Consider the following 461,373-nt stretch of genomic DNA (forward strand, 5'->3'; position numbering starts at 1 on the left):
CTACTTCTGTTTTACTGGCGGAAGGGAGAATTTTATTTTGCAATTGAACGTTTCTATAAGACCAACTTTTTAAATAATCTTTGCTCTTATTCGACGTCATTTTGTATAAATAAGCTTTTAGTTCGCCACGTTCCTCATAGTTAGTTTGAGAATTATACATTTTTATGAATACTTCCTGCACAATATCCTCGGCTATTTGAGTATCCTTTACATAGTAATAGGCTAAACGTAGTAATGGTTCTGTATATAGATTCATTATTTCTTTTAAGTTCTGAATAGGAAACAAGAATACAACTCCCTTCTTTACTTATAAAACGATTTTCACCCTACAAAAGTTTGGATATTTCTAAATTTTCAGGTCAAGAAAACGTCAATCTTACTTTAGCAAAATCTAAAAGTAAAAGGAGTAATGTTCAATAAAAAAACTCATCTATATAAATGGTGATTTCCCGAAGCCATGCCTGATGCCGAATATGAATTTTTCCGCTTTGAAAAGTAATGGGAAAATAATCGAAAAAGTGTGTTCGTCTGTACTTACGTACGGATAGACACACTTTTTAATTTGTCTTGCATCTTAACTTGTAAAAGTAAAAGTAACATTTCCACAAGTTCGATTTTGTCGTAATTAACAATGACATGATAGCGTTTACATTTTATTAATATTTAATGTAAACGCTTTAATATACTGGACAATAAGGAATGTTCAAAAATGGGGGGATGAAAATGGGGACAGATCAACAGGGGCGGTCAGGGTTCAAGGTGAAAGTACAGCGTATTGGTAGTTTTTTAAGTGGCATGATTATGCCGAATATTGGGGCGTTTATTGCTTGGGGTCTTATTACTGCTTTATTTATTGAAACAGGATGGATTCCGAATGCGGATTTTGCAGAACTAGTAGGTCCAATGATTAACTATTTACTTCCAATTTTAATAGGTTTTACGGGTGGTAGATTGGTTTATGGGATCCGAGGCGGGGTAGTCGGGGCTACTGTTACGATGGGGGTAATTGTCGGAGCAGATATTCCGATGTTCCTTGGTGCAATGATTGTTGGTCCTTTAGGTGGATGGGCTATTAAGCAATTTGACAAGTTAGTAGAAGGAAAAGTTAAAGCAGGGTTTGAAATGCTTGTGAACAACTTTTCAGCCGGTATTATTGGTGGTCTTTTAACGCTAATTGCGTACAAACTAATCGGCCCAGCTGTAAACGCGTTAACGAATTTCCTGGCAGACGGCGTACAATTTATTTTCGATTTAGGATTCTTACCACTGGCAAGTATTTTTATAGAACCAGCGAAGATCTTATTCTTAAACAATGCGATAAATCATGGAATATTAGGTCCTCTTGGCATTCAACAAGCTGCTGATGCAGGCAAGTCCATTTTATTCTTACTAGAGTCAAATCCTGGACCTGGTCTTGGCATATTACTAGCCTTTATGTTCTTTGGGAAAGGGACAGCAAAACAAACTGCACCTGGAGCAGCGATTATTCATTTCCTAGGTGGGATTCATGAAATTTATTTCCCTTACATTTTAATGAAACCTTACTTGCTTTTAGCTGCAATCGCAGGTGGAGCATCAGGTGTTTTCACTCTACAAATCTTCAATGCAGGTCTTGTGGCGGCACCTTCACCAGGAAGTATTTTCTCGATTTTAGCTATGACACCAAAAGGCGGTCATATCGGCGTGTTATTAGGTGTAATTGTCGCTACTGCGGTGTCATTTATTATTGCGGCATTAATTTTGAAAGCGTCTAAAGACGTAGAGGAAGAAGGTTTACAATTAGCAACAGAAAAAGCGTCTGCTCTAAAAGGCAAAGAGAGCATGGCTTCAGGACTAATCCAGTCAACTACAGCTACTGCGGTGGCTAATGAAGATTCTCTAGCAAATACGAAGCATATCATATTTGCTTGTGACGCAGGTATGGGGTCGAGTGCTATGGGCGCATCCATCTTGAAAAATAAAATTAGTAAAGAGGGGTTAAACGTATCCGTAACCAATATGGCTATTAGTAGTCTCCCAGCAGATGCAGAAGTAATCATTACCCATAAAGATTTGACGCATCGTGCGAAGGAACAGGCACCAAACGCATATCATATTTCCGTAGAGAATTTTTTGAATAGCCCAAAATATGACGAGCTAATTGAGCAGTTAAAAAAATAAAGGCATATCTGACGAGGCTGTCTAAAAGGTATTTCTTTTCGGGCAGCTTTCTTTAATTTAGAAAAAATGCGCTATGTTTCATGGGTAAAGTAAATTATTTTTATTCTCATTCTCTTAAAGGTGAACAGTTACAAAATGATTTTCAAACAGCTCCTTTATCGATGATTTTGGGGTGTTAGAAATGAGGTGTTGATTACGTTTATTTCGAGCAGAGAAAAAATGCTGATTGAAGCATTAATCGAGGAACAAGAAGAAGTAACGATTAAACAATTATCCGAAAAAATTGATGTGAGCTCCCGAACAATCCAGCGCGATTTAAGCAATATTCAAAGCATTATAGACACGTATCAGCTTAAGTTAATAAGAAAATCAGGCGTGGGTGTTCAAATAATTGGCAAAGAACAGATTAAGCAAGAATTGGTCCAGCAACTTAAAAAAATTATGCTTCGGGAATATACATTGGAGGAAAGGTTAACATTCATTCTTTGTATTTTGTATGAAGCGACAGAACCAGTTAAGTTATTTTCTCTTTCCAAAGATTTAAATGTTTCAATTTCAACGGTTAGTGCAGACCTTTTGAAGTTAGAAGAACAGCTTCGACCAATCCAGCTGTCTATCTTGAAAAAAAGAGGATATGGCGTAGAGCTATCAGGAACTGAAAACGCAAAGCGAAGTGCGATTAGTTACGCGTTATACAAAACGTTAAAAGAAGAAGGGTTATTTTCCTTAATCAAAGAAAAAATCCATCAACAATCTAGCACCGATGACGACCCTGTGACTGAAAGGCTCGTGCAACTAATCGACCGAGAAAAATTAGCGGTCATTGAAAGCGCGATGAAGGACTTATATCCAGATGTCGCTTCGTCTATGACAGATAGTGCCTACGTCGGCTTAATTGTTCACATTGCTTTAGCTATTGAACGTATAATGCAAGGCGCTAATCTGACAATGGATCCATCGTATTTAAAGCAAATAACATTTGAACCAGAATATCCTATTGCCAAAAACATTATTACGATGTTGGAAAATCGTTTTCATATTAATATTCCAGAGGCAGAAGTCGGGTACATTATGCTTCACCTCCAAGGGGCTAAGTTACGCCAACATGAAGTAGGATTCACTACTAATACAAATATCGAATTGTACAGACAAGCAAAGAAATTAATTGAGGAAGTGGAAGTGCAAACAGGTTTCCATTTATCGACGAACCGATCTCTTTTAGAAGGATTAGTCGCGCATTTAAAGCCTGCAATCCACCGTATTGAGCAAAATATGGCCATAGTAAACCCTTTACTGGAAGAAGTTCAAACGAATTATCATGATTTGTTTGCTCAAGTAGAGGTAGCGGTGAAAAAAGTCTTCCCGAACCTGCAAATTCCAAAAGAAGAGATTGGCTATTTGGTCATGCATTTTGGGGCTGTATTAATCGAGGTACTAACCAAGGGAGATTTAAAGGCTTACGTCATTTGTTTAAGTGGAATTGGTACTTCGAAATTATTAGCATCCCAACTCAAGCGTGAAGTTCAAGAGATTACAGAGGTGTCCAATATTTCTATGTTTGAGTTAACGAAGCTACAAACGACAATGACAGATCGAGATCTTATTATTTCAACGATTGATTTGCAGGATTTCCAGCGGGAATATATTCGGGTAAATCCATTTTTAACTCCCGAAGTAATTGAGCAAGTTCAACTTTATGCAAAAAGGAAAATCCTTGTTCAACAAACCCCTTCACTTGTAAAAGAAATGCCTGCCACTGTAGGTACCATAACGGAAAAAATGGAAAAGCTTCGCGAGTATTTAGAAAGCATCTTAACTGTTCTAACCAATTTTCAGCTTACGATGTTAAAAGAGCAAACTACCGTGAAAAACTATTTACAAGAGATTTGTGCATTACTGGAGGATCGTCAAATCATAGAAGAAAAAAATAAAGTGGTTGAGGCCCTGTTAGAGAGAGAAAAAAGTGGCGGCGTTGGTATACCTGGTACAAGGCTTGTCCTTTATCATGCGCGTAGCAAATATATACAAAAACCATCGTTTACCGTTCATAAGCTTGAATCCGCAATTTGGATAAAAGGAATGGATGGTTATGACGTGAAAGTCGATACATTTTTAATCTTGCTTTCACCTGAAATAATCGGAAAAGCAGGGTTGGAGATTCTTAGTTTCATCAGTACTTTAATTATTCAAAATGAGCAAACGACACAGCTATTTGAAAACGCCGGAAAGGCTCAAGTTCATTCATTTTTGGCGATCGAATTTGAACGATTCATCAAAGAAAATGTAAATTAGGGGAGGCATTTTATTATGGCATTATCGGTATTAGCAGAAGAAAATATTTTACTTAACCAACAGTTAGCAACGAAAGAGGAGGCCATTCGTTTAGCAGGTCAAATTTTAGTAGACAACAGATATGTGGAAGCGGACTATATTGAGAAAATGCTAGAAAGAGAAGCCATGACATCGACCTTTATGGGCAATTTTGTAGCAATCCCACATGGTACAGATGATGCAAAAAAAGATGTAAAAGAATCGGGCATTTCAATTATTCAAGTACCAGATGGTGTCGACTTTGGTGATGGGAATATCGTGAAATTAATTATCGGTATCGCGGGTAAAGGTGGAGGCCATTTAGATATTTTATCTAATATTGCCATTACGGTTTCAGATATAGAGAATGTGGAGAACATTGTGGCGGCTACTTCAGCAAAGAGTATTCTTTCCTTTTTTGAAAGAGTGAACTAAATATGAAGGCTGTTCATTTTGGTGCTGGGAATATCGGAAGAGGCTTTATCGGTTTGCTGCTCTATCAATCGGGCTATCAAACTTGTTTTGTCGACGTGAATGAAGAAGTGGTGGATTTATTAAATGCCAAGCAACACTATCGCGTAAAGCTTGCGGAAGCCTCTGGTAAAGAGCTACTTGTCGAAAATGTACGTGCGATTAACAGTGTGAAAAATCCTGAGCTTGTCGTTGATGAAGTAGGGAGTGCAGACATTGTCACGGCTGCGGTAGGGGCGAATATTTTACCTTTAATTGCAGGCTTAATCGCAGAAGGGTTAAAAAAACGCCTAACACAAGCTAAAAAACCTTTAATCATCATTGCTTGCGAAAATATGATCGGTGGGAGTTCCTTTTTAAAGGAAAAGGTCTATGAACAGCTGACAAGTACTGAAAAGCTCCAATTTGATACTTACTTTAGTTTTCCAAATGCAGCCGTTGACCGGATTGTGCCAAATCAATCAAATTTCGATAAGTTAGCTGTCACAGTAGAGCCGTTTTATGAGTGGGTTGTCGATCAGTCAGAGATAAAGGGTGCCATTCCCGAAATAGAAGGCGTAACATTTGTTGAAGACTTGGAACCGTTTATTGAGCGTAAATTGTTCACTGTAAATACAGGTCATTCAATCGCTGCTTACTTTGGCTATTTAGCGGGTATTCGCAATTTGCATGAAGCACTTGAAAACACTGAGATAAGAGCGCGGATTGATGCGGTTTTACAGGAGACTGGTCGATACTTGATTGCCACTTATTCTTTCGGTGAAATAAAACATGCCACATATATCCAGCAAATTATCAGCCGTTTTGCAAATCCTTTTATTTCAGACGATACAACAAGAGTAGGACGCTCACCACTGCGTAAGCTGAAAAGCAATGACCGACTTGTACGTCCTGCCATGAAATATGTGGAAATGTTCGATGAAATGCCGGTCTATTTAACGGAAGGTATAGCAGCTGCACTCCATTATGATTTTAAAGAAGATGCAGAAGCAATGGAACTGCAAGAAATGATTGAACAAAAAGGAATTCAATTTACAATTGAAAAAACGACCGATTTACAGCCAGATACAGCGCTATTTAATAGTATTCAAAAGCAGTATGAAGACATGTTTGCTAAGAAAAATTCAACGGTTTAAGGGAGCGGATTATTATGGAAAATCAAACATACACGGTATTGGCGGAATCAGGTATCCACGCTAGACCAGCAACAGGACTTGTTCAAATCGCTTCGGAATATGCATCGGAACTAACAGTAGAGTATAAAGAGAAAAAAGCGAATTTAAAATCGATTCTTGGTGTTATGTCACTTGGGATTGGCCAAGGTGCAAGCTTCTCCATACATGCTGAAGGAACGGATGAACAAGAAGCGATAGAGGCCATTGAAAACTACCTGACGTTAGAAGGAATTGTTGAGCTATGACAGAACATCTAAAGGGAATTGCTGCATCCAATGGCATTGCGATTGGAAAAGCATTTTTAATGGTAGAGCCGGATTTAACGATTTCAAAAACAGCGGTAGAAAATAAAGAAGCAGAGATTACAAGATTTCACGAAGCAGTAAATGCATCTAAACAAGAGCTAGAGAGCATTCGGGCGCGAGCAGAAATTGACTTAGGTCCCGAAAACGCAGCTATTTTTGATGCTCATATACTTGTCCTAAGTGACCCTGATTTATTAGGTGCTGTTGAAGGGAAAATCAATGACGAAGCAGTAAATGCGGAAGTGGCTTTGCAGGAAACGGCTGATCTGTTCATCACGATGTTTGAACAGCTGGATAATGAGTATATGCGTGAGCGCGTAGCAGATATTCGCGATGTTACAAAACGCGTTATTGCACGATTATTAAATGTAGAAATTCCAAACCTCGGTTTCATTAATGAAGAAGTGATTATTATAGCTGAAGATTTAGCACCGTCTGATACTGCGCAACTAAATAGAGCCTTCGCAAAAGGGTTCACAACAAACATGGGTGGTCGTACGTCACACTCTGCCATTATGGCGCGCTCCTTAGAAATTCCTGCAGTTGTAGGGACAAAAGATGCTACAACTGTGATTAAACAAGGCGATGTAGTCATTGTCGATGGGGATGAAGGTGAAATTATTATTAATCCTTCCTCTGATTTAATCGAAACATACAAAGCAAAAAGAAGTGAACAACAGACCGAGAAGAAGGGACTCTTATTACTTAAAAATAAGGAAACGATAACGCTCGATGGTATCCATGTAGAAGTAGCTGCAAATATCGGAACCCCAAAAGATGTAGTGAGCGCACTAGAAAACGGCGCAGAAGGAATCGGACTATATCGTACGGAATTTTTATATATGGAACGCGACGTCTTGCCAACGGAGGAAGAGCAATTTCAAGCCTATAAACAAGTGCTTGAACAAATGTTCGAAAAACCTGTTGTTGTTCGAACATTGGATATTGGAGGAGACAAACAGCTTCCGTATTTAAACTTGCCTGAGGAAATGAATCCGTTTCTAGGTTTACGAGCAATTCGACTTTGTTTAGAAGAGCAAACGATTTTCAAAACGCAGCTCCGGGCATTATTGCGTGCAAGTACATTTGGTAACCTGAAAATTATGTTCCCTATGATTGCAACGTTAGAGGAATTTAGAGAAGCTAAACAGCTATTAGAGGAAGAAAAGAAAATTCTTCAACAAGAGGGAATAGCGATATCCGACCATATCGAAGTTGGGATTATGGTAGAAATTCCCTCAACAGCTATTTTAGCAGATCAATTCGCACAAGAAGTCGACTTTTTCAGTGTCGGTACCAATGATTTAATCCAATATACGATGGCTGTAGATCGCATGAACGAATCGGTTGCGCATCTCTATCAGCCCTATCATCCAGCAATTTTAAGACTAGTTAAAATGGTCATCGATGCCGCCCATGCGAATAACAAGTGGGCAGGGATGTGTGGTGAGATGGCAGGGGATTCTGTTGCGATTCCATTATTGATTGGACTTGGGTTAGACGAGTTTTCGATGAGTGCGCCGTCGATGTTAAAAGCTAGAAAGCAAATTAACCAGTTATCACAAATTGAAATGAAACGACTTGCTGACACAGCACTATCCATGCAAACTTCTGAACAAGTTAAGCAGTTTGTGAAGGAAACACTCGGAATTTAATCACGTTGGAGAAGCTTTTAATAGAAACACCAATAACGCCCTCGAGTGAACAAGAGGGCGTTATTTGATGTTTCTTTAGATTTACTGAAACTTCCAGTCAACAAAAACGACCAATTCTAAAAACGGGGGGACAGCGCAATGAAAAAACTCATCTTCATCTTAACCACCATTCTCTTAACCGCCTGCTCAGCGCCAAAAGTACAAACATTTGAGAAATACTTCACTAATGCAGGCATGACAAATGTCGAAGAACTCATCATTCAAGATGGCTCCACCGGCTATACGAAAACAACCGTTGACCCGCAGCACATCGATGCGTTACTCAGTGAGCTAAAATCAATTGAAGTCATTCCCGATGACAATCAGGAAGCTCGTGATGGCTGGCGTTACGGCATTACGCTTGTACAAGGGGAGAAGCGTTATTCCTTTGCGCTCAATTCGATTGAAGACATCTATTATCACACAGAGCCCGATCTTCATCCGTTCGTTGATTCGTTTTATCAAAATTTAGACGTTGAGGAAAAGTAGGTTTGATTGTATCGATACAAAGAGAAACAAGTTATCTACAAAAATAGTAATTTACTGTAAACTAGAACTAGTTATCTTTGTATAGTATTGGAGGAGTTTATGTTGACGAAAATTGCGCTCATATCAGATATTCATGGTAATTTAACAGCGCTTGATGCGGTACTAAGTGATATAAGAAAGCGCGGGGTTGATGCCATTTATTGCTTAGGTGATTTAGTAGGCAAGGGACCGCGTGGTGCGGAATGTATTGCGCTTGTTAAAGAGTATTGTGACAAAGTGATATACGGGAACTGGGATGTATTTATTCGCGATGATATCGATAACGACATGATTCAGTGGACGCAAAGTCGGTTAAGTGAAGAAGATTATGCGTATTTAGCGTCGCTGCCGTTTTATATCGAATTTGAGCTAAATGGCAAGCTCATTCGCTGTTTTCATGCTTCACCGCGCAGTGTGTTTGAGCGCATTGCACCAGAGTATCATTCAAAAGAAGCGTGCCTATCATTATTTGACAATAGTGAAGAAACGAATTCACAGCACAGTGAGCGTACACCGGACATTGTATTTTACGGCGATATTCATATGACGCTATTAAGAAGCTATGATACGAAAATTTTATGCAATGTCGGCAGTGTTGGGCTAGATGTTGTCGATGCAACGTATGTGATTTTAGACGGCTCTTTTGGTGCGAACGCGATTCAATTTGTACGTGTGCCATATGACCGTGAGGCAGAGCTTACCGCAGCAAAGAAGTTTGGTATGGTTGGTTATGATGCCTATCAGGAAGAGATTATGTTTGATGAAGTATTGAAGGGGAAAAGCTAGGCATAGTAAGGCTTTTTAAACATACATACAATGAAAAAGCTAGGAACGCTGTTATTACGGCATTCCTAGCTTTTTTCCATCTACACAAAATTTAGCACTCAAGAGTAGAAGCCCATTAATTTTTCTGGTAACGTTTTCTTCATAATAACTCCTGCAAAGGCGAGTCCAATGAAAATAAATAGGATGGCAACAATTTTATTGATCCACACCGATTCAATATTATCTGTTAGATTGGAGCCACCAATTATGATGATCGCCGCTACAGCCCAGGCACATAAAAAACCTGCGATATACTGCAGCCATTCTTTTTTTGTGAGTTGCTTAAATAGATTTCTATTTTTATAAAATTTCATAATGCAAAAGAACAGAAATAAAACAAGCAGTATTTTACCTATCATGAAAATCCCTCACATTAATTTAAATTTTTTTACTTACTAGGTAGAGGCTGCTCCGGTCGATTCGGGCAGTACTTACAATCGGGATCCTTACAAGTTGTTTCAGTCCACTGATTACAGCTCGGGCAGAAATAGGCATCATAATCATCATAGTAGCCTAAATTCGCCTTGCAAGTGGGACAAAATTTATTTTCTTCCATCTGACCATAAAATTCAAAGCCATCGATCGTTAGTTTTCCATAAGCTTCAGTTATTTTCATAAGCAGCTCCTTTTCTTGTGATTTTTATTCTATATATTCCCAGTTTAGCATAAAGCGTTATATTGGAAAATAAAAAGCGAATTGACTGGATGAGGGTCAATTCGCTTCTTCGTTATTTCGCTGTAAATTTCTTTACTGCAGGGATGATGTCATTCCCGATAATCTCGATATTTTGCATCAGCTTTTCATGCGGCACCCCACCAAAATCAATTTGGGCCATAAAGCGCTGCATGCCGTAGAGCTCGTATTGGTAGTGTAGCTTTTCAATAATTTGATTCGTCGAGCCGACCATTAATGCGTCGGTTACAGAAGTCGAAGCTTCAAACTGAGCACGCGGGTAGCCTTGACCACGAATCGCCTGCATGCCTCCGTTTAAGTGCGGGTACATGCCTTCTAGTGCCTCTTGCTCAGTTTTTGCGACATAAAACAAGCTCGTTGTCGCAATCGGTAGCTTCGAAGCATCATGTCCGCTCGCGTTTGCCGCTTCACGGTACGCATCAACAGAAGGGGTGAACGCAACTGCTGGACCTCCGAGTGTTGTCAGCATCATCGGAATACCCATGTACCCAGCTTTAATCGCACTTTCCGGAGGGCCGCCAACCGCACGCCAAATTGGAAGTGAGCCGTTTTGTGGTTGCGGTAAGATATGTGCATCCTTAAGTGGGGCGCGGAACTTACCGTCATAATTGACGATTTCTTTATCATTTAACTGCTTCAACAGGCGTAACTTTTCCTCAAAAATTTCCTCGTAATCACGTAAACTCACACCAAATAACTCATGTGCGCCAACGCGTGAACCTCGACCTGCCACGATTTCAGCACGTCCATTTGAAATTAAATCAAGCGTCGCAAAATCCTCGTACAGACGCACTGGGTCCGCCACACTCAGCACGGATGCCGAGCTTGCGAGTTTAATTTTTGATGTCGCTTGAGCAATCGCGCCAAGTACGACGGTATGGGCTTGCGTTGTGAAATATTGCTGATGGCTTTCACCAACCGCAAACACATTAATGCCGGCTTGTTCAGCCAACTGACTCATTTCAATAATTTCATGAATGCGTGCTTGTGCAGAAATGCGCGAGCCTGTTAAGGGATTCGGAATATGATCACCTAATGTATAAAGTCCAAATTCCATGCCGTTATCTTCATTAATTCGATAGTTTTCCATAGTGAATCCTCCTTAGTCAATCGGTTTTAATTTCGCCACGATGTCTGCGCGTTTTGCTTCTAAAAAGTCCGGTAAATCAAGCTTTTCGCCTAATGTGTCGATGTCACCATCCACTAAAAAGCCCGGTCCGTCTGTTGCGATTTCAAATAAAATGCCGTTTGATTCGCGGAAGTATAAGCTCTTAAAGTAAAAGCGGTCAACAATGCCTGAGCTCATAAAGCCGCGCTGTTTCACTTGCTCATCCCAGTACAGTAGCTCTGCATCATCTTTCACACGAATTGCTAAATGATGAATACTACCGCGTCCTGGTTTTTCAGAAGGGCCATCTTGCTCGATGATATAAATTTCACCGAATAGTTCATTGTTCACCGACTGCATGAGTGCTGTATTCTCTGTTTCAGTAGCGAGCGTATAGCCAAAAATCTCCGTTAATGTTGCTTTTAGTTTGTACATATTTTTTACGGTTATTTCGACTGTTCCCATGCCTTGAATTTGGTGTTCGGCTGGGACAGGGGAGCCGTCATACGTTTCCCAGTGCGCTACCTTGTCTGGTGCGGCAATCAGGGCCATGCGTAAGCCTTCTTTATCTTCAAATAAGACGGCAGGACGACCCGCATATGTTGTCAAATTGCTATGCTCAACGCCAAATGACATTAAGCGCTGTTGCCAGTAGTGTAAGCTGTCCTCGCTCGGCACGATTAAGCCGATTTTTGTAATGGCATTTGTCCCGCGGTGCGTACGGCCAACTAACGGGATTTCAAAAAATGATAATTCCGTACCGGGGCTGCCCGTTTTATCGCCGTAAAATAGGTGATACATCGACGTGTCATCTTGGTTCACCGTTACTTTCACGCGGCGCATACCTAATACTTCGCGGTAGAAGTGATTATTTGTTTTTGCATTTTTCGTAATCATCGAAATGTGGTGATGTCCTGGAATTGTGTACATATTGTTTTCCTCCTAGTTGCGGCTATTTTTTTCAACGCGGCTGATGAGTGCATAAAGCTGTTTTTGCTCATCGCGCGATAGTACATCGTCGAAAAAGGCCGATTGAAATTGTATTTGTGCGTCAAAGGCGTTGTCGAGTAGTTGCTGTCCTTTTTCGGTCAACGCGATATAGTTTGTTTTCCACTGTTTGGTGCGCGTAATCATGTTTTCCTGTTCAAGACGTGTCAGCATGCGCGAAATACCACCTTCAGTCACCGTCGCTTTTTTCGCGAGCTCACTTTGCATGATTGGCTGTGCGATTTGAATTTGTAGCAGCACATCAAACTGCGCGGTTGTTAACCCGTACTCTTTTAGAAACTCATTCGATAACAAAATACTTTGGTGGGTAAAGCGCATCATGCGTAGCCAAATCAGGGAGCCAAGTGTATTGTTTTTCAATGCGTCACGCCCTTTCTTAGTTATCACTTTACTACTCAAGTGATGACTCGTCAATCATTTTATCTCGAATTCGAAATAAAATTCAGTTGTAACTTTCTGGATGATGAACCGTCAAATTGAAAAAGGGGATGAAACCGATGAAAAAATGGGGCTTAGTGCTAGCAATTTTTCTCCTCGCCGCTTGCTCAAAAGAACAACAGGTTAATGAGCCGACACGCGTCCAGCTGGAGAAGTTGAATATGCCAGATGCCATTGAAATTTTTGAGGAAGCTGAAGTGGAACTTGTTGCAAGTGCGCTTGGACAAGTGAAATGGCAGCCAAATGTAGAGGCAGAGACGGCACGTATTGAAGATCTAGAGCTACGCTTATTTATAGAAAAAGATCCGAACATGCCGGAGTATATTATTACATACCGGATATGGATTGAAAACGACAAATCATTTACACTGTTAAGTACAGACGAAAAGCAAGGCTACGGCAAACTAAGTGCGAAGCAAGCACAAAAACTCCTCGCGTTTTTATATGAAAATATCCCATCTTTACAATCCGTCATCAATACACATGGCAATATTGAAAACCGCGACGTCTTTGAGCAATTTTTACAGCAAGTTAACACAAAAAAACAAGCCAGCGTGAACATCACGACTTATACGATTGAAGGGGCTCCGATCTATTATCAGGTCGACTATGACAGCACGACTTTTTCGCTGACCATCGATGAGCGGGAAGATCATTACAGCAAGCAGGGAGTATCTACGCATACGTGCGATAACTTGACCTATGTACATAATGGAAAAGTGACTTCCTATCAATTAATGGATTGTGATGAAGAAGGGGCATTTATTGAGCTCGTGCCACTCGTGTTTGACCCGGAAAAGCAACAGTTTACACAAGAATTCTTACCTGATAGCACGTTAACAATTGGTGACAAGCGGATTTCGATGAGGAAGGGTACGTTTTCATGGTCGATGCCAACGACGACACCAAATGAAACCTTGAATATCCAAACCGATCATGCTTCACCCAACCAAATGCTTAGAGTAAGTGACGCGGTACAAGTGGAAAAGTCAGCATCCGTTGATCTGCAATTTGAAGTAGCGCCAAGCCTTGTTGAATACCGTGTGTGGAATCAGGAAAAACTGCTCGACACGTATGATGCAATTGAAGCGATTGATATAGCGGAACCCTTCATTTTAGAAGTGTTCGCCTACTTTGGTGAAAGTTATGCTACGTATGTTACGGCTCTTCAATTTCAATGAAAATAAGGCCACTTTTATAGTAGAGTGGCCTTGTTTTATCCGACTAACTTTAGCTCTCCAATCACACCACCAAACGCTTCATCTCAAAAAACAATCCACGCTGCTTCATTAATTCCGTATACGTCCCAGTTTCAACGAGCCTACCATCCTGCATAACAAAAATCCGGTCAACATGCTGTAACCCGTCTAACTTATGCGTAATGAGTACAAGCGATTTATATTTCGTCTCACGCAGCATTTCAGTAAATAATTCCTGTTCGGTTTCCGCGTCTAGGCTTGTAAACGGCTCATCCAGTAACCAAATGGCACTCGGTTTTAACAGCACGCGCGCAAATGCGAGTCGTTGCTTTTCACCGCCAGATAAATTCGTCCCTTGCTCGAGTACTTCATCATCAAGCGACACGGGTAACTGAGCCCGCGCTAACGCATCCTCAAGCGCTGCGTCGTCTAGCGAATCGTCGGCAATGCGTAAATTATCGCGAATCGTGCCGGAGAAAAAGTGATTATGCTGCAGCTGAACGGCCATCAATTGCCATAAACAATCCGGCACGAGCTTTTGATACGGTACTTGATGAATCGACAGGGAGCCTGCTGTTGGCGCAAAACTATTTAGGATTAGCTGTAACAATGTTGTTTTACCAGAACCACTCGGGCCAACAATCGCAATTTTTTCGCCAGGGGCAATCGTAAACGATACATCACGAAGCGCAGGCTTTAATGCACCGTCATAATGTAACGACACCTGCTTTGCTTCGATTTCATACGGTTTTATATGCCCAAGCTCAATCGTCCGGTCATTCGTTTCCCAGTCAATCGCCTGTAAACGTTCCATAGAATAAGCTGCCTCTTTATAAAAATGTGGTACCTGCGCAAGGGGAATCACGGTTTCGAAAACGGTCAGCGCGATTAGAATCAGCATTGCCAAATACAAGCTATCAAGGGCGCCAACACTTACGAAATAAGCACTTAGCACAATGATAACAAAAATCGTCAAGTAGCTCGCGGCCTGACTGACCAATTGGATCATGTTCAATGCATGCTGTTTTTTCTCCACATCGTACGCATAGTCCTCACTTAAATGAAACACCTGATCGGCACGAGAATCGACTAAATGATAATGCTTCAGCTCACGAAACCCGAATAAAAACTGCGTTAATTCCTGCTTGACGGGTGTACTATCTTCTGACGTCACTTGTTTTTTCAAAATAAAAATCGATGGAATCACAACTGCCACCAGTAAAAAGCCCCCAAACAACACGAGTGCAACCCACACAGAGAAAAATGCTGTAAAAATAATCGTACATAAAAATACGAGTAGTGCGACAAGCGGGGGATAGACGACGCGTAAAAAGAAATTTTGCAGCCGTGTCACATCATTTGTGATCGTCGTTAACAACGCGCCACTTTGATAGCGCTGGAATAATGAACCTGAAATGTGCGCCAGCGAGTCAAAATAACGCAGCCGAATATCCGATAAAATGCGGAAAGTCGCGCGGTGTGAAAGATAGCGTTCCGTATATTTACTTGCGGATTTCATCACGCCAAACACTTTTAAAAAGGCCGTCAATATTAAAATAATGTAAAACGGAGGCATGAGCGCCGCTTTGGAAATCAAATAGCCGCTTTGTGCAAATAGTGCCACCGCTGTTAAACCAGCAATGACGCCACACACTAAGGCGAGTACAATATCCTTTTTTTCACGCCACACAATGTGCATCAATTCATTCATACAACTTCTCCTCTCGATTTCATCGCCTCGTAAAATGGAACATCGAACATTGCTAAATGATTGCCACTCGCCTGTACCTGTCCGTTTTCAATATAGTAAATGACTTGCGCCTGACGTAATGTCGCAAAGCGGTGTGTCACGAGTATAATGGTTGTGTCGTGCAAGCTTGAAATTGCATCCGAGATCATTTGCTCGGTCAACACATCCAGTCCCGCAGTCGGTTCGTCTAGAAACAACACGCTCGGTTGCTGGACAATGGCACGTGCAATGGCCATGCGCTGCTTTTCACCACCGGAAAGCGCACTTGCACCTTCTCCAATTTTTGTGTCAAGCCCTTCAGGAAGCTGTTCAAACCAAGTTGTTAAATTTGCCCTCACTAAGGAAGAGGTGATGGACTCATCCGAAATGTCTCGGCCCATCCGTAAATTTTCCCGCACCGAACTGGCAAACACATAGCTATGCTGCGATACATAGGCCATTTCGTCGTACCAGCTTTTTTCATCAATTTCATGCTGATTAATCCCGTTAATCGTTAAATTGCCACGACGTAAATCCAGCTGTACGGCGAGCATTTGCAGTGCGGTTGATTTCCCGTGACCAGTTGGGCCAATGAGCGCGGTAATTTTCTTTGCTGGTACCTCAATCGTTATTGGACCGATTGCAGGGCCTTGTTCATAATGAAACACAGCTTCTTTTAAAGACAGGGTAGGGGCTTTCGCTACATGCAAGTGTCCCCAACCGAGTGAGGTAGGGCGTTTGTTTAATTCAGTTTGTAGTACGTTCATCGCGGCATTGCTACCTTTTTGTGCATGAAACGCAGTCGCCATTTCTTTTAAAGCATTATAAAACTCAGGTGCAAGTGTTAACACAAAAAACGCCGACACAAAAGGCAATGTCTCAAACACAAGCATTTCAAAGCCGATTTGCAGTGCGATCAGCCCAATGCCGAGTGTTGTTATAAGCTCGACAAACAGGGTAGAGGCAAAGGCGATTTTCAGTACAGCCATCGTACGCTCAGTAAAGGCATGATTGTGCTGTGCCAACACGTCACGTTGTTGTTCGGTTTTACGGAAAAGCTTCAATGTTTGCAGGCCGTATAACAAATCTAAAAACTTTCCGGAAAATCGATTCATCGCCTCGAGCTGTAATTCAGATTCCGCCTGTGTTTTTTTGCCAATTAATATATAGCTAATCGGAATAAACGGCGCAGTTACCAGTAAAATAAGCGCACTTTCAACATTAGTAAACACCATACTAATGAGCACAACAATCGGCACAATTTGCGAGCGGATTTTCAGTGGAATGAATTCTCGGTAATAGCCGTCAAGTTCTTCAACAGTATCCACATAAAGCGAGATTTTCTGACCGGCTTGCTGTTGTTCAAGCTGCTCATACGAACGCACCGACCACTCATCTAATAGCTGACCGCGTACTTGCTGTTTGACACTCGTTGCAAAGTGAATCGCGGTATGCTGCATAAAAAAATTCGAACCGAGTCGAAGCATTAGTGCAGCCGCAAGAATAGTGATGAAGGGAATCGTCGTGTCAAAGGCTTGTTTTTCGATAAATAGAAGGTGAACGATTTGCACGATGCTATAAGCTTGTAGCACAATACTCGCTGCACTTAGCAGGCTCAGCAAATAAAAGAGTAACGTAAATTTAAGTTGTTTATGTAGTTGCCGAAAAAATAGCTGCATGAACCTTCCCCCTTAAAAACTCAGTCTATTCATATCTATTTCTTTTTTTGCTAAAGAATAAACAAAAAAGGCCAATAAATCCTAAAGTGGATTCATTGACCTCGTGATTAAATACTATTTTGTTAAAATTGCACTTGCTGCTGTTAACGCCTGTGCAAAATCTTCAATTAAATCATCTTCATTTTCTAAGCCGACTGAGAAGCGTAATAAACCATCTGTAATTCCGCGTTTTGCGCGTTCTTCGGGTTCCATTGCAGCATGACTCATTTTGGCAGGGTACGAAAGAATCGATTCCACACCACCAAGACTTACCGCAAATACGGGAATTTGCATCGCTTCAACGAATGCTTTGGCAATGTCGTAGCTAGGTAGGCTAAATGATAGCACCGCACCAGCTGACGTTGATTGCCCGTGGTGAATGGCAAAGCCTGGGTGGGAAGCTAGTCCAGGATAGTAGACCTTTTCTACAAGTGGCTGAGCTGCTAAAAATTCGGCAATGCGCTGTGCAACGCGTGTTTGCTCGTTAAAGCGTACCGCCGTTGTTTTCATATTTTGAATAAGTGTAAAGCTATCTTGCACACCTAATACCGATCCAAATGAATTTTGAATAAAGTAAATTTGATTTGCTAGGTCTTCATCTTTTGTCACGACTAAGCCAGCTAAAATATCCGAGTGACCTGATAAAAATTTCGTCGCAGAATGAATGACCACATCCACACCTAAATCAAGTGGACGCTGATGCAGTGGCGTCATAAAGGTATTATCTAAAAACGTCATTGCCCCGTGCGTTTTTGCAATTTCGACAACTGCGTGGATATCCGTAATGCCTAATGTCGGGTTTGACGGTGTTTCCATGTAAATTAATTTGGTTTCAGGCTTTACTGCGGCTTTTATAGCTTCCGCGTCTGTGAAATCAACAAATGTATGCGTAATGCCGTAGCGTGGTAATACCTTTGTCACAAAGCGGTATGTGCCGCCGTATACATCTTCAGTCACTACAATATGGTCACCAGCAGAAAGAATCATAAAGCAGGCAGAAACGGCCGCCATCCCTGTTGAGAATGCAAAGCCCCGATTGCCACCTTCAAGCTCCGCGATAGCTTTTTCAAGTGCAGCACGTGTTGGGTTACCAGAACGTGCGTAATCGTATTCACCGAATTCATCAATTGATTCTTGGTGGAATGTTGAAGATAAATAGATCGGTACATTGACCGCGCCTTTTTTATCACTATAGCCTTCACGAATGGCACCGTGAACTAGTGCTGTTTCAAGTCTTGTCATGCAAATTCACCTCGTAGTGTGTCAAATACTTGCTGTAAATCTGCAATTAAATCATCGGCTTCTTCAATCCCAACCGAGAAGCGTAGTAAACGATTACACACACCACGTGCCACGCGCTCGTCATACGGCATATCGGCGTGTGTTTGTGTGGCAGGGTAGGTAATAAAGCTTTCCACACCACCTAAGCTTTCTGCAAACGTAATGAGTTTGATGCCTTTTAAGAACGGGTTAATCATGGCCTCATCCTTTACTCGGAATGACAGCATGCCACCTTTACCTGTATAGAGTACGTCTGTCACAAGCTCTTCAGCAGTTAAAAACGCCGCTACTTTTTTGGCGTTGGCATCATGCTGCTTTAGGCGTAAGTGTAGCGTTTTAAGACCGCGAATCAGTAACCATGAATCCATCGGTGCTAATACCATGCCGATTCCGTTATGGTAGAAGCTTAGTTTTTCGCATAGCTCTGGGCCTTTCGCGACAACTAAACCTGCTAACACATCGTTATGACCGCCGATGTATTTTGTTGCACTATGTAATACAATGTCCGCACCAAGTTCGATTGGGCGTTGGAAGTACGGTGTATAGAACGTATTATCAACGATTAATAATAGATTATGTTTTTTCGCTAAAGCTCCATATGCCACTAAATCGATTTCCTGCATTAATGGATTGGTCGGTGTTTCGATAAATAATGCTTTTGTGTTTTCATTAATTAAACCTTCTACTTCCGCAAGATCTGTGAAAGGGTTGTACACCGGTTTAATATTGTAATTTTCCGCAAACGTTTTAAATAAACGATACGTCCCACCATATAAATCCTCGGGCACGATTAACTCGTCATTTGGCTTAAACAATGACATAACAAGCTGCACGGCTGCCATGCCGGAGCTACAAGCAAAACCTTGATCGCCGCCCTCTAAATCAGCAATCCCTTGCTCTAAAATTGTACGTGTTGGATTTTTTGTGCGTGTGTAGTCGTAACCAGTAGATTCGCCAATGCCCGTATGTTGATAGGCTGTTGACATATAAATAGGGGGATTAATGGCACCAGTTTTAGCATCTGATAAATTTCCAAGCTGAACAAGCTTAGTTTCAATAGAACGTTGTGACATGAAAACACTTCCTTAAAATTTCTTAATATTTCGAATGAATCGAGTATTACATCAATTTAACAAAAAACATCACATGAAACAATAGCAATACGAGGGTTTTCACAAATTTATATAAAAATAAAAAACCTAGAATACAACTATGCATTCTAGGTTTCGATTATTATTTTGATTGCTCTTGTTTTAATAAATCGCGAATCTCTTTTAATAACTCTTCTTTTGTATCTAACTTTGGTGTTGGGTCTTCCACAACTTCTGCCGCTTTTTTACGATTTAGTTTAGTAAGAATTCGTAGCGCCATGAAGATGGCAAAGGCAATGATTAAAAAGTCAATGATTGATTGGACAAATGTACCAAGTGCAATTTGTGCATCACCAGGACCAAACTTCCATTCGTTCGTTAAATCAATTCCACCCGTTAACATCCCAACTAATGGCATGATGATGTTTTCTACTAATGAAGTAACGATTTTACCGAAGGCAGCACCGATTACAACCGCTACGGCTAAATCGATTACGTTACCTTTCATCGCAAATTCCTTAAAGTCTTTCCACATAAAAACAACTCCTTATGTCTTATATTTCCTGCGAATTCCTATTGTACCGATTGTTTTTAATATTTTCAACTATCAATCTAGCATTCACATCTATTATAATAGGGGAAGTAACATTCCCTATTAAATAAGATTGGTGGCGTCTATGGCTAAAAACAAAAATAAAAAACCAATAATCTCACCGAAAGTAAAGCTCTTTTTAATCGTTTTATTAATTCCAGTTGCACTGACTACGTATATCTTCGCTTTTTTTAGCTGGCAGCAAATTCGTACGTTGCCGTTTATCGAGCAGTTTACCGAAAAGTCTGTGTACCAGCAAATTCAAGAGCAGTTCGACTTAGAAATCCCGCTTGAATACATCCCGGTTTATGTAGCTGCAGAAGAAAAATACGGTGTTCCGTGGACACTGCTTGCAGCACATCATCGCGTAGAAACGCGCTTTTCAACGATGAAAAAACTGGTGTCCCCAGTTGGCGCAGAAGGGCATATGCAGTTCATGCCTTGTACATTTGTTGGCTGGAAGCATCCCTCATGTAAAGATCTAGGACAAGGTGCTATTCCTGAAAAAGATAAAACCAATCCGGCGATTATCAAAAAATACGGAGGCTACGGGGTAGATGCAAATGGTGATGGTGTAGCCGATCCTTTTGATATTGAAGATGCTGTCTATAGTGCCGCAAAATTTTTATCGATTGCTGGTGTGAAGGATGGCAAATTAAAAAAAGCCATCTTCCAATATAATCATAGCGACAAATACGTACAAGATATCCTGCATTACTACAAACAGTACAGCGATTACGGTGAGCAATTGAAAGTTATCGCGCTGGAAAAGTAATTTTATTCATTGAAAAAAGTGTGACGCAATGTCACACTTTTTATTTAGATGCATACATACATTAAGTTGCTTTACGCATAGATTTTAAAATGAAGCTTACGATGAAAATTAAAACAATGGCACCAATTAATGCTGGGAATACGTAGAAGTCTGAAACTTGCCAGCCCCAGTTGCCTAATAGCATACTACCAATCCAAGAACCGATAATACCAGCTACGATGTTTCCAATAATACCACCTGGAATATCCTTACCTAATATTACACCTGCTAACCACCCTAAAATACCTCCGATGATCAAGAACCAAATAAAACTCATCATGTTATCAACTCTCCTTTGAAAAAAATGAAAGATAATTGCATCTAGTTAATTATTTCCTATATGACAAAGGATTAAACCTAAAAATTATAAAAAATCATATTACTTTTAAATAACTATAAGATTCTAGCACCTAAACATGCTTCAAAATGACTAAGCGCCCACGTATGACCTACATCATTAAAACTCGCAACCGCGTCCTTATAAATCGTAATCTGATAGCCTAAGTTATAGCTGTCTACCGCCGTATGAAGGATGCAAATATCTGTACAAACGCCAACTAATACAACTTCCTGTATACCGCGCTCGCGTAGCAAAATAGCTAAATTTGTACCTGCAAATGCACTATAGCGTGTTTTATCAAATGAAATGACCTCTTGTTGATATTTTTCGTATAGCTTTTTCACGCTGCCATACAACTCACGTCCGGTCGTCCCTTCTATATTATGTGGGGGGAATAGCTTTGTTTCTGGGTGAAATGGATCATTTTCTTTGTGTAAGTCATTTGCAAAAATGACAGGTTGTTTTTCTTGAATGAACTGCTCTATCAATGAAGCAATTTTCCCTTCAATTGCTTGCCCAGGCGCACCGCAAGTAAGCTTTCCATCTGGCGCGACAAAATCATACGTGTAATCAATGACGATTAATGCTTTAGAACTCATAAATCAGCCTCCTAAAAGTTAATGATTCTATTATGCCATGTTCCATAACAAGACGGTTAGGAAATTAGTTCGTTAAATAGTCAGAAAATTTTGATATTTAAATCTAACTATTGTATAGTAATCTCATAAACAATCAAACGGGGTGATCAATTGGATATGACAATCACGAAAAGGTTAAATCGTCAGGGTCTATTATTTGTTGGCGTGCACACTTTAATTGTATTGAACTTTGCATTGGAAATGTTATTAATGTAATAAATTTAAAATTACGAACCTAGCAGATAGTTGCTAGGTTTTTTTTGTGTATAATAATGGAAAAGTAGAGAGGTGCATACGAAAATATAATGAAAATACGAAAATATTCTTCCGTGAGGTGAAACAATGGACAACTATAACAAAGCTTTTCAAAACCTAGAGCATCCATTCGCATGGCTTGATTTGGATGCGCTGAATCACAATATTAATTTCGTCAACAAAAGCTGTGGTGATAAGCAAGTAAGGATTGCCACAAAATCAATCCGTTCGGTGGAAGCGTTGCAGCTGATTGCAAAACGCCTGCACCATTTCGCGGGTTATATGACGTTTACGGCGAATGAATCCCTGTTTTTATTCGAAAAAGGCTTGGACCAACTACTCATTGGCTATCCGGTGTACGAGGAACTGGCCATTACCAAGCTTGTGGAATGGGTGAAAAAGGGGAAGTCGCTGACGTTTATGGTCGACCATGTGCAGCAAGCCACGCTACTTAACACGATTGCAAGGAAAGCCCGTGTGACGCTAGAAGTTTGTGTCGACATTAACGTATCAACCGATTTTAAAGTACTGTATTTCGGTTCTAAGCGTTCGCCAATTACTGATTTTGCGAAGCTGGATGACTTGTTGAAACAACTCAAAACCCTACCATACATCAAAATTACGGGTGTGATGGCATATGATGCACAAATTGCTGGGGTGGCCGATCAAACGCCGAATTACTTTGGGGCAAAGGGCGCGCTCATTCGCACATTGAAAAAGCAGTCTGTACAAAAAATTACAGCGCTACGTCAGTTTGCCGTCGCTCATGTGAAAAGTATGGCAGACGTGAAATTTGTCAATGCAGGGGGCTCCGGCAGCATGCGTTGGTGCAGTAAACAGCGCGATGTGACAGAAATTACAGTCGGCTCGGCATTTTTTGCACCTGCATTATTTGATCATTACGAAAGTCTACAGCTTCAACCAGCAGCCGGCTTTGCGCTCCGTGTGACGCGGAGGTTTGCAGATGACATAGTTGTCTGTCATGGTGGTGGTTATTCGGCTTCAGGCGCAGCAGGGTCGGACCGTTTGCCGGTGTTCTTACAGCCAGAACGTTTTGCACTTCTACCATTAGAAGGCGCGGGGGAGGTACAAACGCCGATTCAAGTAAAACAAGGACAAGTTACGATTGGTGACACGGTGTATATGCGCCACGCCAAAGCAGGCGAACTTTGTGAACGATTCCAAGTGTTACATACCATTGAAGATGGTCACTACAAAGGACCAATGAAAACGTATCGGGGGGAAAATCAATGTTTTCTATAAACAAATGGAAAAATGGACAAAAGTGGACGAACTGGTCAGGGAGCTATCTTTCTTATCCAAGTGCCTATTACGCACCAAATTCAATAGAAGAAGTTTGCGACATTGTGAAAGACCATGCGCTCCTAAAACGTACGATTCGTGTAACAGGTGCCGCGCATTCGTTTAGCCCGGTTGCGTTACCAGAACAAACGGCGTTGTCCTTGCACAATATGCGCGGGCTGATTGAAGTAGATAAGGAAAATCAAACGGCAACCTTTTGGGCAGGTACGTACTTATATGAAGTCGGACCACTTCTCGCTAAGTACGGATTTGCGCTTAGTAATATGGGCGATATTCAACAGCAAACGCTGGCTGGCGCGATTTCCACAGGAACACATGGGACAGGTCTTACATTTGGCTCATTTTCATCGATGGTGACGAAATGGGGCTTTGTAAATGGTTTAGGGGAGTATACCGAGCATGTGCGCGGTGCCGATGCCTTATCAGAAAGCTTACATGTGTCTGTCGGGATGCTTGGGATTTTAGTGAAGGTGACGATCAAAGTCGTGCCGCTCTACAGCCTCGCCTATACTTCAGAGCGTAGTAATTTTTATAGTGAGGTGGCATTGTTGCAGCAAACAATTCGTGCGCATCGTAATGTCGAATGGTTTTATTTTCCGGGTAGCGAGCATATTCAAGTAAAGAAGATGGAGGCCGTGGCACCTATTGACCAGCCGAAATTCGAAAAATACGCCGATCAAGTAAAAGTACAGGCGTTAGAAAACGGGCTATTTTATGTGGCATCAGAGCTGTGTAAATACGTCCCGAAGGCAAGCTTAGCGGTTAGTAAGCTCGCATCAAAGGTTGTAGGCGGTGAGGCACGTACGGGAAAAAGCTACGAAATTTACCCATCACCTCGTAGTGTAAAGTTTGTCGAAGCAGAATATGCCGTGCCACTTACTAAGCTTGAAGCATGCATCGAAGAGGTACACACGATGTTTACTGAGCAAAAGTTTGATGTTCATTTTCCAATTGAAATTCGTACAACAGCAGGGGAGCCCGGTTACCTGAGCCCAACGCAAGGACAGGAATGTGCGTTCATTGCATTTCATATGTATAAAGGAATGAACGAAGGGCCGTATTTTGATTGGGTGCATGAAACCATGAAGAAATATAACGGTCGTCCGCATTGGGGAAAAATCAATCGCTACAACAAAGACAACATCGATACGTATTATCCAAACGCCCAAAAATTTAATGAAACTCGTCAACAGCAAGATCCAGCCAATGTATTTTTGACGCATTATTTCCGTAACATCTTTATGTATCACTAGAAAATTGAGGGATTTGAAATAAATATTTTAAAAATTCAAATTTTCGAAAAATAGTAATAAAACAGCAAAAGTATGCAACAGTGACGATGAAAGCGATTTCAAGGTGAGTGAACTTTTTGAATTGTATAAAAAATTCAAAAAATAGTGTTGACGTACTAGGTAAATCCGTACTATGATAACAACAATTTAGTACACCACTTCACGAAACATCACAGCGATGTCAGTTTTCATGTGAAGCACGTTCGACACTTACAAAATGAAAAGTTCGAATATTTCGACCTTAGTCGAAAAGATCCATTAAAAGATACAGCGAGAGTAAATGCATTACGTTGAGGGGCGTTAAAAATGAGAAGTGATATGATTAAAGTTGGGGTTGACCGAGCTCCACACCGTAGTCTTTTATACGCTACTGGTAAAGTAAAGGCGAAAGATTTAGAGAAGCCATTCATCGGGGTTTGTAATTCTTACATTGATATTATTCCTGGCCACGTTCACTTACGCGAATTCGCGGACGTTGTAAAAGAGGCCATTATTGAAGCGGGTGGGATTCCATTCGAATTTAACACAATTGGCGTAGATGATGGCATTGCGATGGGACACATCGGGATGCGCTACTCATTACCATCACGCGAAATTATCGCAGATGCAGCTGAAACCGTAATTAACGCACACTGGTTAGACGGTGTGTTCTACATTCCAAACTGTGACAAAATCACACCAGGGATGTTAATGGCGGCGGTTCGTACAAACGTACCATCTGTATTCGTATCAGGTGGCCCAATGGAGGCTGGTATATCGTCAACAGGTAAAACACTTTCATTAACAAGCGTTTTCGAAGGGGTCGGCGCACATAAAGCCGGTACGATGACAGCAGAGGAACTACTTGATATTGAAAACAACGCATGTCCAACATGTGGCTCATGCTCAGGGATGTTCACAGCGAACTCAATGAACTGTTTAATGGAAATGCTTGGTTTAGCATTACCGGGTAACGGTACAATTGTTGCAACGAGCGACAAGCGTAAAGAATTAATCTACGAAGCTGCGAAACATTTAGTCCGTATGATTAAAGAAGACGTAAAGCCTCGTGATATCGTAACAAAAGAAGCAATTGACGATGCATTCGCGCTAGATATGGCAATGGGGGGTTCTACAAACACAGTACTCCACACTTTAGCAATCGCAAACGAAGCAGAAATCGATTACAACATTGAAGATATTAACAAAGTCGCAGAGCGTGTACCGTATTTAGCGAAAATTATGCCAGCATCGGATATTTCGATGGATGACATCGCCAAAGCAGGCGGCGTGCAAGCGATTATTAATGAATTAACAAAAATTCCAGGTGCGATTCACCCAGACCGTCCAACGATTGCTGGTGTGAGCATGCGTGAACTTGTAAGTGATTATGAAATCTCAAACGACAAGGTCATTCGCACAAAGGATAATCCATATAGCCCAGTCGGTGGTTTATCCGTATTATTCGGAAACATCGCACCAGAAGGGTCAGTTATTAAAGTAGGGGCCGTTGATCCTTCGATTAAGAAGTTTGTTGGCGAGGCAATCGTCTTCAACTCTCAAGAAGAAGCACAAGAGGCAATTGACGCAGGCGTTGTTCGTGAAGGGCATGTCGTAGTCATTCGTTATGAAGGGCCAAAAGGTGGTCCAGGGATGCCAGAAATGCTAGCACCAACGTCAGCAATTCAAGGGCGCGGGTTAGGAACGAAAGTCGCACTAATCACAGACGGACGTTTCTCAGGTGCATCACGTGGTATTTCAATCGGTCATATTTCTCCAGAAGCAGCTGAAGGCGGTCCAATCGCGTTAGTAAACAACGGAGATACAATCGAAATTGACTTACCAAGCCGTACAATCAATCTATTAGTAGACGACGCAGAGCTTGAAACGCGCCGTGCAGGGTTACCTGTATTTGAACCAAAAATTAAACGCGGCTGGTTAGCTCGTTACTCAGCATTAGTAACGAATGCTTCTAAAGGCGGCGTCATGAAAATCTAGTTTGAAAAATTAAATCGTCAAATCGTTGATGAGGTTAAAGGTTACAGAGTCTTGTATTTACCAGAGAGCCGGTAGTGGTGGAAGCCGGCGATACAACTGTATCCGACATCCCCTCGGAGTGAGCTATTAAACGCGTAAGCCATTAGATAGCTCCGGGCATAGTCGAAGTGCTCGTTATTAATGAACCAGTGCACAGTAGCCAGTTGCACAGCTTTCTCATATGAAAGCTACGGCTACTGTGGTCAACACGGTTCGCGAGGTAGCAAAGTTAAACCGGATGCTTTTATTAAAAGCACCGATTTAGAGAGCTATAAACAAGGGTGGTACCATGAAAAGTCTTTTTCATCCCTACGTAAGAGTATTTCTTTTGCGTGCGGAGAAAAGGCTTTTTCTTTTTATGCAAATTTCCAATTTAAAATAGATTTAACAAGAAGGAAGGAGAATTTTACATGAGTGCAAATGTTTCAGCGAGTCAGGAAATTGAACCACAAGAACAACCAGAAGCACAAAAAATTAAAAAACCGCGTGATGGTGCTGATATTTTAGTTCAAGCGTTACACGATCAAGATGTAGATATTATTTTTGGTTACCCAGGTGGGGCTGTTCTTCAAATTTATGATGCGATTTATCGCAACCCAATTCGCCATATCCTTACTCGTCATGAGCAAGGGGCCATTCACGCAGCAGAAGGTTATGCACGTGTTATGAACAAACCGGGTGTTGTCATCGCAACATCAGGACCAGGTGCAACAAACTTAGTAACAGGAATTGCCGATGCGATGATCGACTCGATTCCACTGGTAATTTTCACAGGTCAGGTTGCGACGTCAGTTATCGGAACAGACGCGTTCCAAGAAGCCGACATTATGGGGATTACAACGCCAATCACAAAGCACAACTATCAAGTGCAAGATGTGCGTGACATTCCGCGCATTATTAAAGAAGCGTTCCATATTGCCAACACAGGTCGTAAAGGGCCCGTATTAATCGATTTCCCAAAAAATATTTCACAAACGGTGTTTCAAGATGATATTAAAACACCAGACGATATTTACTTACCGGGCTATCAACCAACAACAAAGCCGAACTACCTACAAATTCAAAAGGCGATTCAAGCACTTGGCTTAGCGAAAAAACCATTAGTTCTTGCTGGAGCGGGCGTATTATTCGCCGATGCACGCGAGCAATTAACTGAATTTATAGAAAAATATAACTTACCAGTAGTCAATACGCTTTTAGGTCTTGGTAGTATTCACGGTGATCACGAGCAGTTCTTCGGCATGGCCGGGATGCACGGCTACGCAACAGCAAATGATGCCATTACAAAGGCTGACTTACTAATCAACATCGGCGCACGCTTTGATGACCGCTTAACAGGGAACTTAGCAACATTTGCTCCGAACGCAACGATCATTCATATCGATATTGATCCAGCAGAAATCGGTAAAAATGTGCCAACAGATATTCCAATCGTAGCGGATGCAAAAGAAGCATTATATGCATTCCTGAAAAAAGATTTCCAAGGTCCTGATACAACCGACTGGATGAACTACTTAAAAGACAGCCGTGAAAAGTATCCATTATGGTACGAGGATGCAGGTGAGGAAATTTTACCGCAGCAGGCAATGGAAATTATCCACCGTTTAACAGACGGTGAAGCGATTGTGACAACAGACGTTGGGCAGCACCAAATGTGGGCAGCTCAGTACTACCGCTTAAACAATCCACATGGTTGGGTAACTTCTGGTGGCTTAGGCACAATGGGCTTCGGTTTCCCAGCAGCAATCGGCGCACAATTTGCAAAACCTGAGAAGAAAGTTATCTCTATTGTAGGGGATGCCGGCTTCCAAATGACAAACCAAGAGCTTGCGTTATTAAAAGAATTCAACTTACCAGTAAAAGTAGTCATCCTAAACAACAGCTGTTTAGGCATGGTACGTCAGTGGCAAGAAACATTCTATGAAGAGCGCTATTCACAAAGCTTAATGCCAATCCAGCCTGACTTTGTCAAGTTAGCAGAAGCATATGGTGTCAAAGGGGTTCGCATTGAAAAGCTATCAGAAGCAGAGGAATTATTTGCAGAAGCACTAAATTCAGATGAGCCAGTCGTAATTGACTGCCGCATCAAACAGCTAGTGAGTGTATTCCCAATGGTAGCTCCAGGTAAAGGATTACATGAAATGATTGGAGTGAAAAAACCATGAAACGTGTTATCACTGTAACCGTTATTAACCAAAGTGGTGTATTAAACCGCGTGACTGGTTTATTAATGAAGCGTCAATTCAACATCGAATCGATTACGGTAGGTCAATCTGAGCAAGCAAACTTCTCGAAAATGACCTTCATCGTAAATGTTAAAGATGAAAGCAAAATTGAACAGTTGATCAAACAACTGTCAAAACAAATTGACGTATTAAAAGTCAATGATATTACTGAAAAAGCAATCGTGCTACGTGAATTAGCGTTAATCAAAGTCGTATCACCACCAAACTTACGCTTAGAAATGAACGCGATTGTTGAACCATTCCGCCCACAAGTCGTGGACACATCGAAAAATGTTGTGACATACGAAGTGGTCGGACATCCAGAAAAAATTGATGCCTTCATCGACTTAATTCGCCCATACGGCATTAAAGAATTAACACGTACAGGCGCAACAGCAGCAATTCGCGAAGCCCAAAAAGTAGAAGGCCCGCAGCTGTCGATTTTAAAATAGTTATCCATACGGGGCGGAGGATGTCATCCAATGCCCGTATTTCAAAAAAATAAAACACTTAACTTATTGGAGGAAATGAAAATGTCTAAAATGTATTATGAAAACGAAATCAACGAACAGGTATTACAAGGTAAAAAAATCGCGATCATCGGGTATGGTTCTCAAGGCCATGCACATGCGCTTAACTTAAAAGAATCAGGTTTTGATGTAGTAGTAGGTATCCGTCCAGGTAAATCATACGATGCAGCTAAAGAAGATGGTCTTGATGTTAAAACTGTAGCAGAAGCAGCAGCTGAAGCAGATGTAATCCAAATCTTACTTCCAGATGAGCGTCAAAAAGCAGTTTACGAAGCAGAAATCGCGCCACACTTAACAGCTGGTAAAGCATTAATGTTCGCACACGGCTTCAACGTTCACTTCGGTCAAATCACACCACCAGCAGACGTAGACGTATTCTTAGTTGCGCCTAAAGGTCCTGGTCACTTAGTTCGTCGTCAATTCACAGAAGGCGCTGGCGTACCTGGTTTATTCGCAATTCACCAAGATGCAACAGGTTCTGCACGTGACTTAGCACTTGCTTACGGTAAAGGAATTGGTTCAGCTCGTGGTGGTTTACTTGAAACTACATTCGCTGAAGAAACAGTTACAGACTTATTCGGTGAGCAAGCAGTACTTTGCGGTGGTACAACAGAGCTTGTGAAAGCAGGTTTTGAAACATTAGTAGAAGCAGGTTACCAACCAGAACTTGCTTACTTCGAAACAATGCACGAATTAAAATTAATCGTTGACCTAATGTTCGAAGGTGGTATGGCAACAATGCGCTACTCAATCTCAGATACAGCTGAGTGGGGAGACTATGTATCAGGTCCACGTATCATCGACGCTTCAGTTAAAGCGCGCATGAAAGACGTATTAACAGACATCCAAGACGGTACATTCGCTAAACGTTGGATCGAAGAAAATGAAACGGGTCGTCCAGAATATACAAAATTCAAAGAAGCTGGTGCTAACCACCAAATCGAAGAAGTGGGCGCAAAATTACGTGCGATGATGCCATTCATCAACCAAGGCAAGCAAAAGGTTACAGTGAAATAATATGCGAAAAATTGACATTTTTGATACAACATTGCGCGACGGAGAGCAATCAGCCGGTATTAACTTAAATACCGCTGAAAAGCTTGAAATCGCTAAGCAGCTAGAGCGTTTAGGTGTCACAATTATTGAGGCGGGATTCCCTGCCTCATCTCCTGGTGATTTAGAGGCGGTATCATTAATTGCCAAAACGGTGAAAAACTCGATCGTTACAGGTTTAGCACGTGCGGTTAAAAGTGATATCGATGCGGTTTGGGAAGCGATTAAGCATGCACAGCAACCACATGTACATACATTTATCGCAACAAGCCCAATCCATATGGAATACAAACTAAAGAAAAATCCAGATGAAGTTGTTGAGCAAGCAGTCGCAGCCGTGAAATATGCCAAAGAGAAATTCTCTTTAGTTGAATTTTCTGCTGAGGATGCCTTCCGCTCAGACAAAGAATTTTTAGTTCGCATTTGCCAAGAGGTCATCAAAGCAGGTGCGACAACAATCAACATTCCCGATACAGTTGGCTACGCGTCACCTGATGAGTACGGGGCACTGTTTAGCTATTTACGTGAAAACGTCATTGGCTCAGAAAACATTAAGTTCTCTGCACACTGCCACGACGATTTAGGAATGGCGGTTGCGAACTCTCTTGCAGCGGTTCAAAACGGGGCCGACCAAGTAGAATGTACGATTAACGGAATCGGTGAACGTGCCGGTAACGCCGCTTTAGAAGAAATTGGTGTTGCACTTCATATCCGTAAAGACTTCTACGGAGTTGAATCGGGTCTAAACTTAAAGGAAATTAAGCGTACATCACAAATGGTTAGCCGTTTAACGAATGTATTAATCCAGCCAAACAAAGCAGTTGTCGGGAAAAATGCATTCGCCCATGAATCAGGTATCCACCAAGATGGCGTCTTAAAAAATCCTGAAACGTACGAAATCATCTCACCTGCATTAGTTGGTGAAGACGAGGTGCCTTTAGTATTAGGTAAGCACTCTGGTCGTGCTGCATTCCGTGATCGTGCGGAAACAATGGGCTTCCAGTTATCGGATGATAAATTAAACAAAGCATTCGCCGAGTTCAAAAAACTAGCGGACCGCAAAAAAGAAGTGACCGAAGAAGACTTAACAACGATTTTAACCGAGCAACAAGTGTCCACAGAAAACGTGCCACTATTCGAATTAAAATCCGTACAAGTGCAATACGGTACAGAAAATATCCCAACAGCGACAGCTTCGGTTGTCACACCTGAAGGCGATATTAAAACACTTGCCGCAACAGGCTCTGGTTCAGTAGAAGCCATCTTCAATACATTAGAGCAGCTCGTAAACGGCACAGTGAACATTTTAGATTACCGCGTACAATCAGTAGGTAAAGGGCGCGACGCACTAGGGGAAGCCGTTATTAACTTAAAATATAATGGCTATACATCAACTGGTCGCGACGCAGCACAAGACGTACTAGAAGCGTCAGCAAAAGCCTACCTAAACGCGATTAATCGCCACATAATCCAGCAGTATGTTCGCAACGAGCAAGCTGTGACAAACTGATTCTTTATTGCAAAAACTAAGCTTTGTATTGAGTAAATCTTAGTTGATTGGAGTGTAGGGTCGACTCCTGCGGGAACAGCACGACGCCTGAGACTACAGGCTCAGGCCGTGCCCGCGGAAAGCGTACCCGAAACGGAAATCAACGGGTTCTAGTACAAAGCTTCTACTACAAGTAATTTCACGTCGAAAGAAAGGTGTTTTTCAAATGGAAAAGAAAATTACAGTACTACCAGGTGATGGCATTGGTCCAGAAGTTGTTGCAAGTGCAGTAAAAGTACTACAAGTAATCGGGAAGCGTTTCAACCACACGTTTCATTTAGACTATGCGTTAATTGGCGGTGCAGCAATCGATCAACACAACAACCCACTACCAGATGAAACAATCGAAAAATGTGAAGCGAGCGATGCGATTTTATTAGGCGCAGTTGGCGGACCAAAATGGGATAACAACCCACCAGAGTTGCGTCCAGAAAAGGGCTTATTACGCATTCGTAAACACTTCGACTTATTTGCCAATTTACGTCCGGTAAAAGCATTCCCAAGTTTACTTGCGTCTTCTCCATTAAAACGTGAAGTTGCGGAAAACGTAGACTTAATGATCGTCCGCGAATTAACAGGAGGGCTTTACTTCGGAGAGCCACGTAAGAAAACAGATGCAGGTGCTATTGATACATGTGTGTATTCACGAGTGGAAATCGAGCGAATCGTAGACAATGCCTTCGAATTAGCAAGACTTCGCCGCGGCAAACTTTGCTCAGTAGACAAAGCAAACGTACTCGATACGTCACGTTTATGGCGTGAAATTGTTGAAGAAAAGAAAAAGCAGTACCCAGATGTAGAAACAGAACATAACCTGGTGGACTCAGTAGCAATGAAGCTGATCACAAACCCAGGTCACTATGATGTAGTCGTAACAGAAAACTTATTCGGCGACATTTTAAGTGATGAAGCATCTGTTATTACAGGTTCTTTAGGTGTATTACCTTCTGCATCAATTCGCGGCGACAACTTCGGCCTTTATGAGCCAGTACACGGCTCAGCACCAGAAATCGCAGGTCAAGGTGTTGCAAACCCTGCCGCTACAATTCTTTCTGTAGCGATGCTATTACAATACTCATTTGGCTTAAAAGAAGAAGCAGCAGAAATCGAACGCGCCGTAACAGCCGTATTCGACGATGGCTATTTCACAAAAGACCTAGCACAAGAACATACACGTGCATTGTCAACACAAGAATGGACAGAGAAAGTACTAAACGAAATCGATGCAAGCTTCGTTTCGGATAGTATTATGATTTCATATAATTAAGGAACGGTGAAGACTATGGGGAAAAATATCATTGAAAAAGTGTGGGAACAACACGTCGTACATCGTGAAGATGGCAAGCCAGATTTACTATATATCGATTTACACTTAATTCATGAAGTAACAAGCCCGCAAGCGTTCGAGGGACTACGCTTAGCTGGCCGCAAAGTGCGTCGTACAGACCTGTGCTTTGCAACAATGGATCATAACGTACCAACAAAAAACTTACCAACAATTAACGACCCAATCGCGAAAAAGCAAATCATGACACTTGCTGAAAACGCAAAAGAGTTCGGTATTGAGCTAGCAGACATCGGCCATCCAGACCAAGGGATTGTTCACGTAATTGGGCCTGAGCTAGGATTAACACAGCCAGGGAAAACAATCGTTTGTGGTGACTCACATACAGCGACACATGGTGCATTCGGTGCAATTGCATTTGGTATCGGTACATCAGAAGTAGAACACGTATTATCAACACAAACGCTATGGCAATTAAAGCCACCAACAATGGAAATCCGTGTCAACGGTGACCTTGGTGTTGGCGTAACGGCGAAGGATATCATTTTAGCGATTATCGCAAAATGGGGCATTGGCGTAGGTACAGGGCATATCGTCGAGTACACAGGCGAAGCCATTCGTAAGCTGTCAATGGAAGAGCGTATGACGATTTGTAATATGTCAATCGAAGCTGGCGCAAAAGCTGGTTTAATCTCACCTGACGAAACAACGGTGGAATTCCTACGTGGTCGTCGTCACGCACCAAAAGGCGAGACGTTTGAAGAAGCCGCGAAGTATTGGTTAAGTCTTGCATCAGACGCAGACGCAACGTATGATGTGGTGCTTGAAATTGACGCAGCAGATATCGAACCAATCGTGACTTGGGGCACAAACCCCGCAATGGGTGTTGGCGTATCACAAACGGTACCAACAGCAACTGATTACGATAGTGAAACAGACCGTCAAGCGTTAGAAAAAGCGCTTCAATACATGGATTTACAAGAAGGTCAAAAAATTACCGATATCGAAGTGCAACATGTCTTTATCGGCTCTTGTACAAACTCACGTATTAACGACCTGCGCGCAGCAGCAGAAATCGTCAAGGGTGAAAAGCTAGCAAAAGGTGTAACAGGCATTGTTGTACCGGGTTCTTGGTCAACGAAAAAGCAAGCAGAAGAAGAAGGCTTACATGAAATCTTCCTAGCTGCAGGCTTTGAATGGCGCGAATCAGGCTGCTCGGCTTGTTTAGGGATGAACGAAGACGTGATTCCTTCAGGCGAGCGCTGTGCATCGACATCAAACCGTAACTTCGAAGGACGTCAAGGCGCGGGTGCTCGTACGCACTTAGTATCACCAGCAATGGCAGCAGCAGCGGCAATTCATGGTCGTTTCGTAGACGTTCGTCAACTACAAAAGCAAGAGGCGTAAGGAGAGATTGTATGGAACCGATTAATATCGTGAACAGCATTTACGCGCCACTAGATCGCAAAAATGTTGATACTGACCAAATTATATCAAAAGAATTTTTAAAACGAATTGAACGTACAGGCTTTGGCGAGTTCGTATTCTATCACTGGCGCTTTGATAAGGACGGTAACCCAAATGCGGACTTCATTTTAAATAAGCCAGCTTATAAAACAGCAGAAATCTTAGTTGCGCAAGATAACTTTGGCTGCGGTTCATCACGTGAGCACGCACCATGGGCAATTTTAGACTACGGCTTCCGTGTCGTGATTGCACCGTCTTTCGCAGACATTTTCCACAATAACTGCTTCAAAAACGGCATTTTACCGATCAAGCTAACAGAAGCAGAGTGCGACGAGCTCCTTGAAAAAGGCTTAGCCGAAGCACAAGCAATCGAAGTAAACCTACAACAACAAACCGTGACGACAGGCTATGGTAAAACATATACATTTACCATTGACCCGTACTACAAAGAGATGCTACTAAACGGCTGGGATGAGATTTCGTTGACATTTAAATACGACGAGCAAATCACAGCATATGAAAGCAAACGTGTCGCGTATTAATTGAATATATAATAGAAGAAACTAGATTAGAGGCATCTGCTTTTAATCTAGTTTTTTCCATAAATTACTATATTGTTGCTTGTACAGTAGAATGTTATAATTTGTTGTAATAGTGTAATTGGGATTAGGAGGGGTGTTGTGAATAATTTTTGGGGCATTTTTGGTGTAATTGTTGTCGTTTTATTAATTATTGGTTTTATCATGAGCTATTGGATGTATATCGTTGGTGCTATTGCGGCATTTTTCGGTGTGAAATGGTTGCTGAAATATAATAAGGAACAGCAATTACAAAAAATCGCGCTAGAGGAACGTAGACGTGAATTAGAACATCAATCAACGCTTGAGTTTAAAATGAAACGTTTATTAGAACTTGCAAAATATGATACAAAAAATTTAAATGTGCGTCACGCATATAAAACGAAGTCCGCATTAAATTTACAGGATTACTGGCATAAATATTTGGATTTACGCGCAAAACTTGCTTTGAATGATACGAATACATATCGTGAAGAAGGTGTCATCGATTTAATGTGCGATGAGCTGTTAAATCGTTTAGATAATGCGGAATATGAAACAACCGATGAGATCAAGAAGGAATTTATTGAGTCGAATTTAACGCCACTGTTACGAGATGTTGTCGATATTATGGATGGGATTAGTCCTGAAATGACCATAAATATTGACGCATATCAGTTGTTAAAAGCTAAGTAAAAGACAAGTACCACTTTTATATGAGACAAGCTCCCCATAGGCTAGACAGATTAAAGTTGAATCTGTTTAGCCAGTGGGGAGTTTTTTTCTGAAATTATGTTTTGACAATAATTGAATCTTTTGATCGTGTTAAATAGTCCTTGTCGGAGAAATTAGCATGTTGCCGACTTAGCTCCGCATAGCTTCATTACTGAATAACAGCGATGTAGTTTCAAATTGATCCTATGGCATAGGTTCGGTATAAATGCAATGCCAATGTTAGCTCTAAAAACTGGTCTGGGTTATTTAACGAGCGCATCGTCAGTTGCTCAATACGCTGTAATCGGTGATAGAGCGTGTTTTGATGAATATGCAGCTGTTCGGATGCTTTTGTAATCGAGCGATTGTGTACAATGTAGCATTGTAACGTTTGCAGTAAAATCGTATCCTTTTGCATAGTTAACGGGGCCAATACTTGCGAAACAAAGTGCTGGATATCACTACTTGTTTGCTTGGCAAATAGCCGATTAATGCCGATTTCCTCATAGCAATTTATCGCAATGTTCGTACCTTGCTTTTGGTGATGGCATAGTGCGTGCTCACTTTCTGTAAAGCTAGCCGCTATCTGTAATAAGTTATCCTGAATGGTACCCACGCCAATTGTGATAAGCTGCTGGTGAAATTGTAACCAGCTCTCAAGAATAGTCGGTAAACGTTGCACTAACGATTCACGAAACGTTTCATTTCCTTGTACGACCCAAACAACCTGATCGCTTTGCGTAAAGATAAACGGATGTGAAGGGTAGTAATGTGTTAAATGCTCTATAAATTGCATCACATGCCAGTTTGTGAAATGGCTAAATTTCATGACGACACAAAAAGTAGGCTCATAAACGGCCAACTGTAAATCCTCATAGCGCGGATCAAGTAGCGGTGCTTGCCCAGCTAAAAGATGCTGAAATAATTCAAAGCGTTCCTTATAGCTAATCTGGCTTTTTGCTTGAAATTGAATTGCCTTTAACGCTAAACTGATGCCCGCATTTTCTATAATTCGTTTTTCAGAAGCTTCAATAGGCTCTGTTGTTGTGAATAACAGATAGCCAAAAATTTGCTGCTCATTTTTAACAGGATATATATATGTTTGTTCATAAAGAGTGTGGATGCCAGGTACAGTAATCGTTTTTAATTGATTTAATACAGCGTTTTCAGGAAAAGTATCACGGTCAAGTAAATTGACATAGTGAACGGGGTGCCCCAAGAGACGCGTCGTTTGCTCTAAAATGAGCGCCTCGTCAGCATTTTGAAACGTCAGCTTTAAAAATAGCTGATGAATCTCGTTATTTTGAACGTAATCAAAGTTCAACTGTTCGATTTGTTCATAGGCTTCAGCATTTTTTAAGGCAACTGCTGCCTGAGATGCAAAGCTTTTTAATAGCTGTAAATCTCGATTTTGGAAAGGCATTTTATTCGAATACTGATGCACAATCATAATGCCAAATTTTCTTGTATCTGAAAAGATCGGCACGGCCATTGTTAACAAGTTTTTTGAAGGGTTTCTACTAAGTGCATGTTCAAGCGCTTCCGCATTGTCTTTTGTAACATTCCACATAATCTTGAGCGCGGCATTTAGGTCATAGATGCCAGACGTCCCTGTTTCAAATGTATAACCCGCGATTCCTTCACCGCTAGAAGGTGCATAGTTATAGATGGCATCAGTTGTCCCTTTTTTCGCAACCGTAAATAAACGCTGCTTTGTGTTGTCATACAACATCACGAAGCCACGGTCGATGGACGGGATGGCCTCAAGGGAATAATCAATGATTTTTTGGAGCAACGGCTTAATTTTTAAATCGGAATTGAGCGCAATCATAATTTCGGAAGTAGCAAGCTGCTGCTCCTGCTGCTTCATGTACAACTGCTCGAAAAAGATTTTTTCAGCTTGAAGTTGAATATTTGTTTCATCTATCCCTCTTAAATCAAGTGAAATTTGACAAAAAACGACGTATCGCTCAGGAAGAGAAGTTTCAAATGTCGAAGAAAAAAACCCTGTGCGCGTATCAAAAACATTTTTTGATGGAAGCGTCTCCACAATGGTAGGTGTCCCACTAAATAAAAACCATTCATTTGTAGCGCTGTAAATGTAAAACGTGCAATAATGCTGTTCTATTTTAATGTGCTTTTGTCCACTCAGAAAAGACACACTCCTTTACTTCTCCGTATTTTAGAACTTCCCACAATTCCATTCTACTAAAATTGTAACTTATTCCAATGAAATTGTCTTATATTTTTCGTAATATTTAGATAATTAAAAGGAGGCGATTACATGGAAAGTACATTAAAAAATAGAAGTACTTGGATAATGGTTGTATTGTATTTTGGATGGATTGTATCTTATGTAGATCGAACGGCGATTACACTTGCGTTAACAAGTATTGGTTCGGATTTAACTCTGACTGCTACACAGCTCGGCTTTGTGCTCAGTGCGTTTTTCATGGGGTATGCACTCATGCAAATTCCTGGTGGTTGGTTGGCTGACCGCTTTGGTATTATAAAAATTTTAATCATTGCCGTTGCTTTTTGGTCCGTTTTCACTGCGTTTACGGGCTTAGCTTGGTCACTAGTTGTTTTAATACTGATTCGCTTTTTATTTGGAATCGGCGAGGGTGGCTATCCTGCTGCAAGTACAAAGGCAATCGCCACTTATTATGAGAAATCACAGCGTACAAAGGCGCAATCTACGATGATGTCATCAAATATGGTGGGGGCAGCACTGGCACCGATTATTTGTGCACCGTTACTCATCGTGTTTGGCTGGCGTACTGTATTTTTCATTATTTCGGCACTTGGGATTATTTTTATCATCGGTTTGCTGTATTTCACACGTAATGCAAAGACCTACATTGAAGAACAACAAGACAAACCAAAGGGCTCGTTTAAGGCCGTTTTAACGAATCCGTATCTTGTAAAAGTACTAATGATTTTCTTCTTTGTGAATCTAGCGAGCTGGGGCTTAAGCTCTTGGATGCCAACGTATTTAATGCAGGAGCACAATATTAATATGGCGAGTATCGGCATTGTTGCGGCGATTCCTGCATTATTTGCAGCGGTTGGCATGATTATTAGTGGGCGTATCATTACAACACTAGGTGCAAAATCAAAGTATGGTGTCATTTTAGGAACGTCTGTTTTAGCGATTGCGCTTATTTTAATGGCAAATACCACTTCGATTGTGTTAATTATTGTGTATCAATGTGTGGCGTTCTCATTTATGTCATTCGTGAGCGCATTTATTTTCACAACACCACACCGTGTGGTAGAAGAAAGCAATGTGGCGACGGCATTTGGCATTGTCAATTTTGGAGGACAGGCTGCAGGGATTTTAGCACCTACAATTATGGGCTATTTAATTACCGCATCAGGTGGCTCATTTAATACATCATTTATTTTCTTAGCAATTGTATGTGGGATAGCGGCTTGTATTGCGATGCTGTTACCTGTAAAGAAAACAGAAGTAGAAGAAATTCAATTGAAAGTTGTGGAGGGGTAACATGAAACAGCAATTATTTACGTTAATGGAGCAACAGGAAGCAACATTTGCAAAAATGGCGAAGGCAATTTGGAATCACCCACAAGTGGGCTATGAGGAAACCTATGCATTTGAGCTACAAAAAAACTTTTTATCTGAGCAAGGCTTTACGATTTCAACAGGTAGCGGTGGTGTCGAAACGGCATTTGTGGCGCAGTGGGGAACAGGTACACCGATAATCGGTTTATTAGGGGAGTTTGATGCATTACCAGGCTTAAGCCAAGAGACAACTGTAACACAAACACCAATTATAGCGGGTGGTCCAGGCCATGGCTGCGGGCATAATTTACTTGGCACAGCTGGTGTCGAGGCAGTGGTGGCATTGAAGCAGCTAATGGAAAGGGGAAATATTGCAGGGACTATTCGTTATTACGGCTGTCCTGCGGAGGAATTATTATCAGGAAAATCGTATATGGCACGCGACGGTGTGTTTGATGATTTAGATATCGTTTACACATGGCATCCAGGAACATTTAATATGGCAGTGCATCCGTCAATGCAGGCGTTAACAGGGGTGGAATTTTTCTTTCATGGTCGTACAGCACATGCAGCCGCCTCACCACATTTAGGACGTAGTGCACTTGACGGTGTTGAAATTATGAATGTTGGGGCCAATTATTTACGTGAGCATGTGCCAGAAGGATCGCGTATTCATTATCAAATTACGAACGGTGGTTTGGCGCCAAACATCGTACCAGAAGATGCAAGTGTGTATTACTTCCTGCGCGGTGCAAGTCGTGATGCAGTAGACGATTTACTGCTCCGCTTAATCCGTGTGGCAGAAGGGGCAGCACATATGACGGAAACGTCGGTGCACTGGAAAATCCGTTCTGGCTGCTACGACTCGCTGCCAAACATGACGTTAAACAACCAAATGTACGCACAGTGGCAAGAGCTTCCACCGCTTGAATTTACGGACGAAGAGCAGACGTATGCGAGGGCATTACAGCAATCGATAGATCCGTCTGTTCTAGCGGGGGCAAATCATCAGCTATCTATGATGGGGGTTGATGTTAGCCAAACGTTTATTAAAGAGCAGCTTAATATTCCACAACTGTTCCGTCAATCGATGCCTGGTTCCAGTGATTTAGGTGACGTGTCGTGGATTGCACCCCTAGGACAAGTAACAACAGTATGCGCACCACACGGGGTACAGGTCCACACATGGCAGGCGACGTCGTCATTTGGCACATCAATTGGCATGAAAGGGATGCATTATGCTGCCAAAACAATGGCAGGTGCGGCACTGGATTCGTTGTTAAATCCAGAAGTGATTCAAGAAGCAAAGGCAGAATTTCATCGTTTGCGTGATGGAAAAGACTATGTTTGTGCGATTCCAGCCGATATATTACCGCCGAAGCCAACGCCTGAAAAAGTGTAAGTTTGGCGGATTCGACGGAACAATAAATCCATTAAAAAAGATTCTCGGCAATAATCACGCCGAGAATCTATTACTTATTGTGCTACCCAATGCCCTGTACTTACCTCAACAAGCTTCGTATTCTCCACATCAAAGCGGTTACTTACAAGCTCTTCATCTGTCAGGACCGCACGTTTTTTCTGCTTTTCAATCTGTGGATCAGGAATGGGGATCGAATTCAGCAGCATTTTCGTATACGGGTGCTGTGGGTTACTATACAGTTCTTCACTCTCCGCAAGCTCGACTATTTTCCCACCGTACATTACCGCGACTCGGTCACTAATATGCTTCACCATCGATAAGTCATGAGCGATGAATAAGTACGTTAAGCCTAGGCGTTGCTGCAGGTCTTTTAATAAATCAACAACCTGCTTTTGAATCGACACGTCAAGTGCAGATAAGGGCTCGTCACATACAATAAACTGTGGCTCGACCGCGAGTGCACGGGCAATCCCGATACGTTGACGCTGGCCACCACTAAATTCGTGCGGGTAACGCAGGGCATGCTCCTTATTCAAACCGACAAGCTCTAACAATTCTTCTACGCGAGCGCGGCGCTGTTCTTTTGATTTTGTAAGCTTATGTAAATCAAGTGCTTCACCGATAATATCTAGCACCTTTTTGCGCGGATTTAAGCTTGAATACGGGTCTTGGAAAATAATTTGCATATGGCGACGCATGCTTTTTAGCTCGTTTTTTGTTAAACGGCTAACCGGCACGCCTTTGTACAACACTTCACCGTCCGTTGGTTCATGCAGTTGCAGTAGGGTACGTCCCGTTGTAGACTTCCCAGAACCAGATTCCCCAACAAGTCCAAGCGTTTCCCCAGGATAAATTTGAAACGATAAATCATCAACAGCTTTTAAAACATGGCCTTTTGCACCGTCAAAGTGCTTCGAAATGTTTTTTACTTCAACAAGCGGTACATTGATATTTAAATCAGCGGCTAAATTGGGCATTACTTTCGGTTCTTTTTTTTCATGGAGCTTAGGTAGGGCATTCAATAAACGCTTCGTGTAGTCGTGCTGTGGGTTGGCAAAAATTTCTTCCGTCGTACCTTGCTCGACAACTTCGCCTTCCTTCATTACAATAACTCGGTCACACATGCCGGCAACAACACCTAAATCATGGGTAATTAAAATAATCGATGTCCCGAGCTTTTCTTGCATTTGCTTCATTAACGAAAGAATTTGGGCTTGAATCGTTACGTCAAGCGCGGTTGTTGGTTCATCGGCAATGAGCAGGGAAGGGTTACAAGCAAGTGCCATCGCAATCATGACACGCTGACGCATACCACCGCTAAATTCATGAGGGTATTGATTGTAGCGTTCCTCACTATTTTTGATACCAACAAGCTTTAATAATTCAATCGTTTTCGAACGCGCATCTGCCTTAGATAAACCTTGGTGCTTAATAAGACCTTCTGCAATCTGATCTCCGATGCGAATCGTTGGGTTTGTAGATGTCATCGGATCTTGGAAAATCATACTAATGTCTTTACCGCGAATCGCTTCCATTTGTTTTTCGCTTTGCATGACTAAGTTCTTGCCTTGGAATTCAATCGTACCAGATTTTAAGAACGAAGGTGGGGACGGTAACAAACGCATAATTGAACGGGCTGTCACACTTTTCCCGGATCCTGATTCGCCAACAATTCCGACTGTTTCACCTGCATTTACATGGAAGCTAACACCTTTCACTGCTTCAAATTCTGATTCTTCCATTAAAAATGACACACGTAAATCCTTTACTACCAGTAGTTGTTCACTCATATAGTAATCATCCTTTAAAGTTTTTGAATATTTGATATTGACGAAATGATGTATCTATTTAATAATATACTATACAGGTAGGAATTATACAATATTTACTGCGTTATATTCCTTTCATACAAACATCATCCAAGACTGAGAAATATTGAAAGGAGTGATTTTGTGCGAAGTGACAAAAATCAAGTAGATTTAACACTATTTACAGACAGCTTTCGCAAAAACGCGTCAAAGAAAAGTTACGTAGCCGCGTACTATGTGCTCGGAATTATCGTACACATTTTTTCGTACTTCTATTATGTAATGACAAAAAAGCGTAATACATATGAAGCACGTGCAATTGAACTAAAACAAACGCTGCTCACAGAAGATATGCGCTTGCAGTGGCAGCAGGAATACGAGCAGCAAGAACGTACCAAGGCCCAGTTTTTCAACCAAACGATTGATGAAGCCAAAATACAACAGGTGGCTAAAAAGCTAGCGGAACAAAAAATGCACAAGCAAATCAATCAGGAGCTTACTAAAACAGGCGTTGAAAAAAATACTTATGCGCATTTCTTCACACAACTGTTAAAAAATCCAGCCTTTATTGCGATTAGTTTCATTCCGGCCTTACCAATGTATGTGTTGCTTCTTATTACAAGTAACCCGTTCATCCGTTTTATCTTTGAACGGTTGCTACAAAGTATTTTCGTCATTATTGGGGTGGCGACACTGGTGTTTACGATTTTGTACATCTCGCCATTTGACCCAGCACGCAATTTACTAGGTGTCGAATCAACACCAGAGCAGGTCGCAAACTTTAACAAATTATATGGATTAGATCAGCCGTATCTTGTACAGCTATGGCACTCACTATCTGGGTTGTTTACGTTTGATCTTGGAACGTCGTTTGCCGGGAAGGAAGATGTGACACAAAGCATTTTAAATAAATTCCCTGTGACACTTGAAATTGCGCTGTTTTCATTATTAATGGCGGTGGCGATTGCGATTCCAGTCGGGATTATTTCAGCAGTCCGTCCGAATTCATTTGTTGATTACATCTTTATGTTTATTGCGTTAATTGGACTTTCGATTCCGAGCTTTTGGCAAGGATTAATTTTCATTTTAACGTTCTCACTCGAATTAAAATGGTTCCCAGCGACCTATAACCCGAATAACTGGATGTCACTGGTGCTTCCAATCGTTGTACTTGGAACATCAATCACAGCCTCGATTGCGCGAATGACGCGTTCAAGTATGCTTGAGGTTATTCATGAAGATTACATTATTACCGCGAAAGCGAAGGGCTTATCAGAGCGCAAGGTCATTACAAAGCATGCGATTCGTAATGCGATGATTCCGATTATTACGGTTATCGGCTTACTATTTGGCGGGATGCTTGGTGGTTCAGCGGTAACAGAGAAGGTCTTCAATATTAGCGGGATTGGTAGTTACATTGTCGATAAGCAGTTTATTCCCGATATTCCGGCGATTTTAGGTGGGGTTGTCTATATTGCGATTACCATCTCGATTGTCAATATGCTCATTGATATTTTATACGCGTTCTTTGATCCGCGTATCCGTTCAAAAATGAAAAAGTCTTAGGAGAGGGTACCACGTGAAATTTATTTCGGATGTCAAGCTACTGTTAAAAATCACACAAGAATACATCAATGCCCAATTTACCATTGCTTTTTCTGCGATTTTTTCATTGCTGTTTTTACTTTATAGCTATAACTTCGATGCACAAAATTGGCGCGGAAATGTACTGTTACTGTTCACGGTTTATCTTGTGACGACACTTCATGTTGTGCTTATTCGCATACTGATAAAAAAGGATTTACAAAACAAGGGCGAAATTTCAAAGCGCACGCGTATGATAGGCTTACCACTCATTTTAACGATTTTTGTTGGAAATGTGTTTGCAGCCGGCTTTGGCTTTATGCTGCTAACAAAAAACAAAACAGCGGAATATACATTTGCTGTTTATGCATTTAATACTCAAATTTTTGTATTGCTCATTTCGAGTTTAAATATGTTTAAGCCGTACGTTGTCGATACCTTTTTACTGGCGATGGGGGCGTTTATCTTCCTTTCGCTATTGTATTTAGTGACAGCGATTTTAGTAGCGAATTACAATACGTCAAGCTTTGCACCGAAATGGATGCTGGGTCTTGGGGTTGTGCTACTTATCCCGATTGTAACGGGGAACTTTTTCTCGCTACTGGCAGGGATTACACTCATTCGCAAGGCACGTAACGCGGATGCATCAGCAGTAGAAAAGTGGCAAAAAACGTGGAATAAAATTTTACGTAATACGATGGCACTGTTTGGTTTATTTATCATCGTCTTTATGTTTAGCTTATCGGTTGTGAGCGCATGGACATTTGACTATGACTTCGCAGTTGAAAATAACTACGGTGCACTATTACTTGGGCCAACACTGGAATACCCGCTTGGTACGGATAACTTCGGACGTGATCTGTTCTCACGAATTGTGTTCGGTGCACAAATTTCACTCATCGTTGGCTTTAGTGCAACGATTATCCCAGCGTTAATCGGTGGGGCGCTCGGTGCAATTTCGGGTTATTACGGCAAAAACACTGACAATATCATTATGCGCGCACTCGATATTTTATATGCGATTCCTGGTATTTTACTAGCGATTGCGATCATCGCGGCATTTGGTGCCAACACATTGAACTTAATCATCGCCCTAAGTGTGGGGGCAATCCCGACGTATGCGCGTACGATGCGTGCGAACGTTCTACAAATTTCTAACTACGAATATGTCGAATCCGCTCGAGCACTTGGCGCGAGTGATACGGCCATTATTTTTAAGCATATTGTGCCAAATGCAATGGCACCAATGATTGTAAAAGCAACATTAACAATCGGTGGCGCTGTAATTTCTACAAGTAGTTTAAGCTTCCTAGGCCTTGGTATTGAACCACATATTCCCGAGTGGGGCAATATTTTAAAAGTCGGAAGCACGTATTTAGAGTCGCATTCGTATTTAGCTATTTTCCCAGGGCTGTGCATTATGCTATTAGTTTTATCGTTTAACTTCTTTGGCGATGGCTTACGCGATGCATTAGACCCAAAATCAAATTAACTGGAGGCATTAACATGAACAAGAAATTATTTACGTTAGCATCAACTGCAACTGTAGCAGCCGTGGCATTAGCTGGCTGTGTCGAAACAAAATCAGATGTGAAAGAAAACGATGGCAATACAAATGAAGCAACGGGTGACAAAGTAGTTATCGAGCTTTTAGGGATGGCGTCATCTGAACAAGATTTAAACATCGTACGTGACCAATTAGTGAAAAACGGCTTTGACGTAAAATTAAATATCCAACCAGATTACGGTTCATTTAAAGCGCAGCAAGATGCAGGGAACTATGATATCGCAGCATCAAGTTGGACGACTGTAACAGGTAACCCAGATTATGCAGTGCGCGGATTATTCAAATCGGACGGTGCGTCTTCAAACGTAGCCGATGAAACAATCGACAAGCTAATCGACGAAGCAAGTACATTAGTTGGTGATGAAGCAAAAGAGAAATACAAAGAGCTTGAGCAAACGCTTGTATTCGATAATGCGTACATCGCACCACTTTACATTTCTCAAAAGTTCCAAGGGATTTATAAAAATGAAGTAAATCCAGATACAGTGCGCCTGCCAAAATCTCGTGCGCAAGCTTGGGAAGCCATTTCATTTAACGATGTGGCAAAAAATGCATCAGAAACATTAGTATTACACCAAACAATGGGCTCGTTAACATCACTAGATCCTGTAAAAGGAAATGACGGTTCGATTAACACTTTAAACACAAATATGTACGTACGTTTAGTGAATTTATCGGATACGGATGAAGTCGTATCAGACGGTTCATTATCATATGACCACGCGATTGCTGAAAACAATGAAGAATTCTACTTCGTGCTACGCGATGACATTAACTTCGCAAAAGTGGAAGGCGAAAAAGCAGTAGATACAGGCGATTTAGTATCGGCTGAGGATGTTGTCTTCTCATTAAATCGTGCGAAAGATCAAAACGCTGTACCAGATCACCGTACGTATTCTTTACATGAAAACATCGAAACAGTAGAAGTTGTTTCAGATTTAACAGCTTTAGAGTCAGTGAAAACAGCAGGCGGCAAATCAATTTTAGAAGAGTTATCAGATAAAGTACCAGCAGCAATTTCTGAAGCGGTAACAGCTGAAGGCGATGTAGATAACGCGGCGGGTAAATACCAAGTGGTGAAAATCACAACACCAAAAGCATTCCCACAAGTATTAAACTACTTAGCACACCAATCTGGCGGTATTGTGTCAGAGGCAGCGGTAACAGCAGTAAATACATTTGACGTAGCAAGCTATGATCCAAACAAGGACATCGCATATGGTGACCAAGCGGCTGTAACAGAAGGTGCGACTTACGCGAACCACCTAGCAGCATCGGGTCCCTACATTTTAGTGAAGAAAAACGATTATGAAGCAACATTCGTGAAAAACCCGGCATATCTTGCAGGCACTGAAAATGAGCCAAAAGTAAATGACATTTCAGTACGCTTCATCGCAGATAACGACAGCGCACTTTCAGCATTACGTAACGGCGAAATTCACGTACTACAATCTGTTCCTGAAACTAAAACAGATGTTGTCGAAGGTGATGCAAACTTAGTGCTGAAAACAGCAGATAGTAACGCCGTTTCTTATTTACTATTCAATACAAAAGAGGATCGCGTGACTGCTTCAGCGGATTTACGAAAAGCGGTACTTCACTCAATTAACCAAGAAGAGTTTATCAGCTTCTACCAAGGTAAGAAAAAACCTGCAGTATCAACAGTGACACCTTTAATCGATACAGGCCTGAAGCTACAAGCTGATCAAGCAAAAGTAAAAGAATTTATAAACGCTTATAACGCGTCGAAATAATTAATTTAGCCGAAACCACGAGCGCGTGTGTTTCGGTTTTTTGCATTGTATGGGACGTGGCGGGAGCGCGTTATGGAGTTGGAAAGTGTTGAAATTTACTAATTTACATACAATTTAACTGAGTAATTATTCATAAAATAAGGAAAAATAAACAAAGCCTTCTAAATTCGTGATACACTACAACTACATAGAACATGCAGGAAAGGTTGATGAACATGAACTTAAAAAAATCAGCATTATTAGTATCATTAGCGGCGATTCCAGCCATTACCATGATCGCGGAAGATACGTCGGCAAATACATATTATCCAAACTATTCTTATGACCAGACGCAAGTATCGAAGGTTATTCAATTAATTAATAACATAGATCCTGCGAGCTCATCGTATTCATATTATGTACAAGAAGCGTTTACAGCGTATTACAATTTAAATGAATATGAACAACGTGGTGTAACTAATATAAATACCTTATTTTATTACTACAATTACACAACACCGAATGGTAATTATTATTTAAATGTCGTGCAAACTTTCGTTAATAAAATGAATTCGATTTCAACAACGAAGTCGTCATTTTTACGCGATGTACAAGAGGCCAATCGTTATTATGATTCATTAACCGTATCTGAAAAGTCATCGATACCTTATTATTTAGTTACCCAATTAAGTACATACAATGACAATATTGCAAAAATGCGTGCCGTTGAAAATAGTTTTAAGATACTATCAACAGTCGATGTCAATTACACAACGAACTATTTAGCGGCGCTACGTGATTTCAACGCACTTCCATATAGCTACCGTTTACTGATTCAAACGATTGCAGACGAAAAAGCACTGCAATACAGTCAGTACCATTCGGTGGAATATAACCGTGCAACTGCACAAAAAGTCGTATCGGCCATTTCAAATTTAACATCATCTTCAAGCACGACAGCTGTTGGTGATGTGCGCACCATGTACAACAATCTAACGACGCTACAGAAAAGCTACGTAACGAATGTACGCGAATTACTTTACATTGAGGACGTGCAAAAAAACGTTGAAAACGGTTGGAACCCATACTATTACGATGAAAAAGAAAATGAAGATGATTATGAAGTAGATTATTCAAACATTACCGTAAATCAGCGTGGTTCGACGTATTACATTAACATGCCTGTCTCGGAAATGGATAAGCATACACCAACTTTAATCAGCGTCTCAGATTCTATTTCTCTTAAAATTCCTCGATTTGCCGTACCGGTATCCCAAAAAAATGCCGTTGTAGCTATGACAATTGAGGAGAATGATAATTACGGTCTAGCGTTTTCAGCAAGCCTATTCGATGAGGGTTTTGAATTCGCTTCTTATATTGATATAGAAGTGAAGGGTTTAAGTTCGACTGATGTCCTTATGCGTATTGGGGACCAAGGCGAATACCTTGCAGCGCCTTTTGCCCGCAAGTTAAATAAGCATGTTATTAAAACGAAAACTTCTTCGGAATATATCGTAAAAAATGAAACACCATTATTCTATGATATTCGAGCAGATGGCCACCGTTATGAAATCTTACAATTAGCAAAACGTAAAATTGTATCTGGTGTAGAACCAAATTATTATAAGCCAAACGCCAGTGTGACAATTTCCCAATACGCGGCAATGATTAGTCGTGCGATGGATTTAACAGCAAAAAACCCATCAACCTATATGGATGTCCGAGGTAAATGGTTTGAAGATTCGATTGAAGCCCTCATTGAGGCAGATATACTCGATGAGAAAAAATCAAATTATTTCAATACAGAACAAGTCGTAACGCGTAAGCAAGCTGCACAAATGTCCATTCGTATGCTAGAGCATGCAGGGGTAGACATTTCAGACCCAGATTATAAAGGTATTCCATTTAAAGACTTCTCAAAACTGACAGCCAGTGAACAATACTTTGTGGCCATTGCCTATGAATATGGTATTTTTGGCGGCAAAGCAAACGGCCGCTTTGATCCAAACGCCAAACTGACGCGCTCACAAATGGCAAAAGTACTACATCGTACACTACAAGTTGCAAGAATGATGTAAACAAAAAGAAAACAGACCTTAGTTTCACAATTATTTGTGAGAAAGGTACTGTTTTCTTTTTTAGTATTGCCAAACTGCGAACTGCAAAGTAAAAATGTTTAGGCGCGGTGAAAACCAAGCCTAAACATTTTTTCTCGTTCTTTAAACCTATACAAACGGATCTACTAATTATTGTGTACGTCGATATTCCTTTTTCGTGCCATCCGCAAATTGAATGTCAATTTCAACCGATATAAAATTATTCGGCTGACCGAACTTTTGCAGGACTTCATCAATGACCGTATCCGGATCAGTGTTGGCATCGAATGTGAAGCTTTCAAAAATCGGAATTAATGTGTTGGTTGCTTCGTTGCCTTGTACGACGCTATTGTTCACTTCATCCTCAATTTTTACCTCGGCTCCATTTGCTTCGTTTTCATAGCTTACTTCGTAGCTTTTATTGTCTACATATTCAATATCTAAATCAAAATGGGTAAAGTTAAATGCGGCATCTACTGTCGTTGTCGTTGTATTGGATGTACTTTGCTTTTGATTTTGCTCGACAGGTGCGTTGTCGGGGACATTGTTTGCTTCGTCCTTATCTCCACAAGCGACAAGTAGTGCACTTGAGGCTACTAAAAATGCTAGTTTTTTCATTTGAATTCCACCTTTCGTTTTTAAGGTACCCATACGACAATCATTTTAATCGTCTGATAATTATTAGAAAAAACAATCAATTTACTGTTACACTCACAAGAAATCGACCAAACGTCCGATAGAAACACGTACAAATGTTTGGTAAACTGGTAAGAGTTAAATTAGGGGGCACAATGAATGAATTTATTTATGAAAAGAGCAATTGAATTAGCATTAGCCAATTTAGAAGAAGGCGGTCAACCGTTTGGCGCGGTTCTAGTAAAGGACGATGAAATTATTGCAGAAGGTGTAAACGAACTGCATGTCGTACATGACATTAGTGGCCATGCGGAGCTATTAGCCATTCGTCGCGCACAGCAGCAATTACATACAAACGACTTATCAGGCTATACAATGTACGCAAGTGGAGAGCCATGCGCTATGTGTTTATCAGCGATGTATTTCGCCAATATTAAAGACATTTTCTACGGTGAATCTGTAGAACAAGCAGCAAACTTAGGTCTTGGCACGTCAAAGTTTATTTACAATGAACTAAAATTAGACAAACAAGATCGTACGGTAACGATGCAGCAGTTGCCGATTGATGATAAAGCATTTAGCCCAATGCACAATTGGAAAGATAACCAATAATCAGTAAACTACTATGCAGATCCGATGCGTAGTAGTTTTTTTGTAAACAAAAAATTGTATAATTAACCCAAATATTTAACTAAATATACAAAATATTCAATGTTATTTGTGCTATAATTTATTATGAAAGTTGTATTTTTATAAATTAATAAGGGGATGGGACAATGAGTAAATTCACAAAAACAGCCTTTGCCACGACACTTGGTGCGTCGCTTATGCTAACTTCAATCGTACCTGCTGTAAAAGCAGAGCAAGCGGGGCCAGATGTAAGTAACTGGGCAATTGAAACGTTAAATGAAGGTGAAAAATTTGGGATCTTCCCGCTTGAATGGTACTATGAAGATTTCCAAACAGCAATTTCACAAGAACGTTTAAATAGTTTAATTGAGTTAACAGAGAAAAAAATTGCTTCACTGGAATTAACGAAAAATACTGCATTCACACCAGCAGTCGTAAAAGGGGATAACACGCGCGGGGACGTCATTAACCGCTTATACAATATCGTGGCGCAATATGAAGTCGGTGCAGGTACGGATGCTGTCAAATACCTTCAGGAGCGCACTGTATTACGTGGCTCTGAAAAAGGATTAATGCTAGAAGAGGCTGCCACAACACAGCACGCGGTTATTTTTGCGATTCGTTTAATTCAGGATACATATGAGCAAGCGAATGCTGGTTCAAAAGGTGTTGCCTGGGTTGTAGCGGATGAGGATACAACGATTTACTTGCTTGGCTCGATTCATTTAGGTGTGCCTGATCTATATCCAATGCACAAAAAGCTAACGAATGCCTTTAACGATTCACAGGGCTTATTTGTTGAAGCCAACATTATAGATCCAAATGGTATGGAATACTATATGGAAAAAGCGATTTACGAGGAAGGCAAAACGATTAAAGAGGATATTAGTGAAGAAACGTTCACAAAGCTTGAGAAAGTAGCGGACAAATTAGGGATGCCAATGGAAGAGGTTGTCACAATGAAGCCATGGCTACTTGCTAATAATTTCTCGTTGTCAGCGATGGAGGGTGCATTTGGTTTAACAATCGAGGAAATGTCGATGCACGGGGTAGATATGCAGTTTTTACTTGGCGCTTATTTACAACAAAAACCAATCTATGAGTTAGAGGGTATAAATGCACAGGTTGATATGTTTGAAGGCATTTCCAAAGAAGCACAGGAAGAATCGCTTGCAGCTGTGCTTGATAGCATTTTAGAGCCAGCTGTACAAACAGAAGAAGACATCGCATTACTTTCTGATTGGTTCATGAACTGGAAGATTGGCGATGTGGAGAACTTTGCGAAAAGCTTAGAGGAAATGGAAGGCGAAGACACGGAATATAGCAATATGCTATTTGGTCAGCGCGACGAGGATATGGCAAAATCAATTATCGAGGTACTGGAAACAGAGCCAGGTAAATTCTTCGTTGTTGTTGGCGCCGGCCATTTCTTAGTGGATAAAAACATTCGCTACCACCTAGAGCAAAGCGGTTATAAAGTAACGCCATTTTTTGAATAATTAATCTTAATTCAGCACTTTTCCTTTTTAGGAAAGGTGCTGAATTTTTTCGCTATTTTTAATAAAAGACGTTAATTAAAACATATGTTGAGATGTAGATTATTTTACCGCAGTAAGGATACTTCTATAATTTTGTCGTCCAAAGGAAAATAGTATGAATTTATCGAACATAATAGTGAAGACAATTATGAATGGAGGTTTTTCATGTTAAATAAGGCTAAATATAGTCTATTCACTTTATTAATGATTATGGTTTTGTCAGCCTGCACATCAAATGAAAGCATGGAAGATAATTTGGTGAGTCCTACTTTTGCAATTCCGGTGATGTTTGATGGTGAAGAAGGCCAAAATATTTTACGCGGAGAACAAGGGAAATTAGGTTTTCTAATAGGATCTGGTTTAGAAAAAGAGGAAGTCGAATTATTACCGCTCGTAGCAAACGAACCAAATAAATACATGTGGCACTTTTGGGGGCAAGATTTAAATGGGAAATCATTAAAAGTGATTGGCACTAATATAGAGACAAACGAAGAAGCAGTTATTATTGATAATTATAATATAGCGGGAGCGTTAAATGGGGCAGATGCACATGTACCAAGTTCGATGGTTTTTCCTAATTCCGGAATATGGGAGTTAGATGTTTATGTTGAGAAAGAGCTGTTTGGAAATGTTGTTGTGGAGGTTCAATAGCGGTTAAATTGGGGTCGCGAATAGTGCCCTTTGGTATGCGTTCAACCAGCGTTGGTATTAAACTTAGTTTTCAGCCGTAAAGCTGATTTAGCATGTTGATAGACATTAAAAGCCGCAAAACATTGTAAAAACAGTGTTTTGCGGCTTTTTCAAGTACTATATTAATTTATTCGGATTTAGTATATTATTCGGGTCTAACGCGAGCTTAATCGCTTTCATCACTGCTAGTGCGTTACCATGTTCCTGCTGCTGATATTCCATTTTACCAACACCAACGCCATGCTCACCTGTACACGTACCACCAACTGCTAGAGCAAATTCAACGATTTTTTTATTGTAAGCTTTCGCACGTGCCATTTCCTCCGCGTCTTGTAAATCAAACATTAAAATCGCATGGAAATTTCCATCACCAACATGACCGGTAATCCCACCAATTAAGTTCATCGCCTCTAGCTCTTTACGGGCAAATTCAATTGCATTTGCGAGTTCATTGATCGGCACGCAAACGTCAGTAGACATTAGCTTTTTACCTGGATTTGCATGAATAAAAGCATAGGCTAAATTATGGCGTGCATTCCACAATTGGTTGCGTGCCGCTGTATCTTTTTCAAATTGAATTTGGTCACAGCCAAAGTCTTGTAAAATTTCCGTCGCAAAATCTATGTCTTGCTGTAGACCCGCTTCATTGCCGTGGAACTCTAAAAAGAGTGTAGGCTGTTCGGGATATTCGGTATCACTGTAATGATTGACCGCACGAATGGAGGCAGGGTCGACAAATTCCACACGGCCAATAGGAATGCCGGCTTGTTTAATGGCCGTTACTGCTTGCACCGCAACGTCTGTGGAAGCAAATACGGCGCGTCCTGCCACTTCATGTTCGGGAATCCCGTACACACGTAGCGTCAATTCCGTAATACAACCTAATATTCCTTCAGAGCCAACGAACAGTCCATTTAAGTGTAAGCCAGATGAAGACTTCGCCGCTGAATTGCCTGTATGAATTACTTCACCATTTGCCAGCACAACCTCTAAATCACGCACTTGATCGCGCATAACACCGTAACGAACAGCTGTTGTACCACTTGCATTCGTCGCAGCCATCCCGCCAAGCGTGGCATCTGCACCAGGATCGACCGAGAAAAATAATCCATGCTTTTTCAGCGCTTGATTGAGCTGCATACGCGTCACACCGGGTTGTACTTTTACAAGTAAATTTTCCGGCTCAATCGCTAAAATGGCATTCATTTCATTAAAATCAATCGAAATGCCCCCATCATAAGGAATAATATGGCCTTCAAGACTAGAGCCACGACCAAAAGGAATAACAGGCACTTTATATGTATCGGCCAACTTTAAAATTTCACTCACTTCGGTTGTCGTACGAGGGAAAACAACTAAATCAGGTAGCGCCGGTTCATGATAAGATTCGTCCTGTCCGTGCTGGGTACGGATAATGTCATTGTCTGAAACTTGCTCAGCTGCTAAAAATGTAAGGAGCTGTTGTTTAATTTGTGAATAAGGCATATGAAAATCTCCATTCTGTATTAATGTACGTCAAGAATAGCGAAATTCCCTTGAATTGTAAACAAAATTCTGAATCTTATTACTAGTGTGTTGACTTTTAGTTCAGGAAAAACTACTATTAATTAATTCGTTGAATAAATCTCATTATTCAACTAGGTTTTGGAGGTTTATATGATAGAAATCCGAGATGTTTCGAAAATATACGAGACGAAAAAACGCAAGGTAACAGGGGTGGATGCTGTTACATTAACAATACATAAAGGTGATATTTTCGGGATTGTTGGTTATTCAGGCGCGGGGAAAAGCTCGCTCCTACGCTGTATTAACTTACTGGAAAAGCCGTCATCAGGTGAGATTTTGGTGGATGGCCAAAATTTAACAAAATTATCGAGTAGTGCATTACGAAAAGCTCGTTTAAAAATTGGTATGATCTTTCAGCATTTTTACTTGATCAATCAAAAAACAATTGCCGATAATATTCGCTTTGCCTTAAAAGCTGCGAATTATCCAGTAAATCGAATGGATGCTCGCATTGATGAGCTCCTTGAAATGGTAGGTTTATCCGAAAAACGCGATGTCTTTCCAAGTCAGCTATCAGGTGGTCAAAAGCAGCGTGTTGGTATTGCCCGTGCACTTGCGAATAATCCGTCTGTCTTATTATGCGACGAAGCGACAAGCGCACTTGACCCAAAAACGACCTTATCGATTTTACAATTGTTAAGGGATATTAACGTAAAGCTTGGTATTACGATTGTCCTGATTACACATGAGATGGATGTTGTCAAAGAAATTTGTAACCGCATGGCGATTATGCAGGACGGACGTGTTATTGAATCAGGTGATGTGTATGATTTATTCGCCAGTCCTCAGCAGCCACTCACACAAGAGTTTATTAAGTCAGTCGTATCCTTTGATATTCCATCGTCGATTTTAAATGAAGTGAACGGCGAAATTGTGAAAATCATTTTTAAAGGAGACATTGCAGGGGAAGGCATTATTTCCGATATGCTACAGCGCTATGCGATTCAAGGGAATTTCCTGCATGGCACAATTGAATACATACAAGAACGACCACTTGGTATTTTCATTATGGAACTACTAGGGGAGAAACAACTTGTAGCTACGGCCAAAAATTATTTACTTGAGCGCGGTACGATTGTGGAGGTGATTCGCCATGTTTGATTTCGCCCACTTTGTATCGATGATTCCAGATATTTTGAAGGCATTTAAAGAAACAATCATTATGATCAGTATATCAACCGCAGCGGCACTATTAATTGGATTGCCTCTTGGCGTGTTAATGTTTATTACGGATAAAGGGATGTTCTGGGAAAACCGTTTTGTGAAGACGGTGTTTGGCTTTACGGTCAATTTAGTACGTTCGATTCCTTATATTATTTTACTTGTGGCACTATTCCCGTTAACAAAGCTCATTGTCGGCAGTACGATTGGTCCAATTGCAGCCAGTGTCTCGCTATCGATTGCTGCAATTCCATTTTTCGCACGACTTGTAGAAACGTCGCTACGTGAAATTGACCCAGGGATTATTGAAGCAACGATTGCGGTAGGTGCAACACCGTGGATGATTGTCAAAGACGTCTTGTTCCCAGAGGCGCGTTCAAGCATTATTCAGGGGATTACACTAACAATTATTAGTTTAGTCGCGTATTCTGCCATGGCCGGTGTTGTTGGCGGTGGGGGTATCGGGGATTTAGCCATTCGTTTTGGTTATTACCGTTACGATAACACGATTATGATTTCAACCATTGCAATATTAGTTATATTCGTCCAGCTGATTCAAATCGGTGGAGATTTAATAGCAAAAAAAGTAGATAAGAGATGATAAGGAGATTAATGAAATGAAAAAATGGTACTTGTTCGTATTATCAGCATTACTAGTCGTAGTTTTAGCCGCATGTGGCGATGATAAGGAAACATCAGGCGATTCAAAAGACATTAAACTAGGCGCAACTGCAGGCCCATATAGCGACATGCTGAAAAAAGCAATCATTCCACAATTAGAGGAAAAAGGTTATACAGTTGAGCTAACTGAATTCAGTGATTATGTTCAACCGAACGTCGCATTAGACAATGGTGACATTGACGCCAACTTATTCCAGCACACAATTTACTTAGAAAACTTTGAAGAGCAAAACGATATGGATTTAGAAGCGTTAATTATCGTACCAACTGCACCAATGGGCTTCTTCTCTAACAACTTAACATCAGTTGAGGATATTAAAGAAGGTGCAGCAATCGCAATTGCAAACGATCCATCAAACGCAGCACGTACACTGAGCACGTTAGCAAAACAAGGCTTAATCGAAATTAGCCCAGATGTTGAAGAGTTAAAAGCATCTGAAAAAGATATCGTGAAAAACGACTTAAACTTAGTGTTCCACCCAGTAGAAGCAGCGTCTCTACCACGCCAAATCGATTCAGTGAATATTTCTTCTGTACCAGGTAACTTCGCTTTAGCAGCGGGTCTTGACTTAATGGACGCGTTATTTTTAGAAGACATGCCAGACCAATATCGTAACGTAGTCGCGGTAAAAGCAGACAATAAAGACACACAATTAGCAAAAGACTTAATCGAAATTGTGGAATCGGCAAAATTTGAGGAAACTATCGATGCAGACTTCCAAGGCTTTGGGAAACCAGAGTGGATGGTAAACCGCTAATAACTTGCAGCACCTGATTAGAGCATTTTCTAATTAGGTGTTTTTTTTATTGCCTAGTATTGTGTAAGTTGTTTTTGTTATAATTTACATAAAAAGGTGGTGTTTGTGGTGGAATATCTTTGGCTTAGCCAGAACGACACACCGATTTTACAGCAAGCAGGTCCATCATTTCGCTCGGCTGCACTCCTGTTTCACCCGTTCGTTCAAATGCCAAACAATTGGGCAAAAAATAAACGGCAACACCCACACGAACATGTTTATCCGAGCACACAAGAGCAGCTAACACTCGGCACACCGATTCGCTGGCAGGACATGCTGAAGAAAACCGGGCTCGGCTCGTATCAGCAGCTTGCGGTTAGTCTGCTCACATCGATTTCCGCATTGAATGAAGCCAGTGCCAATGAACAGTGGGCTACGCAATTAAATGAAGCATTAAACGAAGACTTGTTTTACCCGACAGAAGACACGATTTCAGTCTTTTTATTCGAGCCTATCATTGCTCTATTTCAGCAAATTGGTAGCACGCATATTCATTACAGTAATCCTATTCTTGGTGTAAACGGTGCGATTGAACTTACATCGGCCATACCCGAGCGTTTAGCTGAGGTTACAAGGAATGTTTGTTTATTTACCGATGAGCTAGAGCGGCTTGTGTTTATTAGTTCCTTTGATACGTTTGTAACCGTAATGCTGTCGAAGGAGGAACAGATTGAGCGGTTGATTGGAGAGCGGTTTGAGTATTTGGTTTGTGATGAAACTACGAGTATGAGTTGGTGGTATCAGAAATGAGTTTTTGCAAGATCCATAAAAATATCCATATTTAAAAAGGAGCGCGGTATGAAAACTTTACAAACTGAAGAATTATCACCAGACGTTATCAAAAAATTATATAAACGTGTATTAATCGTCGTTAGTATTTCGCAAATATTTGGTGGTGCGGGATTAGCAGCTGGTATTTCTGTTGGCGCATTACTTGCCCAGGACATGATTGGCGATAGCTCGCTTACGGGCATGCCTTCCGCTTTATTCACAATCGGCTCAGCATTTGCAGCCTATAGTGTAGGGAAGCTATCGCAAAAGTATGGTCGGCGGGTCGGCTTATCGCTCGGATTCTTCGTTGGAGGCATCGGTGCGCTTGGTGTCATTGTAGCAGCGGTTATACATAGTGTTGCGTTGTTATTTATCGCGCTCTTTATTTACGGCGCGGGGACGGCAACAAATTTACAGGCACGTTATGCGGGAACAGATTTAGCATCAAAAGAGCAGCGTGCACGCGCGATTAGTACAACAATGGTGATGACCACGTTTGGTGCGGTCGCTGGCCCGAATTTGATTTCTACAATGGGCGACGTCGCACAGAGCATTGATTTACCTGCATTAACAGGGCCATTCATTTTGTCGATGGTGGCGTATTTACTGGCAGGGGCGACCTTATTTTTCATGCTCCGACCAGATCCACTACAAATTGCGCGCCTTCTTGCACAAAAGGAACAACAAACGCAGCCGGTGTTATCAGAAGCTTCACTGCAATACGATAAAACCGGCATCTTTGTTGGTACGAGTGTGATGATTTTAACGCAAGTGGTTATGGTGGCGATTATGACAATGACTCCAATTCATATGATGCATCACGGTCATACGTTGGCAAGTGTGGGTGTCGTGATCGGTTTCCATGTCGGCTTTATGTATTTGCCATCATTAGTGACGGGGATGTTAGTTGATAAGCTTGGTCGTAATGTGCTTATCGTAGCAGCAGCAGCTACGTTATCTGCAGCCGGTTTACTTGCGGCTTATGCACCAACGGATTCCCTCACGTTACTCATTATTGCATTAGCTTTATTAGGTTTAGGCTGGAATTTTGGCTTAATTAGTGGCACGGCCTTAATTGTCGATCATACAACCATTCATAATCGGGCGAAAGTACAAGGTTCAGCGGATGTGTTTATTGCGGTATCTGGGGCAACAGCCGGTCTGTTATCAGGGCTCATGGTAGCAAGTACAAGTTATGCGGTGCTAGGAATTACCGGTTGCATTATTTCGCTCGCATTACTGCCGCTTGTCGCATGGATGAAGAAACGAAGAGCCGTGTAACTCATTAGCATAGGCATACATGAAAATTTTCACCATTTGATTAGATATTTTTCTAGTCAGATGGTTTTTATTTTCAACCAACGAACCCGCAGCATCGTTATACAAGAGAAGGGAGTGAACAAAGTGGATGAACAGCAACTTGATGACTATATGAAAGCCAATAGCGCAAGGCTACTACGGCTTGCCTATTACTACACGAAAAATTTACATACCGCAGAAGATCTTGTGCAGGATGTATTTATTAAGTTTTATCACATAAACCGACCGCTTGAAAAAGCCGATGCTGAGCGTTATTTAACAACAATGACTGCCAATAAAGCAAAGGATTACTTAAAAAGCTGGCATTATAAACGACTAGTATTTCAAGAAAAATGGCTCTCGCTAAAAAGTCCTGAGCAAGACGCACTCGTGAAAAGAGACGAGGAGGACCTCATTAGTGATGCGGTGTTAGGCTTACCGACGAAAGAACGAGAAGTCGTGGCGTATTACTATTTAGAGGGCTTTACATTAAAGGAAATGGCGGCGCTACTTGAAGTAAACGAAAATACGTTAAAATCAAGGCTTGTGAAGGCGCGGAAGTTACTTAAAGAACAGTTACAAAACGTTGAATGGGAGGTGTTAAAGGATGACGTATAAATTAAAGCAGGTGCAAAATACGGATGAGATTGAAAAATGTATGCGCCGCAATGTCTCACAGCAACTCAATAAACCGAAGCGTAAAAAAATAATTCATATTCCAATTCTTACCGCCATCATCACCATCGCAACAATCTTTTTAGTCATGCAATTAATGTCACCAAACTCATCAATGAAAACTGCTTCACCAGCACTAATGAATGTATTCACTGAAATCGATGGAAATGGGATTGTTTACTCTCAAGATTATTATGAGCTTGATATGCAACATATTCGAACATTGAAGTATTATCGAGAGGTGCCGCTAGCAACATTTTTACAAGTAAATCATGTGGAATTGACGCAACTACCCGCACCATTTTCCATTGAAGACGGTACGGTGATTGCTGTTAATGATGGCTATTTAACAGAGTTACAGCTACATTTTAAGAAAGATGATGCGTTTATTAATATTTCGATGGCTAAATCATACGGCAGTCAAATCGAGTATGCGACGTTTGCTGAAATAAAACAAGATGCTTACGGAACACCGATTGAACTTGAACGGTTAAATCCATCAACAACAATGGCGAAAAAGTTTATTCAGGGGGATGGTGGGCTCGTTTATCATTATTATCATTACAATGAAAAAAATGATGAGGTGAATGTTACAGCTACTATTGCCAATGAAATTTACAGCATAGAGGATAGCTTTATTTATCACCTCGGCTTTAGTCAAAACAGCTCACTAACAAAAGAGCAAATGACTGATTTCGCGAAGGAATTCATTTTAAATAATGAGTTGAAAACGCTGAATTTTGAAGAAGTAACGTATGTAAGTACATGGCTAACGCGCGGAGGAAAGGCAATGCTAGTTTGTTTAGTCGTGGCAGTGATGAGCTTTGTCTTGTTTGTGCCATTATTACGTGAGCGCTCTCCAAAAGTGCAAAAAATTATCTGGTCGCTCATTTGGATTTTCCTACATGCGCCAATTTTAACGTGGCTCATTTCCTTTAGTGTTGGTACACTTTACCGCGACGGCTTTGCGGCAGTTGGCATGCTGTTCATTGCGTACCCAGCACTGTTTGTTGTTGGAATATTAATTATTTGGCTCGTGAAAAGCCGGGTGAGATGGATTGTTGTACTACATGTACTCGCTTTCATCTTTACTGTTAGCGTGTCGATTTGGAACGGGTATTATATCGAATCTGAGCAGCAAGTAAGTCACGAGGTTAAGGCCGAACAAAAGATTAGCTAATGATTTTGAGTGATTTTTTATGTGTGAAATTTCATACACGAGGTGGGTAATCAATTTTAAATTGTTTATGCACCTCTTTTTTACGCTAGAAAGCGCTTAAATACAGGATGTTTGAACATTATTAAGGGAAGGCACTGGAAAAAAATTCAGAAAAAACTTGCATAATAAATTTTTTTGACTTATATTTTTCCTTAAGGAAACTTTTATTCGTTCGTGAAATATACTTTTATATACGCAATACACTTTCGCGAATGAAAAATAATAACAAAAGGGAGTTTTAACATGAAAAAGTGGATTGGTCTTGCAGCTTTGACATTAATGCTTGCTGCATGTAACGAGGATGAGGCGAAAAATGCAAATGCAGACAAGGAAGGAAACGTGGTCGCAACAACAGGTCAAATTGCCGATGCGGTGAAAGTGATTAGCGGCGAAAAGCTTAACGTCACAACATTAATGGGCCCAGGCGTAGACCCGCACCTTTATAAAGCAACACAAGGAGATATGACGACATTAGAAAACGCTGAAGTGATTTTTTATAACGGGCTTCATTTAGAAGGACAGCTTCAGGACATTTTTGATCAAATGGGCAAAGACAAAACCGTATTTGCCGCAGCAGAGGTATTAAAAGACGAGCAGCTATTAGTGGATGAGGAGGATGCTTCATTAAATGATCCACACGTATGGTTTGATATCATGCTGTGGAAAGAAGTTGTAGACGGCATTGGCGATACCCTTGTTGAAGAATACCCTGAATATAAAAAGGACTTCGAAAAAAATGAACAAGACTATTTAGCAAAGCTTGATGAATTAGCAGCCTATGCAAAAGAGCGTGTGGCAGAAATTCCACAAGAGCAACGTATTTTAGTAACAGCACACGATGCATTTAACTATTTTGGTGAGAGCTTAGGCTTTGACGTAAGTGGCTTACAAGGGTTAAGCACAGAATCTGAGTACGGCGTGAAAGATGTAGAAGATATGGTTACTTACTTAGTTGAAAACAACATTAAAGCCATTTTTGTTGAATCAAGTGTCTCGGATAAAGCGATGAACGCTGTCATTGAGGGCGCGAAAGAAAAGGGCCATACGGTAATAATCGGTGGTGAGCTTTTCTCTGACGCAATGGGCGCTGAAGGAACAGAAGAAGGCACATACTTAGGCATGTATAAACATAACATCAACACGATCGTCGACTCCTTAAAGTAGGTGAAACACATGGAAGCTTTATCCGTCGAGCAGTTACAAGTTGCTTATGACAAAAAAAGGGTGCTGACAAACATTAATGTAAATGTACCAACAGGTCAATTAACTGCGATTATTGGTCCAAATGGTGCTGGGAAATCGACCTTACTAAAGGCGATTTTAAACCAGCTCCAAAATAAACAAGGCACGGTTCAAATATTAGGAAAGCCTTACAAGCCTAAAGAAGGTATTGTTGGCTATGTCCCGCAGCGCAATGCCGTCGATTGGGATTTTCCAACAACAGCGCTTGATGTTGTGCTAATGGGCAGATACGGGCACCGCGGCTTATTGAAGTGGATGACCAAAAAAGATCACCAAAAAGCGTTCGATGCACTAGCAAGTGTCAATATGCAGGAGTATGCGAACCGCTCCATTGGTCAATTATCAGGTGGTCAACAGCAGCGTGTTTTCCTAGCAAGAGCGCTAGCGCAAGATGCACAAGTCTATTTTTTAGATGAACCGTTTGCTGGAGTCGATGTGGCGACAGAAAAAATGATTATCGACATTTTAAAGGGATTACGTGATGAAGGCAAAAGCATCTTTGTGGTGCATCATGATTTACAAACAGTAGAAGACTATTTTGATTATACAGTGCTACTGAACGAAACAATCGTAGCAGCAGGGCCAATCAAGCCGACGTTTACGGCTGAAAATCTCCAAAAAACGTATGGTGGCCGTCTTGTTTTATTTGAAAAAGAAGGCGTCGTCGTATGATTAGTGGGAATTTACTTTGGATTTTACTAGGGACGATGCTACTTGGGCTTGCAGCGGGTGTGATTGGTACCTTTTCATTTTTACAAAAACAAAGCTTAATCGGGGATGCGGCTGCACATGCTGCATTACCTGGTGTGGCGCTAGCCTTTTTAGCAACAGGCGAAAAAGATTTACCGATTTTAATGCTCGGAGCGGTTATTACGTCTACATTAGCGGTCTATAGTATACAAGGGATTGTCAATTATTCGAAGCTAAAAGCGGATGCTGCAATTGGCTTAGTGCTTTCCGTTTTCTTTGGAATGGGCATTGTGTTTTTAACGATTGTCAATCGTCAACCAGGTGGCAATCAAAGTGGTCTTAGTGATTTTATATTTGGGAAAGCTGCAGCGATGACAAAAAGTGATTTGTATTGGTTATTTATCTGTGCGGGGTTAATTTTAATTGTCAGTGTGCTGTTGCAAAAGCAATGGAAGCTCATGATTTTTGATCCTATTTACGCTAAAAGTATTGGTCTACCAGTAACATTTTTGAAAATCATGCTAACCGCGCTCATCGTGCTGACGATTGTTACCGGCATTCAGGCAGTTGGGGTCATCTTAATGTCTGCGCTGTTAATTGTGCCAGCAGCTACAGCAAAGCTCTGGACCAAAACTGTGGCGACGATGCTCATATTCAGTGGCGCACTAGGTGGCATATCAGGACTTGTCGGAACGTATATAAGTTCGTTAAAAACAGGCTTATCAACGGGTCCAATCATTGTATTAGTATCCGCATTTGTCTTTGTCATTTCATATTTGATTAGTCCAAAAGCAGGGCTAGTAAGTAAGGTCATGTACAAAAGACGTCTTCAAAGTGAGGTGACACCGCGTGATTGAATTTTGGGTCATTTTGACTGGGATACTTGTAGGCATCACATGTAGTATTGCAGGTGTGTTTTTAGTGCTACGTAAAATGTCGATGATTGCTGATGCAATCAGTCATACCGTGCTATTTGGTATCGTCATTTCATTTTTAGTGACACAGGCACTTACAGGCGTATCGATGTTTATCGGAGCAGCCTTAGCAGGGTTACTCACTGCATTTTTAGTGCAATATTTACGTTCGAATGGCATTCAAGAGGATGCGGCAATCGGCATAATTTTCACCACGCTGTTTGCGATTAGTGTGTTACTCATTACGATTTTTGCAGGCGACGTCCATTTAGATGTCGAGCATGTGTTAATGGGGGAAATTGCCTTTGTACCGTGGGATAAATTAACATTATTTGGTTTTGAGATGCCGAAAGCGATTTGGATGCTAGGCATTGCGTTAATACTCAATGTACTTTTGTTAATTGTCTTTTTTAAGGAGTTTAAATTATCCACATTTGACCCCGTTTATGCGGCATCAATTGGGATTCCAATTGTGTTTATGCATTATTTATTTATGATGATGATCTCACTAACAACTGTGTCTGCATTTGACAGTGTAGGAGCAATTTTAGTCATTGCGATGCTTATCGGTCCAGCTGCAACGTCTTATTTAATAAGTCGTTCGTTAAAGCAAATGTTTGGCTTTGCAATCAGTTTTGGTGTAATGGCTGCAATCGGTGGCTATTACGTAGCGAAATGGCTCGACACATCGATTGCCGGCATGATGGCAGTGATGGTTGGGTTCCTATTTATTTTCGTATTCATCGGTCAATTGGTGAATAAAAAGCGTGTAAAAAACCATTTACAATCAAACGTATGAGCTTGAAAAAAAGGACCACCTCCCTGGAACTTTTCTAACAACATCTATACGTTTTGGTTGTATTAAGGTTTATATAATTGAAAAAATTTGAGTTATAAACGACAAGCGGAGAAGGTGCTACAGACACTTTTTCCGCTTTTTAAATTAAATTTATGTAAAATAATTGAAAATAAAGCATCCATACTGTATCATACACAGTATAACTATATACTGTACGTCATACAATACTGGGAGGTGAAATGAGTGGATGAGTAATTTATTGCAATCCTTAATTACGGAGCTTCGGAGGGGAACGCTAATATTAGCGGTATTAAGCCAGCTTAGGACGCCTCAGTATGGCTATTCGCTTGTGCAGCTGTTAGAACAGTCAGGCGTCACAATCGACCAAAGTACGCTTTATCCACTTTTGCGACGCTTAGAAAAGCAAGAACTTGTAACGAGTAGTTGGGATACAACGGAAACAAGACCGCGAAAATATTATGTGCTTAGTGATTATGGCTTAGAAATTTTTCTGCAATTGAAAAAGGAATGGCTTAGCAATTCGAAGGAACTTTATTCTTTAATAGGAGATGATGAGGAAGATGGCATTAACGGATAGTTATATTCATGAGGTGACCCGTCGATTACCTGAAAATATGAGGACAGATATTGCGCTTGAGCTACGTTCGACAATAGACGATATGTTACCGGATAATTTTAGTGAAGAAGATGAAAAAGGGGTACTCAATCAACTTGGAAACCCCGTCATTTTAGCCAATGGTTATGCAGATCGCCCGATGCATTTAATTGGCCCGCGCTACTATGATGTCTATGTAACGCTTCTAAAAATGATCGTTCCAATCGCAGCGGCTATTTCACTTCTTTCAATCGTTACGAAATATATTATTAGTTACAAGCCAAATGAAGCCATTTTATCGTTCATTTTAGGTATTGTAGGAAGCGGTTTTGTTACGATGCTTGAAGTGGGGATGGCAGTCTTTTTCTGGTTAACACTTATTTTTGCCGTAGCTGAAAGAATCAATAAAGATAGTGACCAACAGCCTTTAACATTTAACTTAACAAAGTGGACGGCCGATGATTTAAAACATATTGTACCGATTCCAAAGAAAAAGGAAATTTCAAAGCTCTCGGTGTTTACGAACTTAATGTGGATTGCCATTTTTACCACGCTTTATTTTTATGCGAACCAGATCGTTGGGATTTATATGACAATCGCGGATCGTTTAACATTTGTCATGCCAGCAATCAATCAGGAGGTTTTACAATTTTACGGGCCATTCGTTATTTTTGTAATTGTTCTTGCCGTTATTTTTGAAATCTATAAGCTATTAAAACACCAATGGACAAAACGGATGGCTGTTATGAATTTACTATTACAAACAGTTTCAACGGTTCTATCTATCGTGATTATAAAGAACGCGAATTTTCTAAACCCAGAATTTATTACGTTTATATCAGAGCAGTTTAATCTGACAAACTGGCAATTTAACACATGGATTATTGGTGGTGTCGTGCTTACTGTAATTATTAGTGCCATTTTAGGAGTATATGAGGGCTTTAAAAAGGCAAGTATTCGTTTGTAAAGAGGGCTATTTACTGCACAAAAAAATGAACCGCGCTACTCACTTTCGAGCAGCGCGGTCTTTTTAATGCTGTAGCATCGTCATAATCGGTTTTCCAATCACCATAAACACCGCATAAATCGCCAATGCACATAGGACGGCTTGTCCCGGTTTCCACATACTTGAGAAATAGAAAACGAGACTCGTAAACAGCACCATTCCAATTGCCCCGAAAATCGCATTTTGCTGCACAACATGAAACGTTTCATCGGTCATCGCCTTCATTTGCAAGCGCATATTGAGAAGCGTCAAAATAGGCAATAAGGTAATAATGGCCGATAAATAATGAAGATTTGAACGGCTTAGCCACGAAGCAAGTAACATGACCGTACCGCCAATAATAAATTGAATGACATAAAACACGCACATTTCCCTCTATTCCACTAAGGTAACGTTACTATACCGTAGTGGAAATGTTTCGACAATAGCATTTCAAGCAAAATAGAAACAATATCCACACAAAAGAATTATCCGCCCATAGTAAAGCAATAACGAGTCTATATATATCCAGCCAATATGGACAAAATCCACTTTTTTCTAAACAAACTTTGTTACGATAAAGTGTGCGTAAATTATCAGAATTGAACAAAACCAGGTCGTTTTATGTAAATACCTAATTAACAGAGTGATTATTGTAGAAAAATCAAAAAGTAGTGTACGATAAATAGCGTACAAATCTTGCAAGCAGGTGGAATATGAAAAAATTACAACTCAGCTTACTCTTACTAAGCACAACTATTTTATTAGCCGGCTGTGAATCCGTTGAAAACAAAGAAGGCTTCTTCTATTCAACATTCGTTAAGCCAATGAACTGGGCACTTGATACACTAGGTAATGCCTTTGACGGTAGCTACGGTTTAGCCATTATCGCGATTACATTAATTATTCGTCTCGTATTACTACCATTTATGTTGAAATCCTATAAGAGTCAATCAGAAATGAAAGTAAAGATGGACAAGGTACGTCCGCAAATGACTGATATTCAGGCGCGTATGAAGGCAGCATCTACACAAGAAGAGAAAATGGAAGTTCAGCAAGAAATGATGGCCTTATACAAAGAGAATAATTTAAATCCTCTTAATATGGGCTGCTTGCCAATGCTGATTCAAATGCCAATCGTCATGGGCTTATACTTTGCGATTTTATATTCGACAGAAATCAAAACGCACTCATTCCTATGGTTTGACCTCGGTTCAACGGATATTATCATGACTGCAATTGCGGGGATTATTTACTTCATCCAAGCAAAAGTGTCATTGCAAACCGTTCCGGAACAGCAAAAGGCACAGATGAAATTAATGATTTACATTTCACCAATTATGATCGTGTTCATTTCACTGTCATCGATGGCTGCATTGCCACTTTACTGGGCAGTCGGCGGGGCATTCTTAATCGTTCAAACCTATATTGGACGTAAATTATATCCACCCGCACCAGTCACACAAGAAAAAGAATAAAATCCATCGGCTACTGGCAATACTGTCAGTAGTCTTTTTATGTAAAAAAAAGATGGTTACTTTTTGTAAGTTTTGTATTGACGCAATGTTTTCTACATGGTATATTTATCTCGAATTCAAAACAAACGAATTCAAAGTATTTATTTGGGGTATACAATGTAAGGTGATTCAATCACCAGATAATTTTAGGAGGATGGGAAAATGACAGTAAATATTGGAATTATAATCGGATCAACACGTGAAGGGCGCGTATCACCACAGGTAGCACAGTGGGTGAAGGACGTCGCGGACAAGCGCGGTGATGCGAACTATACAATTATCGACATCGCAGAGTACAACTTACCATTTTTAGGGACAGCCGATGCACCAGGCGCGGCGGATTGGTCAAAAGCAGTAGCAGCACAAGACGGTTTCGTATTTATCGTACAAGAATATAACCACTCGATTACAGGTGCACTGAAAAATGCACTCGATTATTTACGCGCTGAGTGGAACAACAAAGCAGCGGGCATCGTATCGTACGGTTCAGTTGGCGGCGCACGTGCAGCCGAACATTTACGCGGCATTTTAGGGGAACTATTAGTCGCTGATGTGCGTGTACACCCAGCATTATCATTATTCACAGATTTCGAAAACGGCACAAAATTTACACCAAAAGACGTGCAAGCGGATTCAGTGAACCAAATGTTAGATCAAGTTATTTCTTGGTCAACGGCGTTAAAAACAATTCGTTAAACTAAAATAAGAAATGTACAAGTCATACGACGTTGTACATTTCTATACTTACATACTATGAAACTAAAGTGAGGGCTTTCCATGGACTTTGAACAACTAGTCAATTCACGTCATTCTGCAGTTAACTTTGAAAAGGACTTCAAAATGACAGAAGCAGATTTCGAAAAAATTTTTAACCTAACAAAAACAGCGCCAAGTGCCTACAACCTGCAATTTACGAATTATTTAGTCGTGATGGATGAGGACAAAAAAGAGCGTGTACGCGCATTAAACTATGATCAATACAAAATTCATACAGCAAGCGCGGCAATCATTGTGATGGGCAATCGTAACGCCATTGAAATGGAAAACGTCGAGAAAGTATACGGCCCGCTGAAAATGTTGAAAATGATGGATGACCAAGACTACGACATGACTATGGATTTAATTAAAGGCTATGGAGATGGCTTAAAAGCAAATCAAGCCGTAAAAGAGGAACTGCTTCGTAACGCAGGGATTCATGCGATGCAATTTATGCTAGCAGCGAAGCATTACGGTTTTGATACATGTCCGATGCATATTCATAACATCGATGAAGTGAAAAAGGAATTCAATATCCCAGCCCATTTAGAGCCAATGATGCTTATTACAATTGGGAAAAGTGTAGATAAAACACGCCCGCGTGGCTACCGTAAGCCTGTTGGGGAATTTGTACAATTTAATAGTTTCTAATATTAGAAACTAACTGTAGCTGAACTGCTCCGGTTAGTTTTTTTATTACAATAATTGGGAGGGTGATATAGTTAGAGAAACAAAGTGAGGTAAGGGTGGGATTAAAAAAGGCAGCAGCTTAAGTCACGTAGACAATGCGTGACTTTTTTATTGTAATTTTAAAATATTGGTGTAAAATTACACTAAAAGGGAGGTTGTACATTTGGAACAGCAACAATTTATTCGATTGATTTCTGAAAAAATGAAACTCGTGCGTAACGAGCATGGGTATTCGCAAGATAAAATGGCTGAAATCCTTGGCCTATCGAAAAAAACACTCTTGCAAATTGAAAAGGGGCGCAATGAAGCCGGCTGGACGACCGTAGTAGCGTTTTGTGCCATTTTTAATCGTAGTGAATTATTACAAACGATTTTAGGTGATGAGCCTCTGTATTTTGTCCAGCTTTTAACGGAGAAAAATGAGCTGACACCGAAGGATAAAACGCTCGGCGGTAAGGTATGGTGGAAGGAAATCGAAGTGCGCGGCGAGTTTCGACTGCAGCAAAACGTCATCAGTAGCCATTTCCGTATTTTAGACGGAGCACATTATCGGATGTATAGCTCGTTTGATTTGGAAGATGCGAAAAAACGCTTGCAGGAATTAGCGCAGTAGATAAGTCGGAGGTAAGTAATGAAAAAAGCAATTGTAGCAATGTTAGGTTATGCATGTCCATTTGTTTTTGGGGCGATGTTTATAGATTATTCGAGATGGCCGCCGATGGTTGGATTCGCATTAATGCTTGTAGTAACATCCATATTAGCAGTCATTATAAGTAAAGCTTGGGGCATAAAGGCGGTAATCCTTGGCAATATACTAACATTTGTCGTGTCGTATTATTTCGTAGGCAGCATGGAGGATGTGGATCGTTGGGGTTCCTATTTTAAACCACTAACACCCGTACAGATGCTTGTTTTTGTTAGTGTGTGTTTGGTTCTATTTCAGCTAGTTGTTGTAAAAATTAAGCTGAGAAAGGATAGTTTTATGAATAAAAAAAGAATCTATTTTACGTTAATTGTTCTGCTAGCTTTCACGATGAATTTAGTGCCGGCTCTTATGTATCCAGATATAAAAATGACAATTTTCCATTTTATCATTTCGGTAGCTGCACTGTTTTCAATCGCGCTGTTAACGGCCAAGCAAAGGAAAATAGTTTTTGTTGGTGGAGCGCTTGCGGGACTGCTCATTTTTGTTATTAATTTAACATTTCTTAGTGATGCGCGTCTAAATTTTGCCGTACTAGATATACTGCTTTCCATTGAGTATCCACTCTATTTGTTAATTGTAACACCATTATTTGGCTTAAATTATGTATTTTCACTCGACTATGACATGTTTGCGCTGTTAGTAACAGCTGTTTTCACGATGCTATTTCTAATTGGGAAAATGTTCATAAGAGATGCTACCTAACAAAAAACTGACCAAAACTGATGATGAACGGTTTCTAGGATTCGCTTTTCCCTAGTGTTCATAATCTGGTTTTGGTCAATATGTGTGGTGAAAAGCTAATCCAGCATTTTCACCATAATATAATCGAGCTGTGCCTCGTTCCCCATCATAAATGTATGTGTCGTCGTTTTGACGAAGCCCTGACTTTCATAGAAGGCAATGGCATTTACATTTTTCTCCCATACACCAAGCCAAATACTCGATTTATGTAACTGTTGTGCAATGAGAATCGCTTCACTCATTAAAATTTTACCAAGCCCCATCTTTTGAAAGGCATTTAAAATATAAATTCGTTCAATTTCTATAGCATCCTCAGCTTTTCCTTCTGTTTGAGCATTACCTTCATTAACCTTTACATAACCAGCTAATTCATGATCAACGTACAGTAATTTGATGATGGATAGCGGGTTTTTTATTTCTGCCAATAACTTTTCAGGTGCAAAGGCTCGTTGTAAATATTGTTGCATCGTCTGTTCATCATTTTGTTCATGAAAGGTTTCGTAAAATGTTTCACGCCCAATTTGCTGTAACTTCTCGACATCGAGTACTGTTGCGCGTTTTAATGCAAAATTCAAATGGAGCCCTCCCTTACCATTATTAAAGCGCTAAATCGACAAGAAATCAACTACTCTATGGTAATTTTTAGCAAATAAGGTTATCTATATGAATATTAGCTCTTACTAGTATAGGTGACATAAAAATTCGTAACACTTATAAGGATAGTTTTTTTATCGTAAGCTGCGTTAATAACAGGACGACGAATAAAAAAAATAGTGAAACAAGTAAATTCAGTGCATTCGAAGGCAATGAAATCAGGGAATTAACAACAGTAAAAAGCATAAAGAAATATAAAAGAAAAACGGCGAAAAATTGCAGTATTTTTTTCATGCAAAAACCTCCTAGACACTTCCATTTTATATGGAATAATGAGAAAATTGAAAAAGTATTCAAAATTGAATATTGAAGGAGGATTCTATGGAAAACTATGGTGCAACGATTAAACAAATCCGCATCGGTAAAGGGATGACGCAAAAAGAAGTTTGCATGGGGATTATTTCGCAGGGCAATTATTCGAAATTTGAAAGCGGCGAAAACCCCGATATCAAAGTGACGATTTTACAAGCCCTATTACTGCGCTTAAATTTACCGATGGACGAATTCTTTTATATACACAATGGCTATAAAAACCATGAAAAAATTGCCATCCAGCGGGCACTTTATGAGTCACTCTATAACGACCCGGAAATGCTTGAAGGTCATTTACAGCGAGCGAAGCACTATTTACAGCACGAGCCGAACGACCAAGATATGCAAATTTTTGCTCAAATGATCAAGGGACTCATCGTGCTAGCGAAAACAGGTGATTTCGAACAAACGTGCAAATTAGTGGAACCTATTTGGGAAAAGCTAAGTAAGCGTAATGAGCTCCTTGTTTCGGATATTTATATATTAAACAATATTTTATTTGTGTTTCCACTTGAAACAGCCATGGACATTTTACAATTTTTACTTCGTCAAATCGAGCGCTATGGTAATTACCGCCAGGTCAAGCGGATTTACTATAGCCTCGTACTGAATGCAAGTTTGCTACAAATCCGAGCGCAACAATTTTCTGAGGGCACTGCATTATTAGATACGGTATTGCCGAATTTACAACAACAGAGGTTATATGCACACTTGGCAGTAGGTTATATACGAAAAGGCATTTGCTTACACAATTTATCAAAGGATGGCACGGCGTGGATTGAAAAAGGAAAGCACATTTTGCTGGCTGTGGAGCTGAATAAAATGTGGAACACACTGGAAGAAGAAATAAAAAAATACACAAATTAAAACCTAGACGTAAAAAGCTATGCCAACCTTCAAGGAGAGCAGCAGCTCGTGGCACCACTTTAATGAATGCAATGACGGATCTTGAAACCATCCAGCAACAGGAAAAACTCGGCTATTTAGGTAAACAGTGGCAGACTATATAAATGCTGCGCAAAAATGGGCGGTTGAAACCGGGGCTGAAAAGAACCAGCATTTAGAAAATTCTAAAACAAACTACAGAATTACATTGACAAAATATTCTATTAACAGGTATAGTTAGCATAATAAATTTTGAGAGAAGGTGAGCATATGACAATTTTAGAGACTGTATTCATGCAATGGCACTTGTCATATGTCAATCACCACCCGTCTGCCTAAAAAGCTTTGGGCTTCTTAAACGTGCGTGATATGCCTTATGATGAGCGACCATTGCCTATCATAAGGCTTTTTGTTTGCCTAAAAAACAAAAATCACACGCCTAGGAGGCAAACGGAATTGAATTTACAACAATTAGGATTTACTGAATTTTTTGAACAACAATACCAATCATACGAAACGAATAATAAATTAGTAGGACGCGTCATGCTGGAACATAAGCATTCGTACCGTGTTATGACAGAAGAAGGCGAATTGTTAGCGAGCGTGTCAGGCAACTTCGCGTTCCATGCATTTTCACGCAAGGACTATCCTGCTGTAGGTGACTTTGTATTAGTAGAAAAAATGCAGGGTGAGGCGCGTGCGATTATTCATGAGCTGTTCGAGCGCAAATCTAAATTTACACGGAAAATGGCAGGCAATGAAATTGACGAGCAAATCGTCGCGGCGAATGTAGACATTGTATTTTTAGTCATGAGTGTCAATGCTGATTTTAATGTGCGCCGTTTAGAGCGTTATTTAGTCGCTGCATGGGATTCTAGTGCAACACCTGTCATTGTGTTAACAAAAGCGGATATTTGTGATGATGTGGAACACTACAAAAAAGAAGTCGAAGCCATTGCTTTTGGGGTAGAAATCGTAGTCGTTAGTGCCGTATCAGGACAAGGAATCGATGAACTACAAGCATTGTTAAGAGAAGGTAAAACCGCCGCACTTCTTGGTTCTTCTGGTGCTGGAAAGTCGACGCTTACAAATGCGTTACTTCTTAGTGAGCAAATGAAGGTTTCCCATATTCGTGAGGACGATGCAAAAGGGCGCCACACAACAACACACCGTGAACTAGTGGTGTTAGCAAGCGGGGCGTGTTTAATCGACACACCAGGGATGCGTGAATTACAACTTTGGGATCAAAGCGATAGCTTAGCAACAAGCTTTTCAGATATAGAAGCACTTGCTAAAGAGTGCCGTTTCCGCGATTGCACGCACAAAAAGGAGCCACAGTGCGTGGTTCAACAAGCAGTAGCAAGCGGGGAGTTAGAGCAAGCCCGCCTTACAAGCTATTTCAAGTTACAACGTGAACTCCTCTATATCGAAAAGAAAGCAAATACCGATGCTCTCTTAGCCGAAAAACGAAAGTGGAAACAAGTTTCAAAGCAAGTGAAGAAGATGAAATGATAAAAAGAGGCTCCTGAATATTAACGGGTTCGGTTGGGAGAAAACATAAAAAACACAGTGTATTGAGTTTTCACTCAACAGCTATGAGTTCAGAGTTTCGGAAGGAAAAGGTTATCCGAAATCTTTCGGGATGATTGGCACAGCAGATGAACACCAACGCATCGCCTATTTGTACTTCTATGATTTTGATTTGGACAAAATCGGTGAGCCAGGTGACCAAAAACGTATGTCAAAATTTGTGGAAAGCTATTTCGACTATGATTTCTAATCTCTTATTGCAAGTCTTCCTATTTCTATGTACGTCCGAAAAGGTGATTTGCCTCTTTAGTTCAATAAGGATAGAAAAATATTGCCGGTTTGAGAAGGTTGTACTTCAACTATGCAGCAGGTTAGTTGAAGTACATAAAAAAAGACCAATTAGATGGTCTTTTTTAAAAGGAAAAATCTATAGTCTTTAGTAGCGTATCCATTTCTGTTTTAATGGTAAAAAAATGAGGTTTATTTTCATTATCAATTATGAGTAAATAAGGCTTTTCATCTTCGGGAATAATAATGATAACTTCATCAATCGAAGTGTTCACCCATTTATTTTTTAATTGAAGAGATGGTGTTAAGGGGATTTTAACTAGATAGCCTTTGTCTGGAATAGGGTTGAATTTTGTGACAATATTATCAATTTCTTTAATAATTTTTTTGGTCTCCAATTGTATTTTTGGATTTTTTTGGATCTTTATTATCTTATTTTTTTCAATATCAAAAATTTCAATTTCCGTAATGCTTTGTGCACTTACTATAAGTAGATTAAATAGGAAAAATACAGGAATTGACGAAAACAAAATTTTGCGAATCACATTTATCACCTCAGATTTAGTCTTACCAAAGATTATTTTGTTATGAGTTACGCGTTCAACTAAACGGTGCTTTAGTGTAACAAGCATGAACTGCATCCCAATTGATTACATATACCTTGTGCAGAGCGTGCAACATTTTACCACATATTCCGTCTTTTTCATCAGCAGGGAAAAGGAGGGTGTATGTGAAGATATTTATAAAAATAAATTTCATTAGTATCTTATATGCTTTGTCACTATTTATTGCAATTGAACTTATAATCAACGTATATCGCATTAGCAGGGTAACTGAATGGAATCTGGATGTTGTTATGGTTATTATTCCTGTAATTATCTTAGTAGAACTTATCTTGTCGACACTATTAGTTATTCACCTTACCAAAAGATGGATGTTAAATAAAAAAATCGCTTACTGGTTAGCCCTTATCTGGTGTCCATATTTCATTCTTTTTTATTATCTATTTACCTATTTGTTTCCTCTAAGTTCTGGTGAAACATTGTTTCCAATCTTTAATATATTGATTTATGGCAGTATAGTTTTATATCCGTTCTATATAGTAATTATTAGCCAATATGTTACATCAGAAAATTAAATCTAATGTTTTTTTTCAAAATAAAGCTCTAAATGCTGATTTAATGGTATTTAGAGTTTTTTAGTGTTGTATTGATGGTCATTGACGATGAGGTTGCTACGATTGGGACGACAAATATTGTTGTACGCAGCTTTAACTTAAATTTTGAAATAAATGCGCTTGTTTATGATGAGGCGATTGCCATCGAATGTCGTAAGTTATTTGAACTTGACCAAGAAGGCAACTTTGAAATGACGCCTGAGCTTTACGAGCAGCGCGGCAAATGGACAAAGGTACGTGAAGCAGTTTCTCGTTTGATTTCACCGATTTTATAATAAGATTGCTAGCTTCTATATGGGACTAGCATTTTTTTATTTCAAAAACCGAAGTAAATTCGAGATTTTTTCTCTTAAATTTAGTAAAATAGGAATTGTATCATTATTCTGAAAGTGAGGCTAACAACATGACAACTACATATCCACAAGTATGGGATTTAGACGTATTTTTCCCAGGAGGCTCTGCTTCTCCTGAACTGAAGGCACATATCGAAAATTTAAAACCAAAATTTGAAGGCTTGAAACAGCAAGTTGATAGTTTAGCAGTACCAACTTCTACAGAGGCAGCACCAGCCATATTAGCAATTTTAGAGAGCATTAAAGAAACATTAATGCATATGTCGCAAGCAGGTGCCGTGCTTTCTTGTTTAACAGCGCAGGACACGACAGACCGTGAAGCACTTTTATTACAGGGGCAATTATCAGGTTTAGGAGCAAACTTCTCGCCAATTTTAGAAAGCTTTCACCAAAAGCTTGGTAAAATCGAGCAGCCAACATTTGATACATTAGTAAACGACACGGACTTAAATGAGTTCAAATTCATCTTAACGGAATGGCGCGAACAATCAAAAGAGTCATTATCGGAAGAAGAGGAAGCGTTAATTTCGGCACTTGGCGTAGATGGTTATAGCTCATGGGGGCAAATGTACAGCATGCTGATTTCGGATATTAAAGTGGACGTGGTAGTAGACGGCGAGACAAAAACGCTTTCTGTCGGTCAAGCAAACAACTTAGCGTCTCACAAAGACCGCGCTGTACGTAAAGCGGCATTTGATGCATTAGAAACAGTGTTCACAGAGCGCGAGGAGTTCTTCGCAAAAACGTTAAATCACTTAGCGGGCTTCCGTTTAGCGGTCTACAAAAAGCGCGGCTGGGAATCAGTAACAAAAGAGCCACTTGAAATTAACCGCATGAAGCAGGAAACAATTGACGCGATGTGGGGTGCAATCACATCTCGTAAAGTAACATTTGCGAATTATTTAACGCATAAAGCGAAAATGCTTGGTACGGAAAAATTAGATTGGTTTGATTTTGATGCACCGGTAACGGATTCAACAGCGACACTGGATTACCAACAAGGTGCGGAGTTCATCTTAAAGCATTTCGGCCGTTTCGGTAAGGAAATGGAAAGCTTCGCACGTACAGCATTTGAGGATGGATGGATTGAAGCAGAAGATCGTGACAACAAACGTCCTGGTGGCTTCTGTACAGGCATGCCTTTGTCTGAGCAATCACGTATTTTCATGACGTACTCAGGCTCGATGTCGAACGTATCAACATTAGCGCATGAGCTTGGTCACGCATTCCATAGCTATGCACTACGTCCAGTACACCCATTAAACCGTCGCTATGCAATGAACGTTGCTGAAACGGCATCAACATTTGCGGAAATGATTGTGGCAGATGCAGCGGTTGAAGAAGCAACGAACGAGCAAGAAAAAATCGCGTTACTAGAAGATAAAATCCAGCGTTCAGTGGCGTTCTTCATGAACATCCACGCACGTTACTTATTCGAAACTCGCTTCTATGAAGAGCGTAAAAACGGCGTTGTTTCAACAAAACGCATCAACGAAATTATGGAAGAAGCGCAAGTAGAAGCACATGCAGGTGGCTTAGGCGAAACACATCCACACTTCTGGGCATCAAAAATGCACTTCTATATTACAGGCGTGCCGTTCTATAATTTCCCGTACACATTCGGTTACTTGTTCTCTTTAAGCATTTATGCAAAAGCAAAAGAAGAGGGCACAGGCTTCGAGGAAAAATACATGGCGCTACTACGCGACACAGCCGTGATGACCGTAGAAGAACTAGCAATGAAGCATTTAGGCGAAGATATTACAAAAGAAGATTTCTGGTTAAAAGGGATCGCGTTATGTGAAAAAGACGTGGAAGAGTTTATCACGTTAACATCGAAATAATGAGTAGAGGGCTATCCGAGATTGTTCGGATAGCCTTTTTTCTATGGATAGAAATAATAAAACAGGCTACTTTTGCTTCGTTAGCGAAAGTAGCCTGTACTGTTGTTTATAACGTTTTCTTACGTAATTTAAAGTCCACAGCATCTGCATCATGAATCGTAATTGTAAACGTACCATTCACCTGATCATGTTGCACCTCAATTTTATCGTCTAAACGCTTATCATAGCGGAAGAAAATTTCGCCTTCTTCAGATTTATAAATGACATTTAAATCATCACGCTTCACTTCAAATGTCGGGGTGAAGTCTGGGTTACGATCAGTAAATTCATTTATAAAGAGCTTGGCACCATCTTCAACAAAGCTTTCCTGGTTATGTTCAGGCGCAATCGCTGTATAAATATTGTGCACAGAAGCGTCCAGCTCGACGTATTTGCCATTTTCAAATTCATCGTCAATGACACGTTGTAAGCGCGGCTTTTCTTCGTCCTCCATCGATTCGGCGATTTTTTCATACAATTCCTTCATTAGCATCTTTGTTTTCTTTTTATCCGATGCAATCGGTGTTGCTTGTAGGAAAGTTTCCATAAAAAACTTTGCGGGCTCGCCATCTGATTGCTTATCAAGCACATAGACATTTTCCTCTAACGGGTTGTAGTTCATACGAATAAGCGCACATTTTTGCACGCGACTTGAAGCATCCGGTAAAATGTTCTCGATCGTAGACAGTTCCAATGTCTCTAAATCGATTTGCACTGCGTCTTTTGGATCAAGCTTTAATAGCAGAATATAATCCTCGCCAATCATTTCAATATGTGCTACAAACACCGAGCCATTTGAGCTTGAGACGTTTTGCATAATTTGATAAAGCTTGTTTGAAAGGTCATTCGCAAGTGATAAAAAGTGCGTATCATCTGTATATTCGATGTAGCGGTTCATTTTCGTTAAAATGTCATTATCACGGTCTAAAAACTTACAAGCGACTGATTTGGGGCTGTTCATTGTCGCATCAATATAGCTTTCGAAAAACTCGCTGTATACGCCTGATTCTAGTTGTGTTAGGTCCATCGTTTGGCTTGCAGAGACAAAACGGCTTTGCTGCATATCGAGTAATGTCACGGCCATGCGCTTCATTTTAATAGCTAAAGTTGTTTCTTCAAGTAATTCTGTCATTTATCCGTTCTCCTTTTTGTTCGCATTTTACTAGTATAACGAACAAATGACTTTAGCTCAAACCTTTACAAATACGAACGTCTATGCTATTATAAGTAAGTGCTATTTTAGGTAGTACTATAAATAAATTGGCATTTCTGCTAGTGTTTTTGAGGATACTTATTCACACTGGCGCAAGCTTAAGGGCTGCAAGGACATAGTAGCAGGTAGGGACTATGTTGCTTAAGTTAGAAAAGATTAGTAGAATTTTACCGCGGTTAAAACTGAAAGTACGAACTTTCGAATGATATAATTCCCCGGATGATCGGGTTGAGACTTTCATTTATTTATAAAACTATCTATTAAATACTAGAGGGGACCCCGTTTTCAATGGGGTCCCCTTGTCCAATTTATAAAACAAATGGTTTAGATTTTTGGAAATATGTGAAAATAAATACCATCCAAAAAACTTTGGATGGCGGAAAAAATAAGTATTAGTCCGTGAAGCATAATGAAGTCATGTAACCAAGCATACATAATAAACCTAGACCCATAGCGATAGTCATATTTTACAAACCTCCCTTAAACAACTCACAATATCTTCCTTTTTATTGTACAATGTTTGTTAGAAAAATTCAAATTGCGCCAAAATAGTGCAATTTCAAATTTTTCTTATGTGGATATAATAATAGTTCCTATTTAATATCTACCAAAAAAAGATGAAACCTTTTCTTGTTATAGACGTATGTAGTTATAAGAGAAGTTTAAATATACATAATTTAAGGTAGGTGGAAACGATGAAAAAATGGCTTTATAAATCACTTGTTGTATCGGTTGCATTATTGACATTTGGCGTGATTACGCCAAATCATGAAATTTGGACAAACTTTGACGAGGAGCGCGGCATAAAATCCGCTTTAGATCGCCAAGATGATAACCAAATTTCATCGGCATACCAGCTAGACGATATTTTAATTGCCGAGCAGCCGCAACCAACGATCGATACGTTCGTAGAAGCAGCGAAGGAACAAGCATATTTGAAGTTCGGTACGCGCATTGGGCCAGTCATTGAAGACGAGTTCGAAACAAAGATTTTCCCGAAAATCGGAGAAGCAATTGCGATGACCGTGGACCGACTTGGGCACGACACATTAACAAACTTAAGCATTACTGAAAAACCAAGCGGCGAATACTCGGAGAAAATTTTCCACATCGTCGATAAAGACGCAAAAAAAGATGTCATCCGCTTTCATGTACGTACGGAAAACCGCCCGTTCGAAGGGTTCTACTACAATTTCCATTACCACACATTTGAAGACAACTATCAAACACACTACGACCTTGGCGACATTTACTGGTCCAAAAACACACCGCCTAAATGGTTGAGTTAAATACGAACGATACACCCGTTTAATTGACGGGTGTTTTTTTGTGCTTAAAACTTCGAACATGACCAAAAAAGAGAGCACAAAATTGTGCTCTCCAATTCCTAACGACGATGCTCTACAAGGTCAATTGCACCTAATACGATGTGCGCTAAACCGAAACCAAATACAGTGTTTGCTATCATATCATTCGAACTGCTTTTTTGCTTGAGTGCAATTCCGACCGCAGTAACAGCTGACCCTAGAATAGCTGGGATTAAACCTTCACGAATGTTGTTCATAAAAAATCCCTCCGTCGCAGTTTTTTTGGTGCTCGCACACCACTCTTACTATTTGCAAATAAGCAAGATGCTATACTTTTGTAATTTTTTATTGGAAAACTATAGCGGTCTAAATCAGTGTTTTCACTGGATATTTTATCCAAAAACGCATATGAATTGAGAGAGGGTTTCTCGTTAAATTTGCCGAATACAATACACTGTGGAAAGAAAGCTCTAAAACGTAACTTTGAAATTTGCCCGGTTTATTGAAAAATATAACAGGAGGTAATTAAATGGATGCTTTGATGTTAGAGGGATGGACTCCTATATTGCTTTGCGGCATTGTCTTTGCAATTGGGATGTATATTACGTCCCAAAAAGTTTCAAGAAATTCTTTATTTGCGACCGCTATCGTATTAAGTCTGATTTGTTTAGGGGTAATCATTTATAGCTTGATTGGAGTTCGTGGTTGGGATGGTGTGGGATTGGGTTTCTTAACCATTACTATTTTTGTAGGAGTATGGGTAGGTACTTTTATCGGAGCTATTTCAAAGAACTAAATAAAAAAATTCATACATTTTAGGCGAATTAGAGTGAAATTTTTTCGGTAAACGGGTAAAATAAAGGTATAAACATTTTTTGCGTTAATTTTTATGCGCTAAAATGTAAAATTATACCACAAGGGGGACTGCCGATGATAACCGGTCAGTTAGAGCGAGCGTTTAAATTAGCTGAAAAGCATAAGCTCGACGTAAATACAATTTTAGAGTTGAATAAAGTAATTGCAAAAGAAGTAAACAATTCACCAAAAGTGGAGGAAAAGATTTTACTGCAGATCATTCAGTTACTTGAAAACAACAAAATGATTCTTAAGGAGGCAACATAAAAAATTGGGCAAAACTATTGAACTCTTCGATGATTTAGACACATTTGAATAAAGGCGCTACTCAACCCACAGTATAACGAGTAGCGCCTTTTAATATGCCCATTTTTAGGTCTGCAAATTACTCAATCTCTAAAATGAGGTTTTGTAAATCAAGTTCTGCGTGAAGCGGATCGGGTTTAAAAATAAACGTCCACGGCATACTTGTAAATGGTGGTATTGACAGTGTTGGAATCGTAAACACCTGCTCCTCCATATAGTCCCCGCAACGAATGAAAACAGAACGGTTCGCAAAACGTACGCTATGATGCGTAAAATTGTGTACAAGCGCGGTAATGAGTAATTCCCCCTTATAATTAAACGCAGTGCGGACAATTGGACTCATAATCACATCGTCTACCTGATTGTATGTAGTCTCAAAAACATGCTCGATTAGGGCAAGATCCTTCTGACTAACTGCTTTCTCCCACGTAGGGTGTAAATATAATTGTTGTATAATAAACGCCTCTTTCTACAGATCCTTCTCCCTTAGTATACGGATATTTCGGTGAATTGAAAATTCCTATACCCTTATACAATACATATAAAATTATTATCGTTCGAAATTTCTAACCATTAATCTAGAGGGATTTCATTATTTCGTATAGAATTTATACTAATAGAGAGAGGAGAGGATTACATGAATCCACCAATTGCAAAGAAAATCCGAACAACATTTGAAAATCACGGGGATATTCGCCATGATGATTACTATTGGTTAAATGAGAAGACCAATCAAGAAGTACTGGCCCATTTGGAGGCTGAAAATACGTATTTTGCTGATGTAATGGCACCGTTGAATGCGATGACAAATGATATTTACGAATCAATGATTGCTCGTATTCCGCAAGAGGAAATCGCTGTTCCGATTCAGCGTGGCCCTTATTTTTACTACACACGTCAAGAAAAAGACTTACAATACCCGATTTACGCACGTAAATTTGCCTCAACACGTGCAGCGCTTGCGGAATCAAAAGAAGAAATCATTTTAGATGTCAATGTACTAGCAGCAGGAGATGACTACTTAAATACGTCGGATATTCGACTAACGGATGATCATCACTTGTTAGCGTATTTAGAAAACCGTGATGGGACCGACAGCTATACACTGTACATAAAGGATTTGCAAACGGGTGCACTTTTAGACGATGTTATTCCGAATGTATATATTTCTAGTAGTATCGAGTGGAGTGCATGTGGGCACTATTTATTTTACGTAACGATTAATGAGCAACAACGTCCGTATCAACTTTGGCGCCACAAACTCGGCACAGCGATCACAGAAGACGAACTGTTATATGAAGAACAAGACGTGACATTTAATTTATATGTAGCGAAGTCACAAAGCAGTGCCTATATTTTTGTCATTGCCCAAGCGACGACAACGACTGAAATTCGCTACATCGATGTGACAATGCCTTTAAATCCACTTACGCTATTTGATGCACGCGAGCCAGGAATTGAGTATGATGTGGAGCACTGGGAACATGATTTTATTATCATGACAAATAAAGATGCGATAAATTTCAAGCTCTTACGATGCCCAGTAGAAAATATTGCTGAACGTTCCATATTGGTACCATATGATGAAACGTATTTTATTGAATCAATTTATCCATTTAAGCATCAAATTTACATTTCAGGACGCGCGAATGGCTTAGAGCAAGTATTTCGTATTGAAAATAATGAATTGATTCCACTTGAATGGGACGAGCCGATCTATTCGGTGTCGATTGCTAGTAACCAAGACTACAACGTAGATGAAGTGCTAGTTCATTACGAATCGTTTGTCACACCAAAAACAACATTTGGCATTCAATTAGTGAATGGGGAAAAGACAAAGATACAGCAAGCGGAAGTAACAGGCGATTATGATGCCAAAAACTATGTCCAGCAGCAGCTTTGGGCAACTGCGCCAGATGGGGTGAAAGTGCCGGTACTACTTCAATATCAAAAGGATGCATTCGCAAGAGGACCAGCTCCAGTGATTTTGACTGCTTACGGCTCCTATGGTTATAGCAGCGATCCTTTCTTTAGTGCGTACCGTTTACCTTTACTTGATAAAGGCGTTGTTTTTGCGACAGCGCAAGTGCGAGGCGGCTCAGAACTTGGGCGTACCTGGTATTTTGAAGGGAAAATGAAACACAAACGCAACACATTTACAGACTTTATTGCAGCTGCCGATTTGTTAGTACAACAAGGGCTCACAACAAATGAGTTGCTCATTGGCCGAGGTGGTAGTGCCGGTGGATTATTAATCGGTGCGGTAGCGAATATGGCAGGGGAGAAATTTAAAGTGCTCGTGCCAGAAGTACCGTTTGTAGATGTATTAACGACGATGCTCGATGACACTATTCCACTTACAACGAGTGAGTATGATGAGTGGGGCAATCCAAACAACGCCGAAGACTATCACACGATGCGCACTTACAGCCCGTATGAAAATGTCGAAGCAAAAGCCTATCCGCATATGTATGTAACAACTGGCTTGAATGATCCGCGCGTTGGCTATTGGGAGCCTGCCAAATGGGTAGCACGCTTACGAGAACTAAAAACTGATGACAACAGCTTAGTGATGAAAACGAATATGGGTGCAGGTCATTTTGGCGCGTCCGGTCGATTCAATCAACTGAAAGAGTTAGCTGAGTTTTATGCGTTTGTGTTAAATAAAGTAGGCGTGAACTAATTTTTACACACATACTGTAATGAGACGTGTTGTTTCATTACAGTTTTTTTGCTTTTCTGACGAAGGACATGGCAATAAAAAAAATTACCTATATAATAGAGCGTGACAGAATTAAGGAGTGAACATTTTGACAAATCCAGCAGATCAAGCGTATTTACAACTACTTCAACACATTTTAAACAATGGCACAGACAAATCAGACCGCACAGGGACAGGCACACGCAGCGTATTTGGTTATCAAATGCGTTTTGATTTAGCAAAAGGTTTCCCACTTTTAACAACTAAGCGCGTCGGGTTTAAAACGATTACGAGCGAGCTGTTATGGTTCATAAAAGGCGATACAAACATTCGCTACCTCTTACAAAACAACAACCACATTTGGGATGAGTGGGCGTTTAAAAAATGGGTAGAATCCGATGAATACAACGGCCCAGATATGACTGATTTCGGCAATCGTGCATTAGTAGACGAAGCATTTAACGAGCAGTATCAAGTAGAATTAGCCTCATTTTGCGCGCGCGTATTAAACGACGATGATTTTGCCGTGAAATACGGTGATTTAGGTAATGTTTACGGTAAACAATGGCGCAACTGGACAACTTCAGAGGGCGAATCACTCGATCAGTTGCAAGATGCCATCAACCAAATTAAAAACAACCCGGATTCACGCCGTATTATCGTCAATGCGTGGAATCCAGAAGACGTCATTAACGCTGGTGCGAAGGGCAGTAAAGCGGCTTTACCACCATGTCACGCAATGTTCCAATTTTACGTAACGAACGGCAAATTAAGCTGTATGCTGACGCAGCGTAGTGGGGATACTTTCCTTGGTATTCCATTCAACATCGCGAGCTACGCGCTTTTAACGCATTTAATCGCACATGAATGTGGCCTAGAAGTCGGGGAATTCGTGCATAGTATTGGGGATGCGCATATTTATGCCAATCACTTCGAGCAAGTTAAAGAGCAGCTTGCACGTGAACCAAGAGCATTACCAACACTGAAATTAAATACAGAGAAAAAATCGATTTTTGATTTTGAGTTAGCAGACATTTCAGTAGAAGACTATAATCCACATCCAAGTATTAAAGCGCCGATTGCGGTATAGGGAGGACAAATTATGATTTCACTTATCGTCGCACATGATAAAAACTACGTTATTGGCTATGAAAACGGTATGCCGTGGCATTTACCTGGAGACTTGAAATATTTTAAAGACATGACAATGGGGAAGCCAATCATTATGGGGCGGAAAACGTTCGAATCAATCGGTCGTCCATTACCAGGTCGTCGTAACATCGTCATTACGCGTAATGATAAGTACCACGCACAAGGCATTGAAACCGTGTCAAGCCTAGATGCCGCACTAGCACTTGTCAAAGATGTCCCAGAAATTATGGTAATTGGCGGGGCACAAATTTTTGAACAGGCCATGCCTTTAGCGGATAAATTGTATATCACACTAATCAACCATGAATTCAAGGGGGACACGTACTTTCCACGCTACGATGGCTGGCGTTTAACGTCAAGCCAGCAGGCAATTGATTCAGGAGAAGGGTATACATTCCGCTATTGTATATTTGAAAAATAAAGAAGGAGTGCTGAATTTTTCATTCAGCACTCCTTTAAATTTGTTACATCTTAAATCGTTTTACAAAATCATTTAAGTTCATCGACAGCTCTTGCAGCTAATTACGAATCCATTCATTTGTTTTCTTTCATAAATAGGTATTGCGAATAGGTAGCGCCGTGGTTCATTTGCTGTAACAGTTCTTGCTGTGACACTTGTTGTTGCTTTTTCGTGACGAAATCATCCACAAGCGCTACATTATTCGTCATTTTTTCTAAGCGTAGTTTTTCAGCCTCAGTAGGTTGATCACCAATAGTTTCTTTAAAGGCATCTAGCTTATTTGATAAATTTAATTTCGCATCGGCTAAAAGATCAAGCTGCTTTGCTACAAAATTGTTTTGTAAATAGTTTGAATACGTCGTTTTCATTGCCTGCTCATCGAAATTACTCGGGTTCATGCCACCTGCGTTTAAATACGATGTGATGAGTGCTGGGTTATTCGGGTTATTGCGCAGTAAAGTTGCAAGCGCGGCCGAGCTACCAAAGCCTGATAAATCTTTATAGAGTGCATTTGTGTTGGATGGCTTTTGTTTTTTTTCATACGCCTTTAGCACGTAATCTTCAAAATTACCAAAAACTTGTGTGTTTGCTGTGTTTGGAAGTCCAACATTCTTCACTGTTTTCATCGCTAGGATTTCTGGAATAGAGTTTGATATAGGAATCACCTCTATTAGATTATCGGATAATTTCTGCAAAATTGAAAGAAAACGATCTACAAAATCCACCAGTAATGGTGTAGTAAAAAACTTTATTGTTATGAAAGGTGCATATTCACTTATGAATAAAAGGGTCTTTTGGTAAATATTCCTTTATAATAAAAGGAACTTTGTTTGATGAAAGGGAATCATATGAAAAAATTACTCATCGTTCTCGCCTTATTAGGTATTTTTCAAATCGGTAGTACGTTGTATTACGAATCAAAAAAGCTCAATGAACCAATAGTGATTGCGAGTGTGGTCGATTTAACGAACGCTCGTATGGATGTTTCCTACATTACAAATCGCCTTACTCCGGCAGAAGTGCAGATCATTGAAATTAGTGGCGTGCACTATTATCCACAACCACATGAAATGAATCCATTTGATACTGAACAAAAGTTCCTTGAAACCTTCGCGAATTATACGTATTATTCGATTGTTTCGCCTTCCATCCAACTTGATTCGGAGAGACTAGATGAACTAAACTATCTGCTGCAATCTACACGTGAGGCAACGATTCACTTTAACAATGGCTTTACCCAACAAGTAACATTAGATATTCATGAAGCAAAAGAAGTGCCACAGCTTGAATTTGTGTCAAGTGTAGGGAATACAGAAGGTTCACAACAAGTAATGAAAGCTGCGGAACCAATGAAGTTAAGAGCAGTGGAGCATGTAAAAGGGGCTATTTCGATTTCGTATTTTGCAGTGAAGGGCACAGAACTTACATTACCGCTGCAAAAACCAGTTGAAATCAATGAAAATGACGAGCTTCAGTTGAATGTAACCGATCTGTTCGCTCGTTTTCCTGGCGATGATTATCTAATCCATCTCCATGTTACCGATAAAAACGGCTCAGAAATCGTCTTGCCGTTAACGAATACAATTAACGGTATGCCAAGTGAGCAGTGGGTCGAGCAGAAGATAGAGGAGCGTGAAAAGCAATGAATTTCCACAAACTTGTGTTCATTGGATTGCTGTTTCAATTTTTTGATTTTAAGTTTGGTAGCTTTGATATAATGCCGGATTTTATTGAATACGTCATTGTTGCCTATGCGTTTTCAAAGCTAGATTATCGCTATGCGAAAGAGGGCTTCATTAGTGCACTGCTGTTAATGATTTTTTCGTTCTTCAACATTTTTAATCCTTCACTACTAGATATAAATACAGGTTCAAATTTATTAACAATTACAAGTATAGTCTTTGGAATGCTCCAGATTTTTTATTTTGCTTGCATTTTTGCTGTGTCGAATCAAATCGTTCAAGATTCCTCCCGTAAATTCCCAACGGTGTTTCTTGCAGGGATAATTATTGTTAACTTGATCGCTTCTCTTAGCATACATCTTTCAGTAAACTTGGCTAGTACGCTTGTTTTATTGAGCATGGTTGCATTTTTCATTTGTTACATGTACCTGTTTATTTTCCTCTGGAAGCGTATTGGATTACAAGACAAGAAGCAGGCAGAGAAATCGACGGATCTACTAGACGCAGATATCGAGCTAGAATAAACGAAAAAAAGTAGAGGAGCCCATACGCGCAGCCTCTACCTTTTTTTGTTTATAAATAAAACGCCACACAGCCGACCATACATCCACAACCTGCAAGTACAAACAGATGCCAAATTGCATGGTTATACGGCAACTTCGTCCACATATAAAAAATCGAACCGAATGTAAATAATACGCCACCAGCTAAAAGAAGCATAAAACCGTCAAACGTCAAATGATGATACAGTGGGCGGATTAAGAAAATAATAAGCCAGCCCATTACGATATAAAGCGATAATGAAAATTTCTCGAAACGGTGAATAAATAGGCATTTAAATACAACACCAAAAATCGCAATACTCCAGATAACACTAAGCATAACGATGCCTGTCACACCACCAATCGCAATGAGTAAAAACGGTGTATAGGTACCTGCAATTAAAATATATATCGACGAGTGATCTAAAATCGACCAAAGATGTTTATATTTTTCGGGCATACTATGTAATAACGTAGACATTAAAAATAATAAGATGAGTGACGCACCAAAAATAGAGAAGGCGGCAACTTGTGCGGCAGATCCAGTTTTTGCTGCATAAATGATGAGTAACACACAAATAGGTATACTAAGGAAGAGGCCAATACCGTGTGTAATGGCGTTCCAGCGTTCTTCTTTTAACGTTTTATAATCAAATGCTTCAATTGTTTGCATTTCTTTTCACGCTCCTTACTCTCTTACTATAATATTTATAACCGGTTCTTACGAATGTGCAATGTCATTTTGTTATATTGCAATATGTCATAGGCAATGTATGATAGTTAGTGGCACGAATCAATGACAAATGTCATCTTGGTAAAAAAATAGGATTTCTTTATAATAGTGAGGAAGATAGAAAAAGGATGTGTTTACATTGACTCAAATTCATATCGTAACGGATTCTACATGTGATTTAACAGATGCAGAAATTAAACAACATAACGTTCATATGGTTCCATTATCAGTACAAATTGATGATATTACGTATACAGACCGCGTAAATTTACAGCCAGATACTTTTATTGAATTAATGAGAAAAGCAGAAAACCTACCAAAAAGCTCACAGCCATCACCAGGGGCTTTTAAGGAAGTATTTGACGAGCTTGGCAAAGACGGCTCAAAAGTCATTTCGATTCACATGACAGGTGGTATGAGTGGTACATATCAATCAGCAGTGCAAGCAGCAGAAATGTCTGACGCAGATGTTACGGTAATCGATTCACGCTATATTGCATTCGGTTTGGCGTTCCAATTACGTGAAGCAATTCGCCTACGTGATGCAGGTGCTAGCGTGGAGGAAATCGTAGCAGGTGTTAACAAAGTACGTGAAAACACGCGTCTTTTCGTAGTACTAGACACGTTAGAAAACATGGTAAAAGGTGGACGTATTGGGAAAGGGAAGGCAGTCGTAAGCTCGTTCCTAAACATTAAACCTATCGGACATTTAGACATCGGTGAAGTAACCATTTGTGCAAAGCCTCGTAGCTACAAGCAAGTCGTGAAGTTCTTAATTGGCGAGTTTGAAAAGGATACAAAAGGCAAAGTGGTGAAATCAGTTGCTATTTCTCATGCCGGTGCAATGGATACACTCGTTAACCCATTAATCGAGCAGCTTCGTGCAAGCGTCTATAATGGCGAAGTAGAAATCGCGTTTACCTCACCAGTAATTTCAACGCATGCAGGTGAAGGTGCAATCGGCTTCATGTACTATGCAGAATAATTGGAGGTGTCCTGAATTTTTTCAGGGCACTTTTTTTGATGATGCATTGTGATAGAATGATCGAATATTTGGCAGCTAGTTGCGATCTTCATAACATCACAAATTCCTCAAAAAAGCAGCACAGCCATGTTTCAGCTGTGCTGCTAATTTGTCAACAACGTAAATTATAACGCGCATTAGTTCGGCGAATAACAAATGTTTCAACAAAGGTTATCATTGAAACTACGCGAAGTCGCACCGAGTCAAATGACTTTGTAACGCTACGACAAGTACGTTTTTTTCTTTTTCGTTTAGCTTTGTCACCGCACAAGTCCATAATTCAAAGCATCAAAAGTTGCCATCTGAACCGTTTGGTGCTGCGGTGGGCTCTTCATATCAAATTTGAACACGGTTGTATAAATCGCGTCCGAAATTGTAATGAAGTAGAAAAAGAATAGTAAAGCTTTCGTTCAATGTGACAAAAAACATTTCTCCTTTTAAATAACAAAATCTACATATACATACGATATATAGAACAAAAGGTTTCATTTTTCTAAAATATTTTAAGACAATCAATTCCAATATTTTCGAAAAGTGTCTTATAATAAAATAATATTGTAATAAAGGGGAGATTGGAGTGTATGTGGCGTTTATTCTTAACGATTTGCCTCGTCACGCTGTTAGCAGCTTGTTCGGTAACAATTGACCCGCAGACAGAGGATACGGTATCAGAAGAGCAACCAACGATAAAAGAGCAGCCAACCATAAAAGAGGAAGTGTCGATAATGACTGATCTCGCACCTATGCTTGATGAGGAAAAATCAACAACGGAGCGTTTTAAAGAAATCATCAGTGATGTCTTTCATTTAGATTGGTCAACTGGTAAGGAAGAAGATGCACAGGATGTCTTTTATTTAGCACTTGGCGATTCACTTACACGTGGAGTAGGCGATGAATCACAAAAATATGGCTATACGATTCGTCTTCAACATGAAATGGAAAAGTGGCCAATGATACAGTCAGTTGAGCTTGATAACCGCGGTAAAAATGGTCGTCGCAGTGATCAGCTATTAGCACTGCTTAAAAAAGGGCATTATGATGAGGAGCTCGAAAAAGCAAATCTCATTACAATGACACTTGGTGGTAACGATGTCATGAAAATTGTTAAGAACCATTTATTTTCAATGGAAAAATCGATGTTTGATAAAGAGTTACCACGATTTATTGAACGTTATGATAAGATTTTACAAGAAATTCGTCTGCGTAATCCAGATGCACCAATTATCATGATTGGTTTTTATAATCCATTTTCAATTGTAATCGATGAAATAACACCATTTGAGCCAATCATTAGTGAATGGAATGCGGAGATTGAGACGTTAAGTAAAACGGATGTAAATGCATGTTTTGTACCAGTAGAGGATTTATTTGTTTCAAATGAGGATATGGTATATCATGTAGACTTCTTCCATCCAAATAGCGCTGGTTATGATCGCATGGCAAGTCGTCTGATTGAAACGATGGAAAACTGTAATATTGAGGCCATGTCAAATGGTTTAATAGGTTTTGGAGAGTGAGCAGCATGAATAGATGGAAGGTTGCGTTTTTAGTGTTAGCAGGCGCGGTACTGTTGTCGCTTGTTAGTATCGTGTATTTTGCAACCTCAGACGTCAAGCAGGCAAGTCCAAACGAGCCGCTTGAGCTAGAGGGAAATATATTAACCGTTCAGACAACCGCGCAGGAGTTCGAATCCATCGCCAAGCAGTATTTAAACGATGCGATGAAAAAATCACCAGTACCGGTGGAGCTCGTTGTTGACGAAAAGATTTACTTATATAGTACGCTAACGGTATTTAATATTGATATTCCGATTCAAATGGATTTTAACCCCGTTGTAAGTGATGGCAATATTTTATTACAGCAAGAGGCTGTACATGTCGGTAAGTTAAATATTCCACCAAAAACAGTATTAAAGTTAATGCAAGACTCGGTTGATTTCCCGTCTTGGATTACGGTTCAGCCAAATGATGAGCAAATTTACGTGGATTTATCGCGTATTAATATCGCCAGTGGGTCTCGTGTTCGCGCACAGGAAATTGATTTAGCCAATGATAAAATTGTGTTACAAGTCGTCATTCCAAACGAAGAAAACTAAGGGGGTAATCTCATGACATTACAACAAGCAACATTTGCAGGCGGTTGTTTTTGGTGTATGGTAAAGCCGTTTGATACACAGCCAGGAATTATTGAAGTCGTATCAGGCTATACAGGTGGCCATACAAAAAATCCTACATACGAACAAGTATGCAGTGAAACTACGGGGCATTTGGAAGCCGTACAAATTACATTTGATCCAGACATTTACCCATATGAAAAATTGGTGGAGCTGTACTGGACGTTAATCGATCCAACTGATGCAGGTGGTCAGTTTTTTGATCGCGGTGAATCCTATACAACGGCAATTTTTTATCATGATGATGTTCAGCGTCAAATTGCGGAGCTATCTAAGGCGAAACTTGAAGCGAGTGGGAAATTCCACGCACCAATCGCGGTCAAACTTTTACCTGCCAAGCCATTTTATGCAGCAGAGGATTATCATCAGCACTATTACAAAAAGAATCCAACCCATTATGAGCGCTATTCAGTGGGCTCAGGACGCGCGGGATTCATCGAACAAAACTGGGGGAAACGCTAATGGATAAAAATGAACGCTTAAAACAATTAACGGAAATGCAGTACCATGTTACACAAAATCAAGGAACTGAGCCACCATTCCGTAACGAATACCACGATGTCTTCGAAGAGGGGATTTATGTAGATATCATTTCAGGGAAGCCTTTATTCAGCTCAACTGACAAGTTTGATGCAGGCTGTGGCTGGCCTTCGTTTTCAAAGCCAATCGATGCACCAGAAGTAACAGAGCATTTTGATACAACACACGGCATGCGCCGCGTGGAAGTACGTAGTAAAACAGCTGATTCGCATTTAGGTCACGTGTTTCCAGATGGTCCGCGTGAAATGGGGGGCTTACGCTACTGCATTAACTCAGCAGCGCTACGCTTTGTGCCAGTAACGGATTTAGAAAAAGAAGGCTACGCCGAGTATCTTTCATTATTCAAATAAAAAACTCGCTTCCAGTTGAACATTCAACTGGGAGCGAGTTTTTTAGATTTTAAGGAATCGAAAGTGGTAGTTCGCTTACTTTCTAGTCGGGCTCTCCAAAGCTTGTCGGGGCTGAACGGGCGCTTTTGTCCTTAAATTTTAAACTGTCCAACGACGCTACGTAAATCATCTGCTTGTGCGGCAAGCTCTACTGCAGAGGCATTGATTTCCTGCATCGATGCGGAGCCTTGTGTAGCAGCGGCTGCGCTACGTTCTGTATTGATTGCGGTATTTTCGGCAATCGCAGAAACATGCACGAATGAAGCTGTTACATCTTGTGAATTTGTTAAGGTTTGCTCGATTTGGCTTACCATGGTTGTTAAAATTTCAGACGTTTTTTCCGTCTGTTGTAAAATGTTTTGCAGGGAATCGGTCGTTTCGTTTGTTACTTCCACCCCGCGAATAACTTTTTGTACACCTGTTTGATTTTGCGTAATAATCGAGTTTACTTCGCTTTGAATCGAACCAACAATTGTTGATACTTCGCTCGCAGCGCGCTGTGATTGCTCAGCAAGCTTACGAACCTCATCGGCTACGACTGCAAAGCCTCGTCCATGCTCACCAGCGCGCGCAGCTTCGATTGCTGCGTTAAGTGCTAGTAAGTTCGTTTGCTCAGCAATGGCTGTAATTGTGCCAATGATCGAGGTAATGTCATCAGATTTACGTCCTAAGTTTTCGACTGTAGCAGAGGTAGAGGCCATTGTTTCCTCAATCTCTAACATCACATTCGATGATTGTGTCACCGAGTCACTGCCCAGATGTGCGGCTTGTTGCATCGCAGTAGCGGCCAGTTGGACTTCTAGTGCCTTATCATTTAATTCGTACATCGAACTTTCTAGCTTTTGCATTTCATTTGCTGCTTTTCCGATGCTCGATAAAATTTCGTGACTATCACCGGCGATGTCCTGTGTTGAGTTAGCAATCGAATCAATTGTGCGTGCATTTTCGTCGGCAAGCGCCATTAATTCCTCTGAGCTCCCCGATACATTTTCTGCTAAATTTGATACGCGTTTAATGAGTGTAGAAATTGAATCAATTAAAATGTTTGTAGAGCCCGCAATTTCGGCGAATTCATCCTTCGTTTTGACTTTCACGCGACGTGTTAAATCACCACCAGCTTGTGCGATGTCTAATATTGAATTGTTGATCGCAATAGTATTTCGACGAATGGATTTTGATAAAATGTAGCCTAATGAAATCGTTAAAGCCATTGCGACAGCTGCTAAGATGAAGAATGAAATTTTAGAGGCAAGTGCAAATTGCTCAAGTTCTTTAATTGTTTCTTCATTGCGCTGTTGTAAAATGACGATAAGCTTTTCAGTACTTTCATCTATGTATGATTTAAAGCTTTGACTACCGCTTGATTTAAACATTTTCGCGGCGTTATCATAACCATACTTTTGACGTACTTCTATTGTCGATTTAGAATAAGAAAGATAATTCATATAAAATTGCTGAATCATTGCGACAAGCTTCAGTTCTTCCTCTTGATTTTCAAAGGAACCCTGGACGGTTTTTAAATTATTATTAATGATTTCTTGCGTCTCTTCGAATTGCGTTAAATTCTTGTCATCACCAGTAAGTAAATAGGTTTGCTCATGGCTCGACAATTTGGCGATGTCAGACGCTAAACTATTGATTTGCATTTGCTGTGCTAAGTTTTCGTCTGCAAATTCCCGCAAGCTCGTTTGTAATTTTGTGATATTAACATATGATAATATCTGCATAACGAGGATAATTGCCATTAAAACGGAGAAGGCGAGTATGATTCTCCCACGAATCAGACGGATGAATTTAAAATTGGATTTCTTCGTTTTTTGCTTTTTGGTAGGTTTCTCTGTAATATGTTTCTTTTTCTTTGTTTTACGCAAAAAATTCACCAACTTTCTGAAAAATCAATATTTTATTATTTTACTACATTAATTGGAAATTTACACTAATAATTGGAATAAATTAAAAATGGGAGGAAAAATATTGAAAAAGTCATTTTATCACTATGCATTAACGTTTAGAGGAGGAGATTGGGATGATTGTAAAGTTCGATTCGCAGAAAGTATGTTTGTTGATCACGGATTTCCAAAAGTATCGGAAGACTTCCACGAACTATCGAACTATATAGAAATGCAATTCAATGAGTATTTGACAACAGAAGCATTTGATGAACTGTGGGATTTGTATGAATTAAAGTTTCACAGTTAATGAAATATTTGCTTACTTTAAAGGACGTTGGGTATAGTTAGGGGAGTATAAATAGGGTGCTCTGTTCGTTAAGAGATTTAGAGACAACTAATAAAATGACAGACTTTTTCACAAAGAAAGACGTCTAACGATTGAATATTTATACGAAACCGTTTACAATCTAAATGAATGATGATGAAAGAGGGTTTATAAATGAGCGTTCATATTAATGCCAAACAAGGCGAAATTGCAGAAATCGTATTATTACCAGGAGATCCATTACGTGCAAAATATATTGCAGAAACGTTTTTAGAAGACGTTGTTCAATACAACGAAGTACGTAACATCTTAGGTTACACAGGTACTTACAAAGGCAAGCGCATCTCTGTACAAGGGACAGGAATGGGTGTACCATCGATTTCAATCTATGCTACAGAGCTTATGCAAGAATACGGTGTACAAAAATTAATCCGTGTTGGTACTTGCGGCGCAATCCAAAAAGATGTAAAAGTTCGTGACGTTATCATTGCACAAACTTCATCTACTGACTCAAATTTAAACCGCGTAATCTTCGGTGGCAGCATCGACTACGCACCAACAGCTGACTTTGATTTATTATTAAAAGCTTACAACGCTGCAAAAGCTGCAGATTTAAACGTACGTGTAGGGAACATCTTCACAGCAGATATGTTCTACTCGGACGAAGCACAAAATGAAAAACTAGCACAATACGGCGTACTAGCTGTAGAAATGGAAACATCAGCACTTTACACATTAGCTGCTAAATTCGGCCGTCAAGCACTTACTGTCTTAACAGTATCTGACCACATCTTAACAGGTGAAGTAACTACATCTGAAGAGCGTCAAACTACTTTTAATGACATGATGATTATTGCACTAGAAGCTGCGATTCAAGAGTAGTTGTAGCAAGGGTTTGTGAGTTACCAATAGTTGGCGAGTGACCAAAAGAGACCAAAGTGATTTTTCACAGGTTATCGAAAAGGTTACTCGCCTTTTCTTTTTGTTCATTGTCAATAAGGCTCTATGTGTAAGCGACATATAAATTTGAAATAAGCCGATTTTTAGTAATGAGTTATTAGGTGTCAGTATTATAAATGTGATAAGCTTGAAGGAGAAATATTAACTTTAAAGGGAGCGGTCAGTTGGGAATTTTCGATGGTTTGATGGGAAACGCTAGTGAACTGAATGTAGACCATGTACAAAAGGAAATTAAGGATATATTGACTAGAAGCGAGAATGTTAAGAACGCTTATAAAGTGATTAGAGATACATTCGTATTTACAGACAAAAGATTAATATTAATTGATAAGCAAGGCGTTACGGGGAAGAAAACGGAGTATCTATCTATTCCGTATAAGAGTATTGTGAGTTTTTCTGTTGAAACAGCGGGTACATTCGATTTAGATGCGGAGTTAAAGATATGGGTGTCGGGTAATAGCGTTCCTATACAAAAAAAATTCAATAAGTCTACTAACATTTACGATGTGCAACGTGTACTTGCGGAATACGTATTAAGTTAAAATGAGAGTAAATTGCGATCAACGCTTAATGTTGGTCGTTTTCTTTTTGGCCATCACTGACATTTACTATGAGACGCATCGAGATTCGGTTATGCGGATAGTTGTACGACTCGAATCGTTAGGATTAAGAGTTTCTGCCATTAAAATGCGCTAGAGGGATTTAATAAAAACCTTATATGAGATTTAAATATACCCATATAATAAGGGTTCCTATGCCTGTCATTAATAAACTGTATACTACTGAAGATTGATTCAATGCTTCAAAGTATATCTCTTTAATCGTGACTATAATCATCATACCAATTGCAGAACTAATGATAAGAGACCACAAAAGTGGGTGATCCAGTCCAATATTACTCCCTAAAATTGCACCCATTCCAACAGGCAAAGAAACGATAATGGCAAAAAGAACAGACGCATGAAATTTAACTTTAGCTAAAAATAATGGCGTAAACATGGCAATACCTTCTGGAATATTATGCAAAATGATCGTTTGAAGTACTGAATTGCTTAGTCCCATATTCTGACTTGAACCAAAAGCAATACCTAATGGAAAATTATGTAGGGAAATGCTAAACATAAGAAATAGACCAGTGCGAATGTATAAATTTTCATTTTGTTTATCAGTGTCTCTAAAAATCCTATGAGATGCTTTATGGATAATAAAAAAAAGGAATATTCCCGTTAAAAAGCCTGTAATAAATAAAATCCAACCGCCTAATTTAATACTTTCAGGTACAATTTCAAAATAGACTAATCCAATAATCATTCCTGCACATAAGGCATACGTGGTTGCGATACTTTGTTGAAACCTATTAAGAAATAGCGCTATTAATCCACCGATACTAAGCCCTATTGTCGTTGTAACAAAACCAATAAATCCTAAATAATACATACAGCACTCCTTTTTGAATATATAAACATATATGGTGAATCAGGAGTATTTATTCAAATAAAAGCAAAAACGAACGTATTCCCCCTATCTCAAATATTGGGAATATGATAACATGTGTCTGAATCTCTTAATTTTAGAAAAGAAAGGAAGTGCGGATTTGAAAAAGATATTGAAACCATTAATTAGTGTTATTGCCATTGGTGCCCTCTCTCTGTCTATCAATCTAGATAACAATGTATCAGCTAATGAAATTGCAAATACATGTAAGTATGATTCGACATCGAAAGTTAACCCTGATTATTCAACAATGAACTGTTTGTTAACCGAAACTGCATTGATTTATGATGTTCCGCCTGAAATTGTGAAGGCAATAGCGGAAGGCGAAAGTGGAAATTGGCGTCATTTCGATGTGAATGGTGAAGCGATTGTAACAGCTGATAATGGAATTGGCATTATGCAAATTACAAATCAAGCCGACTACAATCAAGATAGACTAAAAAGCGATCTTGTCTATAATATTCGAGCGGGTGTAGAGACGCTTAATAAAATGTTTAAGCGGAAGGATTTGCCTAGCATCAACGGAGGGGAAAAAAATGTACTGGAACATTGGTACTTCGCTATCATGGCTTATAACGGTACGAAGCCAGTAAATAGTCCAATTATCCAAGCAACTGGTGAAAGAAATGCAACTGCCTATCAAGAAAAAATTCTTCAAATCATCGAGAAATTGGAATTACTAGACTTAACAGTGCCGCATTTTTCACGCGAACATTTTCAATATGACTCTAGCAGCAAGGAAAATATTAAATTTTCAGAAATGAACTATGATTTTGATTTACCATATACAAAATCAAAGTATTTTTTTGAAACAAATCAAAAAGTTATTGTAACTACTAAAAACATTAGGGAAAGACCTACTACGGATAGTCAGACTGTAGGGACATTACGTGAAGGTGAAACGGTTACCATTACAGGTCCTTTTGAATATGAAGAAGTACCAACAAAGACAAACCATTTTGTTTGGTATCCAGTAAAAAGAAATGACGGCACCAAAGGGTATGTAGCATCAAGTTATTTAAGCGACGCTGCTTTACCATCTACAACTCCAGTTAATACGAGTAAGGACTTTTCATCTTACGCTAAAAAGTTTGCCGACTTCAGTACTACAGCTTGGTGGAGAGATGATATGATTTGGGCCATCGACCGAGGTTTAATTAGTGGTTACGGTAACGTATGGAACGCAAAAACAAAGAAATACGAAACGCAGTTACAACCGAACACACAATTAACAGAAGCTCACTTCCTAACAATCTTCTTCCGTTTCGCTCAAAAAGTTGAATTAGCAAGTGTAAAAAACACATCGACTTGGAATAAAAGTGGGTTATACAATATGGCGAAAAAGTACAAAATGCCTGTACTAGCGAATGAAGAATCTACAGCCTCTAAAGGTCTTGCGGATAAAGGCATTAGACGTGGTAAATTGGCACAACTGATGGCATCTTACTACTATGGGAATAAAGTAAGTGAAAACGAAGCTATTCAATTTTTCTTAGATAATGGGATTACTACAGCTACATCAATCGGTAGCTATAACCGTGACGAAATTTTAACTCGTTCTCAAATATCAGCGTTTATTCAAAGATATGAATCATTCGTATCAAAGCAAAAATAATGAAATTTAGAAACGGTTGCGTTAATTGCAATCGTTTTTTGAATTTTACGGCTGATAATATTGTATAGGAGCTAACCACTATACCATCATTATTATGTAATAGGGTTATGAAGGTGAAATATTTTTTTGATTTTTGAAACATTTCCATTATTTACACGTAAATGAATATAAAGCTATCTAATAGGGGGTAAAGAAGATGAAGAAAAAAATGTTTACAACTGTTTTAGCGTCAGCAATAGCAATTCCTGCAGTCGTTGTACCAGTAAGTGCGGATACGGTATTTACGGATATTTCACCTATGAGCGAATATGCGGAGGCTGTGCAATTTTTATCGGCAGAAAAATTGATTACAGGATATAGTGATCACACATTCCGACCAGAACAATCGATTTCGCGTCAACATGTCATCTCGATCATTAACAATGCAGTGGATTTAACGCCAATACGAGAAGCAAAGGCGTTCTCTGATGTTCCGACAAATCACCCGTATTCCGAAGCAATTCAAAAAGCATACCGTGCAGGCATTATTGATGGCTATGAAGATAGCACATTTAAACCAGACCAAGCAATTACACGAGCACAAGCAGCAAAAGTAATGGCACTCGCGTTTAAACTACAACCCGGTGAAAAGGTTACATTCCAAGATGTGGCGAAAAACCATTGGAGCATGCCATATATACAAGCCTTTGCTAGTAGTGGTGTTACTACGACTGGTCTGTTCCATCCAAACGACCAACTGACGAGAGGGCATTATGCGCTATTTTTATATCGCTTAATATCTAGTGAGGAGGCAGTCATGCCAAACTACAGTGGTAATTGGAGTGGTACATTAGACATTCCACAAAGTCCGTTAAATATTCAATTGCATTTATCTGAAGACGGGACAGGGACATTCTCTGTACCGGCGCAAGCGTTAAAAAACCATCCGATCAAATCGGTAACACAAACAGGTAACAAACTACGTGTAGAAATTAATCTACCAGGTGCACCAATTGTCATTGAAGGTACTGTGGAGCAAGAAAAAATTAGTGCAACATTCTCACAAAGCGGCATGGAGCTACCAATCACATTAACACCTTTTGTACCTGAGGAAGTAGAAGTGACATATGACGAGCTAGTAATTCCCGTAACGGGCGGAGAATTGAAAGTGGCGCTTCAAATGCCAACTGAACAAAGTGCACCAGTTCCAGTTGGGATAATTATCGCCGGTTCAGGTCCAACAACGAAGGATGGAAATACTGCTATTGGTGAAAATAATAGCTACAAAATGCTGGCAGAAGAGTTAGCAGAAAAAGGGATTGCGACAATTCGCTATGATAAGCGTGGAATCGGTGAAAATACCGCGCTCGTTGCCAAAGAAGAAGACTTAGTATTTGATTTGTACGCACAGGACGTGGAGAGAATCGTCAAAGCAATAAATGCCGATCCAAGATTTTCTACAGTCCACGTTATTGGACACAGTGAAGGCTCATTAGTCGGAATGGTTGCGGCAACTTCAACGAAAGTAGATTCGGTTATTTCGCTCGCTGGTGCTGGACGTCCAGTTGACGACATATTGATTGAACAGTTAACACCACAGCTATCGGAAGAATTACTGAAAGCAAGTAAGAACATTTTAGCCGTGTTGAAAAAAGGCGATAAAGTTGAAACGGTACCAGAAAGCTTATATTCATTATTTAGACCTTCAGTTCAACCATATATGATTTCTTGGCTACAATACGACCCTTCGGAGATTTTAAAGTCTCTAGATGTGGAAACGTTAATTATTCAAGGGAAAAACGATGTCCAAGTAAAAGTGAGCGATGCTGAACGCTTAAGCGCAGCGAAGCCTTCTGCAAAACTCCAATATTTTGACACGATGAATCACGTACTAAAAGATTCCCCAACGGATCTGGCAGGAAATATTGCGACTTATACCAACCCAACACTGCCACTTGCTGAAGGACTTGTTGACAGTATTAGCTCGTTTATTTTAAAAAAGTAATTTGTAACAGATCAATAACTAACCACGTGGCAATGTACGCTGCTACGCGGTTAGTTGTTTTTGTAGGGTAAATGCTAACTTCCTACAATTCGCCATATGCATTTCCCTACCATTCATGGTAAATTATTGACAAGAGAAGGAGTGGATAAAAAATGACAATTACAACAAAAACATTAGCAAACGGCGTAGAAATGCCTCTTATCGGCTACGGAACATTCCGCATGAAGGACCATGATGTGGCGTATAAGGGGGTATCACAGGCATTAGAGCTTGGCTACCGTCATCTTGATACAGCGGCCATTTATGCGAATGAAGAAGCGGTGGGACGCGCCATTAAGGATGCGAACATTGCACGTGAGGAGTTGTTTATTACGACAAAGGTTTGGAATAGCGATCAAGGCTATGACCAAACATTAAAAGCGTTTGAAACATCACTACAAAAGCTAGGGTTAGATTATGTAGATCTTTACTTAATTCACTGGCCGAAATCGACAATGAAAGATACGTACCGTGCACTAGAGCGCCTGTATGAAGAAAAGCTAATTCGTGTACCGGGTGTTTCTAATTTCCATCGCCATCATTTAGACGAGCTGTTTACATCATGCAATGTTTCGCCAATGGTCAATCAAATCGAAGTTCATCCGTCATTATCACAGATGGATTTACGCGCGTACTGTACACAGCATGACATCGCGGTAACATCTTGCGCGCCACTTGGAACGGGGATTGTGTTTACACATCCAATCATTAAGCGTCTTGCGGCCAAATATGAAAAAACACCTGCACAAATTATTCTACGCTGGCAGCTTGAAGTGGGCAATATCGCCATTCCAAAATCAGTGACGAAGGAACGCCTAGAAGAAAACTTAAAGGTGTTTGATTTTGCATTAACAGCAAATGAAGTCGCTGAAATGGCAACATTAAATACATGCCATCGTACAGGCACAAATCCTGATGATGGCTATATCAATCCGAATTTCTAAGAGTTATTTAGAAACGACCAACACATTTTTCGTTGGTCGTTTCTTTTTAATGATTCTGCGCAAAATAAAACAACCGGCAAAAAGATGCCGGCTGTATAATCTGACTTACTGATTATTATTTTGGTTATTGTTGTTTGAAAAACGGCCAGAAGCTTGCTGTTTTTTCGCTTCGGCTTGTTGGTTTTGCTGACGTACTTGGTTCACGTCTGTTTCCTGTCCAAATTCTACATTTTTAGAATTCGAATTTTGGAAACGATTGCTTGAAAATAACCCAGAAGCGCGTTGTTTTTTTGCTTCCGCTTGTTGATTCTGTTGTTTAATTTCGTTTACATCTGTGTCGCGCCCAAACTCGGTATTCATTTTTTTCTTGAAGTTAAGGTTGTTGTTGTTATTGTTATTATTATTGTTTGACATCGTCTTCACCTCCTACAAGTAGTCTGTACAGAGGTGTTTTTTTTATTCTGTAAAAAATTTGTGCTGCAGCTTTCCTCATCTTTCTTTCCACGTCAGGAGCATCAGCCTGTAAATAACGAATACACCAACATACGCACCTGCAATTAAAAACACTTCATTTAAAAATAGGGCATGGATGGAGGTCATAAATACGGCATCATCGACAATGATTTGATAGATGGATGTAGCGGCAATCCCGCCGAAAATGATCGTGGAAAGAAGAGCAAACCCATTAAAAACTATTTTTACTTTATCGCTTTTTTGCACAAGATAAAGCATAACAAGTGGGACAACAATGCTGGAAATGACAAGTAAGGCTTTCAAAATCGCACTCCTTTTTATTGTCCTAGTATGTGCTTTTAAAATAGAACTAAACAAATGGAAATACACTTAAAATCATGATAAGAAGTTGTTATGGAAATGCCTTCTTTATCAAATAATGAGGGAAAAGGAGCTGAGTGAATGAGTAAAGAAGTAGGGAAAATATTTGTGGAAAGATTAACGAATAATAGCGATCCGTTATCGAACATTGTCACCGTGCACCTTTTTTGTGAAAATGCCATTAATAGCCTGATAAAAGCCAAAGCAGTTGGGGTCGAGGATTTTACGAAAAAAAATCGAGGCGACTCCTACATTCCAATCCTGGATTCAAATTATGCCATCAAATTATATTTTGTCTTTTCAATGGGGTTAATCGAGCAAAAACTGTATGAAAATTTAAGGTTGCTGAATAATTGGCGAAATAAAGCCGCGCACAATATTCATGAAGAAATCAAAAGGCTACCGATGGATTTTCATCAATTTAATGAAAAGAAGTCAAAAATTTCAACAGAATCAACTGAAAATGAAATTGTCATCGGTGTGGCATTTGCAACCTATGTGGAACTGCATAAGTTTATTGAAGAAACGTATGAAATAAACTTATAAGTGAGGGGATTTTTAAAAAGCTTTAGCAAATAAAAAAATCATCATCCCGTACTAACGAGAAAGATGACTTGTGATGTAATATTTGAGCGAAACCTTTTGAGAGTTAGTTCTCAAAAGGTTGTGGCTTTTTCTTCCATTCGATTCCGCTCGAAACGCAACCAAATGTCACGATTAATAATAAAACAAATAATGTGTTGTGTAACCAATACGGCATGTAGGCTCCTCTTCTCTTGTTGCTGTCGTTTATTGTGTGTTAAATTATTTTACCATACTAATGAGCCGGCATCTAATTGTACGATTCAGTTAATTCGAGAGCCACCTTTACTCACGTTTATTTGAAGTAGGCAGTAAGCATCCCGCAGTTGTGGCTCATCACCATAATGCGGGGTTGCTTTTACGAATTTAGTCTTACTTTTTTGATTGCTGGGTCACTTGTATAATATATGTAAATATTATACAATAAATAAAGGGCGTTATCTTTGAAAAAAGGGCTGATTGCGCTCATCATCATACTAATGATCGTGCTAATACCAATTAGCTACGTTCAAATTAACAAAGTACTTTTCAAAAATCACGTACTCGATTATTTAACAACCGAGCAGCACTATGAGAAAGCCGATATTCAACAAATTGAAGGGATATGGGGCAAAAAGCTCCCAGCGTTTTATGTGACTGTGATTTTCACGGACGAGCCCAATGTGAGGTATACATATTTTGCGCATGGGAAAGTGCATCAATTTGAATATGAAACATTAGATGGTCAACAGCTTGAACCAGAGCAATTGACCCATTATCAAGAGCCAAACTATAAATACGAACTAAAATAGCTTGAAGTGATAATAATTTGTGAAAAAGGGTATATTTCTATGTGTGCAATAGAAAAGGGGGCAGAACGAATGAAGAAACATTACTTTTTAGCGACATCCGCACTTGCTGTTTTAGCATTAGCAGCGTGTGGCGATACGGCAGCGCCTGTTACAGGGACTCAAGACGAATCTAACTTAACGTTACAGCAAGTATTTGACAAAGCCATTGAACGTCAACAAACATTAAAAAATGTTCATGCAGCTGTTGATATGAAACAAGAGATGGAAATGGAATTTGAAGGGCAACAAATGCTCTTTACAACCGCATCTAATTTTGAAATGGACGCTCAGCAAAGCCCGCTCGCAATGTTTATGACAGGCACGGTAGCGATGGATATGGGCGGCGAAATGATGGAAATGCCACTTGAAATGTATATGACCGAAGCAGATGGATTTTATATGTTAAATGCTGAAGCGAATGAATGGATGAAATTGCCGGATGATCAATACGAGCAAATGTTAGCGCAAACCGGAGCCCAGGCCGATGCTACCGCACAACTTGAACAGTTGAAACAATTTGTCGAAGATTTTGAGTTTAAACAGGACGACAAGAACTATTTACTAACACTTCATGTTGAAGGAGAAAAATTCAAAGAACTCGTTATGGGGCAGCTTGGAACGAGTTTGAGTGAATTGACAGAGCAAAGTGGAGATGTATTTGAAACGATGGCATTTGAAGACTCAAAATATGAGTTAACCATTAATAAAGAAACGTTTGATACCGAAGAAATGACAATGGATTTAACAATATTAATGGATGAGCAAGGCCAGCAATCAAAAATCACAACTGACGCCACTATCAACTATTCGAAATTTGATCAATTAGATGAAATCAAAATACCGGATGAAGTCAAAAACAAAGCGATTTCGGAGTAATAGCTAGCAGTGCAAGAGCAATTTTTGCTCAATTGCACTGCTTTTTTCTTTGTTATGGGAAACCAAATAAAAAAAATAGCGTCTGTTCTTTTCTAACTCCTGGTAAACTGCTATTATTGGTATATGTGTGAAATTAGTCATTGTAAATATGAGAGTGGTGAAAATTGAAATGGAAGAACAAAATCAAAATGGGCAGCAATCAGAAAACAACGAGCAGCAAGTGCAAGCGAAGCCTGCGGGGAAATTTCTTCGTATGAAACCATTTGCTTTAATTATGCTGTTATTCCTTACCATTGTATTAACTGCGGGGTTAACGATTTTTGCCTTAACATTCGGCGAGAAAAAGGTCGTAGAAGTAAAAGTCCCAGTAGAACGAACTGAATTTAAACAGCTGTACGAGGCGTATGACGCATTAAATGCGAAATACTACGAAGATATCGATCAACAACAAGTAATTCACGGTGCAATTAACGGTATGTTTGATGCACTCGGAGATCCATACTCGGATTATATGGACAAAGAAGAAGCGACATCGTTCAATGAGAATCTGTCATCAAGCTTCCAAGGCATTGGTGCAGAGATTTCGGAACGTAATGGCTACGTGATGATTGTTTCGCCAATCAAAAACACGCCAGCTGAAAAAGCAGGATTACAGCCAAAAGATATGGTATTAGCCGTAGATGGCAAAAGTGTTAAAGGTATGAGCTCTACAGAGGCTGTACTTCTAATCCGTGGTGAAAAGGGAACAGAAGTTACATTAACAATCCAACGTGGTGAGGCAGAACCATTTGATGTTACCATCGTTCGTGACGACATTCCGGTTGAAACGGTCTATGGTGAGCTTGATGAAAATGGCATTGCACACTTCCAAATCACATCATTTAGTGAAAACACTGCAAAAGAATTAGAAATATTAATTAAAGAATTTGATCAACAAGGCATGACTGGCATCATTTTAGATGTTCGTCAAAATCCAGGAGGCTATTTAAAAGCAGCCATCGATATTTCGAACTTGTTCGTTGAATCTGGTAAAAATATTGTACAGATTCAAGAAAAGGGTCAAGAGCCAGCTGTTGTCACAGCAGACAACCGTTCAAAATATAACTTACCAATTACGGTATTAATTGATGAGGGTAGTGCTTCGGCTTCTGAAATTTTAGCAGGTGCGTTAAAAGAATCAATGGGTGCAACGATTGTTGGGTTAACGTCATTCGGTAAAGGCACAATGCAAGAAGTTCTCTACATGGAAGACGGCGCAAACTTAAAATTCACAACAGGTAAATGGCTAACACCAGATGGTAACTGGGTGAACGAAAAGGGAATTAAACCTGATGTAGAAGTGAAATACCCAGATTATGCCTCACTACCATATGTAGATCCAGCGCAGACGTTTGAAGCAGGGGCAACACATCCAATGATTCAAACGGCTGAACGTATTTTAGAAGTGCTTGGCTATGACCCAGGTGAAGTCGATACTACATTCACTGATGAGTCAGTTGACGCATTAAAGCAATACCAAAAAGACCAAGCGTTAGAAGTAACAGGTGTCTTAACGGGTGAAACTACGTATGCATTAATGGATGCGATTAGCGAAAAGCTAAAAACAGATGATCCCCAAATTTTAAAAGCAAAAGAATTATTAGGTGGCAACAAAGCATCTAGTGAAGAATAACACGATGGGCTGGTTTAGGGATAACCTAAGCCGGCCCATTGTATTAAGGACGTGAAGAGATGAAAGACGTATATTTATTTAGTGGATTTTTAGGCAGTGGGAAAACTTCGATGTTGACGGACACGATTCGTCAATTTAAAGAACAGGGCTTAAAACCGGCAGTTATTATGAACGAGCTTGGAAAACTACCATTTGACTCACAAGCAGTGGAAGAGGATGTCCCATTAAAAGAAATGCTCGAAGGCTGTATTTGCTGCAGTGGCGCGGAGAAAACAGAGGCACAAATTCAATCATTATTACATGATCAAGAGTTTGATGTACTCATTATTGAAACTACAGGTGCCGCACACCCTGTAGAAGCGTTAGATGCGGTGTATTCGCCGTTATTTGCCGATAAACTTAATATTAAAGGTATTGTGACAGTAGCAGACAGCAAGCTGTGGTTAGACCGTGCAAGCCTTACACCGCAAGTACGCTCATTATTTATGGAGCAAATTCGCCACGCGCACCTTTTACTCGCAAACAAATCAGATTTACTAACAGAATCTGAGCAAGCGCAGGTTGTTTATGAACTACAAGGCTTTAACTCAAAGGCCTATCTTTTACAAACAACAAACGGCCGTGTACCACTAAAGCTCCTACAAAACATGCAGTCAACAACGCGCATCGCAAAAGACGACATCGTTTCTGCGCGCATTGGTGAAAGCTTTAACCTTGGCTCACGTTTAATCGAGTTCACGACAAGCTTCACGCAAGAGGATTTTGAGGACTGGGTGCGCAGCTTACCAGAAACCGTTTACCGTATGAAGGGGTATGTGCCGATTGAAGGCATTAAAAACCCAATGTTATTCCAATATGCATACGGTATGGTGCAATGGCTGCCAGAATACGTGAAAATGGCACCGAATTTGGTGATGATCGGTGAAAATATTAAAGACGTACAAGTGATCGGCGAATAGTCGTCAACACCTTTTCAGATGAAAGTGTTGCGTAAATTGGATAAATTTACGCATAATGATAGTGGATAAACCGCTAAAACTAGGCTTATAGATTGGTAAATGGACAACTTACCAATTTATAGGTCATTTTTTTTGAGATTTTGCATGTACGATGGAAACACGAACGAAAGGAGATGTACCAAAATGAAAAAATCAGTTCTAACATTTTGTACAGTATTACTTTTAGCAACGCAAGCGCCTGTTGCCAATGCAGAGGAGGTAAGCGAGAAAGCGAAAGTGAACTACTTCCAATCGGTTTCTGAATATCGATTAAAGGTCAATGCACTATTTAAGATGCAGTGGTCAGTTAAAAAAGTGGCCGTAACCGAACAAGCCGCTCCTAAAGAAACAATTGAGGAAGTAAAGCAACCAACACATACAACACCAAAAGAAACAACAGTGGAAACAAAGCAAGAAGCGCCAAAAGCACCGACACAAGAAGTGAAGCAAGAAGCGCCAAAAGCACCGACACAAGAAGTGAAGCAAGAAGCGCCAAAAGCACCGACACAAGAAGTGAAGCAAGAAGCGCCAAAAGCACCGACACAAGAAGTGAAGCAAGAAGCGCCAAAAGCACCAGCACAAGAAGTTAAACAAGAGGCTCCGAAAGCACCAGCACAAGTACCAACAGAAAGCGTAACGAAGGCAGAGCCTGTAAAACAAGTGACGCCAGCCGCTTCTGATATTGATGTCATTGAACAGCAAGTCGTTGAATTAACTAATAAAGAACGTGCAAAATATAGTTTACCAGCACTTGCGATGGACAAGCCCTTAATGGCTGCAGCGCGTGAAAAATCAAAAGATATGCAAGTGAATAACTACTTCTCACATACATCGCCAACTTACGGTAGCCCGTTTGACCGTTTGAAAGCGTTAGGAATTTCTTACAGATCTGCTGGTGAAAATATTGCCAAAGGTCAAACAAGCGCGGCACAAGTAGTCGAAGCTTGGATGAATTCAGAAGGTCACCGCGCGAACATCTTAAACAAAGATTTCACACATATTGGTGTTGGTTACGTGAAGCAAGGTCATGTATGGACACAACAATTTATTAAAAAATAATGATTAACCGCCTGCTCTAGTTAGAGTGGGCTTTTTGTTTAAACTGTTTAAATGTTCGAATTACTTTATACATATAATAATTTTTTGCCTGTAATGCTACTGAAAATATATGGTTTTAAAGTTCAATGTTGTTAATTTTAGATGAAAAGTTTTCTATGTTCATGAAATATGCTACAATAAAGAGGATAGTTCATAAGATTAGAACAAAATATTGTTTGATTTTGTTTGAAATGTATGAACAATATCTATACTTTTAAAATGAAATGAAAGCCATTATATAACTTTAAAAGCGTACTTGCGACTAGAATAAAATTATATAACTATAGTAAGTTGCGTGACGACAACTGTAGAAAATGCATGAATCGCATACATGTTGCATAAAATGGAATAGTCATATTGTTTGTTAGGAGAAACTTATGAAAGCAAAATCAATTATTTTAACAGGTGGGGGCACAGCTGGTCATGTTTCATTAAATGAAGCGATTATCCCATCATTAGTAGAAGCAGGCTATGATGTGCATTATATCGGCTCACACGAGGGTATTGAAAAAGAATTAATCGGCAACGCCTTCCCGGACATACCGTATCACAGTATTGCAAGTGGGAAATTACGTCGTTACTTCTCGGTACAAAATTTTACCGATCCATTCAAAGTAATGGCCGGCGTGTTACAAGCCTTTTCAATTATTAAAAAGGTGAAGCCAAGCGTTATTTTCTCAAAAGGTGGTTTCGTGTCTGTGCCTGTCGTAGTGGCAGCAAAGTTAGCGAATGTGCCTGTAGTCGTGCATGAATCGGATGTAACACCTGGTTTAGCGAATAAAATCGCCTTACCGTTTGCGTCGCATATTTTCACGGTGTTTAAAGAAACATTAAAGCATTTACAGCAGGACAAAGCGACATGCACCGGCTCAATCATTCGCCAGCAGCTCTTTGAAGGCAATCGCGAGCGCGGTTTAGCGTTTTGTGGCTTTACAGCAGAGAAAAAAGTGATGTTAATTATGGGCGGAAGTTTAGGGTCAGTTGTTGTAAATGATGCCGTGCGTGCCAATTTAAAAAAACTACTTGAACAATACCAAATTATTCACTTATGTGGTAAAGGTAACAAGGATGCCTCGCTAGAAGGGCTTGAAGGTTATCGTCAGTTTGATTATGTAACAGATGAATTACCGGATTTACTTTATGCAGCTGACTTTATCGTGTCACGCGCCGGTTCGAATTCTATTTTCGAATTTTTAGCGCTACACAAGCCGATGCTGTTAATCCCATTATCCGCAGCAAAAAGTCGCGGGGATCAAATTTTAAACGCACGCCTGTTTAAAAAGCAAGGCTTCGCGCATGTATTAGACGAGGATACGATGACAAAAGAGTCATTCTATCAAGCAGTTCAGGACTTAGCAGCGAATTCGGAAGAAATGATCGACAAAATGTTTGATGTCGAACGTCCAAAAACACCAGCAGAAATGGTGTCACTGATTACACAATACGAAAAATAGTGATTTACCGGGGTGACTTAAGCACCTCGGCTTTTTTTTATACAAATTGTTTCTTGAACCGGGCACATTTATTTAGTAGTTGAAATCCATTAACGTTAACACCGCTTTGGGGACTGAAAGTTAGGAATCGATCAGCCCTATTCAATTGAATTGGGCTGATTTTGATTACTATGAGCATGGTTTCTCTACATATTTTTGCTTTGTTGAAGAAGTTTCGATGTCCCTGTACGTTCCCATTCTTCTACTGTTTCATATGCTTGCTCAGGAGAATATCCCTTTCCAACAAGAACACCCATTAGAATAAACTCTTGAAGAATGTGTGTCATATTAATTCCTCTCTTAATATCTTCCAAACCTTCTTTTACCAAAAATTCTGTATGTTTTATCCATTCATCTGGAGTCTTTCCGAAAAGTACTGTGTTCCCATTATCTAAATCTTTTTCCATCGCCATTGCATCTGCTTTCGTCCGATGAACCGTACCATACGGGTGGTTTGGCGGAGCATATATGGAGTATAGTTTTAACGGGATATTCCCTGTATTTGTAAGGTCATGCCACGTTCCAGCGGGGACAAAAATAGCGGAGTCATCAAAGACTTGCCATTGTAAATTTAAATTATCTTTACTTTTCCCCATTTGTGTAATTCCCTGTCCTTGTTCAACTCGTAAGAATTGATCCACATTAGGGTGCATTTCCAAACCGATATTTTCCCCTGGATTTAGACTCATTAATGTGAGTTGCAAATGATTTCCTGTCCATAGTGCTGTACGATACGTATTGTTTTGTTTGGTAGCCTCATTGATATTTATAGCAAATGGGTTTGGCCCAAAATCTTTTAATACATTTCTGCGATCATCATAAAAAGACCCATAAGAACCAAATGCCAACTCATTAGGAATAGCCCAATAGCTAGTAGGATTTCTCTGAGTATGAGTTGATAAATTTGCAAAATGCGGATATTGATACGTATAAGGCACATTGTACATTTTTCTCAATCCCTTCATATTCATTAATATTTATAAATTATATTATGTACGGTAAAAAAATCGGGTACTTATTGATAGTGCTACAAGGAGTTAAACAAATTCCTAAGTTACTTAATACAATATTAAAAAATGGAGTTGATCTTCATGGCGATATGGATTGATGTATCCACATCAAAATATCAATTAAAACTTTTAGATGGAAACAGGCTTATTAAAACTTACCCCATTGCGGTAGGGAAGATATTGTCACCAACACCTCCTGGGACATACACGATTATTAATAAACAACTAAATCCACCCGCACAATTTGGAGTACTTTGGATGGGGTTATCAAAACCTCATTACGGTATACACGGAACAAATAACCCCTCATCAATCGGTAAGAATCTCTCACATGGATGTATTAGGATGTTTAATCATGATGTTCTAGAATTATCATCTAGAGCTCCACTTGGTACCATGGTTTTTATTCACATATAAAACCCCCAGTATTTCAGTTAGGTAATCTGCTATATTGGCCTCCCGTACCTTTAGTAAACAAAAAACCAACAGGAATCGCGCCCTGTTGGTTTTTTGTTTACATTGCTTGCTCTTCTTCTGCATCCTGCGTGTTGGCAGTTGTTAGGTAGAACAAGTCTTTAGGAATTTTGAATAGGCGGAATTTTGTTTCACCCTGATTGATTTCTTCAAATAATGACGGGTTTGAGTGCTCAGCATCAACGACATAAGGTAATTTTAATGCGGCAGCTTGTGAGCGACCGTTTTGTTCGCGAATGCGTAAAAATACCGTATGGAAGTCATAGTTGAAAAATAACTCGTTTAAGAAGGCTAACTTTGCTTTTTGGTTGTAGCCAAAGCCTTGGAAGGGTTGGCCAATCCAAGTACCTAAAAAGCCCGCACCGTCCTGAATATCAAAAATACTAATTGTGCCGATTGGCGTACTCCATTCATCGACAATAGTACGTGAAATCGTTAAGCCGTTTTGCTCTTCTTCGATTAATTGCTTCGTCATAAACAAATACTCTTCAGCAGATGTTGCTTTCTGACGTACGTAAGGAAACACAGATGGATGACGTAATAACTCGTAAAGTTCTGCAGTTTCATGAAGTTCTCTATGTTTTAACATGAGAAACGCCTCCTTTTAAGAAGAAAATGATGGTAGAGCCTGTTGTGAAAATTAAAAAAACCATTTCAAAGTGAAAGGGTTTAATATCCAAAGGCAGCAGTCATTTCGAACTTGATTCAACCTAAAAGAATCTGACGTTAAACTATTGTACGCTAGTCGTGTGTCTCGCTCTATCCTAGACTATGAAAAACAATATCGAAATAAAATTATTATCTACATTTTATTATAATATATCCTCTTCGAGCAACTTTCAAGCTCGAAAACAACATTTTTTTCTCTAAAATGTCTATAAATTCTGACTAATCTTAATTTTCTATTCTTTGTTGTCATAACTATTTTTTGCGCAGTATAATAAAGTAGTAAAAAGATAAAAGGGGGCTAGCAAATGAAACTACTAAAAGTTCACGGTTCAAGTAATACATTTTATCTGTACGAAGCATTATATGATGACAAAACTAATTATGTGCAATTAGCAAAGTGGTTATGCAATAAAAATAATGAAGGTGGCGCAGATGGCTTATTAGTCGTGCTCCCATCACATATGGCCGATGCGAAAATGCGTGTTATTAACGCAGACGGTTCAGAAGCATCCATGTGTGGAAACGGCCTACGCTGTGTCGCGCGTTACGTTTGTGAAAAGCTAGAAGTAAACGAGGCACTAATCGAAACGATGCATGCGAATTTACGCGTGAAAAAAGCGCCATCGATTTTTGAACAGTTACCTACATATGCCGTTGAAATTTCGCCTGTTTCATTCGAACTGGTTTCCTTACCAATGCACTATGATGACAAAACACAAGTTCGTCATGAAACATTAACACGTTTATCGGAAGTTATTCCATTTACAGCGGTATCGGTGCCCAACCCTCATTTAATTGGAATTGTAGCCAAAGAATTTATACAAGATTCAGCACATCAACAACAATTAGCGTCTCAATTAAATGGGGAAAATGATATATGTCCGGACGGGGTCAATGTTAGTTATGTGTATCCATTAACTGAAGCTGAGATTTTTGTTCGTACTTATGAACGAGGCGTTGGCTTTACTAATGCTTGTGGCACAGCGATGACCGCTTCAGCATTAGTGGCACACCTCGAAGGTTATGTGAAGAATCATGTCGTAACCGTGTACAACCCAGGTGGTTTTGTGCAATGTCATGTACAAACAAATGAAAATCACTATAAATTATCATTAATTGGCAATGCAACACTGACCGCACACTATGAAATTGAATATAACAGTAATAAATTTACATTTAAGGATTGTTTTCCTACTGACGAGCAGTTACAATATGAAAAATGTAATAATTTTGTGAAAGTTAAATTAAGTCAATATATTTAGTGGTGACGATTTATTAAGGGGGGATATGCATGAGCACAGTTTTTTCTGTTGAGCAATTCGAAATTGTATTTGGTAAAAGTCGTGACGCGGTATTTTTTATGGAGAAGGACGATACGGATTATCGCTATGTCCATGTGAATGAAGCTGCGACAAAACTAATTAATATGAATCCTACAGGAAAACTGGTTGGGCAAGTGGTACCCCCACATGTAGCAAAAAATATCTTGAATTACTATAACCAGACACTTCAAACTGGTGAGCAGGTTGATTATGAGGATTATACGTATACGGAAATGGAAGTGCGAAAGCAGCGTACATCAAACGTTCCAATAGTTGAAGGCGAACATCAATATATTTTAGCGATTACAAAAGAAGTCCATATGAGCCGTGATCGGGAAGATAAATATTTATTTATGCGCTCGATATTTTTTAATTCGTTTTTATCAACCATTTTAGTTTCGAATGATATGCGACTCATTGAGGCGAATCCGACATTTGCTGAGGAGTACAATTTACGAACAGACTTTAAGGACAAAACGATTTTTGATATCCCCTTTATCGATCCGGAAACAGCTCCTCATTTACGTAGTTATATACAGCAAGCGCAAAAGGGCGAAAGTGTAACGTCAAAAATGCTGAAATTCATTGATAAAGACGGGCAAATGCGCTACTATACGGCGACGTTTTCTTCATTGACAAGTAACGATCAAATTTTTGCGGTGTTTATCATCTTGCAGGAAATTACCACCTTCATTAAGCAACGCCGTGAATTAAAAACGGTTTCGCACGGTTTGCAAACGTTCAAAGACGCCATAACCTCGGCAGCGGATGTTATTTTTACCGATACAAATGGCACGATTTTAGATGTTAACGAGCGAGTAATTGAAAATACGGGCTATCATCGTGAAGAACTCATTGGTCAAAAGCACAGCATGTTTAATTCAGGCTATCATGAAAAAGCATTCTTCGACACCTTGTGGAGCACAATTAAACAGGGCAAGGTTTGGCGTGAAGAGGTGTGTAATCGAAAGAAGAATGGCGAACTTTACTGGATAGATTCTACGATAATTCCTCTAAAAAATGAGCAGGGGCAAATTGAACAATATTTAGCCGTACAATACAATATTTCATCAAATAAAAAATTAATGTCTGAGATGTATAAAATCGAGCAAACATTCCGTGCGATTACTGAAAACACCAATGACTTTATCGTCATCACTAACCAAGCAGGTGAGATTAAATATGCATCCCCGTCATATGCTCGTAAGCTAGGCTATCAAGATTATGAATTAATAGGCGTGCCATACGAACGATTGTTAAAATCGGCTAGCCGTGAGATTTGGCGCGGTGTCATTCAGCAACCACGTCAAAGCCCCGTACAAGAGCAAAAAATTGAGTTACAATTACTCTCAAAAAACAACACATCGATTTGGACGGAAGGGAATTATACGATTTCACTTGATTTACACAATAAGGATGTTTCAGAAATTGTCATGGTATCGCGTGAAATTACCGAGCGTAAAGAGCTTGAGGACCGTCTTACCTATTTAGCATATCACGACAGCTTAACCCAGCTCGGCAATCGTCTCAAACTGTATAAAGATTTCCCGTATTTGCTTGAACGAGCAAAAATTACTGAATCTAGCTTAGCGCTCTTTTATTTAGACGGTGACCGTTTTAAACAAGTAAATGACATTTACGGTCATGATGTTGGCGATGAGTTTTTAAAGCATTTCGCTCAAGCTCTTGTTAATAGTGTACATCATGATGATTTGGTCATTCGCCTAGGTGGGGACGAGTTTTTAATTGTTGTTGCGGGTCTATCACTCGAGGCGGAAGCAAGAACAGAGCAAATAATTGAAATAATTGAAGCAATTAAAGAGCAGTTAGCGATTGGTTGGACGATTCGAGACGTACATTTCGCGCCAACAACATCGATTGGCATTTCGATTTTTCCAGATCAAAGTTCAAACCTAGATGATCTCATTGATCTAGCAGACCAAGCGCTTTATGAAGCAAAACAGTATTCAAGGAATTCATACCGGATTTCTGAATACCAGATAAATATATAATCTAAGGGGGCGGACTCTTGCTCCCTTTTTTTCATGGCGAAAATAAGTACTCGTGGTAAACTAAAAGTAATTTTTCATGAAGGAAAGAAGGAATATTCGTGAAACAAAGAATTTTGATTGTAGAAGATGAGAAAAGTATCGCTCGTTTTTTAGAGCTTGAACTGCAACATGAACAATTTGAAACCATGCAGGCAAATGACGGACGTACGGGATTGGATTATGCGCTCTCACAACGCTTTGACTGTATTTTGCTCGATGTCATGCTGCCTGAGCTAAACGGCATTGAAGTGTGTCGTCGCATTCGTAAAGTAAGTGATGTGCCGATTTTACTGTTAACAGCGCGTGATGCGGTTTTGGACCGTGTCGCTGGCCTTGATGCAGGGGCCGATGATTATATCGTGAAGCCGTTTGCAATTGAAGAGCTACTTGCCCGTATTCGCTCTATTTTACGTCGTGTGAAGCCAAGCGAACAAAAGGACATACTGGTTGTCCGGGATCTTGAAATCGATGTGAGTGCTTATGAGGTAACGTTTGAAGGGCAAAAGCTAGAGCTTACACGTAAAGAATATGATTTACTCAAGCTACTCGTAGAAAATAGCAATCATGTTTGTACGAGAGATGTCATTTTAGAGCAGGTTTGGGGCTATGAGACGGAAGTCGAAACAAATGTAGTCGATGTATATATCCGGCACCTGCGCTCAAAACTGCAAACAGAGGAATTGCCGTACATTGAAACTGTACGCGGTGTAGGGTATGTGGTGCGCGCATGAAACGAATAAAGGAAAAAGCGATTAACGCATCGCTAAAATCGAAATGGATGCTAGCAGTCGGGGCGACAATTTTTATTAGCTATGCGCTCATCTCTGTCGTGTTGTATGTCGCCTTACAAACATGGCTTTTACACAACGAAGAAAAAAATGCGGTGCGTACTGTAGATGATATGACGAGCTTTTTTGAAGCACAAAGTAGTACTGTTACAATACAGAAGCTACAAAATAATAGCGCGCTAATGAAAGCCATTTTAACACAAGAGCAAACGGTCCGAATTTTTAATTTTGACGGCATTGAAGTGATTCGCATAAATGACGTGACACCAGTAGCGCGGTTCCCGAAAAACGAAACGAATCACACATTAATGATGGAGCGACAATCCATTGATGGGGTAGATGCCTTTGTCGTCCACCAACTTGTTCAGATTGGACCCTTTCAAGGAATTATGCAGCTGATTCATCCGTTATCGACGTTTCAATCCATGATGAAATATATTTTAACTACTATTATTATAGTAGGAGCTGGCGCGTTATTATTTTCGGTTTCGATTAGTTATTATTTGGCAAATGTATTAATGAAGCCGCTTGTACAACTGCGAGATGCGATGAATTTAGTACGTAATAACGGTTTTAAAGCACAGCCAGAGTTTCGTTATAAAGCGGATGATGAGATTGGTGATTTACTTCAGATGTACCGGGCATTAATGAACGAGCTAGAAATTTCGTTTACGCAGCAACAGCAATTTGTGGCAGATGCCTCGCATGAACTAAGAACACCGATTCAGGTGATTGAAGGGCATTTATCGCTCTTATCGCGCTGGGGAAAAAATGACCCAGCGGTGTTAGAGGAGTCACTTCACACGTCGTTAGCAGAAATTACGCGCATGAAAAAGATGATTGAAGAGCTATTGCAGCTTGCACGACGCGAAGAGGTAGATGTAACACAAGGCGCGGATATCGCAGCGGTGTATGAGCAGGTACGGAAGGAGCTTGTGCAGCTCTTTCCACAGGTGATTTTCGAGTTAAATGTACTAGGGCATCCGACGTTTGTAGCCGTATCAGAACATGCATTAATGCAAATCCTTAGAAATATTATGAGTAATGGGATACGCTATAACCAACTACAGCCAAAACTAAAGACAACAATTGATTATAGAAACCTAGCAGTTACTGTCACGATTCAGGATAATGGCATCGGTATTGCACAACAACATTTACCACATATTTTTGATCGTTTTTACCGCATTGATGAAGCGAGAACGAATGAAATTAGTGGAACCGGACTGGGATTAAGTATTACAAAAATGCTAGTGGAAAAATACCAAGCCGAAATAAATGTCGAAAGTATCGTAAATAAGGGGACAGTATTTATACTAGATTTCCCGAAAAAATAGACTAAATTTAGTGATTCTCCGTGTATTTTCGATAGTTCACGAAAAAAAATGCTTAATTTTATAAAAATAGTTGTATTTTTTGTGAGGAGTAGTAAGATTGAGATGGAAAAAATGTTCTTTAGCGCGTTCAGACAATGTTCTTTTAGTCTGCGATAAAGAATGGTAAAATATGATTTGATTTATTTTGGAAGATAAAAAAGTTTTCTTTATTATCGTCAGCGGATAAAACAACTTTTTGAATAGTATTAATATTATTCAAAATCTGTTTTTCTAAGTAAATTATTGGAACAGCCATTAGGCAAAATTTGGAGGTTATTTTCATGTCGAACAATGTATTACTTGCAGGTTCTCCATGGTCAGCATTCTCTGGTCCTAACTTAGGTTATGTACTAGAGCAATACGACTTATTCCTGCAATCTCCTGAAGAAGTAGAACCGGAATTAGTACAATTATTCCAAGCTTACGGTGGTCCTGTATTTGCAGATGGTCAAGCACCAGTTGCAACAACTACAGCTGCTCAAGCAGGTTCTGGAGACTACAAAAAAGTATTAGCTGCAGTAAAATTAGCAGCATCTATCCGTGAGAATGGTCACTTTGCGGCAGATCTTTATCCATTAAAGAACCGTGTATTAGATACAGCTCGTTTTGAAGAAAGCGTATTCAATCTAACAGACGCTGATCTTGCTGCGATTCCAGCTGAAGTGTTCTTCACAACAGTGCCAGCAGGCGTTACAAACGGTAAACAAGCAATCGACTACTTAAAATCAGTGTACTCTGACAAAGTTGGCGTTGAAGTATCACACTTACAAAATCCAGAAGAGCGCGCTTGGATTGAAGCACAAGTAGAATCAGGTGCCTTCAAACAAACATTAGCTGCTGATGAAAAGAAATCAGTTTTAGAGCGTTTAACACGCATCGAAAACTTTGAAAAATTCATTCACAAAACATTCGTAGGTCAAAAACGCTTCTCTGGTGAAGGTTTAGACACACAAATTATTTTATTAGATGAAATCATTAAATCGTCGGAAAACAATGGCGTTAAAGACGTACGTATCGGTATGGCTCACCGTGGCCGTTTAAATGTGTTAACACACGTATTAAACAAACCATACGACATGATGTTCTCTGACTTTGCACACGTTTCAAATGACCTATTCTTACCAGAAGACGGTAAATTAGAAATTACAAAAGGTTGGACAGGCGACGTTAAATACCACATGGGTGCTTCATACACGTATGATTCTGGTTTAAACGTTAAATTAGCTTACAACCCATCTCACTTAGAGGTTGGTAACCCAATCGTAATCGGTTCTGTTCGTGCTGCACAAGATGATACATCAGCTGCAGGCTTTGCGAAACATGATGCTGCTAAAGCACTAGGGATTATTTTACACGGTGATGCTGCATTCGCTGGTCAAGGTATCGTGACTGAAGGTTTTAACTTCTCACAAGTTAAAGGTTTCACAACAGGTGGTACTGTACAAATTATCGCTAACAACATGATCGGTTTCACTACGGAATTATTTGATTCACGTTCTTCTAACTACGCATCTGACCCAGCAAAAGGTTATGATATCCCAGTTATTCACGTGAACGCAGATAGCCCAGAAACTGTTGCTGCTGTAGGTCGCTTCGTTGCTGCTTACCGTGCAAAATTCAAAAAAGACATCGTAATCGATTTAATCGGTTACCGTCGTTACGGTCACAACGAAACAGATGACCCAACTGTAACAAACCCAGAAACATATAAATTAGTTGCTAAACAAGAACCAATTCGTGCGTTATACGGTGCTGAATTAGCGACTGCGGGTGTATTATCTGCAGACGAAGTAAAAGCATTAGACGCGAAAATTTACGCTGAAATGCAAGCAGCATACGATCACGTTAAATCGATGGCAGAAAAAGACGAGCACAAAACGCCGGATATGCCAGAAGAATTAAAAGTTGAATTCCCAGAAATCAACACAGCTGTTGATATGGAGCGTTTAACGAAAGTGAACGAAGATTTACTAGTATTTGAAGAAGGCTTTGAGCCACAAAACAAATTAGGTAAAATCTTAGCAAAACGTCGTGATGCATTTGCTGAAGCGAAAATTGACTGGGGTCATGCAGAAACATTAGCATACGCTACAATTACGCAAGACGGCACACCAGTTCGTTTCACTGGTCAAGATGCACAACGTGGTACGTTCTCTCAACGTCACTTAGTATTACATGATAAAAACAATGGTGCTGAATTCACACCACTACACCACGTAGAAGGCGTGAATGCTTCATTCACAGTTTACAACTCACCACTTACTGAGCCAGGTGTAGTAGGCTATGAATATGGTTACAACTTAGAAAACCAAAACGTATTATCTGTATGGGAAGCACAATTCGGTGACTTCTCGAACATGGCACAAGTAATGTTCGATAACTTCATCTCAAGTGCTCGTTCTAAATGGGGTCAAAAATCTGGTTTCGTAATCCTTTTACCACACGGGTATGAAGGCCAAGGTCCAGAGCACTCATCTAGCCGTATGGAACGTTACTTACAATTATCAGCTGAAAACAACTGGTTCGTAGCAAACTGTTCAAATGCAGGTAACTACTACCACCTATTACGTCGTCAAGCAGCACTTTTAGGTACTGAAGGCGTTCGTCCATTAGTAGTTGTTTCACCGAAGAGTCTACTACGTCACCCATTAGCTGCAGCATCTGCTGATCAACTTGCAAACGGTCGCTTCCAAGAAGTTATCGAGCAAGAAGGCTTAGGTAAAAATGTAGAAGCAGTTGAAAAAGTAATTCTTGGTACAGGTAAAGTAATGATCGACCTTGCTGAGCGCGTGAAGGACGGAGAAGGTTTTGATCACTTACACATCGTACGTGTTGAACAAATCTATCCATTCCCAACTGCTCAAGTTCAAGAAATCATTGCGCGTTTCCCGAATGCAAAAGAAATCGTTTGGGTACAAGAAGAGCCTAAAAACCAAGGTTCTTGGACATTTGTTCTTGAAACATTATATGATATCGCTGAAGGCAAAAAAGTACGCTATGTAGGACGTCCTGCAATGAGCTCAACTTCTGAAGGTGACGGCGATTCACATAAAGCAGCACAAGCGAAGTTAGTAAACGAAGCGCTTGAAAAATAATTAGTAAACTTGAATCAATATCGGCTACTCTAAAAATAAGAGTAGCCGGCTATACAAATATGTATAGCGTAATTAAAGGAGGATATTAACGTGGCTGAAATCAAAGTCCCTGAGTTAGCAGAATCAATTACTGAAGGCACAATTGCCCAGTGGGTTAAAAAAGTTGGAGATCGCGTAGAAAAAGGCGAATTCATCGTAGAATTAGAAACAGATAAAGTAAACGCTGAAATCATCTCTGAAGAAGCAGGCGTATTAACACAAATTTTAGCTGAAGAAGGCGACACTGTACTTGTAGGTCAAGTAATCGCAGTAGTTGAAGCTGGCGAAGGCGCAGCACCTGCTCCAGCAGCTAAAGAAGAAGCACCTGCAGCACCAGCTCCAGCACAAGAAGCTCCAAAAGCGGCAGCGCCAGCTCCTGTAGTAGTTGAAACTTCTGGTGAGCGCGTAATCGCATCTCCAGCAGCTCGTAAATTAGCTCGTGAAAAAGGAATCGATCTTGCAGCGATTTCTCCAGTAGATCCACAAGGCCGCGTACGTGTTCAAGACGTAGCAGCTCACGGTACAGCTCCAGTTGCACAAGCAGCAGTAGCAGCACCTGTAGCGAACGGTCCAATGATCTTCACACCAGCTGGTGACTCTGATCGTGTAACAGTTGAAAAAATGTCTCGCCGTCGTCAAACGATTGCAAAACGTTTATTAGAAGTTAAACAATCAACAGCAATGTTAACTACGTTCAACGAAATCGACATGACAAACATCATGGCATTACGTAAACGTAAACAAGAACAATTCGTGAAAGCAAACGACATCAAATTAGGTTTCATGTCATTCTTCACAAAAGCTGTTGTTGCAGCACTTAAAAAATATCCATACGTTAACGCTCAAATTAACGGTGACGAAATTCACTTAAACAACTTCTTCGATATCGGTATCGCGGTATCAACTGAAGAAGGTTTAGTAGTACCAGTAGTTCGTGATGCTAACGCTAAGAACTTTGCTGAAATCGAGAAAAACATTGCTGAATTAGCAGGTAAAGCTCGCGACAAGAAATTAGGCTTAAACGACATGGCTGGTGGATCATTCACTATCACAAACGGTGGTGTATTCGGTTCATTAATGTCAACGCCTATCATGAACGGTACACAAGCTGGTATTTTAGGTATGCACTCAATCGTTAACCGCCCAGTAGCAGTTAACGGTGAAGTTCAAATCCGTCCAATGATGTACGTGGCATTATCTTATGACCACCGTATCATCGATGGTAAAGATTCTGTAGGCTTCTTAAAAACAGTTAAAGAAATGATCGAAAACCCAGAAGACTTATTATTAAACTCTTAATCGGTAGCGATTATATTGAAACCACTCTGCATTTTGCAGAGTGGTTTTTTGCATTTAAATTAGAGTTTAGCGACGTTTTCGTATGAAGTGTGGGGGGCGTGTACACACCTTCTAGCTAATATGTGAGTGCATAAGAAGTGAGGTGGTGCGTTAAAAGAAATAGTGTTTAGAATTCGATGAAACTAAACACTAATAAAGGGTAATTCTATGATGGGTTAATAGGAGTAGGATTATTATCTTCCTGAGGTGGTCCTTCAGTTGAAAAGAGGTCATAAGCAATTAAAGTAACCTCTAATTTTTCTTCAAGACTTTTTATTTCGTTAATCTGCTCAGATCCAAGGTTTGCAAATTTTCTTTTTACCAAATGAGTCGCATCCTTTCTTGGTTATATAAGTTAGTATGAGTACTAATAATGTATTTAACCTGAATAATTTATAGGAAGATGAAAAGTGAACTGCTTGAAAAAGACAACCATCAGCCAACATTCAGATATCACAGAAATAATTTTATTTCTAAAATGAATGATTTAAATGTGGAGAGTTGGAGTAGATTAAATTAAGAGAAATCCAAGTATTGACTTCATATAACTGAATATTTAGAAAATATTGCGTGGGAAATAAGCAAGAAAAAATGAAATCTCACATACATCAGCTAAATAAGCAAGATAATGCTTAAAAGCCACTTGCTTATACGAAATTAATTATATGAAATGAAGGGAATGACTTCTAGGGGAAATAGCGTACAATTAAAATAAGAGTGCTCCTGCAATTACTCATCAAAAGCTTGGAGACATGCTCAAAATAGCTTTCTCTGTATCGCAATACAATGAAAATAAACCTCGAACCAATCCTAATCAACTCGCTCCCTTTTCAACGTAGGAGAACAAACTATATTCATATAATTTTAATTCATCTAAAACTTTCTTAGATTATGTTTCCAAGTGACAAAAATAGGAAATATATATAGTTATAAGAAAATTTATTTCGCACAGAGAAAGGATTTTCTCTGTCGAATCGTGTATTTATACTAAGTAGGTACATAATGAGGAGGGCGATGAATGTTTAAGACATATGAAACCGCAACATTTTTTGATGAAATGCTTGAGCAAGGCTTACCAAAAAAACATTATATTCCGTTTTATGAACAGCTCTTACAATTTACGAATGAGCAGTTGGTGCAAAAGCATAATGCTGCGCAGTCGAGCTTTCTACGTCAAGGAATTACCTTTACCGTTTATGGTGCAAAGGGTGGGACGGAGCGTACGATGCCGTTTGACTTTATTCCGATCATTATTCCGAATGAAAACTGGAAAGAAATCGAACGAGGGATCAAGCAGCGTGTGAAGGCATTAAATTTGTTTTTACAGGATGTCTACAATGAGCGAAATATACTTAACGACGGCCTGATTCCGGCGCATTTAGTAGATGATAATCCGTATTACTATCGCCAGGTCATTGGGGCCAATGTCGCGATTGGTAATCATATTTTCATGGCGGGTATTGATTTAATTCGTGATGAATTTGGAACGTATCGTGTGCTTGAGGATAATTTACGTAATCCATCCGGGCTGAGCTATGTATTCCAAAACCGCTATGTGATGCGTAAAACGTACCCAGAGTTTTTTAGTGCCTATGCATTAGAGTCTCTAGAGGACGTGATGCGTGATATGCAACAAGCCTTATTATCGCACCGTCCACAGTATTTAGAACCGTCAGAAGAGCCGCAAGCGGTGTTACTTACAGCTGGTGTGTATAATTCGGCGTACTATGACCATGTTTTTTTAGCAAAGGAAATGAATATTCCGCTTGTCGAAGGCCGTGATCTACTTGTAAAGGATGATCGGGTGTATTTAAAAACCATTCATGGTCTTAAGCGTGTCGACATTATTTATCGACGCATTGATGATGATTTTTTAGATCCGACGGTGTTCCGTGAAGATTCACTGCTCGGTGTTCCAGGTATTTTACACGCATATAAAGAGGGCAATGTGGCCATTTTAAATGCCGTTGGAAATGGTGTTGCCGATGATAAGGCGATGTATGCATATGTTCCTGATATGATTCGCTATTACTTGTACGAAGAGCCAATCATTGAAAACGTAAAAACGTATTTATTAAGTAACGAAGAAGAAAAACAATACGTGCTAGATAACTTAGATAAGCTAGTTGTAAAAAATGTAGGGGCTTCAGGTGGCTATGATATGCTAATTGGCCCGCATGCGACAGACGAACTACGTGAGATTTTCCGCGAAAAGATTCTCGAAGCGCCGCATCAATATATCGCCCAGCCAACAATCATGCTGTCACGTGCACCGGCTTTTCAGAAAGAGCGCTTTTATCCGTGTCATATCGATTTGCGAATTTATGTCATTCAAGGGACCGAAACACATATCGTCCCAGGTGGCTTATCCCGTGTGGCATTAAAAGAAGGCTCGCTCGTTGTGAACTCATCACAAGGTGGTGGCGGTAAGGATACATGGGTGTTAAAGGGGGACGAGGGGCATGCTTAGTCGCGTAGCAGATTCATTATATTGGTTAGGGCGTTACAGTGAACGCATTTATACAAATGCTTACATTGCAGACGCGCAAATGGACCAAATGTTGGAGCTTGGTCGCACGGATGGTCAGTACGAACAACAATGGTCGTGTGTACTGAGTATTGGTGGGTATATGGATGATTACGAGAAACGCTATAGCCATTATGAAGAGGAAGATATGTTATTTTACCTACTTTCCGATAAGCAAAACTTCAATTCGATTGAAAGTTTGCTGCAAAGTATTCGAGACAATGCGAAAAATACCCGTGACTCCATCCCTAAAGCATTATTTGAACAGTGGAATAGTCTATTCCTAACGAATCAAGAAAACCCATTACAAGCGCCGTACAACGTGTTAAATGCGACGGAGTTTTTATTGACGGTTCAAACAACGAGTTTAACCGCAACAGGGATAATCGATTCCTTAATGACGCGTAATGAATGCTTCTTATTTGTGAAAATCGGTAAATGGCTAGAGCGCTCTGAAAAGACGGCGTTAATTTTATTGACATTGATGGAAAATGCCAGTACATTAAATCGTGATTTTGCGGTTACGTATGCACTTCAGTTAACGAATACACTAGACGAATATACACGTCGATCCCGTCATCGTGAAGCCGATTTAGTTTTGAAATTCTTAATTCAAGATGCGTATTGCTCACGTTCGGTTTCTTACGGCGTACGAAAAATCAAAAAAACATTATTAGAGATTGAAAATAATGAAATTCGCTCGTATGCAACACATTTATTTGAAATAATCGAAATTCTAGAACAATTCATTGAAAAAGACCCAACGCCCATGTCACGCGAAGACCGCATTGAATGGGTACGAGAAATCCACAGGCAATGCATCCAACTTGGTCCGATTTTCTCACAAACGTATTATTTAACCGAACCAATTTTAGTGGAATAAAAACACCCTAGACAGATGTTAAAGATTAAAACTTAAGGGGAAATGAGCAATGAAATATCAAATTACACATACTAATATTTTCAGGTACGAAACCGAGGTGGAACAATCTCTCAATACAACTCGATTAAAGCCACGTAACAACGAATGTCAACGGCTCATTTCACATGATGTTAAAATTAGCCCGCATTCATTAACGCGCGATAATATCGACATTTGGCGCAATGCAGTCGGCACATTTTTTATTGCGGAAAAGCATAGTGTATTAGAAGTCATATCGGTTTCGCATGTAAGTGTTCAGCGCGCACCGTATATTTATCAAATTCATTATTCGGATGAAATGCGCAATATCTTTCATTCAGAGCTTTTTAGAGAGCACTACTTACCGTTTCTAACGACATCGCGCTTCACGACATTACTCTATGATCAACTAGAAGAAATACTAGCGGCAGTTGGGCCGATGAAAAACCCGTTGAAATTTGCATGTGATCTAATGACCTATTTATACCATTCAATTACCTATGATCCAGCCGCAACCACGATTGATACAACGGCAACGGAGGTATGGAAGCAGCGCCGAGGTGTGTGCCAAGATTATACGCATGTCATGCTTGGAGTACTACGTTTTGTCAATATTCCAGCGCGTTATATTAGCGGCTATTTATATGTAGGAGAAGGCGATAATTTAGTTGGTGATACGGCAACACATGCTTGGGTAGAGGTAATGGTGCCGGGGGTTGGTTGGATAGGCCTAGATCCTACAAATAATGTCGAGGTACTTGAAAATCATATTAACCTTTGTGTCGGTCGCGATTTCCGTGATGTTTCTCCAATTGAAGGCGTGTATCAAGGTGGTATGCATACACTTGAAGTAAAAGTACTAGTAGAAAAAATAGCACACTCTTAAAAAAACGTTAACTTTCTGAAAAATGCATATTGACGGAAATGTCGCAATAATGTAATATGAACCTATCAATTTCATATCAAAACCTCACAAACTCGTGAGGTAGAGGCGCGTTATTTATTAGTTTCTTATGGAGTCATCGAGCTGGCTAAGAAGTTTGAAAGAAGGAAATATCGCCGAAGTATTGTAAGTGCTCATACTTTTAATGCTGGGTCTGCCGTGAATAATTGCAGAACTGTCTCAATCGTCATCCCAGATGATTGAGTTGTGCTATCTCAAAATGGGAATGTAGAGGATTTGGGCTAAATATACATGTTTAACGACCTGAAGATCTTCTTTTAGGTCGTTTTTTGTATACATGAATCCCAAAAAATATATAAAAAGGAGAGATTTACAATGAAAAAGAAACTATTAATCTTGTTAACAGCTATGATGACGATGCTTGTATTAGCAGCTTGTGGTTCAGACGATGAAACGACAGGGGATTCAGGTAAAAAGGTAATAAAAGTAGGGATGGAAGCAGCCTATGCACCGTTCAACTGGTCTCAAAATGACGATTCTAATGGCGCAGTGTTAATTAAAGGTTCAAAAGAATATGCAGCAGGCTATGACGTAGAAATCGCGAAAAAAATCGCGGACGGCTTAGATATGGAATTACAAATTGTAAAAACAGACTGGGATGGCTTAATCCCATCATTACAATCAGGTGCAATTGATGTGGTAATCGCGGGTATGTCACCAACAGAAGAGCGTAAAGGGACAATCGACTTCTCTGAAAACTATTACACGAGTGATTATGTAATCGTTGTAAAAGCAGATGGACCATATGCCGATGCAAAAACATTAGCAGATTTATCAGGTGCAAAAGTGACGGGCCAACAAGCAACAACGCACTATGATGTGATTGACCAAATTCCTGGAGTAAATAAACAAGTAGCAGGTACAGATTTCGGTGCAATGCGTGTTCAGTTACAATCAGGTGCAATTGATGCTTATGTTTCTGAGCGTCCAGAAGGCGTTTCAGCTGAAATGGCTTTAAAAAATATTAAATATATTGTACCAGAACCAAACTTCGAAGCAGATCCTTCTACAACTGCAATCGCTGTGGGTCTTAAAAAAGGCTCTGATTTAACAGAACAAATCAACAAAGTATTAGCTGAGATTTCGGAAGAAGCGCGTCAGAAATTAATGGAAGACGCAATTGCAAACCAACCAGCAGCCCAATAAGCTGCTAAACAAATAGGTTGTCTTGCCGGCAAACGAGCAAGACAACCTTTTGCTTTTGAAGATAAGAAAGTATAAAATTTTTGCGTTAACAGTCTCAAAGCATTCGCGCCAGCCCCTCGGCATTTCGAACCCTCCTGCAAAAGTGATCAAGCGTTTACTTTTGCGTCGGGTCATCCAATGTTTGTCGGGGCTTAAAGGGCGAGAATGCGCTTTTCTTATAAGAAACACGAATGGTCAAGGAGGACAACAGGATGGCATTTTTAGAGTCAGTATGGGGCTTATTTACAAACAACTGGGAGCTATTCTTACGCGGTGCATGGACAGCGCTCTTACTCGCGATTATCGGGACAATTTGTGGTACGCTCATCGGATTTTTCATTGGTATTATGCATACGATTCCTCAGCGTAAACGCAGTATTAAAACAGTTTTATTAAAAATATTTAATTTCCTTTTAACAGCATACGTTGAAATTTTCAGGGGAACACCAATGATGGTCCAGGCGATGGTTGTGTTCTACGGATTAGTCTACTTAGGCATTGATATTGATCGTTTCCTAGCAGCATCTATCGTAATTAGTTTAAATACAGGTGCTTATATGGCCGAGTATGTGCGCGGTGGGATTGTTTCGGTCGACAAGGGCCAATTTGAAGCGGCACAAGCTATCGGCATGAATCACTTACAAACGATGATTCATATCGTCATTCCACAAGTGGCACGTAATATTTTACCGGCAACAGGCAATCAGTTTGTCATGAATATTAAAGATTCATCCGTACTAAGTGTTATTTCCGTTGTGGAGCTATTCTTCACAGCGAACTCAGTAGCCGGCAGTAACTACCGTTATATCGAGGCATTCTTCATCGCGACGGTATTATACTTCATTATGACGTTTGTTGTGACACGTATTTTACTATTGTTCGAGAAGAAAATGGATGGACCAGAGAGCTATAAAGTCGAGCTTATTACAGGCAACAAGCTAGAAAAGGATGGTGAATAACATGTCGGTTGTGATTGATATTCAACATTTAAATAAAAAATTCGGCACGCACGAAGTATTAAAAGACGTGAATTTCCAAGTAAATAAAGGGGAAGTGGTTACGTTAATCGGGTCATCAGGATCTGGTAAATCAACACTTCTGCGTTGCATAAATTTACTCGAAACACCTACAGCAGGTGAGATTATTTATAACGGCGACAATATTCTAAACGAAGGCCATAACATCGAGAAATACCGTACACATCTAGGGATGGTCTTCCAGCAGTTTAACTTATTTAATAACTTAGATGTAATAAACAACTGTATCGTTGGACAAATAAAAGTATTGAAACGCTCAAAAGAACAGGCCGAGCAAAATGCGATGAAGTATTTAGAGCTTGTTGGGATGAGTGCTTATAAAAATGCCAAGCCACGACATTTATCAGGTGGGCAAAAACAGCGTGTTGCGATTGCACGTGCACTCGCAATGGACCCGGATGTAATGCTATTTGATGAACCAACTTCAGCGCTTGACCCAGAAATGGTTGGGGAAGTATTAAAGGTCATGCGTCACCTAGCCGATCAGGGCAACACGATGTTAATCGTTACGCATGAAATGGAGTTCGCAAAAGAAGTATCCGACCGCATTGTCTTTATGGATAAAGGGGTTATTGTAGAAGAAGGCCATCCAAGTGAGGTTTTAGTAAATCCACAGCATGACCGAACGAAGGAATTCTTGAAGCGAACGTTGAAATAGGAGACGAAAATAAAGCTCGCGGTGCTCGCGAGCTTATTTTCTTGAATTATATTCGCTAATAATTATAAAAATAATCGCAAACGCCACGACGATTGCATAAAACCAGGTAGGAACGCCACCAAATGCCATTAGATTCACCTCTCGCTAGCGAGTGTAACATGGTTATTGGCGTCAAATCAAACTTCCTTAGACAAAAATTCGACTCTAGTCTTTCATCTAATGCTAAAATCGTATAAAATAAGAAAGAATTTATTTAATTAAAGTGAGGGTAAATGAATGTTACATTTAAAATGGAAAGATGCACCGACAATCCGCACAGTGAAATGTGTTCATACAAACGCATCAAAGTTTTTAGTGTCAAACGTATTAACGGTTGGTAAAGAGTATGAAGTGAAAAACGAAACAGAAGAATTCTTATTCGTTATCGACAACTCAGGCGAAGTTGGCGGCTTTTACAAAGAGTACTTTGCTTAATTGAACGAAAAAAACACCATTTCTCGTAGTTCGAGGAATGGTGTTTTTTGTATTTATTTTTGCTCCTGTCGCTTCGCTTTCGTCGGAGAAGATAAAGGCTTGCTATACGCGGCTAGCCTTTATTTTTGTTCAAGAATCGTATGCTCAATCTCATGGCGTTTTTCATCTGTTTGCACTTGCATACGTAGTGTATCTTCAATATCCTTCAACAGCTGCATTTGTGTCGCCTTAAAGCGATCTACGTCAGTGTGGGATAGGGCAGGGCGTTTGTTGTTTTTTTGAACGTCCATCATTTTACTACTCTTTTTCATCATCTGTTCTGAGGCATTCATTAAGCGCTCCTGTGACTGCATTGCGCGGCGCTGGTTATTCATGCTTAGGAGCATACTAATTTGCTGCTGCCATAGCGGAATAGTCGTCATAATCGATGTTTGAATCTTTTCTAGCAACATTTGGTTCGTTTGCTGAATTAAGCGAATTTGCGGGGCATACTGGATGGCCACTTCACGCGACAATTCTAAATCATACATGCGACGGTCTAGCCATTCGATTTGCATATGAACGTCCTTTAATTCGTGCTTTTTAAAGGGATCGTCACTCGTTAGGGCACTTTCTTCAAGCGTTGGCAGAACAACATCAAAAAGGTGCTGTTTTTTTATCTCAAGTGATGCAATATAAATATTGATTTCTTGAAAGTAATCCTCGTTCATTGCATATAATTCATTTAGGAATTGATAATCACTAAGTAGGGCGTGCTGATTATGCTCAAGCTGAATGCCGAGGCGGTCAATGCGCTTAGAAAGCTTGTTGTACTGCGTCATCACTTCCTGGATAGACTGCTTTGGTTTACTGAACAACCGTGCAAAAAAGCCTTTCTCCTCTTCAATGAGTGCATCTGGATCGATAAGCTCTAAATGATGCAATAAATCGTTTAATACATCACCGACCTTACGCACATCTTTTCGCTGTATGTAATTGAGCATTTGAGAGGTGAATTTTTTCAACGCTTCCTGTGCAGGGAGGCCAAATGACAGCACATCCTCATAGTGTTTCGGCTCTAAATTTAGCGCATGCTCTAGTGCACGCTGCTTCATATGGTTCGAGAGTGATGCGAAAAGCGGTGATGTTGCCTTGTTCGCAACATTCACCGCAAATTGATCTTTACTTACTTGAATATCCACGTTATCTGTGTTCGTGAACGCTTCAAAAGGGTTATTGTTCATGACTATTCACCGCCGATTTTTAATCGATCTTTCCGCTTTTCGTTTGACATTTTCGCAAAATCTAATTCGATTTTTAAGTTTTCAATGTCACTCGATAGCGCACTCTTTAAATCATCTTCCATCGTCACTTGTAGTTCTTTTAACGTTTTACGCGTATCTTCTAACGCTAAATGAACATCTGTACTAGGAATTTGCTCTTTTGTTAGTAACGTATATTTATCAGAAAGCTCGACCGCACTTGGTAAATGCGCATAGAAGAAATCTTCAACCGCATAGAACTTTTGCGGATTTGTTTGCACAAGGTTAATAATGCGTTTTGCAAGCTTAGACATTTCATTAATTTGTTTAAATGAACGAACTGATCGTACGCGTACATATTGCTGATTTAATGCTTGTACATGAGATTTTGCTTGTTTTAACTGTGCATCAATTAACGTGTACTCGGATTTAGAAATACCGATTTTTTTACTTTGGCTGGATTTTTGCACAGCAAACGTAATTTTATTACTCGCATAGTAGGCAACGACAGCAAGAGGTATCGATAATAGACCAGCTGCGCCAGAAATGTTAATAATGGAAACACCAAAAACCGTAAATGCTCCAATAAAATTTAATAAATGTCTTGTTAAAAAGTTAGTAGGACCAAGCATTTTCGTACCTCCTTTACTTGATACTAATTGTACGAATGAAATCGTAAAAGGTTTCATTTTCTATTGCTATCGTATCAATTTTTTTCATCGTTACAAAGTAAAATGATTTTTCTACATAGAAAAAGAAGCAAAACGGAAAGGGCTCTGCTTCTTTTTCGTAGGTTAATGCATTAAACGCTCTTTTTCAATCACGCTAATTAAATCGTTAATATAGCTAATCACTTGCTTGGAAGCACCTTCAATTTCATGTAAATGCTGTTCTGCTTTTTCAATGTTGCCGGCATTGAATGCTTCTACAGCCGACTTAGCAGAAATATGCACTTGTTCGTGGTGACGGTCTAGCTCGCGGTAGGAAGCATGGTTGCCGAAGCGTTGTTTTGTTTTATCAGACAAATACCATTTTCCTAAACGACAATCACGGTGCGACGATACTTCAGATGGCGATAGTTTTTCTAAACCTAGGAACATATTGTAGACGCGCCATTTCCATAAAATATGGTCGGCTTTTGATAATAATAAAAGTGAAATACTTGATAGCTGTACATTATTGCTCGTTGTAATTTCATTACGGAAGCGGGTAATCTCTTGCCCTAATTTGTGAATATCGCGTGATGTATCATTCCCGAAATCACGGATATCTTCTTGCAAGTTTGAAATTTGTACCATGCGCACAGAAATTTCATCAATCGAAGCAGCCTGCTCCTGAGATGCAGCAGCTGTAGCCGTTACGTCACTATTGATGCTTTCGATAATATCAACGATTGAGTTTAACATCGGCAAGGATTCTTTCGCTTCGTCGGTTGCATCACGAATAATTGTCGTTGTTTCTGAAATCGATGTAGCAACATTGTTTGAGTAAGATTTTAACGACTGAACGTTCGTTGAAACTTGGCCTAATGCAGAAACCGTATTTTCAGCTAATTTACGAACTTCCTGTGCAACAACAGCAAAGCCTTTACCATGTTCTCCAGCGCGGGCAGCCTCAATCGATGCATTTAACGCTAACAAATTCGTTTGGTCTGCGATTTGGTTAATTAATGTGACAACATTTTCAATTTCATCAACATGTTTTTGTAGTTCTTTAAAGCTATGTACAATTTCCGTAAAGGTTTCTTCAGTTGTAAAGATTTCTTGTAGGGCATGCTCAATCGCTTCTTTACCGCGTGCAGCATTTTCTACAGACTCATTCGTTTTTTCGGCAATATTTGTAGAAGAACGGGCAATCTCTGCAATCGAAGCTGCTAGTTCTTGCGAGGCCGCCGTTGAGCTCGCAATATCATTTGACTGCGTATCAAGACGTTGAATCAGATCCTTCATATACATAATGTTGGCATTTGCATCCGTTAATGATGCAAGCTCTTCAATGACGTTTTCAAGTAAACGCTCTGTCATGACTTCAGTTAATAATTCCTGCTCAATGTTGACTGCAGCAGAAACTGATTTCATATATTTAAAGGCAATATGTGGTTTCATCCCAAAATGATGTAACACATGTGTGGTAATATAAAATGAAAATTGGTTAAAGACAACAATTAACTTTCCTGCCTCAAAACGATTTTGGCGCAGTAAGTTGAAGAATTTCAATGTTTGATCCACATATTCATCGTTTCGTTCTGCTAAGAAAAAATTTTTTAAATAGCGATCGATTTGGCTCTCTGAAATTGGATTTTTACCATTTGGCGCAATTTCGACTAAATACCTATTAAAAATTTCATGCATTGTTGGGGACATTTCTGAAACACGGTCATACAGATGTTTTAAATCAGCCTGGTTTTGTTGCTTAAAATTATTAAATGTTAAGGTTTGATGGAAGCGACCTGTTGCAGGTAAATCTGTACCTCGTTCAAATAAATCTTGTAATTCAGCTTTTGGTTTTAACGCAGAAAACATTATATAAAATCCTCCTTAGTTCGAAACTACCATTATTTTACCATAGCAGAATGTACAAGAATAGACATAAATGATGGAGTTGTTTAAAATAAAGTTAGAGAGAAGGGGAGCGTTTTATGTATAAAATTATTTATATGAAAGCAGATTACGAGCCTTGGTGGCAGTTTGAAGGATGGGAAGAGTATATTATTTCAGAATTAAGCTTTGACAATGAGCAAGCATTTCAGTTCGCGTTGTCCCAACTAGTAACCGATTTTAGAGCGCGCTATGAAAATGAAACATGTAAACAGGGCCGCTTCTACGCTTTCTGGTCTGACGATGAAACAGAATTTTGTGAAGCATGTGATGATGATGCACAAATTTATCACGGTATTATCGTTTCTGCATCTGAAGGAATCCAGATTTAACATCATTTAATAGAAAATTTTCATAATTCACAACATTATAATTGACGTGCAGGTTTTCTAACTATATACTTAATTTAACAATTGAAGTTGCACTACCGAACAGATAGATTCACATATTACAATGAGTAATCGGTGCAGTGGGTCGGTACTTTTTGTAATATGTGAATTTTTATTTTGTTTGATTTACAGCGGGAATTGTTCACTTTTATTTTTGGAGGTTTTTTTATGAAACAAGGTACAGTAAAATGGTTTAACGCAGAAAAAGGTTTTGGCTTTATCGAAGTAGAAGGTGGAACGGATGTATTCGTACACTTTTCAGCAATTCAAGGTGATGGCTATAAATCATTAGAAGAAGGCCAACGCGTAGAATTCGAAGTGGAAGACGGTAATCGTGGACCACAAGCAACAAACGTAACAAAACTATAATTCGTATGCACATTCAAACCCACGCTTATATAGTTAAGCGTGGGTTTTTAAATTGAAAAAGAAAGTAGGGGTTGGGATTCGAATAACACAAACGCCATTTGACCGCAATCTAATCATTACAATAATCGCTTTCTTGTTCATACTGCTCAGTGTGGCGCTCTTAAGTGGCTGTGAAGAGAAGCAAAGTGAAGTAGCACAAGAAGAGGAAGCAACGAGTAGCTTAACGCATCCGATTGATGAACGATACATAAATATTGCGCAGTACGAGCTTTTTTATCTTAATGAACGGATGGAATCTAAGGAGAATGTTACATTTCAAGCCTTAAGGAAAGCAATTGAAGTACATGCCTTATTCGAATACTTAGAAGCACAGGATATTCGGATTGAACCAGAAAAACTTGAGTTACAGCGTAAATTAATGTCAGAGCAGCTCGCGTATGATTTACAAAATTCGGATTTCCAGCATTATTTCGACCAGCTAAAAAAAGCGCTACAAATTGATGAACAAGACTATATCGAACAGTATTTACTCGTGAATAAAAACTATGAAAGTTTAAAAAGTGAGATGACTTCAACGAAAGTTGGTCTCCAGGTGGATGCCGATGGTCAAGCAAGTTATCCAACGAGTGAGAGCGAGCAGGATTACCGCGACAAGATGGGACTTTCCTTTGATTACCTCGAATATATTGCGGAAAGCATGCCCTATTATTTACCGGAGCCCATAAATGCACCGAATGTTTTGTTTGACAAAGACTATCAGAGATTAACAACAAATCGTGAGGGCGAAGTAATTTTTAGAGGTAAGCAATTTTCAACCAGTGATTTAACGATGGACCAATTAACCTTTATGCACCATCTTGACCTCGATTATCAGCTACCAGGTTTAGCGCGTTATAATTTTTCGACCTATCAAGAGCTACTCCAAAAGGTTGCACATGAAGATGTAAATAAGCGAGATATGGCCGAACAAATACTTGCTGTTTTAACAGTTGTTGAGACGACCCTCGATTGGGAATTTGGCGAACTCTTTGTATATGATGGGGTGATGCCAACATTTGATACCGAGAACCTTCGCAAGCATAAAGACATAACGTTCCAACTGATTGAACACGAATTTTATTATCGTAGTGAACAAATGCCTGGGAAGTTATATGCCTACCGGGTAGCGACAGAAAAAATTGTCGAGATGTATGGGCTGTTTAACTATTTACAGAAGGATTTTGATGTAGCATTTGATGCGCAAACCCTTGCTTCGATTCGCGCGGAGCAAGAGCAAAGCTTACAACAACAGCTCGAGGATCCTTATTTTAAACACTATCTAGATAATGTACTCGAAACGTATCAAATCACGCTCGAGACCTACCTGGATGACTATTTAATGGTACTCGCAGAATACGAGGCTCTTGTAAAGCGCATGGAAAAGGAACCTATTGGACTTGATGGAGATGGTCGTTACAATAAAGGGGACGTCCATGCCCGTTACCGAAATGCAACACAGTTGTCATGGACGCAACAATTTGAAAAGATGGACCAATTAAAATATGTGACAAAAGTTCAAGCATTGGATCCACAACCTGAATTAGCTTTTGAAATACCTGAAGGGCTAGAAATCGGATTAACTGATGAGGGCCACTATGTCTTTACCGAAGTCATAGGCTTTTTCCCAATGTGGTTAAACGAAGAACAGCAGACATTTTTAGCACAACTGAAACGTGATCATGCATTACCGGAGTTTTCAAGGTCTTTCATTCCGCATTATGTGGCACGTTTAGAGAAAACTGAAAATTCAGCCATACAGCAACAACTAATCGAACTGATTAAGATTTATCGCGAAACTTTAGCACTGTAACGAAAAAAGCGTATTCTAAGCACTAATAGCTTAGGACACGCTTTTTCTCATTAATACGTAATCAATGCTAATTTAGAAGTAATCATCGAAACTTCTCCGTTTTCATCGGTCATTTCAAATTCATAGGCAACGGCACCTACACCAGCGACATAGTATTGACGTTCCAGAATTGTATCGGTTTGTTTTTCGAGCACTATGACTTTGTTAAACGCGTCATATGGCGTCGTGTAGCTTGCTTCTGTTGCTGTAATTGTCCAGCCGTCAAAGGTTGTACCAATAGTAATCGGTGCCATAAGTTCTGTTGAAAGCACCGGTAAATTTTCTAATTCGGTAACTGTTTTTACCATTGCCTCATCGGCTACCTGGTCAACTAAATAAATCCCATCGCTATCAATGCGGTAGTATTTTGCTAACACAACACCACCGTTGTCCTGCTCGTAGCGTACGTAGTGATCACTAAGCCAATCTGTTTTAATGGTATAGCTCGCATATTCATTACCTTCACCTTCAAATGAGACAGTCGATGAGTCCTCATAAAGAAATAGCTGTAACTCCGCTGCGTTTTCAAATGCTTTGCCATAGTCCTGTTCGACTTCTGTAGACGTAAAGGCTTCTTGTTGATTGATGGGGCTTTCTGCCGGTTTGTTGTTTTCAGAAAGGGACTCTGTTTGCATACAACTCGCTAATAATAAGAAAAGGGGGAAAAGTAGTAATTTTTTTATAATCGGATCACTCACTTTCATGTTTGAACCAGCTAGTTGTCTTATATGAGTGCATTACTATATATATTCCTTTTTTTCAATTTTGATAAACTGGGCCATAGTAGGAATTGAAAAATCCCCCAAAGTTCCTTGAAGTAAGGAACTTTGGGGGATGGGGTAGGAAAGCTTATTTTAGGCCTTCTTTTTCTTTCCAATCTAAATATTCATCGTATGTTAATGGCTTATCTAAAATTGAGCCATCTTCACGGATTTCAATTACACGGTTAGCAATTGTTTGGATGAATTGGTGGTCATGAGATGTGAAAATCATCGCACCTTTAAAGCGAATTAAGCCTTCATTTAGCGCTTGAATTGATTCAAGGTCTAAGTGGTTGGTAGGCTCATCTAAAAGAATAACGTTGGCGTTGTTAAGCATCATTTTTGAAAGCATACAACGTACTTTTTCACCACCTGATAAAACACCAGGAGATTTCTTCACTTCTTCACCAGAGAATAACATACGGCCTAAGAAGCCACGTAAGAACGATTCTGTTTCATCATCTGGAGAGTATGGGCGTAACCAGTCAACTAATGACTTTTCGCCACCAGCGAAGTATTGATCGTGATCCATTTCAAAGTAGCTTTGCGTTGTCGTAACGCCCCATTTGAATGTACCAGCATCTGCTTCTTTACGTTCCATTAAGATATCCATTAATGCAGACTTCGCAATTGTGTTACCTAATAAAATGATTTTGTCATCTTTGTTTAGAGAGAAACGAATATCCTTGAATAATGTTTCGCCTTCATGAGATGCAGACAGTCCATCAACTGTTAATACGTCATTACCGATTTCACGGCCGATTTGGAAGTTGATGAATGGGTATTTACGGCTTGATGGTTGGATATCATCTAGCTCGATTTTGTCTAACATTTTTTTACGAGATGTTGCTTGAGAAGATTTCGATGCATTCGCAGAGAAGCGGGCAATGAAGTCTTTTAACTCTTTAATTTTTTCTTCTTTTTTCGAGTTTTGGTCAGCCATTAACTTTTGTGCTAATTGAGAAGACTCATACCAGAAATCATAGTTACCAACATAAAGCTTGATTTTACCGAAGTCTAAGTCAGCGATATGTGTACATACTTTGTTTAAGAAGTGACGGTCATGCGATACAACGATGACAGTGTTTTCAAAGTTCATTAAGAACTCTTCTAACCATTTGATTGCTTTGATGTCTAAGTGGTTGGTAGGCTCATCTAGTAATAGAACGTCTGGCTTACCGAATAATGCTTGTGCAAGTAATACTTTTACTTTGTCTGACCCTTCTAAGTCAGCCATTTTCATGTCATGTAGGTTTTCACCAATGCCTAAACCGCTTAAAAGTTGTGCAGCATCAGATTCAGCTTCCCAACCGTTCATGTCCGCGAATTCGCCTTCTAATTCAGCAGCACGCATGCCGTCTTCATCAGAAAACTCTTCCTTCATGTAGATTGCGTCTTTTTCAGCTTTTACTTCCCAAAGACGTTTGTTACCCATTACAACTGTATCAAGTACTGAGAATTCATCGTACTCGAAGTGGTTTTGGCGAAGTACAGATAAACGCTCGTCTTTACCCATTGACACGTTACCTTCTTGTGCTTCGATGTCACCAGATAAGATTTTTAAGAATGTTGATTTACCAGCACCGTTTGCCCCAATAAGGCCGTAACAGTTACCTGGATTGAATTTAATGTTTACGTCGTCAAATAATTTGCGGTCACCATAGCGTAGACCTACGTTTGATACTTGAATCATGTAAGTACCTCCCAATAATTTCGTTTATATTTTAGATTGCTTTCAAAAAGAGTTTGCTCTTTTGCACACAATGTTTCTATTATAGCACGTATGTAGCTTAAATTAAATATCAGTGCTTGTTAAAAGTGGTGAAATGTTAATGATTAATTGGCTTTTTGATTAGGAAGGGTGAAAGATGAGGGCGCGGAGTGTAACAGTGTATTACTTGTTCAACGCGTGTTTGATTGTAACAAAACGCCCCAAAAGGTAAGATGGACTTCCGGAGCGTTGTTAACTGGATAGTTATTGTTTGAAAGGATGTAAAGCGGTCGTATGGTCGATGTAAATGAAAGCATCATACCTGCTCCCAACTCTAGAAGGAACGTAATTTCCGTACGCTTCATAGGCAGGATCATACACAACGCCAATCGCACGGTGACCAATCCAATCGTTAAACAATTTTCTATTTGTATCGTTAAATAATAATACTTTGTCGTCTGGACTTGCTGCGTGGAGTTGACCTTCCCATTTGCTGAGTGGGGCAGGTGGGACGGTGATTTCCTCAAAAGGGTCACCCCAACGATCTGAGGCAATCACAGTGCCTTCATACGTGCCAAAACCAATTGCATAAGTGTTTTCCTTTCCGATTTGCGCTCGAATTACTTGACCGACATTGATGAGGTTTTCATTTTTCATGTCTGTCTCAGAAGCATCGCCGATATGTGTGTTATGTTCCCAAACGATAATCTTTGTATCATCGCCGTAATAGGTGCGTAATTCATGAATCGCTTCCACCATATGATAATCGCGCGTATTCCACGAGTTTTCATCGGCTATCATTTCTCGGTAGTACGCTTCTGCATTTTTTGCGACGAGCGCATTCATCATGACATTTAAATCCTCTTCCTGCCCACTCGAATACTGGTGCTGATGATTTCGTAATGAGTGTAATAAGCTAGCGACTTCATCGATACATTCATCAGAAAACTGAGCTGTAGAAAGGGCGTAGTGTTCAGGCATGCGATTGTACGGCTCAAAGCAAGTAAAAGCCTTTTTTGCGTGCTCTAAATCAACCTGATGCTGTGGATTATTCGATAAAAACTTCAATACTTCATCTACGGATTCGAATAGGCTATACAAATCGATGCCATAAAAGCCTACTTTTTGTTCGCGATTGACATTGATTTCTTTAAGCCACTCTGAAAAATTTGCAACTTCTTCATTTGCCCACATCCAAGTAGGCCACCGATTAAAAGCTTTTATTAAAACATCTTTTGCCGTTTCACCTTTAGCGCTGTAGCCCTTCACATATTGGTTCACTGCTTGCGCGGATGGCCAATCTCCTTCAACGGCAATCAGTTGAAAGCCCTTTTCAGTAATTAATTTTTTTGAAAGCTCCGCGCGAATTTCATAAAACTCGGATGTGCCGTGAGACGCTTCGCCGATCATCACAATCTTTGCATCTCCAATCGCTTCTACCATTTTAGTTAAGCTTGTATCGTTTAGTGGTAAGGAATGTTCTACAATCGCCTGAATTAATTTATTTGTCATAAGTAACTCCTTTTTAAAAATGTCCCATAAAAGTAGGGAAGTATAGAAAAAATCACTTATCTTTCTTGCGCTTAACAAAAGAACGTTTATAGCTATAGGCACTAAAAGCACCTAAAGCAAGGACAATGATTGTAAGGACAATTACGAGCACCCAGAAAGAAAGGCCATTTTCAGTATCGGTATCTGTTTGTAAAGTATCGACAAGATCTGCTACATCGGATTCTATTTTTTGATCTGTATCAGCGCCCCGAATCTTACCTTCAGCCGTCTCAGCAGCAGTTGGCCTATTTACTGTGAACGAAAATGAACCAGATAATGGGTGACCATCTTGGCTAATACTGTCCCATTCCACTGTATAGGTGTCATTTGGAAGAGGGTTAGCAAATGTCCCACTTAATACACCTTCATTCACTGAAATGGAGTCCAGTGGAATTTCTGAACCACTACTTGTCCGGACGTTAAAGGTACTGCCTTCTTCAATTTCACCTGAATAGCTTAACTCAATTGTTTGTAAGTCCTGTGCGATCGTCTCGCCATCTGCAGGATTTGTTGAATCTAAGTACGTATGTGCGTAGGTAGTAGGTACAACTACTAATGTAGCAATAAGCGCAACGAATAGCTGTTTAAACATGTGAATGACGTCCTTTCGTAAACCTATTTCCCCATTCTCATTGTTGCGTATATTTAACTGAAATAAACATCAAAAGTGAATGGAATGGTCATGTTAGTATGAACCAAAATTACTTGAAATATTGGCGTACATAAAACTTTACTAGCAATTGGTTCGGTTCTTTTAGTTGTCAGACAAATGTGAATTGTGTTTTACTAACATACGGACATGAATTATAGAAAGAGGCAATACTATGAAACAAAATAGTAAAGGAAGCATGCTAGTAATCTTAGTTGCGATTTTCCTTGTATCAATTAACCTCCGTCCTACTGTGACGTCTGTTGGCCCGATTTTATCGACAATTAGTGACGCACTCAACGTGTCAAGCACACAGATGAGCTTACTGACATCGATTCCGGTGTTCTGTATGGGGTTATTTGCACCCCTAGCAGTCCCACTTCAAAAGAAATATGGTTATAAATGGTCCATTACGCTTTTACTTGCATTAATTGGTGTGGCAACCGCTGCAAGAATCATCTTCTCTAGCTATGGCGCACTCCTTGTGACAAGCTTTTTAGCGGGTTTTGCGATTGCGATTATTAGCCCAATGATCAATGCGTTTATTAAAGAAAAGTTTCCAACAAACATGGCACCTGTCATTGGGATCTACTCATTTGCAATCGGCTTTGGTGCGACATTAAGCTCTGGCTTTACGGGCATTTTTTACGAAAGCTTTGAAGGGAACTGGGCATTAGCACTTGGCGTATGGGGAGCACTCGCAGTTGTGGCAATGATAAGCTGGGGTGTTGCAGTTGACTCAGGACAAGCCAAACTCAATACCGACGAATCTACAGAACCTGCACGGAATCCTTGGAAAAATAAACTTGCTTGGACCATTTTAATTTACTTTGGGTTACAAACATCATTATTTTTCAGCTTAACAACGTGGTTAGTATCGATTGCTGAAGAAATGGGTATGAGCTTACTCACTGCAGGCTCGGTATTAACCTTAATGACGATTGTGCAATTAATAGGGAACCTTGTCATTCCATCAATGATCATTAAATATCCGAATCGCATGACCTGGCTACATGGGTTAATCTTTATTGGATTGGCGGGTTCAGTGTTGTTCTTCATCGATGCGACGTGGGCTATTTGGACAGGCGCGGTCGTTTATGGTGCCGTGTTAAGTGGTTTGTTCCCGATTGGCCTAATGCTACCGTTAGATGAGGCAATAAATAATCAAGAAGCAAATGAATGGAGCTCAATGGTTCTTTCAGGTGGCTTTATGATGAGTGCGATTTTACCGCTTGTCATTGGTTATGTATTTGACATTACGGGAGAACACTTCATGACGAAGGTCATTTTCGTGATTTTATTCGTTCTGATGTCAATTTCGATTCTCGTAATGCAAAAAATGAAGAAATCCGTATAATAAAGAAAGTAGTCGAGCAATCGGCTACTTTTTCGTTTGAACGACAAACTAGTTTACATAATCTTATTATCACAAAAAAGGAGCGCATCATGAAGAAAATCATCTTACTATTTTTCGTGCTACTCCTGACAGCCTGTTCAGATTCAAATGAAAAGGCAACATGGGTAGCGCAAAATATTCCAAATGAACAAAAACAACCAGACCCAATATACCCTGCAAAAGTTGAGGTTTATTCGCCAAATGTTACAACAACCGGCCAGGTAATTAAGCAAAAGGAGCGCGAAAAGTGGATTTTAGTCAATGCCCAAGATGTCGCGGGGCATCCGTATGCACTTGTTGGGAAAGAATTCCTAACACTTGGAGAAGTGGAAGCGATTGATGTAGCGCATAATATCGCAGTCATTCATATTCGTAATAGTTATGATTTTGACATTGTGGAGCCCTCGTCATTTGTCACAACTAAAAATGGCCAACGTGTTACAGCTTCAGTTGATCAGATCGAAACGTTATTAGCAGAAGCCATGGAAAAAAGGGTTGATTGGCAAGTGCGCCATGAAAAAAACCAGAAATTGCTTGAAGGGGTAGAGCCCACGGAGCTTGAAAATTTCACAACATACTACAGTAAAAATATATTTACCTTTAATAGTGATGAATTAATGGATAGCGCGGTAAAGCTGATTGAGGCACTTAACCAGGCAATTGAAACACAAAATTTCGAAGAACTTAACGAAATGATCAACTCAGATGATGTAAAAGAGGAAATCCAGTTTGTGAAAAAGCCTGTATCTGGCTTTACCATTAAGGAAGCAAAACGAGACGGGGTTTATTATTTTGTGAATGGTGTCGATGAAAATAAAGAGGAAGTGCGTTTAACCTTTATATTAGAACAGCAAACCTATCAACTCATTGGTGCTAATTTAATTAATGCGGACAACTTAAAAAAAGAAAAGATTGCTACAGTTGATGTCACATCACAAAAGAATTGGAGTGACGCACCAGCACTTGAAATGTTTGCAAACAAGCAAATTGAGACAATCAAAATCCAAACAGCCGATTTAACTTGGCAACTAGAATACAAAGATAGCAAAATTGCCGTAAAAAAAGATGGGAAAGATAGTTATAACTGCACGGATGTACAAATTCAGGAGAATAAGTTTACGTTAATCGGCTGCGGCCCACAAATGGCGACTGTGCCACTTGTAAAATTGCAGTAAAACTAGCGGGGATTTGCAGTGATGCAAGTCTCTTCTTTCAAAGTGATATTACATATTATCCGACACTATATAGTTAATTTTTTAGTTTAAACAAGCTACCAAGCAAATAACAAATCCAGTAAACAAATGCAAATATCCCGTGTTATTTCTATATAAATTATCGATTTCGTGAATTCACAAGGGAAATTTTCACTTGCGTCGAATGAATTGGGAAGAGGTGAAAAAAATGAAATTTAAACAACTTAAATGGTAAGGAGCTCGGTACACCGACACGCTATATTTATAAAATTAAACGATCGCATCTATTTGATTCGATTGAAATCAAAAAGAACGGTTTATCGAGTTCGTTTGATTTATCGGGCTCATTTTAATTTGAAATAGAAAGGAATAGTAATTTGAATAACAATGTAATAGACGCAGTTGAAAAAACATATCAAACGTTGAATTGCACTGGGGCAGCACTCATTTTTTATCAAAATAATGACTTGAAAATCGAAAAATATTGGGGAAATCACAGTGCGAAAGGGAACTCACGTGCGATTCAGGCGGATACGAAGTTCCATCTCGCATCATGCCGGAAAAGCTATATCGCTTATGCTGTGGCGTATGCATTACATAAGGATTTTCTCCGTTCACTTGATGATGAAATACTTCGTTGAGATCATCTCTCAAATCATTCTACATACAACAAAACGCACGATTGCAGACATACTTCAAAAAGAAGTATTTTCACCACTAGGCTTTAAAGAAACGAATTGGTACAACACATTTGATGAAACATTTGTCGAAGTAATAGGGAAAGATACGAATCCACATTGGTCAGCTTCTCAGATTATAGATGGTAGCAAAATGAATATGTATGCTTCCGCAAGAGAATTTGCAAAATGGGGCTTAGTTCATTTAAACGAGGGAAATCATGACGGAAGACAATTATTTGATCCTGAAATTATCAGAATAGCGACTAAGATACAGAGTCCGCAATATTCAAATCAAGACCTTCCTGAAAACGGAATTTTCTGGTTCGTAAAAGGGACTCAGGCAAGTAAGTCAGAAATTGGTGAAGCTGTTCCAAACGGAGCATATCAAATACTCGGCTACACAACAGTTACATTACTAGTAATCCCAAGTGAAAAAATCGTTGCAGTTCGTATGTTTAATAGCTACGGTAATCCAAAAGGTTATGATTATTTACGAGATGTAAAAGACTTTGGGAATGTCATTGTTCAGTGTTTAAAGTAGGAGAAATAAGCTGAGCGGGTACTGCATTTGTTAGAGCTGAAACCAAAAGTGCATTTTTATATGAAATTTTTCTAAAGGAACAATATCGTTCAAATGGTATTGGAAAAAAGCAATATGTATAAAGAAATCGTTAAATAAACACATAATCAGATTATGTAAACTAAATCACCTTTCATGAATGTTCAATTCCATGTATAATAAAAGAACTGTAGTTTTTCAGGAGGGTTTTATGAATACACAAGCATTACAACATTTAAAAACGTATTTTGGTTATGACACATTTCGCCCTGGCCAAACACAAATTATTGATAGCGTCCTAGACAACAAAGATACGCTCGTCATTATGCCAACTGGTGGCGGTAAGTCACTATGCTATCAAATTCCGGCACTGTGCTTAGAAGGTACGACACTTGTAATTTCTCCATTGATTTCACTTATGAAAGATCAAGTAGATATGCTCACAAGTAGCGGGATTCCAGCAGCATTTATTAATAGTTCACTAAGCTTTGATGAAGTACAAGATGTCATGTATGGCGTACGTAGTGGCAAAATTAAACTATTATACATCGCACCGGAACGTTTAGAAAACGAGCGCTTTTGTATGGAGCTCGCTCAGATTAAAGTACCGCTTCTTGCAATCGACGAAGCGCACTGCATTTCACAATGGGGCCATGATTTCCGCCCAAGCTATCGGACGATTCAAGGGTTGTCTAATTTATGGGCACAAAAACCGACTGTTATTGCGTTAACAGCAACCGCAACAGAAGAAGTAAGCGCTGATATTCAGCAGCTCCTTGCAATTGATACAGAAAACACCTTCATTACAGGCTTTGCACGTGAGAATTTAGCATTTTCCGTACTGCTTGGTGAAAACAAAGAAGCGTATGTCAAACAATATGTAAAAGCCAATGCCAATGAGGCAGGTATTATTTATGCATCCACACGAAAATCTGTTGAAGCCGTTTATGACATGCTTTCTCGTTCGGGGGTAGCCGTTGCTAAGTACCACGGAGGGATGTTTGAAGAAGACCGTACATACGAGCAAAATCGCTTCTTAAACGATGAAGTGCAAGTAATGGTCGCAACGAACGCCTTTGGGATGGGCATTAACAAAACGAATGTGCGCTATGTGCTGCATTATAATATGCCGCGCAATATGGAAAGCTATTATCAAGAAGCAGGCCGTGCTGGGCGAGACGGCTTAGAAAGCGAATGTATTTTACTGTATGCCTCATCAGATGAGCAAACACAGCGTTTTTTAATCGATCAAGCACAAGACCGCTCGCGTATCCCATTAGAGCTTGAAAAATTGCATAAAATGATTGATTACTGCCATACTGAGCGCTGCTTACAAAGCTACGTCATCGATTACTTTGGTGATGCGAATCATCCGAAGTGTGGGAAGTGTGCCAACTGTACCGATGAACGCCCGCAGCAAGACGTTACAACCGATGCACAAAAGGTATTATCATGCATCGTACGCATGGGCCAAAAATTCGGAAAACAATTGACGGCTGCAGTACTCGCAGGTTCACGTAGTAAAAAGGTAACCGACTTTAATTTTCAAAAGCTCCCGACTTACGGCATCCTACGTTCAATGAATGCCAAGGAAATTGCCAACTTCATTGAGTTTTTAATCGCAGAAAAGCTCATCATCGTCAATAACGGTCAGTTTCCGACGTTAGCAATTTCAGATTTAGGCAAGGAAGTCTTATTAGGTAAGCATACGGTGCAGCGTAAACAGGCACGTATTATTAAAGCCCAGGTAGAAGCAAACGATCCACTGTTTGAAGTACTACGCCAAATCCGTAAAGAAATTGCAGACCGAGAAAAGGTACCACCATTTGTTGTCTTCTCGGATAAGTCATTAAAAGATATGTGTCTCCGCATGCCTAAGAATAGCACGCAATTTTTAGAGGTAAGCGGTGTGGGGGAAAGCAAGCTCGAAAAATATGGTAAGACATTTATAGATGCGATTATTGCGAATTCGTAATGTGGTATTAAACATTTTTAGAATGTGTTTAAACATCCATCTCTCTCGGTTATATTTTTGTGAAAAAGGAAATACGCCATTTTTCCTAAGCAAACCTTAGATGAATATTATATTGCAAAACTAAGAAGGGATTACTTATTCGTAATTCCTTCTTTTTTTAAAATTTTGAAAGTAAAAGAATTAAACTTTAAGTTAAGCTATTGTAAAAAAGTTGCTTTCATAGTTTAATTAGAATATTCAGACTAGAAGTGTGGTGGAAACTTGGAGACTTTAGGAATACGTATTAAACGGCTTAGAAAACAAAAGAAATTAACACAAAGTGAACTTGCAGCAGACCGTTTAACTAAAGGAATGCTTAGTTTAATCGAAAATGATAAAGCCAGGCCTTCGATGGATAGTCTACGCTTTATTGCCCACCAATTACATGTAGATGTGGGATTTTTATTAGATGATGGGACTTTAACGATGCTTCGCAATTTGTATTTAGAGATAGAGGATGATATGGAGCGTCGAAAAATGATCCGTGACCCAGATGAATTACAGTCATTAACGGTGAAAATGATTGAAAAAATCGAACCGCACTTGGCGCAAATTCAAGGGACCAATTATGAGCAAATTAGATTGCGTGAAGTCTATTTTTTAATGAATCGTACGATTAATAAAGCGAAATCACTCGACGAATATTGGAAATTTATCGAGCAATACGAGGCAATCCATGCATATAGCCGTATGCTACGCTGTTACTTTTATCTCTGTTCAGCAGCAATCGAGCAGCGTAATTATACTGAAACCCTTGCAATTTTAAAGCAAGGTGAGGAGCATATCCTGCCTTATGAGCTCATGATTGATCCAATCGTCAGGCTTGAATTGTACTACAATTTAACGATTTCTTATTCAGCCGTAGATGATGTTGCGATGTCAAACTACTATTTACAAAAAGCACTAGATATGGCAAAGAAAAAGCAAATTTTTTATCGGATGGACCGATTTTATGAATTATTATTTATGCAGTCCGTTGCGAATAAGGAATTTGAGAAAAGTAAAACCTATATCGAAAAATTGAGCTTACTTTCACAATTTGCGGATGATCCAACAATTACGATTTTATATGTTTCGAATTACCTGCACTATTTAAATAATGTCGAAATGCAATTTGAAACGGTGAGCCCTACGATTGAGCGTGCAAAAGCAAAGCTGCATACAAGCCTATTTCTATTTAAAAATCCGATTTTTGTCGGCGAACAAATGTATGCACAGTATCAATTACAAAACTATGAACAGGTCATTGAAATTGGGACAAATTTTGCGATTCCGACATACTTACATCACCCAATCGATTTAGCAAAATACTATCGCTTTTTTGCTGTCCGCGCACTGTCTTACTACCACATGCAAGACAAAGTGGCGGCTAAGCGGGATATTATTTATGCGAAAAACGGGGTAGAGGATTACCCAGAAACCATTTATAAAACGTTTATTTATGAAGCATTTAATAAAATCTTTAATTAAAAAAGCTAGTAGCGCTCCTATGAGATGCTACTAGCTTTGACTTATTTCCAATGGGAGTCGACAAATTCATCGCGCCCAGATTTCGCGCGGTCTTCTTTGTAATGTGCTTCTTCTTTTTTATAATAATCCTGATGATAGTCTTCTGCTGGCCAAAATGTAGGGGCATCTTGAATTTCTGTAACAATCGGCTTTTTAAAGCGACCACTTGCTGCAAGTTGCTCCTTAGAAATTTTAGCTGCTTTGTTTTGTACTTCATTATGTGTGAAAATCACGGTCTTGTATGATTCACCGCGGTCGTGGAACTGACCACCTGCATCAGTAGGATCGATTTGCATCCAGTAGATTTCAAGTAAGCGCTCATAACTAAACACTTGAGGGTCAAATTCAATTTGAACTACCTCTACATGCCCAGAATCACCGCGCTTTACATCTTCATAGGTAGGATTATCAAGATGTCCACCCATATAGCCACTTGTCACTTTATGTATACCGTCCCATTCTGCAAACGGTTTTACCATACACCAAAAACAGCCACCCGCAAATGTTGCCTTTTCCATATAAACCACTCTCCAAACTAAATAAAGCTTATCCTATCATGTAGCGTTCACTTAAAGCAATGATGTTTTTGGAGAAATTGGGGTAATGCTATAATATCTGCTCGGTTTTAATCATATTTGAAACTAAAGTGAATAAAATTCGTCTATACTTCACGTAACTAGAAAGGAAGTTAGATTCATGGAAGAACAAACTAGGCAAACACGCCACCATAAAAAGAAGAAGTTCCGTACAGGACGCTTTATCTTTACCGTCCTCCTTATACTAATTATTAGCTTATTAGGCTACAGCTATTGGCAATTTAAAGAAGGGCAAGAGCTAGCCACAGACACGAAAATCCCAGTAGAAAACTTTGACCCAGATGAAAAACACCCAACGATTGAAAACTATTTAATTTTAGGAGTCGATACACGCGGAGAAGAAAAATCACGCTCAGATACGATGATGATGCTCTCATGGAACCGTGAAACGAATGATATGAAACTTGTATCGTTTATGCGTGATATTTATGCGGATATTCCAGGCTACCAATCCTACAAACTGAATACAGCGTTTTATTTAGGTGGGGTACCGCTTTTACAAAATACGTTGAGCTCGATGTTTGATATTCCGATCCATCATTATGCGATGATTGATTTTAAAAGCTTTGAAACACTAATCGACGTATTAGCACCAAACGGCATTGAAATCGACGTAGAAAAGGATATGGGCGGACTTATAGATGTGGAGATAAAAAAAGGCTTACAACAGTTAAATGGTAAGGAGCTTCTTGGTTATGCGCGCTTCCGCTCTGATGCAGAAGGAGATTTCGGCCGCGTAGCGCGTCAACAAAAGGTGATTGAAGCCTTAAAGGATGAATTACTCTCACCAAAAAACATGGTCAACATGCCGAAATTCGTAGGGGCTGCACAAGGGTATATGACAACAGACTTAACGAATAAAGATCAGCTTGCCACCGTTTTAAAAGCAGTTTCCGGCGGTACAATGAATGTCGAGAAAATGACGATCCCAGCTGAAGGAACTTACAAATTTGGTAGTTACCAACATGCAGGTTCAGTACTTGAAATCGACGTTGAACAAAATAAGCAACTTCTGCACGATTTTTTAAATTTAGCCGAGTAACTATTAGTTGAAATTCGCAAATCCGTGCTAAAATAAAGCTATCGTTAAATTTTGTCGAACTGTTGGGGTGGTCTTTTGGAAAAAGATAAAGAAACTGAAAGAAATAAGCTTTTACCACAAGAAAAATCGAATTTTTTCTCCACGCACTTCATACGCTTTTTGGGTGGGAAAAATTTATTATTCTTACTTGTGATCATCCTTCTTGTTGGATGCATCATCTTTATGTACGATCGAATTTCATTTATCTTTGAGCCATTACATGTCCTATTTGAAATGATTATTTTGCCAGGCGTATTAGGTGCTATTTTGTATTATTTACTTCGTCCACCACTAAAATTATTATTACGCTGGAAGATTCCGCGTGCATTGGCCATTTTGATTTTATACCTAATTGTTATTACGCTTATTGTACTGCTTGTCATTCTAGTATTCCCGTTCTTACGTGATCAATTTACAAACTTAGTTCAGGAATTTCCAGTCGTATTAATGACATTAGCCAATGACTTGCTGGCATTTTTAAACAATTCTCATTTTAATGAGTATTTTGAAAAAATCAACTTTGACTACAATCAAATTTTAACGGACTTTACATCAAGTTTTATTACGACGGTTAAAGATACGTTAACAGCGGTCGCGACTGGTGTTGCGTCAGGGATTACCGGTTTTGTATCGGCAGTTACTGGCTTCGTGCTGTCACTTGTGATAGTTCCGTTTATTACGTTTTATTTATTGTATGAAGGCGAAAAAATGCCGCGCTTCATTTTACGCCTATTCCCACCGCGCATGCGTGAGCGAATTGGTGAAGTATTACACGATATGGACAAGCAAATTAGCTCATATATTCAAGGGCAAATTTTAGTTTCATTTTGTATCGGACTAATGATGACAATTGGCTTCTTAATCATTGGGATGCCCTATGCGCTGTTACTTGGCTTCCTTGCAATGATTACGAGCGTTGTCCCATACTTAGGACCAGCGATTGCTGCGACACCTGCTGCGTTTATTGCCATCGTAAACTCGCCGTGGTTACTTGTAAAGCTTGCAATCGTTTGGACCATTGTTCAATTGATCGAAGGGAAGTTCATTTCGCCACAAATTATGGGGAAATCACTGAGCATTCACCCGATTACGATTATTTTCGTGTTACTGACGTCAGGTGCGTTATTCGGTGTTCCAGGGGTTGTGCTAGGTCTACCAGGCTATGCACTTCTTAAAGTACTCGTGACACATGTGTATCGTCTGTTTAAAGAGCGTTACAACCGCTACCAAATGGATGAAACGAATCTGTATGAGGATAAAAAATAATCGACACTTTACTGCTACTCTGCACAGCGCGGGGTAGCAGTTTTTTGAATGTTAAGGAATAGTTGATCGCATTTTGGGTAACTTTGCATAAAGTTATCTCTAAGTCCAGGCTAAAATCCCAGCCCCTCAGTCATTCAGAACCCTCCTGCAAAAGTGGTGAAGCATTTACTTTTGAATGGTGCTTTCCAATGTATGTCTAGGCGGGTGCTTTAGCTCTTTTTTTCTTAACATTAAAAATTTTCTACACACCGTCTGATTTGCGGTCGATTTCACCATAATAGGTTTAACAAACAAATTTCGGCGGTAAACGTATTATATAAAGGAAGCGAGCACTTCGCTATGTAAAACGGGGGAGTATGTATGTTAAGGTTAACGACAGTAGAAGAAAATGGTGTGAAGGTAGAAACCGTCATTGAGAAGACCGAGCTTGTTGAAGGCGAGTCATTGACTGGGACGGTTTATATTACAGCGGACGATGAGGAGACGGAGATCATTGATTTCATTTCGTTAAAGGTATTGTGTCAGCAACCAAACGGGGAACAACCCGTTATTGCCAAATATTCATTCCAATTAGTCGGGAGTATTCACTCAAAGGACGCGGAAATGGTTCCGTTTGAATTAATTCCGGACGATCGCTGGATTTGTAATGAGGATGAACGATTAATCTTTCAAACAACGGTCGTATTTTTAGAGGGCACAGAAGTCGAGGAAGTTGGCGTTATTTCATATCGGATGGATTGAGTTTTGCGCCATTTAGCTTCGAAAAATTTTGTCCAGTTTTGTTAACTAAAGGGCTGCCCAACAATAACTTGTCAGACAGCCCATATTGTTTATAGAGAACTAGCTTTTTTATAAAGATTGTTATGTTGAATAAATGTGTGAACGGCTTCGTTACATGCTGCACTTTTTTCGATGACACAAACATGTCCACATTCATCAATGATATGAAGCGTTGCATAGGGATTTGATGCTGCAGCCTTTTTTGCTTCTACTAAAAATAAATGATCCTCTTTGCCGATTAGATAGAGCATTGGAATAGTAGTCGGCTGTTGCTTCAATTGCTCGTAGGGTTTATTCGCATTTTTTAATAAATACGTCCATTTAATAAACTCCTTACGACCTAAATTTGCGGCCTCACGTACAAAATAAAAACGAGACTTTGCATGCGAGTTTTTCGGCATAATGAGGTAGGCAAAAATTTTATAAAAAACCATATAGGGTGCAAGGCTTCGTAGTTGCCAAGCACTTTGAATTAAGAATTTTGACCAAGAATTAAACTTCAGTACAGGTCCAGCTAATGTCATTGTTCGTATATAGTGGGATGCCTGAAGCATCAGTTCATTACCAATGATGGTACCTACAGAAAATGTTAAAAAATGTGCACTTGAAATCTTTAGCTTGTCTAACACTTCTGTGATTTTAGGGACGATCTGTGTGGCTTCGTAATATTTTGCGGGTAGTCCCGTTGAATCACCATGTCCAGGCAAATCAATAAATACTAAATTATAGTGCTTTGAAAAAAAATCGGCTTGCTTGTAAAAAAGTGTACTTTTACCACCTAACCCATGTAAAAATACTAACCATTCTTTTTGATGGCATGAAAAAACTTTTGTATAATGTAGCATTTGTAGCTCCTATCAATGTCAATTCCATCAGATGAGAAGTTCGCATGGCTGGAGAAAACATTATTATTAAAATAATTGTACATGTCCTGCATTTACTGCATGAGTAGCTATTCTGACTATAACTTGCAAAAATATGCTCGTCAAAAATAAAGAGCAAAAAATAGTATAAATCTAGCAATTTATTGAACACTTTACGAACATTTCAAAAGAGAGTTTAGTGATCTACTACTATGAAAGTATTCAAGATTCGGGGGCTGGCATAGCCTAGACACTTAAAAAGAGCATTCGACGAAAAATCGAATGCTCTTTCACTAATTATAATGTTGCTAAACGGTCTACCGCTTTTTGTAACGTTTCAACTGATTGTACTAATGCTAAGCGCATATAGCCTTCACCCGCAGTACCAAATACAGTACCTGGTACCATAACAACGCCTGTTTCTTCAATCGCTTTAAAGGCAAAGTCGATACAGTTCATGTCTTGTGGGTATTTGGCCCACACGAACATCCCACCGTCACTTGGTGCGACTTCCCATCCAATCGACTGTAAACCGTCCATTAACGTTCTATGACGCGCTGAGAACGTTTTACGCAGTTCTGCCGTTACCACTTCTGCATTATCGAGTGCAAGTGCTGCCACTTGTTGAATCGGCTCGAAAATACCGAAGTCTAAGTTTGATTTTAATTGCTTCATAATGGCTACAAGTTCTGCATTCCCTACGATATAGGCAACACGCGTACCCGCTAAGCTGAAGCTTTTTGATAAGGAGTTAATTTCTAACCCAACTTCTTTCGCACCTGGTGTTGCTAAGAAGCTAATCGGCGCATCACCCGTAAAGTAAAATTCTGAATACGCTGCATCATGTAATACGATGATGTTATATTTTTTCGCGAATGCGACCACTTCTTCAAAGTAGGCAAGTGATGGCATAGCTGGCACCGGATTCCCTGGCAAGTTTAAAATAAGTAGCTTCGCCTTATGTAGTACGTCTTCCGGAACGGCCTTTAAATCTGGTAAATAGTTATTTTCTTTTGTTAAAGGCATGTAGTAAGGTGTTGCACCCGATAAGTGAATGCCTGCATCATAGGCTACATATGCGGGGTTTGTTGTTAAGACAATGTCTCCAGGATCGCAGAAAGCTACAGGCAAGTGCACTAAGCCTTCTTGTGACCCGATTGTTTGGACAACTTCTGTTTCTGGTGTTAACTCGACACCGTTAACACGTTTATAGTAGCGACATACCGCTTCGTTAAATGTTTGAATACCCGTTAATGTATAGCCGTAAGAAGAAGATAACGCTGTTAACTCAGACATCTTTTGGCGTAAGTTTTCTGCAGGAGGAATATCGGGACTACCTAGACTTAAGTCGATTAATTCCATTCCTTTTTGCTGCTGTAGTTTTGCGTGGTTTTTTAAATCTCCGAAGATTGCTGGTGCAAATAGAGACATTTTTTTAGATGGTTGGATATTCAATGTAAAACACTCCTTAAAAACTTTCAAATGTATGCCCCATTTTAACACACTAGTGCAGTATAATGGGGAGGAAATCAGAAAAAAGAAATTATTCATTACACACTAGCGGTAACCGTAGATGGGGTAGCAAATTACTGCGAATAAAGGGGACAGATGAATGGAAATTTATTCACTAAGTGGGGCCAGTGGAACAGGAAAAAGCACCAGTGCCTTACAGTTTGCACATAATAAGGGGATACGTGGCATTATTGATGATGGGTTACTTATTATAGACGGGGAAAAGGTAGCGGGAACATCTGCAAAATTTGAAAAATCTCCTCTGCGAGCTGTACGCCGCGCGATTTTTGATGAGGAACAGCATCGAACAGAAGTAAAAGAAGCGATTGTTGCACACGCACTCGAATCAATTTTACTTATCGGCACTTCTATAAAGATGACAAAAAAAATTGCGGAGCGTCTGAATTTAGGCGACATTACGTATTCTTATACAGTCGAGGAGATTCGCACCGTAAAAGAAATCGAACGCGCACGCTTTGTACGGGAAATCGGGGGACAGCATTTAATGCCGGTACCATTTCGTCAAGTCGAGCAAAACTTCTTTAAACGCCTTATCCAGCGCGGTAAAGACATTTTCACACCAAATCGCGAGAAAATTGGCGAAACGACACTTGTACGACCAGATTTTCATCAGCAAACGATTACCATCGCAAAATCGGTCTACACGGACATTGTAAAGCATGTGATCGAAAACACATCTTATGTATCGCGTGTTCAGCATTTACATTGTACGTTTTTGCAGGTGCCACGTATTTCCTTTGAAGTATATTTAGCCGCGCCTATTAATACATACATACCAGATTTGATGAAGCAGCTTCAACAGGAGATTGCTCAAAGTTTCAGCACCCATTTTTCGATGGAGCCAGAGCAAATAAATATTAAGGTTTTAGGTATCGAAAGCAAAATATAAGAAACATCATATGGACGAAACCGATTTTCCCAAATACAAGGAGAGAATCGGTTTTTTTATATTATTAAGGGACAAGGCAAAAGCAGACCAATCCTTACCTAACAGCGCGATGTTAAAAAGAATATTTTAAATTTTCTTACAAATTATTGTGTTTTTGGTTAAATAATTATATTCTACTAATACATGAATATTGGTTGTACCAATTAACTTGTGGTTTAACCAATACAGCATAGGAGGAGAAATATGATTTACATTGACCAGTTACAGCTACTACTATCAAATGAACAAGTAACAACGAATGCCGTATTACTTGAACAACACGGAAAAGACGAATCCTACCATGAACCACATCTACCTGATGTTGTCGTGTTCCCAAAAACGTCTGAAGAAATCAGTAAAGTTTTGGCATTTGCAAATGAAAATCGAATTCCCGTCGTTCCATTTGGACTTGGGACAAGCTTAGAAGGACATATCATTCCATATAACGGAGGAATTTCACTTGATTTGTCACTAATGAGTGCCGTTCTTGAAGTGCGTTCTGACGATTTTTTAGTAAAGGTCCAACCAGGTGTTACACGCAGTCAATTAAATAAAGAATTAAAGAAACATGGCTTATTTTTCTCGGTCGATCCAGGAGCCGATGCCACACTTGGGGGCATGGCGGCGACCAATGCGAGTGGTACGACTTCTGTTCGTTACGGCATCATGCGAGATCAAGTGCGTGATTTAGAAGTGGTGTTAGCCAATGGCGACATCATACATACAGGTGGATTAGCGGCAAAATCATCTTCTGGCTATCATTTGAATGGGTTGTTAATTGGTTCAGAAGGTACTTTAGGTGTGATAACAGAATTAACATTACGCGTTTATGGCATACCTGAAAAAGTGGTGGCTGGTCGCGCTACCTTTACAACAGTGCAGCAAGCAGTTGACTCGGTTGTGGCATTAAAGCAAGCAGGCATTCCAATGGCACGTATTGAACTCGTTGATCAACGTAGTATTGAGCAAGTCAATGTAGCGAGTGGGTCTACGTTTGCAGAAACACCAACACTATTTTTAGAATTCCATGGCAACGAAGCGGGATTAGCGTCCGATGTGGCATTTGCAACCGAGCTACTCGATGATAACGGCTGTCTCGACATTCAATTCGAGCAAGATGAACGCAACCGCAACCAACTTTGGGAGCTTCGTCATAACTTAGCCTATACGTACATTCACAGCGCACCTAAAAAGAGATTGATGACAACAGATGTTGTTGTTCCAATCAATTCCTTACCAGAGGCAATTGAAAATTCCCGTGCAAAAATTGAAAGTTTGCAAATTGATGCAGGGATTGTTGGTCACGTGGGAGACGGCAACTACCATATTATCTTAATGGTCGATATGAATGATTCAGCCGACATTGCCCGCGCCAAACAATTAAATGAACATGTTGTGGAGTTTGCGCTCTCACTTGGCGGTACTTGTACAGGGGAGCACGGAGTGGGTGTCGGAAAAGCAAAATACCAGCAACAAGAACATGGATTAGCCTATAACTGGATGAAAGAAATTAAAAAATTACTGGATCCAAATAACATTTTAAATCCAGGCAAAATTTTTATTGATTAGGGGAAATGGCGATGAAGAGAATTGTTCGCATGATTGGAGTTATTTGTAGCATCATGCTGCTTAGCGCTTGTACAAGTTCCACGGAAAAAGAACAGTATGTGTTATATGCTGGCCACTCGCTCGCTGAAGACCATCCGTTTGAAGCCGCAATGCAAGAGCTAGCAAAGCGTGTCGAGGAACGTACAGAGGGACGTGTGGTCATTGAGACATTCCCGCTTAGTCAGCTCGGTGCAGAGCGTGAATTAATCGAAGGGTTAATGCTCGGCTCCGTCGATATGATGGTATCGACATCAGGTCCACTCATTAACTTTGTTTCAGATTTTGGGGTGTTAGATTTACCGTTTTTATTCAATAACCGTGAAGCGGCCGTTCAAATTTTGGAAGGCGAAATCGGTGATGAATTATTTGCACAATTGCGTGATGAAGGCATCGTCGGATTATCTTGGGGTGAAAACGGTTTCCGTCATGTTACGAATAGTGTAAAGCCGATTGAAACACCAGAAGATTTAAAGGGGCTGTCATTACGTGTTCAAGAAAATAAAGTATTTATTGATGCCTTCAAACAATTAGGAGCCAATGCCTCTCCAATGGCTTGGACAGAAGCGTTAACCGCGCTTCAATCAGGGGTAGTCGATGGACAGGAAAATCCGATTTTAGTTATTGATAGCTATAAATTATACGATTCTGGACAAACCCATATGACACTTACAGGCCATTCCTATTCTTCAGCAGTATTTATGATGAGTGAGCATGCCTATAATCGGTTACCAGAAGATTTACGTCAAATTGTTTATGAAGAAGGACAAAAAATTGGCGCCTACGAACGTGAGCTTGTAATCGATAAAGAACAAGAAACACTCGTGCGTTTACAAGAACAGGGCATGGAAGTAGTTGAACAGATTGATGTCGGAATATTCCGTGAAAAAATCATGTCCGTCTATGATAGTACAAAAAATCAGCAACTCTTGCAACGTATATTAGAGAAGCAATAAGATGGGGGAACATTCAATGGGGAAAGTAATCGCAGGAATGAACAAAGTGGTTCATATCCTATTAATACTATTGATGACAACACTTGTAATCGCTGTATTTTGCCAAATTGTATTTCGTTTTTTCGACAAATCGCTTCCATGGACAGAGGAATTGTCTCGATACGCTATGATTTGGATGACATTTTTAGGTGCAGCCTATGCGGTCAGTACACGCGCACATATTGGCATGGAATTATTTGTTGAACGTGCACGGGGAGTGACGAAACAAGTATTAATCGTGATAGCTGCGATAATTAGTGGCGTGTTTTTCGTTATGATGATTGTCAAAGGCTACGAATTATCGATGCGTGTTATGGATCAATCATCCGCCGTACTTCAAATTCCAATGGGACTTGTGTATTTGATTATGCCGATTAGTGGGGTTGTGTTATTGATTAATTTACTTCACGTAACCGCAAAAGAACTGAAAGGAGAGATGTCTTAATGGCGGATATCATTCTTTTCGTCTTACTACTGGCGTTAATCTTTATTAACGTACCCATTGCGATTGCATTAGCTATGGCTGCTGCAATTTTATTTGTTACGCAAAGTGACATGCCGATTATGGCCATTTTTCAGCGCATGTTTAATTCAATTGATTCCTTCCCGTTATTAGCCATTCCATTCTTTATTTTAGCCGGGAAACTAATGGAATCAGGTGGGATTTCTCGTCGGTTAATCCATTTAGCACAAGTGATGCTCGGTCGTGTGCGCGGTGGATTGGCGCTCGTCTCAATTATTTCATGTACATTTTTTGCCGCCTTGTCTGGTTCAGCAGCAGCGACGACAGCAGCTGTTGGGGCGATTATGATTCCTGCAATGGTAAAAAAGGGGTATGATAAAAACTTTTCAACTGCGATTCAAGCTGCAGGTGGAACAATCGGCGTAATTATTCCTCCAAGTGTACCGCTCGTGTTGTTTGGGGTAACAGCAGGCGTTTCAATTAGCGATTTATTTTTAGCTGGGATTATTCCAGGGGTGTTTGTTACAGGAGCCTTACTTGTTCTTGTCTACATTATTTCGATCATCAAAGGCTACGGTGGTGGTGAAAAATATAATGCAAAGGAATTTTTCATTGCCTTAAAAGATTCAATTTTAGCACTGATGATGCCAGTTATTATTTTAGGTGGAATTTATAGTGGGCTATTTACGGCAACAGAAGCCGCGCTCGTAGCCGTAGTGTACGGGATGATTGTTGGGGTGTTCATTTACCGTGAAATTACACTAAAAGATTTATATCGTATTTTCTCTTCTGCTACGATTATGAGTGCATCGATTTTATTCATTATCGCAGGCGCATCCATTTTTGCTTATTATTTAACGCGCGAACGCATTCCGATGCAAATTACAGAAGCCCTTTTAAGTATTACGGATAATTGGATTATCGCATTACTAATTATTAACTTGATTTTATTAATAGTCGGCACATTTATGGAAACAGCTGCTGCAATTCTAATTTTAACGCCGATTTTAGCACCCGTTGCCGCTGCGCTTGGGATTGATCTTGTTCATTTTGGTATTATTATGATTGTCAATTTAGCAATTGGTTACATTACGCCACCAGTTGGGTTAAACTTATTTGTAGCAAACAAAATTGCTGGCACGAAATTCGAGGGCGTTGTCCGGGCAATCATTCCCTTTATTTGCGTGATGATTTTGTGTGTCCTTATTATTTCATTTGTTCCAGCGCTTAGCTTATTTTTAGTAAAATAAAGAGGTGTGCGTACATTGACTACATCGACGAAGCAAAAAGTGTACGAAATGGTGTTTCAAGAAATTCAACAGGATATTTTAGCCGGAAGATACGAAATGGGCGAAAAATTGCCATCTGAACGAGCACTTGCGATTCGCTATCAAGTAAGTCGTAATTCCATTCGTGAGGCAATACGCTTACTTGAGTTAAGAAATCTTGTTGAAATCAAACATGGGGACGGCACGTTTATCAAAAACATTTCCATTCAAAGTACAAAAAACGAACTGGTCCATGTTCTTGAAAATACCGATAAAACAAGCATATATGAAATGCTTGAACTACGTTATATTTTAGAATCACAATGTGCTTTTCTTGCGGCATTGCGTGCAAATACGCAAGATTTCGAAAAAATAGCCAACTCACTTGAAATGATGAAAGCAGCGAAGGCAGATGAAAAGCTTGGGATACAGGCAGATCTTAGCTTTCACATTGCAATTGCTGAAGCCACTCATAATCAAGTGTTAGTAGAATTAATTGCTTCGCTAATGCCGCATATACGTAATACAATCGAAGTAACGCGTAACTATCGACTTGCTGAAAATAAAAATATTTGTTCCACATTCGATGAGCATAAGCAAATCTATCTTGCGATTAGTCGTGGTGACAGTGAGCAAGCAAAAACATTAATGGAAAACCATATCCGTACAATTCGCGAAGAATTATCAGAACGATTGCTTTAAAAAATGCCCGACAAGTGTTGAAATTACTCGTCGGGCATTTTTTATTTTATTTTACGTGTAAACTGAGGCTGGCGTTTTTCAACAAAGGCACGCACACCTTCAGCAAAGTCTGTTTGAGAAACGAATGGTGTCGAACCTTCCCATAAGGCAGGTGTTGAATCCACACATTCTTTAACTGCACGTTTTACAGCAAGCAGCGAGTCCGGGGACATCCCCGCAACAAGTTTCCCCATACGAATCGCAAAACGGTTCAAGTCTTTTTCGGCTACAAGATAGTTTAACATGCCCGCTTTGTACGCTTCTTCAGCTTTATACATACGACCGGTAAAGACAAAATCCTTCGTTGCGGCAGGGCCAACTAAGTCCACTAAGCGCTTAGCGAATTTATTGTTTAATGTAATACCTAACTTTCCAACTGGAATCCCCATTTTCGCATTATCCGAGCCAATTCGAATATCACAGGCAAGTGCTAGCTCTAAACCAGCCCCCATAGCAGGGCCATTAATGACACCGATTACAGGAATCGGTAAGTTTTCGATTGTTGAAATCGTACGCTCCATATGTATGAACGCTTCTTCGGCTTTGTCTAATGAAATCGAGTTAAATTCCTTAATATCTGAGCCAGCCGTAAAGTTTTCACCTGAGCCGCGCAGCAGCAATACTTTGTTTTTCGGATTTTCTAATGTGCTTTGTGCGATTTTTGCGAGTTGATCCCACATGTTTGCTGTTAGTGCATTTTTTAATTGTGGACGATGAATCGTAATAATCGCGAGCCCAGCTGTTTCTTGATAAATAATCTTTGCTTCTTCGGCTTCAAGTCTTGTCGTACGTACTTGCATTATATTTCCCCCTAAATCACCATTTACCGCTCATTATAGCCTATTACGCGAAGAAGTGACATGCAATTTAGAATTTTCGAGTAAAAATGAGCGTGATATAGCTAATTTAATCTTACTATAGTAAGATAGTGCTTTTCACATGTTACAATAGAAGAAAGGAGCGGATCTCGATGTTGGATGTTTTAGCACATGTAAAGGCATTTGAAGCCTATTTGAAATCGTTAAATCGATCGGTTCATACCGTCAAACAATATACAATTGACGCCAATCAATTTGCGTCAATCACTAAAAATAGCGCGGATCTCGATGAAGCATTACAGCGCTATACGTCAGAAATTCAAGAAACGTATACATCCGTAAATTCAATCAATCGTAAGTATGCCGCAATACGCCAATTTTTAGGATTTTTACAAACGCGCGGTGTAATTGGTGTATATGATTCTCTTCTTTTGCAAAAGCTAGCAAAGGAACAAACCGCGCTGAACGTATTAACGACGAAGCAATTGAAGCAGGCACTCCATTTTTGGCCGCATCAATTCGACATCGCATTACATGAAGAACATGCTTGGCTTGCGCTTCGTAATACCGCGATTACTTATACAATTGCCGAACTCGCGATTAAACCAGCAGAGCTTGTTCGTATGCAGTGGAAGCATGTCGATGAGGAAACGAATGAACTTACGGTGATTTCTTCTAAATCTTATCGCATTTTACTGCTATCCAAGGAGCTTATTGCACTATTACAGCGCTATAAGGAACATACCCATGCCTTTATGCCATTAACGGAGCATTCGCCGTTCGTTTGGCTAGGTGTAGGTAATAAACTTGGCGAACCAATCAGTGTGAAAACAATCGAGCGAATTTTTAAAGCGATGTCAGAACAACTTGGTATTAAAGTTACCGCAACGAATTTGCGTTATCAGGCGATTTTAAAGGAAATAAACGAATCTGAGGATGAACAGCTTTTCAGACAATTTGGCTATGCTCGCAAATGGGTCCTCAATGAACGTGGACAAAGATTCCCTAAAAACAATGAATAATTATGCTACAATAAGAAAAAAGATTAAAGGGGAAGAGAACAATGGGGATTTCCATGATGGAAGCGTACGGAATAGAACTTTTAAAATCAAATGGCATACCCTATGAACAAGTATCACAGCAATTCTCCGAAAACAAGATCGATTTACTAATAGAGGAAAATTTTGATTTTGCCGTATTAAAAACGTTATTTGATACAGATGGCAAAGCTTTTGAACAGGCCTACGCCGGGAACTACACAGTGAAATTCTTAACAATTAACGGCTTACGCAATCTTTTACGCATGCGCTTTGGGATTCAGGTGGATGTATACGAAACATTAGAAGCAGGCAATGGGCTTTCTGGTGTACCAGCTACGGCGGAAACCGAGCAGCAGTTACGTCTTTTAGTATCATCAAATTGGAAGGTGGATCGTCACGGTAATACGTTGACGTTATATGTCTAATGGAAGTTATTATTCTTTTAATTTTACTGTTTATTTTCATTCCGCTCATCTTTAAAATCGTGAGTAAAGTAGTGAAATTTGCATTAATCATCATCGTGCTTTATATCCTGTATAAAATGGTAACAGGGCAATAAAGAAAGCTGCTTCGAGTAATTGCGAAGCAGCTTTTTGTTTGTTTTCGGCTAAATTCATCGGCTCATTGTCACGTGCGCGTACCGATACTTCCGAAAAATGGTAACGCGAAGCAAACTTCGTAATTTGCTCAATCAGTTCCTAAACTATGTCCTTTTCCTTTGAAAGTGATAAAAGTGAGTTTTATTTAATACCTCAACTAACTTCTTGAAATGAAACTGACGGTAACTAAATGGGTAATAAAATATATAATGACTTTCTACTTGTTGCACATGTTCACTCCCTCCAAAACTTTTCCCGTAATTTGCTAAAAACAACCCAAAAAACCGCATTCGCGAAATCGACTTCAGACGAATCGAGATGGATAACTACCCACGGAAGATAATTTCACTTCGTCTGAATGCAATTTTTTATATTAGGAACATACGTTCTCAAAACAGGCGAATTTACGTGCCTTTTTACCTCAAAAACACTGATTTCACGAAAAACGTTCCCAAATACATATTTGGGAACGTTTTTTATGCTATAATTAGCCTTAGAAAAGGGGAATCCAGTCTATGCCGTTACCAAAGTTTTTACGTGATTTTTTAATCTACTTAACAACCATTACCGGGAAATCTCCTCGCACACGAAAAGAATATGAATATGATTTAGTGTTGTTTTTACGGTTTATCAAAGCGATGGAGCAAGACATAGATCCGGCAAATTTACATACAATCGATATTTCAGATGTAACGATTGATAGCATTAAAGAATTGGCACTCGAGGATTTATATTTATTTATGGAATATTGCGAAATCCAGCGCGGGAATCTAGCTGCATCTCGCGCTCGAAAAGTGGCAACTTTAAAAGCGTTTTTCAAATACTTAAAAGGCAAGCGTCGACTGATTGACGAAAATATTGCTGAACATTTAGAAACACCGAAAATTGGGAAACGTCATCCTGTGTATATGAATTTCGAAGAAGCTCAGCAATTCGTTGTGGCCATCGATCAGCAGCATTATAGCTCACGTGATTATTGCATGATGATTTTATTTCTAAATTTAGGGATTCGTGTATCGGAGCTATGTTCACTGAACTTAGATTCAATTCATGACCGAAAACTCACAGTCATTGGTAAAGGGAATAAGGAACGTCAGGTATACTTAAATGATTCTTGTATCACAGCGATTGAGCAATATATGCTAGAGCGGACACCTTATAAAGGGGATGGATCGCAGCCGTTATTCGTATCACAAAAAGGTTCACGCTTTGCTCGCCAAACAATCGCGCGTATTGTAAAGCAAATTAACGGTAAAGCGGAAAACCCAAAAGATAAATTAACACCACATAAGCTACGCCATACATCGGCAACGCTCATGTATAAAGCAGGTGCGGATATTCGAAGCTTACAAGCGATACTCGGGCATTCCAGTGTTGCAACAACGCAAATTTACACGCATATTGAAGATGAACAAATTCAAAAAGTGCTAAAAAGCAATCCATTCAATAATATTAAATAATAAGATTATGTAAACTAAAAAATACACTTGAGCAACCAAGTGTATTTTTTTATTTTCAGATTATTTGTTGACATTGCACTACATCTGTTATATATTTAATCAACAAATTAAAACTGTTATAGTACACAAGAGGGGATGAAGATCAATGACAATGTTTCAACAAGGATATGAGGTATATGTAAAAAAATGCGAGCAATTTGGACTAGAACCAGTAAACTTCCGATATTATGTCCTACAACTATCACCAGAACAGCTAGAGGCTTATAATACTTATGCATCAGAAGTGACTATGACAAACAAATGATTAAATAGTATGTTACCTAGAATTATTAATTGAAATCTTGCGTATTTTAGTATTTATAACTATTAAAGTTACATTAATATACAAAATTTAAATCAAAAAAATAAAGCTAATATTTAAATTAAATGCTTATTCAAAGTTTATAAGGCATGCTGAATTTACAAATAAAATAAATTTAACAGTCAATCTACCTATAAAATTAGGTAGATTGATTTTTTGTGCGCCCGGCATGCGCATGAACTATAGGGTGCAAGTCCCGAACCCCGAAGACAGAAGTAGAGGTTAGCCAAAAGCAAGGGTGTCCGTGGCGACGCGGAATCTGAAGGAAGCTGGCGGCAAAACACCGGTCCGAGGAACACGAATCTCATAGAAGGCTAGGTATGATTGGATGAATCTGCAAGACAAGATAAAGTCCCTTCTGTCGAAGGTCATATCAAGTAAATGAGGCGGATAGATGGTGTGAAAGTGCATGCGCTTACCCGGGGAGGTCTGACAGTAATGTGAAGTACCCTTCATAACCTACTTGGTGACAAGTAGCTGAACTGTCAGAAGTCAGCAGAGGTCATAGTACAAGTAAGTCTAGAATTACTTGGAAGGACTGAACAATTAGGAGAGAATAGCCCTTGGCTTTCCAATTAGGATGAACGAACACAGAAAACAGTAGAAACCTCACGCTTAGAAAGTAGTGGTGAATTCCACGAGGGTATTTGCGGAGGGTGTAGTCCAGTTGGGTAAAAGAAGAACAGCTATTCACGGAAAGGAACGAAATGGTGATGTTGAATCAAATTTTGGAGCGACAAAACATGATACAAGCATTAAAGCGAGTAGAAGCGAATAAAGGAAGCCACGGAGTAGACATGATGCCCGTACAAACCGTACGACAGCACATCCTCGAAAATTGGCATACGATTAAATCGCAGATTTTAGATGGTACCTATGAACCGCAGCCAGTCCGTCGTGTCGAAATCCCGAAACCAGATGGCGGTGTGCGCTTATTAGGAATACCAACCGTGACAGACCGTTTGATTCAACAAGCCATCTCGCAGATTTTATCAAAAGAATATGACCCAACATTTTCAGACCACAGTTATGGCTTTCGTCCAAATCGAAGCGCTCATGATGCGGTCAGAAAAGCGAAAGGCTATTTAAAAGAGGGCTATCGATGGGTGATTGATATGGATTTGGAGAAATTCTTTGATAAGGTCAACCATGACCGTCTAATGGCAACATTAGCAAAACGAATTTCAGATAAACCATTATTAATACTGATTCGTAAATACCTCCAAGCGGGTGTCATGATAAATGGAGTAGTTTCAAGTACAGAAGAAGGGACACCTCAAGGTGGTCCTTTAAGTCCTTTACTTTCTAATATCGTCTTAGACGAACTCGATAAAGAATTAGAGAAACGTGGACATAAATTCGTTCGATACGCAGATGACTGTAATATTTATGTGAAAACAGAGCGTGCAGGAATACGGGTAATGGCAAGTGTACAGCGATTTATCGAAGGAAAACTTCGCCTGAAAGTAAATGAAAAGAAATCAGCGGTAGACCGTCCGTGGAACCGTAAATTCCTAGGCTTCAGTTTTACACATCATAAAGAACCGAAAGTTCGCATTGCGAAATCAAGCCTCATACGAATGAAGAAGAAAATACGAGAAATTACCTCAAGAAAGATGCCTTATTCCATCGAATACAGAATCGAAAAGTTGAATCAATATCTGATAGGTTGGTGTGGCTACTTCGCTCTAGCGGATACGTACTCCATATTTAAAGCATTAGATGGCTGGATTAAACGAAGATTACGTATGTGTTTGTGGAAGAATTGGAAGAACCCCCGAACAAGAGTCAGAAATCTCATTCGTCTAAAAGTACCTTACGGGAAAGCATACGAGTGGGGAAATACCCGAAAAGGGTACTGGCGCATTTCAAATAGCCCCATATTACACAGAACCCTCGGCAATTCCTATTGGGAAAGCCAAGGGCTGAAAAGTCTGCAAGTTCGTTACGAAACTTTGCGTTATTCATCTTAATTGAACCGCCGTATACGGATCCGTACGTACGGTGGTGTGAGAGGTCGGGAGTTAATCACTCCCTCCTACTCGATTGTTACTAAAGTCTATTCTTTCAATAGTTAAAATAAATTACTTTACAGTTTAACTTTATATAAGTAATATGAAGTGACGCGACATATTACCTACTGTGCGTTACTATAAGTAAAAAGGAGTATAAAATTGAAAATAGAAACAAGCAAACCCAATATTATGCTGATGAACACTGCATTTGTTGTATTCCTGTCGATTTTTGTTCATTTACTACATCGCCAGTTTAACTTTTTAGATGGCTACCTACTACTACAAGGCATTACGAACCTTTCCGGCACACTCTTTATTTTTCTAAATATACTTTTTACTATTCCCATTATTTTATTAGCTATTACGTTGTGGTTAGCAAGATCCAACCATCCACTCCAAGAATTATTTATGACACTAACATTGACGTTTGGTAGTATATCGATTATTGCTGGTGGTGACGGTTTAACAGAATATCACTTTTCAATCTTCATGGTTGTGGCAATGATCGCAAGCTTTCAACGTATCAAATACATAATTGTAAGCACGGTAATTTTTGCGGTCCACCATTTATCCGGTTATTTCTTATTCCCACAATTACTATGTGGCACAGAAGAATATAGTTTTGCATTGTTAATGATTCATGCGATCTTTTTAGTAATGACAGCCGTTTCAACTAGCCTTGTGATTTTATCGAGACGAAGAGTAGAAGCACGCATGGCGGAAGATACGTTAAAGGCCCAGCAACAACTGCAACTTTTATTGCGAGAAATTAATGAAGAAAGTGTTCATTTAAAGGACTTATCCAATCAAATTGCTGTTGATTCTTCGGCATCTGCAGAATCAAGCTTAAGTATCACGAATACACTTTCAAGTTTCCAACAAAATGCCGAAAATGAGGCAATCTCGTTGAAACAAAGTATTTATAAAAATGAAGCGAGTATTAATGAACTTTCTGTTATTCATGAACGCACAGAAAATGTTACGCTTATTGCTAAACAAAGTCTCGAGCGTGCTTCGTTAGGAAAGCAAAAAGTAACGGCTGTTACACATCAAATGTCGATAATTACGGAAACTGTTTCCTCTATTAAACAGCTAATTGAAATGCTTGAAATGCAATCGAAAGAGATTTCAAGTTCCCTAACAGTTGTTCATAGAATTTCAGAGCAAACCAAATTACTTGCGCTTAATGCTTCTATTGAAGCAGCGCGTGCTGGTGAGGCAGGAAAAGGATTTTCGGTTGTTGCGAGTGAAATTCGTAATCTAGCATCAGGGACACAGGAATCTGTTGTCAATATGGATAACGTATTAGAAGGCATTCAACATCAGATTGAACATGTTGCTAAAAAAATGCAATCTGGTATGAAAGAAATCTACAAAGGAAACGAGTTCATCCGTGAAAGTGAGCATGCTTTCGATTCAATCTACACGACAATTTCAACATTAGAGCATGATATTAACCAAATTTCAAGTTCGACAAGAGATATGGTAAGCCAGACCGATGAAACGTTGACATTATTCAGTGAGATTAGTCAGATGAACGAGCATTCGTTGAAAACAGTTAGCATTATTACGGACTCAGCAAAACAGCAACATATCGCTACACAAAGTTTAGGTCAAGTTATTACACAGTTAAACAATGTGACACAACATCTAAATCGTTTAACCGATCAAATTCAATCAGACTAATTTATTACTAAAACTGAAATATTTTTCGGATTACATTAAAAATGTAATAAATTTCACCATATTATTAATATAATTTCAAAAAACCATTCTATTCATGTAACTTTTAGAATGGTTTTTTGTTTTGTAAAATAGGAATTTTAAACCTAGTTATTTATGATGAATTTGTGAATTTTTTTAAAAATATGGCAAAAGGTTTAGACGAACTCCCATAAATAGTTGGCTAAAATATACAATTCGATTTATAATTTTGTAGATAAGAACATTCTGACTTTTAAAATTTATTTAATAGGAGAGATGATGATGCAGGGGAGAACAGATACGACAATCCTTGAATCGATGGAGTTTACATACGACCAGCTTATGGACTTAAAAGCTGCGCTCGATAAAACGTCAATTGTCGCTGTAACAGACAATCGAGGGTTAATCCAACAAGTGAATGACCAGTTCTGCGAGATTTCAAAATATTCGCGTGAAGAGCTTATCGGCCAAGATCACCGTATTTTAAACTCGGGTTACCACCCAAAATCATTTTTTAAAGAAATGTGGCGTGCTATTGGTACTGGTGAAACATGGCAAGCTGATGTTTGTAACCGCGCGAAAGATGGTTCACTTTATTGGGTGAAGACGACAATCGTCCCTTTCATAGGTGAAAATGGCAAGCCAGAGCGCTATATTTCTATTCGTACGGATATTACCGCGCAAAAAAACATCAAAAAAATTGCCCATATTGCGTACCATGACGATTTAACCGGTTTACCGAATCGCCGTAGTTTATCAAAGCGTATCGAAAACGAAATTACAAATGGCTTACGAAATAAGAACCAATTTGCAGTATTCTTTTTTGATGTGAACCGCTTTAAAAATATCAATGATAGCTTGGGTCATAAAATTGGTGATCTGTTCTTAAAGGAATTAGCGAACCGTCTTCGTGAAATCGACATGCAGTCAGACTCTTTCTATCGTATGAACGGCGATGAATTTGTTTATATTTTAGAGGATGTAAAGCTTGTAAACGAAATGGCTGAGCATATATTAGAAGTCTTTAAAAGTAGCTTTATTTTCGACGAATATGAGTTTTATGCAAGTGTAAGCTTAGGGATTAGCGTGTACCCAGATCATGGGGAAAATGTTTCGAAACTATTAAAAACAGCTGACGTCGCTATGTATGCAGCAAAAGCGAAAAAGGGCAATAGCTACAGTGTTTATAAAAAGTTAATGCGCGGTTCAAACGACCAATTCCTTGCGCTTGAAACGAAAATGCATAAAGCACTACGTGAAAGCATTTTCGAATTACGCTTCCAGCCTGTTCATAACTTACAAACAGGAAAAATTATCGCGAGCGAATCGACCATTTACTGGAATGACGAAGATTATGGCGAAATGAATCCTGATGAGTTCATGCCTTTTGCAGGTCAATGTGGCTTAATGACAGAAATCGATCAATATGTCTTAAAAAATACAATTAACCACATGGTCCAGTTAAAACCACATGTAGATGAAGACTTTAAAATTTCAGTCAATCTTTCGACAGATTATTTAAGAGATACAAACTTTATCGTCGATTTAACGCAGTTTTTAGAAGAAGCACAGCTAGAAGCGAAGTTTATTGAAATTGAAATTTCAGAGCTAGGCTTATTAGATACAGACTTACAGCTTTACGATAAGATTAATCAAATTCATGAAATGGGCATATCAATTTCGATTGATGATTTCGGAATGGGGTATTCTTCACTTAGCTATTTACGCGAGGTGCCGATCAGCTCACTAAAAATCGATCATTCCTTTACACATGAATTAAATCTTGTTCCGGCAAATGCGAAAATGGTAGCTGCGATTATTTCTTTAGCTAATGCACTAAACCTACAAGTGATTGCAGAAAAAGTAGAAAATGGGGAAGACTTAGCTATTTTAAAAGGTCTTAACTGTGAATATGTGCAGGGCTTGTACTTAAACGAGCCACTACCATTAGAAGAGCTTGTTGCTTTTATTAAAGAAAAAAATAACTAATCAAAAGGAGTGTCCCATATGCGCGGGCACTCCTTGTTTTTTATTGTTCGGTTAAATGTACTTCAATGCGTGCAAATTCCTCTAAATCAATGCTTTCGATATAGCGATACAACACGTCGATGTTCACTTGAATCTCATCTTTATGGGACAAATAGAAATCCTCGGTTAAATGACGAATAATCAATGGCACGATCTTCGTGTGATTGAAGCGGTGGATATACTTTTCTAAAAATGCGGTATCCACAGCAATATCGGTATTTAAACCAAGTGCTTCAAAGTCTACGTATTTCAGGTGTGCACTTAAAAAGTCTTCTGTCAGATGCTCATTGTACTGACATACATACGACCAATCGATGTCATTTTTATAGCGGCTAAGCCAGTGTAACTCGCAAACGGCTGTAAAGAGCTTCTGCTGCGTTTTTGTAAAGTTTGTGAACTTCGTATCCATTTGTTGGTTCGTTAAGCGTATATCGCCGTACCGGTCGTATTTTTGACTGATTAGCGAGGGGATGCCCTTAACTAAATGCTCACTGCCTCCCCATTTGTAACTACCGCGGTCATATTCAAAATAGGTTAAGTCCATAACCGGGATTTCATCGGCCTCTGGTAAGAAGACGATTTCAAACGAACGGTAAAAGATATTACTTTCGATAAAGTCATCAATTTGGTCAACAAAATCTGGGTGAATATGCTTTTTATTTTTTAACAATTCATCGATTAAGTAGCGTTTGAAGCTTGATGTTACGCGTGCTAGTACACTTTTATTATGCTGCAGCGCTTCTAAGTTTAAGCGATCTAAATGCTCGATTAAAAATTGTTCAGAAAGGTAAGGATTTGTTGAGCAAATATAACTGAATGGAATCCTATTCAAATAGGGCAACAACTTACTATGATGCTGCTGCACGGCTAAACGAATCCAGTTAAAATAAGAAGTGATAAAGTCACGGTCATAAGGTAGAGAAACGTAAATCGATTCGTCATTTTCTTCTAATGCGCGGAGAACCGTTAGTGAATCAAATAAGCTCAAATCGAAATCTTCTGGGAAATCTAAGGCATCGAATGCTTTCTTTAAGTGAAAATGTACTTTAGGCTTTGTTGAGAGGAAGCTGTATGTACCGATTGCACCGCGCTCCTCCAATAAGATATACGCAAGCTCCTGACGTTGCTCACGTGTTAACTTGCAATCTTTCGGAAATTTCACCGAAGCAAAATATTGGGCTTTCGCTAAATCGTAAAAAAATTTATAATCGCCCTCTTTTGTAAAGTGCTCCTCAGAGTGATTTTGCTGCCAGTAAAGTAGGGCACCATTAATTGTTTCGTAATTTGAAAAGGTAATATTGGCGATTGAAAAAATATTTTGTGTTAATGCATCATCGTAAAGGACTTTCATGAATTCAATTTTTTTAATTTTAAGCATAAGGCACCTCCAGTTCTTTTATTATAAACGTTCTTTTAATTTTTACTAAATGATAGATAGTAGTAGAATAACACGTTCCAACCAAAACCGTGTGATAGGATGTCTTGTATCGTTGTAATTAATTTTAAATTTTATTCAAAATAGGTTTAACAAAATGTTTGATGGGTAAATTTAAGTATAATAAAGTTACGGTCACTTAGTAGTAAATGATTTGCAGCTAGTTTAAGTAATTTGTTTATTATGATTTCTACTAGCTTCGTTGTATGCGTTTTTTGGACCATTTAGACATGTGTTACAATTAATTTAGGCAATTGATTTAAAATGCTTTAACGAAGATTTTCGAAAGATGCCAGTAATTTTGGCGAGCGAAATGCATACACGAACTCAAGTTTATTGAAAAGTATCAGCTCAAACGTAATATTAAGTTAAACTATTGTACGAAACATTACAACTGAATACGAATACCCGACCGTAACTTTATTCCTTGCACTCCTTATCCCATAAGGAGTGTTTTATTATGGTGATTTCTTGCTATAATGAATGTATCAAATCCCATCAGAGGAGGTTGCCTATGTGGAAAATACATAACGGACGTCTCATCCAAACCGCCGATGAATCACGCATGCGCTATAAAACGCGTATCAGTGCTGTCATCGTAGAGCAGTTAAAGCAAATGGCACAAGACCATGACACGCATATTAGCTATTTACTCGAAAACGGCTATAGTAATCTACTAGAAGCGGGCGTCATTACCTTTAACAAAAAAAATCGACCAAAAGATCGCATCGAGTTTCGTACAACCTGCGATAAAGAGCTTTTGCAATGCTTAAAGGACTTCGCCAAGGCAAAAGATTTGAATTTAAATGATTGCATTGAAGCCAGCATCGCCTATATTAACGTAAGTGATGTGAAGCATGCGCATTGGCGTTACCGCATTGAAAGTTAAAAAAGCGTGCTACAGTCTTTGGATTGTAGCGCGCTTTTTTGATGCGTTACAGTACGTTACGCTCTACTTTATGATGATTGTTCCTACTTTATCCTGATCGGGTTTACATAGAACCGATGATGTCTTTGATCTGTTCAAAACGGTCTACTAAATAATCTGCATGCTGTAATTCACTTTCCTGAGCAAAATCAAAGCGAACGCCAATCGAAGTTAGCCCGTTGTCCTTTGCTGCTTTTATATCAGAGGCGCGGTCACCTACGACAAATCCGCTTGTAATCGCATGTTCTCGTAGCAAATTACCCACAAGCTCAGATTTGTTACCTGAAGGAACTAGGTCAATACTATAGACAGCCTTGATCCATCTCTGTAAATCATAATGCTTCATAATCGCTTGTAAGTAAGGGACTTGGCCGTTACTCGCAATATATAGAGGGAAGTAGGTGGCTAAGTAGTGCAAGGTTTCTTCAACATGCTCATATAACGCACCGCATCCTTGTTCAATTTGATCAATGAGGGCTTGTTGGAAATACGCATTACTTTGCTGTTGCTGGTATTTTGTATGCTGTGGGCACAATGTTTGCCATACAACGTCTAGCGGAACACCCATAATCGCCCGGTATTGTTCAAGAGGCGTTGCACCTTGCCAAAGCCTCGATTCACGCAAATGGTCAAATGTTGCTTCTAGTGCGGGTTCTAATATGAGGTTCGTTTGAAAAAGCGTCCCGTCCATATCGAAAATAATGGCTTTTGTCATGAATTTATCCATCCTTTTTTGTTGTTACGGATGAAGACGTTACAGGTTAAATAATGTTGCTTAAATAAGCATAATTTTCTGATTAAATTGTTACTTTTGGTAGTTTAAATTACAATTGATGAATATTCATAGATTCAAAGGAGACGATGAACATGTTACAACTAAAACCGATTACAAAGGACAATTGGTATGAGGCCGTTAAGCTACAGGTTGCCGACGATCAAAAAAACTTCGTGGCATCGAACGCCGTATCACTGGCACAGTTAAATTTCCTAGAAAATTTTCATGCACAGGCAATCTACGCGGATGAAACCATGGTCGGCTTCTCGTTATTTGGGCTTGATGACGAAGACAAAGAATATTGGATTTACCGTTTAATGATTGATGAAAGGTATCAGGGGAAGGGTTACGGGAAACACTCGGTGGCGCTTATTATTGAAGCGATTCGTGAAATGAAAGAACCGCAGCATCAGGTAATACATATTTCATACGAACCAGAGAATATTGTGGCAAAGCATATTTATGAAAAAGCAGGATTTACAGAGATTGAGGGCTTGTTTAGTGGTGGCGAGCAGATTGCGCGGTATGTGTTTGTGGGGGAGTAATAGAAAGATGTTCATTTCAAAATGAAGAGCATAAAAAAACACTTAATTCATTGGTAGCACAATAATTCAAGTGTTTTTTAGAGCTCGTTTATGTGCAATGAATTAATAAAACGCTTCAATCCCCATACCGATTTTTCTTATCCATCCAGTCGTTTACTTCTCGCCATTTCATCTTTTTAGCTGAAATCCAATTGCTACAGGCGTCAGGATTTTCTATAGGATGCCAATTGTAGTCATCCGCCCAATAAAAAGTATCTTCGAGCTTAATTATAATTGCATCTCGGATGATGGAATCGTAATTTTCTGGACTCGGAATAATTTGAATACCCGTTACACCTTCAAAAAATAGTTCAATTGCACATGGATTCGCATATTGACGCTGAAATAGCAGCTTAACGTTTGTATCTAATTCTCCTGGCACTACCATGGACAAGTCTTCATTTACATAAGTTCCTGTCCACATATGCATCTCCCTTAAACAGCCATCATGAAAATAACCAAAATGCTCGAGTAAATACGCTATATCTGATTGCTGATTTATTTCATTCCAATTCATATCTAGACCTCCCTTTACTTAGTAATAACTGGGTTTAAAGCTAAGAAGTCCGCGAAATTGGTCACTTTAAATGATTCATATTCTTGTAATTGCTGTTTGACCAAATAATTATGTCCAGAACCAATTAAAATAACAGCTCGTTTAGATTCTGGGGTTAAAGCTTTACAAATGTTTCGGGCAATTTTTAGATTGCGGTAATACCAATAGTTGACCGTCCAATTAAATGCTTGCTCATCGCTAAGCTGCATAAGCTGTAAATAGATATTATGATTCGCTTGGTTAAATTCATCGGTATTTATTTTCTCGTAAAGTTCGATTAATGAGCCATTGCGTAATGCGGTTGTCATTATTTCAAATTGATTATTTGCTACTTTCATTATTTCACTAAACTCAGCTGCACATGGTCCAGCCGCTACATCATCTAAACTTGCTAGCCCAGGAATATTTTCATTCCAATCTACCGCATAAACAGTGGGGTGCTTAAGCTTTTTTGCTAATTGGAAAGCAATTTGATAAATTTCGTTTTGCTTAAAGGGATCTGAAGCATCTTCAGCTATGTACAGCTTCGTTAATTGATCTTGCATAGAGAAAGGATACTCTACAAAAATTTGATCAGGCGCATACTGTGCCAGCGTTTCAATCAACTTTTCAATGTCTTGTTGTTTAATGAGACGCTTATCTTCGTCTGTAAATGACACGACATCCTGCGTTTCACCAAAGTGTATTGTTCCAACTAGTAAAAATTCCATTTGATAATCCCTCCTATATTTATATTCCTCAAACAAAATATTTTTTCTTAGAAGACAATAGCCCATAACCACTTAAGTCCATCCCATAAAGCTAATGCTAGTATTACTGCTAATATACCCTTTAGAATATCTTTCATATAATCCCTCCAATAAATGTAATTTAATATAGTTACGAACGAGTGAGAATAAAGTTTCATTATAATTTTCCTGAAAATGTTATAGTTACATATAATTATTGAAATATAAATGGGGGCATTCGATGTCTACGAAAGAATTTAGCGATAATTTATCCAAATATGCTGATCCACATGAATATGACGAAACGTATAAGGGCTATACAGCGGATTTAGAATTTATTAAAGCTCATTTAGCTGGGAATCACCAATCCATTATTGAACTTGCTTGTGGAACAGGACGACTAGCAATCCCTTTAGCTAAGCAGGGACATATCGTATATGGTGTTGATATCGATTCTGGCATGCTTAACTATGCACAAGAAAAGGCTGATTCTGAGGGGCTTAACGTGCATTTAAGCGTTCAAGATTGCACAAGGTTAAATTTGCCGATTCAATCAAACTTTATTTATATGACCGGCAACTCGTTTCAACATTTCCTTACAAATAAGAGTCAAGATGCACTTTTTGAATCAGTGAAGCAGTATTTAAACCCAAATGGAGACTTTATTTTTGATACAAGAAATCCAATTTTGTCTGAACTTATGAATAGTGAAGTGTATGATGAAGTGCTTGTGAAAAATGGGGAGGTGTTTAATGTTACCAATAGAGAAGAGTATAATCCTTTGACGCAACTATTAACTTGTACCTCTACCTATAGTTCTTCAAACACTACATATAAGGATAGCATTCAACTGCGTTATACTTATCCGTTAGAGCTTCAGCGACTATTGAATCAACATGGATTTGACCTTGTTCATCTATATGGTTCCTGGAATAAAGAGCCCTTTGCTGCAGATAGTGTGTCCATGGTCGTTCATGCGCGGTTAAAGTAAAGATATTCAACTAAATGTATGAAGAGCTAAGCATAAACAGCCCTTCATTTTGAATATACTATAAGTAATTCATTGACTTATGCCATTTAAAGGCATACAATGAAGGCAGTTAGATTCTTGTCGTGAAGAATCGCATGTAGTGCAACGTCTGGTTTGGTCACCAGGCGTTTTTTATTTGCCTTAAATAAAAAGAGACGCTGATTCTTGTTCGAATCAACGTCTCTTTTTATGTTTTACAACATCATACGAAAGAATCGATACAATGTATCAAATAAACGGAATAGATCCGTTGCATATCGAAAGATGGTCAGTCCTTCTCCACGCTTTTTCTCTCGCTCAGCCTGTACTCTTTCTTGTCGTGATAACTTAGGCATGCAGTGCACCTCCTTTCGAAAAAGGAGTCAGCTGTGATGCTGCTATAGTATTGTAGCATGGAAGTTACTAAATAGAGGGGCAATACTCAAAATAAAGGGAATTGCATATTAAAGTTAGTGAAAAAATAAATAACCCCAAGTTCCTAAACAGTTGTTTGAGAACTTGGGGTTATTTAACGTTTCTAGTAATTCTAGTATAGCATTTTACGCCAAATATTAACAGACTTGTATCGAGTCTCATAACGGCTTAATCTTAGTATATAGAGGGGGCGTTACGATGAAGCTTGGTGTATCGAAAGACGAAGTCATACTTGTACCATTTGATCCACAATGGAAAACAGAATTTCTAAGGATGCAGGATAGTCTTGTACACAATACGTCAATACAGCCACATCAAATCGAGCATATTGGCAGTACGTCCATTGAAGGCATTCAGGCAAAACCGATTATTGATATAGTAGTAGGTGTAGAAAGCCTCATATTACTAGATAAAGAATTTTTTAAAGCATTGAAAAAGGTAGGCTTTTACCGGCTGCAAGTGGAGCGACCTAACGAAATTGTCTGTGCAAAATTTACAAATGCATCGTTTGAAACAAAAACACATTTTATGCATATTGTTGAAATCCATCAAGAAAAATGGCGGCAAATGCTGTTTTTTAGAGATTATTTAAATGCACATGAAGAGACGAAGCGCGAATATGAAAGCATCAAGCATTCCTTTTTCAAAAGCGATTTACAAGGAATTCAAGCATATACGGACTATAAAGAACAATTTGTTCAGTCCATCTTTTCTAAATTGGAGGATCAATAATGGAATTTTTTAGTTTCGCAAAAGAACACGGCCGTACAGTTACTCATTATGATTCAAATTTCACATTATCTCGTTTAGCAATAACGGAAAGCCGTACTGTAATCAGCTACATGTACTTAGAGGAAAATGGACTGATCGGTTATCACATGGCACCGGTTAACCAAATTTTATATGTTGTGCAAGGAGAAGGTTTGGTATGTGGGGAAAATAAGGAACACAAACGCATTCAAGCTGGGGAAGCTGTCTTTTGGACGAAGGGAGAATGGCATGAAACAAAGACTGAAAGAGGCTTGACGGCCATTGTAATCGAAGGAGAAACGTTAAATCCTGAACTACTTGCTAATATAAATGCGCGGAAATAATAGATAGGGACTCATCTAATAGGATTCAAGCTAAAATCCTTACTATTTTTTATTTTGATTAATCCCATTTTTTATGTAAAAAGGAGCAGTAAAATGACCTTATATTCCGTTCTAGTAGCTGAACAACCTCTACCAACGATTGATTGTAGAGGCATTGAAGAGCTTACCGTAAAAGAAATGAAATTACTTTATCCAGCAGTTACCGATCAAGTTTGGTATTCGCTACCTGATGAGACGCTTCTCGTACATGCTGCGGATGAATCAGCATTTGGCCAGCTCCATATTTTTGAGTGGACGGATCCACCAACTGATTTGGCCGATTATCACCAGAAGCCTTATGTCTACGGCATTGAAGGGAATTGGCACGCGGCGTTTATGAATGATTTGCTCGTTTATATGAAAAAGTCCATAGAGCCCGCGCATCATGCGGAGCTCATTCGTTATTGGGTAGAGGACGGCGCTAAGCTTAAGAAACGAACACTTTCGATCAATACCCTTGAACTTCATCATCTAGAAAAGTTAGCAACTGAGCATGCCGTACGTGTTGTGTTTACAGATGGCGCGGAACATCACGAAAAGAAATGAGGGAAATCACTTGAAATCAATTGGTATTGGGTTTGGTACATTCTTAATAGGAATCATTCTATGTATGGTACTAGCCGTTGTTTTTAGTTCCGGGGCACCAGACATCGGAAGTTCTTATTTAGGCTTCATCGGCTTCTCAGCACTATATTTAGCCGGAGTAATAGCTTCATGTACATATATAATCCTTAAACACTTACGTAAATAGGAAAAATTGATGCGCGGCGTTTTTTAGCCTTCAAAGCAAAAGAGCCACTGATTTATTAGAATCAGTGGCTCTCATTTATTTATACATCCTCATGCGCGGAATTAACTCAGTATACCAAATAATCATCTATTTTGCGGCATTTACAAATTCAGACATGCCTCTATCTACATCCTATCAAAAACAGAATTATAAGTCTATTTCTTTTTTCGCCTGCGTGTCATAATAAAGATGCGCAAATCTTTCATAACGTTATGATGAATCGAGGAAACAATGAAACAAAATATTTATGACAACCCTGAATTTTTTCAAAAGTACAAGGCAATACGTGAGCGAGCAAATAATTATAATAATTTACTTGAACAGCCAAACTTTTTACGATTAATGCCGGATGTAAGGGACAAAATGGTATTAGATATCGGCTGTGGTATGGGCGACTTTGCGGCAAACTGTATAGAAAAGGGTGCTGCACAAGTAAAAGGGATTGATATTTCAAAAAATATGATTGATCTAGCAAAATCAAAGAATGTTCATCATCAGTTGCAATTTCAAAACATTGCTTTTGAAGATTTACAGCTTGCTGATGGTTCCGTTGATGTTATCTGCAGTTCCTTAGTATTTCATTATATCGCTGATTTTGCAGCACTTGTGAACAAGATCGGTCACGTATTAGCTCCAGATGGCATTTTGCTGTTTTCAATTGAGCACCCAATAGTAACGGCGAATAAAGGGCATGCAGACTGGATTTTAGATGAGCACGGACAAATCTTACATTACGCACTGGATCGCTACCAGCAAGAAGGGAAACGTACCCAAAGCTGGTTAGTAGATGACGTTATCACGTATCATCGCACAGTATCAACGATTATTAATACATTGATTGCGAATCATATACAAATCGAACAAATTGTAGAGCCAGTACCAACGGATGAAGCAGTGCAGCTGTATCCAACACTAAAAAAACAAATGAAATGCCCAGCATTTTTAATTGTGAAGGGTAGGAAAATGATTTAAATACAAGTGCTGGGTAAAATGCGATTCATAACTTCAATATATTGTTAAATATTCACAATTGAGTCATCAAAAAAATCGATACTGCCTTATAATATTAACTAAAGGGGGCATGAACATATGCATTCAAAATTACAGGCAGTGGTAGATACTATGGAGTTATATCAAGCAACATTTCCGGAGGACGCTTGTATTGTTGTCACTGATACCGATGAGCTAGTTGGTTATCGTCCGGGGAAGACAATTGATCTAAAGTTACAGCTTGGCATAAAGGCATCGAATTTCCATGGAACGGTGACGGAGCGCGCACTATCACAGAAACGTTTTTTTAGAGAAGAAAAAGGACCGGAGCAGTTTGGCTTCGCATACATATCAACCGCACAACCCATTTTTGATGGATCCCAGTTGATTGGTGTCCTTAGCGTCATTATTTCTAATGAAAAAATCGGCTCGATGCGACAACTTGCAACCGATTTATCGAGTGCTGTAGAAGAAATGACCGCAACGAATGAGGAACTAACTGTCGCAAGTATGGACGTAGCAAATCGCTTAGACGGGCCTGTATCATCTGCGGAAACAATGTCGGATGATATTAAGGAAATTAATCACATCGTTGAGCTGGTGAAAGGCATTGCCACAAAATCACAAATTTTAGGACTCAATGCATCGATTGAAGCAGCACGTTCAGGTGAGCATGGTAAAGGCTTTGCTGTAGTTGCCAAGGAAATTCAAAAAATGGCACAAGGCAGCAACGAAAGCGCAGATAAAATTGCGATTCAATTAAGTAAAGTCCGCAGTTCAATTGAGACGGTAAACGGAACTTCCGGACAAATTGCTGAATTCACAGAACGCTTCGCTACAAGCATGCAAGAGCTAGGCCATGCGTATAGTAACGTGAATCAAACAGCCGAGAAGCTTTTGGAGATTAGTGAGGTCAATGGGTAAGGGAAGATTATATACAACAAGTCAGCTTCTATGAATCAGAGCTATTGCTGATCGAGTAGAGAGAACAAGCCAGCATATTTCCCTACTGGCTTGTTTATTTATTTTTGAAAACTAGTTTGGGACTTGTGAAAGGCAAAAAGACAACATAATAAACATATACGGAGGAATTGGGAATGAATATAAGAAACTCAGCAAAAGCCGTTATAATAAAGGATGAGCACTTACTAGCAATAGAGCTGTATGAAAATGGTCATACGTATTATATTTTACCCGGCGGTGGCCAAGAGCATGGCGAAACACTTCATGAAGCATTGAAACGAGAATGCAATGAAGAATTAGGCGCTGAAATTGAAATTGGCGATTTGATATTTGTAAGAGAATACATCGGCAAAAACCATGAATTAGCAAAGTACCACGCACATGCACATCAAACGGAGTTTATGTTTTTATGCCAAGTCCACGCAGAAACATTCGAAAATGGAAGTAATCCAGATAAAGCACAGATCGGTACGAAATGGTTGCCGTTAAAAGAGCTGTTAGACTATAAATTATTTCCTCAAGCATTAAGACAACATTTAATTTCATTTGCTGCTGACGAGAAAACGATTACTTACGTTGGAGATATGAATTAAATACTTATTTACAATGCTAATAATTTTAAAATGATTTTCCACAATTGCGCCCGATTGTTGTATAAAAGATATCGGTAACATCTCCGTATTTTTCTCGCGCTACCGCATAAATAACTAAATAAAGTCCGAGGGCTATGGCGGACATATGTTAACTTATCAAAGAAGGAGATAAGTGAAATAAATGATACAAAGTATTTATGGGGAAAAGATGAATCAGAAAAAGAATTTGAACTGACATTACATGAATATGTCCAACAGATGCTATTACGAAGATGGGGCAGGGAAGAAGTAGATTATAATATCATTACTTTTAATGAACCGGCAGAGGATTTTGCAGGTGTAATAAATACCATTCATGAATATTATCCAGATGCTAAATACGTGGAATACTATTCACCAGGAATTAATGAGCATTTGTTCCAATCACTGCGCTTCATCTACCAAAAAAGAGATGGCGAATGGTACCTTATCGGGATAGCTCGTGATGTAGCTACTGTATGATAAATAATGTATTCTCCTGAACAATTAATGTAACTGCAACAACAACCAATGTTCATGCTTTAGTTCAATAACTTTCTTTAATTATCTGGCGCAATTCGTTGCAAAAAGGATCAGCGCTACAAAATTTTCGGAGCAATTGTTTGAATTCCATCAGCGTTAAATAGCTAAGTATTTCTTGAATTCGGATGATTGATTTACATTTTGATGAGGAGTAGCCTATGTCTATACCATTAATTATCTACACCCTAATCGGCTTTATTGTAGCGCTCGGCTACTTTATGAATAAATATCCCGTGCTTGTATTCGTTGGACAGATCATTAACCTTGCTTATACATTGGTTCACGAATTTGCGCATGCCTTTGTGGCGGTGCTAGTGGAGCAGCGGGTGGCAGAAATGCGCTTGAATTTTGATACATCGGGCCATGTAATGAGTTATGTAAAGGATAATCGCGACGGCTTACTTGTTACGTTTGCAGGTTATACGCTGCCGTGTGTGATTTCGCTTGTTTTATACATGCTGCTTGAGGCGGGACGAGCGTCATTTGTATTATTTATACTCATTGGAATTGCAGGCTTTTCGCTTGTATTTATCCGCAACTGGTACGGATTTTTGTGGATTGCCGGGTTTATTGCGTTATTAGTAACAGTCTACCTCTATACGACACCGACTGTCATCGAGCATATGGCGATGTTTTTAAGCGCGGTCATCTTAGCCGGCTCCGTCTATGGCGGCTGGCGCGTTTTTATGTACAGTATGAAACACCCCGAAGACGCAGGCGATGCAACAAACTTAGCACAGCGCACCTTCTTACCAGCGCAAGTATGGGGCTTTATCTTTTTCATGATCTCCGTCATAACATTCGTTGCGGTACCATTTTACTTTTACGGATCTGCATTAATGGACGTGCGGTATATTGAGGAAATCAAGCTGTTGCTGCGGTGATGGGGGATTATCTTAATCAACTAGTAGAAGGTAAAGGTGTATATGAAAATAACGAAATTAATGGATGAATTTTATAAAGGTTTATTGTTAACACCAGCTATTTATCATTCTTTGGATTTAGGTATTCACGTCGAATTAGGTGAGGATATTTATCAGTTTAATGAGGATGGAAAACTAAATATGAAAAGATTTCACAGCGTATATAATCACGTAGCTGAAATTTTTCCTTTGTTGTTTAAAAAGGATGATGATGTGATCCTTATTGCTAATTCCTATCCGTGCGACAGCAATAAAACCGTCTATCCAAACTTTTTTCAACGGTATGTAAAAGTACAACAAAAAAAGTATTCATTGCGTATGCACGAGTTTATTTGGCAATTTGATGAAGAGGATATTTGTATTCAGCAAATGGAATTGTTATGTAACGTTTCAGAGCTAAAATTAGAATACCTTCTAAAATCCTTAATACATAAGGATTTTGGCTCTTTGAAACCTCAGTTAAGAAGAAAGTATTGCATATACCCACCTAATATCTTCTTTATAAATGTAAGGACGAAATGCATTTTTCATATTTATGATGATAGAGGATGCGAAATTATGAACACTGATATGAAATTGCATAAACAACTGGTGGAATCCCTTAAAGAATGGGAAATTCAAGTGAAAGCATAATATGTCAAATTAATGGTGAATCTAGTTCAGTAATGATTTATAAAGTATGCAAAATAAACCCAATAGACGTTCCAAAATGCCAATTTGAAACTAAAAGCCCTTAACTACCAATAAAAAACATATATGGTATAATAGTGGTATTGAATGGGGTGAAAGTGTTGCAAAAATATCTTTACATAAGTATTTTATTTGGAGCGTTGGCTTTATCAGCATGTACTGATGATGCAGTCGATAGCAAAGAAATTACAGAAGAAGTATCACCAACGCTTTTAAATTTAACACAAGAGCAACAAGAGGATTATTATCAACAATATGTAGCTGTCATAGAAGGCATTAATGTAGAACATAACACAGAGCTCAAGTTAGAACCAATTACTACATTTTCTGATGACGATTGGGTTGAAGTTGACACATTTAAAGAACGTGCAAAAGAGCGAGCAGATGTATCCATTGCTGTTTCAAAAAATAAAGAACGCTATCATCCAGCTGCCGTACCAAAGATCGTGACATTGAACATTGGCTCGAAAAAAGAGAACATTGTTTTTGAAGGTTCCTTTGATACACAATTAAACGAAAATACATCAAAAGGAAGACAGCTATTTTCCGTCTTTAACGGGATTTCTTCGGAAGCAGAGGATTCGACTGGAAACTGGAATCAATATGGTAATGTAGCATTATTAAAAGATGACGGTGCTACTTATTTCATCGAAGTTTCAGGGAATTATTCGCAAGATGGCATCATATCTACACATACAATCCCGTTAGAATTTGATTGTAATAAGAACGGTGGAATTAGTTAGAATTTCATTCAATAACATAATAAAGACAAGAAGTTATTGTCCATGAATAAATAGGGAAGTTAATCCACTTAAAAGGGCCGTAATAAAGCCCTTATTCTTAACTTCAAATTAGGGACACGGTCATAATATATATTATAGGAAGTAACGTCTCGTTTCAAAAGTATACTTATAGTAGTGAGACAGAACGCGATTTTTAAGTGAAACGTGTTAACAATAATTAATGTTTAAAACCTCAGGAATTAACGCATTATTAATGATATGTAGCATGTTGATTTATATTTAACAAAGCTAACTAATTCCTCAGGTAGTTTTATTTTGGTAATGTAAAAAACATGCTATCTTTCACACAATAATAACCATCGTTTGATTTATATTTAAATGAATACACAATAAAATCTTTATCAGCAAAATTTTTCTGATCAAAGTTACGCAACATGTTCCAAGTCGTTTTGCGCCTTAACCAGCTCCGATACTTGCGCTATCGATTCTTTTAAACTAGCTCTGTCTAACACCTCAACCGCTTCATAAAATTCCTGCAAACACTTTTCTGGGCCTCTTAATAAATCCGTAATTTCACGTTCATTCAAATAATCTGATTTGCGTAAATGCTACACCTACTAATCAACTCCAATTCATCGTTTCACTATTTTTTTATTTTCGAACTTACCACCAGAAATCCTCTAAAATTCATTTCACTCACGCAAAACTAGCAATCTATTCCTCTTGGCATCATCACAAACGAAAACCTATCGTTTTGATAATAATTTGATAATTCACGAGTATATACCCCGTAAATTTTTAGACTCACAGCAGAAAAATGATATTTCCGGTCACTTTCATCATTCTTATTTGAACCACTCGCTCAGACGCATCGACAATTGCATTTACGGGTTCCTATCCATGTCAATTCGTTTGAGCTTGCCCATATAAATGAAAAAAAGCTACTCGAATTAGAGTTTCATCTAACTTCAAGCAGCTCATTTACATCTTTATTTTTTAATATGTAGCATCAGGTTTCGTTCGCTCTGAATGACTACTGTATTTGCAGTGACCGTTATTTGATCGCCTAATTGTTTTTGTAAGCTTGGTACAAGGGTTTCAACTAAATGGATTGGCAGCACTAATTTCACTGCTTGCTCAAACTGGACCGATTTTCGATTGATCGTCATGTGCAGTTGTATTCCCTTATCAATTTCTAGGGACACAGTCAGTTGTTTCACCGGTTCATTGATATAAAGTTCCACACCATCCGCGCTCTTAAACGCTACTAGAGCCTCCGTCGCATGATCAAACGTTGCAAGCCAGCTGTCACCAAGCGACATCATCGAAACGTCTGTATAACGCGTCGAATCGATTTCAAGCGTCTCTGTAGCCGCGCATTCAACTGTAGCACATGGTTCAATGGCAATTTGATCTGTCTTGCCATTTTCATACGTCACAACAAGCGTTGAAGTCGTTTGATGAATGGCTGTTACCTGATCCGCGCCACACTTCGTCAGTTCTTTTGTTTCCACACGATACGTATAAAGAACCGCCCCGTCCGAATAATTACTGAAATACACAAGTCCATTCGCAAACGTACAATATTGCGCACGAAGTTCCTCAAGCTTACGCGTTTGAAGCGTATTTAGGGACATCGCCGTCAAATAAGCCGTTTTCGGATGCGGATACATAAGTTCATCCCCAACCAAACAAGCATCATACAAATTATGCATCGCTTTAAAACGCTCACTCGTACAAGGTGGATACAAATCAAGATCCCATTGATGATTTTTCGCAAGCTGATCATCCGTTAGTAAAAAATAACGATAACGAATTTCATGATTCCCCGCATGACCAATATCATCCCACGTCACATCGACATGATACCAAGCCTCATCAATCTTCACCATATTCCAAGCATGACCGCCATCGCCTTCCCCGTCTGCTTGACCAATGACGTAATAACACGGAATGTTTAAACGATCCATCAGCTTTTCAAATAGCAACGCATACGCCATACACACGCCGCGCTTTTCTTTCATAAACGTAGCGACTGAAAACGGCGAACCCTTTGTATGCAGCTCATAGCTATAGGTACGCACAATATAATCATGCACTGCTACAACCTTTTCTAACGTAGACATTGCTGGCGTTGTAATCCGCACAAGTACCTCATCCATTTCAGCAAGCATATCCTTTTCATCCGTGCGATTCATGCGATAACTTAGCGTAAAATCAACCTTTATACGATTTTTAGACAAACTACGATAGCGATAATTACGATGGGCACAATGCTGCGTATAAAATGCCTTATATAAATGACTTTGTTCAAACGCATCATCCAGTATTTCATGCAATGGCTTTGGCAGATGACCATTTAGAATAAGTGAAAACTGTTTATCTAAACGTTCCATATGCATCGTCAATACAGCAAGCAACTCATCATATGTAATGGTCGTAGTTTTAATGGATCCGCCCTTTTGTTTAAATGCTTCATAACTTATAAAATAACTTTTCACAATTTATTCCTCTTCAAATTCGATTTCATTTTCTATTACATAGATTTCGACTTGCTTGCCTTCCATTTCAATGACCTTTTCAAGCTGCATGCCGTTTTTTAATGCAATTTGTTTCGAACCGGTATTTCCTACTTGGATAGCCGATACATACCGTTCTAAATACATTTCTTCATCAGCATAATGCTTTAGTGCTTCTGCTGCTTCAAAGCCGTAGCCCTGTTGCCAATAGGCTGGTGCAATCCAGTAACCAAGCTCGATTTCGAATGCATCATCAAGTAGTTGCGCCACTAACCCCGCATGACCAATAAAAGCACCTGTCTCTTTATGAATGAGCTTATGCAGGCCATAATTATCAAAATTTTTATATTGTTCAAGCATCCTCTCAATAAGATGTGTTGCATAATCGATGTCTTTTACTTGCCCATTGCCAATATAGTTCATCACCATTTGATTCGTTACTAACTCTAACACAAGTGGTACATCATCCATTGTATAGCGTTCAAAACGTAAACGCGCAGTAGAAAGGTTTAACATGTTTACCCACCTTTTTTAATCATCTATTCTCACACTTTAACATAATAGTTTTTTGGAAACAGCTTAAGTGTTACTTCTTATCACTTAAACGACAAAAACGCCCGGAAATTACACCAGGCGCTGCTCTTTGTTAAATAAAAGTTGCTTCCTCACTAAACATAGCACATTTAAAAAGTGAATTTAGCGTTAATAAATCTCAATTTGCCCCATCATCCCGACATCTTCATGCTCTAAAATATGGCAATGGAACATATAGATACCTTTTTCCGGGAAACGAACGGCGATCCGAACCTTATCCATTGGCTGCACGGTAATCGTATCTTTATAGCCTTGCATACTTGCATCTGGCGTTTTACCATTTACCGATATCACTAAAAATTGTGTGCCGTGAATATGGAATGGATGTGCCATAGCTCCTTCATCCGTAATGATATTTTCGATTTCCCAAATTTCTGTAACACCTTGCTTTTGGCGTAAGTCAATTCGGTCTGGGTCAAAGGATTGCCCGTTTAGTAAGAAGTTTTCAGTCATGCCCTCCATCGTAATCGACTTCGTAGGCTCTTGTTGTGCTATTTCATCTGGCACATCAAAGGTAGTTAATTCCTTATCATACTGAATCTCCTTCGCATCGCCCGTAATGTTTATCGGCATTAGTACGGTATCATTATTCAGTAGCGCTAATGTATTGCCCTCTACTTGCGTTAAGTCCACTAAAATTTCAACACGCTCACCTGCTCCAAGTGTTAGCTTTGTCAGTTCACTTGCCTCTTGTAAAAAGCCACCATCTGTAGCAAGTAACTGAAATGGCATGTCGTTTTCAAACTTTAAATAGTACGTTAACGCATTGGAACCATTTAAAATACGCAAACGAACTTTTTCCTTTGGCGCGGTTAATGCTGGATTCACCACACCATTAATCATCACCGTATCTCCTAGCGTACTCATCGTATTGGCCACTTCTTCATAAACGAGTTCCCCATCTAGTAGCGTACGATCCTGTAAAATAATCGGGAAATCATTGATAGCATAGTCATTTGGTAGATGTAGCGATTTACTAGTGGCATCTTCTATATACAAAAGACCAGCTAATCCCTTATACACTTGCTTCGCGGTATAGCCCATTGGATGCGGATGATACCATAAGGTCGCTGCTTGCTGATTCACTGTAAATTGAATCGTTTCCGTGACACCTGGCTCAATCACCGCATGTGGACCACCATCCCGCGCATCTCCCGCTACCTCTAACCCATGCCAATGGAACGTCGTAGGTTCTGGCAAATCATTTGTCAGTTTTATCGTTACCTCTTGGCCTTGCTCTAAACGCAGGACAGGTCCTAAAAAGTTTCCATTATATCCGTATGTAGCTGTTTCTACCCCATCTACAAAAGTCATGTTGCCTTGCTGCGCCGTCAACTCATAGACGATTTGGTTGCCATCTGTAGATGTTGGCGTTAAAAGCGGAGGAAACGTTAACGCTTGTTCCCCTAAATTTTCCTGCAACATATGCTGCGGATTGTCATAACGCTCACCTTCATGTGAATGAGCGTGAGTCGACGCCGGCGCACTTGTATCTTCCGATGTATTACATCCTGCAAGAATTGTTGCTGCAAGTAATACATATCCTAATTTCTTCATCATAAAACCTTCTCTCTTTAAATATACCTTTAAATTATATTCTAATAATATAAACTGGATATAAACTTTATCGATAAATAATGATTAATAGCGCATATTCCCTTGTTTCTACTGCTTCCCAAAAAGAATAACAAGATAAATCCAAAATAATGTATAGCGGATAAAAATTATATTAAAGAAAGCAAACGCGAAACGAAATTCAGAGAACGCACCATGAAAGCCCTTTTTCACTGATGTGATAGTTGGATCAGAGGATTTCTTACGCAAGCTATATTTTCAACGCAAACGAAATAACGCCTCCAATTAAATGAGTAAAAAATAATATTCATCACATATCAAAAAAATATCATTTTATCGTTGTTATAGTACAAAGTGAAGTCACACCTTCAATAATCTGAAAATCAATTATATTAGTGTAACGAAATATTAATTCTTGCTTTATGTATCTAATTTTCTTTAAAAGAATGATTTTTTGTTATCTATACATTCAGGATAACAATTACCACTACTTCCCCACCCCAATAAACATGTTTTTTCTCTCCAAAAAACGTAATAATTCTACTTCAAACAACTAGAGACGATTTAGAGTTTTCAGAAAAATTGTTATTGCATTATAGAGAATTCCCCCTTACAATCAAATTTATTGACGGGGGCAAACAGTAATATTCCGTTTAAAACAGAATAATGATTCATAAGGGGGAATTAACAATGAGTAGTTTAGGGGAAAAACACTCAGGAAAGCGCAGTGATATCAACTACGAGGCAATCGATCGTTTGGAGTCATTCAATGCGTTTGTAAAGAAAAAAAACACATTTTTATTCGGTATTACTTTTACTTTTTTGACATTTTACATACTGTTACCGATTTTAGCGTTCACGCCTGTGTTACAACAGAAAGCAATTGGTAGCATTACATGGGTTTGGGTTTATTCGGCTGCCCTATTCGTCATGACAATCGTGCTTTGTACGCTATACATTAAAATGGCATCAAAGTTCGACAAAGCAGCTGCGGCTGTATTAACTGAATATGACAAGGCAGGTGCATAACTCATGAACTTAGTATCAGTAGGATTTTTCTTAGGGATTGTCGGCTTAACATTAGTCGTAACGTATATTGCAGCAAAGAGAACCTCTTCTGCGAGTGATTTCTATACAGCTGGCGGTGGTTTAAAGGGTTGGCAAAATGGCTTTGCAATTGCTGGGGATTACTTATCCGCAGCAGCATTCCTTGGGGTGTCCGGAGCAATTGCCTTAACAGGGTTTGACGGCTTCTTCTTCTCTGTCGGTTACGTTGTAGCCAATTTAGTTCTTCTATATATTATCGCAGAACCAATGCGTAACTTAGGACGCTATACATTAGCAGATATGTTAACAGCACGTTTCAATGAAAAACGTATTCGTGGTGTCGCTGCTACAGGTACAATTATTATCGTTATCTTATATATGATCGCCCAATTAGTAGGTGCCGGTGCATTAATTAAACTATTATTCGGCATTGAGTACTGGCTTGCGGTATTAATCGTAGGGGTTATGATGACAACGTACGTACTATTTGGCGGGATGACTGCTACATCTTGGGTACAAATTATTAAAGCGGGTCTCTTATTATTTGGTACAGGCTTACTTGCCGTATTAGTATTTGCGAAGTTTGACTTCAATTTAGTAAAGATGTTTGACACAGTGAGTACGAATTACGGGGAAGAATATTTAGTGCCAGGGATGAAATACACGTCTTCTATTGATTCACTATCTATGATGTTAGCCTTAGTATTAGGTACATCTGGTTTACCGCATATTTTAATGCGCTTCTTTACTGTAAAGGATGCAAAAACAGCTCGTTCATCAATTTCTTGGACAACTTGGATTACATCAATTTTCTTCTCATTAACGATTTTCTTAGGATTCGGCGCAATGCACTTTGTCGGGTTTGATGCGATTAAAGCAGAAAATGCTGCTGGTAATACAGCCGCGCCTTTACTAGCTGAATTTTTAGGTGGCAATATTTTATTATCATTTATTTGCGCAGTAGCATTCGCAACGATTTTAGCCGTAGTATCCGGCTTAGTATTAACAGGTGCGTCTGCGATTTCACATGACATTTACGGTGAAATCATTATGGGTGGTAAATTAACAGAAAAGCAACAAGTATTAGCTGCTCGTATTGGTTCTATTTCAATTGCGATCGTTTCAATCATTTTAGCGTTATTCGCTCAAAGCTTAAACGTATCGTTCTTAGTATCATTTGCCTTCTGTATCGGGGCATCAGCAAACTTACCAGTAATTCTGTACACAATTTACTGGAAGAAGTTCAATTCAAATGGTGCAATTGCTGCCATGGTGACAGGTTTAGTATCTTGTCTAGTGCTAGGTGCAATGGGTCCAAACATTTGGAGCCCTACTGGAAATGCAATTTTTGTCGGTGAACCTTTAGTGAACTTGGCTGTGCCAGCAATTATTACAATTCCACTGAGCTTCCTTGTTGGTTACCTAGCATCTGTACTAACAGCAAATAAAGTAGAACAAGCAGAAGCAGAACGTATTTACAAAGAAATTCGTGTAAAAGCACACACAGGAATTTCTGTACAAGATGCATCACATTAATTATTTAAGAGAGAAAAAGTAGGGGCATCTCCTCTACTTTTTCTTTTTTTATTGTATAAGGATTACAAAAAAACGATAAAAATTCGTTTCCTTGTAAAACAATTCGCTTTTCTTAACTTACTAATTTAACAAAAATAGAATAATATTTCTGTATCATTTTTTCTCGAAAAAACAAAAATATTCTCTTCCAGTTTATCTAGAAATACACTCAAACCAACACTTTACGTTGATATATAACATTTAAATATTATTTTTTTAGTTAGTAATGTACAATATTTTCTCTAATAAACTTATTTTTTCAATAAATTTTTTCGAATAATTTCCACAAAAAGTATTGCAATTTTATGACAGCTAAAATAAAATGAAAATGTGAAGCGCTCGAAAGAGAATTTTACAAACATAGAGCAGTAAATATAAACAAAAATGGGGGTATGTATATGGGGAATACAAAAAAACCAGTCATTGATTATGACAAAATCGCAGCTCAACCTTCTTTTAAGCAACTAGCGAAAAAGAAAAATTCTTTCCTGTGGTCTATGACATTTATTTTCTTAGCACTTTATATGTTATTACCAATTTTAACGTCATACACAGACATTCTTCATCAAAAAGCGATCGGTAGCGTTACTTGGGTGTGGCTATACTCGGCAGGCCTATTTCTTATGACATGGGGCTTAGCTCACTTCTATGTTGCACGCGCTAACAAATTTGATAAAGAAGCAAAATCAATCATTGCAGAATATGAAGGAGGTAATGCGAAATGAGTTTTACAGCGGTATTCTTCTTCGTAGCAATCGTAGGTTTAACATTAGTGATTACTTGGTGGGCTTCTAAACGTACATCAAGTGCATCTGACTTCTATACAGCCGGCGGGGGGTTAACTGGTTGGCAAAATGGATTAGCAATTGCTGGTGACTACTTATCAGCTGCTTCATTCTTAGGGATCGCCGGTTCGATCGCATTATTCGGATTCGACGGCTTCTTCTTCTCGATTGGTTACCTAGTAGCCTACTTAGTTGTACTTTACATCGTAGCTGAGCCATTACGTAACTTAGGACGCTTCACATTAGCGGACATGATTACGGCACGTTTTGATAAAGCAAAAGTACGTGGTACAGCAGCATTATCGACAATTACAATCGTATTATTCTACATGATCGCACAATTAGTAGGTGCTGGTGCTTTAATCCAGTTATTATTAGGGATTGAATACTGGATGGCCGTACTTTTAGTAGGGATCATGATGACAGTTTACGTATTATTCGGTGGTATGACAGCGACATCTTGGGTACAAATCATTAAAGCTTGTTTATTAATGATCGGTACTGTGATTATCTCGTTCTTAGTATTAGCGCAATTCGACTTCTCAATTGCAAATATGTTCACGCAAATGACGACAGTAACAGAGCATGGTGAAGCTTACTTAAATCCAGGCTTACGCTACACAAACGGTATTGATACAATCTCGATGCTGATCGCGTTAGTACTTGGTACTGCGGGTCTTCCACATATCTTAATGCGTTTCTTCACTGTAAAAGACGCACAAACAGCTCGTTCTTCAGTAATTTGGGCAACTTGGATTGTAGGATTATTCTACGTATTAACAATTTTCTTAGGCTTCGGTGCTGCGGCATTCGTAGGTAAAGAGGCAATCGTAGCAGCTAACCCTGCTGGTAACATGGCTGCCCCACTTCTTGCACAGGCACTTGGTGGCGACATCTTATTCTCATTCGTGTGTGCAGTAGCATTCGCGACAATTTTAGCAGTAGTAGCTGGTTTAGTACTTTCAGGTGCATCTGCATTATCACATGACATTTATGGTCAAATCATCAAAAAAGGTAAGATTACTGAAAAAGAAGCGGTGAAAGCGGCTCGTATCGGGTCAATCATTATCTCTGCAGTATCTATCCTATTAGCTTTAGGTGCACAAACTTTAAACGTAGCCTTCTTAGTATCTTTAGCATTCTGTATCGCTGCATCAGCAAACTTACCAGTAATCATTTTCACAATTTACTGGAAGCGCTTCAACACGACAGGTGCAGTAGCGGCGATGTTAACAGGTTTAATCTCTGCGTTAGTATTAGTAGCGGTTTCACCAAACGTATGGAATGCCGTTGAAGGCAAAGCAATCTTCGTGGGTGAGCCATTAATCATGTTAACGAACCCAGCGATTATCTCTGTACCGCTTGGCTTCCTTGGTGGAGTTATTGGTACATTGTTATCGAAAGAAACGAATGAAGCGAAATACCGTGAAGTGGAAGTTAAAGCACAAACAGGTATCTCAGTTCAAGACGCGTCTCACTAATCAAAACGTTCCGCTCTTCATAGACGGAAACTCGATCAGCTTCTAACACTCGTTAGAGGCTGATTTTTTTCAACCTTTTGTAAGCACTCTCTCCCCTATTCTTTTTTGATGAAGGAAGTGATCTGTTTGACGTTAGGACAGCATATTCGTGTACTCGCCTGCGTTGTTGTGATGGGGTGTATCGTCGGCTATGTGTTAAATGCTTCAGAAATTGAAACCGACTCGCCGTATATCGATTATATAAAAGCCGCGCAGTTGCCTTTTACAGAGGAACAGTACATTGGCGATGTGTTTCATGGCTATTTTGAATTGACGCACTGGGAGTACTTTACCGCGCGTCAGGGACAACATGTCGTTCAGTTTACCGGTACACACGGTGAACAGCAGCTCGTTTTTCAGTTTATTGTCGCAAAGGATCGCTCAAGTTTTGAGCTCGGTGCGATTAAGCAAAATGACATTGTATTAACATCTGAGGCAAAATGGGCATATATGAAGCAACTAGCAGCGATACAAAAAGAGTCAAAAGCGGGGTAAATCTTGCTTTTGACTCTTTTTAATGACATTAAATTTGATTTAAGATTTCATGAAGCGCGGTTTTTCGCGGATAGGTTATGCGTAAATAGGCAATTAGTTCATTTGCCTTTTGTTCGTAATCTAAAACAAGTAAACGCTCAATAATATTCGCAAGCTCCTGATAATGGCTACGATTCGACGCACGCTGTGATTTTTCTAAAAGCAACTGCGTCAACAAATGCGACACTTCTTGCGGATAATGCGGACGCAAACTTTGGCAATAACGAAGAATTGCTTGTGGATGCTTCTGGCAATACTGAAGCAAGCGTTGCCAATCTTCTAGTAGTTCTAGCACATGTGTGTAGTAATAGGAATCCGATTTGGTCTGTTCAATCATCATGATTAAATCCTGCGATACCTCTTGCCAAAGCGCGGGCTCCTTCTGGTAAAGGGCTTTTAATCGCTCGATATCGTCCATCTCACAATCTAATGCCAACTCAAAGGCAATCGTACGCTGTGCGGCGATATTATTGGTTTCTTTATGTACCTGATACGCTTGTCGCAGCCATCTCGTACGGTAATGAGATGGTGCGTCGGTATCAATCCCATCCGCGCAAAGCTGTAATGCTTCCTCATAACGCATTTCACGTACACAATAATCAATTAGCAGATTGCGCAATTTAACTGGTGGCTGTTCCTGATGAATAAAGGCTGTTATTTCTTCTGGCGTACCGACTTCCATTAAGAGTGAAAAATGTAGACTCTGCGCAGTCTCTTGCTGATTTGTGTACCTTGAATAACGTCCAAGCGCGTCAATGATATGGTACTTCGCATTCGAAATCGAACTTATTTGAATTGCGCCGTCTACTAAGAATACATGCACTAAATTCCCCTTGGCATTCTTTTCAAAACGCTTTAAAAGCCAGTTTGATACCGTGATGGCTTCATCATTTGTCTTGACCTCACCTAATACATGACTGAAATGACCAAATATATCTTGTTCAATTTGCTCGTACATCCACGTCGGTGCATCGTCTTGTACGCCTGCTAGCTGCTCAACACATAAGGTCATTAGTTCAAGCGCAACAAGTGGCTCTTTTGCAAATCCTGCTTGTGAATCATCTATCACTGTCTCGATGAACGCCATCACATCCTGAAACGCATCATCAGTATAAGTACGTAAATAACGACCTATAAGCTTTAATAATTTTGATTTTGCCTGTGCTATTAGTAGCTCGGCGTTTACCTTTTCTTTCGTTTTTATCGGAGCAAAACGCTTTTGAAGTGCAGGGTCCTGTGCCACAAGATCTGCTAAAATGTCGACAAGCTCTTGTTTTTCATAGTGTTGAAAATAGGCTTTGTAATCGGTTGCTGGCTTTTTGTTTAATGCTTTACGGATCGCAAAGTACACCGCTACCTCATGCTTACAAGTCCCGTCAAATGGACAATCACACTGGGAAACGGTAATGTGTTCATCCGCTAATTGTACATAGACAAAATATGCGTTTGTCCCTAAAATTTTCGCGCGCCATGCGTTTGCAGCGACTTGCTCTAATTCAGAAATCGAACCATTTTCATAATAATCCTTGCCGCGCTTTAAAATCACTTTAGAAATTTGCTTTTCAAATTGTTGAATGTTCATTTGGTCACCTGCTTTATTTACTTACAACGATTATATTGTGTTACTGATTGTAATCAAACCAACGAAAAGTAGCAAATTACTTTTTTAGAGTAACTTGCTACTTTTCTTAGTATCCAAATGGAATTGATTGTATTAGCAAATTGTAAATTAATATGCCTTCGTTTTCGTCGCGACCACAAATGCGGCAAACACTGATAGGATGACGACAACAAACGGTGCATAGAAGATTAAAAAGTCATTCATCGTTCCCTCTCCTTATACATGGGTTTCATCTTCCCCTGATACATAGCCTTTATTGAAAATAAACAATTTAAACACTAAATACATAGATGGAATGAGTAAGCATAACCCTGCGATAAATGCGATAACAAGTGCAATCGCCATTGCCTCATTTGTAAAACTATCGTGAATCGTTAAATAGGGATGTAGTAAATACGGATAATGTGAAATCCCATAAGCAAAGAATGCTGTAGCAAATTGTAAAATCATCACGATTACCGCTAAGCCATACTTCATTTTCCCCCAAAGTAACCAAATCGTAGCTAAAAATAGAATGCCGGATACAATGAATAACCACGATAAATCAATCATATTGGCGTAATGCCAATTGCCTGTTCTACGCAGTTCAATAATAATGCCAAACGCACTGACGATTAAAGGAATCGACCAAACGAGAGCATATTTGCGCATAAGATCACTTGCCTTTGAATCTCCTGCTTTACTTGAATACCAAGTTAAAAAGACAGCCGAAATATAGAGCACTGCGGTAATACTTAAAACGATAATCGACCAGGCAAGCGGGCTTGTAAAGAGCGCCGCATAGTCAAGCAGTGGGCCATTTTCATTCATTGTCACAAAACTGCCTTCAGAAATCGTTAACACAACGGATAACGATGCAGGAATAAACAAACCTGCTAGACCGTATGTAAGCGCATAGCCTTTATGACCTCTAACTCCACTGTAAGATTCAAACGCATAATAGCTGCCTCGGATCGTTAATAAAATTAAGGCAATCGATGCGGGCATGAGTAAAACGGTGCCGTAGTAATAAGCGGTTTGTGGGAAAAATCCGATAATCCCTACAAAGAAAAACACTAAAAAGACATTGGTAATTTCCCATACTGGCGATAAATAACGTTTAATAACTTTTGACAAAATCTGATTTTTACCTGTTAGCAAACTATATGCGTTGAAAAATCCAGCCCCAAAGTCAATGGATGCGACAATGACGTAGCCAAACAAGAAAATCCATAATACGAAAACCCCTAAAATTTCTAACCACATTAGTTCGCACCGCCTTTACGTAACGCTAATTCCTTTTCAACAGGATTATTTTTAAACATGCGACGCAGTACGACTATACTGCCGATCCCTAATATTAAATACACAATCCCAAAGGCAATAAATAACCATTCAACACCCGTAGCTGTAGTTGCTCCGTCTTCGGTACGCATAATACCGTATAAAATCCATGGCTGACGACCAAGCTCAGCAAGCCACCAACCTGCTTCGATTGCCACTAGTGATAGCGGTCCACTAAGGACGATGAGCCATCTAAACCAGCGTGCTTCAATCCATTGCCAATGTCTCCATTTTCCGACTACAAAGGCCATCGATAAGAAAATCATCAGCATCCCAATCGCTACCATGACATCAAAGAAATAGTGTGTAATAAGCGGTGGTCGTTCATCATCTGGAAATGCGTTAAGTCCTGTCACTTCCGCATTAAAATCGTTACTTGCTAAGAAGCTTAATACTTTCGGAATACGAATTTCATATTTGACTTCTTCCCCGTCAAGTACGCCGAAGAAGATTAGATCCGCGCCTTGTTCTGTTTCAAAATGCCACTCTGCAGCAGCTAATTTTTCTGGTTGATATTCTGCTAAATATTTTGCCGAAAAATCCCCTACAACTGCTGTAGCAATCGAGAAAATAATGCCGAGTTTCATCATTAAAGCTAATGCTTTTTTATGATAAACTTGTTCTTCACCTTTGAGTAATTTATAGGCGGCAATTGCGGCTAAAATAAACGCGACCGTCATAAAGCTCGATGTGAGCACGTGACCAATTTTTGTCGGCATCGCCGGTGTAAACATGGCCAAAATCGGTTGAATATTAATAAGCTCCCCACCAGCAATATCAAACCCTCTTGGCGCATTCATGAAAGCATTAACAACGGTAATAAATACCGCTGACATCGATGCCCCAATCGCTACCGGAATAAGTAGCAACATATGATGCTTTGGATTTTTAAATCGATCCCACGTATATAAATAAATACCTAAAAAGATTGCTTCAAAGAAAAATGCAAATGTCTCCATAAATAATGGCAATGCGATAATTTGCCCTGCAAGCTCCATAAACTGTGGCCATAGCAGTGAAAGCTGTAAGCCAATTACGGTACCTGTTACGACACCGACCGCTACTGTAATCGTAAAGCCTCGTGCCCATCTTCTTGCCATTAATGTGTAGTGCTCATCCTTTTTCTTATAGCCCACATACTGTGCAATTAAAATCATAAGCGGAACCCCGACACCAAGCGTTGCGAATAGTATGTGGAAGGAGAGTGTGAGTTCTGTCAACGCTCTACTCCAAAACACAGCTGAGTTTTCCATTCTCTTTACCTCCAATTCCTAAAAAATTGCCAAAACCATGATCGTCATCACAATCGATGAACATGTGAAACCTACCAACATGATCTTCTTTCGCATACGCATTCACCTCTTTAACTGTTTGTGCATTACTTGTATACCGCGCTCAATTGATGGCGCTGTAAACTTATGTACTTGCCACTTTTTGGTCCACCAAGAAGTTACCTTCAGTATAGTAGGCTTTCACATGATAAAATATAGGGGTTTTCCACTAAAACCGCGCTGAAATCTATAAAAAATAGCAAACAAAAACCACACCTCCTGTAAATCGTTGTTTACAGGAGGTGTGGTTTGTTAAACATTACTGGATATATCCATTCGCAATACCGTATTGAATTAACTCTGCTTTACCTTTCAAATGCAACTTCTGCATAATATTCGACTTGTGATTCTCGACGGTTTTCGAGCTAATAAACAGCTTTTCCGCAATTTGAATATTGGTATAACCTAAAATAGATAGCCGTACAATCTCTTGTTCACGTGTGGAAAGTACTTCACCTTTTTGGTTACCTTTATTTTTAAATAGTTTTTCCAACTGATCCTTTGGTAATCCAACTTCATAGTAAGCTTTATTGTTATGAACGGCTTGAATCGCTTCATACATAATGCCACCTTGGCTATTTTTCAAAATATAGCCATCCGCCTCTACTTCAATTGCTTGTTGAATATAGGCAATCTCATTATGCATCGTTAAAAAAATGATTTTAATATGTGGTAAATTCTTTTTAATTTCCTTTGTTGCTGTAAAGCCGTCCAGCCCATTCGGAATCGAGATATCCATTAAAATCACATCTGGATTCGTCTGGTACGCTAATTGAATCGCTTCTTCGCCATCATTCGCTTCTCCTACGACCGAAATATCTTCATGATTTTCTAACAGCAACGCAATCCCTTTTCGAATGAGGGTATGATCGTCTACTAGTAATACATGTATCATAATGTTGTCTCCATCTTGGGTACGACAATGTCGATTGTTGTACCCTGCTCTAATTTAGAATGAATTTCAAATGCCCCACCTAATAAATCTACGCGCTCTTCCATATGCTGCAGGCCAAGACCCGCACTCGTTAATGCTTTATGGTCAAAGCCGATGCCGTTATCACGAATATCCATGTAAATATGCGTATCATCCATCATAATGCGAATTTGAACATGTGTGGCTTGTGCATATTTTACGACGTTATGAAGGGCCTCTTGAATCACGCGGTATAAATTGATTTCTACAACAGGTTCGCAACGATCGATTCCGTCCGCTATAAAATCAATTGTCAGCGAAGGCATCGATTTCATCATATTATCAATCATCATTTGAATGGTCGGCTTTAAGCCTAATTGATCTAAGCTATGAGGGCGTAGCTGATGCGAATAGGCATTCACATCATCCATCACTCGTTGCAGCTCCTGCTGAACCTCGTTAATATACGTGCTCAGTTTAGGCTTGTCTTTGACGAAAGATTCCACTGCTTGTAAAGCAACGGAAACCGTAAACAACGATTGTCCTACCCCGTCGTGTAGCTCTTTTGCTAGACGCTTGTGCTCCGATTCTTTTGCTTCAATGAGGGCGTGAATCATCTGTTTTTTATTTTCTGCTTCTTGCGCTTTTTTAAATGTTTCTTGATCGCGCAAAACTAATAAATACTCGGTTTCACCCGTTTCATTATTTGCATAAATCGCAGCTGTACTCATTTCGACATCAATTTTCTTGCCATGGTAGGTCGGCATTTGTGATAGAAAGGAAGGTACTTCACTATTGGCAATTAAATAGCACGTGGATTCCCCTTGTTTTTTGGGTCTTTTTAAACAAAATGTACAGTAAGGAACGGCATCCCCCATATTCCAACCCGTTAATTTCTTCGCTGCTGGATTCATCATAATAATTTCTCGATTTGCTTTCATGATGATAATGCCGTCTTGAATATGTTTGTAAATTTCCTGCAAATAGTCATTTGGTACACGCGGTGTCATGTGGCCCTCCTTATCAGTTACGCTTATGTGTAGCCTATTTAACATCATTTTCTAGACTGTATTTTAAAATAAATCATATCAACTAGAAGGTACCCTAGAGTTGAAACAAAGTCAATTCGTCTTTGTTTTTAGGGTAGAGCGCCAATCATGAAAAACTTTATTAGATATATCAATCATTTTGATATTTTTAGTGGTAAACCCCTAGTTATTTTTTATAAAAATTTGATTATGATTGAGGAAAGGAGCTGAGTATATGCAATTTTTACAGCATTCATTACGTGCATATCAATCCAAAGTACTCTTACTATGCTTGCTGTCCTTTCTTCTAGGGAGTAGCATCCTTTTACAAGGAATCAGCATTGTCGCTATTGTCAATCTTGTCTTTATTGAAAAAGCGCCGTTTTCATACACCTATGTATTCTTTTCACTGTTTTTAGTAGCCATTATTACTAGACTTACCGTCCAATTTACAATGGGGCGTATGGGTGGATCATTGGCAGCAAGTGTTAAGGCATCTGTGAGAGAACGCTTAATCCGACATTGGTCATTCACACCGATGGAAAAGCATGTGGCCTTTCAGACAGGCGAAAAGGTGACGCTTTTAGTGGATACGGTGGACCAATTAGAAAGCTACTACCGTGAATACATTCCACAAGTGATCAAAACAATCGTTGTACCGATCATGATTTTGATTGCGGTATTCCTGGTGCATCCGAACAGTGGTTGGATCATGCTGATTACAGCGCCGTTTGTGCCGATTACATATATTATTGTTGGAATGCAAACGAAAAAGAAATCAGAGGAACAATTAGATGCGCTCAACCGTTTTTCTGGCAAATTTTTAGATTTACTTCAGGGCTTACAGACGATTCGTTTACTCGGGCAAAGTAAGCAGCAGGAGGATGTTTTAGCAGAAAGTAATGCCGGCTTTATGACACGTACACTAGGCATATTAAAAATAGCATTTGCCTCTACACTGTTTATTGAGCTCATTGCAACGCTTGGCATTGGTTTAGTAGCACTTGAAATCGGCTTTCAAATGATTGTATTTAAAACATTGACATTCGCACCGGCTTTTTTCATTTTGACGTTGGCCCCTGAATATTATAATTCCTTAAAAAATCTAGGAGCAGCCTTTCATACAGGACGAGGTAGCTTAGGTGCTGCCGCGTTAATTGAAGAACAACTGCAACAAACTGAAACGACTGTCCATTGGGGCGACAAACCTTTAGCGATTCAACCAACCATAACGTTGAAAGACGCGTGTTTTCGCTATACAAATGGCCCATCCATTGGTCCATTAACATTAACCATACGTCCTAGACAAACCGTTGTATTTATCGGAAAAACAGGCCATGGCAAAACAACAATTTTAAATATGATATCCAGTTTAACAGAGCTAGATGGTGGTGAAATTTCACTAAATAATAAGCCACGCCGTGCGTATCGTGCAGATGATTGGTATGCCCAAACGAGTTATATTTCACAGCACCCTTATATTTTTGCGGGGACATTGCGGGAAAATATTTGTATGGGACTTCCCGTTTCAGACGAAGCCGTATCAAATGCCTTACAAAAAGCGCAATTAATCGAATGGCTGTCGAGCTTACCTCAAGGACTAGATACAGCACTTGGCGATGGTGGGCTCGGATTGTCTGGTGGTGAAAAACAACGCGTTGCGATTGCGAGAGCATTTGTTAAACAACCAGCCATTGTCTTTTTTGATGAACCGACTGCTGGCTTAGATGTTGTGACGGAGCGTTTGTTAATCGAATCGATTAAAACACTTCGCGAAACGGCGACCGTGATCATTGCTGCCCACCAGTACGAAAGTATTCGCTTTGCAGATGTCATTTATATCGTGGAAGATGGACAAATTACGGCATCTGGTACACCAGACAATCTAAAGAATCACCCATATTATGAACAAATCACGGCAGGGGGTAATAACTAATGCAACAGCTTGTGCAACTCATTTGGCAGGATAAAAAAGATGTGCTACTTGCATTACTCGCTGGAACAATCAGCGGCTTAACGGCTGTCGCATTGTTTGCTCAAAGTGGTCTGCTGATTTCAAAAGCAGCACTCATGCCACCCTTTTACGTCATTTTAATTTTAACCGCTTTTTTAAAACTGTTCGGCGTCACAAAATCGGCTAGTAAGTATGCAGAACGCTACATTTCACACCGTGTGACATTCAAGTTTATCAGCATTGTACGCATGCGCTTTTTTAAACAGCTGTTGCCACAAGCACATGTTCTAAATAACTATAAAAGTGGCGATTTACTGACACGCATTACAAGTGATGTTGAAATGCTACAAAATTTCTTTTTACGTGTGTTGTACCCGCCATTCATTGCGCTATTTGTATTTTTAGTTACGATTTTATTTACCTTATTCTTTTCACCGTGGATTGCACTGCTCTTACTAATCGGGATCGTGTTGACAAGTATCGTCATTCCGTACGTTCTATTTCGTCGACCGTACCCAACTGGCGCAGTGGAGAAAAAAGAACTAACCGTTCAAGCAACTGAATATTTTTATGGCTACCGAGAGTTATTACTTCACAATCAACTAGATACACAAAAAGAAGGCTTATCAGCATTGCATCAAGCCTATGGAACTGCTCGAAAAAAAGAGCTAAATCAAGAACAAACTGCCTATTTATGGAACCAAACGATTGCCCTATTTACAAGCTTTACGGTCGTTTTGGTCGGTGCTTATCTTGTATCAACCGGACAGCTCGAAGGTGTTTATTTAGCACTCATCGTGCTCGTTTCATTAACTGTTTTTGAATCTGCTATTCCATTGTCAATGGCGCCCATTTTTGCAAAACATACAAAAAAAGCGGTGGACCAGTTGGAGGAAGTAACGTCACATCAAGTGCAAGATGGAACAATCCAACTACGTGATTTAGCACAAGACATCCAGTTAAATAATGTCTCGTATCATTACCCTTCCGCAACGCGCCCTGCGCTAAAACAGATTACATTAGCGATTCAAGCTGGGGAAAAAATTGCGATTATTGGTCCGAGTGGCTCTGGTAAGTCAACACTCTTGCAGCTCTTGATGAAGGAATTGAGAAGAACGGATGGGGAATTTCTAATTGGCGCTCATCCGATTGATGCCATCTGTACCCATTCGATATATACGCATTTGAGTACGATGCTTCAACATAATCATTTCTTTTCAGGAACAGTTAAAAGTAATTTACGATTAGCAAAACTAGACGCAACCGATGAAGCCCTGCAAACAGCATTAAATCAGGCCGCATTAGATAAAAAACTAGATGACCCTATTTTTGAAAAAGGGGGTAATCTTTCTGGTGGTGAAAAGCAGCGTCTCGCGTTTGCACGACTGCTGTTAAAAGAAAGTGACTTATGGCTTGTTGATGAACCCTTTACAAGCCTAGATGTTCAAACAGAAAAAACATTATTTAATACGTTATTATCACAATCTGCACGTAAAACATTGTTAATGGTGACGCATAAGCTAACAAATTTAGACCAATTCGATCGCATTTACGTGATGCAACAAGGAGAGATAGTCGAGTTTGGCACTCAGGAACAATTATTAGACAAGAAAGGACTCTACTATTCGATGTATCATAAAAATAGTTGAGTAGAAAGTAGAAAAAAGTGAAATCGCACATGTCGATTTCACTTTTTTTAAGTTAATTTTCTTTTTGTCAAACGCTAAATTAGTTACTAGGTAAATAATAAAAAAACAGTAAGAACCGCTTTACTTAGCATTCCCACTGTTTATCATTATAAAGCCCTTAATCAATTGCTCAAACGTACAACCTACACATCATAAAACGTTCGGTAAAACTCCTCTAAATTACGTTTTATCGGATTCACCGATTGAATCGCGACCCCTTGCTTAAGTAACCATTCAAGATAACGTTCAATTGGATAATTCGGATCTGTTTGCAAACTGTTTTTACTTACTTTATAAGACAGCTGACTCCCCCGCATGAATTGAGCTAAGTCACCATCAAACGTACACTTAATTTCAAAAGCCACGTCTTTTGTAGAGACAAGCGTGTTTGTGAAAAGCTTGCCGTCTTTAATAAACCAAATCGTATCCGTCAAATCCTCTAGTATATCGAGGTTATGTGTAGATACAATGATACTTAGGCCTTTTGCGTGGAGTGTGCGAATGAGTTGCTTTAATTCGATGGTACTTGTTGGGTCCAGACCATTAAATGGTTCATCCATCAAAATGATAAGTGGCTTTGTTAGGATACTTAACGCAATTAGTAAATGCTGGCGCATGCCGTATGAATAAGCTTTCACAGGCTGATTCACATACGAACGAATACCAATTAACGCAATCACTTCCTCAATTTCTTGACGCGGGATGCCATAAATACTCGCTACAAATGATAAATGGTCATAACCCGATAATTGCATATATAAGTAGTTGTCACTCGGCAAAAATGAAATGGATTTAAAAAACTGCGGATCTTTATTAGAAATAGAATTGATATGAACAGTGCCACTTTTCAATTCTTCTAACCCTAAAATCGAGCGCATAAGCGTAGATTTACCCGCACCATTAGGACCAACAAGGCCAATCAGTTCACCTGCACCGATCGTAAACGAAACCTGTTGAAGGATGACCCGATTTTTATACCTTTTTTCAAGCTGTTTTACCTCTAATACCATTATCGCGCCACCTTCCTTTTCATTAAGAGTCCTAAGCAAAACAGTAGGCCACCACTCATTACTAAAATACCCGTGCCATAGAGGAAATTCACGTTTGCGTTATTTGCTTCAATCGATTTCCAGCCATCCACAATATGCCATGTATCAAAATAAACGAAAGGATTATACACGCTAATTGCTAGTTCAATATAATGATTCCCTGCAACATAACTCGTTATGGCGACTATTAGTGTCACAATGATGGCAGCGTAGTGGTTTTTCGTAAATTTGCCAATCAAGCTAAATAAACTATTTAAAAAGAAAACCTGGGCGATCAATAGCACCGCGCATTTTAACAGTAATGAAACAAGCGGTTCAAAAGAAAAATAGGCATTATTCGCAGTGGCAAAGAAAAACTGCTCGTCTAAAAGCTCCGTTGCATAAATTAACACTGGGTAACGCGACTCACCAAACCCACCGATGATTGTTGCAATGATAAATAAGAGCCCACCACTTAAGAACAGCAAACTATAGGCACTTACTAGATTATACGTCCATTTCGACAAGTAAATTGTAATTGGACGAATTGGCTTCGTCACTAAAAAATGAATAGACGATATTGGTGCAAATTCATCAGCCATTGTCGTCCAAAGTAATAATACAAATAGCATAAGTAAAATGAACATGATATTTTCGGTGAAAAATTTGTACACCGTAAATAAGCTACTATTATCAAATTTCTCATTACGCTCTTCATATAATTTAGAACGCTCTGCATGCTCAGTATTCAATGCACGACCCGGGTCATCAAAGTTCGAAATCCACATATCACCAATTGGCCATGGGGAAATCCCTTCGTTCTCTAACAAATGACGCTGCTCCTCAGAAGCCATAAGCGTGACATTCCACAAGGTACTATCTTGTTGTTTATATGATTGTGGATCAAGCGAGAACATGGCTTCGCGATATTGCGCGGCAAACTGCGGGGAATCCACTTCCCTTTTTACCTGTTCTAACACATCATAACGGTGCTGCAAGTTTTTTATCATTGCTAAAAAAGGATTTTCATCAAGTGGCGTAAATTCTTCCCCGGCACTTTCCTGCATCTGCTTTCGCAATTCTTCCTCTAACTCAAATTCGGCGGCAACAATTTCCCAATGTACCTGGTCTTGAATAATTATATTTTGATAGTTTTCAATGGCCTTTAACGCCTTTATGGGATAAGTAACGTACGCTTGATTGACAACCCCCACATAAGCACCGATGCTGACGACGAATAAAATAAAGGTTACTAGTACCTGACCTTTACGTTGCTTTTTAAGATGCTCAAATTGTAGAAGCTTCAATTTACCCGAAAAGTGATGCTGTTTTTTCGTTGTTTGAAATTGAGGTAATGAAATAGACATCATTTTTGCCTGAATCACCACATAAGAAAGGACAAACCCTAGTAGTAGTAAACCAAGCATCATCACTAAATACGTTGCGAAACGGTTCGTTGCTAATAAGTCCGCTTCATACGAAACAAGTAAATGGATTGGATTGCCCATATGAAAGCCAAATTTTAACGCAATCACATAACCAATGAACACCGATAAACTAATAATGGTAAATAGGACACTTAAGCTCGCGCGTAATTTAAACAAACATATGCTACAAAGTACGAGCATTGTCATAAAAATTCCCCAACCAATGGGAATATACACGAGCCACTTCCAGACTGGCACTAACTGAAGATCCGTATGCACCGCAACTTCTAATGGATAAAAAATCGTATGAATATTACCGGTTAATAATGGTGGCAGTAGTGATAATACGCATACGAGTACTATGTATAAGAGTACCACTAGCAGTAAAGGAATCAAATAACCATAGTAAATCGCTCGGTTAGACAAGGAATTCATTTTAAAGAAATCAAAGAGTCGGTTTTCTCGATTCGCTACATAGTGATAACCAAAAATAAGCACGAATAAAAACGCCGTAATCGGGTTAAAAAAGATTTGGAATAGTTGCTTTGTATACAGTGCAGTATAATAAGGCGTCACTTGCTCTGTATACGATAAATCATCTGATAATAGCGCTTGTGCTTTAAGTGCCTCTAGCTGTAGCGAGCTTTCATTGAGATATGGAATTGGCTTTAACGTAACGTATTTTTGATATTCCTTTACAAACGCAAGCTGTTCTGCTGCAATATGTAAATTTCCATCATTCAACTTTTTCAAAATTCCCTTTACATATTGTTCCTTTTTCAATAAGCTCTCAAGTGCTTGCTGTTCTTCTAGTGTTAGCCCGATCATGCGCTCTTTTGTTAACGTACTTGAAATTAAAAGATGGATGTTCTCTTTTCGATTAGAAAATGTATCCTTCAGTTCCTGCTGCGTCGTGCCGGACTGCGAATGGTTAATCGCAAGTAGTGTAACAACCAAAATAGCGATTGCAATGGGTAATAATAAAAGATACTTACTTTTGAGCAAGCCCTTTAGAAGAAAACCGCTTACTTCCTTCATTGTCTACCTCCTTTACACTAGGGTACTACTATAAAAAATGCTTTTAATACGATTTTTTATATTTGTCTCATCATCCACCACCTATGCCGATTATCCAAAGTTCTAACGTCGTTACTAAGATTTCAAACATATTAACACCTCCCTACTATAAATTTAACAAATTTTCAGATAGATATAGTTAAAATATTCATAAAAGAATATTGGACTACACGCTTTTTTTGTAAAAGTTCAAAAAAGCAGCTAGATTTGCACCTAACTGCTTATGAATTTCAAAAATACCTATTTACGCCCCCGCTTTAACTGCTCGACAATCGATCCAACATTTGAAACAACTGGCTGTTCCATATCCACAGTTGCTTCCCTCTTAGCTCTTGTCGGGAAACCGAAACGACGCATCGTAATATCAATAAAGAATAACAGGAGGGCTACAAATACAAGAAAATTAGCAATCATCCGCTGTTCGAAGCCTTTTGAATCAAATGCTCTAAATGCTTGTGCCGGACTTTCTAAAATCTGACCACCCGATGTTTTTGCGAGTTCCTCTAGCCACACCGCATTCGTATCTTTTGCCTCATATTCTTCGCTATAAGGCAGTTGCAGACCGATTTTTTGCATCTGACCAGCCTTGTTCGTCATGCTTAAAAACACAAGCCCTGGCTCTCCTTCTACTGCGACTTGGAGCTGACTTGCTGAACGCACATCTGTCTGCACGTTTAGCTCTTCACCCGTTTCATCAACGGCCACAACATCTAAAAACGCGGCTTCATTCGCCACATCTGTAATGGTGTAACGCCCCTGACCATTAGAAGTAACAGCATATGACACCTCATGATAATCTGGTAATAATTCGGTAATTGCTGTTTGCCAAAATACCTTCCAATTGGTCCAACTCGCCCAACTACCAGCCCAGCCACCACTTGCATCCGAAGTGAAAGCAAGTGTCGTACCTAGCCCATACTGCCATGAAGCGAAAACTGGGTCTTCCTTTTCACTCTCCGCAATGACCGTTGCTAAAGGCTTAGCGGTTGTTGCAATATAAGCATTCATTTCAGGCACACCGTCCATAAATAATGGCGCCCATTTTTCAGTTTCATACACGGTTGGATAAAATGGTTCATCAACAATATACGTACGTGTCATCATCGACGTTTCGCGAGATAAAATCGCAGGAATAGTCGATTCATCCACAACATCATAAAATCGCCCTTGTCCCATTTCACTTAAATTTTCTAATAATTTGCGGTCTGAATCCGCGCCAATGGCTACCGTCGATAAAGTGATCCCTGTATCGAAACCGCCTTCAACAAGATCCTTATAGCTCGGACTTGATGCGCCGTAGCCATCTGTTAGTAAAATAATATGTTTGCGCTGGAGCGATAACTCTTTTAAGCTGTTATACGCCATTTTAAGGGACGCATAAATTTCCGTCCCACCACCTGCAGGGATTGATAAGACATCCTCTTTTGCCTGCTCCTTATCTTTCAATACAGCGGTTTCAATAACAGGCCACGGACGATCGTCAAATGCAATGACTCCTAATGTATCATCATCTCGTAGTAAATCAATCGAACGCGCGGCTGCTTCTTTTGCTAAGAGCATTTTCGAGCCCATCATACTACCCGAGCGGTCAATGACAAGTACGAGCCCAAGTGACGGCATTTCCTTTTCGCCCTGAACATCCATCACGACTGGTAAAAGCTCCTCAATCGGTGTTTTATAGTATCCACCTAAGCCGAAAGACTCTTCACCACCTACCATCATAAAGCCAACACCAAAATGCTTAACGGCTTGCTCAATGACCTTCATTTTATCTTCCCCGACCTCATGTGCAGGCACATTATCAAAAATGATTGCTTGATAAGGTAAATAGCTTGAGAGCTGCGACGGCAAGTCGACAGAATTGATCACCGAGGTCGCAATTGTGTCCGTCCCAAGAATTTGTGGAATGGTAGACGGCTTCTCCTCCGATTGGACAATAAGTAATTTCGGCGCTGCTTGCACCGTTGTTACACTCGTCAACCGATTATTTTCGAGTATGGCATCCTTCTCTACCATCACTTGTGCTTCATATTTAATCAGCCCTGTTGCCGCGCTCACATGACGGAAGCTAAAGCGATTACTGCCCGCTTGCAAATCTATTGCTTGCTCGAGCATAGGCTCATTATTTTCATATAAAACAAGCGTTGCTGCCTGATCTGTATCGGCATGCACTGTCACGGAGAATTGTTGCTGTTCACCTTCAAATGCAAGTTGTGGCGTCTCAAAACGCTCTAGCACAACATCTTGCTTCACCGTTTTTTCAATTGCTACGACATCAACCGAAAACTTACTATTTTTAAGCAGGTTTGCCTGTAATAAGGCATCACCTGTCGTTTCATTCCCATCTGTCAGTAACACCAAACGAGCTGGCTTATTCGAATCAGCAATGCTAGTTGCTAATTTTAATGCTTCTTCAATATTGGTTTGCCCATTGTCCTTCAGCTCGGACAAAATTGGCATCGTCTCTACTGTTGGTGCAAGTAAGGCTTCTGTTTGCAAACGACTTGCAAACGAATAAACCCCAACCTCATGACGCGCTTCCTTCGCTTTCATAGCCTCTTCAACAAAGGTGATCGCCTGCGCCTCATCATGACTCGTTGAAGCAGAGCGGTCCACTAAAAACAGTATTTGCTCTTCTTCAATCGGCAGCAGCATATACGGGTTAGTCATAGCCAAAATAAGTAAAGAAATAGCCACAACACGCAAACTAAATACGGTAGTTTGTAAACGTTTAAACTGCTTATGATGCTTTTTCCAGACAAAGATAAAATAGCAAAGCATCGGAATGAACAGCACTAACCAAATGGGATACTCAATTCGTAAATCCACGACGTCTTTGCACCTCCCATTCTATGAACAGTAATACGAGTACGAGTACAACGAGCCAAAGCATCAATGAGTTGTGCCCATCCTCAATTTGTGATGTACCCGCAATGGAGCCTAATTGGTATGTTTCACCCTGTGTAATCGAGCGCTCCTCTAACCCAAGTTCGACGGTAAAGTAACGTAATTCCTCTTCAGCAGTCATTTCATAAAAGCCAGGCTTACTTGGTGCCACAAACTGCTTCCCGTTACTAATCGTTTGCAAAAAGGCTCCGTCCTCATCAAAAATAGACCAGTCATTCTGTGGAATCACAATGGACGCACTCTGAAGCGGGCTAAATGTGCCTAAATGCTGTGAATGACTTCCAATTTGCTGAATCGCACTCCACAAAAATAACGGAAACGAAGGATGTAATGGCCAATCTGTTTCCTCAATATCTGCCAGAACAATAATATCGCCTTTATTTGAAAGTTGAATAAATGGCTCCTCATCAACAGTTGCAATCGTTTCGAAATCTTCAAAAGGTGGATACAGTGTTTGGATATAAATCTCATCAAGCGCACTAAAGTTAAACAGTGGATGATTTGATGATTGTGCAAATTGCTGTACAACCTTACCTTCTACATCATCCCGCCCGATTAGCAGTAATGGCTGTTTTTGCTCTAAGTAGGCCACTTTATTCGAGACGATTAGTCCGTCTGTAGCCGTACTAGTTAACTCTTCCTCATTATAAAAAACGACCTGGTCATAAACTGAGGTAAATCCTTTTTGAACGAGCGCATGCATCGCAGGATCTAGTCGGACTTCCATTGATGGTGCTTGCAACAACGTCGACCATGTATTATCCGTTGCGTAGTCATCGCCTAGTTCAATCATCGCTGTCAGTGCTCCACTCGGCGCTAAATCCGATAGCACATGGGAAGTCGTCGCGTTTGGCTCAATGACGAGTTGTTCTTCTTTTACTGTTCCTTGTGCATTCGATATTATCAGCTTTAGCTGTTGTGCTTCATCCATTTCATTGGTAATTTGTACAAGTGCCGTCACAGAATCCTCTTGTTGCATCGCTGCAAATTTTGTAAGCGCCACATTGTTCAGCTTGTCTGTTTGTCCATAGACATGCCATTCTACCAATTCACTATCCACTGGTAATGCCGCCTTTTCTAGTGCATCTGTAAATACATAAACGGAGGTTGCCGTTTGCCCGATAAATGACTGCACCACGTCAATCGATTTAGGTAACTGTGCGGTTTCATACGTAATATCAACCTCATTTAACTTTTGTAGCACTGCCCGACTGCTTTCTTCTTGTCGTGTGATAATTTGCGGTTGACTTCCAGTTGTAATAAGCGTCATCGGCATCCCATCCGCTTGTTCAATGAGGCGTTTTAACTCGCGTTTATGTTGCTCTAATAAAGGCTCGTCTTTCCCAGCAAGCATGGTAGCGGATGTATCGACGACAAAGATTACCTGTTGCCCTTTTAGTTCCTTAGTCGCTATGTACGGATTCATCAACGCAAACATGAATAACAACAGTGCCGCCAATTGTAAAAACAGCAGGATATTTTTTTGCAGCCGCTTTATATAAGGGGAGGCTTTTGTTTCGTGCATCGCCTCTTCCCAAAAGAGCGTAGATGAGACGACTTTTTTTGTATACTTCTTGCGGAAAAAATAATACAGCAGGACGATGAGTGGGAACACAATCATCCAACTATTTGCTATTTGCATAAATCCCATCATTCATCCTCCTTACTGTACCCAGTTCGCTTTTTTCAAGCGATGGAAAAATACGTGTTGAAAGCCTTCTTCGACTGGTACTTGTAGGAGCGCCACACCATACTTTGCACACAACTGTTCTAATTGCTGCTGATGCTTTGCCTGTACCGCTTTATACTTTGTCAGTACACTTTGCCCCATCGTTACGTTAACGTGTGCACCTGTTTCAATATCCTCAAGTTCCATATCGCCAAGATACGTCGGATTCAGTTCTTCTTCGTGCACGAGCTGCAACATGCGCACATCCCCAGCGTACTTAGGCAGCCTCTGAATACACGCTTCGAGCTCGTTTATCGGTTCTAATGCATCCGTAATTAGGAGAAGTACCGTTTGTCCCTTTGTTAAATAGCGATTCACGCCTTGTGCAAACGAGCTTTTCATAGAAGGCTCAGCAATATCTAGCATCATTTGTGCAAAACGCTGCTTATACACACCGCCTTTTTTACGAAATGGGATGACTTCCTGATCCGAAATTACCGAACAGGTTAATCGGTCGTCATTTAATAAAACAAGATGGCCTAAAGCTGCCGTTAACTGCTTAGCTAGTTGCCACTTTTCCAGTGTTGCCATCGATTTCGTTCCATCAAGTAACAGATGGACACGCATTTCCTGCTCATCTAAAAAGCGCTTAATATAATATTTTTCGGAGCGTGCAAATACATTCCAATCAATTTGTCGTACATCATCCCCAACGTGATACGCACGGTAATCACTAAAATCCATTGAGGCTCCAAAACGGCTAGAACGATGCGAGCCCTTATGTTGCCCGCGCAACTTTGATTTCGAGCCTAGTCGCATCGCACCAAGCTTTTTATACACGTCACCTGGTAGTAACAACTTCGTCATACCGCGACCCCTTGCTGAATTTTTTGTAAAATGATATCTAAGACACTGTCAGGAGTTTGCTCTGCCGCCTCCCCCTCATAATTAAGAAGCAAACGGTGGCGTAGCGCGGGCTTTAAGACCGATTTAATATCTGCAACAGACACATGGAAGCGACCATTGACCAATGCACGTGCCTTCGCTAATTTAATAACGCTTTGTACTCCACGAGGTCCACTGCCATACTGAACATATTGCTTTACTTCGGCAATGGACTGCTCCGCATCAGGATTTGTTGCCATCACTAAATCAACCGCATAGCTTAGTAGTTCTTGTGCTATCATGACTTCCTTCACCATTTGCTGGGCGGTTAACAGCGTTTGTTGATCCATCACTTTTGATAATGCAACAACACCCGAGCCTGTTGTACGCTCCATAATTTGCATAAGCTCCTGCTTTGACGGATACGGAAGCAGTACCTTACATAAAAAGCGGTCGAGCTGAGCTTCTGGTAATGGATATGTCCCTTCCATTTCTATTGGGTTTTGCGTGGCTAATACAAAGAATGGTCTTTCCATGGGCTTCGTATCACCTAAAACGGTCACGGTTTTTTCACCCATTGCCTCAAGTAGCGCACTTTGTGTTTTCGGCGTTGCACGGTTAATTTCGTCAGCGAGCACAATTTGGCTAAAAATTGGTCCTTTTTGAAAGGCGAACTGTTGCTTCCCGTTTTCTTGTCGTTCAATGATACTTGTTCCGGTAATATCGGCCGGCATTAAATCCGGAGTAAACTGGATGCGCGAAAAGCTTAAAGATAATACATCCGCAATTGTTCGCACGAGCATCGTTTTCCCTAGCCCTGGTAAACCTTCTAATAGCACATGGCCATCTCCTAAAATGGCATAGATGGTATAGTCAACAGCCTCTTGTTGTCCGACAATAAATTTCCCGATTTCTGCGCGTACATCGGAAATAAGGGCACTCATTTCTGTGTATTCATTTGCTTCAAACGCCATTCTTATAGCCTCCTACTTTTCGATTGATGTAAAATATTGTTGCACCATTTGCTGTAAATCATTTGGCAATTGCAGGCGCTCCGTCGATTGACGATAACTTTCTTCATATGTCCCGATTACATCTGCATAGGGCCGTACCTCGCCTTTTGTTGCAGGGACCGTTCCTTTTTCTTTGATGCTTTCCCCTTCATTTTGAATGCCGCTATCTATGGTTTGCTCATTCGCTTCACCAACACGCTGCGGAACCGCGATTAAATCTCGCCCACCTGAGCCCGAGCCACCACGTAGGCCGCCTTGACTACCTGAGCCTTGACCACTCCCACTTCCCTGTCCTGTTCCTGAGCCTTGGCTTCCTTGACCTTGACCAGATTGTCCTTGCCCTTGACCGGATTGCCCCTGACCGCTCTGACTTTGGCCATTTTGGTTCGTATTCGTCGATGATGACGATGCTGTGCCATTTGACTGACTGTTCGTTCCATTACTCGATTGCCCAGCATTTGACGATGAATTGGTGGATTGATTCGTACTCGTATTACTAGACTGCTGATTGGATGCGCCATTCGTTTGCTGATTCATACTGGCGATTACTTTTTGCGTCGTTAAATCAATTGGCTTGCCAAGCGTACTGATTTGCGACTGCGCATTCGATGCACTTTTTGCTAACGTTTTATTCACTTCTTGAAGTGCGGTTAACTCGCTTTTTGCCGTTGTTTGTTGCTCAAGTGATTCTGCTAGTAAATCCTGACTTAACTTGGCTAGTTCCTTTTGGGTTTTCACGAGCTCTTTTAATGCTTGCTCACTCGTTTTCGCTTCCTCTAATGCCTTTTTAAGTTCTGCCAATTGTTTTTTTGCTTGTTCTGGAATGGGCTTATCTAGTTGCTGTTTCGTGTCTTTTTTAATTGCCTTTGTAATCGCGCGGTCTGCCTCGATATCCTTTGCTTCTTGCTGCGTGGCTGCTGGGAACACCAGCAGTAACAGGAACAATATGCCTGTTCCAAGCGCATAGGCCAACACCTTTTTTTGTAGTACTTGCTTTGGTCGTTTACGAAACGCTGACAGTACTTGGTCGATTTGACTTTCCGCTTGCGTGCGTAGTGTCGTTAATAATGGATGCTGTTCCTTAGCGGTTAGTACCGTCACAAGCTCATTATGTGGATAAAATTGATCGAGACGTAGAAGTGCGTCTCGCTGTTTTGGTCTCTTTACAAGCACTAGAAGTATTGGTGTAACAAATGCAATGCCTCCAAGGAGTATCGCGATTTCGCTATAATACGGAAGCACAAAGAAACGAGAAATCATATAAACTAACGTAAGAGAAAGGACTGCATAAAGCAGCCCTTTTTGAATCGCACTATAGAGTTGCTCGTAAGTTAAGGCACGGCGAGCAGATGCCACTGCTTTCCACAGTCTTCGTTGTCCGTCCATCACGATTCCTCCTTATCCGCGCTTCATATTCACGCGTAGCTTTTTCACTGATAAAAACAGCATTAAAGCTGTTAATGCGACATAAAAAATTAAATACGGAATCCAAATCGGTAGGTCAATACCAGTCATCTCCGTTAAACCAATCGATAGGTCGCTCGATAAAGTCGTTAATACTAAAGCACCTGGGTTTATACTAGCCCAAAAATAAGCAATGGGTGAAGTAGGTGATGCAGCTCCGCCTGCCCCTAAAAATCCCGTTGTCTCATTGATAATTAGCGTGACGAAGAAGAAAAATGCAGTAAAGCCTGCTAAAAAAACCATCGCCCCGTAAGTAGTAATCATCGCGGTAATTGTTCGCTTCGTAATCGTTGAGAGGAAAATCCCAATACTACCAACTGTAATCATCGTCACAAAATAAAAGAAAAAGATGGTTAACAGCTGCATTGGCGAGACACCACCGAATAAAAAGACAACACTGTAAATGGGTAATCCAGCGATTAGCAGGAAGCCTAAAAAAGCAATACAAGATGTCAGCTTACCGAATACAATTTGCCATGAACTTTGTGTCGTCATCAGTAGCATATTTAACGTTTGTTTCTCACGCTCACTACTAATCGAGCCTGCTGTAAGACCTGGTGTAATAAACAAGATGAGCGCCATTTGAATTATCGAAAGCATTAAAAACATGTAAAAGCTTTCCGATGGGCGTAAATAACCACTGCCATTAAAATTGGTGACGATTAAAAAGAAGCCGGCCATAAAAATTAACAGCGCCGCCAAATACGTCAGCATGCCGGTTATACTTTTAAAGAAACGGAAACGTAATTTCAGCTCCTTCATTAAAACTGGATTATATAGTTTCTGTAGCATTCGCTTGTGCCTCCTTTGTGATGGCCATAAAGACATCCTCTAAATCCTTTTCAACTTCCGTCGCACTATAAATGCGGAAGCCTTTTGCGAATGCCTGCTGGAGTAGCGTAATTTGCTCGTCACGTGAGCCCTTATAGAAAAATGTAAGCTGTTGTTCCTTTTCTGACACCTCAATCGCCGTCACATTAGGATTTTCCTCAAAGAAACGCACGGCCTCTTGTAAGTCACCATCTAACTTTAAAATCAATTCCTTATCACTCATCAGTTGTTGCTGAATCGTTGACACGTTACCACGCGCAATCAATTTGCCGCGCTCGAGAACGCCGATTTCATCACACATTTCCGCAAGTTCTGGTAAAATATGCGACGAAATTAAAATCGTTTTGCCCATTGTTTTCAAATGCTTTAAAATATCACGCATTTCCGTTCGTGCACGTGGATCTAAACCGGATGCGGGTTCATCTAAAATGAGCACCTTTGGATCGTGAATGAGTGTTCGGGCAAGACAAAGGCGCTGCTTCATTCCGCGCGATAATAAATCCACATAGGTATAGCGCTTATCCGTTAAATTCACAAGCTCGAGTAGCTCAGGAATCAAACGCGCGCGATCTACGTGCGTTAATCCGTAGCTTGCGCCGTAAAAGTCTAAATACTCATCGACCTTTAACTGATCGTATACCCCGAAAAAGTCAGGCATATAGCCCAAATACTTGCGCGCTTCTGCCGGGTTTTCCACCACATTTACCCCATTCACAAACGCCTGCCCACTTGTCGGTGCAAGTAGTGTCGATAAAATTGAAAAAGTTGTCGATTTACCCGCTCCATTTGCCCCAACAAAGCCAAATACCACACCTGCATCAATCGATAAATTGAGATCTTCTAATGCCATAAACTTGCCGTATTTTTTTGTAAGTCCCGTAATTTCAATCATTGTTGTGGCGCTCCTTTCAATGTAAAGGTAGGCAGATTAATACTAGACCCATCCTCACGACCAATACGCGATAGTTCAAATATCAGCACATGATTGTCATTCATATAATCTTGAACATTCTCGGTAATCGTTTGCTTGCCTTGTTCGAGCATATCAGTCTCTCCTGTTTTCACATTCACGAGCCCTAAATTATACACATTATCATCATAGGCTACCGCAAGTTCAGTCCAATTGACCGACTTTAAGTTTTCCGCTATCGAATAATCATATGTTAACTGGAATGTTCCTTCTGCAATATAGGCCGTATTACTCGCAATATTTTCAATATGACCCCAACTATTTCCATCCTTTGCTTCTAACTGTGGAAGGGCATCCTCATTTGTCATCGTCAATTGCTCTGCCATTACAACTTCTGGTTGAAACGGCTTTACAAAATAACTCAGTGTACTTTGTGTACTACCTGTTTTTAATGTAACCGGTACTAATGAAACATCCGACCAACCGATTAATAACGGGCCGAAATGGGAAACATTCGTATTAATGGCTGCCTCCTGCAACGTTTGTTTGCGCTGTTCGATTAAATCGATTGTCGGCGTATTATTATAGCCATAGTAATTCGCTTGACTATATGGCTGAGACATAAATTGTCTCTTCACCGCTACATCTACATTAATAGTGTCACCGGCATTGACTGCGCCAAGCTCAATGACTTCATTCGCTGTTAATACACGCAATCCATGTAAATCCACGGGTAGCTCGTTGGTAATCGTACCTGTCAGCTTCAAGTTTTCAATTTTTAAATCTGTGATGAGCTTGCCTCCAGCTTCAATCGTTGTTTCACCTATAATCGACTGAACTGACCAATAATTCATATCACGCAGCGTTAACATTTTTCCATCAGCTGTTTCTTTTACATACGATTTCAAGTGTAAGCTTACCGCATTCAAATCCGATGAGCCGGCTGCGATTGCTGTCGTCCCATTTGGCACTTGATAGTCAAAATCACCAGAGCGGTTTGATAGCAATGCATTTGAATACGAGCCAATTAACGTGCCGTCCTCGCTCACTTCAAACAGCGCCATTTGTTGAATTTGAGGCTTGAGTATACGGTCTCTTGCGCCAAATGCAAAGAATAATAGAGAGGTAACAATCGCAATGATCGGTACATACAGCCACATTTTTTCGCGTTTGTCCTTACGCTTCAACACCATATACAACACTGGACCAATTAACAGCATGTAAACGATAATCCCCGCGATTAACAGCCAAGAATTTAGTTTGAATGTTTCGAATAATTCGTTGACATGCGACCAGTGATTCGCTTTTCCGTAAGCGGGTTGCGAATAGTTTTGATAGGATGGATTTATGTTTATTTGTAGCGAATCTACTAATAAACGTCCATAGCCTGATAACTCTGTAAGTTGTGGGTCATGTAATGGATAAGCAACTTGCACGACATCTCCGCGCCCTATCGATTTTTTCGCAGCAAGCACAGTTTCGCCAATTTTTACAGTCGAAGTCGCACCTTGTACAGTACTTGCTTCCTGCACATCCACCGATGCATCGACAGAGCCTGTCTGGGTATATTGCTTAATGTCGTCTTGTAAAAGCGTGACGTCCTTGCCGGTAAATTGAAGCGGTAAATGCTCTTTAAACACCCCTGCGCCATTTTGTGCAAACGCATTAGAGGTAAACATTACCTGTCCGCCATGCTGCACCCATTGATACAATGCTTCTTGCTGCTTTTGCGATAAATCCTGTACAGCAATATCATCAAATACAATCGTATCGAGCATTTGCAGTGCACGGTAATCCTCAGCTAAATACGGACTATTTTTTTGCTCAACATATAAAATATCTAACTCTTCACTGAAAAACAGTTTGATGCGATCGATTTTTGAAACCTCATCTTTTCTCGTCGACACTACCATCATCATTTCTGCCATTGGATTGAATATACGCGGACTTACATAATGATCGCCCTCATAGTCAAGTTTTTTTCCTTTTTCAATGCCACCTTCATAAAAATGAAACATATCCTGAACCGTTTGCCCTGAATACATAAAACGGTCACTAAAGCCGTCTAAATAAATCGTAAAGGTTTTAGTTTCCCCCATAGCGATGTCAACTGGGTAGACAAGTGCAGAGCCTATATTATATTGGACCTCTGCATCTACGACCAAATCTCCCGAAAAAGCATCTCCGTTATTTGTAACAGTTAAATTTAATACAGTGGGCATGTCGATTTTTATACGGTTGTTAATACCAATTTCCGCATCCACATGTATCGCCGCCTTCGCCAATGCCTGTTTTGGCATATAAAGGCCAACCCCTATGAGTAATACACAAAATAATGCAACCAACCAATTCTTTTTCACGCCACCATCTCCTTGTTATGTATATCAATTAGTACGTAATTGATTTAATAAAGTTTCATATGTTCTGTTTTTTCAGAAAACTAACCCTTTTACTTTAGCATCATTTTCCATAAAAATGGTGGAAATTAAGAATATCTTAAGAAATTATTCAGAAAATAGCGTGCGGAATTAGAAGCATAATTTGGGGATGACAAAGTTTTATAAATATGATGGGTACTTTTTAATCTGATCCGTTGTGCTCGCTGCGGGGGAAGCGCGTTGACTAGCGTTAATTTTAAACTCATGTCCGTTGTACTGCGCTCCGGGGCAGGCTTTTCTGGGGGCTTGGCTCCAACTAACTTTTGATGCCTCTTACGGTGGCATCAAAAGTGGATTTTCCGCGCGCGCTTAATCCCCTAGAAGTCCGCCCCTCCACTCCGTACAACTCTATTCGTTGAAGCAGGCAAAGTTCCTTTTAAAATAGTGCTACTTATAATCAACGGTAATAAAAAAGAACCTTTTCAATAAATTACTATTCAACCAGCAGAGCATTGATTTAAGCAGATTCAATAAAAAAATCGTCACTTTTTCACCATCCGCCGCCTCGCGATAGCGCAAGCTGCTTAATTTGGTGTTCTTCACTTTACTTTATAACGAGGGAAAAATTATACGATTGGTGGGCCTTGCAAACGACAATAAAGGCAGCTGTCTGGCCGTAGCCCGCCACTCAATCAAGTAAAATTTTATTAGAAAAAGAGAATCCATTTCACGGTGTTTAGCACATAATGACGCTTGCTATGAAAATGAAAAAAGCAGCTAGGCGCTTACACCTAACTGCTTTTTTTTATTCTGTTTTTTCTACAAATGCGCGGACAATTGCGCCGTCATTATCTGTGTCAATGCGTAACGAACCATTTGAATAACGGTCCGCACGTGTTAAGTTCGTGACAGAAATCGATTCCTGTACACCTTTTTCTGTTTCAATCGTAAAGGTATTTCTAAAATTCACGACTAAAATTTTGAAAATACGATGTGGATTTGCTTTTAATTCTTTTAAAATCACAACGCCGCGTTTTGCTCGGTTGCCAAGCTCAATTTCACTTACAAGCATACGTTTCACTGCTCCGCGCTGTGTCACAATAATTAACTCTTGGTCTTGCTCAGGGTTTAATAGAACAACGCCTGCTAGCTCTTCGCCCTCTTTTACAAGCATCCCTTTCACACCGGCCGTTTTCACACCCGTTACAGGTAGATCATTCATCGGGAAGCGGATTGTGTAGCTTGTGTTCGTAGAAAGTAAGACTTCTTCGGTTTCTTTCACTAGACATACGTATATTAACTCGTCTTCAGGTTTTAAATTCATTGTCTTAATTGGCTTCGAATAACGCGTTACAACGTAATCTGCTAGCGCGGAACGCTTAATGAGGCCATTCTTCGTTGCAGTAAAGACAAACACATCTGGTTGTTCAAATGTATCAATGCCAATTACCTCAATGATTTCTTCGTTTTGATCAAGCGGCACAATACTTGAAATGTGCTGGCCTAAATCTTTCCAGCGAATATCTGGCAGTTCGTGAACCGGTTGATAAATGTAATTGCCCCGGTTTGTAAAGAGCAGCATGTGATGTTGCGTATTCGAATGTGCTTCGTATAACAGATAGTCCGATTCTTTCATCGCAAAATCCTTACCATTTGAAGCATTATGCGAACGAAGACTTGTACGTTTTACGTAGCCATCTTTCGTAACCGTCACAACAACCTCTTCACTTGGTACTAACACATCACGCGTTACTTTGATTTCCTCGATTTCGGCCTCAATTGTCGACATACGTGGTAGTGCAAAGCGTTTTTTAATGTCTGCTAGCTCGGTTTTAATAACACGAATCAATTTCTTTTCATCCTCTAAAATCGCCGTGAATTTCACAACTTCCTTGTTTAATTCATCTTGCTCTTCTTGAAGCTGCGTAATATCCGTATTCGTTAAACGATATAATTGTAAGCTCACAATCGCTTCCGCCTGTACTTCGGTAAATGCGAATTTCTCGATAATGTTGTCTTTTGCGTTGCGTTTATCTGTAGAAGCACGAATCGTTTCAATCACTTGATCTAAAACAGATAAAGCCTTCATTAAGCCTTCAACAATATGCAAGCGGTCTTCGGCACGCTTTAAATCAAATTTCGTACGACGACGCACGATTTCCTTTTGGTGATCGATATATGCATCGAGCATTAAAGGTAATGTCATCATCATTGGGCGACGATTATGAATCGCAATCATATTAAAGTTATACGACACTTGTAAATCCGTTGATTTTAATAAGAAATTTAGAATCCCTTGTGCTTGGATATCTTTTTTCAGCTCAATGACAATACGTAAGCCGTCACGATCTGATTCATCACGAATTTCTGAAATGCCGTCTAAACGACGATCGTTAACTCTTAGCTCGTCCATTTTACGAATCATATTTGCCTTATTCACTTCAAATGGAATTTCACTAATGACGATTTGTTCTTTGTTACCTTTTAACTGCTCGATTTCAGTACGTGAGCGCACGATAATTTTGCCTTTACCTGTTTCATACGCTTTTTTAATGCCATCAATACCTTGAATAATCCCACCTGTTGGGAAGTCAGGTCCTTTAATGACGGTCATTAATTCATCGACCGTGCAGTTTTTATTGTCTAAGCGCATTAATACTGCTTCCAGTGCTTCTTGTAGGTTATGCGGTGGAATATCCGTCGCATAACCAGCTGAAATCCCTGTTGCCCCGTTGACAAGTAAGTTCGGGAAACGCGATGGTAATACCGTTGGCTCCATGTCCTGATCATCAAAGTTCGGCACAAATTCAACCGTATTCTTATTTAAATCACGTAAAAGCTCACCTGCGATTGCAGATAAACGTGCCTCTGTATAACGCATCGCAGCAGGTGGGTCCCCGTCAACTGAACCGTTGTTCCCATGCATTTCAATTAGCATGTGACGGCTTTTCCAGTCCTGACTCATACGCACCATTGCTTCATACACCGATGTATCTCCGTGTGGATGGTAGTTACCAATTACGTTCCCGACTGTTTTCGCCGATTTACGGAATGGTTTCTCGTTTGTGTTGCCTTCGGTGAACATCGCAAATAAAATACGACGTTGTACCGGCTTTAGACCATCACGCGTATCTGGTAATGCACGGTCTTGAATAATATATTTTGAATAGCGACCAAAACGGTCACCCATTACTTCTTCTAGTGGTAAATCTTGAAATTTCTCTACAAAGCTCACTCTTCGTTAACCTCCTCATGCTGGATGAATTCATTTTCTAAAATGCTCGCATCCTCTTCCATGCCGAAGTTGACATTCTCTTCAATCCATTTACGGCGCGGTTCTACTTTATCTCCCATAAGTGTTGTCACACGGCGATCTGCGCGTGCACCGTCCTCAATTTTTACACGAATTAATGTACGTGTTTCCGGATTCATCGTTGTATCCCATAATTGGTCGGCGTTCATTTCACCAAGACCTTTATAGCGCTGCAACATGTAGCCTTTACCGATTTTTTTGATTGCGCCAGCTAATTCGTTTTCAGTCCAAGCATACTCAAGCACTTGCTTTTTACCTGCACCCTTTGACACTTTGTAAAGTGGTGGTAAGGCAATATACACTTTCCCCGCCTCGATTAATGGTTTCATATAACGATAAAAGAACGTTAACAGCAGTACCTGGATATGCGCACCATCTGTATCCGCATCGGTCATAATGACTACTTTGTCATAAGCCGCATCTTCTACAGAGAAATCTGCACCAACTCCAGCACCAATCGTATGAATAATGGTTGAAATTTCTTCGTTTTTCATAATGTCATGAAGCTTGGCTTTTTCAGTATTAATAACTTTCCCACGCAGTGGTAAAATCGCTTGGAACGTACGGTCACGCCCTTGTTTAGCTGAACCACCGGCAGAGTCACCCTCTACTAAATACAGCTCATTTTTAGCCGCATTTTTAGATTGTGCAGGTGTTAATTTACCTGATAATAATGTACTCGATTTTTTCTTTTTACCGTTACGTGCATCATCACGGGCTTTACGCGCAGCTTCACGCACCTGCTGGGCACGAATCGCTTTACGAACAAGTGAACCTGATAACTCTGCGTTTTCTTCAAGTACATACATCAGCTTTTCAGAAACGACTGTATCGACTGCAGAACGCGCTTCCGATGTACCAAGCTTGCCCTTTGTTTGCCCTTCAAATTGTAATAAATTTTCCGGAATACGTACGGATACTATTGCTGTTAAGCCTTCGCGAATGTCCGTACCATCTAGGTTTTTATCTTTTTCCTTTAGTAAACCGATTTTGCGTGCATATTCGTTAAACACACGTGTCATGGCAGCTTTCGCACCCGTTTCATGGGTACCACCGTCACGCGTACGTACGTTATTTACGAACGACAAAATCGTTTCAGAATAACCATCGTTAAACTGGAACGCAAACTCAACTTCCATTTCTTGCATTTCACCCTCAACATATTTAACCGGGTGCAATACATCTTTATCTTCGTTTAAGTACGAGACAAACGCCTCGATACCGCTTTCATAAAAGAATACTTCCTGCTTTCCTTCACCGCGTTCATCAATGAGCTCAATTTTTAAGCCCTTTAATAAAAACGCCGATTCTCGTAAACGTTCCGCAAGTGTATCGTAATTATATTTTGTTACAGAGAAAATCGTTGGATCCGGTAAGTAATGAACTAATGTCCCGTTTTCCTTCGTTTTTCCGATAATGTCAAGTGACGTCGCAGGCTTTCCACCGTTTTCAAAACGTTGCTTATACACTTGTCCTTCACGATAAATCGTTACTTCTAAAAACGTAGATAGCGCATTTACAACCGATGAACCAACACCGTGTAAACCACCACTTGTTTTATAGCCACCTTGACCGAACTTACCACCGGCATGTAGCACGGTGAAAATTACTTCAGGCGTTGGCTTCCCCATTTTATGCATTCCTGTAGGCATACCTCGACCGTAATCGCGTACGCTAATGCTGTTATCTTCATGAATTTTCACGATGATATGATTCCCAAATCCAGCAAGTGCTTCATCCACCGCATTATCGACAATTTCATACACTAAGTGGTGAAGACCTCGGCTATCAGTTGAACCAATATACATCCCTGGTCTTTTTCGTACGGCTTCTAAACCTTCTAATACTTGAATGGCATCTTCATTATAAGAAATACCAGTTTGGTTTTTTACCAAATGCAATCCCCTCCACAAATACAAACAAACGTTCTATTTCAACTTAATCGTAACGCCAAAAATACTACATGTCAATGTTCGACGTACACGTTTAAGCTTTGCAATGACTAATTGTATCATCAAAAATGTCCCTTTAAAAGCATATCCTCTAATACTTTTTCAGTAAATGTAACTTTTTTCCTTTAAATCTCATTTCATTCGGTCAATTGGCATACGCTAATAAAAAGTATTGTGTTCGTTTTCAAAGTGTTTTATTATCGATTACGCATGTTCGATTTGAATGCATTTTACAATACCTCTTTTCTTCTAACAGAAAACGGTGTAAAATAATCATTACATACTATTAGTACCAACTAATAATTCTGAATTTCGAAAGGAGCACAACAATTGATCAATGCTTTAATTATTATTTGTGCTTATTTAATCGGCTCGATTCCATCTGCTTTATGGATCGGCAAAATTTTTCACAAAACGGACATTCGCCAGCATGGTAGTGGCAACTTAGGAACGACAAACACATTTCGCGTATTAGGGAAAAAACCTGGTATTGCGGTACTTTTAATTGATATTTTTAAAGGGACAGCAGCAGTACTATTACCGTTATTACCAGTGTTCGGTGACAGTACTGTGCATCCACTAATTTTAGGGATTATTGCAGCAGTAGGTCACATGTTACCGATTTTCGCTAATTTCCGTGGTGGGAAAGCGGTAGCAACAAGTGCGGGGATTCTATTAGGATATAACTTACCGTTATTTTTAGTGTTATTAGCAGTATTCGTTGTTTCATTAAAACTAACAAAAATGGTCAGCTTAACATCCATGATTGCGGCAGCTACTGCACTTGTTTATGTAATTATTTACTGGATTGTTACAGGAGAATTCGCATTATTTATTTTAGTCGTATTCTTAGCGGGCTTTATTTTTTATCGCCACCGCGAGAACATTTCTCGTATTAAAAATGGTACTGAACCAAAAATTAAAGGTTTTTAAAAAGTATGCTGAAAGCGAAAAAACTTTCAGCATACTTTTTTTACGGCTATAATAAGAAAAGCGCTAAAGCGCCCTTTTAGCTGCGACAAGCACTGGAAGAAGGCTCATAGCGTGCTTGCCACGCGTAGAGAATTCTGAAGTGCCTCGAGCAGCTGGCGCTTTAGCCTAGACACTGTGACAATGTAAAATTTTATATTTTCTTATATAATCAGATTAGCAACAATTTTTGACATAATGAATTTTGAGGTGATTGGTATGGAAATTAAATTATCACAGCAAGCAATCGAGTGGTTCAAAGAAGAAATGGAAGCCGAATCAGGCGATTACATTCGTTTTTACGCCCGCTACGGAGGCTCTTCCCCATTTCATGAAGGCTTTTCACTTGGGATGAATCGGGAGCAGCCGCATGAAGTAGGCATTGAAACCGTCTCCCAGGACATTCACTTTTATATTGAAAAAGCCGATGAATGGTTTTTTAATGACCATCATTTAATCGTCGATATCGATACAAGCAATGATGAACTAATTTATAGCTACGAGAAATAGTTTAAATTTTTTAAATATATTGTAATTCCTAATTTGGCCCTTTCCATCGTTATAATAGAAAAAGTTGAATTTATACGAACGATGAGGGATTACAATTGAACGTGAAACAAGGATTTTATTGGCGCTGCGTATTTTTTATTACCGGCATAATTATTTTATCACTCGGTCTGGCATTAACAATTAAAGGACAAGTTTTAGGTGTTGGCTCATGGGACGTGCTGCACTTAGGGTTGCAAATGAATTTCGGCTTAACTGTTGGAACCTGGTCAATTATTTTAGGCCTAATCATTTTAGCGATTGATGGCATTTTTTCAAAGCGTTTGCCTAAAATCGGGACGTATTTAGATATGTTTTTAACAGGGATTTTTGTGGATATCTTTTTATACGTACTACCCGATTTACACAATATCACCGAGCAATCATTAGCATTTGTTGTCGGTGTCATCTTACTCGGCTTTGGATGCGGGATGTATATGGTCGCGAACTTAGGCGTTGGTCCTCGTGACACACTTATGTTACTGCTCGTACACCGCTTAGGCTGGAGCGTCAATCGCGCACGTACCACGATGGAAGTATCCGTAGCGGTCATCGGCTTTGTTTTAGGTGGTCCAGTGGGCTTAGGTACGGTGTTTATGGCTTTTGGTTTAGGTCCTGTCGTACAATGGGCACTGAAATTAAACGAAAAGCTCTTTTTCCGCGCTTCTGGTACGGAAAGTGCCGTTATATAAAATTACGAGAAAGCAGACAAATACGTTTGCTTTCTTTTTTATTTATACTTATTTTTATGGTAATATTTGCAAATCACTTTCACTTCCATCTAAAAACAGGCATAGTTAGTATTGGGGGTGCGAAGATGATACATATTGAAAATATTAAATTATACCGCAACGAAAAACTGATTTTAGACAATTTAAACTGGCACGTCGAAAAAAATCAACATTGGGCAATTTTAGGGTTAAATGGCTCTGGGAAAACAACCTTGTTGAAAGTCATTAACGGCTATATTTGGCCAAATGAAGGTTCTGTACAGGTTTTAGGGGAAACGTACGGAAAAACGTATATTCCAAAATTACGCAGTCGTATCGGTTGGGTAAGCAATGCGATGATTGACAATTTTAACTGGCAGGACAATGCCATTGAAATCGTGCTTAGCGGCAAATTTGGGGCACTTCGTTTATTTGAAGATGTAACGAATGAGGAAATCGATCAAGCCTTGCACATTATGAAGCATTTTAACTGTGGTGATTTGGCCAATAAGCCATTTGAGTATTTATCACAGGGGGAACGTCAGCGTGTACAGATTTCTCGTGCATTAATGGCCGAACCCGAAATTTTAATTTTAGATGAACCATGTGGCGGCTTAGATTTAATTGAACGCGAAAATTTACTACAAACGATTGAGCAAATTGTTGGTCGTGAAAACTGCCCAACACTGATTTACGTGACACATCATGTTGAAGAAATTTTGCCCTGTATTAATCATGTATTATTGATGAAGGACGGTCAGGACGCGGCTTCTGGTCTGCGCGAAGAAATCTTAACGGAAGCTGTATTAAGTGAGTTTTTCGAACGTGAAGTGAGCCTGCAATTTGAGCGTGACCGCGCTTGGCTTGCGGTAAAATAACGGTTTAAAATAAAATCGCACTCAGACGATTTGGATGGGTAAAGACCTTATTAAAGGTCATTTCGATTCGTCTGAGGCGCGAATTACAAATGTAATAAACAGGTAAAAAACGTCTGAAAATCTCGCTTTCCAGACGCTTTATTAATGTTAAGGAAATTATAGATTCTCGCATTGTAGATAACTTTATATAAAATTTATCCTACGTCTAGGCTAATGCGCCAGCCCCTCGAGCTTTTCGATCCCGCCGTCGAAAGTGATGAAGCGTTTACTTTCTAGTCGGGTCCTCCAAAGCTGGTCGGGGCTTAAAGGGCACTTTAGCGCTTTTGTTCTTAAATATGAAACTCAATCGTCTCATCAACATAATGCCAATCATATGGTGTTTCTTGGTATACATAGTAGTTCAACCAGTTGTAGAACAATAAATGCGAATGAGCACGCCAAATATTTTTCGGCGTTTTTCCTGGATCATTATCTGGGAAGTAGTTAATCGGTAGCTCTGTATTTTCAGGGTCCTTTTCGAGATCACGGAAATATTCGTCAGACAGCGTTGTCGCATCATACTCGAGATGACCTGTAATCATAATGTGCTTGTTATTTTTCGACTGTGCGATAAATACACCTGCCTCATCTGAATAGCTCAGTAAGCGTAAATCTGGATGCGCACGTACTTCGTCTATCGACACCGATGTATGGCGTGAATGCGGTGCTACGTATTCATCACTAAAGCCGCGCACTAAATCCACCGTTAAATCGGTAATGACATGCGAATACACACCGGAGCATTTTTTCGGCAATTCAAATTTCCCGATGCCAAAGTGATGATAAAGTGCAGCTTGCGCACCCCAACAAATATACATAATCGAGGTAACATTTTTGTCGGCCCAGTCCATGATTTTTGTGATTTCTTGCCAATAACCAACGTCTTCAAATTCCATTTTTTCAACAGGTGCACCGGTAATAATAAGTCCATCATAGCGGCGGTGCTGCACTTCATCAAATGTTTGATAGAACGTATCTAAATGTGATTTTGATACATTTTTTGATTCGTATGAAGCTGTATTTAAAAATGTAACATCTACTTGAAGAGGTGTATTCCCTAGTAATCGTAATAACTGTAGCTCCGTTTTCTCTTTTTCCGGCATTAAGTTAAATACTAAAATGTTTAGTGGTCGGATTTGCTGTGTTTTCGCGCGGTCCTCTTCCATCACGAAAATTTTCTCTTTTTTAAGTAGCTCGCCAGCCGGTAAACTTTTTGGAATATTAATTGGCATCGCTGTGTTCCCCCTAATTGTTCTTCAATTTATCCAAATCAAAAAGCCTCACATTTCCAGCGTAAACAGAAATGAGAGGCTTTTACCCGAACTTATCTGCCAAGGATTGCTCCTTGCTGGAATTAGCACCTTTCTAACTAAGTTAGAGGTTGCTGAAACATCGCCGGGCCAAGTCCCTCCGTTTCTCTTGATAAGACTATTAAATTTTTATTAGTGTAACACGCGTGTGTGAATTTTGCAATAATTCTCACAAATTATTTATTTTTCTCCATTTCAAACAACGATGCTTCTAGCTTTGAATCCCAAGCCCCTGTGAGTGTATTATAAACACGCGCAAATTGGCGATCTTCCTTTGCATTATTCACAATAAAGCAAACAACTGGAACATCATTAATTTGCACAGACTCAGAGCTTACAATACTCGTAATAAATTGTGGTACTTCATCCTCAGCTACTGGCTGCGCCGCTAGTTGTTGCTGGATATAATCAATCAACATAGATTCTTCAATTTCTTTGATGTCCTCTGATTCTACACTCGGAAAGCTCTCAGGGAATTGTTCGAGCTCTTCAAACTGCTCTAAATCCCCGTCTAACAACATTTCATGTACGGGACTATACTGTACAAAATAGCTTGTTTCCTCGAGCTCCTCCTCAAAAATGCCACTTTCGAGTTGTGCCTTCCCTTTAGCTGTTAAGGAGAACGTTTCCTCTTTTTGAATCATGCCAAGGTGCAGCATTTTATTCGTTAAGTCATGAATAAACAACGGCTCTACGAGTAAAATGTCCGCAAGTAGCTCGGCATTTTTAAGTTTTGCTTTGTTGAATGATAAAAGCATCATTTTCATTAAAATATCCATCGCGTTACGCATCACTGGATGATATTTTACTTCAAGCGTGTGCACGGGGATGGCATAATTCATTTGCTTTTCAATCGAGATGCCATCTTGCTGTAAAATTTGCTGCTGTAAGCTTTCTGTTAAGCGTTGTAAATCCATCAGTATCTCCTTTATACGGCAAAGTATCCGTCTTGCTGTTTCACGGTTTCGAGGACATGGCCATACATGTTGCGTACATTCTCATGTTTCGGACGCTTTGTGAACATGTCACTGCTGCCAATCATGATCAGTAGTTCACGTGCACGCGACAACGCAACATTTAGACGTCGATAATCCTTCGCAAAGCCGATATCGCCGCGCTCATTGTCATGATTACGCACCATACTTACCATAATGACGTCCATCTCCATCCCTTGGAATTTATCGACGGAACCCGTGCGGATGTGGAGGTGCGGCACATGTAATTCCTGCTCAATCAAACGGTTAATCCGCTTCACCTGCTCGGCATAAAACGAAATGACCCCAACTGATTTTTGTGCATCTTCCGCGATGAGTCCATCAGCTTTTGCCTGTGCCGTGGCATCGTTCATCTCAATCAATTGTTCTTTAATTTGCGCAAGTTCGGCCTCGTTAAATAAACTTGAGCCTTCCTTCATACGCTGTTCAAAGTTTACTTTGTCATTTTTAATATCAAGCCACATTAAATGACGTTTGCGTGTAATTTTCGATGTTGTTAAGTAATGGTCACGCACCGCATCGGAATCCTCTAGACCGCACGCAAGACGCTCGGTTTCCTGCTCATAAAACGGCGTGATTGTCTGCATAATGTTCTCGTGCATACGGTATTGCAGCGCGAGCATCGTTTTATTTTGCGCAGGTAAGTTATGATAAAGTCGCTCAAATAGCGATTCTTCGAGTAATTTTTCAAGCTCACGTTTTTGTTCAAACGTAGTACTTTCCTTCACGACTTGTTCAAGTGTTTCCTCAAAGGTTGCATCTCCAACGAGCGGGGGCAGCTGGTGATGATCCCCAACAAGAATAATTTTCGCACCTTTTAGCATTGGTAATAACAGTTCTGGTGGCGTCGCTTTTGATACCTCATCAATGATCACGACGTCAAACGTTGGATAGTTGTCCATAAATTCTTTATTTGCTGATGCGACACACGTTGTACCGATTACGTTCGCATGCTTAACATATAATTTCCGAATTTCATCTAAGTCATGTGCGTTCGCGTCTTTTAGTAGACCGTGCCACTCGTTTTGTAGCTCGGCCGTTACTGGTAACAGGTCGATTTTGACTTGCAGTGTGGCAATCTCGGCTTGTAAACGCTCGATTTCTGCATTGACTTCAATAATCGCTTGTTCAGGGTTCATCTTCGTTAATTGCTCAAGTTCTGTGCGACGTTTTTCAAGCTGTACGCCTTCACTATTAATTTCTTTAAAGCGTGCTGTTAATTCATCAACGGTTGTTGTACCAAGTGTGATTTGCTCGTTTAACAGGGTTAGCTCTTGGGACTTTTTCTCAAACTGACTGTCTACCTTTTCACGGTTTTGGCGCTGTGTTTCGATTTTCATTTGCTCTAACTCGTTTGTTGCGATGGCTTCTTGTAATTCAGAAAGCGGTTGCGTGATTTCAAGTGAATCATCTAAGCGCTGTTGCAGGGCTTGCATTTGATTCGTATATGTTGCGGCCTCTGTTTGTAGCTTTGTGATTAAATCCACTTTCACATCATTTTGCTCTTTAAATTGTAAAATGATTTCTTCTTTTAACTTCTCAAAAATGAGCATCGTTTCTCGTATAGCGTCCATATACTTTGCGTTTAGCTGCTCTAGATATTGCATACGCAGATGAATGCCCTGAATCGAGCGCACACCGTTTTGCGCATTCACTTTACGCTCGGCAAAGGCGCGGCTTAGCTTTGTTAAAAATTCTTGGACTTCCTCGAGTGAATACTTATGATTCATCGGTAGCTCCTCGGCATTCACATGGATAGCGAGCGCGGTTTCACTGTATTTAAGTGCTTTTTCGAGGCGCTCCTTCACCTCTTTAATCGGCTTATACTGCTCCATTTGAGGCTGGATTCGGTCAAGCGCGGTAAGGAGACGATCCATCGCATAATTGCGGCGAATATCATATTGCTGCATGAAGTCTTCGATTTGATAGACCTTTTTAAGTGACGTGATTTTGTCAATTAACGGATTGACATCGGATGTTTCATTGGCACGCTGGATTTTTGCTTCAACTGCTTGCTTTCGTGCATTAAATTGCTCGAATTGTGTGCGGAGCTGGCTTTGTTCGATATGCAGCTTTACTGTCGTTTCTTCTGTTTTCAGCTGTTGTTCTTTTTCTTCTAGAGCTTCAAGCGTTAAACTTTCTTCGCGCTGCTGCTCAAAGCTTGCGACTGCTTGTGCCACCGTCTCTTGTGTTTGCTTAAGTTGTTCGAGCTTTTGTTCATTGTCTTCAAGCTCTTTTTTACATTCCGACAGTTGTTTTTTTAACGTATTGATTTTTTCCGCTAGTACATGAAGCTCAGCTTTTGCGGCTTCTTTTTCTTTGATTTGTAATTCAAGTTGGAGCTGCTTTTCTTCAAGCGCTGTAATTTCGGCAGTTGCGACATCAATTTCAGCTGTTAGTAGCTGTTCTTTTTCGGTATGAAGCGAAATTTCATGGCCAATCGCTTCAAACGTCTGCTGTTGCCAATAGCTTGCGACGTTTTCCTCAATGAATTTTTTACCCTCTTCTTCAATGCTCTCTGTACGTCCATACCGCAAGATGCGAATATCTTTGTTTGATAATAGGCGACTGAGTGCATTGTCGACCGCTAAGTTGGACTGCGAGGCAACCAGAGTTTTAAGACCCGATTTTGCGTTTTGATAGCAAATTTCCGAAATAACCGTCGTTTTCCCGGTACCGGGTGGGCCTTGGATGACGTACAGGTCCTCTGCACTCATCGCACCTTCAACAGCCTGCTGTTGATAAGGGTTTAAACGATTATGAAAGTCGAGTGCTACTCCAGCTTTTCGCTCTGCAATCTTTGGCTTGTCTTCAAAAAGGATCGTTTCTAAATTGGCATTGGCCGCTAAGCCTTCTTTTAAGCGTTCAAAGCCCTTTAATAAGCGCTTTAGCTGTGATTTTGTCGCCGCATTTGAAAATTCGATGTCCTCGGATTGAAACTCCAGATTATTACGTCGTGCAAGATTGCTGAAATATGGTTTTAATGCGATTTCTACGGTGTTTTCATTCCGACGAACCTTCGCCACATCGCCGATTTCCTGAATATGCCCTCGTAATCGTGCACTCAAGCCTTCTAGCTGCTTCCACTGTTTTTTATCTAGATTCGAAATGCGGAATACCGCGTGGCTAAAGTCGGCATCATAGGTCACAGATGAAAAACGCGCATGAATGTCTTCGATGTCCGCGTTTTTATTAAGTACCTTCAAGTAGCCTTCCCAGCTTGAAATTCGCTTATTTACATAGTCAAAGCGTTCCTGCGCAATCGGTAGTTCATCAAGTGCTTGTAAGAACGCTTCGTTATATGTATGGCCGCTTATACGGGATGCTACAAAATGCAGCTTCATTGTTGCGCGGCGGTTTGTGACAACCGGTGTACCTTTACCGCGTGTACGGAAGCTTTTCGCGACAAGTCCGTTTTTCTTATCAAACACGCAGTCCATAATGACCACGCGCTCGTCAAATTTGTTTTTTAATTTTAAGTTTTTTTCATTATCGAAATAAAGTGTCACATGAAACTGTTCATCTTCCACTGAAACCTTTTCAATCGCAACAATGAAATATTGCTGTAAATTAAAAAAGGCGTGTTCATCTGAAACATGCTCCTTCATCGCTTCACGCGCGGTATTCGTAAGTAAAATGTGACATCTCGTTTGCACAGTTGCGATCGCTTTTGGCGCCATGAACACAACCTCCTTGTTGTTTAGTCATAACGTTCATTATATCAACTTTCGCGCGTTCAAGAAAGCAAAAATGCCCTGTTTACATGAAACAGAGCATTCGGATTAATTTTGGTTTTTTGCTGCTTCCGCATATTTCGCATCCCAGGCCGGGTCCACTTTTTTCAATGATACCGGACGGAAGTTTTCTTTTTTTACTAAAATATGAATCGACTTCGCTGTCACTGCAACCGTGCCGTCTTCATGTAAAATCTCATAGCCATATGTAGTACGTAATTTTGTGTGCTCTTCAATCCAAGTGCGCACCGTTGCTGTTTGCCCGTAACGCATCGCAGCCTTGTACTGAATCGAAAAATCCATAACCGGCGATAAATAGCCAGCTTCCTCTAGCTCAGCATAGTTAAAGCCTAGATCCTTTACAATTTGCGTACGCCCAAGCTCTGCCCAAATTAAATAATTTGCATGGTACACAACACCCATTTGATCGGTTTCGGCGTAGCGGATTTCTACTTGTGTTTCTGAAATAAACATTGATTTCACCTCTAAAGACATTATAGCGCTAAAATTGTTTGGCGGTAAGGGCAATTTCATTATAAACAGGCGCATAGCTACATATATTAATGTCTTTGGTTTATTCTCACGGAAATTATCGTTATTCGAAAAAATCCCAAGTTTAACGCATGCCGTTGATCATGTAGCACAACTACAATTACTGAAAACCCTCTTTTTAGCTCAAATTAAAGCTTAAAAAATGTACGTGATGAAGTTCTCTTTTGAAGATGTTCATTTTTGATAATGTAATATATCATACACAGAAAAAAATGAGCCTTTGTCTTATATGACATGGCTCATTTTTCATTTATCTAAATTTACCTAATAACACTTATTCCTCAATAACATCAATTAAGTCCGTATAAATGGCAACAAAATAGGTTTCTAATAACCCTCTTAACGTATCATTCATGTTATAATACTCGGCTGTTGCTTTTTCATTGATCCCATAAAATGCATCTTCCTCAATTTCATCATTTTCTAGGGCATTGTACAAGCTCCACAACTTTTTGCAATACTGTTTCTCAATCCTTGCATAATCGTGCGCACCGATTTCTTCCAAGATTCCAGATAGTTTATTCAAATAGTTATCAATTCCCAGCTCGTTAATTTCCCGTTCATACCATCTAAATAAACTTTCGTGACCGCCACTTTCCATTTCAGAATAGTAGTGATAGACAATTACTGCTTGATTTAACGGATTCTCTTCGGGTGATAAATGCGCCTCACTTAATACCATCATGACAGCATTGACGATATCGTTTTTAGTCATTAACTCTTTTCTTTTCATTTTTGATTTCATAGCAGACACTCCCATTCAGCTTTCACTATTTAACTGTAGAATAAATTAGCTCCCCAGTGTCAGAAAATGCTCTAATATTAATCGGCATAACAAGCTTTCCGCTTGATTTAGCGAAGAAAAAATGCGCTTCGCCTGTATGAATGATCAAAGCCTCTTTAAAAGAATTTTTCTCAGTTTCTACTTCTATTTTCTTTATAGTTGGATTCAAAATTTGCCCGAAGTAGTACGAATATTTGTCTTCATTTGAACGTCCACTCCACGTAAATTCCTTATCTTGTGGTGCAGGATAAGACGTAGATGCCAATGTCCGTTCCTTACCAAGCTCATCTTTTATTTTCCAAAACCCCAACCAATTTTGTTCTAATCTAGCAATCATTATTGAATGCGTATTTTTAAAAATAGTTAACCATTCCCCGTCTATTTCGCTTACTAAATACACTTCTTCGGTTGCTGGTGACCAGTTTTTTGTTGCGTTCAATATGGCATCTTTAGTGGGCGATTGCTGGTGATTATAAAATAGAAACCCCGTCAAACCTATCGCAATTAAGGCGAGCCAAAGCAAATTTTTTTTCATTGTTTCTTCTCCCTTCTAACTAAGGTTCCATAGCTCTATACGCCCTAAGTTTTATAGTTAAAATTAGAATAAAATCCAATATAATGAATTATACAGTCTACTTGATGGAACTGCAAAACCCCCTAAATCAAACCAAATGGAAATGTCCGAATAGTTTAGTCGGCTTCATTACATTTGGTAGAGCATAGAAGAAGCAGAACATTGCATGGAAATTTACAAAAACGAGTGTAATAGCATGACGGAAGATGAAGATGAAGATTCAAATGCTAGATGAATGCTTACCAAAACGGCACTGGCAACTGGCGTGCAAAAGAAGCGGACGGAAAGCATAAATATGTTTTCTAAATAATATAAAAATTTTTTGAACGAAATGAAGAAACGCTGCGTCTAATGAAGGAAGGAGGCGAAATGGATGGAATTTGAAATCGTGCAGCGTGCAATTCGTGGGGATCATCAAGCGATACTTTCACTTATTGAAATGGATGAAGATATTTTATATCGCATGGCTTTTACATATATGAAAAATGAACAAGACTCTTTAGACGTAATGCAGGAGCTTATTTACAAGGCACTTAAAAAAATGCATACCGTTCAACAGCACGAATATGCCAGAACATGGCTCGTGCGCGTCTTAATCAATTGTTGTAAAGACCATTTACGAAAACGCCAACCAACAGTTCCAATTGAGGAACATCACCTATCTGAATGGGTCATCTATTCAGATATGGAGAGATTATTGGAACATTTGTCCTTGTCGGAGCAGCAACTTATCTATATGAAATATTTTCAGCAACTAAAAAACAAAGAAATTGCTGAGCTAAATCAAATCCCTGAGGGTACTGTAAAGTCTAAGCTTCATCACATACTAAAGAAGCTTAGAAACTTCGCTAGAGAAAAGGAGGACTGGCTATGAGTAAACTACCGATTGACGTCCCAAAGGAGAAACTCCAACAAGTTCGAATGGATACTTTACGTAGAGTTCAGCGAGAAAAAAGAACAACGAAGCGCATTGTTTCGATATCGATTGTCTCTTTGTTTTGCCTAAGCCTATTATTTTCAATTCGCGTTTCTCCTACTATTGCTAGTCATGTCGCAAAAATACCCGGCTTTCATGCACTTGTATCAGCTGTTGCAATCGATAATGGGATAAAGGACATTGTTGACAATGAATACTATGAAGAGATTAATGTGATGAAGTCAAAAAATGGCCTATCGCTCACATTGCAAGGCGTGATTGCAGATCATTCGGGATTTGTACTTTTCTATGACGCCGATGCCTCATTTGATATCTCGAAATTAAACTTGGAGGAAGTTCAATTGTTCCAAGGGGACGATGAAATGGAATGCGGCTGTACATTTGTCATAAATGCAGATAATCAAACACACATTTCTTCTTTAGTAGAATATAATTTTTCAGAGCCGGTAGCTTATACTTCAAAGGATTTTAAAGCTGTTTTTCATTTTAATGAAAAAGATAAGGGAAATATTGAAATTAAGATACCATTTACACTACAAAATGAACTTGCAAAGGAAAAAATCATTACTGTGAATCGTACTATAAATGTCGATGGTCAGAAATTTACGATTACGCAAATTCGCCGTTCTCCATTAAAAGTTGCACTCGATATTGAAGTAGACGAAGAAAATACAATGCAAATTTTATCGCTAGATGATATTGCAGTCATGACGGAAAGTGGTGAGCGGAGAGATAGTATTATAAATGGCATTTCAACACACGGAAATATTCGCGACGGCAAATATACGCTATATTTGCAAAGTAATTATTTCGATGATCCAGAGTCGCTCACGATTATAATTGGAGCTGTTCAAGCTGTTCCAAAGGGAGAGGATTTTATCGAAGTTGATTTTGGTGCAGAAGAAGTAATCGCGAAACCCCACTATTTCGATTGGGACATTACCGTAAAGCAACAAGGTGTATCAGTTGCAGTAGATAAAGGGGATAATCAAGGTAGACTGTTAATGCTACATGATGCTGTAAAAGAAGATGGTACGACGTTAGAACATACAGGTTCCTTGGTTTCACGAGATGAGCAGTACGTAGTTGAGACGACACAATTTCAAGATTATGATGGCAAAGCAAAAATATTTTTAAACTATTACTTCAATCCTATTGGAAAAAATATAGAACTGAATATTCCATTGCAATAAAGCACAGAAGCTAATTTTGCTAGCCAAAGGAAAATATTTTTCTTTGGCTGTAACCTGAAATTCGCCAACATACAAGCACTACTTTCATATTGAATCGATGTTCAAGTTTCATCCCTCAACATCTGATTCTATTATCTTTTTTTCAATCGCCGTGCATTTTTGGATCGCCCAGTTGTAATGATCCACTGTGTTTGCAGCAAAATAACTATACAGATTACTTGTTTTTGTCCACTTGTACATTTTTTTCGTCATGATCTCATCATATGTATGCATTTCAATTAATTTCACTATACGCTGATGGCTTAGTTTTACTCGTTTCATCGCTTGAGTTAACGTTACATCTTGATAATTAATCCAAATTTGGTAATTTAATTTTTGTAACGTGCGCCATTGATAACCTGGTGCGGGCATAGAAGGCGTATCACCACTCATCCCTTCTTTATACCATCTTTCAAGCATCGCATGCCATTCGTATAGATGCATTAGTACGTCGCGAAAGTTTCTATCACGCGATTCTATTTCTACGGTAAGTTTTCGTTTGCGTGTTGGAACGCTATCAATAATTGTGAAAATTTGTTCAAAGCTTTCCTGAATTTCTGCTAAAAAATGCTCCTTAGAATGAATTGTCGTCATCGTTCGTCTCCTTGTCTATCATATAATAAAAGCAATTTTTAAATTTTGGCTAATAAAGTTCACAGTCTTTCGGCAACACGATCAACTGCTGTAAAAGTAATTTCCGCGCATGCTCAAAGGTTTGATATTCCTGAAAAAAATAAGGATAGTGCTCTATTTGGCCCTCTAGAAATTCATATTGGTCATAGAATTCAAAAAAGGATTTAAACAGCATGTCAAATTGTCCTTGGGGAATTTCGTCTTCTGCATCCATCGATACATAGCTAAGCGTTCCAGCGATATTGGCACAGTAATAACGAAAATCTTCATAAAAGTCCACATCACCAGGAAGATTTAAAAATTCTATTCTAAAATCTACCTCTATTTTTTGAATGTCCCGAGTTGGAAACGGCCTTTTTAACTCGGGTTCAATTGTGATTAATTGTTGAAAAATCTTATCCATCGTTTCCTCCCTCTCCAAGTAAAGCAAGTCTCCTAAAATCCTTTCAAAATATGGACTTAACGAGCAATTAATATGGATGAGATTACCTTAAAATCCTATATAATGAATTATACAGTCTGTATGGTGGACCTGCAAAGCGCCTTAAATGGAAAAATGAAATGGAATTTGTCAAAATAGTGGAGGGACATCATTGAAATCTTTTGCAAAAAAGACTCGATTATATTAACCGAGTCCTTTTCGTGTATTGCATGTATGTTATTCACCAACTAAGCCGTCATTATCCGCATCGTGCATAAATGGATATAGCCAGTGGTCACGCGTAATTGGCATACTATAACCAGCCACTTTTGCTTCTTTAATCGTTACCTGTCCATTTCCATTTGTATCGACACTTGCTAGGTCGCCACCTGCATTTGATTTAGCAGGTTTATTCGAAGAACTTGTTGTTAAGCCTTTTGATTTGTTGACTTCGTCTGGATTGACATTATCATAGCTATCGACAACTCGATTGCCTTTGATTGTATAGCTATACTGATAATGTGATGGGATTTGTGTTTTAGTGTCCGGATAAGAAATAATGGCTTCAAAATTCATCGCGCCTTTAGCATTACGAATGGCGTCCTCCATATATGCTTGGTCACCATGTCGGTTCAGCGTACTATCTTGAGGCGTAATGTTATAGGCATTCGACACACCACCTAATGAATCTGCAATAACATGCCCCTCATCTAAGGTAGAGCTTTCTACGCCAGGCACCTTCGCCTCATCTCTGAAATATCGCCCTGTCGATAATACGGGTTCATTACGATCATCTTGTAAAATGATTTCGTCCGCAATGACACGTACCAGTTGGCCGTATTCGTTCGTAAAGGCCCAATACTCTCGGTCGCCGAATCCAATGTCAACGACTACATTTGCCTTGCGGTAACCTGATAAATCCCCACCATCGACTTCGATTAATTTGTAGCCATCAAATTGCTCTTTGTGATTTGTTGCTGGTGTTTCTTTCACAGAATTTTCGACTTCTTCTGAAGAAGGTGCTTCTTGTGCCGTTGTCTGCGTACTATTGTCTACCACTGTTTCTAGTGGTTCTGCCACCGTTTCTAACATGTCTTCATCGACTGCTACTTCGGTACATCCAGCCAGAAAAATAACGGTAAAAAGCAAAAGTAAATAATTTGTTTTCATATAAAATGCTCCTAAAATCTCGTTTGATTGTTCATGAATAACAGCGCCTATCGATCAGGTTCGTTATGAATCAACTTCTATTAGTATATACATTGTTAGTCGATTACAGGTTCCAATCGCAAGAAAGGCATTTTTTCTTACATGAACCATGAAAATCAACCGAAAATGAAGCGCGTTTCACATGGTTTAACCGTCAAAAGAAAAATGCAGAAACACTAAAATCTCAGTGCTTCTGCATATTTTACTTAGCGACGCGAAGGAATGCTACCCCGCGCCAATTTAGTTATTAATATATTTTTCAAAAACCTCGCCAAAATCTTTTCGTTTGTATTCGTCTTTATTGGCCTCTAACCATCCAGCCGCAAAGCGTGTAATGTCTTCAAACGACTGCGCGGGCGTTGCATTTTGGCTGCTCGTGCGGCCAAGTGCCTGCGCGGCAAGTGTTAGCCCTTCTTTTGCGTAATCCAATTTCGTCGCATTCGATTTTTGCTCCAGTGAAATTGCGTGTAATGCTTTGTATAAATCTTTAATTTCATTAATAAAGCGTTTATGAATGTCGATTGACTGTGGTACGTTATTTATCGTGAATTTAATTTCAACGTCTAAATCGATTGTCCCTGCTGTTTCAAGCAGCACATCCGAAATGACACTATACTCATAATCATACCGGCGTAGCATCCTTTTTTTGCTCATCGCATTTGCCCCGTCAACATGAATTAATCCTAAATTTGTAAAGCAATATTCGTCGGCCTTCGTTTTAATGAGGAAATAAATCTTTTCACTTTTTTCATTAAAAATAAAATCGTCCGAATCCGTTTTATCAAAATCCTCGCGTGGGACAACAACCCCAATATCTGATAGACCTAGCGCATCTGCCGCCATTTTTTTGAACATACAAATTCCTCCTCCATATCCTATCTAACTTTATTTTGCATTATTTACGGAACTTTGGCAAAATATTTAACAAACCGTTTTGGTTTTTTTCTGGAAAAATAAAAAGGTTTCTGACTCTCTTCCATCGAACTTAGTTATGGTGAAGTTTGTTTGGAGGTTTTGCACTTTATAGAACTAGCAGTACTCAGCATTTTATGGTACATCAATTTATTGCATTATCATCGGCTCAAACTTAGAGAAAATGTTTAAAAAATCCCTTAAAAATGAAGATTTTATAGTAAAATATTGGTTGACAGGCGCATTCACTTTAATGATAACTTCACTTGTTGTAAACATCTTTTCTACTTTATAAAAATTTCTTAACGGAGTGATAGATTGTACACAAAAACTGAAATTTTTAATGATATTGTTTCAATTTTAAATAAAGACTATGCTGGCTACGAAGACAAAAAGAAATATAATCATCCGAAGCGTTATACAGTGACAAACAACATGGATGATGAAAAGTTTACACAAACGATTCAAGAATATTTATATGATTTTAAAGATGGTCACCTGTCTTTTAGAAATAAAAAAAGTAATATTCCTTTTCGAGGCTTTCGCGTACGTCGCTATGAAGACGCGCTATACGTGACAGAAATTTTAGGAGAGCAGCACTTACAAGTTGGCGATAAAATTACTGCGATTAACGGTGACTCGATTAACCTTGCTGCTTCCCGTTACTCTACATATTTACAAGACGACGTATACGAGCGCCAAACGTGGAATAACCTGCTTCCATTTGTCGAACATATTGAATATGAGCGAGATGGTGAACTGTATGAACTCGAGTTATCGCAATATAATCGACCTGCTTATACGCCGGAATATGATTTAAAGCAGCTTGATGAAAACACGGTTTATATTAAGCTAACAGACTTTGGCCAAAGTGAACCGATTCAAAAAATGGTGGAAGAGCATGAAGCACTTTTAAACTCGATTCAAAACATCATATTTGATGTACGGGTCAACTACGGTGGCAACGATCTTTTTTACTTCCCGCTTGTCGGCTATACAGTGAATGAAACGGTACGTGCTTCACAAATTGTCCAGCCCGATGAAGCAATATATACAAACTATACGGCCAACAACTGTGATCTTTGGACTGAATCATTATCAGATTACTTAAAACAGCCACTTGATAAAGCAACTAGAGCTTTTCTTGAGAAGGAAATTGAAAAGTTTAAAACAAATTACGGCATTGGCATGAAAAAAGTAGAAGACAATGAGGATTTTGTTTTTGAGCCTAAAGGAAATGCTCAAAAAGTGTTTATTCTTTCAGATGTAACATGTGGAAGCTCTGGTGAAACATTTATTAAAAACTTAAAGCATTCACCAAAAGTAAAAGTAATTGGCCGTTCTACAATGGGCATTCTTGATTACTTCAATGTCACAACGAAGGATTACGGCAATTATGTATTCGGCTATAGCATTTCAAAAATGTACGAAAAATATCATAACAATGCAACTGGGACATTGCCACATATTCATATTCCTTGGACGCCACAACATTTAGTGGCGGACGTCGATTTAAATTACGTACTAAGTTTATGTGAGAACGCATTACCTGATGAAAGCTTTTCACCAAGAGAATTGATCGATGTCCAGATGGAAATGCAAACATTCGATATGAGTAAATCGGACACGTGGACAGATGAACAATGGGCGATATGGCGCGGTGATGAGTATATGTATGATGAGGTAGGCATTAAGCTTTTACTTCTAGATGATCAAGATTTCTTTATAAAAATTATGGGAATCAGTCATAATGAGATAACCGACGCGATGAACTTTAATTTTGATGTTGTAAATAAGCTCAACCATCCAATTGCTCTTCAATTTGTTGAATGGAAAATAGAAGGAAAAACGTTTGATTTGTCTCACGAGCCTTTCATTATCGTTGATGCAAACAGTGACGTTCCTCGTTTCCGTAAAAACATTATGCGCTCTTATAAAGACGAATGGCAGCATACAGCTATTACGGTTAACATTTTACATGCAAATACTTTTGTATCTATAAGAACATTACAATTCAATATTCAAAAAGTATATATACAAATATTTTAAAAGTACTCCTCCTTCATGCAAAAAATACATGAAGGGGGAGTACTTTTTTTTTGCTCGCTCATTTTTAAATTCATAATCTCTCGCGAATCGACGGATAGCTCAGTAAAATTTCCTCTGTGAATCTCCTTCACATGCCCTACCATTCTTTCTTCTGTTGAATAGGATAACAATGAGAGGGGGTGAGATTATGGGATACGGAGGATATCAAGGCGGCAACTACGGTGGTGACTGTGGTTACGGAGGTAATAGCGGTGGCAGTGGTTCAACATTCGTGTTAATCGTCGTTTTATTTATTTTACTAATTATTGTAGGCGCTACCTTTGCTTACTAAAAGCTAGTCGGCGAGTGCCAGCCGAAATCGTAATTCATTCTAGTAGATCAGGGTCACTTCCCCCTAGTGGCCCTTTTCCCTGTGCACTTTCACTTATATATAAATGAACTGCCACATAGCACCAACAAAAAAACGAGCAACGTATTGTTCATACAACACGTTTACTCGCTCATTTAAATTTCGTAATCTGCTACATATTCTTTACTAATGCTAATATTCGGAGATGGTTGAGAATTATAAACACGTGAATACGGTGGCACGGTATGCGTCAGCCAAATGTTACTCCCAAGCACCGTATCGTGGCCAATCGTCGTTTTCCCGCCTAAAATCGTCGCACCTGCGTAAATCACAACATTGTCCTCGATATTCGGATGACGTTTAATACCTTTAATCGGATTGCCGAATTCATCTAGTGGGAAGCTAAGTGCCCCAAGCGTTACGCCTTGATAAATTTTCACATTCTCTCCAATGGTACACGTTTCCCCAACAACAACCCCTGTGCCGTGGTCAATAAAGAATGAACGGCCAATTGATGCACCTGGGTGAATATCTATGCCCGTTAATTGATGCGCGTATTCAGACATAATACGCGGAATAATCGTCACATCTAATTTATACAGCTCATGTGCAATACGGTGAATAAATACCGCGCGAATCGACGGATAGCTTAGTAAAATTTCCTCTGTTGATGTCGCTGCTGGGTCGCCGTTATACGCCGCTTCGATATCTGATTGAATCATCTCTCGAATTTGAGGGAAATTGTTAATCAGCTGCATGACCACTGACTCCGCCTTTTCACCACATTGCCCATCACAATTATCAAAGTTTTGATAAATTAACACCTTTTCAATAATATCGCGTAAATCCAATGCTGCTCGACGCAGTTTATCATTGACGATCACATGTGTACGCACTTTATCTGAAGTTGCTTGGTCGTACATCGCGGGAAATAAAATTTCATGAAAGCGTTGTAAAATTTCATGGACTTTGTCACGTCCTGTAAAGCCAATTGATTTCTCAATGTCTACGTGCTTTTCGTTATAAGCCATTAATTTATTGGCAATTTGTGAAGTTTCGTTGTTTAACCAATCTTCCATTTTCATATATCTGTTACTCCTTTATGACGTTTTCAAATAAATAGCCCCACTAGCAGGCTAAAGTACCTTTGTCATCATTATACCCTTAGTTGTTTAGAAAGGAATCTTTATTTCAATGTATCTATTGTATTTTTTGATGAAGCGAATGTCTACAGTTAAATTTAGCGTTTCATTTGCGCCTTCTAATATCAAATCGGTTATTACATCTGAATACTGTGCCAAAGCTGTTTATAATAATCATGCTGTTGGATAAGTTCGTCATGTGTGCCCTTACCGGACAATTTTCCGTCTTCAAACACAAGTATTTGATCGGCATTTGTGATTGTTGAAAGTCGGTGTGCTATTACGATTGTAGTACGCCCTTTCATTAGATTTGTTAGCGCTGCTTGTACTTCACGCTCTGATTCGTTATCTAAATTTGAAGTAGCTTCATCCAACAGCAAAATTTGCGGATTCCGTAAAATAGCACGTGCAATTGCTAGTCGCTGTTTTTGACCACCTGAAAGCTTGATTCCATTCTCACCCACCTGAGTATGTAAGCCTTCACTTAGCTGATGAACGAAATCCCAAGCATTTGCTGCGATAAGTGCTTGCTCTAATTGCTCTTCAGTCGCACCAGGATTACCATATAGCAAGTTTTCTCGAATCGTGCCATTCAATAATGGTGCCTCCTGCGAAACATAACCAATTAACCCGCGCCATTTTTTCAAATCAAATGCTTCAATATTGCTATTTCCATATTCAATGGCCCCTGCTGACACATCATAAAAACGTTCGATTAATGAAAACATCGTCGTTTTACCACCGCCGCTCTGACTAACAAATGCGGTCGTTTTTCCAGCTGGAATTGTAAAACTCATATTTTGTAACACTGATTTTTCTCCGTAATTAAATGTCACTTCGTTAAACGTTAACGGCTGTAAAGATTGTGGTAAATCTACCCCTTTAAATTGTTCAATCGGTTCGCCTATAATTTGTTGGATACGCTCTGTTGCACCCAGTGCTTTTTGCAGTGCTGTAAAGAATGTAGCCATTTGTGTAAATGGAATAATGATTTGCACTAAGTAGATCATTATCGCCACAAGCTCACCCGCAGAAATATTTCCTGCTGCAATTTGAGCCCCACCATAGCCAAAGATTAAAATAAGAACGATCATCATAATAAGTGTCATAATCGGTGAGAGGAACGCTAATATTTTCGCTTCCTTCATACCATAGCCGTATAGTGCTTCAATGCTTTTCGCACCTTCTGTATTTTCCTTCCCCTCAGCTTGGGTTGCCTTCACAAGTCGGATATTAGATAAGATACGCCCTAATTGCCCACTAAAGCTAGCGAGCTGATCTTGATTGGCTTTTGAAATTTTATGCATTTTTGCGCCGAGTGGTAGCATCGCTAATATTGCTAATGGAACGGAAACAAGCATAAGGAGCGTCATTTTCCAGTCAATCCACAGTAAAATACCGACCGCACCAATAATCGAGAACATGCCAGTTACAAAGCTTACTAAGTGATCCGTCACAAGCTCTTTTACTATGCTTGTATCCTGTGTAATGCGACTCATCGTATCGCCGGTTTCATGTGAATCGAAGAATGGAATTTTTAAATGTAATACATGCTCCCATAAGTACTTTCGCATATTAGCCACAACACGTTCACCTAGCATGCGCATAAAAAAGTAGGCCATTCCGCTAAAAACAGCTTGCAAAACAAGTGCTGTTACAACAACTACAAGCGTAGTCCATGCAAATTCTTCAAATGAAAAATCATTAATTAAATCCATCGTTAACAGCGGAATCGCTAATCCAATTGCTGTATCAATGATCCCTAATAGCAAAACAAAAACAATCAAGCCTTTTGGAAACTGACTGCGCTTCATAAGCTGCCAAAGTTCAACAAGTTGTTTCTTCATCAAATTCTACCTCCGATACTTGTAAACGCTCCATTTGCGTCGTAACCCATTCCTCTTCTTCTTTCGTAAATGGCGAAGGGAAGAGCAAATCGTCTAGTTGTTCAATGTTCACTTCGGCAAAGGCTTGCGCTATTTCAATTTGAATGTCTTTTGGAATGATGTTTAAAAATCGTTGGAATAAAGCGAACAATTCTTCATCATTCGCCTGCTCCCTATACGCTACTTTTATTGCATAGGCTACTTCAATATACTGGCGGTTTAATTCCACGAGATCAGCCTCTAATAGTTGATACATTTTATCGATGGTCGCTTTTGGTAAAAACGCTGCTAAATATTCACGCTGTTGCTCTTCTGTTAGTAGACTATTTAACACGAGTAAAAAGATTGTTGGTTCGGTGACGTTAATTTTTTCGTGAATTTGTATAGCCGTATCAATGCTAGCAATTACTTTCTCCAGTTGTTGCTTCTTTTGTTGTAAGAGGTGCTTTTGTTGCTGAAGCGAGTCGATTAAAGGTGTTTCCTCCATTAACAATGCTTTAATTTCCTCAATGGTAAAATCTAAATACTTATACGTCACAATTTTTTGCACAGTTAAAATATTCGCATCGTTATACAACCGCTGCCCACCTTCTGATAGTTGTGCAGGCGTTACTAATCCTTTCTCGTCGTAATAGCGAAGCGCTCGAATTGTGAGTCCCGTTTTCTTTGCAAATTGTCCAATTGAATACATTTTCATCACGTCCTTTGTATTCATTATAAAACCTCACGTAACGGTAGATTCAACTAAAAAGTTACTTAATTCAAAAAAGAGCGGATTTAATGTGACAAAAACTTGTTCGGATAATATGTTCGCTTACCAGAATATTTATTTAGTTACAGTTTCATATACATATATCGATGAACCCCTAAAGGAGGAACTGTGTGGACGTTTTTATTAGACCGGGTGATTCCATTTGGTATTATAGCCAGGTTTTCAAGCTTCCGCTTCAATTAATTGTTGATTCAAATCCAAATCTAAACGCCCAAGGACTTCTACCTCAGCAAAAAATTAAAATTCCTGGATACGTAACAAATCAATATACAATTCAACATGGTGATTCCATTTGGGAGATTGCGCAAAGAATTAATATGCACATGGATGCAATTTTATTGCTGAATCCTACACTAAATCCAAATCAGCTGCAAATTGGGCAAAAAATCGTGCTACCTATTCGTGTAACTTGGAGAGTAGTCAATGGAAAACAAGATTATGACTATCATACGATGATTAGCGACATTGAAAAGTTGCAAATGATTTACCCATTTCTTATAAATGAATCGATTGGAAATTCTGTTATGGGTAATGAAATTCCAGGGCTTCTCATTGGGAATGGACAAAAACGTGTGCATTTTAATGCTTCATTCCACGCGAATGAATGGATTACAACACCGATTGTTATGACATTTTTAAACGATTATTTATTATCACTTACGACAAATCATTCGATAAGAGGGCTTTATACATTGCCATTATACCTTCAAACGAATTTAAGTATCGTCCCGATGGTTAATCCGGATGGCGTGGATTTAGTATTAAATGGGCCTCCTACTAATGAAACGGTTCGAACAAATGTAATTGAGTGGAATAATGGGAGTACCGACTTTTCAGGTTGGAAAGCGAATATTAATGGGGTGGATTTAAACGATCAATTTCCTGCAGGGTGGGAAATAGAAAGAGAAAGGAATCGAAAAACGCCAGGTCCACGTGATTACGGTGGGGAAAGTCCGCTATCGCAACCAGAATCAATTGCAATGGCAAAGCTAACTAGAGAAATGGATTTTGCCCGTGTATTAGCCTTTCATACACAAGGGCAAGAAATATACTGGGGATTTCAAGGGTTAGAACCGCCGGAATCCGAGCAGTTAGTAAACGAGTTCGCACGGGTAAGCGGATATAAGGCTGTCCAAACGATTGATAGCTATGCAGGCTACAAAGATTGGTTTATTCAAGATTGGCGTAGGCCTGGTTTTACAGTTGAGTTGGGACGCGGAACAAATCCTCTCCCACTTGGTCAATTCGATGAGATTTACGAAGAAGCTTTAGGCATTTTTTTAGTTGCCATTTATTCATAATTGAGCATATTTTCGTATTAGAGTGTACATTCACAATTACAATATAAAAAATAACCCCGTTCGTGTATAAACGGGGTCGGTTATTACGATTTAGTTTGGATCTCTTAAATCTTCCTGTACGCCGTTTAATTGTTGTTTTAAGTCCGACAATTTTTCTTTATTTTGTTCCACAATATCTAAATGTTCCTGACGTTGTTCCGCATTAGTAAGTGCATTTTCGGTGCGTTCAATTGAATTAAACGCATGCTCTATAGCAAATTCTTCTGGGTGAGACATGACTTGTTTTACCGCGCGCTCCGACCTTTCGACCGAGTTGGTTAATAACGTATTTGGATGATTTTGCTTCCAGCTAGGTGTACCTGAACTTTTTTTAGCCACTGCTCCACTTCCCTTCTCGCGTTATAATTGTTTTTCATTTTTAGTATCGTTAGATGTAAAAAATCTATACAAATAACTACATTAAAAAACCCGGAAAATTAATTCCGGGTTCTGATTCACACTTACTTGTAATCCTCCATGACAACTGCCTCGTTTCTGCATTAATTTCCCTTAGAAAACTGTGCATGAACCTTATTCAGCTTTGATGATGGTCCTTCAGAGATAACGATCATTCGCACTCATCGGGTTAACCCTCCTAGTCATTTAGATTGGAAGTGAAATCATTAATAGTATAGGCCAATTATTATTTTTTATTCACTTAAATTTATTTTATTTCTGATGTCGTTTATTTAGTTTTTACATCCCTCTCGGCTTCGTGACTTCTTGAGGAGGATTATTATGAATTACTTGATTAAATTCTTTTGAATATTCTTCTCGCCTATTCGTATCCTTAGTTTCGTGTTTTTTCTTTCTAAAGCTCGTTTTACTTTTTTTCGCCATCGTAATTCATCACCTACTCCTATTTATTGTTTTTTGCCGCACGATTTAATGGCTTTCCACCTAACTGATGTAACTCATCTAACTCTTTTGCGATTTCTTCTTTCATTTTATTCGGTGCAATTTTTAGATTTTTAGGTGTTTGAGGTAAGGATTGTTTACCTGTTCCTTTACCGATGCTATCGTCTCTGCCCATTTGAATTCTCCTTTCATCTTGAGTTCTTCTTAATATGGTCTGAGCACGATTTTTTATCACAGCAAAATATCTTAGAATAAATAAGCGTATCCTGCGCACGTTACTTAAATAGGAGGTGATTCAATATGAGCAAAAATAAAAATAACAGCAAAACGTTAAATGAAAGAACGCATAATCCGTTTCATACGTATAAGGAATTACATCATAACAAAACGAGTCACAATCGTAACCCTGAAGACAATACAGCAGAATTTGCCGAAGAATTCGATGCCAAATTAAAAAATAAAAACAATAAAACGAATCACGATAAAAATCAACAATCCAACAAAAAATAAGTTTACTTTTTCACTACATCAAAATTCGCGCCAATTAAAAGCCAATTTTGAGGAAACGGAAGGCCGAGTTTCCAGTAACCAACACCGCGTAAATTCAGGCGTCTTACTAAATCGAATTTCGCTTGAATGGAACGTGCATCCTCAAACCATACAATATGCGAACGGCCTTGTTCATCCACATAGTTAAAGTAAGGCGCTTGTGCAGTTGTGTCATATTGGATTGCGGCGTTATAACGTTTTGCCAATCCAATGGCACGCTGAGGACTTAATGCTTCTGCATATTCGCCTCCTTGTACGAAAGGTAGCGTCCAGTCGTAGCCGTATAAATTTTGACCAAGTAATATTTTATTTGCTGGCATTTCTGTTAATGCATATTGCACGACTTGTTCCACTTGTGGTAGCGGCGAAACAGCCATTGGTGGTCCTGCTGAGTAGCCCCATTCGTAAGTCATCAGCATGACAAAGTCCACGATTTCCCCATGCGCTCTGTAGTCATGTGCAGCAACCCATTCTCCTGGCTGATCGGCGCTCGTTTTTGGTGCGAGTGCCGTTGATACGGTATAACCCTGTTCATGCATTCTGGTAACCGCACGACGTAAAAAGTTATGATAGGCTTCCCGCTGATCAGCTGGTATTCGTTCAAAATCAAAATGAATATCCGACACCATCCCAATGCGCTTTGCCTCGTTGATAATATTGTCAATTAGCAAATCCTGTACGGCAACGCTTTGAAAAATATCCCGCGCAAGCTCACTGCTGAATTGATACTCTTCAAGGTTTGAAATGACCATAGCAAGTCCCGTATTATCTTGTGCTGCAATAGTTGGTAGTGGATCAATAGTTGGTGCTTTTAACGTACCATCCCTTCTTGCTTCATAACTAAAAAGTGCCAAATACGTTAAATAGGGATTGGCTTCTCGTGCCTGTTCTTGTAAGAGCTCACTCACTTGATTGCCTCTAGGTTCAATATAAGCCAAGATTTCCGCCGTCTTTTTTGTCATCGGTGGAATAAACAAATAAGTACCAATCATTAGCGGCGTATTCACACCTAAACCATTCACTTGTGCTAATGTTTCATAGTTGATGCCAAAACGTTGACCAATTGACCAGAAGCTATCCCCTGGCTGTACAACATAAAATTGCCCCCAAATCGGAATGACTAACGCTTGCCCTATGACTAACTGGTCTGGCTCTGGAATTTGATTCGCTGTTACTATACTTTGCACCGTCGTTCCATAAGACTGTGCAATTCCCCACAAAGATTCCCCTGGCTGCACGACATGAATTTGAATCGTCCGTCCCCCTCTATTTCTCGATTTTATAATTTATGAGATCTGTTTGACGAACATGTATTTAAAGAACAATAAAAAGAGCATATCTAATTTGAATAATCCCCCAAAAGTTTCCACATACTGCATCAAAAGGAGGATGAGCCGTGCTGCAGCAAACAACAACGATCCAACAAGAAATAACTAAATTGAGTGAACAATTTCTGCATTCTTCAGATTTCACGGTAAAAGAAATTCCTTGGGGTTCAGGTGAGCAGGCAATTTTGTGTTTTTATTCTTCACTTGTGAAAAAAAGTGAAGTGGAAAGCAACCTTAACTTACTAAGGCTTGCAAAAAGAACGATATCGTATGAAAATCCCGAAACACGAATTGACGAGCCAATAAGAAATCGAACAACGACCTTTGATGATTCCGTTACGATTACTACAGAACCATATAATAATGAAAAACTGATTGACTATATATGCAATGGTGAAACGTTGGTCATCCTGTTACATACGCACGAAATGATTAGACTAGATAGCCCAGATTTTGTGCATAGAACACCGGATGAACCTGAAAATGAGCATGTATTACGTGGATCTCATGAAGGACTTGTTGAGAATTTTGATTCGAATGTGTCACTTATTCGAAAACGCATTAAAAATAATAAACTGATTGTGAAGAAGCTGATTCTTGGAAAAGAGACTAAAACCGTTGCTTACTATTTTTATGTAGAGGATATAGTAGATAAGGAAGCGCTGAAAACAGTAGAAGAGCGTCTACAAGCAATCGAGCTTGATATGTTTTATAGTGTTGGGCAGCTTAGTGATTATTTAGACGATCAAGTTTGGTCGCCATTTCCCCAGCTGCTCAATACAGAAAGGCCGGACCGTGTTGTAGCGAATATCTTGGAGGGTAAAATAGCGATTATGACCGATGTTTCGCCAACCGCGCTCATTGGACCCGTTACCTTTTTTTCATTTTATCAATCCCCTGATGATTTTAATGCACGTGTGTTAGTCGGAACGTTTTATCGGATAATGCGGATCTTCAGTTTTTTATCGGCCATCTTTTTACCCGCGTTTTATATTGCTATTGTTAGTTTTCATTTTGAAGTGTTACCGCTTGAACTCGCCAATAAGGTCAAGTCGGATATAAATCAAATCCCGTATCGACCACTTATTGAAGCACTTATTATGGAAATTACAATTGAACTCATACGCGAGGCAAGCGTTCGTCTACCAAAATCGATTGGACAAACGATTGGTATTGTTGGAGGGCTTGTTATTGGAGAGTCGATTGTTAGTGCGGGATTAGTATCGAATTTAATGGTTATTGTTGTAGCGTTCACAGCCATATCGAGTTTTGTTGTACCGTCTGTTGAGCTGAATACATCAATTCGTATGCTGCGCTTTCCATTTATGCTATTGGCTGCATTGTTCGGGTTTTTCGGTATCGTAATCGGAACATTTATATTAGTTATTCATTTATTGAATTTAAGCTCATTAAAACGTCCGTATTTTTCGCCGATTATTCCGTTCGAGCCAAAAGAGTTGCATAAAATATTCCTCCGTGGACCTTATTATAAAGCAAAGAAACAAGTCACGAGTTTCTCACCACAAAAGGATGACAAATCATGACGATCAAGTTAACAAAAGTACAATTATTCCTTTTAATGTTCGTTATGCAAACTGGATTTGTTTATACATCTTATCAAAACGTTTTGATTGAGTATGGGGGACGTGATTCCACCATTCTATTTCTCATCATTGCCCTAGTGTTTTTTTTACAGCTATTGTTTTTTGAAAAAATGTATAAATACTTCATATTAAATCGTTTTACTAAAGTACTCTACCTTATTTATTGGTTCTTCTATATTATTGTGTTCGTTGTTTATATTACGTATGTATTAACTTCTTGGGTGTTTCCAAATACGCCAAATTCCGTACTAATCGCCATTTTTCTATTTGTGTGCTTTTATGCGAGTGTGAGTAGACCTGAAACCGCCATTAATATTGGAGTCGTTTTACTGCCTATGCTCGTTTTGTTTGTTTTATTTATGTTGCGCGCTATTCCAAATCTACATGTGACTAATTTATTTCCGCTATTCCAAGAGTCAAAGGAATCTTGGATGATGGGTCTAATCTATGCTACATATGCGTTTGGTGGTGCAGAATCCTTTATTATGCTGCGCAAATACGTTTTAACAGGCGAAAAAATCAAAAATAAAGTATTGGCGGCATACTCCATTTTTTTAACAAGCTTTTATTTATTTTCACTTTTATTTACACTCATGTTTTTTGCGCTAGAAGAAATCAAGCTACTTCCTGAGCCGATTTTATATATTTTACATTCACAAGAAGTTACATTCGTAAAGCGTCTTGATTTATTCTTTATTTATATTTGGCTATCTTGGTCATTAGTAGCTATCGTAAATTATGTTCTCATGATGAGGCTCGTTTATTTTGAAAAAAAACGTAAATCACCAAAACTAAAACTATTCATTTTATTCACAAGTCTTGGCATTATTTCACTTTTTCTTATCCGATTTTCAGTACTTGAGTTTTTTAAGCATTATGTTGTTTATCTGAATATTGTTTTTACATTTATATTACCAATTTCCATTATAATCGTAAATAAAATAAGGGGGCGAACAATATCCGAATCCGATGCATCAGCTTAATAGTCGTTTCGCTCTTGCTGGTAGGTTGTTGGGATGAGCGACTTTATAAAAACTCATCCGTCATATCACTGAGTGGTTTTGAGGGAAGAATAGGCGATATCACAGCGTACTATGCCTATCCCCAAGCGACAACAGAAGAGATGAAGACGATTGTCATTACTGGAAATGGTGTGTCAGCTCGTGCTGTACGGCAGGATGCAGAGCTAAAAGTCGAACAAACTCTTGATTTATCCGTACTGTCAACAGTCCTTATTTCCGAAGATACCGCAAAAGAAGATATTTATGAGTATATCGATATTTATTATCGTGATGCCACCAATCCTATCACATCAAAAATGGCCATTATCCAAGGCGAATTAAAGCCCTTTTTTGAACTAAGTGAGGATTTCCAAAGTACTACGGGTGAGTTTTATAATCGTTTTATTTTAAGTTTAGAAGAGAACTCGTTAGTCATTCCCTTTACTGTACAAACAGCTGGATCAATTCTTTTTGAACCTGCGCAAGATTTAGCACTGCCCTATATTAAAATGGATGAAGAAAATAGACCCGTTGCAGATGGGATAGCCTTGTTTTCTGGCCGATCCTATACAGGTAAGAACTTGTCTGCGACACAAGGGGTTTTGTTAAATATTTTAAATGAATCTCTTGGTCGAACAGCACGTATTAATTATTTATACGAGGGAAGTCCTGTTTCAATTCTCATAAATCGAGCAAAGAGAGACGTAAATGTTACGGAAAAAGAAATTGAAATTAACAATAAACTTGATGTTGTCATCACAGAATTTCCACGAGACCATTTAAGGGAACGGGAAATCAGAACAGAACTTCAAAAGTTTCTCTCTGAAAAAATTGAGAAAGATATGAATGAAATGATGGGGAAATTGCAAGAAGCAAAAAGTGATGCCATTGGACTTGGCCGGATCGTCCGAGCCTATCATCCTCGTTTGTATAAAGAAGATTGGAGCGAACATTTTTCCACATTAAATATCCCGATTAACGTAGAAGTTGAAATTGTAAAAACGGGGATATTATATTAAAAAAACCTGTAGTTCATACACCTTTTCTAGTGTGCGAACTACAGGTTTTCTTAAAGTTGGCTAATAAAAATCACAAAAAATGCTAATCATTACAGCTCTAACGTTTCATTCGTATTTTTACCTTTTGGAAGCTCATCTTCATTGCCGATTACTTTCTTCATGAAGTTTACAATGGATTTTGCCGTAGCGGCAGTATCCCAGTATTCTGCAGAATCCGTGTTCACCTTGATTAAAACAATTCGGGGATCTGTATAATCTTTTAAATCAAACATCACTTCATAAGCTTTGCTCCACAACTCCTTTTTCTTTTCAAGGCTATCTACAAGCTCTGCTGTACCCGAAATCGACGCATACGATTTATCCGCTACAATGACATTTACTTTGTCATTGTTTTTAATTTCATCGTATTTATCCGTGTCCTTTAGTGTTAAGAACCATAAATCCCCATCAAACTCCACTTCCTGAAGCTGCATAGGGCGTGCCACGATTTTCCCCTCTTGGTTAATCGTTGCCAGCATGCCGATTTTTGCATCTGTTAAAATACGCTTTAGCGTATCTAGTGCCTCTTGATTTGTATTTTGTGTTTGAGACATACAATCACTCCCTTTCTTTGAGAATGTTCCCATTTGATAATAAAATTAAACACATTCATTCATTTCACGGTATATTTCGCGATACTTTTAATAAGTGTGAAAAAATTACGCGAGCACGAAGTACCATTGCGATGACGATTTCTCTCGTATTTGCAATGAATAATCTTATTTACAATGATGACCTTCAAGCGCGTGCAGATTCCTTTGCCTCTCTAACAGCCTACTCAATTGACATCGCTCATTCCGATTTTGACGTTTCAGCCTTAAAGGAATCTCTCTCGTATGAGGAAGCAAGGGACAATTACTTTATCAAACGAAGCGATTTTAAGTTGGTGCGATGTATATTAGCTTTGTTTTGTGCTACTGGCAATGGCCATTTTAGCATTGAAGACTTTATCGAACATAACGGACGATGCGAAAAATTATTAAATTTTACATCGTCTTATCTACTGGCACAAAGGACAGTGGTTTCGATGTCGCAGAAACCTGCTGCGAATCAATTAAATACGTCGTCCCCGCTATTTCAATTCGCGTTTCCCCTCATCAAAGCGAATAAAGTGTACCACTGCATGTTTTGGTAAAGCCCCAACAACTCATCCACTTCGTATTAGCTTCACTTTTTCATCAAGTTGAATTTTGTCACTTGATTGTACTTCAGTATCCGCAAGGGCCGACTCTTGCCATGTAAGTATTACGAGTAAAGATAACCCGATGACGAATAGTTTTTTCACATTTCGCACTCCTCAAATTTACTATATTAGCAAAATATCACTTTAATTTTCGCGTAATTACAACAAAAAAACAGCCTGCATGGAATTTGCTCCACACAGGCTGTTTGTCATGATTTAGTTTTCTTCCACATCTTTACGATTTTTCTTCGTTAATTTCGAAAGAACTTCGTACACGATTGGAACAACTACTAATGTTAATAATGTCGATGATAATAAACCACCGATTACCGTAATGGCTAAGTCTTGAGAAATCAGACCGCCACCAGCGCCACCGAATGCCATTGGTAACATCGCACCAATTGTCGCAATCGCTGTCATTAAGATTGGACGTAAACGCGTCGCCCCGGCTTCAAGTATCGCCTCACGTAAACTCATACCGTCACGTTCCATATGAATAATACGGTCGACTAATACGATGGCATTTGTGACAACGATACCAATTAACATCAGTAAGCCCATCAGTACAGATACTGAAATCGTTTGACCTGTTGCCCATAAACCAACCCAAGAACCGATTACCGCGAATGGTAATGAGAACAGGATTGCAAATGGTGCTAATCCTTCACCGAATGTCACAACTAAGATGAAGTAAACAATCGCGATGGCCGCGATCATGGCAACACCTAATTTTGTGAATGTATCTGCCATATCAGCAGCAACGCCACCAACACCTGTCGTTACACCTTTAGGGAAATCGAGGTCTTCAATTTTCTTATCTGCAGCAGATGTTGCTTTTGAAATATCTTTGTCTGTAATTGCCGCCGTTACAGTTGCAAAGTATTCACCTTTTTGACGAGAAAGTGAATTTAATGTTGTACCTTCTTCTAATTCTACTAGGTCGCCAATTGTCATTGTTTGACCAGTAGCTGTTTGAATCGGTGTATTTAATAATTCGTCAATGTTTGCTGCAGCTGAACGCGCTTCACGTTGCACGACTACTTCAATATCATCGCCGTCTGATTTTAATGTTGTTAACACTTCTTTTTGATTATTTGTTTGTAGCGCCATTAAAATTTGAGCCGTTGTTAAACCGTATTGTAATACGTTTTGTTGCTCTACTTTTAATACATGCTCTACATACGGGTTAGATGCGTTCGATTCAATATCTTCTAAACCTTTTACATCTACTAATACATCTTCTACTTGTTTTACTGCATCATTTAGCTTATCTAAATCTTCGCTATATAATGTGTAGCTCACTTCGTTTGAAGACATACCCATTGCGAAGTTTTGTGTTTTCCATTCGCCTGATTGGCCAATGTTAAAGATATAATCTTCTACTTCTTTTTTCGCAGCAGGGAAATCATCCATGTTTGGGTCAAAGATTAAGTAGATTAAACCGCCACCAGCGCCGCCACCTGTCATCATCGCAGCTGCATCTGTAGACGTTTCAGTATTTACTGATAACTGAACAATATCCACATCTTCACGTTTTAATAATTCTTTTTCAACCACTTCAATGTTTGCTAATGTATCATCCATTAACTCACCCGTTTCCGGTGTGTATGTTAAATACATAACTTTCTCTTCTTGAGAGCCCATGAAGCTGAAGCCAATTAATGGCGTTAATGCTAATGAACCAAATAACATAACAATCGCAATGATTGACGTGATCCATTTGTGATTTAAACATTTTTCTAAGAAGCCACGGTAAGCTAATGCTAATTTACCAACTTCTTTATGATTACTTTCTGATTTTTCCCCGTAAATTTTCTTACGGAATAATGTATGAGAAAGTGCTGGTACGATTGTAATCGCCACGATTAATGAAGCGATTAAGGCAAATGACATCGTTAATGCGAATGGTAAGAATAACTCCCCAACCATACCGCCTACAAATACTAACGGTGCAAATACCGCGATTGTTACTAATGTCGAAGATAAAATCGGCTTGAACATTTCAATCGTTGCTTCACGAATTAATGCACGACCTTTTAACTTCTCATCTTTTAAGTGCATACGACGATAAATGTTTTCTACAACAACGATCGAGTCATCAATTACACGACCAATCGCTACCGTAATGGCACCAAGCGTCATAATATTTAACGTAATATCCATCCAGTTTAGTAATAGTAATGCCATGAATACCGATACTGGAATTGAGATAATTGAAATAATTGTTGATTTGAAATCACGTAAGAATAAAAGGATAATTAAAATCGCAATTAACCCACCGAATACCGCTTTTTCAATCATCGTAAATACTGAATCTTCAATTGGTTTCCCTTGGTCTAGTGAAATATCAATTTTAAGTCCAGAAATTAATTTTTGCTCTTCTTCGATTAACTCTTTCACTGCGTTAACAACTGTTACTGTATTCGCATCTTGACCTTTTACAATTTGAATTGAAATGGCATCTTTCCCGTTAGTACGAGAAACAGATTGTACTTTACCAACCTTTTCAATCGTTGCAATGTCGCCAAGTTTTACGAATGGCACAGGATTAGTTTCAGATGGCGTCACAGGGATTAACATTTCTTGTAGCTCTTCCACTGTTGTAAACTTACCATCAACCGCAACGGCTTGTTCGCCTTCTTTAAATTCATATAAACCTAAAGAAATCGCTAAATCACTTGCTTGAACCATTTGCTTCACAGAATCCTCTGTTAAGCCAAGCTCTTTCATTTTTTCTTCATCATATGTGAACGCTACTTGTTCAATATGTTGGCCAGTTACTGTTGCAGAAGCAACGCCGTCAATTTTATTTAGCTTCGGTAGTACTAAGTCTTCCACTGTTGACGTTAATTCAACGATGTCTTCCTCACTACTACTTACAGAAAGTGCGATAACCGGCATCATATTCATACTGATCGCCATAATCGAAGGATCTTGAGCCCCTTCAGGAATGACGACATTATCCAATGCGGATTCTAACTCACGTTTCTTTTCATCCATATCCACACCGTACTCGTACTCTACTTGAACTTGAGCAACGTTTGAACTTGATGTTGAATAGACTGCTTTTACATCTCCTAAACTTTCAACGGCCTTTTCATAAGGAATTGAAAGCTCCTCCATAACCTGCTCTGGTGTTGCACCAGGATAAACACCCATGACAATTAAAAATGGGATTGAAATATCAGGAATCGATTCCATTTTCATTCGAGATGCTGAATAAATACCAGAGAACACAATAATGATTGTTAACAACCATACTGCCAGCTTATTTTTTAATACGAAATTAACTAAGCCTTTCACGGTTCCACCTTACCTTTCTTGACTATATGTAACCACCATTCTATAATAATGACTAGCCGGTCACGTGTCAAATGAAAGGACGGGTAAATTATTATGACAAGAAAACAATTAATCATCGATTCTGCGATTACCTTATTTTCAGAAAAAGGCATTGAATCCACATCGGTTCAGCAAATTACCAATCATTGCGGCATCTCTAAGGGCGCGTTTTATTTATCATTCAAATCAAAGGACGAGCTCATTTTTTCCATTATTGAACATTTTTTGAATTCGATTATTAGTGAGGTTGACCAAGCAGTCAATAGCGCTACTGAGCCCCTTCAAAAACTCTATATGTATTTTTCAAAAACTTTTTCAATATTATCGCACTATACAACATTTGCTGATATTTTAATGCGAGAAAAAGTATCCACGTTTAGTGATGAACATCTTGAAAAAATTCATTATTATATTATGCTTTCCAACAAAAATTTAGAAAAGCTGTTACTTTCCGTATTTGGTGATCAAATCAATGGCAAACAATATGATTTAGTCATTGTCGTGAACGGCATGGTGCAAGCTTACCTACAATGGATTTTTGAAATAAAAAAACCATTTGATGTCGATTTACTTGCCAGATCGCTCGTTGAAAAAACAACAATACTCGCGCAAAATAGCACTCTTAGATTTTTAGATGAAACCTGTGCTATGTATGAACCTGTTGAGAAAATTTCAACTGATTACATTATAAATGACCTCATACAGTTAGTTGATGAAGTCCAATCGGATATCGAGCGCCAATCCGTCAAGCTCCTTATTGAGGAACTGCAAATCGAGCAGCCGCGCCAAGCGATTGTATTAGGTCTCGTTAAAAATATAAATGCCAACGAAAAATTCAATTGGATTACGACTTATTTAAATCATAAGTTTCGTTAATGTTAAAACCGGATTGGCAATATAGCCAATCCGGTTATTTTTAGTCTTTTAAAAATTGTAGAATTTCACGTACCACCGTTTGCGAATCTTCAATCATGCCTAAATGACCGGTGTTCGTATATACCTTTGTCACATTCGGATTTGACGTTTCGATTGGTGTTACTGCCCCATCTTGTTCGCCTTCAATGACTAAAATTGGTGTTTCGGTAGTATCCACTAATTCACGCTGATTCGGGCGCGACTTCATAGCACCGAGCGCTGTAATGAGCCCGTCTTCGTTTGCTTCATGTGCGACCTCTTTTGCAAATAAAATATCTTCTGTAGCTGCATCAGGTGCTAGGAAGTTATGAATAACGCCCTCTACAAATGAACCCACCCCTTGCTCTTGAATTTCTTGCTGTTGCTTTGTACGTTTTTCAATTGCTTCTGGTGTATCAGGCGCATCAGACGAATACATTAGTACGGCTTTTTCAATATTCGAATACTTCTTTTCTAGCGCAGCCAGTGTAATATAACCACCCATCGAATGCCCTATCCAGTATGCTTTGTCAACTTGCTCTTGTGTTAATACATCTAAAATATCCTCTGCATAGCGGTACATCGTATATTCGCCCTTAGGATCTTCACTTTTTCCGTGCCCAGGCAAATCAATGGCAATGACATCAAAATGCTTTGTTAATGGCTCAAAAATTCGTTCGAAAATTTGAACGCTTCCTAAAAATCCATGAATTAAAACAACGACTTCTCCAGAACCTTCACGTTGATAATGTAACATTGTAATACCTCCCCAAATATAGTCATATTATCTTTTACCTAAAATCGCCAAATGTAAACTAAAACTGCACAACAAGTTTTCACTTAGTCGTGCAGCTTCCCATTAACTATATAATTTCTTCCGCTTAAATGTTGGCTTTACTTCCGCAAATAGAATAGCGCAGAAGATTAAAATGCAACCAAGAATCATGCGACCTGTTAAAAGCTCGTTTAACAATAGTACCGAGAACATCGTACCAAATAGCGCCTCTGTTGATAAAATAATTGCTGACTTTGTCGGGTTCGCATACTGCATTCCGATGTTTTGACACACGTACGCAACCCCTGTACAAAATACCGCTAAATAGACGATAATACCAAGACCTTCTGCCGAGTATGTCGTCGGGTAATCGCCAAGGATCACTACACCAATCACACTACAAATGGTCGCCGTGTAAAATTGCACGATTGTCAGTGCCAAAGCGTCTTCTGTTTTTACAAAAACATTCGTATAAAAAATATCAAATGCGAAGGCAAACGCACAAAGAATGGATAGGAAATCCCCAATATTAATCGTTAATGAATCCTGAAGTGATAAAAAGCCAATTCCAACAATTGCGACACCTGCTGCGATAAATTCAAAGCGGTCAATCCGGCGCTTGTATATAACGTAGGCAATAATTGGCACAATGATGACATTAATCGCCGTTAAGAATGCATTTTTTGAAGGAGTTGTATATTCTAAGCCCCATGTTTGAATGGCAAAGGCCACAAACAAAATGGCACCAAGCGTGGCACCTTTCCATAATACCGTCTTATTGATTAGCTTGAGTTTCTTATAAAAAACGAGACTCAAAATAACCGAGGCTAAAAAGAAGCGCCCCGCCATGAGTTGAAACACCGACCAGTGTTCAAGTCCCTTTGCCATCCCAACAAAACCGCTACCCCACATAACTGCGGTAATGAGCATCAGTAGCTCACCTTTATATTTCTGCATGTTAATCCTTCTCTCTCTTTAACCCATATGCCATTCCTTCTAAAGATGTAGTAGCAAGATGAGTGGAATCATTTGTGCTTTCAAATTACTGTACTTCGTACGTTTCCGCCTAAACTGAATTTTCGGTAATATTATGTACACACAAAAAAAGCCCTTATTATACTTAGGGAAGTAATTCGCCTAAGTCCCAAATAAAGGGCAATCTTTCAAACTATATTACAGTAAAAATAGCAATCAAACAACCCATTTGCAAATTAGCAAATATCTAAAATTTCTTAGAATCGTTTGCAAAATGGGCTTTTGTTGTGCTAATTAAAATTTCATTTAACTCATTTGGTGTTCGGTCAAAATCCGATTGAACCCATTGAATAATAAAGCCGATAATTGCATTCGTCTGAAAGCTTAACATATATTCTGAATCCTCACCTAAATCTATCGAGACTGATTCGTTTAAATACGTTCGAATCGTATCAAATAGCTGATAATAATACATTAATGGCGTTTTGCGATCAAAAACAATTTTATAAAAACCCTTATACTTTTCAACATGATGAAAGATCCGAACCATATCTGAATGCAAATTCTCAATCTTGTTGTCCGTTAATACGTACGGCTCATAATAGGCCTTCCGTAAATCCGAAGTTAACTCTTCGAAATATTCCCCAAACAATTCCGATAGATCGTGGTAATGTAAATAAAACGTTCCCCGATTGATATTTGCGAGCTTGCATAATTCAGAAATCGTAATTTTATCTAATGCCTTTTCCTTTAATAAGTGAAGAAGCGCTTCTTGTAAATGCGCTTTTGTTTTCATGACACGTAAATCTTTTTTCATTTCACACCTCTTAATGAACATATTTCCATATTGTGTTGAGTAATGAACAAAACTCAAAATAGCTGTTTATTGTATTAATTTCTCATTCAAATTATAATAATAAATGAACAAATGTTCAATTACTATTGAAAAACAGGAGGCAATCTTACATGAAATTACAAGGTAAAGTAGCAATCGTAACTGGCGCAGCTTCAGGTATGGGGAAAGCAATCGCTGAAATTTATGCAAAAGAAGGCGCAAAGGTAATTGTTTCTGACTACAATTTTGAAGGAGCCGAAGCTGTTGTTGCAGACATTAAAGCAGCTGGCGGCGAAGCGATCGCAAACCGCGCAAATGTTGCTGAACTTAAAGACATCGAAGCAATGATTGAAGCGGCAACTTCAACATACGGTAAATTAGACATTTTAGTAAACAACGCAGGTATTATGGACGGTATGGAGCCAGTTGGTGAAATTACGGATGAAAAATGGGACCGCGTATTTTCTGTAAACACGCGTGGTGTTATGCAAGCCATGCGTTTAGCAGTAAACTTGTTCTTAGAGCAAGGTCACGGCGTTATTGTTAACAACATTTCTGCTGGTGGTCTTCGCGGTGGGCGTGCAGGTGCAGCATATGTAGCATCTAAGCATGCCGTAACTGGCCTAACTGCAAACACAGGTTACATGTACGCACAATCTGGTATCCGTTGTAACGGAATCGCACCAGGTGGCGTAGAAACAAATATCCAATCTTCTATGACAGGTGTTTCTCAATTTGGTGCTGGTCGCCAAATGACAGGTGGACAAACAATGCCTCGTTTAGGTAAACCGGAAGAAGTTGCGCAACTTGCATTATTCTTAGGTTCAGACGATTCAAGTTTCATCAACGGACAAGTAATCGCTGCTGACGCAGGTTGGACTGCTTACTAAGTTTTTTAATACTTAACGGTCCCCCACTAGTTAATAAACTAATGGGGGGCCGTTTTTTCTTGCAATACAAAAATTATTCAAATTCTCCGCTGAATTACTTGACTTCAATTCCACGCTCTGGCATTTTATTTGCCGGGGAGAAGAATATTTAGATGAATAGAAAATCGTGAGCGAAGAAGTAATTCTAATAACTCAAAATTAGTGTCGGATAATCTGCTTTAAATCATAAGTAAAGTAACACTATATTTAACGGATTATGTACGAATCCAATTCATTCCGACTATAATCATAGCAATTTAAGCCAAAATCATGTACAATAAACCTTTAACATAATGTAGGGACGTGAATGAATTGATTAACATTGAAATGCCAAAACCAGATTTAGTAATTCGCCAACGCGAGCAAGTACTTAAACAAGGCGAAGTTGAAATTACACCATACTTCGGATTTATCGATTTCCACAAAATCACACGTGATAACGGCGGTGTTTTCTTCTTCTATAACGAGAAAAACGAACTATTATTCGTCGGAAAAGCACGTAAAATCCGTCAACGTATTAAAAAGCACTTCGAAGATAATGTATCTCCAGTAAAAGATCACCGTAACGAGATCCACAAAATCGAAATTTATGAAATTGAAGATGCTGTAGAGCGTGAAATTTACGAAACTTATGCTATCAACGAATTCAAAGCAAAATATAACGTAGACAAAGTATTTTTCGAACGTTAATCTACTTAAAAAGCATGGAAGCCGGTTATCCGGAATCCATGCTTTTTATTTTTTAATGTTGATTGGTATTCGTTAATTTAAAATCCAACATTTCATTAACTTTACGGATATCCGTTAAAATTCCGCCCTTTTGTGCTGCGATGCCGACATACCATTGATTGATTAAATCTTGCATCCCATCTTCAACCGTTTCCCCTTGCGTAACTAAATGCACTATTAAGTCAATCGCTTTTGTACGATCCTCATAAAACTTCGCACGTGCTGGGAAATCTTTGCCTACATCCTGTTTGAAAATATGGCCTAATTTAATGATACCGAAGTTCATCATTTGCTCACCATATAAAGTAGAACCAACAACCGCCAAGCGTTCGTTAAAATCAGGCTCATCTTTAATGTAGTCTTGCATTAGAAGCGATACTTCACCAGCGAAGTCTTTTAGTTTATTACGCTGGCCTTCCATTAAGCTTTTTGTTTCCTCGAAAATTTTGACCATCATTTCTGAATGCTCAAACATGCCCTTAACTTTTTTCAGCTTTTCATCTGATGCACCGTTAATTTTTGTTTGAATCGTTTCATATACGTAAAGTCTTTGTAAGTAAGATGACAATAAAATAATCCCATTATAATGAACACTTGCTTCATGTTTTTGTGGATCCCCGATGTTAATTTTCATGTTATTCCTCCAGCATTTGTTTCTATACAATATTAACAATACCATATATTTCACATGTTGAAAGGGAAAAATTCAAACTATTTTAACTTTATTCAGCACAAAGCCTCGTATTTCTATAAGTAAATGCGATTGCCTCATATGAATTTAGCTTAGCAGAAATTCTACCCTCGTTAAATTAAGTTAAGCCCGGGCCGATGTCACAGATTTTTAAAGGAGTTTTTTGAGAGACTCGAAAAAACTTTGGACACAATTACGCCTTAGCGTCATTGATTAATGCGTGAAATTCATGCCAATTTGTTAAACGAATGTAGTCAGCCTGTTGATTGTACGATTGATTTTTGACAATCGCATTCGTTTTTGTTCCTGCTAGTGTGTTTAACACTGCCGGTTTATCGTCCACGTAAACGTCTAGCGCTAAGCGTTTAATAATATCGATTTTTTCGTGATCAGCCATTCCGCAGTAAAAGCGCTCGTCAACGACTGGGAAGCCTTGTGCTTTTACCCATTCACGCGTTTGTAGACAATAGCCTTTTGGGCGCGATGTAATATAATAGATTTCATGACCAGCTTCTGCTAAACCGTTTAGTACCTCTTTTGCATCCGAGTAACTTGGGCAATCGGTAAAATATATTTCAGGCATCGAATCTTTCCACATTTGTCCGCCTTGTTCAGCTGTCAATCCAAATGCTTCATGAATTTCAACGGTTGGAATTTGTTCGAATACGCCTTCACTTACTGCCATGTTTAACTTTTTATTATAAATATGAAACGCGTGACGACGTAAATCAATCAGCGTATCATCAATGTCAAAACCAAATTTCATAATTTCCACCTAACTCAGTACAACAAAAGCTTCACTAAACTTTTGTTCTTTTTCAATTTGTAGTGCCTGTATTTTTTCAATTTGTTGTTTGCGCTGCGTTGCACAGCTGACATAATCAAATGGTTCTTTTTCGAGTAACACTTGCGCTAAAATATGTGCATCCATTAAGGCACTGTTCAAACCATACGCTCCGGTCGGCGTCATCGTATGGACTGCATCCCCAATTAACACCACACCGTCTTTCTCCCACTCCTTTGATGTACTACTAAATACATCAAGCATAACAAAGTCTTTCCAAGAGGTAATGTGTTTCGTTACAGTAGCTTCCAGTTGTGGAAATGCACGACATAGCTTTTCGATAAATGGCGTAAAGGGTTGTTTGCGTAATTGCGGGAAGCTTCCTTTTTCGATGTTCCAGCCAATTTGTACAAAGCCTTTTGCCTGTGTAAAAATCGATATTTGCATCTCATCAATAAGTGCCATTTTAATAGAAGGGCTCCAGTTTTCAGGAGCTGGAATTCGCGCCCATAACAGGTCATAGCCATGACTCCGAATGGTCGTATCTAAATTCGCTAATTTACGAATACTTGAATAGCGACCATCTGCGCCAATAATGAGCTGTGCTTCGATTGTACATTCCTTACCATTTTGCACCGCGCGCACTGCTGTATAATGGCCCTGCTCATTTTGAATAAGCTCTTTTACGGTTGTATTTAGCTCATAATCAAACGACGGGTAGCTTTTTGCCTGCTCTAAAATCGCCTCAAGTAAATGCGCTTGTGGTACGTGAATACCTAAATGACCGACCTGTTCATCGGGGAAAACACTTTTAATACAAGCCCCGTTATGCCAATACTCTAGAGTTTCCATTTTTAACAGTCCCAGCTGTTCAATACGCTCATAAATACCGTGCTGTTTTAACACGTGCTCGCCTTCTTCATTTAAATGCTCCCCGCGAAATGCTTTGGCAAAATCGTTCGTGCGCTCTACGAGTAACACCGATACATTGTTTTTGGCAAGTAAATTAGCTAGTAGCGTACCACCTGGACCCCCACCAACGATACAAACATCGACCTTTTTATTCATCTGCCTTCACCTGTTTTGGGTAGGCGATGATGCGTAAATCTGGACCAATTTGTGTCACTTCTTCAAACTGCAATTGCGCAGCTAAATCGATTGAATCGACGTCTTCCCCTGTAAATGGTGTAATCGAATGCACGCCTCCTAATACTTTTGGTGCAACGTAGACAATGTATTGATCGATGAAACCGCTGCGTAAAAATGACGCATTGACCGCGCCACCACCTTCAACAAGTAAATGAGTAATGCCGAAATGGTATAACGCTTTTAAAGTTGCTTCAATATCTAATCCACCGGCAGTGTTCGCAACACGAATGATGGCAACACCTTGTTTTTCAAGGGCAATCGCTTTTTCTTCTGGTGCATCAAAGGCCGTCACAATAACTGTACGCGCTTCATTCGTCTTAGCGATATGCGCGTCTAGCGGTGTTTGTAGCTTACGATCTAACACAACGCGAATCGGATTGCGGCCCACTCTCTGCTCAAGGCGTGTTGTTAATTTTGGATTATCTTTGAGTACGGTATTTACACCGACTAAAATCCCATCGACTTCATGACGGATTTCGTGTACGTCTTTTCGTGCCTCTTCTGATGTAATCCACTGGGAATGACCATTATGTGCAGCAATTTTGCCGTCTAATGTCATCGCAAATTTCGATACGACAAATGGGCGTTCAGTTAGCATATTATGAATGAAGCGTTCATTTACTTTACGTGCTTGTTGCTCCAGTAAACCAACCTCAACTTCAATACCTGCATCGCGCAGAAGCTGAATCCCACGTCCTGCAACAGATGGGTTCGGGTCTTGCATCGCTACCACAACTCGGGCCACTTTCGACTCTTTCACTAAATTCGCACAAGGTGGTGTTTTCCCGAAATGTGAGCAGGGCTCCAATGTGACATAAAGTGTTGCCCCTTGTGCCTGCTCACCTGCCATACGAAATGCGTGTACTTCTGCATGTGGCTCCCCTGCTTTGCGGTGTAGTCCTGAACCGATTATCACGTCGTCCTTTACAAGTACGGCACCAACAAGTGGATTCGGATTGGTATTTCCTTTTGCACTCGCTGCTAAATCGAGCGCTAACTGCATATAGTCACGGTCTGTTTTCATCCAAAATGTCCCCTTACATTGTTAACTTTTTCGCTTCGCCTAAGTGGCCTGATTTTTCAACTTTAGTTTGTAGATAATGCGCGTTTGTCTTTGTTAAACCGCCCCAAATGGGTACATGACCACTTGCTGCTAAACCATGCGCTTTTAGTGCTGCTAATTTTTTCGGATTGTTTGTAATGAGCGTGACCGGTTTTTTTCGCATACTTTCTAAAATTTTAAGCGCGTCTTCATATGAACGCGTATCATCTTCAAAGCCTAACGCATGGTTTGCTTGCACCGTATCAAAATCATCTTCTTGCAAAAGGTAAGCAAGAGATTTTGAGAATAGGCCGATGCCGCGCCCTTCGTGATCTGCTAAATAGAAAATCGCTCCGCAGCCATGCTCGGCAATCATTCTCATCGATTCATGTAATTGATAGCCACAATCACAGCGCTGTGAGCCAAAAATATCTCCCGTATGACAAATACTGTGCATACGAACAAGTGCATCGTCACGATTTTCAAAATCACCATATACTAAAACAGAAGACTGCTGACCAAATGCGAGATTCATCGTTGGCAGGTCATCAATCATTTGTTGTTTTGTTTTACTTTGGTCAACTGCTTGCCAAGAATACCAGTTAAAAGTTGCTTCAAAATCATCTTGTTTCACCGGCATCTTCACCGGACCAACTAAGGCTAAATTTTGTGAGTCGTTACGCACGACAAAGCGGATTTTTTCATTTAGAATATCAATAGGATTTTTCATTTTTATCACCATATTCTCTCTATAGTTACTTTATGTAAGCTAGTTTAATATAATAAGTTAAAAAGGTCAAATAAAGGGACTGCAAAATTTGCAGTCCCTTTTACATTGCATTTAAAAATGATAGTCTTCGATGTTCTTCACTTTTTGTGCGATTAAACTAACGACAACGAATGTTATAAGTGAAGCGATGATCGGAATGGTTACCGAGTGCATACCAAAAACATTTGTATGGAATTCGTAAATATACATATACAAACCAATACCAACAATCATCGAGCTAATTGAACCGTATTTGTTGGCTTTTTTCCAGTATAAACCGAATACCACACTCCATAAGAACGCGGATTCTAAGCCACCAAAAGCGAATAAATTTAGCATAATGAGTAGCTCTGGTGGGTTTACTGCAAATAACACAACCGCAATTCCGATAATAGTAGTGACCCAGAAACTACGCGTTTTAATTTGCTTGTCCGAAGCTTTTGGATTGATATAGTTTAAGTAAATATCTTTTACTACCGTAGAACTTACTAAAATGAGTAGCGCGTTCACCGTCGACATAATCGCGGCCATTGGAGCAGCTAACACAATCCCCGCAAGCACAGGAGGAAGAACTTCTAGCGTTAACATCGGCATCACTTTATCGCCGATTTCAATACCAGGCATAACTGGTCGTGCAAACACACCGATTAAATGCATCCCAAACATAATTGTCCCAATACTGATTGTTCCGATTAAAATGGCACGGTGTAAGCTTTTTGAATCCTTATAGCTCATCGCACGTACGGCAATTTGTGGTAAGCCGATTACCCCTAAACCGATTAAAATCCAAAATGTTGATACGTAAAGCGGTGTTAAACTTTCATCTGCACCAAACGGCGACACTAAATTCGGATTTTCAGCTACTAGGCCTTGCATGATATTATCCACGCCACCACCTGCAATAACTGTGGCAACTAGTAAAACAACCGTACCGATCATCATAATCGAACCTTGAAGCGCATCTGTTAACGCAACGGCGCGGAAACCACCAATGACCACATAAATTAGTACTGATGCTGCAAAAATCACTAAAGCTGTCGTATATGAAAGTCCCGTTAATGATTCTATTAAACGTGCGCCACCTACCCACTGTGCCGTCATCGAAGCAAATAAGAAAATCAAAATACTAATTGCTGAAATAATAACGATTGTATGGCTGTCATAGCGCTTCTTTAAAAAGTCGATTAAGGTAATCGCTTCAATCCGGCGTGCAACAATCGCGAACTTTTTCCCGAGTACCATTAATACAAAGTAACCCGCTGGTAGCTGTGCCATTGCAAGGAGCACCCAGCCTAAGCCGGTATTATACGCAACCCCTGGACCACCGATGAAGCTTGATGCACTCCCATACGTTGCCATCATCGTCATCGCGAGTAGGAAGCCACCCATTTCACGTCCGCCTAAAAAGTATTCCTGTAAAAATGACTTCGAATTGACCACTTGGCGATTTGCCCAAATTCCAATTCCGAAGATAATGATTAAAAATACGAATAACGGTACAATTACGGACCAATGAATCATCGCTCTTCTTCCTCCTCATCTAACGGAATGTCTTTGAAGAAAAGCTTCATCGCGAGCCAAATGCACACAATCATAAAGATTGTGCCTACAATACAACTATAGAAAAACCACGCTGGGAATCCAAAGACGTACTTGTATTCCGTCGGGTCACCCGAGCCTAGCCCATAGGCAAAGCCGTACCAAATCGCAAAGTTCATTACAACTAACACCACACCAATGAGTGCTTCTTTATGTGCGATTTTAAAACGCTTATCATGCATGTTATTCATCCTTTCTTAGTGAGTAGTATGTTTAGAAAATATCCTTTTCTATCATACGTGCGAAAGGCTAGAAAGAAAAGACTTTCTCGATAGATTTATAGAACAAAAGCGCTAAAGCACCCGTTTATCCCCGCCAGACGTTGGAGTGCAAAAGTAAACGGTCTACCACTTTTGCAGGAGGGTTCGAAACGGGCTGGCACTTTAGCCAAGACGTAGACAAAACTTTATGTAAAGTAGCCACCATGTGATATTTTATAATTTCCTTAAAAATGAAAAAACCGCCGTCTCACAACGTAGACGGCGATCATTTTACAGCTTATAACAATTCCTTACGTAACTCCGCTGCTGACTTTGGTGAAAGTAAGCCAAACGGAATATCAAACACCGTCTTCGCTCCTTTTTCCCCTTTTTGCGCTAATTTATGCGCAGCACGAGCATACGCCACTAACACACTTGATGTGAACATCGGATTGGACTCTAATTTTAATGAAAACTCTAAAATTTGCTTGTCTTGTTCGCCTGATTCACCTGAACGAATAACAAAACCGCCATGTGGCATACCTTGATGATTCGTAGTGAAATCTTCTTCTGTAATGAAATTCACTGTTGTATCGTAATCGGCAAAGTAGTTTGGCATCTCTTTAATTTCTTTTTCAATGGCCGCTTTATCCGCTCCTTGCTCTAGTACAACGTAGCATTCACGCGCATGCTTTTCACGCGTAGTAAGCTCTGGGTTTTCCCCATTACGTACACGGTCAACCGCTGTTTTAATTGGCAATGTATACTGCACTGCTTTTTTAACGCCTACGATGCGACGTACAGCATCTGAGTGACCCTGGCTTAAGCCGTCACCCCAAAATGTATATGTATTCCCTACTGGAAGAACGGCTTCACCAAGTAAACGATTTAATGAGAATAAGCCTGGATCCCAGCCGACTGAAATAATCGATACCGTACCTTGCTGCTGAGCGACTGCGTCAACCGTTTCAAAGAACGCTGGAATCTTCGCATGCGTATCAAAACTATCAATCGTGTTAAACCACTGTGCAAAATGCGGTACCTGCTCCGGTAAATCCGTCGCTGAGCCACCACAAAGAATCATCACATCAATTTGATCTTTATAATTCGGTGCATCCGCCACTAAATAAACGGGTACAGTTGAGTTTACGACTACAGATGCTGGATCACGGCGCGTAAAGACAGCTACCAGTTCCATGTCATCATTTTGACGAATTGCCGCTTCGACACCGCGACCTAGATTTCCGTAACCTACAATACCAACACGCGTTTTACTCATTTCTATTTCCTCCTGTAATTCAATTAACGCCTTCACTTTATCACAAAACGATGTAAATTCTGAATTGCGTTTAAATTTAATTATCATGATACAAGTTCAACTGCCATTGCACAACATATTTTCGTGATTTTTACAAGCAATGGTCATGAATTAAGAAATGTCGGCACGAAAGGAAGCATAGACTTTTTGGTTTCTATCGGTGTCCCTTTTTGTTATACTAGAAGAGTAAATAAATAGATTTTATTGGAGGAACAGCATGAAGAAATTATCAGCAGTATTGTTAGCGTTTACACTTGTATTCTCAAGTGTGGGTTCAACTCTATTATTCGCAAACGATGCACAAACAGTAGAAGCCAAGTCATACAAATCAGGTAAAAAAGGCTTCAACAACAATAACACAAATAACAATTCAAACATCCAAAAAAATAACGACGACGCAACAAGCCCAACAACGGCTAAAAACAACAACACAACAAACAAAAACGATACAAACACGGCTTCATCAAATAAAGGCGGTTTAATGAAAGGTCTTATGCTTGGTGGTTTAGCTGGTCTTTTATTCGGTAGCTTATTTGGCGGCATGGGGATGTTAGGTAACATCTTAGGCTTATTAATCAATGCTTTAGCAGTAGGTGCCATCATCTTCTTCTTAGTGAAAATTTTCCAACTGATTAAACGTAAAAAAGAAGCGAAAAACGAGGCATTATAATGGACCGAATTACATTACTTGAACAAGATTTAATCAATGCGATTTGCTTATTCCACGCAAAATTTAAAAACGTAGCTCCGGACACTGTAGAAGTGGAGTTAATGTATGATGATGTGGCTGGATATTCGGCAGAAGCATTTTACAACGGTCAATTAGACGTTTATAACACGGTGAACTTCATTACCGCACTTCGCCTATATATCGACGAGCAATTAGGTCGCGATTCAATGGCTGCGCGTATCACATTAGATATCGATGACGAGCAAGGTATGATTGCCAACGTGGAGTTTTAATTTTTGTGCCTGCAAGCTACTTGCAGGCACTTTTACTTTTCGTTACGATATGAATAGAATGATAAGATTGGTGGTTTTTAGATGACGCAACTAAACAAACTTGTCCGTGATAAGGTACCTTCTTTAGTAACAAAAGATGGAGGTAGCTATTCACTTAAGTTATTATCTCCACTTGAACATCAGCATGAAATAACGAAAAAATTACATGAAGAAATTTCGGAATACGATGGGGCAACATCAAAGGATGCAGCACTTGAGGAATTAGTCGATATTGTTGAATTAATTCATGCGGCATTAAAGCTTCATGATGTGTCGGTTGAGGAGTTTGACTCATTACGCCAGCAAAAACGTAAACGTAAGGGTGGCTTTGAAAAAGGCATTTTCTTACACGAAATAAAAGGAATCGAATAACAAAAAGCCCGAGCACATTCGCTCGGGCTTTTCGTTTATGCTGTTGGCTGTACTTCTGGCTTGTATTTTGTTGTTAACGTTTTGTAGCTTAGTACAAATGCAATAAGTGCCAGTACAGAAGCTCCAATTAAATAAATGGCTAATACCGACGTATTTGAAGCAAGCAACGATAAATCACCTAATGAGATAACCGATTTAAAGCCTGAGATTGAATACGTAAATGGTAATAACGCACTGATTGATTGTAAGTTTTCAGGTAGCATTGGGATTGGTAAGTTTGCACCTGTAATCGATAATTGCGCGACTACAAGTACTAAAGCGATAAAGCGACCCACATTGCCCGCTGCTGAAACTAAGAAGAAAATAATAGACATAAACGTAATGCTCACAACAATTGCGAATAAGAAGAACATCACAACATTTTGAACTTGAAGCTGGATAACAAGTAATGTAAACGCTGCAAGTACAATCGCTTGAATTGTCGCAAATAATGCTAATTGTAACCATTTACTAACAAACCAGCTTACCGCTGATTTTGGTAAGACAGCTGGTTTTTTGAATGGTACAAAGAATGATAACACAAGTAAACCTACGAATAAAGCTAATGATAATACATAAGGTGCTGTAGAATCACGGTAATATTCATACGCATTTACTTTTTCACCCGCTAATACTACTGGTGAAGAGAACATGTCGATATTCGCGTCCGTAATCTTTAATGAAGCAACTTGGTCACGTCCACCTTCTAAGCCCGTTACTAATTGATTAGAACCATCTTGTAAACGATTAACCCCATCATTTAATGATGTTACACCTTCTGTCATCGTTAGCCAACCTGTCGCAACGGTTTCATTACCAGTGCTTAATTGTGTAAGACCATTTTTAAGGCTAGATACACCGTCACCGATTTGGCCCCAAGAATTCAGTAATGTTGTATTACCTGCTGCCACTTGTGATGATCCACTCGATAACTTAGATGCACCCGCGACAACTGCAGATTGTCCTGCTACTAATTGATCAACACCTGCTACTGCTTGTTGTTGACCAGCTACTAAGGCATTAATACCTCCAACGATCACTTGCTGACCACTTATAGCTCCTTCTAACCCTTGCGTTACTGCTGGCATACCCTGTGCAATTTGCTGTGCCCCATTATTTAATGCATTAGCACTTTGTACAGCAACCGGATAAATTTGCCCTAAATCCGTTAACCCTGCACTTAACGCTAATAAATTTTCTCGGTACATTTCTAAACCTGGTGCTTGTGCTAAACCTTGTAATAACTGAGCACCTTGTGTCATTTGCTGAATATCTTGCTCTTTTGATTGTAAAACTGTTGCTAATTGTGCTAAACCATTTGCTAAACCTGGATTTGTAGGTGTACCATCACCTAAAGCAATACCTGCATATAATTGATTTGCGCCAGCTGATAATTGCTCTAATCCTGTTAATAAGCTTTGTGATCCTGGTTGTAATTGTTGCAAACCATTATACACTTGGCCTGTACCACCTTGAAGCGAAGTTAATCCCGCTAGCACTTGTTCTGAGCCAGCTTTTAATTGATTTGCGCCAGTTGCAACTTCTTTAGAGCCGCTAGCTAATCGACTGATATTACTCGTACCACCAGTAACTGCTGCTAACAATTCTCCAGCACCAGCATCAGCCGTTTTTGCACCAGCAGCTAATTTGTTAATATCGTCTGCTTTTTCAGTTAATGATGTTAATAATGTATTAGTTCCTTCAGCTAACTGTGCCGATCCCTCCGCTAATTGCAAAGAGCCATCCGCCCCTGAGGCAAAGCCCGTTTCAATATCGGTAAATCTTGAAAATACTGTTCGTGCATAGGTTGCTGTAATTTTATCGCCTAATTGCTCACGTAGCTTTTCAACCGCGCTGTTTGTTACCTGTGCACCCATGAAGTTTAACCCTTCATTTTGAATATAGCGTAGTTCAGGTACTTGCGGATTGGCGTCTAATACCGTTGTCACTTTTTGCGAAAAGTCTTCTGGTACTTCAACGACTAAATAATACTCTTGGTTTTCTAACCCCTTCTTTGCCTCTTGCTCCGTTACGAAATGCCAGCCGAGCGTATTGCCTTCTTTTAATGTTTCCATTAAATCCGCTCCAACATTGATTGGCTGCCCACTTGATACACCACCCGCATCCTTGTTAACAAATGCGACAGGTAAATTTTCAAGATTATCGTACGGTCCCCATGTAGCCGATAATAGAATCGCTACATAAACAATTGGAATGAACATGACACCGATCAATGCAAATAGTAATCCTTTGCGATTTTTCAGTGACGATAATTCCTTTCCGAATAACTGAAATGACCCCATAAACAACCCCCTTTAGTAAAACATTCTATACAAATAAAAATATTTGTATAATTCAAATATATTCTAAGTTTTGTATAATTTCTACTATAAAATTCTTATTTTTTGTTTTTTTAATGTGAAAAAAGTTCAATATAATATAGAATAAATACCATGATATATTTCTTATATAACAATTAGCAGCGATAAACATAACAGTGTTAGCATCAAATTCACTTTATTGCTATATACCTATAAATTCAACCCTATTCAAATTATAATATTCTAATCAAAAATAAAATAAAAAAAATCACTGGGATTTTTCACTCCAGTGATCTTTTTTGGCATTATTTTGTCGTTTCTTTTGTTTCTTCAGTTACTTCTGGCTTTACTGCGACGTCCACAATACGTCCTTGTGGCTCATATGAAATTTCTTTTAAAGATAATAGTTGCTCTTTTAAGTTTTCCCAATCTGATAACCCTAAGTCTGTTACTTTACCAGCTTCATATACTTTGCCTAATGCTGCAAAGCCGTCGCCACCTTTAGCTGTAAACGCGTTTGTTGCGATTGTGTATGTTTCGCCATCTTTAATGTCTACGTATGCTTTTGTTGCATCATCATAGTATTGTAATGAAACAATGCGAGAGCCTACTTCTTTTGATGAATCATATGTTAATTTAGCGCCAGAGATGTGTAAGAAGCCGCCGCTTTCCTTTGGTGCTTCTTTTAACGCATGCTCAAATGTTTCTTTTAATTCAGCAGCTGTAATATCTACTAATGCTAATGTGTTACCGAATGGTAAAACAGTCATCACATTGCCAGTCGTTACTTCGCCTGCTGGAATCGCTGCACGAATACCGCCACCATTTTGGAATGCCATGATAACGTTTTTCTTTGTATACGTTTTCGCTTTCGCTAACATACCGTCTGTGATGATGTTTCCTAACGCTGTTTCGCTGTTTCGTACACTTGGTGCACCTATTGATTCGTTATCACGTGGGTTCACTAATTCCGCAGTTAACTTCACGCCAATTTCAGTATTTGCTACTACGTCTACTTTTTCTTTGAATGGTGCCAGTAATTTCAGACCTTCTGCATCTTCAGCGAAGTCTGCTACTTTGATTAATTGTCCTTTATGCTTCACGACAACACCGTTTTCGTCAAACGATACATCTAATGTCCCTAAGAAGTCTGCATATTGGTATGCTTGTACAATTAGTGTTGCGTCTTTCTTTTCGCCTACTGTATTTGTATCAACTACAAATGGCTCATCTAATTGTGTATGTGTATGCCCACCTACGACAATATCAATACCAGGTACTGATTTTGCTAACATTTGATCGTTGTCATATGCCGCATTATCATCAAATCCTAAGTGTGTTAACGCGATAATTTTGTTAACGCCTTTATCTTCAAATGCTTTTACTGCTTTTTTCGCTTCTTCGATGTAGTCTTCAAATACAATGCTACCTGGAGATGCGATGTCTGCTGTTTCAGCTGTTGTTAATCCGAAGATCCCGACTTTTTCACCGTTTACTTCTTTAATGATACCTGAGTAAATTTTACCGTTTTCAGGCTCGCTTGAGATTAAGTCTGTAAATAAGCCTGTGAATAAGCTATCTTTTGAGAAATCAACATTAGCTGTTAATAATGGGAATTTTGCTGCTTTTACGAAATCCGCTAATGCTTTGTGGCCTTCTGGTGATGAACCAAGGTCGAATTCGTGGTTACCAAATACCATTGCATCAAATTTCATCGCATTTAAAAACGGTACGTCTGCTTGTCCAACGAATTCATTGAAATATAGTGTTCCGCTAAATACATCACCTGCATGTAATAATAAAGCATCTGGTGTTTTTTCACGTTGTTCTTTAACCGCCGTCATTAACTTCGGTAACTTTTCAACATTTGCATGTGTATCATTTACATGCATCACCGATAGGTTATAGTATTTGTTTTGTTCTTCTTCAATTAGGTTTAAAGCTGTTACTAAAATACTTGCTAATTCACCACGTGTCACTGATTTTGACTGGTCGAATGTTACGTTTGCCGCTGCAAATAAAGCATCAGCATCAATTGGGTAAAGAACACTTATTTTTTCAACTACTTGTTTTACTTCACCATGTGTTAAATTTTCTTTTGGTCGGAATGTGTTGTCTTCATAACCTTTTTCTACACCTGTTGCATATAAGGCAGCAATCGCAGCATAGTAATGATTTTCTACTGTAATATCCGTGAAGTTTGGTTGAACTGTTTCAGACGGTTTTAATTGGAATGCGCCTGCGATCATTTTTGCAGCTTGTTCACGTGTAACAGAAGCGTCTGGTTTAAACGTACCATCGCCAAATCCGTTTAAAATACCAGCTGCTGTTAATGCGCTAATGCCTTCTACATGAGGATGGCTGGCTGGTACGTCTGTAAAGATTGTTTCCTCTGCAGCAACACCTGTTACGCCTACCATTACCGCTGTAACGGCTGTTAATGCCGTTGCTGAATACATTTTTCGTTTGTTCATTCAAAAACCTCCAGGAAAGAATTTTTTTACCTAACGTTAATATTATCTGAATAATGGAAGATTTACTAGTTTATTTATCAAATTATAACAAGAATTAACAATATTAATATAAACTGTCATAAATGGACAAAAAAAGACAAAGTCAATCGAAATTGACTTTGCCTTTTATAAGCTAATTAGCGAATGGATTATTGTTGTGCAGCTTTAGCACGTAATACCATTTGTAAGATACCACCGTGACGGTAGTAGTCTACTTCTACTTCTGAATCGAAACGAGCTAATGCTTTGAACTCAGTTACTTTTCCTTCTGGAGAAGTTGCAGTAACAGTTAGGATATCACGTGGTTTCACATCGTCAGTTAAGTTAACAGCGATTGTTTCGTCACCTTTTAAGCCTAAAGTATCAGCTGATTCGCCAGCCATGAATTGTAATGGTAAAACACCCATCATTACTAAGTTAGAACGGTGGATACGCTCATAAGATTGTGCGATTACAGTTTTAACGCCTAGTAAGAATGTACCTTTAGCAGCCCAGTCACGAGATGAACCCATACCGTAGTCGTTACCAGCTAATACTACTAAGCCAGTGCCTGCTTCTTGATATTTCATACATGCATCGTAAATGTACTCAACTTCGCCTGTTGGCCAGTAAGTAGTGAAACCACCTTCTGTACCTGGAGCAACTTGGTTACGGATACGGATGTTAGCGAAAGTACCGCGCATCATAACTTCGTGGTTACCACGACGAGAACCGTAAGAGTTGAAGTCGCGAATTGCTACGCCGTTTTCGATTAAGTACTTACCAGCTGGTGTATCTTTACCGATTGCACCTGCAGGAGAGATATGGTCAGTAGTGATTGAATCACCGAACTTAGCCATAACACGCATGCCAGCTAATGTTTTGATTGCTTCAGGCTCTTTAGAAAGACCCGTGAAGAATGGTGGGTTTTGGATGTAAGTTGACTTCTCATCGAATGTGTATAAAGATTCAGTTGAAGTTTCAATTGCATTCCAAGCTTCGTTAGCAGTGAATACTGTTTCATATTCTTTTTGGAATAATTCACGAGTAACTACTTTATTTAATACCGCGTTAACTTCTTCAGTTGAAGGCCAGATATCATCGAAGAATACTTCTTTGCCTTCTGGAGTAACAGCGATAGCGTCTTTTTGTAAATCGATATCTACAGTACCAGCTAATGCATAAGCAACAACAAGTGGTGGTGATGCTAAGTAGTTAGCTTTAACTAATGGGCTAATACGACCTTCGAAGTTACGGTTACCAGAAAGTACAGACGTTACGAATAAGTCGTTCTCTTTGATTGCTTCTTCGATTTCAGGAAGTAATGGACCTGAGTTACCGATACATGTTGTACAACCGTAACCTACTGTGTTGAAGCCGATTGCATCAAAGTATTGTTGTAAATTAGCATCTTCTAAGTAACCAGTTACAACTTTTGAACCTGGAGCTAAAGAAGTTTTAACCCATTTCGCAGGTTTAATACCTAACTCAACAGCTTTTTTCGCAACTAAACCAGCAGCGATTAAAACGTATGGGTTTGAAGTATTTGTACAAGATGTGATCGCAGCGATTGCGATAGCGCCTGTTGGAATTTCTAGGTCGCCTTCTTCAAATTTAGCTGTTCCTGTTTTAGCGAATTCATCTTCACCTAAACCGAAACCTTGAGTTCCTTGAGGAGCTACTACAGATGAACGGTAAGTTGATTTCATTTCAGTTAAAGGAATTAAATCTTGTGGACGTTTTGGACCAGAAAGGTTCGCTACGATATCCGCAAGGTCAATTTCTAATACGTCAGTGTATACAGGCTCTAAATCAGCGTCAAAGAACATGTCGTTAGCTTTTAAGTAAGCTTCAACAACAGCAATGTGTTCTTCGTCACGGCCAGTTAAGCGCATGTAGTTGATTGATTCTTGGTCAACTGCGAAGAAACCACAAGTAGCACCATATTCTGGAGCCATGTTAGAGATTGTAGCACGGTCAGCAAGTGGTAATTTAACAACGCCTGGTCCGAAGAACTCAACGAATTTGTTAACTACACCTTTTGCACGTAATACTTGAGTTACTTTTAATGCTAAGTCAGTTGCAGTAGTACCGTTTGGTAATTCGCCAACTAATTTAACACCAATAACTTCAGGAATTGGGAAGTATGAAGGTTGACCTAACATACCTGCTTCAGCTTCGATACCACCAACGCCCCATCCAAGTACGCCGATACCATTGATCATTGTTGTATGAGAGTCAGTACCTACTACTGAGTCTGGGAATGTATCGAAAGTGCCGTCAGCATTTTCTTTAACGTGTACGATTGGTGCTAAGTACTCTAAGTTAACTTGGTGTACGATACCAGTTGCTGGTGGTACAGCGCGGAAGTTATCATAAGCAGTTTGCGCCCATTTTAAGAAGTTATAACGTTCAGCGTTACGCTCGAACTCAAGGTCCATGTTAGCGTTTAATGCTGCTGCGTTACCGTATTTGTCAACTTGTACTGAGTGGTCAATTACAAGGTCAACTGGGATTGCTGGGTTGATTTTGTCTGGATCTCCACCCATTTCTTTCATTGCAGAACGTAAAGAAGCTAAGTCTACTACTACTGGTACACCAGTGAAATCTTGTAGAACTACGCGAGATGGTTTGAATGGTACTTCAGCTTCAGTGTTAGCGTCTTTACCCCATTTTGCTAATTCGTTTACGTGCTCTTCTTTGATTACGTAGTTATCGTACTGACGTAATACTGATTCTAATAATACTTTGATTGAGTAAGGTAAGCGTGATACGTTTGCGATACCAGCTTCTTCGATAGCAGCAAGACGGAAGTAGTTATAAGACTTACCGTTTACTTCGAATGAAGAACGACTGTTGTGTAAGTTTTGTTGTGTCATGTTTGTGTTCCCCCTAAATTTCGTTAATTGAAAAGGTTGTAATGCTCTTTTCTCCACCACTTATAATAGCTTAGTTTCAAACATAAGTAAATTGCATTATTATTATCCTTTACGATAAGTTTTTTTTATGACCTATCGGAAATACACGTTTATTCTACAATATTATTTAGATATTATACGTAGAATACGCAATTTCATTTACTACATGCAATCATTTGCTATGTCAAAAAAATTTTTCAGCCTGAATCTCACCTTTCAAGCCAATGTGAACTAATTTAATTTAATCCAGCGTTGGATAAAGATGGATATGATTCCACGCAACTTATCTGATCGATTTGCAAATTTCAAATAAAAATACAATGTTTTTGCAACGTTTAACTGATTGGTGCGCGCTTTAAACCACACGGCATCATAGCCGCGTTCAAATGCAACCATTTCTAAACGGTCAAATGCTTGCTCGGTCCATTCAATAAATAATGCTTCATCAATACCTTTTGCCAGGAGCGCTTCAATTATATTGCAGAAACGTTCTTCTTCATCATCTGTAAACACATAGCCCTTCCAAAAGTTCGTACGAATCGCCTGCAAAATTTGCGCTGTATAACGAATTGGAAACTTTGGATGCTGAATAATCGCACATAGCAGTTCACTCGTATTGGCAATACTATGTGCCCAACCTTGTTCTGCGCTGACAAAGCTACGTAAATCTTGCTCTTTTGTTAATAAGGTAATGGCATTTTGCGCAAGGGCATCTAGCTCTTCATTTGTTAAGTAGCAAAGCTGGCGATCCGCATTGACAATCGCTGCTAAAAACAGCGCTGAAAATGAACGTTGAAATACGCTAGATGCATCCTTTTCTCCCAAATTAAAAACTAATCCTTTAATGGAAGAAAGTCGTTCAACCATTTCATGAATGCTTGCTTCTGTTAAACTATTTTCTGTTAGCAATTGAAGAAACAGACGATAATTCAATTGATCACGTAACTCTGCACTTTCATGTCCAACATTTTCTAGTAACTGCTGAATGACATGCTGATTTTCTTCTACATACTGTTTACGGCCTTGTACCGACATTTCTAACATTTGAACATATTCTTCTACGAACAAAAAAATTCCCCCTATATCGTTCACCTACTCCATTGTAAGAGACAATAGGCTGTTTGACTAGAAAGAATCCTATTCATTTATAAAACAAACGCTTCTGCTGCATCAAATAATTCACCTACTTCAATCACCCGATCAGAGAACTTCTTAACGAGATTTACGTCGACTGCGTTAAATAAATTCGTTAATACAACAGACGTACATTCAAACTGCTTTTTCTTCTTCGTCGCATTGAATTCTTCAATAAAGCGTGTCGGTAAAAAGCTCGAGCCATCTGTGACAAATAAAATATCCGCTTCATTAAATTCGCTTTGAAGTAAGATATTTAACGATTCACGTAATGGCTGCTCATAATTCGTACCACCCCCTAAAAAGCTATTGCTAAATGCGAGTAAATCCTGCGTAGATGCCTGTCCTTTAGCAAAGATTTTTACCTCACCTACTTTACTTGCAAAAGGGACAATGGCAAAATCGCGTTTTTGCTTTTTGGCAATTGTCAGTAGAGCGATACAAAATGCTTTGCTTTGTTCCTTAATGGACGTCATGGAGCTGCTTTCATCCATACAAATAATAATCGGGCCTTTCCCTTTTCGATCCTTGCCCTTAGTATCAAAAACAAACGCTTGAGATTCACTGAAGCGGCGCAAAAAGTCCTGTTTACTGTGGCCCATTACATAGTTAGCGAGTTCCGTTGGTAATAATCTCGAAACTTCCTGGCCGATTGCTATGTTTTTGCGCTCCATCGTGTGTTTTTGCTTTGTTTTTTGTTTTTTCATTGCAATACGCTTAAAGCGACCTACTAAATCAGCAATTGTTTGGAGTTCTTTATGTGTGCCAATTTTTTCTGCGAGTTCAAATTGATCCCTTAATGGGACGTGTTCAATTTTCTTACCATCCATTGTTCCTACTGTCACAATGGCTTTTTTTGTATTGCTTATTTTTTGCTTATTTTCTTGAATGATTTGACCGAGTGACTGCTTACTGATTTCTATTAGTTGATTTTTTACTTGTTGCTCAATTGTTGTCGATTGTTGCTGTGCGTTCTTTAAACTGTGTTCATACATTTTTTGTTGCTGCTTATAAGCTTGTTTCATGCTTTCTGAAGACGCGCTGTTCATTTGTTGTTGGAGTTCTTGTATCCGTTTTTTTGCAAACTCTTTTGTGCGCTCCGTGGATTTTTGCTTTTGTACATTTTTTGAATGTTGATGGTCATTTTTTAACCTTTTGATGAATTGATCTGCCATGCTAATTGCTGTGAGCACACTTAAGAGTTCATCACCCTTTGTCAATTGATGCCATTGTATATATTCGTCATTTTTTAGTAAGTTTGCGATAAATCCATACTGTGCTTCATCAACTTGCTGCGCATTTCCCTTTAAAATGGGTTCTTTACTATAGAAGGAATACCAAGTGTCGCCAATTATGTTTGTAAAGCCTGTTAGCATTTTTTCCCCATCCATGCAGCGATCATTTAACAGCTTGGCCATCTTTAACAGCTCATTAAATCGCGCCTTTTGAGACGTACTCATGTCAAATAGCGTACGGCTGTATAATACAACCATATTTTTATCCATAAGATCACCATCCAAGATGAAGTTTTCATTCTCTCCACTCACGTATTAAAATCCGATTACATCCGATGTCATTTGCAATAAACGCTTATGCATATCTGTCTTTAAATTTTGTAGCTCTGGGCGATTGGGCATTTGGCGATTCATATTTTGCACTTCTAAAAAGAGGGACTTCCCCTGCATTAACAATTGGCTTAGCTGTGTACGTGCGAGCGGTGTTTTACGTAACATCGTATTTTGTGCCTCTTGTAAAATTGAATCAAACTCGGTCGTCTTTCGATGAATAAACGCATCAACTGTATCAAACGCCGTTTCATTAATAATTTCTTGTGTCGCACTTTTTTGATCAACCGTTTCCCATAATACATTTGCCATAATGTTTAAATCTGTTCTATTTACTTCGTTACGTCCTGCTAAATACGCTTTTGCCCTTAATATCGATAACGACTGCTTGAAGCGACGATCAGACGGGCGAATGCCTGCATCATGTAACGCTTGACGAATTTTTGCAATTGCTTGGTAAATTGAATCTGAAATGTCCACATTAGCAACTCGTATTTGATGTTCATAGAGCTCACCCATTGAAATTTTAGGAATTTGAATCGGCGTGCGATCCTTTAACATCGCAATAAAAGACTCTTCCTCACGAATATAATTCACTTCATAGCGTAGTAAAAAGCGGTCAAATAAGGCCTCTAGTCCCTCTCCCTCTTCAATATATTCATTTGAAGAACCTACAATTGTCATAAGTGGTGACTGGATTGGTACACCGTTGTTATAAAAAATACGTTCATTAATCAATGTTAACAATGAATTTAAAATCGCTGAATTCGCTTTAAAAATTTCATCGATAAAGGCAAAATGCGCCTCTGGTAGCATATTTTTTACGTTACGTTTATAAATCCCCTGTTCTAAATCCTTGAGTGACAGCACCCCGAACAATTCCTCAGGCGTACTAAATGGCGTCAGTAAGTGCTGAAAATAGTGGCTTCCCTCTACAATTTCCCCCAACATGGAGGACAACACACTTTTCCCCGTTCCTGCTGGTCCAATAAATAATAAATGCTGTCTTGAAAGAAGTGCTGTTAGTAACGCTTCAATCTCTTCTTCCCGATCATAAAATCGTTTATTTAACTTTTGCTGAATCGCTTGTAATTGTATCGACAATTTTTTCACGCTCCCCTCAATCGACCTTTACTTTATCTACCAAAATTTCTCACAATAATAAATAATAACCTCGATACTATTACGATACACTTCACACATGATTTTTAAACCTTATAGACAGGTCAATATTCTATTAACACCTTACAAATCACTAGCATTTCAAATTATTTTTACGGCTATAAATTAAATTCACCATTCTACTTTTGTAAGTTTTCTCAATATTTTTGATTAAATTTGGCATTTTACGTGAACATATTACATATAGCTTGTTTAAGGAGGGGTAATATGGCGATTATTAAAGTATCTACCTCTGTTTTTTCTTTAATTAAAACAGTTGAACGTGCCATACAAAAGGCAAGCCAGGGCGATACGATTTTGGTTGCGGCTGGTAAATATAAAGAAGCGCTTACAATTGAAGAAGACGTGAGTATTTCAGCAAAAATAGCGGAACACGCCCTCATTGAAGGGATCATCATTGTTCCAAAAGGGAAAAGGCTTCTCTTAGAAAATATAACCCTTCACCCAACTTCTCAAATTTTTGTGGAAGGTACCTTACATTTAATCAATTGCGTCGTCAAAGGCGCTTTATCCAATGTTTTGCTTTCGTTAAATGAAGGAAATGTCGTTGCTGAAAAATGTCAATTTACCGGCGCCACAGATGTCGCCGTTGTTTTATTAAATAAAAGTCGCGCCTCCTTTGAAGATTGCTATTTCGAAAGCAATGAAAAATCACATTTACTCATTGAAGATTCGACAATTGAACTCGTCAACAGTGAGTTACTAAAATCGAATCACGCCGTTTGGTTAAAAAGCAATTCCGACGCCGTTCTTGAACAGGTACGAATTCATCATCATACTGGTACACAAATCATCGTTCAAGATGCCTCTACTTTGCACATGCAGGGTTGCGGGCTCGAACACGGTGAGGGTAATGGTATATATGCATCTAAACAATCAAAAATTCATATTAACGGGACCGTTATACAGCATCATGCGCTGCCACAATTATGGATTCAAAATAGTCAATTGCATGTTACAAATAGTCAGGTCAATTACGGCAATGAATCCGGCCTCATGCTTCGAGAATGTGCAGAAGCAACGATTACGAACACCTCCTTTTCACATCATAAAATTGCTAATGTTCAGCTAACACTTGAGTCGTTATTAAACATGACCACATGCCAAATTTATAGCTGCCAGGGCGTAGGTGTTCAGTTAAAGGATAAATCCATTGCAAACTTCAATGAAACGGTTTTTGCAGATAATGTATTACCTCAACTGTTTTTATCGGAACATTCGATTTGTTCATTAAAAGACACGACCATTAAAGATGGCAAGCAGGTTGGTATTTTTGTTGAAAAAAACGCCTCATGCTCCATCGTCTCGAGTGCCATTACAAATCAGGAAAATACAGCGATTACAGTCATTGGCGCTGAACTGTTTATGTTAGATTCCATTATTCAACACAATAAAGGCAACGGGGTATTAACGGTAAATCAAGCGAACACCACGATTGAAGGCTGTACATTCCAACAAAATGATATGCCCCATATTGCTGGAAAGGATCATGCGAATGTTTCGATTGCCAATTGCGAGTTGATCGGCGGCAAAGGAATATTCATGGTAGATAATTGTCAACTAGACCTCCGTGAATCGACCATTAGAAATGGTACAGGTGTACAAGTGGAAGTTGTCGGACAAACAAAAGCATCCGTGTTTAAAACGTATATTAGTGATGGTGACAGTAACGGGATTAAAGTGATGAAGGATGCGACGATGCATATTACAGAAAGTCATATTACTGCACATAAAATGCCACAAATAGTCGTCAATGATAGCTCCGTTATTTTTAAAAATAGCGAGCTTCTTTGTGGGGGACGTAACGGCTTAATTATTGAAAATAATGCGGAAGCGTTTATTCAAGATTCGTTTATTTCTAATCACTTATATCCGCAAATTTGGATTGATTTAAATTCAGCCGTTGAACTTTCAGATACGCAGCTGACGGAAGGCCATGAATCGGACATTTACGTGCAAAATAATTCAACACTTCACGCGAACAATTGTATTATTCAAAACGACAAATTTATCTTTAACGTACAAGCCGTCAACAATTCTAAAATCAACTTAACGCAAACAACTGTTGAGAATTCAATTGGCGATAAGTTTTACAGTGAAAATAACAGCCAAATTACGTATACACTTGATGAACTAAATTAATAAATCGTCCCCTTAGTGGTTCCGGTGCAATAAAAAACGAGGAGTAAGCTGAAATTCGCTTACTCCTCGTTTTTTATAGTTCAATGATTTGTGGCAGTACTGGAATTTCTGACACAATATCCGCTTCTGTTAAACTTAAGCCGATTAATTTAAATTTCGCATTAAAGTCAAGTTGCGTTAGTAAATCGTCAGAATCATTGATATTTAATCGTTTATATAACGCTTGATGTGTTAAATCGACCGCACAAATACATTCAATCGTATTACGAATATGATCCTTTTCTTGGTCGGTAATTGGTAACGTATCATCCAATAAACACGGTTGAATCGCATCCTTTAAAAAGCTTTGCGCTTCCACAATACAGTTAAACTCTGTCAGCTTATCGGCATACGATTTAAGATACGTACGCTCACGTTTACGTTGGATATTCAAATCATCTACTTGATTTTGAATCATCTGTAAGCGTTTATCTGCCAGTTCATTTAATCGATTTTGCACAATGTATAAATTTTTAAGGACAAACTCTTCGTATTTAGTGATGAATTCTATTTTCTCAGCTAATTGCGCTTGTATTTTGTTTAAAGAAGCCATGCGATCACTCATTAAACCGCTCTTTTCTTCGGCCGGAATTGGGAACGATAAGCTTTGACCCGTTTGCTTTTTGTATTGTTTTTCTAAACGTGTGTATTCCATCGTATATTCCACATGAAGTTTGCGATAATCACGGACATTTTTTTGATATAATCCAGCAACTTCCTCATATTTTTCCACTAAAGAATCACGTAAATATAAATCACTGGCAAGCTTTTGGAGTAATTGATATAGTGTTTGGACCTCTTTAAATACCTTACTTACCTGCTCATATTCTTCTTCATACGCTGAAACCAATGCGATATCGCGTTGCTTACGTGTAAACTCTAATTCAAAATCTGATTGATATTGTTCAATATTTTCATATGCCGAAATATACGGTTCACGTAATGGAATCAATTCGATTTCTTTACGTAAACGCCCTAGCCAATTGATGAATAACTCGACAACATGTCGTGTTTTCTTTTGTTGATTACCAACAAGCTCTTGAATCAATTGTGTAAGCTGCGTAATACGCGAATCGATCAACATTTGAGAATCATTTGTTTTACGAGCCTCTAGTGCATTGCGAGCAGAGACAGCAACGATTTGCCCAATATATTTGTCGTATCGATTTTTTTCTGCTAATACAAACGCATTCACGTCACCGTCTAGTTGATCAATGCCATTGACAATTAAGTTTGCTTCAATACCGAATGTATTAAGCTTTTTTAAAAAATTGACTTCTTCTTCTGTTGCAGAAGAGCCTGCGCGCAGTACAAAAAATACTTCATCGACACGTTGAAGTAACGTCTGCGAAAAATATGCCGTATTATTGGCACCGGGCTCAAGCCCCATTGAATCAATCAGTGTCACATCTTTTAAAAGGTCATGCTTTACATATACTTCAATATAATCAATATGCTCACGAATAATTTGAGCGCTTTCATTATTTGAAACCGTTAAAAGCTTTAATTTCGAAATATCAAAGGTAGCCACCATACCATCTAAAAACACCGCTTTCACACATTCTTGTGCGCTGTATTTTATGAAGGTATTGACATGTGTTGGCTCATTTTTATTGTCTTCAAGCAACTTACGACCTAGTAAACTATTAATTAACGTCGTTTTTCCAACACGCTCTTTTCCTAAAAAGAGAATAATCGGCTGACTACCCGCATCATCAATAATTCGTTTTAGTCGATAAGTCGTATCTTTTACATAAGAATTTTGCGATAAAATGACGTGTAATGGCTTTAAGCGCTCGATTAATTGCTGTAAAGTTGATTGATTGTCTAATTGTTGGAGATTATGTACTTGCTCTGTCATATATGTAACTCCTTTACTCTGCTCTAGTAATTACATTATACGCGTAGATATTTTTCGTTGAATCACTATTTTTTGGAAATCAGAAAAATTGATTCAAGTGTCATGCTTTAATTTGTCATAATTAGGTATTAACTCACACCCCCTATTTTAGTTACTTTCTATTTGTAATTTTAACTTTTCTTCATATACTTTTGCGGTTCATGGTATGATGAGAAAAGATTTTTTAAAGGAGTTTTTTTCATGTACACTATTCGCGAGCAATGGTTTGGAAATGTACGTGCTGATATACTAGCTGGTTTAGTTGTCGCACTAGCACTCATTCCTGAAGCAATTGCTTTTTCCATCTTAGCAGGCGTGGATCCTATGGTTGGACTCTATGCATCATTCGTTATCGCTGTCACAATTAGTTTTGTCGGCGGACGTCCGGCGATGATTTCTGCAGCAACCGGTGCGATGGCGCTGGTTATCGTATCACTTGTGAAAGATCACGGCTTGCAATACTTATTAGCCGCAACAATTTTAACGGGAGTCATTCAAATCCTTTTCGGAATGATGAAAATTTCACGTTTAATGAAATTCATTCCAAACTCGGTGATGATCGGCTTTGTCAATTCATTAGCGATTTTAGTATTTATCGCGCAAATGCCGCATTTTATTGGCGGTAGTCTATTCACTTGGGTATTTTTACTGGGAACGATTGCCCTAATTTATGGTATTCCGTACATCATTAAAGGCATCCCTGCTCCCCTCATTGCCGTTGTTATTTTATCGGTCGTTGCGGTGTATACAGGGGTAAATTTAAATACGGTAGGCGATATGGGTTCGATTACGCAGTCCTTACCGACATTTTTCATTCCTGATATTCCATTTACAATGGAAACATTGATGATTATTTTACCGTATTCACTTGCCTTAGCCGTTGTTGGGTTAGTGGAGTCTCTATTAACAGCATCGATTCTAGATGATATGACATCAAGTGAAAGTGATAAAAACACGGAAGCTCGTGGCCAAGGGATTGCCAACGTCATTAACGGTTTCTTTGGCGGGATGGCTGGTTGCGCGATGATTGGTCAATCGGTCATTAATGTAAAAAGTGGTGCCCGCGGGCGTCTATCCACTTTTGTTGCCGGCGTATTTTTAATGTTTTTAATTTTAGTGTTAGGCGATTACGTGGTACAAATTCCAATGCCGGTACTTGCTGGGGTAATGGTCGTTGTTTGTATTACTCAATTTGACTGGCAATCGTTTAAATACGTTGCAACTGCCCCGAAAAAAGATGTATTTGTTATGCTATTAACGATTGGTGTTGTGCTTTACACACATAACTTAGCACTAGGTGTAATTGCGGGAATTGTTGTGAGCGCGTTATTCTTCGTCAATGAAATTTCACGTGTGAAAATCACACAAGACGGCGCAACTTACTTTGTGAGCGGACAGCTATTTTTTGCCTCTACTGAAAGCTTTATCAACTACTTTAAAGCACAAAAAATCGAGCACAACAAGATTGTTATTGATTTTACGGACTGTAAAGTATGGGATGATTCCGCAATTGGTGCGTTAATGAAGGTAAAAGATCAATTAAAAGCGAATCAAATTACCGTAAGCTATAAGCAAATGGATGCCTCTAGTAAGCAGTTAATGAAAAAGTTAACAGGGACGGCACTCGATTAGGAGGGGATAGAATGTATCAACAAATTTTACTTGCAGCAGACGGCTCTGAAAACTCCATGCGCGCTGCGAATGAGGCGTTAAAAATTGCAAAGGTCAGCCCGAATTGCATCGTAACCATTTTATTTGTCATTGATATTGAAAAAGTAAAAACCGAAGTCCTTCATGCAACATCAATTGATAGTTTATATATGGAGCGTCGTCAAAAGCTCGTTCCACTTGAACAATTATTTGAAACTGCAGGCATAAACACACAAGTTGAAATGATTCACGGTACACCTGGCCCTGAAATTGTGAGGTATGCGAACAGCCATGACATTGATTTAGTCATTATTGGTAGTCGTGGACTTAATAGCTTGCAAGAAATGGTGTTAGGTAGTGTTTCACATAAAGTAATGAAGCGTGTGAATTGCCCTGCCATGATTGTAAAGTAAGAAAATGCGGTCTACGTTTCCTTCGTAGCCGCATTTTTTAGTTTACAACTCGCCCAAACCCGACAAGATGCTGAATCAATAGTAATATTTCATTTTCATAACAAAAGACTAAATGACCGCAAATTTTTACTCTTTATAACAAAAGCAATTTGTTGTATGATCCTTCACCAAGCCAACCGCCTGCATATACGCATAGCATATTGTGCTGCCCACAAATTTAAAACCATCTTTTTTTAATTGCTTACTCATTCGGTCACTGATTTCCGTAGTTACTGGGACATCTTCTATTCGTTCCCACCGGTTGATGATTGGCTTGTGCTCGACAAATGACCATATATAATTGGAAAATGAGCCATGTTTTTGTTGGATATTGACGTAGCTCTTTGCATTCGTCACGACACTAGCTATTTTTAAGCGGTTTCGGATAATGCGTTCATCTTGTTTTAGGGCTTCTAATTTTGCTTCATCATATTGTACAATTTTTTCGACATCAAAATAGTCGAATGCCTGTCGGTAACCCTCGCGCCGCTTTAAAATTGTCAGCCAGTTTAAACCCGCCTGTGCCCCTTCTAAACATAGCATTTCAAATAGCTGTTGATCATCAAAAACAGGGATTCCCCACTCTTCATCGTGATATTTTACATAAATCGGTTCCGTTAATTTTACCCAGCTACATCTTTCCACCGTTTTGCCTCTTTCCACTCGTTTTTCTTCACTGTAAAGCAAATTTTTTGCCTTCGCAATTTTCCTGTGCTACATTTACCTTACGAACGTCAGGAAGGAGAGAGCGGAATGACAAAAACACAGTTGATGCAAGCAGCTTTTCATCATTTTGGTGCACATGGCTATAACGGTGGCTCGCTTGCCCAAATCGCAGAGGAAGTCGGCATTAAAAAGCAATCGATTTATACATATTTTAAAAGCAAAGACGCCTTGTATTTAGCTATTTATGAAGAGGCGATGCAGTTTGAGCTTACGTTTGTTCAAAATTATATGGCGAGTGTGCGTAATGAGCCGATTGAACAAGCACTGTTGCCATTACTTCAGCAAGTTGCACAGCGCTTTGAGCAAAATGTGGAAACGAAATTTTTCATTCGCTCTACTTTTTTAACACCGCATCATTTACAAGAAGCTCTAACTAAAAAAACGTATGATTATTTAGATGCCATACAAGCTTTATTTGCAAATTACTTCAGCACAAAAATGCCCCGTGAAAGTAGCCATGAAGCAGCAGTTGCTTATTTAGGACTGCTCGATAGTTTATATGTAGAAATGCTGTATGGCGGCAACGAACGTTTCAAACAGCGCTTACAAGCGGGCTGGAACGTATTTTATCGAGGAATATCAAATTAGAGGTGAAACATCATGACAAAATATTGGATCTTAGTTTTCATTGCTGGCTTAATCGAAATTGGCTGGGCGATGGGCTTAAAATATGCGAACACGATTCCATTGTGGATTGGCGTCATCGCGTTAATCGTGTTATCGTTCTATGTTTTAATAATTGCGACAGAAAAGTTACCCGTTTCAACCGTTTACGCGGTCTTTACCGGTATTGGTACAGCAGGAACGGTCATTGTTGAAACAGTATTATTTAACGAGCCTTTTAGCTTAACGAAAGTTGGCTTTATCGCGTTATTATTGGTCGGGGTAATCGGCTTAAAAATGCTATCTGGTGAAAAAGAAGCGAGGGATGCGTAATGGCTTGGTTTTATTTAATTTTAGCAGGATTGTTTGAAGTTGGTGGCGTCATTGGTATGAATAAAGTGGCGCAGCGTAAAAGCATTTCTTCCTTTGCCATTATGTTCGGTGCCTTTGCTTTTAGCTTTTCCTTTTTAGCACTGGCGATGAAAACCTTACCAATGGGCGTATCCTATGCGGTATGGACGGGTATTGGTACGGTCGGTGGTACACTTGTCGGAATGTTCATATACGGCGAGTCAAAGGATTGGAAACGTATTCTGTTTATTTCGTTTATTATTCTAGCTGTTGTTGGATTAAAGATTACGCAGTAGAATGGTACTGAACAGTTAAAATACAGTTGTTACACGATTTTTGGAGGATTATTATGAAGTACTACTTTCAGTCAATTCCTATTCCGATGAGTGGGGTCATGCTCGCATTTGTTTCGTTAGCAAATTTATTGCATGCACTAGATGTTACGATACCTGCTCATATTAGCTTCTTTATTGGAATTGTTTTATTTTTAAGCTTAATTGGTAAGCTCATTTTTGCGACAAAAACGGTCGTCGCTGAAATGCAAAACCCAATCATTGCTTCTGTTTCTCCTACGTTTACGATGGGTACCCTTTCACTAAGTAGTGGCTTAGCGAACTATGGTGTTCACTCAGTGGTGATTCATACATTATGGATTTTAGCAGCAGTAACGCAATTTTTTATTATTATCTACTTTCTTAAAGCGTTTATTTGGAAAAAAGGGCTTACACTTGCAAACATATTTCCTAGCTGGCTCATTTTATTCGTCGGTGTAGCGGTCATGCCATTAACAGCGCGCGATTTGTCCGGTCGTTTTACGCAAACTGTGTTAATTTTTGCAATTTGTGCGTTTCTCATCATCGTACCTATCGTTATCTTACGTGGCTTTATTCGAAAAGATTTACCGGAGCCGACGATTCCGATGCTAGCCATTTTAACAGCCCCTGCATCTCTTTGCTTATTGGCCTACTTTGTGCAATTTAATAGCTCATTGGCTGTAATTTTGACATTATATACAGTGGCGCAACTTTTATTCTTCCTTGTATTAACAAAGTTGCCGAGCATATTAAAGCTGCCGTTTTACCCAAGTTATGCGGCATTAACGTTCCCACTCGTGATTACGGCAACGGCAACAAATGAATTTATACATGCCTTTTCATTCGAAGGAACAATCAAAACTGTATTAACCGCTTATTTTGCGTTGCAGCTACTTTTAGCCATTTGTATCGTCGTTTACGTACTCATTCGCTACGTGAATTACTTAAGTGTACAAATCAAGCAAAAACGAGCACTTGCCACGAAAAATAATCAAACAGCTTTATCATGATGAAACATTCCCCCTCTCTTTGACGTATTGTATAGAAAGGGGGAATTTTTTATGAAAAAATGGCTTGTGATCGGCATCATCGTTATTTCAATACCCGCTCTCTTATACATATGGCTCGGCAATGTAATCGACCACGCGGCGAAAAATAGTGCGGATGGTTCCAATGAATACGTCATTATTCTTGGTGCGAAAGTAAAGCCCGGTGGTGTCCCGTCCTTATCACTAAAAAATCGCTTAGACGTGGCGGCGGATTATTTACATGCGTATCCACATGTAAAAGCCATTGTTTCCGGTGGGCAAGGTGCGGATGAAGATCGTACAGAAGCATCTGTTATGTATGATTATTTAGTTGAAAAAGGGATTGGTGCTGACCGGATTTTACAAGAAGATCAATCGACGTCAACCTATGAAAATCTCGCGTTTTCAAAAAAATTATTACCTAAACATGTAAAAAGCATTACGATTGTGTCCAATGACTTTCATTTAAAGCGGGCAACGATGCTCGCGAGTAAACTCGAATTAAAAACGGATGTCCTTGCAGCGCCAACACCTCAAGTGGTCGAGCAAAAATCACGAATACGCGAACGTCTCGCACTTGTAAAAACCTATATTGTAGGTCAATAAGTTTACAAGTTGTGTTGTTTTCGATATTGTTGCAGTTATGAGGTGAAGAATATGAAACTAAGTATTTTAGATCAAGTACCAATTTCAAAAGGGATGACAGCTTCCGAAGCTTTAGCAAACAGTGTAAAAATTGCGCAGGTCGGGGATCAATTAGGTTATGAACGTATGTGGTTTGCGGAGCACCATAACACAACAACACTTGCAAGCTCTGCACCTGAAGTAACAGCAGCATACGTGGCAGCAAAAACTGAACGTATTCGTGTGGGTACGGGCGGTATTATGATGATGCACTACTCGCCGTTTAAAGTGGCAGAAGTGTTTAAAACTTTAGCTGCTTTAGCACCCGGCCGTATTGACTTTGGCGCTGGCCGCGCGCCTGGTGGGGATATGCCATCAATGACAGCTTTAGCTAGTGGACGCCGCCCGGACTTAACCGAGCAGTATGATAAACTGGAAATCATTTTACGTTTAATGAATGAACAGCCAACAGGTGAAACGGTGTATGATAACGTCGTCGCAACACCATTTAAAGTACAGCTGCCGGAAGCATGGTTACTTGGTTCAAGCGGACAAAGTGCTCGTCAAGCAGGCGAGAATGGTGTTGGTTATTCATTTGCACAATTTTTCAACGGCCAAATGTCTAAGGGTATTTTTGATGCCTATCGTAACAGCTTTAAACCGTCTTACTTTATGCAAAAACCAACGATTATTACAACGTATGCGGCGAGTGTGGCCGAAACAGCGGAGGAAGCCGAATATCTGTCGATGCCGATGCAAATTGGACGCTTAAATTTAATGCGCGGACGCTTATTAAATGTCATGAGCCCAGAAGAAGCGAATGATTATCCACTTACGGAAATGGATAAAATGATGCTGCAAGAAAATCGCCATTTAATGCTCATTGGCTCTGCCGAAGACGTTGCGGCGCAAATTTTAGAAGAACAAGCTGAGTACGGATTTGACGAAGCGATGATTAACAGTAACTTATACTCAGTTGAGCAGCGCTTGAATAGCTATACGTTACTTGCACAACAATTAATTAAATAATAAACGGCGTGCCCCAAATTCGGGACACGCCTCTTTTTATACGCTTGCTTTTTCGCTCTTAGGTTGTGGTGCTATTTGCGCCACGATAATGCTGTTAATCGCGTTAATATATGCGAATGCTGATGCTTTTAAAATATCCGTATCTGCCGCTTTTGCAATATATTTTTCCCCTTCATGCTCGATGATGATTTTTACTTTACCAAGCGCCTCTTTCCCGCGCGATACGGAGCTAATATTGTATTCTACTAACTTCACTTCGATTCTTGTGACGTCAGCAATGGCAGAGTATAGGGCATCAATTGGGCCCGACCCAACAGAACTTGCCTGATAAATTTCATCGCCTTTACGAATTTTCACACTCGCATTCGGGAAGGTTGAATTGGAGATAATTTGTAGGTCCTCTAGATCATAAAACTGATCTTTATAGGATTCTTTATTTGGATTATTTAGTTCCGTTTTTTCATAATAATTTTCAACGATAACGTATAAATCATGGTCATATACTTCTTTTTTCGAATCAGCTAGTTTTAAGAAGCTCTCAAAAATCCCTTCAAATTCCTCTTCGGCAAAGTCTTTAAAGCCTAGCTTGGATAACGCATTTTTTACCGCATGACGGCCTGAGCGTGCAGTTAGTACAAGCTCCATGTCATCTAAACCGACATCTTCTGGATGCACGATTTCGTAGGCGTCACGTGATTTTAATAAGCCATCTTGGTGAATGCCCGATGAGTGTGCAAAGGCGTTGTCACCTGTAATGGCCTTATTCACTTGGACATCTAATCCCATAAAGCTTGAGACAAGGCGTGACGTGTTCATAATTTCCTTTGTATTAATGTTTGTATAGCCACCGTATACATCCCCGCGCGTGAACATCGCCATCACCACTTCTTCTAGTGCCGCATTTCCCGCTCTTTCGCCGATTCCGTTCATCGTTACTTCGACTTTATCGGCACCGTTTTTAATGGCAGCTAATGTATTTGCTGTGGCCATGCCTAAATCATTGTGACAGTGCACGGATAGTAATACCGAGTCATCTAGGTTTTTCATGCGGTCATTCAGTTTTGCAATCATTTGACCCCACTGCTCAGGCTCTGCGTAACCAACTGTATCCGGTACGTTAATCATTGTTGCACCGGCTTTCATCACCGCTTCAATCGTTTTCCATAAGTATTCAAAATCCGAGCGTGATGCGTCTTCTGTTGAATATTGTACTTGTGGCAATAATGTTTTCGCGTATCTCACTGCGTCTACACCAATTTGTAAAATTTGATCCTTCGATTTACTAAATTTTTTCTCCACATGAATATCAGATGTCCCTAGTACCATATGAATCATTGGATTTTGTGCATACTTCACTGCGTGGTAAACGGAATCAATATCATTTTTTACCGCACGTGCTAACGCTGTAATCATAATATCTGACGTGTTCCCGACCTTTTGTGCAACCGCCTGTACCGCATCAAAATCACCTTGTGAAGATGCTGGGAAGCCGGCTTCAATAATATCAACACCTAGTTTTTTTAGCTGCTGTGCGATTTCCACCTTTTCATATAAGTTCAATTTCGCCCCTGGTACCTGCTCGCCATCGCGTAATGTTGTATCAAACACCCAAATTTTTCGACTCATATTCATTTCCCCTTTTCTTCTACATGATATTGACGATGGAAGCGAGATTGAACTTAGTAAACTAAAAAACCCTCGCCTCTACACGGATTGCTCCGAATAGAGACGAGGGTTTAACTCGCGGTACCACTCTAATTGAACGCCTAAACGTTCCTCTTAAGACCCTTGTAACGGCGGGTGCCCGACTTCCCTACTAAATTTCAGGTTGTATGCTCCTGGACGAGTTCAATAGCGGCATCCACCAGTTCACACCACCCACTGGCTCTCTTAAGGTATCCTGCTCATTTACTACTTCCAATCAACGCTTCCATGTTCTCTTGAAAAGAAGTGTACTTGAAAAAGTAGTCACTCGTCAACCATTATCTGAAAATTAAATTTAATTCAGCTAGGTTTGATCCCCAACTGATTTATATTTGGCCACTGGCGGATGTCACAGATTTTTACTCGAAAAAATCTGGACGGAATTACGCCAAGGCGAAATTGATTTAATATTAAATTTTGTCCCCATTGAAAATCGAGTTTTTCACAACGACATAGTCCACTGTACGAATTGAAGCGAGTGCCTTACCACCTGAATAAGAAATAGCCGATTGTAAATCTTGCTCCATTTCTGTTAATGTATCGAAAATTGAGCCCTTCGAATCAACATACATCTTTTTACCTTCAACATTTTTGCGTTCGCCTTTTTGGAATTCTGACGCTGAGCCGAAGTATTCCTTCACTTGCTTGCCGTCCACTTCTACTGTTTGCCCTGGAGATTCCTCATGCCCGGCAAATAATGAGCCGATCATTACCATTGATGCACCGAAGCGCACTGATTTCGCGATATCACCGTGCGTACGAATGCCTCCGTCTGCGATGATTGGCTTCGTTGCTGCCTTTGCACACCAGCGTAATGCCGCTAATTGCCAGCCGCCTGTTCCAAAGCCCGTTTTAATTTTCGTAATACATACTTTGCCCGGTCCAATCCCAACTTTTGTTGCATCTGCGCCCGCGTTTTCTAATTCACGCACCGCTTCTGGTGTCCCGACATTTCCTGCAATGACAAATGTATTCGGTAAATGCTTTTTAATGTGACCAATCATATCAATTACTTGGTTCGAGTGACCATGCGCAATATCGATTGTCATATATTCCGGCACAAGCTGCTCATCTGCTAACGCTTCGACAAATGCATATTCCTCATCTTTTACACCTACTGAAATAGAAGCAATTAAGCCTTTAGAATGCATATGACGAATAAATTGTGTACGCGTCGCTGGGTTAAAGCGGTGCATTATATAAAAATACCCTTCAGTAGCTAATTGTTCGGCTAATTGTTCATCTAAAATTGTCTGCATATTTGCAGGAACAACTGGTAATTTAAATGTATGGTTCCCTAAAGTCACCTTTGTATCACATTCCGTACGGCTTTTTACAATACACTTCGCCGGAATTAATTGAATATCCTCATAATCAAATACTGTATCCATCATTTGACAACACTCCTAAACACGAACATTTTTCGTTTTTTATTATTAATCTTTCGACATTAGCTACTTTACAAGATGGTGAAAGCGTTGTCAACAGGAATACGAATTTTAATTGAAAATAATATCAAATCGTTCGTGTTTCTAGCTTTTCAATACATAAATGGCCTAATATTAGTATTTTAATGTTACTATAAACTATCTGATTTGCCTGGAAATTCAAGAAATGTTTTAATAAATGCATGATAAGGAGTCGATGAATTGATGGTAGTTATGAAGGTTACATCGTAAATTTAAGGCTTAACACTAGACCACATTATTGGGGAGAAAACAATGGACCATTTAATCGCATGTATGAAAATAATCGGGGATGACACGATTCAGCGCACACAACTAAAACATCGGCTTACATTAGTCAATGCTTTTGGCATTCAACCAGGCATGCGCGTGTTAGAAATAGGCTGTGGGCAAGGTGATACGACTGTCGCATTAGCAGAGGCAGTTGGAGACGCTGGTCAAGTCGTGGCGATTGATATTGCCACACCGGATTACGGCGCACCGATTACGCTAGGAGAAGCGGCACAAACAATTTCACAGTCACCTATTGGAAAACGCATTACCTTTCATTTTGAAACAGATTTTTTAACATTTGATACGACAGAGCACTTTGATGTAGTCGTGTTGTCGCACTGCTCCTGGTACTTTAAAAATCCTGAGCAGTTATTTGCTTACTTCAACAAAATGAAAACCATGACAACGCGTGTCTGTTTTGCAGAGTGGGATATGGATTACCGTGAGCTTTCGCAACGTTCTCATTTTTGCGCAGTGAATCTTCAAGCATTATATAGCGCCTACTTTGGTGGCGATGGCAATATTTTAAACGTTTTTCATCAAAAACAGATTAAACAGATGCTTATGGAAGCGGAGTTTACCATTACAAAAGAGCTAGTGCTCGACGCTACGTATTTACAGGATGGCGGGTGGGAAATTGCTTATGCAAAGGAATTATATCCGGCACTACAAACTACACCACAGCCAATTCAAACAATGGCTACGACCTATTTTCATTTAATGCAAGCGGACGAACAAAAGTCTCTGAATAGCTTCGTCATCATCGCAAATATCTAAAAATAAGCACAGGTAGCCGCTTGCTACTTGTGCTTATTTTACTTTATAGGTATGCATCAAGCTGTGTCAGAATCTCGCCAGCAGAACCCTGCAATACCGCATCGAAGCCTGTTGCATGTGTTTCTAATTCTAAATTAATATACACAAGCTTACCGCGCGCCATCATCGGAAGTTGATTGACCGGATATACTTCAAGACTTGTCCCAATCACCAGAACCACATCCGCATGTTGGATGGCATTTAATGCACGATTCCATGCATCTTGTGGCAGTGTCTCGCCGAATAATACGACATTTGGGCGCAGATGATTTGTGCAATATGTGCACACTGCGTTGTTTAGAAAGTGTTCTTTACTATGTGGCTTGTTACACGACGTACAACGAATCGTCACGATGTTTCCGTGTAACTCTGCGACGTTTTTACTGCCAGCGAGTTGATGGAGCTGATCAACATTTTGCGTAGCAATCAGCTGTACGTATCCTTGCTGCTCCCAGCGCGCTAAAATACGATGGCCCACGTGTGGCTCGATGTCATGTAATGCCTCTATTCGCAACTGATAAAACTCGCGGAACAGCGCATAGTCATCCGTTAAGCTTTCCACCGATGCGACGGTTCTCGGATCAATCGACTTCCACCAGCCTGATTTTGAACGGAAATCTGGAATTCCCGACTCCGTAGACATGCCAGCGCCAGTTAATACTACTGTTGATGTGGACTCTTTCATCCAAGATGCTACTGTTTCCATCATGTTTATGCTCCCCCTACATTCCCCATTTTTTTGTAGCATACCAAATCATTCGGCTGCTGCCAATTACTCATTCACCACTTCGAGTAATGTATTGGTTAACAGTGCTAAACGTTCCACAATTTGATCCTTTAAAATATGCTCATGCTCGGCGTGGTCCTGTTCATGCTTTGTGAAATAATCTACCGCTTCCATAAAAACGCCCCCTTTCTATCCTCCTTACCCCAAAATTGCACTAAAAAATGCCTAAGTATTTCACTTAGACATTAGAAACTCCCATTTTAAATCCTTTATTGGATCCCGACGTATCAGCTTGCTAGCAAATGTTGACGCTCTGAAAAAATCCTTATTTCACCAACTCAATCCATCCACTTTCTTGAATCGTTACGCGCGGTGTTGCGTATTTTGGTGGTTCATAGGAATAGATAATTTTTTCATAATCATCTTTTACGACATACACATTTAAAAATTGAATTTCATTAATCAATTTTCGAATATGAATTTTTTCTTGTTCCATCTCACTACTGCGATTATTTAAAAGCATGAGCAACTCATTTTTTATATTTAAAACATCTTTTTCATCGGCTCGACGAATAACACTTTTTGGCAAATTTAAAAATTCATCAATTTTCATTAAGTTAAGTTCCATGTACAGTTCTCCTTTATACAGCGAATCAATCTAGTATGTTATTTACCCAATTTCGCCATTTTAACCCTTCCTTAGACATGGAATGAACAAAAATAAAAACAGCTTCCTCGGTCGGAAGCTGCGGTCTAAAATTAAGCAGTGAAAACATACTTTTGGAATAATTTTTGAATCCCATAAAACAGAGCAGCACCAAATACACCGATCACTGCAAAGGTTGTACTACCACTATTATTAAAGATGTACATCGTATACGGGATCGTAAGCACAGCACCCATAACGATATAGCTGAAAAATTTCATCCATTCGTTTCGTAAAAATTTTTCGAATATGTAGGACAGCACAACACCAGCGATTAAAAACATCGGTGCACTTAACATCACAAATGTAAAAATCATTGTAGCAAACGAAAAATATTGCTGGGCTGACTCCGTATAGCCAACAATGGAAAAAAGAACACTAAAAATGAGAGTTGTTACGAGTGCGATCGTAATTTTACGACTAATTGTTTGCACGTGAATCCTCCGCTACCGTTTTAAAAAGGCATCAATTTGCTCAATCGTTTGCTGAACTTCTCGTTCAAAAACGTCATTCTGCGTAAAGTAACTATGGACAATCCCTTCCATGACAATTGCCTTTGTGTCGACCTTTGCTCGCTGCAACGTATGCGCAAATTCAAGTCCCTCATCACGCAGTACATCATTTTCCGCCACAAAAATAAGCGACGGTGGAAATACGGTATAGTCCGCTACTCGTAATGGTGCAGCTAATGGATTTTTCGCATCATTCGGTGATGATAGATAATAATCTACAAACCACTTCATAACGTCACGATCTAAGCCAAAGCCCTTTTCAAATAGTGTATAAGAGTTGGATTGAAAGCTCAAGTCCGTAACCGGATAAAGTAAAATTTGAGCGGTAATTGGTAAATTATATTGTGCCGCCAATTGACAAACAGCTGCCGCTAAATTCCCACCCGCACTGTCACCAGCAACAGAAATGTTTGCTCCCTGCCCATTAAAAGTACCCGCATGCTCTCTCACCCATAAAAAACTGTCAAAACAATCATTCACCGGGACCGGGAATTGGTATTCTGGCGCTAAACGATATTGTACCGAAATCACTATGTGACTTGTTTGCTCAGCTAAATATGCGCAGCTTTCATGACACGTATCTAAATCATTTAACACCCAACCGCCACCGTGAAAATACATCATGACTGGAAAAGGTCCTTGTCCAACTGGTGTATACATACGAATTTGAATGTGTGCACCGTCACGCATTTCAATTGCACGCTGTTCTATTGTTACCTGTTTTGCAACAGGTCTTACTACTTTTAGTGCTTTTGCGCGCATCTCTCTTGCTTCAGAAGCAGTCATTGTTGCCAAGGATGGCAGTTGATTCTTTTTATTTAAATAGTGTTTTGTATGTTCATGTATGTTTGGCATCGTCGTCACAACCTTCAATGTATTTAATACCTATAAGTTTACTATGTTATAACCATAAATGATTTTCAAGAAAATTGCAAATCATTTAACCAAGCCCTTTATACACAAAAAAAGGCTCATCACCGTAACATCGGGTTGCATTTTCTAATAAAATTTCACTTAATTTATTGGTGGGCTACGGCATGACAGCATTATGACCACGTGGTACGTGTCCATACTACTGTCTTTAATGCCGTTTGCTATGCCCACCAATTCATCATTTTACCCTCTTTATATATTTTAAGAGCGCAAAATCAAGCCGCTTGCGCTAACGCGAGGCGGCGGGTGGTGGAAAAGTTCTCCTTCTTAATCAAATTTACTTTAATTCAATACTCTGCTATTGATAGAAAATTTATTTATCAAAGGATTCTTTTTTATTACCTTTAATTATATGTAGCACGATTTAAAAAGGAAAAAGCTTTCAATTTATTTGCTTCATTATTTTTATTGAAGTTCACTTTATGCCAAAGTAGAGTGGCGCGAAGTGGAGGGGTAACTCCAGCGGGAACAGCACGCGCGGAAAATCCATTTTTTTTGCCGCCGTAAGAGGCACAAAAAATTAGTTGGAGCCGTGCCCGCGGAACGTAACAGAACGGATCCGCTTAAAAATCACCCATTCTATTTATTAAACTTTGTCATCCCCAACTTATGGTGATGAGCCAGAAAAAACGCTGCACGGAACTACCCGTACAGCGTCTAACATTACACACTTTTAAGTTTTTCATACTCTAGTTGAAGCTGTTCAATTCGCTTACGTCCCTCGTCACGGTTACGTACAGTTTCAGCTTGAATTTGCTTTGTTTCTTCAATTCCTGCCATAATTGTTTTCCACGTCGTTTCAATCGTCTCCATTTTAATGCTTGGGCTTCCCGCTTGGCGTGCGATGTTCACTGAGTTTTGACGTACATTTTCCGCATTGCGCACAAGCATCTCATTCGTTCGGCGATCCAGCTCGGCCATTGAATCGGAAACAAGTTTTTGGCGCTGAATTGTTACTGCGTGAATTAAACCTTGTTTGAAAATCGGAATCGTTGTCACGAATGCGGAGTTGATTTTACCGATTAAGTGGTTATTCCCTTGCTGCATCAAGCGAATTTGTGGTGCAGATTGGAAAGATACTTGCTGCGCCATTTCTAAGTCAAATCCGCGTTGCTCTAGTAGCTCAATACCACGCGTAACCGTTTCAAGCTCCATCATAGCCTGCTGATCCCCTGCATCCGCCTTTGCATTTAATGTCGGTAGCTGCTGACGTAAATCCGCTACTTTTAAATCAATTGCTGCCACATGCTCGCTTAATGTATGGAAATAATTTAAGTTTTCATCATACATTTGCTCTAGCTGTACCGTATTGTTTTTCATCTCTATCTCGTATTTTTGAATTTCCGTGTAAACCGCGTCTACTTCCTTATTCATCGAATCATACTTCGATAAAACACGCTCTAGCTGTTCTTTACTTTTTGAAAATAATTTCTTTAGGAAGCCTTTTTTCTGTTCCTCTTGAAAGTCTTGTGGATCAAAGCGGTCCATAATTTTATTTAAATTGTTTAATAATGATGTCGATTTTTCTAAATTACTTTGTTTAATGGTCGCAAGCATACGGTCCGAAAACGTAGATATCCCCTGCGCTGTTTCTTTTCCGAACTCAAGTACGGCAATTTGATTTTTAACATCAATTTTTTGCGCCAATGTTTGAACTTGTGGCTGCAATTTCAGCTGTTCTTGGCGTTGACGGATTTGTGACAGCTCTTGCTGTGACACAAGTGGCTTTGTTTGTTGCTGGACCAATTCCGTTGTTTTTTCTAGTGTTGGTTCTTGTGCACGCTTTTCTAGGTCATCGAATAACGGATTATCTGACATGATTTATTCCCCCCATCATTTTCTAGTTAATTTACGCATGAATGCACTAAAAAGTTTCACGTAATTAGTATGAATTATACGTGTATTTGTGCGTATTTTCTAATATTTCGTCATGTTATTAACTTACTAAAACAAAAATTGTAAAACACATAAATTAGTAGTATTATTATACTATTATTCTGAAATATCAAACAAAATTACTTTAAGGTTTGAGTTTTCTTACATTAAATCTAGGAGGTTACTCATTATGAAATCATCCATCCGATGGCGAATTATTGGGATCGTTGTACTTATTGTCATTGTTGGAATTGGTTCACTTGCTTCGATTAGTTCCATGATGATCAAAGATAAGACTGTAAGTGCGGTAGTTGGTCAGAGTGAATCCCTCGTAAAGCAAGTTTCGCAAACTATGGATTCTTTTTTACAAGGCTATGAACAATCACTTCAAAGCATGGCTTTATCTGAAGACGTCAAAGCGTTTGCACAGGCAGATCGTACCTATAATAGTGCAGATGATAAGGTGTATCGAAAACAACTGGCTAATTTTATCGCAAGCTATCCTGATGCATCATCTATCTATTTTGCAGACGCATCATCTGTAACAATTGAGCCACACTTTGATGGGGTAAAAGAGGTCGATGCTACTACGCGCGCTTGGTACATCAATAGTATGAACAAGCCCGGAAGTGTGCACTGGACATCGCCATACATAGATCAATCAACAGGCAATTCGACGATTACCGGCTCGATTACCGTTCAAGATGGCAACAAAATTATAGGGGTTTTAGGTGTTGATATTTTGTTAGACAACTTAACCGCGATGGTATCAGCAATCGAATTAGGCTATGACGGCATACCTGTGATCATTGATAACGAAGGTGTAGCCATCGTCCATCCTACCTATGCTGGTGAAAACATCAGCGAGCAAGATGCCGTGGCAAAGATTTTACAAGCAGAGAATGAATCCGGCTTTGTAAAATCGAGCATTGATCAGCAACAGCATATTGTTGTCTATAATAAAATCCCTGAAATCGGCTGGAACATCGGGGCCGTTTATAATGAACAAAAATTAAATGAAATTGCGAAAAGCATTGAGAAAGTTATTTTCATGATCACTGTTGTCATTATTGTAATCATGTTTGCGGTGTTGTTCATTGTTATTTCTCGCATCGTACGTCCACTTCAAACACTCGGTAAGCTAATGGGGCGTGTTGCAAACGGCGATTTAACTGCGAAAATTGACTTGCATTCAAAAGACGAAATTGGTCAATTAGCGAAAAACTTCAATAGCATGGTCGGAGAAATGAAGGACATTGTTCACGTCGTGCAGCAGTCATCCATTCAAGTGGAACAACGCTCACAGCATTTAAGTGCGATGGCCGAAGAAACGAATGCTTCCAGTATGCTTGTATCAGAAGCCGTGGCTGAAATTGCCGCTAGTACAAACGAAGCTTCGGAACATAATGAGGAAGTAACTATTCAAACAAATGACCTTGGGGAACATATTAACTCACTAGAAAAGCATACAAATGCACTACATGCCGTTACAAATGAGGCAAGTCGATTAAATGTGTATGGTCAGCAAAACATGCACGAATTACTCATTAGCTTTGAACAATCTCAGGCAAGTTTTAAATCCATGACAAACGTCGTTAACAGCCTTGAGCATAAAATTTCAACGATTACAGAAGTCATTGATACGATTAATGCCATTTCCAATCAAACGAATTTACTCGCATTAAACGCTTCCATCGAGGCGGCACGTGCAGGTGAACACGGGAAAGGTTTTGCGGTGGTTGCAGACGAGGTACGTAAGTTAGCTGAACAAACCGCTATTGCGACAGAGCAAGTTCAAAAGACCATTACAACCTTGCAGCAAGAGTCTTATTCGATTATGCTTCAAATGCAGGACATGGAAAAATCTGTGTTAACACAAGGTTCTGTCGTAACCAATACTAAGCAAACATTTACTGATATCTCAACTAGTATGGAAAGTGTTGAACAAACATTTGAAATGTTAGCTCGTGCCCTGTCAACGATGATGCATAGTAAGGAAGATGTTATTGCAACAATCGAGGAATTAGCTCAAAACTCGCAAGCCATCGCCGCTACATGTGAGGAAGTAAGTGCCTCAAGCGATGAACAGCTTTCTGCGATTCAAAACGTAACCGAAGAGTGTGAACAATTAAACAGCCTAAGTAATGACTTAGCCATTGCAGTGAAGAAATTTACTTTATGAAAAAAGCGGGTATCCTACGAGTTAGGGATACCCGTTTTTGCGCATTAAAAAATGCCCTTTTATGCGCAAAAGGGCATTTTTTCAGTCTACTATTGGGGGAGAGACTTTACACCCATACAATTTGCATGAGTCTACTTTTAAGTTACCCAATAATAGTCGAACTAAACAATAAATTATTCTTGTAATGATTTTTTTCGAATTGGATTTAAAATAAGGCCAATGACTAAAATACAAAGCGCAATAATGGCTGCTGATGTAAATAGCCCACTATATCCGTTTTGAGCTGCAAGTTGGGTCACGTCATTTACCGAACGGAGCACAACTTCTTTTAATGTAGGATCTTGTATATTTTGCACGGCCCCCATCATTTGCTCTTGTGAAAATTCTCCCCCACCTGCAAACTGGCTACCGATTTGTGCTAATTCCGCATTTGCAGCTTGAGAAAGGTTCGCTTCTTCAATGTTTGTTTGTAAAATTGATTGGAAATCAGTTTTAAATAAATTTGGTAATTCATTAAAGCCACGTGCAATAAAACCTGCATAAATCGTTGGCGCAAGCGTCATCCCGATTGTACGAATAAGCGACAGTGATGCTAATGCTGTTCCTTTATTCGCTTGCAGCTTTTCTGTTGCTAAAATGTTTAATGGTGCACCTAACAGCACACCCATCCCAATACCTGCGACAATCGATGCAATGATAAATTGCCATTTCACATCAACCCAGCCTGGGAATAAGAAAAAGCCAATCGCTCCAATTAAGCCTGAGAACACAACGGCGACAATCGGTCCCTTCTTATCAACTAAAGCGCCACCTAAGCCAGCACCAATCCCCGCAGCTAGTGCAAGTGGTGTCATCCAGTAGCCGGAATGCTCTGATTTAATGCCTAAAACTTGCTCTGTAAACGCTGGAATGAAGATCATCCCTGCAAGCATTGCCCCTGAAAGTAACCCGAGCATTAATGTTAATAAATACGTTGGCTGACGCATTAACGACACTGGTAAAATCGGGTCGCCACCATTACGCTCTAAACGTGTTTCATAGAAATACAGGACGATTAGAATCGCTACGCCCGCTAAAATGAATGGGTAAACGGTTGGTTCAAGCAGTGAACGGAAGAAATTCACCCCTTCAATATTCGTTAAACCATACATAATGCCTAAAATCGCAATGGACAGTAGCACCGTACCTGTCATATCGAGCTTACCAGGTGTTGGATCTTTCGTTTCTTCTAGCTTTGTAATCCCTAAGATGACTAATACAACCGCAATTGGCACATTGATTAAGAAAAGCCAATGCCAGCTACCAGTTAAATCTAAAATCACGCTCCCGATATTTGGTCCTAAAACAGCCGCAATCCCGTTCATCCCACCAAGCATCCCAAGTGCTTTCCCTTGCTTCTCTTGTGGTAATGTACTAACGACATACGATGTACCGATGATGAAAATACCACCGCCGCCCATTGCTTGAATAAAGCGAGCTATTAAATAAAAGGTAAAGTTTGGACTAAGTGCGACTAATAGCGACCCAAGTCCGAATAACGCAATTTCAAAGATAAATAGTTTTTTACGCCCATAACGGTCTGATAATTTACCAACAATCGGTACACTAATCGCTAAACCAAGCGTATAGATTGTAACGCCCCATGCCCCCCAGTTGGCTGATACGTCAAATGAATTGTTGATTGTTGTCAGTGCGGCACTAATGATCCCATTGTCCAGCGCGGCCATAAATACACCAATCGCAAATAACGTAATCGCCCATGTTGCAGAGGATTTTGAATTTGTCATAAAAAAGACACCTTTCATTCAGTTTATTAGTCTCCTATTATACGCCTTAATGTAATTTTTGGTAAATAAAAAGTTCATCACTAAAACATGGGGTTGCTATTTCTAATGAAGTTTTTTTATCTTGATTGGCGTGCTACGGCAAGACCGCGACAAAGCCACGTGATACGTGTCTTTATCACTGTCTTTGTTGCCGTTTGCGAGGCACGCCAATCACAAAGTGTTTCTCTCGATATAAAGTGAAGGGAAAACCGCTCAATTAAGCCGCTTGCGCTTCGCGAGGCGGCGGTGGACGGAAATGCTAGGGTGTACTTATCGGTGGCGCTCTGTTAAAAGGAAACGCCATTTTTACAAAAGTTCACTTTATAAAAAAGTAGAGTGACGCTGAGCGGAGGGAGGCTACCAATACATCCGCTTCAACGAAAAGAGTTGTACGGAGCGCAGTGGCGGACTCCTTGGCGATTAAGCGTGAGCGGAAAATCCACTTTTGCTGCCGCCGTCAGAGGCAGCAAAAGTTAGTTGGAGCCACGCCGCCCGGAAAGCCTGCCCCGGAGCGCAGTACAATGGACCCGAGCTTAAAACCACCTTGCTTTAACGCGTATCCCCCCGTAGCGCAGCAGAACACCCTCCATTAGAAAAACGTTTTCACCTTGCCATCCCCAACTTATGGTGAGAAACCAAATAAAAAGTACCCTCCTAAAAGCAGGAAGGTACCATTTTTTAAGCTAATAACGCTTTTGCTTTATCAATTTGAATTTTTACTTGCTCAAAGCCCGTTCCACCTAGAGAATTACGACGGCTTACCGCTGCTTCTGGTGCTAACACCGTATAGATGTCCTCTTCAATTAGTGACGATTCTTTTTGCATGTCTGCAAGTGGTAAATCTAATAAATAGATGCCTTGCTGAATACACGTAAAGACAAGCTTACCTGTAACCTCATGTGCTTCTCGGAATGGCATGCCTTTTGTTGCTAAATAATCCGCAAGCTCTGTCGCATTTGAGAAGTCTGAATGTACCGCAGCGTGTAGACGAGGCTTGTTGATTGTCATTGTGCGTACCATACCTTCAAAGATTTTCAGTGAGCCAAGAACCGTTTCCATTGTATCAAACATGCCCTCTTTATCTTCTTGCATATCTTTGTTATACGTTAACGGCGTCCCTTTTAGCACAGTTAATAAGCCAACTAAGTTCCCAAACGCACGGCCCGCTTTCCCGCGAATTAGTTCAGCCATATCCGGGTTTTTCTTTTGAGGCATAATAGATGAGCCTGTAGAGAACGCATCATCTAGTTCGATAAATTTAAATTCATCCGTCGACCAAATAATAATTTCCTCTGCAAAACGTGATAAATGCGTCATTAATAACGCCGAATTTGATAAAAATTCTACGATAAAGTCACGATCACTAACCGCATCCATTGAGTTCGCGTAAACATCACTAAAACCTAAAAGTTCTGCTGATTTTAAACGGTCAATCGGGAAAGTTGTCCCAGCCATTGCCCCAGCGCCTAAAGGTAAAATATCAATACGCTTCATTGATTCTGTAAAACGCTCTTTGTCACGCTGTAATTGCCAGAAATACACCATTAAATGATGCGCAAAGCTAATTGGCTGTGCACGTTGTAAGTGCGTGTAGCCCGGTGCAATCGTTTCAACGTTCTCTTCTGCTTTTACGATGATTGTGTTTTGGAAGTTTTCGATTAAACCGACAACCTCAGGCACACGTTTTTTTAAGAATAAGTGCATGTCAGTTGCCACTTGGTCGTTACGGCTACGGCCTGTATGTAATTTACCGCCAACAGGACCGATTAAATCGATTAACATTTTTTCTAAGTTTAAGTGAATGTCTTCATTTGCGACTAAGAATTCTAATTCGCCGGCCTCCGCTTTTACTTTAAGCTGTGCTAAGCCTTCTAAAATTTCCGCTACGTCTTCAGCTGGTAGAATATTTTGTGCACCGAGCATTGTTACGTGTGCAACAGATCCTTCAATATCTTCTAATACTAATTGTTGGTCAAAGCCGATTGATGCGCCAAACTCATCCACCCATGCTTCTGCTGACTTTTGGAAACGTCCGCCCCATAATTTTGCCATACTGTTCTCTCCTATCATTTATCGCGATTAATAGAAGAAGCGACTCGGGCTCCGAATCGCTCTTCTTGTCTACTTATTTAGTTACTTTTGTTTGTTTCGCTACTTCCGCTGCTACCACTGTTGGCATACCCCATAATTCGATGAAGCCTACTGCTGAAGCATGGTTGAATTTATCGTGTTTTGAGTAAGTTGCTAATTCTTCAGAGTATAAAGAGTTATTTGACTTACGGCCTTCCACAATTGCGTGACCTTTGTAAAGTTTCACACGTACTGTACCATTTACCGTTTTTTGCGTTTCTTTTAAGAACGCAACTAATGCTTCACGGATTGGGTTGAACCATAAACCGTTATAAATGATTTCAGATAGTTTGTGCTCAATCATTGGTTTGAAGTGTGCAACTTCTTTTACTAATGTAATATCTTCTAATTCTTTATGTGCAGTTAATAACACTTTTGCTCCTGGAATTTCGTATACTTCACGAGATTTAATCCCAACTAAACGGTTTTCAACGTGGTCAATACGACCAACACCGTGTGCACCTGCTACTTTATTTAATTCTTCGATTAAATCAGCTAGTTTCATTTCTTGACCGTTAAGTGAAACTGGTTTACCTTGCACGAATTCGATTTCAACGATTTCCGCTGTATCTGGTGCATTTTCAACTGAAACTGTTAAACCGTAAGCTTCTTCAGGTGGTGATACCCAAGGATCTTCCATGATGCCCGCTTCGTTTGCACGGCCCCATAAGTTTTGATCGATTGAGAATGGTGAATCAAGTGTTGCAGGAATCGGAACACCGTGTTTCGCAGCGTATTCGATTTCCTCGTCACGGCTCCAGCCCCACTCACGTACAGGTGCTAATACTTCTAAGTCCGGATTTAATGCTTTAATCGAAACTTCGAAACGAACTTGGTCATTCCCTTTACCTGTACAACCATGTGCTACCGCATCTGCGTTAGTTTCTGTTGCAATTTCAACTAATTTTTTTGAAATTAGTGGACGAGATAACGCTGATACTAATGGATACTTTTGTTCGTACCATGTGTGCCCTTGTAATGAAATAAGCGCGAAATCCTCTGCGAACTCATCTTTTGCATCGATCATATATGATTCAACAGCACCTACTTGAAGTGCTTTGTTTTTAATGAACTCTAAATCTTTACCTTCACCAACGTCAAGACATACCGCGATTACGTCCCAACCTTGTTCCTTTAACCATGGAATCGCTACTGATGTATCTAATCCACCTGAATATGCTAATACGACTTTCTTGTTTGCCATGTTCGTTGCCTCCAAAATGATGTATGTTTATACATTTTATTAATAGTTTATACACGAATAGTAACACGTTATAAACATAAACGCAACTGCATTTATATAAAATTTTTGACTTTTTTGAGCGTTCTAAAAACAATTGTTCACGAACATTTCAACTTTACTCGTTTACACGTTTTTTCGCTAAAAATTGTGCGTTAATACTTCATGGAATCATACAAAAAAATTGCATAATACGTTTATCTACTCTCATTGCTATACATTCTATTAACAATTCAACATCATCTTTATTTTTAAACAAAAAAACCTTACATCCAAATGGCACTTGGCGTGTAAGGTTTCAAAAAAGCATTCTCTCTGTTATTCATTTATATGCAATTTGATGTATTAACTATTAATTCGATTTTTAATGATGTAAGACGTCTATACAGTAAAACGAATACTTTTGTAAAAGTTGGGAGTTACTTTTTATTGAAGAAGCCCTGCCCAACGAATTCTACAAGGCTCGGTGCGACGGCATATAATTTACTAGTAACGCCCATAATACGTGGTAAATTAACTTCACGCGGGCGTTTATCAATGGCACGTACTACTTCTGCTGCTACTTTTTCTGGCTGAATTAAGAAATTTTCAATGGCATTACGGTATACATTCGAAGCATCCGCCTTTTGAAGAAACGGCGTATCAATTGGTCCTGGGTAAATACCGGTTACCGCAATATGATATTCCGCTAGCTCTAAGCGTAGACCATTCACAAATCCCGTAACAGCATGCTTACTCGCCGCATAGACACTCGCCTTTTTCGTAGCGACTTTCCCTGCCTGTGAGCCAACGAAAATAAAATGGCCGCTACGTCGTTCCATCATTGCTGGTGCTAAACGCTTTGCCAAATATATTGGCGCGCGTACATTGACTTCAAGCATTTGATCGATTTCATCATCGGTTAAGTCAAAGGCATTGTCAAAGTAGCCTAAGCCTGCATTTAAAATCGCCACATCTAATGGAGGAAGCTGTGTTGTGATGCGGTCAATATCCGCGCGGTTTCGTAAATCGCCTTGTAGGGCAATTGCGCCTAACTGTTCCAGTGCCTTGATTGCTACCTCGTTACGGCCAGTTGCATAGACGGTGTGTCCCTGTGCAACTAGGAGTTCTGTCATTTTACGCCCAATGCCACTTGTTGCACCTGTAATTAAAATAGTTTTCTTCATATTTACCTCACATCTTTGCGTATTTTTCTAAAACAAAAACTAGATACATCTAGATGTTCTAGTTTCGTGTAATGCCAAATAATTCGGTTAAAGCGTCCTTTGATCCGAGTACATCTGCTAATGTATACGAATCCAACACCGCTAAATATGCTTTTAATGCTTGGTGCAGCGCAAATTTCAGCTGACACTCAGGAGAAATCTTGCATAGATTACTTTCCGGATTGAAGCATTCTACTAAATGAAAGTCTTCTTCTGTTTTGCGAACAACTTCCCCGATATTAATATCCTTCGGGTCAACAGCTAGACGAATCCCGCCCCCACGTCCACGAATGGTTTCAATATACCCGTGCTGCCCTAAATCATATGTTACCTTCATTAAATGGTTTTTTGAAATTTGATAGGCATCTGCTATCTCTTGAATTGTCGCTAAGTGGTCTGTCCCACGCACGCCTAAATACATGAGCGTACGTAAAGAATAATCTGTATATACGGTTAAGCGCACGTTTCTCACCAACTTTCTAAATTTCAGTATAACATTTTCTGACGATTGGTCGACCTTTGCGACTCATTTTTTAAAGATGTATTTTAGATATATCTTTGTGACAAATTTGTTAAAGATGTATTTTATATATTGCTTTAAAGGAAACCTAGCAGTATATTGAATTCACAAAGAACAACAAGTTCTTGCAAACGAAGGGAAGATACCCATTATGTTAACAAAACAAACGATTGATACAATTAAAGCGACTGTTCCGGTATTAGAAGTACACGGATTAGCGATCACAAAAACTTTTTACTCAAACCTTTTTAATGACAATCCACAATTATTAAACATCTTTAATCACACGAACCAAAAGAAAGACCGTCAACAAACAGCTTTAGCAAACACAGTATATGCAGCTGCGGTTCACATTGAAAACTTAGAAGCAATCGTACCGGCAGTTGTACAAATTGCGCACAAACACGTAAGCTTAGGGATTTTACCAGAACACTACCCAATCGTAGGGAAATACTTGCTTGCAGCGATTAAAGAAGTACTTGGAGACGCTGCAACAGATGAAATTATTGACGCTTGGGCTCAAGCATACGGCGTAATCGCGGATATCTTCATCTCAGTAGAAGAAGATCTTTATAAAGCAGCTGAAAACAATGGCGGCTGGAGATTATTTAAAGACTTCAAAATTGCAAAAATCGTGGAAGAAAGCGATGTTGTCAAATCATTCTATTTACAACCAGCAGACGGCTCAAAATTACCAGCATTCACTGCCGGCCAATACATTTCAATTCGCGCACAAGTACCAAACCAAGAATTCTTAATGAACCGTCAATACACAGTTACTGAAGGTACTGAAGAATACTTCCGCATCTCTGTTAAACGTGAAGATGATGTGAATCCGAACGGTGTCGTTTCAAATTTCTTACATGCATCAGAAGTTGGTACAAACGTACAAGTAAGTGCTCCAGCGGGTGTGTTCACATTAGTACAAAACGAAGCGCCAGTGTTATTCATCTCTGGTGGTGTTGGTGTAACACCATTACAAGCGATGTTAAAAACAATGGAAAACCGCAAAGCATCATTCATCCAATGTGCACGTAATGAACGTGTTGCGGCATTTAAAGAAACAATCGAACAACAAGTGGCTGCTTTAGGCGGTACTTACAAAGCGGTTTATAGCGATACAGAGGGCTATGTGACAAAAGAGCAAATCGCCGCTGTACTTGAAGAAGGTACTGAAGTTTATGTGTGTGGTCCAATTGCATTCATGGAAACGGTTATTTCAAGCTTAGTTGAATTAAACGTACCAGCTGAGAAAATTCACTACGAATTCTTCGGTGCTGCAATGGCTTTACAAATTAGAACTTCTAAATAATTTCAAAAAGCGTGTTGAAGGGTTACCCTCTCAACACGCTTTTTTTATGCTTTTTTGTAAAAATAAACCCCATCACGCATTTCCATCTCTGCTAAACCTTCATCCACTAAATAGTCTAGTTGACCAAGCGTTTCTGAAAGCGTCAGACCGAGTTGTTGCTGGTAAATACGCTCGAATAGCTGCGTTGTCGCTTCAAAATTTGTAGTGGGCTGTTCGATCATGTCGCGCAGTTTCATCGCACGGTGCTTTTGCTTTTCAAAGCGGTCATCAATAAGCGACGCAACATTTGTCACTTCTTTCCCATGTCCTGTATACATTTTAGTCACACCAAGCTCACGTAAACGTTTCAATGAAGCATTATATTGCAGTAATGATTTTGGACGTTCCATCGACATTTCTACTGGCGGCTCCACTAATGGATTCGAAGATGTACGCTCGAGAAGCAAGTCTCCACCGATACATTCACGCGTCGCTTCATCGACAAAAATTAAATGGCTTTGTGCATGTCCTGGTGTTTCATATACCTTTAAGCCAGGATGCCCAGGTACTTCATCGCCCTCTTGTAAAAATTTTGTTAATGGAATCGTTCCAAACAGCTCGACTTCCCCTTTTACTTTTAATATTCTCGGAATATATTTTTCTGGTACCCCTTGTTCGAGTAAAATTTTTGTGAAAAAGCGGTCATAGTAGGCAAAAAACTCCGGTGTTTTTCGCATCCAATAGTCCACGTAGCGGTGTCCTAAAATATCGGCACCCACAAATGCGTCAACCCAGCCGGCATGATCTGGATGATGATGGGTTAATACAACTTGTTCGACATCCTTCATGTCATAGCCTGCGCCGCGCAATCCCCATTTAATCGCTTCATACGCTTCCTCTGTTTTTGGTCCTGCATCAAATAATGTTAGTGTGTCTCCCTTTACTAGAAAAGCATTTACGTCACCTACCGCATATGGTGTTGGAATAACTATTTTGTGAACTTCCATCAATCTATCCCCTTTATGTTGCTCGTTAATGAATGAATATTCATTTATTTTACACCTTTTTTCTACATCCGTCACGCATTCACTTGACAGTTTTTCATTACATAACTATAATTTTGGATAATTCTAAATTTACAGGCTTCGATAAAGTTAAGTACATTATTTTATGGTTGTAGAGAGTGCCGTGTTTGCTGGAATCGGCATAGCCCACTAAAATTATGGAACCTCCTTTTGAGCTGTTATGACAACATAACCGTGCCCTTCGCGATAAGAAGGAGCGAGCAGCACACAATTTGTGTGAATTTAGGTGGTACCGCGGAAACTTCAAGCGTTTTCGTCCTTTAACGAAGGATGAAAATGCTTTTTATTATGGCATTAAATACTATTGGAGGAATTATCATGCAAAAAATTATATTTATCGGCGCCGGCTCTATTGCGGAAGCTCTTATCCATGGCTGGGTAGAGCAGGACGTCATTGATGCAAAACAGGTGTATGTTTCAAACCGTTCCAATCAAGAACGTTTAGATGAACTGACGAATAAATACGGAGTGAACCAATTAAAAGATTATAAGGCCTTACAAGGTGCCGATTTAATCATTTTAGCAATGAAGCCCAAAGATGCACGGGTGGCAATGGATGCGATTCGCCCTTACGTAGAAGAAGATACGTCGGTACTCTCCGTATTAGCGGGCATTAGCATGCAGACAATTGAAGATCATTTAGGCAATCGACCAATTGCCCGTGTCATGCCGAATACTTCCGCAACGATTGGCATGTCTGCTTCAGGAATTGCCTTTAATCCACTTGTATCCGCTGTACAGCGCGGGCTTTATATACAAATGCTTGAGGCTGTTGGGATTGTCATTGAAGTGGAGGAAGATAAACTTCATGCCGTTACTGCACTTTCAGGAAGTGGCCCGGCCTATTTATACTATTTAGTCGAAGCTTTTGAACGTGTTGGGACTGAGTTTGGCTTATCGAAGGAAATTGTCCGTAAATTAATGGTACAAACAATTGCAGGTTCAGCGGAAATGTTGAAATCCGTGAAGGAGGAACCGGAAGTACTGCGCAAAAAAGTGACGAGTCCAGGTGGCACTACGGAAGCTGGGATCAATGCGCTTGAAGCGATGGCTTTTAACGAGGCGATTGCTAGTTGTATACGCAGTGCAGAAAACCGTTCCCGTGAATTAGCGAAAGGTGAGTAAGAAAAGGCTTCGTTCAAACTTGAACGAAGCCTTTCACTTATAATACCCCTGCACGAATCCGTTTGACGATGCTATACGTTGTGTAAATCGCGATTGGTCCTAGTATTGCTGCGAAAATCAGCCACATCGTTAAGCCGTCCGTTGCTTTTAAAAGCTCTAAATTTGTACGAATATAGATGACAACGCCGAATAATAATATGTAACTCATAACATTTGGAAAAATGACTAGTAGCCGAAGTAATTTTGGTGTAATTGTTGGTTGTTGCATCATTCATCCCCCTTTTACTCATTATAACGCATTTTTTCTCAATATTACTATAATTTTGTTGAATCACCATAATTCGGGTATGAAAAAGTTCAATAAACAGAATGGATACTTTTTAATAGGATCCGTTCTGCTACGTTCCGGGGAAGCTTTCCGCGGGCACGGCTCCAACTAATTTTTTGCGCCTTTTACGGCGGCACAAAAAATGGATTTTCCGCGCGTGCTGTTCCCGCTGGAGTCCCCCCTCCACTTTGCGTCACTCTACTTTGGCATAAAATTTGCTTATATATAAAAACGTCATACTTTTCCATAATCCACCGCCTCGCAACAGCGCAAACGGCATTAAAGTCTGTATTGCCAACAATCAAAAAAGTAAAATTTTATAAAAAAACAACCCCATATTTCGGTGATAAGCCATATAAAAACCGGCATCTCCAATGTGGAAATGCCGGTACAATACTTATTTCAATTTATAACGCCCTGTAATTTCTTGTAGCTCTGAAGATACTCCGAATAATGTATCTACTGAGCTATTGAGCTGTGTCATTTCATTTACTTGCTCCGTAGTAAAATTCGCTACGTTTTCAACGCGACCGGTCGTTTGTTTTGATAATAAGGCCACATCATCAAACGAAGCCGCGATTTCTTCGGTACTTGCCGCCATCTCTTCTGACGAGCTTGATAAAATATCCACTTGATCGGCAATTTGTTTTACACCTTCAACGATTCCTTCGAACGAAGCGTGTGCTTGGTCGGCAATTTTACGCCCATCTTCTAGCACGCTTGCTGTCGTTGAAATCGCTGAAACGATATGCTCCGTTTCGTGTTGTACGCTAGTTACCACGTTGGCAATGCGGTCTGCTGCTATTTTCGATTCTTCTGCAAGCTTACGAACCTCATCTGCTACGACTGCGAACCCCTTACCTGATTCACCGGCACGTGCAGCTTCAATCGACGCGTTAAGCGCTAGTAGGTTTGTTTGATCAGAAATGCCTGTAATGACGTTTGTAAATTCACCAATCTTATCTGATAAATTGGCTAAATGCTGTGTACGATCTACTGAAATTTTTGTTTCTTCATGTAAATGTGCCAGTTCTTTCATTAATTCATTCATAATATCTGAGCCTGATTGTGCGTTGTTTTCGGTATTATTGGCATGTGTTGAAATTTCCATAATGGATTCGGTTACTTCCTGAATGCCGCGCGCTAACTCATCCATCGCAAGCGAGCTTTCTTCAATATTACGTAACTGAACTTTTGAATCATTTGAAACCCCCACTGTTTCACATTGAATTTCAAGCGATGCCATCGATGTTGCCGATGAAAAGCCTTGAATCTGTGTCGATGTACCATGAATTGTTTCTGAACGCTCTTTTAATTCCAGCATAATTTTTTGGAAGTTATCCATCACTGCATTTGATGCTGCAACGAGCTGGCCGATTTCGTCACGAGATTGCAACTCAATACGTTTTGTTAAATCCGCTTCCCCGTTACTAATATCATCTAACGAATCACGGACGCTTTTAATACGACGAATTTGGCGTGTAATCGTAAAGTCTGTAATCCCCATTACAATGGCTACTGCTATAATTGCCGCAATAATTGTCGCAATTAAAATGGCCGTTAACACTTTATTTGAAATCGTAATCGCTAAAATATGACCATCCGATAAAGGCACAAGGTAGTTCATTGCCTTCTCGCCATTAAAACTTGTTGCCAGTTGTGTCATATCCGTTCCATTGAAATTCGCTACATCAAAATTGACCTCTGACGCTTCCGTTTGCGCTAACACTTCGCCGTCTTTGGTAATAACTGATGCATACAGAACGGTGTCATTTAAATGTGTTTTTAATTCATTCATGTAAAAATCTTTCCCGATTTGTGCCTCTAAATCTAATAAACGTTGGCCGTTACGTGCGACTTGAATAATTTTTGGATTTGCTGAATTCCAAGAGCCTGTCCCAACAAACTTATAAAATTTTCCGTCTACGTCACGAATTTGCGCGAGTTGTGTAATCGCATCGCTTGGATTTTTTAACAATTGCATATATTCATACGCTTGACCATTTGGATCAGAGCCAAAGTTGAAATCAACACTTGGCGCAATGGACGTTAACGTTGTATTCCCTTGTCCATCGGTGCTCCAAATTTCATCCATACCGCCGCGCTTGGCTAATTCTTTTAAATCCTCATGCGTACCACCATTTTCAACAATCCATGAGATGAGTGTTGACTGTGCAATCATTTCCGTTTCCATAATTTCTTCTGTGACTTGGCGCGAAAGTATAGAACCCTCTAAACCTAACTTAACCGATTCTACTAATGCTTCACCCTGATTATGGATACTATCTTCGGTTGTTTTGTATATATACATCGCAAAACCACCGATTAACAGCACGACTCCGATTAGTATAGGAACCATCATTTTCCATTTCATTGACTTAAACTTAATCATATTCGATTTCCCCTATAAAGTTTATTTTTTCTATAATTTTACTTTATTTCGAATTATGTTTTAAGTACTTTTCAAGTAAAATGTTAAATACTTTCTAATACATGGGATATTTGTCACAAAAAATTCAGTTTAAAGAGGTAGTTTTAAATGACTTTTGATTATAAAAATTGCAAATTCATCATGCATACATTCAAAATTTATTGCAAATTATTAATATTTCAGTGGAAAATAATAAAAAAACAGACTGGCATATCACAGCCTACAAAATATAAGCGTGCTTGAGAAAAATCTCACAGCACGCTTGCATATTTTTATTGCAGCGGCATAAAAGCCACTTGCCAAATGCCTTGTTCATTTAAAATCATTTGGAAGCCATGCTCCTGCTCGCCATCCGAGAAGGCGATGTAGCCACTTACTTCATCAGTTTGGATAAATTCCCCTTCAAGTAAATGCGGCGAAATTTGAATAGCTTGCTCCCTTGCCGCCAATTCCTCAAACGCTGGTCTTACTCGTAAATGCTCCTCCTCTGACCAAACAATGTGGTTTTCAAGTGTCGTCAACAGCTTATACTCGCTTTGTTTGTCATTTATAAAGCTTGCGTACATGTAAATCCGCGCAATCGTGATCGGTGTTTCATCGCGCAAAAGCTCGAGATCATTTGATGTTTTGAATGCTTCGTATAAGTCGCGTTCAGCAGATGTCCACATATTCTTTGCTACCGCTCCTGCTTCATAGCCGAGCACCTTGCCTTTTATACGCGTGCGTGAAATGACTTCAATAGCTCCGCGCATCCAATTATCCGGGACGACTGCCAGTTCATTTTCCTGCAAAACGACCTCAGGCAGCTCATAATAAAAAATGGATTTTGCTGCATCTTCATTTGCGAGGTGATTACCCATTTTTTCTTTATACACTTCAAAAACGGTTTCCCCTCCGATTTTGGCAAAGCCTGAATCCTCATGAAACGGGATTTCCTCAATGATGACCGTGCCGTTTTGAATAGCAAACCGCTCCCCTGGTAAGCCGAGTACGCGGCTCATGACCGTTTGCCCTTGGTCGTTTTCATAGAGAATCACATCTTTACGCTCCAGTTTCGCTAGCTGCTCGTCAACAACGACCGGATAAGCGGAATAATCATGACGTCCACGGTCCATCGTGTCCGACAAATACGTCATAGTCGACTCAGTATCCGAAGTGAACGAAACATAAGGAATGCTATGTGTGGATTGTTCGCCATATCCTTCAAGACGTTCTAATTTTCCATTCTTATATTCCACGACAACCCGATTCGCTAGCTCATTTGAAAACTGAACCCAGTACAGCCAGCCGTCGTCTAAATCAACAAGCTGCGCCTTCTTCTCGCCAACAAAAACTTGCTTGACGTTGTGCTTTATCATGATGCCCGCCGTTAAATAAGGGGCATTATTCGTTGCTTGCCATAAATAAGGCGTTTCAATCGGGAGATCTATTTTGTGAACTTGCTGATACTTTTTATCCTTAAATTGAACATATTCAGTCTTAATCATTTCCTTGTTATTCGATAGCTGGTACACAATAAGCGCATCTTGCTTTTCGACTACATTCAATTTTTGATACAGGATTTCCACATCCTGCCCTGCCGCCTGCTCGTTAAGATAAGCGAGTAGTGATGCTTCAGTTGCGGTAGTGGGTGAATCGCTAGGACTTGTCGTAAGCACAATAAAAATAACCGCAAGCACTGTAAAACAGCACGCAATGATCGGTATGTTTAGCGAGCGCTTCTTTTTTTGAAGCCGCGCTAAAACGGCCTGCTCATTTTTTTCCGTAAAGCGCTGTTGCTCACTTAAAACGTTTTGCAACTGTTCTTTTATTTTAGTCATCTAGCTTCACCTCACCTTGAAAATCTTTAAGCTTTGGCCTTAAGAGCGTTCGCCCACGCCTTAAACGTGTTTTTACCGTGTTTTCTGAAACATCCAGTAGCTCCGCAATTTCACGGCTCGTATATTCCTCATAATAATAAAGCGCGATCACTTCGCGGTATTTGAGCGGCAGCTGGAGTACTGCATCCGCAATTTGGTTTTTAGCGAGGCGTTCCAACGTTTCCTGTTCTATGGATGGCTGCGTTTTGTTAGCAGTTTGCCACATTTGCCGTAAAATTTTCAGACGCCCACTTACACTGCGCAAATGATCATGACTTTTATTAATTGTCATTTTTGCTAAATATGTTTTGATGCTAGCACGCTCTTCAAATTGCTCCTGCGTTTCAAAAAACTTCACAAACACATCCTGCACAATTTCCTCTGCAGTGCTCCAGCTTTTTACGTAAATATACGACAGCTTCACTAAATAATCTCCGTGGGCTCGCATCAGTTGCTTGAGCTCATATGTATCCATTGCCACGCCTCCCTTCAAGAACCTTTGCCCAATAGACGGATGAGGAATGAGAATAGTTTCAATTTTTTTAAAACGACCCATCATTTTTGTGAAAAATAAAAACCCGCGACTAATTCGCGAGTTTTCCATTAAATTTCATTTAAAGTATGCTGACGCCATTCAAATTCACTGTGGTCATTTGCTAAATACACACTTGAGAAGATCTGGGCGGCCTCGTCTAGGAAAGGGATTAAATCCTTTGCTAGAAAGCGCGCGCTAATGTGATTTAAGATTAGATTTTTAGCATTCGCTTGTTTGGCAACTTGTGCAGCTTCTGTATTCGTCGCATGGCCATATTGTGCTGCGAGCTCAATTGTTCCGTGATCAAATGTTGCCTCGTGCACCACAATATCCGCATGTTGCGCAAGGACAACCGCATTTTCACAAAACTTCGTATCCCCCAAAATCGTGACGACGAAGCCTGGTTGCGGTGGATTTGTGACGTCTTTACTCGACACTACTGTACCGTCTTCTAATGTCACATTATGACCTGCCTTTAATTGCCCTAGCAGCGGCCCCTTAGGAACACCTAGTTGCTGGGCTTTTTCAATTAATAATTCCCCAGGCAATGGCTTTTGCTCAATGCGATACCCAAAGCACTCAATAACATGCTGCAGTGGCATTGCACGTACGATAAACTGTGCGTCTTCAAAAACAATTCCTTCTTGCACCTCGACAAAATCAATCGGATACGTGACATGTGTTTTAGATAATTTTAACGTCATGTCAATCCACTGCTCTAAGCCTTTTGGTCCGTAAATTGTTAATGTGTCCTCGCCACCTAAAAAGGAACGCGAGCTTAAAAAGCCAGGTAATCCTAGAATATGATCCCCGTGCAGGTGCGTAATAAAAATTTTATCAATTTTACGTGGCTTTATTGTGGTGTGTAAAATTTGATGCTGCGTTGCCTCACCGCAGTCAAATAACCAAATCGAGCCTCGTTCCTCTAATAGCTTTAATGCAAGCGCACTTGTATTACGATCTTTTGAAGGCATCCCTGCGCCTGTTCCTAAAAAATGTAGTTGCATCGTATCCTCCAGTTTATATCAATTACGCCTCGGCGTAATTGCGTCCAGATTTTTTCGAGTTGGGGCCACATGATGTGGGTCAGTCCGCCGTTGTCACAGGACGTGACGCATTTAGGCTGACTTCCTCTTTTAAACTCCTTTAAAAATCTGTGACTTCCGCCGGGGCTTAACTTAATTCAGTGGGGATTCAAATCCCCACTGAATTAAGTTAATTTGCCTCATGAATGAAGCGTTTCTACTACTCATTATAAGTGGCGATACAAAAAAAAGCTAATACTGGCATAGTATTAGCTCGGATTGTTAAGCAAAATTTTGTTCGTACCACGTTTTAGCTTTTTGAACTTCATTCATTGTTAATTGATGCCCGTTTTGTTCCCATTCAAGCGTTACGATTGCGCCTTGTTGTGACAGCATCGCCTGTAAATCCGTTGCTTCTTGTGGTGAACACATCGGATCATTGCTACCCGCTGCGATAAATACCTTTGTATCTTGCTGTGGAATTTGTGCATCACGATTAGGAACCATTGGATGATGTAAAATTGCACCTTTTAATGCGTCATTATAGTCATATAACAAGTTCGCCGCAATGTTGGCTCCATTTGAATACCCAATCGCAATAATGTTATCCCGACTAAAATTGTATTCCGTTGCCGCATCGTCTAGAAATTCGTAAAGCTCTTTCGTTCGTGCTGCTAAATCTTCTATATCAAAGACACCATCTGCGACACGACGGAAAAAGCGTGGCATACCGTTCTCTAACACATTCCCGCGGACACTTAAAACCGAAGCCTCTGGGTCTACAATTTCAGCTAATGCAAGTAGGCTATTTTCATCGCCACCTGTGCCGTGTAATAGTAAAAATACCGGCTTTTTGTCGTTCCCTTGTTTAAATAGATGTTGCATCTAAGTCACTCCAATCTCGTTCACCTAAGAAACGGCGTGTAATGATACGTTTCTTAGGTGTCATTGTTAATTCAATTACTCATACTCTTTTTCAATCGTCTTTGTTGAACGAACCGTATCAATTGGGCGTACAACACTTTCGATATAGTCACGTTTTGGCTCTAAAAACGGAGGTAATGATAAAATTTCTCCGACTGTATCGTACGGCTCATCTCCCAAGAAACCAGGACCATCTGTTGCCCATTCGAATAAAATCCCTGGTGCTACGCGGGCATATAGTGACTCGAAGAAGAAGCGGTCCACATAACCTGACGTACCAAAGCCAAAGCTCTCCATACGCTCAATCCATTCGTGTAATACGGCAGTATCCTCCACGCGGAAGGCAGCGTGATGAACTGTACCAAAGCCTTGGCGACCCGGTGCTAGTTCTGTGTTATGTTCAACAATGACAGAAGCACCGTTTCCACCTTCCCCCACTTCGAATAAGTGTAAGTTCCCTTCTGCTGCGACTTCACGCATGACCATTACTTTTTCTAACATTTCTTTAAAATAATCGAATCGAGCAATGCGAATGTGTACCGGTCCTAAGCCTGTGATTGCAAACTCTAGTGGAATCGGCCCTTTTTGCCAAGGCGTGCCTGATGCAATGCCTTCGTTGTTTTCATCCGAAATCAGCATATATTGTTGATCATCAAAGTCTACAAATGACAAGGTTTGCTTTCCAAATAATGTTTGAATACCTTCATGCTCAACATGCAAACGATCAAAACGTTTCACCCAGTAGTCTAGTGCTTCATCTGTTGGAACTCGGAAAGCCGTTTTGTGAATTTCATCTGTTCCGTGAACGCCCTTTTGAATGCCTGGGAAATCAAAGAAGGTCATGTCTGTACCGGCAGAGCCTTTATCGTCTGCGAAAAATAAATGATACGTTTGAATGTCATCTTGGTTTACTGTTTTTTTCACGAGACGCATCCCTAATACATACGTGAAAAACTCGTAATTTTTTTCGGCACTGCTTGTAATTGCTGTTACGTGGTGAATTCCTTTAATGTGGTTCATAATTGTTTCCTCCATTTTTTCTCGATTTCGAGATATTAGTGTAAAAAAATTTATAAGGTCGCTGCGTGATGCCCGACTCGTTTTAAAAGCTCCGTTAACGTTTGAATCTCTTGTTCAGACAAAACATCAAAGATTTCTGCAATTTTTTGTTCATGTGCTGGGAAAATTTCTTCAATTTGTTGTTTGCCTAAATCGGATAATGCTGCATAGGTGACTCGGCGATCACTCGCACATGATTTACGCGATACAAAGCCCTTCTGCTCCAGCTTATCGACGACATACGTAATACTACTACTTGCGATTAAAACTTTTTTTCCGATCATCTGAATCGGTTGCTCGCCCTTATGATAGAGCAACTCTAACACGGCAAATTCCGTTAAATTTAAATTACTTGTTAACACTTGCTTGCGCGTGGCCTCTTGAGCTGCATTTGTGGCTCGGTGTAATACAGTAAATGCCTTTAGTTCCGCTTCATAGCTACTCATATGCATCCCACTTTCAAATTATTTCGATTTCATTTATCTTTAATTCGAGATAAATATATCATGGATTTTTTCGCATGTCAACAATTGAAGTAGAATCCATTAACAAGAACAAAAGCGCTAAAGCGCCCGTTTAGCTGCGACAAGCGTTGGAGGAAGGCTCCTAGCGTGCTTGCCACGCGTAGAGACTTTCGAAACGCCTCGAGCAGCTGGCGCTTTAGCCTAGACGTAGATGAAAACTTTATGAAAAGTTATCCACACTGCGATAATCTATAATTTCCTTAACAAAAAAACACTCCATCCAAATTCATTGTTGGATGAAGTGTTCCCGTTATTCGCAAATTAAAACTTGGCGTTCAAATGCGCCTTTTTTAACAATCGCTTGATCGATAATGTTTAGATTTGCATTGGCAATTTCATTATTCATTGACTCAATTGTGACAATGACAACGCGCTTCGCGATGCGTCGTGCGTTTGAGATGATACTTTGCTGTAATTCTTTTGAGATATGTGTAAATAAATTGTACGGCATATCAATAATCGCGACATCATAGCCCTCGTTTGCCTCTTCAATTGGCCCGATTTCCACGTTTGGCTCATATCCGAAATGACGTAAATTAATGCACGAGCCCCATACGACACGCTTATTCATATCCCGTCCTTCAATGGGAATACCCATGCTCATTGCTTCAACGAGCACCGTCCCAATTCCGCAGCAAGGATCAATGACTTTCAAGCCTTTTGGAAATGGTACGGCAATGTTAACAATGGCACGTGCGTCACGTGTACTTAGTGCTGTTGAATACATTTCCGGCTTTTTCATATGCGTTAACCACACCGATTCACCGTGAACGAGCTCCCCTAAATAATAGACGCCCTCATAAAACACCAGACCAAGAACTACGTCTGGCTTTGCTAAATCTGGTTCCGCGTCAATGGCCATGCCGATTGTACGCATCAAATCGTTGCGTAGCTTTCGGTCAAGCTTAGGCTCAACGGCGTCATCACTATTATTTAAACAATGAATTTTAAACGTTTTATCGCCAAGCTGTAGCCCTTTTGCAAAAGCTACTAAGTCTTCAATCGTTTCACCTTGTGCCCAAATGTCTAAGCGCTCACGCATAAATGGACTGCGGCTTGGTTCGATTTTTTGCTCACTAATTAATACATTGCCTGCCACGTCGAAGTTAAAAAATGTGCGCATCTCTAAACGTGAAAGCTCGTATTCATCTTTTTTCCAAGTAAAGCTGTATAAATGCTTCATCTTATGCGTTTACAGCTTCTAATAACTGCGCGACAAAGTTATAAAGTAATTCACATACGGCTTCAATAGACATGTCTTCACTAAAACCTTCAATGCAATCAACTGCGACGTTTAATTCCCATAAGCCTTCTTGGCCAGAGAATGCCGCGCTACTGCTACCTAAAGCTGATTTCACATTAGCTTTTAAATACTTACGAATCGTTTCGCTATGTTTTTTTTGTAAGCGTAAACCAAATAAAGCCGTGTACAGATTAAACGCATCGTCAAATTCTAATGCAACTGCGTCAATTTTAATATCAAGGAATTGTGTAGATTCTGCATAGATGAACTCCCCTTGATTTTCTTTTAAATACGAGATTGGCGTCGCTGCAAATGCTAGGCCTTCTGCTGTAATTGTATCTTCTGTTTCTTTACTGCAGCGTTCTAAAACTTCTAATTGTAACTTTACCATGTTTTCGATTCCTTTCAGGTTGTGAAACGTGTTTTTACATTTACGTTCTTATCCACTCTAAATTTATCTTATTAAGTATACACGACAATTCATTTTGGTGCATTAGAAAGACAAATGGTAAAACAGATTTTTCCACAAGTACTTATTTCCCTATTTTTTGAAATCCGCTTTTCTAGCAATAAGTAATTTTTACTAATAATGGTAGCTTGTTCTATTAAATTAATTTATAATATTTTCATATTATCTAAATGGAGTGTGAGATTTTGATGCCTAGTAACAATAAATATTCAGATTATTTCACTACTGCCGACAATTCTGATATTAAATCCAACGAACGCTTTAAAGAAAAGCTTGATTTTTTAGCGTTAACACGAGAACGACGAGAATCTGTCAGTATTTTAAAAGATATTTATTTAGAAAACCGAGATTATATTTTAAACAGTTTTTATGATCGTCTTTTACAAACCGAAAAATTTAATACAATTATTAATACCCATTCAACGGTTGAACGCTTAAAAGTGACATTCGATAAGCATTTCCTGAGTTTGTTCAATGACGAACTCGATATTGATTATGTTTTCAAACGTCGTCAAATTGCTTATACCCATGCGCGAATTGGCGTCTTACCGAACTGGATGATTGCAGCATATACACTCATCAATCAATTAATTCGACCTGCGATTGTGAAAAAGCTGTACAAAAAGCAAAGCCAAATGACGGAAGTCTTGCTTGCGTACGAAAGCTTAGTAACGATTGATCAGCAAATTATCGTAGAAACGTATATTGAGATTCAAGCAAACTCAGTGGTAACAGGGCTTGGCGATATTATTTCCTATAATACAAAGCTTGAGTCCATTAAAGAACTTGTACAATTTCAGCGCAATCAAAGTAAGGAAATTTTAGAAACCGAACAAGAGATGCAACAATTAAATGTCAGCATTGATCAAATCGTTTCAACTGTTAATGATGTCAATGAGCAAACGAGTTCACAAATCGCTAAAATGTCTGAGCATTTATCGAAGCTTCAACAAGTTTCGGAAATTTTACAAAACGCTGATGAGGGACAACATGCCATTACACTTGAAATTGAGCAGCTTGTTAAACGCGTTAACAATGTTACGCGTCTTGCGGAAACAATTAAAGCATTCGCAGAGCAAACGAATCTATTAGCGCTAAGTGCATCCATTGAAGCAGCGCGGGCAGGTGATGCTGGGCAAGGCTTCTCGATTGTGGCCGCCGATGTACGTCGCCTTTCAGAAGATATTAAACAGTCGATTTCCATTATTAATTCGGATATTCAGCAACTGTTAAACATTACATTAAATATCCGTTCATTAACGACAAATTTATCAGAAGACTTACATAAAGGTGTTGGCAATACGGTTCATATTTTTGAAACTTTGCGTCATTTAAACGAGTCTTTCCTTATTCAAGGCGAGCGTCTTAATGAAATCGTAAAAAACACAAAATCACAAGCTGTGGCTGCTACTACCATTACCGAAAGCACGCGCAATGTTACGAAGAATATGGAACTGAGTCAAACAATCGTTCACGAAACAGGCTTAGCAATTTACCAGTTAAGTAAAATGATTGACCATTTCCGAACGAATACGATTGCGCATAATGCAATAATTAGTCAAGAAGACATTATCGAGCTCGCGATTACCGATCATCTACTATGGCGCTGGCGTATCTATAACCTAATGCTTGGTTTTGAAAAAATGACGGTTGATGAAGTCGAATCACCAAAGCAATCGCGTCTTGGCGAATGGTACTACGGTAAAGGAGGCTATTTACTTGGAAACGAACGCGCTTATAAGGAATTAGAGCAGCCATTCATTCACATTCATGACACTGCTAAAAAAGCGGTAGCCGCCTTCCATAACGGTGAAAAAGACTTAGCTAAAAACTATTTAGAGGACATTACTGTGAATTCGCAAATCGTTATTAATAAGCTTCGCGAATTGCAAACCATCTTGGCGAGTAAAAAGCCCGCGATTTTAAAATAGCAAAAAGAGAGATGCTACACTTACGAGTTCTCGTTTGAATCACAAATTATAAAATTACACAAAAACAGCTTCCTAAATCGGTTGATTTGGTAAGCTGTTTTTTACGGGTCCAAACTTTTATTTGGGAACGTTATTTTGTATAGGGATTAATTTTTTGTAATGTGTAAAGGAATCATTACCACAATTTTTCCGTTTTGCTACAGTACGGGTACAGTACGTTGAAATGAGTTGGTTTGAAGCTCTAGTCCGTTGTACTGCGTTACGGGGCAGGCTTTCCGGGCGGCGTGGCTCCAACTAAATGTTTCATGCCTCTTCCGGTGGCATGGAACATTGGATTTTCCGCGCACGCTTAATCGCCAAGGAGTCCGCCCCTTCACTCCGCCCAACTCTTTTCGTTGAAGCAATTTTATTAGTAGCTCTTCTTTCACTTCGCGCCACTCTCTCATAAATTTGATTAATTCGCAAATGACATCAATCGATCAAGTAAGGGTCTATTAGAAAAAAATCCAACATTATGGTGTCGAACCTAATTTATGTAAATCATACCACAATTGAATCCCCAGCATCTTCGTATGTTAAAGATTCCAATAAAGTTACCAAACCTGCGTTTGGGTTTCACCTTGACGTTATAACGCGCATAAGTCTGCAGGAATCCTTTAACCAGAATGAGATTTTTCATAAAACACGATTGTTATATTGTCGTTTATTTTCTTTGTTTCACCTGTTTTTTTATAACCTAACTTTTCATAGAGGTAACAAAGACCTTCTTCTTGCATTATGGTGTCCAACTCCCATAATTTCGCGTCATCGTATATCTGTTCTATCTCCGCAAAGACTTTTTGGGCTATGCCCTTTCCTTGATGTTCTGGCAATATAAATATAGGACTGACACGATAAGATTTATTGTCCATCTTTACAACTCTAATGCCACCAATTGTATCTTCATAATAATTGATTAAATAATAGTCTGTAAAAGGTTGGTTAAATCGAGCAATAATTCGTTCTAAGGATTCGTTGGCAGGGTTTGTATCATAATCTTGATATTTTTCTAATAATGGCATGAATGCTTTGACTTGCATTTCATGAATCGTCACTGCATCATCTATGTTTGCTTTATATAATGAAACGCCCATAAAATAGCAACCTCCTTTTTTTCCATATCCCAGGTTGGACTTGTTATTTATTTTACTTTTGAATACATAAATACCCTGCAAAAAGTAAATTTCACAGGGTATTTGAATAGAATTTTTAATTTTACATTTCTAAAGAGGTACATCTAGTTGCCTCTTTTTGTTATGCCCGCGCTTTTAAAAGTGGCACTCTCGATTTTATAATTGATAAAAGTACAAACAAACTAAAGCTAAATAATACAGTGCCTGTGAAGACAAACCCTGGTGTTCCTACTAAATCTAGGATGCCTAATAAGGAAGATCCCGCCACAACGCCTATCGAGAAGAACGCATAGAAATAGCCATATGCTTTCCCGCGCGTTTTTTCAGAAGTCGCTTCAATTAAGATGGAATTGATGGAAGGGAATAAAAACGCAAAGCCTACACCATATACTGCTAAAATACCGTATAGCAACAGTGTTTCCTGCGCTAATCCAATTCCAATTTGGGCCACACCTAATAGCGTTACACCAATTAGTAGCGTCACCTGTGCATTGACATAATCAAAGATACGATTCGTTGGTAAAATGAAAATTAATACCGCCACAATGCCAAACACACTCAGAAGCGTTCCTGACATACGCGAGCCATAACCTAAATCTTGTACATGAATCGGTAGTAAATACGCTAAAACCCCTTGTGAAAACATTAGGAAAAACGCGCCGCCATAGGATTTGATAATTCCTAGGTTCCACTTAAGCTTTTCTTTCGTGTGCTGTTCTTTCCGTTTTGGTAACGGGAATTTACGTAAAAAGATAAAGAGACCGATTAACAAAATAATCCCGTATACCGCTACCATACTTAACACGTCTGGTACGGAAACTTTACTTGCTAAAATCCCACTGGATGCAGGTCCAACAATGGCCGCAATCCCAACAAATGACCCTGTCACTGCGCTCCCACTGCCCTGCTCGTTCGCACGACGAATATTCGCTAATAACGTAAAGGCTGCCGGTGTAATAAAGCCACTACTAAACCCGTGAATACAACGGACAAGTAATAAAATTTCGGGGCTATCTACAAGCTGATAGCAAAGTAACGATAAGGATGATGTGATGAGGCCAAATACTAAAATCCGGAATGCTCCGATTTTATCCGTAAACACGCCTGAAAAAATATTGCCAAATGTATTCATAAACGAATACAAGCCAACAACAATTCCGGCAATAAACGTCGTTGCCCCAACAGACAACGCATATGTACTCATAATCGGTAACTGAACAAATAAATCAAAAAACGAAAAGAAAATAATCGCATAGACAAGCCAGTGCGTAGGAAACGGCTTGATGCGCATCCTTTTTTCCATTTTTCGTAGCTTCCGATCCAATAGGAAGTTCCCAAATGGGATAAACGCTACTAAGACGGAAAGCAAGGACCAGCTAACATTCCATTGAATACGAAGCTGAACAAGAATAATCGCAATGACATAAAGCACGAAAATTCCACCATGCAGGCTGCCGTTCACTGTTACGAATAGCGGTAAATCGGCAAAATATTTTAAAGGCATTGAAATAAATAGTAACGTAATAAGTGAGAGTCCATCGAGTGTTCCCATTATGCGTAAAAACCGTAGTGGATGAATCTTCATTTTTTCCTCCTGCTGCGAAAAATCCTCTTTATTATATCATGCCATTTTACTAGTTCTCTACTTGAATGATAAGTATTCTCAAAATATTTGTCTAATATTACAAAAAATGAGCACAATATGCATTTTTCTGCATTGTGCTCATGATTTTTTATGGTCTTCTAGAAAATCCTTGCTAAAACTTGTATTGGAGGCAAAGCTTTTCTTTTTCACGCGGACGCCGCGCTGCACGACACCTTTGCCAAATTTTTTTGCCATTTGGTCTACGAGCTCGACAATCGGTTCATCTTTAATATGCTGCTCAAAATTAAATAAATTGAGCTGCTGTGTTGATTCCGCTTGATCGACAACATTTGATACGGTAATCCCAATAAGGCGTACGGGTGTTTCATCCCAATGCTGTAAAAAAAGCTTCCACGCAAGATCAAAAATTTCATCCGCATGCTGGATCGCATTTTTAACGGATTTACTCCGCGTTTGGTTTTGCCACTCAAAATTGCGAATTTGAATACTAATCGTTGTCCCGGCTAAGTATTTTACTTTTAAGCGCTCGGCTACACTACGACTTAGCTTTTCAAACGTTTCTTTTAAGATGTAATATTCTGTTTCATCGCGCGGGAGCGTTGTTGAATTACCGACACTTTTTGTATCAAAAATGGAATTTGGATCCACTTCACGTGGATCTTCTCCGTTTGCACGTTTGTACAGGCGCGCACCGTTTTTTCCAAATTCTTTTTGCAATTTACGTTCATCGGCCTTTGCTAAATCGCCAATCGTTTTAATGCCAATCGAATTTAGCTTTTTCGCCGTACTTTCTCCAACGCCATGCATTTCGATGACTTCCAGTGGCCATAATAATGCTGAAATTTCGCGCTTTCGTAATACGGTAATCCCCATTGGCTTTTTCATATCTGAAGCCGTTTTTGCTAAAAACTTATTCGGTGCAATCCCAATCGAACATGGCAAATCCAGCTCATGTAAAATGCGTTGTTGCATTTCCTGTGCAAGTTGTAGTGGATGCAACGTTTTCGAACGCTCTGTCACATCTAAATAGCCCTCATCTATCGACACGGGCTCCACTAAATGTGTATAGCTACGTAAAATAGCAAACATCGCCGCACTTGCCGCTCGGTACTTCGCAAAATCAGGTGGTATCAAAATAATGTCCGGACATTTGCGCTTTGCTTCCCCAACAGTCATCGTTGTATAAATGCCTTGCGCCCGCGCCTCGTACGAACTCGTCACAATAATCCCACGGCGCTCCTTAGCATTACCCGCCACTGCCACAGGCTTCCCCTTAAGCGAAGGATCATGCGCCTGCTCAACGGATGCATAAAAGCTATTCATATCGATATGAAAAATCACGCGTCCAGCCATACGACCACCTCCTTTGCTCTATTTTAGTACAGATGTTCGTTAGCGGTAAAGTAAACTATTGGTTTCTTCGCAGAGCCATGAAAGAAAAACGTTTAGCGAAAACGACCGCGTAGAATAGGTACTCATCTAATTTCCTAGTAGAAATAACACTTTTACAAAACAATTAGCCACCTACGACATTTACATCGTAGGTGGCTATTTTTAATTGTTATTTTTTCACGTGTGCGGCTACTGGCTCTAATAAATTCGCGTGAATATGATTGGCTGAAATATAACCGAATACCGTTGTTGGTCCTAATGTTGAACCAGGACCTGCATAGACACGGCCCATCACAGACGCTGAGCAGTTTCCTGTCGCATATAAGCCTTCCACGACTTCACCATTTTTTAGCGCTTGCCCGTATTCATTCGTGACGATACCGCCTTTAGTACCTAAATCTCCAGGGAAAATCTTCACCGCATAATATGGTGGTTTTTCGATTTTACCTAAGTTCGGATTTTTATAATTTGGATCACCGTAGTAATTGTCATATGCGGAATTACCACGACCGAAATCTTCGTCCACGCCTTGATCGACAAAGCCATTAAAACGTGCAACCGTTTCACGTAGGCCTTCAAGCTCGATACCACAAAGCTTCGCTAAATCTTCAATGGTTTCCGCCTTTTTAATGAACCCTTTATCAATCGCGTCTTTTGGTGTCATGCGTGGGAGCATACTACCAAAAATATATTTATTGCGGTTACGGCTTTCCATAATCAGCCATGATGGAATCGCTTTCCCTGTTGCTTCTTGGCGTTCTAAAATCGCGTGCCCTGCATCAGTATAACTTTGTGATTCGTTGAAATAACGCTTGCCTTCTTGATCGACAATGATGCAATGTGGCATCGAGCGCTCGTACACTAAAAACTTGCGTGAGCCGTCTTGGTCAAGCGTTGCCGGTCCCCACCAAGCATCATCGAGTAAATCCGTATCAAAGCCGTATTTCTCGGCAATCAATAAAATATCCCCTGTATTATCTGGGCTTGCTGATGTCCAATCTGTTCCAACATTATGATATTTTTTACGTAGCTCTGGATTACGCTCAAAGCCACCGCTCGCTAAAATAACCGCTTTTGTTTGAATAAAACCTTTTTCCCCATTATGCTCGACTTCTACACCGACGACTTTCTCATCCTCGAAAATAATATCTTTCAGCGGTGTCGCCAAACGAAGCTTCACGCCCTGTTCAAGCGCAATTTTAAGAAGTCCTGCCACAAGTCCCGCGCCAATCGATATCGCGCGTTCGCCCTTAATCTTATGTTTAAAGCCCGTTGCAAACATTCCAACAACCGTGTTGAAATCCTTGGCATTCGTAAATGCTTTTGGTAATGAGGCCACTTTTCCTGATAACAGTGGGATTGGTGGCTCGATTTCACCAATGCGTAGCGACTGCTCTAATGCTCCTAATTTCCGCGCATCAAAAATCGCTCCTTCAATCGAGCGTCCGATTTTCCCACCCGGCTGTTCTGGATAATAATCAGGATAATGCGTACCTGCTACCCATTTCATCCCTAAGTCCTCTAAATATTTCACCATTACATGCCCATTTTTCACATAGGCCTCTTTCCGTTCACGCGTTGCTGCTGGTCCATCGTGGGTAATGATGGTATCCATATACAGTAGCGCCTCTTCTTCGCTATCTTGTAAGCCTGCCTTTTTCGATACGTGATTATTTGGAATCCACAAGCCGCCACCAGAAAGAGCTGAGGAACCGCCCCATGACTTTCCTTTTTCAATCAAAACGGTCTTTAACCCTTTGTTAGCTGCGGTAATCGCAGCCACAATTCCTCCCGCGCCAGCCCCTACTACGACAACATCAAATTGCTCATTCCACTCCATCCAACCACTCCTGTTTACATAATTTTCCGTCTTTAATTCATTTTACAAAATTTAGTTGAATACGTAAAAGAATTGCTCTTAAACTGGCAATTATTTTAGTTTATGTGAATTTAGGAGGGAGCATTCTCAGATAAATGTCCCATCGAACATGTCCAATCGGTAAAAATGCGCAAACCTTTGCTACATCAGGCTTCATGAGCTACTAATATAAACGGAATCATTTTCTTTTAATCTTTGTAGTACCTATTAATATATAGATGCTACCTAAAAACGCCTGCCTACATTTTGTAGACAGACGCTTTATATTAAATATTTTTACGATCGCGTTCCCAACACTCTGTGTTATCTAAGCCTTCGATTTCATCCGCATAAAACACTGGGTTTTTTCCGGCTTTCCGCTGAACTAAATAGTTGTCGAGTACTTTCTTCGCGATTTTCCATAACGCTAAAATCGCAATTAAGTTAATGAACGCCATGATGCCCATAAACACATCCGCTAAATCCCAGACAAGTTGTACTTTGGCAACAGAACCGAAGAACACAAAGCCGATAACAAGCACACGGAAAGCATTTAACATTACTTTCGATTTTTTAATAAATTCAATATTCGATTCCCCGTAGTAGTAGTTCCCAATTACAGAACTAAACGCGAAGAAGAAAATCGTAATCGCAAGTACCGCCCCTGCCCACTCGCCAATACTATCAGAAAGTGACACTTGCGTTAAGTTAATCGACGCCGCTTCTGCACTTAAATACGCATCGCTCATTAAGACGATTAATGCGGTAGACGTACAAATAATTAATGTATCAATAAAGACACCTAATGTTTGAATCAATCCCTGTTTTACCGGGTGAGACACGTCGGCCGTAGCAGCGGCATTCGGAACAGAACCCATACCCGCCTCATTAGAGAATAGCCCACGTTTAATCCCGTTCATAATCGCAGCACCAATCATCCCAGCAAACATTTCCTCCGCACCAAACGCAGATTTAATAATTAAATTAAATACCGCAGGCACTTCCGTAATATTAAGTACGACTACAATTAGCGCTAAGAAAATATAAAAAATCGCCATAATCGGTACTAAATACGTTGTCACAGAAACAATACGGCGTAAACCACCGAAAATAATAATCCCTGTTAATACTGCAAGAATGATCCCCATTAGCGTACGAGACACGCCGAAGCTTTCGTTAAACGCGATGGAAATTGTATTTGCTTGAACGGCGTTGAACACAAAGCCAAAGCATAATGTAATCGCAACGGCAAAAATAATCCCTGCCCAGCGTTTCTTTAACCCTTTTTCAATATAGTAAGCAGGACCTCCGCGGAATAAGCCGCCCTTGTCCTTTACTTTATATACTTGCGCTAATGTACTTTCAATAAATGATGATGCAGCACCAATTAGCGCGATACACCACATCCAAAAGATGGCACCTGGACCACCAAGTGCGATTGCTGTTGCAACACCGGCTACGTTCCCCGTACCGATACGTGATGCCGCACTGATCGTGAATGCTTGGAAAGAGGAAATTCCCTTTTCGCCTTTTTCGTTGACTGGTGCTTTTTCTACAATGACACGGAACATTTCCGGAATCATGCGGAATTGAACGAATTTTGTTCGAATCGTGAAAAACAAACCAATTCCAATCAACATGTAGATGAGTAAATACGAATACATAAATGTATTGATTTCTCCCACGATATTTTCGATAAATGACATAGTGCTACCCCTTATAAAGTATTTGATAGTTATTTGATACCCTTTCCTAGTGAATACCATGTAATGCGAAAATAATATCATACTATTGTGGCAAGCATCACTTTTCGATCAAAAACGAGAGAAAATGGTATTGGTTTTTCTTTGATGTTAGATATTATAACGTGAATACGTCAATAACTCTACATTTATCAGATTAATACGAATACATAGTAAGCGATAACGAGTGCGATAATTGGCAGTACCCAAGTTGAAATTTGATACTGGCTTTTCCCTAATTGTCGCCAATGATAGAGCAGAATTGGTAATAGTAATAGGCTCGCGACAAACAACCCATTTTCCGCGCCAAAATAATATAAACTAACACCTTGCAAAATGGTTGCGTATATATAGAATCCAATACCAAGTATAAATGGTTTCCACTTCTTCGTGCCATTGAATTTTTCGGTACTTCCAAGTAAGTTAAACTTCAAGCACACAAGTACTGCTGCAGAAACAACTACTCCAAAAATAACGAGTTTCAGGATCTCCGAGACAATACGCAACTCTCGTGAAAGCTTTTGCAACTGCGCACTTTCAGCATCCGTTAGTTCATACACTTGCTTTGTCGCTACGTCCATCACAAACTGTTCCTGACGTTGATTAATCGTTGTTGCCCAAAATTGTAAATACTGTTTCGCCCCGTCGTCATAAAACAATAGAAAATCCCGACTCGCTGGAGGCAACTCGTCCCCTTCATACACTCGTGTCGCTTGAATTGTATTATCAGCAATTTGCGCAAGGAACTTTAAATCTTGCGGTGCGATCGTTGTTTTTGATGTGTAATACCATTTATCAATATCCTCAATTGGTTCTGCTGATAGATTTGTAAAATAATACGCTTTTTCTAGCGGTGCGGATGATGCTGCATGATTTGGAACAATTGTTGAATTATTTATGAGCATTGTTAATAACATGAAGATTAATGCAACTGTCGCCATGCCTGTCCCTATCACTTGCAATCGTTGGTAGCGTGCACGCCGTTTTATTTTGCTTTTGATGTGCTTGTAACTTTGCGTTTGTTGCTCCAATGTCCTTTTAGGTGCTTGTAATTTTTTGAACTGCTCATCCATCTAACTCACCCCTCATCCATTTTTGCAGTTGCTTTAGACCGCGCTCGGTATTATTACGTACCTTCGCTTCATTCCAGCCTAAAACTTCAGCCGTTTCCTTAATACTGAGCTCCTCAATTTTTCGCAGTACGATGGCCGCGCGGTATTCAAATTTCAAATTGGCAATCGCTTCGTATAGTTTTTGTGTATCTTCCTTAGCGTCTACTAATTGCTCAGGTGTTAATTCAACCGAAACAGGCTGATGGTGCTTTTTAAATGTAATAAATTGAAGTATTTTCTTGCGTTTCATGTCGTCATATACTAAATTCCGCGCAATCGTTCGTAGCCATGTCAGCGTGTTGGACTGTTCCCGAAACGCTTGTCTTGCGTTGTGGGCACGTATAAATGTCTCTTGCATTAAATCTTCAGCTAGTGTTTCGTCAAATGTTAAAAAGTAAATGAATCGATAAATATTATGATGATACCGTGCATAATCCTGTTCTAAATCAAACATACAGCTCCCCCCTTCCTTACCACTTAGACGATTCAGTATTCCATTTTACTCAATTATTGTAAATTATTTTTCGGATTAGAAAAGCACATTTCGCATTTTTATGTATTTCATCGAAAAAAGTTATTATTTCCTATCCTCTAAAAACAAAAAACCTAATAAGAAAGGCTTTAAAGGCCCACCTCATCAGGTTTTTCAAAATGTGTAATGAATAATATTAGACGATTGACTCCATCAATTGGAAGTACCATACCGTTAATTAGACGTTATATAATGCACCATCAATTGTGTAAGAAGATGAGCTGATATAGCTTGCTTCATCTGATAATAAAAATGCGATTAAATTCGCCACTTCTTGCGGCTCGCCGTATCGCTTCATTGGCACTGCCTCATTATACGCAACGCGCGCGGCCTCAGCAGCACCTGGCGCTACATTTGCTTCAATACTGCGCATCATACGTGTATTAATCACACCTGGATTTACGGTATTAACACGAACATTGAACTCCGCTGCCTCAAGTGCAGCTACTTTATTTATTCCCATTAATGCGTGCTTTGATGAGTTATATAGCATCATACTTGGTGAACCAATCAAACCAGCTACAGAAGACGTATTGACGATTGCACCAGATTTTTGTGCTTTTAAAATTGGTAGCACGTATTTCAAACCGAAAAATGCACCTTTTACATTAATTCCGAAAACAAAGTCAAAATCTTGTTCTGTAATGTCTTCAATTGGCTTCGCTGGTCCTTCCACTCCTGCATTATTAGCAAATCCGTCAATACGACCGAATTTTTCAATTGTTTTATCTACATAATTTTTAACATCCGCTTCTTTTGAAACATCCGCTTTTACCGCTAAGCCTCGATCACCTAATTGAAGCTCCTCAATAATCGCTTGGGCTGCCTCTTCATTTAAATCAACAAGTGTCACTTTCGCCCCTTCACTTGCTAATTTGCGTACAAGCTCTTTACCAATGCCACCCGCAGCACCCGTAACAATCACAACTTTGCCTTCAAATTTCCCCATCAAATACGCTCCCTTATATGAAAAATAGTTGATTGCTTACATTTTAATTATGCCACTTTTTCTATAAATAATTATAACCTATACAAAAATTAGAACGAAAACTAGCGTACCTAATTTAATGTTAAAATAAGTAAAGAGATTGTGAAGTAAGTGGTGTTCTTAAACTGAAAACGAAGCAGAAGAATTGAAGAAAAAATAATCATTAGGAGGAGTTATATGCACCCAACAGAAGTTATAGAGTTTATGGTTGTAGGGGGTGTCGTTGCTGTGATTATAATTATTTCATTTATTTTAAAAGGTAATTGGCGAAAGTTTGGATGGGCATTAGCCTTAGTCATTCTTTTAGCATACTGCGTACTTTTTATTGCTCGTCCTTATTGGATTGATGCACAAATTGAGAGAAAAGTTGAAATGTTAGAGCCATATTTAGAACAACAGTATCCAAACAAAGAATGGACGATTACAACGGTTCCTCATCGAGAAGATGGTTACAAGCACCTTAATCCCTATTATATTGGAGTAATTTTCGAAAACGAACCCGAAGTTACTTATCATTATTGGGTAGATAAGAATAACATCAAAATTGGTTATTCGACAAACAAAAGTTTAGACGAATTAAACTATAAAGAAAGTGAATAAGCCAATGTTTTAACAACATTGTGGTTATGCACTGTTTTACTAACGGAAGTTTTAGTTGAAAAAGAGGTCATTACAATTCACAACAAAAGGAGCTTGGTTATCCAAGCTCCTTTATTGTGTTATTTCTCTTGTTAATTACCGTATTAATTATAATGTCAAATTTACATCAATAAGGGTTCTATTTTAACTGTTTTTTTATGTTTTGTACTCCAGAACCGAACCCATTACTTCAAAACGGCTGTATTTCTTTTCTACAAATTGTTTTAACGACTGCGATTACTTAATAGAAATAACTAAAGTTTATGCTGTTACATCGCGCTTCATAAAGTAACCGAATGTAATGGCTAAGAAAATCACCGCGTAGACAATATTCACCACGACCGAAAAGCCTATTGTTAAGCCTTCAATCATTGGAGAGCTACCTGGTGCGTAGTACGATATATCATTCGCAAACCAAATATATTTCGCAAACTCATATTGCGATAAGAACATCGTCGCCGTTTGACCCATTAATAAAATGAATAATGACAAACTTACGGCTAATGTACTTGAACCAAATAACGAACCGATCATAAACGCAAAAATCGTTGTCATGACCATCGAAGCAAGCGAATAGCCAATCATTTCAAAATACGTGCTTTCCAGTGCTTGTTCAATTACCTGTCCATTGACAACAGATAAGGTAATGGCGTTATCATTATTAAATAAAATGAAGCTCAGTAACGCTGAAAACGCACAAGCAATGACTAATAATACAAGACCATATAAAATGGATGCGACTAGTTTTGATAATAAAATTTTCCAGCGCGCTACTGGACGTGTTAAGAGCATTTTGATTGTTCCTGTTCCAAATTCATTTGAGACAATTCCTGCGGCAATCACCGTTGTAAAAATACTTACCATCATAATCGACATAGTTAATGTAAAATTATTGTTTTCACTGCGTGACATAGTCTGTTCTGACGGTAAATCATTGGCGATACGGTATTCTGTTTTTGCAATTTCATCGTTATAATACGCGGTATCGTCTGGCGTTTGTTCACCATAACTTGACCATTCCTTCAAGTTCTTCAGGTGCTCTTCATTAGATTCAAGACGCTCCCCTGTTGTCGCAGATGGGTCATCAAAGTATTTATTTAAGCCCATCACTAACGACAGTAAGGCGATTGTAATAATTAGCATAATCCATGCATTTTTTTGGGACCACATTTTGATCCATTCATTTTTAACGAATTGCATCAATCGCACCTCCACCCGTCATTTCAATAAATTGATCTTCTAAACGTACTTGAATTGGTTGGATGGCATAAAGATCAATGCTCGCTTCCACTAATTGACGCACAAAATCCGGTACTTCATCTTTTGTTAAATCGAGATTAAAGCCTCCATTGTGCTTCGTTAACTTGTCACCAAATAGCGCAAGTGCCTGCTCATGCTGACCAATTTCAATGTAATACTGTGTTGCGGCTTGTTGCTCAAGCTCACGTAAATCAATGAGCTCTCCGTTTTGAATAACAGCGATGCGGTCTACCATTAACTCAATTTCTGATAATAAGTGACTTGATACAACAATTGCCACATTATCCTCTTTGGCAATTTTACGTAAATACATACGGAACTCACGGATACCTGCTGGATCTAAACCGTTTGTCGGTTCATCTAAAATTAAAAACTTCGGACGGTGTAGCATCGCCTGCGCTAAGCCTAGACGCTGACGCATACCAAGCGAGTACGTTTTCACCTTTTCATGAATCCGATTTTCCAGACCAACTTGTGCCACAACCTCATCAATTCGTTGTTTTGTTACACCTTTATGCATACGAGCAAAATGCTGCAGGTTTTTGTAGCCTGACATGTATTTGTACATTTCCGGATTTTCGACAATTACCCCAACATGACTGATCGCCTGCTCATAGTCCTTCACCATCGAATGCCCATTAATGATTACTTCACCCTTAGAAGGATACATAAGCCCTGTCATCATACGGATTGTCGTCGTTTTCCCGGCACCGTTTGGCCCCAAAAAGCCGGTAATTTGCCCAGGATAAAACGATAAATTCAAGTTTTTAATAATGTGCTTGCCTTTAATCGTTTTGTTCAAATTTTTAATCTCTACAATTGGATTTGTCAATTAAGTGCACCTTCTCTCTTTTTCTAATCTAGTACTTATACGAGCGACATGCAAAAAAGTTCCAAAAAAGAAATAAAAAGTATGAATTAGTGATGACAAAACAAAAAAATATAATAACCTTTTCTAATAAATTTTTACTTGATTGATTGGTGGGCTACGGCAAGACAGCGCTAAAGCCACGTGATACGTGTCTTTATCACTGCCTTTATTGCCGTTTGCGAGGCCCACCAATCCAAAATATTACCCTCGTAATAAAGTGAAGTACGCAAAATTACGCCGCTTGCGCTATCGCGAGGCGGCAGATGGTGAAAAAGTTACTATTTCTATATTGAATATGCTTAAATAAATGCTCTGCTGATTGAAAACTCATTTATTGAACGATTCTTTACTTATTAACGCTGATTATAAGTAGGACTGTTTTAAAAGGAACATGCTTTTTTCATCATTTATTTACAGAAGCTCACTTTATACTTAAGTAGAGTGGCACGAAGCGAAGGGTGAGCTACAAAAACATTTGCTTCAACGAAAAGAGTTGGACGGAGTGGAGGGGCCGACTTCTAGAGGAATAGTATTCCCAGTAGCGCAGCAGAACGTATTCAATTAAAAAAGCTTATTTTATTCTTTATCTTGTCATCCCCAACTTATCGTAATGAACCATAAAAAACCCCATCAGTACAAAAAACTGATGAGGTACACAAATTATTTATCTTCTCCGAGCCATTCATCCTTCATTAAACCATACAGTGCATGATCGACATAATGATCATATAGCCACTCCGATTGACGAATCGTTCCTTCGAGTGTAAAACCTAAGCGCTCTGCAATATGGCGGCTCTTTTTGTTGTCGACCGCTGCACGGATTTCTACCTTTTGCATCTGGTATTCCTTAAAGGCTATATCGATGATGCCTTTAACCGCGCGTGTCATAATGCCTTCACCTTGGAACTTTTCATCTAAAAAGTAACCAATTTCACATTTATTTAATGACTTATGAATCGTATTAATCCCCACTTTCCCAACAAATTGCCCCTTGTAGTAGATCGCCGTATCGAGTCCTTCTCGCTTGGCAAAACGCTCTAAATTGTACGTAATAAATGAACGTGAATCTTCTACTGTTTTTGTGTTATCCACCCAGCCAAGCCACTGACGTAAATAGTCACGTGAACGATCCACAAACGCAAAAATTTCCTCCGCGTCTTGCTGGGTCACTAATTTTAATTGAATTTCATTATCCACTTCATAATAAAACATACCTATTCTCCCCTAATCTAAAACAGAAAATTTCTTTATTATTTTTTCTAATCATATAGAGCGATTGCTGTTTATGCAACAGAAAACATGATTCTTTTCCCACTTATATGTGTAAGTGCCAATGAAAAAGAGATATGAATTCTGTTTATTAAAGTAAAATTCACAATATTCCAACTCAATAGTTTGTTAAAATAACAGTAAGAGGTGACAGCAATGGATACACAAGCACAACAATGGGGTCAATTCATTAAATACACACGCCAGCAGCAAAAACTTAAGCAAGACGATGTGGCATTCGGCATTTGTACGCCGTCTTATTTAAGTCGCATTGAAAACGGGCTTGTCATGGCGGAATATGCGTTATACGAGCTGTTATTTGAGCGACTTGGTATCAATTTAGCCGAAACGATGCAGAGCGAAAAAGACAGCTTACAACATTACGAATTTATCTACGAAAAGCTGTTATCAAACGAAGCGCTTTCAGATGATGAGATCAAAGTCGTCAAAACGCACAAGGAATCGTTTCAACTTTTCGAGCACCAACTTATTGCCAAGCTGATATATAGCCGTTATTTACTTTCAATTAAAGCAGACCAACAGGCGCGTACGTTGTTAAATGAAGTAGCGCCGTTCATTTCCTATAAAAATGACCGCAAAACGACACTTTATCTGGCGATTACTGCCTTTGCGCATTTATCCTTTTTAGAATTTGAGCAACTTGCAGCACGTGAGGATGATTCATTTAATGCTCAACTCATGGTGCAAGCAAGTGCGTTTGAGCAGGCCAACTATCATTATCATCTTGCCTTCGCGTATCATCGTAGCTATCAAATGCAAAAGGCGCTTGTTCATATTGAAAAGGCAGCGCTTCACATACAACATTTGTATAAGCCATTATTTCAGCTAAAGCTCTATTCCATGAAGGGCGTGATTTTCAATGATTTACATCGCTTTCACGAAGCCCTACGTGAATATGAGGCCGGCTTAAATTTACTCGACCAGGTGGCGTCGATTCAAACGCCTTTCCAGTACAGTTCACTTCATAATAATATCGCCTATTGTTATGAGTGTCAGAAAGATTTCAAACAGGCGTGTCACCATTATGCGCTCGCACAGCACTATGAAGAGGATTTGCACGCGGTCATAAACTGGATGCGGGCAACCTATCAATTGGACGATTTCTCGCAGCTTCAAACACTACTTGAAACATACGAGGCATCTCATTTTTCAGTACCGCATCATGTGTACCAGCGTGCCCTACTTTCCTATGCATGCGAAGATGCGCATACGATTGCCGGCTTAAAGCAATTAGAGGAACGGGCATTTCCTCATTTTGACCAGCAGCACTACTACGCATTGACGTTGTTTTATGCGCCATTATGGGCACGGTTTTACGAAAAATTACACGCCTATAAACAAGCGAGTCATTGCTACCAATTAGCTTTACACGCAAGTGAAAAAATACGCGCACGCATGAGCAGTTAGAGGTGAGTCGATGCGATTAAAAAAGGAATATTTTATTTTATGGATTGGCCAAGGGGTTTCAAGACTTGGTAGCTGGATTTATTTAATTGCCCTAAATTTAACTGTTTGGCATTTAACCGAGTCCCCTGCTATGGTCGCGATGCTTTATATGATTGGGCCGATCGCACGAACGTTTTCAAGCTTTTTTGTAGGCTCCATTGTGGACCGCACAAATAAACGTACCATCCTTATTTTAAGCGATGTGTTCCGTGCGGTAATTGTTTGTCTGATGCCTTTTGCGTCATCGGTTTGGTTGATTTTCGGATTCGTTTTTTTAACCAATATCGCCGCTAGTTTTACCCAACCTAGCAGTATGTTTATGATTACAAAACTCGTTGCAGAAAACGACCGTCAACGCTTTAATGCGATCAATAGTATTTTGAGCTCCGGTAGCTTTATGATTGGTCCCGCGTTAGGCGGTGTTATCATCGCCATGAGTAATACTTCCGTTGCCATGTGGATCAATAGCGGTGCCCTGCTGTTTAGCGCCTTTATGATGTCTTTACTACCAACGATTACACAGCAGCTAAACGATCAGCGAAAAATGATTACACCTGCCATGATACGTCAGGATTTTCAAATTGTTTGGCGAACAATGCGCAAACAACGTGAAATTTTAACATTCTTTATTTTATATAGTAGTGTACTGATGATTGCCCATGCACTGGATTCACAGGAAATGTCGTTTTTAAAGGATTTTCATGAAGTTTCTGATGCCTCGTACGGTGTGATTGTTGGGGTGACGGGTATCGGTGCGATTGTTGGTGGGGTTTTGGCCGCAAGCTTCGTGCATAAACTTTCGTTACGGGCCTATATTGGTGCCGGCTTATCCTTGACGCTTGTTTGTTATACCATTTTCTATGCTTCACCTAGCCTACCACTGGCAATTGTGGCCTTTATTTTACTTGGCTTATTTATGTCCTTTAGCAACACCGGTTATACGACGGTTTACCAAAAATCCGTTCCCCCAGAAATTATGGGGCGCTTTACAAGTTCACTCGGTCTTTTTGAAAGTATATTACAGATCTCTTTGACACTCGTTATCGGGCTTTGTGCACAGTGGTTCACCATTCAGCTTGCCACAACGCTTTTCGCGCTTCTTGCACTTTGTCTAGCAGTTGTCCTCTACCGCTATCTCGCGCAAAATAAAATCATTACGGAAGGAAGAGGCTCATGATACGTTATGAAACGGTTTGCTATTGCTGCAAAAAGCCATTTTATGTAGAGGAAGGGTCAAACAAGTACCGGTTATTTAAGCAAAATATGCGCGGCAAGCATTCGTGCGAGTCTTGTGATGCAAAGGTATACCAAGAAGCCCGCGCGAATTTATTTAGTAAGTTGAAATAACTCTCACTTTAAATTGTTTATACCACTGTAAATGGGGTAATGAAATGAACTTTATAGCTTTCCTATTTTAGTTAAACTCTTTTTTAAAAACAACATCGATTACACATATGTATTGGGGCATTTCTTCTACAGCGTTGATATTGATGTAAATTTAATTTTCATTTAATTGTTTAATATTCATGATGTCCTCCATTCATATGAATTTTGTGTCATTCTATATTATATAAATTATGGTGGAAAAAACATTATATAGATAAAACCGCCAACAAAAAGAGTAGCAGCATGTAGTTGCTACTCTTTTTTCTTATTCCATTGAATCAATAATTTTTACAATACCTTCTATAGTAATTTTATTAAAACTTATCTTATCAATGAAAAAGGCGTATTCAATTCCTTTTTTATTGATAATAAATGTGTCAAAATTTTTATTATTTTTATAATGTATAATTTCAATGCCATCACTTGATTTAATTTTTTCAGTAACAACTGGAGATTTCTCACGTTCTTTTTCTGTAGATGCTTTTAAAACTGATATTTTATAACGAACATTACCTGAATTTTCATCTAAATATGTTATTTCCAATCGGGAAAATTCTTTATTGCTTTCAAATTTCCCTAACATATGAGTAAAAATAATTGGAGGTAAACGAGTTGGTAATTCTATATTTTCTCCAAAAAAATTTTCTGCCTTTTTCATAGCTTCACTAATTTCAGTAAAGCCATTATTTAAATAAAGCTTATTAACGTCATACCATCCTTCTGATTTAATACTTTCTGAATTAACATTAGGAACATTTCCAATCAATAAAAAAAACAAAAGTAACAAGTATTTTTTTTTCATTTAACATCCTCCATTTTAAATTTATTAATTATTTTCCCCAAAAAAATAGGATTTATAAATTTAAAATAGAACCAAATCCAAACAAAATAATATCAATCTAAAAATTTTATAGTGTAGCAAAAAAAGCTCTAAACCCTATTTTAACGGTATTTAGAGCTTGTTTGCTATTATATTTTTTAGACAGATTATTCTACAAAACTAGTTCTCAAGTAGTTGAGCATCACTTACAAGAAACACCTTTACTGTATCAGTTCATTTGTAAATCCATCTGCTTCCAGCGGCTACGCATATAATACTCAAACACTTCGAGTGATGTCTTTTCAGGAATAAAGCCGAACGCTTCCTTTAACTTTTCATTGCTTAACACCGGGCGATAGCGTAAAAAATCGACCTGTTCCTCGCCATACTGTGTTAAGTTCAGTCGTTTTAACACAAATAATGCTTTCGACACGACGGGTGCTGGAATTTTAATGACACGTTTATTGAGTAATATCCCGAGCTCCTGCACCGTTAACGCCCCATCACCAGCCAAGTTGTAAATCCCCGTCTTTTCGCTATCAATCGCACTTGCAAAGCAACGCACCACATCCTGATCCCAAATGAACACAAATGGACTATCTGAACCCGCAATCCCAATCAAATACTTCTGCTCGAATAAGTTCGTAATTTGATTTTTTACTTGATCGCCTAATATCGTACCAATTCGGAAAATCGTTTGCTCGAGCTGTGGAAACTGGATACGAAAATCTTCTAGAATTTCCTCTACTAAACGTTTGTGATACGAATAGGCAAACGCTTTATTTCCTCTGATTGGATCTGTTTCCTTCAGCCATGGTGCATTATCATGGTAATAGCCATACGCCGCACCACTTGATGAAACAATGATTCGCTTCACATCCGCGCTAATACATGCCTGCAAAATGTTTTTTGTGCCAAGGACATCAACCGAATACTCAAATTCACGATTGCTCTTTTTTCCTGGTGTCACAATGGACGCTAAATGCACAACGGTTTGCACGTGATAATCTTTAAAAATTTGCACGGCTTCATTTGAACGAACATCCAGCTTCACATAGCTTAAATTTTCGTGCGCTTCAAATGGTGATTCGTCTCGTATATCAGCTGCAATAATCCGGTGTGCGGTTGTTTTCAGCAAATTGGCCACAAGCTGGCGCCCTAAATAACCCGCCGCCCCAGTAATTAACACATTCATACACGTACCTCCTGCACAACAGGTACTTCCTCATCACTTGGCTGTCTTCGGGACCAAAACAGCGCGATTGTCAGCCCTGAAACGATATGCCAAATTCCCCAAAATGCTGCCACAAGCGCCATGCCACCAAGGCCACCAAAGAAGTTAAAAATCAACACTAAGCCAAGACCTGAGTTTTGAATCCCCACTTCAATCGCAATCGCACGACGATCACGGGCCTTCACACGTAAAGAACGCGCCGCAAAGTAACCAATCCCAATCGCCAGTGCATTTTGAAGCATAACAACAAGCACGACCGCGCCAACATGTGTCATAAACGCATCCCAGTTATTCGCAACCATAACAATAACGAATAGGACAAACACGACAATGGATAACTTCATCATAATTTGATTAAAGCGAGCGGCAAACTTCGGCATTTTGTAGCGAATATACATCCCTAGTATTAGCGGTAAGCCCAGCATGAAGAAAATCGTTGTAAACATATCCGTCACACTAATGCTAAAAGATTGAATGATTTCTTTCGTCGGACCATACTGCGATGCCCAAAATACGGTGTTGAGCGGTGTCATGACAATCGCCAGTACCGTTGAAATGGCTGACATACTAATCGATAACGGCGTATTGCCCTTTGCTAAATGGGTTAAAAAGTTCGATAAATTCCCACCAGGACAAGCCGCGACTAAAAATAATCCTAACGCAATACTCGGTGCCGGCTGAACAATCGTCACAATGACAAAGGTAATAGCCGGTAGTAATAAAAACTGACACGCGAGGCCAATGAGTACCGGCTTTGGTGAACGCAGGGAACGTTTGAAATCACCAATTTGTAAATCAAGCGCCACCCCAAACATAATAAACCCAATGACAATGTTCATGACAAGTAAAGCGGATTCACTAAAGTTAACTTGGATTTGATCAATTCCCATCGGCTATTTTCCTTTCGGTTCAGCGTGCATGTCTTTAAAGTAACGTAAGCCAGGAGCCCACATATGTTTTACCGGGTCCACTTCTGCGTGAATGACCGTACATTTCCCTACTTCAATCGACTTTTGTAATGCCTGTTCTAACTTCGTCGGATTGTCTACATACTCCCCATGTGCGCCCATTGCTTGTGCGAGTAAATCAAAGCGAATTTCACCTAAATCGGCGTTAATGCTTTCATGAGGATCCAACGTTTTCTTCCACATAGTTTTCAGTGGGCGTAGCGCGAAATGCTGATTCATTTTTACCATACCCCACTGTTTATCACATAGGACGATGAATACAACATGTAAATTGTTGCGAATCGCTGTTTCGATTTCCTGTGGATGGAAGCCCATTGCGCCGTCTCCGATTATACAGACAACAGGTTGGCCTGGCTTTGCGACTGCCGCGCCCATTGCTTGCCCAGGACCTGCACCAAGCATCCCGAATTTAAATGTAGAAAGCACCGGCATTTCATCGTTCACTTCATAATAGAAGTTCGTCCAAATCGCGGTATTGCCGCCGTCAATGACAAGCGGTGTATTTTTCGGGAATGCCTTTTGCGCGTAATACGGAATTTGTGCCGGGTTCATCGGTACATTTTTATCAGCTAAATGCTCATCTAGCTTTTTACGATGCGCTTTCTTCGTTGCTAGATGCTTTTGAATCAGTTGCTCGCGGTGCGTATCCATTGAAGGCGCAACATCACTTTCAAGCTCTAGTAACAGCTGCGCTAAAAATGATTTAATGTCTGCTTGAACAAGGAGTTCGGCTGGTTTATTGGCCCCTAAAATACCTGGCTCTAAATCTACTTGAATGACGGTTTGCTGTGCATTCCAGTACGGCGCTTTCCCCCACCAATCGGTTTCCCCTACGCGTGATCCGAGAATGAGCACGACATCTGCATCATTACGTACATTGTTATTTGCTTCGATATGCACCATTGGCATCATTAAATCATGCGTTTCACTCATCGCCCCGCGCCCTGCCCAGCTTGTTGTGACCATGGCATTGAGCTTTGTCGCAACTTCGGTTAATTCCTGCTTGGCTCCTGCATGGATCACGCCACTTCCTGCATGAATAATTGGGAAGTTCGCAGACTTTAGTAGCTCTGCTGTACGCTTCACTTGATAATCTGACGCTTTTGGTAGCTCCATCATGCGGTATTGTGACGGCTCCCAAAAATTGATGTCACAATTTTGCTTACTATTTAAGATGTTTTCAGGAATGTCTAGATGAACGACACCTGGACGACCTTCATAGCATTTTCGTAGCGCCATACGCAGCATTTCGGGAATGCGGTCAAATGATGGTACCGCTTCACTCCACTTCGCAAACTGCTTAATCGTTCCTGTTTGATCAAAGCACTGGTATGTGCCTCCGCGGTCTGGGTACATTATTCCGGTACGGCGTGCACTCGTGATACACAGTACACGATTTCCTTCCGCTTCTTCGACAACAAGTCCAGGTAAAATGTTGGCAACACCTGGTCCGTTACTTGCCATACATACCCCTAATTTATTTGTCACACGTGCATAAGCGCCTGCCATATGTGCGGCACTCGTTTCATGACGTGGTGAAATTAAACGAATATCATGTTTTTGTAAATTTGAATAAAAGCCAAAATACGTGCCATCAATAATGCCAAAAACGTTGTCTACCCCTTCTTTTGCCAACATTTTTGCGATTACTTCTCCACCTGTTAGTTGTACCATGCGAAATCCCCCTTATGTTGTAAACGCTTTCTTAACTGAATAAATAATTGCTCGATTTGCTGCGCGGTTGGTACTTGGCGATTTGTTAAAATTCCGTTGCCATTCAGCGCGCTGTTTGTCATGTCTTTGATTGTCTCTACTGTTAATTGGTCAACGACGTTCTTTGCACTTTGCCAAACGCCAAATTGGTCGTTTAATCCTTGCAAATAGAGGATAAGCTGCTCGCCCTGTTCAAGACCGATTTGCTCGGCGATTTCGTCGTAGCGTTCACGGCAACTTTCCATACTATATTCCACGACAAATGGGTGCATGAGCGCGACACTTTGCCCGTGTGGTAAATGAAATTTCGTGCCGAGTGCGCGTCCTGTGGCATGCGCTAAATTCGTCGAGGCATTTGAAAAAGCGATCCCCGCATAAAAGCTACCGAGTAACATCCCTTCACGTGCTGCGAGATTGTGTGGCTCTTCGTAAACAACTTCTATATGATCTGTCAGGAGCCTCACTGCTTCCAGTGCATAAAAATCACTGAGTGGCGTCGCATTTGTTGAGACAAACGCTTCAATCGCATGGGTCAGCGCGTCTAGCCCTGTAAATGCTGTAACACTTTTTGGTACGTTTGCAGTTAGGATTGCATCAAGAATGACCACATCTGGGATCAGTGCTGGATGCCCTGGATTTAGTTTCATGCCCTTTTCTTCATCAATAATGACCGTTACCATCGTCGCTTCAGAACCCGTTCCTGCTGTAGTCGGTACGGCAACGAGTGGTAAACGCTCAATTCTTTTTGTCGTAGCAATTTCTGATAACGTTAACTCGGGCATTTTTGCTAGCACCGCTAATGCTTTTGCTAAGTCCATCACGCTACCGCCACCAATCGCGATGACCCCATCACATTGCTCAGACATGAGATGCTGAAGTGCAACTTGTAACATCGTTGTCGTTGGTTCCCCTTTTGGCATTCCGTAAAATACGGCTTGTGTAAACTGCGCTTGAAGTGTAGTTAAGCGCTGTCCGACCGCACTCTTACTATAAAGTACAAAGGCTTTTTTCATGTGCAAACCTTCAGCAATTTCCACTAGCTCATCCACGCGATTTTGTCCTAATCGCACCTCTTTTGGTAAAAAAAGATTGCCCACTCCTTAATTCCCCCTCATCGCACGCTTTGTTTTTAGCTTTAATGAATATAATTCTGGATGAAATAAGCTCTCGTAATATTCAATGACTTGCCCGTTACGTCCGAGTAACACACGCTCCACACATAGCGCATTTGTGTGTGGTGTTAGCTGTAAATATTGCGCATCGTCTTTTGAAATTTCGCGACAGCGAATCGTTTGCTCTGCCTCAACGATCGCGATGTTTAGTTCATTTTCAATCAAATCATAAATCGTTGCCTCATCTAAATTGTAGCGGGCAATTTCTTGACCGAGCTGCGGTGTGTAATAATGGCGCTCAATCGCGATTGGAATTTGGTTCGCGGTACGAAGTCGGGCAATCATAAACAGCTCAGACTGCTGCAACACCTTGTTTCCGTAATCAAAATCGCGGATTGTTTCAGCACTTAGTAGCTTCGCACCAGGCTTCATACCCATTTGTCTTACAGTTTCAGTAAAGCTATTCAGCGTATTCAACCAATCGTGCAGCGCCTTGTTCGTTGTAATAAATGTCCCTTTGCCATGAATTTTTTGCAGTACCCCTTCTTGCACAAGATGATTGACCGATTCCCTGACTGTGGAACGACTGACTGAAAAGCGCTCCATCAATTCGCGTTCACTCGGAATTTTTTCAACAAAATTCCCTTCCACAATTTCATTTTTAATAAAGTCCTTTAACTGAATGTGTAGTGGTATTGGACTTTCAAAATTCATCAACTCATCACCCCTATTGGTCCGAACATCATAACGTCATAACGTCCGTACCAGTTGTTCGATATTGGCTTGATTATACTGGGCAGAAAATCAAATTACAATTTAAATTTCTGAATATTCTAATATATGATTTTGAAATACTATTTTAACGTAGTTTGTTAATCCGATTTACTGAGTGTTTGTGTTTAAAATTTCTATTTTGACATTACAATCATTCAAAAAATTTTTTTCGACAAAGAAAAAAAGCCATGAAGAGATCATGACTTTAAAAACGGTTATGCTGTTTGGACGAGCCTTTTCGTTTTAGGTGGTGTATAGTTTGCCGCTAACACCCCGGCAAAAATAAACAACGCACCGATTATTTCCTGGTTGTCCATACGTTCGCCTAAAAATGCAAAGGCAAACATCGCGGCAAAGATTGGTTCTAATGAGAAAATAAATCCAGTTGAAACAGCGGACGTGTGCTGTTGTGCAATCGATTGGACGATGATCGCAAAGGCCGAACAGAAAATCGCCAGCATAATCAACGACCCCCAGCCTGCTGAAGTTTGCGGCAACACAAGCGGTTCGTTAATGAGTGCACCAATTAAGCTAAAGAAGCCGGTGAAAAACAATTGGTATACCCCAAGCTGTATACTATTGATCTTTTGCACAAATTGGTTATTCAATATAATATGTACGGCGTATAAAAAGGCGGTAATTAAACACAACACCATCCCGACACTGACAGAAAATGAGCCCTTTAACGAAAATAAGGCTAACCCCATTAATGTGACAACGCCACCAATAACAATTTGGCGTGAAGGCAGTTTACGTGTAATACCTATCATGAGCATCGGTACAATAATAACCGTTGTGGCAATCAAAAAACCCGCAACGGACGCTTCTGTAACGCGTAGTGCATAGGCAAATAAAATACAGACAACTGCCATTAAGAATCCTTGCACGGCACTAGCCAAAATCGTTTCCTTATTCGTCTTTTTAATTTGCTTCCAAAAGACAAGGGCTGTAATGAAAAATGCTAATAAAAAACGGTACGCAATTAGCGTAAACGGTGCTAACTCTGCTACTGCTGTTTTGGTAAATAAATACGAAGCTCCCCATGCAACCGTGACCAGCACTAATAGGAAGTTTGCTTTTTTAATACTCATGCTGCTACTCCTTCTCAAATATCCGAATAACTACGGAAATAATTCGCTACGCTAAATCAATAAACTGTTCCCATCATAGCAAGTTTTTCGGGTGGCGAATAATCTTTTTTTTAACCAGAAGAAGTGGAATCTAGGTATTGGTCAAAAGTTTAGAAAAATTGAAGAAATACGAGCAAAATTGTTAGAAAGTTAGGTTTCTCTATTTTCGCTAAAAAGCACAAAAAAGCTGTACGGACACGATCCCGTACAGCTCCTCATTATTTTTTACGCATGAAGTATAGAACAAACAGCATCACAAACCAAATTGGTGTTAATAGTAATGCCATACGCGTTGCTTCAGAAACCGCCATTACCACTAATAAAAACGCAAAGAATGCTAATACGACATAGTTGATAAATGGTGTTAATGGTGCTTTAAAGTGCGATGCTTTGTGCAATTCTGGGTGACGCTTTTTGTAGATGATATGTGAGATCAAAATAATGCTCCATACCCAAATAAAGCAGATTGCACTGATCGTCGTTACCACACTAAATGCATTTTCGGGCATTAAATAGCTTAGTAACGCACCGATTGAAACCACAATCGCCGATAACACCAAACCGTTTTGTGGGACAGCATTTTTGTTTAATTTCGCCATAGATGCCGGCGCTTGCTTGTTTTTCCCTAAGCTAAATAGCATACGGCTCGTTGAGAATAAGCCACTGTTACCAGCTGATGCTGCTGACGTTAACACAACAAAGTTAATTAAACCTGCTGCAACTGGAATCCCTACTAATGCAAACACTTGCACGAATGGTGAGCTCTCAGCGCTTAGCGTATCCCATGGGTTGATTGTTAAAATTACAAATAATGCCCCTACGTAGAATAATAAAATACGTAATGGAATTTTGTTAATCGCTGAAGGAATATTTTTTTGCGGATTCGCTGTTTCTGCAGCCGAAACCCCAACTAACTCTACCCCAACAAAGGCGAAGACGACCATTTGGAAGGCCATTAAGAAGCCAAATGCACCGTTCGGGAATAACCCTCCGTGCTCCCAAAGATTCGATACCGCTACTTTCCCTGAATCTGTTTCAAAGCCAATAACTAGTAACACAATACCGATTGCGATTAATGCAACAATCGTAATAATTTTAATTAAGGCGAACCAGAATTCGAGTTCCCCAAATAGTTTCACCGTTAATAAATTCAGTGCTAATAACACAACTAAACAGATGATTGCTGGTACCCATTGCGGGATATCAAACCAGTACTGCGTGTACATCCCGACCGCGATAATGTCAGCCATTGCGGTCATGATCCAGCAAAACCAATACGTCCAGCCGGTTACATAGCCTGCCCAGTCTCCTAAATATTCTGTGGCAAATTCCGTAAATGAAGAATAGCCGCCTTTTGATAGTAATAACTCCCCTAACGCACGCATGACGAAGAAAATGGCAATACCTACGATTAAGTAAGCTAAAATGATTGATGGCCCTGCGAGTGCAATCGCTTTACCTGACCCTAAAAACAGCCCCGTTCCGATTGTTCCACCAATCGCAATCAATTGTACATGACGGTTTTTTAGGTCGCGCTTTAATTCATGTTGTTCCAAGACGATTTCCTCCAAAGGTTTTATTTACGTACCGCTTTTGCAGCCCGAAATAATAGATATCTTCGCGGTTCATCAAGTGAATTTTCTGAAAATAAAAAAGGGACTAGTAAATACACTAGTCCCTGTATACGTAAGAATAACAACGTCTCTCATTACTCTTCTGTCCTTTTGCCTGAGATTATGAACCCTTCGGCGACGCATTTAGCGCTCTCTCCAGAAACTGCTCCCGTCTGTAGTGTGATCCACAGCGATCTTCGCTTGATTATTATGTAGTTGTACAATTTGCTTCAGGCATCTTCCATCTGCAAAATTGCTTCGCGTTCAATACTATTATTGTACAATAACTAATACTAGCACGATTCACCGATATTACAACAACACATCACACCAGCAGAACAAGAAAACAAGCAAAACCACTTCATTTCTAACATTATCACTTCAAATTAAAGAATTATTGCTCACAAAAAAATGTCACATGTGATATAACTTCCATCCGTTCACATGTAACATCACTATGTCGCTGTCGCTTCTCTAAGGTAAAATCGATTGTTTTTCTAATAACACCGTACCAGGAGCTGTTAATGTCCCTTTTGTCGCGCCAGTTTTTGGCATTTTCATGACATACGTATTTGACAGGGCGATTTCTGTACAAACGAGGTTTTTTTTGTTGCGCAGTTCTTCTGGGTAATTTAGCTCAACGTAAAGCGTATCTGCTTGTTGCGTCACTGTATCCACCACTAGGCCACAGCCATTCGAATAAGCTGTCACAAAGAGTACCTCTTCTTTCTCAAAATCAACGTTGGGGATTGTCTCAAAATGGAAAATTTCTGCCCAAGATTGATACAGTGACTCCTTCTCTACGAGAGCCATCGAAATTCCTAGCTCGTGTGGTATGGAATCAAGATGCAACAAGAGCTCATAATCTAGTGCATTTTCGTTAGATGGCTCCTTTACCTCCTGATATCCATCGCCTGAAACGGGCTTCACTTGATCTGTCTTGTTACATGCAGTCAAACTCGCTACAAACAGTACCAATAACAGCACAAAAATCCTTTTCATAACAAATACCTCCTTCCCTTTTAATTCATTAGTCGTTTTTGCATCCATTTTGTTTCAAAAATCAAAAATCTAACATAAATTAATTATTTACACAAATCCCATTATTCTAAATCGTTGAGAATAACTCAAATTTCTAAATAATTTATATTTTACAAAATAGGTAATTCGACTAGTAATAGCCATTTATATAGTATAAAATCCGTGATACACACTATTTCAAAAGGAGTATTATATGAGATTACTAAAAAATTTAAAAGTTTATCACAAATTATTACTAATTATTACAATCGGCATTCTCTTGGCAATTATGATTGCCGGTTTATCGTTTAAGCAAAGTCATTCGATGTCAAAAAACATCGAAGCCATTTACGAAGAAAAATTCATTCCAAATGACTGGTTAAGTAATGCCATCTCTGTAAACTTACGTATTAACTCGATTATTATCGAGATGATGAAAGCCACTTCAAAAAGTGAAAAAGAGGCATTATACAACGAGTTAAACACGGGTGTTGACCGCGTGTTAGATGAATTAGGTCAATACGATAAAATGGACTTAACTGATGAAGAACGACAAGGGTTAGCATCTTTTTATGATGCAGTAGAGCGTCTAACAGGTAAGCAAGATGAGGTCATTCGTTTAGCGTTAATTGGTGAAAATGACGCAGCGTATGCACTATTTAAAGACGGGGTTCAAACTTCGCGTGAAGATTTAATTACGGCACTGCAAAGCTTACAGCAGTTCAAGACAGAGCAAACAGAACAAATCGTTGCAGACAGTATTGCATCCGCTAATGCAAATAACCGCAACAACATTATCATTAATATTATCGGGATAATTATTTTAGTGGCGTTAGGCTTAGCGATTTCTCGTATGGTCACAAAGCCATTAACGCAATTGCGAGAGCAATTAGAAAAAGTACAAAATGGCGATTTCACCGTTCGTGGTAGTTATCAGTCGAACGACGAAATCGGCCAATTAACACAGTCGTTCAATCACACATTTGATTCACTTCGACTTGTGCTTGATAAAGTAAAGCAATCCTCAGAGCATGTCGACAATACGTCTCAAGAATTAATGGCCAATGTGTCACAGTCTACTTCTGCTGCGGAGCATGTAGTTGCTTCGATCCAAGAAATTTCTTCTGGTGCAGAGCAGACACAATACCGCTTAGAGATAAATGCACCAATTATTGACCGCATTGCCCAGAGCTTCTCTGCGATTCAGCAAAACATTCAAGCGGTTGAAACGATTGCGGGTGTTGCCATTCATGAGGCCAATCAAGGTGCGGTTATCGTTTCTGAAAACGTAAAACAAATGAAAAACATTAAAAATTCGATTCAGCAGTCAAATAGTGTTGTCCAAACGCTAGCAAACCAAGTTGGCGAAGTCGATGAAATCTTAAAAGTAATCGATAGCATTTCACAGCAAACGAACCTTTTAGCGCTCAATGCAGCTATTGAAGCGGCACGTGCTGGCGACCATGGTAAAGGCTTTGCTGTTGTAGCAGATGAAGTGCGTAAACTAGCTGAGCAATCATTAGAGGCAACAAAATCAGTCGCACATATTTTATCAATTATTAAACAAGACACAGCCGAATCAGTTCAAATTATGAATGTTGTAATTGGTGAAGCGGATAATGGTTTAGAAATTACCGAAACCACTGCAAAGAAATTCGATGATATTTTAGAAAACACCTCTGAAATCGCACCGGTTTTATCACAAGCAACGTCTTCTGTACAAAATATTGTAGGTGACTTCGATACATTTACAGGTAGCGCAGATACGATTTTATCAATCGCCATTAACAATGCGAAAAGTAGTGAAATGGTTTCTACTGCTTCGGAGCAACAAGCAGCGGCAATGGAAGATATGCATCAGTCAAGCCAAAGCTTAGCCAATGTGGCAACCGAGTTAAATGACGTCGTGAAGAAATTTACATTATAATAAAAAACGTGCTTGGGACATCAATCCAAGCACGTTTTTTAGTCTAATGAAGTTTTTAAGGCACTGTATTGCTTACCGATATAGGAATACCCCTGCTTTGTATACATTTCTCTTGGCGTATCCTCGCCGTCCGCCACTAAAATAATCGTTTTATCGGCAAAATACTTCATCACAAATTGCTGCAGTTTCGTCCCAACCCCTCGTTTTTGATGGGCTGGCAACACATAAAGATTATCAATTTCTACAAGTTCTTGAGACGCAATGACATCAACTGCCCCGATGACCTCTCCATGTAAAACAGCGACAATTTGTTTTTTTCGTTGAAGGTGATAATCGTTTATTAACATTTCTCGGTTTGCACGGGCATAGGACTCTCCCCATTCCAACGCATCTTCATAATGAATCTTTAAATACCCTTCCAATGTTTCGTCCGTTACAAAAGAAATCAATACTTCTGGTCGAAGTGGCGCTCGTGAAAAAACATTTGGTTTAATGGCGTACATTTCTAAAATGCCAATTCCATAGTTATGGTCTAGTAAGAACTGACGCAACTCATAAGGAATTTCTTGATCCTGTGGGAAAACAACTTTCAAAAACTGACGCCCGCCCTTGCGATGCATTTGTCTTAAATAAGCAAGCGCCGCCTGTAGTTCCGACAAATTCGGTACCGAGTTGAATTCAATAAAATTACTATCATAACGATCTTTTACTTCATCGAGTTGATAGTGCTTATAAAGGTCGGTTTCTCTTTCAAGTTGTGCAAATATATGAATATTTTCAAATGATAATTTCATTATACCCCTCCCTTCCATTCTAAACTGCTCGTTGTGTTTGTTTATTACAGTTTCATTTCCCCATTCAATCATTTTAAAGCATGCTATACTAAAATGGTAAATAATGTACAAAGGATGGGTGAAATGGAAAAACACTACCGGATATTTGTCACCAATACAGATTTAGCAATTTCAGTCCTTACATCTATAGGCATACCTGTACAAGTCATTAATTCTTATCTTCATTTTTCAATCGAAGAACAGCGCAAAAACGATACTATCATTCAACTAAATAAAGGAAAAGTCGTTATTTATGATATAGAAGAACTGTAGCTTCATGTCATGTAAAAAGGTGGATTTTTACTGTCGAAAAAAATATTTTTTTGTTCTTACGGATAAAATTTCACGCAATTCAGAGCAGTTCCTATCATTTTAGAGAGAATATTTAAAACTCCTACACTTTACATGAATACGTCAAATAAACTAATAATTCAGCAAGTACGCTTTTGGTGGATTTTGGCGTATAATAAGCTTGTTTATATAACTATTACACCATTCTCTTGGAGGGTTCGTACAAATGAGTACACGTATTGAAAAAGACTTTTTAGGCACATTAGAAATTCCAAAGGACGTATATTATGGCGTTCAAACAACTCGTGCATTAGAAAATTTCCCAATTACTAAAATGACAATGCATCCTGAATTAATCCGTGCATTTGCCATCGTAAAGAAAAGTTCAGCTTTAGCAAACGCAGCAATCGGTCAATTAGATGAGAAAATTGCCAATGCCATCGCATTAGCAGCAGATGACATTATTGCAGGCAACCTACACGACCAATTCGTTGTAGATCCAATTCAAGGTGGAGCCGGCACTTCGATGAACATGAATGCTAACGAAGTGATTGCAAACCGCGCATTAGAAATTTTAGGGGAAGAAAAAGGGTCATATTCAATCATTAGTCCAAACAGCCACGTTAACATGGCACAATCAACTAATGACGCATTCCCATCAGCAATTCACATCGCAACTGTTTCTACATTAGATAACTTAATTATGGCGATGGAAAATATGCGTGACAGCTTCATCCAAAAATCAGTAGAATTCGACGGCATCGTAAAAATGGGTCGTACGCACTTACAAGACGCAGTTCCTGTACGTTTAGGTCAAGAATTTGGCGCATACGCAGCAGTGGTTGCACGTGATATCGCACGTGTGAAAAAAGCACAGCAAGCCATGCTTCAAATCAACATCGGTGCAACAGCAATCGGTACGGGCTTAAATGCCGATCCAGAATATATGAAATTAGCCGTTGAAAATATTGCAAAATATAGTAACTTCCCATTCGTAAAAGTGGACAACCTAATTGATGGTACACAAAACACAGATACGTACGCAGAAGTTTCATCTATGCTTAAAATTTCAATGATGAACATGTCGAAAATCGCAAATGACTTACGCTTAATGGCTTCAGGTCCGAAAGCTGGTTTTGCTGAAATTCGTTTACCAGAGCGCCAACCAGGTTCTTCAATCATGCCAGGTAAAGTAAACCCGGTAATGCCTGAAGTGATTAACCAAATTGCGTTCCAAGTAATCGGTAACGACGTAACGATTTCACTTGCTTCAGAAGCAGGTCAATTCGAATTAAACGTAATGGAACCAGTACTTGTATTCAACCTATTACAATCAATCGAAATTATGACAAACGGCTTCACGGTATTTACAAAACTTTGCCTAGACCATATCGAAGCAAATGAAGAGCGTATGCATGACTTCGTTGAGCGTTCAATCGGTGTTGTAACAGCTTTAGCGCCTCACTTGGGCTACGAGCGTTCAAGCCAAATCGCACGTGAAGCATTACACAGCGGTAAATCAGTACGTGAATTATGCTTACAATACGAATACTTCACAGTAGAACAATTAGATATTATTTTAAATCCATTTGAATTAACACAACCAGGTATCGCTGGTGAGAAAAAATTAGCGAAAAACTAATTTGATCTGTAAACACCTAGTTAACCTAGATACAGGAAACGCTAGTCCGAGAAAGTCGGGCTAGCGTTTTTTGTTTTTATCCAAATAATTTTTCTTTTGCTAATGTAATCGCACGTTTACTTACTTCTAAACGGTCGCCGTCTGCATTTAACTTCATGACATTCCCGTTTTCTTCAAATATCGATGTGAGTTGTGCTTTTGGCTTTACCCCAACCATCATCATTTGCGGTTCCTTCTTTAGTTCGGAAAGTCCCTCTTTTGCTGCATCAACCTTACTACCATCAATTTTTGGGAATGGCATATTGGCTTCAGGCTGTGATTTACGGCGTGTTTGGTTACTTAAACCAGCACTGCCCGCTCCAACAGAACGAATCATTCACGTTCCCCCTTTTCTACCTTTTCTTTTTTCATTTTATCTGCACGTCGAAACGTCATCTCTGCTTGTACAAACATAAAAATTACTGCTGCTACGATTAAAATGACAACCCACTTACTCAAAATGATTCCTCTTTTCTTCTCTTAGTTCACTTTACTAAAATCTTATTTTTATACAAGTTCTGAAAGGGCTATTTTTTAAGACACCCCTATACATTAGACACTTTTAAACTTCCGGACCCATCGACTATCTTTATGTATTGTATTCTTCATTTCTTTTCTATGGCCATTACAAACAAGTGCCCAATCCATTTCTAGCTCTGAAGCCAAATTCGCATCAGAGCAACAGTTGAAAGGCACAACGAAGCCGTATAGTAAGGTCTTTATCTATGAAAAGTACGCAGTGCCAATAAAACTATTTAAATCAAATCGTGATGGACAATTTTCATTCATGTATTCTGGGAATTATTCACGTATAAGTGGATTCACTTTTTACGTCTTACGGGCTGCTTTGCATGAATCGCTGTACCTTCAAGAGCTTGACTCGCTAGTCGGTCTGCCTCTTCATTTATTTTGCGATCAATATACGTATAAGTTGCGGTAAGCCCGAGCTTTTGCAGTTTCAGGTCGATTTTATCTGCCCAGGAAGCGAGCACATTTTCAGAAACTGCCCATTCCCCGTTCATTTCATTAATAACCACCTGGGAGTCACCATAAATCTCAATTGCTTGATGATGCACTCCAAGCTCCTCCAATTGTTCAATCGCAAATAGAAGGGCTGCGTATTCTGCTTCGTTATTTGACGTTAAATAATCCGCTTGCTGATTCAGGCGAATGCGGTAATGCTGATTCGTTTGTGTAAAGTAAATGACGGCACCTAACCCTGCTACTCGCTGTTCACGGTGAAAGCCTCCATCAAAATAAAGTTGAATCCCATGCGGCTCACTTTCAAGCTCTTGTAAGTATTTTTTCAGTTCCTTCATTGTCCACGTACTATCATGCTCATCCGTAAGCGTCACCTCTTTTAGACGCCCCGTTTTTTGCATATCCTCTACTAATAAATAGGCATGCGCTGCTGGAATCGCTTCACTCTTTAATGTGATTTGCTGTTTTTTCGGCGTTTCGTACAGCCACTCAATCGTTAATCTCAACAAGCTCGCTCCTTTGTTTATAAAAAACTTTGATACATATCATAAATACCACAACGGCTGGGACAAGAACAGGTATCACTAAAAGCCAAAACTGGGCATCTCTTAGCGTTGCCCCTAGTATAAAGCTGCAGGCAACACATTGTAGTAGCAAAATAACGAAGCCAGATGCATAAAATGTCTTCACACCAACATAATGGCGCGCCCAATAGATCGGGATATACCACGGTAAAACAGTAAAACAGTAAATTAAAATCCCCGCGAGCATACTAGAGAGCATTACACCAAGCGTAAAATAATCTGTATGGTTCGATTTTAAAATTGTTAATAAGGCACTCATGCCGGCCAAATACGGTAATAAACCACTTACAATGATTTGCCAACCTTTCATTAGTGTCACCCCATTTCCCATAATTATACCAAACCATACAAGGCTATACAAAAATCCGTCAATACGATATAGTACAGGTGGTGATTTGATGAATATAAAATTTTATGAAAACAACGAAAAACGTATGCTCGGTATCACACTGAAAGATGCCGAACGCCATGAAAACAACAATATGGCGCTGCATGTGTGCCAAAACCGTGCAAACATTTTAGAAAATCGCGACATACTCGCACAAGTACTTGAAACCGATGTAAAACGTTTTGTGTGCGCCAACCAAACACATAGTGCCCATTTCGTTCACATTACGCAAGCCGAAATTGGCCACGGCGCATTTGATGCGGCAAGTGCCATCCCAGACACAGACGCTTTGTACACATATGAGCCGAATGTGGTCATTTCAAGCTTTACCGCGGATTGTGTGCCCGTACTGTTTTACAATGAGAAAACAAATTTAATTGGCGCCATTCATTCTGGATGGCAAGGGACGATTAAAGAAATTACATTCAAGCTAATGCAGCATCTTCAAGCAAATGAAGACTGCGATTTACAAGACGTTCAAGTGATTATTGGCCCTGCCATTAGTCAGGAAAAGTTTGAAGTCGACTCAGATGTATACGAAAAATTCAAAGCGTTAGGCTATGCAGATGCATTTATGTACTTTAACGAAGCAACAAACAAATACCATATCGATAATCAATTAACGGTAAAAACACAATGTGAGCTTGCCGGGATTCCGAGTTCTAATATTACTATTGATCCGATGTGTACCTTTAAAAGTGAAGATGGGTTCTCGCACCGTCAAGACCGCGCGACTGGGCGTCATTTAAGCTTTATTGTGCGCAAAGAGGATTAAAAAACGCATAGAACTGCCCCGCACATGGTTCATCACGCTTACTAGTAGAAGAAATCAATCGTTTTATAAATGGCAAAATCCCCCTAGCGATATCGTTAGAGGGATTTTTCTATTGAACTGAAGCCTTGTTAGAATATAGAGGAGTGTAATAATTACTTTACCGTACCTACTTTTGTCGCTTCTTCCACTTCAATTAAACGACCTGTTTTCACATCGTAAATATATCCATACACCGGGATTGACGGTGGGACTAATGGATGATTACGAACTTTTGCAACATCCTCTACAACACTATCTGCTAAATTACTAATTGTTAAAAAATCAATTTCTTTCCCTTCATTAGAACCTGGCGTTGTCCCAATATCTTTCCACTTACCATCGAATGTTGCTGTATCTAAGCTTGATGCTAATAAGTTGCCCATAATCTCATTCGTAAATAATTCCATGCCGCAATCAGTGTGATGAATGACAAACCATTCCTTTGTTCCAAGCAGTTTATAAGAAATGACTAATGAACGAATCGCGTCATCACTCGCACGGCCTCCCGCATTACGAATTACATGTGCATCTCCCTCTGCTAACCCTGCAAATTTTGCTGGATCTAAACGCGCATCCATACATGTCAAAACCGCAAAGTGACGTGCAGGAGGTAAGGCAAGTCCTCCCTTATCTCCGAAATTTTCTACGTATTGCTCATTTGCCTGAATCACTTCTGCAACTAATTTACTCATCAAAACTCCACCTTTATAATTCTTATTTGTTTACTAAGTTTAATTATAGTTTAATTATTCAGTTTTTTCAATAACACAGAAGAGGGCCCCAGAATTAATTCGTGGACACCCTCTTATTAGAATATATTTAGTCAGAGAAACAATTACTTCTAAACTATAATTTCACGCGTTGCAAGCGCAGTGCATTTAGCACAACCGACACCGAACTAAATGCCATAGCCGCCCCAGCGAGCCAAGGTGCTAAGAAGCCAAGTGCCGCGATTGGAATGCCGATGACGTTATAGGCAAATGCCCAGAACAGGTTTTGCTTAATATTGGTCATCGTTTTACGACTCATTAAAATCGCGTCGGCAATACTGTTTAAGTCGCCGCGAATGAGTGTAATATCCGCTGCTTCCATCGCCACATCAGTACCCGTACCAACAGCCATCCCGATGTCCGCTACCGCTAAAGCCGGCGCGTCGTTAATGCCGTCCCCAACCATCGCGACCTTGTTCCCTTGCTGCTGTAGCTTTTCAACTTGCTGTGCTTTTTGCTCTGGTAATACTTCGGCGATGACTTCATCAATTCCAACTTCTACTGCGATTTTTTGAGCGGTGCGTACATTATCCCCTGTCAGCATCACGACTTTTAAGCCAAGCGCATGTAACCGGGCAACCGCCTCTTTTGAGGTAGCCTTCACCGTATCCGCCACCGCAATCATACCAGCGAGTTGGCCTTCGATCGCGATCAGCATCGCTGTTTTACCATCTTGCTCGTAAGTGATTAATTGCTCTTCGACTGTATCTAAAAGCGTAACATTTCGTGAAGCCATTAGCTTTCTAGTCCCCACAAATACATGCACACCCGCTACGTTTGCTTCAATCCCTAGACCCGGAATCGCTTGAAAATCTGTTGCTTGCTCAAGCGAAATACCGCGCGCTTTCACCCCTTGCACAATCGCTTCTGCTAATGGGTGCTCAGAGGCATTTTCCGCTGTAGCGACTTTTGCAAGGACATCTTGCTCGTTGAAGCCTTCCAACACGATCACATCAGTTAACACTGGCTGGCCATTAGTTACGGTGCCTGTTTTATCGACAACAACAGTATCAATAAAACCGGTTTGTTCTAAATGTTCGCCGCCCTTAAATAAAATACCGAACTGCGCCGCACGCCCAGATCCCGCCATAATGGACGTTGGTGTCGCAAGCCCTAACGCACACGGACAAGCAATGACAAGTACGGCAATCGTTGCTTCAAATGCCGATGTAAAGTCACCCGTGATCAGCCACCAGCTAATAAAGGTCACGACCGCGATGCCTACAACAACTGGCACGAAAATACTTGAAATTTTATCAGCCAAACGTTGAATCGGTGCCTTTGAACCTTGTGCCGCTTCCACAATTTTAATAATTTGTGCAAGCGCGGTGTCAGAGCCAACTTTTAATGCTTTGATTTCAAGTGCCCCGTTTTTATTGATCGTTGCCCCATACAGTAAATCGCCTACCTGTTTTTCAACCGGCAAGCTTTCCCCCGTTAGCATTGATTCATCGACGGCTGATACTCCTGAAAGCACTTCGCCGTCCACTGGGATTTTTTCACCCGGTTTAATTCGTAAGATATCGCCAATTTGCACATGCTCGAGCGCAATTTGCTGCTCCACGCCATCACGCACGACTGTTGCGGATTTTGCTTGCATGCCCATCAGTTGCTTAATTGCTTGTGAGGACTTGCCTTTCGCACGTGCTTCGAACAATTTCCCAAGCAATATGAGTGTAATCAGTACCGCACTGGTTTCAAAGTATAAATGCGGCATATGATTTGTCCCCGCATGCACAAACATTTGATAAATACTATAAAAATACGCCGCGCTCGTTCCCATAACCACGAGAACATCCATATTCGCAGAGCCATTACGTAGCGCTTTATATGCTCCGACATAAAACTGCCAACCGATAACAAATTGCACAGGCGTTGCGAGTACGAGTTGTACCCACGGATTCATTAAAACATCTGGCACATATAAAAAGTTCGTCCATGAAAAATGCCCAACCATCGTCCACAGCAGTGGGAGTGATAAAATAGCCGCAATAGTAAACTTCCATTGTTGCTTTTTAATCGCCCTTTCACGGTGGTCAACCGGCTCTCCTTCAACAACCTTTTCTGCGCCAAAGCCGATTTTTTCAATGCGCTTGATAATATCTGACAACGTCACTTGTGATGGATTAAATTCAACGGTTGCTTTTTCAAGCGCTAAGTTGACATTGGCTACGGCCACGCCATCTAATTTGCCTAGCACTTTTTCGATACGCGCGGAGCACGCCGCACACGTCATGCCGGTAATATTAAGTTCCACTTTGTCTTTTATCACATCATAGCCTAGCGCTTGGATTTTTTGCTCAATTTGCTCGGGTTTTAATGCTTGATTGTCATAAGTTACGGTTGCTTTTTCTAAGGCTAAATTGACGGTTGCCGCTTCAATGCCATCCATGCGATTTAAGCCTTTTTCAATACGCGTCGAGCACGCCGCACAGGTCATCCCTGTTACTTGTAGCGTCACTTCTTTTGTCGCCATTTTCTTCACCTCTTCTATACCTACACGGGGTATATAAATCTTTAAAAAGAAAGGCCCCCTTCTACAAGAGAACCCCATACTCAATCAAATTACAGCACGTCGAAGCCTTGCTCGTCGATTGTTTCTTTAATTTGATCAACTGTTACTGCTGACTCGTCAAATGCTACTGTCACTTTCGCTTCTGCTAAATCCACATTTACTTCCTGTACACCTGCTAAAGCACCAACATTTGTTTCTACAGCTTTCACACAATGACCACACGTCATACCTTGTACATTTAATGTTACGTTTTCCATTATAAATCGCTCCTTATTTTTTCATTAATTTTTGAATCGTGACAACAAGCTCATCTAACACTTCGACGTCGCCTTCGTTTAAACGATCGACGACACAGCCCTTTAAATGACCTTCAAGCAAAATTTTCGCCACACTATTGAGCGCCGATTGAGTTGCCGATAACTGCGTAATAATATCATCACAGTAAACGTCTTTTTCAATCATGCCTTTAATGCCACGGATTTGGCCTTCCACACGGTTGAGCCTCGTCGTTAAATCTTTCTTCACTTGCTCAGGATGATGACTCTTGCGACAGCTTACTTCATGCGTTTCTGGTACTGCATCATTACTCTGCATGCAATCAATCCTCCTAACTTATGTACAGATTAACATACCTATACGGGGTATGTAAAGTGAATGGATTTACTATTTTTATCCAAATATTCATGTTAAACTAGAATTATAAATAGATAGGAGGAACTATTATGAGTACTGCAACGATAAATCAGCAAGACGAAGCATTACAGACTATTGTTCGTTTTGCACCAATGATTAAAAAATTATTCACAGCGGATGTTTATTTGTCCGTTTCAAATTTAACGCACGTTTTAATAGAAATCCCCTCTGCTGAATTAAACACACCTTCAGTTGTTGATAATCGGCCATTAACTGAACAAGATCCGATGATTACGGCTATGCGAAGTAATCGTCCTCAAATCTTAAACCTTCCAAAAGAATTGTATGGGATGGATTTAAAAATAGCGGTTGTCCCAATTACGAATGCAGCTAGTAAGGTCGTTGGTAGCCTTGGTATTAGCTCAAGCATTCAAAATCGTGTGGATTTAGTTGAAATTGCAGAAAAATTTGCGCTTTCCTCTGCCGATATCGGTGCATCCACATTACAACTAACTTCTTCTGCTGATCATTTATCTACATATATGAATACGATTTCGACAGCACAAAGTAATTTAAACAACCAAGTAAATGACTCGGCGAAAATTTTAGACATGATCAATACCGTAGCAAAAAGCACGCGTATTTTAGGATTTAACGCAGGGATTGAGGCGGCTCGTTCAGGTGAGCACGGTAAAGGTTTCGCAGTTGTCGCAAAGGAAATCACAAAGCTTGCCGACCAAAGTGGCGATGCCGTAACGGAAATCCGTCAGCTGCTGGATGCCATGAAGGAAAAGGTAAATGAAGTATCGGAATCAGTTGAACGAACATTAGAAATTTCTGAAACGCAGTCTTCTACGATTCATGTCATTTCCAATTCAATTCGCGAATTAACAGCCGTTGCCGAGCAAATTGATGAATTAGCTTCGAAAATTTAAAAGAACTATTGAAATCCCCTGTGAAATCTATTTGTTTTCACAGGGGATTGCTTACTAGTGGTTCTTAAAAAAGCTGTAAGGAGATAGTTCAATGAATCTTAATATTAATCTAGTATTTCTTTTAAATGGTCTAACTAATATAGTAAATCACTCACACTACTCTTATCTCTTTTTAGGAATATTTCAAACTGTCATCTGTCTTAATAGTATTATGTTGCTTTTCTTTAAAAGAGGTTCTTCGCAAGGCCCATTACATCATATTTCATACCTTTAGATAATCTTGCTTCCCATTCCGAAACCCAATCTCTTCGACCAGTTGAATCTGAATTCGTTTCATACATACTGAAATCTGGTGCTGCTTTATTTCCCATTTGCAATTTCAGAAAATTCCTCAAATGTCGCTTTACGAACATCATATTTCGTTGCAAGGTCGCTATAAACCGCTTATATAATTCAATGCTAGTTTTACTTCGATAAACGAGATGGTAAAAAATAGATTATAATCATTAATATCCCAATTAAGGAGTGTGTTCAAATGAAAAAAATCGTTCTACCTTTTTTGATTAGTCTTCTTTTGGTTGGGTGCAACGGGAAGTTGGGTAATAATGTTGTGATAGAACCACGAGGCTTAATTACTGCGAATGGCGAACGCTATGTAATGATGCCGTTTAATTACGAATGGAAAGAAAATAATATGGAAATAAAACCTCTACGTACTCCCGATAGAGTTAAATTAGCGGATGATTTTGAAACATTAGAAGCCGAAAAAGGAGATACTTTGGAATTTGAAATTGATAAAAACCCTCCTTCCGTTGAGGTGATTAAGGAGAATGAAGATGGCACAATTGAACGTGTTGAAATGAAAGATAATAAGATCATCTTGCCGTCTAAAGAGGGCTATTATATTTATGAACTTAAGGCAAGATGGGATAAAGGAAAAATAACATTTTTATTTGACGTTAATGTGAACTAAGCTTATTAAAATACTGAATTTTTCGGTCATTAGAGAGTGGACTATGGAGGCAAAAAAAAACGGTGGTTCTCTATTAAGCTCAATTGGTTGGTTATCTGTGGAGTTCTTAGCTATTAATTTAATGCCGCCATTTCTTATGTTTTTCCCTATATGCATAGGAATCGTGTTAAGACTGAGATTCTCCCTTGTCGAAAAAATCCTCCGATTGCAGCAGCAGGAAAAATCCAAAAGCCTTATGTTTACAAGGTTAGAGGGAATGGAGAACCCCTACATCAACTCGTTGACTATATTAAAGAAAATGTTAGAGAACAAGATCGAGTAGAATTTAAATGGGATGTTATTGGATGGATGGAACGATTTCAAGGTGTTGGAACTCGTTATTTAGACAACTACCTTTATTGGTTCCGTTGGCTTGAATTAGGAAAAAATTTTCGATAAACGTGTAGAACAAATGCTTATTTCAGCGTGTCAAAAATCCAGCAATACTACTGTTGAAACGCTAAGAAATGCAAAAAAAAAGACCTCATTATAAGAGATCTTTAGGAGTTTTAAAGTCCTTTATTCTTTTACAATTTCTAACTGTTTATAATAGTTGTCTACAATGGTGTGAATATCTGGATTTGAATCGTAATAAGTAATATCAATTTCATTTAGATTAAACTTAGATTCTTTGTCAAAAAGCGTAATACCATATCTCCACCCCTCACGTTTTCCTTGATTTTCTTGTGGAGTAAATTCAATTTCATTAATCAGAGATAAAAATTCACCGATTTGTTCTTGATTAGTTATGGTTTTAGAATAACCAGTTGAACCATCTTGAATGATAACTTTATCTACATTTTCAATTTTTGCATCATTATAAAACTCTTCTAATGATTGCGTTTTTCCATTAGAACAGGCAGAAAGTAATAATAGGCATATTAACAACATTAAGAACAAGTATTTTTTCATATAACCACCTCCATGTTTATTCTACTACAATTAGACGTATCAAATTACAAAAAATTACATTAAATAACGTTCCAAAATAAAAGCTTAGGAATGTTCTACAATTGGTAATTATAAATCCACATTCAAAACGAATGGGGGATTTGTTTTAGGTTGCTTATTCACTAAATGCATATAAACAACACTTTGAAAATTTTCATTTATATGTTAAAAAGAACTAAATGTATTATTTTTATTTATGGAGGGAGAGATATTATTGGGTTTATTTTTTTATTTCAGCGTAATTAGGGATACCATTTTGAACTTTTTTCAAAATGGTATCTGGGTACTTGGCTTTTTTTATCTTTTGTATTTGTTAAGCTAAAACTGAGCCACTAACGCAATTGAAATGAGAGCCACTTTATATCAAAATAACCCTAACTGTTAAAAGTTGGGAGGATATAGAGGTGATCAGTTTGGAGAAAAAGCAATTAGTGCTGATTGAGTACTACCAGCACAAGACAAGCCAACGTCAAATTGCGGAGAAGCTCAAGATGTCACGCAATACCGTTAAAAAATATATAGAGCAGGATCTCGCAGCAAGACAACAAGATACGAGGAATTTACCGGTTACAGACAATTACGTAACGCCTCCGGCTTATAAAAAGCGAAATGGAAAAAAGGTAGCTTTAACAAATACGATTATGAAACGACTTCGTCAAATGATGAAACAGAATGAACAGAAGCGTGAATTAAATATGCATAAGCAACAGTTAAAGATCATTGATATGCATGAAAAGCTTTTGGATGAAGGATTTAAAATTAGCTATACGACCGTTCGCAACTTCGTTAATCGTGAGGAACAAAAGCAGAAAGAAGTATTCATCCGTCAGGATCCAGCTGTAGGTCGTGAGATTGAGTTTGATTGGGGAGAAGTAAAGTTATTTATCGATGGCAAGCTAAGAAGTTTTTCACTAGCAGTATTTACCCTAGCCTATAGTAATGAACGCTATGCACGTCTTTATGAATCTGAAACGATGATTTGCGTACAGGATGCACATGTAAAATGTATAGAAGCATTAGGATTTGTGCCGAATGTTTTTACATATGACAATATGCGAACAGTTGTCAAAAACTTCGTTGGGAATGACCGCTTCATTACCGATGGTATGAAAAGTTTATCCTTACATTATCATTTTCAAATAAGACTTTGTCAGCCTCGTAAAGGAAATGAAAAAGGCCATGTGGAGCGAAGTGTAGAATACATTCGTCGGAAAGCATTTGCGCATCGAGATACGTATATTTCTTTGGAAGAGGCACAGCAATATTTAGTCTCCATCATTGAAAAACTAAATAACCGTCCACATTATTTGAAAGAGAAAACGCATCATGAATTAATGTTAGAAGAAAGAGCTGAACGAGCAGGTAGTTTAACAGCAGCACCGTTTGATCCAGCAGAATTAGTGGAGCTACGTGTGGATAAATATAGTACCGTTACCTATCGTCAAAATCGTTATTCTGTCCCTGAGGGACGTGTAGGAGAATACATTAAGTTGAAAGCTCGCGCAGAAGAAGTGCTTCTATTTAGCGAAGGTGAATGCATCGCGAAGCATAAAAGAAGCTGGCAAGTTCATACTTGGGTGATGAATATCTACCACTATTTAAATACCCTTGAAAAGAAAAAAGGTGCCTTAGCCCAAAGTGAATGTTTGAGCCAAGCACCAAAAGATATAAAAAATATCTACCAACGCTATTATATCGGAAATGAAAAAGATTTTCTAGAGCTGCTTGTCTATGTAAAAGAACGAGATTGCCTAACAAGAGTACTAGAAGTAATTACCGAACTTGAAAAGAACCCTTTGGTTCATATAACAACCGAAAAAATCATTTTCTTAGCAGAGCAGTCAGCTGAAGTACGTACTGTTCTTACTGACCAAGATGATGTCACCAGCCAATCCTTAGATAATTTATCGTCATTAGCAGCATTATTTCATTCTAAAGGAACAGGAGTGATTCATTAATGGACAAGCAAACAGAAATGATTGAAATGTGTAAAGAACTACGTTTACCAAGTATTCGCTATTTACTTGAACAGGAAGCCATATTTGAGCAGCATTCCTCGCCGGCCGAGTTTATGTATTTCGCTTTAAAACAGGAAATGGAGGACCGATACGTTCGAGCAAAAGCTAACCGAATCCGATTAGCGAACTTCCCAGAAAAAAAGCTTTTAGAGGAATTAGATGTAGAGGCACTGCCGCAAAATGCGGCGGTTCGCCTTCCCCATTTGAAAGAACTAAAGTTTATTCAAGAGAAGCAGAATGTATTATTAATTGGATCCCCTGGTACCGGTAAAACCCATCTTGCGATTGGATTAGGAATTGAAGCCTGTTTAGCAGGCTATAAAGTGTATTTCACAAGTGTAGCCTCACTTGTGAATCAATTAAAAGAGAGCCGTTCAGCAAGAACGTTACGCTCATTTGAACTGAAATTTGAGAAGTATGATTTAGTCATTATTGATGAATTAGGTTACATTTCATTTGATAAAGAAGGAGCAGAGCTTCTTTTCACACACTTATCATTACGTGCTGGTCGGGCAGCGACCATTATTACAAGTAATCTAACATTTGAGCGATGGGAAGAAGTATTCCACGATCCAGTACTAACTTCAGCTTTAACTGATCGACTCACACATCGAGCACACATCATCAACATGGTCGGTAGCTCATACCGTATTTTGGAGACGAAAGAATGGATGGAACAGAGCAACTTTTAAGTGGCTCATATTTTAATTAATAAATGGCTCAATTTTTAGTTGCGAAATACAATCTTTTACTTAAGATATTCGAAAATGCTAAACTTAAGCATTTTTCTAAGTATGTTATAGCCATTGTTTTAGTAATATTGTTTATCAACGCCATTTGGGTAAATATAGATAGATTAAAATATATCAACCCATAGGAACTCATTATAAAATGGATTTATAGTACATACAAAATACAACTAAAAAACTTTCCCAAATAAAAGTTTGGGAATACACCAAAAAGGCATGAACGTTGATTTATGAACTGCACCCCGTCAAGTAGACAGTGGAAATAATAAAAATTCATTAAGCGGCTTGAGACCTGAATTCTATAGGACTCAGGCCGTTTAATGTTTCTTGATATCGTTCGTTGTTATAAAATTTTATGTACGCATCAATCGCATATTTTAACTCTTCGTACGTCTCAAATTTGTGTAAATAATACTTCTCTACTTTTAGAGTCCCCCAAAACGCTAAAGTAGGAGAATGGAAAATTTATGTTAAAATCTTAATATGGTATTGGAATATTTCTATTAACCTAATGGGCAGTTTTGTTGAATAAGGGTAGTTTGAAATTTTTAATAAAAAAGGGAGGAACACAATGAGAAAATCATGTTATATACTTTTATTTTCCAGTTTCTTTTTATCAATAATGATAATAAGTAATACAGTTGCTGCTACAAGTTGGGTTGAATTAAAACCACAAGAGGTTGTTGATAGATCAGAAGTTATTATTACTGGTAAATACGACTTTACAAGTAAGCCGAAACCGAGTGGATTTGTTTTTCAAGGTTTAGGCTTCAACATTAAAAATGTTTATAAGGGAGATGTTTCTGAGCAAATTATTACAGCAGGTATTGACTATAATGATGTAGGCTGGGCAGAGGAATTTCAGAATGAAGAGGGAGAATTTCTTTTATTATTAGAAAAAAGTAAGGATGCTGATTTCCTAATACCAGTTGGAGGTCCAAATGGTATGATTCAAGTTTACAACGGAAAAGTGGAGGAATCAAATGATGAAAGAAGGGCATTTTTCGAAGATTTTCTAAAATCACAACCTCAAAAAACAATTGAAAAAAAAGTTGAAAACAATAATGATAGTCAGAATAATAATCCGTACCTACTCTTATATGTAAGTGCAAGTATTTTAGTTGGTATGGCAGTATTAATCCTACTTTATCGCTATAAAAGAAAAAAATAATTTTTACTAACGATAAACTTTAGTTTAACAAACACAGTGATTAATACCGAAAAAACGCTCAGGTTAACTGAGCGTTTTTGCATGCTAATTTACTGTTAAAATGTATGTTAATTGGTTTGCTAATTACGTTACTTTTAGGGTTTTTCTCCCCATCAACCGAACCCGTTATGTTTTTTATAATCCTTTTCATTTTTTAGGCAAGTTTTCACAATTTCAATTCGTTCTTCTAAAGTGGTTTTTCTTCCTTTAGTCATAGTTTGGGTCATCCTTTGATTCGAGTCTTTTAATTCACTATGACTATTATATTTTTTTAACCACCTGTTGAATACAGTTTGACCACTGATTCCATACTTGACCATGAGCTCGTGCTTTGAATAATTTCCTGTTAAGTAATCTTCAATGGCGTTTCTTTTCAATTCTTCAGGATAGATTTTATTTTTTGCAGGACAAAGTAATGCGTTTATGCCCCCGAATTGATATTTAGCTTGCCATTCATATAAGTTCCTTACATTCACATTGAACATGCGACAAATTTCTCTTACAGAGTAACGACCTTCCTCCAAGTATTTAAGAGCCGAAATCTTCGTATCTATTGAAAATGTTTTATTAGACAAAAAAATGCCCCCATTCGATAAACAGATTTTATTTTTTAATCTGTCTACCTAATGGGGAGCATATCATTTAACAGCGTTTGTGCCTTTTCATTTTGAACATTGTTTATGTGTTGTTTTATATATTTTTACTAAAAGCCAGTGCCAGCAACTATTGGAGCTTATTTGTGGGATATTACAACGCTGATCCCGTTGCATGAAATCGTGCATATTCTCCAACCCTTAATCGTGTGTTTCTCTACTGTAAACTTTAGTTAGCAAGTAAATTCTCCTATCCAATTTCCCTCTAAATCGTTATTCTTTTAGAAAGCAGGACCCGTAAGACTTAGGCGTCACCGTTTTTTTGGATTACCCCATAATGAAATTTTGCACTTAAACGCACGTCACGCATAAAGCCGTAGCGTTCAAACCACTCCGACTCGTAATGCGCCTTTAACACGACACGCTTTCTCGCCACGCGCTTTGCCTCGGCTACCCAGTCATCACTTAACGCAATATGGCTGCCCGCATGACGCAGCGCCTCGAAATTCGTGGATTCTTCGATGATTTGCTCAAACATCGGGTCCATGTACACCACATCAAAGCTATTATCCAGCTGTTGCTGTAAGTATGTAAGCGCATCTGCGTGAATCACTTCGATGTGACGCATACAAGCCGTTAACGGAAGCTCGGTCGTATCATACGTCTTCATCCCATTTTTCACGATGAACGCCACGTTTTGATCCGCTTCAAGGCCCGTCACTTTGCCCGCTTCGCCTACTGTAAAGGCCGCAAGCAAGCTATCGGAACCAATGCCGAGCGTACAATCTAAAAACGAATCCCCCTGCTTTAAGTTACATGCAGTCAAAAGCGGCTCCTGTTCCCCGCGCGCCACACGCTTTAAGCGAAACGCTGCTGAATTCGGATGAAAAAAGAAAGGCGCCTCAGCACCTTTCGCATAATATTCATAACGATTTTTACCAGCTACGATGACGTTCGCATCATAAATTTCCGATAATTTCTTAACTGAACGCTTTTGACGCGGAATGATTGTTGCACCGAGTTCGCTACTCGCAAACTCAGCAAGCTTCAAAGATTCCTCATCAGGTCGCCCAGCTGTTGTGACAATCGTTACTCGGCACATACTTGCTTTAGTACGCCTTCTAAATGGTCACGAATTTGCTCCATTGGGAAGCCTTCGATTTGTTCACGTGGAATGAAGTACGCTAATTGACCGTCTTTTAAAATGGCCATTGATGGCGAGCTTGGTGGCACTTCATCAAAATAACCGCGCATTGCCATTGTTGCTTCTGGATCTTGACCCGCAAAGACCGTTACTAAATTGTCCGGCTTCACCTCTGCCACCGCTTCACGCGCTGCTGGACGTGCTAAACCTGCCGCACACCCACATACTGAGTTGATGACAACTAAAGAAGTCCCTTTTGTTTCCGCCATAAATTCATGAACGCTATCTGCTGTTGTTAATTGTGTAAATCCTGCACTTTCAAGCTCCGTACGCATTGGCTGCGTCACTTGGCGCATGTATTCATCGTAAGCATTCATATTATCTACCTCTTTCATATCTATTCACAAACGTAATTATATCAGTGTTTTTCACTGTTGTATAATGTTTGAACTTCAAAAATATTCATGCTTATTCAGAATTTTGGTTGCTTTTATGTTGCTTTGGTTGCTTTTTCGTTGTCTTATTTAATATCAATTTAAAACAAACCTAACGAATAAAATTCCGTTAGGTTTGTTTTAACTTTTTATTCTTCTATTTTTCAATTAACGAATGTACATCATCTTTAATCTAATGTATATTTCATCATTCACAAGCCCAACCATCACCATCTCTGTCGAACTTCTTTTCGTAAGCTGGATGGCTTGATGAAATACCTGATGGATAAACTTTTTTCAACTCAGAACAATTCTTAAATCCAGTTTGTACTGGCTCTGGTGTTGGAGTCGGCTCTGGTGTTGAAGTCGGCTCTGGTGTTGGAGTCGGTTCTGGTGTTGGAGTCGGCTCTGGTGTTGGAGTCGGCTCTGGTGTTGGAATCGGCTCTGGTGTTGGAGTCGGCTCTGGTGTTGGAGTCGGCTCTGGTGTTGGAGTCGGCTCTGGTGTTGGAGTTTCATTTGAAGTGATCTTAATTGTTTTAGTAATTTGATTCCATTCAACACCGGCCCCTAATGCTTCACTAATAAAACGTAGTGGTACTAAGGTGCTGCCGCTTACAACTTGTGCTGGCACTGAAATACTAACATTTTTACCGTTAACTTTTGTTGTAGTAGAACCTATCTTCAACCATACCGTTGTATCACCTTTTTTAGCGTCGATAGTTTTTGCTGATTCATTCCAACTAACTGACGCTCCTAACGCTTCAAAAATCCCACGTAAGGGTACTAATGTAGATCCACCTTTGATAATAGCTTTATCGCTATACGATTGTTTATTTCCATTAACTTGAATAGAAATATTATTTGAAGCACTAGTACTATCAACGTTACTAAATGAAACCGTCGATAAGACTAGTAGCGCCATAATAAATATTTTTAATTTTTTCACAATTTACCTCCCAATATTTTACTTACCATCCTATTATGTTATAAAAAACGCTGCACATCAATAATAAGAATGTTGCATTCAATAAAATAAAAATAGCCCTCCACAGATAAATTGTGGAAGGCTTTACTTATGACTATTCATGATGTTTACTCCTTATTGTCTATTCGTCTCGTCATAACTCACTTCAAGGACTTCCGCTTTGGGCCTTGATTTAAGTATTTCAATAGCATCAATACCCATTTCGTGAAGCTTAGCCAATTGCATTTCCGTCGTTACTTTTGCGTTAATATCATCAAAAACAATACATGTTACATCGGTTTTTCTTCTGCCATTTTTATTATGTAAAAACCGCACCACCATAACCAACATAATTTCCACCTCCCTTTCAACTAAATTACAATAAACTAGAAATAAAGTAAATGAAATATGCGAAACTGTCGATTTCGAGTTTTTTACTGTTCAGGCTTGCGGTACTCCATGCCTAGTAATCGCTTAGTTTCTTCCATTACCCCATTGCGGATGGCGATGTTTGAGTAGCGACGAACTTCTGAATGGCCACGGAACAAAATGGTGTATTCAGTTACTAAATCATCGGCTCCTGTTTTTTCGACCTTACACCCGGCTTTGTATAAAAGGTCGCGGTTGGCTTTCATCTCCTCGAAAACCCGCTTACTTTGTAGGTCATACCATTGCTCAAATACTGGCGCCATTTTAAGCTGACCGATGTACTGGCGGTCACGTTCAAGCGTCTTTAATGTCATATCCAAAATGATGTAATTGTGTATTGGTGTTGCTAGTTTCATTAAATCCGTAAGCATTCAAAACCATCCTTTTTAGATTTAATTATAGAACAAACGTTCTTATTTTACTACAAAAAAAGCCCAGCACCAATGCGATACCAGGCTTTGAATTATTTTGCAGTAGCTAAACGCTGATTAACAATCACTTTAAGGCCATCGTAATCACCGTTTGTCATTTCGCCCCTATCGAACTTATCAACCCATGATTTATCAATAAGACCTTTACCTACGAATTGTACCAGCTCGTCGCGAACGGCTGATTTTGTTGCTGAAGAACTGAATTGCATAATGTTTGCATCTCCTTTTTCCACTGAATTTTTTTTGCCTGAGACTCCGATTTGATGTGCTGCATTTGCTCGAGCGCGATACTTTGCAAATGTACCATCACGGCGCAAAATCAGCTCTGGACAATACTTACTGCTCCAATCTTGGTGCGGTCGTACGTTTTTAGCTGACAAATTGTAATATCGCATCAAATGGACCGTAAGAGCGATTGCGTTTTCTTCTGCCTGATCATAACTTTTTTGGTCACTGTGCATACAAATTTCAAGGCCGATTGATTTGCTGTTGCCAGACCCTTTTGCACCATCACCACAATGCCACGCCGTCTCATTGAACGGAATATGAATGTAAATGTATTCTTCGTCAATCGCAACGTGCCACGATACGTGTGAGGTTTCGCGTACGGGCTTACCAGCTAAGCTGTGTATTAGATTGTTGTGAGCTTTTGCATTAGCGCCTTTACCACGGTTGCCCGTGTTGTGAATCGTCACATACTGCGGTTTCATGGATGTGCATGGTCGAATTTCTGGGTTACCTTTTTTGATGATGTCGATAACGACTGTTGCTTTCCCGATTTTATCACCTGTTTTAAGTCCAGCTACTGCGTAGGTCATTTTAACTCACCTTCCTTTTTCCCGACAGCTTTAAGTGCATCAAATGTGCCACTAGCTGCAAGTCCAGCAATTAAACCACCCACGATCATGTAATAAAGCTCATAAGTGCTAAGCGGCCAAACAATTAGGGCAATTAAAATACCGATCACAATAGATGTAATCGGTAAGAAACGTGCCGGAATTTTAAATGTTTTTTTGACTACCTCAACTACTGCCGTGACAATTGCTACCAGTGTAATTGCTACTAAAATTAATCCTGTTAAATCCATGCTTATGCACTCTCCTTGTTCACTGTTTTTTCAAGCATTTCTAAACGGTTATTCGTTTCTGTTTTTAATTCGTGTAAATTATTTTGCACCCCTGTAATTGCTACAATCATTTCTTTTTGTGTATCGACCAAACTGCTTGTTGCCTCGATTGATTTATCTAGCTGAAAATTCAACTTTTCTTCGCGCTTTGCTGATTCCTCTCGATGCGTAGTGTCTAGCTTTACCAACCATTTTAATGTGTAGCCACCGATGCCGATTAATGCAACCAGTAATACGCCGACTAAATATGCCCACGGATTACTACTGGTTGCCATTTGCTCAGGTATCTTTGTACCGATTAATGATGCCATATAAAACATTGCCCTAACCCTCCTGCTTCTATAAAATCATGTGCTGTGAGACGAATCGAAAAACCGTTTTACGGGTAGTTGTCCATGTCGAATCGTTTTAGCGCATGTAAAAAAACACTCTCAAGCGAGAGTGTTTACTTCGAATTATTTATTTCTTCTTTTTCGAATGCATTCAATGCTAAAAATTTAGAAATATTCACACTTATGATTAGTAAAACTATTGAAATAAATACAATCAAAAATGCATGATCTTTTGGAGATAAGTAATCGAAATATTCCCCCAAAAACAATGGTAAAGTGTAGCCCAAAATTATAAAAGAAAAACCAAACCGATATGCATAAGTTGTATATAATTCGAGATAGCTTGCATAGTTCACTGCCGTTTCTCTTGTTGGGGTATCGAATGAACCTCCATCAATTACTGCGTCAGAAATGGACTGTTTCCTACTTCTTAAAGCTATTTCATACCCTAACATTAATGCTCCTGATAGTTGAAAAATTGTTCCTATCATATTATCACCTCAACAATAATATTACGCATTGAGGTGATGCTATTTACATGATAAATTTTTGATACAATTAATGATTTAGTTGCCTTGTATAAACCTGGCTATCAATACTCTTGATTGTTGCGTCGATTATATAGCGGTCGATTTGTATGCTTGAACATTGAAATTCAATTCCGTTTATTTCGATGGTGCATATTTCGTCCGATAAATTGATAGCTTCATTCAATAAAGCCGTTAGTTGTAATTTGCCCTTTTCAAAGTCAAATTTACAACTACCACAAATGATATATTCATGGTTCGCATTAAATGAAGTTAGCAGGATTTTTTCAAATTTCATCTTGCTGATCACTCCGTATTTGGTTAATCAGCTTAGCGCTAAACTGTTAAATTTAGTATAAATCTTTTCTAACGAACATTTCTACTAACTATATATCGACATTTAACAGTTCACTGATTTCTCAACAGAACACTGATATTTTAAGGCTTTTTTTCGATTGGAATCTTGATTTACCAACGATTATTAAGGTAATAATTTTTTGACATTAAATTTCAAAAAAGTTGAATTTCTTTATAGATCAAAATAAAAAGCACGCTCGCATGAGAGTGCTTCAATTTAAATATTATAATTTTCCATAATGCCTTAAAAATTTTGTTAAAGATGAACCTATTAATACTCCGTTTAAACATAAATATAGAGTTGATATTACATCGTGTGATAATATCCCTAAAAAATATGAAACGACTCCCACAGCTATTTGTGACAAGCCTAAATACATCATATTATCCTTTTGAATGCCGAATTTAATAATTAAATAAAATCATGGAACTGTTGCCATAAAAAATAACGCTAGCTTATGCTGCGTTTTCAATTTCTGATTTATATGGTTCTGGCACATCGTCAATAGTGATGCGACCCATTTTAATTAAGAATAAATATCCTTTAAGTTTGGCTTGATCAGCTCCCCTTATTCAGTTCTTAATTAAGATGGGTATGTGACTACTGCCCAGTTTACAACACTATTACCATTCGTAGATTTTCTTTCCAAAACTACAGTTGTAGAATTAGACAATCTACCGTTAATAATTTGAGCAAAACCGTCATTAGCAGATGTTGTATAGTTTAAAAAAACTTCACTTTTTGCAGTGTTTACACTGTTTATAGTTGAAGGTAGTGCAGTTTCTGTCGGGCGTAATATTGTAATACCTTTTTGTACAGTTACATCATCTTCGTATTCAATAATCTTCCAGTGAACCATCATTGGCTCAGTACCACTTCCACTTCTGATAAACCTAACGCTTTTACCAACGTCATCTATAAAACGAGCAGTCATATAATAGTTTGTAGGATTCGAAGTAGAAGTACCTAGTGAGTTTACAAAAGCGAATGATTTACTGGCATTTACTGGGGTTATAGTTAAATCATATGAAGTTTGACCACCAGGCAATGACACACTGCCAGTTTGAATACTTTTTACACCACCACCACCTCCTTCACCCTGTAAGATAAAATTTGTACCGTCATAACAAACAGTATAAACGCCACTCGCCTTTAAATTTCCAGCTGATAATGCCACTCCACCATTTTTAACGATTGGTTTAGCGCCTAATCCGTTAACGTTTAATGTTACCGCTCCTGTATTAGCTGTGGTGTTTTTAAAGCGCAAAGCAAAACCTGCTACCAATTTAGATGGTGCAGGCGTTAAAGTGACTACTAATGCGTTTGTACCTGTCGCTGTGCCGTATCTGTTGTGTGCTATATCGTCGTTTGAATGTTGGTCAGTATACTTTTTCGCATTTGATTCAGCTGTATTAGCTTTCGTCTGCGCTCCTGTAGTCGTCTCCTTCGCATTCCAACTTGTTTTTTCCAAATCAGTCACAAATCGATTACTCGCGTCTTGAGTAATTATAGAAGCAGGGTGATTAGCAGGATGCGTATAGTTGTTTGCGCTTGTAGCAATACCTGCAAGCTTGGTTTTTTCTGCTGCCGTATAGTCATTTGTTGATAATTGCTTTCCCGTTACCTTATCTACTTTACCGTCATTTAATTTTTTTAATTGTGTATCAATGATATCTGTGTTTTCATTAAAATCTGTAATGTTAACAACATCTGTACCATCAGGCTTTTTTAAATTATAGTTACTTGTTAATTGCATTTATTAAGCGCCTCCTTTATAGCTTTTAATGTCATTCCACGTATAATTCCTTGCATCATCCCATGTCAATTGCTTTAACATATCCCACGTTGTATACGTGTATTCAAATTCATACTGTAAATGAGCTGGCTTGATATTATCAATCTCCTCAATCAATCCAGCTAAATTTGGAGGGATGCCTAATACGCCTACAAACCTCACAACAAAGCGAGATTCAGCAGGATATTCAATGACTTCCACATCACCGCCCGAAAATGCTTTAGCTGTATTTATAATAAGCTGTTTTGTAACCGTCCCTCGCCCACGCAATCGAGCCTTAACAATTTCTCGGCGAAAATGCTCAGGCTTAGAAATATCAGTGACAATACCCAGTTCTTTTTCCCAAAGAGCTAACCCCCAAGTAGCGGTTTCAATAAACATTTGATCGATAGTACTTGCAACACTGTATTTTGCATTCCCTATTTCTGGGGCAATTGTATCCTGTATGGCTTTAATCTCTAAAATCTCTTGATAAATAGGTGGAAGATACTTTAATAAATCTGGAATAAAAGGTGTTATGACTTCATCAGTAATTGGGTTATTGCTATAAGCGAACGTACCGTATACATTAGATCCGTACAATGGCTACACCCCCTTAAGATCGTTCCATGTTAATGGACCTTTTTTAATTACGTTTTCTTCATAAGCTAATGTTTTAGGTGTTCCCCAAGTTGTATCTGTCTGTGCAGCTTGGTAATGCCGTATAACTTTTTCGCTTTTATCAAAAACTAACGCATTAACAAGCCCACCACTGGCATCTGAATAGGTATTGAGTACAACCATATCTTGATAATCGCTATTTGCTGTTCCAGACATTCCGGCCAAAGATGTGAATACAAACTCAACAGATCCCTTTGCGGCGTCTGTAGGTTTACGGTCTCTGTCGTCTATTCTTTGAACAGTAGAGTGATAATGTGTAGATGGAGAAAATGTGCTTGGCTTCCCAGTCACACCCGACCACGGTACGCTATCAGCAGCATCAACAACACCATTGCCATTTGTATCATAGATGCTCTTTTGCATATCGCCATATCCTGCGTTGCCTAAATCTGCTTGCGTTACGTATTGGCTATGGGTATGACTTGATATATTCCCTGTGAGCTTAGCTTCAATTTCAGCTTTCGTAATATCGCTATTTTTCTGAGCATTACTTGGGGCATGAGCCGCTTGGCTGTGATCGTATGCAACTTTACCACGGTCTCCACGATATGCAGTTGAACCTGTTTCACCTAACACTAAATTTGATTTTGCATTCCATGTGTTACGCTCGGCAGCTGTGATATGTTTCACCGCGTCGCTTGAGTGTGCGTCGACTTTATTTTGAGCACCACTTGGCGTTTCTTTACTATCCAACGCTCCCTGTAATCCATCCACGTTACTAATAACATGATTATGGCTATCATCCACAACAGTGGCCGTAATCGTTATATTGCTACTGCCATCAAATACAGCACTTCCGGTAACATCCCCGCTTAATACAATCGTTCTGCCAGTCGCTAATCTACTGGATGACACGGCATTAGCGGTAGCATCTAACTTACCATTCCAATTCGATTTTTCCGCATCCGTAGCAAAACGGTGCGCGCTGTCCTCTAGAATCATCGTCGCTGGATGTGTGGACGGATGAATGTATTTATTCGCATTAGCTTCAACATTTGCTAATTTTGCTTTCTCTGCCGTTGAATAGTCTTCGGTAGATAATTGCTTACCAACAACCTTGTCGACTTTTTTACTTAATTCTGTCGTCATTGTTCCTGCAAAATTTGGATCATCATTTAATGCTGCCGCTATCTCATTTAGCGTATCTAACGCCTCTGGTGCTGCGTCTACAACGGCTTGAATACGGGCATCCGTTTCTGACTTTGTATACGTTGTTGCTTTGTCGGCCTTCTTCAATAATTCTGAATCAACATACGTTTTATCGGCCTTTTTATTTTCTAAAGTGGTCACACGATTGACGGTATTCGTCACAACTAAATCATTGGCTGCTTGATAACGGTCGACTTCTGTTTGCGTGGCTGTCATACTACTTTGCAACTGATTAATATCATCAGCTTCAACTTGATCACCAAAAGTTTCATACGTTATAAAAATGGGCGAAACAGAAGAAAATATTTTAATCGAGCGTTTCCACGGTGTAGCAGAAGGAATGGATAAGATGAAATTAGCCACCTTATCACCTGTCAATTTACTTCCCGTCCACACACTCACACTGGAATCAACGATGTTGTCATGGTCGAGCAAGCGCTCATAAACACCATTCGCAACTTCAACTTCTTCCTCAATTACATAAGCCTTTTCACGCTTATTGAGCTTGTCCGTAAATGTATCAATATCATTTGGATAGGACACTTGCTACACCCCCAATGTCACTGTATTTAGGACCGGTATTTCCTCATCCGCTAGTAAAATGTTTGCTGTACCGCCGTTTACTTTTAAATCAGTGTAATCACCAACACCTGGTACATCGAGCAACAAATTTCCGATGCGCGCATATGAAACATATGTTTCTTTAAATGCAATTTCTGCGAACCTGTTAATTAATAATTGCTCAAATGCCATTTGTACTTGTCCAATCGTAAAACCATTTGCAAGCACAACCTCTGCTGATACACTGATTGCCTTTTCTTGACCACTTACGACTGTAACCGTTGCGCCAATTGGTCTGATTTCTTCAATATGGGTATAAACAGAAGCTACTAATTCCGTATCTGCAGCGCGTTTGTTCATATCAATAATTGCAACTTTTACAGTCCCTGGACCATTCCAAGTAGGGAAAACTTTTACATCACCCACGCCGCTTACTTCTCTAGCCCAAATTTTATAATGAGCCTTATTACCACTTGTCGAAGGCAACCTTACCGATTCAAGATACCTCTCACGAAAGCTTTCTGTTCCTTCTTCATCTTCTCCCGCTTGTACTAATTCTGTTAGTTCAGCCATTTCTAATCCATTAATATATTCGATGGGAATCAATGTACCTGAAAACGAGTTACCTTCATCTCCAGTAGATTCACATTCCAATAAAAACTCGCCTGGCGCAATCTGCTTAATAACTACGAAATTTAAACTATCTAAACTAAAACGTGAACCTATTGGAACATTGATATTAAATACGCCTTTCCAAATCGCTTTTGTTGATTCATGCGGGGATAATCCTCTTTCAGCGGCCCGTAAAACTAAATATTCTCTAGACGCCGTTTCAATAAAGAATTCGTTTAAAATGTATTTCAAATGAATATACACGTTTTGTAGTTCAATAGCAGTTGGGGCAATAGATGTAAAAATAGGCATACCTTCTCGTTTGTCGAATTGATTCGGTATTCTATTTAACATGTTTTGTTGTAATTCTTCATAGGAAATATCTAAATTGATTCTTTCTGCCACTAATAACTCACCTCTTTTTCGCTCTCGACATCTCCGTAAATGGTGTGAGCTGTAAATTTAACATGTACTTTACTTTTGTTTGTAGTAACAACAAACGAATCCACCTCATTAATACGGTCATCCTGTAACAAGCATTCCCGAATGCGGCGTTTTACCTCACTGGCCACATAGTTTGTTGGTTTGCCTAATAAATCGTTAAACTCAACACCAAAATTCCAACTGTAAATAACATGATTGTAACGCTCAACTGAAAGCATTAAAAAAATCGCTTGTTTCGTGGCTTCGAGTTCATCTACAAAGCCAACACAGCGATTTTTATCCAGTATTAATTGGTAGTTTTTAGATGGCTCGATGACTTCTTCAAAGTCTGCCGATAATCCTTCGTTTTCAGCTCGTGGAATCATCAAGCCACCTCCTTGTCGATGATTAAATATTGCTGACCGCCATGTTGCCTGATCATAGTAACTTTGTCGTTAACCTTTAAAGCGTTAAAAATCGTACATGCTTGGCGAGTGCCATTGTTAATTTTAATTTCTGTTGCGTAGTCCATTACCGCACTTGTAAGTTTCAAATGTTCTTCTTCAAGAACTAACTTCTGATCTAAACGTACTTTTAAAGGACTGATACTTTCAACAATGCCGAATACGACTGTTGTTGGTTTTTGGGCATTTACCGCATCTAACACAATTTTGCGTATGGACCTCACAAAATCCGTCATATCACGCAATGAAATCACCGCCAATCAATTTTAAGTCCATTTGATGCTTGGACTCGTAGAAGGAATGTTTAACAGTTTCTATCATCATAAACTTAGCTACTTTTAAATCACCTAAATGTAGCTGCACACCGATGATTGATCCACCTCGTACACGACTATCACCAAATACTTTATTAATATGCAATTTACGAGATTTTTGATTGTACAGCGCCAACAGGGTGTCTGCTTTGAGCTTGCCGTTTTCTCCACTTTCAACTGATTCAGTGTACTGGAGCACACCCCATTCGTTCATTTTCGAGCTGTCCTGTGCAATAAAAATTTCTCGCTTACCTTTCTTTTTATCTTCACGATATAACTTAATTTTATTGTAGGTATTTTCATCAATGGAAGTAGTGTACTCAAACGTTTCGGCGCTATCTTCATCTACCAGTATATTTAGCTTCATATTCTTAGCCTCACGCAAATTGATACTGCCATAATCATCATACATCACAAATAATTTACCAGTATGCTTAGTGGTTATAGCCAAAGCATTCTCCATCATTGTAAAAAGCTCTTGGTTATCTTCGACACGAGAACTAATAACATGCTTCGTGTTGTCGATGGACCCAGCCTTCAATTTAAAATCAGCAATTAAGATTTTCAATAATTGCGCTGCTGTTTTTGCTTTATATGTGTACGTATTTTTATTTTTAAAGTAACGCAATTGATCATAAGCAGTAACACTAATAATTCGACTATTTGACCGCTTTTTAGTAAAGACAAAGCCGTAAAAAAGCTTTTGGCCGTCATATTCAAAACGGACTGCATCACCCTCGTAAAAGGCAAGTACATCATCGTTTAGTACATTAAAGGTAAGTTTCCCTGGTACTCCTTTGCGATGTGTCTCCCATATAATAGGTTCTTGTACGGCACATTCGTAAATGTGACCTCGGGATAAAATATAAAGCTTGCTTTTACCCAAGTTTAATCACCTGCCCTACCTTGATTAAATTCGGATTAGAAATATTATTGAGCTTTGCCAATTGTGTATACTTAGAACCATCACCTAAATGCTTTTTAGCGATTGCCCAAAGCGTATCACCACTTTTAACCGTGTGCGTCTTGGCAGTTTCTTTGCCTGTTGTGGTGCGTTGTTGTTCAACGACGATCTTTTTGTTGTCGGTCGTTTTAGAAGCTGTAGACGAGCTTGTAGATGCTGATTTTACTGCTAGTTTTTTGGTACCGAATGGTCTGGATTGTTTCAAACGGATAGTACATTTAATATCAAATCCATTCTCCGCATCTTCATCAATCGGATATTCCTCTAACGATACCGTCATGTTTGTGTCAAATAATAAAGAGCCATCAGGTTTCATTCGATTAACAATGAACTGAAATGGCTCTTGAGAGACTTTTAATTTTTCGAGGTGTTCTAAAAAATACGTAGCTGGTTGATATCCATTTGGATAAACTGCATATGGATATTTGGAGTTTGGAAATTCAACTTCAAATTCAATATCCGTCAATCCAGCTTTCTTAAGGATATTGACCTCCCCCTCATTGATAAGAGTGATTGTTTCGTTTTTGTTATTGATCTGCATGCTCATAGATGGAGGAGCAACAGGTAGCTGCACACCATCCATAAAAAAGTTATACATCTACACTATCCCCCTCTGCTAAAACTGAAATAACCTCTTCAACTTTTTCACCGAATCGGTCGATAATGCCGTCAATGTCCATATCATTGTTGATGTGATTCTCATTTTTCATATCTACTTTGATTTCGGCTGTTGTGTAACGGTTGATGGCTTCACGTTCTGATAAGTCGCGCAGATATTTTAAATCGTCCACTAAGATATTCGCTTTATCGGCAATTTTCTTTGCTTTTTTTGCGGTATCTTTGCCCGCGTCTGCACCTTCGCCAACTGAATCGTTAATGCTATTTAAAAGATTCTCTAGGCTTGTGTCGAAAGTTGATGGCTCACTATTATTTAAACCGCTAAATAGATTCGCTCCCCAATCGTAGCCTGAATTGAACGCATCTGGAATCCCTTTCATCTCCATTTTAGGTGCTGACCAAGTACCTGTTGGTGCATCGCCAATCCAGTCGTTAATTTTCCCTTTTAAACCGGTGTAATCAGCTGTAACTGAACTTTTTTGATTGATTGTACCCATCTTACCAAAATCTATGCCTGTCAAATTATTTATCGCATCGCTCACCCAATTAATTGCGCTAATAGCCGTATTAGCGGCATCTACAAACATGTTTGCTAAATTGGTAGCAGCACTGTCGAAAGAACCTATCATCGACTGCGCCATGTTAATAGTTGTTTCCGCTATACTTCCGAGAAGTTTTTTCGTTGCATAAACAGGATCAATCCACACGTTGTAAAAGAACTCTGCGATTGAAGCGAACAAGTTCCACCAAAACGCAACCATATTATGCAAGAACGCACCTAATGCACCGAAAACTCCCGCTATTAATCCTGTTGCACTTATAGAAGTACCAGCAAAGTGATTAATTGTTGCAATACCGAGATAAAATACTGCAATTAACGCCATAAATCCAGCTATCACCCAGGTTACTGGATTCGCATACATAGCGGCATTCAGTCCATGTTGAGCTGCTGTTTGAGCGAATGTTGCACCTGTTGCTATTGTTGCTTTTGCAGCCAATATCCCTTGCCACCCAGCTACTGCCATTGTTGTAAGTTTAATGCCTATTAATGCACCACCGTAAAGTAACATTGCTGTAGTAACAGTACCAACAATTGGTGCAATAAACGCCCAATTATCATAAACGAAACCTGCAATCGACGCGAAGGTATTTAATGCAGCAATTGCAACACCAGCTAATACATTTAAAGATTTTGAAGCGCTGTTTGCAAAGTCGTTAAACTTCGATGAATTCGCTAACTCTTCTATTCGTTTAAACATTTCGTCGAAAGCACGAATCGCATTGTTTTTAAACGTCGTTACATTCTGCTCCCACGTTTTCGGCATTTTATCAAACTGATCATTAATTGCTGACGTAGCACCTAACATTGCATTTTTTACAATATCTGCTGTGATTTCTCCATCTGATGCCATATCCCTAATCTTCCCAATTGGTACATCCAAATAATCCGCAATTGTTTGAATTACGTTCGGCGCCGCTTCAAATACAGCATTTAATTCTTCACCGCGTAATACTCCCGAACCAAGCGCTTGTGTTAACTGCAAACTTGCAGAAGCCATTTCTTGTTGACTTGCACCTGCGATTGCAAATAATTTATTCAAGTTTTCTGCGAATAAAATGGTTTCCTTATTACTTGCAAATGCGTCCTTAGCACGCATTCCTAACTTAGATACAACATCCGCGGTATCTAAATAAGATGCAAGTGAACGCTCAGCAGATGCAAAAATCATCTCTTGCAATTCAGCTGTAGTTTGCATGCCATCATTCATCATATTTAGACGGGCTGTTGTATTGGTAATGGTATCTGAGAGCCCTAAGATATCTTTACCTGTTTGAAATGATAAGTAGGCAGCGGCAACACCCATTAATTTCCCAAGCATGCCACTGGCTGCGGTGGTTCCGTCTCGAATAGATTGATTGAAACGATCTTGTTGATGGTCAGCTTCACGGATTTGAGTTTCAATATCGTTAAAAGCTGTTTCAGCTCTCGCCAACTCTCGTCTTGCGATTTCAATGCTGGATGTATCGACTGCATTTCCAGATGCACGCTGTAAACTTTCAAAACTATTAATTGTTGCTTGCATTGCGATGTTCATGGACTTAAAAGCGCTCGAGAGGCCATCTTGAATTTGTATTGCTGTACGAATAGTTGCCATCAATTCCCTCCTTCCTCACATAATAAAAAAGCACTCATAAATGAGCGCTTTACAAAATAACGTTGTTCTCTTTGACCTGTAAACCTAAGTTTTCCATTGTTATTAATTTCGATTTAGGAGTATGCGTTACATCGAATGAGATGTACTTAATCTCACCAGCAGTTGATTGATACTCAAAAATTAATAAAAGCTTTAGATTACGTATAGTTTTTTCTTTACTTCTACCACCGATCATCGCCCCTAACGGTCCAGCAAAGACAAAACCACCTACTGCACCACCTATAGAGCTACTAATTTGTTTTTGAATATCAACAGTATTAGTATGATGGATATTAAGTAGTTGAATAAATGATAGTTCAAATCTGTTGTTGTCACTTACGAATACCACTGATTCGTCAAGTACGTTAATCTTCGTTAATGCGTTAAGCGGAATTGGTAAACCTTCTATTATAGGAACAGCAATTGGAACTGGTTTCTTTTCCTTCTTTCCGAAAATACCCAAAATAATCACCTCTCCATTATTTATACAATAATATATCAAGAGGTACTACTATTTTCTTCCTCTGCCATTTCCTTTTCTCCGATTATTTTCCTGTTCAGCTTTTCTTTCTGAATCAATTTTAACTTTAATCGAGCCTATAACAAACGCTTTATCTAACCGAGGTAAGTTTAAATATTCTGACGGCAACCGCTTCAACTTATGAAGCCAATAATGCGCGATATTAGCATCAGTGTCACCGTCTAATATTAGTTTTTTGCTTGTTCAGCCAATTCGTCTAAATCAAGTTCATAGTTGTTTGCTTCTTGTGCAGCTAAAAAAGCATCAGTTGCTTCACCAGGAGTAAGCATTTTGTTGAACAAATCTTCTTCACCCATCGCTTTGTAAGCGTCTTGTAATTCCGCATTACCTAGAGGTGGATAAGCAATTGATGCAATTGTAAATAGATTTTGGTACTTAGCAGCTTGAAACTCTGAACGGAATTGCCCTTTCTGCTTTCCTTGTGTAATCATAGTTTTCTTTGTTGCTTGAGCACGTAACTCAGAATCGTGGTCTGGTGTAATTGGTTTGAAGATAAAGGGAATCGGCTTCCCTTCACCATCTTTAAATCGTTTAGAAATCACCTTTTCTACTTGTGTTGGTTGCTCTGCATTTTGCGCGAAAAACGCTTGTAAATTTTCTGTCATTTATATGACCACCTTTTATTAGTTTTAAGTATAAGAAAAGCCTACCGAATATACGGTAAGCTCTAAAATTAGGATTGCATTGATTTGAGAAGAGAAAATTCCTCAGGCATATCCCAATCTTCAAATGTAAACGTGATTTCATCTTCTAAATATTCTGCATCTGCGTCCAATTTAGCAATTTTACCACCATCCAAGTTACAACCAATTAAAATAGTCGTTTGGCGACCAATACCCGAACCACCATCCTCGTTTGTAACTTGAATATCGAAATAAATATCTTCCCCTGTTTCTTTGTAGCGCTTAAGTAATTGGCGGAAAACAGAAGTATTAAAGTGGAAAGTTGCGCTACCTTCATACTCCGCGCCAGTAGATTTATTTCCTTTGGCAATGCGTCCCATAATCGGAATTTTAGATTTTGTTTTAGTCATATCTGCATCTAAATTGATTAAATTTGCAAAACGGTACCGAGTACCTTCTATTGTGACGAACGCACGCCCTTGAGCACCATGAACTGCTTCCCATGCATCCATAGTAGGCTCACTAAAAAATTGTAAATCTAATTTCAAAGGTAATTGGGGCACCTTAGGTTGATTTAAAAATCGTGACAACAGAGATGCTGCCACGATACATTTAAATAATTTATTCATGTTATCCCTCCTTACGCTACCTCAGTAGTTATATAAAGCTGTGACATTGCAATCGTTGGTGTAACAATTTCGCTCACAACAACTGCTTTTTTAGACTGACCTTGTTCTACTGTTAATTCATCTTTGTTGTAATTTTGGATTGCACGAATACGCTGTAACTCTAATCGATGCGCACCAATATCAGACCATAACGAAATACGGCCATCTTGGTCATTTGGTACTTTCCCAAGATACCGGCTATTAAATAACTGCGCTGTGTCAATGGCAATTTGATCTAGTACGCGGATAACTTGGTTCATCGAGAAATCTTCGTTTTTGTCGACTGTAAACGAAACGAATGTATTAACATCTTCAAGAACGTTGATATCCTCACCGACACGATGAAACACGTACTTCCCAGCTTTTAATAACGCTGTTAATTGTGACTGTGTTTTTGTTTCAGTCATATCAAGCGTGTGTTCTCCTGTGTATGTTTTGTTGGTATTCGATTTATTAACAGCTACACCAGCTTGTACACCAGTAGCCCAATAAACTGCGCCGAATACTTCCTCACCATCACCGATCGCATCGTTTTGGATATCAATGATACCCTCATGATCCATCTTGCCAAGTTTATGGCCTACCAACTGGAACTTACCGCCGACCACATCACGAATACGCTTTGTGTATTCAACATATAGCGATTTAATAGTAGGTTCTAATGATAAACAACCTAATGTATTAAAGCCGAATGCTTCTAAATCATCTAAAGCCATTTGGTGCGGCGTGCCTGCCGTTAAAGCTGTTGCGCCATTTGAGCCACCAGTCAACGGCATTCCTACTGTTGCGTTTAATGTTGCGTCTGCTTTAAATACAACAAAATCATTTGCTGTTAGATCAGCAGCTGTAGCGACCGTTTGCTCGTCAACTAATGTTGTATCGATGTACGTTAATACATCGAACTGCGTAGGTTCGTCTACGTTAGGTTGTACGACCAAACGAATGTCATTACCTCGTACACCTTTATATTTTGCTTTTGCTAAATCATTTTCAGCAGCAGTACCACCAAGATTTAACTTAGCGAAAAATACGGTTAACGCGCCTTTAAATAAATCTCGAATACCTTTTAATTTTTGGTGCGTATAATCGTAGCCAAAGATTTTTAAAGAGTCCTTTTGTAAGTCCTCTAAATTAACGGTAAATACACCTTCATCTTGCCCCCAATCAAGTGCAATCGGTTGTCCTACATAACCGCGGTCAGATAGGTTCACGAACGCTCGTGTAGCAGAAATAAAGTTATGGTACGTACCTGGTAATACTTTGTTTTGTGTTAAAAATGGACCTCCTCCAAGCGCCATTATTTCTTCACTCCTTCATCGAATGTTTTTAAAATCGCATCAACCTGTGCAAATGAATATTGCTTTTTATCATCAAGTAACGCATTCAAAGCATCGCGTCGATGCAAATACTTTTCGCTTTTTACTAACTGCGCCTTTGTGAACTTCGGTAGCTTTGAAGTGATAACTTCGCCGACCACCTCGGCATCTACCGGTTCAACCTTCTCCTGAATCTTTTCGGTCAACTGAATCACCCTTTCGTTTTTTGATAATGCTCTAATGAACCCATAAACACTTTCTGCTCGACCTCTTGTAAGAAGAAATTAAAGTGAATGAAATTGTGACCTACACCATCTACTGGCTCGCTATTACCACCAGTACCGAGCATTACGGAGCCGTTCAAAAGCGTAACGTCCTTCAATGCTTGCTGTGTCTTCAAAGTCATGTTAGCGACCTCTGATGCCCCATTCCTCGGGAAATACTGTACATTAAAAAGCGTCATTACTCTCCAACGTCCTCCAATTTGTCGAATGTTCTCTAGGTTCAAAAACTGAATAAAAAAACAAGGCCTTTGAAAGCCTTGTGGTACTTGATCTGTATACTTTTTATAGCTAGCCCCAAAAACATTGTGAAGCTTCACGGAAATAGCTGTAACAATATCGTTAATTTCCATCGAAAGCCTCCTTCAGTAAATTCATTAGCTTTCGTTCTAATATAGCTGGCGCTGCTCTCTCAACTTCATCCGCTGAAATGGTCATCATGAAGCGGCCGTTTACCCAACCTTGATGATTGGATGTACGATGGCCGAACTCGACGTATTGAGCATATTCAGTAGGATTGATAACTTCAACCTCGTAAACATTGCCAACTTTGCGTACATCGGTTTTTATGGTCCAACCACGCCTTAAAGTACCGCCAACACGACCGTCATCATACTGACCAACTGGTGTGCGCTTGATTACTTTCGATAGCATACGAGCAGCTAATTCTTTTGCTGCATCTTCGCAAAACTTGTCAAAGCCAGCTCGTTCAAGCCGCTCCATTTTCTTCTGCATCCGTTTCAACTGCGAAATATCAACTCGACCCCATCGCGCCATCAAGCCCACCCCTTAAATAAATCAAGTACGATTTCTTGATGATCTATAAATATGGCCGGCTCACCACTACGAATGTACGCTGCTGTTTTACCGTTTTGTGTGACGATGATTTTACACCCAGCCGGTATTTCATGCTCATTACCAAGCGCCAACTTGATTTGCTGGGCTACGATTGCACCGGCACCTGTTGGAGATGTAGTGGTGATGTTTTTATGGGAGAGCTTGCATTTTAAACCCTGATGCAAAATGATTTCACCTTGCGTGGTCAAAAATGTTTTAGGATCTTCTACCTCTCCGTAACCAATCACATCACACGTGCCTTTCCACAATTTCTCCAATGCTTTACGGCGAGCGCTTACCACGTGAGCACCCGATAACGTACAAAATCGACTTCATTATGCTGTAGGTACGTAATGAAAGCATTAAACTTAGCCTCTGGCGTGGACTTAGCATCAACTGCAAATTCAACATCTGTGTCACCATCTTTAACGCGCTTTTCGACTGCATCAAAATTTAGTGATTCGATATTTAATAGGCCCATCGATTTTTTCGTAAGCAAAAACTCACCCACGGCCATATCGATAGCAACGTGTGTGAGCCCACTTGGAACGGCATTCAAATTGGTTTGGTTGTTAATATGGTCAATTGTTTTATTAACAGCGAAATTCACAAGATAACCATCTGTAGAAGTTGGCGCGCTGACAATCGGAATGCCCAACGCTTCCAAACGTTCTTTTACTGCTTCGAGCATGCAATCACACCCTATTCTACTTTTTGTGCCTCTTCAATTTTCTTGATGATGCCCTCTTCTGTTGTAGCTTTGCCGATGTCGATATTACGTTCGTCTGCATAAGCTTTTAATTCATCGATAGACATACCTTCAAAAGGATCAGTAGCAACATCACCAATGATTTTCACCAGTGAATCATTTACATGCCCAGATTGCATGTTGAATTGTACGCCTTGAGGATAAGTAACACCCTCGTAACGAACTGGTACCTTGATTACTTCAACTAATTTCATCGACTAGCCCTCCTATGCGATTGGTTGTGCTTGGAATACGTTGTTTGCTTCAGGGAATGAAGGAATAGCAGCAGACGCCGCTTTCACCCAAGTTGAAACTGGGTCTAAACCTTCCTCATATACCATAGCGATAACGTTACCTGCATTGTGAATTTCCTCATTACCTTGACGTAGCATACGGCTCTCTTCAGGTGTAGGACCATGTAACGTCTCACCTAGCTCACTGTCACCAAACATAACTAATTTATTTTCAGGGAAATAACGATTTGTTGTATACGTTCCGTTGGCAGCCTGCACACGGTACTTCGAATCGTAAGTAGCGATTTGCGGTAAACCATGCGATTTCATGAACGCATTTAAATCCGCTAAAGTAGCAACACGTCCGCTATCTTTACCGAATAAAGCGGCAATCACGCTAGAATTACGTAAGATTAAGCTCGCAATTTTATTAGATGTTAGAGCGCGTGTTGGTTTTTCATCTAATGCATCCGTCCAACGAGTAATATCACCAATGATATCAGCTGTTTCAGCAGTCCATAACGCGCTACCAGCTAATGCTTCTTTATGGTCAATCGGCACCTGATAGTCAACCATTAAAGTGCCGCCACCTTCCATTGATAACGATAGTTCACCATTAGCTAAAGCTTGCATACGCATGATTTCTTTTTCAGCACGCACATCGTTAACTGAACGATCCACTAAGTTAAAGACGCGGCCAGTTAACATTTTTTCTTCCTGTGGTGTACGTGGGAATTGTAATGCAATAAGGTCCTTTTCTTTAATTTGGTATTTTTTCTTGATGTACGCCGCTTCAAGCGCTTGATTACCTGCCTCAATAGAACCGATTTCAGCCTCAGTATCGAATGCATGAATTTTAGCGGCTACTGGTAAATTGCTCGCACCTACTAAATATTCGAACTCAAGCGTGTCATACTTCACTTCAGGGAAAAGTGATTCACCTACATAAGCAGGTAATTGACGCTCCTTTAAATAATCTAAAACGGTTTTCTGATTGAATACTTCTAATACATCTGGCATTTGTTTTTCCACCTTTCGAATTAAATGGTTAAATTATCGGAATTTGATTTCTTTTAATGCTGTTTTAGCTGCTGCATCTGGCGCAACTGGTAAGCGTGCCTCTAAAATGTACGCTTCAACGATTAATGAGCCCGGTTGTGGTCCGTGCGTTACGTCCACATCGTTGTATAAGATACCTTTTGCAGTTCCATCGTTTGCAGGGAGGATTGTGCCTGCTGGAACGATTTTTTTACCGTCAGCACGAGCTGTAACGCCGACATCGCTAACCTCCGTTGTAAATGCTTGCACCTTTGAAGAGGCTAAAAAATTTACACGACTGTATTTTGCTTCACCTTTTACATATGGCATTTGGTTGCCCTCCTTAAATTAATTTATTACGTCCATAGATTAGGAGCGTTTGTTGCTGGTGAACCTTTTTCATTGAGTTCCTTTGCGAATGCGCTACCAGTGCTTAATTCACCATCTGCGCCGCCACCGCCACCTGCTGGATTTACGCCTTTAAAAGTAGGTTTCTTATCTTCCTTTTCAGGCACAAATAAAAACGACTTCGATTCTTTTAAAGTCGTTAATTGTTCATTAAGGCCACCTTTAACGGCGCCCTTATCGTCTAATTCAATTTTTTCCTTGTCGAGCAAGCCAGCAACAATATCCATATCTTGCACTTTACCAGCTAAAGCAAGCTTGATAGCCGTGCCTAGTCGCTCGTCCTGCAACTGCTGCTCGTATTGCGTTTTGGCATCTTGCTGTTCATTTTGCAAGCGAGTGATTTCAGCTTGTAGATCCTCATTACCTTTCGCTTTGTCCTTCAAGCCATTTAACTGCTGTTCATAATCAGACATCTGTGTTTCTAGGTTATTTTTGGCGCTGTTTACTTCATCAAAACGTGCTTTCGGAATCATTTGACCGAAACCATCTAATACCGCTTGAGCTTGCTCCTCAGTTAATCCAGCAGCAAGTAATTGTTCTTTATTCATACTTCCTCCTTCGTTTTTAACGTGACCGACACGATAGGATAGACACGCTTTATTCTTTTACGTCTGTAAGTTGTGCATTAAAAAGACGAGATATATTACTGTATAGGTTTACGTTTTCAGCACCCCTTTTATATATAGGTTTTCGTATGGCAAAATAAAAAGCCACCCAAATTATTGTAACGGGTTCGGTTGATGAGGAGAAAACATTAAATAGCAGCATATTTGGGACACCAATTCATATATAAATTGGTGTCCTTATTTTTGTTGTTATATCAGCATCCCTAATGATTTAACACCTTAATTAGCACAACAATTCACATACAACCTGGAGAGACCACATAAATTTATGCGGTCTTGTTAAACTCTATGTCAAAACGGGTGTTAATTGTTCGCATAATATCAAACTGAATTCTTTCTTCTAAAAGGGGAATAGGGAATTTATGTTAAAATAATTATATGGTAAAATTGAACAATTCTGAAAAAAGTATTAGCGTTCGGGTGCATTTCCCCATCAACCAAACCTATTACTATTTTATGAGTCTTTTTTGCTTTGAAACTCGTATAACTGATAAGTAAAAATATTTTAAAAAAAGAAAGAGGGATGAGAATGTCAAAAAAAACATTGGTTATATTGCTTGGTGGGATAATATTGATTTTAATTTTGGTATTTACTTTTCTGCAAAAGAACAATAATGTTACATCGGAATGGGAAGGATTTTACCTAGAACAAACAAGCAAAACCAGTGCTACGCAATACGCGATCTATTCTATTGATGGGACGCTCGTAATAAAAAATTCATTTATGCACCCTCCTCGTATTATTGGTTCTACCAAAGAAGATTTCAACAAGCATTTTACAATCACTGAAACGGAACTAATTCCTGGAGAGTATAAAAAATACAGTGTATTAAAGAACAAAGACACTTATACGATTAAAGTGAAGGGAAATCCAAAATTTAGTTATACTTTAAATAAAGTTGCACCAAGAAAATATAGAGGTGAAGATGGGATTGAATATTCAACTGGTTTTTATTTGGAATAACTTCCTCCAGGTAATTCCTCACTTCCCATCGGGTAGATGAAATTTAAATTAGCTAATAAAATACAGCAAAAAACGCTCAGAAACTGAGCGTTTTTTATTGTCAATTATAGTGTTAGTGTGGCTGTTGAAATATACGCTAATTAACCTGTTATTTACGTGGTTAATTGCACTTTTCTCCCCATCAACCGAACCCGTTAAAATTATTGAGTGACTTTCTTGTAATTATTTTTTACAGATGTAAATCGTTTTTTCTAATGGAGATACTAAAAGAATGTTATTTTCGCTGTCATATACAAAATAAGACTCGTCTTTTACCACTATTAAAGAAACATCAGAAATAACAAATTCCTTTATACCTTCTAATTTCACTAAATATTCCATTTTAACACCCCCTAAACATCCATATTATACCATATAAAAATTACGCAACAAAACGTTCCTCCCATTCAGGATATTTAATATTCGCATCAATGTAATACACTTCACCATTTTTCTTACGCGCAATACGCTGACTGTAATCGTCCTCAAAGTATGGAGCCGTAGTTGTACGGCAACGCGGATGAAACGGATTGGCTGTAATACCTGGCTCGAAATCTTTCAGCTTAAACACCTTACCGTCCATGTCCTGACAAATATCGCTCGTCTTGCTATCTAGTGTCGCAATGATCTCGTACTGCTCCACGTCCAACTCATCGAATGCATCCTTTGAAGCTGTGGCACTAAAAAAAGCCTGCTCGGTTAATACCAAACGGGCCGCACTGGAACGAGATGTATTCATTTTCTTTTGAATTACACTAATTAAGCGCTGTGGACTCTCACCTTTAGCTACAGACAACGTTAACTCTTTGTGTAACGCATCAATCAAAGCGCCTCTATCACGCCAAATTTTAGCGCTAAACGTCAAATTATCAGCTGTCCACGGCTTGCTAATGATTTTCGTGAGCCTAGCTTCATCCAATGCTTGAAATGCAAAGCCAACATTGAATCCCCTTTGCACCTCATAAGCCGTATGGAAATACTGATTTTGGTACACTTCTTTCATCACACGCTCAAAGCCTTGTATTTGGTCACCATACAGTTTTTCCACATGTTGTTGCATCTGTAGCTTCAAACTCTCCAAACGGCTGATATGGACTCGTGATGATGCATTTTCAAGCTGTTTCATCCATTGCTGGTTAATAGCATTCTTTTGACCGTATTTAATGTAATCATCAACTGACCATTTAAATTCTTTCAGTTCGCTAGCTTGTAGCAGTCGTTTAGCTTCGTCTAGTGTGACGCCCTCGGACTTTGAAAACCGCTCATACCAGCGCAAAATATCCGCTTCAAGCGAGCGCATGGTATCGATATACGCTTTTTCAAGCTCGGCATAATAAAAGACGCTGCGGTTGTGCTGGGCATCTTCTAACGCTTCAAAACGTTGACGCCAATAGTTACGCGGTTTCTTTGCCATTAGAGCCACCACCGTTTAATTGTTTAAAAGTATCAGCGTAATTATCATGCATGTTCATTAGTTCCTGCTGTTCTTGCTTCAAGCGCTTCAATTCAAGCTGAACATCTTTCACGTAAGGATGCTGGGCAATGCGTGTTTCCTCGGATAGATACGGTGATTTTTCTAACCCTTGAATGACTTCAGTTTCATTTATCAGGACGTCACGGTTAAAGATAATATCGACTGGCTCACCTTCAAAGTCATCATGTCCAGTGTTGGCAAGATGCTGGTTAATGAACCATAGCAACTCTTCGAATGACGCTTGGAACTCGGTTTCAATGCCGTTTGCATCAAGCTCAATATCGCTATACATGGACTGGATATTCATTTGGTTTGGATTGTTAGACATGCGCTCGTCTTTGGCATCGTAGCCACGGCCGTTTTCAATGAGTGCCTTTTTAAAGAGTGTAAGGATCGCTTTGTAATTATCTGCATTCACATTAACTGTTAACGTATCAACGCCACCATTTTGCCCATCACCACGGCGGACCTTAACGGCACCATATTGCGATAGATTACGGCGGAACTCACCAAGATCTTGTCCATCGTAGTTGTAAACAACAAGAATCGTATTGCGCGCATCCTCCTGCATGTTGTTCTCGAAATCCGAAAGCATCACGTTAATGCCATCTTGTAAAGATTTCACACGCTTGATCAGTGGGATTTCCTTGTTGTTGAATTTAAAAGGAATCAACGGCACGCGCGCCCAGTTTGCCGCGGTAATCACTTCCTCGTCCTCTACATACATATATGGCTGAGCTTCATTCGTAACATCAGGTATCAAGCGGCCGTTAAACCACTCGTAATATTCAATGCCATTCGTGCTGTAAACCTCTACCTTCTCAACTACACGCTCTTTCTCGCCTTCATAGACAAGGGTTGAATAAATACGGATAGCGGAATCGACCATCGTTTGCTCTGAATCAACCCAAAACGGAATGATTTGATGTGGCGGAAAACGTTTAATCGTAAAATTGCCATTTTCATCATAGTGTGGATATATCCAACCGATACCAGCATTCATAGCATCTTGACCTATTGCCTTTAAAGTTCGGTGGAAGCGTCTGTTGAAAATACCCTGCAGCAACTTCACATACTGTGCATTTTCGGATTCAAGCGTCAATGGCTTACCTAACTGGAAGTTTACCTTTTGGTCTACGAGCTTGGCATACTGGTTGTCTAAAATTTTATTGTTTGGAAGGTTTTTATTAGCTACTAAGCGGCCTCCTTCACCGATAACCATACGTTCACGCTTATTGATTTCTTGCTCGCCCTCGTAATACGCCTCACCTAACAGCATCCACTTACGTTTTTCAGATTCTTTAAATTTACTGATTTCTAGTTCAAGCAATTTGATATTGCTGATTACTTTATTTGCACCAGTAGCAATCTGCTCGTTAATCAATTGTGTATCTGTTGTTGCTCCCTGAAAAGGGAATAGTGCTGCCATGTTATCATCCTTTCTAGTTAAAACTGAATGTATTGCCTCTCATATCCTCTTCAAAGGCATAGCGCGTTGCATCAATCGTATGATTATCCTTATCCTCCAAACGAGCTAAAGGATTTCCGTCTTTATCCGTTTGATAATCAATATTTTCAAATTCCTTTGCTATATTTGGTGTACGTAAAGGGTCGATGTAAATAGCGTCTAAATCATCTAGCCATTCCTCGCCGAATTCAACGCTATCAGGACCTTTCTTCACACCATAAATTCGCGGAATTCCAAAATCATCTCGTAATTCTGCAATAGACTTCGGCTCTGCGCTATCAGCTGCAATACGATCACTTTGATAATCTTTTTCCTTCAAACGATTAGCTAGTGTACGGTTACTAATTTTCACGCCGTATATTTCATCAAGGGCATAGATAGCATTTTTCTTTTTATCGTAGTGCCAACGAACATAAGCTAAAGGGTCTGTGGCATAACCGAAATCGACTGCATTACGAATGTTATCGAATGAAGCTACCATATCGTCTGTAATGCTACCAGCTTTAATGGCAAGGTTATCAAATGGTACTACACCTGAGCCGATTGCTTCGCCCATGTACTCCCAACGATATTTCAAAGGCTTATTTTTCTTTACGTTTTCAGCCTCTTCAATAAATTTCTTAGATAAATGCGGATTCCCTAAATACGTTGAATGGTCTACATACGTATTCGCATAAATCATAGAACCCTCATACTTCTTATTAACCCAGCTTTGTCTACGTTTTGGTGGATTGTAAGAATAATAAAAAGAGTAATCGAAAGGGTATGCTCGCTTGCGGTCGGCTTGCGAAAATATCTTCCCTTCCAATTCCTCTCGTAGAATTGAATTTTCAATTGTGGTTACATCATCTTCATTTTTAAATTCCGCTAATTCTTCAAACCAAACGATAGCTAACGGGAAATCTGCATCCTTAATCGATTTAATTTTTTCGGGATCATCGGCACCAGCGAAATAAATTTTATTGCCACGCGGTAAATAAGTGATTTCCAAGCGCGAATCTACAAAACGGAAATACTTTCGCACACCCATTACATTAGCTGCCGCTTTAAAGTTGGCATAAATCGATTTAAGAATCGTATTTTGTACTTTACGTATACCTAATGCTGACACAGGATATTCCATGATGTCTGATAAAATGCGCATTGGAATATGAAACGACTTACCCGAACCACGTCCACCTTTTAATACATAACGCAAATGTTCCTTTGCTCTTGAAGCTCGCCAAAACGGTTTAAATTGTTCTGTGATTATTTCTGAGAGTACGACACGATTTTCAGCCATTATACATCATCCACAATCACCACTCGGTTAGTATTGTCAGTCTCAATTTTGTCAGTCCACATACGGTATCGTTTACCTAACAATTCAGCAGCCTTAATTCGTTCCGCTGTTGTTGGAGGCATTGTATCATCGATTGTTTGAGCACCTTCACCAATGCCCCGTAATACCGCTGACTGCTCTTCGCCACGTAATACAGACGTTAATAGCTCCAATATTTCTTGTTGGTCTGCAATGCGCTCGGAAGCTAATTCTGCCATACGTTCTTCTATATATGATTTTACGTTAGCATTTGTTAGCAATCGACTCGAATTCGCTCTCGCTGTCTCTTCTCTTTTCACGTTTGGATAAGCTTTCAAATAAGCTTGCGTACCGTTACCTAACTCAATGTAATAATCGGCAAAAACTTGTTGCTTCACCGTCATTGTATCTTTCCCAATGGCATCACCCCCATTATGCTAATTGCTTGATAAAATAAAAAGAACACCCCGAAGGATGTTTACTTGATAAATTTAATTTTTAAATTTCTTTTTCATCTCTTCACTGTGATTTACTTTCACTGCATATATATCGGCGCTCATTTCTTCGGTGAATGGAGTATGCACAACCAATGCAACTTTATACCAATCACCATTGAACTCAGTTGCCAAGTATTCTCCTTCAGATGGAATTCTGTCGAAATGATAGTACTCGTTAATCCAATTTACCTCTCCTTCGTTATGAAGATGTACGAAGACTTTTTTCATTATTATCACCTCCCTCCATTCCATTCTATTATAGAATTAATTGGGGAAAAATATCGAAATGAATTTTAAAATAAAAAGGAAATAACACACCATAATTTTGCTAATTATCCCATTATGCTAGTTGCTTTACGAAATAAAAAAAGCCTCATCTGATTAGAGGAGACTCGACATTCATAAATATTAATTTTTTAAATTTAATCCTTTAAGTAGTTTCTTGTAAGTTTTTATAAAATCCTTCAATATATCTCTCCGCATTTTTACACCTAATAACCCCATAATTAGCTCCGGTTTTTTTCCGTATAAATCTAAATGTCTACTTTCTAATAATAAGGCATTATAAAGATAGACCATTTTATAAATAAGACCGTTCGCAGAAAAATAAAGATATGGCGGTGAATCTTTATTAATTTCCGAAAGAATATTCGGGAATTCTTTGAGTATTTCTTTTTCTTTAATATCTGGATTCAACAAAGTAATTGTATCGACAATATTTTGTTGCATATTTATATAATCAACCCAACTTATTTTTTGCTTTGCATTAATTCGTTTAGCAGTACAAACAACACTTTCAACTTTTTCCGCACTTTCTTTAAAATCATTCATATATATTTTTGCCATGTTAAACCTTTGTAAATATTGAGGATTACTAAACTTCAAAGTTTTTTTAATTTGAATGTTTGCAATGGAATATGCCCCGAATATTCCGAAGAATGTCGCTAGAAAGGTTACGAAAGTCGCTGGTTCTTTTAATTTACTTATTACCTCCAAAGACCATTCAGAGTGTAAATTATTACTGAATAAAATCAAAGCTATCACACATAGCGCAAGAATAACTTTTTTCATTTGATCACCAAAATTCTATTTTTATTATAATTTTAGTATGAATGGAATGAGTTGTCATCATCAACTTTACCAGAAATCGTCTTTTTCACAGTCTCATGCCCCGACTGTTGCCGCCCTATCTTACGAATGAAGACCTCCGCTGGTCTATCACATCTCTCACGACATAACCCTTTATTCGCCATCTTGGTTCTTCCATTTCCGAATTTGACTATCGGACTTACCTAATTCAGCAGCTATATCTTTCAATAGCGTTTTGCCCTCTGAATGTAAGTACATTTCTTTCGCTTTATCTCGCGCTGGATCTCTTGCTCTAGCCATTCTGTTTCACCGCCCTATCACCTCGTTATGCTAATTGCTTTATTAAGTTTAGACATATGAAAAAGCCACACCTAGTTAGGTGCGACTTAATCAGTTCATTTTCTTTTTAGTATCTACGGTACTTGTTGATAAATTCATTATAACTCTAAGACTGAATATAAAGCCTAAAGTAATATGGACTATTAAATAAGACCAAAGTATTATCCCCATACTAATGATAAATTTATTAGCGATTGGGCCAGTTACTGCAATAGCTAAATTTATCATTAGAAAATATAAACAATATAATATTTGTTTTTTTAGTTCAATATATAAATAATCGTGTAATCCAGAAAAATGAGTTTTCAATCTTTCCATAACTGGACTTGATTTTAAAGTTATGAGTAAAGTTAAAAATACACCATCGACGGTTAAAATACCAACTGCAAATGTGATAATACTTCCGGTATTTTCACGAATATTAGACATAAAACCAAAATAATATAAGGAGATAGGCAAAATGGATATTATGGTATTCATTAAAAAAGTTTTATTTTCCCAATAAGCCCAGAACTCTTTACCAATTCTTTTCAAATTGCCTCCTCCTTTGTTATTAAAAATTTATGCTTCTAAAGGTACATTTATTGCCGCGATTCTACCTCTCACATGTGGATATTTTTCTTTAAACATCTGATGAATATATTCATGCCCAATACCTTTTCTTTCAACCACTTCTAAAGTAATGATATTTGTCAAAGTAGGAGCAGCTAAATTTATCACTTCTAAAGCAGCTGCTTCTTCTTCACGAGCGACAATTTCCACTTTAGGTCTATCTTTTTCATCCATTTGATGGAAACCTTGAATAACTTCTCTAATTACTCCATTATCTAAACTTTCACTTTTTGGTGCCTGACCTAATGAAATGGTAAGTTCAAAATTAATTCCTCTTGCTTGTCCGATAACTTCAGAAATTTCCCCTAAAACACCTTGTCTAGCAAGTGCATCGGCCATAGCATCAGTACCTTTTATCGTTAATTTCCTGAAAATATCAGCGCTCCCAATAGTCTGAGCTCTAGCTATATCTAGTATAGGTTGAAATTCTACTTTTAATGGAATTCCATCGATTCGTCCAACTAGATTATTATAGCGTGCTCTTAATTCAGTAAGGTATAATTCAACCTGTTTAACATTTAAACTGTATCTGTTAGATTGGATTCCAACAGTACAGAATGTAGGGTCAAAGATTATAGTTACAAACTCACCTATAAACTCATCGTCTTTTAAGCGGATATCTTTTTTAGGTTGTCCTATTGTTTTTAATGAAGGAATACCTGTTGCACGCATTTTCCCTAGTTGAAAAGAATAAATATCAGTTGTTGAATCATAGATCAACGTCTCCCTTTCAAATTCCGCTACATACTCTCCCACATCTATCACACTGTCTAATTGATTTCCTGTAACAGATAAATAATCAAGTAGCTCTTTCATATCCCAAGCAGAAGCTACAGTCCTATTTCCCATACTTGTTGGAATACTTTCCGGTACCATATTAATTGAAAAATAATTAAATCTTACATACTTTTTTACCATTTTTTATACCCCCTAGCTTACTTCGACAATTCCAGACAAATTGTACCATATAAGTAAAGGGAATCAAATAACATTAAATACGAACACTAGTTCTTATTTTATCATTTTTATTTCAAATGTAAATAGAAAAAACACCGATCTAAGGGAAGTCGGTGTTTTCGGAAAATTGTCGATGCTTTTATATTATCATACATTAAATTGTGCAAACATCCTTAAATCGACCTATTAAAATTCTACCAACTAAATAACGTTGCTCATCAACACCACCTCCGAAATTCAACATAAAAAGTCACGCTCGAATGAACGTGACTTTGCCTATTTCTATTTCACTCTAAAAAATTTAATGTTATCACAAGTGTTGCAAACTATAAAATCTACAGGCACTACCATTGAAACATCTACCGTTACTTTTTTCTGTTCATCAATCGTTACTTTTGGTAACCCTACTCTTGTAGGATATGTAAAACTTACTCCGCCACAATTCGAACATGGTGCACTTTTAACTGTATCCATAATATTTCACCTCCCACCCCATCATAAAACCAAATGGGGGGTATTTCCATAACACATTTCTGCTACTGCATCACCGGCACAACCCTACCTCCACACGCACAAGCCTTTGCCAATGTTTTCTTAACTGTCTCATGTCCCGACCGTTGCCGCCCTACCTTGCGACTAACAACCTCTGCTGGTCTGTCGCATCGTTCGCACCGTAGCTCGTAATTTGCCATTGCCCTCGCTCCTTTCGTAAGCACACAAAAAGGAGCGCTGTCTAATGCGCTCCTCTCTCGAAATATACTGCTCTCATTTTATTTTGTGGTAAAAATAAGCGCTCTTATATATAGGGTAATCGTATGGCAAAATTAAAGCAGTTCTCATCCGTTTTTTTCTACCAGTTTTATGTACTCGTCTAAAAATTGTTCTAAAATAACATGCTTTTTCAACAATTTTGTAAATCTCATTTGCCTATATAAATACCAACAACCAACTAAAAATATCAAAATACCAAAAAACATTAATAAATCAACAAATAATTTCAAATTATCATCGAAGGGTTCTTTGTATAAATATTGTGCGTTTAATATATTTGTGGCATTAGAATCTATCTTATCAATTTCCAAAAATCTATAAATCGTATCATATCTTACGTTAATTGAGAGAGATATTAACGTAACTAACAGTGCCATAGTCGAAAACAATATTGAACATATTTCTATTAAATTCGGCCCTGCTATGATAGCCTCCTTTGAAGCCCTAACTTCAAATTGTAACGCTTTGTATTTGCTCAAATGCTTAATATCTTTATTTTCTTTAATTTTCAATTCATCAACTAGTCTATTTATGTTCAGTAATAAAAGTTGTTCTTCAATCAATATAATCCCTCCTTTTTATAATTTACCAAAAAGAGGGATAATTTTCATTCTTAATTTATACAGCGTCAAACAAGCTCTCTTGCGTACCCTTCGTAATATTGCGCTTAATCTTGCATCGAGCACGATTGTAATAGCATTGCACCGTACTTTTCGAAACACCTAGCATTCTAGCAACCTTACTAAACGGTAAACGCTCGGCTTCAATCGCAACAAACACTGCTTTTTCATCTGCAGTTAATCCCTTCATGGCGCTATTAACCTTTTGCTTATTCGCTTCAGCTTTGCTCCAATCTGCTTTAAAACGCTGCTCGTCTTTATGAGACTGAATGTAATTTTGTAGATTCAACATGCACTCTAGCATGTCCTGGTCATCATTCGCATAAGCCATATACGTTTGCATATGGTACGGATCCACGGGAAAAGCATCAACGCGAGTACTTGCCCGGAACTCCGCTGGGTCATATCCTGTTTCCATCCATTCAACCGCCTGCTTAACCTCACGATATAAATCACCGCTGGTAACGCCCTCTGACTTCATCTGCTTCAACAACTGCTTGTATTCTTCTAATAAATCTGCGAAATACATAAGATTGCCCCCTTATGCTATAATTTGTTTGCGAACAATTATTTAAAGGGGCAACCGTGGTGCTGCTAACACCGCGGTTTTATTTGTTTAGTTACAAGCCCACAATTGGTATAATGAACTTGTATAGTTTTGCTGACTTGAGCTGTGGCTTGAGTCTTTTTTTATGCCTGTTACTGCGTAAAATGTTCAAAATGCCTAGTATGATTTTTCGGCATTTCCAGAAATCAAATCAGCACTATTGCCAATCTTTTTATTGCAATCAACACAGTGCGCTACTTTACCGCCACTGTTGTTCAAACTGTACATTTCCGTTTGATTTTCGGCATAATCGCCGTTATTCGTATAGTAAACTGTTGCCCTACCTTTAACTGTTTCTTTTGTATAAAAGCCACCATCACTACCGCAATGCGTGCAATTTATCACCTTCATATATTTCTCTCCTTTTGTTCACAATGCCAAATAGTTAAAATGATTATTCCAAACGTCCTTGCTTCATGATGAGCGTTCTTTATTTTTTCGCAGTATATTATAGAAGGAATTGGCGAATTTGAACGGTCTATGTTTATCATAGGTCGTCAAAATTGACGTACCACAATCGGCAACATACCGTCATTTTAATTGACACCATTCTATAAAAACCATCAATTATACGGATATGAAAAGACGAATATTACGCTTAGAAAAATCGCTTCTTTTTCGCTTTTATTAATTGGTAAATACAAGATATGTTACAATAAAGGAAAAAAAGGGGTTGTTGTAATGAAAGCAATTTTTTCTGATAATGCGGATATTAACCAAAATGCCTATATGAATTGGAGAACAAATCGTCACGACCATCTACATAATATGAATGTTATCGCCAGCGGCTTTGCTAATTCATCATTAGTGATTGTTAAACAAATTTTAGAGAATAACAATCGCGGAAAGCAAGCTGACGATTTAATTTTCCCAATTTTGTTCAATGCGAATCATGCAATTGAAGTTTATTTGAAAACGATAAATTGGTCTTTAAACGTCCTTTTGGAGAAAGACGGTACTTATTCCAAGACACATAATTTGCAAGGTTTATTGAAATCGGTGAAAGAATTATCCGAAGAACAAGACGATAATTTTAATTTCGAACATCATTATGGGGTGTTAAATAAGTATATCGACGAACTATATAAAAAGATTGAAATTCAAAATGACGACGGCAAAAGTTTTTCGGATATTACTTTCGCAAGATATACACAAACAAGAGATAAAAAGCCGCAACCGCAATTCTATATAAACGAATTGGACAATGTTATTGTTGATTTACCTAACTTTTTAGAAGTATTTAAGGTTATTTTCGATAAATTAGATAACATGGCTTCTTATTTTCAAGATTGTATTGAAATGAAAAATGAAATGGAATCCGAATATTATTAATTAAATACTACCTATTTGAAGCCGTTCCACCGGTGGGGCGGCTTCTTTTTTTATGGTCAAAAACTAAAATGTCTTCCATTGTAAGGATTCCAAATGTCACTAAACATTTTTGTTCAACTACGTAACAACCCGATCCACCAAATAAACAACCCAATCTATAAACCAACGAATCTTCCTTTTCATCAAACCGCCTCCAAATAATGCAGCGTGTACCCGTCTTTGCTCCGAACCTCTTGAGCCATCGTTTGAAATTCTTCATACGAAATCGACTTTCGACCACCACTTTCAGCACGTTCACGAGCCCATTTCAGCGTGTGAAACGGAAGGTAGTAGTATTTGTCGTATTTACTGAAATAAACGATTAAGAAAGCTACTGCACCTTTTTCTGACCATGATTTTAATAAGTTGTATTGATGTTGCTCTAAATTCACTAAAGGGAAATTCGTTCCGCTAGTTTGCTTGGCGTCAAATATAACTGCTGTGCCATTATAGATGCCACAATAGTCCACCCATAACGCTTTCTCTTTACACCCTTTAACCATACGGCCGTAATCCTCTGTAATTTTGACTGGTGTAGGAATCTTATTAATATCCGCTAGACCAGCACTACGGTATTTATTGTTCGCTAAATCGATAACGCGTTCTAGGAAAGCGCCTCGATTGGCATGTGATCTGCTGTAAGTCATTGCCCTATACCTCCTAAGCTACTAATTTTTCTTTCACCGCTACCCGATAGCCCTCTTGTTTCAGGTAATAAATTTCCTCGTTTGTTAAATGTCCAACGATTAACAATTTGCGCCCGTCTAATCGTTTAACCAGCTCGATGTACCGCATCATCCATCACCTCATCAATGGAGTAAAACCCATCCACATAAAAAGGTACGCCACTTTGCAAATGAATCCGTAAATTGTGCTGCTCGTAATTACAACGATAATTATGGATATCAACATCAGCTTTTCGTTCGATCCCCTTAAATTTGTAAACATGGCCTTGGAACTCTATGAATCTAGCTGGCGCACGATAGTTGTCGTAAATAGCTGTGTTGTTTTTGTATGTTGGCGTCATGCTAACACCTCCAACAACTGCTTATCCCGTTTCAATAATAATTCCCCCATTTCATTTCCTCCTTTTCTTTGCCATTCCGGCATTTATCAAATTTTGAAGATAGCGTAATTGCTGGGCTGCGTAATGCACATCTGTACAGCCCAACAATCTCGTATGTACATCCACCAAGGCTTCAAACGGAAATACATACTTGCTGATTAACTCACTAATTGCTTGGTCTACCTGTTGTTTTGTCACGTTGAAATCCCCCTTTTCAAAATCAAACTGATTCCAAGCGAATCCCCCCACTCCAAGAGCGCTTAAGCACCCTCGGGATTTAATTTTTGTAAAATTCTTGCTCGTTCTGCTTCAAAATCAATCGGCTGGTTAGATACTGGTTGCGGTTGTTGTTGCTCGGCTTTATGCTGCCCGTACCAATCAGGAACGTTTTCAGTTCGTTGAATACCGAATGAACGATTACCTTGTTTTTGAGACTGTTGCGCTTTAAATTGGGCTTGCTGTGCTTCTGCTGCATCAATTGTTTTTATATTGCGCTGAGCCCATCCTTTAAGAATTGCCTCAGTGTAAGACCACGAGACCTTGTTGTTTTCAATTGCAATTTGCATTGCGTAAACAATCATTTCTTCTGTTAAGTCCTCAATCCAAGCATCAATCTTATGTTGTGTGATTGAAGAAAGAACTCCAAATCCATTCATCTGATAAAACTGATAAGGATTATAATGATCAGTTGCAACTTGCTGAGGCGTAGCCGATGCAGGTGCTTCTTCTTTTTCTTCTTTTTCTTCTTTTTCTTCTTCTTCTTCTTCTTCTTCTTCTTCTTGTCCCCGTATCGTGGACGTATCGTGGTACGTATCGTACAAAGCCTTTAACGACGCGTTTTCTATCTTTTCTGCCACATATTCGATAAGTGATTGGTCTTTAACTTGTTTAAGTTCCGACCTCACACAATCCATTACTGGCTTACCACCTCGATTAAGGTTGTACTTGCCCCAATTCTTAATTGCGATTTCACGTGTTTCAGGATTGTATTTAATAAGCTTGTGATGGTCCTCAAAACGATAGATTAATGCGTTAACTGTTTCGGCTGAGTAACCCAGCTCAAACGCCATTTGTTTTTTTGTGATGCCGTAAATACCAATCTGCGTTGTATGCTCGTTTGTTAATAGATATAAAAAGAAGTATTTGTCCTCGACTGTCATTTCTTCCGATACATGTGGATCGTTCCAAAAGCTGGTGTGTACCATTCTGAATTTTGCTTTAGCCATTGCCCTAGCCCTCCTTTAAGGGATGTAAATTAATTTGCCCGTTGCCCTTGCTACTGCTTGTCTAATATAAGTTTCATTCGAATTGCTGTCCGATAAGTGCAATAAGTGAATTTCCTCGACCTTACTCATATCGTTAGCTTTAAAAAATTCAAGTAAATTTTCTAAGCTGAAATGCGATTTCATCACCCGTCTATACTGTGCTGGATGAAGCCCACTTGCTAAATTACTATCAAGTGTCTGCTGGTCATAATTGCACTCAATCATCAAGTGCGTTAAACCAGTGAATTTGTATTTGATGTAATAGGTATCTGTAGCGAATAAGAGCTTGTCTCCGTTATCTGATTGGAGAAGGAAACCTAATGGCTCGTTCACATCATGCTGCACATCAAACGGTAATACGGTCCATGTACCAATACGGAACTGCTCCTTGCTTTTAATGATACGAATTTGCGCGTTATCTAAGCTCATACCGTCTTTCGTGCCTTGTGACATATAAATCGTCATGCCACGCTTCAAACAGCACTCAACGCCTTTACAGTGGTCTTGGTGCTCATGTGATATAAGCACACCAGCTATTTCAGAAGTTTTAAATTCAAGCCCCTGTTGAATTACTTTAAAGGAGATACCAGCTTCAAGTAGTAAGGCTGTACTGCCATCGGAAACCCGATAGCAGTTACCCTTTGAACCTGTTGCAATTGTCTTGATTTCAATCATTAGAAGCCTAGCTCTTCTTCATCTAAAACTAATTTTGCTTGTCCATCATCTTTAGGTGCAGCATCGATGACTTCCAATTGCTTTTTCGCTACCTTTTCAGGCTGTTGTGCTGGTGCTGGCTTGATGTCTAATTCTTCTGTGTTAGCATTTTGAGCGATTTCGTGTTGTACTTCTTGCACATCGCCCATATCCTTCACTTGTGGCTCAAATTCGTTTTCTGTAGTGCGGTTAATTGCATCTACTAATAGATCACTGTCATCAGATGTATTTAAAAATTCTTTCGCTGCACGATTGATAACTGTACGTTTCGCCATCTCTTGTGGGTACTTATTTTGCACTGATTGATTGCTCGATTGTGACCATGACGTAAGGATTTCAGCCATTGTCATAACCGTTAAATACTGGCGTCCGTCCTCATGTTCGATGATGCAATAAGCACCTTCAATATCCTCTTTTTGACCTGTCGCTACACGCCAGTCGGCTTTATGTGATTTAAACGAAAGTACACCTCGTTCGTTATATTCAACCTCGAATTCTTCGCCTTTCCAGATGACATTTGCCCAAATTTCTTTAATGCCTGTTAAGCGTTTAATTACAGCTTTTGTACCGTGATAAGAGCGTTGAAACTGTAATTTGTCACCGTATGCGATGAAATATCCTTGTTTTTTCGCAACTGATAAACCTTGGATAGCCATATCTTGAAGCGCGAAAGCTACTGACTCAGGCGTCACTTTGTCGATTAAGGCAACCTTAGATTTAAAATCAATTGCTGTTAATGTGAAGTACGCCGCTTGTAAGGCGTTAGCCGCCGAGTAATTACCCGGCAAGCTAATTTGACCTAGGTGTTGCATTTTTTCGATTTTTTGTGCAACCGCTGTGACAAAGTTATTTTGTTTTTCTTTTTGTTGCTCAGGCGTTAGTTGGTGGTGCTGTTGATTTACTACTGCGTTTGTCATATTAGATAGCCTCCTTCAATTCAATTGGATCCGTTTCAATACGCAACTGCTTATCCTGCTCTGAAACTACTAAGCTAATAAGCTGTGACTCTACATCGATGAATTTCGTAACTGCCTCGGCATTATCAACAAAAATTGGAGCTAAGGTGCCGTAATGTGCGGATAACGTATTGATGATGTCTAAGCCGACATTGATTTTCGCGGCATTATTTAAGCCACTGCCGTACGGTACACCCTCGTATAACGTTTCACATACTTCGTTTAGACCGCCGTTTACTTGCTCTTCAAAAAGTTTGAAGCGAGCATATTTGAACTTACTGTTAATGCGCTCTGTAAGCATTTCAACCTTTTTACGAGTGAATGACTCGATAAGAAATAAGTTACCTTCTAATGCTTCATATTCAGCAGCTAAACGTTGTTGTTCTGCCTCTAATTCAGCGATGCGAATGCGTTGATTTTGCGCGTTGGCTAGTTGGCCCAGCTCGGCGTTGATAGTTTGTTTATCTTGCTCCAGTTGGCGAATATTAGCGTCAATGTCTGCTACAACTTCATTCGTATTTTGTTTTGTGTTTTCAATAGCAGTATTCAGCGCATCCATTTGAGCTGTTAGCTGTTTGTATGCATCAGCAGTCGTTACGTCTGGTATCGTCGTATGAGCTTGCTGTAACTTTTCGTTGAATTTGCCCAGCTCTTTTTGAGCAGAAGCCAATTTGTCTTGTAGCTCCTCTGATTTAGGGATAATTACAGAAGCTAGCTTTTCATTAAGCACTTGAATGTCTGCTTTGTAGCCATCGTTTTGCTTTGCGTACACTGGACCTTCTGCTTTAATTTCACCCTGACGTTTTGAAATGTGCTCCTTAAATTGTGCTAACGCTTCGGCACGAACAGCCTCAACTTGATCTACTGGTAAAGTTTGCTTACATGTTGGGCATTCGCATTCATCGCTGTATTCAAATTCCTGCGCTTTTAACACCGCGAACTCTTCACGTAAACGCTGCATAAGCTGTTCATTGTTCGAAATACGGTCCGTGAATGATTTAATGTCGCGCTCAGCATCGTTTTTATCCATGTCGTTCATGCGAATCTCGGATTTGATGATTTGCACGTTACCTTGAAGCTCTTGAATGCGCGTTTGGAACTTGTATATCTCTTGCTTGCTGTCGGCTTCGAATGTGCGCTTGAAGTCGGATAACTGCATTTCAAGCTCTTTTAGTTGGTGCTGCTTATCTAGTAAAGCACCGCCATTTGTCACTGCGTAGCGCTGGTCTTTTAGCTCGTTGATTTCAGTTTCTAGCTTTTCTACCTGAGCTTTTAATGAAGCGGCATCTACTTGTACTTCTGGAATCATTTTGTGAATTTCATCGATGCGCACCGGGATTTTTTCTAGCTCGTCATTGATGTGCTTTTTACGACTGGCGATGATCTTCTTCATATCTTCGATTGACTTACCGCTCAGGACATCGTTTAATTTTGCTAGTGAAGCATCAGATGCAATTACGTCCTCGTCTAAAATGTCACCACATACTGCTAGTAAAATGTTACGGCGGTCCTGCCATTTAACATTTTCATTAAAGTAAGTAGGTGAAGTAAGAAGTTTGAATACGTCCTCTTGCACGATTGTTTCAACTTTCGCAACGTACTCTTTTTTACTTACTGGCACTTCATCTACAAAATGGTCTGTAGTGTAACCGCCAAATTCTTTGTGAGCTTGCCCACGTTTTTTCGTCCATTTTTCTTTGTAGACTTTTTTCAAATGAACCTTAACGCCGTCGACTAGGAACTCACCCTCAACCGTGTGCTCCAAATTGTGTACCTTGTGACCAGCGCCTGTTAAAGTTTGTAGTGCGAACTTTGAATCGTTGTTGCTGTCCTTGTCGAACAGTAACCAAAGGAACGCGTCAAATACTGTTGTTTTTCCAGTAGCGTTGTCACCGTAAATGCGGGCGTTACCGCCGTTCAGCTCGACTGTTAGTTGCTCGATGCCTTTGAAGTTGCGTAGTTTAATAAAGATCAATTCGATTTTCTTCATAAAATGAATCCTCCTGTGATATAATTTTGTAAATTAAGTTTTTCTAAGCCACTGTTCTCAGCAGTGGTTTTTCCTTTTAAAAAGGCGCGCTAGCAAGGTATCGCTCGCTAAGCATTACTCCGAAAACTAAAACCCCATCTACTACCGTTGAAATGCGCTTGCAACCATCTTGAAAAACTTCTTCCGATAGTTCTAACCCTTTTAAATCAGATATATTATTCACTTGGATTTTCGGTGGTCCAATTTGATCCGTAGTAACCGAAACTATGTTGTTTAAATCTAAGCGCTTAATAACATTTAGCGCCTGCACTGTCTTTTCTGCTACTGACATAAAATCATCTCCTATCTTTTTGATTAGCGTTGCTACCGCTGTATAAGCTATCAGTCCGAATAGTGATGGTTGTCCCATCAAGCAACTTAAAAGTTTAGGAGAAGCGAATGGCATACGCTCTTTTAAGCTGCTTGACGAGAGCGAGCGCTGGGCTCGCACTGTCTTATTTCATCGATGCTTGGGATTGTTCGAAAGCTTCCTTACCTTCATCTGTTACGATGAAGTAGGACATACCATCTTCCCAACCTCCTCGTTTAACTGCATAACCCTTATTAACAAGACCATTCCAAATTGGATCGTCTGATTCAGTATAAAAACGATTGCCATTTTTTAAGGCGTGTTTTACTACTGAAATTTCATCTAATGTCATTTTCCTGCTCCTTTTCCTCGAAATGTGTTATAATCGAGGTAGTTGTTTATATATCTGATGTGCCGTTAATCGTCCTACCGATTAGCGGTTTTTTATTTGCCCTGAGCTTAGTAATAAGCGTTGCTGTGTCGATAAGCGTGACCAGCGGAATAACCATTTGATCATATAAACCTCCATCCTGATGCGACTGCATATGCTGCAAGCACTAATGAGATTGCCACTAAAACCATAACCGCGATGTCTGAACCCGATGCTTTTGCCTCTTCTAAAAAGAAGAAATTACGTACTTTCTTTATCATCCTTTCCATCTCCTTCTTCTACATGAAAAACTGCGCAGCATCTATTAATGGTGTTATAAATGCTGGTAGTGCAACTGGAATCATTGGTAGCAACGTATTAACTACATTTAAAGCATCCATTCCAAAGAACATTGCCACTGCGACTTCTTGCGAATTTGTTTCTCTAATCCACTGTAAAAATGTTGGTAGGTCAATCACCTTTTTTTCACTTTCAAATTTGCTGATACATGAACGACTTCGATTTAATCGCTGTGCAAGCTCTTCTTGTGTCATCTCAGCTTTTATTCTTAAAGCTTTTAGAATTGGGCCGTATTGCATATACTTTCACCTCCAATCATCCATGTTCCAAATTGGCTCATTTAACGTTGATTTTGGAACGCACCAAGTAATTACTAACGGGTATAATATTGTTGTAAGGTGATTGCCCTCGCCTACATTCAATCGAAACTAGATTGAGAATTAGCAAGAGCTTAAATTGCCCTTAAGCTCTTTGCCTCTTTTGGAAATTGAGAATTTAATTCAATCCATTGTGTATTTTGTTCAACCCATTTAATAAACAAATGAGATGGTACTAATACACCAGCCTCACGTAAAACTGGGAAATCTGCTCTGTTTAATAATTCAGATGCCTTTGTGTTGCCGATATGCAGTATCTTTTTTAAATGATCTTTTGTTAAAAATGGAGGTAGCTCAGTAATCTTTACTAGCTTTTGCTCACCAAGTGCTGCCTCTAATTCTTCACGATAAATTTTGCGAAACTCGTTCAACATCTCCGATTTAAAGTCCTCGCTTAACATGGTTAATCACTCCCATCTAAGGCGCTGCTGAAGCGCCTACTTCTATTGAACTAACTTTAATTTTGCTTGATTGTTATATGACTCAATTTCAATTGCTGTCGATGTATCTGGACGCCACATTGCAATGAATTTTACTGCTTCATCAAAGCGCGCTTTTGGCAATTCCATTGATCGTGGCAAAATGAAATGTCGCTTAAAATCTCCCCACATTTTGGCGAATACCTTTTTGCTAAGCGCCACATATGCCGGTGATTCATATCCACCTAATGTTTCAATTACTTTGGACTTCCCTTGTGCCTTAATAGCAAATTCTTGGCGACCATCAATGCGCATTGTGTCAAATAACACTTGTACAGTTTCTTTCACTTCAACCACTTCTGATTGGATTGATTGAACTTGTTCACGTGTCTCCAACGCTGCTTTTAAAGCTAATGTGATTGGGTCCTGAGGTAAATTTGGTTCTTGAATTACTTGTTCCATCTCGTTAAAACGGTCGATGTATTTCACTGCAAACTGCGTACCTTTTTCACCAGTCATGCGAGTACCATAAAGCTCACAACCTTTTTTCGTTAAAAGGAATCTCGGTAACTCTTTATTTTGGCTATTTGTGTATGTTGATTCGATGAAATAGGACTGGTAAGAAGTTACCTCTCCTAATTGTTCGATGATACGACGAATATCTTTCATTACATTGTTGTGATCTCGCCCTACCATTTCGGTAACTTCCAAACTGCTAATATTTATTGGTAACTGAATCATGATAAAACCTCCTGGATTTTATTAAAGGCTTCCTTCTTATCAAAATGAGTAGTATAGGAAGATGGATCATTAAATTTTTTTGTTTACTCTCCGCCAATAGTTTCTGCTGTTGGTGGAATAATTCTTCTACAGTTGTTTTTTTCATGTGGACCTCCTACGCAACCGTAATTACCATTTCGGTAACTATTTTCTCAAAAAAAAGCTTTTGAATTGGGACTTCTAAAATTTCTGCAGCTTTTGCTACATCATCTGCGCCCATCTTACGCGCACCACTTTCTTTGTAGTAATAACCTTGATAACTTTCGAACCCCATTAATTTTGACATTTCTTCTACTGATAATCCCTTCTGGATACGTAATTCTTTAAGTAACTCAATATTTACGTAACCTCTAGCCATATTTCCACCCGCCTTCTTTATTACCGAATCGGTAACTTTATATACACTTTAACATTACCTTTTTGGTAAGTCAACACTTTAGTTACCTTTTCGGTAAAATTATTATTTACCGTAGCGGTAAATGGTAAAATAAAATATAAGTAAATAGAGGAGGTCAATATATGGCTTCATTAGGAAGTAGAATCAAGGGCTTACGAGAAAAGTGCAATATTAGCCAAAAAGATTTTGCCGTTAAAATTGGAGTTTCAAATGTTGTTCTTTCACGCTACGAATCAGACGAAAGAAAACCTGACTACGATACATTACAATTAATCGCAGATTTTTTTGAAGTATCTACGGATTATTTATTAGGTAGAATTGAAAAAAATCCTAAAATAACTAAACAAGAACAAGACGAAGCAGAATTCCAAGCATTCGCAAACAACCCTTCCCTACAAAAATGGTACAAAGAGCTGCCGAAGTCGCGTGAAGAGGATTTGGAGAAGCTGCGGATGATGTGGGAGATAATTAAGAGTAGTGAAAAATAGAACATCTAGGTATGCATGTGCATGCCTTCTTTTATGTGTGACGTTGTAAAATATTTGAATTTTACAGTAAAAATCGAACTAGTGAAGAGGCGGTATATATGGGCTTTAGATTCAGAAAAAGTATCAAGGTTGCACCAGGTGTGAAAATTAATCTTGGTAAAAAAGGTGCTAGTGTTACAGTTGGAAATAAATATGCTAGAACAACCATAGGAAAAGGTAGAAGAACAAATTCAGTTTCACTTCCGGGCACCGGTATTTCTTATTCTACGCAAACAACAAAAAGGAAAAAACGACCACAAAGGGTTGCTTATGAGTCTACTAATAATACAGTTGCTAATGTCTCACAAAGTATACAAGAAGTCGAAAAACATACCGCTTACATCAATATGATAACTTCTGTTCATTTGGAAGTAGAGGATTATGTTGATTGGCATGTTATTGCCGATGAGGATATATCACATTTGTTAAATGAAGGTCCTAATGTAAAGTCAGTTTTGGACGAGGTCACTAACTACAAACCTACTTGGCGTGACAAACTTTTCAATCGTGTTAATGCTAGGAAAATGATGATTGAAGATAAGTTACCTGAGGCTAGAGAATTCGACATTGCAATCCATCAGAAAAAACAAAGATTAAAAGACATTGCTCCTAGTATTTTAAATAGTGACAGTAACATGTGGACAAATGCTTTAAATGAATATGCACCATTTGAAGATGTCGAAAGTTTCGGAAGCAAATTGAATTTTGATATCAAGGACAATGAACTTATTGTGAATTTAACAGTCGGAAATAAAGAAGTTGTTCCAATAGATACATTGAGCCTAACAGCAACAAATAAAGTATCACGAAAAAAAATGAGTGCAACTAACTATTTAGCACTTTATCAAGATTATGTTTGCAGCTGCGTTATTCGAATTGCTAGAGAAGTATTTGCCATCATACCTATTGATACTGTACTTATCCATGTTTATGATTTCAGTCAAGCCGAACCATCACCAAAAATGGGCTGTATACTTTCAACACGCGTAAATCGAGTGAACATAGAGAATTTAAAATTTGAAGATATAGATTGTTCTGATACGATCGAAACATTCGAACATAATATGAAATACCTTAAAACAAAAGGTTTCAAGCTTGTGGAGGAATTAAAATGAATGGTTGTTTAACAATAATTTTAGCTATAATTGCACTGATAATAGTAATAAAATACCCTTTAGTTATAATAGGAATTATTTTGATTGTATGGGGAATACGTGAATACAAAATTAATAAACAACTTAAGGCTAAATCAAAATTGATACCCATTATCATTATATTTGGATGTGCTTTGTCTATTTCCGGATGTACACTAGCTATTAATGACGCAGAAGAAAAAAAACAGATAGAATTAATAGAACAGGAAGAAGCTAAACGCCAACAAGAATTAAAAAAGCAACAAGAAGAGTTAGAGCGTCAGAAAGAATTAGAAAGACAAGAAGAGCTAGAGCGCCAGAAAGAATTAGAGAAACAAGCAGAGCTAGAGCGCCAGAAAGAATTAGAAAAACAAGCAGAACTAGAGCGCCAGAAAGAATTAGAAAAACAAGCAGAACTAGAGCGCCAGAAAGAATTAGAAAAACAAGCAGAACAAAAGCGTCAAGAGCCAGTTGTTGAACAAGAATATTTCAGCAATTGCAAAGAAATGAATGTAGTATATCCAAATGGTGTACCAGAAGACCACCCTGCTTATGCCTCAGCGCGTGATCGCGATAAAGATGGCTGGGCTTGTGAAAAATAGTTGTACTAATAGTATTCGATTCAAAAGGACATGTAATTAAGCATGTCCTTTATTCAATCTTTTATTGGTAGCATTACGCATTTATAGTTATTTTAAAATATCTTCAAAGAAAGGAATCTCAAAATGCAGACTTTAATAGAAAGTGCTTTATTATCAATTCAAACAAAAAATAATCTACAAACTGACGAACTAATTAAAGAAAAAATACCAAATAGTCTTAAGGAATTAAATATAATTAAAAATGATAAAAACATTGAGGTTCTCGGTAAAACTGCCCAAGGTGGAAGATCCTTTGTTCCATGGGTTGCAATAATGAATAAAGATATCACTTTTAATCCTAATACAAGACAAACTACTGTGCAAAGGGGTTACTACTTAGTTTTACTTTTTGCAAAGGATGGTTCGTCAGTCCACCTTTCATTAAACCAAGGAATAACAAATATTAATGAGATTCGAAAAACATACAATAAAAACTATAAAGAAAATATAAAATTCGAGACAATAACACAGAACTACTCTAATTTATTATGCAGTATGTTGAATCATAATAATAATAAGTTTCAAATTGGAAAAATAGATCTCAAAGTCTCTGAAAAAAACTCTACCGGGTATAAATACCAATTTTCAAATATTATCTCTATTAAATATGAAATCAATAAAGTTCCAAATGAAATACAAATTGAAAATGATATTAATGATTTATTAACTGCATATAATAAACTGATTAATATAGTACCTGATCATGATAAATTTATAAAAGAAAATATTCATGTAGTAAAACAAATGGAACATCAATCAAAACTGATAAAAAAAATAAGTGACCTTGATAAGACTATTTATGATGCTGAAAAAATTGAAACAAAGAATACTTTTAAACCTACCTATATTAATACGACAAATACTAACACTAAATCAAAGAATATTACCTCTGATGAAGATTTAAAGAAGACGTTAGAAAATCAACAAATAATTGGTGATTTAGCTGAAGAAATTGCATTAGAGTACTATAAAAATAAGGTAAGAGAAAAATTTGGTGAAGAATATGCTGAGCAAGTAATTAATATTACTAAAACAAGTAATAATCCTAAAGAAAAAAGTGGTCATGGTTACGGTTATGATCTCGTTGCGTTTGATTTAGATAAATCAATGCCTACCGAAATTTATATTGAAGTTAAGGGAACGAAAAACACAAGTCAAAGCTCAAGCTTCGAAATTACAGACAATGAATTAAACATGCTATTAAAATTTAAAGAGAAAATACGAATTACTAGAGTATTAGGTGTTGGCAGTAAAAACCCAAAAGTAGTTGAAATTGGTGGATTCGAAAATTACCATTCTAAAGAAGATTTATTAACCAACAAATTTAATATCAAACCAACATCCTACCGCATTTTCGGAGTTAAATCAGAATAATTAATATTAGATAGCATATTATGCACAGTTTAAGTCCGTTGCGTTATCCTTATGGTTGAGTCATACCTAATAATTGTCTAACCCCACTACCAAATAGTGGGGTTTTATTGTACACTTATAACGAACATATGTTCCTATTAGTTTGGAGTGATGATATGAACCACTATAGCCACCTAGAAGATTACATCAAAACTTTGTTCCACCAACTCGAATTAACTGAACCAGCAACTTTAAACATGCGAGCAGTTGCAAAGAAACTCGACATTAAGCTTTTCTATTGGGAAAACGCAAGTCAGGCTATTTTTTACGATGATATGACAGCTATTTTCATCGATAGCCGTATTAGCCCTGAAGTACAGTGGCAAGATTTTACGCATGAACTATGCCATGCATTAATACATACGGGAGATCAACTATTCATGCCTCCCCTCTTCCGTGAATATCAGGAGTTCAAAGCAAACAATTTTATGTACCATGCATGCATACCGACATTTATGCTGGACCAAATAGAAAACCTTGATTATACAACATGCTCAATTCATGCTGTGCAGCAGTTATTCAATGTTGAATATGATTTTGCTCGAAGACGCCTCAAAAACTATCTTAATAAGAAATTATATGTTCCATATTAGAACAGTCTATTTGATTGAAATAATCAGAGTTTCTTAAGAGAATTAAAGTATATAGCAAGATATATGAGGTGAATTATTTATGTATTGCGAAAAGATTGACAAGAATATGTGGAGATGCATCGGTGAAGGTCCACGTGATTCAGTCACCGGGAAACGTAGGCAAATTACTAGACGTGGTAAAACCAAAAAAGAAGCTGAAAATCGTGTGCTGCAAGGTATTGCTGGTATCAAGAAACAAACATCATTTGCAAATGATGTTAAGTTTGTCGAATTCGCTGAGCGATGGATGACCCTATACGAACTAAAAGGAAATAAAGAAACAACCGTTGAATACCGTCGTTACTGCCTATCGGTTTTAAGTCGTTATTTGGCCAAAGAAAAGATTGTTAATATTACCTCTGTTCAATTGCAAAATGTCCTGAACGAACTCTTCGAAAATGGTACCGCCTTTTACACATTACGTGGCATTCACAATGCCGCTAATATGATGTTCAATTTTGCGAAAGAGATTGGGTTGGTTGCGATTAATCCAGTCTCTGCGATTTTCATTCCCAAGAAGAAATTAACACTGGATCAGGTTAATGGCGAGAAAGTTGGCCAACTGTTTCTCGAATCACATGAGTTGAAGGAATTTTTAAATGAAGTCGATAAGTACCGTAATATTACAACGCGTACTTTAATTTACGTCATTGCCTTTACTGGAATGCGACCAGGTGAAGCAATCGCACTTACTCATGATGATATTGATTTTGAAAATAAAACGATTCGAATTAACAAAACGAATTTCGCTAAAAAATATGTACGCAAAGAATTTGAATTGACGCCCCCAAAAACTTTAGGCAGTGTACGAATAATTGATATTGATGACATCATTATCGAAAAGCTTCAGGAATTGATCGCATTTCGTAAGAAGTTGAAATGGATAGACATAGGTTATGTATTCGGTGAAGCTGATGGCTACCCTACTGTGATAAAAATGCTAAATGCGGTTGTAAAAAGAATTGGTGCAAGAACAACAGTTGAAAAACCATTTAGAACTTACATTTTACGTCACACACATATTAGCTTACTTGCTGAAGCTGGTGTGGATCTAAATTATATAATGAACCGAGTTGGCCATAAAAACTCCGAAACCACTACCCAAATTTACCTCCACGTGACAAGTGGCATGCGTAACAATGCATCACAAAAAATGCATGCGAAATTTACGGAACTACTCAAAAAATAATCTTTTTTTTATCTTCGAAAAACAAAAAAAGAATAAATGTTGCTGTTTGGTTGCTTTTTTGCAAAAACAGTAGCATTTATCCTTTATAAACGTTGATATATCAAGGTTTCTATGAAATATGAGGTTATATATTCATCGTAAGCATTTGTCATAATAAAAAACCTCTTTCGTATTTAAGTATCTTCACGAAGGTTATTATAGCAAGGATTTGGGGAGATGTACAAAGATTGGATTTTAGGGTGGGTGGAGAATTTACGTTACTTTTTGTGTTACCTTTTTTGATTTTGAGTAAATGGTATTTTGGAAACGTAGCGGGTACGTTTTTTAGGTAATTGAATAAAGTCTAATAAGTGCTCTCTAATATATCTATGTTACCTTGTTCTAGTAGGGAGAGCTATGGCAAGAAAATCAAAATTCATGAACTAATCAATTAAAGAGGAATTTCATTAAGAGAATTATCTCGATTAACAGACATACACCATGCTACTTTAAGTGAATTAGCTAATCATAAGAGACAAAATATTAACTTTAGCCATATCGAGAAAATTGCTGACACTTTAGAGTTAGATGATATTAGAGAAATAATAGACCTTATAGAAATCAAAGACAGATATAGTTGCCCTGGGTGACTTATTTGTCTTTGATCAAACTTGTAATATTATTCATTAACATCATTGTGTTTTTAAAAATCAACATTTTTCAGTAATCAGGATATCATTTTTTTCTTTTGTAAATCAAATTCTTCTTGGGATATAATTCCCTCTTTAAGCAAGTCATGTAATTTTCTAATCTCCTCGGCAATATTGTAGGTAGAATTAGAATCACTTTTATTATCTTGAATCAATTGTTTACTCTTCTCTTCCTTATCTGCCAAGTCTATAATAATTTTAAAAAGGCTATGCCAGTGCATTACTTCTTTATTTGCTTTAATAAACTTTTTATTATTTCGGTCAATTGAGTAATCTTCATTTAAAAATGGAATTACTTGTAATGGATTTTTTGTATCAGTAACAATTACTTTAAGTTGAATGGTTTTAACATTTTCTTTTGAAGCTGTTTTTCCAGATATTCCACCAATCATAGCTCCAACTCCACCTGCTAATATTCCCCCTAATAATGCTCCCCCAATTTGACTTGACCTTGATGTTTTTGTCACCGTTTCACCATCAATAATAACCTCTGATTCTAGAATATCCTTATAATTAATGGTTCTGGCTGAATATTGGATATTATCAGTAAATGCACCAGAGAATTTTAAATCCCTTAATTTCATATGTGAATCACTATCTAAAAAGCAAATTTTTCGATTTTTCTCATCAAGACCAACAACGGATAAATTAGAAGTTCTATATTGTTGCGATATTTCTACCTTCTCTTCATCAAACTTCTTTTTAATCTTATCTTCAAGTCTTTGTTTAGAATCTTCTTGGTTTTTTTTTACCGTTTCAGGATTACCAAATAACATTGTAATAAATACTCCAATAGCAATTAGAATAATTAAAAAAAAATATCACCCATAAAATCCCCCCTATAGTCTATTATCGTGGTAATATTTACCTATCCCCCCCACACCACAATGAACCGTTACAAACTACTATGACTTTTGCAACTAATAATCTTCATACGTAAGAATTATGTCATTAGACAGCATTTTATAACCTCTCACACGTAATAGTTTTTTTACAAGGTATTGGAGTGGAATACTTAAAATCTCCTTTTTAATTAAACAAAATGAGCTAATGGAAAAGAAGAAATGTTTGGAGTTATAATCGAATAATCCTACTATTAAAGAAATTTACTTTGAGCAAGTATCTAATGTTTTAAGTGCATTTTCTAAAATATTACTACTTTGCTTCAGAATAACAAAAAAATTTCCTACACTCCATTATAAATATTATTACTGTTAATAAAGGTAAATCACATAGTAAAAGAAACATCAAAGATATTGAATTACTCTTTGATGTTTCTTCTTCACCTAACTATGTGTTTACTTATGATTCGGGTCTCCGTATGTAATGTAAGTGCGGTTACTTTAACCTTTTATAGAAATCTGAGGTTTTTGAAATATCACATAATAATTCTAAAAAATCTTTTTGATAATAGTGTGCTGAAACCCTCGTCAAAACAATTTCCGCTAACGTACGTAGTCTAGTTAATTTTGCTTCTCTTTGAATTCTACTTTTCAAAGTTATATTAGTTCTTATGCAATCAATAAAGGCATCCGCTGAGGTATCGTCGAATTTTTGAAATAAATCAGGTATAATCGCACTTGCTCCATCCGCATAAAAATCAGTTCTAGCAAAATAAGCAGAACCACCTGTTTTCCCTACATAAGTTTGAGTTAAAGCGTTAACATATCTAGGTATGAATTCTCCTGGAATATTGTCTGAGAAACGTACTAGCTCATATACACATTCATTTTCAATGCTAAATACATCTAAATTAGCCTCTAGCCTAGTTAAAATTGGTTCAACTTGGTATTTTTTAACATTTAAGCTTAAAAATGCTGTTCCATCGACAATTTCAATAAATGAAAAAGCTAGCTTAATTGTGGGTGAATGTCCCTTAACTATTTCTTGATCCAGTCTTCTTACTACTTGAATTTGAGTTTGCCTATCAATGCTTTTCCAAATTATAGGTGCACAAAATTCTATATTGGACCTAAGTATAGTACTACTGTTAGCATGAATATATGAATTGAAAAATCTGTTTACTAATTCTACTTTATACCTCTCTGGTAAATCTCCTAATGCGTTCTCAATAGCAACTTTATTCCTATCAAATTCTTCAGAAGCTAAATTAATCAGATATTCATTAATATCAATAATCTGAATTGGGTATTCCTTACACAAAACATATTTTACACAATCATCAATTAATGCCATAACTTTGATTGCAGATGGATCTGTAGATTTAGGATGTCCTGAAAATAAATGCCTCGTTTCTTTACAATGCTTTAACACTTTACTCGCTTCCCAATCTATAACTCCTATCTTATAAGCTCCTTCAATTAATTGATCATCATTTACATAGTCTTGGAAATCTTCATAGGTCTTTATTTCCTTTTGAAAGTTCATTTCTTTATTAAATAACGTTAAACTTCTAAACATCACCTTATTACGTAAATCATCTATAACTGCATTCCAAAATGATCCAATGGCACTCCTATACCCTTGAACAGGGAGTACCCTTAATGTTTCTAAAACATATGGGTTATCCTGTTGATCAAATCTGATATCAGCTAAAGATTCTTTAATTACTGTAAAGATTTCTGAACCAACCTCTTTATTAGCTAAATCATTATTTATTTTAATTAAATCAGACATAAAATCACCTCTACGTAAACAGTTAACACAATTTTATACTAAAAAGGTAATTATAACCACTAAATTCTACAGTTTTATAAATACCCAAAAAGGAGCAGATAAGTCAACCGCTAATGACCTATCCGCTCCCTGCTCTGTTAAATAATAATTATTAAAGAATTTAAATGCTATCTACATAATGCTTCTCGTTATCGTGATTTCCTTGATGATAAGTTTAAACAAATAATTCTGCTGTCTAGACCGTTTCTGGGCCTCGCGAGACCCGCAGGCTTTATATATATCGCTAGGAGAACCTAAATTTATTTTCACAGAATAATAACTGCATCAAAAAAGACGACGTAGCATGAGCCACATCGCCTATCGTTATGTTGTTTGATGAATATTACATACTACCATAATAGCATGCTCATTTCGAAAAAGTGTGCCAACTTACTGCCAAAAGTCTGCCACTTTCAGTTAATATAACTCCCTAATTCTATTTTCAACTTTACTCACTAGAGCTTCTGCTGGATATTTGTAATCATTAATTAATAGATCTTCGTAGTAGTCAATAGAACATTGATTTAATGTATTATCAAAAGCTCTAATTAATCCGGTTAGATTATCCCTTGTCGAATCAAGGCCCTTAAAATTTGTACCAATAGCCAAGTATGCAAAGGTTGAAGCAACATTATTTAATAGTGCATCATATCCTTCATCTGTATTTATTTTTGCTTTCTTAATGACTGCCTTAGCATACAAGATAAAATGAAATGCTATTTCAAATTCTAATCTTCTCTTTATTTCTTCACTACTACCATCAATGTATTCATGAATTTTATAATATGAATAATTCAATTGTAGTCTTGGATTAAAATACTGAATATCTCCTTCGAATTTATTAATTATTTTCTCCAAACTTTTTTCTTCTAAGTCATCTTCAGACATTGGATTTCTAAACATATAAGCATATTCAATAAACAAATTTAATTTATCAGCAATTAATTTCCCATAAATATCTCTATAATGTTTTTTTTCTTCTCTTTTATTAGTAAGTACATTATTTAGGACTTGAGCCAAAATAGCGGCTATTAATGCTACTGAAGCTGTGATAATTGCTGGTACATAATTAGCACCCAATTTACTTCCTCCTTCAAACAAAACGTTCCTATCCCAGTATATATTACAAAGAAACGAAAATACATATTTTTACATAATAAATTTCGGTCACATTAACATATCTTATATTCTGTTAATCTGCGCAGCGCTAAATAAACTTAGATATAATATACCAACACCTCAAACTAATTCGCCTACTTGAGCATGACAACTTCTTATTTTGTTAAAGGTATACTAAAGCGTTAAAGTGTTTTAAATAGCCTCATGTTTCCTAAAAAGGACAAAATAAAAGCATATCTAGTTTTCATAGAGATGCTAAAATTCTAACTATTCTTTCATATAAAAATTCCATCCTTCAAGATCTTGCGATATACAGATATTAATTGGAATATCTGCCTGTATTAAATTACAACAAGGATTTACTGCACAAAATTTCACTTTATAATTGTGTCTACACCCAGTACTTACACCAATGCTATGTAAAAGAACTTTACGAACATCTACAAATTTTTTCACCGGAACAATTGAATGCGAAGACTATTGCAAAGCAATTAGATGTAAAGCTCTTCTATTGGGAAGAAAAGAGCCAAGCCATTATTTATGATGATATGTCTGCAATCTTTATTGATCTACGCAATTCGATTGAACGTCACTGGCAAGATTTTTGACATGAGCTTGCACACATCTTACTACATATCGGTATCCAAGAGAAGCTGCAAAATACGATGCGCATCTTCCCATTGCGATACGGTTAGCTTTGGTGGTGCGACAATACCAGCTGACTTACGAAATAGGTTCAGTGTCTGTTTCTGAACCATCCCACCTACCATATCCAAATTATCCTCTATCTCATCTTCTTCAAAGAACAGGGATGGCTCGTAATCTGCTAATTCGGCTAACGCTTCATAAATATCTCTTTCCAGCATCGCTTCAATTTCTTTTGGATCGTCTTTACTGGCTAAAAACAATGTTGCTTTTGAAGGCAGCGCCAACATTTTGCTTTATGCGCTTCTTTTTTAATATGAGAAAGTTCGTTTTCAACTTTTTCACGCTTGGCTTTTTCGTGCAGCCATTTTTCGTATTCAAGCGATTCCTGAACCTTGGCCTCATCTAATCCATCATTCGACATTTTTAAAAATGTGACATATCTGCTTACCGTATCGATTAAAGTTTAACGTCATCAAGACTTGCTCTGTCTTAAGAATTCAATTTTCAAGAATCCGAGCTTTCCTACTTACTTTACAAACTAACCTCATTAGCCCTCTGTGTGCTGGGGGAAACAGTGTGAAAAAAATATCCATTGTTCGACGCATTGGCATTGGACAAATAATAGGTTTGTTTCTATGAATCCCATCTAAAGCAATTTTAGCTAGTTTTTCAGGAGACATCGTTTTTTGCTTCTTTAATTGTTGCGTAATAACTGTCTTATTGATATTGATTGCTTTTGCTTCTTCAAAAATAGGGGTATCAACAAACGTGGGGCAAAGTGTGCTAACTTTAATACCGAATTCTTCTGCTTCATAATGAAGCGAAGTGGTTAAGCCTACAACCGCATGTTTCGTAGTGGCATATGCTGAAGATACTGGAGAAGGTCCTAAACCTGCTGCTGATGCTGTGTTCACAATATGGCCGAATCCTTGTTTTTTCATGAGGTTATATCCCACTTGAGTTCCATTAATGACTCCCCATAGGTTAACGTCCATGATCTCTTTCCAGTTTTCCATCGTCATATCATAGAGTTCACCATACATAGCCATACCAGCATTATTAAAAAGATAATCGATCCGACCAAATTCTTGGTATAAATCTGTAAGTAATCGCTCTACACTATAATATTCAGTCACATCTAAATAGGCATACCTAGCATTTATTGTTTCTTTATTCAGTTCTACTTCAAAATTTTTCCCTGCTTTTTCATTAATATCTGAAATAATAACAAACACATTCTGTTGGACTAGTTCGCTGCAAATCGCCCGACCTATACCTGAAGCACCACCCGTTACAACCGCAACTTTTCTAATCATCTGCATCCGAATCCTCCTTTATTTAACAACCCACCTAACCCGAATCATTACTGAATTGCGTCTTGATTTTCGTATGTTAAACGCTTGATTTCAGATGCATAAATCTCTGCAACAATTTGTGCACCAGTACTATTTAGGTGTATACCATCTAATGTAAGATGAAGACCGCGTTCTTTTGATAGCCTGTCAATTCTTGAAGGCTTCTTATAAAAGAAAATATCCACCATTACTCTCATTACCTTTGTGCTGATATAATCTGAACTGTTAACTTTTGCAAGGTCACTAAAAAAAACAGATTGGATATCTAGAAAACTGACATTTGCTTGATTACGAGTGATGGATTGGATAAGAACATTCAATTCTTTGATTTCATGATTTGGAGCATTATTCGTATTTTCACCAACTAATGCTGGGGTAACTGCTACTACTTTCTTCGATGATACAAGAACTAGGTCTAATATTTTCTCGTAATAGTCTTTGAACTCATTATGATCTTTTGCTACTGGTTGTGCTTGAACACTCAGCAGTTTTGAATAAACATCATTTACCCCGATCCAAAGGAAAGAAATATCATAATCTATATCTAACTTTGTTTTTAAAAGACGAGTATATAAACTTTTAACAGACTCTCCTGGTTTGCCAAGGTTATCGAACGTAATGTTTGGAAACTTTTCTTTTAGTATGTTAAAGAAAGAAACCCCAGGACGACCTTCAGTTAAACTGTCACCGATTAATGCTATTTTCATTTTTATTTCCTCCTCTTAATGGAAGCTAACAAGATTGTAATGGCTTGGTTAAAGAGAGGTTCTAGCGTACTCAATTCTTGTGTGTTCGTTAACTGACATAAACCTCCTAGCCATGTTCCAACAAGCAAGGTCCACTCATCAATATTTCCACCTTCAAATTCCCCCTTTTCCACTCCTTCTTGAAGAATGGAACGATAAGAACCCATAGGAATAATCGCTAATTCATATAATGCTTTTACCGATTCTAGACTTGAGGCGGGATTAGAGGCGAGTTCTTGTCCCCCTTTTAATAAAGGAGTTTGGTAATTATAAAGGACATGCTTCGCCATTCCATATAGTTTCTCTGTTGCTGTGCTATAGGACGATTCTTTTGCCATCCATTTTGTATACCAATCCTGCATCGTGTTTTGTGCTAGTAAAACAAACAGCTTTTCTTTATTTTGAAAATGATAATAAATATGACCTTTGCTATATCCAGAGGCTTTTGATATGTCTTGTACAGAGGTTTGATTGTAGCCTTTTTGAGAAAATATCAAGGCTGCTTTTTCCATAATGTCACGCTTAGCATTTTCACTGTTATAACGTCTCTTATCCAATATTAACCAAAACTCCTTTCCAAGAATTGAACGACCGTTCTAATTTATTATATGTCTTTTTCCAATGAAAAATGAACACAAAAAAGCACGCTCATTGCGTGCTTTTAGTTGGTATCATATTTCCGATGGGTAAGTTAATAATACAAGTCTTTATTCAACAATCTGGCCCTATAATTGAATAAAGCACTTTTCTTATTCACGCCCAATTGTTGAATAATTGGTTAACATTTTTAATGCTTGTCCTAGAAGATTAATAATCTTTTAAGTCCTTCGTGAGCAATTTCATTTCATAATCCATACTTGTCATCGTTTTAAGAGTACCATTTTCTCCGTTAACAAATGGAAATGCTGTTTTGTAAATAGCGTAATGCTTTAACTTTAAATAGGCGACTACTGGGAAACCTATATCACCCCACATTACTTGATAACCTACTAAGCCAAATTTTTGAATTAAACGTTCCAAACTTTCTACAACTGTATATATTAATTCATCATAATTGCACGCAAATACTGAAGTAGTTTCTGGAGCACCTTTTTCAGAGTCGTTTAAATACTGGTTAACTCTAAAGGAAAGGTTTTCTGCGTTACTTTTTATATCAAAAGCTTTGACGTGCCATACTGTTAAACCTGGTTCTTGATACCATCTAAATTCCGTTTTATCTTCATAAAATTCTGGGTTATTGTCAGAATTCAACGACAGTAAAGCGTTTAACAAATCGCCTAAAGCATCAGATAGATAACTCGCTTTAAAAGTAAACGTTTCATTTGCTGTCTGTAGTTCGCATATTGCCCAACCTGCGCCTATAATTTTATACTTAAATTTCAACCTACTCACCTTCGCCCTCCGCAAATACTATTTTTACCATTGTAGCATTTGAACAGCATGAGGAATTGTCTTTCTTCTGTTAATTAAAAACGTCCCCAAAGCGGGGTTTGGTTACATCCCTTAGTACACAATCTGGCCCTTTAACGGAAAAAGGCCCTTTCCTTATTCAAGGAAGGCGCCCGATTATTGAGATAAATGTTTGTACTCTAATATTTCAAGTTTAAACTCATGATTACAAATTTGCTTATTTATCTTCTCACTATCACAGGACGGGGATATTCTTACCTTAACTAAATCTTCTTTAACATTCCTATTAGGTTTTTTTGAAGGAATCTCAATTCTTACAGTAACATCATAGGAATGATTCTTATTGTAAGTAATACCAACAATCCTTTTCCAATGCCAAATAAGGTGATTATCTCCTCCATACTCTTTGATCACTCTTTTATCAATAGTTGGGAAGATTATGTCCGAAATAATGTCCTCGGTTGTGACATACATCTCTTCCACTTCTGAATTAGCTTCAATTTCAACATTTTGCGTATAAATAAGAACAATAAATATGAATCCTATTAGGACCAAGTATTGTTTAACCATTTAGAAACACCTCAGAATTCTGTTTATTTCTTATTCTTTGCATGTTTTTATTATTTATTTAAATAATTAGCCTTACATAAAAATAAACGAACACGAGTGATTGGCCTATTCTTTCCTTGCCGGCTATTAAACAAATACTCAGTACCGCGCACCCCTTCACAGTAGCTGCTAATTAAACGCTGTAGCTTTTTGATAAGCGGGATACGTTTGCGTACGGTATACTTTTTGCTACGCTGCTTTGCCTTTTTCGTTTTTTGCTCAACGATATAGAAATGGTCTTTGTCCAGTACTTCCTGCACCTTTACCAGAAGCCCAATAGGCTAGACCCTGCTGAATCCAGTTGGTCGGTTAAAATAAGCCAAATATAAGTTTTGGATTGTTTGGTCATAAAATCTTGATGTATAGTGAAAGCCAGGGGATTTTACCTTGACTTTATTTATTGTCAAAGTAAATATATTAATTAGCAGTATTATTAAAAAAATTGGATTAACTTTGTGTAATTTTTTGGACAAAAGGATTTAGAACATTTATACTATTCCTTTGTTCCTTTATATCGAATTAATATTAATACTTGTAGATTTTATAACAGTTTACTAATTTAAAGGTACGGACTTAATAGTATTAAAGTGTTTTTCATTGGTGCAAAGAATAAAGAAACCAAATGAAATAGCTCTTATTCCATCAGTCGGTGGGATGGGCTATTTCAGTTTGGGAAAAATAATTTAATTGTTTAATTTACAGCAAAATATTTATTTTTATAGGAAGGAAGTATTGTTTAGAAATGAAACGTTTTAAATTAAAGCTAATTATAGTGTTATCTATATTATTAGTCATATTCTTTATTGGAATAAGTATGTATACTTCCTATACAAAGATTGAAGATACAGTGGAAGAGGCGATTGCTAACCAAAATCTTGAAGCTGCCAAATCCATTGCAAAGGCGATTGATTTGGAAACGTATGAGCGATTTTTAAAAGAACGGAATCGTGATGAAGATTATTGGACAATACGACATTATTTGAATGATGCCCGAGAAAAACTAGGTGTATTATACGTCTATACTTTGGAAGTAGACAACCCTACTAGATCGAAAGTTTTAATCGTAGGTTATCCTGAAAACAAGGATAATCCAAATGAATTTCTAATAGGTGAAGTTTGTACAGTACCGGAAGCCCAAGTGAAATTAGCGTATGAGGAAGGCAAACCATTTGTAACAGAGATCCTAGAAGATACGAAATATGGCCATCATTATATAACGGTTGGGACCCCTATCATGAATGCAGAAGGGGAAATCATTAGCTACCTTAGCATTGATATTAGTACGGATACACTTGACGTGATTAAAGAATCCGTTGTTAATAGTAATATTGCCCTATTAGTAGTCAGTGGACTTTTTATTATTATTATAATTATTTCTTTCTTCCTTTTACAAAAGTGGTATCAAAAAGAGGTTGGAACTACTGAGTATACATATCAAAAGGAAATTAAAACGTTAATGGCTTCTGTCTCATCATTAAGGCACGATTATATTAATCATATCCAAGTTTTACATGGACTTCTGCATTTAGGTGAAGTAGATCAAGCGAAGAAGTATGTCGATTCTTTGTCTAAAGACATACAAACAATTGAATCCATTAAATTGAATCTTGATAACCCGGGATTAGCGATATTACTGCAAACAAAAAAATTAACATGTCAAAATCAACAAATTGATATAGAGATAACCGTTGATGATAATCCATTTGATAATATAAAAACGATTGATTTAATCAATATATTATCGAACATAATTGATAATGCGATAGAAGCGACAATGGAGTTGCCAGAGGAACAACGTAAAATTACAGTTAGCTGTAAAGCAGACGAGATATATTATACGTTCTCGATTACGAACGCTGGGCGAAAGCTACCTGACATAAATCAAATTTTTAAACAAGGCTACTCAACGAAAAAAGTAGAGAAAGGAAGAGTTAGAGGACAAGGTTTATTTATTGTTAAAGAAACAATTAATAAATACAATGGAACGATTACACTTGATACAACAAACGAAAAAGAGATAATAGCGATTGTGAAAATCCCTACTAAGTAAATAGTAAAAGGTTGTGGTACAAATTCAAATGACGTGCCATAGCCTTTTTTTTGTGGAACGTATAGCATTAATTCAGTGTCGATTTTATCAACGAACTCAGTACATAAAACCTCAAAAACACTGGAATAACAATAAAAAACAGCCTATAAAATCAAGTCGATTTCATAGACTATTTCAAGTGTTATTTTATAATTTGTGATTCAAAAGAGAACCTGTAATGATTCGCACACTCTTCCCCTCCCTCACCACCCGCTCAATCATCACCGCCGACCGATTCCCCCACCTAATCTCCACCAGGTCCACATTCTTTATCGGAAAAGCCGGCAGTACATCCGGGCCATCTGGATTTTCATAACCCCATCCTTGTAAATCCTGAAACTTTTTTGGCTTTAACGAGTAGCAGTAAAGATAGGCCGAATCCTTATCACGCACTACATAGCGATAGCCTTTGCCGTACAGTGCTTTTAACTTTGTAAGAGCTTGCTTTCTCGTGTGCAGCCCTGTTTCGCATTGTGGTAAAATAACTGGCTCCATGTTCACTCCACCTCGATTCGCAGCATCCGTACCGTCATCCTTTCTTCACACTCTTCTTTAGACAACTCGGTTTATCCCTTTCTGCTGGTCTAGGCGATACAGTTTATGGTCACCTGCTTTTGCATGTCCGATGTAGGCCGGGAACTGTAGCAGCTCGTTACGGTACTCGACTAGCATCATGTGCTTGTCAAGATTTGCAAAATACATCGACTTGTGCAGCAAACGCTCTGCCTCCACAATGCTTAGAGGCTTTTGAAAAAATAACTGGGTATGGTGCGCATTTGCCTCTAACACATTGCGTGCAAAGTAAAATGCGAACAGCTCTGCATTAACCTTCATGACAAACAGCTTGATCTGCCCCATGCCGAGCACATTGTTTTTTACGAGCGCACTAATTGCTTCACGGTCAAAATCTAAATCCTTTAGCTTATTCGAATCGTCTTCTGGTGCAATGCCCTGTGTCGTCATGCCCCAAAAAATCATGTGCGCTAATACGCTGTGCTCTCCTTCAATGGCATATTCTAGCATTTCCTTTACCGTAAAGACTGTCATTGGCGTGCAGTCCAATCCACATTAACCAAGCGGCCTGTTTCCTTCGCATAAGCAACTAAAACCTTTCCAGTAGGTCCATTACGGTGCTTCGCAAGGTTGATTTCGAGTATGTTCTTTGCCCGTGAATTATTGTTGTAGTAATCATCTCGGTATAGGAATGCGATTACGTCTGCATCTTGCTCGATATTGCCGCTATCGCGAATGTCACTCATGATGGGACGCTTATCCTGACGTTGCTCTACACTACGATTGAGCTGCGATAAACACACAACTGGACAATTGAACTCACGCGCCATTTGCTTTAAATCTCGGCTAATTTGACCAATTTGCTGTGTTTGGTTGTCCTTTGAATTGTTGGCACGAATAATTTGCAAGTAATCAATCAAAATCAGTGGCTTGCGGTCTGGGTATTGCTTCATGAGTTTACGAGCCGTCGCACGAATTTGTGGTACGGTCACTGCTGGGCGGTCATCAATTTGGATTTTTGCATGATCTAGCATGCCAATTGCCTGTGACCATTTTAGCTTTTGCTCGTCTGACATCGTTGTATACGGGTCGCTTAAATTGAGTCGATTAATGTTTCCTGTCGAGGCAATCATACGGTCAATCAGCTGCTCACGTTTCATCTCCAGCGAGAAGATTATCGGTAAATACCCTTTAAAGCCTGCATTGATAGCAAAGTGATTCATCATATCCGTTTTCCCCATCGATGGACGCGCTGCTAAAATAAACAAGTCCCCATCTTGGAAGCCGTTTGTCATGCGGTCAAAGTTGCGTAAATCAGTATTGATGCCTGTTTTCGCGCTCATTGGCTCATACGGACGATCCATCGCTTCTGCAAGTCCTTTTGTAATACTTGTTTCTAGCAAGCTCTCACTATCGCTAATTGCGTCTAATTGCGTTTGGATTTGCTCAATCGACCAATTTTCCTGCTGTGCCTGCGTTAAAATTTGTTGCTTTGTTACGTGCTGCCAATGCGTAAACAGGATTTCTGCATATTCGTTAAACTTTGTTGGATTCGCATAGTTTTTAAGGTCAACAATGTAGTTCGCGCCGCCTAATTCAATCGGCTCTCTCACGCTCAGTAACGTAATATAATCCACGCTTTTATTTGCTCTCGCTAATTCTTGCATAGCACTGAAAATAATTTGATGCTGTATTGAGCTGAAATGTTCTAGCTGCACTGTGCTGTCTAACACTAAGTAATTTTCTGTAAGCATCGAGCCTAAAATGCTTTTTTCAGCAAGCTCTAGGCTGATTGATTGTTCTATCATCATCCGATATCCTCCCCAGCACTATAATCCAACTCCAGCGGCTTACTATCCAAATAATGATTCCGCGTTTGATTCGCAGCATTTAAATAATTTTCGAAATTGGCTTTTTTAAATAACGTCGAAGGCCTTAAATAACGAGACATTTTCACGTCATCTTGCCACGCTTTTACTTGTGTATCAATGACGCTAAAGCACTGCTCTACACAGTAGCCTTCCTGTAATCTTTGTTGGATATCTCTTCGATTGCTTTCATTAGAAACTGTAAAGCCTCTCTTCGCTTTGTCATTTAAATAGTTAATGACTTCATCAATTTCAGAAGCATATATATTGTTGTTATTATTTTTATAAACCTCTTTTGTATCTGATGGGCTTACATTAAAACGGTCGCAGCGCTTGTCAGGTGACGATGGCTTCGTTTCGTGGGTAACGTCTGTCGGGTTAGATTGAATCGCATTGGCCAAAAAAAGAGCATCGAGCTTGTCATAGTCAATGCTGTACCACTTAGTACGATCTACATAAAACTGGTTAAACTTGTCCGTTGATTGAACGAGCCCCATTTTTTCAAGCTTTAAAAACTTGCTTTTTAATTTCGAAATACTCCAAAACGGAATTTGCTTCTTCCAGCTTTCATACGTATGGAAAAACCAAATCCGTCCCTCGCGCGCTACACCTTGATTGGCTAAGCGATAATGCAGTTGCTGGAGCAGCATCGCCTCGTCTTGCCCAATGAGCATCGCTAAATCTGTTTGTACAACCAGTGTTGGTGCATTTGTTAACAGTGTCATTTTTTATCCCTCCAATTATCGTCCTTACTATGTATATAAGTAATAAACCGCAAAAAAGGGACGCCCAGCGAAAAAAATTTCACTTCGCTGTCCCTTTTTTTCCATTTTGATGCTATATAGAGTGTAAGAACGACTTTTAAGGAGGAACCAGACATGTACTATTTGACAAACGAAACACCGCTTTTCGTCATTCCATCATTAGCCGTACAATTCAACGAAAAAGGCGCGATGATCCTGCTGCAACTGCACAAAAAATTACAGGAAGAAGGTGAATACTTTGAAGATCAATGCTGGTACTGCCAATCGTATGAGGACTGGCACACGCAGCTCCCGTTCCTGCGCAAATCGACTATCAAAAATCAGCTCAAAAAATTCGAAGCGCTCGGCATCGTCCACGCAACAGACCGCTTCAACAAGTTTTCCGTGGACCGCACAAAATGGTACAGCCTCGATTATGACATACTTGGGGTTATGACTGGGTTTAGTGCTGAAGATTTAGATAGTTATTTAGCATAAAAAACGCTAGGTGAGAGATTTTTCTCGCCTAGCTTTTGGGGTTTTTAGAATTTCAACACTCGAATGCATCAAACACTTGGATGTCGGATACGATTGCATTAACATTTGTCATGTAGATCGATTTAGATGTAGACATATCTGCTAAAATTTCCATTGTTAAAGTTACTCATTTATCTCATATACTAACGTAGGATATTATTTTAAAACCTGCTTATATTAATGAAAAGGGAGGTGCGATAATGACCCAAATACAAAATAAACTGCAACAAATGAAATTAGAAATTGCGGCGGAATTTGGATTGGAGAACTACGATTCCATTGATAAAGGTGAATTATCTTCAAGAATGAATGGTAAAATCGGTGGTGAAATGACCAAGAGGCTAATTGAATTAGGAAAAATGCAATTGGTTCAAATGACACAACGAGAATTAGTTCCTATCATTGTAAAAAGGGAAAAAGTCATAAAAAAGCAACTTATGCTTCCTTGGCCTGAAGAGTACAATGGGGATTTTTTGCCGGCCCATTTTCATTATAATTCCCAAAAGAATAATTTTTATAATTAACTTTCAAGAAATGAGATTAAAAAGCTAAGCGAGAAAATACCCCGCTTAGCTTTTTTTATTTTGAGTTGTTTTAGTACCGGGTAACTCGCGATATCCCAAGCATTAACTATTGTGCAAGTCGTTTTGGCATCTGATTGTCACCTTTTGAAACAATAGTGCGAATATAGCCGTATGAATAGCCTAGCTGGTCGGCTATTTCTTCGTATGTTAAGCCCTTAATAAATCGTAGCTTTGCAATCTTATGTTCAAGTCCGTGAAGGTTTTCAATATTTTCACGAATTTCTTTCTCGATTTCCTCATACCCCTTTAAACGGCCCTCTAATTTACTCATACGCTCGTAAAGAAAATTCGAGCGATTTGCCGCAACATCAAGACCATATTTGGCTGCTCCTTGACTTAATAAAGGATGATCACTGTTCTTGCCAATCCAGTAGTCCAAATCTAACTGTAGCGCCTCCATTTCCGCTTTTGTAATCTCAATCGTTGCTAGAATATCTCTGTATGTTTTGAAAATTACTTTCACCATTTGTTCGCTCCTCTGCGTCTAGTAGTTCTAAATATTTCCGCTGCGATTTCATGTATTTTACGATAACCGTACTCATTCAATATGCCCAACACAGTCGTTATATTTTCATGAATCACTAAAGTTTCATAATATGCGAACAAAATTCATTGCCCTGCTCCTTTCTGATCAAAATAAAAAAGAGGACAACAAAAGAGAGGAGCTATAGGAAGCTAACCATAGACATTGGTTTTACTTTTGTAGGAAAGAAAGTTTAGGTTAAGAATCATCAAAATTGCAAATACAACCATTAAATTTCTTTTCCTGATTTCTCTAACCAATAAGTTGCTTTTTCTGGATTCCTTTCAACGCCTAATCCGAATTCATATTTTCTTGAAACATTAAACATTCCGCTTGAATCACCATTTTCAGCGGCTTGTAAGTTCCATTTAAAAGCCTCTTTATGATTTTGTTCTACTCCAATTCCATTTGAATATAGATATGCTATATTAATCATCGAAGTTGTATTGCCATTTTCGGCACTTTTCAAATACAGTTCCAAACTTTTTTCATAATCTTTTTTAACATTGATTCCTTCTTGATAATAATATGCTAAAACACCTTGTGCCTCTCTATCACCTTCATCAGATAATTTTTTCAATTCCAAAACGTCCAAGGCTGCATAATTAGGTTTTTCTTGATTATCTAAAATAACAAGCATTATTCCAAGTATGGCTACAAAAGATAATATACCTACCAATAATTTTTTCCTCACAAATCAACACCCCCATTTTTTTACTAATTATACCATTCCCGTTCTTATTAAATAGTTTTTTAAAAACCTTCTCAAAGCGTGATTTGTGACATTTATTGAATAGGCAGGCAAAAGCAAATACCCCATCCAAAATAATGAATGGGGAGATAGTTACCTAACTTTTATTTGGGAACGTTATTGAATGCGAGTTTGTATACTTTATAAATCCTTTTTGCACTAATATATTCTGTTAGTTTAAAGTAAGATTTTTCCCGCTTTGATTTACAATAAAGATTTGTTCCTCTCTAAGCTTGTTTTTAATGTCAGATACAAAGGTCATTGTATTTTTTACTATGAGTTGTTCAGTTGTCTTATCAATCTTGTTCTCTGTGGATAAAATAATTAAACACAATATGTCTGGGTAATCCCCTCCAGAAATAGGCATAAAATTAACCTCTACGGATTCTTCTTCAAAACCTGTTTCATTTGCAATTATTTTTCCTAACTCCATTTCCTCTGAAACTAAAAGGTTTGTATACTCCGCTATTTTACGATTTTTGTGTTCTTGTTCAACAGACACTACTGATTTTACGTTTTCAACCTGTTCTTGTACTTTTGGACTTGAAGAAAAAACTTCAGCTGATTCTACTGTTTTTGAGGAATTATTGATAAATAGAAAAGTTACAGCAAGTAAAATTACAATGGATCCAATTAAAGTGGTTTTCCGCTTTTTCAATTTGCACACTTCCTCTCACTTTAAATATATGATTGTACAAAAAGGTTTACCCCCCTTTAGTTAATGGGCTAACAATGCCCGATTGTTGAACAAAAATTAACAACATTCTCGAACTAGCCTGCCCTATAATTAAAGAAAAAATGCACCTAAAGCATAGTTAGTTTGGGGACTTATCGTTTACAAGCAGCCAAAATACCCCCTATTCAATTGAATAACGGGTGTTGGTTCCCTAAGTGTCATTTGGGAACATTATTTAGGTTTATTTTGTATACTTTATAAATCCTTTTTTCACTAAAGCACGTTAGTTATAGATAAGACTTACACAATAATTGCATAGGTCATAATTTCTTACGTTTTCGTTCTAAAAATATAGGTGCTAAATTTAGCAAGATAGAAACAATTGTCACAAACCAAAATGCCCTTGCCATACCAGGTATTTCACTTAAAGCCGACCAATCTTCCACTTTTACCCATCGATTCAAATTACTGAAAGCTGCACAAATTGTTAATGCTGTAAATGATAATGCCATCGCCATAGCAAGTTTATAATCCTTTCCTGCTGCATACATATAAAGATTTATAAAAGTTATAATTATCGCAATAAGACCTAATATTACCCACATAATAATACCTCCATCATACTTTCATTTTTCAATATAGACATAAATTGTAAGTATATGGTTCCCAAAGCGCTGTTTGGGTACTTTATTTCGCTTAACGTTGTAAATCCGCATTTTTCTGGTGGGACCCCTTCCTGGTCCAATCTGCACTTATCAGTACGCCAGTCGAAGTTTCTAATCGACTAAATATAAATCCCATTATTTTTGCGCTTTAGAATTAGATATTTATGGTAATGTTTTTTGCCTCTATTTTAGTTAGAAAATCTTTAATTGATTGAATAAATTTTTCGTAATCAGGAACCCACAATTCATGACCAGAGTTAGTAAATTCTAATAATTCAACATTTTTTAAGTTGCTTTTATATTTCATACTAGCCTCTTCTTTTAGTAAAGCTTGTTCTGTCCCACCTTTAAGAACTAATACGGGACAGTTAATTTCTTTCAGTTTTTCCCATAGAATTATTTCACTGGAATCTTTTTGAATTTCTTCAACTACATGACATCTATTTGGGGGGACAAATTTTTTTGCGTTTTCTATCCATTGTTCTGGAATCCGAGGGTATTTTGCAGGATAATCACATAATATTAGCCCTTTGACTTCGTTAGGGTTGGTAGCAGCGTATTGTATTGCATAAGGAACCCCCATAGAATACGCCATTAAATAATAAGCATTTAGCCCACTTTTTTTAATAACTGATGAAATATCCAATATATTTTCTTCAAAAGTATATCCCTTTAATGGAGCGTCACTTTTCCCTATTCCTCTTAAACTAATAGAAATACAATGTCTAGGAAAAAGAGATTTCATTTCTTCGATAAATTGTTCAGCATTCCCCAAGGCTCCAGGAATATATACAAGAGGTAATGAGTCAGTAACATGATCGTTTGTTTCGATATAATGAATATTAATGTCGGTATTTGTGAACTTATCAGTATAATTCATATTTCCTCCTAAAATTAATTATATATTTGCTTACTTTCAACGGTTAATAGGAGTATGAGTGAAAATGTCCTATTAATTATAGATTAAATTCTATAAACTAATTTTTAATCCTTTAATAAAGTTACCAAAGCGGTGTTGAAGTGACAGTTGCGCTATATGTTAGTAAGCTAATGTATTATTTGATTTTAATGCTATAATGACGCATTGCTGTCGGCACACCTTCCATGTCCAATACTCCATTCATGATTAAGCGGATCACGCGATATTCGATAAATTGGGCGCCAATGTATTGATTTAAATGCCCCATTACTCCGCCGATGATTCTGGCTGATTTGATAAAATCTTTATGGTTATTCTTTTCGTGAGATTCTTTTACTTTATCGATGATGTACCCATCATAATAATTTTCTGGAACATTTACGATTTCGTTATTTTCCCAGATTCGTAATACGTCTTTTTGTTGACATAGTTGTAGCCATTGTTGCTCAAATACTTTACGTTCTAATTGTGTAAGTACATGACCATTCCCCTTGTTTTCATATATTTGCTTTAATTGCTTTGTTGAAATTTCACCCATATGTCGTGGGGGGGGTTCCATTTCAGCTAGATCAAAATGCATTTTATAGGCTTCATTGATATTGATTAGCATGATTTCATTTGTTTTTTCTTTTAATACATACAGTATCAATCGTAACGCAGCTTGCTCGTGGGCATTTTCGCCAATCCATATGATAATTTTATGATCGTTTGGAATTTGCTTAAGCGATAATAAATATTGCTCAAAGTTATACTCATAAGTCAGTAGCTGTTTTTCATCTATATTTATGTGTGTACGCAGCCAATTGTAGCGATGGTTGATTCCTTCAGGAGTATGTAAATTCCAAAGTGGTCCAATTGAAAATAAATCAGACACGTTAATGATGTTTTCTTGTTGGTTTAAATCGGACTTTATTAGAGTGATTTCCAAACTACAAGCAGCTGAATCACTAAAGACAATATTTGTCGTGTGATATTGTGCTTGTTTGCTACTTGCTTGATTATTTTTAGTTGCTAGTAGGTCGTTATATGTATTTTTTAAATCTAAAAAGAATTGTTGCTCCGAATTGCCTTTTCCCTCCCCAACAGTTTGCATACGCAAAAAGATTTGAAGTAATAATGACTTTAATTCTGTATCTTCCAAATGATTAATCATATCTTTCAATTCATTAAACAATTAAAAAAACCTCCTTTTTTCACAATTTTACCATATATTTTAATAAGGCGATTAAAGTAGAACGCTCCCAAACCGACGTTTGGTAACATTTCATTGAGATTCTATTTAGATGTTACAGCCACTCAGAACAAGTGGATCAAACAGTCCTCTTTAAAATAATTTTTCACAGCGTCTCAGAGCGTTATTTTCTATAAAAAACAGCGACAAACACTGATTTAACAGTGTCTGTCGCTGTTTGGAATGTTCCCAAGCTTTGATTTGTAAACGTTATTTTGAATGAAACTGCATACTTTAATTATACTATTCTTCAAAAAAATCGGATTCGAAAAAGGGTTCGACTTTAATTTCTTTTAGAAAATATTTTATGGGTGTCTTTTTATGTAGATATTCTAGGTTAGGAATTAATACTTCTCTTTTTAAACGCTCGTATAATATCAAAAAGATGTATGGCGTTTTTTTATTAAAAGCAGCTAAAATAATGAACTTACCGTAGTTGCTTAATTGAATGTCGCCTAAGTGTCATTTGGGAACATTATTCGAACTATTTATACAAGATTAAACAACTATATGAATTGCATTAGGTTCTTTTGAAATAATCGTACCTTCAATTTCTCCAATATTTTCAATAATAATTCGATTATCCATATGTATAGGCGGTTGATTTAAAAATAGCTCTATTAATTGAATGTCTCTGAAATTATTTTCAAACGTAGTGCAAACAGGTTGTTTAATAAAATAGTCTTTATTTATTAGCTTTACACTTGAAAAGTTGTGATGTAATGCTTGTTTATTGAATTGGGTAATATTCATAGGGTCAAAACCAGCTAATTTTACGGCACCTGAAACCGTTAATTTTATGCCCTCAGATTTATTAAAGTTTGCAAATGCTATGGATTTAGTTGTTTTAGCATTATTTATTATTTGGAAAACTTCTTCTGAGGTATTAGGAATATTTATTTCAACAGGTGTGTAATAAGGGAAAGCGTTTTTGAAAAATTGATACAAGTTTAAATTTGATTTTATAAATTCTACTTTCCAGTCCTTTGAAATGTCATCTAATAATAAACAAATAAATAAACCTGAATTATAGCAACTACTTCGAATGTTTATATGGGACAGGTTGCTATCTAGTAATTGTTCTGCATATTTGCTAATCACATTCTCTTGATTGGAACTAACATCGTTTAGAGCCTGATATTCAACATAAAATGCAGGACCTTCAATTGTTTCAACTGAATTTTCATATTCTACATAATCAGGAAACAGCTCTGTTCTCTTATCTCTTAGTATGATAAATTCGTTTATTTTTTGTTGTTTTTCTTTTTGGTCTGTTGATACAAAAGCTTCAAAAAGTCTTTTTCTTTCTAAAACGCGCAATTGAATATTATTAAAATCAATCGGGTAGTTGAATCCTAATATTTCATCTGGATAACGGCTTTCTCCAGATAAATGTTGAAACACATGAAATGATTCATGGACAAGCAAAGAATAAATATCTTCGAACGAATTATAGAGTGTCGTATCTACAATAGCTGTTGGCACTTCTTCAAATAGAATACAAGTACAAGCATGAAATTGTTCTGTTTTAGCTAATTTGATATACGACTCACCATTACATTTAGGGTGATTAAAAATTAAGACATCCTTCTCATCAAAAATTGCAAAGGCAACGGGGTGGAGATCTTCCCAATAATTTTTTAATCGTTCAGAACATAGCGTTGTTAAAATTCTTTCTAAAATGTTTTGCATGAAATTCTCCTTTCAGTAATTATTGTTCTATAAAAATATTGATTCCCCTTTAAATACCTATTAGACGTAATTAAATTTTCTGCGCTCATTTTCCCCACAGAAAAATCGCACCTCCTAGTTAGTGTGTCTAACAAATGGGGTGCAGTTCACATTTTGGGAACGTTATTTTGTATGAAGTTGCATTATTAATATTAAATAGCTTATATATGTTTTTTTTTCGCTATACTGGTACCGATAATTATCAGACCTACCAATCCAAAGAGAGAGCCTAAAATAGATAGTGAATTGTTATAAAAAGAACTAATATCATCAAAATTCACACTATAAAGAATTAGACCTGTTAACCAAAATATCCCTCCCCATACTAACTTCATTCTTGTTCCTCCTCAATTTTGAAGGTAATAAATCCATTAAAAAATTACTTTTTCGAATTATATACCAATATTTTATTCTTAATATAAGAAGGTGGTGAATAAATGAACTCATTCCTTTTGTTTGTGCCAATTTTACTTTGGCTTTTAATATTCTTAGGAATAATTATTCTTTTAATTTATCTATTTAAAAGATAACGTCCCCTACCTGTACGTTCTAGTAGACAAAATACCCTATGATTTCACAGGGTATTTTAATAGTTAATTTAGTTTTTGCCCCCTTAAAGAGACTCGTAATGATTCAACTTCCCACTCATTTCATTTCAACGTTCACCGCATGTTTTTGCTTAAAGGAAACATTCCAACAAATGAAATTCACTACAATCATTACCACGACAAATACCCACGATCCATACGGCATGAATGCTGAAACCGCAATATGCACTCCTGCAATTAGAGCAAGCGGCATTAAAAGTAATAGTGTCATAAAACCTTGATTTGAGCTTATTTGATCAGATGGCTTCGTAAATGGCAATGAATCGCCCGTGAGTAAGTAACAAATCAGTGCATAGATCAATGCCGCTAGTAAAACACCGATTAATTCCGTCACGATACGAACACCAAAAAGCACGATAAACACAACACTCATCACCACATAAAGCGGCACAAACAGCTTCACTAAAAACGCCTTCAACGTCCCTTTTTTCATCGCACTATAATCCGCAAGCGGGAAGAGCTGATAAATCCAGGCCGCCTTATACTTTGCTGAATGCCCTAGTAGCATAACCGCCGTAGGAATCATAAGCAAACTGCAATACACAAAAAAATACGTTTTACTCACCGTAAAATCGACGTCACCAGTCGACAAGTTGTTAAAAATAAAGATAAATGGAATGACAACCGCAAAGCCGAGTGATGGATACACCTTTAGCTTAAAGTCGCGCTCCTGCTTCATCATGATGGACGCAAACTGGTAAAACGCACGCTCCTCTTTCGTTCGACAAATGAACGAAAGTAGAAGATCCTTTACCTTATTTTGCTTTTTCACTTTTGATTTACTTGTGCTTAAAAGCTTTTGCAAGTTACGTTCGAACGTCGGGATCAGCTTCACATAAAGCCAAATTGCTACAAACGGTACGACAACTGCTAGCAAACATTGTACGATCACGACCGCATTGCGACTATCATTAAACAACATTTCATACGGTGCTGCAAACCACATTGGCACAAGTACAACATGCCACCATGCCGGTTCAACCACATAGGAAAAGTTCGTAAACTCAAACGCACGAATGAGCACTTGATAGCCAATCATCATGCCAAGCGCCAGAAAAATTTGCACATAATTGATCATATCCTTCAGCTTCTCCCCATCGAAAAAGCTCAAAATGGCAATATAAAAAATAGCTGTCAATACCACAATTAATAAATCAATTAGCACAATCAGCACTAACGTCAACAATCCAAACAAGAGCCCTTGATTAATGAACGCCACAATCAGTGGAATCCCCGCCACAGCAACCGTTAAATACGATAAATAAATGGACACATGCATAATTTTCGCCGCATTAATTGTTCGCTCTGAAATCGGTTTTGTAGACAAAATCGCCCGGTCCCTAACATCTAACAAAACCGACGAAAATTCCGAAATTAACGTCGACATAACTAAAAACATAATCATCGCAAATGCAATGCTCATCTGGAACACATAATTTTCACCAAAACCAATAAACGGAATTAACACTAGCCCAAATAACACATAGATCCAAAGTGATTTAATATAGCCATTTGTCATTTCTTTTTGTGGCTTATTCGAATTTTGGAATGTCGGCGGCTTACGGTCATCCATCGTCAGCTTTACTTGTAAAATACGTCGCATTACTGGATAATCGACACCAATCCAGCGAAACACAAAACGAAAAACATCCAGTAGCTTTAACACGGTAAATTCAGGCATTATACCACCCCTCTTACAGCCGCAACAAATTGCTCACCGATTTCCTCATAACTATCAAAGCCCGTAAGCTGATTGAAAATCCCCTCTAATGAACTGCCCTCACTCGTTGCCTGTAGCTGCTCGAATGTGCCATCCGCTACAATACGCCCCTCATTAATTAACACAATACGACTACTAATTTTCTCGACAACATCCATTAAATGAGATGAATAGAAAATCGTTTTCCCCTGTGCTGCGAGCTGCGCTAAAATTTCCTTGAAAATCATTACACTATTCGCATCAAGTCCGTTAATCGGTTCATCTAAAAATAGAATATCGGGATTATGTAAAAGACTCGAAATAATTAACAGCTTTTGGCGCATCCCTTTCGAATAGGATGAAATGCGTGAATGATACGCCTCGCCCACACCAAACAGCTCCATCAATGTTTTCGATTTAGTCGCTGCCTCTTCCTGCGTAAGCCCGTACATTTGCCCGATGAATGTTAAATACTCGGAGCCGGTTAAGTTGTCATATACATCCGCAATTTCAGGAACATAGCCTATTCGTCGTTTATATTCAAGACCACTTTCCTTTATATCACGCCCGAATAATTTCACTTCTCCCCCATAATCAGCAATCATCCCTAAAATGATTTTAATCGTTGTACTTTTACCTGTTCCGTTCGGGCCAATATAGCCGATAATTTCACCACTCGAAACGGTTAAATCAATCCCTCGTAATATCTCTTTATTACCATAACTTTTCGTAATATTCGAAAGCGTTAATACGTTTTCCTTCATGCAAATCCCTCGCTCCCAATAATATAATAGTAAAATATAAATTATTTCAATCTTCTCATAAAATATGGTTAATTACCATATATTTACTTGATTTTAATAAGTTTCTCAAGGGAGCTAATTGACATGAAAAATCGCAAAAACAATTAGAAATAAGGCACTTCCCGTTCGAATTGAACAGAAAGTGCCTTTTTCGTTTGAATAGATAAATTCTCATAATAAATGTACTTATTTCAGTCCCAGCCTGATCAAATCGACTTCGAAACGATACATTGGAGTACCTTACATACCCCAGTATGTAACGTGCCTTCCACCCGCTCCACTTCGGCTCCGTTCCGTATACAAAGTGTTGTGCTTTAAATCGTTCATCCCATGGGTTCATTTCATTCTCTCCTTCCATTCACTTAATCAGCTTGATGTTTCTTGATTAATTGACGCAATCCGTCCTCACTCACCGGCCCGACAATCCGTTCAAGCTCTTCTCCCTGCGTATTCAGTAATACCGTTGTTGGGATAGACAGCACTTGAAAGGCTGTCCCGACTGCATCCGTCTCATCTAGTAAAATCGGATATGTCACCTTGTATGTGTCCATAAAATCAGCGAGTGCTTTTTCGCCGTCATCACGTGCGGTTAAATTAATGCCCACGATGCTTACCCCTGTAGGTAGCGTTTGTGCAAAACTCTGTAAATGAGGCATTTCCGCTTTACAAGGCGGACACCAGGTAGCAAAAAAGTTCACAATCGTTAACGTTTGATCTTGTTCAGTTAGACGATAGTGTTCACCAGTCGTTGTAGGCAAATCAATCGCTGCTCTTTCAGTTGTCGGTTGTGGCTTATTTTCAATATCTACGAGCATAATGGCGACTAAGCTTAACAATCCCGCAACGACTAAATACTGCGTCTGTTTCGTTTTCAAATACACGCTTATTAATACGATACCTTGAAAAATCGCCAACACCCCGGTAAAGCCCTCTATCCAAGCGAGTAAGAAAAATTGAGCAACCAATACCCACTGACGCTTCGTTCGCTCTAGCACTATAAGCAGCACGAGCCACAAGCCCACAACGAACCATTGCTCCTGAAAGCTGTAAAAAATAAGCTGATAAATAGCCACAAACCTTGCCCAGTAGTTCCAGCCATCTTCCCAAACAAGCACTTGTCGTTTTTGGTACAAGACGAAAGCAATTATTACTAACGCCAACAGATGCCCCTTCAAACCTCCGTCAAAATAAAGAAGTGATAACGGGGACTGGAGGAAATCCGTTAATGAAAACAGCACATAGCTCAACTTCCAAATAATCAAATATGTGTAGAGTAAGCGTTCCAAAAGCTTACTTGTTGCAAGATCTGCATGACGATTCCAAAAATCGCTGTAAAGAATCGCGACAATAAAGGCCAGCCATCCGATTGGAATATTCACTTGCCCGAGTGTTAAATAGGTCATGTTTCTGTCCTTTCCAATCCGTGCGCTTAACCGGTTTGTATTTCATAAATCTTCTCACTCGAATTTTATACCCCGGTAGGTATGTTGTCAATTTTTATTTAGTACTTTGCAGCATGACATTTGGTACGATCAACCGATTTCTAGAGTAATTCCTTACACAGTAAAATTATTCCATGATACAATTAAAGCGCAACATAAATTAGGGGTGATTTTTTTATGATTAAAATTACTGCGGATAGTACGTGCGATTTATCTCCAGAACTACTGGCAAAATACGATATTTCATTAGCGCCTTTACATGTACTAATCGATGAAGACGATTATTTAGATGGGGTGAACATTACACCTAAAGACATTTTCCATTATGTTAGTGTTGAAAACAAAACATGCTCAACTGCTGCTATTAATACATATGAATACGAGCAGTTTTTCGAACCATTTACAAAGCAGTACGATGCCATCATTCACCTTAATATCGGTAGTGCCTTTTCATCGTGCCATCAAAATGCGCGTTTGGCCGCGCAAAATTTTGACAACATTATCGTCATTGATTCAAAAAATTTATCAACAGGCAGTGGCCTATTAGTCGTGGAAGCGGCAGAACTGGCCAGAAAAGGTTGCGCGGCAAAGGAAATCGAAGCGCGTATTTTAGCATCCATTCCAGAAGTAGAAGCAAGCTTTGTCATTGATAAAATGGATTATTTAAAACGTGGTGGGCGTTGCTCGAGCCTAGAGGCATTTGGCGCGACATTACTGAAGATCAAACCTTCGATCGAAGTAGCAAACGGCAAAATGGAAGTCGGTAAAAAATACCGTGGGCAATTCGCGACGAGCCTTGAAAAGTATGTCAAAGATCGCCTGCAAAATCGAACAGACATCGATCAATCACGTATTTTTATCACACATCCGGACTGTCCAGACGAATTGGTTGAACAAGTAAAATCCATGATTCAGCGCGAAATGCAATTCGATGAAATCCTCGTTACGAACGCCGGCTGTACGGTGTCAACGCACTGTGGCCCAAGTACATTAGGAATTTTATTTAAACGCAAAATTACGTAATCTGTTAAGCTGCCTAGAAAAAACTTTTCTGGCGGCTTTTTCATTGTTAAGAAAATTTTAGATTATCGCATTATGGATAACTTTGCATAAAGTTCCCTCTACGTCTAGGCTAAAGCGCCAGCCCCTCGAGCTTTTCGGTCCCGCCGTCGAAAGTGGTAAAGCATTTACTTTCTAGTCGGGCCCTCCAAAGCTTGTCGGGGTTAGAGGCGCTTTTGTTCTTTGAAATTTTCTCAAAATAGTAATAACAGTCAATTACTATTTTCCTATGTTAAAATAGCAGTTGAGTGAAATTTCACTAGTTAACTAGAAGGAGATTGTTATGAACCCTGCACTTCTTTCCGTCCATTCCTCATTACACTCTTTTGATAGTAATTTACATCATTTAATGACGCTGTATGGAAGACAAATTTATATCCTATTATTTTTAATCATTTTCGCGAAAACCGCGTATATTATTTTTACTTTTTTACCTGGCGATGCAACACTTTTTGCTAGTGGGACAATCGCTGCCATTGGTCAACTCGATGTTCGCATATTGGCCGTGCTCTTTATCGTTTCTACTGTGGCAGGCGATGCGCATAACTTTTTACTTGGTCATCTTTTAAAGAAAGCCAAATTAAAGCAGCGTAGATTTTCGATTACCCGCCTCATTCCAGACCGCTCGCTCGTAAAGGCGAGTCAGTTTTTAGCAAAATACGGCAAGCTGTCGATTATGTTCTCGCGCTTTATTCCCCTCCTGAGCGCGACGGTTCCGTTTGTTAGTGGCTTAACTGGGTACCGCTTCAAACAATTTTTCCTCTATAACTTAGCGGGTGCCATCATTTGGTCGCTGCTGTGGGTATTTGCAGGTTATGGGCTTGGGAATATTTCCTGGGTGGCGAATCATTTATCCATTACGTTGATCTTGATTACGGTCGCCACACTGTTACCCGCCATTAGTGCTTTTGTGGTGAAAATCGTTAAACATACATAATGTATTGGTCATTGTCTAATTTCTAAATTAGCTGATGACCTTTATATTTTCCTTTTATTATATTCTGAATATATAGTAAAATAAGGATAGTCAGATTTTGACAATCGATTGTACTTTACGATGTGTGAACTGGATTTAGCGGCAACGATTAAATAAGAGGAAAAGTACAAGAGGACCTGTTCAACTATCTGAACAGGTCCTTCTATTTTATTAGTTATTTCATAGAGATGGATTTCTACATTGAGTAAACTTCCATAAATCATTATGTTTCTTCTGAAGATAGTTTATGTTTACTTAACAAAAACAGACAGATAGGTGCAGTGATGGTAACAAGGCCAATCACCATAAAGGCTATTCCCCAATTAAATGATTCTAATAAAAAGCCAAATACTAACGGTGAAAAAATAGTTACCGTAAACCCAAGAATGGATTGAGCACCTAGAGCTAACCCAATCACTTCAGGATCAGACACTTTCGTAACTGCTACATTATAAATAGGTGAATCCGCTACAATCGAAAACCCATATATAAACAGTAGTATCAACATTATTAGGAGAGGAACAAAATCTAACCATCCGATCATTAATGAACATGTAATACTTATGATTAAAAAGAAGTTTGCTACCTTAATATGGCCAAATTGATCAGATAATTTCCCACCTACATACGTTGCAATTCCTCCAATCATTATCACCAACGCACCTGTCATATTTCCATAGCGTATAGCTTCCATTTGTTCGAATCCATGAACGCCATAATAATAAACTAAAAACGGACCTATCCATGCCCACATTGCGTATAATTCCCATGAATGCCCTGCGTAACTCGCATTGACGAGAAGGTTTTTCTTCTTAAAAACACGTTTTATGACTGTCCAATTCACCTTTAAAGAGCTTTCATTACGCTTCAGTCGTGGGACTTTAATAAAGACCATTAAAACCGAGGCAATAAGACTCAAAAACGAAGTAATGAAGATGACACCTTGCCAGCCAATGTGTTCTATAAACATTCCTGATAGAAGCAATGAAAAGCCCGAACCGACGACCAACGAACCTACATAGATTCCAACAGCTGCTCCCCTTCTTTCTAAGGGGAATAAATCCGTTAAAATCCTCAAACCTGGCACATAAATCCCTGCCACTCCAATACCTGAAATCATTCTTAATAACAAGGTCATCCAAAAACCTTCCACAACAGCTGCAAATACTATCCCAGAAACGCCCGCTAGAAATGCACCTAGCACCATAAAATACTTTGGATTATACTTATCAATCAACATACTATAAAAAGCAATTGCAACAACATAGCCTACATGAAAAAACGCAATAATTATTCCTGATTGAGAAGCCGTTAGTTCCCACTCATCTTCAATTACTGGCATAACAGCCGAGAAATTAAACCATACTTGCATAGCTAAAAACTGGACTATACACATACCCCACAATATTTTGCTTTGATTCAAAGAGAGCTTGCTCCTTTCGAATTTAGAAAACAAACTGCAAATGGTGATAAAATTACTTTTTCCTCTTCATAGATAATTGCGACAAAAAATCATCGTTACCTAATGCCCCTACTGAATCTTGGATATTTTATTATTTCTAGAAGATGTTCGCTGATTCCTTTTATACTGCGATGATAACTAGATATCAAGAATCTAAAGCTTATGACGAATTTTACGTCTCATTGCTTCTGCTGATGATAAGAAACTGTGTCCATCGTAGGTTTTCATTATCCTATCTCGTCCCTATTTAACTTTGACATCCATCCTTTCCCAATGCCTTCGAGATTTCTTGTCTTTTACTTAAGTAATAAATATGCGACAATACGTTCAATACTTCAGATTACGAGGAGGGATTTGGGTGAAAGTAGCTTACATTTCGGATTTGCATTGTCATGAGCAAGAGGTGTATCAACAGCAAGAAGCTATGTATTATATGAATGCACTAGGGTATCCGGATGAAAAGCTGCCCAGGAAAATACGTGTATTTACGGTGTAGGAGGCATATTCAGCTTTAAATGGAGGGGTCGCTTTGAAACATTTAATTTTATTGATCGTATCTTGTTTTATTTTATCAAGCTGTGCGGGATTAGCAGATTATACAATTCCATTAGATAATGGGTATCGCATTGATCGACTTTCAGCTCATCAAATTCAAATTTACGGAGATGAAGCGGTAAATGATGGCGATGATTCGGTATTCAATCATTTATATGTACCAGCAAAGGTAACGGCTGTCTGGTGGGATGAACAATATATTATTGCAAAACAATTGAGTTTGAAGGCAGATGAACGAGGATATGAAGAACCTCCAAAAAATCCGACTGATGATCATTATTCTTATTGGATAATCGAAATGGATAAGAACGAAGTAAAAGGCCCTCTTACGTTAAAAGAGTTAGAGAATGAAACGAACCCATTAGGAATTAACATCGTATTTACACCAATCGAAAAGCTGAAAAGGGAACCATAATTAACTAATATTATCGAGAAGATTAAGATAAATTTCAAAAGAGGATGAATTACTGCCCCTTATATGACGGAACAATTTAGGAGTTTCTATACTTCTAGTGTTAAGACCATGAATATTAACCAAAAATAATTTACTTCAAACTAAAAAATGAACTCGACTTGCATCGAACTCATTTTTTATCTACTTATTTTGCTGTATAAACGTAAAAAAAGTATGTAACAGAAGTTACATACTTAGAAATGACCCGTACGGGATTCGAACCCGTGTTACCGCCGTGAAAGGGCGGTGTCTTAACCACTTGACCAACGGGCCATGGCTCCGAAGGCAGGACTCGAACCTGCGACCTGCCGGTTAACAGCCGGATGCTCTACCAACTGAGCTACTTCGGAACAATACTAATACTATGATGGGCCTAAATGGACTCGAACCATCGACCTCACGCTTATCAGGCGTGCGCTCTAACCAGCTGAGCTATAGGCCCTAAAACTGGAGCGGGTGATCGGAATCGAACCGACAACATCAGCTTGGAAGGCTGAGGTTTTACCACTAAACTACACCCGCAAATGGTGGGTTTGGACGGAATCGAACCGCCGACACTTAGAGCTTCAATCTAATGCTCTACCAACTGAGCTACAAACCCACAAATGGCGGTCCCGACCGGGATCGAACCGGCGATCTCCTGCGTGACAGGCAGGCATGTTAACCGCTACACCACGGGACCATTTGGTTGCGGGGACAGGACTTGAACCTGTGACCTTCGGGTTATGAGCCCGACGAGCTACCACTGCTCCACCCCGCGACAATATTATTACGTTTGTTATCGCATGTTCTGAGTTCTACTTAGTTGCCATCAACTTCGTCCCTCAGTTGCTGCTAATCGCTATCTTTGTTTAGCGATTTGCTCCACCCCGCGATAATACTATTTAAATTAGATGGTGGAGGATGACGGGCTCGAACCGCCGACCCCCTGCTTGTAAGGCAGGTGCTCTCCCAACTGAGCTAATCCTCCATAAAAAAAAAGCGAAGCGACGTCCTACTCTCACAGGGGGAAACCCCCAACTACCATCGGCGCTAAAGAGCTTAACTTCTGTGTTCGGTATGGGAACAGGTGTGGCCTCTTTGCCATCGTCACTTCACTTATTAAATTAAAAGAACTTATTCTTTCAAAACTGGATAAACGTTTCATTGATGTTCATAAATTGTGGTTAAGTCCTCGACCGATTAGTATTCGTCAGCTCCACACATCACTGCGCTTCCACCTCGAACCTATCTACCTGATCGTCTTTCAGGGGTCTTACTTACTTGCGTAATGGGAAATCTCATCTTGAGGGGGGCTTCATGCTTAGATGCTTTCAGCACTTATCCCGTCCACACATAGCTACCCAGCGATGCTCTTGGCAGAACAACTGGTACACCAGCGGTGTGTCCATCCCGGTCCTCTCGTACTAAGGACAGCTCCTCTCAAATTTCCTACGCCCACGACGGATAGGGACCGAACTGTCTCACGACGTTCTGAACCCAGCTCGCGTACCGCTTTAATGGGCGAACAGCCCAACCCTTGGGACCGACTACAGCCCCAGGATGCGATGAGCCGACATCGAGGTGCCAAACCTCCCCGTCGATGTGGACTCTTGGGGGAGATAAGCCTGTTATCCCCGGGGTAGCTTTTATCCGTTGAGCGATGGCCCTTCCATGCGGAACCACCGGATCACTAAGCCCGTCTTTCGACCCTGCTCGACTTGTAGGTCTCGCAGTCAAGCTCCCTTATGCCTTTACACTCTACGAATGATTTCCAACCATTCTGAGGGAACCTTTGGGCGCCTCCGTTACTCTTTAGGAGGCGACCGCCCCAGTCAAACTGTCCGCCTGACACTGTCTCCTACCCCGCTAAGGGGCATGGGTTAGAAGTTCAATACAACCAGGGTAGTATCCCACTGACGCCTCCTCCGAAGCTGGCGCTCCGGGATCTCTGGCTCCTACCTATCCTGTACAAGTTGTACCAAAATTCAATATCAGGCTACAGTAAAGCTCCACGGGGTCTTTCCGTCCTGTCGCGGGTAACCTGCATCTTCACAGGTACTATAATTTCACCGAGTCTCTCGTTGAGACAGTGCCCAGATCGTTACGCCTTTCGTGCGGGTCGGAACTTACCCGACAAGGAATTTCGCTACCTTAGGACCGTTATAGTTACGGCCGCCGTTTACTGGGGCTTCAATTCGCAGCTTCGCTTGCGCTAACCACTCCTCTTAACCTTCCAGCACCGGGCAGGCGTCAGCCCCTATACGTCACCTTACGGTTTTGCAGAGACCTGTGTTTTTGCTAAACAGTCGCCTGGGCCTATTCACTGCGGCTCTCTCACGC

The 461,373-nt window shown here is 39.1% G+C and carries 443 protein-coding genes, 8 tRNA genes, 2 rRNA genes, 3 pseudogenes, 3 riboswitches and 1 other annotated feature (2 of these 460 only partly in view); of the genes and pseudogenes, 199 read left to right on the forward strand and 257 right to left on the reverse strand.

Annotation, left to right across the window (positions count from 1 at the left end; all coding sequences use genetic code 11):
- Positions 1-286: the 5' portion of a sigma-70 family RNA polymerase sigma factor gene (locus NSQ62_RS09825; protein WP_341323747.1), read on the reverse strand. It extends 233 nt beyond the left edge of the window; only the first 286 of its 519 coding nucleotides appear in the window; the start codon lies at positions 284-286; its stop codon lies off the left edge, out of view.
- A 437-nt stretch (positions 287-723) separates the two neighbouring features.
- Here NSQ62_RS09825 and NSQ62_RS09830 point away from each other — a divergent pair, with 437 nt between their 5' ends.
- The 8 genes from NSQ62_RS09830 to NSQ62_RS09865 all read left to right on the forward strand — a co-directional run bounded on the left by NSQ62_RS09830 (position 724) and on the right by NSQ62_RS09865 (position 9,429).
- Positions 724-2,160 (forward strand): PTS mannitol transporter subunit IICBA, encoded by a 1,437-nt coding sequence (locus NSQ62_RS09830; protein ID WP_341323748.1) that lies wholly within the window; start codon positions 724-726, stop codon positions 2,158-2,160.
- A gap of 186 nt (positions 2,161-2,346) precedes the next feature.
- Positions 2,347-4,452 carry a BglG family transcription antiterminator gene (locus NSQ62_RS09835; RefSeq protein ID WP_341323749.1) on the forward strand — a complete coding sequence of 702 codons (2,106 nt, stop codon included), beginning with the start codon at positions 2,347-2,349 and terminating at the stop codon, positions 4,450-4,452.
- A 15-nt stretch (positions 4,453-4,467) separates the two neighbouring features.
- Positions 4,468-4,905, forward strand: a complete 438-nt coding sequence (locus NSQ62_RS09840) for a PTS sugar transporter subunit IIA (RefSeq protein WP_341323750.1) — start codon at positions 4,468-4,470, stop codon at positions 4,903-4,905.
- A gap of 2 nt (positions 4,906-4,907) precedes the next feature.
- Positions 4,908-6,077 carry a mannitol-1-phosphate 5-dehydrogenase gene (locus NSQ62_RS09845; RefSeq protein WP_341323751.1) on the forward strand — a complete coding sequence of 390 codons (1,170 nt, stop codon included), beginning with the start codon at positions 4,908-4,910 and terminating at the stop codon, positions 6,075-6,077.
- Between the two features lie 14 nt (positions 6,078-6,091).
- Positions 6,092-6,361 carry a phosphocarrier protein HPr gene (locus tag NSQ62_RS09850; RefSeq protein WP_341323752.1) on the forward strand — a complete coding sequence of 90 codons (270 nt, stop codon included), beginning with the start codon at positions 6,092-6,094 and terminating at the stop codon, positions 6,359-6,361.
- The gene (gene ptsP, locus NSQ62_RS09855; RefSeq protein WP_341323753.1) at positions 6,358-8,076 is read left to right on the forward strand and encodes a phosphoenolpyruvate--protein phosphotransferase; all 1,719 of its coding nucleotides are present in this window, start codon (positions 6,358-6,360) and stop codon (positions 8,074-8,076) included. The genes NSQ62_RS09850 and ptsP overlap by 4 nt, the downstream gene beginning before the upstream one ends.
- A 138-nt stretch (positions 8,077-8,214) precedes the next feature.
- Positions 8,215-8,604, forward strand: a complete 390-nt coding sequence (locus NSQ62_RS09860; RefSeq protein WP_341323754.1) for a hypothetical protein — start codon at positions 8,215-8,217, stop codon at positions 8,602-8,604.
- A gap of 99 nt (positions 8,605-8,703) precedes the next feature.
- Entirely contained in the window at positions 8,704-9,429 is a 726-nt protein-coding gene (locus NSQ62_RS09865) for a metallophosphoesterase family protein (RefSeq protein ID WP_341323755.1), read from the forward strand.
- A gap of 98 nt (positions 9,430-9,527) precedes the next feature.
- On the opposite strand, the gene NSQ62_RS09870 is transcribed toward NSQ62_RS09865, so the two are convergent.
- The 5 genes from NSQ62_RS09870 to NSQ62_RS09890 all read right to left on the reverse strand — a co-directional run bounded on the left by NSQ62_RS09870 (position 9,528) and on the right by NSQ62_RS09890 (position 12,638).
- Positions 9,528-9,827, reverse strand: coding sequence for a hypothetical protein (locus NSQ62_RS09870; protein WP_341323756.1), 300 nt, complete (start codon positions 9,825-9,827; stop codon positions 9,528-9,530).
- Between the two features lie 29 nt (positions 9,828-9,856).
- Positions 9,857-10,084 carry a hypothetical protein gene (locus tag NSQ62_RS09875; protein ID WP_341323757.1) on the reverse strand — a complete coding sequence of 76 codons (228 nt, stop codon included), beginning with the start codon at positions 10,082-10,084 and terminating at the stop codon, positions 9,857-9,859.
- 112 nt (positions 10,085-10,196) lie between these two features.
- On the reverse strand, positions 10,197-11,252 hold the full coding sequence (locus NSQ62_RS09880) for an LLM class flavin-dependent oxidoreductase (protein ID WP_341323758.1): 1,056 nt from the start codon (positions 11,250-11,252) through the stop codon (positions 10,197-10,199).
- 12 nt (positions 11,253-11,264) lie between these two features.
- Complete coding sequence (locus tag NSQ62_RS09885; RefSeq protein WP_341323759.1) at positions 11,265-12,200, reverse strand: ring-cleaving dioxygenase; 936 nt, start codon at positions 12,198-12,200, stop codon at positions 11,265-11,267.
- 12 nt (positions 12,201-12,212) lie between these two features.
- On the reverse strand, positions 12,213-12,638 hold the full coding sequence (locus NSQ62_RS09890; protein WP_341323760.1) for a MarR family transcriptional regulator: 426 nt from the start codon (positions 12,636-12,638) through the stop codon (positions 12,213-12,215).
- Between the two features lie 137 nt (positions 12,639-12,775).
- Between NSQ62_RS09890 and NSQ62_RS09895 the strand changes: the two genes are divergently transcribed.
- Entirely contained in the window at positions 12,776-13,897 is a 1,122-nt protein-coding gene (locus NSQ62_RS09895) for a DUF4362 domain-containing protein (protein ID WP_341323761.1), read from the forward strand.
- Between the two features lie 61 nt (positions 13,898-13,958).
- Here the strand turns inward: NSQ62_RS09895 and cydC (NSQ62_RS09900) are convergent, their stop codons facing one another.
- From cydC (NSQ62_RS09900) to mscL, 5 genes are all read right to left on the reverse strand, one after another.
- Positions 13,959-15,626 carry a thiol reductant ABC exporter subunit CydC gene (cydC, locus tag NSQ62_RS09900; RefSeq protein WP_341323762.1) on the reverse strand — a complete coding sequence of 556 codons (1,668 nt, stop codon included), beginning with the start codon at positions 15,624-15,626 and terminating at the stop codon, positions 13,959-13,961.
- Entirely contained in the window at positions 15,623-17,323 is a 1,701-nt protein-coding gene (gene cydD, locus NSQ62_RS09905) for a thiol reductant ABC exporter subunit CydD (RefSeq protein ID WP_341323763.1), read from the reverse strand. Before cydD (NSQ62_RS09905) ends, cydC (NSQ62_RS09900) begins: the two co-directional genes overlap by 4 nt.
- Before the next feature lie 114 nt (positions 17,324-17,437).
- Positions 17,438-18,604, reverse strand: coding sequence for an aminotransferase class I/II-fold pyridoxal phosphate-dependent enzyme (locus NSQ62_RS09910; protein WP_341323764.1), 1,167 nt, complete (start codon positions 18,602-18,604; stop codon positions 17,438-17,440).
- On the reverse strand, positions 18,601-19,716 hold the full coding sequence (locus NSQ62_RS09915) for a methionine biosynthesis PLP-dependent protein (RefSeq protein ID WP_341323765.1): 1,116 nt from the start codon (positions 19,714-19,716) through the stop codon (positions 18,601-18,603). Before NSQ62_RS09915 ends, NSQ62_RS09910 begins: the two co-directional genes overlap by 4 nt.
- Positions 19,717-19,876: 160 nt before the next feature.
- Positions 19,877-20,269 carry a large conductance mechanosensitive channel protein MscL gene (mscL, locus tag NSQ62_RS09920; protein WP_341323766.1) on the reverse strand — a complete coding sequence of 131 codons (393 nt, stop codon included), beginning with the start codon at positions 20,267-20,269 and terminating at the stop codon, positions 19,877-19,879.
- Positions 20,270-20,411: 142 nt separating this feature from the next.
- Between mscL and NSQ62_RS09925 the strand changes: the two genes are divergently transcribed.
- Positions 20,412-21,101: a lytic transglycosylase domain-containing protein gene (locus NSQ62_RS09925; protein WP_341323767.1), complete on the forward strand. Its 690-nt coding sequence runs from the start codon at positions 20,412-20,414 to the stop codon at positions 21,099-21,101.
- Between the two features lie 61 nt (positions 21,102-21,162).
- Here the strand turns inward: NSQ62_RS09925 and NSQ62_RS09930 are convergent, their stop codons facing one another.
- Both NSQ62_RS09930 and NSQ62_RS09935 read right to left on the reverse strand, forming a co-directional pair.
- A complete protein-coding gene (locus NSQ62_RS09930) occupies positions 21,163-21,417 on the reverse strand; it encodes a GlsB/YeaQ/YmgE family stress response membrane protein (protein WP_341323918.1) in 255 nt (84 codons plus the stop codon).
- A gap of 116 nt (positions 21,418-21,533) precedes the next feature.
- On the reverse strand, positions 21,534-22,079 hold the full coding sequence (locus NSQ62_RS09935; RefSeq protein ID WP_341323768.1) for an isochorismatase family cysteine hydrolase: 546 nt from the start codon (positions 22,077-22,079) through the stop codon (positions 21,534-21,536).
- A 381-nt stretch (positions 22,080-22,460) separates the two neighbouring features.
- Between NSQ62_RS09935 and NSQ62_RS09940 the strand changes: the two genes are divergently transcribed.
- The 11 genes from NSQ62_RS09940 (at position 22,461) to NSQ62_RS09990 (ending at position 36,366) form a co-directional block, all read left to right on the forward strand.
- Positions 22,461-23,636 carry an alanine racemase gene (locus NSQ62_RS09940; protein WP_341323769.1) on the forward strand — a complete coding sequence of 392 codons (1,176 nt, stop codon included), beginning with the start codon at positions 22,461-22,463 and terminating at the stop codon, positions 23,634-23,636.
- Complete coding sequence (locus tag NSQ62_RS09945; RefSeq protein WP_341323770.1) at positions 23,624-24,949, forward strand: D-arabinono-1,4-lactone oxidase; 1,326 nt, start codon at positions 23,624-23,626, stop codon at positions 24,947-24,949. Before NSQ62_RS09940 ends, NSQ62_RS09945 begins: the two co-directional genes overlap by 13 nt.
- A gap of 345 nt (positions 24,950-25,294) precedes the next feature.
- Positions 25,295-26,965 (forward strand): dihydroxy-acid dehydratase, encoded by a 1,671-nt coding sequence (ilvD, locus tag NSQ62_RS09950; protein ID WP_341323771.1) that lies wholly within the window; start codon positions 25,295-25,297, stop codon positions 26,963-26,965.
- Positions 26,966-27,414: 449 nt separating this feature from the next.
- The gene (ilvB, locus tag NSQ62_RS09955; protein WP_341323772.1) at positions 27,415-29,169 is read left to right on the forward strand and encodes a biosynthetic-type acetolactate synthase large subunit; all 1,755 of its coding nucleotides are present in this window, start codon (positions 27,415-27,417) and stop codon (positions 29,167-29,169) included.
- Positions 29,166-29,681, forward strand: coding sequence for an acetolactate synthase small subunit (ilvN, locus tag NSQ62_RS09960; protein WP_341323773.1), 516 nt, complete (start codon positions 29,166-29,168; stop codon positions 29,679-29,681). Before ilvB ends, ilvN begins: the two co-directional genes overlap by 4 nt.
- Positions 29,682-29,762: 81 nt before the next feature.
- The gene (ilvC, locus tag NSQ62_RS09965) at positions 29,763-30,776 is read left to right on the forward strand and encodes a ketol-acid reductoisomerase (RefSeq protein ID WP_341323774.1); all 1,014 of its coding nucleotides are present in this window, start codon (positions 29,763-29,765) and stop codon (positions 30,774-30,776) included.
- A 1-nt stretch (position 30,777) separates the two neighbouring features.
- On the forward strand, positions 30,778-32,322 hold the full coding sequence (locus tag NSQ62_RS09970) for a 2-isopropylmalate synthase (RefSeq protein WP_341323775.1): 1,545 nt from the start codon (positions 30,778-30,780) through the stop codon (positions 32,320-32,322).
- A 205-nt stretch (positions 32,323-32,527) separates the two neighbouring features.
- A complete protein-coding gene (gene leuB / locus NSQ62_RS09975; protein WP_341323776.1) occupies positions 32,528-33,628 on the forward strand; it encodes a 3-isopropylmalate dehydrogenase in 1,101 nt (366 codons plus the stop codon).
- A gap of 15 nt (positions 33,629-33,643) precedes the next feature.
- Entirely contained in the window at positions 33,644-35,053 is a 1,410-nt protein-coding gene (gene leuC / locus NSQ62_RS09980) for a 3-isopropylmalate dehydratase large subunit (protein ID WP_341323777.1), read from the forward strand.
- A gap of 11 nt (positions 35,054-35,064) precedes the next feature.
- Positions 35,065-35,655, forward strand: a complete 591-nt coding sequence (leuD, locus tag NSQ62_RS09985) for a 3-isopropylmalate dehydratase small subunit (RefSeq protein ID WP_341323778.1) — start codon at positions 35,065-35,067, stop codon at positions 35,653-35,655.
- Positions 35,656-35,793: 138 nt separating this feature from the next.
- The gene (locus NSQ62_RS09990) at positions 35,794-36,366 is read left to right on the forward strand and encodes an ABC transporter substrate-binding protein (protein WP_341323779.1); all 573 of its coding nucleotides are present in this window, start codon (positions 35,794-35,796) and stop codon (positions 36,364-36,366) included.
- 211 nt (positions 36,367-36,577) lie between these two features.
- Here NSQ62_RS09990 and NSQ62_RS09995 read toward each other — a convergent pair whose 3' ends face one another.
- On the reverse strand, positions 36,578-38,545 hold the full coding sequence (locus NSQ62_RS09995) for a helix-turn-helix domain-containing protein (protein ID WP_341323780.1): 1,968 nt from the start codon (positions 38,543-38,545) through the stop codon (positions 36,578-36,580).
- A gap of 123 nt (positions 38,546-38,668) precedes the next feature.
- On the opposite strand from NSQ62_RS09995, the gene NSQ62_RS10000 reads away from it, so the two are divergent.
- Together NSQ62_RS10000 and NSQ62_RS10005 are read left to right on the forward strand one after the other, a co-directional pair.
- Positions 38,669-39,892 (forward strand): MFS transporter, encoded by a 1,224-nt coding sequence (locus tag NSQ62_RS10000; protein ID WP_341323781.1) that lies wholly within the window; start codon positions 38,669-38,671, stop codon positions 39,890-39,892.
- Position 39,893: 1 nt separating this feature from the next.
- Complete coding sequence (locus NSQ62_RS10005) at positions 39,894-41,312, forward strand: amidohydrolase (protein WP_341323782.1); 1,419 nt, start codon at positions 39,894-39,896, stop codon at positions 41,310-41,312.
- Positions 41,313-41,386: 74 nt separating this feature from the next.
- On the opposite strand, the gene NSQ62_RS10010 is transcribed toward NSQ62_RS10005, so the two are convergent.
- Positions 41,387-43,123, reverse strand: coding sequence for an ABC transporter ATP-binding protein (locus NSQ62_RS10010; protein ID WP_341323783.1), 1,737 nt, complete (start codon positions 43,121-43,123; stop codon positions 41,387-41,389).
- 300 nt (positions 43,124-43,423) lie between these two features.
- Between NSQ62_RS10010 and NSQ62_RS10015 the strand changes: the two genes are divergently transcribed.
- The 4 genes from NSQ62_RS10015 (at position 43,424) to NSQ62_RS10030 (ending at position 50,103) form a co-directional block, all read left to right on the forward strand.
- Positions 43,424-44,707 carry an ABC transporter permease gene (locus NSQ62_RS10015; RefSeq protein ID WP_341323919.1) on the forward strand — a complete coding sequence of 428 codons (1,284 nt, stop codon included), beginning with the start codon at positions 43,424-43,426 and terminating at the stop codon, positions 44,705-44,707.
- Positions 44,708-44,720: 13 nt separating this feature from the next.
- Entirely contained in the window at positions 44,721-46,217 is a 1,497-nt protein-coding gene (locus NSQ62_RS10020; protein WP_341323784.1) for an ABC transporter permease, read from the forward strand.
- 14 nt (positions 46,218-46,231) lie between these two features.
- Entirely contained in the window at positions 46,232-48,046 is a 1,815-nt protein-coding gene (locus NSQ62_RS10025) for an ABC transporter substrate-binding protein (protein WP_341323785.1), read from the forward strand.
- Between the two features lie 215 nt (positions 48,047-48,261).
- Positions 48,262-50,103: an S-layer homology domain-containing protein gene (locus tag NSQ62_RS10030; RefSeq protein WP_341323786.1), complete on the forward strand. Its 1,842-nt coding sequence runs from the start codon at positions 48,262-48,264 to the stop codon at positions 50,101-50,103.
- 168 nt (positions 50,104-50,271) lie between these two features.
- Here NSQ62_RS10030 and NSQ62_RS10035 read toward each other — a convergent pair whose 3' ends face one another.
- A complete protein-coding gene (locus NSQ62_RS10035; protein ID WP_341323787.1) occupies positions 50,272-50,739 on the reverse strand; it encodes a YusW family protein in 468 nt (155 codons plus the stop codon).
- Positions 50,740-50,916: 177 nt separating this feature from the next.
- Between NSQ62_RS10035 and NSQ62_RS10040 the strand changes: the two genes are divergently transcribed.
- The 3 genes from NSQ62_RS10040 to NSQ62_RS10050 all read left to right on the forward strand — a co-directional run bounded on the left by NSQ62_RS10040 (position 50,917) and on the right by NSQ62_RS10050 (position 53,576).
- Positions 50,917-51,369, forward strand: a complete 453-nt coding sequence (locus tag NSQ62_RS10040; protein WP_341323788.1) for a nucleoside deaminase — start codon at positions 50,917-50,919, stop codon at positions 51,367-51,369.
- A gap of 164 nt (positions 51,370-51,533) precedes the next feature.
- Positions 51,534-52,886, forward strand: a complete 1,353-nt coding sequence (locus NSQ62_RS10045) for a TraB/GumN family protein (protein WP_341323789.1) — start codon at positions 51,534-51,536, stop codon at positions 52,884-52,886.
- 204 nt (positions 52,887-53,090) lie between these two features.
- Positions 53,091-53,576: a DUF4871 domain-containing protein gene (locus NSQ62_RS10050; RefSeq protein WP_341323790.1), complete on the forward strand. Its 486-nt coding sequence runs from the start codon at positions 53,091-53,093 to the stop codon at positions 53,574-53,576.
- Positions 53,577-53,732: 156 nt separating this feature from the next.
- Here the strand turns inward: NSQ62_RS10050 and NSQ62_RS10055 are convergent, their stop codons facing one another.
- A complete protein-coding gene (locus NSQ62_RS10055; protein ID WP_341323791.1) occupies positions 53,733-55,100 on the reverse strand; it encodes an FAD-linked oxidase C-terminal domain-containing protein in 1,368 nt (455 codons plus the stop codon).
- 171 nt (positions 55,101-55,271) lie between these two features.
- On the opposite strand from NSQ62_RS10055, the gene NSQ62_RS10060 reads away from it, so the two are divergent.
- From NSQ62_RS10060 to NSQ62_RS10120, 13 genes are all read left to right on the forward strand, one after another.
- A complete protein-coding gene (locus NSQ62_RS10060; protein WP_341323792.1) occupies positions 55,272-56,282 on the forward strand; it encodes a methionine ABC transporter ATP-binding protein in 1,011 nt (336 codons plus the stop codon).
- Entirely contained in the window at positions 56,275-56,943 is a 669-nt protein-coding gene (locus NSQ62_RS10065; RefSeq protein WP_341323793.1) for a methionine ABC transporter permease, read from the forward strand. Before NSQ62_RS10060 ends, NSQ62_RS10065 begins: the two co-directional genes overlap by 8 nt.
- A 16-nt stretch (positions 56,944-56,959) precedes the next feature.
- Positions 56,960-57,781, forward strand: coding sequence for a MetQ/NlpA family ABC transporter substrate-binding protein (locus NSQ62_RS10070; protein ID WP_341323794.1), 822 nt, complete (start codon positions 56,960-56,962; stop codon positions 57,779-57,781).
- A gap of 108 nt (positions 57,782-57,889) precedes the next feature.
- Positions 57,890-58,570 carry a DUF2711 family protein gene (locus tag NSQ62_RS10075; protein WP_341323795.1) on the forward strand — a complete coding sequence of 227 codons (681 nt, stop codon included), beginning with the start codon at positions 57,890-57,892 and terminating at the stop codon, positions 58,568-58,570.
- Positions 58,571-58,618: 48 nt separating this feature from the next.
- Positions 58,619-59,872 (forward strand): MFS transporter, encoded by a 1,254-nt coding sequence (locus NSQ62_RS10080; protein ID WP_341323796.1) that lies wholly within the window; start codon positions 58,619-58,621, stop codon positions 59,870-59,872.
- Positions 59,873-59,995: 123 nt separating this feature from the next.
- Positions 59,996-60,508 carry a sigma-70 family RNA polymerase sigma factor gene (locus NSQ62_RS10085; RefSeq protein WP_341323797.1) on the forward strand — a complete coding sequence of 171 codons (513 nt, stop codon included), beginning with the start codon at positions 59,996-59,998 and terminating at the stop codon, positions 60,506-60,508.
- Complete coding sequence (locus NSQ62_RS10090) at positions 60,498-61,745, forward strand: hypothetical protein (protein ID WP_341323798.1); 1,248 nt, start codon at positions 60,498-60,500, stop codon at positions 61,743-61,745. The genes NSQ62_RS10085 and NSQ62_RS10090 overlap by 11 nt, the downstream gene beginning before the upstream one ends.
- Before the next feature lie 282 nt (positions 61,746-62,027).
- Positions 62,028-62,948 carry a zinc ABC transporter substrate-binding protein gene (locus NSQ62_RS10095; RefSeq protein WP_341323799.1) on the forward strand — a complete coding sequence of 307 codons (921 nt, stop codon included), beginning with the start codon at positions 62,028-62,030 and terminating at the stop codon, positions 62,946-62,948.
- 9 nt (positions 62,949-62,957) lie between these two features.
- Entirely contained in the window at positions 62,958-63,698 is a 741-nt protein-coding gene (locus tag NSQ62_RS10100) for a metal ABC transporter ATP-binding protein (protein WP_341323800.1), read from the forward strand.
- Positions 63,695-64,573, forward strand: a complete 879-nt coding sequence (locus NSQ62_RS10105; protein WP_341323801.1) for a metal ABC transporter permease — start codon at positions 63,695-63,697, stop codon at positions 64,571-64,573. The genes NSQ62_RS10100 and NSQ62_RS10105 overlap by 4 nt, the downstream gene beginning before the upstream one ends.
- Positions 64,566-65,429 carry a metal ABC transporter permease gene (locus tag NSQ62_RS10110; protein ID WP_341323802.1) on the forward strand — a complete coding sequence of 288 codons (864 nt, stop codon included), beginning with the start codon at positions 64,566-64,568 and terminating at the stop codon, positions 65,427-65,429. Before NSQ62_RS10105 ends, NSQ62_RS10110 begins: the two co-directional genes overlap by 8 nt.
- 247 nt (positions 65,430-65,676) lie before the next feature.
- Positions 65,677-66,027 carry a PadR family transcriptional regulator gene (locus NSQ62_RS10115; RefSeq protein WP_341323803.1) on the forward strand — a complete coding sequence of 117 codons (351 nt, stop codon included), beginning with the start codon at positions 65,677-65,679 and terminating at the stop codon, positions 66,025-66,027.
- Positions 66,011-67,012 carry a hypothetical protein gene (locus NSQ62_RS10120; protein ID WP_341323804.1) on the forward strand — a complete coding sequence of 334 codons (1,002 nt, stop codon included), beginning with the start codon at positions 66,011-66,013 and terminating at the stop codon, positions 67,010-67,012. Before NSQ62_RS10115 ends, NSQ62_RS10120 begins: the two co-directional genes overlap by 17 nt.
- A 63-nt stretch (positions 67,013-67,075) precedes the next feature.
- On the opposite strand, the gene NSQ62_RS10125 is transcribed toward NSQ62_RS10120, so the two are convergent.
- On the reverse strand, positions 67,076-67,414 hold the full coding sequence (locus tag NSQ62_RS10125) for a GlpM family protein (RefSeq protein WP_341323805.1): 339 nt from the start codon (positions 67,412-67,414) through the stop codon (positions 67,076-67,078).
- A gap of 332 nt (positions 67,415-67,746) precedes the next feature.
- Between NSQ62_RS10125 and yidC the strand changes: the two genes are divergently transcribed.
- The 5 genes from yidC to NSQ62_RS10150 all read left to right on the forward strand — a co-directional run bounded on the left by yidC (position 67,747) and on the right by NSQ62_RS10150 (position 71,401).
- Entirely contained in the window at positions 67,747-68,508 is a 762-nt protein-coding gene (yidC, locus tag NSQ62_RS10130) for a membrane protein insertase YidC (RefSeq protein WP_341323806.1), read from the forward strand.
- 201 nt (positions 68,509-68,709) lie between these two features.
- The gene (locus NSQ62_RS10135; protein ID WP_341323807.1) at positions 68,710-69,243 is read left to right on the forward strand and encodes an NADPH-dependent FMN reductase; all 534 of its coding nucleotides are present in this window, start codon (positions 68,710-68,712) and stop codon (positions 69,241-69,243) included.
- 81 nt (positions 69,244-69,324) lie between these two features.
- Entirely contained in the window at positions 69,325-69,954 is a 630-nt protein-coding gene (locus tag NSQ62_RS10140; protein WP_341323808.1) for a nitroreductase family protein, read from the forward strand.
- A 202-nt stretch (positions 69,955-70,156) separates the two neighbouring features.
- Positions 70,157-70,606 (forward strand): helix-turn-helix domain-containing protein, encoded by a 450-nt coding sequence (locus NSQ62_RS10145; protein ID WP_341323809.1) that lies wholly within the window; start codon positions 70,157-70,159, stop codon positions 70,604-70,606.
- Between the two features lie 18 nt (positions 70,607-70,624).
- Positions 70,625-71,401, forward strand: a complete 777-nt coding sequence (locus tag NSQ62_RS10150; RefSeq protein WP_341323810.1) for a hypothetical protein — start codon at positions 70,625-70,627, stop codon at positions 71,399-71,401.
- Positions 71,402-71,496: 95 nt separating this feature from the next.
- Here NSQ62_RS10150 and NSQ62_RS10155 read toward each other — a convergent pair whose 3' ends face one another.
- The gene (locus NSQ62_RS10155) at positions 71,497-72,015 is read right to left on the reverse strand and encodes a GNAT family N-acetyltransferase (protein WP_341323811.1); all 519 of its coding nucleotides are present in this window, start codon (positions 72,013-72,015) and stop codon (positions 71,497-71,499) included.
- Between the two features lie 400 nt (positions 72,016-72,415).
- Between NSQ62_RS10155 and NSQ62_RS10160 the strand changes: the two genes are divergently transcribed.
- The 3 genes from NSQ62_RS10160 to NSQ62_RS10170 all read left to right on the forward strand — a co-directional run bounded on the left by NSQ62_RS10160 (position 72,416) and on the right by NSQ62_RS10170 (position 75,071).
- Entirely contained in the window at positions 72,416-73,273 is an 858-nt protein-coding gene (locus NSQ62_RS10160) for a helix-turn-helix transcriptional regulator (RefSeq protein WP_341323812.1), read from the forward strand.
- Positions 73,274-73,747: 474 nt separating this feature from the next.
- A complete protein-coding gene (gene rsgA / locus NSQ62_RS10165) occupies positions 73,748-74,803 on the forward strand; it encodes a ribosome small subunit-dependent GTPase A (protein WP_341323813.1) in 1,056 nt (351 codons plus the stop codon).
- 130 nt (positions 74,804-74,933) lie between these two features.
- Positions 74,934-75,071, forward strand: a complete 138-nt coding sequence (locus NSQ62_RS10170; protein ID WP_341323814.1) for a hypothetical protein — start codon at positions 74,934-74,936, stop codon at positions 75,069-75,071.
- Positions 75,072-75,234: 163 nt separating this feature from the next.
- On the opposite strand, the gene NSQ62_RS10175 is transcribed toward NSQ62_RS10170, so the two are convergent.
- A complete protein-coding gene (locus NSQ62_RS10175; RefSeq protein WP_341323815.1) occupies positions 75,235-75,741 on the reverse strand; it encodes a hypothetical protein in 507 nt (168 codons plus the stop codon).
- Positions 75,742-76,321: 580 nt separating this feature from the next.
- Between NSQ62_RS10175 and NSQ62_RS10180 the strand changes: the two genes are divergently transcribed.
- Together NSQ62_RS10180 and NSQ62_RS10185 are read left to right on the forward strand one after the other, a co-directional pair.
- The gene (locus NSQ62_RS10180) at positions 76,322-76,561 is read left to right on the forward strand and encodes a phospholipase D-like domain-containing protein (protein ID WP_341323816.1); all 240 of its coding nucleotides are present in this window, start codon (positions 76,322-76,324) and stop codon (positions 76,559-76,561) included.
- A gap of 128 nt (positions 76,562-76,689) precedes the next feature.
- The gene (locus tag NSQ62_RS10185) at positions 76,690-78,483 is read left to right on the forward strand and encodes a M3 family oligoendopeptidase (RefSeq protein ID WP_341323817.1); all 1,794 of its coding nucleotides are present in this window, start codon (positions 76,690-76,692) and stop codon (positions 78,481-78,483) included.
- Between the two features lie 106 nt (positions 78,484-78,589).
- On the opposite strand, the gene NSQ62_RS10190 is transcribed toward NSQ62_RS10185, so the two are convergent.
- On the reverse strand, positions 78,590-79,654 hold the full coding sequence (locus tag NSQ62_RS10190) for a nucleoid-associated protein (RefSeq protein ID WP_341323818.1): 1,065 nt from the start codon (positions 79,652-79,654) through the stop codon (positions 78,590-78,592).
- Positions 79,655-80,430: 776 nt separating this feature from the next.
- Between NSQ62_RS10190 and NSQ62_RS10195 the strand changes: the two genes are divergently transcribed.
- Positions 80,431-81,024, forward strand: coding sequence for a YpjP family protein (locus NSQ62_RS10195; protein ID WP_341323819.1), 594 nt, complete (start codon positions 80,431-80,433; stop codon positions 81,022-81,024).
- Between the two features lie 98 nt (positions 81,025-81,122).
- On the opposite strand, the gene NSQ62_RS10200 is transcribed toward NSQ62_RS10195, so the two are convergent.
- Positions 81,123-81,299 (reverse strand): asparagine synthase, encoded by a 177-nt coding sequence (locus NSQ62_RS10200; RefSeq protein ID WP_341323820.1) that lies wholly within the window; start codon positions 81,297-81,299, stop codon positions 81,123-81,125.
- A gap of 272 nt (positions 81,300-81,571) precedes the next feature.
- Between NSQ62_RS10200 and NSQ62_RS10205 the strand changes: the two genes are divergently transcribed.
- Entirely contained in the window at positions 81,572-81,838 is a 267-nt protein-coding gene (locus NSQ62_RS10205) for a YesK family protein (protein ID WP_341323821.1), read from the forward strand.
- A 134-nt stretch (positions 81,839-81,972) separates the two neighbouring features.
- The gene (locus NSQ62_RS10210; RefSeq protein ID WP_341323822.1) at positions 81,973-82,164 is read left to right on the forward strand and encodes an ABC transporter permease; all 192 of its coding nucleotides are present in this window, start codon (positions 81,973-81,975) and stop codon (positions 82,162-82,164) included.
- A 118-nt stretch (positions 82,165-82,282) separates the two neighbouring features.
- On the opposite strand, the gene NSQ62_RS10215 is transcribed toward NSQ62_RS10210, so the two are convergent.
- Positions 82,283-82,660 (reverse strand): SLAP domain-containing protein, encoded by a 378-nt coding sequence (locus NSQ62_RS10215; RefSeq protein WP_341323920.1) that lies wholly within the window; start codon positions 82,658-82,660, stop codon positions 82,283-82,285.
- Positions 82,661-82,840: 180 nt separating this feature from the next.
- On the opposite strand from NSQ62_RS10215, the gene NSQ62_RS10220 reads away from it, so the two are divergent.
- The 3 genes from NSQ62_RS10220 to NSQ62_RS10230 all read left to right on the forward strand — a co-directional run bounded on the left by NSQ62_RS10220 (position 82,841) and on the right by NSQ62_RS10230 (position 86,477).
- Entirely contained in the window at positions 82,841-84,886 is a 2,046-nt protein-coding gene (locus NSQ62_RS10220; RefSeq protein ID WP_341323823.1) for a S9 family peptidase, read from the forward strand.
- A gap of 127 nt (positions 84,887-85,013) precedes the next feature.
- Positions 85,014-85,994 (forward strand): thymidylate synthase, encoded by a 981-nt coding sequence (locus NSQ62_RS10225; RefSeq protein WP_341323824.1) that lies wholly within the window; start codon positions 85,014-85,016, stop codon positions 85,992-85,994.
- Positions 85,995-86,006: 12 nt separating this feature from the next.
- Complete coding sequence (locus NSQ62_RS10230; RefSeq protein WP_341323825.1) at positions 86,007-86,477, forward strand: dihydrofolate reductase; 471 nt, start codon at positions 86,007-86,009, stop codon at positions 86,475-86,477.
- A gap of 113 nt (positions 86,478-86,590) precedes the next feature.
- Here the strand turns inward: NSQ62_RS10230 and NSQ62_RS10235 are convergent, their stop codons facing one another.
- Positions 86,591-87,142, reverse strand: a complete 552-nt coding sequence (locus tag NSQ62_RS10235) for a hypothetical protein (RefSeq protein ID WP_341323826.1) — start codon at positions 87,140-87,142, stop codon at positions 86,591-86,593.
- Between the two features lie 207 nt (positions 87,143-87,349).
- On the opposite strand from NSQ62_RS10235, the gene NSQ62_RS10240 reads away from it, so the two are divergent.
- Together NSQ62_RS10240 and NSQ62_RS10245 are read left to right on the forward strand one after the other, a co-directional pair.
- On the forward strand, positions 87,350-88,162 hold the full coding sequence (locus NSQ62_RS10240) for a hypothetical protein (protein WP_341323827.1): 813 nt from the start codon (positions 87,350-87,352) through the stop codon (positions 88,160-88,162).
- Complete coding sequence (locus tag NSQ62_RS10245) at positions 88,159-88,722, forward strand: hypothetical protein (RefSeq protein ID WP_341323828.1); 564 nt, start codon at positions 88,159-88,161, stop codon at positions 88,720-88,722. The genes NSQ62_RS10240 and NSQ62_RS10245 overlap by 4 nt, the downstream gene beginning before the upstream one ends.
- A 49-nt stretch (positions 88,723-88,771) precedes the next feature.
- Here the strand turns inward: NSQ62_RS10245 and NSQ62_RS10250 are convergent, their stop codons facing one another.
- Positions 88,772-89,413 (reverse strand): hemolysin III family protein, encoded by a 642-nt coding sequence (locus NSQ62_RS10250; RefSeq protein ID WP_341323829.1) that lies wholly within the window; start codon positions 89,411-89,413, stop codon positions 88,772-88,774.
- A gap of 199 nt (positions 89,414-89,612) precedes the next feature.
- Between NSQ62_RS10250 and NSQ62_RS10255 the strand changes: the two genes are divergently transcribed.
- The 5 genes from NSQ62_RS10255 to msrB all read left to right on the forward strand — a co-directional run bounded on the left by NSQ62_RS10255 (position 89,613) and on the right by msrB (position 93,560).
- A complete protein-coding gene (locus NSQ62_RS10255; protein ID WP_341323830.1) occupies positions 89,613-90,458 on the forward strand; it encodes a DegV family protein in 846 nt (281 codons plus the stop codon).
- A gap of 620 nt (positions 90,459-91,078) precedes the next feature.
- Complete coding sequence (locus NSQ62_RS10260) at positions 91,079-92,014, forward strand: GDSL-type esterase/lipase family protein (RefSeq protein WP_341323831.1); 936 nt, start codon at positions 91,079-91,081, stop codon at positions 92,012-92,014.
- Positions 92,015-92,019: 5 nt separating this feature from the next.
- Complete coding sequence (locus tag NSQ62_RS10265) at positions 92,020-92,592, forward strand: YpmS family protein (RefSeq protein WP_341323832.1); 573 nt, start codon at positions 92,020-92,022, stop codon at positions 92,590-92,592.
- Between the two features lie 12 nt (positions 92,593-92,604).
- The gene (gene msrA, locus NSQ62_RS10270; RefSeq protein ID WP_341323833.1) at positions 92,605-93,132 is read left to right on the forward strand and encodes a peptide-methionine (S)-S-oxide reductase MsrA; all 528 of its coding nucleotides are present in this window, start codon (positions 92,605-92,607) and stop codon (positions 93,130-93,132) included.
- Entirely contained in the window at positions 93,132-93,560 is a 429-nt protein-coding gene (gene msrB, locus NSQ62_RS10275) for a peptide-methionine (R)-S-oxide reductase MsrB (protein ID WP_341323834.1), read from the forward strand. The genes msrA (NSQ62_RS10270) and msrB overlap by 1 nt, the downstream gene beginning before the upstream one ends.
- A gap of 131 nt (positions 93,561-93,691) precedes the next feature.
- Here the strand turns inward: msrB and NSQ62_RS10280 are convergent, their stop codons facing one another.
- Positions 93,692-95,479, reverse strand: a complete 1,788-nt coding sequence (locus tag NSQ62_RS10280; RefSeq protein ID WP_341323835.1) for a methyl-accepting chemotaxis protein — start codon at positions 95,477-95,479, stop codon at positions 93,692-93,694.
- A 94-nt stretch (positions 95,480-95,573) separates the two neighbouring features.
- Between NSQ62_RS10280 and NSQ62_RS10285 the strand changes: the two genes are divergently transcribed.
- The 3 genes from NSQ62_RS10285 to NSQ62_RS10295 all read left to right on the forward strand — a co-directional run bounded on the left by NSQ62_RS10285 (position 95,574) and on the right by NSQ62_RS10295 (position 97,318).
- Positions 95,574-95,798: a YozE family protein gene (locus tag NSQ62_RS10285; protein WP_341323836.1), complete on the forward strand. Its 225-nt coding sequence runs from the start codon at positions 95,574-95,576 to the stop codon at positions 95,796-95,798.
- A gap of 192 nt (positions 95,799-95,990) precedes the next feature.
- Positions 95,991-96,698: a purine-nucleoside phosphorylase gene (gene deoD / locus NSQ62_RS10290; protein ID WP_341323837.1), complete on the forward strand. Its 708-nt coding sequence runs from the start codon at positions 95,991-95,993 to the stop codon at positions 96,696-96,698.
- A 242-nt stretch (positions 96,699-96,940) separates the two neighbouring features.
- A complete protein-coding gene (locus NSQ62_RS10295) occupies positions 96,941-97,318 on the forward strand; it encodes a PH domain-containing protein (RefSeq protein ID WP_341323838.1) in 378 nt (125 codons plus the stop codon).
- Between the two features lie 172 nt (positions 97,319-97,490).
- Here NSQ62_RS10295 and NSQ62_RS10300 read toward each other — a convergent pair whose 3' ends face one another.
- Complete coding sequence (locus NSQ62_RS10300; RefSeq protein ID WP_341323839.1) at positions 97,491-98,213, reverse strand: ZIP family metal transporter; 723 nt, start codon at positions 98,211-98,213, stop codon at positions 97,491-97,493.
- 157 nt (positions 98,214-98,370) lie between these two features.
- On the opposite strand from NSQ62_RS10300, the gene NSQ62_RS10305 reads away from it, so the two are divergent.
- The 3 genes from NSQ62_RS10305 (at position 98,371) to NSQ62_RS10315 (ending at position 102,852) form a co-directional block, all read left to right on the forward strand.
- The gene (locus tag NSQ62_RS10305; RefSeq protein WP_341323840.1) at positions 98,371-99,885 is read left to right on the forward strand and encodes an SH3 domain-containing protein; all 1,515 of its coding nucleotides are present in this window, start codon (positions 98,371-98,373) and stop codon (positions 99,883-99,885) included.
- 196 nt (positions 99,886-100,081) lie between these two features.
- The gene (locus tag NSQ62_RS10310; RefSeq protein ID WP_341323841.1) at positions 100,082-101,869 is read left to right on the forward strand and encodes an S-layer homology domain-containing protein; all 1,788 of its coding nucleotides are present in this window, start codon (positions 100,082-100,084) and stop codon (positions 101,867-101,869) included.
- A gap of 152 nt (positions 101,870-102,021) precedes the next feature.
- Entirely contained in the window at positions 102,022-102,852 is an 831-nt protein-coding gene (locus tag NSQ62_RS10315; RefSeq protein WP_341323842.1) for an aldo/keto reductase, read from the forward strand.
- 105 nt (positions 102,853-102,957) lie between these two features.
- Here NSQ62_RS10315 and NSQ62_RS10320 read toward each other — a convergent pair whose 3' ends face one another.
- Entirely contained in the window at positions 102,958-103,266 is a 309-nt protein-coding gene (locus NSQ62_RS10320) for a gamma-type small acid-soluble spore protein (protein ID WP_341323843.1), read from the reverse strand.
- Positions 103,267-103,341: 75 nt separating this feature from the next.
- Positions 103,342-103,629 carry a transposase gene (locus tag NSQ62_RS10325; protein WP_341323844.1) on the reverse strand — a complete coding sequence of 96 codons (288 nt, stop codon included), beginning with the start codon at positions 103,627-103,629 and terminating at the stop codon, positions 103,342-103,344.
- A 138-nt stretch (positions 103,630-103,767) separates the two neighbouring features.
- Between NSQ62_RS10325 and NSQ62_RS10330 the strand changes: the two genes are divergently transcribed.
- The 7 genes from NSQ62_RS10330 (at position 103,768) to NSQ62_RS10360 (ending at position 111,196) form a co-directional block, all read left to right on the forward strand.
- Entirely contained in the window at positions 103,768-104,232 is a 465-nt protein-coding gene (locus tag NSQ62_RS10330; protein ID WP_341323845.1) for an RND transporter, read from the forward strand.
- A 479-nt stretch (positions 104,233-104,711) separates the two neighbouring features.
- Positions 104,712-105,059, forward strand: a complete 348-nt coding sequence (locus NSQ62_RS10335; RefSeq protein ID WP_341323846.1) for a DUF3139 domain-containing protein — start codon at positions 104,712-104,714, stop codon at positions 105,057-105,059.
- A gap of 69 nt (positions 105,060-105,128) precedes the next feature.
- Entirely contained in the window at positions 105,129-105,974 is an 846-nt protein-coding gene (locus NSQ62_RS10340) for a DUF6612 family protein (RefSeq protein WP_341323847.1), read from the forward strand.
- A 169-nt stretch (positions 105,975-106,143) separates the two neighbouring features.
- Positions 106,144-107,646 (forward strand): S41 family peptidase, encoded by a 1,503-nt coding sequence (locus tag NSQ62_RS10345; RefSeq protein ID WP_341323848.1) that lies wholly within the window; start codon positions 106,144-106,146, stop codon positions 107,644-107,646.
- Between the two features lie 59 nt (positions 107,647-107,705).
- Positions 107,706-108,605 (forward strand): CobW family GTP-binding protein, encoded by a 900-nt coding sequence (locus NSQ62_RS10350; protein ID WP_341323849.1) that lies wholly within the window; start codon positions 107,706-107,708, stop codon positions 108,603-108,605.
- 183 nt (positions 108,606-108,788) lie between these two features.
- Positions 108,789-109,703, forward strand: coding sequence for a CAP domain-containing protein (locus tag NSQ62_RS10355; protein ID WP_341323850.1), 915 nt, complete (start codon positions 108,789-108,791; stop codon positions 109,701-109,703).
- 416 nt (positions 109,704-110,119) lie between these two features.
- Positions 110,120-111,196, forward strand: a complete 1,077-nt coding sequence (locus NSQ62_RS10360; protein WP_341323851.1) for an undecaprenyldiphospho-muramoylpentapeptide beta-N-acetylglucosaminyltransferase — start codon at positions 110,120-110,122, stop codon at positions 111,194-111,196.
- Between the two features lie 185 nt (positions 111,197-111,381).
- Here the strand turns inward: NSQ62_RS10360 and NSQ62_RS10365 are convergent, their stop codons facing one another.
- On the reverse strand, positions 111,382-112,182 hold the full coding sequence (locus tag NSQ62_RS10365; RefSeq protein WP_341323852.1) for a cupin domain-containing protein: 801 nt from the start codon (positions 112,180-112,182) through the stop codon (positions 111,382-111,384).
- Positions 112,183-112,326: 144 nt separating this feature from the next.
- Here NSQ62_RS10365 and NSQ62_RS10370 point away from each other — a divergent pair, with 144 nt between their 5' ends.
- Positions 112,327-112,662 carry a L,D-transpeptidase gene (locus tag NSQ62_RS10370; RefSeq protein ID WP_341320066.1) on the forward strand — a complete coding sequence of 112 codons (336 nt, stop codon included), beginning with the start codon at positions 112,327-112,329 and terminating at the stop codon, positions 112,660-112,662.
- A gap of 97 nt (positions 112,663-112,759) precedes the next feature.
- On the opposite strand, the gene NSQ62_RS10375 is transcribed toward NSQ62_RS10370, so the two are convergent.
- A complete protein-coding gene (locus NSQ62_RS10375; protein WP_341320067.1) occupies positions 112,760-113,308 on the reverse strand; it encodes a GNAT family protein in 549 nt (182 codons plus the stop codon).
- 385 nt (positions 113,309-113,693) lie between these two features.
- On the opposite strand from NSQ62_RS10375, the gene dapF reads away from it, so the two are divergent.
- From dapF to odhB, 6 genes are all read left to right on the forward strand, one after another.
- The gene (gene dapF, locus NSQ62_RS10380; protein ID WP_341320068.1) at positions 113,694-114,650 is read left to right on the forward strand and encodes a diaminopimelate epimerase; all 957 of its coding nucleotides are present in this window, start codon (positions 113,694-113,696) and stop codon (positions 114,648-114,650) included.
- A gap of 29 nt (positions 114,651-114,679) precedes the next feature.
- Positions 114,680-116,722 carry a diguanylate cyclase gene (locus NSQ62_RS10385; protein WP_341320069.1) on the forward strand — a complete coding sequence of 681 codons (2,043 nt, stop codon included), beginning with the start codon at positions 114,680-114,682 and terminating at the stop codon, positions 116,720-116,722.
- Positions 116,723-116,820: 98 nt separating this feature from the next.
- Entirely contained in the window at positions 116,821-117,492 is a 672-nt protein-coding gene (locus NSQ62_RS10390) for a response regulator transcription factor (RefSeq protein WP_341320070.1), read from the forward strand.
- Positions 117,489-118,886, forward strand: coding sequence for an ATP-binding protein (locus NSQ62_RS10395; RefSeq protein ID WP_341320071.1), 1,398 nt, complete (start codon positions 117,489-117,491; stop codon positions 118,884-118,886). Before NSQ62_RS10390 ends, NSQ62_RS10395 begins: the two co-directional genes overlap by 4 nt.
- Before the next feature lie 320 nt (positions 118,887-119,206).
- A complete protein-coding gene (locus NSQ62_RS10400) occupies positions 119,207-122,020 on the forward strand; it encodes a 2-oxoglutarate dehydrogenase E1 component (protein ID WP_341320072.1) in 2,814 nt (937 codons plus the stop codon).
- Between the two features lie 90 nt (positions 122,021-122,110).
- On the forward strand, positions 122,111-123,358 hold the full coding sequence (odhB, locus tag NSQ62_RS10405; protein WP_341320073.1) for a 2-oxoglutarate dehydrogenase complex dihydrolipoyllysine-residue succinyltransferase: 1,248 nt from the start codon (positions 122,111-122,113) through the stop codon (positions 123,356-123,358).
- Positions 123,359-123,563: 205 nt separating this feature from the next.
- Here the strand turns inward: odhB and NSQ62_RS10410 are convergent, their stop codons facing one another.
- Entirely contained in the window at positions 123,564-123,722 is a 159-nt protein-coding gene (locus NSQ62_RS10410) for a hypothetical protein (RefSeq protein WP_341320074.1), read from the reverse strand.
- A 693-nt stretch (positions 123,723-124,415) separates the two neighbouring features.
- Between NSQ62_RS10410 and NSQ62_RS10415 the strand changes: the two genes are divergently transcribed.
- The 7 genes from NSQ62_RS10415 to NSQ62_RS10445 all read left to right on the forward strand — a co-directional run bounded on the left by NSQ62_RS10415 (position 124,416) and on the right by NSQ62_RS10445 (position 131,143).
- The gene (locus tag NSQ62_RS10415) at positions 124,416-125,867 is read left to right on the forward strand and encodes a circularly permuted type 2 ATP-grasp protein (RefSeq protein ID WP_341320075.1); all 1,452 of its coding nucleotides are present in this window, start codon (positions 124,416-124,418) and stop codon (positions 125,865-125,867) included.
- Complete coding sequence (locus NSQ62_RS10420) at positions 125,860-126,807, forward strand: alpha-E domain-containing protein (RefSeq protein ID WP_341320076.1); 948 nt, start codon at positions 125,860-125,862, stop codon at positions 126,805-126,807. The genes NSQ62_RS10415 and NSQ62_RS10420 overlap by 8 nt, the downstream gene beginning before the upstream one ends.
- Positions 126,808-126,856: 49 nt before the next feature.
- Positions 126,857-127,711 carry a transglutaminase family protein gene (locus tag NSQ62_RS10425; RefSeq protein ID WP_341320077.1) on the forward strand — a complete coding sequence of 285 codons (855 nt, stop codon included), beginning with the start codon at positions 126,857-126,859 and terminating at the stop codon, positions 127,709-127,711.
- Between the two features lie 92 nt (positions 127,712-127,803).
- Positions 127,804-127,989: riboswitch (Lysine riboswitch) on the forward strand.
- 115 nt (positions 127,990-128,104) lie between these two features.
- Entirely contained in the window at positions 128,105-128,935 is an 831-nt protein-coding gene (locus NSQ62_RS10430; protein ID WP_341320078.1) for a transporter substrate-binding domain-containing protein, read from the forward strand.
- Between the two features lie 251 nt (positions 128,936-129,186).
- The gene (locus tag NSQ62_RS10435; RefSeq protein WP_341320079.1) at positions 129,187-129,933 is read left to right on the forward strand and encodes an amino acid ABC transporter permease; all 747 of its coding nucleotides are present in this window, start codon (positions 129,187-129,189) and stop codon (positions 129,931-129,933) included.
- Position 129,934: 1 nt separating this feature from the next.
- Positions 129,935-130,669: an amino acid ABC transporter ATP-binding protein gene (locus tag NSQ62_RS10440; RefSeq protein ID WP_341320080.1), complete on the forward strand. Its 735-nt coding sequence runs from the start codon at positions 129,935-129,937 to the stop codon at positions 130,667-130,669.
- Positions 130,670-130,945: 276 nt separating this feature from the next.
- A complete protein-coding gene (locus NSQ62_RS10445) occupies positions 130,946-131,143 on the forward strand; it encodes a DUF6501 family protein (RefSeq protein WP_341320081.1) in 198 nt (65 codons plus the stop codon).
- A 119-nt stretch (positions 131,144-131,262) separates the two neighbouring features.
- Here NSQ62_RS10445 and NSQ62_RS10450 read toward each other — a convergent pair whose 3' ends face one another.
- The 3 genes from NSQ62_RS10450 to NSQ62_RS10460 all read right to left on the reverse strand — a co-directional run bounded on the left by NSQ62_RS10450 (position 131,263) and on the right by NSQ62_RS10460 (position 134,906).
- Positions 131,263-132,366, reverse strand: coding sequence for a toxic anion resistance protein (locus tag NSQ62_RS10450; RefSeq protein WP_341320082.1), 1,104 nt, complete (start codon positions 132,364-132,366; stop codon positions 131,263-131,265).
- Positions 132,367-132,368: 2 nt separating this feature from the next.
- A complete protein-coding gene (locus tag NSQ62_RS10455; protein ID WP_341320083.1) occupies positions 132,369-133,016 on the reverse strand; it encodes a 5-bromo-4-chloroindolyl phosphate hydrolysis family protein in 648 nt (215 codons plus the stop codon).
- Positions 133,017-133,178: 162 nt separating this feature from the next.
- Complete coding sequence (locus NSQ62_RS10460; protein WP_341320084.1) at positions 133,179-134,906, reverse strand: methyl-accepting chemotaxis protein; 1,728 nt, start codon at positions 134,904-134,906, stop codon at positions 133,179-133,181.
- Between the two features lie 116 nt (positions 134,907-135,022).
- Here NSQ62_RS10460 and NSQ62_RS10465 point away from each other — a divergent pair, with 116 nt between their 5' ends.
- The 3 genes from NSQ62_RS10465 (at position 135,023) to NSQ62_RS10475 (ending at position 137,588) form a co-directional block, all read left to right on the forward strand.
- Complete coding sequence (locus tag NSQ62_RS10465; RefSeq protein WP_341320085.1) at positions 135,023-135,313, forward strand: DUF1033 family protein; 291 nt, start codon at positions 135,023-135,025, stop codon at positions 135,311-135,313.
- 225 nt (positions 135,314-135,538) lie between these two features.
- On the forward strand, positions 135,539-135,739 hold the full coding sequence (locus tag NSQ62_RS10470; RefSeq protein WP_341320086.1) for a cold-shock protein: 201 nt from the start codon (positions 135,539-135,541) through the stop codon (positions 135,737-135,739).
- A gap of 52 nt (positions 135,740-135,791) precedes the next feature.
- The gene (locus NSQ62_RS10475) at positions 135,792-137,588 is read left to right on the forward strand and encodes a hypothetical protein (RefSeq protein WP_341320087.1); all 1,797 of its coding nucleotides are present in this window, start codon (positions 135,792-135,794) and stop codon (positions 137,586-137,588) included.
- Between the two features lie 50 nt (positions 137,589-137,638).
- On the opposite strand, the gene NSQ62_RS10480 is transcribed toward NSQ62_RS10475, so the two are convergent.
- From NSQ62_RS10480 to NSQ62_RS10495, 4 genes are all read right to left on the reverse strand, one after another.
- Positions 137,639-138,331, reverse strand: a complete 693-nt coding sequence (locus NSQ62_RS10480; protein WP_341320088.1) for a hypothetical protein — start codon at positions 138,329-138,331, stop codon at positions 137,639-137,641.
- A 145-nt stretch (positions 138,332-138,476) separates the two neighbouring features.
- The gene (locus NSQ62_RS10485) at positions 138,477-140,081 is read right to left on the reverse strand and encodes an ATP-binding cassette domain-containing protein (protein ID WP_341320089.1); all 1,605 of its coding nucleotides are present in this window, start codon (positions 140,079-140,081) and stop codon (positions 138,477-138,479) included.
- Between the two features lie 282 nt (positions 140,082-140,363).
- The gene (locus NSQ62_RS10490; protein WP_341320090.1) at positions 140,364-141,611 is read right to left on the reverse strand and encodes an erythromycin esterase family protein; all 1,248 of its coding nucleotides are present in this window, start codon (positions 141,609-141,611) and stop codon (positions 140,364-140,366) included.
- Positions 141,612-141,663: 52 nt separating this feature from the next.
- Complete coding sequence (locus tag NSQ62_RS10495; RefSeq protein ID WP_341320091.1) at positions 141,664-142,242, reverse strand: copper resistance protein CopC; 579 nt, start codon at positions 142,240-142,242, stop codon at positions 141,664-141,666.
- A gap of 232 nt (positions 142,243-142,474) precedes the next feature.
- Here NSQ62_RS10495 and NSQ62_RS10500 point away from each other — a divergent pair, with 232 nt between their 5' ends.
- From NSQ62_RS10500 to NSQ62_RS10525, 6 genes are all read left to right on the forward strand, one after another.
- Complete coding sequence (locus NSQ62_RS10500) at positions 142,475-143,656, forward strand: MFS transporter (protein WP_341320092.1); 1,182 nt, start codon at positions 142,475-142,477, stop codon at positions 143,654-143,656.
- Between the two features lie 89 nt (positions 143,657-143,745).
- On the forward strand, positions 143,746-144,870 hold the full coding sequence (locus NSQ62_RS10505) for a hypothetical protein (RefSeq protein WP_341320093.1): 1,125 nt from the start codon (positions 143,746-143,748) through the stop codon (positions 144,868-144,870).
- Positions 144,871-145,265: 395 nt separating this feature from the next.
- The gene (locus NSQ62_RS10510; protein WP_341320094.1) at positions 145,266-145,529 is read left to right on the forward strand and encodes a serine hydrolase; all 264 of its coding nucleotides are present in this window, start codon (positions 145,266-145,268) and stop codon (positions 145,527-145,529) included.
- The gene (locus NSQ62_RS10515; protein WP_341323921.1) at positions 145,510-146,109 is read left to right on the forward strand and encodes a serine hydrolase domain-containing protein; all 600 of its coding nucleotides are present in this window, start codon (positions 145,510-145,512) and stop codon (positions 146,107-146,109) included. The genes NSQ62_RS10510 and NSQ62_RS10515 overlap by 20 nt, the downstream gene beginning before the upstream one ends.
- Positions 146,110-146,338: 229 nt before the next feature.
- A complete protein-coding gene (recQ, locus tag NSQ62_RS10520) occupies positions 146,339-148,102 on the forward strand; it encodes a DNA helicase RecQ (RefSeq protein WP_341320095.1) in 1,764 nt (587 codons plus the stop codon).
- Positions 148,103-148,363: 261 nt separating this feature from the next.
- Positions 148,364-149,611, forward strand: a complete 1,248-nt coding sequence (locus NSQ62_RS10525; protein WP_341320096.1) for a helix-turn-helix transcriptional regulator — start codon at positions 148,364-148,366, stop codon at positions 149,609-149,611.
- 41 nt (positions 149,612-149,652) lie between these two features.
- Here the strand turns inward: NSQ62_RS10525 and msrA (NSQ62_RS10530) are convergent, their stop codons facing one another.
- Positions 149,653-150,168 carry a peptide-methionine (S)-S-oxide reductase MsrA gene (msrA, locus tag NSQ62_RS10530; RefSeq protein WP_341320097.1) on the reverse strand — a complete coding sequence of 172 codons (516 nt, stop codon included), beginning with the start codon at positions 150,166-150,168 and terminating at the stop codon, positions 149,653-149,655.
- Positions 150,169-150,346: 178 nt separating this feature from the next.
- Between msrA (NSQ62_RS10530) and NSQ62_RS10535 the strand changes: the two genes are divergently transcribed.
- The 3 genes from NSQ62_RS10535 (at position 150,347) to NSQ62_RS10545 (ending at position 153,334) form a co-directional block, all read left to right on the forward strand.
- Complete coding sequence (locus NSQ62_RS10535; protein WP_341320098.1) at positions 150,347-151,288, forward strand: LCP family protein; 942 nt, start codon at positions 150,347-150,349, stop codon at positions 151,286-151,288.
- Positions 151,289-151,363: 75 nt separating this feature from the next.
- Positions 151,364-152,593 carry an AI-2E family transporter gene (locus tag NSQ62_RS10540; RefSeq protein ID WP_341320099.1) on the forward strand — a complete coding sequence of 410 codons (1,230 nt, stop codon included), beginning with the start codon at positions 151,364-151,366 and terminating at the stop codon, positions 152,591-152,593.
- A gap of 360 nt (positions 152,594-152,953) precedes the next feature.
- A complete protein-coding gene (locus NSQ62_RS10545; protein WP_341320100.1) occupies positions 152,954-153,334 on the forward strand; it encodes a sporulation protein in 381 nt (126 codons plus the stop codon).
- A gap of 89 nt (positions 153,335-153,423) precedes the next feature.
- Here the strand turns inward: NSQ62_RS10545 and NSQ62_RS10550 are convergent, their stop codons facing one another.
- Entirely contained in the window at positions 153,424-154,218 is a 795-nt protein-coding gene (locus NSQ62_RS10550) for an alpha/beta hydrolase (RefSeq protein ID WP_341320101.1), read from the reverse strand.
- A 315-nt stretch (positions 154,219-154,533) separates the two neighbouring features.
- The gene (locus NSQ62_RS10555) at positions 154,534-155,691 is read right to left on the reverse strand and encodes an aminotransferase class I/II-fold pyridoxal phosphate-dependent enzyme (protein WP_341320102.1); all 1,158 of its coding nucleotides are present in this window, start codon (positions 155,689-155,691) and stop codon (positions 154,534-154,536) included.
- Between the two features lie 157 nt (positions 155,692-155,848).
- On the opposite strand from NSQ62_RS10555, the gene NSQ62_RS10560 reads away from it, so the two are divergent.
- The 6 genes from NSQ62_RS10560 (at position 155,849) to NSQ62_RS10585 (ending at position 161,730) form a co-directional block, all read left to right on the forward strand.
- Positions 155,849-156,658, forward strand: a complete 810-nt coding sequence (locus tag NSQ62_RS10560; RefSeq protein ID WP_341320103.1) for a hypothetical protein — start codon at positions 155,849-155,851, stop codon at positions 156,656-156,658.
- 243 nt (positions 156,659-156,901) lie between these two features.
- Complete coding sequence (locus NSQ62_RS10565) at positions 156,902-158,266, forward strand: FAD-linked oxidase C-terminal domain-containing protein (RefSeq protein WP_341320104.1); 1,365 nt, start codon at positions 156,902-156,904, stop codon at positions 158,264-158,266.
- 11 nt (positions 158,267-158,277) lie between these two features.
- The gene (locus NSQ62_RS10570; protein ID WP_341320105.1) at positions 158,278-159,258 is read left to right on the forward strand and encodes a TRAP transporter substrate-binding protein; all 981 of its coding nucleotides are present in this window, start codon (positions 158,278-158,280) and stop codon (positions 159,256-159,258) included.
- A 16-nt stretch (positions 159,259-159,274) separates the two neighbouring features.
- Positions 159,275-159,742 (forward strand): TRAP transporter small permease, encoded by a 468-nt coding sequence (locus NSQ62_RS10575; RefSeq protein WP_341320106.1) that lies wholly within the window; start codon positions 159,275-159,277, stop codon positions 159,740-159,742.
- A complete protein-coding gene (locus tag NSQ62_RS10580; RefSeq protein ID WP_341320107.1) occupies positions 159,742-161,010 on the forward strand; it encodes a TRAP transporter large permease in 1,269 nt (422 codons plus the stop codon). Before NSQ62_RS10575 ends, NSQ62_RS10580 begins: the two co-directional genes overlap by 1 nt.
- A gap of 6 nt (positions 161,011-161,016) precedes the next feature.
- Positions 161,017-161,730 carry a FadR/GntR family transcriptional regulator gene (locus NSQ62_RS10585; RefSeq protein WP_341320108.1) on the forward strand — a complete coding sequence of 238 codons (714 nt, stop codon included), beginning with the start codon at positions 161,017-161,019 and terminating at the stop codon, positions 161,728-161,730.
- Between the two features lie 41 nt (positions 161,731-161,771).
- On the opposite strand, the gene NSQ62_RS10590 is transcribed toward NSQ62_RS10585, so the two are convergent.
- Positions 161,772-162,569 (reverse strand): enoyl-CoA hydratase-related protein, encoded by a 798-nt coding sequence (locus NSQ62_RS10590; protein ID WP_341320109.1) that lies wholly within the window; start codon positions 162,567-162,569, stop codon positions 161,772-161,774.
- A gap of 170 nt (positions 162,570-162,739) precedes the next feature.
- On the opposite strand from NSQ62_RS10590, the gene NSQ62_RS10595 reads away from it, so the two are divergent.
- The 7 genes from NSQ62_RS10595 (at position 162,740) to NSQ62_RS10625 (ending at position 171,755) form a co-directional block, all read left to right on the forward strand.
- Complete coding sequence (locus tag NSQ62_RS10595) at positions 162,740-163,609, forward strand: recombinase XerD (protein WP_341320110.1); 870 nt, start codon at positions 162,740-162,742, stop codon at positions 163,607-163,609.
- Between the two features lie 41 nt (positions 163,610-163,650).
- Complete coding sequence (locus NSQ62_RS10600) at positions 163,651-164,052, forward strand: hypothetical protein (RefSeq protein WP_341320111.1); 402 nt, start codon at positions 163,651-163,653, stop codon at positions 164,050-164,052.
- Between the two features lie 689 nt (positions 164,053-164,741).
- Positions 164,742-165,686, forward strand: coding sequence for a tyrosine recombinase XerC (locus NSQ62_RS10605; RefSeq protein WP_341320112.1), 945 nt, complete (start codon positions 164,742-164,744; stop codon positions 165,684-165,686).
- Positions 165,687-165,831: 145 nt separating this feature from the next.
- Positions 165,832-165,990 (forward strand): transcriptional regulator, encoded by a 159-nt coding sequence (locus NSQ62_RS10610; protein ID WP_341320113.1) that lies wholly within the window; start codon positions 165,832-165,834, stop codon positions 165,988-165,990.
- 767 nt (positions 165,991-166,757) lie between these two features.
- A complete protein-coding gene (ltrA, locus tag NSQ62_RS10615; protein WP_341323894.1) occupies positions 166,758-168,020 on the forward strand; it encodes a group II intron reverse transcriptase/maturase in 1,263 nt (420 codons plus the stop codon).
- Positions 168,021-168,221: 201 nt separating this feature from the next.
- Positions 168,222-169,748 carry a methyl-accepting chemotaxis protein gene (locus NSQ62_RS10620; RefSeq protein WP_341320114.1) on the forward strand — a complete coding sequence of 509 codons (1,527 nt, stop codon included), beginning with the start codon at positions 168,222-168,224 and terminating at the stop codon, positions 169,746-169,748.
- 300 nt (positions 169,749-170,048) lie between these two features.
- The gene (locus tag NSQ62_RS10625; RefSeq protein WP_341320115.1) at positions 170,049-171,755 is read left to right on the forward strand and encodes an EAL domain-containing protein; all 1,707 of its coding nucleotides are present in this window, start codon (positions 170,049-170,051) and stop codon (positions 171,753-171,755) included.
- Between the two features lie 40 nt (positions 171,756-171,795).
- Here the strand turns inward: NSQ62_RS10625 and NSQ62_RS10630 are convergent, their stop codons facing one another.
- Positions 171,796-173,172: a nucleoside-diphosphate sugar epimerase gene (locus NSQ62_RS10630; RefSeq protein WP_341320116.1), complete on the reverse strand. Its 1,377-nt coding sequence runs from the start codon at positions 173,170-173,172 to the stop codon at positions 171,796-171,798.
- Between the two features lie 571 nt (positions 173,173-173,743).
- Here NSQ62_RS10630 and NSQ62_RS10635 point away from each other — a divergent pair.
- Positions 173,744-174,118: an rRNA methyltransferase gene (locus NSQ62_RS10635; RefSeq protein ID WP_341320117.1), complete on the forward strand. Its 375-nt coding sequence runs from the start codon at positions 173,744-173,746 to the stop codon at positions 174,116-174,118.
- A gap of 103 nt (positions 174,119-174,221) precedes the next feature.
- On the opposite strand, the gene NSQ62_RS10640 is transcribed toward NSQ62_RS10635, so the two are convergent.
- On the reverse strand, positions 174,222-174,872 hold the full coding sequence (locus NSQ62_RS10640) for an HAD hydrolase-like protein (protein ID WP_341320118.1): 651 nt from the start codon (positions 174,870-174,872) through the stop codon (positions 174,222-174,224).
- A gap of 146 nt (positions 174,873-175,018) precedes the next feature.
- On the opposite strand from NSQ62_RS10640, the gene NSQ62_RS10645 reads away from it, so the two are divergent.
- The gene (locus NSQ62_RS10645; protein WP_341320119.1) at positions 175,019-175,477 is read left to right on the forward strand and encodes a GNAT family N-acetyltransferase; all 459 of its coding nucleotides are present in this window, start codon (positions 175,019-175,021) and stop codon (positions 175,475-175,477) included.
- Between the two features lie 115 nt (positions 175,478-175,592).
- On the opposite strand, the gene NSQ62_RS10650 is transcribed toward NSQ62_RS10645, so the two are convergent.
- Together NSQ62_RS10650 and NSQ62_RS10655 are read right to left on the reverse strand one after the other, a co-directional pair.
- A complete protein-coding gene (locus NSQ62_RS10650; protein WP_341320120.1) occupies positions 175,593-176,033 on the reverse strand; it encodes a hypothetical protein in 441 nt (146 codons plus the stop codon).
- A gap of 14 nt (positions 176,034-176,047) precedes the next feature.
- Positions 176,048-176,782 (reverse strand): DUF5694 domain-containing protein, encoded by a 735-nt coding sequence (locus tag NSQ62_RS10655; RefSeq protein ID WP_341320121.1) that lies wholly within the window; start codon positions 176,780-176,782, stop codon positions 176,048-176,050.
- A 259-nt stretch (positions 176,783-177,041) separates the two neighbouring features.
- On the opposite strand from NSQ62_RS10655, the gene NSQ62_RS10660 reads away from it, so the two are divergent.
- The gene (locus tag NSQ62_RS10660; protein ID WP_341320122.1) at positions 177,042-177,791 is read left to right on the forward strand and encodes a class I SAM-dependent methyltransferase; all 750 of its coding nucleotides are present in this window, start codon (positions 177,042-177,044) and stop codon (positions 177,789-177,791) included.
- A 233-nt stretch (positions 177,792-178,024) separates the two neighbouring features.
- Here NSQ62_RS10660 and NSQ62_RS10665 read toward each other — a convergent pair whose 3' ends face one another.
- Entirely contained in the window at positions 178,025-178,165 is a 141-nt protein-coding gene (locus NSQ62_RS10665; RefSeq protein WP_341320123.1) for a hypothetical protein, read from the reverse strand.
- A gap of 277 nt (positions 178,166-178,442) precedes the next feature.
- Here NSQ62_RS10665 and NSQ62_RS10670 point away from each other — a divergent pair, with 277 nt between their 5' ends.
- The 10 genes from NSQ62_RS10670 (at position 178,443) to NSQ62_RS10715 (ending at position 185,630) form a co-directional block, all read left to right on the forward strand.
- Entirely contained in the window at positions 178,443-178,976 is a 534-nt protein-coding gene (locus NSQ62_RS10670; protein WP_341320124.1) for a GrpB family protein, read from the forward strand.
- On the forward strand, positions 178,976-179,338 hold the full coding sequence (locus tag NSQ62_RS10675) for a cupin domain-containing protein (RefSeq protein WP_341320125.1): 363 nt from the start codon (positions 178,976-178,978) through the stop codon (positions 179,336-179,338). Before NSQ62_RS10670 ends, NSQ62_RS10675 begins: the two co-directional genes overlap by 1 nt.
- A gap of 93 nt (positions 179,339-179,431) precedes the next feature.
- Positions 179,432-179,923 (forward strand): hypothetical protein, encoded by a 492-nt coding sequence (locus tag NSQ62_RS10680; protein ID WP_341320126.1) that lies wholly within the window; start codon positions 179,432-179,434, stop codon positions 179,921-179,923.
- Positions 179,924-180,398: 475 nt separating this feature from the next.
- Complete coding sequence (locus NSQ62_RS10685) at positions 180,399-181,139, forward strand: methyltransferase domain-containing protein (RefSeq protein ID WP_341320127.1); 741 nt, start codon at positions 180,399-180,401, stop codon at positions 181,137-181,139.
- Positions 181,140-181,256: 117 nt separating this feature from the next.
- Complete coding sequence (locus NSQ62_RS10690) at positions 181,257-182,081, forward strand: methyl-accepting chemotaxis protein (protein WP_341320128.1); 825 nt, start codon at positions 181,257-181,259, stop codon at positions 182,079-182,081.
- Positions 182,082-182,254: 173 nt separating this feature from the next.
- Entirely contained in the window at positions 182,255-182,713 is a 459-nt protein-coding gene (locus tag NSQ62_RS10695) for an NUDIX domain-containing protein (RefSeq protein ID WP_341320129.1), read from the forward strand.
- 258 nt (positions 182,714-182,971) lie between these two features.
- The gene (locus tag NSQ62_RS10700; protein WP_341320130.1) at positions 182,972-183,214 is read left to right on the forward strand and encodes a hypothetical protein; all 243 of its coding nucleotides are present in this window, start codon (positions 182,972-182,974) and stop codon (positions 183,212-183,214) included.
- 218 nt (positions 183,215-183,432) lie between these two features.
- The gene (locus NSQ62_RS10705) at positions 183,433-184,158 is read left to right on the forward strand and encodes a M50 family metallopeptidase (RefSeq protein WP_341320131.1); all 726 of its coding nucleotides are present in this window, start codon (positions 183,433-183,435) and stop codon (positions 184,156-184,158) included.
- A 42-nt stretch (positions 184,159-184,200) separates the two neighbouring features.
- Positions 184,201-184,830, forward strand: a complete 630-nt coding sequence (locus NSQ62_RS10710; protein WP_341320132.1) for a DUF3885 domain-containing protein — start codon at positions 184,201-184,203, stop codon at positions 184,828-184,830.
- 158 nt (positions 184,831-184,988) lie between these two features.
- A complete protein-coding gene (locus tag NSQ62_RS10715) occupies positions 184,989-185,630 on the forward strand; it encodes a hypothetical protein (protein WP_341320133.1) in 642 nt (213 codons plus the stop codon).
- A 989-nt stretch (positions 185,631-186,619) separates the two neighbouring features.
- Here the strand turns inward: NSQ62_RS10715 and NSQ62_RS10720 are convergent.
- The 3 genes from NSQ62_RS10720 to NSQ62_RS10730 form a co-directional block, all read right to left on the reverse strand.
- A complete protein-coding gene (locus NSQ62_RS10720; RefSeq protein ID WP_341320134.1) occupies positions 186,620-188,131 on the reverse strand; it encodes a transglutaminase domain-containing protein in 1,512 nt (503 codons plus the stop codon).
- A gap of 3 nt (positions 188,132-188,134) precedes the next feature.
- Entirely contained in the window at positions 188,135-188,665 is a 531-nt protein-coding gene (locus tag NSQ62_RS10725; protein WP_341320135.1) for a GNAT family N-acetyltransferase, read from the reverse strand.
- Positions 188,666-188,851: 186 nt separating this feature from the next.
- Positions 188,852-190,303 carry a multicopper oxidase domain-containing protein gene (locus NSQ62_RS10730; RefSeq protein WP_341320136.1) on the reverse strand — a complete coding sequence of 484 codons (1,452 nt, stop codon included), beginning with the start codon at positions 190,301-190,303 and terminating at the stop codon, positions 188,852-188,854.
- A gap of 705 nt (positions 190,304-191,008) precedes the next feature.
- Between NSQ62_RS10730 and NSQ62_RS10735 the strand changes: the two genes are divergently transcribed.
- The 5 genes from NSQ62_RS10735 to NSQ62_RS10755 all read left to right on the forward strand — a co-directional run bounded on the left by NSQ62_RS10735 (position 191,009) and on the right by NSQ62_RS10755 (position 195,740).
- A complete protein-coding gene (locus NSQ62_RS10735) occupies positions 191,009-191,347 on the forward strand; it encodes a DUF485 domain-containing protein (protein WP_341320137.1) in 339 nt (112 codons plus the stop codon).
- A gap of 3 nt (positions 191,348-191,350) precedes the next feature.
- Positions 191,351-192,901 (forward strand): cation acetate symporter, encoded by a 1,551-nt coding sequence (locus NSQ62_RS10740; RefSeq protein WP_341320138.1) that lies wholly within the window; start codon positions 191,351-191,353, stop codon positions 192,899-192,901.
- Between the two features lie 437 nt (positions 192,902-193,338).
- Positions 193,339-193,665, forward strand: coding sequence for a DUF485 domain-containing protein (locus NSQ62_RS10745; protein ID WP_341320139.1), 327 nt, complete (start codon positions 193,339-193,341; stop codon positions 193,663-193,665).
- Positions 193,662-195,206 carry a sodium/solute symporter gene (locus tag NSQ62_RS10750; protein WP_341320140.1) on the forward strand — a complete coding sequence of 515 codons (1,545 nt, stop codon included), beginning with the start codon at positions 193,662-193,664 and terminating at the stop codon, positions 195,204-195,206. Before NSQ62_RS10745 ends, NSQ62_RS10750 begins: the two co-directional genes overlap by 4 nt.
- A gap of 126 nt (positions 195,207-195,332) precedes the next feature.
- Entirely contained in the window at positions 195,333-195,740 is a 408-nt protein-coding gene (locus NSQ62_RS10755; protein WP_341320141.1) for a hypothetical protein, read from the forward strand.
- 28 nt (positions 195,741-195,768) lie between these two features.
- On the opposite strand, the gene NSQ62_RS10760 is transcribed toward NSQ62_RS10755, so the two are convergent.
- The 5 genes from NSQ62_RS10760 to NSQ62_RS10780 form a co-directional block, all read right to left on the reverse strand.
- On the reverse strand, positions 195,769-197,361 hold the full coding sequence (locus tag NSQ62_RS10760) for a hypothetical protein (protein ID WP_341320142.1): 1,593 nt from the start codon (positions 197,359-197,361) through the stop codon (positions 195,769-195,771).
- 255 nt (positions 197,362-197,616) lie between these two features.
- A complete protein-coding gene (locus tag NSQ62_RS10765) occupies positions 197,617-198,645 on the reverse strand; it encodes a cytochrome d ubiquinol oxidase subunit II (protein WP_341320143.1) in 1,029 nt (342 codons plus the stop codon).
- Positions 198,645-199,976, reverse strand: coding sequence for a cytochrome ubiquinol oxidase subunit I (locus NSQ62_RS10770; protein WP_341320144.1), 1,332 nt, complete (start codon positions 199,974-199,976; stop codon positions 198,645-198,647). Before NSQ62_RS10770 ends, NSQ62_RS10765 begins: the two co-directional genes overlap by 1 nt.
- Positions 199,977-200,313: 337 nt before the next feature.
- Complete coding sequence (locus tag NSQ62_RS10775; protein WP_341320145.1) at positions 200,314-200,949, reverse strand: response regulator transcription factor; 636 nt, start codon at positions 200,947-200,949, stop codon at positions 200,314-200,316.
- Positions 200,946-201,977, reverse strand: a complete 1,032-nt coding sequence (locus NSQ62_RS10780) for an ATP-binding protein (protein ID WP_341320146.1) — start codon at positions 201,975-201,977, stop codon at positions 200,946-200,948. Before NSQ62_RS10780 ends, NSQ62_RS10775 begins: the two co-directional genes overlap by 4 nt.
- A gap of 253 nt (positions 201,978-202,230) precedes the next feature.
- On the opposite strand from NSQ62_RS10780, the gene cydD (NSQ62_RS10785) reads away from it, so the two are divergent.
- Together cydD (NSQ62_RS10785) and cydC (NSQ62_RS10790) are read left to right on the forward strand one after the other, a co-directional pair.
- On the forward strand, positions 202,231-203,931 hold the full coding sequence (cydD, locus tag NSQ62_RS10785) for a thiol reductant ABC exporter subunit CydD (RefSeq protein WP_341320147.1): 1,701 nt from the start codon (positions 202,231-202,233) through the stop codon (positions 203,929-203,931).
- Positions 203,931-205,598 carry a thiol reductant ABC exporter subunit CydC gene (cydC, locus tag NSQ62_RS10790; RefSeq protein ID WP_341320148.1) on the forward strand — a complete coding sequence of 556 codons (1,668 nt, stop codon included), beginning with the start codon at positions 203,931-203,933 and terminating at the stop codon, positions 205,596-205,598. Before cydD (NSQ62_RS10785) ends, cydC (NSQ62_RS10790) begins: the two co-directional genes overlap by 1 nt.
- 182 nt (positions 205,599-205,780) lie before the next feature.
- On the opposite strand, the gene NSQ62_RS10795 is transcribed toward cydC (NSQ62_RS10790), so the two are convergent.
- From NSQ62_RS10795 to parE, 12 genes are all read right to left on the reverse strand, one after another.
- On the reverse strand, positions 205,781-206,647 hold the full coding sequence (locus tag NSQ62_RS10795; RefSeq protein WP_341320149.1) for an ABC transporter ATP-binding protein: 867 nt from the start codon (positions 206,645-206,647) through the stop codon (positions 205,781-205,783).
- The gene (locus tag NSQ62_RS10800) at positions 206,647-209,130 is read right to left on the reverse strand and encodes a hypothetical protein (RefSeq protein ID WP_341320150.1); all 2,484 of its coding nucleotides are present in this window, start codon (positions 209,128-209,130) and stop codon (positions 206,647-206,649) included. Before NSQ62_RS10800 ends, NSQ62_RS10795 begins: the two co-directional genes overlap by 1 nt.
- Before the next feature lie 279 nt (positions 209,131-209,409).
- Positions 209,410-211,998, reverse strand: coding sequence for a VWA domain-containing protein (locus NSQ62_RS10805; RefSeq protein ID WP_341320151.1), 2,589 nt, complete (start codon positions 211,996-211,998; stop codon positions 209,410-209,412).
- Entirely contained in the window at positions 211,982-213,730 is a 1,749-nt protein-coding gene (locus tag NSQ62_RS10810) for a BatA and WFA domain-containing protein (protein ID WP_341320152.1), read from the reverse strand. Before NSQ62_RS10810 ends, NSQ62_RS10805 begins: the two co-directional genes overlap by 17 nt.
- 9 nt (positions 213,731-213,739) lie before the next feature.
- The gene (locus NSQ62_RS10815; RefSeq protein ID WP_341320153.1) at positions 213,740-214,612 is read right to left on the reverse strand and encodes a DUF58 domain-containing protein; all 873 of its coding nucleotides are present in this window, start codon (positions 214,610-214,612) and stop codon (positions 213,740-213,742) included.
- Positions 214,609-215,604, reverse strand: a complete 996-nt coding sequence (locus NSQ62_RS10820) for a MoxR family ATPase (protein WP_341320154.1) — start codon at positions 215,602-215,604, stop codon at positions 214,609-214,611. The genes NSQ62_RS10815 and NSQ62_RS10820 overlap by 4 nt, the downstream gene beginning before the upstream one ends.
- 12 nt (positions 215,605-215,616) lie before the next feature.
- A complete protein-coding gene (locus tag NSQ62_RS10825; RefSeq protein ID WP_341320155.1) occupies positions 215,617-217,029 on the reverse strand; it encodes a hypothetical protein in 1,413 nt (470 codons plus the stop codon).
- A gap of 12 nt (positions 217,030-217,041) precedes the next feature.
- Positions 217,042-217,899 (reverse strand): ABC transporter permease subunit, encoded by an 858-nt coding sequence (locus tag NSQ62_RS10830; protein ID WP_341320156.1) that lies wholly within the window; start codon positions 217,897-217,899, stop codon positions 217,042-217,044.
- Entirely contained in the window at positions 217,880-218,830 is a 951-nt protein-coding gene (locus tag NSQ62_RS10835) for an ABC transporter ATP-binding protein (protein ID WP_341320157.1), read from the reverse strand. Before NSQ62_RS10835 ends, NSQ62_RS10830 begins: the two co-directional genes overlap by 20 nt.
- A complete protein-coding gene (locus NSQ62_RS10840; protein ID WP_341320158.1) occupies positions 218,827-221,208 on the reverse strand; it encodes a hypothetical protein in 2,382 nt (793 codons plus the stop codon). Before NSQ62_RS10840 ends, NSQ62_RS10835 begins: the two co-directional genes overlap by 4 nt.
- Positions 221,209-222,031: 823 nt before the next feature.
- Positions 222,032-224,461, reverse strand: coding sequence for a DNA topoisomerase IV subunit A (parC, locus tag NSQ62_RS10845; protein WP_341320159.1), 2,430 nt, complete (start codon positions 224,459-224,461; stop codon positions 222,032-222,034).
- Positions 224,458-226,434 (reverse strand): DNA topoisomerase IV subunit B, encoded by a 1,977-nt coding sequence (parE, locus tag NSQ62_RS10850; protein WP_341320160.1) that lies wholly within the window; start codon positions 226,432-226,434, stop codon positions 224,458-224,460. Before parE ends, parC begins: the two co-directional genes overlap by 4 nt.
- A gap of 387 nt (positions 226,435-226,821) precedes the next feature.
- On the opposite strand from parE, the gene plsY reads away from it, so the two are divergent.
- From plsY to NSQ62_RS10870, 4 genes are all read left to right on the forward strand, one after another.
- Positions 226,822-227,424 (forward strand): glycerol-3-phosphate 1-O-acyltransferase PlsY, encoded by a 603-nt coding sequence (gene plsY, locus NSQ62_RS10855; protein ID WP_341320161.1) that lies wholly within the window; start codon positions 226,822-226,824, stop codon positions 227,422-227,424.
- Between the two features lie 255 nt (positions 227,425-227,679).
- Positions 227,680-227,970, forward strand: coding sequence for a hypothetical protein (locus tag NSQ62_RS10860; RefSeq protein WP_341320162.1), 291 nt, complete (start codon positions 227,680-227,682; stop codon positions 227,968-227,970).
- Between the two features lie 101 nt (positions 227,971-228,071).
- On the forward strand, positions 228,072-228,698 hold the full coding sequence (locus tag NSQ62_RS10865) for a YitT family protein (protein WP_341323922.1): 627 nt from the start codon (positions 228,072-228,074) through the stop codon (positions 228,696-228,698).
- Positions 228,699-228,823: 125 nt separating this feature from the next.
- Positions 228,824-229,594 (forward strand): ABC transporter ATP-binding protein, encoded by a 771-nt coding sequence (locus NSQ62_RS10870; RefSeq protein ID WP_341320163.1) that lies wholly within the window; start codon positions 228,824-228,826, stop codon positions 229,592-229,594.
- A gap of 329 nt (positions 229,595-229,923) precedes the next feature.
- Here NSQ62_RS10870 and metA read toward each other — a convergent pair whose 3' ends face one another.
- The 6 genes from metA to NSQ62_RS10900 all read right to left on the reverse strand — a co-directional run bounded on the left by metA (position 229,924) and on the right by NSQ62_RS10900 (position 237,543).
- Positions 229,924-230,865, reverse strand: a complete 942-nt coding sequence (metA, locus tag NSQ62_RS10875) for a homoserine O-succinyltransferase (RefSeq protein WP_341320164.1) — start codon at positions 230,863-230,865, stop codon at positions 229,924-229,926.
- An 89-nt stretch (positions 230,866-230,954) separates the two neighbouring features.
- A riboswitch (SAM riboswitch) is annotated at positions 230,955-231,062 on the reverse strand.
- A gap of 57 nt (positions 231,063-231,119) precedes the next feature.
- Positions 231,120-231,860, reverse strand: coding sequence for a nucleoside-diphosphate sugar epimerase (locus NSQ62_RS10880; protein ID WP_341320165.1), 741 nt, complete (start codon positions 231,858-231,860; stop codon positions 231,120-231,122).
- An 11-nt stretch (positions 231,861-231,871) separates the two neighbouring features.
- Positions 231,872-235,618, reverse strand: coding sequence for an AAA domain-containing protein (locus NSQ62_RS10885; protein WP_341320166.1), 3,747 nt, complete (start codon positions 235,616-235,618; stop codon positions 231,872-231,874).
- 102 nt (positions 235,619-235,720) lie between these two features.
- Positions 235,721-236,146 carry a thioesterase family protein gene (locus tag NSQ62_RS10890; protein WP_341320167.1) on the reverse strand — a complete coding sequence of 142 codons (426 nt, stop codon included), beginning with the start codon at positions 236,144-236,146 and terminating at the stop codon, positions 235,721-235,723.
- A gap of 352 nt (positions 236,147-236,498) precedes the next feature.
- On the reverse strand, positions 236,499-236,969 hold the full coding sequence (locus NSQ62_RS10895) for a hypothetical protein (RefSeq protein ID WP_341320168.1): 471 nt from the start codon (positions 236,967-236,969) through the stop codon (positions 236,499-236,501).
- 25 nt (positions 236,970-236,994) lie between these two features.
- Entirely contained in the window at positions 236,995-237,543 is a 549-nt protein-coding gene (locus tag NSQ62_RS10900) for a hypothetical protein (protein ID WP_341320169.1), read from the reverse strand.
- Between the two features lie 412 nt (positions 237,544-237,955).
- Here NSQ62_RS10900 and NSQ62_RS10905 point away from each other — a divergent pair, with 412 nt between their 5' ends.
- Together NSQ62_RS10905 and NSQ62_RS10910 are read left to right on the forward strand one after the other, a co-directional pair.
- Positions 237,956-238,456: a sigma-70 family RNA polymerase sigma factor gene (locus tag NSQ62_RS10905; RefSeq protein WP_341320170.1), complete on the forward strand. Its 501-nt coding sequence runs from the start codon at positions 237,956-237,958 to the stop codon at positions 238,454-238,456.
- Complete coding sequence (locus tag NSQ62_RS10910; RefSeq protein ID WP_341320171.1) at positions 238,453-239,712, forward strand: DUF4179 domain-containing protein; 1,260 nt, start codon at positions 238,453-238,455, stop codon at positions 239,710-239,712. The genes NSQ62_RS10905 and NSQ62_RS10910 overlap by 4 nt, the downstream gene beginning before the upstream one ends.
- A 108-nt stretch (positions 239,713-239,820) precedes the next feature.
- On the opposite strand, the gene NSQ62_RS10915 is transcribed toward NSQ62_RS10910, so the two are convergent.
- From NSQ62_RS10915 to NSQ62_RS10930, 4 genes are all read right to left on the reverse strand, one after another.
- A complete protein-coding gene (locus tag NSQ62_RS10915; RefSeq protein WP_341320172.1) occupies positions 239,821-240,345 on the reverse strand; it encodes a ClbS/DfsB family four-helix bundle protein in 525 nt (174 codons plus the stop codon).
- Positions 240,346-240,394: 49 nt separating this feature from the next.
- Positions 240,395-240,787, reverse strand: coding sequence for a YxiJ family protein (locus tag NSQ62_RS10920; protein WP_341320173.1), 393 nt, complete (start codon positions 240,785-240,787; stop codon positions 240,395-240,397).
- A 255-nt stretch (positions 240,788-241,042) separates the two neighbouring features.
- Positions 241,043-241,975: a DNA/RNA non-specific endonuclease gene (locus NSQ62_RS10925; protein WP_341320174.1), complete on the reverse strand. Its 933-nt coding sequence runs from the start codon at positions 241,973-241,975 to the stop codon at positions 241,043-241,045.
- A 279-nt stretch (positions 241,976-242,254) separates the two neighbouring features.
- Complete coding sequence (locus NSQ62_RS10930; protein WP_341320175.1) at positions 242,255-242,869, reverse strand: PH domain-containing protein; 615 nt, start codon at positions 242,867-242,869, stop codon at positions 242,255-242,257.
- Positions 242,870-243,244: 375 nt separating this feature from the next.
- Between NSQ62_RS10930 and NSQ62_RS10935 the strand changes: the two genes are divergently transcribed.
- Positions 243,245-244,975 (forward strand): S41 family peptidase, encoded by a 1,731-nt coding sequence (locus NSQ62_RS10935; RefSeq protein WP_341320176.1) that lies wholly within the window; start codon positions 243,245-243,247, stop codon positions 244,973-244,975.
- A gap of 187 nt (positions 244,976-245,162) precedes the next feature.
- The gene (locus NSQ62_RS10940; RefSeq protein WP_341320177.1) at positions 245,163-245,306 is read left to right on the forward strand and encodes a YjcZ family sporulation protein; all 144 of its coding nucleotides are present in this window, start codon (positions 245,163-245,165) and stop codon (positions 245,304-245,306) included.
- Positions 245,307-245,479: 173 nt separating this feature from the next.
- On the opposite strand, the gene epsC is transcribed toward NSQ62_RS10940, so the two are convergent.
- The 3 genes from epsC to NSQ62_RS10955 all read right to left on the reverse strand — a co-directional run bounded on the left by epsC (position 245,480) and on the right by NSQ62_RS10955 (position 249,067).
- Positions 245,480-246,409 (reverse strand): serine O-acetyltransferase EpsC, encoded by a 930-nt coding sequence (epsC, locus tag NSQ62_RS10945; RefSeq protein WP_341320178.1) that lies wholly within the window; start codon positions 246,407-246,409, stop codon positions 245,480-245,482.
- Between the two features lie 194 nt (positions 246,410-246,603).
- Positions 246,604-248,313 (reverse strand): ABC transporter ATP-binding protein, encoded by a 1,710-nt coding sequence (locus NSQ62_RS10950; RefSeq protein WP_341320179.1) that lies wholly within the window; start codon positions 248,311-248,313, stop codon positions 246,604-246,606.
- Positions 248,294-249,067 (reverse strand): MerR family transcriptional regulator, encoded by a 774-nt coding sequence (locus NSQ62_RS10955; protein WP_341320180.1) that lies wholly within the window; start codon positions 249,065-249,067, stop codon positions 248,294-248,296. The genes NSQ62_RS10950 and NSQ62_RS10955 overlap by 20 nt, the downstream gene beginning before the upstream one ends.
- Before the next feature lie 167 nt (positions 249,068-249,234).
- On the opposite strand from NSQ62_RS10955, the gene NSQ62_RS10960 reads away from it, so the two are divergent.
- Positions 249,235-250,425, forward strand: a complete 1,191-nt coding sequence (locus NSQ62_RS10960) for a M14 family zinc carboxypeptidase (protein WP_341320181.1) — start codon at positions 249,235-249,237, stop codon at positions 250,423-250,425.
- Positions 250,426-250,515: 90 nt separating this feature from the next.
- Here NSQ62_RS10960 and NSQ62_RS10965 read toward each other — a convergent pair whose 3' ends face one another.
- Together NSQ62_RS10965 and NSQ62_RS10970 are read right to left on the reverse strand one after the other, a co-directional pair.
- Complete coding sequence (locus NSQ62_RS10965) at positions 250,516-250,803, reverse strand: hypothetical protein (protein ID WP_341320182.1); 288 nt, start codon at positions 250,801-250,803, stop codon at positions 250,516-250,518.
- 520 nt (positions 250,804-251,323) lie between these two features.
- A complete protein-coding gene (locus NSQ62_RS10970; RefSeq protein ID WP_341320183.1) occupies positions 251,324-251,497 on the reverse strand; it encodes a hypothetical protein in 174 nt (57 codons plus the stop codon).
- Between the two features lie 125 nt (positions 251,498-251,622).
- Between NSQ62_RS10970 and NSQ62_RS10975 the strand changes: the two genes are divergently transcribed.
- Positions 251,623-251,832, forward strand: a complete 210-nt coding sequence (locus tag NSQ62_RS10975) for a hypothetical protein (protein WP_341320184.1) — start codon at positions 251,623-251,625, stop codon at positions 251,830-251,832.
- A 2-nt stretch (positions 251,833-251,834) separates the two neighbouring features.
- Here NSQ62_RS10975 and NSQ62_RS10980 read toward each other — a convergent pair whose 3' ends face one another.
- Positions 251,835-253,124, reverse strand: a complete 1,290-nt coding sequence (locus NSQ62_RS10980; protein ID WP_341323923.1) for a glycoside hydrolase family 18 protein — start codon at positions 253,122-253,124, stop codon at positions 251,835-251,837.
- Between the two features lie 143 nt (positions 253,125-253,267).
- Here NSQ62_RS10980 and NSQ62_RS10985 point away from each other — a divergent pair, with 143 nt between their 5' ends.
- The 3 genes from NSQ62_RS10985 to NSQ62_RS10995 are packed head-to-tail and all read left to right on the forward strand — an operon-like array spanning position 253,268 to position 256,823.
- The gene (locus NSQ62_RS10985) at positions 253,268-254,743 is read left to right on the forward strand and encodes a spore germination protein (protein WP_341320185.1); all 1,476 of its coding nucleotides are present in this window, start codon (positions 253,268-253,270) and stop codon (positions 254,741-254,743) included.
- Positions 254,740-255,786, forward strand: a complete 1,047-nt coding sequence (locus NSQ62_RS10990; protein ID WP_341320186.1) for a GerAB/ArcD/ProY family transporter — start codon at positions 254,740-254,742, stop codon at positions 255,784-255,786. The genes NSQ62_RS10985 and NSQ62_RS10990 overlap by 4 nt, the downstream gene beginning before the upstream one ends.
- Positions 255,787-255,800: 14 nt before the next feature.
- Entirely contained in the window at positions 255,801-256,823 is a 1,023-nt protein-coding gene (locus NSQ62_RS10995) for a Ger(x)C family spore germination protein (RefSeq protein ID WP_341320187.1), read from the forward strand.
- 89 nt (positions 256,824-256,912) lie between these two features.
- Here the strand turns inward: NSQ62_RS10995 and NSQ62_RS11000 are convergent, their stop codons facing one another.
- The 3 genes from NSQ62_RS11000 to NSQ62_RS11010 form a co-directional block, all read right to left on the reverse strand.
- Entirely contained in the window at positions 256,913-257,416 is a 504-nt protein-coding gene (locus NSQ62_RS11000; RefSeq protein ID WP_341320188.1) for a pyridoxamine 5'-phosphate oxidase family protein, read from the reverse strand.
- Positions 257,417-258,009: 593 nt separating this feature from the next.
- Positions 258,010-258,147 (reverse strand): hypothetical protein, encoded by a 138-nt coding sequence (locus tag NSQ62_RS11005; protein WP_341320189.1) that lies wholly within the window; start codon positions 258,145-258,147, stop codon positions 258,010-258,012.
- A 114-nt stretch (positions 258,148-258,261) separates the two neighbouring features.
- Complete coding sequence (locus NSQ62_RS11010; protein WP_341320190.1) at positions 258,262-261,348, reverse strand: efflux RND transporter permease subunit; 3,087 nt, start codon at positions 261,346-261,348, stop codon at positions 258,262-258,264.
- 93 nt (positions 261,349-261,441) lie between these two features.
- Here NSQ62_RS11010 and NSQ62_RS11015 point away from each other — a divergent pair, with 93 nt between their 5' ends.
- Entirely contained in the window at positions 261,442-262,263 is an 822-nt protein-coding gene (locus tag NSQ62_RS11015) for a TetR/AcrR family transcriptional regulator (RefSeq protein WP_341320191.1), read from the forward strand.
- Positions 262,264-262,303: 40 nt separating this feature from the next.
- On the opposite strand, the gene NSQ62_RS11020 is transcribed toward NSQ62_RS11015, so the two are convergent.
- The 3 genes from NSQ62_RS11020 to NSQ62_RS11030 form a co-directional block, all read right to left on the reverse strand.
- The gene (locus NSQ62_RS11020) at positions 262,304-263,038 is read right to left on the reverse strand and encodes an alpha/beta hydrolase (protein WP_341320192.1); all 735 of its coding nucleotides are present in this window, start codon (positions 263,036-263,038) and stop codon (positions 262,304-262,306) included.
- 102 nt (positions 263,039-263,140) lie between these two features.
- Positions 263,141-264,013, reverse strand: a complete 873-nt coding sequence (locus NSQ62_RS11025) for a DMT family transporter (RefSeq protein WP_341320193.1) — start codon at positions 264,011-264,013, stop codon at positions 263,141-263,143.
- A 265-nt stretch (positions 264,014-264,278) separates the two neighbouring features.
- Positions 264,279-264,848 carry a TetR/AcrR family transcriptional regulator C-terminal domain-containing protein gene (locus NSQ62_RS11030; protein WP_341320194.1) on the reverse strand — a complete coding sequence of 190 codons (570 nt, stop codon included), beginning with the start codon at positions 264,846-264,848 and terminating at the stop codon, positions 264,279-264,281.
- 149 nt (positions 264,849-264,997) lie between these two features.
- Between NSQ62_RS11030 and NSQ62_RS11035 the strand changes: the two genes are divergently transcribed.
- Both NSQ62_RS11035 and NSQ62_RS11040 read left to right on the forward strand, forming a co-directional pair.
- Positions 264,998-265,756, forward strand: coding sequence for a glucose 1-dehydrogenase (locus tag NSQ62_RS11035; protein ID WP_341320195.1), 759 nt, complete (start codon positions 264,998-265,000; stop codon positions 265,754-265,756).
- A 351-nt stretch (positions 265,757-266,107) separates the two neighbouring features.
- The gene (locus tag NSQ62_RS11040) at positions 266,108-266,485 is read left to right on the forward strand and encodes a nucleotide excision repair endonuclease (protein ID WP_341320196.1); all 378 of its coding nucleotides are present in this window, start codon (positions 266,108-266,110) and stop codon (positions 266,483-266,485) included.
- 52 nt (positions 266,486-266,537) lie between these two features.
- On the opposite strand, the gene NSQ62_RS11045 is transcribed toward NSQ62_RS11040, so the two are convergent.
- The 8 genes from NSQ62_RS11045 to NSQ62_RS11080 all read right to left on the reverse strand — a co-directional run bounded on the left by NSQ62_RS11045 (position 266,538) and on the right by NSQ62_RS11080 (position 274,037).
- The gene (locus tag NSQ62_RS11045; RefSeq protein ID WP_341320197.1) at positions 266,538-267,158 is read right to left on the reverse strand and encodes a transcriptional regulator; all 621 of its coding nucleotides are present in this window, start codon (positions 267,156-267,158) and stop codon (positions 266,538-266,540) included.
- 250 nt (positions 267,159-267,408) lie between these two features.
- Entirely contained in the window at positions 267,409-267,981 is a 573-nt protein-coding gene (locus NSQ62_RS11050) for a hypothetical protein (protein ID WP_341320198.1), read from the reverse strand.
- A 9-nt stretch (positions 267,982-267,990) separates the two neighbouring features.
- Positions 267,991-269,067: an FAD-dependent monooxygenase gene (locus tag NSQ62_RS11055; protein ID WP_341320199.1), complete on the reverse strand. Its 1,077-nt coding sequence runs from the start codon at positions 269,065-269,067 to the stop codon at positions 267,991-267,993.
- The gene (gene ribD / locus NSQ62_RS11060) at positions 269,060-270,172 is read right to left on the reverse strand and encodes a bifunctional diaminohydroxyphosphoribosylaminopyrimidine deaminase/5-amino-6-(5-phosphoribosylamino)uracil reductase RibD (protein ID WP_341320200.1); all 1,113 of its coding nucleotides are present in this window, start codon (positions 270,170-270,172) and stop codon (positions 269,060-269,062) included. Before ribD ends, NSQ62_RS11055 begins: the two co-directional genes overlap by 8 nt.
- 13 nt (positions 270,173-270,185) lie before the next feature.
- Positions 270,186-270,932, reverse strand: a complete 747-nt coding sequence (locus NSQ62_RS11065) for a GTP cyclohydrolase II (protein ID WP_341320201.1) — start codon at positions 270,930-270,932, stop codon at positions 270,186-270,188.
- Positions 270,933-271,031: 99 nt separating this feature from the next.
- Positions 271,032-272,477 carry a sodium/pantothenate symporter gene (panF, locus tag NSQ62_RS11070; protein WP_341323924.1) on the reverse strand — a complete coding sequence of 482 codons (1,446 nt, stop codon included), beginning with the start codon at positions 272,475-272,477 and terminating at the stop codon, positions 271,032-271,034.
- Positions 272,477-272,749: a YhdT family protein gene (locus NSQ62_RS11075; protein ID WP_341320202.1), complete on the reverse strand. Its 273-nt coding sequence runs from the start codon at positions 272,747-272,749 to the stop codon at positions 272,477-272,479. Before NSQ62_RS11075 ends, panF begins: the two co-directional genes overlap by 1 nt.
- 307 nt (positions 272,750-273,056) lie before the next feature.
- On the reverse strand, positions 273,057-274,037 hold the full coding sequence (locus NSQ62_RS11080) for a diaminopimelate dehydrogenase (RefSeq protein WP_341320203.1): 981 nt from the start codon (positions 274,035-274,037) through the stop codon (positions 273,057-273,059).
- Positions 274,038-274,293: 256 nt separating this feature from the next.
- Between NSQ62_RS11080 and NSQ62_RS11085 the strand changes: the two genes are divergently transcribed.
- The 3 genes from NSQ62_RS11085 (at position 274,294) to NSQ62_RS11095 (ending at position 275,450) form a co-directional block, all read left to right on the forward strand.
- Positions 274,294-274,746, forward strand: a complete 453-nt coding sequence (locus NSQ62_RS11085; protein WP_341320204.1) for a hypothetical protein — start codon at positions 274,294-274,296, stop codon at positions 274,744-274,746.
- The gene (locus NSQ62_RS11090) at positions 274,746-275,039 is read left to right on the forward strand and encodes a YxcD family protein (RefSeq protein ID WP_341320205.1); all 294 of its coding nucleotides are present in this window, start codon (positions 274,746-274,748) and stop codon (positions 275,037-275,039) included. Before NSQ62_RS11085 ends, NSQ62_RS11090 begins: the two co-directional genes overlap by 1 nt.
- Positions 275,040-275,120: 81 nt before the next feature.
- Complete coding sequence (locus NSQ62_RS11095) at positions 275,121-275,450, forward strand: nucleoside triphosphate pyrophosphohydrolase (protein ID WP_341320206.1); 330 nt, start codon at positions 275,121-275,123, stop codon at positions 275,448-275,450.
- 35 nt (positions 275,451-275,485) lie between these two features.
- Here the strand turns inward: NSQ62_RS11095 and NSQ62_RS11100 are convergent, their stop codons facing one another.
- The 6 genes from NSQ62_RS11100 to NSQ62_RS11125 form a co-directional block, all read right to left on the reverse strand.
- A complete protein-coding gene (locus NSQ62_RS11100) occupies positions 275,486-277,792 on the reverse strand; it encodes a YhgE/Pip domain-containing protein (RefSeq protein WP_341320207.1) in 2,307 nt (768 codons plus the stop codon).
- A 323-nt stretch (positions 277,793-278,115) separates the two neighbouring features.
- A complete protein-coding gene (locus tag NSQ62_RS11105; RefSeq protein ID WP_341320208.1) occupies positions 278,116-280,284 on the reverse strand; it encodes a 5'-nucleotidase C-terminal domain-containing protein in 2,169 nt (722 codons plus the stop codon).
- A 188-nt stretch (positions 280,285-280,472) separates the two neighbouring features.
- On the reverse strand, positions 280,473-283,181 hold the full coding sequence (gene acnA / locus NSQ62_RS11110; protein ID WP_341320209.1) for an aconitate hydratase AcnA: 2,709 nt from the start codon (positions 283,179-283,181) through the stop codon (positions 280,473-280,475).
- 270 nt (positions 283,182-283,451) lie between these two features.
- Positions 283,452-284,288 carry a DUF2785 domain-containing protein gene (locus NSQ62_RS11115; RefSeq protein ID WP_341320210.1) on the reverse strand — a complete coding sequence of 279 codons (837 nt, stop codon included), beginning with the start codon at positions 284,286-284,288 and terminating at the stop codon, positions 283,452-283,454.
- A gap of 77 nt (positions 284,289-284,365) precedes the next feature.
- Positions 284,366-285,859 carry a VWA domain-containing protein gene (locus NSQ62_RS11120; RefSeq protein ID WP_341320211.1) on the reverse strand — a complete coding sequence of 498 codons (1,494 nt, stop codon included), beginning with the start codon at positions 285,857-285,859 and terminating at the stop codon, positions 284,366-284,368.
- Positions 285,860-285,904: 45 nt separating this feature from the next.
- A complete protein-coding gene (locus NSQ62_RS11125; RefSeq protein WP_341320212.1) occupies positions 285,905-287,023 on the reverse strand; it encodes an AAA family ATPase in 1,119 nt (372 codons plus the stop codon).
- A gap of 285 nt (positions 287,024-287,308) precedes the next feature.
- On the opposite strand from NSQ62_RS11125, the gene NSQ62_RS11130 reads away from it, so the two are divergent.
- Complete coding sequence (locus NSQ62_RS11130) at positions 287,309-289,243, forward strand: right-handed parallel beta-helix repeat-containing protein (protein ID WP_341320213.1); 1,935 nt, start codon at positions 287,309-287,311, stop codon at positions 289,241-289,243.
- Positions 289,244-289,316: 73 nt separating this feature from the next.
- Here NSQ62_RS11130 and NSQ62_RS11135 read toward each other — a convergent pair whose 3' ends face one another.
- A complete protein-coding gene (locus tag NSQ62_RS11135; protein WP_341320214.1) occupies positions 289,317-291,143 on the reverse strand; it encodes a dynamin family protein in 1,827 nt (608 codons plus the stop codon).
- A gap of 240 nt (positions 291,144-291,383) precedes the next feature.
- On the opposite strand from NSQ62_RS11135, the gene NSQ62_RS11140 reads away from it, so the two are divergent.
- Together NSQ62_RS11140 and NSQ62_RS11145 are read left to right on the forward strand one after the other, a co-directional pair.
- Entirely contained in the window at positions 291,384-292,814 is a 1,431-nt protein-coding gene (locus NSQ62_RS11140) for a SulP family inorganic anion transporter (protein WP_341320215.1), read from the forward strand.
- 11 nt (positions 292,815-292,825) lie between these two features.
- Positions 292,826-293,245, forward strand: coding sequence for a universal stress protein (locus NSQ62_RS11145; RefSeq protein WP_341320216.1), 420 nt, complete (start codon positions 292,826-292,828; stop codon positions 293,243-293,245).
- 126 nt (positions 293,246-293,371) lie between these two features.
- Here NSQ62_RS11145 and NSQ62_RS11150 read toward each other — a convergent pair whose 3' ends face one another.
- Positions 293,372-293,929 (reverse strand): DNA-3-methyladenine glycosylase I, encoded by a 558-nt coding sequence (locus NSQ62_RS11150; protein WP_341320217.1) that lies wholly within the window; start codon positions 293,927-293,929, stop codon positions 293,372-293,374.
- 108 nt (positions 293,930-294,037) lie between these two features.
- Here NSQ62_RS11150 and NSQ62_RS11155 point away from each other — a divergent pair, with 108 nt between their 5' ends.
- The 6 genes from NSQ62_RS11155 to NSQ62_RS11180 are packed head-to-tail and all read left to right on the forward strand — an operon-like array spanning position 294,038 to position 297,959.
- On the forward strand, positions 294,038-294,598 hold the full coding sequence (locus NSQ62_RS11155) for a TetR/AcrR family transcriptional regulator (RefSeq protein ID WP_341320218.1): 561 nt from the start codon (positions 294,038-294,040) through the stop codon (positions 294,596-294,598).
- 12 nt (positions 294,599-294,610) lie between these two features.
- On the forward strand, positions 294,611-294,946 hold the full coding sequence (locus NSQ62_RS11160; RefSeq protein WP_341320219.1) for a multidrug efflux SMR transporter: 336 nt from the start codon (positions 294,611-294,613) through the stop codon (positions 294,944-294,946).
- Positions 294,946-295,260, forward strand: a complete 315-nt coding sequence (locus tag NSQ62_RS11165) for a multidrug efflux SMR transporter (RefSeq protein ID WP_341320220.1) — start codon at positions 294,946-294,948, stop codon at positions 295,258-295,260. Before NSQ62_RS11160 ends, NSQ62_RS11165 begins: the two co-directional genes overlap by 1 nt.
- A gap of 53 nt (positions 295,261-295,313) precedes the next feature.
- Positions 295,314-296,288, forward strand: a complete 975-nt coding sequence (locus tag NSQ62_RS11170) for a TDT family transporter (RefSeq protein ID WP_341320221.1) — start codon at positions 295,314-295,316, stop codon at positions 296,286-296,288.
- A gap of 51 nt (positions 296,289-296,339) precedes the next feature.
- Positions 296,340-296,912 carry a YdcF family protein gene (locus NSQ62_RS11175; RefSeq protein WP_341320222.1) on the forward strand — a complete coding sequence of 191 codons (573 nt, stop codon included), beginning with the start codon at positions 296,340-296,342 and terminating at the stop codon, positions 296,910-296,912.
- Positions 296,913-296,963: 51 nt separating this feature from the next.
- A complete protein-coding gene (locus NSQ62_RS11180) occupies positions 296,964-297,959 on the forward strand; it encodes an LLM class flavin-dependent oxidoreductase (RefSeq protein ID WP_341320223.1) in 996 nt (331 codons plus the stop codon).
- 36 nt (positions 297,960-297,995) lie between these two features.
- On the opposite strand, the gene NSQ62_RS11185 is transcribed toward NSQ62_RS11180, so the two are convergent.
- The gene (locus NSQ62_RS11185; RefSeq protein ID WP_341320224.1) at positions 297,996-299,585 is read right to left on the reverse strand and encodes a 2-isopropylmalate synthase; all 1,590 of its coding nucleotides are present in this window, start codon (positions 299,583-299,585) and stop codon (positions 297,996-297,998) included.
- 95 nt (positions 299,586-299,680) lie between these two features.
- Positions 299,681-299,893: a binding site (T-box leader), on the reverse strand.
- A gap of 180 nt (positions 299,894-300,073) precedes the next feature.
- The gene (gene guaC / locus NSQ62_RS11190; RefSeq protein ID WP_341323925.1) at positions 300,074-301,054 is read right to left on the reverse strand and encodes a GMP reductase; all 981 of its coding nucleotides are present in this window, start codon (positions 301,052-301,054) and stop codon (positions 300,074-300,076) included.
- Between the two features lie 330 nt (positions 301,055-301,384).
- Between guaC and NSQ62_RS11195 the strand changes: the two genes are divergently transcribed.
- On the forward strand, positions 301,385-302,179 hold the full coding sequence (locus NSQ62_RS11195; protein WP_341320225.1) for a methyltransferase domain-containing protein: 795 nt from the start codon (positions 301,385-301,387) through the stop codon (positions 302,177-302,179).
- A 43-nt stretch (positions 302,180-302,222) separates the two neighbouring features.
- On the opposite strand, the gene NSQ62_RS11200 is transcribed toward NSQ62_RS11195, so the two are convergent.
- The 6 genes from NSQ62_RS11200 to NSQ62_RS11225 all read right to left on the reverse strand — a co-directional run bounded on the left by NSQ62_RS11200 (position 302,223) and on the right by NSQ62_RS11225 (position 306,914).
- Positions 302,223-302,927 (reverse strand): NAD-dependent deacylase, encoded by a 705-nt coding sequence (locus tag NSQ62_RS11200; RefSeq protein WP_341320226.1) that lies wholly within the window; start codon positions 302,925-302,927, stop codon positions 302,223-302,225.
- 63 nt (positions 302,928-302,990) lie between these two features.
- A complete protein-coding gene (locus NSQ62_RS11205; protein WP_341320227.1) occupies positions 302,991-303,119 on the reverse strand; it encodes a hypothetical protein in 129 nt (42 codons plus the stop codon).
- A 151-nt stretch (positions 303,120-303,270) separates the two neighbouring features.
- Positions 303,271-303,573 (reverse strand): cytosine deaminase, encoded by a 303-nt coding sequence (locus tag NSQ62_RS11210; protein ID WP_341320228.1) that lies wholly within the window; start codon positions 303,571-303,573, stop codon positions 303,271-303,273.
- Positions 303,574-303,704: 131 nt separating this feature from the next.
- Positions 303,705-304,085: a hypothetical protein gene (locus tag NSQ62_RS11215; protein WP_341320229.1), complete on the reverse strand. Its 381-nt coding sequence runs from the start codon at positions 304,083-304,085 to the stop codon at positions 303,705-303,707.
- A gap of 12 nt (positions 304,086-304,097) precedes the next feature.
- Positions 304,098-305,018: an alpha/beta hydrolase gene (locus tag NSQ62_RS11220; RefSeq protein ID WP_341320230.1), complete on the reverse strand. Its 921-nt coding sequence runs from the start codon at positions 305,016-305,018 to the stop codon at positions 304,098-304,100.
- A gap of 741 nt (positions 305,019-305,759) precedes the next feature.
- Positions 305,760-306,914 carry a toxic anion resistance protein gene (locus tag NSQ62_RS11225; RefSeq protein WP_341320231.1) on the reverse strand — a complete coding sequence of 385 codons (1,155 nt, stop codon included), beginning with the start codon at positions 306,912-306,914 and terminating at the stop codon, positions 305,760-305,762.
- A gap of 247 nt (positions 306,915-307,161) precedes the next feature.
- Here NSQ62_RS11225 and NSQ62_RS11230 point away from each other — a divergent pair, with 247 nt between their 5' ends.
- Positions 307,162-309,153, forward strand: a complete 1,992-nt coding sequence (locus tag NSQ62_RS11230; RefSeq protein WP_341320232.1) for a methyl-accepting chemotaxis protein — start codon at positions 307,162-307,164, stop codon at positions 309,151-309,153.
- A 173-nt stretch (positions 309,154-309,326) separates the two neighbouring features.
- On the opposite strand, the gene NSQ62_RS11235 is transcribed toward NSQ62_RS11230, so the two are convergent.
- The 5 genes from NSQ62_RS11235 to NSQ62_RS11255 all read right to left on the reverse strand — a co-directional run bounded on the left by NSQ62_RS11235 (position 309,327) and on the right by NSQ62_RS11255 (position 316,017).
- Positions 309,327-310,940, reverse strand: coding sequence for an MFS transporter (locus NSQ62_RS11235; RefSeq protein ID WP_341320233.1), 1,614 nt, complete (start codon positions 310,938-310,940; stop codon positions 309,327-309,329).
- Between the two features lie 717 nt (positions 310,941-311,657).
- Complete coding sequence (gene argH, locus NSQ62_RS11240) at positions 311,658-313,031, reverse strand: argininosuccinate lyase (RefSeq protein WP_341320234.1); 1,374 nt, start codon at positions 313,029-313,031, stop codon at positions 311,658-311,660.
- A gap of 73 nt (positions 313,032-313,104) precedes the next feature.
- Entirely contained in the window at positions 313,105-314,313 is a 1,209-nt protein-coding gene (locus tag NSQ62_RS11245) for an argininosuccinate synthase (RefSeq protein ID WP_341320235.1), read from the reverse strand.
- Between the two features lie 455 nt (positions 314,314-314,768).
- Positions 314,769-315,515, reverse strand: coding sequence for an SDR family NAD(P)-dependent oxidoreductase (locus tag NSQ62_RS11250; RefSeq protein WP_341320236.1), 747 nt, complete (start codon positions 315,513-315,515; stop codon positions 314,769-314,771).
- Between the two features lie 58 nt (positions 315,516-315,573).
- Positions 315,574-316,017 (reverse strand): Rrf2 family transcriptional regulator, encoded by a 444-nt coding sequence (locus NSQ62_RS11255; RefSeq protein ID WP_341320237.1) that lies wholly within the window; start codon positions 316,015-316,017, stop codon positions 315,574-315,576.
- Positions 316,018-316,225: 208 nt separating this feature from the next.
- Between NSQ62_RS11255 and hmpA the strand changes: the two genes are divergently transcribed.
- Complete coding sequence (gene hmpA / locus NSQ62_RS11260) at positions 316,226-317,386, forward strand: NO-inducible flavohemoprotein (RefSeq protein ID WP_341320238.1); 1,161 nt, start codon at positions 316,226-316,228, stop codon at positions 317,384-317,386.
- A gap of 44 nt (positions 317,387-317,430) precedes the next feature.
- Here hmpA and NSQ62_RS11265 read toward each other — a convergent pair whose 3' ends face one another.
- Positions 317,431-318,372: an MBL fold metallo-hydrolase gene (locus NSQ62_RS11265; RefSeq protein WP_341320239.1), complete on the reverse strand. Its 942-nt coding sequence runs from the start codon at positions 318,370-318,372 to the stop codon at positions 317,431-317,433.
- 366 nt (positions 318,373-318,738) lie between these two features.
- Here NSQ62_RS11265 and proC point away from each other — a divergent pair, with 366 nt between their 5' ends.
- Positions 318,739-319,575 (forward strand): pyrroline-5-carboxylate reductase, encoded by an 837-nt coding sequence (gene proC / locus NSQ62_RS11270; protein WP_341323926.1) that lies wholly within the window; start codon positions 318,739-318,741, stop codon positions 319,573-319,575.
- A gap of 37 nt (positions 319,576-319,612) precedes the next feature.
- Here the strand turns inward: proC and NSQ62_RS11275 are convergent, their stop codons facing one another.
- The 10 genes from NSQ62_RS11275 to NSQ62_RS11320 form a co-directional block, all read right to left on the reverse strand.
- Positions 319,613-319,846: an acyl-phosphate glycerol 3-phosphate acyltransferase gene (locus NSQ62_RS11275; protein ID WP_341320240.1), complete on the reverse strand. Its 234-nt coding sequence runs from the start codon at positions 319,844-319,846 to the stop codon at positions 319,613-319,615.
- 454 nt (positions 319,847-320,300) lie between these two features.
- On the reverse strand, positions 320,301-322,295 hold the full coding sequence (locus NSQ62_RS11280) for a HAMP domain-containing methyl-accepting chemotaxis protein (protein WP_341320241.1): 1,995 nt from the start codon (positions 322,293-322,295) through the stop codon (positions 320,301-320,303).
- 311 nt (positions 322,296-322,606) lie between these two features.
- Positions 322,607-324,154, reverse strand: coding sequence for a hypothetical protein (locus NSQ62_RS11285; RefSeq protein WP_341320242.1), 1,548 nt, complete (start codon positions 324,152-324,154; stop codon positions 322,607-322,609).
- The gene (locus NSQ62_RS11290) at positions 324,147-324,668 is read right to left on the reverse strand and encodes a sigma-70 family RNA polymerase sigma factor (protein ID WP_341320243.1); all 522 of its coding nucleotides are present in this window, start codon (positions 324,666-324,668) and stop codon (positions 324,147-324,149) included. The genes NSQ62_RS11285 and NSQ62_RS11290 overlap by 8 nt, the downstream gene beginning before the upstream one ends.
- Before the next feature lie 128 nt (positions 324,669-324,796).
- A complete protein-coding gene (gene rnz, locus NSQ62_RS11295; protein WP_341320244.1) occupies positions 324,797-325,735 on the reverse strand; it encodes a ribonuclease Z in 939 nt (312 codons plus the stop codon).
- A 300-nt stretch (positions 325,736-326,035) separates the two neighbouring features.
- A complete protein-coding gene (locus tag NSQ62_RS11300; protein ID WP_341320245.1) occupies positions 326,036-326,638 on the reverse strand; it encodes an alpha/beta hydrolase in 603 nt (200 codons plus the stop codon).
- A 75-nt stretch (positions 326,639-326,713) separates the two neighbouring features.
- Positions 326,714-327,697, reverse strand: coding sequence for a ring-cleaving dioxygenase (locus NSQ62_RS11305; RefSeq protein WP_341320246.1), 984 nt, complete (start codon positions 327,695-327,697; stop codon positions 326,714-326,716).
- A 50-nt stretch (positions 327,698-327,747) separates the two neighbouring features.
- Positions 327,748-328,182, reverse strand: a complete 435-nt coding sequence (locus tag NSQ62_RS11310) for a MarR family transcriptional regulator (protein ID WP_341320247.1) — start codon at positions 328,180-328,182, stop codon at positions 327,748-327,750.
- A gap of 328 nt (positions 328,183-328,510) precedes the next feature.
- The gene (locus tag NSQ62_RS11315) at positions 328,511-329,443 is read right to left on the reverse strand and encodes an RNA methyltransferase (RefSeq protein ID WP_341320248.1); all 933 of its coding nucleotides are present in this window, start codon (positions 329,441-329,443) and stop codon (positions 328,511-328,513) included.
- A 1-nt stretch (position 329,444) separates the two neighbouring features.
- Positions 329,445-329,894 (reverse strand): protoporphyrinogen oxidase, encoded by a 450-nt coding sequence (locus tag NSQ62_RS11320; protein WP_341320249.1) that lies wholly within the window; start codon positions 329,892-329,894, stop codon positions 329,445-329,447.
- 266 nt (positions 329,895-330,160) lie between these two features.
- Between NSQ62_RS11320 and NSQ62_RS11325 the strand changes: the two genes are divergently transcribed.
- Positions 330,161-331,903, forward strand: a complete 1,743-nt coding sequence (locus NSQ62_RS11325; protein ID WP_341323927.1) for a protoglobin domain-containing protein — start codon at positions 330,161-330,163, stop codon at positions 331,901-331,903.
- A 656-nt stretch (positions 331,904-332,559) separates the two neighbouring features.
- Here the strand turns inward: NSQ62_RS11325 and NSQ62_RS11330 are convergent.
- The 8 genes from NSQ62_RS11330 to NSQ62_RS11365 form a co-directional block, all read right to left on the reverse strand.
- Positions 332,560-333,036 (reverse strand): GNAT family N-acetyltransferase, encoded by a 477-nt coding sequence (locus tag NSQ62_RS11330; RefSeq protein ID WP_341320250.1) that lies wholly within the window; start codon positions 333,034-333,036, stop codon positions 332,560-332,562.
- A gap of 160 nt (positions 333,037-333,196) precedes the next feature.
- Positions 333,197-334,660 (reverse strand): MFS transporter, encoded by a 1,464-nt coding sequence (locus tag NSQ62_RS11335; protein ID WP_341320251.1) that lies wholly within the window; start codon positions 334,658-334,660, stop codon positions 333,197-333,199.
- A 138-nt stretch (positions 334,661-334,798) separates the two neighbouring features.
- On the reverse strand, positions 334,799-336,034 hold the full coding sequence (locus tag NSQ62_RS11340) for a DNA polymerase IV (protein WP_341320252.1): 1,236 nt from the start codon (positions 336,032-336,034) through the stop codon (positions 334,799-334,801).
- A gap of 208 nt (positions 336,035-336,242) precedes the next feature.
- Positions 336,243-337,913, reverse strand: a complete 1,671-nt coding sequence (locus tag NSQ62_RS11345; RefSeq protein WP_341320253.1) for an FAD-dependent oxidoreductase — start codon at positions 337,911-337,913, stop codon at positions 336,243-336,245.
- 305 nt (positions 337,914-338,218) lie between these two features.
- Positions 338,219-339,637 carry an alanine/glycine:cation symporter family protein gene (locus tag NSQ62_RS11350; RefSeq protein ID WP_341320254.1) on the reverse strand — a complete coding sequence of 473 codons (1,419 nt, stop codon included), beginning with the start codon at positions 339,635-339,637 and terminating at the stop codon, positions 338,219-338,221.
- A gap of 188 nt (positions 339,638-339,825) precedes the next feature.
- Positions 339,826-340,746: a hypothetical protein gene (locus NSQ62_RS11355; RefSeq protein ID WP_341320255.1), complete on the reverse strand. Its 921-nt coding sequence runs from the start codon at positions 340,744-340,746 to the stop codon at positions 339,826-339,828.
- Positions 340,739-341,239 carry an RNA polymerase sigma factor gene (locus tag NSQ62_RS11360; RefSeq protein ID WP_341320256.1) on the reverse strand — a complete coding sequence of 167 codons (501 nt, stop codon included), beginning with the start codon at positions 341,237-341,239 and terminating at the stop codon, positions 340,739-340,741. The genes NSQ62_RS11355 and NSQ62_RS11360 overlap by 8 nt, the downstream gene beginning before the upstream one ends.
- Before the next feature lie 256 nt (positions 341,240-341,495).
- Positions 341,496-342,266, reverse strand: coding sequence for an SDR family NAD(P)-dependent oxidoreductase (locus NSQ62_RS11365; RefSeq protein ID WP_341320257.1), 771 nt, complete (start codon positions 342,264-342,266; stop codon positions 341,496-341,498).
- Positions 342,267-342,482: 216 nt separating this feature from the next.
- Between NSQ62_RS11365 and NSQ62_RS11370 the strand changes: the two genes are divergently transcribed.
- Positions 342,483-342,905: a hypothetical protein gene (locus NSQ62_RS11370; protein ID WP_341320258.1), complete on the forward strand. Its 423-nt coding sequence runs from the start codon at positions 342,483-342,485 to the stop codon at positions 342,903-342,905.
- Positions 342,906-343,205: 300 nt separating this feature from the next.
- On the opposite strand, the gene NSQ62_RS11375 is transcribed toward NSQ62_RS11370, so the two are convergent.
- The 3 genes from NSQ62_RS11375 to NSQ62_RS11385 all read right to left on the reverse strand — a co-directional run bounded on the left by NSQ62_RS11375 (position 343,206) and on the right by NSQ62_RS11385 (position 346,287).
- Positions 343,206-344,144 carry an ABC transporter permease gene (locus NSQ62_RS11375; RefSeq protein WP_341320259.1) on the reverse strand — a complete coding sequence of 313 codons (939 nt, stop codon included), beginning with the start codon at positions 344,142-344,144 and terminating at the stop codon, positions 343,206-343,208.
- On the reverse strand, positions 344,131-345,036 hold the full coding sequence (locus tag NSQ62_RS11380) for an ABC transporter ATP-binding protein (protein WP_341320260.1): 906 nt from the start codon (positions 345,034-345,036) through the stop codon (positions 344,131-344,133). Before NSQ62_RS11380 ends, NSQ62_RS11375 begins: the two co-directional genes overlap by 14 nt.
- Before the next feature lie 699 nt (positions 345,037-345,735).
- Complete coding sequence (locus NSQ62_RS11385) at positions 345,736-346,287, reverse strand: GNAT family protein (protein ID WP_341320261.1); 552 nt, start codon at positions 346,285-346,287, stop codon at positions 345,736-345,738.
- A gap of 213 nt (positions 346,288-346,500) precedes the next feature.
- On the opposite strand from NSQ62_RS11385, the gene NSQ62_RS11390 reads away from it, so the two are divergent.
- Together NSQ62_RS11390 and NSQ62_RS11395 are read left to right on the forward strand one after the other, a co-directional pair.
- Positions 346,501-347,772 carry a helix-turn-helix transcriptional regulator gene (locus NSQ62_RS11390; RefSeq protein WP_341320262.1) on the forward strand — a complete coding sequence of 424 codons (1,272 nt, stop codon included), beginning with the start codon at positions 346,501-346,503 and terminating at the stop codon, positions 347,770-347,772.
- A gap of 10 nt (positions 347,773-347,782) precedes the next feature.
- Positions 347,783-348,988 carry an MFS transporter gene (locus NSQ62_RS11395; RefSeq protein ID WP_341320263.1) on the forward strand — a complete coding sequence of 402 codons (1,206 nt, stop codon included), beginning with the start codon at positions 347,783-347,785 and terminating at the stop codon, positions 348,986-348,988.
- Positions 348,989-349,462: 474 nt separating this feature from the next.
- Here the strand turns inward: NSQ62_RS11395 and NSQ62_RS11400 are convergent, their stop codons facing one another.
- From NSQ62_RS11400 to NSQ62_RS11440, 9 genes are all read right to left on the reverse strand, one after another.
- Entirely contained in the window at positions 349,463-349,999 is a 537-nt protein-coding gene (locus NSQ62_RS11400) for a hypothetical protein (RefSeq protein ID WP_341320264.1), read from the reverse strand.
- Positions 350,000-350,246: 247 nt separating this feature from the next.
- Complete coding sequence (locus tag NSQ62_RS11405) at positions 350,247-351,212, reverse strand: SDR family oxidoreductase (protein ID WP_341320265.1); 966 nt, start codon at positions 351,210-351,212, stop codon at positions 350,247-350,249.
- Positions 351,209-352,141 carry a bile acid:sodium symporter family protein gene (locus tag NSQ62_RS11410; RefSeq protein WP_341320266.1) on the reverse strand — a complete coding sequence of 311 codons (933 nt, stop codon included), beginning with the start codon at positions 352,139-352,141 and terminating at the stop codon, positions 351,209-351,211. The genes NSQ62_RS11405 and NSQ62_RS11410 overlap by 4 nt, the downstream gene beginning before the upstream one ends.
- Positions 352,142-352,144: 3 nt before the next feature.
- Positions 352,145-353,893, reverse strand: a complete 1,749-nt coding sequence (locus NSQ62_RS11415) for a thiamine pyrophosphate-binding protein (protein ID WP_341320267.1) — start codon at positions 353,891-353,893, stop codon at positions 352,145-352,147.
- Positions 353,881-355,029, reverse strand: coding sequence for an iron-containing alcohol dehydrogenase (locus tag NSQ62_RS11420; RefSeq protein ID WP_341320268.1), 1,149 nt, complete (start codon positions 355,027-355,029; stop codon positions 353,881-353,883). Before NSQ62_RS11420 ends, NSQ62_RS11415 begins: the two co-directional genes overlap by 13 nt.
- Before the next feature lie 3 nt (positions 355,030-355,032).
- A complete protein-coding gene (locus NSQ62_RS11425; protein ID WP_341320269.1) occupies positions 355,033-355,758 on the reverse strand; it encodes a GntR family transcriptional regulator in 726 nt (241 codons plus the stop codon).
- A gap of 275 nt (positions 355,759-356,033) precedes the next feature.
- Positions 356,034-356,909: a DMT family transporter gene (locus NSQ62_RS11430; protein WP_341320270.1), complete on the reverse strand. Its 876-nt coding sequence runs from the start codon at positions 356,907-356,909 to the stop codon at positions 356,034-356,036.
- A gap of 257 nt (positions 356,910-357,166) precedes the next feature.
- Complete coding sequence (locus NSQ62_RS11435) at positions 357,167-358,504, reverse strand: amino acid permease (RefSeq protein ID WP_341320271.1); 1,338 nt, start codon at positions 358,502-358,504, stop codon at positions 357,167-357,169.
- A 150-nt stretch (positions 358,505-358,654) separates the two neighbouring features.
- Positions 358,655-358,731, reverse strand: a riboswitch (glycine riboswitch).
- Positions 358,732-359,035: 304 nt separating this feature from the next.
- Complete coding sequence (locus NSQ62_RS11440; RefSeq protein WP_341320272.1) at positions 359,036-359,563, reverse strand: dehydrogenase; 528 nt, start codon at positions 359,561-359,563, stop codon at positions 359,036-359,038.
- 232 nt (positions 359,564-359,795) lie between these two features.
- Here NSQ62_RS11440 and NSQ62_RS11445 point away from each other — a divergent pair, with 232 nt between their 5' ends.
- Complete coding sequence (locus NSQ62_RS11445; RefSeq protein WP_341320273.1) at positions 359,796-361,508, forward strand: methyl-accepting chemotaxis protein; 1,713 nt, start codon at positions 359,796-359,798, stop codon at positions 361,506-361,508.
- Positions 361,509-361,546: 38 nt separating this feature from the next.
- Here the strand turns inward: NSQ62_RS11445 and NSQ62_RS11450 are convergent, their stop codons facing one another.
- Complete coding sequence (locus NSQ62_RS11450; RefSeq protein ID WP_341320274.1) at positions 361,547-362,302, reverse strand: GNAT family N-acetyltransferase; 756 nt, start codon at positions 362,300-362,302, stop codon at positions 361,547-361,549.
- A 123-nt stretch (positions 362,303-362,425) separates the two neighbouring features.
- Between NSQ62_RS11450 and NSQ62_RS11455 the strand changes: the two genes are divergently transcribed.
- Both NSQ62_RS11455 and aspA read left to right on the forward strand, forming a co-directional pair.
- A complete protein-coding gene (locus tag NSQ62_RS11455; RefSeq protein WP_341320275.1) occupies positions 362,426-362,614 on the forward strand; it encodes a hypothetical protein in 189 nt (62 codons plus the stop codon).
- Positions 362,615-362,858: 244 nt separating this feature from the next.
- Positions 362,859-364,274, forward strand: coding sequence for an aspartate ammonia-lyase (aspA, locus tag NSQ62_RS11460; RefSeq protein ID WP_341320276.1), 1,416 nt, complete (start codon positions 362,859-362,861; stop codon positions 364,272-364,274).
- A 76-nt stretch (positions 364,275-364,350) separates the two neighbouring features.
- On the opposite strand, the gene NSQ62_RS11465 is transcribed toward aspA, so the two are convergent.
- The 4 genes from NSQ62_RS11465 to NSQ62_RS11480 form a co-directional block, all read right to left on the reverse strand.
- Positions 364,351-364,650, reverse strand: a complete 300-nt coding sequence (locus NSQ62_RS11465; RefSeq protein ID WP_341320277.1) for a DNA primase — start codon at positions 364,648-364,650, stop codon at positions 364,351-364,353.
- On the reverse strand, positions 364,647-364,772 hold the full coding sequence (locus NSQ62_RS11470) for a hypothetical protein (RefSeq protein WP_341320278.1): 126 nt from the start codon (positions 364,770-364,772) through the stop codon (positions 364,647-364,649). The genes NSQ62_RS11465 and NSQ62_RS11470 overlap by 4 nt, the downstream gene beginning before the upstream one ends.
- A gap of 362 nt (positions 364,773-365,134) precedes the next feature.
- The gene (locus NSQ62_RS11475) at positions 365,135-365,800 is read right to left on the reverse strand and encodes a reverse transcriptase-like protein (protein ID WP_341320279.1); all 666 of its coding nucleotides are present in this window, start codon (positions 365,798-365,800) and stop codon (positions 365,135-365,137) included.
- Positions 365,784-366,188: a hypothetical protein gene (locus tag NSQ62_RS11480; RefSeq protein WP_341320280.1), complete on the reverse strand. Its 405-nt coding sequence runs from the start codon at positions 366,186-366,188 to the stop codon at positions 365,784-365,786. Before NSQ62_RS11480 ends, NSQ62_RS11475 begins: the two co-directional genes overlap by 17 nt.
- Before the next feature lie 88 nt (positions 366,189-366,276).
- Between NSQ62_RS11480 and pgeF the strand changes: the two genes are divergently transcribed.
- Positions 366,277-367,041 carry a peptidoglycan editing factor PgeF gene (pgeF, locus tag NSQ62_RS11485; protein ID WP_341320281.1) on the forward strand — a complete coding sequence of 255 codons (765 nt, stop codon included), beginning with the start codon at positions 366,277-366,279 and terminating at the stop codon, positions 367,039-367,041.
- A gap of 152 nt (positions 367,042-367,193) precedes the next feature.
- On the opposite strand, the gene NSQ62_RS11490 is transcribed toward pgeF, so the two are convergent.
- The 4 genes from NSQ62_RS11490 to NSQ62_RS11505 form a co-directional block, all read right to left on the reverse strand.
- The gene (locus NSQ62_RS11490; RefSeq protein WP_341320282.1) at positions 367,194-367,772 is read right to left on the reverse strand and encodes a carbonic anhydrase; all 579 of its coding nucleotides are present in this window, start codon (positions 367,770-367,772) and stop codon (positions 367,194-367,196) included.
- Between the two features lie 154 nt (positions 367,773-367,926).
- Positions 367,927-370,326, reverse strand: a complete 2,400-nt coding sequence (locus NSQ62_RS11495) for a heavy metal translocating P-type ATPase (RefSeq protein ID WP_341320283.1) — start codon at positions 370,324-370,326, stop codon at positions 367,927-367,929.
- 89 nt (positions 370,327-370,415) lie between these two features.
- Positions 370,416-370,622 carry a copper chaperone CopZ gene (copZ, locus tag NSQ62_RS11500; protein ID WP_341320284.1) on the reverse strand — a complete coding sequence of 69 codons (207 nt, stop codon included), beginning with the start codon at positions 370,620-370,622 and terminating at the stop codon, positions 370,416-370,418.
- Between the two features lie 13 nt (positions 370,623-370,635).
- Positions 370,636-370,959, reverse strand: a complete 324-nt coding sequence (locus NSQ62_RS11505; protein WP_341320285.1) for a metal-sensitive transcriptional regulator — start codon at positions 370,957-370,959, stop codon at positions 370,636-370,638.
- 128 nt (positions 370,960-371,087) lie between these two features.
- On the opposite strand from NSQ62_RS11505, the gene NSQ62_RS11510 reads away from it, so the two are divergent.
- Positions 371,088-371,933, forward strand: a complete 846-nt coding sequence (locus NSQ62_RS11510) for a methyl-accepting chemotaxis protein (RefSeq protein ID WP_341320286.1) — start codon at positions 371,088-371,090, stop codon at positions 371,931-371,933.
- Between the two features lie 224 nt (positions 371,934-372,157).
- On the opposite strand, the gene NSQ62_RS11515 is transcribed toward NSQ62_RS11510, so the two are convergent.
- Entirely contained in the window at positions 372,158-372,310 is a 153-nt protein-coding gene (locus tag NSQ62_RS11515; RefSeq protein WP_341320287.1) for a hypothetical protein, read from the reverse strand.
- A 158-nt stretch (positions 372,311-372,468) separates the two neighbouring features.
- Between NSQ62_RS11515 and NSQ62_RS11520 the strand changes: the two genes are divergently transcribed.
- Both NSQ62_RS11520 and NSQ62_RS11525 read left to right on the forward strand, forming a co-directional pair.
- Complete coding sequence (locus tag NSQ62_RS11520) at positions 372,469-372,906, forward strand: hypothetical protein (RefSeq protein WP_341320288.1); 438 nt, start codon at positions 372,469-372,471, stop codon at positions 372,904-372,906.
- Positions 372,907-373,251: 345 nt separating this feature from the next.
- Positions 373,252-373,438, forward strand: a pseudogene (locus NSQ62_RS11525) (IS1595 family transposase); the annotation flags it as partial.
- 26 nt (positions 373,439-373,464) lie between these two features.
- Here the strand turns inward: NSQ62_RS11525 and NSQ62_RS11530 are convergent.
- Positions 373,465-373,857 carry a hypothetical protein gene (locus NSQ62_RS11530; RefSeq protein ID WP_341320289.1) on the reverse strand — a complete coding sequence of 131 codons (393 nt, stop codon included), beginning with the start codon at positions 373,855-373,857 and terminating at the stop codon, positions 373,465-373,467.
- 443 nt (positions 373,858-374,300) lie between these two features.
- Here NSQ62_RS11530 and istA point away from each other — a divergent pair, with 443 nt between their 5' ends.
- On the forward strand, positions 374,301-375,854 hold the full coding sequence (gene istA, locus NSQ62_RS11535; protein ID WP_341320290.1) for an IS21 family transposase: 1,554 nt from the start codon (positions 374,301-374,303) through the stop codon (positions 375,852-375,854).
- A complete protein-coding gene (istB, locus tag NSQ62_RS11540; RefSeq protein ID WP_341320291.1) occupies positions 375,854-376,606 on the forward strand; it encodes an IS21-like element helper ATPase IstB in 753 nt (250 codons plus the stop codon). Before istA ends, istB begins: the two co-directional genes overlap by 1 nt.
- 333 nt (positions 376,607-376,939) lie before the next feature.
- On the opposite strand, the pseudogene NSQ62_RS11545 reads toward istB, so the two are convergent.
- Positions 376,940-377,128: pseudogene (locus NSQ62_RS11545) on the reverse strand (IS3 family transposase); the annotation flags it as partial.
- A 106-nt stretch (positions 377,129-377,234) separates the two neighbouring features.
- Between NSQ62_RS11545 and NSQ62_RS11550 the strand changes: the two are divergent.
- Entirely contained in the window at positions 377,235-377,834 is a 600-nt protein-coding gene (locus NSQ62_RS11550) for a hypothetical protein (protein WP_341320292.1), read from the forward strand.
- Between the two features lie 152 nt (positions 377,835-377,986).
- On the opposite strand, the gene NSQ62_RS11555 is transcribed toward NSQ62_RS11550, so the two are convergent.
- The 32 genes from NSQ62_RS11555 to NSQ62_RS11710 form a co-directional block, all read right to left on the reverse strand.
- On the reverse strand, positions 377,987-378,448 hold the full coding sequence (locus NSQ62_RS11555; protein WP_341320293.1) for a helix-turn-helix domain-containing protein: 462 nt from the start codon (positions 378,446-378,448) through the stop codon (positions 377,987-377,989).
- A 322-nt stretch (positions 378,449-378,770) separates the two neighbouring features.
- Positions 378,771-379,568 carry a class I SAM-dependent methyltransferase gene (locus NSQ62_RS11560; protein WP_341320294.1) on the reverse strand — a complete coding sequence of 266 codons (798 nt, stop codon included), beginning with the start codon at positions 379,566-379,568 and terminating at the stop codon, positions 378,771-378,773.
- Complete coding sequence (locus NSQ62_RS11565; RefSeq protein ID WP_341320295.1) at positions 379,556-379,987, reverse strand: BrxA/BrxB family bacilliredoxin; 432 nt, start codon at positions 379,985-379,987, stop codon at positions 379,556-379,558. The genes NSQ62_RS11560 and NSQ62_RS11565 overlap by 13 nt, the downstream gene beginning before the upstream one ends.
- 265 nt (positions 379,988-380,252) lie before the next feature.
- A complete protein-coding gene (locus NSQ62_RS11570) occupies positions 380,253-380,990 on the reverse strand; it encodes a stalk domain-containing protein (protein WP_341320296.1) in 738 nt (245 codons plus the stop codon).
- A 153-nt stretch (positions 380,991-381,143) separates the two neighbouring features.
- Positions 381,144-381,359: a hypothetical protein gene (locus NSQ62_RS11575; protein WP_341320297.1), complete on the reverse strand. Its 216-nt coding sequence runs from the start codon at positions 381,357-381,359 to the stop codon at positions 381,144-381,146.
- A gap of 83 nt (positions 381,360-381,442) precedes the next feature.
- On the reverse strand, positions 381,443-381,808 hold the full coding sequence (locus NSQ62_RS11580; protein WP_341320298.1) for a hypothetical protein: 366 nt from the start codon (positions 381,806-381,808) through the stop codon (positions 381,443-381,445).
- Between the two features lie 92 nt (positions 381,809-381,900).
- Positions 381,901-382,686 (reverse strand): N-acetylmuramoyl-L-alanine amidase, encoded by a 786-nt coding sequence (locus tag NSQ62_RS11585; protein WP_341320299.1) that lies wholly within the window; start codon positions 382,684-382,686, stop codon positions 381,901-381,903.
- A complete protein-coding gene (locus NSQ62_RS11590; protein ID WP_341320300.1) occupies positions 382,683-382,955 on the reverse strand; it encodes a holin in 273 nt (90 codons plus the stop codon). Before NSQ62_RS11590 ends, NSQ62_RS11585 begins: the two co-directional genes overlap by 4 nt.
- A 2-nt stretch (positions 382,956-382,957) precedes the next feature.
- Positions 382,958-383,314: a hypothetical protein gene (locus NSQ62_RS11595; RefSeq protein WP_341320301.1), complete on the reverse strand. Its 357-nt coding sequence runs from the start codon at positions 383,312-383,314 to the stop codon at positions 382,958-382,960.
- Between the two features lie 125 nt (positions 383,315-383,439).
- Positions 383,440-383,817, reverse strand: a complete 378-nt coding sequence (locus NSQ62_RS11600; RefSeq protein WP_341320302.1) for a hypothetical protein — start codon at positions 383,815-383,817, stop codon at positions 383,440-383,442.
- A gap of 977 nt (positions 383,818-384,794) precedes the next feature.
- Positions 384,795-385,967, reverse strand: coding sequence for a hypothetical protein (locus NSQ62_RS11605; protein WP_341320303.1), 1,173 nt, complete (start codon positions 385,965-385,967; stop codon positions 384,795-384,797).
- 3 nt (positions 385,968-385,970) lie between these two features.
- Complete coding sequence (locus NSQ62_RS11610; protein WP_341320304.1) at positions 385,971-386,588, reverse strand: YmfQ family protein; 618 nt, start codon at positions 386,586-386,588, stop codon at positions 385,971-385,973.
- Between the two features lie 3 nt (positions 386,589-386,591).
- On the reverse strand, positions 386,592-388,358 hold the full coding sequence (locus tag NSQ62_RS11615) for a hypothetical protein (protein WP_341320305.1): 1,767 nt from the start codon (positions 388,356-388,358) through the stop codon (positions 386,592-386,594).
- A 3-nt stretch (positions 388,359-388,361) separates the two neighbouring features.
- Positions 388,362-389,393 carry a baseplate J/gp47 family protein gene (locus tag NSQ62_RS11620; RefSeq protein ID WP_341320306.1) on the reverse strand — a complete coding sequence of 344 codons (1,032 nt, stop codon included), beginning with the start codon at positions 389,391-389,393 and terminating at the stop codon, positions 388,362-388,364.
- A complete protein-coding gene (locus tag NSQ62_RS11625; protein ID WP_341320307.1) occupies positions 389,393-389,797 on the reverse strand; it encodes a DUF2634 domain-containing protein in 405 nt (134 codons plus the stop codon). Before NSQ62_RS11625 ends, NSQ62_RS11620 begins: the two co-directional genes overlap by 1 nt.
- Complete coding sequence (locus NSQ62_RS11630) at positions 389,797-390,111, reverse strand: DUF2577 domain-containing protein (protein ID WP_341323928.1); 315 nt, start codon at positions 390,109-390,111, stop codon at positions 389,797-389,799. The genes NSQ62_RS11625 and NSQ62_RS11630 overlap by 1 nt, the downstream gene beginning before the upstream one ends.
- Position 390,112: 1 nt before the next feature.
- Positions 390,113-391,075, reverse strand: coding sequence for a hydrolase (locus NSQ62_RS11635; RefSeq protein ID WP_341320308.1), 963 nt, complete (start codon positions 391,073-391,075; stop codon positions 390,113-390,115).
- On the reverse strand, positions 391,068-391,751 hold the full coding sequence (locus NSQ62_RS11640) for a LysM domain-containing protein (protein WP_341320309.1): 684 nt from the start codon (positions 391,749-391,751) through the stop codon (positions 391,068-391,070). The genes NSQ62_RS11635 and NSQ62_RS11640 overlap by 8 nt, the downstream gene beginning before the upstream one ends.
- Positions 391,744-393,927 (reverse strand): tape measure protein, encoded by a 2,184-nt coding sequence (locus NSQ62_RS11645; protein WP_341320310.1) that lies wholly within the window; start codon positions 393,925-393,927, stop codon positions 391,744-391,746. The genes NSQ62_RS11640 and NSQ62_RS11645 overlap by 8 nt, the downstream gene beginning before the upstream one ends.
- Positions 393,928-393,976: 49 nt before the next feature.
- Entirely contained in the window at positions 393,977-394,429 is a 453-nt protein-coding gene (locus NSQ62_RS11650; RefSeq protein WP_341320311.1) for a hypothetical protein, read from the reverse strand.
- Between the two features lie 245 nt (positions 394,430-394,674).
- Positions 394,675-395,112: a hypothetical protein gene (locus NSQ62_RS11655; RefSeq protein WP_341320312.1), complete on the reverse strand. Its 438-nt coding sequence runs from the start codon at positions 395,110-395,112 to the stop codon at positions 394,675-394,677.
- Between the two features lie 68 nt (positions 395,113-395,180).
- Entirely contained in the window at positions 395,181-395,759 is a 579-nt protein-coding gene (locus tag NSQ62_RS11660; protein WP_341320313.1) for a phage tail tube protein, read from the reverse strand.
- A gap of 11 nt (positions 395,760-395,770) precedes the next feature.
- On the reverse strand, positions 395,771-397,096 hold the full coding sequence (locus NSQ62_RS11665; RefSeq protein WP_341320314.1) for a phage tail sheath C-terminal domain-containing protein: 1,326 nt from the start codon (positions 397,094-397,096) through the stop codon (positions 395,771-395,773).
- Complete coding sequence (locus NSQ62_RS11670) at positions 397,096-397,320, reverse strand: hypothetical protein (protein ID WP_341320315.1); 225 nt, start codon at positions 397,318-397,320, stop codon at positions 397,096-397,098. The genes NSQ62_RS11665 and NSQ62_RS11670 overlap by 1 nt, the downstream gene beginning before the upstream one ends.
- A 5-nt stretch (positions 397,321-397,325) precedes the next feature.
- A complete protein-coding gene (locus NSQ62_RS11675; protein ID WP_341320316.1) occupies positions 397,326-397,748 on the reverse strand; it encodes a DUF6838 family protein in 423 nt (140 codons plus the stop codon).
- A complete protein-coding gene (locus tag NSQ62_RS11680; RefSeq protein ID WP_341320317.1) occupies positions 397,738-398,172 on the reverse strand; it encodes an HK97 gp10 family phage protein in 435 nt (144 codons plus the stop codon). The genes NSQ62_RS11675 and NSQ62_RS11680 overlap by 11 nt, the downstream gene beginning before the upstream one ends.
- Positions 398,172-398,417, reverse strand: a complete 246-nt coding sequence (locus NSQ62_RS11685; RefSeq protein WP_341320318.1) for a hypothetical protein — start codon at positions 398,415-398,417, stop codon at positions 398,172-398,174. The genes NSQ62_RS11680 and NSQ62_RS11685 overlap by 1 nt, the downstream gene beginning before the upstream one ends.
- Before the next feature lie 110 nt (positions 398,418-398,527).
- Positions 398,528-398,923, reverse strand: coding sequence for a hypothetical protein (locus NSQ62_RS11690; protein ID WP_341320319.1), 396 nt, complete (start codon positions 398,921-398,923; stop codon positions 398,528-398,530).
- Between the two features lie 11 nt (positions 398,924-398,934).
- Positions 398,935-399,195 (reverse strand): hypothetical protein, encoded by a 261-nt coding sequence (locus NSQ62_RS11695; protein ID WP_341320320.1) that lies wholly within the window; start codon positions 399,193-399,195, stop codon positions 398,935-398,937.
- 12 nt (positions 399,196-399,207) lie between these two features.
- Positions 399,208-400,233, reverse strand: coding sequence for a major capsid protein (locus NSQ62_RS11700; protein ID WP_341320321.1), 1,026 nt, complete (start codon positions 400,231-400,233; stop codon positions 399,208-399,210).
- Positions 400,234-400,266: 33 nt separating this feature from the next.
- Positions 400,267-400,581: a hypothetical protein gene (locus NSQ62_RS11705; RefSeq protein WP_341320322.1), complete on the reverse strand. Its 315-nt coding sequence runs from the start codon at positions 400,579-400,581 to the stop codon at positions 400,267-400,269.
- A 26-nt stretch (positions 400,582-400,607) separates the two neighbouring features.
- Positions 400,608-401,207, reverse strand: coding sequence for a phage scaffolding protein (locus NSQ62_RS11710; protein WP_341320323.1), 600 nt, complete (start codon positions 401,205-401,207; stop codon positions 400,608-400,610).
- Positions 401,208-401,814: 607 nt separating this feature from the next.
- Between NSQ62_RS11710 and NSQ62_RS11715 the strand changes: the two genes are divergently transcribed.
- Positions 401,815-402,249, forward strand: coding sequence for a hypothetical protein (locus NSQ62_RS11715; protein ID WP_340797760.1), 435 nt, complete (start codon positions 401,815-401,817; stop codon positions 402,247-402,249).
- 222 nt (positions 402,250-402,471) lie between these two features.
- Here NSQ62_RS11715 and NSQ62_RS11720 read toward each other — a convergent pair whose 3' ends face one another.
- The 14 genes and pseudogenes from NSQ62_RS11720 to NSQ62_RS11785 all read right to left on the reverse strand — a co-directional run bounded on the left by NSQ62_RS11720 (position 402,472) and on the right by NSQ62_RS11785 (position 412,373).
- A complete protein-coding gene (locus NSQ62_RS11720) occupies positions 402,472-402,630 on the reverse strand; it encodes a hypothetical protein (protein ID WP_341320324.1) in 159 nt (52 codons plus the stop codon).
- A gap of 40 nt (positions 402,631-402,670) precedes the next feature.
- Entirely contained in the window at positions 402,671-403,702 is a 1,032-nt protein-coding gene (locus NSQ62_RS11725) for a minor capsid protein (protein ID WP_341320325.1), read from the reverse strand.
- Positions 403,683-405,191 (reverse strand): phage portal protein, encoded by a 1,509-nt coding sequence (locus NSQ62_RS11730; RefSeq protein ID WP_341320326.1) that lies wholly within the window; start codon positions 405,189-405,191, stop codon positions 403,683-403,685. Before NSQ62_RS11730 ends, NSQ62_RS11725 begins: the two co-directional genes overlap by 20 nt.
- A gap of 13 nt (positions 405,192-405,204) precedes the next feature.
- Positions 405,205-406,512, reverse strand: a complete 1,308-nt coding sequence (locus NSQ62_RS11735) for a PBSX family phage terminase large subunit (RefSeq protein ID WP_341320327.1) — start codon at positions 406,510-406,512, stop codon at positions 405,205-405,207.
- Positions 406,512-406,934: a terminase small subunit gene (locus NSQ62_RS11740; protein ID WP_341320328.1), complete on the reverse strand. Its 423-nt coding sequence runs from the start codon at positions 406,932-406,934 to the stop codon at positions 406,512-406,514. Before NSQ62_RS11740 ends, NSQ62_RS11735 begins: the two co-directional genes overlap by 1 nt.
- 87 nt (positions 406,935-407,021) lie before the next feature.
- Positions 407,022-407,255 carry a hypothetical protein gene (locus tag NSQ62_RS11745; protein WP_341320329.1) on the reverse strand — a complete coding sequence of 78 codons (234 nt, stop codon included), beginning with the start codon at positions 407,253-407,255 and terminating at the stop codon, positions 407,022-407,024.
- 180 nt (positions 407,256-407,435) lie between these two features.
- A complete protein-coding gene (locus tag NSQ62_RS11750) occupies positions 407,436-408,098 on the reverse strand; it encodes a hypothetical protein (protein WP_341320330.1) in 663 nt (220 codons plus the stop codon).
- A 180-nt stretch (positions 408,099-408,278) separates the two neighbouring features.
- Positions 408,279-408,416, reverse strand: a pseudogene (locus NSQ62_RS11755) (phage terminase small subunit-related protein); the annotation flags it as partial.
- 90 nt (positions 408,417-408,506) lie between these two features.
- Positions 408,507-408,989, reverse strand: coding sequence for a hypothetical protein (locus tag NSQ62_RS11760; RefSeq protein ID WP_341320331.1), 483 nt, complete (start codon positions 408,987-408,989; stop codon positions 408,507-408,509).
- Positions 408,990-409,016: 27 nt separating this feature from the next.
- Positions 409,017-409,985: a DUF6731 family protein gene (locus tag NSQ62_RS11765; protein ID WP_341320332.1), complete on the reverse strand. Its 969-nt coding sequence runs from the start codon at positions 409,983-409,985 to the stop codon at positions 409,017-409,019.
- Between the two features lie 321 nt (positions 409,986-410,306).
- The gene (locus NSQ62_RS11770; protein ID WP_341320333.1) at positions 410,307-410,498 is read right to left on the reverse strand and encodes a hypothetical protein; all 192 of its coding nucleotides are present in this window, start codon (positions 410,496-410,498) and stop codon (positions 410,307-410,309) included.
- Between the two features lie 362 nt (positions 410,499-410,860).
- Positions 410,861-411,358: a hypothetical protein gene (locus NSQ62_RS11775; RefSeq protein WP_341320334.1), complete on the reverse strand. Its 498-nt coding sequence runs from the start codon at positions 411,356-411,358 to the stop codon at positions 410,861-410,863.
- A 55-nt stretch (positions 411,359-411,413) separates the two neighbouring features.
- Positions 411,414-411,944: a sigma factor-like helix-turn-helix DNA-binding protein gene (locus NSQ62_RS11780; protein WP_341320335.1), complete on the reverse strand. Its 531-nt coding sequence runs from the start codon at positions 411,942-411,944 to the stop codon at positions 411,414-411,416.
- Between the two features lie 195 nt (positions 411,945-412,139).
- Entirely contained in the window at positions 412,140-412,373 is a 234-nt protein-coding gene (locus tag NSQ62_RS11785) for a hypothetical protein (RefSeq protein ID WP_341320336.1), read from the reverse strand.
- Between the two features lie 330 nt (positions 412,374-412,703).
- On the opposite strand from NSQ62_RS11785, the gene NSQ62_RS11790 reads away from it, so the two are divergent.
- Positions 412,704-413,354, forward strand: coding sequence for a hypothetical protein (locus tag NSQ62_RS11790; RefSeq protein ID WP_341320337.1), 651 nt, complete (start codon positions 412,704-412,706; stop codon positions 413,352-413,354).
- Positions 413,355-413,536: 182 nt separating this feature from the next.
- Here the strand turns inward: NSQ62_RS11790 and NSQ62_RS11795 are convergent, their stop codons facing one another.
- The 14 genes from NSQ62_RS11795 to NSQ62_RS11860 form a co-directional block, all read right to left on the reverse strand.
- The gene (locus NSQ62_RS11795; protein WP_341320338.1) at positions 413,537-414,040 is read right to left on the reverse strand and encodes a Holliday junction resolvase RecU; all 504 of its coding nucleotides are present in this window, start codon (positions 414,038-414,040) and stop codon (positions 413,537-413,539) included.
- 125 nt (positions 414,041-414,165) lie between these two features.
- Positions 414,166-414,420 carry a hypothetical protein gene (locus tag NSQ62_RS11800; protein WP_341320339.1) on the reverse strand — a complete coding sequence of 85 codons (255 nt, stop codon included), beginning with the start codon at positions 414,418-414,420 and terminating at the stop codon, positions 414,166-414,168.
- A 51-nt stretch (positions 414,421-414,471) separates the two neighbouring features.
- The gene (locus NSQ62_RS11805) at positions 414,472-414,657 is read right to left on the reverse strand and encodes a DUF6877 family protein (RefSeq protein WP_341320340.1); all 186 of its coding nucleotides are present in this window, start codon (positions 414,655-414,657) and stop codon (positions 414,472-414,474) included.
- A 62-nt stretch (positions 414,658-414,719) separates the two neighbouring features.
- The gene (locus NSQ62_RS11810) at positions 414,720-415,685 is read right to left on the reverse strand and encodes a DnaD domain protein (protein ID WP_341320341.1); all 966 of its coding nucleotides are present in this window, start codon (positions 415,683-415,685) and stop codon (positions 414,720-414,722) included.
- Positions 415,686-415,700: 15 nt separating this feature from the next.
- On the reverse strand, positions 415,701-416,399 hold the full coding sequence (locus NSQ62_RS11815; RefSeq protein ID WP_341320342.1) for an MBL fold metallo-hydrolase: 699 nt from the start codon (positions 416,397-416,399) through the stop codon (positions 415,701-415,703).
- Positions 416,399-417,355 carry a RecT family recombinase gene (locus NSQ62_RS11820; protein ID WP_341320343.1) on the reverse strand — a complete coding sequence of 319 codons (957 nt, stop codon included), beginning with the start codon at positions 417,353-417,355 and terminating at the stop codon, positions 416,399-416,401. The genes NSQ62_RS11815 and NSQ62_RS11820 overlap by 1 nt, the downstream gene beginning before the upstream one ends.
- Position 417,356: 1 nt before the next feature.
- Complete coding sequence (locus tag NSQ62_RS11825; RefSeq protein ID WP_341320344.1) at positions 417,357-419,384, reverse strand: AAA family ATPase; 2,028 nt, start codon at positions 419,382-419,384, stop codon at positions 417,357-417,359.
- A gap of 76 nt (positions 419,385-419,460) precedes the next feature.
- Positions 419,461-419,715 (reverse strand): hypothetical protein, encoded by a 255-nt coding sequence (locus tag NSQ62_RS11830; protein WP_341320345.1) that lies wholly within the window; start codon positions 419,713-419,715, stop codon positions 419,461-419,463.
- A 163-nt stretch (positions 419,716-419,878) separates the two neighbouring features.
- Entirely contained in the window at positions 419,879-420,085 is a 207-nt protein-coding gene (locus NSQ62_RS11835; protein WP_341320346.1) for a hypothetical protein, read from the reverse strand.
- Between the two features lie 161 nt (positions 420,086-420,246).
- The gene (locus tag NSQ62_RS11840) at positions 420,247-420,384 is read right to left on the reverse strand and encodes a hypothetical protein (protein ID WP_341320347.1); all 138 of its coding nucleotides are present in this window, start codon (positions 420,382-420,384) and stop codon (positions 420,247-420,249) included.
- 18 nt (positions 420,385-420,402) lie between these two features.
- Entirely contained in the window at positions 420,403-420,702 is a 300-nt protein-coding gene (locus tag NSQ62_RS11845) for a helix-turn-helix transcriptional regulator (RefSeq protein WP_341320348.1), read from the reverse strand.
- Positions 420,703-420,854: 152 nt separating this feature from the next.
- Complete coding sequence (locus tag NSQ62_RS11850; RefSeq protein ID WP_341320349.1) at positions 420,855-421,181, reverse strand: DNA-binding protein; 327 nt, start codon at positions 421,179-421,181, stop codon at positions 420,855-420,857.
- Positions 421,182-421,223: 42 nt separating this feature from the next.
- Positions 421,224-421,940: a Rha family transcriptional regulator gene (locus NSQ62_RS11855; protein WP_341320350.1), complete on the reverse strand. Its 717-nt coding sequence runs from the start codon at positions 421,938-421,940 to the stop codon at positions 421,224-421,226.
- 154 nt (positions 421,941-422,094) lie between these two features.
- Entirely contained in the window at positions 422,095-422,337 is a 243-nt protein-coding gene (locus NSQ62_RS11860) for a helix-turn-helix transcriptional regulator (RefSeq protein WP_341320351.1), read from the reverse strand.
- 161 nt (positions 422,338-422,498) lie between these two features.
- On the opposite strand from NSQ62_RS11860, the gene NSQ62_RS11865 reads away from it, so the two are divergent.
- From NSQ62_RS11865 to NSQ62_RS11895, 7 genes are all read left to right on the forward strand, one after another.
- A complete protein-coding gene (locus tag NSQ62_RS11865) occupies positions 422,499-422,864 on the forward strand; it encodes a helix-turn-helix transcriptional regulator (RefSeq protein ID WP_341320352.1) in 366 nt (121 codons plus the stop codon).
- 98 nt (positions 422,865-422,962) lie between these two features.
- A complete protein-coding gene (locus tag NSQ62_RS11870; RefSeq protein WP_341320353.1) occupies positions 422,963-424,018 on the forward strand; it encodes a DUF4236 domain-containing protein in 1,056 nt (351 codons plus the stop codon).
- Positions 424,015-424,638, forward strand: a complete 624-nt coding sequence (locus NSQ62_RS11875; protein WP_341320354.1) for an excalibur calcium-binding domain-containing protein — start codon at positions 424,015-424,017, stop codon at positions 424,636-424,638. The genes NSQ62_RS11870 and NSQ62_RS11875 overlap by 4 nt, the downstream gene beginning before the upstream one ends.
- A gap of 123 nt (positions 424,639-424,761) precedes the next feature.
- The gene (locus NSQ62_RS11880) at positions 424,762-426,051 is read left to right on the forward strand and encodes a DUF3578 domain-containing protein (protein ID WP_341320355.1); all 1,290 of its coding nucleotides are present in this window, start codon (positions 424,762-424,764) and stop codon (positions 426,049-426,051) included.
- 155 nt (positions 426,052-426,206) lie between these two features.
- Positions 426,207-426,683: an ImmA/IrrE family metallo-endopeptidase gene (locus NSQ62_RS11885; RefSeq protein ID WP_341320356.1), complete on the forward strand. Its 477-nt coding sequence runs from the start codon at positions 426,207-426,209 to the stop codon at positions 426,681-426,683.
- A gap of 79 nt (positions 426,684-426,762) precedes the next feature.
- Positions 426,763-427,911: a site-specific integrase gene (locus tag NSQ62_RS11890; RefSeq protein WP_341320357.1), complete on the forward strand. Its 1,149-nt coding sequence runs from the start codon at positions 426,763-426,765 to the stop codon at positions 427,909-427,911.
- A 440-nt stretch (positions 427,912-428,351) separates the two neighbouring features.
- Positions 428,352-428,540 carry a helix-turn-helix transcriptional regulator gene (locus NSQ62_RS11895; RefSeq protein ID WP_341323929.1) on the forward strand — a complete coding sequence of 63 codons (189 nt, stop codon included), beginning with the start codon at positions 428,352-428,354 and terminating at the stop codon, positions 428,538-428,540.
- A 77-nt stretch (positions 428,541-428,617) separates the two neighbouring features.
- Here the strand turns inward: NSQ62_RS11895 and NSQ62_RS11900 are convergent, their stop codons facing one another.
- From NSQ62_RS11900 to NSQ62_RS11940, 9 genes are all read right to left on the reverse strand, one after another.
- Positions 428,618-429,376, reverse strand: a complete 759-nt coding sequence (locus NSQ62_RS11900) for an SHOCT domain-containing protein (RefSeq protein ID WP_341320358.1) — start codon at positions 429,374-429,376, stop codon at positions 428,618-428,620.
- Between the two features lie 562 nt (positions 429,377-429,938).
- On the reverse strand, positions 429,939-431,237 hold the full coding sequence (locus NSQ62_RS11905) for a hypothetical protein (RefSeq protein WP_341320359.1): 1,299 nt from the start codon (positions 431,235-431,237) through the stop codon (positions 429,939-429,941).
- 456 nt (positions 431,238-431,693) lie between these two features.
- Complete coding sequence (locus tag NSQ62_RS11910) at positions 431,694-432,356, reverse strand: hypothetical protein (protein WP_341320360.1); 663 nt, start codon at positions 432,354-432,356, stop codon at positions 431,694-431,696.
- A 668-nt stretch (positions 432,357-433,024) separates the two neighbouring features.
- A complete protein-coding gene (locus NSQ62_RS11915; RefSeq protein ID WP_341320361.1) occupies positions 433,025-433,330 on the reverse strand; it encodes a hypothetical protein in 306 nt (101 codons plus the stop codon).
- Between the two features lie 210 nt (positions 433,331-433,540).
- Positions 433,541-434,365: an SDR family oxidoreductase gene (locus NSQ62_RS11920; protein WP_341320362.1), complete on the reverse strand. Its 825-nt coding sequence runs from the start codon at positions 434,363-434,365 to the stop codon at positions 433,541-433,543.
- Between the two features lie 41 nt (positions 434,366-434,406).
- Positions 434,407-435,105, reverse strand: a complete 699-nt coding sequence (locus tag NSQ62_RS11925; RefSeq protein WP_341320363.1) for an SGNH/GDSL hydrolase family protein — start codon at positions 435,103-435,105, stop codon at positions 434,407-434,409.
- 2 nt (positions 435,106-435,107) lie between these two features.
- Entirely contained in the window at positions 435,108-435,701 is a 594-nt protein-coding gene (locus NSQ62_RS11930) for a TetR family transcriptional regulator C-terminal domain-containing protein (protein ID WP_341320364.1), read from the reverse strand.
- A 250-nt stretch (positions 435,702-435,951) separates the two neighbouring features.
- Positions 435,952-436,527, reverse strand: a complete 576-nt coding sequence (locus tag NSQ62_RS11935) for a hypothetical protein (RefSeq protein ID WP_341320365.1) — start codon at positions 436,525-436,527, stop codon at positions 435,952-435,954.
- A gap of 183 nt (positions 436,528-436,710) precedes the next feature.
- The gene (locus NSQ62_RS11940; RefSeq protein ID WP_341320366.1) at positions 436,711-437,124 is read right to left on the reverse strand and encodes a hypothetical protein; all 414 of its coding nucleotides are present in this window, start codon (positions 437,122-437,124) and stop codon (positions 436,711-436,713) included.
- A gap of 853 nt (positions 437,125-437,977) precedes the next feature.
- Between NSQ62_RS11940 and NSQ62_RS11945 the strand changes: the two genes are divergently transcribed.
- Entirely contained in the window at positions 437,978-439,213 is a 1,236-nt protein-coding gene (locus NSQ62_RS11945) for a Spo0B domain-containing protein (protein ID WP_341320367.1), read from the forward strand.
- A 186-nt stretch (positions 439,214-439,399) separates the two neighbouring features.
- Here the strand turns inward: NSQ62_RS11945 and NSQ62_RS11950 are convergent, their stop codons facing one another.
- Genes NSQ62_RS11950 through NSQ62_RS11965 form a run of 4 tightly spaced genes read right to left on the reverse strand, consistent with a single transcriptional unit; the run spans position 439,400 to position 442,358 of the window.
- Complete coding sequence (locus NSQ62_RS11950; RefSeq protein WP_341320368.1) at positions 439,400-439,747, reverse strand: DNA topoisomerase; 348 nt, start codon at positions 439,745-439,747, stop codon at positions 439,400-439,402.
- Between the two features lie 57 nt (positions 439,748-439,804).
- Positions 439,805-440,299 (reverse strand): hypothetical protein, encoded by a 495-nt coding sequence (locus NSQ62_RS11955; protein ID WP_341320369.1) that lies wholly within the window; start codon positions 440,297-440,299, stop codon positions 439,805-439,807.
- Positions 440,296-441,576: a replicative DNA helicase gene (locus NSQ62_RS11960; RefSeq protein ID WP_341320370.1), complete on the reverse strand. Its 1,281-nt coding sequence runs from the start codon at positions 441,574-441,576 to the stop codon at positions 440,296-440,298. Before NSQ62_RS11960 ends, NSQ62_RS11955 begins: the two co-directional genes overlap by 4 nt.
- Complete coding sequence (locus tag NSQ62_RS11965) at positions 441,573-442,358, reverse strand: conserved phage C-terminal domain-containing protein (protein ID WP_341320371.1); 786 nt, start codon at positions 442,356-442,358, stop codon at positions 441,573-441,575. The genes NSQ62_RS11960 and NSQ62_RS11965 overlap by 4 nt, the downstream gene beginning before the upstream one ends.
- Before the next feature lie 153 nt (positions 442,359-442,511).
- Between NSQ62_RS11965 and NSQ62_RS11970 the strand changes: the two genes are divergently transcribed.
- Both NSQ62_RS11970 and NSQ62_RS11975 read left to right on the forward strand, forming a co-directional pair.
- The gene (locus tag NSQ62_RS11970) at positions 442,512-442,874 is read left to right on the forward strand and encodes a hypothetical protein (RefSeq protein WP_341320372.1); all 363 of its coding nucleotides are present in this window, start codon (positions 442,512-442,514) and stop codon (positions 442,872-442,874) included.
- Positions 442,875-443,113: 239 nt separating this feature from the next.
- The gene (locus tag NSQ62_RS11975) at positions 443,114-443,437 is read left to right on the forward strand and encodes an alpha/beta-type small acid-soluble spore protein (protein ID WP_341320373.1); all 324 of its coding nucleotides are present in this window, start codon (positions 443,114-443,116) and stop codon (positions 443,435-443,437) included.
- A gap of 106 nt (positions 443,438-443,543) precedes the next feature.
- On the opposite strand, the gene NSQ62_RS11980 is transcribed toward NSQ62_RS11975, so the two are convergent.
- The 11 genes from NSQ62_RS11980 to NSQ62_RS12030 all read right to left on the reverse strand — a co-directional run bounded on the left by NSQ62_RS11980 (position 443,544) and on the right by NSQ62_RS12030 (position 454,506).
- Positions 443,544-443,963 carry a sigma factor-like helix-turn-helix DNA-binding protein gene (locus tag NSQ62_RS11980; RefSeq protein ID WP_341320374.1) on the reverse strand — a complete coding sequence of 140 codons (420 nt, stop codon included), beginning with the start codon at positions 443,961-443,963 and terminating at the stop codon, positions 443,544-443,546.
- Between the two features lie 286 nt (positions 443,964-444,249).
- Positions 444,250-444,714 (reverse strand): tetratricopeptide repeat protein, encoded by a 465-nt coding sequence (locus NSQ62_RS11985; protein ID WP_341320375.1) that lies wholly within the window; start codon positions 444,712-444,714, stop codon positions 444,250-444,252.
- Positions 444,715-444,943: 229 nt separating this feature from the next.
- Positions 444,944-445,429, reverse strand: a complete 486-nt coding sequence (locus NSQ62_RS11990; protein ID WP_341320376.1) for a hypothetical protein — start codon at positions 445,427-445,429, stop codon at positions 444,944-444,946.
- A gap of 338 nt (positions 445,430-445,767) precedes the next feature.
- Positions 445,768-446,052, reverse strand: coding sequence for a hypothetical protein (locus tag NSQ62_RS11995; RefSeq protein ID WP_341320377.1), 285 nt, complete (start codon positions 446,050-446,052; stop codon positions 445,768-445,770).
- Between the two features lie 214 nt (positions 446,053-446,266).
- Positions 446,267-446,992 carry an alpha/beta hydrolase gene (locus NSQ62_RS12000; RefSeq protein WP_341320378.1) on the reverse strand — a complete coding sequence of 242 codons (726 nt, stop codon included), beginning with the start codon at positions 446,990-446,992 and terminating at the stop codon, positions 446,267-446,269.
- A 175-nt stretch (positions 446,993-447,167) separates the two neighbouring features.
- Positions 447,168-448,205 (reverse strand): DUF1835 domain-containing protein, encoded by a 1,038-nt coding sequence (locus NSQ62_RS12005; RefSeq protein WP_341320379.1) that lies wholly within the window; start codon positions 448,203-448,205, stop codon positions 447,168-447,170.
- Positions 448,206-448,760: 555 nt separating this feature from the next.
- Positions 448,761-449,954, reverse strand: coding sequence for a hypothetical protein (locus NSQ62_RS12010; protein ID WP_341320380.1), 1,194 nt, complete (start codon positions 449,952-449,954; stop codon positions 448,761-448,763).
- 200 nt (positions 449,955-450,154) lie between these two features.
- Positions 450,155-450,328, reverse strand: a complete 174-nt coding sequence (locus NSQ62_RS12015) for a hypothetical protein (RefSeq protein WP_341320381.1) — start codon at positions 450,326-450,328, stop codon at positions 450,155-450,157.
- A 310-nt stretch (positions 450,329-450,638) separates the two neighbouring features.
- Positions 450,639-452,282, reverse strand: coding sequence for a hypothetical protein (locus NSQ62_RS12020; RefSeq protein ID WP_341320382.1), 1,644 nt, complete (start codon positions 452,280-452,282; stop codon positions 450,639-450,641).
- A complete protein-coding gene (locus NSQ62_RS12025; protein ID WP_341320383.1) occupies positions 452,282-453,064 on the reverse strand; it encodes an ABC transporter ATP-binding protein in 783 nt (260 codons plus the stop codon). Before NSQ62_RS12025 ends, NSQ62_RS12020 begins: the two co-directional genes overlap by 1 nt.
- Positions 453,065-453,465: 401 nt before the next feature.
- Entirely contained in the window at positions 453,466-454,506 is a 1,041-nt protein-coding gene (locus NSQ62_RS12030) for a TlpA disulfide reductase family protein (RefSeq protein ID WP_341320384.1), read from the reverse strand.
- Between the two features lie 216 nt (positions 454,507-454,722).
- On the opposite strand from NSQ62_RS12030, the gene NSQ62_RS12035 reads away from it, so the two are divergent.
- Together NSQ62_RS12035 and NSQ62_RS12040 are read left to right on the forward strand one after the other, a co-directional pair.
- Complete coding sequence (locus NSQ62_RS12035; protein ID WP_341320385.1) at positions 454,723-455,568, forward strand: DegV family protein; 846 nt, start codon at positions 454,723-454,725, stop codon at positions 455,566-455,568.
- 319 nt (positions 455,569-455,887) lie between these two features.
- Entirely contained in the window at positions 455,888-456,541 is a 654-nt protein-coding gene (locus tag NSQ62_RS12040) for a VTT domain-containing protein (RefSeq protein WP_341320386.1), read from the forward strand.
- Between the two features lie 262 nt (positions 456,542-456,803).
- On the opposite strand, the gene NSQ62_RS12045 is transcribed toward NSQ62_RS12040, so the two are convergent.
- Positions 456,804-458,003 carry an MFS transporter gene (locus tag NSQ62_RS12045; protein ID WP_341320387.1) on the reverse strand — a complete coding sequence of 400 codons (1,200 nt, stop codon included), beginning with the start codon at positions 458,001-458,003 and terminating at the stop codon, positions 456,804-456,806.
- Between the two features lie 568 nt (positions 458,004-458,571).
- On the opposite strand from NSQ62_RS12045, the gene NSQ62_RS12050 reads away from it, so the two are divergent.
- Positions 458,572-459,012, forward strand: a complete 441-nt coding sequence (locus tag NSQ62_RS12050) for a DUF3997 domain-containing protein (protein WP_341320388.1) — start codon at positions 458,572-458,574, stop codon at positions 459,010-459,012.
- A gap of 240 nt (positions 459,013-459,252) precedes the next feature.
- Here the strand turns inward: NSQ62_RS12050 and NSQ62_RS12055 are convergent.
- The 10 genes from NSQ62_RS12055 to NSQ62_RS12100 all read right to left on the reverse strand — a co-directional run.
- Positions 459,253-459,324, reverse strand: a tRNA-Glu gene (locus NSQ62_RS12055).
- A gap of 1 nt (position 459,325) precedes the next feature.
- Positions 459,326-459,401, reverse strand: a tRNA-Asn gene (locus NSQ62_RS12060).
- A gap of 18 nt (positions 459,402-459,419) precedes the next feature.
- Positions 459,420-459,493 (reverse strand) — tRNA-Ile (locus NSQ62_RS12065).
- 6 nt (positions 459,494-459,499) lie between these two features.
- A tRNA-Gly gene (locus NSQ62_RS12070) sits at positions 459,500-459,573 on the reverse strand.
- Between the two features lie 3 nt (positions 459,574-459,576).
- Positions 459,577-459,652: transfer RNA gene (locus tag NSQ62_RS12075), tRNA-Phe, on the reverse strand.
- A 5-nt stretch (positions 459,653-459,657) separates the two neighbouring features.
- Positions 459,658-459,733: transfer RNA gene (locus NSQ62_RS12080), tRNA-Asp, on the reverse strand.
- A gap of 3 nt (positions 459,734-459,736) precedes the next feature.
- A tRNA-Met gene (locus tag NSQ62_RS12085) sits at positions 459,737-459,811 on the reverse strand.
- Between the two features lie 134 nt (positions 459,812-459,945).
- A tRNA-Val gene (locus NSQ62_RS12090) sits at positions 459,946-460,021 on the reverse strand.
- A gap of 11 nt (positions 460,022-460,032) precedes the next feature.
- A 5S ribosomal RNA gene (rrf, locus tag NSQ62_RS12095) occupies positions 460,033-460,148 on the reverse strand.
- 65 nt (positions 460,149-460,213) lie between these two features.
- Positions 460,214-461,373: ribosomal RNA gene (locus NSQ62_RS12100) — 23S ribosomal RNA — on the reverse strand (it continues 1,768 nt past the right edge of the window).

Origin of the sequence: Solibacillus sp. FSL H8-0523, assembly GCF_038051985.1 — a bacterium.
GTDB lineage: Bacteria > Bacillota > Bacilli > Bacillales_A > Planococcaceae > Solibacillus.

Coding starts and splice junctions, on each gene's coding strand:
- NSQ62_RS11350 (WP_341320254.1), bottom strand. CDS start 339,637: ATGTCATTTATCGAAAATATCGTGGGAGAAATCAATACATTTATGTAT.
- NSQ62_RS10835 (WP_341320157.1), bottom strand. CDS start 218,830: ATGATTGAAATTACGGGACTTACAAAAAAATACGGCAAGTTTATGGCA.
- NSQ62_RS11765 (WP_341320332.1), bottom strand. CDS start 409,985: ATGGTAAAAAAGTATGTAAGATTTAATTATTTTTCAATTAATATGGTA.
- NSQ62_RS10230 (WP_341323825.1), top strand. CDS start 86,007: ATGATTTCACTTATCGTCGCACATGATAAAAACTACGTTATTGGCTAT.
- NSQ62_RS11310 (WP_341320247.1), bottom strand. CDS start 328,182: ATGAGTAGCTATGAAGCGGAACTAAAGGCATTTACTGTATTACACCGA.
- NSQ62_RS11810 (WP_341320341.1), bottom strand. CDS start 415,685: ATGGCTAAAGCAAAATTCAGAATGGTACACACCAGCTTTTGGAACGAT.
- NSQ62_RS11605 (WP_341320303.1), bottom strand. CDS start 385,967: ATGCAATTAACAAGTAACTATAATTTAAAAAAGCCTGATGGTACAGAT.
- NSQ62_RS10880 (WP_341320165.1), bottom strand. CDS start 231,860: ATGGATTTACAACGCTTAACAGAAAGCTTACAGCAGCAAATTTTACAG.
- NSQ62_RS10320 (WP_341323843.1), bottom strand. CDS start 103,266: ATGTCAAACAATAATAATAACAATAACAACAACAACCTTAACTTCAAG.
- NSQ62_RS11845 (WP_341320348.1), bottom strand. CDS start 420,702: ATGCAATACGGCCCAATTCTAAAAGCTTTAAGAATAAAAGCTGAGATG.
- NSQ62_RS11300 (WP_341320245.1), bottom strand. CDS start 326,638: ATGCAACATCTATTTAAACAAGGGAACGACAAAAAGCCGGTATTTTTA.
- NSQ62_RS10560 (WP_341320103.1), top strand. CDS start 155,849: ATGGAAATTTATTCACTAAGTGGGGCCAGTGGAACAGGAAAAAGCACC.
- NSQ62_RS10245 (WP_341323828.1), top strand. CDS start 88,159: ATGAATTTCCACAAACTTGTGTTCATTGGATTGCTGTTTCAATTTTTT.
- NSQ62_RS11880 (WP_341320355.1), top strand. CDS start 424,762: ATGCAGACTTTAATAGAAAGTGCTTTATTATCAATTCAAACAAAAAAT.
- NSQ62_RS10665 (WP_341320123.1), bottom strand. CDS start 178,165: ATGCCTAAGTTATCACGACAAGAAAGAGTACAGGCTGAGCGAGAGAAA.
- NSQ62_RS09930 (WP_341323918.1), bottom strand. CDS start 21,417: ATGAGTTTTATTTGGTTCTTGATCATCGGAGGTATTTTAGGGTGGTTA.
- NSQ62_RS11840 (WP_341320347.1), bottom strand. CDS start 420,384: ATGATAAAGAAAGTACGTAATTTCTTCTTTTTAGAAGAGGCAAAAGCA.
- NSQ62_RS11955 (WP_341320369.1), bottom strand. CDS start 440,299: ATGACAGTCTTTACGGTAAAGGAAATGCTAGAATATGCCATTGAAGGA.
- leuD (WP_341323778.1), top strand. CDS start 35,065: ATGGAACCGATTAATATCGTGAACAGCATTTACGCGCCACTAGATCGC.
- NSQ62_RS12000 (WP_341320378.1), bottom strand. CDS start 446,992: ATGAATTATACTGATAAGTTCACAAATACCGACATTAATATTCATTAT.
- NSQ62_RS09910 (WP_341323764.1), bottom strand. CDS start 18,604: ATGACAAGACTTGAAACAGCACTAGTTCACGGTGCCATTCGTGAAGGC.
- NSQ62_RS10400 (WP_341320072.1), top strand. CDS start 119,207: ATGTCGAACAATGTATTACTTGCAGGTTCTCCATGGTCAGCATTCTCT.
- NSQ62_RS10415 (WP_341320075.1), top strand. CDS start 124,416: ATGTTTAAGACATATGAAACCGCAACATTTTTTGATGAAATGCTTGAG.
- NSQ62_RS10970 (WP_341320183.1), bottom strand. CDS start 251,497: ATGGGCAGAGACGATAGCATCGGTAAAGGAACAGGTAAACAATCCTTA.
- NSQ62_RS10095 (WP_341323799.1), top strand. CDS start 62,028: ATGAAAAAGTGGATTGGTCTTGCAGCTTTGACATTAATGCTTGCTGCA.
- NSQ62_RS11745 (WP_341320329.1), bottom strand. CDS start 407,255: ATGAAAAAAGTCTTCGTACATCTTCATAACGAAGGAGAGGTAAATTGG.
- NSQ62_RS10300 (WP_341323839.1), bottom strand. CDS start 98,213: ATGTATTATTTAGGATTTATTGGTTTTGTTACAACGACAATAGGGCTT.
- NSQ62_RS10745 (WP_341320139.1), top strand. CDS start 193,339: ATGGGGAATACAAAAAAACCAGTCATTGATTATGACAAAATCGCAGCT.
- NSQ62_RS09870 (WP_341323756.1), bottom strand. CDS start 9,827: ATGATAGGTAAAATACTGCTTGTTTTATTTCTGTTCTTTTGCATTATG.
- NSQ62_RS11195 (WP_341320225.1), top strand. CDS start 301,385: ATGGACCATTTAATCGCATGTATGAAAATAATCGGGGATGACACGATT.
- NSQ62_RS10730 (WP_341320136.1), bottom strand. CDS start 190,303: ATGATGAAGAAATTAGGATATGTATTACTTGCAGCAACAATTCTTGCA.
- NSQ62_RS10205 (WP_341323821.1), top strand. CDS start 81,572: ATGGATGCTTTGATGTTAGAGGGATGGACTCCTATATTGCTTTGCGGC.
- NSQ62_RS11925 (WP_341320363.1), bottom strand. CDS start 435,105: ATGAAAATAGCATTAATCGGTGACAGTTTAACTGAAGGTCGTCCTGGG.
- NSQ62_RS10435 (WP_341320079.1), top strand. CDS start 129,187: ATGGCATTTTTAGAGTCAGTATGGGGCTTATTTACAAACAACTGGGAG.
- NSQ62_RS11970 (WP_341320372.1), top strand. CDS start 442,512: ATGTACTATTTGACAAACGAAACACCGCTTTTCGTCATTCCATCATTA.
- NSQ62_RS10315 (WP_341323842.1), top strand. CDS start 102,022: ATGACAATTACAACAAAAACATTAGCAAACGGCGTAGAAATGCCTCTT.
- NSQ62_RS10360 (WP_341323851.1), top strand. CDS start 110,120: ATGAAAGCAAAATCAATTATTTTAACAGGTGGGGGCACAGCTGGTCAT.
- NSQ62_RS11280 (WP_341320241.1), bottom strand. CDS start 322,295: ATGATTAAGTTTAAGTCAATGAAATGGAAAATGATGGTTCCTATACTA.
- NSQ62_RS10910 (WP_341320171.1), top strand. CDS start 238,453: ATGAGTAAACTACCGATTGACGTCCCAAAGGAGAAACTCCAACAAGTT.
- NSQ62_RS10500 (WP_341320092.1), top strand. CDS start 142,475: ATGAAACAAAATAGTAAAGGAAGCATGCTAGTAATCTTAGTTGCGATT.
- NSQ62_RS10005 (WP_341323782.1), top strand. CDS start 39,894: ATGAAACAGCAATTATTTACGTTAATGGAGCAACAGGAAGCAACATTT.
- NSQ62_RS10010 (WP_341323783.1), bottom strand. CDS start 43,123: ATGAGTGAACAACTACTGGTAGTAAAGGATTTACGTGTGTCATTTTTA.
- NSQ62_RS11020 (WP_341320192.1), bottom strand. CDS start 263,038: ATGTTACATTATCAACGTGAAGGTTCTGGAGAAGTCGTTGTTTTAATT.
- NSQ62_RS10025 (WP_341323785.1), top strand. CDS start 46,232: ATGAACAAGAAATTATTTACGTTAGCATCAACTGCAACTGTAGCAGCC.
- NSQ62_RS10575 (WP_341320106.1), top strand. CDS start 159,275: ATGGGGAAAGTAATCGCAGGAATGAACAAAGTGGTTCATATCCTATTA.
- NSQ62_RS10350 (WP_341323849.1), top strand. CDS start 107,706: ATGAAAGACGTATATTTATTTAGTGGATTTTTAGGCAGTGGGAAAACT.
- NSQ62_RS11175 (WP_341320222.1), top strand. CDS start 296,340: ATGAAAAAATGGCTTGTGATCGGCATCATCGTTATTTCAATACCCGCT.
- NSQ62_RS11445 (WP_341320273.1), top strand. CDS start 359,796: ATGAGATTACTAAAAAATTTAAAAGTTTATCACAAATTATTACTAATT.
- NSQ62_RS10990 (WP_341320186.1), top strand. CDS start 254,740: ATGACGATCAAGTTAACAAAAGTACAATTATTCCTTTTAATGTTCGTT.
- NSQ62_RS11325 (WP_341323927.1), top strand. CDS start 330,161: ATGCCTAGTAACAATAAATATTCAGATTATTTCACTACTGCCGACAAT.
- NSQ62_RS10140 (WP_341323808.1), top strand. CDS start 69,325: ATGGACTTTGAACAACTAGTCAATTCACGTCATTCTGCAGTTAACTTT.
- NSQ62_RS11575 (WP_341320297.1), bottom strand. CDS start 381,359: ATGTTGGTTATGGTGGTGCGGTTTTTACATAATAAAAATGGCAGAAGA.
- NSQ62_RS12020 (WP_341320382.1), bottom strand. CDS start 452,282: ATGCCTGAATTTACCGTGTTAAAGCTACTGGATGTTTTTCGTTTTGTG.
- NSQ62_RS11495 (WP_341320283.1), bottom strand. CDS start 370,326: ATGGCGACAAAAGAAGTGACGCTACAAGTAACAGGGATGACCTGTGCG.
- NSQ62_RS10370 (WP_341320066.1), top strand. CDS start 112,327: ATGGCGATATGGATTGATGTATCCACATCAAAATATCAATTAAAACTT.
- NSQ62_RS11045 (WP_341320197.1), bottom strand. CDS start 267,158: ATGAAAATTAACATCGGGGATCCACAAAAACATGAAGCAAGTGTTCAT.
- NSQ62_RS09945 (WP_341323770.1), top strand. CDS start 23,624: ATGTTTTCTATAAACAAATGGAAAAATGGACAAAAGTGGACGAACTGG.
- NSQ62_RS11870 (WP_341320353.1), top strand. CDS start 422,963: ATGGGCTTTAGATTCAGAAAAAGTATCAAGGTTGCACCAGGTGTGAAA.
- NSQ62_RS09830 (WP_341323748.1), top strand. CDS start 724: ATGGGGACAGATCAACAGGGGCGGTCAGGGTTCAAGGTGAAAGTACAG.
- NSQ62_RS10895 (WP_341320168.1), bottom strand. CDS start 236,969: ATGAAATCAAAAATGAAAAGAAAAGAGTTAATGACTAAAAACGATATC.
- NSQ62_RS11160 (WP_341320219.1), top strand. CDS start 294,611: ATGACAAAATATTGGATCTTAGTTTTCATTGCTGGCTTAATCGAAATT.
- NSQ62_RS11390 (WP_341320262.1), top strand. CDS start 346,501: ATGGATACACAAGCACAACAATGGGGTCAATTCATTAAATACACACGC.
- NSQ62_RS11885 (WP_341320356.1), top strand. CDS start 426,207: ATGAACCACTATAGCCACCTAGAAGATTACATCAAAACTTTGTTCCAC.
- NSQ62_RS10190 (WP_341323818.1), bottom strand. CDS start 79,654: ATGACAGAATTACTTGAAGAAACAACTTTAGCTATTAAAATGAAGCGC.
- NSQ62_RS10105 (WP_341323801.1), top strand. CDS start 63,695: ATGATTAGTGGGAATTTACTTTGGATTTTACTAGGGACGATGCTACTT.
- NSQ62_RS10240 (WP_341323827.1), top strand. CDS start 87,350: ATGAAAGGGAATCATATGAAAAAATTACTCATCGTTCTCGCCTTATTA.
- cydC (WP_341323762.1), bottom strand. CDS start 15,626: ATGAATGAATTGATGCACATTGTGTGGCGTGAAAAAAAGGATATTGTA.
- NSQ62_RS11410 (WP_341320266.1), bottom strand. CDS start 352,141: ATGGGAATTGATCAAATCCAAGTTAACTTTAGTGAATCCGCTTTACTT.
- NSQ62_RS10395 (WP_341320071.1), top strand. CDS start 117,489: ATGAAACGAATAAAGGAAAAAGCGATTAACGCATCGCTAAAATCGAAA.
- NSQ62_RS10425 (WP_341320077.1), top strand. CDS start 126,857: ATGAAATATCAAATTACACATACTAATATTTTCAGGTACGAAACCGAG.
- NSQ62_RS10040 (WP_341323788.1), top strand. CDS start 50,917: ATGAATTTATTTATGAAAAGAGCAATTGAATTAGCATTAGCCAATTTA.
- NSQ62_RS10465 (WP_341320085.1), top strand. CDS start 135,023: ATGTATAAAATTATTTATATGAAAGCAGATTACGAGCCTTGGTGGCAG.
- NSQ62_RS11740 (WP_341320328.1), bottom strand. CDS start 406,934: ATGACGGTGAAGCAACAAGTTTTTGCCGATTATTACATTGAGTTAGGT.
- deoD (WP_341323837.1), top strand. CDS start 95,991: ATGAGCGTTCATATTAATGCCAAACAAGGCGAAATTGCAGAAATCGTA.
- cydD (WP_341323763.1), bottom strand. CDS start 17,323: ATGCAGCTATTTTTTCGGCAACTACATAAACAACTTAAATTTACGTTA.
- NSQ62_RS10890 (WP_341320167.1), bottom strand. CDS start 236,146: ATGTTTATTTCAGAAACACAAGTAGAAATCCGCTACGCCGAAACCGAT.
- NSQ62_RS11830 (WP_341320345.1), bottom strand. CDS start 419,715: ATGTCAGTAGCAGAAAAGACAGTGCAGGCGCTAAATGTTATTAAGCGC.
- NSQ62_RS10015 (WP_341323919.1), top strand. CDS start 43,424: ATGACAAAAAAGCGTAATACATATGAAGCACGTGCAATTGAACTAAAA.
- NSQ62_RS09850 (WP_341323752.1), top strand. CDS start 6,092: ATGGAAAATCAAACATACACGGTATTGGCGGAATCAGGTATCCACGCT.
- NSQ62_RS10355 (WP_341323850.1), top strand. CDS start 108,789: ATGAAAAAATCAGTTCTAACATTTTGTACAGTATTACTTTTAGCAACG.
- NSQ62_RS10490 (WP_341320090.1), bottom strand. CDS start 141,611: ATGACAAATAAATTAATTCAGGCGATTGTAGAACATTCCTTACCACTA.
- NSQ62_RS11320 (WP_341320249.1), bottom strand. CDS start 329,894: ATGGTAAAGTTACAATTAGAAGTTTTAGAACGCTGCAGTAAAGAAACA.
- NSQ62_RS10810 (WP_341320152.1), bottom strand. CDS start 213,730: ATGATGGGATTTATGCAAATAGCAAATAGTTGGATGATTGTGTTCCCA.
- NSQ62_RS11440 (WP_341320272.1), bottom strand. CDS start 359,563: ATGAAAAGGATTTTTGTGCTGTTATTGGTACTGTTTGTAGCGAGTTTG.
- NSQ62_RS09935 (WP_341323768.1), bottom strand. CDS start 22,079: ATGAGTTCTAAAGCATTAATCGTCATTGATTACACGTATGATTTTGTC.
- NSQ62_RS10430 (WP_341320078.1), top strand. CDS start 128,105: ATGAAAAAGAAACTATTAATCTTGTTAACAGCTATGATGACGATGCTT.
- NSQ62_RS10760 (WP_341320142.1), bottom strand. CDS start 197,361: ATGAACATTCAACAATTTGAAAAGCAAATTTCTAAAGTGATTTTAAAG.
- NSQ62_RS10385 (WP_341320069.1), top strand. CDS start 114,680: ATGAGCACAGTTTTTTCTGTTGAGCAATTCGAAATTGTATTTGGTAAA.
- NSQ62_RS12030 (WP_341320384.1), bottom strand. CDS start 454,506: ATGACCTATTTAACACTCGGGCAAGTGAATATTCCAATCGGATGGCTG.
- NSQ62_RS10470 (WP_341320086.1), top strand. CDS start 135,539: ATGAAACAAGGTACAGTAAAATGGTTTAACGCAGAAAAAGGTTTTGGC.
- NSQ62_RS11565 (WP_341320295.1), bottom strand. CDS start 379,987: ATGAATGCTTACGATGAATACATGCGCCAAGTGACGCAGCCAATGCGT.
- NSQ62_RS10695 (WP_341320129.1), top strand. CDS start 182,255: ATGAATATAAGAAACTCAGCAAAAGCCGTTATAATAAAGGATGAGCAC.
- NSQ62_RS11400 (WP_341320264.1), bottom strand. CDS start 349,999: ATGAAAAAAAAATACTTGTTACTTTTGTTTTTTTTATTGATTGGAAAT.
- NSQ62_RS09875 (WP_341323757.1), bottom strand. CDS start 10,084: ATGAAAATAACTGAAGCTTATGGAAAACTAACGATCGATGGCTTTGAA.
- NSQ62_RS11220 (WP_341320230.1), bottom strand. CDS start 305,018: ATGCCAAACATACATGAACATACAAAACACTATTTAAATAAAAAGAAT.
- msrA (WP_341320097.1), bottom strand. CDS start 150,168: ATGGAAAAGGCAACATTTGCGGGTGGCTGTTTTTGGTGTATGGTAAAA.
- NSQ62_RS09925 (WP_341323767.1), top strand. CDS start 20,412: ATGGCTAAAAACAAAAATAAAAAACCAATAATCTCACCGAAAGTAAAG.
- NSQ62_RS11030 (WP_341320194.1), bottom strand. CDS start 264,848: ATGAAAAAAGATTTACGTGTCATGAAAACAAAAGCGCATTTACAAGAA.
- NSQ62_RS09840 (WP_341323750.1), top strand. CDS start 4,468: ATGGCATTATCGGTATTAGCAGAAGAAAATATTTTACTTAACCAACAG.
- NSQ62_RS11560 (WP_341320294.1), bottom strand. CDS start 379,568: ATGTGCCGAGTAACGATTGTCACAACAGCTGGGCGACCTGATGAGGAA.
- NSQ62_RS11700 (WP_341320321.1), bottom strand. CDS start 400,233: ATGCCAGATGTATTAGAAGTATTCAATCAGAAAACCGTTTTAGATTAT.
- NSQ62_RS11305 (WP_341320246.1), bottom strand. CDS start 327,697: ATGAACCACATTAAAGGAATTCACCACGTAACAGCAATTACAAGCAGT.
- NSQ62_RS10515 (WP_341323921.1), top strand. CDS start 145,510: ATGATGAAATACTTCGTTGAGATCATCTCTCAAATCATTCTACATACA.
- NSQ62_RS11850 (WP_341320349.1), bottom strand. CDS start 421,181: ATGTTAAGCGAGGACTTTAAATCGGAGATGTTGAACGAGTTTCGCAAA.
- NSQ62_RS11080 (WP_341320203.1), bottom strand. CDS start 274,037: ATGAGTAAAACGCGTGTTGGTATTGTAGGTTACGGAAATCTAGGTCGC.
- NSQ62_RS11285 (WP_341320242.1), bottom strand. CDS start 324,154: ATGACTAAAATAAAAGAACAGTTGCAAAACGTTTTAAGTGAGCAACAG.
- NSQ62_RS11865 (WP_341320352.1), top strand. CDS start 422,499: ATGGCTTCATTAGGAAGTAGAATCAAGGGCTTACGAGAAAAGTGCAAT.
- NSQ62_RS11835 (WP_341320346.1), bottom strand. CDS start 420,085: ATGACATTAGATGAAATTTCAGTAGTAAAACACGCCTTAAAAAATGGC.
- NSQ62_RS11180 (WP_341320223.1), top strand. CDS start 296,964: ATGAAACTAAGTATTTTAGATCAAGTACCAATTTCAAAAGGGATGACA.
- NSQ62_RS10770 (WP_341320144.1), bottom strand. CDS start 199,976: ATGGAAAACTCAGCTGTGTTTTGGAGTAGAGCGTTGACAGAACTCACA.
- NSQ62_RS09885 (WP_341323759.1), bottom strand. CDS start 12,200: ATGTACACAATTCCAGGACATCACCACATTTCGATGATTACGAAAAAT.
- NSQ62_RS11415 (WP_341320267.1), bottom strand. CDS start 353,893: ATGGTACAACTAACAGGTGGAGAAGTAATCGCAAAAATGTTGGCAAAA.
- msrB (WP_341323834.1), top strand. CDS start 93,132: ATGGATAAAAATGAACGCTTAAAACAATTAACGGAAATGCAGTACCAT.
- NSQ62_RS09895 (WP_341323761.1), top strand. CDS start 12,776: ATGAAAAAATGGGGCTTAGTGCTAGCAATTTTTCTCCTCGCCGCTTGC.
- NSQ62_RS10680 (WP_341320126.1), top strand. CDS start 179,432: ATGACCTTATATTCCGTTCTAGTAGCTGAACAACCTCTACCAACGATT.
- NSQ62_RS11140 (WP_341320215.1), top strand. CDS start 291,384: ATGTACACTATTCGCGAGCAATGGTTTGGAAATGTACGTGCTGATATA.
- NSQ62_RS11050 (WP_341320198.1), bottom strand. CDS start 267,981: ATGAAATTTGGTTTTGACATTGATGATACGCTGATTGATTTACGTCGT.
- NSQ62_RS10570 (WP_341320105.1), top strand. CDS start 158,278: ATGAAGAGAATTGTTCGCATGATTGGAGTTATTTGTAGCATCATGCTG.
- NSQ62_RS11860 (WP_341320351.1), bottom strand. CDS start 422,337: ATGGCTAGAGGTTACGTAAATATTGAGTTACTTAAAGAATTACGTATC.
- NSQ62_RS12025 (WP_341320383.1), bottom strand. CDS start 453,064: ATGAAGGAAAACGTATTAACGCTTTCGAATATTACGAAAAGTTATGGT.
- NSQ62_RS11770 (WP_341320333.1), bottom strand. CDS start 410,498: ATGGATACAGTTAAAAGTGCACCATGTTCGAATTGTGGCGGAGTAAGT.
- NSQ62_RS11200 (WP_341320226.1), bottom strand. CDS start 302,927: ATGATGGAAACAGTAGCATCTTGGATGAAAGAGTCCACATCAACAGTA.
- copZ (WP_341320284.1), bottom strand. CDS start 370,622: ATGGAAAACGTAACATTAAATGTACAAGGTATGACGTGTGGTCATTGT.
- NSQ62_RS09860 (WP_341323754.1), top strand. CDS start 8,215: ATGAAAAAACTCATCTTCATCTTAACCACCATTCTCTTAACCGCCTGC.
- NSQ62_RS11480 (WP_341320280.1), bottom strand. CDS start 366,188: ATGAAAGGTTGGCAAATCATTGTAAGTGGTTTATTACCGTATTTGGCC.
- NSQ62_RS11720 (WP_341320324.1), bottom strand. CDS start 402,630: ATGGAATATTTAGTGAAATTAGAAGGTATAAAGGAATTTGTTATTTCT.
- NSQ62_RS10940 (WP_341320177.1), top strand. CDS start 245,163: ATGGGATACGGAGGATATCAAGGCGGCAACTACGGTGGTGACTGTGGT.
- NSQ62_RS11785 (WP_341320336.1), bottom strand. CDS start 412,373: ATGAAGGTGATAAATTGCACGCATTGCGGTAGTGATGGTGGCTTTTAT.
- NSQ62_RS11875 (WP_341320354.1), top strand. CDS start 424,015: ATGAATGGTTGTTTAACAATAATTTTAGCTATAATTGCACTGATAATA.
- NSQ62_RS11855 (WP_341320350.1), bottom strand. CDS start 421,940: ATGATTCAGTTACCAATAAATATTAGCAGTTTGGAAGTTACCGAAATG.
- NSQ62_RS11905 (WP_341320359.1), bottom strand. CDS start 431,237: ATGTCTGATTTAATTAAAATAAATAATGATTTAGCTAATAAAGAGGTT.
- NSQ62_RS10220 (WP_341323823.1), top strand. CDS start 82,841: ATGAATCCACCAATTGCAAAGAAAATCCGAACAACATTTGAAAATCAC.
- NSQ62_RS10375 (WP_341320067.1), bottom strand. CDS start 113,308: ATGTTAAAACATAGAGAACTTCATGAAACTGCAGAACTTTACGAGTTA.
- ilvD (WP_341323771.1), top strand. CDS start 25,295: ATGAGAAGTGATATGATTAAAGTTGGGGTTGACCGAGCTCCACACCGT.
- msrA (WP_341323833.1), top strand. CDS start 92,605: ATGACATTACAACAAGCAACATTTGCAGGCGGTTGTTTTTGGTGTATG.
- NSQ62_RS10825 (WP_341320155.1), bottom strand. CDS start 217,029: ATGGACGGACAACGAAGACTGTGGAAAGCAGTGGCATCTGCTCGCCGT.
- NSQ62_RS10550 (WP_341320101.1), bottom strand. CDS start 154,218: ATGCTACATTATACAAAAGTTTTTTCATGCCATCAAAAAGAATGGTTA.
- NSQ62_RS11695 (WP_341320320.1), bottom strand. CDS start 399,195: ATGAAATTAGTTGAAGTAATCAAGGTACCAGTTCGTTACGAGGGTGTT.
- NSQ62_RS10625 (WP_341320115.1), top strand. CDS start 170,049: ATGCAGGGGAGAACAGATACGACAATCCTTGAATCGATGGAGTTTACA.
- NSQ62_RS11510 (WP_341320286.1), top strand. CDS start 371,088: ATGAGTACTGCAACGATAAATCAGCAAGACGAAGCATTACAGACTATT.
- NSQ62_RS10610 (WP_341320113.1), top strand. CDS start 165,832: ATGACAATGTTTCAACAAGGATATGAGGTATATGTAAAAAAATGCGAG.
- NSQ62_RS11035 (WP_341320195.1), top strand. CDS start 264,998: ATGAAATTACAAGGTAAAGTAGCAATCGTAACTGGCGCAGCTTCAGGT.
- ptsP (WP_341323753.1), top strand. CDS start 6,358: ATGACAGAACATCTAAAGGGAATTGCTGCATCCAATGGCATTGCGATT.
- NSQ62_RS11735 (WP_341320327.1), bottom strand. CDS start 406,512: ATGGCTGAAAATCGTGTCGTACTCTCAGAAATAATCACAGAACAATTT.
- NSQ62_RS11205 (WP_341320227.1), bottom strand. CDS start 303,119: ATGGAAGCGGTAGATTATTTCACAAAGCATGAACAGGACCACGCCGAG.
- NSQ62_RS11690 (WP_341320319.1), bottom strand. CDS start 398,923: ATGCTCGAAGCAGTAAAAGAACGTTTGGAAGCGTTGGGCATTCCGATT.
- NSQ62_RS10595 (WP_341320110.1), top strand. CDS start 162,740: ATGTTGGATGTTTTAGCACATGTAAAGGCATTTGAAGCCTATTTGAAA.
- NSQ62_RS10605 (WP_341320112.1), top strand. CDS start 164,742: ATGCCGTTACCAAAGTTTTTACGTGATTTTTTAATCTACTTAACAACC.
- proC (WP_341323926.1), top strand. CDS start 318,739: ATGGCATTAAATACTATTGGAGGAATTATCATGCAAAAAATTATATTT.
- NSQ62_RS11790 (WP_341320337.1), top strand. CDS start 412,704: ATGAAAGCAATTTTTTCTGATAATGCGGATATTAACCAAAATGCCTAT.
- NSQ62_RS11100 (WP_341320207.1), bottom strand. CDS start 277,792: ATGGGGTCATTTCAGTTATTCGGAAAGGAATTATCGTCACTGAAAAAT.
- NSQ62_RS12015 (WP_341320381.1), bottom strand. CDS start 450,328: ATGAAGTTAGTATGGGGAGGGATATTTTGGTTAACAGGTCTAATTCTT.
- NSQ62_RS11655 (WP_341320312.1), bottom strand. CDS start 395,112: ATGACAGAAAATTTACAAGCGTTTTTCGCGCAAAATGCAGAGCAACCA.
- NSQ62_RS10725 (WP_341320135.1), bottom strand. CDS start 188,665: ATGTTAAACCTTTCTACTGCGCGTTTACGTTTTGAACGCTATACAATG.
- NSQ62_RS11900 (WP_341320358.1), bottom strand. CDS start 429,376: ATGTTATTTGGTAATCCTGAAACGGTAAAAAAAAACCAAGAAGATTCT.
- aspA (WP_341320276.1), top strand. CDS start 362,859: ATGAGTACACGTATTGAAAAAGACTTTTTAGGCACATTAGAAATTCCA.
- NSQ62_RS11375 (WP_341320259.1), bottom strand. CDS start 344,144: ATGCAATTCGTTAAAAATGAATGGATCAAAATGTGGTCCCAAAAAAAT.
- dapF (WP_341320068.1), top strand. CDS start 113,694: ATGAAACTACTAAAAGTTCACGGTTCAAGTAATACATTTTATCTGTAC.
- NSQ62_RS10950 (WP_341320179.1), bottom strand. CDS start 248,313: ATGAAGAAACAACTTGTTGAACTTTGGCAGCTTATGAAGCGCAGTCAG.
- NSQ62_RS11995 (WP_341320377.1), bottom strand. CDS start 446,052: ATGTGGGTAATATTAGGTCTTATTGCGATAATTATAACTTTTATAAAT.
- NSQ62_RS11680 (WP_341320317.1), bottom strand. CDS start 398,172: ATGGCGCGATGGGGTCGAGTTGATATTTCGCAGTTGAAACGGATGCAG.
- NSQ62_RS10050 (WP_341323790.1), top strand. CDS start 53,091: ATGTTAAATAAGGCTAAATATAGTCTATTCACTTTATTAATGATTATG.
- NSQ62_RS11330 (WP_341320250.1), bottom strand. CDS start 333,036: ATGGGCGTTTCATTATATAAAGCAAACATAGATGATGCAGTGACGATT.
- NSQ62_RS11820 (WP_341320343.1), bottom strand. CDS start 417,355: ATGACAAACGCAGTAGTAAATCAACAGCACCACCAACTAACGCCTGAG.
- NSQ62_RS10675 (WP_341320125.1), top strand. CDS start 178,976: ATGGAATTTTTTAGTTTCGCAAAAGAACACGGCCGTACAGTTACTCAT.
- NSQ62_RS10330 (WP_341323845.1), top strand. CDS start 103,768: ATGAGTAAAGAAGTAGGGAAAATATTTGTGGAAAGATTAACGAATAAT.
- NSQ62_RS11345 (WP_341320253.1), bottom strand. CDS start 337,913: ATGGAGTGGAATGAGCAATTTGATGTTGTCGTAGTAGGGGCTGGCGCG.
- NSQ62_RS10565 (WP_341320104.1), top strand. CDS start 156,902: ATGATTTACATTGACCAGTTACAGCTACTACTATCAAATGAACAAGTA.
- NSQ62_RS11365 (WP_341320257.1), bottom strand. CDS start 342,266: ATGGGGAAATTTGAAGGCAAAGTTGTGATTGTTACGGGTGCTGCGGGT.
- NSQ62_RS10780 (WP_341320146.1), bottom strand. CDS start 201,977: ATGACACCGCGTGTACCAAATGACTATTTGCAGGAAATTTACAAACAT.
- NSQ62_RS10120 (WP_341323804.1), top strand. CDS start 66,011: ATGGCATTAACGGATAGTTATATTCATGAGGTGACCCGTCGATTACCT.
- NSQ62_RS12010 (WP_341320380.1), bottom strand. CDS start 449,954: ATGCAAAACATTTTAGAAAGAATTTTAACAACGCTATGTTCTGAACGA.
- NSQ62_RS11315 (WP_341320248.1), bottom strand. CDS start 329,443: ATGAAGCATTTATACAGCTTTACTTGGAAAAAAGATGAATACGAGCTT.
- NSQ62_RS10545 (WP_341320100.1), top strand. CDS start 152,954: ATGTTAAGGTTAACGACAGTAGAAGAAAATGGTGTGAAGGTAGAAACC.
- NSQ62_RS11780 (WP_341320335.1), bottom strand. CDS start 411,944: ATGTATTTCGCAGATTTATTAGAAGAATACAAGCAGTTGTTGAAGCAG.
- NSQ62_RS10450 (WP_341320082.1), bottom strand. CDS start 132,366: ATGAACAATAACCCTTTTGAAGCGTTCACGAACACAGATAACGTGGAT.
- NSQ62_RS10630 (WP_341320116.1), bottom strand. CDS start 173,172: ATGCTTAAAATTAAAAAAATTGAATTCATGAAAGTCCTTTACGATGAT.
- NSQ62_RS10200 (WP_341323820.1), bottom strand. CDS start 81,299: ATGAACAACATTCGTGAAGGTTTAATCCCAGCTATTCTAGGGTCAGCT.
- NSQ62_RS11490 (WP_341320282.1), bottom strand. CDS start 367,772: ATGAGTAAATTAGTTGCAGAAGTGATTCAGGCAAATGAGCAATACGTA.
- NSQ62_RS09845 (WP_341323751.1), top strand. CDS start 4,908: ATGAAGGCTGTTCATTTTGGTGCTGGGAATATCGGAAGAGGCTTTATC.
- ilvB (WP_341323772.1), top strand. CDS start 27,415: ATGAGTGCAAATGTTTCAGCGAGTCAGGAAATTGAACCACAAGAACAA.
- NSQ62_RS10930 (WP_341320175.1), bottom strand. CDS start 242,869: ATGTTCAAAAAAATGGCGGCAGATGCGCTAGGTCTATCAGATATTGGG.
- mscL (WP_341323766.1), bottom strand. CDS start 20,269: ATGTGGAAAGACTTTAAGGAATTTGCGATGAAAGGTAACGTAATCGAT.
- NSQ62_RS11705 (WP_341320322.1), bottom strand. CDS start 400,581: ATGCCATATGTAAAAGGTGAAGCAAAATACAGTCGTGTAAATTTTTTA.
- acnA (WP_341320209.1), bottom strand. CDS start 283,181: ATGACACAACAAAACTTACACAACAGTCGTTCTTCATTCGAAGTAAAC.
- NSQ62_RS10795 (WP_341320149.1), bottom strand. CDS start 206,647: ATGGTATTAGAGGTAAAACAGCTTGAAAAAAGGTATAAAAATCGGGTC.
- NSQ62_RS11590 (WP_341320300.1), bottom strand. CDS start 382,955: ATGGATTTAACAGGATTAATTTTAGTAGCAATTACACTGGTAGCAATT.
- NSQ62_RS11710 (WP_341320323.1), bottom strand. CDS start 401,207: ATGAATAAAGAACAATTACTTGCTGCTGGATTAACTGAGGAGCAAGCT.
- NSQ62_RS09940 (WP_341323769.1), top strand. CDS start 22,461: ATGGACAACTATAACAAAGCTTTTCAAAACCTAGAGCATCCATTCGCA.
- NSQ62_RS10650 (WP_341320120.1), bottom strand. CDS start 176,033: ATGAATTGGAATGAAATAAATCAGCAATCAGATATAGCGTATTTACTC.
- NSQ62_RS11750 (WP_341320330.1), bottom strand. CDS start 408,098: ATGAAAAAAGTTATTCTTGCGCTATGTGTGATAGCTTTGATTTTATTC.
- cydD (WP_341320147.1), top strand. CDS start 202,231: ATGCAATTTTTACAGCATTCATTACGTGCATATCAATCCAAAGTACTC.
- NSQ62_RS11000 (WP_341320188.1), bottom strand. CDS start 257,416: ATGTCTCAAACACAAAATACAAATCAAGAGGCACTAGATACGCTAAAG.
- NSQ62_RS11725 (WP_341320325.1), bottom strand. CDS start 403,702: ATGGCAAAGAAACCGCGTAACTATTGGCGTCAACGTTTTGAAGCGTTA.
- NSQ62_RS11090 (WP_341320205.1), top strand. CDS start 274,746: ATGGACCGAATTACATTACTTGAACAAGATTTAATCAATGCGATTTGC.
- NSQ62_RS10735 (WP_341320137.1), top strand. CDS start 191,009: ATGAGTAGTTTAGGGGAAAAACACTCAGGAAAGCGCAGTGATATCAAC.
- NSQ62_RS10915 (WP_341320172.1), bottom strand. CDS start 240,345: ATGACGACAATTCATTCTAAGGAGCATTTTTTAGCAGAAATTCAGGAA.
- NSQ62_RS11580 (WP_341320298.1), bottom strand. CDS start 381,808: ATGCTTACGGATTTAATGAAACTAGCAACACCAATACACAATTACATC.
- NSQ62_RS10640 (WP_341320118.1), bottom strand. CDS start 174,872: ATGACAAAAGCCATTATTTTCGATATGGACGGGACGCTTTTTCAAACG.
- NSQ62_RS11550 (WP_341320292.1), top strand. CDS start 377,235: ATGAGAAAATCATGTTATATACTTTTATTTTCCAGTTTCTTTTTATCA.
- NSQ62_RS11025 (WP_341320193.1), bottom strand. CDS start 264,013: ATGCAGAAATATAAAGGTGAGCTACTGATGCTCATTACCGCAGTTATG.
- NSQ62_RS11660 (WP_341320313.1), bottom strand. CDS start 395,759: ATGAATAAATTATTTAAATGTATCGTGGCAGCATCTCTGTTGTCACGA.
- NSQ62_RS10135 (WP_341323807.1), top strand. CDS start 68,710: ATGACAGTAAATATTGGAATTATAATCGGATCAACACGTGAAGGGCGC.
- NSQ62_RS11155 (WP_341320218.1), top strand. CDS start 294,038: ATGACAAAAACACAGTTGATGCAAGCAGCTTTTCATCATTTTGGTGCA.
- NSQ62_RS11065 (WP_341320201.1), bottom strand. CDS start 270,932: ATGGTGATAAAAATGAAAAATCCTATTGATATTCTAAATGAAAAAATC.
- NSQ62_RS11145 (WP_341320216.1), top strand. CDS start 292,826: ATGTATCAACAAATTTTACTTGCAGCAGACGGCTCTGAAAACTCCATG.
- NSQ62_RS11120 (WP_341320211.1), bottom strand. CDS start 285,859: ATGGATAAAAATATGGTTGTATTATACAGCCGTACGCTATTTGACATG.
- NSQ62_RS11335 (WP_341320251.1), bottom strand. CDS start 334,660: ATGAAGATTCATCCACTACGGTTTTTACGCATAATGGGAACACTCGAT.
- NSQ62_RS11355 (WP_341320255.1), bottom strand. CDS start 340,746: ATGGATGAGCAGTTCAAAAAATTACAAGCACCTAAAAGGACATTGGAG.
- NSQ62_RS11265 (WP_341320239.1), bottom strand. CDS start 318,372: ATGGAAGTTCACAAAATAGTTATTCCAACACCATATGCGGTAGGTGAC.
- NSQ62_RS11455 (WP_341320275.1), top strand. CDS start 362,426: ATGGAAAAACACTACCGGATATTTGTCACCAATACAGATTTAGCAATT.
- NSQ62_RS11815 (WP_341320342.1), bottom strand. CDS start 416,399: ATGATTGAAATCAAGACAATTGCAACAGGTTCAAAGGGTAACTGCTAT.
- NSQ62_RS10100 (WP_341323800.1), top strand. CDS start 62,958: ATGGAAGCTTTATCCGTCGAGCAGTTACAAGTTGCTTATGACAAAAAA.
- NSQ62_RS10590 (WP_341320109.1), bottom strand. CDS start 162,569: ATGCAAGTACGTACGACAAGACTTGAAGCCGAAGAAGCAAAGATTATT.
- guaC (WP_341323925.1), bottom strand. CDS start 301,054: ATGGATACAGTATTTGATTATGAGGATATTCAATTAATTCCGGCGAAG.
- NSQ62_RS10750 (WP_341320140.1), top strand. CDS start 193,662: ATGAGTTTTACAGCGGTATTCTTCTTCGTAGCAATCGTAGGTTTAACA.
- NSQ62_RS10955 (WP_341320180.1), bottom strand. CDS start 249,067: ATGAATACAAAGGACGTGATGAAAATGTATTCAATTGGACAATTTGCA.
- NSQ62_RS11505 (WP_341320285.1), bottom strand. CDS start 370,959: ATGCAGAGTAATGATGCAGTACCAGAAACGCATGAAGTAAGCTGTCGC.
- NSQ62_RS10535 (WP_341320098.1), top strand. CDS start 150,347: ATGGAAGAACAAACTAGGCAAACACGCCACCATAAAAAGAAGAAGTTC.
- NSQ62_RS10060 (WP_341323792.1), top strand. CDS start 55,272: ATGATAGAAATCCGAGATGTTTCGAAAATATACGAGACGAAAAAACGC.
- NSQ62_RS10175 (WP_341323815.1), bottom strand. CDS start 75,741: ATGCTTGTTACACTAAAGCACCGTTTAGTTGAACGCGTAACTCATAAC.
- NSQ62_RS11075 (WP_341320202.1), bottom strand. CDS start 272,749: ATGAATAACATGCATGATAAGCGTTTTAAAATCGCACATAAAGAAGCA.
- NSQ62_RS10820 (WP_341320154.1), bottom strand. CDS start 215,604: ATGGCGTTTGAAGCAAATGAATACACAGAAATGAGTGCCCTTATTTCC.
- NSQ62_RS10505 (WP_341320093.1), top strand. CDS start 143,746: ATGAAGAAAATCATCTTACTATTTTTCGTGCTACTCCTGACAGCCTGT.
- NSQ62_RS12040 (WP_341320386.1), top strand. CDS start 455,888: ATGAACCCTGCACTTCTTTCCGTCCATTCCTCATTACACTCTTTTGAT.
- NSQ62_RS10705 (WP_341320131.1), top strand. CDS start 183,433: ATGTCTATACCATTAATTATCTACACCCTAATCGGCTTTATTGTAGCG.
- NSQ62_RS11975 (WP_341320373.1), top strand. CDS start 443,114: ATGACCCAAATACAAAATAAACTGCAACAAATGAAATTAGAAATTGCG.
- NSQ62_RS10260 (WP_341323831.1), top strand. CDS start 91,079: ATGTGGCGTTTATTCTTAACGATTTGCCTCGTCACGCTGTTAGCAGCT.
- NSQ62_RS11800 (WP_341320339.1), bottom strand. CDS start 414,420: ATGACGCCAACATACAAAAACAACACAGCTATTTACGACAACTATCGT.
- NSQ62_RS11135 (WP_341320214.1), bottom strand. CDS start 291,143: ATGACAGAGCAAGTACATAATCTCCAACAATTAGACAATCAATCAACT.
- NSQ62_RS11015 (WP_341320191.1), top strand. CDS start 261,442: ATGACAAGAAAACAATTAATCATCGATTCTGCGATTACCTTATTTTCA.
- NSQ62_RS11170 (WP_341320221.1), top strand. CDS start 295,314: ATGAAGTACTACTTTCAGTCAATTCCTATTCCGATGAGTGGGGTCATG.
- NSQ62_RS11165 (WP_341320220.1), top strand. CDS start 294,946: ATGGCTTGGTTTTATTTAATTTTAGCAGGATTGTTTGAAGTTGGTGGC.
- NSQ62_RS10905 (WP_341320170.1), top strand. CDS start 237,956: ATGGAATTTGAAATCGTGCAGCGTGCAATTCGTGGGGATCATCAAGCG.
- NSQ62_RS10900 (WP_341320169.1), bottom strand. CDS start 237,543: ATGAAAAAAAATTTGCTTTGGCTCGCCTTAATTGCGATAGGTTTGACG.
- NSQ62_RS11055 (WP_341320199.1), bottom strand. CDS start 269,067: ATGAATAAAAAGGTCGATGTTTGTATCGTTGGTGGGGGTCCAGGTGGT.
- NSQ62_RS11210 (WP_341320228.1), bottom strand. CDS start 303,573: ATGGAACTTAACTTAATGAAAATTGATGAATTTTTAAATTTGCCAAAA.
- NSQ62_RS11920 (WP_341320362.1), bottom strand. CDS start 434,365: ATGCAGATGATTAGAAAAGTTGCGGTTGTAACGGGTGGTGCTTCAGGT.
- NSQ62_RS11235 (WP_341320233.1), bottom strand. CDS start 310,940: ATGACAAATTCAAAATCCTCTGCAACATGGGCGATTACGTTATTTGCG.
- NSQ62_RS11085 (WP_341320204.1), top strand. CDS start 274,294: ATGAAGAAATTATCAGCAGTATTGTTAGCGTTTACACTTGTATTCTCA.
- ribD (WP_341320200.1), bottom strand. CDS start 270,172: ATGAAAACAGACCGTGACTATATGCAGTTAGCGCTCGATTTAGCAGCG.
- NSQ62_RS10265 (WP_341323832.1), top strand. CDS start 92,020: ATGAATAGATGGAAGGTTGCGTTTTTAGTGTTAGCAGGCGCGGTACTG.
- NSQ62_RS11370 (WP_341320258.1), top strand. CDS start 342,483: ATGCACCCAACAGAAGTTATAGAGTTTATGGTTGTAGGGGGTGTCGTT.
- metA (WP_341320164.1), bottom strand. CDS start 230,865: ATGCCAATTAATATTCCAAAAAGTTTACCGGCTGGCGAGCTACTTAAA.
- NSQ62_RS10170 (WP_341323814.1), top strand. CDS start 74,934: ATGATTGGCACAGCAGATGAACACCAACGCATCGCCTATTTGTACTTC.
- NSQ62_RS10235 (WP_341323826.1), bottom strand. CDS start 87,142: ATGAAAACAGTGAAGAATGTTGGACTTCCAAACACAGCAAACACACAA.
- istB (WP_341320291.1), top strand. CDS start 375,854: ATGGACAAGCAAACAGAAATGATTGAAATGTGTAAAGAACTACGTTTA.
- NSQ62_RS10160 (WP_341323812.1), top strand. CDS start 72,416: ATGGAAAACTATGGTGCAACGATTAAACAAATCCGCATCGGTAAAGGG.
- NSQ62_RS12035 (WP_341320385.1), top strand. CDS start 454,723: ATGATTAAAATTACTGCGGATAGTACGTGCGATTTATCTCCAGAACTA.
- NSQ62_RS10310 (WP_341323841.1), top strand. CDS start 100,082: ATGAAGAAAAAAATGTTTACAACTGTTTTAGCGTCAGCAATAGCAATT.
- NSQ62_RS11630 (WP_341323928.1), bottom strand. CDS start 390,111: ATGACGGATTTTGTGAGGTCCATACGCAAAATTGTGTTAGATGCGGTA.
- NSQ62_RS11730 (WP_341320326.1), bottom strand. CDS start 405,191: ATGGCAGCACTATTCCCTTTTCAGGGAGCAACAACAGATACACAATTG.
- NSQ62_RS11290 (WP_341320243.1), bottom strand. CDS start 324,668: ATGGATACATATGAGCTCAAGCAACTGATGCGAGCCCACGGAGATTAT.
- NSQ62_RS10440 (WP_341320080.1), top strand. CDS start 129,935: ATGTCGGTTGTGATTGATATTCAACATTTAAATAAAAAATTCGGCACG.
- rnz (WP_341320244.1), bottom strand. CDS start 325,735: ATGCAACTACATTTTTTAGGAACAGGCGCAGGGATGCCTTCAAAAGAT.
- NSQ62_RS11960 (WP_341320370.1), bottom strand. CDS start 441,576: ATGATGATAGAACAATCAATCAGCCTAGAGCTTGCTGAAAAAAGCATT.
- NSQ62_RS09880 (WP_341323758.1), bottom strand. CDS start 11,252: ATGGAAAACTATCGAATTAATGAAGATAACGGCATGGAATTTGGACTT.
- argH (WP_341320234.1), bottom strand. CDS start 313,031: ATGGCAAAATTATGGGGCGGACGTTTCCAAAAGTCAGCAGAAGCATGG.
- NSQ62_RS10340 (WP_341323847.1), top strand. CDS start 105,129: ATGAAGAAACATTACTTTTTAGCGACATCCGCACTTGCTGTTTTAGCA.
- NSQ62_RS11625 (WP_341320307.1), bottom strand. CDS start 389,797: ATGATTCCACGAGCTGAAAACGAAGGATTATCGGCAGACTTTGAAGAA.
- NSQ62_RS11795 (WP_341320338.1), bottom strand. CDS start 414,040: ATGACTTACAGCAGATCACATGCCAATCGAGGCGCTTTCCTAGAACGC.
- NSQ62_RS10800 (WP_341320150.1), bottom strand. CDS start 209,130: ATGAAGGAAGTAAGCGGTTTTCTTCTAAAGGGCTTGCTCAAAAGTAAG.
- NSQ62_RS11225 (WP_341320231.1), bottom strand. CDS start 306,914: ATGTCAGATAATCCGTTATTCGATGACCTAGAAAAGCGTGCACAAGAA.
- NSQ62_RS10975 (WP_341320184.1), top strand. CDS start 251,623: ATGAGCAAAAATAAAAATAACAGCAAAACGTTAAATGAAAGAACGCAT.
- NSQ62_RS10775 (WP_341320145.1), bottom strand. CDS start 200,949: ATGATACATGTATTACTAGTAGACGATCATACCCTCATTCGAAAAGGG.
- NSQ62_RS11360 (WP_341320256.1), bottom strand. CDS start 341,239: ATGTTTGATTTAGAACAGGATTATGCACGGTATCATCATAATATTTAT.
- NSQ62_RS11395 (WP_341320263.1), top strand. CDS start 347,783: ATGCGATTAAAAAAGGAATATTTTATTTTATGGATTGGCCAAGGGGTT.
- NSQ62_RS11250 (WP_341320236.1), bottom strand. CDS start 315,515: ATGAAGAAAACTATTTTAATTACAGGTGCAACAAGTGGCATTGGGCGT.
- NSQ62_RS10660 (WP_341320122.1), top strand. CDS start 177,042: ATGTCTACGAAAGAATTTAGCGATAATTTATCCAAATATGCTGATCCA.
- NSQ62_RS11425 (WP_341320269.1), bottom strand. CDS start 355,758: ATGAATTTTGAAAGTCCAATACCACTACACATTCAGTTAAAGGACTTT.
- NSQ62_RS10485 (WP_341320089.1), bottom strand. CDS start 140,081: ATGATTCAAGTATCAAACGTAGGTCTACGCTATGGTGACCGCAAATTA.
- NSQ62_RS10600 (WP_341320111.1), top strand. CDS start 163,651: ATGGGGATTTCCATGATGGAAGCGTACGGAATAGAACTTTTAAAATCA.
- NSQ62_RS10580 (WP_341320107.1), top strand. CDS start 159,742: ATGGCGGATATCATTCTTTTCGTCTTACTACTGGCGTTAATCTTTATT.
- NSQ62_RS10690 (WP_341320128.1), top strand. CDS start 181,257: ATGCATTCAAAATTACAGGCAGTGGTAGATACTATGGAGTTATATCAA.
- NSQ62_RS10210 (WP_341323822.1), top strand. CDS start 81,973: ATGATAACCGGTCAGTTAGAGCGAGCGTTTAAATTAGCTGAAAAGCAT.
- NSQ62_RS10345 (WP_341323848.1), top strand. CDS start 106,144: ATGGAAGAACAAAATCAAAATGGGCAGCAATCAGAAAACAACGAGCAG.
- NSQ62_RS10645 (WP_341320119.1), top strand. CDS start 175,019: ATGAACATGTTACAACTAAAACCGATTACAAAGGACAATTGGTATGAG.
- leuB (WP_341323776.1), top strand. CDS start 32,528: ATGGAAAAGAAAATTACAGTACTACCAGGTGATGGCATTGGTCCAGAA.
- NSQ62_RS09915 (WP_341323765.1), bottom strand. CDS start 19,716: ATGTCACAACGTTCTATTGAAACTAAGCTTGTTCAGCTTGGAAATTTA.
- NSQ62_RS11405 (WP_341320265.1), bottom strand. CDS start 351,212: ATGAATGTGTTAATTACTGGGGCGGCGGGTTATTTAGGGCGCCAGCTT.
- NSQ62_RS10080 (WP_341323796.1), top strand. CDS start 58,619: ATGAAAACTTTACAAACTGAAGAATTATCACCAGACGTTATCAAAAAA.
- NSQ62_RS10495 (WP_341320091.1), bottom strand. CDS start 142,242: ATGTTTAAACAGCTATTCGTTGCGCTTATTGCTACATTAGTAGTTGTA.
- NSQ62_RS10030 (WP_341323786.1), top strand. CDS start 48,262: ATGAACTTAAAAAAATCAGCATTATTAGTATCATTAGCGGCGATTCCA.
- ilvN (WP_341323773.1), top strand. CDS start 29,166: ATGAAACGTGTTATCACTGTAACCGTTATTAACCAAAGTGGTGTATTA.
- NSQ62_RS11595 (WP_341320301.1), bottom strand. CDS start 383,314: ATGTTTTATATGGCATCATTAATCGGTACAAAGATACCTGAGCAAATG.
- NSQ62_RS11940 (WP_341320366.1), bottom strand. CDS start 437,124: ATGGTTAAACAATACTTGGTCCTAATAGGATTCATATTTATTGTTCTT.
- NSQ62_RS11340 (WP_341320252.1), bottom strand. CDS start 336,034: ATGGCTGGACGCGTGATTTTTCATATCGATATGAATAGCTTTTATGCA.
- NSQ62_RS11465 (WP_341320277.1), bottom strand. CDS start 364,650: ATGATTCGTTCTGTTGGAGCGGGCAGTGCTGGTTTAAGTAACCAAACA.
- cydC (WP_341320148.1), top strand. CDS start 203,931: ATGCAACAGCTTGTGCAACTCATTTGGCAGGATAAAAAAGATGTGCTA.
- NSQ62_RS10445 (WP_341320081.1), top strand. CDS start 130,946: ATGTTACATTTAAAATGGAAAGATGCACCGACAATCCGCACAGTGAAA.
- NSQ62_RS11585 (WP_341320299.1), bottom strand. CDS start 382,686: ATGACCTACGCAGTAGCTGGACTTAAAACAGGTGATAAAATCGGGAAA.
- NSQ62_RS11825 (WP_341320344.1), bottom strand. CDS start 419,384: ATGAAGAAAATCGAATTGATCTTTATTAAACTACGCAACTTCAAAGGC.
- NSQ62_RS10480 (WP_341320088.1), bottom strand. CDS start 138,331: ATGAAAGTGAGTGATCCGATTATAAAAAAATTACTACTTTTCCCCCTT.
- NSQ62_RS10185 (WP_341323817.1), top strand. CDS start 76,690: ATGACAACTACATATCCACAAGTATGGGATTTAGACGTATTTTTCCCA.
- NSQ62_RS11645 (WP_341320310.1), bottom strand. CDS start 393,927: ATGGCAACTATTCGTACAGCAATACAAATTCAAGATGGCCTCTCGAGC.
- NSQ62_RS10685 (WP_341320127.1), top strand. CDS start 180,399: ATGAAACAAAATATTTATGACAACCCTGAATTTTTTCAAAAGTACAAG.
- NSQ62_RS10250 (WP_341323829.1), bottom strand. CDS start 89,413: ATGCAAACAATTGAAGCATTTGATTATAAAACGTTAAAAGAAGAACGC.
- NSQ62_RS11950 (WP_341320368.1), bottom strand. CDS start 439,747: ATGGAGCCAGTTATTTTACCACAATGCGAAACAGGGCTGCACACGAGA.
- NSQ62_RS10420 (WP_341320076.1), top strand. CDS start 125,860: ATGCTTAGTCGCGTAGCAGATTCATTATATTGGTTAGGGCGTTACAGT.
- NSQ62_RS10365 (WP_341323852.1), bottom strand. CDS start 112,182: ATGTACAATGTGCCTTATACGTATCAATATCCGCATTTTGCAAATTTA.
- NSQ62_RS10710 (WP_341320132.1), top strand. CDS start 184,201: ATGAAAATAACGAAATTAATGGATGAATTTTATAAAGGTTTATTGTTA.
- NSQ62_RS11945 (WP_341320367.1), top strand. CDS start 437,978: ATGTATACTTCCTATACAAAGATTGAAGATACAGTGGAAGAGGCGATT.
- NSQ62_RS11230 (WP_341320232.1), top strand. CDS start 307,162: ATGAAATCATCCATCCGATGGCGAATTATTGGGATCGTTGTACTTATT.
- NSQ62_RS11965 (WP_341320371.1), bottom strand. CDS start 442,358: ATGACACTGTTAACAAATGCACCAACACTGGTTGTACAAACAGATTTA.
- NSQ62_RS10090 (WP_341323798.1), top strand. CDS start 60,498: ATGACGTATAAATTAAAGCAGGTGCAAAATACGGATGAGATTGAAAAA.
- NSQ62_RS10740 (WP_341320138.1), top strand. CDS start 191,351: ATGAACTTAGTATCAGTAGGATTTTTCTTAGGGATTGTCGGCTTAACA.
- NSQ62_RS10150 (WP_341323810.1), top strand. CDS start 70,625: ATGAAAAAAGCAATTGTAGCAATGTTAGGTTATGCATGTCCATTTGTT.
- NSQ62_RS09865 (WP_341323755.1), top strand. CDS start 8,704: ATGTTGACGAAAATTGCGCTCATATCAGATATTCATGGTAATTTAACA.
- NSQ62_RS10000 (WP_341323781.1), top strand. CDS start 38,669: ATGGAAAGTACATTAAAAAATAGAAGTACTTGGATAATGGTTGTATTG.
- NSQ62_RS10765 (WP_341320143.1), bottom strand. CDS start 198,645: ATGTGGTTAGAAATTTTAGGGGTTTTCGTATTATGGATTTTCTTGTTT.
- NSQ62_RS11450 (WP_341320274.1), bottom strand. CDS start 362,302: ATGAAATTATCATTTGAAAATATTCATATATTTGCACAACTTGAAAGA.
- NSQ62_RS11095 (WP_341320206.1), top strand. CDS start 275,121: ATGACGCAACTAAACAAACTTGTCCGTGATAAGGTACCTTCTTTAGTA.
- leuC (WP_341323777.1), top strand. CDS start 33,644: ATGGGGAAAAATATCATTGAAAAAGTGTGGGAACAACACGTCGTACAT.
- NSQ62_RS11665 (WP_341320314.1), bottom strand. CDS start 397,096: ATGGCGCTTGGAGGAGGTCCATTTTTAACACAAAACAAAGTATTACCA.
- NSQ62_RS11520 (WP_341320288.1), top strand. CDS start 372,469: ATGAAAAAAATCGTTCTACCTTTTTTGATTAGTCTTCTTTTGGTTGGG.
- NSQ62_RS10860 (WP_341320162.1), top strand. CDS start 227,680: ATGGAAATTAAATTATCACAGCAAGCAATCGAGTGGTTCAAAGAAGAA.
- yidC (WP_341323806.1), top strand. CDS start 67,747: ATGAAAAAATTACAACTCAGCTTACTCTTACTAAGCACAACTATTTTA.
- NSQ62_RS09970 (WP_341323775.1), top strand. CDS start 30,778: ATGCGAAAAATTGACATTTTTGATACAACATTGCGCGACGGAGAGCAA.
- hmpA (WP_341320238.1), top strand. CDS start 316,226: ATGTTAACAAAACAAACGATTGATACAATTAAAGCGACTGTTCCGGTA.
- epsC (WP_341320178.1), bottom strand. CDS start 246,409: ATGAAAATGGAAGATTGGTTAAACAACGAAACTTCACAAATTGCCAAT.
- NSQ62_RS10180 (WP_341323816.1), top strand. CDS start 76,322: ATGGTCATTGACGATGAGGTTGCTACGATTGGGACGACAAATATTGTT.
- NSQ62_RS11385 (WP_341320261.1), bottom strand. CDS start 346,287: ATGTTTTATTATGAAGTGGATAATGAAATTCAATTAAAATTAGTGACC.
- NSQ62_RS11890 (WP_341320357.1), top strand. CDS start 426,763: ATGTATTGCGAAAAGATTGACAAGAATATGTGGAGATGCATCGGTGAA.
- NSQ62_RS10065 (WP_341323793.1), top strand. CDS start 56,275: ATGTTTGATTTCGCCCACTTTGTATCGATGATTCCAGATATTTTGAAG.
- NSQ62_RS11275 (WP_341320240.1), bottom strand. CDS start 319,846: ATGATGCAACAACCAACAATTACACCAAAATTACTTCGGCTACTAGTC.
- NSQ62_RS10115 (WP_341323803.1), top strand. CDS start 65,677: ATGAGTAATTTATTGCAATCCTTAATTACGGAGCTTCGGAGGGGAACG.
- NSQ62_RS11715 (WP_340797760.1), top strand. CDS start 401,815: ATGTCAAAAAAAACATTGGTTATATTGCTTGGTGGGATAATATTGATT.
- pgeF (WP_341320281.1), top strand. CDS start 366,277: ATGAATATAAAATTTTATGAAAACAACGAAAAACGTATGCTCGGTATC.
- ilvC (WP_341323774.1), top strand. CDS start 29,763: ATGTCTAAAATGTATTATGAAAACGAAATCAACGAACAGGTATTACAA.
- NSQ62_RS11915 (WP_341320361.1), bottom strand. CDS start 433,330: ATGTTGGCGCTGCCTTCAAAAGCAACATTGTTTTTAGCCAGTAAAGAC.
- NSQ62_RS10670 (WP_341320124.1), top strand. CDS start 178,443: ATGAAGCTTGGTGTATCGAAAGACGAAGTCATACTTGTACCATTTGAT.
- NSQ62_RS10700 (WP_341320130.1), top strand. CDS start 182,972: ATGCTATTACGAAGATGGGGCAGGGAAGAAGTAGATTATAATATCATT.
- NSQ62_RS10815 (WP_341320153.1), bottom strand. CDS start 214,612: ATGACGAAGTTGTTACTACCAGGTGACGTGTATAAAAAGCTTGGTGCG.
- NSQ62_RS10455 (WP_341320083.1), bottom strand. CDS start 133,016: ATGCTTGGTCCTACTAACTTTTTAACAAGACATTTATTAAATTTTATT.
- NSQ62_RS10830 (WP_341320156.1), bottom strand. CDS start 217,899: ATGCTACAGAAACTATATAATCCAGTTTTAATGAAGGAGCTGAAATTA.
- NSQ62_RS10460 (WP_341320084.1), bottom strand. CDS start 134,906: ATGTTTTCTGCGTTAAAACCAAAAGCTGAATTACAAGATTTATTTGAA.
- NSQ62_RS10635 (WP_341320117.1), top strand. CDS start 173,744: ATGTGGAAAATACATAACGGACGTCTCATCCAAACCGCCGATGAATCA.
- NSQ62_RS11675 (WP_341320316.1), bottom strand. CDS start 397,748: ATGGAAATTAACGATATTGTTACAGCTATTTCCGTGAAGCTTCACAAT.
- NSQ62_RS10655 (WP_341320121.1), bottom strand. CDS start 176,782: ATGGAATTTTTACTAGTTGGAACAATACACTTTGGTGAAACGCAGGAT.
- NSQ62_RS11600 (WP_341320302.1), bottom strand. CDS start 383,817: ATGATAGGAACAATTTTTCAACTATCAGGAGCATTAATGTTAGGGTAT.
- NSQ62_RS11640 (WP_341320309.1), bottom strand. CDS start 391,751: ATGTATAACTTTTTTATGGATGGTGTGCAGCTACCTGTTGCTCCTCCA.
- NSQ62_RS10920 (WP_341320173.1), bottom strand. CDS start 240,787: ATGGATAAGATTTTTCAACAATTAATCACAATTGAACCCGAGTTAAAA.
- NSQ62_RS10195 (WP_341323819.1), top strand. CDS start 80,431: ATGAAAAAATGGCTTTATAAATCACTTGTTGTATCGGTTGCATTATTG.
- NSQ62_RS11980 (WP_341320374.1), bottom strand. CDS start 443,963: ATGGTGAAAGTAATTTTCAAAACATACAGAGATATTCTAGCAACGATT.
- NSQ62_RS11185 (WP_341320224.1), bottom strand. CDS start 299,585: ATGAGTCGAAAAATTTGGGTGTTTGATACAACATTACGCGATGGCGAG.
- recQ (WP_341320095.1), top strand. CDS start 146,339: ATGAATACACAAGCATTACAACATTTAAAAACGTATTTTGGTTATGAC.
- NSQ62_RS11105 (WP_341320208.1), bottom strand. CDS start 280,284: ATGAACAAACGAAAAATGTATTCAGCAACGGCATTAACAGCCGTTACA.
- NSQ62_RS11430 (WP_341320270.1), bottom strand. CDS start 356,909: ATGAGTATTAAAAAAGCAAACTTCCTATTAGTGCTGGTCACGGTTGCA.
- NSQ62_RS10070 (WP_341323794.1), top strand. CDS start 56,960: ATGAAAAAATGGTACTTGTTCGTATTATCAGCATTACTAGTCGTAGTT.
- NSQ62_RS10055 (WP_341323791.1), bottom strand. CDS start 55,100: ATGCCTTATTCACAAATTAAACAACAGCTCCTTACATTTTTAGCAGCT.
- NSQ62_RS10885 (WP_341320166.1), bottom strand. CDS start 235,618: ATGGCGCCAAAAGCGATCGCAACTGTGCAAACGAGATGTCACATTTTA.
- NSQ62_RS11130 (WP_341320213.1), top strand. CDS start 287,309: ATGGCGATTATTAAAGTATCTACCTCTGTTTTTTCTTTAATTAAAACA.
- NSQ62_RS10925 (WP_341320174.1), bottom strand. CDS start 241,975: ATGAAAACAAATTATTTACTTTTGCTTTTTACCGTTATTTTTCTGGCT.
- NSQ62_RS11245 (WP_341320235.1), bottom strand. CDS start 314,313: ATGGCAAACAAGAAAGTCGTATTAGCATATTCAGGTGGATTAGATACA.
- NSQ62_RS10870 (WP_341320163.1), top strand. CDS start 228,824: ATGATACATATTGAAAATATTAAATTATACCGCAACGAAAAACTGATT.
- NSQ62_RS10035 (WP_341323787.1), bottom strand. CDS start 50,739: ATGAAAAAACTAGCATTTTTAGTAGCCTCAAGTGCACTACTTGTCGCT.
- NSQ62_RS10045 (WP_341323789.1), top strand. CDS start 51,534: ATGAGTAAATTCACAAAAACAGCCTTTGCCACGACACTTGGTGCGTCG.
- NSQ62_RS11530 (WP_341320289.1), bottom strand. CDS start 373,857: ATGAAAAAATACTTGTTCTTAATGTTGTTAATATGCCTATTATTACTT.